The sequence below is a fragment of the Flindersiella endophytica genome (genome assembly GCF_054779015.1).
Window position 1 is genome coordinate 9,298 of the sequence record NZ_BAAGYY010000043.1, and the last position, 328,826, is coordinate 338,123.

Annotated in this window: 321 protein-coding genes, 2 tRNA genes and 2 pseudogenes; 160 read left to right on the forward strand and 165 right to left on the reverse strand. The window is 68.0% G+C overall.

Annotated features, from left to right (window positions below):
• Positions 1-80 precede the first annotated feature (80 nt).
• The 3 genes from ACYVF6_RS43260 to ACYVF6_RS43270 form a co-directional block, all read right to left on the reverse strand.
• A complete protein-coding gene (locus ACYVF6_RS43260; protein ID WP_460531931.1) occupies positions 81-2,312 on the reverse strand; it encodes a penicillin acylase family protein in 2,232 nt (743 codons plus the stop codon).
• Positions 2,313-2,422: 110 nt separating this feature from the next.
• Positions 2,423-2,665: an aldo/keto reductase gene (locus ACYVF6_RS43265; RefSeq protein WP_460531934.1), complete on the reverse strand. Its 243-nt coding sequence runs from the start codon at positions 2,663-2,665 to the stop codon at positions 2,423-2,425.
• Between the two features lie 407 nt (positions 2,666-3,072).
• Positions 3,073-3,720 carry a TetR/AcrR family transcriptional regulator gene (locus ACYVF6_RS43270; protein WP_460531937.1) on the reverse strand — a complete coding sequence of 216 codons (648 nt, stop codon included), beginning with the start codon at positions 3,718-3,720 and terminating at the stop codon, positions 3,073-3,075.
• A gap of 224 nt (positions 3,721-3,944) precedes the next feature.
• On the opposite strand from ACYVF6_RS43270, the gene ACYVF6_RS43275 reads away from it, so the two are divergent.
• Complete coding sequence (locus ACYVF6_RS43275) at positions 3,945-4,808, forward strand: SDR family NAD(P)-dependent oxidoreductase (protein WP_460531940.1); 864 nt, start codon at positions 3,945-3,947, stop codon at positions 4,806-4,808.
• 123 nt (positions 4,809-4,931) lie between these two features.
• Here ACYVF6_RS43275 and ACYVF6_RS43280 read toward each other — a convergent pair whose 3' ends face one another.
• The 4 genes from ACYVF6_RS43280 to ACYVF6_RS43295 all read right to left on the reverse strand — a co-directional run bounded on the left by ACYVF6_RS43280 (position 4,932) and on the right by ACYVF6_RS43295 (position 10,652).
• The gene (locus tag ACYVF6_RS43280; protein WP_460531943.1) at positions 4,932-8,087 is read right to left on the reverse strand and encodes a S8 family serine peptidase; all 3,156 of its coding nucleotides are present in this window, start codon (positions 8,085-8,087) and stop codon (positions 4,932-4,934) included.
• A gap of 222 nt (positions 8,088-8,309) precedes the next feature.
• Complete coding sequence (locus tag ACYVF6_RS43285; RefSeq protein ID WP_460531946.1) at positions 8,310-9,251, reverse strand: hypothetical protein; 942 nt, start codon at positions 9,249-9,251, stop codon at positions 8,310-8,312.
• The gene (locus tag ACYVF6_RS43290) at positions 9,248-9,766 is read right to left on the reverse strand and encodes a SigE family RNA polymerase sigma factor (protein ID WP_460531949.1); all 519 of its coding nucleotides are present in this window, start codon (positions 9,764-9,766) and stop codon (positions 9,248-9,250) included. The genes ACYVF6_RS43285 and ACYVF6_RS43290 overlap by 4 nt, the downstream gene beginning before the upstream one ends.
• 289 nt (positions 9,767-10,055) lie before the next feature.
• The gene (locus tag ACYVF6_RS43295; RefSeq protein ID WP_460531952.1) at positions 10,056-10,652 is read right to left on the reverse strand and encodes a TetR/AcrR family transcriptional regulator; all 597 of its coding nucleotides are present in this window, start codon (positions 10,650-10,652) and stop codon (positions 10,056-10,058) included.
• Between the two features lie 222 nt (positions 10,653-10,874).
• On the opposite strand from ACYVF6_RS43295, the gene ACYVF6_RS43300 reads away from it, so the two are divergent.
• Entirely contained in the window at positions 10,875-11,594 is a 720-nt protein-coding gene (locus ACYVF6_RS43300; protein ID WP_460531955.1) for an SDR family oxidoreductase, read from the forward strand.
• Positions 11,595-11,697: 103 nt separating this feature from the next.
• Here the strand turns inward: ACYVF6_RS43300 and ACYVF6_RS43305 are convergent, their stop codons facing one another.
• Complete coding sequence (locus ACYVF6_RS43305) at positions 11,698-12,492, reverse strand: MarR family transcriptional regulator (RefSeq protein ID WP_460531958.1); 795 nt, start codon at positions 12,490-12,492, stop codon at positions 11,698-11,700.
• Positions 12,493-12,645: 153 nt separating this feature from the next.
• On the opposite strand from ACYVF6_RS43305, the gene ACYVF6_RS43310 reads away from it, so the two are divergent.
• From ACYVF6_RS43310 to ACYVF6_RS43325, 4 genes are all read left to right on the forward strand, one after another.
• A complete protein-coding gene (locus ACYVF6_RS43310; RefSeq protein WP_460531961.1) occupies positions 12,646-13,134 on the forward strand; it encodes a nuclear transport factor 2 family protein in 489 nt (162 codons plus the stop codon).
• A gap of 8 nt (positions 13,135-13,142) precedes the next feature.
• Complete coding sequence (locus ACYVF6_RS43315) at positions 13,143-13,796, forward strand: NADPH-dependent F420 reductase (protein WP_460531964.1); 654 nt, start codon at positions 13,143-13,145, stop codon at positions 13,794-13,796.
• Positions 13,797-14,010: 214 nt separating this feature from the next.
• Complete coding sequence (locus ACYVF6_RS43320; protein WP_460531967.1) at positions 14,011-14,421, forward strand: nuclear transport factor 2 family protein; 411 nt, start codon at positions 14,011-14,013, stop codon at positions 14,419-14,421.
• Positions 14,422-14,485: 64 nt separating this feature from the next.
• Positions 14,486-15,391, forward strand: a complete 906-nt coding sequence (locus tag ACYVF6_RS43325; protein ID WP_460531970.1) for a LysR family transcriptional regulator — start codon at positions 14,486-14,488, stop codon at positions 15,389-15,391.
• Between the two features lie 73 nt (positions 15,392-15,464).
• Here the strand turns inward: ACYVF6_RS43325 and ACYVF6_RS43330 are convergent, their stop codons facing one another.
• Positions 15,465-16,106, reverse strand: a complete 642-nt coding sequence (locus ACYVF6_RS43330) for an NADPH-dependent F420 reductase (RefSeq protein WP_460531974.1) — start codon at positions 16,104-16,106, stop codon at positions 15,465-15,467.
• A 222-nt stretch (positions 16,107-16,328) separates the two neighbouring features.
• Positions 16,329-17,021, reverse strand: coding sequence for a type 1 glutamine amidotransferase domain-containing protein (locus tag ACYVF6_RS43335; RefSeq protein ID WP_460531977.1), 693 nt, complete (start codon positions 17,019-17,021; stop codon positions 16,329-16,331).
• Between the two features lie 515 nt (positions 17,022-17,536).
• On the opposite strand from ACYVF6_RS43335, the gene ACYVF6_RS43340 reads away from it, so the two are divergent.
• From ACYVF6_RS43340 to ACYVF6_RS43360, 5 genes are all read left to right on the forward strand, one after another.
• Complete coding sequence (locus ACYVF6_RS43340) at positions 17,537-18,091, forward strand: hypothetical protein (protein WP_460531980.1); 555 nt, start codon at positions 17,537-17,539, stop codon at positions 18,089-18,091.
• Between the two features lie 572 nt (positions 18,092-18,663).
• Complete coding sequence (locus tag ACYVF6_RS43345; protein ID WP_460531983.1) at positions 18,664-20,424, forward strand: helix-turn-helix domain-containing protein; 1,761 nt, start codon at positions 18,664-18,666, stop codon at positions 20,422-20,424.
• Positions 20,402-20,980, forward strand: a complete 579-nt coding sequence (locus tag ACYVF6_RS43350; protein ID WP_460531986.1) for a tetratricopeptide repeat protein — start codon at positions 20,402-20,404, stop codon at positions 20,978-20,980. Before ACYVF6_RS43345 ends, ACYVF6_RS43350 begins: the two co-directional genes overlap by 23 nt.
• Positions 20,981-22,665: 1,685 nt before the next feature.
• Entirely contained in the window at positions 22,666-23,439 is a 774-nt protein-coding gene (locus ACYVF6_RS43355; protein WP_460531989.1) for a GAF and ANTAR domain-containing protein, read from the forward strand.
• 163 nt (positions 23,440-23,602) lie between these two features.
• Complete coding sequence (locus ACYVF6_RS43360) at positions 23,603-24,391, forward strand: GAF and ANTAR domain-containing protein (RefSeq protein ID WP_460531992.1); 789 nt, start codon at positions 23,603-23,605, stop codon at positions 24,389-24,391.
• A gap of 536 nt (positions 24,392-24,927) precedes the next feature.
• On the opposite strand, the gene ACYVF6_RS43365 is transcribed toward ACYVF6_RS43360, so the two are convergent.
• On the reverse strand, positions 24,928-25,173 hold the full coding sequence (locus ACYVF6_RS43365) for a superinfection immunity protein (protein ID WP_460531995.1): 246 nt from the start codon (positions 25,171-25,173) through the stop codon (positions 24,928-24,930).
• A gap of 132 nt (positions 25,174-25,305) precedes the next feature.
• Positions 25,306-27,204, reverse strand: a complete 1,899-nt coding sequence (locus ACYVF6_RS43370) for an AfsR/SARP family transcriptional regulator (protein WP_460531998.1) — start codon at positions 27,202-27,204, stop codon at positions 25,306-25,308.
• 456 nt (positions 27,205-27,660) lie between these two features.
• Here ACYVF6_RS43370 and ACYVF6_RS43375 point away from each other — a divergent pair, with 456 nt between their 5' ends.
• The gene (locus ACYVF6_RS43375; RefSeq protein ID WP_460532001.1) at positions 27,661-28,179 is read left to right on the forward strand and encodes a hypothetical protein; all 519 of its coding nucleotides are present in this window, start codon (positions 27,661-27,663) and stop codon (positions 28,177-28,179) included.
• 228 nt (positions 28,180-28,407) lie between these two features.
• The gene (locus tag ACYVF6_RS43380) at positions 28,408-28,680 is read left to right on the forward strand and encodes a hypothetical protein (protein ID WP_460532004.1); all 273 of its coding nucleotides are present in this window, start codon (positions 28,408-28,410) and stop codon (positions 28,678-28,680) included.
• Here ACYVF6_RS43380 and ACYVF6_RS43385 read toward each other — a convergent pair.
• From ACYVF6_RS43385 to ACYVF6_RS43450, 14 genes are all read right to left on the reverse strand, one after another.
• Positions 28,656-29,090, reverse strand: a complete 435-nt coding sequence (locus ACYVF6_RS43385) for a TadE/TadG family type IV pilus assembly protein (RefSeq protein WP_460532007.1) — start codon at positions 29,088-29,090, stop codon at positions 28,656-28,658. The two genes, ACYVF6_RS43380 and ACYVF6_RS43385, sit on opposite strands and share 25 nt — an antisense overlap.
• On the reverse strand, positions 29,087-29,467 hold the full coding sequence (locus tag ACYVF6_RS43390) for a TadE/TadG family type IV pilus assembly protein (protein ID WP_460532010.1): 381 nt from the start codon (positions 29,465-29,467) through the stop codon (positions 29,087-29,089). The genes ACYVF6_RS43385 and ACYVF6_RS43390 overlap by 4 nt, the downstream gene beginning before the upstream one ends.
• Before the next feature lie 16 nt (positions 29,468-29,483).
• Positions 29,484-29,693: a hypothetical protein gene (locus ACYVF6_RS43395; RefSeq protein ID WP_460532013.1), complete on the reverse strand. Its 210-nt coding sequence runs from the start codon at positions 29,691-29,693 to the stop codon at positions 29,484-29,486.
• Between the two features lie 39 nt (positions 29,694-29,732).
• The gene (locus ACYVF6_RS43400; RefSeq protein WP_460532016.1) at positions 29,733-30,599 is read right to left on the reverse strand and encodes a type II secretion system F family protein; all 867 of its coding nucleotides are present in this window, start codon (positions 30,597-30,599) and stop codon (positions 29,733-29,735) included.
• Complete coding sequence (locus tag ACYVF6_RS43405; RefSeq protein ID WP_460532018.1) at positions 30,596-31,462, reverse strand: type II secretion system F family protein; 867 nt, start codon at positions 31,460-31,462, stop codon at positions 30,596-30,598. Before ACYVF6_RS43405 ends, ACYVF6_RS43400 begins: the two co-directional genes overlap by 4 nt.
• Positions 31,459-32,799 carry a CpaF family protein gene (locus ACYVF6_RS43410; RefSeq protein ID WP_460532021.1) on the reverse strand — a complete coding sequence of 447 codons (1,341 nt, stop codon included), beginning with the start codon at positions 32,797-32,799 and terminating at the stop codon, positions 31,459-31,461. The genes ACYVF6_RS43405 and ACYVF6_RS43410 overlap by 4 nt, the downstream gene beginning before the upstream one ends.
• Positions 32,792-33,577: a hypothetical protein gene (locus ACYVF6_RS43415; protein ID WP_460532024.1), complete on the reverse strand. Its 786-nt coding sequence runs from the start codon at positions 33,575-33,577 to the stop codon at positions 32,792-32,794. Before ACYVF6_RS43415 ends, ACYVF6_RS43410 begins: the two co-directional genes overlap by 8 nt.
• 3 nt (positions 33,578-33,580) lie before the next feature.
• Entirely contained in the window at positions 33,581-34,186 is a 606-nt protein-coding gene (locus tag ACYVF6_RS43420) for an SAF domain-containing protein (protein WP_460532027.1), read from the reverse strand.
• Positions 34,187-34,319: 133 nt separating this feature from the next.
• Positions 34,320-35,231, reverse strand: a complete 912-nt coding sequence (locus tag ACYVF6_RS43425) for a hypothetical protein (RefSeq protein ID WP_460532030.1) — start codon at positions 35,229-35,231, stop codon at positions 34,320-34,322.
• Positions 35,225-35,638 carry a hypothetical protein gene (locus ACYVF6_RS43430; RefSeq protein ID WP_460532033.1) on the reverse strand — a complete coding sequence of 138 codons (414 nt, stop codon included), beginning with the start codon at positions 35,636-35,638 and terminating at the stop codon, positions 35,225-35,227. The genes ACYVF6_RS43425 and ACYVF6_RS43430 overlap by 7 nt, the downstream gene beginning before the upstream one ends.
• 695 nt (positions 35,639-36,333) lie before the next feature.
• Positions 36,334-37,155: a hypothetical protein gene (locus ACYVF6_RS43435; protein WP_460532036.1), complete on the reverse strand. Its 822-nt coding sequence runs from the start codon at positions 37,153-37,155 to the stop codon at positions 36,334-36,336.
• Positions 37,152-38,546, reverse strand: a complete 1,395-nt coding sequence (locus ACYVF6_RS43440) for a serine/threonine-protein kinase (RefSeq protein ID WP_460532039.1) — start codon at positions 38,544-38,546, stop codon at positions 37,152-37,154. Before ACYVF6_RS43440 ends, ACYVF6_RS43435 begins: the two co-directional genes overlap by 4 nt.
• Before the next feature lie 390 nt (positions 38,547-38,936).
• Positions 38,937-39,083, reverse strand: a complete 147-nt coding sequence (locus ACYVF6_RS43445) for a hypothetical protein (protein ID WP_460532042.1) — start codon at positions 39,081-39,083, stop codon at positions 38,937-38,939.
• Positions 39,084-39,394: 311 nt separating this feature from the next.
• Positions 39,395-39,598 (reverse strand): hypothetical protein, encoded by a 204-nt coding sequence (locus tag ACYVF6_RS43450; protein WP_460532045.1) that lies wholly within the window; start codon positions 39,596-39,598, stop codon positions 39,395-39,397.
• A 516-nt stretch (positions 39,599-40,114) separates the two neighbouring features.
• On the opposite strand from ACYVF6_RS43450, the gene ACYVF6_RS43455 reads away from it, so the two are divergent.
• The 14 genes from ACYVF6_RS43455 (at position 40,115) to ACYVF6_RS43520 (ending at position 55,203) form a co-directional block, all read left to right on the forward strand.
• A complete protein-coding gene (locus ACYVF6_RS43455; RefSeq protein ID WP_460532048.1) occupies positions 40,115-40,936 on the forward strand; it encodes a hypothetical protein in 822 nt (273 codons plus the stop codon).
• 61 nt (positions 40,937-40,997) lie between these two features.
• The gene (locus tag ACYVF6_RS43460) at positions 40,998-41,228 is read left to right on the forward strand and encodes a hypothetical protein (RefSeq protein WP_460532051.1); all 231 of its coding nucleotides are present in this window, start codon (positions 40,998-41,000) and stop codon (positions 41,226-41,228) included.
• The gene (locus ACYVF6_RS43465; protein WP_460532054.1) at positions 41,225-42,208 is read left to right on the forward strand and encodes a hypothetical protein; all 984 of its coding nucleotides are present in this window, start codon (positions 41,225-41,227) and stop codon (positions 42,206-42,208) included. The genes ACYVF6_RS43460 and ACYVF6_RS43465 overlap by 4 nt, the downstream gene beginning before the upstream one ends.
• A complete protein-coding gene (locus ACYVF6_RS43470) occupies positions 42,208-42,504 on the forward strand; it encodes a hypothetical protein (RefSeq protein WP_460532057.1) in 297 nt (98 codons plus the stop codon). The genes ACYVF6_RS43465 and ACYVF6_RS43470 overlap by 1 nt, the downstream gene beginning before the upstream one ends.
• Positions 42,505-42,517: 13 nt before the next feature.
• Entirely contained in the window at positions 42,518-43,057 is a 540-nt protein-coding gene (locus ACYVF6_RS43475; RefSeq protein WP_460532060.1) for a hypothetical protein, read from the forward strand.
• Complete coding sequence (locus ACYVF6_RS43480) at positions 43,057-45,552, forward strand: ATP-binding protein (protein WP_460532063.1); 2,496 nt, start codon at positions 43,057-43,059, stop codon at positions 45,550-45,552. Before ACYVF6_RS43475 ends, ACYVF6_RS43480 begins: the two co-directional genes overlap by 1 nt.
• Positions 45,549-47,420 (forward strand): hypothetical protein, encoded by a 1,872-nt coding sequence (locus tag ACYVF6_RS43485; protein WP_460532066.1) that lies wholly within the window; start codon positions 45,549-45,551, stop codon positions 47,418-47,420. Before ACYVF6_RS43480 ends, ACYVF6_RS43485 begins: the two co-directional genes overlap by 4 nt.
• Complete coding sequence (locus tag ACYVF6_RS43490) at positions 47,417-48,538, forward strand: C40 family peptidase (protein WP_460532068.1); 1,122 nt, start codon at positions 47,417-47,419, stop codon at positions 48,536-48,538. Before ACYVF6_RS43485 ends, ACYVF6_RS43490 begins: the two co-directional genes overlap by 4 nt.
• 68 nt (positions 48,539-48,606) lie before the next feature.
• Positions 48,607-48,918, forward strand: coding sequence for a hypothetical protein (locus ACYVF6_RS43495; RefSeq protein ID WP_460532070.1), 312 nt, complete (start codon positions 48,607-48,609; stop codon positions 48,916-48,918).
• 190 nt (positions 48,919-49,108) lie between these two features.
• Positions 49,109-49,906 (forward strand): hypothetical protein, encoded by a 798-nt coding sequence (locus tag ACYVF6_RS43500; RefSeq protein ID WP_460532073.1) that lies wholly within the window; start codon positions 49,109-49,111, stop codon positions 49,904-49,906.
• A gap of 294 nt (positions 49,907-50,200) precedes the next feature.
• Positions 50,201-52,885, forward strand: coding sequence for a type IV secretory system conjugative DNA transfer family protein (locus ACYVF6_RS43505; RefSeq protein ID WP_460532075.1), 2,685 nt, complete (start codon positions 50,201-50,203; stop codon positions 52,883-52,885).
• 8 nt (positions 52,886-52,893) lie between these two features.
• Positions 52,894-53,802 (forward strand): replication-relaxation family protein, encoded by a 909-nt coding sequence (locus ACYVF6_RS43510; protein WP_460532078.1) that lies wholly within the window; start codon positions 52,894-52,896, stop codon positions 53,800-53,802.
• Positions 53,803-54,024: 222 nt separating this feature from the next.
• A complete protein-coding gene (locus ACYVF6_RS43515) occupies positions 54,025-54,618 on the forward strand; it encodes a helicase associated domain-containing protein (protein ID WP_460532866.1) in 594 nt (197 codons plus the stop codon).
• A gap of 243 nt (positions 54,619-54,861) precedes the next feature.
• Positions 54,862-55,203, forward strand: a complete 342-nt coding sequence (locus ACYVF6_RS43520; protein ID WP_460532081.1) for a hypothetical protein — start codon at positions 54,862-54,864, stop codon at positions 55,201-55,203.
• Between the two features lie 8 nt (positions 55,204-55,211).
• Here the strand turns inward: ACYVF6_RS43520 and ACYVF6_RS43525 are convergent, their stop codons facing one another.
• Positions 55,212-55,514 (reverse strand): hypothetical protein, encoded by a 303-nt coding sequence (locus ACYVF6_RS43525; protein ID WP_460532084.1) that lies wholly within the window; start codon positions 55,512-55,514, stop codon positions 55,212-55,214.
• Between the two features lie 1,017 nt (positions 55,515-56,531).
• Positions 56,532-56,807 carry a maleylpyruvate isomerase N-terminal domain-containing protein gene (locus ACYVF6_RS43530; protein ID WP_460532087.1) on the reverse strand — a complete coding sequence of 92 codons (276 nt, stop codon included), beginning with the start codon at positions 56,805-56,807 and terminating at the stop codon, positions 56,532-56,534.
• A 205-nt stretch (positions 56,808-57,012) separates the two neighbouring features.
• On the opposite strand from ACYVF6_RS43530, the gene ACYVF6_RS43535 reads away from it, so the two are divergent.
• From ACYVF6_RS43535 to ACYVF6_RS43555, 5 genes are all read left to right on the forward strand, one after another.
• Complete coding sequence (locus tag ACYVF6_RS43535) at positions 57,013-58,122, forward strand: ParB/RepB/Spo0J family partition protein (protein WP_460532090.1); 1,110 nt, start codon at positions 57,013-57,015, stop codon at positions 58,120-58,122.
• A gap of 269 nt (positions 58,123-58,391) precedes the next feature.
• Complete coding sequence (locus ACYVF6_RS43540) at positions 58,392-59,252, forward strand: hypothetical protein (RefSeq protein WP_460532092.1); 861 nt, start codon at positions 58,392-58,394, stop codon at positions 59,250-59,252.
• Between the two features lie 14 nt (positions 59,253-59,266).
• Entirely contained in the window at positions 59,267-59,803 is a 537-nt protein-coding gene (locus ACYVF6_RS43545) for a hypothetical protein (protein ID WP_460532095.1), read from the forward strand.
• Positions 59,804-60,012: 209 nt separating this feature from the next.
• Complete coding sequence (locus ACYVF6_RS43550; protein WP_460532098.1) at positions 60,013-61,365, forward strand: amidoligase family protein; 1,353 nt, start codon at positions 60,013-60,015, stop codon at positions 61,363-61,365.
• A gap of 707 nt (positions 61,366-62,072) precedes the next feature.
• Positions 62,073-62,531, forward strand: coding sequence for a hypothetical protein (locus ACYVF6_RS43555; protein WP_460532101.1), 459 nt, complete (start codon positions 62,073-62,075; stop codon positions 62,529-62,531).
• 25 nt (positions 62,532-62,556) lie between these two features.
• Here ACYVF6_RS43555 and ACYVF6_RS43560 read toward each other — a convergent pair whose 3' ends face one another.
• Both ACYVF6_RS43560 and ACYVF6_RS43565 read right to left on the reverse strand, forming a co-directional pair.
• Entirely contained in the window at positions 62,557-63,582 is a 1,026-nt protein-coding gene (locus ACYVF6_RS43560; protein ID WP_460532104.1) for a DUF932 domain-containing protein, read from the reverse strand.
• An 11-nt stretch (positions 63,583-63,593) separates the two neighbouring features.
• Entirely contained in the window at positions 63,594-64,202 is a 609-nt protein-coding gene (locus ACYVF6_RS43565; protein WP_460532107.1) for a GNAT family N-acetyltransferase, read from the reverse strand.
• A 316-nt stretch (positions 64,203-64,518) separates the two neighbouring features.
• Here ACYVF6_RS43565 and ACYVF6_RS43570 point away from each other — a divergent pair, with 316 nt between their 5' ends.
• A complete protein-coding gene (locus tag ACYVF6_RS43570; RefSeq protein ID WP_460532110.1) occupies positions 64,519-64,839 on the forward strand; it encodes a hypothetical protein in 321 nt (106 codons plus the stop codon).
• Between the two features lie 274 nt (positions 64,840-65,113).
• On the opposite strand, the gene ACYVF6_RS43575 is transcribed toward ACYVF6_RS43570, so the two are convergent.
• From ACYVF6_RS43575 to ACYVF6_RS43615, 9 genes are all read right to left on the reverse strand, one after another.
• The gene (locus ACYVF6_RS43575) at positions 65,114-65,647 is read right to left on the reverse strand and encodes a nucleoside-diphosphate kinase (protein ID WP_460532113.1); all 534 of its coding nucleotides are present in this window, start codon (positions 65,645-65,647) and stop codon (positions 65,114-65,116) included.
• Between the two features lie 120 nt (positions 65,648-65,767).
• A complete protein-coding gene (locus ACYVF6_RS43580; protein WP_460532116.1) occupies positions 65,768-66,325 on the reverse strand; it encodes a hypothetical protein in 558 nt (185 codons plus the stop codon).
• Entirely contained in the window at positions 66,322-66,888 is a 567-nt protein-coding gene (locus ACYVF6_RS43585) for a nucleoside/nucleotide kinase family protein (RefSeq protein WP_460532119.1), read from the reverse strand. The genes ACYVF6_RS43580 and ACYVF6_RS43585 overlap by 4 nt, the downstream gene beginning before the upstream one ends.
• 28 nt (positions 66,889-66,916) lie before the next feature.
• The gene (locus tag ACYVF6_RS43590) at positions 66,917-68,635 is read right to left on the reverse strand and encodes a non-canonical purine NTP pyrophosphatase (RefSeq protein WP_460532122.1); all 1,719 of its coding nucleotides are present in this window, start codon (positions 68,633-68,635) and stop codon (positions 66,917-66,919) included.
• Positions 68,605-69,558, reverse strand: a complete 954-nt coding sequence (locus ACYVF6_RS43595; RefSeq protein WP_460532125.1) for a bis-aminopropyl spermidine synthase family protein — start codon at positions 69,556-69,558, stop codon at positions 68,605-68,607. Before ACYVF6_RS43595 ends, ACYVF6_RS43590 begins: the two co-directional genes overlap by 31 nt.
• Positions 69,552-70,571, reverse strand: a complete 1,020-nt coding sequence (locus ACYVF6_RS43600; protein ID WP_460532128.1) for a hypothetical protein — start codon at positions 70,569-70,571, stop codon at positions 69,552-69,554. Before ACYVF6_RS43600 ends, ACYVF6_RS43595 begins: the two co-directional genes overlap by 7 nt.
• A gap of 5 nt (positions 70,572-70,576) precedes the next feature.
• Positions 70,577-70,969: an ASCH domain-containing protein gene (locus ACYVF6_RS43605; RefSeq protein ID WP_460532131.1), complete on the reverse strand. Its 393-nt coding sequence runs from the start codon at positions 70,967-70,969 to the stop codon at positions 70,577-70,579.
• Positions 70,962-71,396 carry an S-adenosylmethionine decarboxylase family protein gene (locus ACYVF6_RS43610; RefSeq protein ID WP_460532134.1) on the reverse strand — a complete coding sequence of 145 codons (435 nt, stop codon included), beginning with the start codon at positions 71,394-71,396 and terminating at the stop codon, positions 70,962-70,964. Before ACYVF6_RS43610 ends, ACYVF6_RS43605 begins: the two co-directional genes overlap by 8 nt.
• A 42-nt stretch (positions 71,397-71,438) precedes the next feature.
• Positions 71,439-73,151: an N-acyl-D-amino-acid deacylase family protein gene (locus ACYVF6_RS43615; RefSeq protein WP_460532138.1), complete on the reverse strand. Its 1,713-nt coding sequence runs from the start codon at positions 73,149-73,151 to the stop codon at positions 71,439-71,441.
• Positions 73,152-73,386: 235 nt separating this feature from the next.
• Here ACYVF6_RS43615 and ACYVF6_RS43620 point away from each other — a divergent pair, with 235 nt between their 5' ends.
• The 4 genes from ACYVF6_RS43620 (at position 73,387) to ACYVF6_RS43635 (ending at position 78,861) form a co-directional block, all read left to right on the forward strand.
• Positions 73,387-76,938: an NB-ARC domain-containing protein gene (locus ACYVF6_RS43620; RefSeq protein ID WP_460532869.1), complete on the forward strand. Its 3,552-nt coding sequence runs from the start codon at positions 73,387-73,389 to the stop codon at positions 76,936-76,938.
• Between the two features lie 46 nt (positions 76,939-76,984).
• Positions 76,985-78,124: a damage-control phosphatase ARMT1 family protein gene (locus ACYVF6_RS43625; RefSeq protein ID WP_460532872.1), complete on the forward strand. Its 1,140-nt coding sequence runs from the start codon at positions 76,985-76,987 to the stop codon at positions 78,122-78,124.
• A gap of 13 nt (positions 78,125-78,137) precedes the next feature.
• Positions 78,138-78,287 carry a multicopper oxidase domain-containing protein gene (locus ACYVF6_RS43630; protein WP_460532875.1) on the forward strand — a complete coding sequence of 50 codons (150 nt, stop codon included), beginning with the start codon at positions 78,138-78,140 and terminating at the stop codon, positions 78,285-78,287.
• A 430-nt stretch (positions 78,288-78,717) separates the two neighbouring features.
• Positions 78,718-78,861 carry a hypothetical protein gene (locus ACYVF6_RS43635; protein WP_460532141.1) on the forward strand — a complete coding sequence of 48 codons (144 nt, stop codon included), beginning with the start codon at positions 78,718-78,720 and terminating at the stop codon, positions 78,859-78,861.
• A gap of 150 nt (positions 78,862-79,011) precedes the next feature.
• Here the strand turns inward: ACYVF6_RS43635 and ACYVF6_RS43640 are convergent, their stop codons facing one another.
• Complete coding sequence (locus tag ACYVF6_RS43640; RefSeq protein WP_460532144.1) at positions 79,012-80,418, reverse strand: PhoX family protein; 1,407 nt, start codon at positions 80,416-80,418, stop codon at positions 79,012-79,014.
• A gap of 259 nt (positions 80,419-80,677) precedes the next feature.
• On the opposite strand from ACYVF6_RS43640, the gene ACYVF6_RS43645 reads away from it, so the two are divergent.
• Positions 80,678-80,812, forward strand: a complete 135-nt coding sequence (locus ACYVF6_RS43645; protein WP_460532147.1) for a hypothetical protein — start codon at positions 80,678-80,680, stop codon at positions 80,810-80,812.
• Between the two features lie 172 nt (positions 80,813-80,984).
• Here the strand turns inward: ACYVF6_RS43645 and ACYVF6_RS43650 are convergent, their stop codons facing one another.
• Positions 80,985-81,350 carry an STAS domain-containing protein gene (locus tag ACYVF6_RS43650; protein ID WP_460532150.1) on the reverse strand — a complete coding sequence of 122 codons (366 nt, stop codon included), beginning with the start codon at positions 81,348-81,350 and terminating at the stop codon, positions 80,985-80,987.
• A 243-nt stretch (positions 81,351-81,593) separates the two neighbouring features.
• Between ACYVF6_RS43650 and ACYVF6_RS43655 the strand changes: the two genes are divergently transcribed.
• Positions 81,594-82,010, forward strand: coding sequence for a pyridoxamine 5'-phosphate oxidase family protein (locus ACYVF6_RS43655; protein WP_460532153.1), 417 nt, complete (start codon positions 81,594-81,596; stop codon positions 82,008-82,010).
• 361 nt (positions 82,011-82,371) lie between these two features.
• Here ACYVF6_RS43655 and ACYVF6_RS43660 read toward each other — a convergent pair whose 3' ends face one another.
• Complete coding sequence (locus ACYVF6_RS43660) at positions 82,372-83,169, reverse strand: hypothetical protein (protein WP_460532156.1); 798 nt, start codon at positions 83,167-83,169, stop codon at positions 82,372-82,374.
• A gap of 392 nt (positions 83,170-83,561) precedes the next feature.
• On the opposite strand from ACYVF6_RS43660, the gene ACYVF6_RS43665 reads away from it, so the two are divergent.
• Positions 83,562-84,134, forward strand: a complete 573-nt coding sequence (locus ACYVF6_RS43665) for a tripartite tricarboxylate transporter permease (protein WP_460532159.1) — start codon at positions 83,562-83,564, stop codon at positions 84,132-84,134.
• Positions 84,135-84,154: 20 nt separating this feature from the next.
• On the opposite strand, the gene ACYVF6_RS43670 is transcribed toward ACYVF6_RS43665, so the two are convergent.
• Positions 84,155-84,625 (reverse strand): winged helix-turn-helix transcriptional regulator, encoded by a 471-nt coding sequence (locus ACYVF6_RS43670; RefSeq protein ID WP_460532161.1) that lies wholly within the window; start codon positions 84,623-84,625, stop codon positions 84,155-84,157.
• Positions 84,626-84,720: 95 nt separating this feature from the next.
• On the opposite strand from ACYVF6_RS43670, the gene ACYVF6_RS43675 reads away from it, so the two are divergent.
• Together ACYVF6_RS43675 and ACYVF6_RS43680 are read left to right on the forward strand one after the other, a co-directional pair.
• Positions 84,721-86,163, forward strand: coding sequence for an MFS transporter (locus tag ACYVF6_RS43675; protein ID WP_460532164.1), 1,443 nt, complete (start codon positions 84,721-84,723; stop codon positions 86,161-86,163).
• Positions 86,164-86,184: 21 nt separating this feature from the next.
• Positions 86,185-87,066 carry an alpha/beta fold hydrolase gene (locus ACYVF6_RS43680; RefSeq protein ID WP_460532167.1) on the forward strand — a complete coding sequence of 294 codons (882 nt, stop codon included), beginning with the start codon at positions 86,185-86,187 and terminating at the stop codon, positions 87,064-87,066.
• A 27-nt stretch (positions 87,067-87,093) separates the two neighbouring features.
• On the opposite strand, the gene ACYVF6_RS43685 is transcribed toward ACYVF6_RS43680, so the two are convergent.
• From ACYVF6_RS43685 to ACYVF6_RS43715, 7 genes are all read right to left on the reverse strand, one after another.
• Positions 87,094-87,918, reverse strand: a complete 825-nt coding sequence (locus tag ACYVF6_RS43685; protein WP_460532170.1) for a helix-turn-helix transcriptional regulator — start codon at positions 87,916-87,918, stop codon at positions 87,094-87,096.
• A 42-nt stretch (positions 87,919-87,960) separates the two neighbouring features.
• Entirely contained in the window at positions 87,961-88,209 is a 249-nt protein-coding gene (locus tag ACYVF6_RS43690) for an AMP-binding enzyme (RefSeq protein WP_460532173.1), read from the reverse strand.
• The gene (locus tag ACYVF6_RS43695; protein WP_460532877.1) at positions 88,161-88,523 is read right to left on the reverse strand and encodes an SDR family NAD(P)-dependent oxidoreductase; all 363 of its coding nucleotides are present in this window, start codon (positions 88,521-88,523) and stop codon (positions 88,161-88,163) included. The genes ACYVF6_RS43690 and ACYVF6_RS43695 overlap by 49 nt, the downstream gene beginning before the upstream one ends.
• An 831-nt stretch (positions 88,524-89,354) precedes the next feature.
• Positions 89,355-89,585 (reverse strand): three-helix bundle dimerization domain-containing protein, encoded by a 231-nt coding sequence (locus ACYVF6_RS43700; protein ID WP_460532176.1) that lies wholly within the window; start codon positions 89,583-89,585, stop codon positions 89,355-89,357.
• Between the two features lie 656 nt (positions 89,586-90,241).
• Complete coding sequence (locus ACYVF6_RS43705) at positions 90,242-91,387, reverse strand: recombinase zinc ribbon domain-containing protein (protein WP_460532179.1); 1,146 nt, start codon at positions 91,385-91,387, stop codon at positions 90,242-90,244.
• A 786-nt stretch (positions 91,388-92,173) separates the two neighbouring features.
• Positions 92,174-92,659, reverse strand: a complete 486-nt coding sequence (locus ACYVF6_RS43710; RefSeq protein ID WP_460532181.1) for a hypothetical protein — start codon at positions 92,657-92,659, stop codon at positions 92,174-92,176.
• 168 nt (positions 92,660-92,827) lie between these two features.
• Entirely contained in the window at positions 92,828-93,868 is a 1,041-nt protein-coding gene (locus ACYVF6_RS43715; protein ID WP_460532184.1) for a hypothetical protein, read from the reverse strand.
• 320 nt (positions 93,869-94,188) lie between these two features.
• On the opposite strand from ACYVF6_RS43715, the gene ACYVF6_RS43720 reads away from it, so the two are divergent.
• A complete protein-coding gene (locus ACYVF6_RS43720) occupies positions 94,189-95,049 on the forward strand; it encodes a helix-turn-helix domain-containing protein (protein WP_460532187.1) in 861 nt (286 codons plus the stop codon).
• Positions 95,050-95,072: 23 nt separating this feature from the next.
• On the forward strand, positions 95,073-95,276 hold the full coding sequence (locus tag ACYVF6_RS43725) for a DUF397 domain-containing protein (protein ID WP_460532190.1): 204 nt from the start codon (positions 95,073-95,075) through the stop codon (positions 95,274-95,276).
• Positions 95,277-95,291: 15 nt separating this feature from the next.
• Here ACYVF6_RS43725 and ACYVF6_RS43730 read toward each other — a convergent pair whose 3' ends face one another.
• Positions 95,292-96,515, reverse strand: a complete 1,224-nt coding sequence (locus tag ACYVF6_RS43730) for a helix-turn-helix domain-containing protein (protein ID WP_460532192.1) — start codon at positions 96,513-96,515, stop codon at positions 95,292-95,294.
• Between the two features lie 217 nt (positions 96,516-96,732).
• On the opposite strand from ACYVF6_RS43730, the gene ACYVF6_RS43735 reads away from it, so the two are divergent.
• The 11 genes from ACYVF6_RS43735 (at position 96,733) to ACYVF6_RS43785 (ending at position 111,719) form a co-directional block, all read left to right on the forward strand.
• Entirely contained in the window at positions 96,733-97,590 is an 858-nt protein-coding gene (locus ACYVF6_RS43735) for a class I SAM-dependent methyltransferase (protein WP_460532195.1), read from the forward strand.
• 1,057 nt (positions 97,591-98,647) lie between these two features.
• On the forward strand, positions 98,648-99,145 hold the full coding sequence (locus ACYVF6_RS43740; protein WP_460532198.1) for an HAD family hydrolase: 498 nt from the start codon (positions 98,648-98,650) through the stop codon (positions 99,143-99,145).
• 252 nt (positions 99,146-99,397) lie between these two features.
• Positions 99,398-100,174 (forward strand): hypothetical protein, encoded by a 777-nt coding sequence (locus ACYVF6_RS43745; protein WP_460532201.1) that lies wholly within the window; start codon positions 99,398-99,400, stop codon positions 100,172-100,174.
• A 726-nt stretch (positions 100,175-100,900) separates the two neighbouring features.
• Positions 100,901-102,136 (forward strand): DUF418 domain-containing protein, encoded by a 1,236-nt coding sequence (locus ACYVF6_RS43750; RefSeq protein ID WP_460532204.1) that lies wholly within the window; start codon positions 100,901-100,903, stop codon positions 102,134-102,136.
• 14 nt (positions 102,137-102,150) lie between these two features.
• Entirely contained in the window at positions 102,151-102,789 is a 639-nt protein-coding gene (locus ACYVF6_RS43755) for a hypothetical protein (RefSeq protein ID WP_460532207.1), read from the forward strand.
• A 77-nt stretch (positions 102,790-102,866) separates the two neighbouring features.
• Positions 102,867-103,586: an NUDIX hydrolase gene (locus ACYVF6_RS43760; RefSeq protein WP_460532210.1), complete on the forward strand. Its 720-nt coding sequence runs from the start codon at positions 102,867-102,869 to the stop codon at positions 103,584-103,586.
• Positions 103,587-103,616: 30 nt separating this feature from the next.
• Positions 103,617-103,886 carry a hypothetical protein gene (locus ACYVF6_RS43765; RefSeq protein ID WP_460532213.1) on the forward strand — a complete coding sequence of 90 codons (270 nt, stop codon included), beginning with the start codon at positions 103,617-103,619 and terminating at the stop codon, positions 103,884-103,886.
• 656 nt (positions 103,887-104,542) lie between these two features.
• A complete protein-coding gene (gene ltrA, locus ACYVF6_RS43770; RefSeq protein ID WP_460532216.1) occupies positions 104,543-106,294 on the forward strand; it encodes a group II intron reverse transcriptase/maturase in 1,752 nt (583 codons plus the stop codon).
• A gap of 115 nt (positions 106,295-106,409) precedes the next feature.
• Positions 106,410-107,342 (forward strand): mandelate racemase/muconate lactonizing enzyme family protein, encoded by a 933-nt coding sequence (locus ACYVF6_RS43775; protein WP_460532219.1) that lies wholly within the window; start codon positions 106,410-106,412, stop codon positions 107,340-107,342.
• Positions 107,343-107,558: 216 nt separating this feature from the next.
• Complete coding sequence (locus ACYVF6_RS43780) at positions 107,559-107,921, forward strand: hypothetical protein (RefSeq protein WP_460532222.1); 363 nt, start codon at positions 107,559-107,561, stop codon at positions 107,919-107,921.
• Between the two features lie 75 nt (positions 107,922-107,996).
• Entirely contained in the window at positions 107,997-111,719 is a 3,723-nt protein-coding gene (locus tag ACYVF6_RS43785; protein ID WP_460532225.1) for a Helicase associated domain protein, read from the forward strand.
• An 827-nt stretch (positions 111,720-112,546) separates the two neighbouring features.
• Here the strand turns inward: ACYVF6_RS43785 and ACYVF6_RS43790 are convergent.
• The 4 genes from ACYVF6_RS43790 to ACYVF6_RS43805 all read right to left on the reverse strand — a co-directional run bounded on the left by ACYVF6_RS43790 (position 112,547) and on the right by ACYVF6_RS43805 (position 115,053).
• Positions 112,547-113,404: an N-6 DNA methylase family protein gene (locus ACYVF6_RS43790; RefSeq protein ID WP_460532228.1), complete on the reverse strand. Its 858-nt coding sequence runs from the start codon at positions 113,402-113,404 to the stop codon at positions 112,547-112,549.
• Positions 113,405-113,718: 314 nt separating this feature from the next.
• Positions 113,719-114,048, reverse strand: a complete 330-nt coding sequence (locus ACYVF6_RS43795; RefSeq protein WP_460532231.1) for a hypothetical protein — start codon at positions 114,046-114,048, stop codon at positions 113,719-113,721.
• A complete protein-coding gene (locus ACYVF6_RS43800; protein WP_460532234.1) occupies positions 114,045-114,647 on the reverse strand; it encodes a hypothetical protein in 603 nt (200 codons plus the stop codon). Before ACYVF6_RS43800 ends, ACYVF6_RS43795 begins: the two co-directional genes overlap by 4 nt.
• A 97-nt stretch (positions 114,648-114,744) precedes the next feature.
• Positions 114,745-115,053 carry a hypothetical protein gene (locus ACYVF6_RS43805; RefSeq protein WP_460532237.1) on the reverse strand — a complete coding sequence of 103 codons (309 nt, stop codon included), beginning with the start codon at positions 115,051-115,053 and terminating at the stop codon, positions 114,745-114,747.
• A 165-nt stretch (positions 115,054-115,218) separates the two neighbouring features.
• Here ACYVF6_RS43805 and ACYVF6_RS43810 point away from each other — a divergent pair, with 165 nt between their 5' ends.
• Complete coding sequence (locus ACYVF6_RS43810) at positions 115,219-115,473, forward strand: hypothetical protein (protein ID WP_460532240.1); 255 nt, start codon at positions 115,219-115,221, stop codon at positions 115,471-115,473.
• Here ACYVF6_RS43810 and ACYVF6_RS43815 read toward each other — a convergent pair.
• The 4 genes from ACYVF6_RS43815 to ACYVF6_RS43830 form a co-directional block, all read right to left on the reverse strand.
• Positions 115,470-116,246: a hypothetical protein gene (locus ACYVF6_RS43815; RefSeq protein ID WP_460532243.1), complete on the reverse strand. Its 777-nt coding sequence runs from the start codon at positions 116,244-116,246 to the stop codon at positions 115,470-115,472. The genes ACYVF6_RS43810 and ACYVF6_RS43815 overlap by 4 nt on opposite strands.
• 78 nt (positions 116,247-116,324) lie before the next feature.
• Positions 116,325-117,599 carry a tyrosine-type recombinase/integrase gene (locus ACYVF6_RS43820; protein ID WP_460532246.1) on the reverse strand — a complete coding sequence of 425 codons (1,275 nt, stop codon included), beginning with the start codon at positions 117,597-117,599 and terminating at the stop codon, positions 116,325-116,327.
• Between the two features lie 5 nt (positions 117,600-117,604).
• Positions 117,605-117,841 carry a helix-turn-helix domain-containing protein gene (locus ACYVF6_RS43825; RefSeq protein WP_460532249.1) on the reverse strand — a complete coding sequence of 79 codons (237 nt, stop codon included), beginning with the start codon at positions 117,839-117,841 and terminating at the stop codon, positions 117,605-117,607.
• 175 nt (positions 117,842-118,016) lie between these two features.
• Positions 118,017-118,092: transfer RNA gene (locus tag ACYVF6_RS43830), tRNA-Lys, on the reverse strand.
• A gap of 160 nt (positions 118,093-118,252) precedes the next feature.
• On the opposite strand from ACYVF6_RS43830, the gene ACYVF6_RS43835 reads away from it, so the two are divergent.
• Positions 118,253-119,908, forward strand: a complete 1,656-nt coding sequence (locus tag ACYVF6_RS43835; protein ID WP_460532252.1) for an FAD-binding dehydrogenase — start codon at positions 118,253-118,255, stop codon at positions 119,906-119,908.
• A 10-nt stretch (positions 119,909-119,918) separates the two neighbouring features.
• On the opposite strand, the pseudogene ACYVF6_RS43840 reads toward ACYVF6_RS43835, so the two are convergent.
• A pseudogene (locus ACYVF6_RS43840) lies at positions 119,919-119,990 on the reverse strand (helix-turn-helix domain-containing protein); the annotation flags it as partial.
• A gap of 413 nt (positions 119,991-120,403) precedes the next feature.
• On the opposite strand from ACYVF6_RS43840, the gene ACYVF6_RS43845 reads away from it, so the two are divergent.
• Positions 120,404-121,168 carry an SDR family NAD(P)-dependent oxidoreductase gene (locus ACYVF6_RS43845; protein ID WP_460532255.1) on the forward strand — a complete coding sequence of 255 codons (765 nt, stop codon included), beginning with the start codon at positions 120,404-120,406 and terminating at the stop codon, positions 121,166-121,168.
• 930 nt (positions 121,169-122,098) lie between these two features.
• Here ACYVF6_RS43845 and ACYVF6_RS43850 read toward each other — a convergent pair.
• Positions 122,099-123,592 (reverse strand): MFS transporter, encoded by a 1,494-nt coding sequence (locus tag ACYVF6_RS43850; protein ID WP_460532258.1) that lies wholly within the window; start codon positions 123,590-123,592, stop codon positions 122,099-122,101.
• A gap of 419 nt (positions 123,593-124,011) precedes the next feature.
• On the opposite strand from ACYVF6_RS43850, the gene ACYVF6_RS43855 reads away from it, so the two are divergent.
• Positions 124,012-124,893, forward strand: coding sequence for a LysR family transcriptional regulator (locus ACYVF6_RS43855; protein ID WP_460532261.1), 882 nt, complete (start codon positions 124,012-124,014; stop codon positions 124,891-124,893).
• Positions 124,894-124,962: 69 nt separating this feature from the next.
• Here the strand turns inward: ACYVF6_RS43855 and ACYVF6_RS43860 are convergent, their stop codons facing one another.
• Positions 124,963-125,430, reverse strand: a complete 468-nt coding sequence (locus tag ACYVF6_RS43860; RefSeq protein WP_460532263.1) for a winged helix-turn-helix transcriptional regulator — start codon at positions 125,428-125,430, stop codon at positions 124,963-124,965.
• A 103-nt stretch (positions 125,431-125,533) separates the two neighbouring features.
• Between ACYVF6_RS43860 and ACYVF6_RS43865 the strand changes: the two genes are divergently transcribed.
• Both ACYVF6_RS43865 and ACYVF6_RS43870 read left to right on the forward strand, forming a co-directional pair.
• Positions 125,534-126,754 carry an MFS transporter gene (locus ACYVF6_RS43865; RefSeq protein WP_460532266.1) on the forward strand — a complete coding sequence of 407 codons (1,221 nt, stop codon included), beginning with the start codon at positions 125,534-125,536 and terminating at the stop codon, positions 126,752-126,754.
• Positions 126,755-126,863: 109 nt separating this feature from the next.
• Complete coding sequence (locus tag ACYVF6_RS43870; protein ID WP_460532269.1) at positions 126,864-127,634, forward strand: SDR family NAD(P)-dependent oxidoreductase; 771 nt, start codon at positions 126,864-126,866, stop codon at positions 127,632-127,634.
• Positions 127,635-127,816: 182 nt separating this feature from the next.
• Here the strand turns inward: ACYVF6_RS43870 and ACYVF6_RS43875 are convergent, their stop codons facing one another.
• The 5 genes from ACYVF6_RS43875 to ACYVF6_RS43895 form a co-directional block, all read right to left on the reverse strand.
• On the reverse strand, positions 127,817-128,164 hold the full coding sequence (locus ACYVF6_RS43875; RefSeq protein ID WP_460532271.1) for an SDR family NAD(P)-dependent oxidoreductase: 348 nt from the start codon (positions 128,162-128,164) through the stop codon (positions 127,817-127,819).
• A 323-nt stretch (positions 128,165-128,487) separates the two neighbouring features.
• Complete coding sequence (locus ACYVF6_RS43880) at positions 128,488-129,231, reverse strand: ArsR/SmtB family transcription factor (RefSeq protein ID WP_460532275.1); 744 nt, start codon at positions 129,229-129,231, stop codon at positions 128,488-128,490.
• On the reverse strand, positions 129,228-130,742 hold the full coding sequence (locus tag ACYVF6_RS43885; RefSeq protein ID WP_460532278.1) for an MFS transporter: 1,515 nt from the start codon (positions 130,740-130,742) through the stop codon (positions 129,228-129,230). Before ACYVF6_RS43885 ends, ACYVF6_RS43880 begins: the two co-directional genes overlap by 4 nt.
• Before the next feature lie 67 nt (positions 130,743-130,809).
• A complete protein-coding gene (locus tag ACYVF6_RS43890; protein WP_460532281.1) occupies positions 130,810-132,282 on the reverse strand; it encodes a multicopper oxidase family protein in 1,473 nt (490 codons plus the stop codon).
• Positions 132,279-132,641, reverse strand: coding sequence for a hypothetical protein (locus ACYVF6_RS43895; protein WP_460532284.1), 363 nt, complete (start codon positions 132,639-132,641; stop codon positions 132,279-132,281). Before ACYVF6_RS43895 ends, ACYVF6_RS43890 begins: the two co-directional genes overlap by 4 nt.
• A gap of 102 nt (positions 132,642-132,743) precedes the next feature.
• On the opposite strand from ACYVF6_RS43895, the gene ACYVF6_RS43900 reads away from it, so the two are divergent.
• The 3 genes from ACYVF6_RS43900 (at position 132,744) to ACYVF6_RS43910 (ending at position 136,518) form a co-directional block, all read left to right on the forward strand.
• On the forward strand, positions 132,744-133,199 hold the full coding sequence (locus ACYVF6_RS43900; protein WP_460532287.1) for a MarR family winged helix-turn-helix transcriptional regulator: 456 nt from the start codon (positions 132,744-132,746) through the stop codon (positions 133,197-133,199).
• A gap of 671 nt (positions 133,200-133,870) precedes the next feature.
• A complete protein-coding gene (locus ACYVF6_RS43905) occupies positions 133,871-134,527 on the forward strand; it encodes an AfsR/SARP family transcriptional regulator (protein ID WP_460532290.1) in 657 nt (218 codons plus the stop codon).
• 95 nt (positions 134,528-134,622) lie between these two features.
• The gene (locus ACYVF6_RS43910) at positions 134,623-136,518 is read left to right on the forward strand and encodes an ABC transporter ATP-binding protein (protein ID WP_460532293.1); all 1,896 of its coding nucleotides are present in this window, start codon (positions 134,623-134,625) and stop codon (positions 136,516-136,518) included.
• 6 nt (positions 136,519-136,524) lie between these two features.
• Here the strand turns inward: ACYVF6_RS43910 and ACYVF6_RS43915 are convergent, their stop codons facing one another.
• The 13 genes from ACYVF6_RS43915 to ACYVF6_RS43975 form a co-directional block, all read right to left on the reverse strand.
• Positions 136,525-137,052: a MauE/DoxX family redox-associated membrane protein gene (locus tag ACYVF6_RS43915; RefSeq protein WP_460532296.1), complete on the reverse strand. Its 528-nt coding sequence runs from the start codon at positions 137,050-137,052 to the stop codon at positions 136,525-136,527.
• A gap of 7 nt (positions 137,053-137,059) precedes the next feature.
• Complete coding sequence (locus ACYVF6_RS43920; RefSeq protein WP_460532299.1) at positions 137,060-137,635, reverse strand: TlpA family protein disulfide reductase; 576 nt, start codon at positions 137,633-137,635, stop codon at positions 137,060-137,062.
• Positions 137,636-137,750: 115 nt separating this feature from the next.
• The gene (locus tag ACYVF6_RS43925) at positions 137,751-137,993 is read right to left on the reverse strand and encodes a hypothetical protein (RefSeq protein WP_460532302.1); all 243 of its coding nucleotides are present in this window, start codon (positions 137,991-137,993) and stop codon (positions 137,751-137,753) included.
• 102 nt (positions 137,994-138,095) lie between these two features.
• The gene (locus tag ACYVF6_RS43930; protein WP_460532305.1) at positions 138,096-138,572 is read right to left on the reverse strand and encodes a S26 family signal peptidase; all 477 of its coding nucleotides are present in this window, start codon (positions 138,570-138,572) and stop codon (positions 138,096-138,098) included.
• Positions 138,573-138,928: 356 nt separating this feature from the next.
• Positions 138,929-141,319 (reverse strand): transglycosylase domain-containing protein, encoded by a 2,391-nt coding sequence (locus ACYVF6_RS43935; RefSeq protein WP_460532308.1) that lies wholly within the window; start codon positions 141,317-141,319, stop codon positions 138,929-138,931.
• Positions 141,320-141,482: 163 nt separating this feature from the next.
• Positions 141,483-142,574, reverse strand: coding sequence for a GDSL-type esterase/lipase family protein (locus ACYVF6_RS43940; protein ID WP_460532311.1), 1,092 nt, complete (start codon positions 142,572-142,574; stop codon positions 141,483-141,485).
• A gap of 14 nt (positions 142,575-142,588) precedes the next feature.
• On the reverse strand, positions 142,589-144,019 hold the full coding sequence (locus ACYVF6_RS43945) for a hypothetical protein (RefSeq protein WP_460532314.1): 1,431 nt from the start codon (positions 144,017-144,019) through the stop codon (positions 142,589-142,591).
• Positions 144,016-145,035 carry a PLL family lectin gene (locus ACYVF6_RS43950; RefSeq protein ID WP_460532317.1) on the reverse strand — a complete coding sequence of 340 codons (1,020 nt, stop codon included), beginning with the start codon at positions 145,033-145,035 and terminating at the stop codon, positions 144,016-144,018. Before ACYVF6_RS43950 ends, ACYVF6_RS43945 begins: the two co-directional genes overlap by 4 nt.
• Before the next feature lie 122 nt (positions 145,036-145,157).
• Positions 145,158-145,565 carry an ATP-binding protein gene (locus ACYVF6_RS43955; RefSeq protein ID WP_460532320.1) on the reverse strand — a complete coding sequence of 136 codons (408 nt, stop codon included), beginning with the start codon at positions 145,563-145,565 and terminating at the stop codon, positions 145,158-145,160.
• Entirely contained in the window at positions 145,555-145,890 is a 336-nt protein-coding gene (locus ACYVF6_RS43960) for an STAS domain-containing protein (protein WP_460532323.1), read from the reverse strand. Before ACYVF6_RS43960 ends, ACYVF6_RS43955 begins: the two co-directional genes overlap by 11 nt.
• Positions 145,890-147,833 (reverse strand): glycosyltransferase family protein, encoded by a 1,944-nt coding sequence (locus ACYVF6_RS43965; protein ID WP_460532326.1) that lies wholly within the window; start codon positions 147,831-147,833, stop codon positions 145,890-145,892. Before ACYVF6_RS43965 ends, ACYVF6_RS43960 begins: the two co-directional genes overlap by 1 nt.
• A gap of 6 nt (positions 147,834-147,839) precedes the next feature.
• On the reverse strand, positions 147,840-148,994 hold the full coding sequence (locus tag ACYVF6_RS43970; RefSeq protein ID WP_460532329.1) for a PP2C family protein-serine/threonine phosphatase: 1,155 nt from the start codon (positions 148,992-148,994) through the stop codon (positions 147,840-147,842).
• Positions 148,995-149,080: 86 nt separating this feature from the next.
• Complete coding sequence (locus ACYVF6_RS43975; protein ID WP_460532332.1) at positions 149,081-150,076, reverse strand: glycoside hydrolase family 26 protein; 996 nt, start codon at positions 150,074-150,076, stop codon at positions 149,081-149,083.
• Between the two features lie 57 nt (positions 150,077-150,133).
• Between ACYVF6_RS43975 and ACYVF6_RS43980 the strand changes: the two genes are divergently transcribed.
• The 6 genes from ACYVF6_RS43980 (at position 150,134) to ACYVF6_RS44005 (ending at position 155,350) form a co-directional block, all read left to right on the forward strand.
• Positions 150,134-150,991: a hypothetical protein gene (locus tag ACYVF6_RS43980; RefSeq protein WP_460532335.1), complete on the forward strand. Its 858-nt coding sequence runs from the start codon at positions 150,134-150,136 to the stop codon at positions 150,989-150,991.
• 134 nt (positions 150,992-151,125) lie between these two features.
• Positions 151,126-152,157 (forward strand): Rossmann-fold NAD(P)-binding domain-containing protein, encoded by a 1,032-nt coding sequence (locus ACYVF6_RS43985; RefSeq protein WP_460532338.1) that lies wholly within the window; start codon positions 151,126-151,128, stop codon positions 152,155-152,157.
• 9 nt (positions 152,158-152,166) lie between these two features.
• Positions 152,167-153,399, forward strand: coding sequence for a cytochrome P450 (locus ACYVF6_RS43990; protein WP_460532341.1), 1,233 nt, complete (start codon positions 152,167-152,169; stop codon positions 153,397-153,399).
• A 109-nt stretch (positions 153,400-153,508) separates the two neighbouring features.
• Positions 153,509-154,498, forward strand: a complete 990-nt coding sequence (locus tag ACYVF6_RS43995; protein ID WP_460532344.1) for an alpha/beta fold hydrolase — start codon at positions 153,509-153,511, stop codon at positions 154,496-154,498.
• A gap of 6 nt (positions 154,499-154,504) precedes the next feature.
• Positions 154,505-154,669, forward strand: coding sequence for an AAA family ATPase (locus tag ACYVF6_RS44000; protein ID WP_460532347.1), 165 nt, complete (start codon positions 154,505-154,507; stop codon positions 154,667-154,669).
• 12 nt (positions 154,670-154,681) lie between these two features.
• A complete protein-coding gene (locus ACYVF6_RS44005) occupies positions 154,682-155,350 on the forward strand; it encodes a DNA alkylation repair protein (protein ID WP_460532350.1) in 669 nt (222 codons plus the stop codon).
• 7 nt (positions 155,351-155,357) lie between these two features.
• Here ACYVF6_RS44005 and ACYVF6_RS44010 read toward each other — a convergent pair whose 3' ends face one another.
• Both ACYVF6_RS44010 and ACYVF6_RS44015 read right to left on the reverse strand, forming a co-directional pair.
• Positions 155,358-155,681 (reverse strand): YciI family protein, encoded by a 324-nt coding sequence (locus ACYVF6_RS44010; RefSeq protein ID WP_460532353.1) that lies wholly within the window; start codon positions 155,679-155,681, stop codon positions 155,358-155,360.
• Positions 155,682-155,775: 94 nt separating this feature from the next.
• Entirely contained in the window at positions 155,776-156,546 is a 771-nt protein-coding gene (locus ACYVF6_RS44015; RefSeq protein WP_460532356.1) for a hypothetical protein, read from the reverse strand.
• Between the two features lie 109 nt (positions 156,547-156,655).
• Here ACYVF6_RS44015 and ACYVF6_RS44020 point away from each other — a divergent pair, with 109 nt between their 5' ends.
• Entirely contained in the window at positions 156,656-157,168 is a 513-nt protein-coding gene (locus ACYVF6_RS44020) for an RNA polymerase sigma factor (protein ID WP_460532359.1), read from the forward strand.
• Complete coding sequence (locus ACYVF6_RS44025) at positions 157,165-157,965, forward strand: hypothetical protein (protein ID WP_460532362.1); 801 nt, start codon at positions 157,165-157,167, stop codon at positions 157,963-157,965. The genes ACYVF6_RS44020 and ACYVF6_RS44025 overlap by 4 nt, the downstream gene beginning before the upstream one ends.
• A gap of 66 nt (positions 157,966-158,031) precedes the next feature.
• On the opposite strand, the gene ACYVF6_RS44030 is transcribed toward ACYVF6_RS44025, so the two are convergent.
• From ACYVF6_RS44030 to sigJ, 4 genes are all read right to left on the reverse strand, one after another.
• Positions 158,032-159,360 (reverse strand): calcium-binding protein, encoded by a 1,329-nt coding sequence (locus tag ACYVF6_RS44030; RefSeq protein ID WP_460532365.1) that lies wholly within the window; start codon positions 159,358-159,360, stop codon positions 158,032-158,034.
• Positions 159,361-159,489: 129 nt separating this feature from the next.
• Positions 159,490-160,422: an aminoglycoside phosphotransferase family protein gene (locus ACYVF6_RS44035; protein ID WP_460532368.1), complete on the reverse strand. Its 933-nt coding sequence runs from the start codon at positions 160,420-160,422 to the stop codon at positions 159,490-159,492.
• Positions 160,423-160,485: 63 nt separating this feature from the next.
• On the reverse strand, positions 160,486-161,454 hold the full coding sequence (locus tag ACYVF6_RS44040) for a pirin family protein (RefSeq protein WP_460532371.1): 969 nt from the start codon (positions 161,452-161,454) through the stop codon (positions 160,486-160,488).
• A 350-nt stretch (positions 161,455-161,804) separates the two neighbouring features.
• Positions 161,805-162,719, reverse strand: a complete 915-nt coding sequence (gene sigJ, locus ACYVF6_RS44045; protein ID WP_460532374.1) for a sigma-70 family RNA polymerase sigma factor family protein — start codon at positions 162,717-162,719, stop codon at positions 161,805-161,807.
• A 137-nt stretch (positions 162,720-162,856) separates the two neighbouring features.
• Between sigJ and ACYVF6_RS44050 the strand changes: the two genes are divergently transcribed.
• Together ACYVF6_RS44050 and ACYVF6_RS44055 are read left to right on the forward strand one after the other, a co-directional pair.
• On the forward strand, positions 162,857-163,294 hold the full coding sequence (locus tag ACYVF6_RS44050; RefSeq protein WP_460532377.1) for an ester cyclase: 438 nt from the start codon (positions 162,857-162,859) through the stop codon (positions 163,292-163,294).
• A gap of 64 nt (positions 163,295-163,358) precedes the next feature.
• Entirely contained in the window at positions 163,359-164,111 is a 753-nt protein-coding gene (locus ACYVF6_RS44055) for a Stf0 family sulfotransferase (protein ID WP_460532380.1), read from the forward strand.
• On the opposite strand, the gene ACYVF6_RS44060 is transcribed toward ACYVF6_RS44055, so the two are convergent.
• The 5 genes from ACYVF6_RS44060 to ACYVF6_RS44080 all read right to left on the reverse strand — a co-directional run bounded on the left by ACYVF6_RS44060 (position 164,098) and on the right by ACYVF6_RS44080 (position 167,131).
• Positions 164,098-164,736 (reverse strand): acyl-CoA dehydrogenase family protein, encoded by a 639-nt coding sequence (locus ACYVF6_RS44060; protein WP_460532383.1) that lies wholly within the window; start codon positions 164,734-164,736, stop codon positions 164,098-164,100. The genes ACYVF6_RS44055 and ACYVF6_RS44060 overlap by 14 nt on opposite strands.
• Positions 164,737-164,989: 253 nt before the next feature.
• Positions 164,990-165,445: a VTT domain-containing protein gene (locus ACYVF6_RS44065; protein ID WP_460532385.1), complete on the reverse strand. Its 456-nt coding sequence runs from the start codon at positions 165,443-165,445 to the stop codon at positions 164,990-164,992.
• Positions 165,442-166,140: a CDP-alcohol phosphatidyltransferase family protein gene (locus ACYVF6_RS44070; RefSeq protein WP_460532388.1), complete on the reverse strand. Its 699-nt coding sequence runs from the start codon at positions 166,138-166,140 to the stop codon at positions 165,442-165,444. The genes ACYVF6_RS44065 and ACYVF6_RS44070 overlap by 4 nt, the downstream gene beginning before the upstream one ends.
• 160 nt (positions 166,141-166,300) lie before the next feature.
• Positions 166,301-166,603, reverse strand: a complete 303-nt coding sequence (locus ACYVF6_RS44075; RefSeq protein WP_460532391.1) for a hypothetical protein — start codon at positions 166,601-166,603, stop codon at positions 166,301-166,303.
• 144 nt (positions 166,604-166,747) lie between these two features.
• On the reverse strand, positions 166,748-167,131 hold the full coding sequence (locus tag ACYVF6_RS44080) for a hypothetical protein (protein ID WP_460532394.1): 384 nt from the start codon (positions 167,129-167,131) through the stop codon (positions 166,748-166,750).
• A gap of 110 nt (positions 167,132-167,241) precedes the next feature.
• Here ACYVF6_RS44080 and ACYVF6_RS44085 point away from each other — a divergent pair, with 110 nt between their 5' ends.
• Complete coding sequence (locus tag ACYVF6_RS44085; RefSeq protein WP_460532397.1) at positions 167,242-167,721, forward strand: MarR family winged helix-turn-helix transcriptional regulator; 480 nt, start codon at positions 167,242-167,244, stop codon at positions 167,719-167,721.
• Positions 167,722-167,788: 67 nt separating this feature from the next.
• Complete coding sequence (locus ACYVF6_RS44090) at positions 167,789-168,787, forward strand: LLM class flavin-dependent oxidoreductase (protein ID WP_460532400.1); 999 nt, start codon at positions 167,789-167,791, stop codon at positions 168,785-168,787.
• On the opposite strand, the gene ACYVF6_RS44095 is transcribed toward ACYVF6_RS44090, so the two are convergent.
• From ACYVF6_RS44095 to ACYVF6_RS44105, 3 genes are all read right to left on the reverse strand, one after another.
• Positions 168,706-169,164, reverse strand: coding sequence for a group II truncated hemoglobin (locus tag ACYVF6_RS44095; RefSeq protein WP_460532403.1), 459 nt, complete (start codon positions 169,162-169,164; stop codon positions 168,706-168,708). The genes ACYVF6_RS44090 and ACYVF6_RS44095 overlap by 82 nt on opposite strands.
• An 8-nt stretch (positions 169,165-169,172) precedes the next feature.
• Entirely contained in the window at positions 169,173-170,033 is an 861-nt protein-coding gene (locus ACYVF6_RS44100; RefSeq protein ID WP_460532406.1) for an alpha/beta fold hydrolase, read from the reverse strand.
• A gap of 116 nt (positions 170,034-170,149) precedes the next feature.
• On the reverse strand, positions 170,150-170,848 hold the full coding sequence (locus ACYVF6_RS44105) for a helix-turn-helix transcriptional regulator (RefSeq protein WP_460532409.1): 699 nt from the start codon (positions 170,846-170,848) through the stop codon (positions 170,150-170,152).
• A 106-nt stretch (positions 170,849-170,954) separates the two neighbouring features.
• Between ACYVF6_RS44105 and ACYVF6_RS44110 the strand changes: the two genes are divergently transcribed.
• The 6 genes from ACYVF6_RS44110 (at position 170,955) to ACYVF6_RS44135 (ending at position 176,298) form a co-directional block, all read left to right on the forward strand.
• Positions 170,955-171,485 carry a DUF2231 domain-containing protein gene (locus ACYVF6_RS44110; RefSeq protein WP_460532412.1) on the forward strand — a complete coding sequence of 177 codons (531 nt, stop codon included), beginning with the start codon at positions 170,955-170,957 and terminating at the stop codon, positions 171,483-171,485.
• Positions 171,486-171,510: 25 nt separating this feature from the next.
• On the forward strand, positions 171,511-171,918 hold the full coding sequence (locus tag ACYVF6_RS44115; protein WP_460532415.1) for a hypothetical protein: 408 nt from the start codon (positions 171,511-171,513) through the stop codon (positions 171,916-171,918).
• Between the two features lie 26 nt (positions 171,919-171,944).
• On the forward strand, positions 171,945-172,544 hold the full coding sequence (gene folE, locus ACYVF6_RS44120; RefSeq protein WP_460532418.1) for a GTP cyclohydrolase I: 600 nt from the start codon (positions 171,945-171,947) through the stop codon (positions 172,542-172,544).
• 513 nt (positions 172,545-173,057) lie between these two features.
• Positions 173,058-174,659 (forward strand): nicotinate-nucleotide--dimethylbenzimidazole phosphoribosyltransferase, encoded by a 1,602-nt coding sequence (gene cobT, locus ACYVF6_RS44125; RefSeq protein WP_460532421.1) that lies wholly within the window; start codon positions 173,058-173,060, stop codon positions 174,657-174,659.
• Positions 174,656-175,432, forward strand: coding sequence for an adenosylcobinamide-GDP ribazoletransferase (locus tag ACYVF6_RS44130; protein WP_460532424.1), 777 nt, complete (start codon positions 174,656-174,658; stop codon positions 175,430-175,432). The genes cobT and ACYVF6_RS44130 overlap by 4 nt, the downstream gene beginning before the upstream one ends.
• 14 nt (positions 175,433-175,446) lie before the next feature.
• Positions 175,447-176,298: an ECF transporter S component gene (locus tag ACYVF6_RS44135; RefSeq protein WP_460532427.1), complete on the forward strand. Its 852-nt coding sequence runs from the start codon at positions 175,447-175,449 to the stop codon at positions 176,296-176,298.
• On the opposite strand, the gene ACYVF6_RS44140 is transcribed toward ACYVF6_RS44135, so the two are convergent.
• A complete protein-coding gene (locus tag ACYVF6_RS44140) occupies positions 176,276-176,776 on the reverse strand; it encodes a class E sortase (protein ID WP_460532430.1) in 501 nt (166 codons plus the stop codon). The two genes, ACYVF6_RS44135 and ACYVF6_RS44140, sit on opposite strands and share 23 nt — an antisense overlap.
• 14 nt (positions 176,777-176,790) lie before the next feature.
• A complete protein-coding gene (locus tag ACYVF6_RS44145) occupies positions 176,791-177,750 on the reverse strand; it encodes a helix-turn-helix transcriptional regulator (RefSeq protein WP_460532433.1) in 960 nt (319 codons plus the stop codon).
• 64 nt (positions 177,751-177,814) lie between these two features.
• On the opposite strand from ACYVF6_RS44145, the gene ACYVF6_RS44150 reads away from it, so the two are divergent.
• Complete coding sequence (locus tag ACYVF6_RS44150; RefSeq protein WP_460532436.1) at positions 177,815-178,582, forward strand: VOC family protein; 768 nt, start codon at positions 177,815-177,817, stop codon at positions 178,580-178,582.
• Complete coding sequence (locus tag ACYVF6_RS44155; protein WP_460532439.1) at positions 178,579-179,532, forward strand: hypothetical protein; 954 nt, start codon at positions 178,579-178,581, stop codon at positions 179,530-179,532. The genes ACYVF6_RS44150 and ACYVF6_RS44155 overlap by 4 nt, the downstream gene beginning before the upstream one ends.
• Here ACYVF6_RS44155 and ACYVF6_RS44160 read toward each other — a convergent pair.
• Both ACYVF6_RS44160 and ACYVF6_RS44165 read right to left on the reverse strand, forming a co-directional pair.
• Positions 179,516-179,950, reverse strand: a complete 435-nt coding sequence (locus ACYVF6_RS44160; protein ID WP_460532442.1) for an acyl-CoA thioesterase — start codon at positions 179,948-179,950, stop codon at positions 179,516-179,518. The genes ACYVF6_RS44155 and ACYVF6_RS44160 overlap by 17 nt on opposite strands.
• A 10-nt stretch (positions 179,951-179,960) precedes the next feature.
• The gene (locus tag ACYVF6_RS44165) at positions 179,961-182,792 is read right to left on the reverse strand and encodes an AfsR/SARP family transcriptional regulator (protein WP_460532445.1); all 2,832 of its coding nucleotides are present in this window, start codon (positions 182,790-182,792) and stop codon (positions 179,961-179,963) included.
• A 205-nt stretch (positions 182,793-182,997) separates the two neighbouring features.
• On the opposite strand from ACYVF6_RS44165, the gene pip reads away from it, so the two are divergent.
• A complete protein-coding gene (pip, locus tag ACYVF6_RS44170; protein ID WP_460532448.1) occupies positions 182,998-183,960 on the forward strand; it encodes an alpha/beta hydrolase family protein in 963 nt (320 codons plus the stop codon).
• Here the strand turns inward: pip and nuoF are convergent.
• The gene (nuoF, locus tag ACYVF6_RS44175; RefSeq protein WP_460532450.1) at positions 183,957-185,273 is read right to left on the reverse strand and encodes a complex I 51 kDa subunit family protein; all 1,317 of its coding nucleotides are present in this window, start codon (positions 185,271-185,273) and stop codon (positions 183,957-183,959) included. The two genes, pip and nuoF, sit on opposite strands and share 4 nt — an antisense overlap.
• A 112-nt stretch (positions 185,274-185,385) precedes the next feature.
• A complete protein-coding gene (locus tag ACYVF6_RS44180; RefSeq protein ID WP_460532453.1) occupies positions 185,386-186,450 on the reverse strand; it encodes a LacI family DNA-binding transcriptional regulator in 1,065 nt (354 codons plus the stop codon).
• A gap of 240 nt (positions 186,451-186,690) precedes the next feature.
• Here ACYVF6_RS44180 and ACYVF6_RS44185 point away from each other — a divergent pair, with 240 nt between their 5' ends.
• The 7 genes from ACYVF6_RS44185 (at position 186,691) to ACYVF6_RS44215 (ending at position 194,601) form a co-directional block, all read left to right on the forward strand.
• Positions 186,691-187,977, forward strand: coding sequence for an ABC transporter substrate-binding protein (locus ACYVF6_RS44185; RefSeq protein ID WP_460532456.1), 1,287 nt, complete (start codon positions 186,691-186,693; stop codon positions 187,975-187,977).
• 5 nt (positions 187,978-187,982) lie between these two features.
• Positions 187,983-188,915, forward strand: coding sequence for a carbohydrate ABC transporter permease (locus ACYVF6_RS44190; RefSeq protein WP_460532459.1), 933 nt, complete (start codon positions 187,983-187,985; stop codon positions 188,913-188,915).
• The gene (locus tag ACYVF6_RS44195) at positions 188,912-189,742 is read left to right on the forward strand and encodes a carbohydrate ABC transporter permease (protein ID WP_460532462.1); all 831 of its coding nucleotides are present in this window, start codon (positions 188,912-188,914) and stop codon (positions 189,740-189,742) included. Before ACYVF6_RS44190 ends, ACYVF6_RS44195 begins: the two co-directional genes overlap by 4 nt.
• Before the next feature lie 4 nt (positions 189,743-189,746).
• Positions 189,747-191,198: a hypothetical protein gene (locus tag ACYVF6_RS44200; protein WP_460532465.1), complete on the forward strand. Its 1,452-nt coding sequence runs from the start codon at positions 189,747-189,749 to the stop codon at positions 191,196-191,198.
• Entirely contained in the window at positions 191,195-193,321 is a 2,127-nt protein-coding gene (locus ACYVF6_RS44205; protein WP_460532468.1) for a beta-galactosidase, read from the forward strand. Before ACYVF6_RS44200 ends, ACYVF6_RS44205 begins: the two co-directional genes overlap by 4 nt.
• A gap of 193 nt (positions 193,322-193,514) precedes the next feature.
• On the forward strand, positions 193,515-194,147 hold the full coding sequence (locus ACYVF6_RS44210; RefSeq protein ID WP_460532471.1) for a glyoxalase superfamily protein: 633 nt from the start codon (positions 193,515-193,517) through the stop codon (positions 194,145-194,147).
• Between the two features lie 13 nt (positions 194,148-194,160).
• Positions 194,161-194,601: a pyridoxamine 5'-phosphate oxidase family protein gene (locus ACYVF6_RS44215; RefSeq protein WP_460532474.1), complete on the forward strand. Its 441-nt coding sequence runs from the start codon at positions 194,161-194,163 to the stop codon at positions 194,599-194,601.
• On the opposite strand, the gene ACYVF6_RS44220 is transcribed toward ACYVF6_RS44215, so the two are convergent.
• The 4 genes from ACYVF6_RS44220 to ACYVF6_RS44235 all read right to left on the reverse strand — a co-directional run bounded on the left by ACYVF6_RS44220 (position 194,552) and on the right by ACYVF6_RS44235 (position 202,336).
• A complete protein-coding gene (locus ACYVF6_RS44220) occupies positions 194,552-195,550 on the reverse strand; it encodes a prenyltransferase/squalene oxidase repeat-containing protein (protein ID WP_460532477.1) in 999 nt (332 codons plus the stop codon). The genes ACYVF6_RS44215 and ACYVF6_RS44220 overlap by 50 nt on opposite strands.
• Entirely contained in the window at positions 195,547-200,214 is a 4,668-nt protein-coding gene (locus ACYVF6_RS44225; RefSeq protein WP_460532480.1) for an excinuclease ABC subunit UvrA, read from the reverse strand. Before ACYVF6_RS44225 ends, ACYVF6_RS44220 begins: the two co-directional genes overlap by 4 nt.
• A 6-nt stretch (positions 200,215-200,220) precedes the next feature.
• Positions 200,221-201,270: an aminoglycoside phosphotransferase/kinase family protein gene (locus tag ACYVF6_RS44230; RefSeq protein ID WP_460532483.1), complete on the reverse strand. Its 1,050-nt coding sequence runs from the start codon at positions 201,268-201,270 to the stop codon at positions 200,221-200,223.
• 202 nt (positions 201,271-201,472) lie between these two features.
• Positions 201,473-202,336 carry a metallophosphoesterase family protein gene (locus ACYVF6_RS44235; RefSeq protein ID WP_460532486.1) on the reverse strand — a complete coding sequence of 288 codons (864 nt, stop codon included), beginning with the start codon at positions 202,334-202,336 and terminating at the stop codon, positions 201,473-201,475.
• 19 nt (positions 202,337-202,355) lie between these two features.
• Here ACYVF6_RS44235 and ACYVF6_RS44240 point away from each other — a divergent pair, with 19 nt between their 5' ends.
• The 3 genes from ACYVF6_RS44240 (at position 202,356) to ACYVF6_RS44250 (ending at position 204,544) form a co-directional block, all read left to right on the forward strand.
• Positions 202,356-203,519, forward strand: a complete 1,164-nt coding sequence (locus tag ACYVF6_RS44240; protein WP_460532489.1) for a mandelate racemase/muconate lactonizing enzyme family protein — start codon at positions 202,356-202,358, stop codon at positions 203,517-203,519.
• A 119-nt stretch (positions 203,520-203,638) separates the two neighbouring features.
• Positions 203,639-203,845 carry a hypothetical protein gene (locus ACYVF6_RS44245; protein WP_460532492.1) on the forward strand — a complete coding sequence of 69 codons (207 nt, stop codon included), beginning with the start codon at positions 203,639-203,641 and terminating at the stop codon, positions 203,843-203,845.
• 123 nt (positions 203,846-203,968) lie between these two features.
• Entirely contained in the window at positions 203,969-204,544 is a 576-nt protein-coding gene (locus ACYVF6_RS44250; RefSeq protein ID WP_460532495.1) for an STAS domain-containing protein, read from the forward strand.
• A 274-nt stretch (positions 204,545-204,818) separates the two neighbouring features.
• On the opposite strand, the gene ACYVF6_RS44255 is transcribed toward ACYVF6_RS44250, so the two are convergent.
• A complete protein-coding gene (locus tag ACYVF6_RS44255) occupies positions 204,819-205,676 on the reverse strand; it encodes a helix-turn-helix domain-containing protein (protein ID WP_460532498.1) in 858 nt (285 codons plus the stop codon).
• 703 nt (positions 205,677-206,379) lie between these two features.
• Between ACYVF6_RS44255 and ACYVF6_RS44260 the strand changes: the two genes are divergently transcribed.
• Both ACYVF6_RS44260 and ACYVF6_RS44265 read left to right on the forward strand, forming a co-directional pair.
• Positions 206,380-206,844 (forward strand): pyridoxamine 5'-phosphate oxidase family protein, encoded by a 465-nt coding sequence (locus ACYVF6_RS44260; protein WP_460532501.1) that lies wholly within the window; start codon positions 206,380-206,382, stop codon positions 206,842-206,844.
• Positions 206,845-206,884: 40 nt separating this feature from the next.
• Complete coding sequence (locus ACYVF6_RS44265; protein WP_460532504.1) at positions 206,885-207,940, forward strand: alpha/beta hydrolase family protein; 1,056 nt, start codon at positions 206,885-206,887, stop codon at positions 207,938-207,940.
• Here the strand turns inward: ACYVF6_RS44265 and ACYVF6_RS44270 are convergent.
• A complete protein-coding gene (locus ACYVF6_RS44270) occupies positions 207,929-208,885 on the reverse strand; it encodes a cytidylate kinase family protein (protein WP_460532507.1) in 957 nt (318 codons plus the stop codon). The two genes, ACYVF6_RS44265 and ACYVF6_RS44270, sit on opposite strands and share 12 nt — an antisense overlap.
• Before the next feature lie 937 nt (positions 208,886-209,822).
• Between ACYVF6_RS44270 and ACYVF6_RS44275 the strand changes: the two genes are divergently transcribed.
• On the forward strand, positions 209,823-211,361 hold the full coding sequence (locus ACYVF6_RS44275; protein WP_460532510.1) for a restriction endonuclease: 1,539 nt from the start codon (positions 209,823-209,825) through the stop codon (positions 211,359-211,361).
• A gap of 75 nt (positions 211,362-211,436) precedes the next feature.
• Here the strand turns inward: ACYVF6_RS44275 and ACYVF6_RS44280 are convergent, their stop codons facing one another.
• Complete coding sequence (locus tag ACYVF6_RS44280; protein ID WP_460532513.1) at positions 211,437-212,624, reverse strand: FUSC family protein; 1,188 nt, start codon at positions 212,622-212,624, stop codon at positions 211,437-211,439.
• Positions 212,625-212,698: 74 nt separating this feature from the next.
• Positions 212,699-213,052, reverse strand: a complete 354-nt coding sequence (locus ACYVF6_RS44285) for a GroES family chaperonin (RefSeq protein WP_460532880.1) — start codon at positions 213,050-213,052, stop codon at positions 212,699-212,701.
• Positions 213,053-213,466: 414 nt separating this feature from the next.
• On the opposite strand from ACYVF6_RS44285, the gene ACYVF6_RS44290 reads away from it, so the two are divergent.
• Positions 213,467-214,297, forward strand: a complete 831-nt coding sequence (locus tag ACYVF6_RS44290) for a class I SAM-dependent methyltransferase (protein WP_460532516.1) — start codon at positions 213,467-213,469, stop codon at positions 214,295-214,297.
• Between the two features lie 5 nt (positions 214,298-214,302).
• Here ACYVF6_RS44290 and ACYVF6_RS44295 read toward each other — a convergent pair whose 3' ends face one another.
• Genes ACYVF6_RS44295 through ACYVF6_RS44320 form a run of 6 tightly spaced genes read right to left on the reverse strand, consistent with a single transcriptional unit; the run spans position 214,303 to position 218,287 of the window.
• Positions 214,303-214,617 carry a DUF3618 domain-containing protein gene (locus tag ACYVF6_RS44295; RefSeq protein WP_460532519.1) on the reverse strand — a complete coding sequence of 105 codons (315 nt, stop codon included), beginning with the start codon at positions 214,615-214,617 and terminating at the stop codon, positions 214,303-214,305.
• 28 nt (positions 214,618-214,645) lie between these two features.
• Positions 214,646-215,680, reverse strand: a complete 1,035-nt coding sequence (locus ACYVF6_RS44300) for a glucose 1-dehydrogenase (protein WP_460532522.1) — start codon at positions 215,678-215,680, stop codon at positions 214,646-214,648.
• Between the two features lie 19 nt (positions 215,681-215,699).
• The gene (locus ACYVF6_RS44305; protein ID WP_460532525.1) at positions 215,700-216,458 is read right to left on the reverse strand and encodes an energy-coupling factor ABC transporter ATP-binding protein; all 759 of its coding nucleotides are present in this window, start codon (positions 216,456-216,458) and stop codon (positions 215,700-215,702) included.
• Entirely contained in the window at positions 216,455-217,225 is a 771-nt protein-coding gene (cbiQ, locus tag ACYVF6_RS44310) for an energy-coupling factor transporter transmembrane component T family protein (RefSeq protein ID WP_460532528.1), read from the reverse strand. Before cbiQ ends, ACYVF6_RS44305 begins: the two co-directional genes overlap by 4 nt.
• Positions 217,226-217,235: 10 nt before the next feature.
• On the reverse strand, positions 217,236-217,583 hold the full coding sequence (locus ACYVF6_RS44315; protein ID WP_460532531.1) for a PDGLE domain-containing protein: 348 nt from the start codon (positions 217,581-217,583) through the stop codon (positions 217,236-217,238).
• Positions 217,580-218,287, reverse strand: coding sequence for an energy-coupling factor ABC transporter permease (locus ACYVF6_RS44320; RefSeq protein ID WP_460532534.1), 708 nt, complete (start codon positions 218,285-218,287; stop codon positions 217,580-217,582). Before ACYVF6_RS44320 ends, ACYVF6_RS44315 begins: the two co-directional genes overlap by 4 nt.
• Before the next feature lie 166 nt (positions 218,288-218,453).
• On the opposite strand from ACYVF6_RS44320, the gene bcp reads away from it, so the two are divergent.
• The 8 genes from bcp (at position 218,454) to ACYVF6_RS44360 (ending at position 225,623) form a co-directional block, all read left to right on the forward strand.
• A complete protein-coding gene (gene bcp / locus ACYVF6_RS44325) occupies positions 218,454-218,927 on the forward strand; it encodes a peroxiredoxin (RefSeq protein WP_460532537.1) in 474 nt (157 codons plus the stop codon).
• Between the two features lie 142 nt (positions 218,928-219,069).
• Positions 219,070-219,153: transfer RNA gene (locus ACYVF6_RS44330), tRNA-Leu, on the forward strand.
• Positions 219,154-219,213: 60 nt separating this feature from the next.
• The gene (locus ACYVF6_RS44335; protein WP_460532540.1) at positions 219,214-219,900 is read left to right on the forward strand and encodes a glycosyltransferase family 2 protein; all 687 of its coding nucleotides are present in this window, start codon (positions 219,214-219,216) and stop codon (positions 219,898-219,900) included.
• Positions 219,864-221,576 carry a hypothetical protein gene (locus ACYVF6_RS44340; protein ID WP_460532543.1) on the forward strand — a complete coding sequence of 571 codons (1,713 nt, stop codon included), beginning with the start codon at positions 219,864-219,866 and terminating at the stop codon, positions 221,574-221,576. Before ACYVF6_RS44335 ends, ACYVF6_RS44340 begins: the two co-directional genes overlap by 37 nt.
• An 86-nt stretch (positions 221,577-221,662) precedes the next feature.
• Complete coding sequence (locus tag ACYVF6_RS44345; protein ID WP_460532546.1) at positions 221,663-222,811, forward strand: sensor histidine kinase; 1,149 nt, start codon at positions 221,663-221,665, stop codon at positions 222,809-222,811.
• 111 nt (positions 222,812-222,922) lie between these two features.
• Positions 222,923-223,639 carry a LuxR C-terminal-related transcriptional regulator gene (locus ACYVF6_RS44350; RefSeq protein ID WP_460532549.1) on the forward strand — a complete coding sequence of 239 codons (717 nt, stop codon included), beginning with the start codon at positions 222,923-222,925 and terminating at the stop codon, positions 223,637-223,639.
• A 5-nt stretch (positions 223,640-223,644) separates the two neighbouring features.
• On the forward strand, positions 223,645-224,097 hold the full coding sequence (locus ACYVF6_RS44355; RefSeq protein ID WP_460532552.1) for a DUF6640 family protein: 453 nt from the start codon (positions 223,645-223,647) through the stop codon (positions 224,095-224,097).
• Between the two features lie 44 nt (positions 224,098-224,141).
• Positions 224,142-225,623 carry a vanadium-dependent haloperoxidase gene (locus ACYVF6_RS44360; protein ID WP_460532555.1) on the forward strand — a complete coding sequence of 494 codons (1,482 nt, stop codon included), beginning with the start codon at positions 224,142-224,144 and terminating at the stop codon, positions 225,621-225,623.
• Between the two features lie 75 nt (positions 225,624-225,698).
• Here the strand turns inward: ACYVF6_RS44360 and ACYVF6_RS44365 are convergent, their stop codons facing one another.
• Positions 225,699-227,042, reverse strand: a complete 1,344-nt coding sequence (locus ACYVF6_RS44365) for a sensor histidine kinase (protein WP_460532558.1) — start codon at positions 227,040-227,042, stop codon at positions 225,699-225,701.
• A 172-nt stretch (positions 227,043-227,214) separates the two neighbouring features.
• Here ACYVF6_RS44365 and ACYVF6_RS44370 point away from each other — a divergent pair, with 172 nt between their 5' ends.
• Positions 227,215-229,272 (forward strand): multicopper oxidase family protein, encoded by a 2,058-nt coding sequence (locus ACYVF6_RS44370; protein ID WP_460532561.1) that lies wholly within the window; start codon positions 227,215-227,217, stop codon positions 229,270-229,272.
• Positions 229,273-229,279: 7 nt separating this feature from the next.
• On the opposite strand, the gene ACYVF6_RS44375 is transcribed toward ACYVF6_RS44370, so the two are convergent.
• Positions 229,280-230,026 carry an HAD family hydrolase gene (locus tag ACYVF6_RS44375; RefSeq protein ID WP_460532564.1) on the reverse strand — a complete coding sequence of 249 codons (747 nt, stop codon included), beginning with the start codon at positions 230,024-230,026 and terminating at the stop codon, positions 229,280-229,282.
• Between the two features lie 223 nt (positions 230,027-230,249).
• On the opposite strand from ACYVF6_RS44375, the gene ACYVF6_RS44380 reads away from it, so the two are divergent.
• From ACYVF6_RS44380 to ACYVF6_RS44450, 15 genes are all read left to right on the forward strand, one after another.
• On the forward strand, positions 230,250-231,521 hold the full coding sequence (locus ACYVF6_RS44380) for a beta-ketoacyl-[acyl-carrier-protein] synthase family protein (protein WP_460532567.1): 1,272 nt from the start codon (positions 230,250-230,252) through the stop codon (positions 231,519-231,521).
• Positions 231,518-232,792, forward strand: a complete 1,275-nt coding sequence (locus ACYVF6_RS44385) for a ketosynthase chain-length factor (protein ID WP_460532570.1) — start codon at positions 231,518-231,520, stop codon at positions 232,790-232,792. The genes ACYVF6_RS44380 and ACYVF6_RS44385 overlap by 4 nt, the downstream gene beginning before the upstream one ends.
• On the forward strand, positions 232,789-233,844 hold the full coding sequence (locus ACYVF6_RS44390; protein WP_460532573.1) for a class I SAM-dependent methyltransferase: 1,056 nt from the start codon (positions 232,789-232,791) through the stop codon (positions 233,842-233,844). The genes ACYVF6_RS44385 and ACYVF6_RS44390 overlap by 4 nt, the downstream gene beginning before the upstream one ends.
• 63 nt (positions 233,845-233,907) lie before the next feature.
• Positions 233,908-234,234: an antibiotic biosynthesis monooxygenase family protein gene (locus ACYVF6_RS44395; protein ID WP_460532576.1), complete on the forward strand. Its 327-nt coding sequence runs from the start codon at positions 233,908-233,910 to the stop codon at positions 234,232-234,234.
• Entirely contained in the window at positions 234,231-235,877 is a 1,647-nt protein-coding gene (locus ACYVF6_RS44400; protein ID WP_460532579.1) for a Rossmann-fold NAD(P)-binding domain-containing protein, read from the forward strand. The genes ACYVF6_RS44395 and ACYVF6_RS44400 overlap by 4 nt, the downstream gene beginning before the upstream one ends.
• Positions 235,874-236,236 (forward strand): TcmI family type II polyketide cyclase, encoded by a 363-nt coding sequence (locus ACYVF6_RS44405; protein ID WP_460532582.1) that lies wholly within the window; start codon positions 235,874-235,876, stop codon positions 236,234-236,236. The genes ACYVF6_RS44400 and ACYVF6_RS44405 overlap by 4 nt, the downstream gene beginning before the upstream one ends.
• Positions 236,236-236,667 (forward strand): cupin domain-containing protein, encoded by a 432-nt coding sequence (locus ACYVF6_RS44410; protein WP_460532585.1) that lies wholly within the window; start codon positions 236,236-236,238, stop codon positions 236,665-236,667. Before ACYVF6_RS44405 ends, ACYVF6_RS44410 begins: the two co-directional genes overlap by 1 nt.
• A 51-nt stretch (positions 236,668-236,718) precedes the next feature.
• On the forward strand, positions 236,719-236,952 hold the full coding sequence (locus ACYVF6_RS44415) for a phosphopantetheine-binding protein (protein WP_460532588.1): 234 nt from the start codon (positions 236,719-236,721) through the stop codon (positions 236,950-236,952).
• Positions 236,953-236,963: 11 nt separating this feature from the next.
• Entirely contained in the window at positions 236,964-237,434 is a 471-nt protein-coding gene (locus ACYVF6_RS44420) for an SRPBCC family protein (protein ID WP_460532591.1), read from the forward strand.
• Positions 237,431-239,113, forward strand: a complete 1,683-nt coding sequence (locus ACYVF6_RS44425; RefSeq protein WP_460532594.1) for an acetyl-CoA carboxylase carboxyltransferase subunit alpha — start codon at positions 237,431-237,433, stop codon at positions 239,111-239,113. The genes ACYVF6_RS44420 and ACYVF6_RS44425 overlap by 4 nt, the downstream gene beginning before the upstream one ends.
• A 46-nt stretch (positions 239,114-239,159) precedes the next feature.
• Entirely contained in the window at positions 239,160-239,567 is a 408-nt protein-coding gene (locus ACYVF6_RS44430) for an acetyl-CoA carboxylase biotin carboxyl carrier protein (RefSeq protein ID WP_460532597.1), read from the forward strand.
• A gap of 8 nt (positions 239,568-239,575) precedes the next feature.
• Positions 239,576-240,952: an acetyl-CoA carboxylase biotin carboxylase subunit gene (locus ACYVF6_RS44435; protein WP_460532600.1), complete on the forward strand. Its 1,377-nt coding sequence runs from the start codon at positions 239,576-239,578 to the stop codon at positions 240,950-240,952.
• A 7-nt stretch (positions 240,953-240,959) separates the two neighbouring features.
• The gene (locus ACYVF6_RS44440; RefSeq protein ID WP_460532603.1) at positions 240,960-242,414 is read left to right on the forward strand and encodes a methyltransferase; all 1,455 of its coding nucleotides are present in this window, start codon (positions 240,960-240,962) and stop codon (positions 242,412-242,414) included.
• Positions 242,415-242,435: 21 nt separating this feature from the next.
• Complete coding sequence (locus ACYVF6_RS44445) at positions 242,436-243,362, forward strand: NADP-dependent oxidoreductase (RefSeq protein ID WP_460532606.1); 927 nt, start codon at positions 242,436-242,438, stop codon at positions 243,360-243,362.
• A gap of 26 nt (positions 243,363-243,388) precedes the next feature.
• Positions 243,389-243,808 (forward strand): DUF6640 family protein, encoded by a 420-nt coding sequence (locus tag ACYVF6_RS44450; protein WP_460532609.1) that lies wholly within the window; start codon positions 243,389-243,391, stop codon positions 243,806-243,808.
• A gap of 17 nt (positions 243,809-243,825) precedes the next feature.
• Here the strand turns inward: ACYVF6_RS44450 and ACYVF6_RS44455 are convergent, their stop codons facing one another.
• Positions 243,826-244,491 carry a transcriptional regulator gene (locus ACYVF6_RS44455; RefSeq protein ID WP_460532612.1) on the reverse strand — a complete coding sequence of 222 codons (666 nt, stop codon included), beginning with the start codon at positions 244,489-244,491 and terminating at the stop codon, positions 243,826-243,828.
• Positions 244,492-244,789: 298 nt separating this feature from the next.
• Between ACYVF6_RS44455 and ACYVF6_RS44460 the strand changes: the two genes are divergently transcribed.
• The gene (locus ACYVF6_RS44460; RefSeq protein WP_460532615.1) at positions 244,790-246,085 is read left to right on the forward strand and encodes an RICIN domain-containing protein; all 1,296 of its coding nucleotides are present in this window, start codon (positions 244,790-244,792) and stop codon (positions 246,083-246,085) included.
• Between the two features lie 156 nt (positions 246,086-246,241).
• Here the strand turns inward: ACYVF6_RS44460 and ACYVF6_RS44465 are convergent, their stop codons facing one another.
• Together ACYVF6_RS44465 and ACYVF6_RS44470 are read right to left on the reverse strand one after the other, a co-directional pair.
• Entirely contained in the window at positions 246,242-246,595 is a 354-nt protein-coding gene (locus ACYVF6_RS44465) for a YybH family protein (RefSeq protein WP_460532618.1), read from the reverse strand.
• Complete coding sequence (locus ACYVF6_RS44470; RefSeq protein ID WP_460532621.1) at positions 246,592-247,854, reverse strand: MFS transporter; 1,263 nt, start codon at positions 247,852-247,854, stop codon at positions 246,592-246,594. Before ACYVF6_RS44470 ends, ACYVF6_RS44465 begins: the two co-directional genes overlap by 4 nt.
• A gap of 52 nt (positions 247,855-247,906) precedes the next feature.
• On the opposite strand from ACYVF6_RS44470, the gene ACYVF6_RS44475 reads away from it, so the two are divergent.
• The gene (locus ACYVF6_RS44475) at positions 247,907-248,425 is read left to right on the forward strand and encodes an ArsR/SmtB family transcription factor (protein WP_460532624.1); all 519 of its coding nucleotides are present in this window, start codon (positions 247,907-247,909) and stop codon (positions 248,423-248,425) included.
• Here ACYVF6_RS44475 and ACYVF6_RS44480 read toward each other — a convergent pair.
• Positions 248,414-249,163 carry a TetR/AcrR family transcriptional regulator gene (locus ACYVF6_RS44480; RefSeq protein ID WP_460532627.1) on the reverse strand — a complete coding sequence of 250 codons (750 nt, stop codon included), beginning with the start codon at positions 249,161-249,163 and terminating at the stop codon, positions 248,414-248,416. The genes ACYVF6_RS44475 and ACYVF6_RS44480 overlap by 12 nt on opposite strands.
• 56 nt (positions 249,164-249,219) lie before the next feature.
• Here ACYVF6_RS44480 and ACYVF6_RS44485 point away from each other — a divergent pair, with 56 nt between their 5' ends.
• Positions 249,220-249,855: a class I SAM-dependent methyltransferase gene (locus ACYVF6_RS44485; RefSeq protein ID WP_460532630.1), complete on the forward strand. Its 636-nt coding sequence runs from the start codon at positions 249,220-249,222 to the stop codon at positions 249,853-249,855.
• Here ACYVF6_RS44485 and rdgB read toward each other — a convergent pair.
• The 8 genes from rdgB to ACYVF6_RS44525 all read right to left on the reverse strand — a co-directional run bounded on the left by rdgB (position 249,842) and on the right by ACYVF6_RS44525 (position 257,491).
• Positions 249,842-250,465, reverse strand: a complete 624-nt coding sequence (rdgB, locus tag ACYVF6_RS44490; RefSeq protein WP_460532633.1) for a non-canonical purine NTP pyrophosphatase — start codon at positions 250,463-250,465, stop codon at positions 249,842-249,844. The genes ACYVF6_RS44485 and rdgB overlap by 14 nt on opposite strands.
• A complete protein-coding gene (rph, locus tag ACYVF6_RS44495) occupies positions 250,462-251,214 on the reverse strand; it encodes a ribonuclease PH (protein WP_460532636.1) in 753 nt (250 codons plus the stop codon). Before rph ends, rdgB begins: the two co-directional genes overlap by 4 nt.
• On the reverse strand, positions 251,211-252,380 hold the full coding sequence (locus ACYVF6_RS44500; RefSeq protein ID WP_460532639.1) for a glycosyltransferase family protein: 1,170 nt from the start codon (positions 252,378-252,380) through the stop codon (positions 251,211-251,213). Before ACYVF6_RS44500 ends, rph begins: the two co-directional genes overlap by 4 nt.
• Before the next feature lie 108 nt (positions 252,381-252,488).
• The gene (locus ACYVF6_RS44505; protein WP_460532642.1) at positions 252,489-253,781 is read right to left on the reverse strand and encodes an APC family permease; all 1,293 of its coding nucleotides are present in this window, start codon (positions 253,779-253,781) and stop codon (positions 252,489-252,491) included.
• A gap of 29 nt (positions 253,782-253,810) precedes the next feature.
• Positions 253,811-254,572 (reverse strand): MBL fold metallo-hydrolase, encoded by a 762-nt coding sequence (locus tag ACYVF6_RS44510; RefSeq protein WP_460532645.1) that lies wholly within the window; start codon positions 254,570-254,572, stop codon positions 253,811-253,813.
• A 99-nt stretch (positions 254,573-254,671) separates the two neighbouring features.
• On the reverse strand, positions 254,672-255,466 hold the full coding sequence (gene murI / locus ACYVF6_RS44515; RefSeq protein ID WP_460532648.1) for a glutamate racemase: 795 nt from the start codon (positions 255,464-255,466) through the stop codon (positions 254,672-254,674).
• Positions 255,467-255,521: 55 nt separating this feature from the next.
• The gene (locus ACYVF6_RS44520) at positions 255,522-256,802 is read right to left on the reverse strand and encodes a sensor histidine kinase (RefSeq protein ID WP_460532651.1); all 1,281 of its coding nucleotides are present in this window, start codon (positions 256,800-256,802) and stop codon (positions 255,522-255,524) included.
• On the reverse strand, positions 256,799-257,491 hold the full coding sequence (locus ACYVF6_RS44525; RefSeq protein ID WP_460532654.1) for a response regulator transcription factor: 693 nt from the start codon (positions 257,489-257,491) through the stop codon (positions 256,799-256,801). The genes ACYVF6_RS44520 and ACYVF6_RS44525 overlap by 4 nt, the downstream gene beginning before the upstream one ends.
• Positions 257,492-257,625: 134 nt before the next feature.
• Between ACYVF6_RS44525 and ACYVF6_RS44530 the strand changes: the two genes are divergently transcribed.
• The 5 genes from ACYVF6_RS44530 to ACYVF6_RS44550 all read left to right on the forward strand — a co-directional run bounded on the left by ACYVF6_RS44530 (position 257,626) and on the right by ACYVF6_RS44550 (position 261,885).
• Positions 257,626-257,898, forward strand: a complete 273-nt coding sequence (locus tag ACYVF6_RS44530; protein WP_460532657.1) for a hypothetical protein — start codon at positions 257,626-257,628, stop codon at positions 257,896-257,898.
• Complete coding sequence (locus ACYVF6_RS44535; RefSeq protein ID WP_460532660.1) at positions 257,895-258,926, forward strand: AAA family ATPase; 1,032 nt, start codon at positions 257,895-257,897, stop codon at positions 258,924-258,926. Before ACYVF6_RS44530 ends, ACYVF6_RS44535 begins: the two co-directional genes overlap by 4 nt.
• Positions 258,923-259,876, forward strand: a complete 954-nt coding sequence (locus tag ACYVF6_RS44540; protein WP_460532663.1) for a DUF58 domain-containing protein — start codon at positions 258,923-258,925, stop codon at positions 259,874-259,876. Before ACYVF6_RS44535 ends, ACYVF6_RS44540 begins: the two co-directional genes overlap by 4 nt.
• Positions 259,877-260,077: 201 nt before the next feature.
• Complete coding sequence (locus tag ACYVF6_RS44545; RefSeq protein ID WP_460532666.1) at positions 260,078-261,031, forward strand: vWA domain-containing protein; 954 nt, start codon at positions 260,078-260,080, stop codon at positions 261,029-261,031.
• Between the two features lie 167 nt (positions 261,032-261,198).
• Positions 261,199-261,885: a Dph6-related ATP pyrophosphatase gene (locus ACYVF6_RS44550; RefSeq protein ID WP_460532669.1), complete on the forward strand. Its 687-nt coding sequence runs from the start codon at positions 261,199-261,201 to the stop codon at positions 261,883-261,885.
• Here ACYVF6_RS44550 and ACYVF6_RS44555 read toward each other — a convergent pair.
• From ACYVF6_RS44555 to ACYVF6_RS44575, 5 genes are all read right to left on the reverse strand, one after another.
• Complete coding sequence (locus ACYVF6_RS44555; protein ID WP_460532672.1) at positions 261,814-262,653, reverse strand: SGNH/GDSL hydrolase family protein; 840 nt, start codon at positions 262,651-262,653, stop codon at positions 261,814-261,816. The two genes, ACYVF6_RS44550 and ACYVF6_RS44555, sit on opposite strands and share 72 nt — an antisense overlap.
• Positions 262,654-262,759: 106 nt before the next feature.
• Positions 262,760-263,707, reverse strand: a complete 948-nt coding sequence (locus ACYVF6_RS44560) for a PLP-dependent cysteine synthase family protein (protein ID WP_460532675.1) — start codon at positions 263,705-263,707, stop codon at positions 262,760-262,762.
• A 31-nt stretch (positions 263,708-263,738) separates the two neighbouring features.
• A complete protein-coding gene (locus ACYVF6_RS44565; protein WP_460532678.1) occupies positions 263,739-264,017 on the reverse strand; it encodes a ubiquitin family protein in 279 nt (92 codons plus the stop codon).
• Between the two features lie 241 nt (positions 264,018-264,258).
• Entirely contained in the window at positions 264,259-264,600 is a 342-nt protein-coding gene (locus ACYVF6_RS44570) for a hypothetical protein (protein WP_460532681.1), read from the reverse strand.
• 3 nt (positions 264,601-264,603) lie between these two features.
• A complete protein-coding gene (locus ACYVF6_RS44575) occupies positions 264,604-265,155 on the reverse strand; it encodes a polymorphic toxin type 30 domain-containing protein (protein WP_460532684.1) in 552 nt (183 codons plus the stop codon).
• A 201-nt stretch (positions 265,156-265,356) separates the two neighbouring features.
• Between ACYVF6_RS44575 and ACYVF6_RS44580 the strand changes: the two genes are divergently transcribed.
• Together ACYVF6_RS44580 and ACYVF6_RS44585 are read left to right on the forward strand one after the other, a co-directional pair.
• A complete protein-coding gene (locus ACYVF6_RS44580) occupies positions 265,357-265,656 on the forward strand; it encodes a hypothetical protein (RefSeq protein WP_460532686.1) in 300 nt (99 codons plus the stop codon).
• Entirely contained in the window at positions 265,656-266,156 is a 501-nt protein-coding gene (locus tag ACYVF6_RS44585) for a WXG100-like domain-containing protein (protein ID WP_460532689.1), read from the forward strand. The genes ACYVF6_RS44580 and ACYVF6_RS44585 overlap by 1 nt, the downstream gene beginning before the upstream one ends.
• A gap of 45 nt (positions 266,157-266,201) precedes the next feature.
• Here the strand turns inward: ACYVF6_RS44585 and ACYVF6_RS44590 are convergent, their stop codons facing one another.
• The 6 genes from ACYVF6_RS44590 to ACYVF6_RS44615 all read right to left on the reverse strand — a co-directional run bounded on the left by ACYVF6_RS44590 (position 266,202) and on the right by ACYVF6_RS44615 (position 272,812).
• Positions 266,202-266,630, reverse strand: a complete 429-nt coding sequence (locus tag ACYVF6_RS44590) for a M67 family metallopeptidase (protein WP_460532692.1) — start codon at positions 266,628-266,630, stop codon at positions 266,202-266,204.
• Between the two features lie 35 nt (positions 266,631-266,665).
• A complete protein-coding gene (locus tag ACYVF6_RS44595) occupies positions 266,666-267,235 on the reverse strand; it encodes a DUF2017 domain-containing protein (RefSeq protein ID WP_460532695.1) in 570 nt (189 codons plus the stop codon).
• Positions 267,232-267,528 carry an ATP-dependent Clp protease adaptor ClpS gene (gene clpS, locus ACYVF6_RS44600; RefSeq protein WP_460532698.1) on the reverse strand — a complete coding sequence of 99 codons (297 nt, stop codon included), beginning with the start codon at positions 267,526-267,528 and terminating at the stop codon, positions 267,232-267,234. The genes ACYVF6_RS44595 and clpS overlap by 4 nt, the downstream gene beginning before the upstream one ends.
• A gap of 146 nt (positions 267,529-267,674) precedes the next feature.
• Positions 267,675-268,337 (reverse strand): FadR/GntR family transcriptional regulator, encoded by a 663-nt coding sequence (locus tag ACYVF6_RS44605; RefSeq protein ID WP_460532701.1) that lies wholly within the window; start codon positions 268,335-268,337, stop codon positions 267,675-267,677.
• Complete coding sequence (locus ACYVF6_RS44610) at positions 268,334-271,300, reverse strand: exo-alpha-sialidase (RefSeq protein ID WP_460532704.1); 2,967 nt, start codon at positions 271,298-271,300, stop codon at positions 268,334-268,336. The genes ACYVF6_RS44605 and ACYVF6_RS44610 overlap by 4 nt, the downstream gene beginning before the upstream one ends.
• Positions 271,301-271,432: 132 nt before the next feature.
• The gene (locus tag ACYVF6_RS44615; protein ID WP_460532707.1) at positions 271,433-272,812 is read right to left on the reverse strand and encodes an FAD-binding oxidoreductase; all 1,380 of its coding nucleotides are present in this window, start codon (positions 272,810-272,812) and stop codon (positions 271,433-271,435) included.
• Between the two features lie 208 nt (positions 272,813-273,020).
• Between ACYVF6_RS44615 and ACYVF6_RS44620 the strand changes: the two genes are divergently transcribed.
• From ACYVF6_RS44620 to ACYVF6_RS44630, 3 genes are read left to right on the forward strand one after another with little or no spacing between them, the layout of a single operon-like run.
• Positions 273,021-276,017, forward strand: coding sequence for a helix-turn-helix transcriptional regulator (locus tag ACYVF6_RS44620; protein ID WP_460532710.1), 2,997 nt, complete (start codon positions 273,021-273,023; stop codon positions 276,015-276,017).
• 1 nt (position 276,018) lies between these two features.
• On the forward strand, positions 276,019-276,279 hold the full coding sequence (locus ACYVF6_RS44625) for a nickel-binding protein (protein ID WP_460532713.1): 261 nt from the start codon (positions 276,019-276,021) through the stop codon (positions 276,277-276,279).
• 44 nt (positions 276,280-276,323) lie between these two features.
• Positions 276,324-277,175, forward strand: a complete 852-nt coding sequence (locus ACYVF6_RS44630; protein ID WP_460532716.1) for a DUF4253 domain-containing protein — start codon at positions 276,324-276,326, stop codon at positions 277,173-277,175.
• 11 nt (positions 277,176-277,186) lie between these two features.
• Here ACYVF6_RS44630 and ACYVF6_RS44635 read toward each other — a convergent pair whose 3' ends face one another.
• The 4 genes from ACYVF6_RS44635 to ACYVF6_RS44650 form a co-directional block, all read right to left on the reverse strand.
• Positions 277,187-277,546 (reverse strand): DUF6300 family protein, encoded by a 360-nt coding sequence (locus ACYVF6_RS44635; RefSeq protein WP_460532719.1) that lies wholly within the window; start codon positions 277,544-277,546, stop codon positions 277,187-277,189.
• Positions 277,547-277,563: 17 nt separating this feature from the next.
• Positions 277,564-281,130: a DNA polymerase III subunit alpha gene (gene dnaE, locus ACYVF6_RS44640; RefSeq protein WP_460532722.1), complete on the reverse strand. Its 3,567-nt coding sequence runs from the start codon at positions 281,128-281,130 to the stop codon at positions 277,564-277,566.
• A 167-nt stretch (positions 281,131-281,297) separates the two neighbouring features.
• The gene (locus tag ACYVF6_RS44645) at positions 281,298-282,224 is read right to left on the reverse strand and encodes an LLM class flavin-dependent oxidoreductase (RefSeq protein ID WP_460532725.1); all 927 of its coding nucleotides are present in this window, start codon (positions 282,222-282,224) and stop codon (positions 281,298-281,300) included.
• The gene (locus ACYVF6_RS44650; RefSeq protein ID WP_460532728.1) at positions 282,221-283,600 is read right to left on the reverse strand and encodes an MFS transporter; all 1,380 of its coding nucleotides are present in this window, start codon (positions 283,598-283,600) and stop codon (positions 282,221-282,223) included. Before ACYVF6_RS44650 ends, ACYVF6_RS44645 begins: the two co-directional genes overlap by 4 nt.
• 90 nt (positions 283,601-283,690) lie before the next feature.
• Between ACYVF6_RS44650 and ACYVF6_RS44655 the strand changes: the two genes are divergently transcribed.
• Complete coding sequence (locus ACYVF6_RS44655; protein ID WP_460532731.1) at positions 283,691-284,287, forward strand: hypothetical protein; 597 nt, start codon at positions 283,691-283,693, stop codon at positions 284,285-284,287.
• Between the two features lie 29 nt (positions 284,288-284,316).
• Positions 284,317-284,742: a VOC family protein gene (locus ACYVF6_RS44660; RefSeq protein WP_460532734.1), complete on the forward strand. Its 426-nt coding sequence runs from the start codon at positions 284,317-284,319 to the stop codon at positions 284,740-284,742.
• Between the two features lies 1 nt (position 284,743).
• On the opposite strand, the gene ACYVF6_RS44665 is transcribed toward ACYVF6_RS44660, so the two are convergent.
• Entirely contained in the window at positions 284,744-285,220 is a 477-nt protein-coding gene (locus tag ACYVF6_RS44665) for a MarR family transcriptional regulator (RefSeq protein WP_460532737.1), read from the reverse strand.
• Between the two features lie 59 nt (positions 285,221-285,279).
• Between ACYVF6_RS44665 and ACYVF6_RS44670 the strand changes: the two genes are divergently transcribed.
• A complete protein-coding gene (locus ACYVF6_RS44670; RefSeq protein WP_460532740.1) occupies positions 285,280-286,122 on the forward strand; it encodes a Rossmann-fold NAD(P)-binding domain-containing protein in 843 nt (280 codons plus the stop codon).
• On the forward strand, positions 286,119-286,784 hold the full coding sequence (locus ACYVF6_RS44675; RefSeq protein WP_460532743.1) for an NAD(P)-dependent oxidoreductase: 666 nt from the start codon (positions 286,119-286,121) through the stop codon (positions 286,782-286,784). Before ACYVF6_RS44670 ends, ACYVF6_RS44675 begins: the two co-directional genes overlap by 4 nt.
• Before the next feature lie 159 nt (positions 286,785-286,943).
• Here ACYVF6_RS44675 and ACYVF6_RS44680 read toward each other — a convergent pair whose 3' ends face one another.
• On the reverse strand, positions 286,944-287,417 hold the full coding sequence (locus tag ACYVF6_RS44680; RefSeq protein ID WP_460532746.1) for a Fur family transcriptional regulator: 474 nt from the start codon (positions 287,415-287,417) through the stop codon (positions 286,944-286,946).
• Between the two features lie 93 nt (positions 287,418-287,510).
• Entirely contained in the window at positions 287,511-289,259 is a 1,749-nt protein-coding gene (locus ACYVF6_RS44685) for a SigE family RNA polymerase sigma factor (protein WP_460532749.1), read from the reverse strand.
• A 154-nt stretch (positions 289,260-289,413) separates the two neighbouring features.
• Between ACYVF6_RS44685 and ACYVF6_RS44690 the strand changes: the two genes are divergently transcribed.
• Both ACYVF6_RS44690 and ACYVF6_RS44695 read left to right on the forward strand, forming a co-directional pair.
• Positions 289,414-290,295 carry an alpha/beta fold hydrolase gene (locus ACYVF6_RS44690; RefSeq protein WP_460532752.1) on the forward strand — a complete coding sequence of 294 codons (882 nt, stop codon included), beginning with the start codon at positions 289,414-289,416 and terminating at the stop codon, positions 290,293-290,295.
• Positions 290,292-290,840: a hypothetical protein gene (locus ACYVF6_RS44695; RefSeq protein ID WP_460532755.1), complete on the forward strand. Its 549-nt coding sequence runs from the start codon at positions 290,292-290,294 to the stop codon at positions 290,838-290,840. The genes ACYVF6_RS44690 and ACYVF6_RS44695 overlap by 4 nt, the downstream gene beginning before the upstream one ends.
• Before the next feature lie 29 nt (positions 290,841-290,869).
• Here the strand turns inward: ACYVF6_RS44695 and ACYVF6_RS44700 are convergent, their stop codons facing one another.
• Genes ACYVF6_RS44700 through ACYVF6_RS44710 form a run of 3 tightly spaced genes read right to left on the reverse strand, consistent with a single transcriptional unit; the run spans position 290,870 to position 293,854 of the window.
• The gene (locus ACYVF6_RS44700) at positions 290,870-291,433 is read right to left on the reverse strand and encodes an endo alpha-1,4 polygalactosaminidase (protein WP_460532758.1); all 564 of its coding nucleotides are present in this window, start codon (positions 291,431-291,433) and stop codon (positions 290,870-290,872) included.
• Between the two features lie 11 nt (positions 291,434-291,444).
• Positions 291,445-293,061, reverse strand: coding sequence for a glycoside hydrolase family 43 protein (locus tag ACYVF6_RS44705; protein ID WP_460532761.1), 1,617 nt, complete (start codon positions 293,059-293,061; stop codon positions 291,445-291,447).
• Between the two features lie 55 nt (positions 293,062-293,116).
• Positions 293,117-293,854, reverse strand: coding sequence for a helical backbone metal receptor (locus ACYVF6_RS44710; protein ID WP_460532764.1), 738 nt, complete (start codon positions 293,852-293,854; stop codon positions 293,117-293,119).
• A 46-nt stretch (positions 293,855-293,900) separates the two neighbouring features.
• Between ACYVF6_RS44710 and ACYVF6_RS44715 the strand changes: the two genes are divergently transcribed.
• Positions 293,901-294,314 carry a hypothetical protein gene (locus ACYVF6_RS44715; protein WP_460532767.1) on the forward strand — a complete coding sequence of 138 codons (414 nt, stop codon included), beginning with the start codon at positions 293,901-293,903 and terminating at the stop codon, positions 294,312-294,314.
• Here ACYVF6_RS44715 and ACYVF6_RS44720 read toward each other — a convergent pair.
• Positions 294,311-295,306, reverse strand: a complete 996-nt coding sequence (locus ACYVF6_RS44720; protein ID WP_460532770.1) for an LLM class oxidoreductase — start codon at positions 295,304-295,306, stop codon at positions 294,311-294,313. The genes ACYVF6_RS44715 and ACYVF6_RS44720 overlap by 4 nt on opposite strands.
• Before the next feature lie 57 nt (positions 295,307-295,363).
• Between ACYVF6_RS44720 and ACYVF6_RS44725 the strand changes: the two genes are divergently transcribed.
• Positions 295,364-295,942 (forward strand): hypothetical protein, encoded by a 579-nt coding sequence (locus ACYVF6_RS44725; RefSeq protein ID WP_460532773.1) that lies wholly within the window; start codon positions 295,364-295,366, stop codon positions 295,940-295,942.
• Positions 295,943-295,978: 36 nt separating this feature from the next.
• On the opposite strand, the gene ACYVF6_RS44730 is transcribed toward ACYVF6_RS44725, so the two are convergent.
• The gene (locus ACYVF6_RS44730; protein ID WP_460532776.1) at positions 295,979-296,167 is read right to left on the reverse strand and encodes a hypothetical protein; all 189 of its coding nucleotides are present in this window, start codon (positions 296,165-296,167) and stop codon (positions 295,979-295,981) included.
• Between the two features lie 57 nt (positions 296,168-296,224).
• Between ACYVF6_RS44730 and ACYVF6_RS44735 the strand changes: the two genes are divergently transcribed.
• From ACYVF6_RS44735 to ACYVF6_RS44745, 3 genes are all read left to right on the forward strand, one after another.
• Complete coding sequence (locus ACYVF6_RS44735) at positions 296,225-297,154, forward strand: threonine/serine dehydratase (RefSeq protein WP_460532779.1); 930 nt, start codon at positions 296,225-296,227, stop codon at positions 297,152-297,154.
• A gap of 13 nt (positions 297,155-297,167) precedes the next feature.
• Positions 297,168-298,016 carry a type I methionyl aminopeptidase gene (gene map, locus ACYVF6_RS44740; protein ID WP_460532782.1) on the forward strand — a complete coding sequence of 283 codons (849 nt, stop codon included), beginning with the start codon at positions 297,168-297,170 and terminating at the stop codon, positions 298,014-298,016.
• A gap of 79 nt (positions 298,017-298,095) precedes the next feature.
• On the forward strand, positions 298,096-298,659 hold the full coding sequence (locus ACYVF6_RS44745; RefSeq protein ID WP_460532785.1) for a dihydrofolate reductase family protein: 564 nt from the start codon (positions 298,096-298,098) through the stop codon (positions 298,657-298,659).
• A 14-nt stretch (positions 298,660-298,673) separates the two neighbouring features.
• On the opposite strand, the gene ACYVF6_RS44750 is transcribed toward ACYVF6_RS44745, so the two are convergent.
• Positions 298,674-300,008, reverse strand: coding sequence for a glycosyltransferase family 39 protein (locus tag ACYVF6_RS44750; RefSeq protein WP_460532788.1), 1,335 nt, complete (start codon positions 300,006-300,008; stop codon positions 298,674-298,676).
• Positions 300,009-300,237: 229 nt separating this feature from the next.
• On the opposite strand from ACYVF6_RS44750, the gene ACYVF6_RS44755 reads away from it, so the two are divergent.
• Positions 300,238-301,200 carry a LysR family transcriptional regulator gene (locus ACYVF6_RS44755; protein WP_460532791.1) on the forward strand — a complete coding sequence of 321 codons (963 nt, stop codon included), beginning with the start codon at positions 300,238-300,240 and terminating at the stop codon, positions 301,198-301,200.
• A gap of 231 nt (positions 301,201-301,431) precedes the next feature.
• Positions 301,432-302,931: a S1 family peptidase gene (locus tag ACYVF6_RS44760; RefSeq protein WP_460532794.1), complete on the forward strand. Its 1,500-nt coding sequence runs from the start codon at positions 301,432-301,434 to the stop codon at positions 302,929-302,931.
• A 43-nt stretch (positions 302,932-302,974) separates the two neighbouring features.
• Here ACYVF6_RS44760 and ACYVF6_RS44765 read toward each other — a convergent pair whose 3' ends face one another.
• Positions 302,975-303,739 carry an alpha/beta hydrolase gene (locus tag ACYVF6_RS44765; RefSeq protein ID WP_460532797.1) on the reverse strand — a complete coding sequence of 255 codons (765 nt, stop codon included), beginning with the start codon at positions 303,737-303,739 and terminating at the stop codon, positions 302,975-302,977.
• 130 nt (positions 303,740-303,869) lie between these two features.
• Here ACYVF6_RS44765 and ACYVF6_RS44770 point away from each other — a divergent pair, with 130 nt between their 5' ends.
• Positions 303,870-307,145, forward strand: a complete 3,276-nt coding sequence (locus ACYVF6_RS44770) for a S8/S53 family peptidase (RefSeq protein WP_460532800.1) — start codon at positions 303,870-303,872, stop codon at positions 307,143-307,145.
• Between the two features lie 97 nt (positions 307,146-307,242).
• Here the strand turns inward: ACYVF6_RS44770 and ACYVF6_RS44775 are convergent, their stop codons facing one another.
• The 4 genes from ACYVF6_RS44775 to ACYVF6_RS44790 form a co-directional block, all read right to left on the reverse strand.
• Positions 307,243-307,458, reverse strand: a complete 216-nt coding sequence (locus ACYVF6_RS44775; protein WP_460532803.1) for a hypothetical protein — start codon at positions 307,456-307,458, stop codon at positions 307,243-307,245.
• A 162-nt stretch (positions 307,459-307,620) separates the two neighbouring features.
• The gene (locus ACYVF6_RS44780; RefSeq protein WP_460532806.1) at positions 307,621-308,076 is read right to left on the reverse strand and encodes a PH domain-containing protein; all 456 of its coding nucleotides are present in this window, start codon (positions 308,074-308,076) and stop codon (positions 307,621-307,623) included.
• Between the two features lie 6 nt (positions 308,077-308,082).
• Positions 308,083-308,925, reverse strand: coding sequence for an ATP phosphoribosyltransferase (gene hisG / locus ACYVF6_RS44785; protein ID WP_460532810.1), 843 nt, complete (start codon positions 308,923-308,925; stop codon positions 308,083-308,085).
• 89 nt (positions 308,926-309,014) lie between these two features.
• Positions 309,015-309,278, reverse strand: a complete 264-nt coding sequence (locus ACYVF6_RS44790) for a phosphoribosyl-ATP diphosphatase (RefSeq protein WP_460532813.1) — start codon at positions 309,276-309,278, stop codon at positions 309,015-309,017.
• Positions 309,279-309,323: 45 nt separating this feature from the next.
• On the opposite strand from ACYVF6_RS44790, the gene ACYVF6_RS44795 reads away from it, so the two are divergent.
• A complete protein-coding gene (locus tag ACYVF6_RS44795) occupies positions 309,324-309,743 on the forward strand; it encodes a GNAT family N-acetyltransferase (protein WP_460532816.1) in 420 nt (139 codons plus the stop codon).
• On the opposite strand, the gene ACYVF6_RS44800 is transcribed toward ACYVF6_RS44795, so the two are convergent.
• Positions 309,732-310,079 carry a winged helix-turn-helix transcriptional regulator gene (locus ACYVF6_RS44800; protein ID WP_460532819.1) on the reverse strand — a complete coding sequence of 116 codons (348 nt, stop codon included), beginning with the start codon at positions 310,077-310,079 and terminating at the stop codon, positions 309,732-309,734. The two genes, ACYVF6_RS44795 and ACYVF6_RS44800, sit on opposite strands and share 12 nt — an antisense overlap.
• Positions 310,080-310,132: 53 nt before the next feature.
• Between ACYVF6_RS44800 and ACYVF6_RS44805 the strand changes: the two genes are divergently transcribed.
• Positions 310,133-311,083: a VOC family protein gene (locus ACYVF6_RS44805; RefSeq protein ID WP_460532822.1), complete on the forward strand. Its 951-nt coding sequence runs from the start codon at positions 310,133-310,135 to the stop codon at positions 311,081-311,083.
• On the opposite strand, the gene ACYVF6_RS44810 is transcribed toward ACYVF6_RS44805, so the two are convergent.
• From ACYVF6_RS44810 to ACYVF6_RS44825, 4 genes are read right to left on the reverse strand one after another with little or no spacing between them, the layout of a single operon-like run.
• Positions 311,080-311,547 (reverse strand): hypothetical protein, encoded by a 468-nt coding sequence (locus ACYVF6_RS44810; protein WP_460532825.1) that lies wholly within the window; start codon positions 311,545-311,547, stop codon positions 311,080-311,082. The genes ACYVF6_RS44805 and ACYVF6_RS44810 overlap by 4 nt on opposite strands.
• A gap of 12 nt (positions 311,548-311,559) precedes the next feature.
• On the reverse strand, positions 311,560-312,549 hold the full coding sequence (locus ACYVF6_RS44815; RefSeq protein WP_460532828.1) for a hypothetical protein: 990 nt from the start codon (positions 312,547-312,549) through the stop codon (positions 311,560-311,562).
• Positions 312,546-313,175, reverse strand: a complete 630-nt coding sequence (locus ACYVF6_RS44820; RefSeq protein WP_460532831.1) for a transcriptional regulator — start codon at positions 313,173-313,175, stop codon at positions 312,546-312,548. Before ACYVF6_RS44820 ends, ACYVF6_RS44815 begins: the two co-directional genes overlap by 4 nt.
• Positions 313,168-314,316 carry a GAF domain-containing sensor histidine kinase gene (locus ACYVF6_RS44825; RefSeq protein WP_460532834.1) on the reverse strand — a complete coding sequence of 383 codons (1,149 nt, stop codon included), beginning with the start codon at positions 314,314-314,316 and terminating at the stop codon, positions 313,168-313,170. The genes ACYVF6_RS44820 and ACYVF6_RS44825 overlap by 8 nt, the downstream gene beginning before the upstream one ends.
• A gap of 34 nt (positions 314,317-314,350) precedes the next feature.
• On the opposite strand from ACYVF6_RS44825, the gene ACYVF6_RS44830 reads away from it, so the two are divergent.
• From ACYVF6_RS44830 to ACYVF6_RS44850, 5 genes are all read left to right on the forward strand, one after another.
• A complete protein-coding gene (locus tag ACYVF6_RS44830; protein ID WP_460532837.1) occupies positions 314,351-314,806 on the forward strand; it encodes a hypothetical protein in 456 nt (151 codons plus the stop codon).
• Between the two features lie 345 nt (positions 314,807-315,151).
• Entirely contained in the window at positions 315,152-315,862 is a 711-nt protein-coding gene (locus tag ACYVF6_RS44835) for an SDR family NAD(P)-dependent oxidoreductase (RefSeq protein ID WP_460532840.1), read from the forward strand.
• Positions 315,859-316,875, forward strand: a complete 1,017-nt coding sequence (locus ACYVF6_RS44840) for an S-adenosylmethionine:tRNA ribosyltransferase-isomerase (RefSeq protein ID WP_460532843.1) — start codon at positions 315,859-315,861, stop codon at positions 316,873-316,875. The genes ACYVF6_RS44835 and ACYVF6_RS44840 overlap by 4 nt, the downstream gene beginning before the upstream one ends.
• A gap of 69 nt (positions 316,876-316,944) precedes the next feature.
• Complete coding sequence (locus ACYVF6_RS44845) at positions 316,945-317,760, forward strand: PadR family transcriptional regulator (RefSeq protein WP_460532846.1); 816 nt, start codon at positions 316,945-316,947, stop codon at positions 317,758-317,760.
• Between the two features lie 142 nt (positions 317,761-317,902).
• Positions 317,903-318,889, forward strand: coding sequence for an NAD-dependent epimerase/dehydratase family protein (locus ACYVF6_RS44850; protein WP_460532849.1), 987 nt, complete (start codon positions 317,903-317,905; stop codon positions 318,887-318,889).
• A 20-nt stretch (positions 318,890-318,909) separates the two neighbouring features.
• Here the strand turns inward: ACYVF6_RS44850 and ACYVF6_RS44855 are convergent, their stop codons facing one another.
• Both ACYVF6_RS44855 and ACYVF6_RS44860 read right to left on the reverse strand, forming a co-directional pair.
• A complete protein-coding gene (locus ACYVF6_RS44855) occupies positions 318,910-321,099 on the reverse strand; it encodes a hypothetical protein (RefSeq protein WP_460532852.1) in 2,190 nt (729 codons plus the stop codon).
• On the reverse strand, positions 321,078-322,277 hold the full coding sequence (locus ACYVF6_RS44860; RefSeq protein ID WP_460532854.1) for a Rossmann-fold NAD(P)-binding domain-containing protein: 1,200 nt from the start codon (positions 322,275-322,277) through the stop codon (positions 321,078-321,080). Before ACYVF6_RS44860 ends, ACYVF6_RS44855 begins: the two co-directional genes overlap by 22 nt.
• A 71-nt stretch (positions 322,278-322,348) precedes the next feature.
• On the opposite strand from ACYVF6_RS44860, the gene ACYVF6_RS44865 reads away from it, so the two are divergent.
• From ACYVF6_RS44865 to ACYVF6_RS44875, 3 genes and pseudogenes are all read left to right on the forward strand, one after another.
• Complete coding sequence (locus tag ACYVF6_RS44865) at positions 322,349-323,089, forward strand: TetR/AcrR family transcriptional regulator (RefSeq protein ID WP_460532857.1); 741 nt, start codon at positions 322,349-322,351, stop codon at positions 323,087-323,089.
• A gap of 171 nt (positions 323,090-323,260) precedes the next feature.
• Positions 323,261-324,949 (forward strand): annotated as a pseudogene (locus ACYVF6_RS44870) (family 78 glycoside hydrolase catalytic domain); the annotation flags it as partial.
• Positions 324,950-325,031: 82 nt separating this feature from the next.
• Complete coding sequence (locus tag ACYVF6_RS44875; RefSeq protein WP_460532860.1) at positions 325,032-326,366, forward strand: alpha-L-rhamnosidase-related protein; 1,335 nt, start codon at positions 325,032-325,034, stop codon at positions 326,364-326,366.
• Positions 326,367-326,549: 183 nt separating this feature from the next.
• Here the strand turns inward: ACYVF6_RS44875 and ACYVF6_RS44880 are convergent, their stop codons facing one another.
• Positions 326,550-328,655 (reverse strand): ATP-binding protein, encoded by a 2,106-nt coding sequence (locus tag ACYVF6_RS44880; protein WP_460532863.1) that lies wholly within the window; start codon positions 328,653-328,655, stop codon positions 326,550-326,552.
• Between the last annotated feature and the right edge of the window lie 171 nt (positions 328,656-328,826).

Below are 328,826 nucleotides of genomic sequence, written 5' to 3' on the forward strand. Positions count from 1 at the left end.
GAGCTACGACCGGACACTGATCGATCGGCTCGGGCCCAGCAGCACACCATGACGGCCAGGCCACGGCCAGACCGAAAGCACTAAGCATCAGCACGATGACGATTGGTTGGTTCAAGCAGGATTCGGAGTTCAACGTTTCGCTCGATCGCCGGTCGGCTGTAGAGCATCGGAACGTACTCGTTTCTGCACCAGGTATCGAACAGGTCGCGATAGTGCGGGCTCCTTGGATCGCCGGACTGACCGGGCGTGTTGATGCATAGGGAGTTATCCCATTCCCCCACGTCGACAATCATCCGGAACGAGGGGCCCCAGAACGAAGACAGGGTCGCCGGCATATATGCCGAGAGGTTGACGGTAGATCCTGAACCTCCGATTGGCGCCGGACCGACGTTCAGCTCAGGATCGAGGTCTCCCAAGACGTGCAACTGGGCACTCTGATGCGCCTCTCCCCAACGCCACTCGGCCGGATCCTCGCCAAGTAGTGTGACGGCATCCTCGTAGGCAGTACGTAGGGTGCGCATGAGTAGGTCGTCACGAGTACTGGCCGGATCGGATCCGGCGAACCACGCCTGCGGGTGTGCGAGGGCCTCTCGCAAGACTCGTGGATCGGGACCTGGGATGAGTTTCGCAGCTTCAGCGGAAACGACCGTCTGTACAAAGGTCTGCCGTAGGTGTCTGGAGAGCCAGATCTCGTACAGTACGGCCGCTGCGGAATCGACGGACTCAACGGCGTCCCAGCTCCTCAGCATATGGACGGCTGCGGCAGTGAGATCGTCGTCTGGCCTCAGATTGCGGACAAGAGTCAGGATCTCCTGTGCATCGTTGGCTCGCTGGTCGGTCTGGAGCGACACCATGTCCTCAAACGAGTGCTTCGGCTTGGAGGACAGCACATCGACAATTCGACGTCGACGAGTTGAGTCTGGCCATTCGTAGGACGGAAGCGGCAAGTGGTCGGGTACGTTGAACTCATTCGCCGAGGCGACGAATCCTTCCGGCGGATCGACCGTGCCTGGAAACTCCGTGGCCGACAGGAATCCGTCCCAATCGACTCGCTCGTCTGCCGGTACCGGAAACAGGCCGTCGTGGCCTTTGCGCCGCGGCACAAGTCCAGCTGCACGCGAGGCTATCGTTCCGTTCACGTCTGCGTACAAGTGATTTTCTCCTGGACTGCGCCAGGTAGCCAGGCCCGCCTCGAACTGCCTCCAACTCTTGGCCTTCATGTAGTCAAGACTGCCCAGATAAGGGCTGGTGCCGGGCTCGAACCAAGTCGAACGCAGGATGTAGACCTTGCCCCGCTCCACATCCTTGTAAAGTACTGGCCCCACCCGGTCGAACTCGAGTTCGACTTGGCGTGGCTGCTCGCCTTTGACCGCAATGTCTTCGATCACAACCCTACGAAGCTCTCGGTCCATGTCACAGACATAGAGGTCCTCGGTATCGATCGCATAGATCGTGAAACCAAAGGCTGCGGTGCCATTGTGTCCAAGCGCCAAGCCGGGCATGAACGGCTCGCCAGCGCCAATGATGTCAAAGTCTGGGCATGACAGATGTGCGATGTAGCGTAACGACGGCGCAGTCTGGGCACGATGTGGGTCGCTCGCCAACAAAGGTCGACCGCTTACCGTGCGAGATCCCGCAAGCGCCCAACAGTTACTGCCATCGTTGCCGCCGCCACCTCCAGGCACTTGAACAGGTCCGGTCGCCATCAGGTAATCCCTCAGCACATCCTTCGGAAGGTCGAGATCGAGGTCAGGCGCCGGGGCCGGCGTGTGTCCCCGCACCAGGTCCAACCAGACCCGGTCTGCCACTGGATCACCCACGGATGCGATACGCGCACGATACTGCTCAAGGATGAGGTTGGCCGCAGGAGCATGTGCCCGCGGCCGTACGACGTCTTCTGGACTCCATTGCGCCGGCGCGTAACCAAGCATCTCGAACTCGGGAGGCAACGCTTTCGGATGGTCGTCAAGCCACCGCACGTACGCATTCACGCCATCAACGAAACGAGTGACGATGCGTTTGGTATCTGGGCCGTACGCTGCCCACTCGGCGTCCATGTCACCGCGGTAGATCAAGAGGCGTGCGGATCTATCCTTGTCTACGAAGGACGGGCCTAGCACTTCCGCCAGTTCGCCTAGTCCGCGCCGCCGCCACAGGTCGATCTGAAACAGACGATCACGCGCAGCGTTGAAGCCCTGCGCGAAGAACAAGTCATCCGGTGAGCGAGCGTAGATATGTGGTATACCCCATCGATCGACCAAGATCTCGACGGGCTGGTCAAGTCCGGCAACCTTGTGGGACTCATTCTCCATTGCTTGCTCCTTTGCATGAGGGACACGGCTCCTAGCAGACCTGGCAGGATGGAACCGGCCCAGTACGGTAGTTTCGGGCGCAGGACCATCGGCAGGTTCGACTAAAGGGATCAGAGCCTCTGTCCCCCGGGGCAGCGAAGTGGCCGCCGCTGTCGTGTTCCTGTCACAGCCGGATGTCGCTTCGCGGCCGTTGTGTTTGGCCTTGTGCCCTGCCTGACGGCGGTGACCTCCTCGGTGGCGCCACGGTCGTACATATCCGCAGTGTCGAAGAACGTCATGCCTTCCTCGACAGCACGACGGACAATAGGCTCGGCGGCACGCTCGTCCAAGTGCCATCCTCGCTCTGTACGCATAACTCTTCCTTGACGACCACGGAGAGAGGAGCGGGAGCAACGCTAGCCGGACTCACGTGCGGAGAGAAACAACAATCTTCTCCCAATTAACAACATTCCATTGTTGAACATCTTGCGACCCCGAAAACCTACCGGCGCTGCATGCGCGGCACTCCGGTGATCGGAGTGCCTGAGGCGACTGCTTGTGTCATCGATGCTGGTGACATCTGACATGGTCGTACGAGTCACCACCCAACGAGTCGCGAGCCATCACCGGAATGCTGAGCTTCACTGAAGCCGTGGTTGTCACGGCGGACGATGACGTCACCCCGTAGCGGTCGGAGAGTACCGTTCGGTACATCGACGGCTGGGCCGCCTTTCTTTGAGCTGTCGACCGGCTGAATTCCGTCGGCCACTTTTCGCGCCTGTCACGCCTTCCGCGCGGGTCCGGTTCCGTGGCCGGGCTCGAGACTGGTAACCAGCCTGTCGACGTACAGGTCTTCTTCGGCGAACGGGAACCAGGGCATCGCCGGTTGGAGGACGGCGCGGCCGTGTAGCGCCATCCACAGTTGGGTCGCCAGTTCGAACGCTTGCTTACCCTTGGCGCTGGTGTACCGGTCGACCGTCTCGACGAGCAGGTTGAACACCTCGAGCCCGGCCGTGCGGCCTGGGCTGGTCGTGCCGGCCTCGGGTTCCGCGTGGTCGTTCCGGGCCGTGCGGGTGTGGAACATCAGCGCGTACTGGCCAGGATGCGTGCGCGCGAAGCTGAGGTAAGCCAGTCCCATCGCGTTGAGCTGGGCGTAAGCGTCGTCCGGGTGGGTGGACTGGGCCTCGGTCAGCGCGTCCCCTAACGCGGCGAAGGCGCGGAGCTTCACCGCGCGTGCGAGCTCGTCCTTGTCGGCGAAGTGCAGGTAGAGCGCCATCGGGCTGACGCCGGCTCGGGCGGTGACGGCCCGGATCGACAGCTGCTCGACGTCCTCGGTCTCGTCGAGCAGGTCGGCCGCGGCGTCGAGCAGACCGGTACGGAGCTGCTCGCCCTCGCCGCGCCTGCTGCGGCGCCGCGTCGTCGATGCCATGGCGAATATCCTAGACGCGAGATGGATATACAGATGTACATTTACAAGTGTATAGTGAGTTGAAACTCGATCCGAGGAGCGCACTCATGCCGAACGGCAACGCACCTGCCGAACCCCATCCTGTGCCAGATCCCGCACCGGTGCCTGTGCGACGACGCAATCGTCGCTCGTTCCTCGGCGGAGCGGCGACCGGAGCTCTCGCAGGCGCTGCCAGCTTGGCCGCTGTGACCGCCGTTCCCGCCTACGCCGCCCGCCCGGCGACCTCCGCACCGCCGGATCCCACGCCGGCCGGCCGGTTCGCCGGCAAGGTGGTGCTGATCACCGGCGCCACCTCCGGTATCGGTGAGGCCGCGGCCAGGGCGTTTGCCCGCGAGGGAGCGAAGGTCGGCTTCTGCGGCCGGCGGACCGAGCTCGGCCGCCAGGTCGAACGCGACATCCGCTCCGAAGGCGGCCGGGCCACCTACATCCGCGCTGACGTACGCGAGCCCGAGCAGCTGAAGCACTTCGTCGATGAGGTCGTACGCGTCTACGGCCGCCTCGACATCGCGTTCAACAACGCCGGCATCACCCGCACCGGCCCGCTGCACGAGCTCAGCCTCGAGCTGTGGGAGGACGTGCAGCGCACCAACGCCCGCGGCGTCTTCCTCGCGATCAAGTACGAAGTCCCGCATCTGCTGCGCACGGGCGGCGGTGTGATCATCTGCACGGCCTCGGAGTCCGTCCGGCCCAGCGGCACCGCCTACACCGCCAGCAAGCACGCCATCCAGGGCATCGTGAAGACCGCCGCACTCGACTACGGCACCCAGGGCATCCGGGTCAATGCCATCAGCCCTGGCACCACCGACACCGCGTTGGTACGCCCTGCCGGCCTCCCCGACGCGGTGTGGACCGCGTTCAAGAACGCCTGGGGCCCGCTCAACGTCAACGCCCTGGAACGCATGGCCGAACCGGAAGAGATCGCCCGGGCCGTACTCTCGCTCGCCACCGACGAGTTCTCCTACATGACCGGCTCGGTCGTACACGTCGGCGGCGGCCCGGTCAGCGGCGGAAAGATGCAGATGCCACCAGGCGTCCCAGCGCGGCCCTAGCCCTTCGCCGGGTTCCTTCAGCGTTCGATCTGTCCGTTACGGATCGACCAGGTGCCCTGACTCACGCCGCCTGGCACGGCCCCGCTGCGCAGAGAGTTGTCCGCAGCGAGGCCGTGCCTCGATCTACTCTGCCAGCCCGTATGCACCCATGACGGTCTGATCGACACGGCTGCCATTGACGTCTCGTGCGCTTGCCCGCAGCGAGACGGTGGACGCATCCGGCGGCGGCTTCGGCACGACGCCCTGGAACCCGTCGGAGCTGAGATGTACCTCGATGTTGCGCCACGTCCTGCCGTTGTCGAACGACGCCTGGAGCGTGACCTCGGAGATCTCCAGGACCGGGGATCCGTCGATGTACTCGGCTGTGATCGTCAACGGGAAAGGGCGACCGGTGGGTGCCCGTCCGTACGCGTCGAAGCTTCCGTCGATGCGGAGGTTGGGCAGCGGGAGCAGTTCGGATTCCTCAGGCACGTCTGAGGTGAACGTCCAAGTCGCGGCGACCTTGCTTGCCAGACTCGACCAGGGCACATCACGCTGAGCTGTACTGGTCAGGCTGAAGCTCGCCTGCCCCTCGGGAAGCTCGAAGAAGCCTGCCGTTGGGTCGTCGCTCGTTCCGACCAGCTCGCCGTTACGGCGAAGCTCGATCTGTCCCGTTGTCCCGCCGAAGACGCTGGTGCGATGCTGCGCGGCAGCGGGACTGAACGCTTCCACTCCCGCGAACAGCCCTCCACCTCCGATGATCCCGATCATGTACGGGCCGATGGCGGCGTTGTCCCAGGTCTGCCGCCACTGCTCACCCGGGCGCAGCTCCCTGGGTTGCAGGTTGGTGAACTCGACGTACAGGAGGCCGTTCTCATCATGGCCGGCCAGCTCGAACTCCCACTTGCTCGTCCGTCCGGGTGCCGCTCCCGGCGAGACCAGGTACGTCACCTGGATAGGCGGCCGGACATCGACGATCGCACCCGGCGCGAAGTGCTGCAGGCCTTCGATGTAGACGCTGCTGGCCCACCACGCTGCGCCGCTCGGAACGCCTTGGGCGAAGATCCGCGCATCGACGGCGGCCAGGTCGCGGTCGCGGGCTTGGAAGGCAAGCTCGCGAGGGATGGTGCCATGTGCTGTGAACGTCAGCTGGTAGCCGCCTGGTCGATGACCATCCGGCTTGGGGTCGGCCATCACCTGGAGATACAGCAGGTCGTACGCACGCGAGCCGACCTTGGCGGTGGGTATGGCATACAGCTCCTGGGTGCCGCCGGTGGAGGTGTCGATCCCGTAGAACTCCTGGCCGGCATCAGGCGTCACCTGGCTCATCACTCCGAGGATCGCCTGTGTCGGCTTGGCACGCTCGTTGTCGACCGTCGCCGTCACGTGTCGCCCTTGCCTGGCGTCGAGGGTGGCCGTGGTGTCGTGGTCGACGTTGATCTCGGGGACCGATCCGAAGGTCGCGCTGTCGACCGTCTCACCGTCCGCAGCGAGCGTGGCGATTCCGGTCTCGAGGCTGTAGCGGCCCTTCGGGACCCTTACAACGTACTCGCCTCCGGTGAGCTGAACGCCGCTCAATTCACCCGTCTCGAGGTTGGTAAGGACTGGAGCGGCGAACGGCTCGTCGGCGTCTGTCAACTGCCGGCCGACGCGATCGATGACATTCACGGTGACGTCGTACGACTCAGGCTCCCGGTAGGCGCCTACTGCGGTATGGATCGCGGTCTCGTCACCGGTCGCGGTCACCATCGCCGAGTACGATCCGGGCGCGGCACCAGCCGGATCGATCGATACCGCCGCTGCCGCCGTTTCGTGCGGCGGCACGGTCAGCTGGGTTGGGTTCACCGCGAACATCCCACCAGGTGCGGGGTTTCCGTCCGGCCCGGTCGTCGCTATGCCGACGGCCAGCGTGATTGGGGCATCTCCGTCGTTGCGGTAGGTAATGGCACGTTCCACTGATGAGTCGCCCCACTTCAGGAACGTCGACAGGCTGCCCGGGCTCGCAGTTACCGATTGCCGGACCGCACGCGCGACGTCCAGGCGGCCAGTTCCCTGCTGGTAGACGGTGTAGTCGCCAGGCTGTGCGGCGCCCATCAGGCTGTCCTTCAGCCGTCCGGCGGTCCAGTCCGGGTGCTGCTGCGCGAGGATCGCGGCCGCTCCTGCCACGTGCGGTGTGGCCATCGACGTGCCGTTGGCGCGTACGTAGTGCTCATCGACCGGTTCGTCGAGTGTGGTGTCTGCTGCTCGGGCGGCGACGATGCCGACCCCCGGAGCGGTCAGGTCCGGCTTCACCGCGCCGTCGCGCAGGCGGGGCCCGGTACAGGAGAAGCTCGCGAGCTGGCTCTGCTTGTCGACTGCTCCCACCGCGAGCGCCGCGTCCGCGCTGGCCGGCGCGGACACGCCGCCAAAACAGTTGGGCTCGTTGCCACTAGCGACGACGAACAGGGCACCAGTCTGCTCGGTCAACGCGTTCACCGCCGCCGATACCGGGTCAGTCCCGTCGGTCGGATCGCCGCCAACGCTCATGTTCACGACCTTCGCGCCGTGGGCGGTCGCCCATTCCATGCCGGCGATGACGCCCGACCAGCTACCACTCCCGTCGTCGTCCAGGACCTTGCCGTTGAGCAGTTCGGCATCTGGCGCCACGCCCTGGTAGCGGCCGCCGGACGCCGAGCCGCTGCCCGTGATGATGGAGGCGACATGGGTGCCGTGGCCGTGCCGGTCCGCCGGCCCGCTTTCGCTTGCGGTGAAGTCCTGCTCCGCGACAATCGCGTCGGTGAGATCGGGGTGGGCTCGATCGACGCCGGTGTCGAGGACGGCAACCTTGACGTCCTTTCCAGTGAATCCGGACGCCCAGGCTTCCGGGGCACCGATCTGGGGCACGCTCTGGTCCAGGCTCGCCCGGACCTTCCTGTCCAGCCACACCTTTGCCACGTCCCCTGTGGCGTTCACGTTGGTCTGGTCCTTGAGCGAAGCCCAGAACCTGGCGGCATCGCGCTTGCGTTCCCTGGCGGCAGCACCGTGGGCGCTGGACAGCCACCTGGCCTCCGACAGGCCGGGCATGGCCGTCGCCTTGGTGGCACGGACGCTTGCCGGATAGGTCAGGATGAGCGGCAGATACTGACTGGCTCGGTCGTCATATCCCTGTTCGACCAACGCTGAAACGTTGAACAGATCGCGGTCCAGCCGACCGCGTGCGAGCAACGGAGTCGCGTCGGACGGTATGACGGTGATGCCCTGCTCGCCGCTTCGAATGTCGAAGAAGACATCTTCCCGGCCGGACGCAGCGAGTACCGTCACGGACTCGCGTCGCACTGGTCCCGGAGTGACCATCACTCGGTCACCGGTGATCAAGGTGACCGTTTTTGGCGCCGAACCGTTTCGCTGCGCGCTGGGTGCGATCCGGGTCTGCCCGGCTGGCCGGGCAGCCTGCACGGACGGACTGGAAGACAGCGGCGAGACAGCGATCGCTACTGCCAGGAGTACTCGTAGCTTCGACTTCATATCCTCCCTTTCGACAACTTATCTGGGCGCGTTACAGGACTCGAGGCATTCGGGATTCATCTTGGAAAGCAGCGCACCGGTCGGTCCGTAGGCTTCGAACTTCACGAACGTGACCGACTTCTCGGCGACGAATGCGTACAGTTGTGCCTTCCAGCCCAACCCTTGGCCGACGATGCGGCCCTGGTGCCGGTGGCCGTCGGAGTCGACGCCGACGACGTGATCCACCTCCGGTGCCGCGATGCCGTAGGCGAACTGGAAACGTTCGTCCTCGATGATGGAATCGCCCGGTATCGGGGGGTAATAGTCGAGGTTGTGCGGACGTGTCCAGTACTTGTCGCTGGTGGAGCCGCCGCTCGGATCCGGGAGGGTGGGCTTGACGCACAGAGTGTCGTCGACATAGCGAGTGGTCGCGAGGACTGGCTGCAGCGGCTCGATCTGCCAGCAGATCTCTTGGCCGGTGCCCAGCGTGGCGAGCCCACCTGAGAGTACGAAACGTTGGCCACGGGTCGTGGTGAGCACGTCGACGGGAATCCACGTCGTACCGGCGTGGAAGGCGTTGCTGGTTTGCTTTCGGATCGCGGCGGTCAAGTCGGCCGGCACGGAGTAGACGTACTGCCAGGCAGGAGGCGACCCAGGCCAGGCGGTCAACGGAGCCGCCATCGTCGCGGACGGCAGCGGCTCGGGGGTTGACGTTGGCGCGGCATCGTTGGTCTTGCTGGCTGTTGAGGTGGGTGTGGCCGTGCCGCCGATCTGCCCCTGTTCCGTCTGCCGGAGTAGCACAGTCGAAATGCCCACCGCCACGACCGCCGCCACGGCCACGACGATCGCCGGCCAGGCTCGCCGTGGAGACCGGCGCGATGTGCTTTCCATGACCCCACGCCAGACCTTGCCCGTATCCGCCGGTTGTGCTGCGGCGTACGCTTCCAGGGCGGCCTTGACCTTGCTTTCGACAAGGATCATCGTTCCTCCACAGAAGTCTCTTCCAGCGCTTTGAGGCCGCGAGACAGGTAGCCCTTGATCGCGCCGGCCGAAATACCCATGACCTCGGCGATCTGCGCGTACGGCAGATCCAGCCAATAACGCAACACGATCGCTTCTCGCTGCCGCCTCGGCAGCCGCCGTACCGCGGCGACCACCTCACGATGCTCTTCGCGCACGACCACGAGCTCTTCTGCGGACTCGATCTCGATCGGACCGGGCTGTTGCCGGCGCCAGGCGGTCAGCAGGCGTCGCTGCCGAGATCGAACCAGATTCGCGAGTGTGCGCTGCAAGTACGGAGTCGGATCATCGCCACGAATGCTCGCCCAGGTCCGAAAGACTCGGGCGAACGCTTCCTGCGCGATATCCTCGGGGTCGTCGGCGCCTAGTAGGGCCGCCAGCCGGACCATCTTCGTGCAGTTGGCGCGAAACAGCTCAACGAAGTTGTCCGTCACTCGTTCCCCGCCGTTCGCTAACGTCTCGGTGAGGCTCTTCATACCTTTATGACGCACTCATCGCTTCGATGTTGTGCTGCGCGCGCGTGGACATTCGCTCGGATCTGGCCACAACGATTCGTTGTTAGTTGTTGTGTGATTGGTGTTTCGAAGGCCAGAAGCGTTTCCTGTACCGAGCGCTCCGGGCTGCTTCAAAGGCAGCCTGTAAAAGCGCGGCCCTTGCCGGCCATCGCCGATGCCATGCCGTGCTCATCCCGACCCGCCTGATTGGCGATCCGGCCAGCGGAGCATTCTCTGCTGATCATCCTCATGGCGGTGTAGTGGGTCTCACTTAGGAGTTGGCCTTGGCGCGCCGGCGTTTCACGGGCGTCAGCAAGGATCGGGCCAGAGCAGGTCCAGCACCAGGCGGCGAGCCAGGCCCGCGCTCGGCTGCGGTGGCCCAGATGCCTTCGATGACGAGCATGAGCCGCTCGGCTGTCGGGCCGGGCTCGGCCAGGCCAGCGGATGTGGCGAGTTCACGCAGCCGTGCCAGGGTCCTGGCCTTGGTGTCGACCGCTACGCAGTGGACCTCCGAGTCGGCCGCGGGGTACTCGGCCAAGACGAGCCGGAACGGGCAGCCACGGCAGTCGGCCTCCCGGGCCTGTCTGTCGAGTTCCTCGACGACGTGAACGAGCCCTCCGGCCTCGACAGTCCGTTCCAGCCAGTTGAACCACTCTTGATCCGCCTCGCGCAGGTACGCGGTGACCAACCCGTCTTTGGAACCGAACAACCGGTACAGCGTCGCAACCGTCACTCCTGCCTCGGAGGCGAGGCGATCTGTTCCGACCGCATGAACTCCGTTGGCGTAGAACAACTTGGCCGCCACGTCGAGTACGTGCCGGCGCGTCTGCTCTGCGCGCCGGTAGGGGCGTCTCGTCCGCTCGGTCATGCACGGAGGATAGGGATCGCTTCCCATCTTGACAAAGAAAAAGAGCGATCCCTATCTTTTGGGCATGCTTGCAACTCTCCGAAAGACGCCGGACCGGCGATCGGGTTCGGGCTGCGCGCCGGCCGTTCTCAGCTCGGCCACGTTGGTGGCTCCCGCCTGGAAGGCGGGCAATGTCACGTTCATGATCACGAAGTCGTCCCTCGCTCATCAGGAGGCCTTTGCATGAACGACACGGAGCCAATTCCAGCCACGTTGCACGGACAGACGGTGCTAGTCGTGGGCGGCGGGCGTCATATGGGACTCGCCGTGGCCCGGACCGCGGCCGCCTGGGGAGCACGTGTCGTCATTGTCGGGAGGGATCAGTCCCGCACTGAGGACGCGGCCAGGATGGTACGGGCAGGAGCCACCGACGAGGTCGTCGTCGAGGTGTGCGACATTTCTGACGAGCGGGCATCCGGCGAGTTACTTCAGCGTCATACCGGGCTGGATCACCTGGTGGTCACGATCAGCACCGGAGCTGCCGTGGGCAGCATCGCCAGCACTCCGGCGCGGGCCGCCAGGGTTCCGTTCGACAACAGGTTCTGGCCCACCTATGGGATCTTGAACATGGCGGCGCCGGTCATGTCCACTACTGGCTCGATCACACTCACCTCCGGTTCGAGTGGCAGGCGGCCGCAAGTCGGTTTTGGGGTGTACGGCACGCTGCATGCCGCGCTGAACGGCCTGGCCCTCGCAGCGGCGGTCGAGTTGGCTCCGGTAAGGGTGAACGCAATCTCTCCGGGTGGGATCGGCATCGGTCGTACCCGACAACTGATTCCGCACCCTGGCCAGGCACGGGACTTCGGTGCCATCGCGGTTGCGGTGATGGCCAATCCCGCCATCACCGGCACGATCATCGACGTCGACGGTGGTGAGTTCCTCGGCGAGTTCAGCGACCGGTGACAGGGCCACTTCGGCCCAGACAGCAGAATCGGGACGTCAGGCCAGCCATCAGAACGGTTCGTGAGATGCGGGGATTGGGGAGACCTCCCATCCCCGCATCTCGTCAAAGCACGTGTTTGGGCGGAGCAGGTGGAGTCGGCGGTACCGCAAATCCGCCGACACTTCGGACAGTGCCCAGATCGAGCCGGAGTTCTTCGGTGCCGCGCAGCACGTTCAGGCGGAGCCCGCGGCCATGGCGTTGATCGATGGCTTCATAGAGGGCGGCGCTTGACCGCAGCTCGAGGCCCTCGGCCCGGGTGAGGACGTCGCCAGGTTCGATACCGGCCGACTCGGCAGGCGAGCCGGGCTCGACGGAGCTGACGAGGAGCCCGGCCACCGCAGGCAGGCCGACGGCTTGGCGGCGCCGCATAGTCACATGTGCTGGCTCCAGCATCAAGCCGAGTCGGTGGTCCAGGTCGGACGGTGACTGGGATCCCTCGAACTCTACGAGTAGCTTCCGCAGCAGGCCGGCGAGTTGCTCCTGCTCGTCGTCGGCCAGCGCCGCGAGCAGCCGGTTCTCGTTCGCTAGATGGACCGGGACGATCTGCTCGAAGCGTTCGCGGCCAGCGAGGGTGAGAGAGATCTGGACACTGCGTTTGGAGTCCGGGTCGGTGGTACGGGCGACGAGCCCCAGCTCGACGAGCCGATCGATACGGAGGCTGACCGTGCTGGCGGTCAGTCCAAGTTCGTCGGCGAGACGCCGCTGTGAGACACCGCCGTTGCCGGCGATGCGAGCGAGCGTAACGAGGGCGGCGAAGCTCGGTGAGGTCAGGTCGAAGCGCTCGAACACCGCGTCGAGCTCCCGGTCAATGTATGCGCGAACCCGCAGCAAGCGAGAGATCACGGCGACGGGCGACATGTCGAAGTCCGGCCGAGCCTGAGCCCAGGAGGCGAGCAGGAGGTCGATTGAGTCCCGTGGGCCGCAGTCTCGGCCCGAGCGCTTTTGAACTGGCACGGAAGCATGTTACTCTCTTGAGGTCAATTGTTTGGACTCAAACATTGGAGCCTAACGATGAGCATGGACAGCAGTGCCCTCACCCGAGAGTTGTACGAGGCGTTCCAGCGGGTCGAGTTCGACCGTTGGGACGCGATCATCGACGAGAACATGCTGATCAACAGCCCGGCCGGGTTCGGGCTGAGCGGCCTGAAAGTGTTGAAGGACTTCGCCAGGCAGTTCACCGACCTCGCCTACCGCATCGATCTCGTCGACGAGCATCTGGCCTTGGACGAGAGCGGCACTGGACGAGGATTCATCACGTTCCTGCTGCACTGGAAACACACCAAGGACTTCGGCGGGCTCGCCCCCACCGGCCGCGAGGGAACGTCGGTTGAGACGATGCTGCTCACCATCGTCGACCACAGGATCAGCCGTATCGACGTGGCCGACAACACCCTTGATCTCGCGCTGTACGAGTGGTCGCGGGGCTGGCCGATCCCGCACAACATCAGGCCGGAGGCGCTGGTCGTCGGCGTTGACCGGCGCGAGTCGGCGGCGACGTGAGGGTCGGCGTGATCGGCGCTGGGCGCATCGGTGGCGGCATCGCCCGCCAACTAGCCCGTGCCGGGCACGAGTTGCTGCTGTCCTACAGCCGTGACCCCAAGCGCCTGATCGCCCTGGCACGGGACATCGGCGGAGCAGCAACTGCCGGAGACGTTCGCGAGGCTGCGGAGATCGGCGATGTCGTGGTGCTCTCGGTGCCGTGGACGAAGATCCCTGAGGTGCTGACGGTGGCGGGTCCGCTCACCGGAAAGGTGGTGATCGATACCACCAATCACTTCGGACCGACAGGCCTCGAGACGCTACCGGCAGGGCGAACGGCAGCCCGCTTCAACGCCGATCGAATGCCGGGTGCACGCCTAGTGAAAGCGTTCAACACGCTGACGTCCGGATTCCAGCGCAGTGCGGCGGGCCGCGAAACAGAGCCCGTGGTCCTGTTCCTCTGTGGTGACGATCCGGAGGCGAAGGCGCTGGTCGCCGGGCTCATCGAGGACGCCGGGTTCGCACCGTGCGACCTCGGTGGGCTCGATGCAGCCGGTCCCATGGAGGCACCGAGACGGCCGGGTGCCGTATACGGCGAGGAGTATCGACCTTCCGACGCCCGCGCGGTCCAGGAGGCCCTAGCGGCCGGCGGACCGATTCCTCCGACACCCAAGTACGCATAGCGATCGGCACTCAGTATCCCCGGCGGTGTCACTTTGCCACTGTGTCTGCCGTCCGGGGGCCGGCCGGTGTGGACGCACGTACCGGTATGAGCGGCCGGGCGTCCGCTCGATCACGGCCAGCTAACTCTGGGTGTACTTGCCGGCGTGAAGGACGGCGTCCGGATGGTGTTTCTCCGGCAGGCATTGATTTCTCAACGAATCAGGAGTTGTCCCAATGACTGATAACGCATCGCTCATTCGAACTTTCTACGACCACGTCTACAGTGGTGAGATCGAAGACATACTCGCTATGCTCCATGACGATTTCACTTGGCTGATCGGCACGAATAGCGAGGAGTTGGCGGCGGCTATCCCCTGGGCCGGCCGGGTGCTGCGTGGTTCGAAAGGGTTCCTCGAAATGGTCGACGGGCTGTTCGGTGAGTTCGAGACAGTCGAGTTTCAGGCTCGCGACTTCGTTACCGCTGGTGACGACGTTTTCGTGGAAGGGATGTTCGTGTTCCGGCACAAGGAAACCGGGAAGACCGCCGTCAGCGACTGGCTGGCGCGTTTCCGGGTAGCCGACGGCAAGATCCTCGGTGGCCAGTTCTTCGAGAACACCTACGCGGTCGCCGCTGCCCGCAAGTGAAGCCTTGGCCCGCGTCGTGGGGGGTCCGCGGAACAGCTTCGGCTGTTTCCTGGTTGGTGCCCGCATGAATCTGGGGCTAAAGCAGCTACGGTGCTTCGTGGTGGTTGCCGAGGAGCTCAACTTCACCGCCGCTGCGCGGCGGTTGTACATCTCTCAGCAGGCCCTGAGCCGTATGGTTCAGCAGCTAGAGCGCGATCTTGAAGTGCGGCTCCTTGAACGTACAACGCGCTCGGTTGCACTCACTGACGCGGGCCGAGAGCTGCTTTCCTCGTCTCGCCGCATCATTACGACGATCGATGACGCAGTGAGCACCGTCAGGCGGGTGGATAGGGGTGAGAGATTTCGGACCTTGCGCGTCGACATCTCCTCCGGCGGTCTACAGACGGGCGCACTCGTTCTGCGCCGGCTGCGCCAGGATCAGCCTGACATCGAGATACACCAAGTCGAGAAGGGTGTGCGCCAGGGATTGGAGGCACTTGGGGAAGGTCGCCTGGACGCACTGTTCGGTCTTGCCACCCATTGTCCGCCACACTTTCGTGCCGATCTGATACGCCGCGAGCAGGTCGTGGTCGGTATGGCTGCGGACCACCCGCTGGCACAGTTCGATGCCCTACCGGTCGAGAAGCTCGCCGATTATGAACTCCTATTACCCTCCGACGAGGCTGCCGGTGAGTGGGTGGAGTTCGTGATGCTGTTCTGCCGGCAGGCCGGCGTGACACCGCGCCGTTGGCGCGGCGTCACGCACGGATCGGTTGCCCATGCGGAGGTCTTACGGGAGGGCCGGTGTGTCGTACCCACTGTTGCCTGGACCGACCCACCGGCGGACCTCGCCTTCCGACCGCTCATTCAGCCGGCGCCGACCTTCGCCTGGTCCCTTATGACCGCGTCGAGCAAGGAAGACCATCCCGAGTTGGAGGCGCTCAAGCACGCGGCACAGACCGTCGCCGAGGAACGCGGCTGGCTGGTCTAGGACGGCTACCAGACCACGGGGACCCGGTCAAACTCTCGCCGGACAATGCAGATCCGACCCCGGTCTGACACCCTCACCGCTCCACGACCTGAATGCTGAAGCCGCGGCCCCGCCCGCTCAGTGTCGCCAACCGGATCCAGATGATGGCAAGGGCTTCAGTCAGCCGGGCGTCGCGCAGCGGACCTAGTGTGATAGGCCGCAGACCCAGGTCCTCGGCGAGCCTGGCGACCATAGCGTTGGCGACGGGGGCGTCGCCGGCGATGAAGATATCGACGGGCGGCAGGCCCTCCGAGGCGTTGGTGAGGTGCTCCGCGCCAACGGTGTTGAACGCCTTCACCACCTGGATGCCAGGAACGAGACGCGCTACGTGTTCCGCCGCGCTCGTGCCATCGGTGCTGGCCAGGGTCGGACCTTCGTCGTCGAAGCGGAAGGCGTTGGTGGCGTCGACCAGGACGACGCCCGGGGAGAGGGACATCTTGGGCAGGATCTCCTCGAGGGCTACGAACGGCACAGCGAGCACCACTACGTCCGCGTCCTGGCCCGCTTGGTCGAGCGGTACGATGCGCGCCGAGTCTGGAAGGGCCCCCCGGGCCCGAACCGACGACGGGCTGTCAACGTCGCGTACCCCGACAGTGATGTCGTGGCCGACGGCCGACCAGCCGCAGGCGAGCGATTGGCCAACACTGCCGGCACCGATGATCCCGATTCTGGACACTTGATCTCCTTCATGAGGTCGAGTCGAAAGCGCAGCACCTGCGGCACCGGAGCACCCCGATTGATGATGTGAGGGCAGCGGGCTCACCTGGTCTCCGCACAGTGTGGACGGCGAGCGCGCCGGTCAGACCGCATCCATGCGATCTGACCGACGGAACGCTCGCGCCTTACTCTGCCTGTCGACGTGACCTGAACGGTCGTTGTGCAGAAACCCCGTACGGCGTCACACGCCTAACATCTCGATGACCATCTCGGCCACCCTTCGTCCTGAGTACTGCTGCTGGCCGGTCACCAGCCGACCGTCACGCACCGCGAACGGTTTGAACAAGCCGGCTGAGACGAAGTTGGCGCCACGCTCACGTAGTACGTCCTCGATCCGCCACGGCATGATCTGGACACCCGCGGCCTTGTCGCCATAGTCCTCCTCGACATTGGAGAAGCCCGTGACGGTCGCCCCATCGACCAGATACCGGCCGTCAGACAGCCGTAGGTCTACAAGCGCAGCGACGCCATGGCAGAAGGCCGCGACTGGCTTCTCCGCTTCGTAGAACTCCCGAATCGCCCGTTGGAGAGGCTCGCTATCCCGAAACGTGAACATCGGCGTCATGCCGCCGGCCACCAGAATGGCGTCATACTCCCCCACATCGATCGCGCTGATCGGCGGCGTGTCCTCCAGCAGCGCGACCAGCTCCGGGGTGTTGACGAACCCCATGGTGATCAAGTCCTCTGCGGACCACTTGGATGCGTCACGGGGATCCGACAGCGCGTCCATCTCGACCCGTCCGCCGGCCAGGCTGCTGATCGTCACCTCGATCCCGCGCTCACTTAGGACGTAATACGGGTGGGTCAGTTCCGAACCCCAGAAGCCGACCGGCCAGCCGTGCTGACTGATCGCCGGGTTACCGACGACCACCACAACTCGGCGAGCTCGACTACGTCGCTGGTCGGTGCGCGCCCGGTGAGTGATCCCACCACGTACCTCAGCGGTGTTACCTGACATTCCGATTCCTCTCCCAAGGCCAAGTCATTGGGCCCAATGTTTGAGTGCAAACTATCACCTTTTGAAATCTCGTAACACCAGCTATCCGGGCTTGGCGGTATTGCCAGCACAGGCGCGATTCACAATCTTGATGAGTGAATCGCGGCGCGATTGGTGTTTCTCTCACAACTCCGCCGGAGTTAACATCCGCCGCCGGCGTCCGCTCCGCCGACCGACACTACAGGCAGGTGGTGCATCGGATATCTGCCCATGACCGTCCAGCAACATGTGTGCGCTTGTCAGCGCCGTCGCTGCGGGTAAAGCTGCCGAGGAAACTGCCTGGTCCGTTGCGGGCCAGCGAATATCTTGTGTAGGTAGCTGTCGACAACAGATGAAAGGTGGGCCTGAAAACCCGTAAGTGCCTCACACCAATGGAAAGAAGGTGGACTGGAATGAGATCTCTCACGATGCTTGGTCGATGCATGGCGGCCACGGTCGGAATGATTACTGCGCTGGCGGCCGCCACCGGCGGTACGGCCCTCGCTTCTAGCAGCGGGTCGTCGTCGCAGGTTGTCGATTCCGAGGAGCACTGCATCGTTGTGCTGGACAAACTGAAGCCAGGTCAAAGCGTCTCGCGAGTGGCGGGGCGTTACTGCGCGGATTCACCGGAGGCGGCGGCCCGACTGCGCGCAGCCAACGACCCGTCGCCGCAGGCCACAACACTGTTGCTGGTGGTCTACGAAGACGCAAATTTCGGCGGCGCGAGCACCCGCCTGGAGGGTTCGGCCGGCCCGTGCGACACCGCCGGCTACGGGATCAGCGCACTCGTTCCGGCGTGGCGAAATCGAATTACGTCCTTCAAGCGGTTCAACGTGTGTCAGATCGTTACAGGCTATGACAACACCAACTACGGTGGAGCGACCTACGGCCCATGGAGGGCAGATACGGCCAATGTTGGCTCAGCGGCTAACGACCATATCGACTCGTTGCGGCTCAGGCGAGCCTGAGCCCAAGCTGTAGACGTCCCGGAGATGAAGTGGGCTCCCGGCGGTTACGGCCGTCGGGAGCCCACGCAGAGCCTGGCTCATCAGGCGAACAGGGTCGAGAGCTGCCTGTACCTTGACCTCCAACCACTGCGACAGGTGGCCTCTGCAGTTTGGTCCGGTGGTCGGGTTCACCGACGTCAGCCACGTCCGTCGGCATAGCAGGTACACACAGGCCAGTGCTTCGCGCACGTCCTGCGGAAGGGCGAAAGCATGCACGGCCGATCGGCCAGATGCAGGGCTTCTTGCTCGAGTGGAACCTCTCACCACGCTCGCCTATCGGCTTGTAGCAGTCGCCTTGTCCTTCGTCGGGGAGCTCAGAAGGGGTTCTACTCCTGCTGGAGTTCCGTTCGCAGCGCCGACCAATGCGACCTCGGCCCAGCGAGCGGAGCCAATTCCTCACGGTTACACCCTTCGGGCACTTCAGGGCCGCCGGCAGCGCAGGGAGCGCTGCCGGCGGCAGCGGTTCGGATAGCCGTGACGAGCAGGCGCACCAGAATGGCAGCAAGATTCGTCTATTTGGAGGTTGCGTCCGGATGATGCATGAGGATCGGGAGCCCAAGGACGAGGAAGATCGGGGCTTTGGTGGTCTGGTCAGGGCGATCCGCCGGCGCTCTCGGTTGACACAGGAGCAATTGGCTGACAAGAGCGGCGTGAGCACGCGGACGATCGTGCAGCTGGAGAGTGGCCGGGTTCGGCACCCGCGCCGGCAAACAGTGCGGCTACTTGCCGATGCGCTGGGAGTCGTCGCGGGTGAGCGGGACGCTTTCGAGGCTGCGGCGCGTGACGGCTACTGGAACGATGCTCTGGCAGCGGCGCCTGTCGGATCTGACGGCAAGGTGGCGCAAGTGCCGCGGCAACTGCCGATCGATCCGCTCTATTTCGTGGGCCGTACAGCTGACATCTCCGCATTGAGCGATGCACTGCTGACAACGAGCAACGAGGACACGGCGGTGCGGCTGGCTGCGGTAACCGGCACCGCAGGGGTCGGCAAAACGGCGTTGGTGGTGCACTGGGCCCATCGCGTTGCCGACAACTTTCGCGACGGGCAGCTGTACCTCGATCTACGAGGCTTCGATCCTGGCAGATCGGCCCTTGGGCCAGACGAGGCAGTTCGGGCGCTGCTTGACGCATTCGGTGTGCCGCCGGCTCAGATTCCTGTCGGCCTGCCGGCCCAGGCGGCTTTGTGGCGTTCCGTCGTCGTGGGCCGGCGCGTGCTGATCGTGCTGGACAACGCCCGCGACGAGGAGCAAGTGCGTCCCTTGCTGCCTGGCTCCTCGGCCTGCGTGGTCGTGATCAGCCGCGACCAGCTTTCCGGACTGGTGGCGGCCGAAGGCGCTTACCCGCTGACTCTGGGTCTGCTCAGACCGGAGGAGGCCCGAGAGCTGCTCTCCCGGCGGTTGGGTGAAGATCGGCTTGCAGAGCAACCGGCGGCCGTTGACGAGCTCATCCGACGATGCGCCGGGTTGCCGTTGGCATTGGCGGTGATGGCCGCACGCGCGGCCAACCATCCCAGCTTTGGGCTGGAGTCGCTGGCGGTAGAGCTCAAGGATGAACAGGGATGCCTGGACGCATTCGACAGTGGTGATCCTGCGACCAATGTTCGAGCGGCGCTGTCGTGGTCGTACCACACACTTGGCCCGAGCGCCGCGCGCATGCTCCGACTGCTCGGCCTGCACCCAGGTCCAGAGGTATCAGTACCCGCCGCGGCCAGTCTGGCGGGCGTGAACACCAGGGAGGCACGGTCCGCGCTCGCCGAGCTGGCTCGCGCGCATCTACTCACCGAGCAGGCACCCGGCCGTTACAGCAGCCACGACCTCCTGCATTGCTATGCGGCCGAGTTGTCAGCGTCCGTTGAGTCCGCCGGCCAACGGGATGCCGCTGTGCGTCGCTTGCTGGACCATTACCTGCAGACCGCCAATAATGCCGGGAAGGTCCTGTACCCGCATCGGGCCTCGATCCGCCTGGTACTACCCGAGCCCAGTGTCGTGGCTGAGAATTTTGTCAATCGACAGCATGCCAGTGCTTGGTTCGCCATCGAGCAGGCCGCGCTTCTGTCCGCCATCCAGATGGCAAACCGTGGCGGCTTCGACCGCCACGCGTGGCAGCTGGCCTGGACCTTCATGCTGTTCCTCGACGGACAGGGATACTGGGACAACCTAGCCGCCGCAGAGCGCACCGCGCTGCCTTCCGCCGAACGGTTAGGGGATCCGGTCGCACAGGCCCCGCGGCCATCGTGGCATAGCTCTCGCGGATATGTGGCGAGGCCAGTACGTGGCCGCACACACTCGGCTTGATCTCGCAGCCGAACTGTTCGCGGTAGCCGGAGACGACGTTGGCCAGACGCTGGCCCGGATCGACCACGTCGGTGCATACGAACGGCAGGGCTGTCCCGAGGCGGCGCTCCACCACGCACACGCGGCGCTGCGGCTGTTTCGAGAAGCCGGCCACCGTCCAGGGCAGGCACATGCCCTTAACGCGCTTGGATGGCTCCATGTCCAACTCGGCGACGGTCTGAAAGCGCTGGCCGCTTGCCAACAGGCCCTCGCCCTGCTCCAACAACTCGGCGACTCCCATGGCGAGGCCGACACCTGGGACAGCCTTGGCTACATACATCACCAGCTCGGCGAGTTCGATCAGGCCGCCACTGCCTACCTGGAGGCCATCGGCCTGTACCGAGAACTCGGCGACCGTACTGGTGAAAGCGGTTCTCTCGAGCAGCTCGGCGACTCGTACCACGCGACCGGATGCCCCGGTGCCGCCGAGGCCGCTTGGCGGCAGGCCCTGACGATCTACGACGACCTTGCACAATCGGATGCGTGTCGGCTCCGGGCGAAACTCGCCAGAGAATGAGGTGGCGATGCGAGCTGCGGAACTGGCGGAGTTGCCGTTCGACGTCGATACCGGAAGACACCGGCGTCGAGGTTCTTGGGCTGAGGGGTGCGATGACCGCTCATGCCCTGGGGAAAGCGCCGGGCGAGCGTGTTTGGTGACCGCAAGGTTTTCCTCTGTTCCAGCGGTGTACACCGCTTCAGGCTTGCTCGCCTAGAGGAGTTTTCGCAGGTCAGAGATATGCGGTGGGCAGGGGCGGGTTCGAACCGCCGACCTTCCGCTTTCAGGTCTTAGCGCCTGAGCGCTGTACAGACCTGCATCTTCACCATGTCTGGCTGAGCGAAAAACCTATAAGCGAATTGTCTTCAACATCTGTCGCTGCGTCAGACGGCGAACACCTTCCGCAGCCTTTGTCACGATACCTACGCCCGCCAATCTCCGCCAAGCTCTCAGGCATCCGACGCGGACGCATCCGCCTACAGCGCGTCCAGCCGGAGGAAGCGCTGTGATGACCTCATCTGTGACCGGGCCTCGTTGCAGCTCGCGGGTACTGGATCTGGGGACGATAGGACAGGATGCCGCTCGGGGGATGCAAGCAGTGGACCGGTCGGATCCTCGCGAGCGTTGATGCGCTGGTGGCAGCCAATGGCCGCCACCATGTGAAGGCATCCGTTGATCACCCAGAGCGCGGGCGAGCCGGAACCTTGGGCTTGGTGCCGTTCAGCGTGAACGGTGCTACACCAGCGCCCGCACTGTCGCAGGATTCAGTTCTTGTATGTCCTGATCCTGTTGTACCAGGTCTTGATGTCCTCGAGAGCTTGCTCCATCTCGCGGACATCCCGTGGAACGTAGTTGAACTCGGGGTCCTTGTCGTGCCGTCTCGCCCACGTCGAGCATCGCCCGTAGCCGGTCTGGTACTCCCGATCGTCGTCTGGTGTGAATCGGGAAAGGGTGCGCAGCTGCTTGAGGCGGAGCTCGGATCTCCTCGGTCGAAGACTTCGTGGATCACCTCGAGGTTGACCGCACGCTCCCAGGTTTCGGAGAGCTTCCCGGCCCACGAGGAGCACTTCTCGTCGTAGGTGGTCTGGTCCCACGATGGGTGTCGATGCTCAGTGGGCATTGCCCGCGTTGCGGAACTCCAGTCCGAGAGTACCGGGCGACCAATGCGGCCGGTCCCGAACTCAAGGACCGCCTGAACGGTCTGCTTCGGGCGGCCGACCGGAACGCCGAAGCCAAACGCCTTCACGACGTGCGTCAATTCCCAAATCTCGGCCAGCTTGGGGATACGACGCGGCAGGTCGGCCAACGCGGCCGTCGCTGCCCCAGCGCCTGCTTCGGCGCGTTGGCGAAGTTCATCCACATACGGCTGCCAGGCAGGATCTTTCTCCAGCAGTGGGGACCGCGGACCGTCCTGTCCTGCCTCCTGGCCAGGGCGATCGGCCGGGTCCAAGGTCTCGCTCGCCATGGCAGGAGGTTACCCGCGAGCCCGCAGCCGATCTCACCGCTCAGCGCAGAAACCCTTGCCGCCAGGTGACGACTGGGAGCCCGTGGCTGGGCGAGCACTGTGGGTGCCGTACCGGCGTGTTGTGCCAGGGGCCGGGTTAGGGTGGCGATACGTCGAGTGTGGTCCATGCGTCTTGGTGCGGGTCGTGACCCCGCCACCGCCGAGAGGTCCTGATCACCCTCTTTGAGGAGGTGTGGCGGTGGTGCGTGGTTCGGATGCTGTCCCCGGCGCGGCATCGGGTGCGGTGTCGGCGTTGGTTTCGAAGGTGTTGGCGTCGCTGCGTGAGGGGCGGGGGGCGCTGACGGCGCTGGTCACGGTGTGTCAGACGTGTGTGGAGCTGTTGCCGGTGGATGGTGCCTCGGTGTCGGTGATGGTGGGCAGGCGGCATCGGCAGAGCATGTACGCCAGCGACAGCGTGGTCGAGCAGATTGAGGACTTGCAGTTCAGCCTGGGTGAGGGCCCGTGTTACGAGGCGTTCGAGACCGGCCGTCCGGTGCTTGTGACGGATCTGGCGAAGGATGCCGGGGCGGCGTGGCCGGTGTTCGCGGCACAGGCCGCGGCCCAGTTCGACACCGAGCAGGTGTCGCGGCGGGTCGGGGCGATCTTCGCGTTCCCGTTGCAGCGGGGCGCCGCACGGTTCGGTGCGTTGGACATGTACCGGCACACGCCGGGATGGTTGTCGGAGGCCGAGGTGTCCACCGCGTTGCTGATCACCGATGTGGCCACCAGCGCGCTGCTGGCGGCCTCCAGCACCGGCGCGGAAGGTCAGGTCAGCGGTGAATGGATCGATGGCCTGGGGTTGGACCGGGTCGCGGTCCATCAGGCCACCGGCGTGGTAAGCGCGGCACTGGCGGTGCCGATGGATCAGGCGTTGGCCCAGCTACGCGGGTACGCCTTCACCGTCGACCTGCTGCTGGACCAGGTGGCCGCCGACATCGTGACCGGCCGGCTGGATCCCGAGGCGATCGGCCAATGAGAACGACCACCGCGACCAGCACCGAAACCAGACCAGTCTCCGGCCCAGATCAGACCGATCAGAGACAGATCAGCCCGATCGGACACAGATCCATCGGACACAGCCCACCGGTGGCCTGTGGGTGTCGCTGGCCGTTACCGTTGTCAGGGGAGATGAGACAGTCATGAATGAAGTAGCCACAGCCGAAGCAGCTGAAGGGCGTGAGCAGCAGCTGATCCTCGCGTTCGTGGAGATGGCCGACACCCTGGTCGACGAGTACGACGTGGTCGAGCTGCTGCACCGGCTGGCCCGCAACTGTGTCGACCTCCTGGGTGCCAGCGCTGCCGGCCTGCTGCTGTCGGACCAGCGACACGGCCTGCAGGTGATGGCGGCCTCCAGCGAGCGGACCAGGCTGCTGGAACTCCTCCAGCTCCAAGCCGACGAGGGCCCGTGCGTGGACGCCTACCGGCTCGGCGAGCCCGTCAACGTCGAAGACCTGGAACAAGCACAACAACGGTGGCCGACCTTCGCACCCGAAGCGTTGCGGGAAGGCTTCCGATCGGTGCACGCCGTCCCGCTGCGGCTACGCCGCCAGATCATCGGAGCCCTCAACCTGTTCGGCGACCAGCCCGGTCCGCTCGGCGAACAGGACCTGACCGTGGCTCGCGCGCTGGCCGACACCGCCACCATCGGCATCCTCCAAGAACGCGCGATCCGCCGCAGCGAAGTCCTCACCGAGCAACTCCAAGGCGCCCTCAACAGCCGGATCACCATCGAACAAGCCAAAGGCGTCCTCTCTCACGCCGGCCAGATCCCCATCGACGAAGCCTTCGAACGGCTCCGCGCCTACGCCCGCAACCACCGCCTCCGACTCACCGCCGTCGCCAACGACATCGCCAACCAACAACTGGCCCCCCACACCGTCCTGACCACACCAACCAAACCCCACCGCCCACCAAACCAGCCAACCTGACCCCAACCCCTCGCACACACCCCTGATACCGCCACCCAAGCCCGGAAACCCACCAACTTCTTGAGGCATGACACCTTCCGCTCGGCAGGCCCGACGAGCGGGACCGCTGGATCGTCGGCGACGTGCAAGAACGCGAGATCCCCGAAGGCACGGAGTGGCGCTACTGCGTGCCGAAGTCCAACACGCCAGGTGATCCCCTCCGGCCGCCTTCGGCCTGGTTGCCGGCCGACCATGCCGTGTTGCCCCTGCTCCGCCTCAGCGTGAGCCGCTGCTCGCCAGTCAGGACATTGAGAGTTCCGAGCCCTATCGACAAGCTGGCCTGGGTACCTAACCTGCGCTGAACAGGTATTCGGCATCCGTCGAGCTCAAGCAAGGCAGTGCTCGCGGCACCGGAGGGCGGGAGGTGTAACGGCAGCCCGTGCAACGACATCGACGGACGGGGCACAGCAGTGCCGTCACGGTCGGCATGCGGGCGGTATCACCACGCCCGCCTCGGCGGTGTGCGGCTGTCGCTCCAGCTGTCGGCTCGTGTTGGCCTATCGGAGTGGGCGCGGTTCGCGCTGATTGGGGTCGTGGTGCACGTGTACGACTGTCGATGGCTGACGTGATCGGCATGCGACTGCGAGAGCGACTGCCCATCCGATGAGTGTCCAACCGAGGAGGACGTTGATCACGACGGCTGATCCGGCGCTCGGTGCCTTCCGTGCGACGGCGATGATCGACGGCAGGAGGTACCCGGCGAGGAGTGCGCTTGCAACGATGGCGAGTAGTAACCAGTCCATGAGGCGTCCTCAGATGTTCTTATAGTGACCTGTTACCCGAGGTATGCGCGTCGATGAGCTGAACTGTGACGTCAGGGATCAGGCAATGCGCGGCGAGGCAGCTGCCGTGTGGATCGTCTGCGGGATGCCGGTCTACGGCCGTAGCCGTTCTCCAGACTCGGATGCGGCGGACCGCCCGAGGAGTTGCGTGACTTCGGGTTCGGGGTCGATATCGAGGTCCGCGCATTGGGCGAGGTAGCGGTCAGCTGCGGCACGCAGGGCATCGGGGTTGCCGGCTGCCGCTTCGGTGCGGAGCAGGTCGATCCAGAGTGCCTGGTTGCCTGGATCGGCGAGTCTGCCCTTGGCGATGGCGGTCCGTGCGGCGGTGAAGTCTTGCCTGGCGAGGTGTCGCTGGGCGAGCTCGTGGGCTACGTCCACGATCGCGGCGGTCATCTCAGTGAGGTGCGGATCGATCCAGCTGTAGTGGGTGTAGTTGACACCCTCGAACGGCCGCCCGCGAATCAACTGAAGTGCCCGCTCCAGGTATGCCGTCCCGTCGGCTGTCTGGTCGGCCATTCCCCTTCGGGCGAGCTGAAGGAACAGGTCCCAGTCCAGGCCGACGGAATCGGCCAGACGGTAGCCATCCGCCTTGACCGGGAGGAAGGCGTTTCCATCGGCGTCAGTGCCGAGGCGGCGGCGCAGCTTGGACAGGGCGGTGGTGCGGGTGCCTGATGTCGTTCGTCGTCCGGGCCAGAGCGCCTCCTGGATGGCGTGGCTGGTGGTGCCAGGGTGCAGCGCCAGGTAGCAGGCCAACGCCGTCAGTTGCCCTTCCTTGCCCTCTTCCCGGCTGCCTTTGGCGCCTTCGATCTCCACAGGTCCGAGTACACGAATGATCGGGGCCTCGGGTTGCGGCTCGATGTGGGTTTCGTCCTTGTCCATAGGTCCGACCTGAACGGGCAAGGACACCGGCCCGGGTTCAGCATCTGGAGTAGGTTGTCCGGCCGTGCGCAAGGCGGCGGTGATCTCGGTGTACTCGAGTTGTGTGAGCACCTGGAGTCTGATTGGCCAAGGTAGCTCCAGGGTCGATACGTACGGCTCGTTGAGGTCCAAGTGCCAACCATCGTCGATTGCGTGGTTGGCGTCGGCCACAGTCACGACTGCGGTGATCGCCAGCCGCGGTTCGGCGAGTACGCATTCGGCGAGCTGAGCGGTCTGGTCCTCGTTGGGCGGTTCGGCGCAGAGCAGGATCTCTGGTGTCCAGGCGTCTGCGTCGACGTCGTTCGTACGAGCCGTACGTACGTCGGGAGCCTCGGCGGATGCGATCAACCGCTGCCGTTCGGCGGCCTTCGGTGCCAGCTCATCCAGGGCGTCGTCCAGCTGCTGGACGTGGCGAACGGTTCCCGGTAGGGCGTCAGGTAGGTCATCGCCGAATCCGACGACGGTGACGGCGAGGTCGTCGGCCCACGGGCTGGCGGCCATCTCGATCGCCATGGCGGACAGCACCTCGATCGCCCGGTCTTGAGGGCCGAGGAGGTTGACCGCTCCGGCGGTCTCGAGGTCGACCAGCACGTGGTTGCCGTGCTGGTCGCGTCCGAGCGTGACCAAGGCCGGGTATGGGCTGGAGATCTCGCCGGGATCGACCTCGGGAAGCTCGGCATCGTTTGGGACGGTCCAGAGTTGCGACGAGAACTCGCAAGCCGGCGCGGGTGGCTGGTCGGTTTCTGCGGCGAGGTGGAGTTCGATGTGCTCGTCCGTGAGGCGGACTGCCGTCAGCGCCGGGATGATGCGCTGCCGGCCAGTCAGGTCTTTGGCGATGAGCCGCAGGACGTGGTTGACACGGTCGATGCCAGCGGGGTCTTGGGTGGCCCGCATGACGCGTTCGGTACCGGTTGTCGGCGACGCCGGGGATGCGAGGCGCTGACTGGGCATGCGTCGGACGTGGTGGCGTTTACGCCGGAAGGTGAGAAGACCGGTGATGGCGGCGGCCAGGTAGCCGCCGTAGCCAAGGATGCCGCCGACGTTGAGTTGGATGCCCTTCTGCGTCTCGGGCATGGTCCACAACGTCGGATCTGTCGGCGACGGACACGGTGTGCGGCTGGTGATTAGCGGTCCTGGTTCATAGGCGTCATCGGTCGGCGTCGGCGTGGATTGCGACGGGCGCTCTGTCGGCTGCGGTGTAGGTCTGACAGTTGGTTTGGTTGTTAGTCGTTCGCGCCGCGGTTCGGGGTCAGATGTGTCCTCGCGAGCGGGCGTTGGTATACGCAGCTGCCATCCGATGTCGAGCTCGTCTGGGTCGGTGAGCCGGTAGCCGTCGGCTTGGAGTACTCCCTTGTTGGCGTTGAAGATTTCCGGGTAACGTTCGCCGTTGCCAAGGTAGTGTCTGGCCAGCTCAGTGAGCGTGTCTCCGTCCCGGATCTCGTGGACTGTTCCGGCCTTCTTCACAGTGGGCCGCGCGTCTGACGGCCTGCTGTCCTGTTCTTGTGTGGGAACACGGAGGCGCCATCCGGGTTGCAGCCAGTCCTCGTCACTGATCCGGCCAGCGTTGAGATCGACGATCTCTTTGTACCGCCGGCCGTCACCGAGGTGCTCTTCGGCGAGGCTCCACAGGGTGTCGCCTCGGCGGACCGTTATCCACTTCGTGGTGACGGGTTGGTCAGCCTCGTCGTCGGGCGGTTGCGGTTCGCGTTCGGCCGTGACGGCGTAGGGCGTCGTCGTGCTAGCCATGGCCTGAGTGAGTGGGCTTCCGGCGGCCATCGCAACGACGGCGCTGACCAGGACGTCAGCGGTGCGTCGACCGGGGAGGCGCGGTGCGGCTGCGAAGTCAACGAGGTGCGCGATCATCCGGAGAACGACAGACAGCGCGAAGAGAGCCCAGGTGATCCACCCTGCGACGGCGAGTGCGGGTATGAGGACCACGCCCATGTCCGGATGCACCAGGAAGTCCTGAACCTCTTGCAGGCTGAGGATGTCTTCAGGCAGTGGGTTCCCGGCCGCCGTGATGAGCACAACCGGGACACCAACCAGTAGTGCTGCCAGGGCGGCGAGCGCTGCGATCCCACGTCCGATCCGAGTAACCATGGCAGCCTCCCTTGCCTAGCGATGCACGACTTCGACTGTGGCGCGCCCGTGCATGGGTTCGGGCTCCACTCCGAGCATGCTCAGGAGGATCGGATGCCACTGGAGGCTGGTCTCAACCACCACTTGCGTAGAGCTGACATTGACATGTCCTAGAGCGCCTGCTCGGTCGAGGTAGGCATGGGCGGCACGGACGGCCTCGTTCCGATCAAGAGTGACTGCCTCACCTCTGACCGCCTCCGACGCTACGACCTGTTGGGCAGCGGCTCGCCCAGCCTCGGCGGCAAGAGCGTTGGCTTTGGCGGCAGTACGGGCTCGGGTCCCGCCGTCGACGGCCAGCCCAGCAGCGAACAGCATCGCGAGGACAGCGACGGCGACGAACGCGCTGACAGCGCCACGTTCACGGTCACACGCCCGTTGTGCGTCTCTCATCGGCTCGTCCTCTCGCGGTAGGTGTCCAGGACGCTCACGGCATCAGCGCTCAGTGTCTTGCTCCCGGGCGCTCCGAGGACGAGGCCTGACAGAGGCACGACGCACGATACGTGCGCTCCGACCTGGGCCGGAACACCGACCGGTACACCGAATCCGGCCGTATCTACTTCCACGCTCACCGAGGTACACGGCACAGCTTCCCGCCGCAGGGCATCCGATGCCGCCGCCGTCGCCTTACTGCGTGCGCCACCGGGGTCACGGGACAACGACGCCTGTCTGGCGGCGTCGGCCGCTGCTTGTTCAACGGCGCCTCCGGCGATCTGGATTCGTCCGCCGAGGATCACCAGCCCGATCACAGCAAGCAGGACGGGTGCGAGGATCACCAACTCGAGGGCGGCCGATCCTCGTTCTCGTTCGAGACGGCTGGTCATGGGCGTGTCACCACCTCACGGGGACCGTGGGCTACCTCGGTCACGGTGATGGACATGCCGGGAATGACGTCCATGCTCTTACCTGTGACTTCGATCCGTACCCTGGAGGCCGTACTCCCACTGCTCGACACGGATGTGTCCTGCAGCGCGTCGCCGGCAACGGTGCGTAGGTAGCCCTCTGCGCTTTGGATGCCGGCACCTGTCGTGCTGCCGTAGCCTCGTGCGACCCGCACGCCTTCGCGTGCGGCGGACAGGGCCAGGTTGTGGGCGTGGTACACGGCCGCGGCCTGGATGGCGACGAGCACCAACGCCAGGACGGCGGGCATCAGCACGGCGATCTCCAGGTTGACCGCTCCACGCTCGTGCCGGGGACTCATCGTGTTTGCCCGAACGCTAGTTGATCTTGGCGATCCGCTGATCGACCGCGGCCTTCACCGCGGCGACGATGGCGGTCGCGATGACCAGGAGCCCCAAGGTGATGACGGCGACTTCGAGAGTGGTCATGCCGGTCTCCTTGCGCCGTTCTCGCCAGGCGTACACGAGCCTTGCACGTAGGGCCGACGCGATGACCAGCAAGTGCTCGATGAAGAGCTTCTCATCCATTTCCTCGATTCCTTTCTCCTCGCCGCTATCGGCGAACGTCTATGGAAACAAGAGCTTTCCCAGTACCGGTGCGCCGATGAAAGCGATGAAGACGATCACCGTTAGGCTGGCCGGGATCACCAGACGCTCGGAGTCCGCGTTGGCTTGCGTCGCTGCGTCGGTCAGCATCTCGGCACGTAAGCTCGCCGCGCGAGCGCGCAGGGTGTGGTAGACGCCAGCGCCGTCCTCACCGGACAGCCGAACGATGTCGGCGACGTCGGTCAGTGCCGGTACTGCCAGAGACTCGCTGAGCTCGGCGAGTCCGTCCCACGCCGGTCTGCCGGCTAGTTGCACCCGCTGCAGAGCTGCCGCAATACGCGTGAATGCCCGGGCGTCCGCGTGGCGTGCGGCCTCCTCCAGAGCCTCGACTGGGCCCGAGCCGGCGGCACGCTCCAACGCGACCATGTCCAGGTAGGCGCAGACCGCGTGGCGGATCTCTTGCCGGGCGTCGGATGCTCGCTGCTTCAGCTCGGCGTCGGGCAGCATGAAGAACAGGGCGCCAAGACACAGTGAGGCCAGCAGCGGTAGCAGGACAGGGAGATCGATCCCCGACAACGTCAGGATGAATGCCAGCGGCAGCGGCGCGGCAACACCGATGGTCGCCCAGGTCAGTTTTCTGGCTAGGAACCCCGCGCGGGTCCACCCGGCCAGCTCGAGGTCTTGCTCCGACGCCCTGATCCACCTGTGGCGCTCGGCCCAGCTTGCCAAGGATACGAGCGGAGACTGCACTGAGTGTGGACGTTCGGCGCCGGTGAGGCGGTCGAGAGCGAGGTCCAGGCGGGGCTGCGCCGGCGCGACCGCCTGTACGAGCAGCAGGATGCCCGCGCCACCCAGTGCACCAATCAACGCCGCCAGTACCCAGGTCATAGCCGCACTCCTGGACTAGGCTTCAGCAGGCGAGGGAGCGGTTTCGGTGCGGCCAGAGCTCGCATCCACAACCACAGCCCGGCCATGGCTAACGCGAGCGCGGCCAGGATGACTTGGCCAAGGAAGCTGTCGTATCCGGTCAGGTAGTCCGGTTGCAGGGCAGCCATTCCTACGGCTGCGCCGACGCTCAGCAACATGACCAGTCGCGCGGTCGTACGAGGTTTGGCTCGGTCCGCCTCGACGCGGCGACGCATCACAACTTCGTCGGCAACGCTGGACGCCAGTCCTTCGAGCACGGAGCCTAGCTGAGCACCGCGACGTCTGGACGCCAATAGCAGCGCGAGTACAACGAGGTCGGCGGAGGGGTCGGCCAGCTCATCCGCAAAGGTACGCAGAGCCGCCTGCGTCTTGGCTCCCGTACGCAGCCGAGCGACGAGCGCGCCGACTTCTATTCGGATCGGGCCGGGTACTGTGCGCCGGCTGGCTGTAATGGCTTCCTCGATGCTGTGCCCTGAGGCGAGCAGGTCGCCCAGCCTGCGGCACCACTCGCCCAGCGCTTCCAGCCGCGCAATCGTTACTGCCGCCTTGGGTGTGCGGCGCCCAAGCAGACCGGGGAGAGCCATCACGATGACGGCGGCGATGAGCGCCGGCACCGGCCATCCAACGACCAGCTGCACGGCCACTCCGACTCCTACAGCGGCAACCAACTGTACGGCCGAGACTCGAATGGCCTTCACACGTTTGCTGACCCTGGACTGGCCGGACTCGGCGCCGAACAGAGGCGTACCGCAGATTTCAGTGATGAGAAGCAGGAGCCCAAGGCCGAATCCTGCTCCAAGTACGGCAGCGAGGAGGACGGTCATGGGCTCACCTCTGTAAACCCGTTGCCGAGCTGAGTATCCAACAACGAGGGTTCGAACCCGGCGTTCACCAGCTCGGGCTGAAAGCTTGGTCGGTGTTGCGGCACCGCGCGACCATCTGGTCCGGGTCCGAACACCATCGTCGACGACGGACGACCGTTCTCCGCGACGTCATGGACCTCAAGGACCTCGGCAACGTACCGATCGATGCCACCGCCTTGGTACGACCGGTCCATCAGGTCGAGATGCACGATCAAGTCGACAGCGGATGCGATCAACGCATAGGCAGCTGGCGACGACATGCCCGGCGACCATCGTGTGCACAGGGTGTGCATCCGGTGGATGGCATCGCGCGCCGAACGGGCGTGCATGGTGCACATGGATCCACCGCTGCCAGTGGTCATCGCATCCAGCATGGCGACGATCTCATCGCTGCGAACCTCGCCGACAATGATCCGGGTGAGGTTGAACCGCAGCGCGTCGGTGAGCAGCTCGGTCAACGTCACCGCACCGCAGCCGTCCGCGGTACCCTCTCGGCCCTCCATCGCGACGACCTGCAGGTGCCGGTCATCCTCGTGCAGGTGGAGCTCGTACTCCTTCTCGATGGTCGCGAATCGTTCCATGGGGTGGATCTCGGCGGCCATCGCACGCAGTAGGGTCGTCTTGCCGGCATTCGGCATTCCGGTCACGACGATGTTGCGCCTGGCGCGGACCGCTGCGGCGAGGAACTCCGCCAGAGTGCGACTGACCGTTCCGAACTCCACCAAGTTGGACAAGGTGACGTTGCGGACTCGATGCCTGCGGATCGAGACCACTGGCCGGGGCGTAGTCCAGTTCTTTGCGGCCAGCCGGCTCCCATCCGGTAGGCGTAGGTCCAGCTTGGGGTTGGCTCGGGTGAAGCTGCGATCTCGCTGCCCTTCACGGGATGCGAGCTGTTGCAGCAACTCGACGAGTTCTGCGTCGGAGTCGGCGACCGGTGCGCCAGGGACACGTTCACCGCCAGTGGCGGTGCGACGGGTCACCCACACCTGGTCGCATCCGTGGACGTCGATGTTCTCGACGGCTTCGTCGTTCAGCATGGGCTGGAACGGGCCGACGCCGAACAGTTCGGCGTCGACGGCCTCGGCAAGCATCTGCTCGAATGCCGGCGTAGGCTCCCGACCGTTCGTACGAGCCTGTCTGTCGGACCAGGCCGTGACCTCGCGTCGGATCACGTCACGTGCGTACTGTCGGTGGTCCGGGCCGGCGACGGCGGCACCGTCCAACCGCTCTGACAGCGGATCGGCGACGCGACCCACGATCTCACGGACGATGGAACGTGGTGTGGTGTGCTCAACCATGCGCCACCTCCTGCAGGTCTGTCCAGTGCGCTGCCTCCCACAAGGTGGCCGCGGCCGATCGGATGCTGCGCAAGTACCTTGCAGATCGTGCGCCGTGGGCGCCTGCCGCTCCAGCGCTGAAGACGGCGGCAGCCCTCGGCGCGTACGGCACCGCACCAACCGGGCACTCGAGAACACGTGACAACTCGCCGACCGGATGGCCATGACCAGGCTGGCGCATAGCCAGTACGCACAGCCGTGGCACTCTGGAGTGTGCCGAGGCGGTGTGCCGTAACGCCGATAGATGCCTGTGCACCGCTGTAACGCTCGGAAGCCGGTTCGCGGCGACGACGGCGATCACGTCCGAGGTCCGTAGCAGGGGAAGGGGGGCATTAGCCTGAGCCACGCGGCCGCAGTCGACGATGATGTCCGTCGACCTACCTTGATATGTCAGGCCGGCAAGTGCGTTCGCGATGCGATCCCAGCTCGTGGAGACCATCGACGCCTGGGTTGCCGGATTCGCCAGACCGGGCAGAAGAAAGCGCGGTGTGGCGAAGTCGAGCGGCAAGGTCGATGCCCACAACTCCCGCTCCCCCGCGCCTCGTTTGACTTTCCGCGCGAAGTCCAGCAGGTCTTGGGCATCGACCAGTTCGGCCCTCAGGTATCCAGCCAGCACCTCACCGCCGGCGGGATCGGCCTCGACCAGCAGGACGGGTTGCCTCCAGGCCATCGTCAACGCGACCGCGGTTGTCGTCACGCCTGGTGCACCCTTGACGGAGCACAGGGAAATGATCGCCATGGCTCACCTCCGGGGCTCCAGTACAAGGCCGATACGGCCCGTCGCAGCCCAGCCGGCAAGCTTGGGCCCGGAATCGCTGCCGACCACGACGTCGACCACCCGGTCGCCCGTCTCGCTCGCGGATCCGACCGCCACGACAGTCGCCGGGATCTGGTCCGGCTCTACAGCACTTGGATCGCCGTCGGGCTGAGGGGTCGTTACGACGAGCACAGAGTCACGCGGGCGTAGCCCTTGCGCGGGGTATTGGTCGGCGCGCAGCGGCAGGCTCACGGAGCGGGTCCCCGTGGCGGGCTCGAGTTCATCGACGAGCTGATCGCGGGTCAGGAGAGAGCCAGCGGCCAGGTCGGTGCGTGCGACCTTTCCCACGACGCGGTTGATGTCGCCGGCGAGGATCGGCGAGAGCGCGGGATCGTCGGAGATCTTGGCGGTTGCGAGGTCTTGCTCGGTGAGCGTCGTTCCGTACGGAACGACGCGGGTAACCGCAAGCACGGCGACCTTGGCATCCACAGCGGCGACCAGGCCGATCACACCGACGGCGCAGGTGGTAAGCAGGGCGAGGCCTGCCATTACCGTGGTGAGGCGGCGCTGCCGCGCTAATGGTCGCGCCATGCGTCGAAGACGCTTCGGTCCAGGCGTCGTATCCGCGCTAGTTGTATCTCGCGATATCGGACGCTCGTCGACAGCGCCCTGGTATCGGCCCCCGTTAGGCATCACCATGATGTCCCTCCGTGTGCTGCTCCTTTTAGCCAACGACTCCTTGCGACTCGCCGACCCTGATCTGAACCGAGTCCTCGAGATCGAATGCGATCGTCCCGGACTCCCCGTTTGACGCCTCCCACTCCACGACCCAGTGCGTGGAACCGGAGACGACGTATGTCGATGCGCGCGCGTATTGGTGTCCGCAGTCGGGCGACGGTGTCCGGCCGTCGGCGTTTCGGTACGGCGTACCAGGCGTTGTGCACCGCCGCGTGTTGCCGTCACCCATCGACCAGTCGATGAACGCCGCATGCGCCTTCGCTGTCACGGACAGGCCGCCGGACGCCGCCGTGGCGCTGTTCGGCCCCCATGTGTGCGGGTTGACCTCGGTCCACATCCAGACCGGCATCCCGACCAGACCAAGCCGATCAGATCTCGCCTCCGGAACGATCCCGATGTCCGGCGCTTTCAATGCCATCTGATCGACCGCCTGCTGCGCCAGCTCCTCAGCGGATACCTGCGGGACGGGTTCCTCCGCGGGCTCGTCCGGCATCCAGGTGATGCACATCTCGTCGGCCTCAGAGGTCTCGCACCTGCCCGGCGGAGTTGCGCCTTCTGGGCAGTACAAGGCGTACACCGCGCCCTCGGGATAGTGCCCCGCCCACAGCGGCGAGTCCGGCGGCGGAGGCGGCACCATCTCGCGGAAGTAGCACTCCACTTTCGGTGACCACTCACCGTGGGACTCATCGCCGTCGTCCCCGTTGTCGCCCTGGTCTCCGTCGTCCGTCGGATCGGTTCGAGGAGCGCGCGGCGGGTCGACGACGACAATGCAGATCTTGGTCCGCGGGTCGCGCGCCTTGCACACAGGACCCGCGCCGGCCGGCGTCATCGGAAGCACGAGAGTCGTCACTACGCAAATGACGGCGAGGGTGATCGCGAGTCGGAGGAGCTTCAACATGGCTTGGCGCCCTCGTCGACCTCGGCCTCGACTACCAGCCAACGGCCCTTGTACTGCACCACCTTCACCGGCACCGTCAGCCGATCAGATCCACGACTGCCGGTGGCGGACTTGCCCGTCCGCTTGATGATCAGATCGTAGCCGGACAGATCCAAGCATGCCGTGAGCCGCACCTCGGGGTAAGGCTCCTTGGTCAGATCGACCGCGTCCACCTGGGTGGCGGAGATCATCGTGGAGCCGCGCTGCACCAGACCGTTCTTCTTGTAGAAGTCGATGGTGCCGACCCACTCGGCCAATGCAGGATCGCCAGACACCTTTGTGAACTGGCCCATCGAGACCACGCCTGTGCGCGCCGACTCATCCTGCAGGGCGACGAACCGCCGGTACGAAGCGGTGGCGGCCGCCACGGCGCTCCCCTGGGTCGGTTCCAACGTTGTAGTCGCCGAAGGAACCGTCGGCATGGTTGCCGTCGCGCTGCCCGATGTCGGCGACGCAGCAGATGGGCCGGTGTTGTCGGACGCAGGCGCCGACCCGCAGGCTGCACATGCAAATGCAAGTGCAGCCAATGCCCCCACCCTCATCGACGTCCCCATGGTGATCACACCCCCTGGTCTACAAGATCACTTTGTGTCATCTGATGTGTGTCGCTCATGGTAAGCACACATTGACAGCGAATGGAACCCACCGTTATCGAAACAGTTTGAACTATTGAAGGCGTCTCAGATCCTGACGAAATCATCGCAGACTCTGAGACGGCGACGGACCGGCTCGCTGCGGCGTGCGTGATCATGACCGCCTCGCCTTTGCCAAGCAGCAACAACCTCGCCCTACAGCGCGACCGGCCCAGGCTCCAGATCACCGTGAAGCCAACGTCAAGGTAAGTAAGGAGCGTCGGGATATTTCGCAAGGTGTGAATCGCAGATTCTGACGGTATCGAGACAGCCCGGCTTTCACCCGCGGAACCGCCTTCTGTAGGTCAAGTCTAGACGTCATTCCCGCCCTGTCAGGCTCAACGCAATTGGCCGGCGTCGATGAATGCAGCGTGAATCTACACTGCGTCAGTGCTTGCCTCGGCAAAGGCGGCGAGGAACACGTTGTCTGGCTAGTGACGGTCGAGGGTGAGCAAGATCGGTTCGTACCCGTCGAGGTGCAACGCGTCGTCGCACATCTGGCGCAGCCAATCGATGGCGAGAGCGGATGGTGGTTGCCCTTTGGAATCGGCGACAGCATAGGCGTGGAACCACGGCAGGACGCGGGTTCCGGCGAGGCGCTCGGAGTCTTTGACGTCAACGAGGTGAGTGAGATCGTCCCGGGTCGTGAACCACACGGCGACCTTTGTGGACGGCTCGGCTTTAGTTCCGAGGCAAAGCTCCTCAGTGAGCAATGATGTGGCGATAGCTTGTGGCACGGCGAGAGCCCCGGTGAGGTGGCGATGCCAGGATGCCAGATCCTGGGCAGATGCGGGCTTGCCGTGTCTGGTTCGCGGCTCGATATGGAGGACGAAGTCGGCGCATAGGGGATCTCTCCAGAACGACAGTCCGTTCGGCTCGGGCAGGAGGATCTGAGCCCAAGCGGCAGGGGCGAGGTGTTCCTGGCTACCGGCAAGCGCGGCGCTGTAGTGGTGCCGACCATGACCTCCTCGCGGAGTCCAAGCCGCGCCATCGGTGTACGTAAGTGCCTCGACGAGGTTCGCGATACAAGGCTGTGCCAGCACCCGGAGGAACGCCCGTCGTATCTCAGAGGTCGACATGTGCCCTGGCGTCACGGGTTCACAGCCCAGCCTAAGTCCGACGCGTACTGAAGGTGGCTCTTTCGCCGGCTCCCGGCCGGTGTAGACGGGATGGTCGAACCTGATGTCCCTGACGCCTGCGGACAACGGGCTCCGCTCGGCGTCGTCGATGGGTTGGCGCCACTTGCCGGTCATGCCTGGGCTTCTTCCGTTAGCAGATCGATAAGGATCGCGAGGATCAGGTCGGCCGAAAGGGTTTTGCGGCGGCGCTGCCAGGTATGGTGCTCTCCAAGTTGCCGCACCGCGTCGTAATGCTGGATGAAGTCGTCCCAGCGAAGACCTGTTGGGCGAAGGTCGCTGGTTCGCGCCAACGGATGGCGTACGAAAGTGTCCAAGTACCAGTGCTGTCGGTCACCGTCGGCTTCGCAGATTAGGTTAGCTAGCCGTTGATGTCCGTGGTTCGCGACAGCTGACACCTCACCGGCCAAGATAAGATCTTCGTTCCCGCTCGGCATGGTCTGCATCCACAGGACAAGGTCGAGATGGATGCCGTCGAAGTGGAATCGTTGGACGTCGCCGTGGTTGTCCCACCGCAGGTCGGGCAGATCCTGCCGCATGCGACCTGCTGCGGAGGCGCAGATGTCTTCGAGATCGGCCAGTGCTTGCCGACGTTCCGCTGCCCGAGCCTCGACCCCACTTGCCATCTGACTTTGCTCTACCGTCTGCCGACGGCGACGCTGGGCCAGCTTTAGTGCGGCCTCGGCCAACCCTCCAGGCAGTCCATTCGCACCAGGAAGGGCGGCGAGAACAGCGTCGGCGTCCTGTGGCCGGCGAGCGGGATCCTTGTCGAGAAGCCGCAGGATCAATCGGGCCAGCGCCGGACTGGCAGGGGTGTCGGATGGCGGAGCGTGTAGGTGCTGGTCTTGCAGCTCCGCGGGTTCGACACCGAGAAACGGGCGGCTCCCGGTCGCTAGCTCGTGGGCGATACAGCCCAGGGCATACAGGTCGCTCTTGTGGGTCGCAGGCTGTCCTCGCCACCGTTCGGGTGCCAGGTATGGCATCGTTCCGCCGTACCGGAAGGTGTTCGTGGCCGTTCGCGCATCCAGGTCGCGGCTCATCCCGAAGTCTGCCAGCCGCCAACGTCCGTCGTACAACAACACGTTCCCCGGCTTGAGATCGCGGTGCACGATCCCAGCGGTTTGGAGCTCGGACAAGCCTGATGTGATATCCCGCAGCACCACCAGTTGAGACTCTTCTGCCAGGCCATACCGGAGCCCAGCGAGCTCGTCAGCAAGGCTGCGATCCGCCAGCGGCATCACCAACAAGAGGTCGTCACCGGCGACAGACCACGTGAGTGGCGCGAGCAGGTGCCCGGGCGCCTGTTGGCCCAGTTTCAGGGCAATCTGGAGTTCCCGGTTCGCGTCCGGCCCGCGCATCGCGCCTCCGACGATCCGCTTGATCGCCACGGCCCGGCGATCGGCGCGGCGACGGCCGGTGTGCACAGTTCCCTGCCCACCGTGCCCAAGAGTGGCCAGGGAGAACTCATATTGATGACCGTCATCGGCCTGACAGGTCGTCGTGATCACATTCTCAATCTTCCTAGCTATGGACGCCCACGGTACGGGAACAGCATCCTGCTGTGCTCGACATTCCGCGGCCGCGGGGTGGGCGGAGTACGCCACAAACGGGGTTGTAGGACATCCGGTGGGCGGGGGGTTGGCGAGCCCTGGCGCCGACTAAGACGACAAGCCCATCGACGCATGCTTACGGCAGACGACATCGTGACGGCGCCGACATACTCGGCGGTTTCGTCGTGATCTCGCCCTCGTCGCCCACCCCCGGGATCCTGCCGACGGGCTCGAGTATGGACCGCGAGGACAGTTGAGCCAGCTGCGATCGGTGACGAGACTTCACCACACTTGCGCACAAATGGGGCGGCCACCGCCCTCATGACCTCCGCTGTATCGGCACCGCCTTCAGCGCACGCTGCGGGAGTCCCACTCCTCCAGCACCGCCTGGAGTTGTTGCCTGAGCTCCGGCCTGGTCACGCGGTCCTGAGCCCTCCAGCGGATGTACTCCTCCGCTCCTTGCAGGAGCCCGGACCAGGGATGTTTGAGCACCATGGCGACGTGGGTCCCCGGCGAACTGAGATGGCTCCAAGAGTCGAAGTCACGCCCGGGCGGCTGCTTGGCTGAAGGTATATGCCCGTCGACGTACTCCCCGTTGGGTTGCTGGCACGTCCACTCGGTACCCGTGGCACACCTCGAACGGGCCAGGGTGCCCATCATCTGCGGAAACCGGCGTTGCCACTCTGCGTCGAGCGCGTACACGTCCGAAGCAAGAGGAATCGCCTTCCCGCACAAGCAGCACGCGATTCGGAATTTCGGCCGCAACATGTGAAGCTCCCCAAACGACGGTCAGAAGCCCCATGCTGTCACGACGATCGAACGAGGCTCGGATCTTCCGGCCCTGCGCGTGCTGTGTGTCGGCCCGGATCGGCGGCCGGCGCTTCTTCAAAGCACATCTTTGGCCGCCTGAAGCGCAGTAGGGCGCGCCTCGTGAGGTATTGCCCGTCGCTGAAGGTGAGCACGTAGGCGTCGGCCTCGATGAGCGCGTACGAGACCTGGTTGGTGTTCACGGTGTCGATTCATGCTGTGTGACGGTTGCTTGATCGTGGCGTCGCCGGGTTGATGTTCACGCTGTCGCCGGACCGCAGGCGTATTGGCCCCTTAATGCCGCGGTTGTTGGTTGCCCGAAGGGAAACGTCGGCGGCGGATTGCCCTCATGCGGTTCAGCGGGTGACGCGGCCGGACAAGGTTGATCCGATCCGTGCGCGCTCGCGCTTTGGCCACGGCCGCAGAGCGGCCAGCCGCAAACCCGGCCAGCGGATCCTGCCAGGCCGCGATGATCGCTCCGACCGGCTCCCGTCACGTGCGCAGCTTTGCTCCCGTGGCTGGACTTCGGTTTCAGCGCGGCGAAGGCACAGAGTCTTCGGCGGTCTCAGTAGCGGAACCGCAGAGGTAACGGTTTGGTCTCCGATGGTTGCCGTGATGCTTGCCGACGATGTTTGTGCTGGTCAGAAGCCTTCGGCAAGCCTTTCGGCAAGGGTGGATTTACAGCGTGGGTGTTCACCGCGACTCGAAAGGGGACTCCGGTGAACACCTCGAAGAAGCCTCAGGACCGTCGGACTCAGCACGGGCTGATCGGCCGCCTCAACCGCGAGTGGGACGAACTCTCCACTAACCCGGCCACTACGAATGCGCTGGCGCGCTGGGGCCAGGAGCAGCTTGCGTTGTCTGGCTACCCGACCATCGAACGGCTGGAGGCCGCCGTCGCCGCGGGGTCGAGCGGACGGACGGACGGCATTTTCCACGCCCTACTTACCTTCGCTACCAATTCGGACAAACCGGACTCGGCTCTGGCTGCACGGATCGTGCTGCAGTTGATGCTGCCAGCCGTGGTGCGGATGGCCCTGAGTCTCCACCACTCGTCCGGGTGGTCGGAGCGGGAGGCCGTCGCCGTCGATGCGATGTACGAGTCGATCGTCACGTATCCGCTGCGGCGGAATCGGCTCGTGCCGGCCAACATCGCGCTGGACGCGCTGCAGATCGTCGATCGTCGGCTGATACCGCGGCTGGATCCGGGCGTCTACGAGAACCCGTGTGGCGAGTTGCCCGACCACCTACAGCCGCCGGCCGGGGACAGGTCGGCCGCCGAGGAACTAGCGCGGCTGCTGGTCTGGGCGGTGCGCACCAACGTCGTCACCCAGGAAGAGGCCAGCCTGTTGGCCACGACGACCGGTCACAGGGACGCCAAGCGCGCAGCTGCTGAGCTCGGCATGTCCCACGCGGCACTCAGGAAGCGGCGCAGCCGCGTCATCAGCAAGCTGCGTGCCGCAGTCGGCGACTACGACGCCGACCTCGCCTTGGTCGAACGGCCCGCCGCCAATCGGTCCGACGAGGGACGTCACAGCTAGCCGCCGTGGCGCGCTTTCCCTGTGGTGCAGATGACCAGGGCGGCGGCATTGGAGGCATGCGGTGAACGACGAACGGGATCACCGGTCGGCAGCCGATCATGCGCAGGCGCTTGTCGACAAGTGGATCGCCGATCCGTCCGGCAGCTCGGCGTTTACCTACCTGATGCAGCTGGCCCGACAGGACTCGGGCGCGTTCGATCGGCTGGTTGCCGATGAGCGGCAGTTGCTGCTCGAGCTCCTCGACTGCGTACTCGGCTCCGATCCAGGCTCCGGTGCGGAGGATCGCTCGTGAAGGACGGCGGTTCTGTGATCTCGGCTGCCACGGCGACCCGCTTGGTCACCGTGGCCCTGTGGGCGGCGATCGTTGCTGGGCCAGCGCTAGGCGTGGCGGCCTTGCTCAACAGCGATCCGCCGCCCACCAAGGTCGGGTCGGACGTAGCGACCGTTCAGCGGTCTGCGGTCGGCCCTGGCGACTTCGCAATCCGCTACGTCACCGTTTGGCTGGAACAGAGCGACGGCGACGGTGAGGCGTTGCGCGCGTTCTATCCGGACGTTCCGGCGCCGTTTCCGACGGCCCAGGTTCGGCGTGCTGCACGCGGCCTTCGGGTGGCATCTGCCTGGGAGGTACGACCGGGGTACTGGTCGGTCACGGTTGCCGGACAGGCCGTCGAGCACGACGGCAAGGCCTGGCGACGCACGCCCGACCGGTTCTGGCGGGTTGGCGTTCTGGCGCGGGGTGACGCAGCCGCAGGTGGAACGGCGTCGAACGGCGCGGCCGCCGGCTATGTGGCGACCGGGCTGCCGACGGAAGTCGCAGGCCCGCAGCAGGCCGAGCTGCCCGAGCTGGCGTACGGCCAATCTGTTGATGGTGCGCCCGGACCGGTGGGCGACAGTGTCGAGCGCTTCCTCGGCCTGTATCTGACTGGACGCCCGGGCCTTGACCGTTACCTGGCGCCGGGCGCGCGGATCACATCGCCGAGACCCGCGCCGTACTTGGACGTCCGCGTGCTGCGCCTGGCCGCTGCCGACCAGGACGGCGAGATCGATCTGACCTCATCGGCGGTGCCCACCGACGGAACCGAACTGAGCGTGCTGGCGACGGTGCAGCCGTTCAGTGACGCGGGTCAGGCTGCGCCACTGTCGTACGCACTCACGCTGTCGTCCCGCGCCGGGCGGTGGGAGGTCGCCGGTCTCGACGCCGCGCCCGCGCTCGCACCAAACCGCACCAGCCCGACAAAGGCTCCAGGAACCCAACCGCAAGGAGGACAGTGATGCAGACGATTCTGCAAGCCGGTGATCTGATCAACGAGATCCAGGCCAAGCTCGGCGAGATCAAGACGCTGCTGCTGACCATCATCGGCGTAGCCGGTGTGTGGATCGTGTTCAAGGTCTGGTGGCAGACCAAGGCCATCGTGGCCGCCGCGATCGCGATCTTCACGGTCGCGCTCGTGCTGTGGGGCGTGACCAGCGTCGACTGGCTGAAGGGCAAGCTCGGCACGGAGCTGACCAGTACGCAGGCTGTGGTCGTCATGCATGCGATCGACCCCTCGGACAAGCAGCAGGGCTGACCCCATCGTGGCCATGGACTCCGGCGAGGTGCTCACCGGGCGCTGCTACACGCGCGCACAGCGGATCCCGTTGATGATCGGGCGGCTGCCCGGGGCGCAGGGTCCGCTGTGGGGCGGCCCGTACACGGTGACACAGTTCGCCGTGTTCTGCGGCGGGATCGTACTGCTGTGGCTTACTCGGAGTCTCTGGGCGCACCTGGGCACGGGCTGGAACGGCGTGACTCTGATCGGCCTGCCGGCGCTGGCGGCCTGGGCCGTACGACGCGCGCGGATTGACGGCCGCGACCCGCTGCACGCCGCGCTGGGTATCGCCGCGTTCGTGCTGGCGCCGGCGACTGGCCGCCTGGCCGGCCGGGCATGGCGGCCTCCGGCGGCCAGCGCCTGCGGGCGTGGCCGGTTCTTCGTCACCGTGGCCGCCACGTCCGACGCGCCGCCCGCTCCTCGCGAGACGCCGGATCGGCCCGCCCGGCTGACCACACACACTCGGCGGACGAGGGTCGAGGAGTTGCTGGCCGCCGCTCGTGCGTTGGCGGCCGAACGGGAGGAGCAGTAGTGAAGCACCCGATCCGGCATCTCGCGGGAAACCTGATCTGGACCCGCTACGGCACGGTCTGGGCCATCTGGCGGGTCGAGGCGCCGCAATACCGCAACGCCCCGAACGCGGCCCGATCCGAAGTCCTGCAGCGCACCGAGGCGCTGTTGAAGGCATTGCCGGCCGGCGAGGCACTCCTGCTCTCGCTGTGCCCGCAGACCGATCCGGACGACGTGCTTGCCCGAATGCTTGCCGAGATCGACCTGGACGCTTGCCCGGCCTGGGCAGAGGCGTGTAAGGCTGCTGCCGAAACCCTTGCCGAGTTCGTGCTCACCGAACGCACGCACTGGCTAGCTCTGCCGCTGCCGAACATGTCTGGGCAAGGCCGCCTTGCAGATGCTACGGCGGCGGCCTGGTCGCAGGTGGCCGACACGTTCGGGCTGCCCGCGCCACCGGTGACCGCGAAGAAGGTGGCGGCCAACCGGCGGTTGGCTGACAAGATCGCCAACAGCTTGCCCGGAGTCGGCATCCGGCCGGCGGACGCGGCCGAGGTGCTCTGGATGTTCACCCGCGCTCCCCTCCGAGGGCTCGCCGAGCCGCCGCTCGTACGTGGCGAGTCCGGCGGATCATATGTGGTGGGCGAGCAGATGCGTGGACCGAGCCTTGCCGGGCTGGATCAGGTGTGGTTCGACGAAGGCGGCAAAGCCGGCCGCACACTTGTCTCGCCGTTCGCCCACCGGTACGTGACCGTGACCCATCCGGACTACCCTGATCAGCCCTCCTACCAGGCGTTTCTGACCCTCGCGGAGATGCCGGCAGCGTTCGCCTTCCCAGGCAGCGAGTACCTGGAACGCCTTGACGACTTCGGCTTTCCGATCGACTGGGCGGCGCGGCTGACGCTGGTCCCGCGAGACAAGGCCGAGGCGCACTCCCGTCGCCGCGCGCGGGAACTGTCCGAGCAGGCCGTCCAGCGCGGCGACGGCTCAGGCACGCTTCCCTCCGAGCTGGAACAGGCTCTACGCGACCTGGACGAGTACCGCGCTCAGCTGTCCGCCAGCGCATCGCAGGTCGAGGTGCAGGCGAGGGTCGTGTTCTGCGTGTGGAGCACCGACCCCGACCTCGTGGACGAGTACGCGGACACGTTGCGCCGCGAGCTCGCGCCGAGCGACTACCAGATCGTTCGACCGACGGGCGCGCAGACCGACCTGTACGCCGCCATGCTGCCCGGCAACCCATGCCCGCGCGTACTGCGCGACTACACGCAATACCTGTTCGCCAAGGACTTCGCGATGGCGATCCCGTTCGCCGCCACCGAGCTCGGTGATCCGCACGGCGGCCTGCTCGGCATCCGGATCGACTCGTCCGGTACCGCTCCCGTCCTGCATGATCCCAGCTACGGCCCGCGCCAACTGCATACCTCGGCCTCCGCCGGGTTCATCGGTGAGCTGGGCGGCGGCAAGTCCGTCACGATGAAGGTGCTGCTCGACCTGATCGTTCGTCGCGGTGGACTCGCTTTGGTGATCGACCGGACGCCGAGCCAGGAGTGGGCACGCTTCGTGGATGCGGTCCCCGGCAAGAGCAGAACGCTTCGAGTGGCCGCCGACGCCGCGTTCAGCCTGGATCCGTTGCGCTGCTTCGAACCCGAGTCCGCGCAGCGCTACACCGAGGGCTTTCTTGGTCTATTGCTCGGTGTCGAGCCCTTGTCCAGCGAGGGCGCACTGCTGTCCGAGGCGATCAGCTCCGTGCTGGCCGGGGCTTCGCCATCGATGCAGAGCCTACGTGACACGCTCGCCACCGCCGGCGACCCACGATCGGCGGATGTTGGCCGCCGACTGGCGGCCGCGCAGCGTCTGGACCTGGCCGCCACCGTGTTCGACGAGCGGCTGCCGGCGCTGGAGATCGACGACGTGGATACGTCGGTCCTGGTGTTCTCCACGCACGGCATCGCGCTGCCCGACCGTGACGAGCTGGCCAACGAGTACCAGCTGCGCCAGCTGCCACCGGAGAAACGGCTCGGCCGAGCCGTGATGTACCTGCTGGCCGCCATCTGCCGCGACAAGGCATTCGCCGCAGACAGCTTCGCGGGGGTGTTCCTCGACGAGTGCTACTGGCTCACCTCCAGCAGCGAGGGAGAACGCCTCGCCCTCGAGCTCGTTCGCGACGGACGCAAACACGACGCCGCCGTCTACCTCGGCGGCCACGACCCGGCAGATCTGGGCAACGAAGTGATCAGCGGCCTGCTGGGGCAGCGGTTCCTGTTCCGGCACCGCGACAGGTACCTGGCCGAACGCGGGCTTGCCTGGCTCGGTCTTGAGGCCGACGAGGACCTGGTGCACCTCGTCACCCGCGACCTGTCCCCCGTGGATGTCCCGCCGGACCAGCAGGAGGAACGAGCCGGTGAGTGCCTGTACCGGGACTGCCGGGGCCGGATCTCGCTGATGAAGGTACTCATCCCCGACCTGACCGGCCTCGCCGAGGCGATCCGTACAAACCCCGCCAGCGGAGCATCCGGATGAGAAGAACGGGATGGTGGACGTTCCTGCGCTGCGTTGTGCTGATCGCGGGCACTACCGGCGTGCTGTTCGCGGTCATGGCCGCGGCCACATCCTCCCCCGCGAGTGCAGCCACACCTGGAAGCGTCGCGGCTGACGGTGGCGTGCTCGGTCCGCTGAACCCGGCCGATGCCAACGGGATCACCATCGACCACTACGACATCACGGCCGACAACGGCGGCGCGCTGGACTTCGGCCGTAAGGTCCTGATCTTCTTCACCAACGCCGCGTTCGCCATCAACCGATGGGTGGTCGGTCTCGCCTCCTGGCTGGTCGAATGGGTGCTGGACTTCAAGATCACCAACTACCTGCTCGGCCCGGTGATCAAGCTGAGCCAGGTTCTGGAGTCCCACCTGATCATCGGCACTGGCCTCGGCGCGTTCGCGCTCACGCTGGCGGCCGTCGTGTGTGGCATGTGGGTGCTGCGCGGTCGGCGCTCCAAGGGCCTGACCGAGTTCGCCGTTACGCTGGTGATCGCCGCGTTCGCCGCCACCTACATCTCGTCCCCCGCATCGACAGTGTTCGGCCCGACCGGGCTGCTGGGCAAGACGCGTGACCTGTCGCTGGAAGTGGGCTCGCTGGTCATCACCGATGGTCGTTCCTCGACCGGCGGTTCGGCGAAGGTCACCAGCGAGGTACGGGCCATGTTCGTCGACACCTTCGTCCGCAAGCCCCACCAGCTGATCAACTACGGCGAGCTGTTCGACGCCGACCCGCAGCGGCCGCATCGATGCCTGCGGGTCTACAACGACCTGCTCGCCGACGGCCCGTGGGGAAGCAGCCCTGAACCCAGGACCCGCATGACTGCCTGCGACCCGGAGCTGGCCGACTTTAACCGGGAGGCAACCTGGGACCGGCTCGGCGCCGCCCTGCTGTCGGTGATCGCGGCTCTGTTCGTCGGCGTCCTCGCGATCCTGATCAGCCTTACCCTGCTGGCAAGTCAGCTGTGGCTGGTGCTCGAGACCATACGGCTGCTGTTCGCCCTGGTGATCGGGCTCGTACCCGGGCCGGGACGGCGCCAGCTGTGGAAGGCGATCGGTGGCCTGGCCGCCGCTCTGGCCGGAGTGATCGCCACGATCGTGTCCCTCATGCTGTACGTCGTGGTCGTCCGTGCTCTGCTAACGGCCGCAGGGAACCAATGGCTGTTCGTCCGATTCTTGCTGCTAGATGTTGCGATCTTCTGCGGGTTCGCCTGGTACAAGAAGCTCCTCGCGGGCAGCCGCTCCGTCGCTGCACGTATCTCCACGCGATTCGGCGGCGCACCCGCGGCCGCTACTCCTCCCAGCGTCATCCCCACCTACCGGCAGGGCCGCGCTGAGCTCGCCCGTGTAGCAAACGCCGTCCGTACGGGCGTACGGCCGCTGCGCAGGCCAAGCCGAGCCGCCGGCCGCCACCTACAGAGCTGGCTGCTGTCCAAGGTCCGCCTTTCGCAACCCGGGACGAGTTCTCAGTCGCCACCGGAGGAGCCAGTGACCGAGCAGCCCACGCGACGGCGTCGCCGCGCGCCGCAGAGGAGAATGCCAGTGAACCGCAGGCCGGACCGGACCACCACAGAAGCGGAACGGCCTAAGCGTCGGCGCAGCTCGCGTGAGCCTGCCAAACGGCCTTCCCGCAGCTTGAAGAAGTCCAGATCCCGCAGGGCGGCCAAGGCCGAGACCAAGGCGGCCAAGAAACCGCGGCAGACATGTACGGCGGCCACGGCGGCCAACGTCGCGCAACGGCGCAAGGCGTCTGTCGCGCGATCCCGGAGAACGGCCGAGCGCCAGCGCCGCCGACTCCGGACCCGCAAGGCCGCTCAAGCCACTCCAAAGCGGCGACCGGGCCGCAAATGAGCAAAAAGCTGCGCCGGCTGGTCGTCGCCGTCGTGGGTGCGCCACTACTGATGGCTGGATTCCTCGTCGTTGCGGCCGGCGCCGACGAGGACGGCCAGGTGGCCACCTCCCTCCCGGACGACGTGCCCGGCATCCCGGCAATCCTGTTGGACGCCTATCTCCGGGCGGCACGAGCCACCCCCGATCTCGCACCACGGTGCAGGGGCATGCGGTGGTCGATACTCGCGGGCATCGGCAAGGTCGAGTCCGATCAAGCCGGACGAAGCCTTGTCCACCTCAACGGCAACATCGTTCCGGCAATTTTGGGTCCAAGGCTGGACGGCACCAACAACACCGTGGAGATCCGCGATACCGACGACGGCCGGTGGGACTTCGATACCGCCTACGATCGTGCGGTTGGGCCCCTGCAGTTCATTCCCTCGACGTGGAAGCATCTCGGGCGGGACGGGAACGGCGATGGGACAGCAGATCCGAACAACGCCTACGACGCCACGTACGCGGCAGTCGTCCACCTGTGCGGGACGAGGCCACGCGACTTCAGCGATCGGAGGCAGCTTGCCGACGCGCTGTACGGCTACAACCAGATGCGTTCATACGTGACGAACGTCCTGCGCTGGGTTGACCACTACGACGCTTACATCGGCAAGGCGAGCTTGCCGACGAGCTCCGGCAACGGCTCGCAGATCCTGGCCGCGGCCATGCGATGGCGGGGTACGCCGTACTCGTGGGGTGGTGGAGATGCCAGCGGACCCAGCTACGGCGGCTGTTGCAGTCCAGGCGGTCAAGACGGATCCACGATCAAGGGCTTCGACTGCTCCGGCCTCACCATCTACGCGCTCGGCCAGGTCGGCGTGCGTGGTGTTCAGCATTCGGCCACGTGGCAGTTCCGCAACGCCGAGCGCCTCGGCGCTCAGCGGATCTCCCGTAGCCAGGGCATGGCAGCACTCCGACCCGGCGACATCGTATGGTTCTCGACTACGCCAACCAACCCGGAGTACACCCATCACGTCGGCATCTACGCCGGCAACGGCCAGATGATCAACGCGCCGCGCCCTGGGAAGAACGTCGGCCTCGATCCCGTCGACCTCGGCGAATACGCCGGCGCCGCACGCTGGTAGGCGTCACACGCCAGATCTCGAACGCGCTTACTCCAGGCGAAACTGTTCAGCGTTCCACTGGAGTTGACATGCGTGACTTCCAGAAGGCCGTCCAACACTGCCGAGACAGGCTGCGTCAGGGACAGGAGATCTCAGACGCCGGTGCCCGCGTAATCGCCTCCCTGTACCACGAGGGCCAGTGGTCGTCCTCATACGCGCTCGCTTCGAGCGGCGCGATCACCGTCGAGCCAGATCACCTGTGGCGAGAGCTGTTCGGCGACTACAAGCTGGACCCCGACGAGCTGCTGATGGCCGAGATGCTCCGCGCGTACATCGAACGCCGCTGGCGAAGCGGGCAACGCGACCCCGTACCCGGCTGGCCCACACTCTGGCTCCAGTAAGAGGAGTCACAGCAATGAAGCACACCGTCGTCAGCTGCGGTCAGTACCTCGAGTGCCACGTCTGCGGGACGTGGTGGAGCAGGAGCCGCTACCAGGACCGAATCCTCAGCACATGCGAGGGCCCGAAGGGCCGGCACGCACGCGACTGCGACTGCCCCGACCACGGGAAGTGGCTAGGCGAGGTAGTGCTATGAAGCACTTCGTCTATAAGGCCGCTAATCCACCTCGATGGTGCGCACTGTCGCCCGACCAGTGGCGTGAACAATGGCGCAATGCACTGACCGCGGACGACTTGACAGAAGGCCGACCCGGTCTGAGCTGGGTCGAGCACACCTGGTGGGGCCAGCTACGCTGGAGAGCCGCGACGTACTACGACGCACTTGCTCTTGCCGAAGGATCGGCCGGCGCCACCGTGGTCGAACAGGTCGTTGTTTACGACCCGTCCCGGGGTCAGCCGCTGACGTCCGAGCCAACAACACGGCTGCGGTGGTGGCGCTGGCGCAGGCATTCGTCCAGGCTGACCCATCCGGCAGGCGGGGTCATGCTCCGTTGTTGCGGCACCAAGGATGTCCTCGACGGCCTGATAGCGCCCGCCAATGAACTGGACACCTACCTGTCGCTGTTGGACTCCGCGGACCTGTCCTACAAGACGTCGACGCTGGCCCATCGTCTGCTCTGGGAGGGTGTCCTCCTGGCGGATCGCGTCAACTCGATCTGCGAGGCCAGGCGTGCCCTGACGGACATTCAGGATCGGCTACACCAACTCAGTCTGGCGGCCTGGCAAGCGCACGAGTCGCTTACCGGCAAGCGTGCCCAGAGCGCCATCAAGAGAGCCCAATCCACGACTGCGGACCTCCAAGCATCTGTTGATGCTGCACTGCGAGACCTACGTGAGATCGCCGATCGCGCACCGTACGCCAACAACTCGGAAGGTGACCATGCCGTACACAAGAATTGGCGACTTCCCCACGGATTCAACTGGAACTAAGCCCGTCTGCCCGGACTGCGCGTGCGCGCTGACGATCGGCGGCGCACTCACCAAGAGCGGAGGAGTTGGCTACGCAGAATGTAGGCAATGCGGCAAGCGCTACTGGCTGACCGGCTGACTGAATGGAGTACCACAACAGATACCGAAACGGATACCACAACGAGTACCAAAACAGGTACCGAATCTCCTTCTCCCGTTGTACATATACGCGCTGGTCAGAGACCATCCGGCAAGGCTCATAAGGAATCGACTCTTTCTACTGCCTGCTGTCCAGCCCCATCCATATGGAGGTCGATGATGAGAAGCTGCTCGGGCTGGACGGCAGGCCTCGAAAACGTCAGCGCGCCGCAGGCGCTCGATATGCACCCCGGGCAATGGGTAAGCGCGATACCGACAATCACCATGGGAGTGGTCGCGCTCCTGATCGCGGTTCTTAACGTTCGACGAGTCCTGATCAACAGAAGACTTTCCGAGCGAGTCAGCTATGAACTTCTCCCGACGACCTCCTTCGACCCCAGCAGTGAAGATGTCCTCCGCTTCGCCAACCAGGTCGCCCGCACCCGGCCGTCGGTCTGGAGCGGCGCCCCGGCTGCGGCGACTGCGGTCCGCGTGCGGCTGACCACCAGGCCGGACGGCCAGCAGACGTACGTCCTCGAGGGACACCTGACCTCCACCTCCGTGCTGCGTCACCAGAGCTACCCGCACGTCGAGATCCGCCAATGCCCAGCGAAGGAAAACTCTCCCTCCTCGACGCCCGCCGACCGGCGCGTTCATGTCGCTCGCGCCGAGCTCGTGCTTGCCAAGGACTCCGACCAGCCGCTTCGAGCTGTGCCGTTGCGTCCCGACCCGCTGCAGGCTTTGGCGGCCGCGGTCTGCGATGTACGCCAAGATCTGGGTGAGCGAGTCGACGTCTGCCTCGACCTGCTTCCGCTCACCGCGGCAAAGGTGCAGCATCTCCGCCACCGAGGGATGCAACACGTTCGATCGGGCGGTGATGGTCTCTGGCATCATGCCGCCGCCAGCCTGACCGGTGGTTACTCCATAGGACAGTTGGCCCGCCTGGTGCTGGGCACCACGCCCGTAGGCAGCCGGGCGAGTCGACCACGGCGTACCGAGGGGAGAGACGTCCCCCTCAAGCGCGGCCGCCTCGACGTCACGGTCGACAAGCTTTCCGGAGCGGAGCCCGTTTTTGTCGCGCAGGTTCTGATCCGGGCAGAGTCGGAGATCCCGGGCCGCGCCGAGGCACATCTGCATCAGATGCTCGCCGCGATGGACCAGTGGCGTTCCGGCCAGAACTGGTGGCGAGTCGCCGGCCCGAACCTGCGGCTCCTCCACATTGGCGCGGATTCCTGGCCGCGACGCCGCGGCTTCGACCGGCGCTTCCGTACCGGAGAATTCTCCCCGCGCAAGCAGTCCCTGGTGACGCCAAGCGAGGTCGGCGGGCTGCTCAAGCCAGCCACGCGGCATTGCGCAGCGCGCAACGTCGCGCGTTCCGGCGGGCTAATCCCGCCCGCCCCCAGAGAACTCACCGTCTACAGGGGACAACCTGATCTACTGCCACTGGGCTTCGTGCGTCGCGCCGACGGTGGCCAAGCTCTCGTCGGGGCGCCTCTGGATGAGACTTTGTTCTCGCTTCGTACTGGGAAGGCTGGCTGCGGCAAGACCGAGCTGGCATTGGTGCAGGCCGTCGCGCTGGCCCGGTCGGGGCACGGCGTGTGGTTCCTTGACCCGCACCGGGACGGGTGGGAGCGCGCGAAGCCGTACCTGTGCAGGGACGGGCTATACCAGCGGGTATGGGAGATCGACCTGACGCTGCGGAACGATGAGGCGCGCCAGTGCGGCTGGAACCCGCTGTCCATGCACGGGAAACGCCGCGAGCACATCTACGACCAGACCTCCGCCGTCGTCACTGGGATCGCCTCAGCGCTGGCGTGGGGCGACGGCGCCAACCGAGCCCAGACGATCCTGACCAAGGCCTGCGAATCCCTGTGCGAGCTCGGGCTGAAGCTGCCCGCGGACCTGCAACCGACGCTGTTCCAGATCCGTACCTTGCTACAAGACGAGGACTGGCGGATGGCGATCATGCCGCACCTGAGCGGCGGGCTCAAGGCGTACTGGGCGACCAGCTTCCGCTCCTACAGTGCCGATGCCATCCCCGTGGTCACCAACGTGATCGAGCGTCTTGCTGCCTCGCCTGCGCTGCGAGCCTTCCTCGGGCAACCCCAATCGACCTACGACGCCCGCCGGGCGCTCGACACCGGCCGCGTCGTAATGGTCTGCCCGCAAGGAACAGGAACAACCGATCGAATTGTCACCTGCTTGCTCATCTTCGACCTATTCAACGCCGCGCTGTCACGCAGGGACCTTCCGGCTGAGCAACGCCGCCCCTTCCATGCGTTCGTCGACGAACTCACCGTCGTGGACGGCGCCGCACGCGGTACGATCGCCGCGATCGTCGAGCAGCTCAGGAAGTTCGGCGTACGTGGGCACTTCATGACCCAGATGGCTTCCCGCCTGTCGGCGACCACCCGGACTTCTCTCCTCCAGAACCAATCGATCCTGGCCACGTCCACCGCCGAGATCGACGCCGCGAAGACCGTCACGCGCCAGTGGGGCAACATCATCGACCCGAACACCGTCGTCCAGCTGGAGAAGTACCACCACATCGTCTCGGTCACGATGAACGGACGGACCACCGAGCCGTTCCTGATCCGAGGGCCGCAACTCGGGATCGACCTGTTCGGCGAAGACCATCACCCAGAACGAATCCCTGTGCTCGACGCCGCGATCGACACCAACCTGCGCCGCCGACGCATCCAGGATGTGACCGAGGAACTCGACCAGCTCGACAACCGGATCAAAGCGCAGCTTGGGCCAGCACCCGCCCTGCGATCCATGACCAGCTCATCGACGGGCGAACGATCCCGGCGCGGCACCGGCCAGGGAACAGACCTCGGCCCGTCGACAAGGCTCGGGTAGGGCTTCCGATGCGCTCGTCGCTGTCGAAGCTCGACTCGGCGCTCCTCACGTTCCTGTATCAGTGCAGGCTGGCCACCACTAGCCAGCTGGCACGGCTATATGTCCCCGACGCCAAGACCTCGCGCTACATCCGCAGCCGCCTTGGCGGCCTGGCCGATGCGGGATTCATCGAGACCGTAGGCGTGCGCCACCGACGGACCCGACCAGAGCTCGCCTGGTACGCCACCGGCGCAGGTGCCGAGCTCGTCGAGGCCGCCGGCGAGGTGCCCTGCAGGCCGTACCGCATGACCGCGCACAAGGCCGCCGGACCGGCACAAACCCATCTCCTCGCCGTCAACGAGGTCGGCGTGCTCTTCGTCGAAACCGCCCGAGCCAGAGGCGACGAGTGCGAGCCGTTGGACTGGACCCTCGAGGTCGCCCATCGCATCCGCGACGGCGCGAACCGCAGGTTCACTGATGACCATCTGATCGCAGACGCACTCCTGCACTACGTCGTCAACGACCCGGACGGGCACCGCACCCACCTGCGTTACTTCATCGAGCTCGACCGCGCCACCATGACCGTCGCCAGACTCGCCGCCAAGATCGACCAGTACGCGCGGTACTACACCTACACACCAGCGACCCGCAACGCCGGTGCGGCTAGCTGCCCAGCCTGGCAGGAGATCTATCCCCGCTTCCCCAAGCTTCTGATCGTCCTCTCCGGCAAGTCACAAGAACAGCTCGAAACCCGGATCAACGACCTGTGCGCATACTGCCATGCCAACCATCGCTTGACTGCGCTGTGCGGCGTCTTCACCGTGGGCGCGGTTACGTTGGAGCGCCTACACCGCGGCGGCGCTTTCTCCGTGACCGTGACCCCGCTGCTGGATGACTCCGCAGGTACCGACATGGGCACGAGCCTTGCGCGAGCATGACGTAGATCATTGATACCGCCCGTCCATGGGGGTATTTCAGAAAGGGCGAGGCGACTGAGGTCAGGCTCCCGCCCCCGGAGCCGAGCCGTCCGGCCTCTTCTCAGGCGGTGCGACCTTCACCCTCCCCACTCAGGTCGCACCGTCCCGACTGCAGGCATTTGGGTCAGCTCGTCGTCGCGTAGCTCCAGATCGGGCTACTAACGCGGATTCGGTCAGAATGCGCTGTGGACAAGCCAGTGCTCGAACAGTGCACGGTCTCCCGCAACCTCCGGCGCTGAAGACGCCAGCGGCAGTCGACGGTTCAGGAGCAGGTCCACGGTATGGCCTGCCGCCTGCGCGCCAGCCAGGTGCGCTCGTCGGCCTGTTCCAAAGGGCGAGCTGGTGGACGGGTTCGAGCTAGCCGGCTGGCTGAACCGGCTCCGCAGCCGCCGAACCCAGGGCAAACTCACCGCCGACCAGATCGCCACGCTCGACGAAGCCGGAATGGACTGGGACCCACGCGAGACCCAATGGCGGCGACGCTACGGCGCACTCGTCGCCTACCTCGTCGAGTGGGACAACGTGCTCGTCCCACAAGACCACGTGACCGCTGGCGGAATCAGGCTCGGCGAATGGGTAAGGCGACTTCGCCACCTAAGAAGCCAAGGCAACCTCACCAAAGAACGAGGCGCCGCCCTCGACGCGCTCGGCTTCGAGTGGAAACCTCCGAAAGGTGGGGCAGCCCGCCGACCAAACAGTCATACGACCGAACTAACCTCGACAACACCCGACCAGCGAGGGGAACTGAACCATGCGGTTGAGGCGACGCCTACCTGAGCTGCACGACATCGTGAAGGTCCCGTGCGTCGCGACATCAGGTGTGCGCTACGGAAGGACTTGGAACGGTCCCAGCGTTGGCGACTCGGCGCCCTGCCACCGACGCGGATTCGGCATTGAGGTCACCGAGATCATCCTCGACCTAACTGCCGACCAGGCGCGGTGGCGATTGCCTGCGAGCCGATACCTTGGTGACTAGACTCCGACAATCCACGGACCTGACGCTCCACCATAGGGAAAGTGATGACTGAGATACCGGATCCGCACGACGTCATACAGTTGGTCTTCGGCGCCCACATCGAGTATGGCCACAGCTACCCTGGCAAGCTGCCAGCCGACCTTGCACCGTGGTACGCCTACTTCAAGGACGCCGGCCACAGCATTATCGTCGCGTTGGCTTCAACATATGAGTCCGTCAATGACCCGCGCGCCGTGCTCGCCTCAGCCCCGGTGAAGGCGGTCCTGAGGAGCGGGTGGGAGATACGTGCCGGGTTTGTTGTCTGCGACATTCCCTATGCGTGCCTCAGATTGCTTACCGAGGCAAGCGACCTTGAGATTGATCCGGTGGGGCAGCCCATCGAGTAGGAGCGACATCAACCGCCGTCGGGCTCCGGCGGAGGCTGCTGGTCGTGCTGCGGGTTCCAGCCCATATCGGTGAACGCCAGCATCTCCGGAGTATCGCAAACGATCGCTTGGAGTCGGCGCCCGATTTGAATCAACTCGATGTGCTGTCCTTCCGACAGGCTGGGGTGTCGCGATGCCAACTGCAGAAAGGTGACGATCGCGTGCAGGTCGGCCCGCTCGTTCTCGAGCTTGACCGGCGGCATGTCGGCCCATCGCGCATGTGCGTTGAACAGCAGTTGGAAGTCCGGATCCGGCGGGTTGGCTGGCTGCATCCCACCAGTATCCAGCAGTGTGGCCTGGCTGCTCGGCTACGACCGAGTCAACACGCGCCCGGCTTCGGCAAACATCGCCGACCCCTTGGCGCTCGGCCACGACGGCCCGGACATTAGCTCCATTCCGGCGGGCGGGTCGAGCAACACCGTCTCCATCTGTGACCGCCTTCTGCTCCTGGCAGCGCGACGGCAGCCAAGGCGTGGACGCTAGAGACGACCCGGTACACCGGGCGCGACGTTCGGGTCGATGCTGTACTGCAGGCACCATCCGTAGTACAGCCGCTTGGTGCCGCTTCGCCGCCAGCGAGCATGCGCACCGCGGTATAGAGCAGGATTCCGCGCTGGGTCGTCGTCACGGCAGCTGACGCCGACTGGTAGAGGCGTGTGAGGTCCAGCCGACCGAACGATCCGCGCCGGGAATTCTGACGTCCGCCGGTGGCGGAGCTTTCTTGTCCGCCAACGCGGAGAACGACTGACTACTCCGTGAGAAGCCGATGTCTGTTGACGCCACGTGTCGCCCGCTCATCTCGCTTGAAGGCCCGATCAGTGGGCACGTCCTGAGCAGCTGTCGCGCCGGCCTGTGCCAGCGCCTCCAATGCGGACGGAAGCCCATCGTCGGCCGTCACCCCTTCCTCGGGGTATCGCAGCGGTGGAGGCGGCGGTATCGCGTCGTTGAGCACGCTCAGCGCCTCGCCCGCGACCAGCACCGTGTCCAGGTTGTCCTCGAGACTCCATCGGCGGCCAGATCCGCGGCGACCAAATGGTCTCGGCCAACGGTCAGTTCCGCGTCCAGTCGGTGGATCAGCGTGTCGTGGGTGAGCTTTCGCAACCAGAACCCCGTGGTCTGCTCCTGCGGCGACCAGGTCCACACCCCGCGCGGTCCGGTCCTGCCGCAGGTACGGCATCGGCCAACCGCCGTGCGCCGGCCTGCAGCCAGTCCGACAGTTCGCCCGGGTTGGAAGGCGCCTGCGTCTCGACCTCCATCTCATCCATCGGCACCAGCCGCTCGGCCCGCCGCTACACGATCAGCGCCGCCCAGCGCTGACCCCGACCGACATGCTGGATCAGATCGAACAGACTCCACGCTGGACACATCGGCACCGGCACAGCCAGATCGGCACCCTCGACAGCAGCCGCCAGCGCCGCCGTCTCGGCTTCCAGCTCGCCGAAGTACCGCTCGTGACCCAGAAACCCCGATACCACAGAGCAGGCTCCATTCAGATCGGCAGACGCCCAACCGGACCAGGGTCCCACGCTTCCCGTGGTGCAGGGGCACCGCCGTTGCGCATCCACAACGTCTTGCCGTCACACAGAAGAGACGACCTGCGCTTACTTGGAGGTGAAGTTGCCGCCAGGGTGCTGGGACGGTAGCAGGGTAGGCAGCGCCCCGGCTTCACAAGGTCCGATGCGTGCGAATGCGTTCAGTCACCGAGAGGTGAGGTATCTGGGGATGAACGAGGTATCAGCTGGCGACAGCGCCCGATCGACTACGACCAGGATGTACGCTCGGTTGGCGGCGTCGGAGAACCTGCGACGCCGGCGGCTGGAGATGCTTCCGTTGCGCGGACCGGGTGCGGTGTTCACCGAGCCGCAGGGCCGGACGCCGGGCCAGTCGAGCGCGCCGGAGGACTTGGCGGATCTGATCTCGTCGATCGGAACGGTGGGACTGCTTCAACCGGTGCTGGTCGAGGAGTTCGTCGACGGCGGTGGTGACGAACGGCGGCGCCTGCGGCTGGTCTCTGGAGACAGACGGTTGCGCGCGATGCGCTGGGGTGCCATCCACGATGCCGACAATCCCCAGTTCGCCGCATTGCCTGCCGTGGTGTGTCCTGGCCCGTTGACAGATGCGGACCGGCGGTGCTGGCAACTGGTCGAGAACGTCGCTCGCGAAGACCTGCGGCCCGGTGAGCTTGCCGCAGCGCTGTTGCTCGAGCGGTGCGCGATCGCGACAGCGCGGTTGCTCGCCGCAGGGAGGACTCCTCTTGACGAAGTGATGACGTTGGAGGATCCGGTCGAGCAGTGGCGTGCGATTGAGCGGTTCCGCGGCCACGACGCCGAATGCGCCGCTCCGTGGAGCGAGGTCCTACGCAGGCTCGGCTTGCAGCTGTCGCCTCGGAAGGCGCGCCAACTTGCCCAGGCGTTTGCTGCTCTGCCACGTGAGATCTCGGAGGAGATGGATGAGGCGAAGGTCAGCCTGCACACCAGGATCACCTTCGCCGGGCTGCTTCAGGGCCGTCGGGCGGCCGCCGAGGAGATCTGGACGGCGGTGAAGCAGCGCCAACGGACGGACCTTCTGTCGGCGGCCGTCAAGGCCGGTGCGGAGAATTCGAGCCTGGGGGCCGAACAGGCTGTGCAGATGGCAGAGAAGATCCATGCCGGAGCAAACGAAGCCCGTGCCGAGAAGCTCCGCAGATCTGACCAGATTGAGAACGACTCCAGGGTCGTCTCCGTCGACGTCGTGACGGCTGTCCTGGACTCCTGCCGCTGCTTGGCCGCGGGCTTGCGCGACGGTGGAACGATGCCGCGCTACGCGGCCGGGTCGTTGCGGCTGCTCATCGATGAGCTCTCCGAACTTCTCGCAGGCGACCAGCGTCCGGGGATGTCGTGATGCGTACGGACCTCCCGAAACCGACGCTACGCTCAAGCGGAGAAGGCGGATGGCCGCCGATGCCGGGCCGCGGTTGCGACTGCCGAAGCTGTGCGTTCTGGTCCGGTCCGGACGGCTCTGGTGGACCGGCCACGGTGGAACCGCTATGTTCGGGCACGAATGCGTCGTGCTCGTATTGCGCTTGCGCTCGAGCGGAGGTGGGTTCCCCGCAGGGTGCGTGTGGGCAGTGTCCGATTCGGTGCGGCTCCCGTACCGACATCGCGGCGTGGATGGCCGAGGTTGGCGGGACGCTCAGCTTTGACGACATCGCCCTCGACACTGTCTTGCCAGCTGGGCTGCCGGTCTTCGTCCCGCAGGTGGACGGATCGAACATCAGGCGGCTGGACGCCGATCTGGGCTGGCCGGCGTACGGAGTCGGGCTGCGCCGTGTGTTCTCACCGGCGACCTACGAGATCTATCCCAGGCTGCGCGGCCGCGCCGCGCACGCGGCGCTCGGCCTGCCCCCAGGGCAGCTGGCGCTCCTGGTCGGATACGGCGAGGACCCGCTGGTAGAGGCGTTCTGGTCACGTCGCCACACGGGACGGTTGATCGAGCAGATCGCGTCGCAGGGCTGGGATCTGGTGCTCGCGCCCAACTATTCGATCTACGGCAACTGGCCACGCACCGAGCACCTGCTGAACATGCGCCGCTCCCTCCTGATCGCCAAGGAACTCTGCGACGCGGGCGCATGCGCCGTTCCGAATGTGTACTGGTATCGGCTGGAAGATCTGCGCCGGTGGGCGACCTGGATCAGCGACACCGCGCCGTCGGCGATCGCGATCAACCTGCAAACCGTCCGCCAGGGCGGCGACTGGGAGTCATGGACTGAGCCGGGGTTGTACTGGCTGGCTGAGCATCTTCCACCAAACGTCCGTGTCATCCTGACCGGGCTCTCGCGGGCGGACAGGATCGCGCTCGCCGTCCGGCTGTTCGGGCGGCGGTTGATCGTAGTGTCGCAGAACCCGTATCAGTACGCCCTGCATGGCGCCGTGATGACCAAGCAAGGACGCATTGACAAATATGCCCAGTCATCGGATGCCTTCGCGGCCACCGTCAGGTACATGGCCGGACTGCTACCCGAGCTGGGATGAGGCGAGGTAATGGGATGACTGTCGATCTCAAGAACTCCACCGGATCACGGGAGCCGCCCGCCGCTCCGGTGAAACCGGACGGGACGCCGTACAGGTTCGAGATGATCCATGCAGGCGGCCGACGGCGGTGCTACGCCGATACGCACCTCGAGCTGGTTGCCGTACTGATCCCGGGCTACGACGAGCTCGATGGACATGGGCGCTCGCGGGCGCGACTTCGTTACTGCGTTGACGTCCAGGTCCGGTTGCAGGCAGCGCTTGCCACACCAGAGCTCCTCGACGCCTGCACGGCGGAGCAGCGGGCTGTCGTGCTGGGTGGCAGGGACGCTCCTCCCTCCCCTGCCGTGTGGTCGGCGCCAGTGCCCCTGGCGTTGGTGACCGCGTTCTACGTACCGATCGGGCCGCGCCCACGGCCCGAAGCCGACGGCGCCGGCGAGCTGGTGTGGTTGGACCCGACCAGCGACTTGGCACTGCTCACATCACTGCACGTGGCGGGCGTAATGGATCTGGCCGTGCGGGAGTCAGAGGTACAGCAGGTTGAGGGGGCCTGATGGGCACAGGATCCCGCAGCCGGCATCAGCCGTCCGTCGTGAGGCCCGGCGCCTGGCACTACCAACCCGTTCCGGAGCCCGCTGACGAGGCTCGGCCCGCAGTCGTCGTACCCATCGATGGCGACTACGGCGAACTGCGTATGCCACCGCCGGGAGAAGTCCTGAACGTCCTGGGACAGCATGGTCAGGACACATTCACCGTAAGCGGGGTGCTTCCACCGATCGGCGAGGGTCGCTCCTACGCATTCCACGGCACAGTGTCGGTGATCGATCGTGGTTCGGGCACTCCCGACTCCAGCCGCTGGGACGTCAATGCCGACCGAGTGCAATGCGCCTGCGGTCACGAAGAGAACGTCTGCTTGGACTCAGAACGGGTCGCCGACGCGGTCCTCGAGCAGCTGCGGGCCCACCACGCCGATACCGCGAACCTGCGTCGGACAACCCGAGGCGTAGACGCCGACCTTGCCGACGAACACCAGGCTTCTCAACGCGCTCAAAACCAGGCGGAAGCCACTTGGCCCCAGCCGCCAGAAGTGTCGTACACCGAGGATTTCGACGCCTTCCGAGCCGACTATCACGAGGCCATGGCCCGGCAGGCCCGAGGCGACGACCCGGTCCCGTACATGACCGATGACGCCACTGGCCGACTCGGCGCACGCGACGGCGGCCGGGGCTTCGGCGTCGAGCTGGAGTTCGATTTCGAACCCACCGTTGCCAACCGCGCAGCAGCGATGGCGGCGATCACCCGCGACCTGCGCGCTGCAGGCCTAACCAGACAACGCTCGCAGGGCCGCTACCACGCCGCCGCTGGCCGTGGCTACAGCGACGACCCCACCGCTTGGTCCCTGGAGTCCGACGCGACGGTCGCCGGGGAGCTCGTCTCTCCGATCCTGTACGACGAACCTCAGACCTGGCGCAACCTCGCCGCTGCATGCGAGATCATCCGCCGCCACGGCGGCCGCGCCAGCACCCACACCGGCGGTCACGTCCATGTGTCCCTGCATGACTACGACCACACCGTCGACAACCACAACCGGCTGCTCGGCCTGGTCTCCGGCTACCAGGACACCATCTACCGGCTCGCGGCCAACCCGCAGCGGCGCAGCCACCGCGGCCTGGCCTGGTGCGTCCCCAACCGCAACTCAGGCAACGGATACCGCACCATCGAACACGCCCGCGGCGACAACGGCGGCCACGCAATCGGCGTCAACCTGCAAGCGGTCTGGGGACGCCTCAGCGACCACGTCGAGTTCCGCATGTGGGACGGCTCCATCGACCCCGGCACCATCCAGGCACAGATCAAACTCAGCCTCGGCCTCGCCCACGCAGCCTTCCGCACCGCCGGCTCCGGCGCATCCCTGCCGCCGCCTGAGCCAGTCGGCACCCACCATCGCACCAACCCCGGAAGGCAACGCCTCACAGGCGACGCTTGGCGCGAAGCCACCGGGAGCTTCCGCAACCTCGTCGACACACTGTTCACCCGCGCGGCCGACAAGGCCCAGGCAACAGCGCTGTTCGCCTCCACACGCTGGCCCACGGGTAGCGGCAGGCTGGCCGCGTGATCAGCGCACACCCACAGCTGCGAACATCGACTGACGTCGGCTGTGGCTGGATTCGCCGCTAGGTCTCCCGGCGGATGTGGTCGGCGGGGATCCAGCGGCCATTCTTCAACCGCAGGTTGGGCTGCACGAACCCCCACAGGCTGTCGTCGCTGCGCTCCATGCGCGTCAGATACCCGCGCTACCATCTGCGGTGAACCCACGCGGTGACGCGTTCTGGTGGGTGGATATCGACGCAGGTCGGTGGCATCGGGTCGGTCGAAGCTGCGGCGTTGTGTTCAGCGGCGAGTCGGGAGGCATGCTCCTGCGTGAGGTCGAGGGCGACCCAGCACCCTTGCTGGTTGTCCTTGACTCCGTGGCCGTGTCGTGTGGGTTGTGCCTCATATCTGGTCTGGTGCTTGGTCATCCCTGCCGTCTCTCGTTGATCAGGCGGGCTGGGAACTGTACAGGTGTTCGACCATATTACGACGGCTCGTCTCGTGCATATCGGCTGGGCCCAGATTGGGGGACTTGTGCCCGGTCTGGCCGGGCGGGAGTGGGAGCGCCGACGTCGAGTTCTGCCGGATCCTGGCGGCGTCTCCGCCGGTCTAGGCAGAGCGCGCCGACAGACCGCGTTGATGAATCCAATCGAACAAGGTATTTGCAGGATCCCATCGCCGCTAGGGTCTGCTCATCCGTCTATCCATTCAGCAGCCAGCAGGAGCCCCACCGTGCCCGCTACCGAACCCGGCCTTGGTGCCTTCCTCACCGTCGAAGGGCCGCAGATGATCTTCAGTGCCGTCAGGAGCCCGCTGGCGAGTGCAGGTGAGGGGCACTTCACCACGCTGTCGGCGGAGGCCGTAGAGGCGCTTGTAGCCCAGATGCAAGCCTGGGCGCTCTCGCGAGTGCTTCGCATGACAAGCCAGATCGACGAACTTCCGGCGGCCATGCGAGTGAGGGTGCGGCTCTCCGGCGCCGAGGACAACACTCTTGAGCCTGAGCTCGACATCCTGTGGCACCGGACAGGTCCGGGGCAGCCGGAAGCGCACGGCGTTGAGCCGTACGGTGGCGAAGCGCTGCACGTCTTGCGGAATCGGATGCACAGGTGGGTGCTAATGCAGCTGGTGGATCCGGCGCGGGCTCGGATGCCACAGGAGCTGAAGGTGTCCGTCGACGTGCAGCCGGCCTAGTGCCGACGTCGTGGATCTGCGGACGTCACGTTGTGGCCACTTTCCTGACCATGCGGGCGGCCTTTGCTTTGACGGGTTCGGGGTTGAGCAGGGAGCGGTTGAGGCGTGTTTCCCAGGAGCGGGCGCGGCGTACGTGGTCGGCGTACTCGCCGGCTGCCTGGACGAGCCCGAACGCGGTGTGCGCGACGGGCGCGGTGGTGTCGGACCGCAGGATCTTGCGTAGTGCGGATCTGGCGTGTTCGATGTTCTCCCGGACGCGCTTGGAGGTCAGTCCTTCGGGTGGGGCGGGGATGAACTCGCTGATGAACAACTCGGTCTGCTGGGGTGTGACGGTGATGCCGAGCAGCTCGGTGGCGGCCTGGCAGTAGGCGTGGAAGTCGCGGCGGACACCGGTGATGACTTGGCGGGCTTCGTCGACCTTGTGGCGCCAGTGCTTGGTGTGGCGGAAGGAGAACACGGTGCCGGTCTGATCACCTTCCAGTTCGGAGGCGCGCCAGGTGTTGGCGCACACGATCCGCACCGTGGTGGACTGGACCCGCAGTGCGGATCCGCCGTCGTGCCGGTTCATGATGCTCAGGTACGGCAGGGTCAGGGAGTGATCCTGCCCAGCGGTGCCTTTGAGTTGGACGGGCTCGTCGAGCAGGGCGAGCGCCCAGACTGCGCGGCCTTCCTCGAGGGAGCCGGCGGTCTCGTACTTGACGCCTGGTTGGTCCAGGATCGCTTCGACCACTTCGCCCATCTCGGCGTGGGTGATCAGCTGGTAGCTGTCGTTGGCCACGGCGAGCGTGGCGCCGGTGTCGGAACGGACGATCCGGACTCGGTCGGGGTCCTCGAAATAGTCGCCGGTCACGCCGTCCCCAGGCTCGCAGACGGGTATGCCACCAGTGTTGACGCCACGGAACTCGTAGCTGGGGACTCGGATCGGTTCCCAGTCGAGCCCGGCCAGGCGGCGGGCCTCCTCCCAGCTGCCGGGGTAGTCGTCCAGGACGGTAGCCAGGCGATGCCAGGCCGGTCGGCGGACCACGAAGCCGGTGTCGAAGTAGTGCGGCATGAGCTTCTCCCTTAATTTGTTGCCGGTTGGCTGACGTGGGGTTGGCGGAGCTTGTGGAGCTCCTGGAGGTGGAGCTTCCAGGTATTCGCCTGGGCGAGGCTCTGGCAGTCGGCACAGTCACCGCTTCCGCAGTCGCCGCTGTGCGGTTGCGGGAGGTCGCTGTACCAGTCGATGGCGGCGTTGAGCGCGTACTCCACCTCCTCCCAGTGCTGGTTGACGTAGCCGCCAAGATCCGACAGCCGGTCATTGGCCGTACGGGCGATGCCGAGGAGGACGGACTGTGCCAGCCGTGCACCGGCCGGTGTGTACCGCTGTTGGGCGAAGTCGAGCCTCCACCGGGCATGTGCTTCTCGTAGGAGGCTGGTTCCGATGCCCTGGCGCCGGTGGTCGGGGCGGACCCAGATGTTGTAGTTGCCTGCCTGCTCCCAGGGCGGGAAGTCCTTGGCGTAGTAGTTCAGGATCCCGATCAGGCTGCCGTCGTTGTCGCGATAGAGCAGGCAGTCGACCCACTCGGCCTCTGAGATCTCGCCCTTGTAGTAGGACAAGCCGGGAGGGCCGGAGGCAGGGTACTGAACAGCCTGGGATTCGAACGACAGGATCTGCCACTCGGGAACACTCACGACCAGCACAGTCATTAGCAGATCTCCAATACATGCACGGAGACTGGGAGGAATGCTCGCCGGAGACGTCGGCACGGCGAGTCGGCTGGCGACCCGGGCAGCGGGAGAGCTTCCGTCGCGCTCACCCCGGACTGGTCAGCGCATTCGACTCAGTTCACGAAACGTTGTTCATATCTCATGAACCAACTTAGCTCGGCCAACGAAAAGAGTCAACACTGATGAACAAAGTTTGTGGTTGACAGCGAGTGCGACACGCCGACCAGCAACTCGCGGCGAGGGGAGCCGGCGTGGCAAGGTGATCTAGCTGGATCCACCCATGAGGAGCGCGATGGTCGAGGGCAGTGACCACCCGCCGGAGGCTGACGTACTCGACCGCTCAGCCGTCGCGGAGCTGCTGAACGTCAAACCCATCACGATCAGCCGTTACCTCACGGAGTCGCGGTCGGTCGTAGCGGGCAGACCTGGCCGCTACGCCAACCACCCGTTCCCCAATCCGGACGGCCACATCGCCCGCTCGCCGTACTGGAACCGCGACCGCACTCAAGAACTCCTCGACTGGGCCAAGAACCGGGCGGGCCGCGGCGCCGGCGGCGGCCGCCCCCGCAGGCGCCCATCTCCGCCCACTGCCCAGAGGTGACAGCGAGTGTGCGGCGTTGATTGCTGCGCAAACTCGCACCGGTCCAATCTCCGAAGTCCAGCGGATCCCCTCGGTAGCAGCTCCCCTTTGCCTGTTCGTAGAACGGGTCTGAGTGAACCTGCTGACTCAGTGCGGGGCTATCTTGGTGAATTCGGCAGGAACGGTGCTTGCTTGTACCGGGTGGTCCGTTTGGCCAGGCCAACGAAGCAGGGGAAGCGGCGGCGGCCCGATGATGGATTGGTCAGCGGCCCGCAATTGTTGTCTGAGGCGTCTCTCAAGAGGTCGGGAACCAGAGGGCCAGTTCACGGACGGCTTCGGCGGAGTCGCCGGACGCGTGGACGAGGTTGTGGACGGGGCGGTGCTCGGCGTTGGCTTGTTCGGGGGCGTCGTTGCTGTAGTCGCCGCGGATGGTGCCTGGGGCGGCGTTGAGGGGGATGGTGTGGCCGATGAGTTTGCGTACGGTTTCGATGGCGCGGTGGCCGCGGACGGCGACGGCGACCATGGGGCCGGACAGCAGGTAGTCGACAAGCCGGCCACGGACGATGCGGCCGATCTCTTCGGGATCGTCTGTGCGAAGGTCTTCGATGGTTGAGCGATCGCGGCTGGCGTAGTCGGCGATGGTGGTGTATCCGATGCCCTGCAGCCACGCTGGATCGTTTGGGTAGTGCGATTCCGCTGCTGTCTTCTCGTCCCGCGTGATGCGGATGTGCTGGATCGTGAGGTTGCGTTGTTCGAGTCGGGCGAGGATGAGTCCGGTGAGACCGCGTCGGCACGCGTCGGGTTTGATGAGGACGAGGGTGTCTTCCATGGTTGAGATCTCTCCCGCTTCGCTTCGATGACTGCTATTCTGAGCTTGGCTGTTGAGGTGTCATTGGCGCCGATGAGGTCAAGCCGGGTAGGGATGAGACGACGCAGCCTCGATATCGACTTACCTGGACCCAAGACTGTGGGTTTGCCGGTTGCGCAGTAGCCCGACGCATCCGGCGCGGCGGCATCCCGTCGCTTGTCCGAGTTCCGCGGTGGTGAGATCGCTGATGATGACTTGGATGTGCTGCTGGGCTTCGGCGATCACCTTCTCGATCGATGTCGTATATGCGGGATCGAGGTCCGCGGCGAGGACGAGGATGTCGAGCCGGCGTCGCTGGATGGCGCGTTCTGTCGCGGCGCGGCCGATCGCCACGCCGCTGGCGTCGACTGTGGCGATGAGGTGAGCCAAGCCGTGCAGGTCGGCGTGCTCGACCTGAACGTGTTTTCGGAGCTCGGTAATCGATACAGGCATGCCGATCATGTCGTGGAGCTCGTGGGCGTCGACGTCTGCGGTCTGTACCAAGATCCAAGGTGATAGTCCTGGTGTCGGGACGATGGTGACGCGGTGATCGCCGTTCGCCACCAGCATGTCTTGGAGGGCGTTGGTTCCTGGATCGGCGCTGATGAGCGTAATCTCGAAGAGCCGGATCACTCGTGCAGTGGTCGCCTGTATGGTCATCGGCGGAAGGTTCCGATCCACGCCGCGAGGTTGGCGGATGCCCGCTGCTCATCGTCGTTGTCGATGGTGATCGCCGGGATTCCAAGCACTGCGGCGATTTCGCAGGCCCCTTCTTCATTGACGGCTTGCTGTTCAGCAATGCGATCGTCGCTGTCCTGAGTACGCCGACGTGACCGGTCGTCGAGACGGCGACGTCGGATCGTCTCTGGGGATGCTTCGATGACTGCAATGCCGATTGGGTTGTAGAGACGCCAGCTGCGAGCCGGGAAGGTCGTAATGTTTCCGTCCTGGACGATGCTGAGGTGGTTTTCCATCAGTAGGCAGGTGGGATCTGTGTTCCCTGCGCCGAACCAGTTGTCGAGGACCGCGTCGATCTGCCGGTAGATGGTTTGACGTCGTATCCAGTCGATCGCCTCGATGCTGTCCTTGTCCGTCAGGTCAGGGTCAGCTTTCAGCATGAGGTCGGCGTAGTCGTAGCTGCGCATACCGAGCTGCTCGGCGACCCGGGTGGTAATCGTGGTCTTGCCGACTCCTCGGACGCCGGTGATGAGGATGCTGCGCACGTTGTCCCTCCCTGGAAGCGGTGCGCGACTAACGCAGGAACATGGCGTCGCCGTAGGTGAGGAAGAGGTAGCGGCCGTCATCGACGGCTTTCTGATAGGCGGTCGTCAGCAGGTCGAATGACCCGGTGAAGGCTGCGGTCATGGCCATGATCGGTGTCTGCGGGTACGCGAAGTTAGTAAGCATGTGATCGACCACGCGGAATGTGTATCCGGGTGCGATGTACAGGTCGGTCTCGCGATGCAGTGGTCCGGACGACTCGCGTCCGATCGGGTCGCGGATCTGGTCAGCGAAGGTCTCCAGGGTGCGGACCGTGGAGGTGCCGATGGCGACGACTGGGCGTCCGTTGCGTCTGGCCGTGCGGAGAGTCTCCAGCGCGGCGGCGTTGATCTCGCAGACCTCTGTGTCCATGACGTGCTCGTCGACGTACTCGCTGGCGAGGCTGCGCCAGGTGCCGTAGCCGATGTGCAGGGTGACCTCGGCCACCTCATGCCCGGCTGCCCGGAGAGCCTTGATACGGCCCTCGGTCAGGTGCAGGCCGGCCGTCGGGCATGCCACGGAGCCAGGTGTAGAGGCGTAGACGTTCTGGTAGTCGATGGCATCCGAGGCGTCGGGATCGCGTTGCGCGTTCACGTAGATCGGGATGGGCATGTCGCCGTACCGAGCCATGAACTCGCTTAGCGTGGTGACGGTGGGATCGTCAGGGACGATTGTCCCGGTACGCAGGTCGCGGCCTGGTTCGGTGACGGTCTCGACGTCGAACCGGCCACCGCGGATCGGGACGCTCGTGCCGGTGCGTGGCTTCCAGGGGCACAGGCACGTCACCCGGGACAGCGCGGTGTGGAACGGGTTGACAACGTGCAGGTAGGTGCCGTCGTCCGGGATGCGGCGCAGCGCCGCTTTCACCACGGCGGAGTTGTTGACCACGACCAGGCTGTGCTCCGGTAGCAATTCGGGAAGCTCGTCGGCCATCCGGTGCGAGATCTGCTTCGTGGCTCGATCGACGAGCAGTAGCCGGTCTTCGCCCGCGGGCCGTGGGCGGCTGGCGATCCGGTCGGCCGGGAAGTCGAACGTCAGGTCGGCGCTGCGAATCCGCCCTTCGTCAGATGGGACGGCTGGTTCGGGGCGGGTGCGGCGCACCAGCCATTGCCCGAATCTGGCGAAGACGGAGTTGTCCTTCCACCGTTCGAATAGCTCGGTGCGTTCGGCACCGGCGAGCGCCGCCAATGGTGCGGTTGTGCCGGGTGCGACGAAGACTTCCCACAGGGGCGACCAAGAGCCCGGTTCACCTTTCCGCGCAGGCGCCTCGGCGATGATGCCGGGTTCGCCTTCGTCGGTGAACGCGCGCGGGACGCCGTGAGCGTCGATGTAGACCAGGACGGAGGTGAACCGGCACGCCCGCGATCTGGTCAGGTCGGCCAGGTGGGCGATGCCGGCTGCCCCAACCGCTGTGACGAGATGTTTGACCATCGGGCCGGGCCAGCCGCCCATCTCGTCGATCCCGAACCCTGAGTCCTCGACCATCAACGGAACTTTGAGCACGCGGAATGCCTGCTGGGCCTTGTGCATCGCGACATCATGGACCGACGTCGACTGAATCTCATCCAAGTCAAGTCGGGCCTGTGCGACCTCGATCCCCAATGGAGAAAGGTGTTCGCGGGCCGTAGTCAGCTTCCCGGCGTTCCCAGTGACGAAGACAACCAATGGAACGGATTTGGTCATGACTTCTCCTCGAGCCGAGTCGTGCATTGTGCGGTGATGGTGTTGGCGATCGCGCCCGTATGCGTCCTGGTCGTGTAGAAGCGGTCTTCGCCGACCAAGATGGGCGTATCTGGATATCGAGCGCCCGCCAGGCGGCGGGCGACGACGAGGGAGGAGATCACATTGGAGCTGGTGTAGGTGAACGCTCCGGGCAGCAGGCGCTCGATCAGGAAGCCGCAGGCCGTCAGGTCGGCCTGGACGGCCAGGAGCAGCTCGTCGGACCACGCCTCGGCCAGCACGGCTGGTACGGCGACGTGCACCTCGCCGGTGTGGGTAAGCAGCCGGCACGCCAGCCCCACGAACGTACGCATGCCACCCTCGGCGTACGGCGGATCGGTGACCGCGACGTCGAACGTTTCGCCGTACTCGCCGATGATCTCCTCGACGGCGCCGGGCACCGTGAGATCCACGTGATGGGTCACCAGGCGATCGGCCAGGTCGAGCCGGTGCGCCTCGGCCCGGACGACCGCCAACACGCGTTCGTCGACGTCGAGCAGCAACAGACGTTCGGGTGGGTCGTGCCGCAGCAGCGCGACGCTGGCCAGGTCGTCGTCGCCTACGAACACCACGGAGGTGTTGGACATGGGGCGGCTGGCACACAGGATGGTCAGACGGCGCAACAGGGACGGTTCGTCGAGGTGGCATTGATCGATGGTGGTCAGTTCAGAAGCGCGTAGCGCCGTGGTCTCGCGAGCCCACTCCTCCGATTGGCAGGTCAGGAAGCCAAGGCCTGAACAGGCGGGGCAGGGATGGACGGGTGGCGGCCCGGCGCTGTCCCGGGTCTGCCCCGGCAAGTCCTGAGTGACCGCACCGCGAAGTTGGGCGAGCCGGAACACTTCTGCGGCACCGAGCCCGCCCTTCTGCCAGGAGCGGCGGTGGGCAACGACGGGCGAGGACGGGGTGATCAGCATGCGATCACCTGATCCAGGTCTTCCTGCCAGCCGGATACAAGGGAGGTCACTGGACGTGTCGTCCCAGCGTGTAGTGACCCGGGAAGTGCGATGGTCGCCTTTACGGAGGCTGTGACGGGCTCGTCCAGACGTACGCCTGAGGACTTCGCGATGCGCAGCAGCCGGCTCCGTAGGCCCGGCTCGTCGCGAAGGTAGGCGTGGACTCCCCGGCCTCCGCTGGAGACGAGGTCCACCCAGGGTGCTTCTGGCAGGGCACGCCTGAGCCTGCTGAGCTCGCGTTGTGCGTGCTGTCCACAATGCCGGCAGGTCCGTTGAACGGGTGAGAGCTGACAGGCGTACATGGCACGGTGGATCCGGTCACCGTCGATGTCGACAGGAACGTATCCGCCCAGTGCGGTCAGCTTGCTGCGTCGAGCGATAACGTCGCGCGGGATGGTGAATCTCTGCGGTGTCCACAGCACGCGTGCCGGTGGGCTCGGCAACGTATGGATGATCCGCGTCATCGTGTCGGCGTGATAGATGCGGGTTCGAGGCTGCCCGACCACGATCCTGCCGCTAGCAGTGGGACGGGTGAGCATGAACCGGATGTGATGCTGGCCGGTGGCCAAGGTGGCGTGTACCCAGGCCGGAACGTGTGTGGTCCAGTCGGTCGAGTAGTACGCGGCGATCGGCTCCAGATCCGGCATGAAGACAACTGCTCGAACTCGTAGCCTCGCTGAGGCGAGCAACCTCAGAGCGGGCCGGGTGAACTCGGGTGCGACCAGAATGAGCTGGGAGAACCCGAGCGCGCCATACTTGGCGACGACGTCCTCGGCCGTATCGGTGTGGATCGTGTGCGCCTTGATCTCGGCAGGCAGCAGCCTGCGCCCGTTCCCGGCGAGTATCGCGTCGATCTCCGGGCGGCAGTGCGGCGGTCCGGAGAGTCCCCACGGCACGTTGATGAAGGCCTCCTGGTCGAACAACGCGGCGATGTGTCTCTGTGCTGCACGCTCGTAGAAGCGAGGTTCGAACACCGTCCTCATGTGACCTGCCCAGGGATGACTTCGAAGCTGATCCATGCGACCGGATAGTCCTTGTCCAGCTCCTTCCGGTACCAGTCGGTGTATTCGCGGATGAAGAAGGCCGGGTCCTTGCCCTTCCAGGTCGACCCGATCCGGTCGACATCTTCCTGCGTGGCTGTCTCGAATCCGCGTACGGTAACGTCGAGGACGGCGGCGACCGCGAAGGTGACGGGCACACCCATCCGCGGGCCGTACGTCAGGCGGACGTGACTGGCCGCTGAGATCTTCCGGACCCAGCCTTCGCTGCGCGGCCGCGGCTCGAGCGTCTTGGCCCCGCTCAGAATGTCGTCTACCGCGTCCTTGAAGAACTTGATCGCCGGAAGCAGCTGAGTGTCGAGTTCTTCAGTCATTCGCGCTCACTTCGTCGGCGCCGAGCTGGATGACGCATTCTTCGACGTGCCGGCTGGCAGGCTTGAGGAACGTCGTGAGCATCCGCCACGCGCGCAAAGCTGTGGCTCTGGGTCCGCAGATCGCGATGTCGGCAACCGCGAGCCGGTGTTCCGGCCAAGTCGACACGACCAGGTGTGATTGGGCCAGGATGAGTGCGACCGTCGCTCCATGGGGTGTGAACGAGTACTGGGCTTCGGCGACGATCCGCAGGCCGGCCGAGTCCGCCGCTTCGGTGCAGGTGCGGGCGAGGGCACGTGGGTCGTTCAGCTCTCCGGCGCACCCCCGGCCGGTCACGATGAGGTGGGTCAGTTGTCCGCCCTGGTACTCGCGGGCCGGTACGGCGTCGGGCGGCGGGGCCGGTTCAGCGTTCGTTGTCGATCGAGTCATCGGCGGATCCGCGACCAGGTCGCGGTTCTCCTTCCTCGGGGGTCACGGGTGGGCGAGCAGGAACCGTCCGGGCTTGGCGCCGGTGAGTTTGCCTTGGTCGTGGACGATCTGACCGGCTACGAGTGTGTACCGATATCCACCCGGTGGGCGGCGAAGACGCAGTGCGCGGCGTGGCAGGTCGTCGACCATGGAGTCGGGCAGCCACTGCAGCTCGTTCAGGTCGAAGACCAACAGGTCGGCCGCGGCGCCGGTGGTGATCACGCCACGGCGACGTAGCCCGAGCAGGTCGGCCTGGCGGCCGGTGAGCTCCCAGACGGCGCGTTCGAGGCTCAGGTCGCCGCGCTCGCGGACGTGCTCGGTGAGCAGCAGGGTGCTGTCACCTGCCGCGCACATCATCTGGACGTGGGCGCCGGCGTCGCTGTTGGAGACGACGGTTCCGCTGTGGTCGAGGAGGGCGGCGACGCCGTCGGGGTCGGCGTTCATCACGCCGATGCCCACGACGCCGGGGTTGAGGTTGTTTGCCAGTACCCAGTCGGCGAGCACGTCGGACGGGTGTCCGCCAACGTCGAGGGCCAGGTCAGCCAGCGTCGCCCCGACCCACTTCTGATGCTCGGGCCTGGCCGCCGAGATGAGCAGGATCCGGTCCAGCTCGCGGTGGCGGATCAGGGTGAGGGGTTTTGCATCCCATGCCGTGCGCGCCGCAGAGCGCCACTCGGAGTTGGCCAGCAGGCGGCGCTTCTCGTGATCGGGCGCCAGTACCAGCTGGTGCCAGGGCGGCAGCGAGTAGAACGCCATCCCACCCGACCAGTTCACCTGGACGTCCATCCGCCGCGGTGAGACCTGCGGGAAGACCATCGCGCCGCCGGCCTGCAGTCGTTCGGCCTGGTCGAGGATCTCCTTGCTACGGAAGGGCTTGCGCTCGTCGTGGAACAGCCCATTCCACGACGCGACCACGTCGTGCTGGCGGCACAGCTGCGCCATCCGCTCGACGTCGCTCAGGATGCCGTCGTGGGTAGCGACACCGGGGATGAACTGCAGCCGGCGGCCGCGGCTGTTCAGCACGGCGAGCAGGTCGGCGAGCTCGGCGTCGTCGGCCAGCCGGCTCGGCACCGGGTGTCCAGCGGCATCGGAGTCGAACAGGGACGTGGAAAGCCCGAACGCACCAGCGTCAAGGCAGTCGTCCAGCATTCCGGCCATTAGGCCTCGTTCAGCGGCGGTGGCAGGGCGCAGCCACGCCTGGTCGCCCATCGCGAACTGGCGCAGCGCGGTGTGCCCGACCATGGCCGCCACGTTCACGCCGTAGCCTCCGCCAAGCAGCTCGGTGGCGTACTCCCGCCAGGTCGACCACGACCAGGCCACCGAATCGGTCAGCACGTGCGGCGGCATGTCCTCGATGTAGGCGAACACCTCGCCCAGCCGTCGCCGATCGGCCGGTTTCACCGGCGCCAGCGACAGCGAGCAGTTCCCCGTGACCACGGTTGTCACGCCGTGCTGCGGCATCGGGTCGCACAGCGGATCCCAGAACAGCACCGGATCGAAGTGCGTGTGGGAGTCGATGAATCCTGGCGTCACGTAGGCGCCATCCGCGTCCAGGACCGGCTCGCCATCAGGGGCGAGGTTCTCGCCGATCTCGGCGATCACTCCCGCCCGTACCCGGACATCTGCCCGCAGCGCCGCCCGGTTGGTGCCGTCCACGACGATGCCGCCGCGCACTAGAACATCTCCCGTCATTCGCGCGCCCGATCGCACTGGCATCGTGACGTCCTCCCTGCTCCAGGCGGGTATCGAACGGTGGAGGACGCGGCAGCCGGGGGGTCATGGAGCAGCTGGAGGGAGCGGCTTCGTCTCCGGCTGCCGCGCCACTGGTACTGGCAACCATCATGGAGCCGATGGTCACGGTCTGTAGATGTCCGGGTGCTGATCGGGTGCTGAACTACTGCTGCACTTACGCTGGCCATGTCGCTGGAAGGCGGTGAGAATCGCGGTGACGATGATTCGGCGATGGTCTGGCAGCGAGGCGCGGGCGTTGCGCAAAGCCCTGCGGATGAGTCTGCGCGTGTTCGCCGGCAAGCTGGGAGTTTCCGCGCGCACCGTGTCGAAGTGGGATGCCGGCGGGAGCAGCTATTTTCCGAGCGAAATCTCGCAAGCCTTGCTGGACACCATGCTCGAGCAGGCGGATCCGGAAGCCAAGGAGCTGTTCGCTCTCGAGCTGCGTATGGCGGGCAATAGTAGCGGGACCGCGCTCGAGTCGGGTGATCCTGGCGTTGTTCTCGTACCACGTTTGGAGACCGGTGTGGTCCACCGACCGGACGACTTTGAAGTCCTGCTTTCCCTGCTCGAGGACGCGGAGGCTAGCACCGCGCCGAACGTCGTCGCGCTCTGCGGACCTGGTGGTTTCGGCAAGACCACGTTGGCGACTGAAGCGAGCCATGATCCTCGCGTGCGCGAGCGCTTTCGGGACATCTTGTGGGTCGAGACGGGCGAACAGTGCACACCGGCGCGGGTCGTCCAGCTGGTCTCCGACCTATGCGTCCACATGGACGGGATGCCGCCGGCGCTTTCTGATCCCGAGCAGGCCGGACACTGGCTGGCTCGCGTGCTCGGCGAACGCCGCGCACTGCTCGTGATCGACAACGTGTGGTCGGCGGCCGATCTTGCCCCGTTCCTGCTCGGCGGCCCGAACTGCGTGCGGCTGGTCACTACCCGAAACCTGCGAGTCTGCCCGTCCCGTACGAGCGTGCTGCGACTCGGGCCGATGTCCCCGGTCGAGATCTGCGAGCTGCTCACCCGCGCGGTGTCCACGCTGGAGCAGACCGAGGCCGCGCGTCTGGCCCAGCTATGCGGCGGGTGGCCCTTGCTGGCGAGCGTGGTTGGCTCCAGCATCGAGCAGGATCTCGTTGCCGGTGCATCTCCAGGGCTGGCGGTGTCGACGGCTTGGCAGGCTCTGCGTGCAGGCCCTCAGGCCTTCGACGTCTGGGACGCCGACCAGCGCGCGAACGCGATCGGTCACGCGATCACCGCGAGCTTGCGCAGCCTCGAAGAGCACGTCACCTTGGGCGGTCGGAGCGACCTGCACGACCGTTACCTGTCCCTGGCGGTCTTCCCCGCAGCGACCCCGATCCCGCTGTCGGTGCTGTCGCGGTGGTGGCAGCATACCCACGGGTGGTCGCCTGGCGCGGTGCGTCAGCTCTGCCGCGTGCTGGCCGACCGCTGCCTCGTGGACGCCTACCTCGCCGATCACGACGCGATTGTTCTGCACGATGTGTTCCGCTCCTACCTTCGCCATCTGGCTGCCGATGGCTGGGCCGGTATGCATGCGTCGCTGCTGGACGCCTACCGGCCTCTCGCGGCTGGCGGGTGGTCCAGCCTGCCTCCGGAGCACGAGTACCTGTGGCGGAACCTGCCGTACCACCTTGGTCATGCCGAGCTGGAGAACGAGCTGATCGAGCTCGCGGCTGATCCGCGTTACCTCATCACTAAGGCCGCCAGGTTCGGGTACCGGGCCCTCGCACATGACAAGGCAGCGATTGACGCCGTTGGCCAACCCGATCCTGACGGGCCTGGACTCGAGACCTGGATCGCGGCCCGTGCACTCACGGGCTCGGCGTACCTGCTGCACGGCCTTACCTTGCCCAGCGACATCGCGGGCACGCTGCTCGCCACGACACTCCGCTCGGAGGCGGCACCGGGTGCGGTGGACGAGCTGCGCCGCGCGATGTCCGAGGTGGGCGACGGCATAGACGTTGAGTGGGCGACCACACCACTGCTTCCGGCCGTCGAAGCCAGCGCGACGGGCCACGTAGGCGCGGTCACTGCCGTCGCCGTCGCCGGCGATCTCGCCGTATCAGGAGGAGAGGACGGCATCGTCCGCGTCTGGGATCTGCCAGCCCGGCGTCAGCTGCGTACCTGCCGCGGCCACACAGGATGGATCTACGCGGTCGCGGTCCCGACCGATCGTCGAACCATCGCGTCGGCCGGCGACGACGGGCTGATCCGGCTCTGGCGCGCTGACTCCGCCGAGCTTGCCGGAGTCCTCTTTGCGCATACCCGGCGCGTGCGCAGCGTCGCGTTCGGACAGGGCGATCTTCTGGTGTCCGGTGCCGAGGATGGGCGGGTGTGTGTCTGGGATACCAGCCAACTTCGCCTTGCCAGGGCGCTCAATACGCCGGGTGTTCCCGTGTGGTCGGTCGCCGTCGGCGGCCCGCCGGACGCACCCGACTCCTTGGTCGCGGTGGGAGGCGAGGACGAGTTCTTGCGCCTGTACGACGCCTGCTCCGGAGAGTTGCTCGACGAGCAGGCCGCCCATCGTGACTGGATCAAGTCCGTCACGTTCGACAGTGCGATCCTGGTCTCCGGATCGGGAGACCATACGGTTCGAGTGTGGGACACGAGCCAACGCCGGCTGGCTCCGATCCGAGGCAGTGCGGCGCAGCCGGCACGGATTCGTTGCGTGGCGAGTACCAACCAGGGCGAGCTCGTCGTGGCCGGCGACGAAAGCGCCACGCTGCGGGCCTTTACCGCGAACGGGCCGGCCGGCCAGGTCTCGATGCCAGCGGGCGTCGACTGGGTGCGGGCAATCGCGCTGTCGGAGAACGGAACCGTCGTCGCCGGATGCGAGGACGGCGCCCTGCGCACCTGGCTGCAACCGCCGTCCGGCTCCATCGCGGTTGTGGCCAAGGGTGCCAACACGATCTGGTCGCTCGCCTTCGCGGATGGTGCCCGCGCAGGCATCGTCGGCCGCGCGGACGGGCTCATCGACGTCCGCGACACCAGCTCGGGCGAGACTCTCCGCACGCTGAGCGCGCCACCCGGCAGGGTTTGGTCTCTGGCCGCCGCAGGCGACGTGATCGCGGCGGCTTGCGGCGACGGCAGCGTGGGTGTCTGGTCGGTTCGCAGCGGCGATCAGGTCCACCAGTTCACGCCGGCCGAGCGAACCTGGGCCGTGGCGCTCGACCCAGCAGGCAACCGGTTGGCGGCCAGCGCGGCGGACGGGATCGTGCGCGTCTGGGACCTGCCGTCGGGGAACCTGGTGTGGGAACGCGTCGCGCACGCCGGCCGGGTCCGCTCCATGGCGTTCCAAGCTGACGGCGCGGCCCTGGCGACGGGGGGCGGCGACGGAACCTTGAGGCTGTGGGATCTTCGCGGCGGCCTGCTTCATGAACTGGATGATCTCGGTGGCTGGGCACGAACCGTCAGCCTGGAGCCAGCCGGGAAGCTGGTCGCCGCCGGGCTGGGTAGCGGCGATATCAGCGTGTACGGCACGACAAGCCACGAATCTGTTGCGCGCCTGGCTGGACACACCGGCCGCATCCTCATGCTCGGGTTCACTCCCGATCTGGAGCACCTGGTCACCGCGGCGGCCGACGGCACCGTACGGCTCTGGTCACTGCCCGACCAACGCCAGCTCGCCCAGGTCCGCGTCGACGCCTCGCTCCACTGCGCGGCCTTCGACAGCGCCACGGGTGGCGTCATGACCGGCAGCGCAGCCGGTGCCACCATGCTCCGGATCAACCTCAACCAGATCATAGAGCCAGCACGCTAGGAGTCCCGTCTTGCCTTCGAGCCAGCCTCCTGATGCACCGCCGATCTTGTGCAACGAGCACGACTCGTTCGCCTGGGACGTCCTGCACCGGCGTCACCCTGCCTTGATCGAGCAGATCCGGGAGGCGTTTCCGTTCGGACCAGAGCAGCATGAGGCGTTGGATGAGCTGGCAGAGGAAGGCCAAGGCCGTGTGCTGCCGCTGCCAGACTCCGATCCTGCCAAGGTGACATGGGACCAGTGGGCCGAGCCGTACATCGGGAAGTCCTGGTACGACCTGTCGTTCCTGTGGGCCGAGAGCTACTTCTACCGCAAGCTGCTCAACGCCGTCGGCTACTTCCGGCCCGGGCCGTGGTTCGGCGTCGATCCGTTCGCCCATCTCAAGTCCGCTGAGCTCCAGAATGACTCGTTGGACGAAACTCTTGCCGCGCTCGACGATTTGGACCGGCTGCCCGCATCCGAACGGACCGATGCCCTGTTGCTTGCTGCTTTGTGGGGCAACCGAGCCGACCTTGGTTTCGCAGTCGGCCGTGATCAGCACGATGGTCTGCCCGAAGCCGTAGAGCACTTGGTCGCTGACCACCGAGCCCAACTCGTCGAAGTCCTGGCCGGGGGCGCCGAGACGGTGTATGTCGTGGCGGACAACGCCGGACGCGAGCTGCTGGCCGATCTGATGCTGATCGATCACCTGCTTGCCGCCGCCGTGAATCGTGTTGTCCTGCACGTCAAACCCGACCCGTACTACGTCTCCGACGCCACGACGACCGATGTCGCCGCGTGCCTACAGCGGCTCGCCCGCGGACACGGTCGGGCGCACCTGGCGGCGGACCGGCTCCACCAAGCTGCCCGCGACCGACGCCTCGTCATCGCCACCCACCCGTTCTACTGCGCGCCACTTCCGTTCCACGACATGCCGGACGACCTCGCTGACCAGTTAGCCAACGCCAAGTTGACAATCCTGAAGGGCGACCTCAACTACCGCCGGCTCGTCGGAGACCTCCACTGGCCACCCACCACACCGTTTGCCGACACGGTGGCTTACTTTCCCGGCCCAGTCGCGACCCTGCGTACCCTCAAGTCCGATGTCATCGTCGGCCTGAAGGGCTCCACCGTCCAACAGCTGAATGCTGGTGGAACAGCATCCTGGCGAACCGCCGGAACCCACGCCTTGGTCCAAGTGAAACTGTAGGACCTAGGACCGGATCTCCTTCCGCGCTGACAATCCCGGCCTGTGGATGGACCACTGCCACAACCTCGAACACGCCGCCAACGGCATGACCATGCACCTGGCCTACCAGGGATACACCACCGGTTTCCTGGTCAGCGACACCCCAGGAAACCACCCCGAATAGGCCACGGGAAGCGCGGCCTGGATTGGAGTTTGTTGGCGAATACCAGCGGCGTTTGTTATTCAATCACGACGGCGGCTTCGTCAGCGGGAAGGGTGTGTTCGCGTATCCTGACGGCCCTAACGCGCTCGTGCAGCATTCATCCGACGCCTGTGCTCGATGCGCTCGGCTCGTCACAGAGGTGCAGGGCAGGCGGCCCAGCGAAGCAGGCCTGGTCCGGCTGTGGGCGACAGGAGAGTCCAAGCGGTGGAGTGGCAGGTCGACGCCGCCTCGCCCGATGCGACGGCGGCCGACAGCAGCTGCTCTGCTCCGGCTGCTGGCCGAACCTTCGACCGGGCGATCTTCAGGTCGGTCGACGTGCCGGCCGGCTCGCCGGCGGTGATCTTCGACGTGCTCTGGACACGAGGTCGGTTGGGACTTCGGCTACGCCCAGGTGTCCACGACCGAGCACGGGCCGTGCGCGATCCCGGCCGTGGTCGACAACCTGCCCGGCTTCGATGGTGACTCTGCCGAGACGGTGGCCGCAATCGTGATGTTCGACGACCGGATGGAGAGCATCGTCGACGAGGCGGGCTAGACCCTGTCGGTCGACGGGGTGAACCAGCCGGCGCTAGATCTTCTCCACGCACGGTGAGAGGGGTGCGGCCCGGCGGGCCGCACCCCTCCTCTTCCATCGCTGGTCAGATCGCCTGTTTCTGTGCGACTCCTGCCGGTCTGCCCCGCGGTGTCACCTGCGGTTGGAGGGGGCGCCGAACGGGCCGGTGATCGCGAACACGTGGCCAGGACTCTGGATGTTGGCGAACAGCAGGTGGCCGTCCTTGGCGAAGGTCGGGCCGGTGAACTCCTTGTCGTAACTCACCTCGTTGCGAGCCAACGGGTAGCTCTTGCCGTCCTTGGTGATGCCGACAAGGTGGGAGTAGCCCTCGCCGTCCTCGGCCAGGACCAGACCGCCGTTCGGGTCGACGACGATGTTGTCCGGGCCGTCGTAGTCGATGTCGGCGTCGGGGTCCGGGTTGACGCCGAAGATCGTCGTCAGCGTGACCGTCTGCGTGGCCGGGTCGTAGAACCACACCTGGCCGTCGTGCTCGTTGGTGCTGCCGTCGCCAGCGCGGGCGAAGCTGGCCACCAAGTAGTGGCCGCCGTCGCCGTAGTAGGCGCCCTCGAGCTTGCGGCTCGCGGTCACCTCGCCCTGGCCGAACTGCTTGCGAACCGAGACCTCGGTAGCCAGCCGGTCGGCCACGTCGACCCACTTGACGTTGTACCGGGTGCCTACCTGGGTGGCCTCGGACAGGTCCGCGATGTGCTTGCTGCCCTTGTAGCAGCTCATCGCCTGGAAGCTGCCCGCGGTGTCGCCCCCGTCGGACAGCGCCAGCCGGCGCAGCGCGCCTTTGCCTCCGGCGAAGCCGGCCGGCGGGGTCCAGCGGAAGTAGAGGCCGTGCGGGTCGTTGGCGTCCTCGGTGAGGTAGATCCGGTTGTCGGCCGGGTCGAGGCTGATCGCCTCGTGGGAGAAGCGGCCCAGGAACTTCAGCGGCACCGGGTCCAGGTTGGCGTCGCGGTCGAACGCGTCGACCTCGAAGCACCAGCCGTGGTCCATCTGCAGGGCGCCACCGGCGCGTTCCTCGGTCTCCTCGCAGGTGATCCAGGTGTCCCAGGGCGTGCGGCCGCCCGCGCAGTTGTTGTGGGTGCCCGCGATGCTCACGTACTCAGAGATCCGGTTGCCCTCGTCGTCCACGACGATGTTGGTGCACCCGCCGCGCGCGCCGGGGTCGAAGGTAAGGCCCTCCAGCGGCGGCACGCCGTACGCCTCGCTGCCGCCGATCTCGTGGTTGTTGACGAGCACCATCTGGCCGTCGTCCTCGAAGACGGCGGTGCCGTCGGGGTCGGACGGGGTCGGCTCACCGGACTCCAGCAAGGTGACGCCGGTCTCGGCCACGATCTTGTACGCAAAACCCTCCGGCAGCGCCAGGATCCCGGCCGGGTCGGGGACGAGGGCCCCGTACCCCACGGCCCTGCGCGTCATCGCGGCCGCGTTCGGCGCCGCAATGGCCTCCACACTGCCCGCGACCATGATCCCCAGGCCCCCCAGAGCGCCCGCGCGCAACACACCCCGCCTCGAAACTGCTGACTCCGCCACAACAACCTCCTGCTCCCGGTACTACGGTCCTCGTGAGTCAAGTCACGGTGCACGTCATCCAGCCCTCAGGCATGCGACCGCGAGGCGAACAACACCGGTCGACAAGACGACCGGCGCCGCGCTGTCCAGGCCGAGGACTCCCGAAGCTGTCCGGAACCGGCAACACGAAATCAACGTCACGCCAGGTGCCTGATTCCTTACGGTCGCGGTTGTGGCATGGATCGGGCAAATTGGCCCCGCCCCTCAGTTGGACGCGGCGATGGTCGCGACCAAGCTCGACCGGCTCGGCCGCCCGGGCACCTCGCCGGAGTCGCAGCCCAGCTTCTGGGTGGTCGCTGTGTTACTCGCGGGTGTCGGCGAGGGCGCTGGCGCGCAGTGCCGCTTGGGCGGGTAGGACGGCGGCGGCGATGGCGATGGCGAGGCTGCCGGCCTGGTTCTGCCGGCCGTAGCGATAACTTGGCCATCGTTACGACACCACTCGCTTTGATTCCCCGCCGCGCCCGAGAGGCGAGCCCTGGCAAACCACTCTCATCCGCAACCGTTTTCGTTTCGGCCGCAAGCGGTGGCTATGCCGCACAGGCTTCGGCGAGGGTGAGGTGGACGGGGATCACCCGGTCGAGGGCGGTCACACTGAGGACCTTTCGGGCCTGCGGTCGTGGAGCGGCGATGCCGTAAGGGCGGTGCAGTTGTCGGGCGCACTGGTAGCCGGCGATGAGTGCGCCGATACCGGATGAGTCGATGAACTCGACTCCGGCCATGTCGATCACGACCGGCCGACGGGAGCTGGCCAGCAGCCGGAGCAATGCTCTGCGCAGCTGGGGTGCGGTGGCCATGTCGATCTCACCGATCGGCCTGATCACGAGGCTGCCGCCACTGATCTCGGTCTGGATATCCAGCTGGGCACTGTCATTTTCGGTATTGTCTTCGGTCACCGTCGTGACCTCCGATCTTCCCGACTGCGACAACTCACCAAAGCCTGGCAGGCAACCGGGCGCTGGCGCAATGTCACACTGACCGCAGCCGTACAGACGTTGCTCACCGACGACGGCAGCCCAATCTGGGCTGAACCGGCTGTCCGGCACTAGTCGGTTGGGCCACGTGGCCCTGGGGCCCGGCGCCCGGGCCGGGCAAGGTGGGTTACCGACAGGCGTCGAAGCGGTGTGAGGACAGCATTCATGCGGGACGAACCGGCTGTGGTCCGGCGGCGCGCGAGGAGTCTCGGTACCGAAGAAGCGCTTCAGCTGCTGGGTAGCGTGCCGGTCGGACGGGTGGTCTTCTCCCACGAGGCGATGCCGGCGATCCGGCCGGTCAACCATCTCGTAGACGACGGCAAGGTCATCATCCGCACCCACGAAGGCGCGGCGATCATCCCCGCGATGCTGCGACAAGCAGTCGTCGCCTACGAAGCCGCCGACATCGACTCCGACCACCGAACGGGCTGGAGCGTCATCGTCACCGGGATGGCGAGGTTCGTCACTGATCCAAAGCGAGTCGCGACATACCACCAACGGCTGCATCCGTGGATCGACCGCGCGATGGACCACGTGATCGAAATCAGCCCAGGCCGGGTCACCGGGATCCGCCTCGACTAGAAGACCCGCGGCTTACTGGAACGTCGGCGTGGATCTCGGCCTCGATCGCGGCCCGCGAGAGGATCAGCGGCACGTCCCCGGCTCGGAGCTCGAACGACGGATCCGGAACGATCGGGGTGTCGTCGCCGATGACCGCCGGGAGGATCGACCTGACCGGCAACGCGACGTTTCACGCGTTCCGGAAGCTCGACCGCATGGAAGCAGCGATCGACAACGAGACATTTGGCGTATGAGTTCGGACCGAAGGACGTCGGCGTGCTGAACCAGGAACTTCGACGAACGTGCAGGTCAATGGTGCTGGTTGGCCACAGTTGCGCCAGGGTTGCCGTCAAGAAAAGGACACCGGCGCGGCGTCGGTCCGTCATGAAGAGGCTGGCAGATGCGACAGGGCGCGGCGGACAGCATCGGCTAGACCGGCGTCGTCGAGGTCGCCTGCGTCGCGGAGTTCTGGTTGGTCGACATAGGCCTCCAAGGCGTAGAAGACCTCGACGAGGGCGCGGTACAAAGGGTCGCGAGTTCGTTCGCCGGCGTCCAGGGAACGGTCGCGGGCAGCCTGCCAACGTCGCGAGAACTCGGGAGCGGTCATCTCTCCGCGGTCCAAGGCATGCATGAGGGCGAGTTGCTCGCTGGCCGCAGAACCTGCCGGCGGCGACTTGGACCAGGCATGCAAGCCAGGAGGATACTTCTCAGCCACGACTGGTAGTGCCGGGAAACGCCGTGCGAGCTTGGCCGCCATACGACGAAAGTGAGCGCGGTCGCCATCTACTCCTCTGTCGCAGAATCCCTGCAGGAAGTCCGATCGCCCCGCCGCCAGCGCGTAGCCACGCGCGGTCATGCAGATGGCCGCGGACAAGTCCGGCAGAGCGATGAAGGTCTGCCCATTCGGGGCGTCTCGCTGGATGTCGTCCCCGACCGCGCGTACCTGGAGCGCTGTTGCGTCCGGGTTCTCCAGTTGGCCCACCCAGAAGAAGTCCGCACCTGCCGAACGAGCTCCCCCGGAACATCGGACGGCCAACGACCGATCGATACCAGACAATGCCACCACCGGCACCACGGCCTTGTCGTCCTCAGCCAGCCAGCCGCGGCGGAAGCCAGACCCGTCGAGCACCGCGGCCGACAAGTCAGCGACACGAGGGAGAAACATGTCATCACCGGTCATCACCGAAGTCCTCCGGTGGTTCACGCCCGTACACGGCACAAGACCATCCGGACCGTACCATCGCGATCGGTCGTCTCGCTCGTCTGGTAGAAGCCTTGCGTGGCGAGGGTCGTGGCCGTTACGTGGTGGACGTTCGTCCTCGCTCCGCTGCGGGCGCTCCACCTGGACCCTGCACCTTGTTGGCGGCGAGTGCGGCATGGATCGAGGAAGGCGGCGCACTGCCCCGACGGCGGTTCGAGCCCATGGTGGGGCCAGAAGTAAGGATCTGGCCCACTTTTCGTGATCAAGTTGGCCCTCTTCTGAAGCGACCTTGCTGGGATTCTTAGTTTCTTGTAATAACCAAGTCTTGACCCGGTCGGCGTGTGTCGGTCACTAAATGCGGTGCCCTCCTTGTGCAGGTTCGGTTTCGCTCCTTTATTCCCCTGCTGACGTTGGGCATCCCGGCAAACGCGACGATGGCCGTGATCTTCGGGGCGCTGCTCATCCAGGGGGTGAGCCCGGGGCCGCAGCTGGTGAACTCGGACCCGGCGCTGTTCTGGGGCGTGGTGAACTCCATGTACCTCGGCAACATCCTGTTGCTGATCATGAGCATCCCGCTGGTGGGACTGTTCGTGAAGATCCTGCGGGTACGGGCGACCATTCTCGCCCCGATCACCGTCCTCATCACCCTCATCGGCGTCTACACAGTGAACAACGACGTCTTCGACATCGTCCTGGTGATCGCCTTCGGTGCGCTCGGCTACGTCATGAAGAAGCTCGGCTTCGAGCCCGGGTCGCTTGTCCTGGCGTTCGTACTCGGCTCGCTGCTGGAGGACTCGTTACGTCGTTCCCTCCTCCTCTTCGACGGCTCCCCGTCCGGCTTCCTCACCCGCCCGATCTCCGGAACGTTGCTGGCTGTCTTCGTCGTGGTGGCCCTGCTCCCGCCCATCCGCTCCGCGGTCCGTCGCATCCGAAGCGACTCATAGCCGCTCATAACGCTGCCGAATCAGGCGCCGGCGGGCTCGGCGTGGACGGTGTCACGGGTGACCGGCCGGCCGCAATGGTGGCAGACCAGGTCGACCTGGACCGGGTGACCGCAGGAGTGCCGGCGGGTGAGGAACGGGGCATCGACCGCCCACTTGTCGCCCCACTGGGACAGGGCGAGCATGACCGGGAACAGTTCCCGGCCGGCCTCGGTGAGGTGGTACTCGTGGCGCGGCGGATGCTCGCTGTACTGCCGGCGTTCGATGACACCGGCAGCCTCCAGCTTGCGTAGCCGGTCAGCGAGGATGTCGCGAGACGCGCCCGTATAGCCGGCGATGCGGGCGAAGCGGTGCACGCCGTAACCGATCTCACGGAGTGCCAGTAACGACCACCGCTCGCCGAGGACGTCCAGAGCCGCTGCCAGTGAGCAGGGGCGGACCCCCAAGGGCAGCTCGGCCAGGCTGATGCCCGTCCGCGTCTCGGGACCTGTCATGACTTCAGCTTAGCCGAGTGTGTTGTCATTTCCAACTCACTGGTCTATCGTGTCTGTCAGTCGGTAGGAATTCACAACACACCATACGAGGGCGGATGACCCAGCAAGGATCGGCGACCGCTGCACCACCGGCGCTCGGGCGGCACGCGGCCGCGGTGCTGGCGGTGACCAGCGCGGTGGTCTTCATGGTGTTCCTGGACGCCACGATCGTGAACGTCGCGTTCGAAACGATCAGCCGCGATCTGCACGCAGGCGCGAGCCGGCTGGCGTGGGTGCTCAACGCCTACAGCCTCGCCTTCGCCGCCACGCTGATACCGGCAGGCCGGCTGGCCGACCGCTACGGTCGGCGGCGCATGTTCCTGCTCGGCGTGGCCGGCTTCACCGTCTTCAGTGCGCTGTGCGGGTTCGCCTGGGATCCGGCCGTATTGGTCGCCGGCCGGGCGCTGCAGGGGATGTTCGCCGCGCTGGTGGTACCGACCGCTCTTGCCCTGCTGCTGCCGGAAGTGCCGCCGGCGCGGCGGCCGGTTGCCGTCGCCACCCAGGCGGCAATGGGTGCGGCAGCCGCGGCGGTAGGCCCTACGATCGGTGCGCTGCTCATCGAGTACGGCAGCTGGCGGTGGGTGTTTCTGGTCAACGTGCCGATCGGAATACTGGTCGCCCTCGCCGGACGCCGGCTGCTGCGGGAGAGCCGCGACCCCGACGCCCGTGACATCCCGGATCCGGCAGGCGCGCTGCTGGTCGCTGTCATCCCGGCACTGCTGAGCCTCTCGATCATCGAGGGACCGTCTTGGGGTTGGGACAACCCGTGGGTCGTCGCCGGGTTCGGGCTTGCCGCACTGCTGCTGCCGGTGCTCGCCTGGCGCAGCGCCACCGCCCGCTATCCGGCGCTGGACCTCGAGCTGTTCCGGATCCGTCAGTTCCGCCTGATCAACGTCGCAAGTCTGCTGTTCGCCACCGCGTTCTACGGCATGCTGCTGGCCAACATCGTCTTCCTGCAGGCCGTGTGGCACTACTCCGTGCTGAAGGCCGCGCTGGCCAGCGCACCCGGACCGCTCATGGTCGCGGTGCTCGCCCGGTTCGCGGGCCGATTGGCCGGCCGGGTCGGTTTCCGCGCCGTGCTGCTGGCCGGCGCGGCCTGCTGGGCCCTGGCCGCCGCCGCGTTCGCGCTCGTGATCGGCCCGTCCCCGCAGTGGATCACGCACTGGCTGCCACCGGCGCTACTGACCGGCGTGGCCATCGGGCTGACCCTGCCTGTGCAGCCCGGCGCCGCGGTCGCCGCACTGCCGCCTGCACGCTTCGGTCTCGGTTCGGCGATCAACGCCAGCTTCCGCCAACTCGGCGCCGTGCTCGGGGTCAGCCTGTTCGTCGCACTCGCCGGCGACATCCGCACCGCCACCGCAGCCGACTACCACCGCGCCTGGTGGGTCCTCGGCGCCGTCGGCCTGGCAAGCGGCCTGATCCTGCTGTCGCCACGCCTCACCCAACGCCGCACCGCGCGGGCACCAAGTCAACACCCACTCAACACGGCACATCAATAGATCCACCTCCAGGAGACGACCATGTCGACCACAGCCAACACCGAATCCGGAATCAGAATCCCCGGAACGAGCAGCCGATTCCTCGACCCCGCTGGGGTGGGCGACCAACCGCAGGGCCGACTGCGCTATCTCACCGGTGGCAGTGGTGCGCCCCTGGTCCTGCTGCACACCGTGCGCACCCAGGCCGAGCACTTCCGCCACCTCATCCCGCTGGTCCAGCAGCGGTACACCGTGTACGCGCTCGACCTGCCGGGAATGGGCTACTCCCAGATCGTGCCCGGCGCCTCCTACGACGAACCCGCCATGCGCGCCGCCGTCACACGACTCCTCACCCAACTCGACCTGCACGACGTGACCCTGCTCGGGGAGTCGATGGGGGCCTCACTCGCCCTCACCACAGCCGCCGACCTTCCCGACCGGGTCCGACGCGTCGTGGCCGTCAACGCCTACGACTACCCCGGCGGAATCGCCCGATCCAGCCTCCTGGCCCGGCTGATCGTCACCGGCGTCATCGCACCCGGCATCGGCCCGATGCTCGCCGGGTTGGAACCCAAACCCGTCATGCGCGCCATCCTGACCGGCGGGCTCGCCGACCCGAGCGCGCTGCGCGAGGACTACCTCGACGAGCTCCTCAACGTCGGCCACCACCCCGGCTACCCGACCGTCGCCCGGGCGGTGTACCGCAACCTGCCCAGCCTCATCGCTGCCCGCGCCCGCTACCCCAAGGTCGCCGCACCGATCCATCTCATCTACGGAGACAAGGACTGGTCCCGACCCTCCGACCGGCAGGCCAACAGACGACAGCTGCCTGACGCCGAGTACACCCAAGTCCCAAACGCCGGCCACTTCATCGCCCTCGAACGGCCCGACGTGCCAGCCGACCTGCTGAACTCGGTCGTATAGCCAAGGGGTGCGCTGACGGATGCGGCGCTACGGGATCAACCCGGCGCGGCGGCAGCTGGAAACCAGCGCCATCCGGTTGTGCACGCTTGCCCTGCGCATCGCGGACTTCAGGTACGACTTCACCGTGGCCGGGGTGAGGCCGATCCGGGCAGCGACGTCGGAGTTCGACAGTCTGGCGGCGACCTGGGTGATCACGTCCAGCTCGCGCGGGGTCATTGCGGGCGTGGCGGCTGGGCGACCTGCTGCGGGGACTCGGACGCGATCGGTCAGCGCCACGATGCGGCCACGCAACTCCGGATCGTCAACCTGGGAGGCCAGAGCGGCGATCTCCGCGTGGATCTCGCGCAGCCGATCGCGCATCCGGGCGGCCTCCGCTTCGAGCAGTTGCGCGCCGAGATCGTCCACGGTCCGCGCGACCTCGTCGTCCACCCGCAACTCGAAGCGGTACTGGCTGACCAGCCGGTGCATGATGTCCAGCTGACGGTCACTGACCGGCACCGGCCTGCGCAGTGCGGCGTACAACATCGCCCGCGGCCTGCCGTCCAGCAGGACAGGGATGGCGAACACCGCCCGCAGACCGGCCCGCGCCACCGGAATGTCGAAGTCGTGGGTGATGGACGGGGCCGCTTGGTAGTCGGTGACGCCAGTCGGCTTGCCGAGCAGCAGCGCCCGGCCGCCAAGGCCGAACCCGGCCTTGATCTCGAGGCCGTCAAGCACCGTCATCCTTTCACCGGAGATCCGGTCGATGACGTAGCTGTCGCCGAGCGGGGTGACCTCGCCGCCGAACGTCCCGTCGAGGCCGGCCTGCATCCGGGCTCGCTCGACGAGGTCGTCCAGCCGCGCGCGTGGCATCTTTCCAGTGTGGCACGCAGTGTGGCACGTCATGGGGGGGTCTCACCCGGACCTGCCGAGCAGCTCGACCGCTTGCTCGCGCATCTCCACTTTGCGGACCTTGCCGGTCACCGTCATCGGGAACTCCTCCACCAGGTGTACGTAGCGCGGGATTTTGTAGTGCGCGAGCTTGCCGGTGCAGAACTCCCGTAGCGCCTCGACGGTCAGCGGCTCGGCGCCGTCGCGTAGCTTGATCCAGGCCATCAGCTCCTCGCCTCCGGGCTCGCCCACCCAGGCGGCAAGCGATCCCATGTTGATGATGCGCCGGCATGGCGGGAACGCGTGCCTGGGAGCACGGCGTTGGTGACACAGGCGACGCCGAACAGGTTTGTGTCGAACAGGTCTGCCGCATCCTGGAGTGTGGTTTCCTCGGCGAAGCCCTCGTGCATGACACCGGCGTTGTTGACGAGCGCATCGAGACGGCCGGTGGCGGCGTGGACCTGGTCAACGCACTCGGTAACGGATTTCTGGGAATGGACGTCGAGCCGGAGCATCTCCTCGCCGTACTGGTCTGGCCGCTCGTGGCGGCTGGTGCCGAAGACGCGGTATCCGTCGGCGGCGAGCAGCCGCGGTGGCCTGGCCGATGCCGGAGGACGCTCCGGTGACCAATGCTGTCTTCACGATCTGTTGATCGTGCATAGCCGTGACACCCTTCCCTTGGAGCCATACCGCACCGGCATGCGACGCACATCTGCCACTGCCGAGACGTTCGCCCACACGGCACCAGCCGGTACCCCATTCCCGCCCCGAAGTCCTACCGACTGGGCAGCCACACCAGGGACGGCCCGGCGATAGGGAGCGTGCCGCAGACCAAGGAGGGGCCGAGCGACACGCCCACACTTGAGCCAGAGACGTGGGGCGACCCTCCAGCCCGGACGTCTGTGATACCCGCATACCCACCAGCAAACCAGCTCCCGCCCCACTGTCATGACCACGCGCTTCCCTGCCAGCCCATGGCCTGGGGACACGGAGGAAACGTTCAAACCCGTCATGATCACCGTCACGTCGGCCATGCGGATGCCCCAGGGGCCCTAGTCCGCAGGCAGCAGGGTTTTCAGCTCAAGAGGGTGGGTAACCCCCGCTGATGGTGCGCAGGACCCAGGGCCGAGCACACTTAGCCGGACTCCCTGACCAGAGGGTCGGCCAGGACAGTCCCAACGACCCGCGGTGGGCGCTGCTGGAGCATGATCCGGCCTGGCAGGCCTACGTAGCCGAGCTTCGCCGGCGCGCCGACGCCGGTGTGGCAGCAGCAGCGGCGGCATTGGGCGACCTGCCGCGCCGGATCCCGAAGCTGGCCGAGATCTGGGAACTGACCTCATGGCTGCCGACAGCAAGATGTGCTGGCGTTCTGGTTGTCGGCGCGGACAGGCGGCGGGCTGGTCCTGTCGGCTGGCCGCTCAGCGGTTCGGGCTGGAACGCTGCCGAGCGCGCAGCTCGTCGGTGGCCTGGTGCTGGGTCAGCGGGATGAGGTGGGTGTCGAACCTGGCTGTCTCGCTGATCCCTCGATAAGCGCCACGCACGATCTCCGCGACGGTCTCGTAGTCCTCTTCGAACCGTTCTGTCAACGTACTGATCAGGTGGTCGATGGCATCGTTCGGAGGGTGAATCTGTGTATGTTCAGAAGGCATAGCAACATTCCGTGTCATCTAGGGACCACATCCACTATTACACCTCCGGCCGCCGCGACAACAGGCACCAAACGTCCCTAACGAGGTCAGGTCGACGCGAGGTAGCTCACTATCGGCGGTCGTGGCGGAAGTGGAGCTCAGGTCGGCGAGCTCGGCCGCCGGCGTCCAGATGAGGATCGCGGTAAGGATGGCGAAACCGGCCAGTACCGGGGACGGTGCCGGCGACGGTTCCGCCCGCCGTACCAGCGGCCGTACCGGCGAGAGCCGTCCGTAACCATTACCGCAACGGGTACCACAACAGGTACCGAAGGTCCTGGTCAACAACGATTTGCCGGCGCAGGTGAGATGCGGTTGGGCAAGGGGTTGCCCCGCGCCGATTCTTTCTCCCGGCCGCCATCATCATCGACCATGGTTGTGCTCTCGGGATTAAGACAAGCCGAGGTCCAGCCACTTCGGGCTCGTGTCGCCGCAGGCCCACAGGGCGTGTGAAGGGCTGTCTTGCTGGCTACTACGCGGCCCATGCCGAACTACTACCGAGCTACTACCGACTGCCACACCACTGCCACGACGCCAGCAACGCTCAGACGGCCGGATATGACTGCTGCTCTTGTGGTCAGCCTGCTAGTGCTCGGGCGGCTTGGTGGACTTCTCGTGGCTTATGCGGCTGGGGTAGCTCGTGGCCGCTGGATGGGTTTGATCCGGTCGGTGTCGAACCTGCCGCCGCCGCGTGCCGTGGCGGGAGCCACGGCCAGGCCGAGCGGGAGCGCCTTGCCGATCAGGGCACGAAGACGCTGGTTGGCTTCCGCGATCTCCTCCGGCGGAGCGTCGTGGCTCTCCTGGCCCCACTGGGCTTCCAGGTCGGCCAGCAAGCCCTGTGACGCCGAGGAGACGCCAGCAGCGGCAACGGAGGCACCTCCGGAGGCGGCCGCTGTCGTGCTGGTGGGGCCGTGTTGTAGGAGGGCGTCGCGGTCGGCGTGGAGTTTGGCCAGGCGACGGTCGAGGGGTTCCATGATGGCGTCGTGCCGGTCCAGGGTGATCTTTCCCTCCCCGAGCCGCGCCCCGACCTGGCGGGCGGTGGTCTCGGCATCGGCGATCTTGGCGTCCAACTCTGCGACCGCCTTGGAGCGCTGCTTGACCTGCTCGGCATGCCGGGGATCGGCCAGCCGCTCGAGCGTCAGGTCGCGCACGACAGCATCGGCGCGGCGCTGGTCGATCAGGACCTTGCCGCAGGCGGGCTTGTTGTTGCACAGGTAACGGCGCACCGGTGACCCGTCCGGGTAATACGTGCCGCCCTTGGCCTTGGACACCAGCCCGGTGCCGCACAGCGCGCACCGCAAGATCCCCGACAACAAGTTCACCCCGGTGACCGGACGGCCGACACTACGGGAAGCGAACACCGCCCGCACCTGCGACCACTGCTCCTCGGCCACGATCGGGTTGAGAAGGTTGCCGTCGTCGTCCTTGGCCTTCCCCACGATCACCCCGTCGTGCTCGATCAGACCGGCGTTGCTGGCCCGCGACAACACCATCCGCACCGTTGTGTCGTTGTGCGTGCCACCAGTCGCGGTCCGCAACCCGTCCACCTCCGCGACCTCACCATCGGCAGCATCGCCGGTCCAGATCAGCGACCGGACGTCGGACCAGGTATTCCACTCAGTCGCGATCGCGGCCAGCGTGACACCGTCCAGGTGATCCTGCGTGCCCTTGGTGATGGCTTCCCGCTCGGCCCGTACCTGCTCACCCGAGACGTGTGGGATGGGTTGTTCGGCGCGGCGGAACCGGTCGGCAGCCTCTTTCGGCATGCGTACAGCTCCGAGGAACCCGAAGCCCGTGCCCCGCCACTGAGTTTGCCTTGCTGCCGCAGGGCCTGCTTCTTGCGTTTCTGCCGCCGCGAGATCGCATCCGACTCCGCCGCCGCCCGCGCGGTCAGGATCCGCAACGTGAACCGCTGATCGGCATCATCCAGCGCGTAGTCGCCGTAACAGGAGCCCACCCGATCCGGATCTGACCCTACGTAGCTCTTGGCGGAGGCAGACTCAATCAACGGAGTTGGAGCATGCGCAACGACACCCGCTGATGTGACCACCGCTTATCGCCAGACGGTGAGACCTCCTGGTCGGTTACACCGTGCCCAGGTCGTCGGTAGCAGCCCCGGGCGTGACCTGAGAAGGCCGCACGGACGCTTTAGTTATCGTCTGGCTGTCGTCGTAGCAACCCACTTTTGTGGAACACCTAGGGTCAGGGCGGTTGTGCGAAGGATGTGGTCGAACGAGCGCGAGCGTCAGGTCCTTTCGCATTTCGAGCGAACACGCGGGCGAGGGAGCTTGGCTCTATCGCGCTGTCCAAACGATGGAGCCGTGATAGGCGCGGTGGATCGCCTGCCCGATGGCCTTTGGCAGTGGGCGGCCGGCTCCAGGTTGAGTCCGACGGCAGGTCGTCAAGAGCTGGGCTCCTGGTTTCTTGACGCGTGCAACACTTCCGAACTTTGCGCGGAGGTGTACAGCGAGGCCGACAGGCGCAAGCCGTATGTGTCAGAAGCGCAGCATACGCGCGGGCTCCACGATCTGGCTGGGAGCCCGTCCTGTTTGCTATGGCAGCGACTCGCCCGGGTAGAAGCGCTGCCATACCTGTCTGCCGGCGGATTGGAGGTCGTCTGGAGCTGTGGGCAAGGGCAACGGGACGTAGTAGTCAACGGTGGACGGCACCCGATCGACCTCGCCATGTACGAGCTTGCGGAGATCTTCACGGAACTCGTCATCGCCGCCTGGCACTGGCTCGCCGCGGTACAGGTCGCGCCAGAGCCTGCGCAGGAAGCTGCGTGCATCGCCGTCGTCGTACATGCCGCCCGCCGCGTCGTTGAGCGCGCCTGGATGCGGTAGTTGGCCGGGGTCGAGCAGCAGCGTTCGATGTTCTTCCTTGAACTGATTCCGCCAGTCGCCGGTTTCAGGCTCGTTGACGATCTCGATCAGCTCGTCGTAGCTCGAGACATCGTGGCTGTAGGAAGCGAGCGTGCTCAGGAACTCATAGAACGGCGCGGTCGGATTCTTGTACCAGTAGTGGGCGGTATACGTCATGGATCTGTTCCTAGGCTCGCGGTTTTGGGTACATCGTGCGGACCTGCCAGTTGGCGAAGTCTGGTGTTCGGCAGAAGCTGAAGGTCATGACGCCGTCCTGGAAGGCCTCCGCTGGCATGGGCTGGGTTTCAGGAGCCACCATGCCGGCACGCTGGTCGGGTTCGGTTCCTACCCAGAGCTTCCGGTTTCGTTGGCGGCGTCGATGTCGCCATCGATGGGCAGGAGCCGGTAGCCGACACAGTACTGGTGGCCATTTTCGCCGAGCACGTCAACGATCGGTACCTCCACATCAAATGGCGGCCTCTCGTGTGGCTGGCGTGGCCGGTCGAGGACTGTCTTCACGTCGGGATGTTGGATCCCGGAGGCGAATGCGGCGGCGAACGCCTCCGGTTGGTTGATAGATGTGGCCAGATCCTCACAACCGTGCAGCCTTTGCGGCTTCTCCGAATCTTTGCCCCGGGTTCGCAGGCCCGAGTCGAGTTGGGCAGGGTCTTCGAGCCCACCGACTCGACGTTCCAGCCGCTCGTCTGTTGCGTAGCCCTCGTGCCGCTCCAAGAAGTGGCCGCCGCCCTGATCGACCGCGGCAACGACGTGCTGCACCTCGGCTGGCGAGCGTTCGGCCGGTTTGAGCCACGGCCTCTGGTCGGCGTTGTCGCGAACATAGCCCACGGCGCCCTCACGCGAAACGTCTGGAAGGTTGGCCCGCCGAGGTTCGAACCGTTCGATGGCTCCTACGCCGTCGTCAGGCAGGCGGTCACGTTGCGGCTGCTGGTCCGCGTGCACGGGTTCGTGCCGTTCTCTGTTGGCCTGTTCTTGGGCGTTCGCCGTGAGGCCTGGCCGATGCAGGCGTGGATCGAAGTCCGCCAGCGGGTCCACCGGGCCGCCTGATTCGCCTTGCGCCGGCGATTCGAGCTCCGCTTCGGCTGCGATATCGGAGCGGTCGGTTGCGTTGGCCCGACCGGACGGACTGCCGGGAGTCCTGTCGGGCCGGGCATGGCCTTGAGCCGAAGCGAGCGCTTCGGTACTGAGCCTGTCGAGATTGAGCCAGTGTCCGGTGGGCTTGTAGGTCCACCCTTTGGCTGACGCGGCCTCAGTGGGTCGGTCCGCGCCATCCGGGCTGGAATCGAGCTCCTCGCCGGGCTCGCGCGTGGGTTCGGCGCCAGGCTCGTCGTCGCCTGCCTGCGCTCGCCAGTATCCGCTTCCTCCCACAATGGAGATCCTGCCACGGAGTGTGACACCGTAAGCGCTCGGCTGCCCGCCGTGTAGCGCCGCGCGTGGGCGTCATGATCGTTGTCCTGAACCTGTTCGATCGCGGCTGGGTGTGGTCCTCGGTACCTGACCTGGCCAAGCCGACAGGTAGACCCGCATCCTCGCAGACGCCCCAACTCGGGGAGGTTGCGCGGCCGAAGCCATTGAACCCCTCCGGTGTGCTATCGCTGCTCGACACCGATGCCCGACAGCGAGGGATAGGATCGGATCCGCTCGCGTAGTGTTTGGTTCCGAACTGTTCGGATCCTGCGGAGGCTTGTATGGATCACAGCCCGCTGGCTCGCTGCCTGCGCCTGGGCCGGGAGATGGAGCGGCTGCGCCAGGACCAGGGCCTCAGCCAGGAGGCGCTGGCGAAGAAGTGCGGGTTCGGCCGGTTGAGGATCTCGAGCATCGAGACCGCCGCCCGGAAGCCAGACGTGGGCGATGTGCTGAAGGCGCTGGAGGTTCTCAGTGTCCCTGACAGCAGCGACAAGTGGCGTGAGCTTCTGAAAGTCGCCCAGGACGCCCGCGAGCAAGGCTGGTACGACCGTCGTCCCCACAATCGGATGGGTGAGCGCCAGCGCCGCTGGGCGAACCTTGAGCACAGCGCTGACCTGCGCATGTACGACCCGTTTCTCGTGCCAGGGCTCCTGCAGACCGAGGACTACTACCGCGAGCTCAACGAAGCTGCCGCCGATCTCGAGGAGTTCGACGCCGAGGTCGAGCTCGCAGGTCGGATGGAGCGGCAGCGGCAGTTCCACGCCGGCCGCGGGACGCTTGACGTCGTAATAGAGGAGATCGTCGTACGACATCTGTTCGTCACGATCAGCACGATGCAGGGACAGCTGCGATATCTGGCTGAGGTGGCCGACTCCGAACGCATCTCCGTTCGGGTGATCCCGACGCAGGCTTCCCTCCAGGGCGCTCAGCCGCCGCGGTCACCGTTCGTGTTGCTCAAGTACCTGGACGCAGGTGATCCCGAGGTCGTACTCCTCGAAGGCGTCGAAGGTGACGGCATCCACACGGGAAAACCTGTGGAGCCCTACGCACGGTCGTTCGACAGAATGTCAGCTGCGGCGTTGTCGCCTGCCGACAGCGTGAGCTACTTCGCCAAGGCGGCAGAGGACCTTGGCGCTGCGTGATGGGATCAGGAGGCACTGTCCACGTGACTGAGCAGTGGAGCGGCTGGCGGAAAGCGCGAGCCAGCGGCAACCAGGGAGGCAGCTGCGTCGAGGTCGCCCGTGCGACCAACCGCACGACGATGGGCGTTCGCGACAGCAAGGACCGCGGCGGGCCTGTGCTGGCGTTCGAGGTCGACGCGTGGTCTCGTTTCGTCGATGGCGTTCGAGCGTGCGAGTTCGGTCGCTAGATTCTGGTGGCAGGGCTAGCGATCAGCGTCGAGCGCTGGCCCTGTCCGACGCCGTAGCTGCTGCGCAAGCCGGTTTTGCACATACTGAACCCGGCTGGTGAGACGCGGCGAGTTCACGTCCGATGCCCTCTGAGTAGCACTTTCGAGTACGCCTTTGGCCGCGTCGAGCTCGTTCGCCTGAACGTAGGATTCGGCCAGCCAGGTCTCGTACAACGCCGTCTCTCGGCTACGAGAGTGGTCGTAGTGCGAGATCGCCTGGCCGAGCAGTGGAACGGCTCGCAATGGTCTGCGGAGCTCGACGTAGCATCGGCCGGCCATCACGTCGATCTCGTGCTGATCCAGCCAGTAGACCCAACTCGGTTCGGTCTCGACGTTCTCGGCGAATGCTTCGCCCACACGATCGAGAGTCTGGTCGGCGAGTTTGTTCTGTCCTGCCTTCGCATAGCTCCAGGCGAGTCGTTCGAGCAACAGCGCGCGAACACGGCCCTTCGCGTCAGGGCCGGCACCCTTCAGCGCCGCTTGCGCAAGCAGGATGGCATCGGAAGCGTTGCCGAGACTCGCCTCCTGGTAGGCCAGGGAACTGAGGAGGTTCGCGGCCCCGATCGGATCGTGGCCTGCGTGCGCGGCGCGTACCCCGTCCAGGTAGTACCGCCTCGCCCCACTGTGATCGTCGGCGTCGGAGGCAGTCCACCCCGCCAGCTGGCCTAACTCGCCGAGGACGCTCAACAAGCGCCGGCCGACCAGCTCGGTGTAGGACCCTTCGTTGACGAGCGCCTCCACGCTGCAGAGCTCCTTCTGGACGAGCGTCAGTGTGTCGGCTCCACCGAGGTGGTCGTCGAGGAGGCGTAGTTCCTGAACCCGCTGCTCAGCGCGGGCCGTGGTCCCTTCGCCGATGCGACGGCCTGCCCGAAGGTGCTCCAGCTGAGGCGGGTCGGTGACAAGCCACTCGAACGCGATCTGGATCGCGTCAGGGGCGGACAGCAGCTCTTCAGGGTCCTTGCGGCCGTAAGCCGCACGCTCGAGTTCGGCGTAGTCGATATGGAAGACCGTCGCGAGCCGGTAAAGGATGCGCCGACGAGGTACGCGATCGCCGCGCTCGTACCGGCCAATGTTTTCTTTGACCAAGAGGGCATCGCTGGGCTCGGCGAGGTCGTTGAGGCGCTCCGCAACCTCACGTTGCACCCAGCCACGCTCTTTGCGCAGCCTGCGCAGAAGCTCGCCGATCGTCTCGTCACTCATGCGGAGTCGCTTTGGCTCTCCTTGTGGCCCTCCTGCTGGCTCTCCCATGACCCGAACTCGATGGTACAGGATCTTGTCACTGTTAGGAAATGAACAGTTCGGGAGTAGACGGATGAGATCTGCGGCAGATGTGTGCCGAACGGTTCGCGGAGAAGCTGATCATGGTCCTCTGCCCCGGCAAGGACAGGGGCATCGCGTCGGTGGGAGGAGCATGTCGATGGCTGAGCATGGCGACGAGCTCGACCGCCCAACTACGGCCGGTATCTATGACCGGCTGTTGGGCGGATCAAGCCATACCGCCGCAGAGTGTGAGGCAGCGGAACGCCTTTGCGAGATCGTCCCGGAAGTAGCCCTCGGCGCTCTGGCGAATCGTGCCTTCCATCAGCGGGCGGCCTTGTGGCTGGCGGAGCGAGCGCAGCTGCGCCAGTTCCTGGACCTGGGGAGTGGGCTGCCGACGCAGGAGAACACTCACGAAGTGGTTCGGCGGATCGCGCCCGACTCGCGGGTCGTGTACGTCGACAAGGACGAACGTGCGGCTGAGCGTTCGAAGGACCTGCTGGATGGCGTTCCGGGAACCGCCTTCATCGCCGCGGACATCTGCGAGCCGGCGTCGGTGCTGAATCACCCGGAGTTTCGTCGGCTGATCGATGTACGCAAGCCGGTGGCGCTGTTGGCCACTGCAGTGCTGCATCTCATCGATGACGAAGTGGACCCGTGGCGACTCATGGATCAGTACATGACGGCGTTCGCGCCAGGCAGTTACTTGGCACTTTCGCATGGAACGTCGGACCATTACGACTCGCGTCAGCTGGATCTAGTGAAGGCGATCTACCGCAACGCCGACCGCCAGTACCACCCGCGCCCGAGAGCTCAGGTTAGGCGGTTCTTCGCCGGACTGGAGCTGGTGCCTCCCTATCCAGGTGCACGTCCGGAAGTGACGTACGGAGGGTTGTGGGGAGCCGAGGATCCAGTACTTGCGGACGACGCATCCACCCGCTGGTTCTACGCAGGCGTCGCCCGGAAGCCCGATCTGCCGGGTCCACAACAGAAGACCGAACTGGCGCCCTCGCGCTGAGTCCGTTAGGCGCGAGGGAACTGGGCCCGGAGGAGCGTGGGCCCCTGCACCCTCCTCCGGGCCCTTGCTTCAGGAAGGAACTGTGAGAACGATGAACGACCAGCCACACCAACGCAGCAACGCACATCGATCTGGTCGAGCAGTGGGTCAAGCGATCGCACGTCGCGAACAGATGCGCCGCCATCGCCCGACCGGTGGTTGGTCGATCAAGCGACTGAGCGTGGCTATCCCCTACCCGCCATGGGAACCACGCGTCTGCGCGGCAGACAAGCGACCGTGGCCTGAAGAGTGTCCATTGATGCAGCGGCTGCGCGAATGCGACGCGGATCTGGACCACGCCCTGACGTCCGGCTACGTCCCCGAAGTGCTCCGTGAGTAATGAAGCACACCCGTGGACGCGGGAGGACGTTAGCGCACTCGCCCGTTCCTATGCGCATGCCGCCTCAGACGACTGAAAGACGCTTGCGACGCGGGCCTCTTGGGACCGCGGAGCTCGTCGACTTAGGAGACGCCGATGCTCGGACTCGGTATGACATCACTGGCACTGACGCTCGGCGCGCTCGTTGGTCTTGGCATTGTCCTTGCCACGTTCTGGAGGTTCCGGTGATCGAACACGCCGCAGTCGCGCTGTCTCGACCATGGCATGAGGGGAGAGATCGTTGATCAGAAACGAACGAAAGCATCTCGGCCGAAGCGCCCGGTTTCCGTTCCACAAAAGGCGAAAGGTGCTGATCCTTGCTGGTCTCGCGGCGATCTTCCTCGCGCTTGCTATCCCGACTATCGGTGCCATGGCGGATGGGGTAACACCGTGACTGCTCTCCAGAAGCCACGGCCGCCTGCTGAGCGGTGCAGCGTCATCGCGATCGTGGTGCTCGCGCTGCGCCAGGACCTCGCGCTGTTGCCCAGGGCTGTACGGCAGCCCCGTAGGCCGGGCGTGGCGGCTGACCCCGTAACGAGCCATTCCGGCCGCCAGGCCCATTGAGCCGCTCCGCCCACCTAGGCCCACGAGGGACAGGTCGCCAACACATCCCCGCAACGCGCATGAGAACCCGGAGCAATGACAACACAACTCCCCGATCTGCCGATGAATCAGCTGCCGCTAGCTGCCATCGTCAACCTCGACGCCACCCTCAACGCCGGCCTTGACATCGACGAAGACTGCCTCGACCACTGCAACGGAACGCCAAACGACACCAGTCGTCAACCAGGCCCGACGAACGGACACATCGTCGTGGTGGTCCGTGCTTTGTTCGTGGTCGGCGTCAAGATCCACCTGCTGGCCAGCACGCTAGACGAAACCCGGCGAAGCCGCCTTGAGACCTGGATCGACGTCTATCTTGGCGTTCCTTACGAGGCGCTCCACCTGCGTGGGATCGGCGACGACAGCTGCGCGAGGTCGGTCAAGTCCGCTCTGTACGTCGAGCACATCCAAGGCCGGTACGACGTCGTGTGCGTGATCGACCACGAAGCGGCCGACACGCCGATGTGGCATGGCCACGACCTGGACTGCCTGCTGGTACGTCAAGCCCTCCCAGACGAGCGAGGAGGTCGGTGACAATGGCGAGGCACAGAGTAACGCCGGGCGTCATCCATCTCACGGGGTTGGACACTGATGTTCGCTGCCTGGACGTGAATCCAGTGCTAACGGATCAGTCGAAGGATGTCGGCAAGTTGTGTGGGCTCGTTAGTGCTGCGGGTGTGGCCGGCGAGCTTGCGCCAGGGCAGCCGTTGACCGCTGGAGGGCATTGGTTTCCTTGGGATGACATCGAGTGGATTCGCTTCGTAGATCCGTTGAAGACGTCGGTCGGTGATCGTTGTGCCGAATAGGCCACCGGGTGCGATCGACCCTGCCCGACCGGTAAGTCACTTTACGGCGCTCGGAATTCCGATCTCCGACCTTACGTCAGAGTCCGAAGTTCTGAACCAGGTGATCGCCGACGTGTACCAGACCGGCGGATGGCACCGGTCCCCGGACGGTCAGCTGACGTCATGCGCATGGGTCGATGCTTCCGGCGCGCGACTGGATCTCCTCATCACTCAGGAGCACCAAGTGGTGTGCGCGACTCCGCAGTTGGAGGGCTGTCGGGGATCCCAGGTCGTCCGCATACTCGCGGTCGTCGACAAGCGGCCCACGGGCGGCTGCCCGGGCTGCGCAGTGGTCGAGGCCGAGATCCTCCTCGCCAACGGCCGGGTTCGTCCCATCACCTTCGCTCCCGCCGGCATCGCGCCTCACCGGGAATCCTTCGAAGCAGCGGCCGCCCAGCTGGCCACCGTCCAGGTCGGCATGGTGCTGGTTGCCGAGGCAGCATCTTGTCGTGGCCGCCCGGACAGCACCATGAAGACCACCTTGCATCAGGTGAGCGAGCTCGCTGATGTCTGCTCCCGCGCGACCGTTCGTGCGTCCGTTCGCGTGACGGCCGTTGCCGAGCGGGAAACGTCGTTGAAGCGCCGGTTCTGGAGCCTGCAGGTCGAGTGTCTGGGGCATTGCTTCGACCTGGTCGCTGACCCAGCAGTCCTTCCGAGCGTGCGTGAGGGCGATGTCCTGAACGTGACGGCCTGGGTGTGTGGGCTGGCCTGGTGGTGACCATGACTGCCGAGCTCAAGTCCACACGAAACGCGAACTCCACCGTCGCACCAGCGACAAGCCGCGGTACGGGCCGGAGTTGGTGGGCTGTGCCGAGGCCTGCGGCGCGCCGTACTGGATGCCCTGCGACAGGCCCTCACCGGAACAGGCTTGTCGCGGCGACTAGATACAGGTTCCGCGGCCTCACACGCAGGCTTGTGGGGCTGACCAACCAACTGCCCAACCGGCTGTGGCCGGGCACTGTTTCGACGATCACCAACCAAGGCGAGTGCTGGCGACCTCACCCTGGCGGCTCATGGCCCCAAGCGGCGCGATCCGTGATGCCGCCCCCGGCGACTTCGACCCACACGTTCCATTCGCCATAACGAATTCACTACTGAACGCACAGCGAGTGCACGACAACGACTGCAAAGGGGCACCTTCGTTGCAACGCAAACTCGGCTTTTCCATGGCCCACATTGCCTATCTGAGCTTCATTGCCGCCACCGTGCTGTGCCTGGCCGCTGGGTCGAGTCTGGCGCCTGGCAACAGCTTCAGCCCAGCCTCGGACTCGAGGCCTGTCGGGCCAGAGATCCTCGCCCCTGGCCCAGTCCACGCGCACTGCGAAACCGAGGCGCCTGCACCGGCGGCGGTGCGGGCGGTCGCCGCGATCCCGGTGCTCGTCGGGGACCGTGGGCAGACCTGCGGGGCGCCTGACGGGCTGGCCGGCCAGATGGGTGGTTGGTCGTGACTGCACAGCCGTCCGAGCGCAGGGAGACCGCCGGCGGATCGCGGGTCTTGGAGCTTGACGCGCTCCGCGGTTTGGCGCTACTGGGTCTGGCGGTCGTGAACTTCCTGTACCTGGCCAAGGACATGAGCGTGGACAAGTCCTGCGACTGTAACGCGGTGCCGGTGTGGGCGATCCAGGACGCGTTGTTTCATGACAAGGCCTACCTGGTGTTCTCCTTCCTGGCCGGGTTCGCGCTGTGGCGCAGGCGCAGCAACCTCACCGACTACGCCGCGCGGCGCGGGATCGTGCTGGCCCTGCTCGGCGTCGTCCACCAGTTGTTCTTCAGCCTGTACGACGTGTTGATCATCGAAGCGATGGTGGTCGTCGTGGCCGTGCTGGTGGTATTCGTGTGCCGGTTGTCCGACTGGTGGGTCGTCGTCGTGGCGACTGGATTTCTGCTGCTGCAGGAGCTGTGGTACTTGTACCAGCTTCACCTCCTACCCCTGTTCGGCAGCGCACAGGCTGGCGCACCTGATGGTGCACAAGGCGGTGTCGGGGGCGACTTGCGGTTCGAGGAGCTCGTGACCTCCAGCCCGGGCGACACCGCGTATGCGATGCAGGCCTCGTTCTGGCCGGCGTGGGAGTCGACGCTGATCTGGCGTGGACCGGGCATGGCCGCCGCGGCCCTGCTCGGCGTGGTCCTGGCCCGGCGTGCCTTGTTCGCTCGGCCGTGGCGGCGCCGCTGGCTGGCGGCCGGTCTGGCCGTGACCGTCCCCCTGGCGGTCCTGGAGGCCGCTAACTACTTCGTCGACCCCGGCTGGATGTGGAAGGTGCAGGCTGTTCTGGAACCGTGGACCGCCGTCGTGGCGGCCGCCACGTTCATCGGGGTCGGGTTCGCGGTGTTCCACACCCGGCCACAGTGGGGCCGGGTGTTCCTCCCAGCGGGGCAGCTGTCCGGCACCAACTACATCGTTCAGTCGATCATGGTCATGGCGATCTTCTCCGGCTACGGTCTCGCCCTGGCCGGGCACCTGACCGTCTGGTGGGTCGCCGCCCTCGCCATCGCGACCTGGCTGACCCAACTGGCCACCAGCCGGTGGTGGCTGTGCCGCTTCAGGTACGGGCCGATCGAGTGGTGCTTGCGGTACCTGTTCACCACCAAGTCTAGGACGAGCCCACCCGCCAGACCCGACGGTCCCGTCGCAACGACTGCTCAAGCGCAGCCAGCAAAGGCCACCCAACAACGCGGATGAGGTGGGAGACGAAAGTGAAACGGATCGAGGTCGCTGCGGGTCTGGTGCTGGACGAGCACATGTACGCAGCCGTGATTGACGCGTTGCACAGGTATGCACCCGAGCACACCGCCGGTCTGTCGTGGGAGCGGTTTGTCGCGCGCACCAGCTGGTGCCTAGTGCCCGATGTCAACCGGCCTCAGTTGCCGTTCTACAAAGCAGAACTCGACGTCTACAACGAGCCAGGCTGGCTACGCAAACTCAGATTGAACGTCTGGACCGCACCTGACCTGCGGCGCGACGGCACACCAATGCCGCACAACCATCCCTGGGCGTTCGAGTCCCACGTGCTGATGGGCGGCTACACCGAAGACCGCTACGAAGTCACCAGCGAGCAGCACGCGGCCGGTGGTAGTGCGGTTGGCGCTGGTGTCGAGGCTGCGACCCGGCAGCACGTGGCCGGCGATCTCAACCAGATCGCCAAGGCGACCTTCCACGAGGTCACCGACATTCTGGTGCCCGGACGCACGGTGACGTTGATGGACTGCGGCCCCAGTACCTCAGGTGACTGGGGCTACCTCGACCCCGACACCGGCACGTTCACTCCCAATACTCCAGACCCCCTGTTTCTACAGCTTCTCCGCGACCGTAATCCCCACCTGCGATTCGGATAGTCGCAGGGTCACAGTGCAAGTCGACGCTCACGATCGAGCCGGATCCTGCCCATTCACCAATGATCGGAGAACCAGGCGTGGCAACACCAGAACTATCCTCTCCCGAAGCGATCCGCTTCCTGGAATACGAGTACTGCTCGGCACTGGAGATGAAGCGTCACCTCGAGCATGACAAGCGGGCCAAGGAGTTGAACGACGAGAAGGTCCTGACCCTGCGCGGCATGCTGCTTCGCCACTTCCTCGGAAAGGGCAAAAAGGAAGACGACGCCGAGGACGAGCGGCGGTGGGTTGGCGAGCGGATCTTCAGCATCGCTTGGTCCGAGCAGACGACGCAGGACTGGCTGACGCAGGTGGACCGGGCCAGCGTCCACATCGTGGTGCGCAACCAGGACGACCATTTCCTGATCCAGCTGCGGTCGAAAGACGCACCGACCAGCCCAGGCAAGTCGAGCATCCCAGGCGGCAAGCTCCGGCCAAAGGAGACACCCGAGCAGTGCGCCCTACGTGAGCTGAAAGAGGAAACCGGCCTCGGCCCACACATGCTGATCACCGGCAGGCTGACCCCTCAAGGTAGCTACCTCGACCCGAAGGAGAACGGCGAGCTGGTGCGCCGCTACCTGTTCTACGTCCGCACCTGGGCGACCGACCAGAACGTGATCTGCGGCGAGGGTGACGAAATGCGATTCCGCACCATCGAGGAGATCCCCAGCCTCGACCTAACCGAAGAAGCCGCCGTCGGTCTGGTTGGTTACTTTCCCGTCCCGCTTCCGGGAATCCCCGGCGCGAGTAGCGACTGAACCGCATCCGGTGCCTGGAGAGGGACAGCTGTGAAGATCACCGACGTCGTGCCGTTGCGGGTCGGCAAGTACCTGCTGGTCGAGGTACACACCGACGAAGGCATCACCGGGCTCGGCGAGTCCGGCGCGGTCGGGGTGCTGGACGGCTCGTACGAAATGTTGGGCTGGTGCCGCGACTACCTGATCGGGCAGGACCCGTCACGAATCGAGCACCACCAGCAGTACATGTGTGCGACACGAGGTCGCTCGGAGCGAGTGGGCTGCGTGAGGAAGGAGGTCGACGTGATGTCGACAGCGTAGCCCTGGTCCCAGTGTCCGATGGGACTGTTCCTGCTCTCGACGTGCGTCGCTGGTAACGGCGGGGTGCGAAGCTCGGGAGTGAAACGTCCAAGGGTCCCTGCGCCACCTGGGGACTACAGGCGAAGGAAAGACCGGACGGGTGAACGTGAGTGAACCTCTGATGAGGATCCCGTGAGGCTGATACCCCGTGGGTGGAGATGTTGCTGGCGGGGCACAGGGCTGGCCGCTGAGAAGCGGCAGGTGCCGGCCGGTGGACATGTGCCGGCTGGGAGGACACCACCGCCCCGGGATGAAGGAGGCACCCAACCCGGTCGTTGCTCGCGTGAGCGGAACGTGGAAACCCCGTTGCAGTCCAGCAAACCAAGGGTTCTGCTGGTAGGCCGACCGTAAGGGAAGCGGAGATCTGTAGCGGGACAGGATGGCCAAGAAGCGAACGCCGACAGCCGAAAGGCAAGAGGAAACCACTCCGGCGTTGCCGTTGCTCCTTCAACGGCAGGGGTGGATAACTCGTCGGATACGGGCCTGGTGCCTGACCCGAAAGGGTGCTGACGTGGCCAGGTGAATCTGTGGAGATGACTGTGGTCGCGATGTCGGAACCGATGGACAAGTTGGACGCCCCGCCAGCCAGGACAGCACTTGCTATGTCGGCTGTCGGGGTGAACGGACCTGAGGACGGAGAGCTCGCCTGGGACCTTGACCGGGATCTGAAGTGGGATCAGGTCGATTGGGAGCAGGTTGAGGACAACGTACGACGGCTGCGGCAGCGGATCTTCACGGCTGTGCGGGAAGGGGACCTGAAGAGGGTCCGCAATCTGCAGAAGCTGATGCTGCGGAGCCTGTCGAACACGCTGGTCAGCGTGCGGCGGGTGACGCAGCACAACGCCGGACGCCGGACCCCAGGGGTCGATGGGCACGTGGTGTTCACCGACCGGCAGCGATCCGAGCTGACCCGATGGGTCCAGACCGGCTCGCTGTCCTGGACAGCTCGGCCAGCCCGGCGGGTGTACATCCCCAAACCCGGTGGGAAGCAGCGCCCGCTCGGGATCCCGGTGGTCATCGACCGCGTGCTCCAAGCGCGGATGGTGAACACGCTGGAACCCGAATGGGAGGCACGGTTCGAAGCCCGCTCGTATGGGTTCCGGCCCGGCCGTGGCTGTCATGACGCGATCGCGCAACTGTTCCAATCGCTGAAGGGCAAGAACCCCAGGCGATTGTGGGTGCTCGACGCCGACCTGGCGGCCGCGTTCGACTGGATCGACCACGACCAGCTCATGGCCGCGATCGGGGAGGTTCCCGGACGGGAGCTGATCCGGGGCTGGCTGAAGGCCGGTGTGATCGAGAAGAACCACCTGCAACCCACCGAGCGGGGCACCCCGCAGGGCGGTGTGATCAGCCCCTTGCTGCTCAACATCGCCTTGCACGGGATGGAGGAAGCCGCAGGCATGCGCTACCGGAACACCATACGCGCCGACTATTTCGCCAGGTCGTCGTCGCCAATTCTGGTGCGCTATGCCGACGACCTGGTTGTGTTGTGCCTGACGCGTGAGCAGGCCGAACAGGTCAAGGCGCGGCTGGGTGCATGGCTTGCCCCAAAAGGGCTGGCGTTCAACGAGGACAAGACCCGGATCGTGCACGTGGATGCGGGATTCGACTTCCTCGGGTTCACCATCCGCCGCTTCGGCACCAGAAGCGGACGGAAGCTGTTCATCAAACCCAGCCAGACAGCGGTCAAGCGAGTACGAAAACGCATCCGTGAGGTGGTCCGGTCCCTGCACGGGGCCGGTTCGCCGTCGGCGGTGATGGCCGCGCTCAACCCGATTGTGCGCGGCTGGAGCGCCTACTACCGCACCGTGGTGTCCAGCAAGATCTTCGGACAGCTGGACTCAGCCGTCTGGCGGCGGGTCTACCGGTGGGCGCTCAAGCAACACCCGAACAAGTCGAAGTCGTGGGTGGTCAAACGCTACTTCGGCACGTTCAACCCGTCCAGGAACGACAGGTGGGTCTTCGGCGACCGCGACAGCGGCGCCTACCTGGTGAAGTTCGCCTGGACGAAGATTGTCCGGCATCAACTGGTCGAGGGAAAGGCGTCGGTCGACGACCCGACCCTCACCGAGTACTGGGCCAAACGCCGACGGCGTAACCGTCCACCACTCGGTGCTGGCATGCTGCGCATCCTGGAGTCCCAGAAGGGACGATGCTGGCTCTGCGGCGACCTGCTCTTCCACGCCGACAGCCCACCGCAAACCCCGGAAGAATGGGAGCAGTGGGCCAAGGCAGCCCGGCGAGCCGTCAAGATGCTCCAACTGGCCTACCGGGCACAAGAGCAACCGGACAACACCGTCGTACTCCGCCTCGTACACCCAGCCTGCAAACGGAACGCCGAAACGGCAGGCACCAGCCATGCATAACCCACACAGCCCAAGGGATTTGCTTGAGCCGGATGCGCTGAACAGGCGCAAGTCCGGTTCTGAGGGGGCCCAGGCGCAGCAATGCGCCTGGGCTACCCGACACCGGTCGTGGCACGTGCGCAGTGCGGCGTTGATGGGCGCGATCGCCGCGATCGACATCGCGCTGTGGGACATCGCCGGCAAACGCCACGACGTCCCGGTGCACGAGCTGATCGGCGGGATGGCGCGGGACCGGGCCAGGGTGTACCGGCACGTGATCGCCAAAACCCGTGCAGACCAGCTCGCCGGTATCAAGCAGGCCCCGGCCGACGGGTACACCGCAGTCGGGCACCTGTCACCGATGCCCGACGGTCAGCGGACACGGCCGGAGGAGACGCACAGCTACGTCCAGAAGCTGCGCGCCGCGATCGACACCGTAGGCCTGTTCCGGGCAGCGGCTGGCGACCGGGTGGACCTGTGCATCGAGATCCACCGGCGGCTCAAACCTCCTGAGGCGATCACGCTGGCGCACGAGATCGAGCCGTTCCAGCCCATGTTCTACGAGGACCCGATCGGCCCGGACAACTTCGACTCGATGGCCTACGTCGCCTCACGGATCAACCTCCCGATCGCCACCGGGGAACGGTTCACCACGCCCCGCGAGTTCGCGATGCTGCTGCGACGTGACGCCGCCCGCTACGTACGGCCCAACGTGTGCCTGGTCGGCGGCATCACCGGCGCGATGAAGATCGCCGCGCTCGCCGAAGCCCACGACGTCGAAGTGGTGCCGCACAACCCGCTCAGCCCGGTCTCCACCGCCGCGTGTCTGCAGGTCGCAGCCGCGATCACCAACCTCGGGATCCTGGAGTACTGCGGCGACGAACATCAACCGCCCAAGGCCTCCATGGTCCTCTTCCCGGCACGGCTCGACGGCCAGGGCTATCTGCTCGTGCCGACCGAACCCGGGATCGGCGTCACCCTCAACCGCGACGCCCTCGACCTCGTACAGCCATACCAGCGGGGCTTCATCACCCGCCTGCACTACGACGGCTCCGTCGTCAACGACTAGACAGCGCGCACAACGATCCGGTCGCTCCAGAAGGGCACATCAGCTATGGGCCGTAGGGCCGTCTCCCGTCTCCGTCTTGCAGTACTGCTGCCGACGGCGGCCGCCGCGTGCACGATCTTGCCGGCAACCAGCACGTCCGAAGACCGGGACCAGCTGGCCCCACCCTCGAGCAGGCTCGCGGCCACCGCACCCGATGAGCCCTCGGCCAGCCGCACAGTGACCGGTGCGCAAGCGTGGCTGGACTACTACTACGCGGTGGCCAGCTACGGCCACCACACGCAGGGCTGGGATGCGCTCGGAGCGCTCCACGCCGCTGCCGGCTGTGGCCAGTGCGATGCCATCCCGGACGGCAGTCGCCTGGCCAGGCCAGGCGAAATCAGGCGTTCCCCGATCGTCGGCGGTCCGTCGCCCGTGCTCAGCGATGGAGGCGACAGCATCGAGATCGTGACCGCCGTCGAGCTCGTGCTGCCCGACGGCCGAATCCAGGAGCAGTACATCGACCGGGTCACGTTGGCCTGGGACCCGGCACCGCGCGACGGCTGGCAGGTGACCCACCTGACCTTTCACCGCATCGAGTGAGGGCTCGGAAGTAGCCAGCTCGTAGAAGTCACTGCGTTCCTCATCATCGCGCTTTTGGGAGAGGGCGGAACAGCGATGAGCGACGAAGAGCCGCTTTCCGAACCAGTCAACACGGTGCTGCGTCATCTGCGTAAACAGCGCCGCATGTCGAGAGAGAAGGTCGCCGAGCGCCTGCGCTGGTCCGCGGATCGGGTTCAGCGCGTCGAGCAGACGTTCGTCACCTTGACCCGCGTCGAGCTCGATGGGCTGCTCGAGCTGTACCAGCCGCCAGCGGCGCTGTGGCGTCGCATCGTGCATACGGCGGAGCTGAGCGTTCTTCGGCCCGACACAGAAGCCGAAACGTCGAACCGGCGGGGCAGACAGCCCATGATCACGCCCGAGCAGGCGGCGGAGTTCCGAGAACAGTACGACGCCGACGTCAGTGTGGAGGAGATCGCGGCCGGCGCCGGCTGTTCGGTGAGCACGGTCAGCCGATCGCTGCGAACAACCGGCGAGATGCGCCCCCGCGGCAGCCAGCGGGGCGTGACGCCGGAGCAGGCGGCGGAATTCCGGGCGAAGTACGACGCCGGTGCCTCCATCGACGAGATCGCCGCCGAGTCTCCCTATTCGCCAGTCACGGTCAGACGGTGGCTGGAGGAGTCTGGTGGACTGCGCGACGTCGTACGCCGAACGCGTGTCAAGCCGGAGGATGCCGCACGGATCCGGAAGCTGTACGACGCCGGAGCAACGGCGGAAGATGTCGCCGCCGAGACCGGGTTGGCGAAGCACACGGTATACCGCTGGATCAGCCGGACAGGTGGGGCACGCCAGCGGGGGCGTCGCCGCAAGCCAGCCCCGGTGAACGCCTCGGTGGACGCCTCGGCGCCGGCACTGCTTCCTCACCCGCAAGTTGCCGCCGAAACGCTGGCGGCGCCGGAGCTGCGCCCGCGTGTGGTCGAGGCGATCAAAGCCGTGATCGCCGAAATCGCCCTTGCCGGACGGTGCCGGATCACCCTGGCGCCTGGCGTGGGCAAGACCCGGGTCGGGGCTGAGGTTTCCAGACAGCTGGCCGAGGACGGGCGGGTACTTGTCGTGGTGCCAAGCCTGCCGCTGCTGGCCCAGACCGCCGCAGCCTACGTCGACCATCTCGGTGACCAGACCGGTGTGCTGGCAGCGGTCTGCTCCGACCCGAACGCCACCCGCGACACCAGCCAAGACACCGGACAAGACACTGGCGAATCCGCCACCGAACGCGCAGCAGTCGAAGCCGATGCTGAGTCCGCCGATGATGCCGTAGCTGACACGGAGACATGGGATATCGAACTGGCTGAGGAGTTGGCGGAGCTTCGGGTCGGCTCGTCGACCGATCCAGGCGAGGTTCATGCGTGGACGCGCTTGGACGGCCGACTCACCGTGTTTTGCACCTACCACAGCCTCGGCGTGGTAGCCGAGGCACATCGCCTAGGCACGCCGGCATGGGACCTGGTCGTGCTGGATGAAGCGCACCGGGCAGCAGGGGCACGGGAATCGTCGTTCGGCATCGTCAACGACGACGCCCACATCCCGGCACAGCGGCGCCTGTACATGACCGCCACGCCACGGGTGCTGGATGAGAACCGTCGTGGCGAGGTCGTCCCGGTCTACTCGATGCACGACGAGCGGGTGTTCGGTCGCGAGGTCTACCGAGTGCCGGTTGGGCAGGCAATCGACGAGGGCATCCTGGCCGACTACCGGATGCTGGTATGCACGATGACCCCCGGCGAGCTGGAACGCCTCCAGTCCGATGAAGCTGCCGAGGCGCTGACCGCCACTGACGAGGCGCCCGCGGTTCCCCCGGAGATGCTGGTAGCTCAGCTCGCTCTCCTCAAGGCGGCCGGCCAGTACGGTGTGCGGACAGCGCTGTCGTTCCACCATCGGGTCGTCTCGGCGCAGCTGTTCGCCGAGACCCTGCCGTACGCGGCGCAACTCCTGCCTGCCGCAGATCGGCCCTTCGAGGTGAACGCCACAGCGATCCACGGCACGATGGATCCCACCGAGCGGCGCCGCATCCTCCACGACCTGGGCCAGATCAGCCAGAACAGGCAGGACGGCCAGCAAGCGCAGGACGGCCGGGACACGTTACTGGTGGTCCCCAACGCGCGGGCCCTCACCGAGGGCATCGACGTCCCGGAGCTGGACGCGGTGCTGTTCGCCGACCCACGCGACTCCACCGTCGACGTCGTGCAAGCTGTCGGGCGGGCACTGCGACGCGGGCAACGGGAGGACAAGACAGCCACCGTCATCATCCCGATCCTGCTACCCGAAGCCGACAGCGCCGACGGCTCGGCTGGTGCCGAGGTGGCGCTCAACGGGTCGCAGTGGCAGATCCTCTACCGGATCCTGCGCGCGATGCGCGACCAGGACGAACGGCTGGCCGACTGGCTCGACCGGCTGCGCGCCGCCGGCACACGCGGCACCCGGGCCAGCAGCAAACCGCAGCTGCCGCCGTGGCTCGAGCTGGTCGGAACCCAGGTTGATCAAGCCTTCGCCGACGCGCTTGCGCTTCGGGTGCTGGAACGCACCACCTCGGCCTGGCTGGTCGGCTACGGCGCCGCCCAGGCCTACGCCGCCAAGTACGGAAACCTGCTGGTGCACGGTGACCATGTCACCGACGACGGCCTGCACCTCGGGAACTGGATCGCTCACCAGCGTGTCGCTTACAAGCGTGGCGAACTCGCTGCGGACCGGATCGTGATGCTCAATCAAATCGGCATGAGCTGGGACGCCCTGGAAGCGGCCTGGCAAGAAGGCTACGCCGCCGCCGAGGCGTACTACGCCAAGAAAGGGCATCTGCGGGTCACCAACAGCTTCGTCACCGCCGACGGCTACAACCTCGGCAACTGGATCGCCCACCAGCGTGTCGTCTACAGGCGCGGCGAACTCACCGCCGATCGGATCGAGATGCTCGAACGGATCGGCGTGTGCTGGGACATTCTGGAGGTCGCCTGGCAGGAAGGCTATGCCGCCGCCAAAGCCTGCTACACCAACAAAGGCCACCTTCGCGTCACCAACCGCTTCGTCACCGCCGACGGCTACAACCTCGGCCCCTGGCTAGACCACCAACGCACGTTACGGAAACGAGGCAGCCTGTCAGCCGAGCGCATCAATGCCCTGGACGACATCGGTATGGTCTGGGACCTCCGCAAGGCCGACCAGGAGGAGTACCTCGCGTTGGCCCGCGCCTTCCACGCCGAGCACGGCCACCTGAACGTCCCCGACACCGTAGTCACCAGACACGGCAAGAAACTCAACGTATGGCTACAAAACCAGCGCGCACGTAAGAACACAGGAAAGCCGAGCCCACTCAAGCCGGAGGAGATTCAGGCGTTGGACGAGCTCGGCATGGACTGGGGCCATCGAGACAGATGGCAGACGAATCTCCAAGCCGCCGCCGACTACCACGCCAGGCACGGCCACCTCAAGCCACGCAAGGGCGAGATCACCACGCCAACGGGCCTCGATCTGTCCACCTGGCTGAGCAACCTCAGACACAAAGCCCGCGTAGGACAGTTACCGCCGGAACGAATCCAGGCACTGGATGACATCGGAATGATCTGGAACCTCGAAGCCGAGAAATGGCGCGAACACTACGCCGCCGCCGTCACCTTCTTCGCCGCTCACGGACACCTCAACCCACCACCTGGAACCTGCGTCGGAGACGTCGACCTCTACCGCTGGCATTGCGAGCTCATCACCCGCAAACACGAACTCACCGACGAACAGATCGCAGGACTGGAAGCGCTCAGCATCAACTGGGAACGCGACCACGACGACCCCTGAACCAGTTACCGGTCGAGGCAACCGACCTCACACCATCGCCAATGAGACGAACCGAGAGCGACGCGCGATGGTGTAGCCGATCACACATGGGCGGCGGACATGGCCTGTCACACTCAGCACTGTCATCGCGCTTACCACGACGTATCGGCAACCTCGCCGAGGAGGAGAGTGGCTGCGCCATGGAGAGACCAGCAAGACGGATCTCAGACAGTCAGGCAATGGACGAGATCGCGAGCATCCTAAGGGCCGATCGTTGGTCTTGGGGAGACCTGGAAGACATCGCCTCTATCGCGCGGGCAACTGGTCGGGAACTGGGCAGTAACTAGCGATCTGCGGCGCCGCTGCCCGTCTGTCACATCCGACACCGATCGCGCGCTTACCCTGTGCATGAAGACTTACTACCTCACCGGTCCCGGCGGTCGACAGACCGAACATAACTCCTGGTCCAGCGTCGAAGACGTGGCCATGGTCGTGTCGTTCGTCTGTGACGGCCCGTTCGCTGTCACTGACCAGAGCGGCCAACACCTCGGCGAGTGGCGCCACGGTTGCTGGCATCCAGCCTCCGGCTGATGACGGCGTGTGCAAGGCGCATGAGACATGTCAGGAATCAGCGTCGCCGACAAGGAGCAGTTTCGTCAACCGCTGCGGCGAGTACCCGTAGACCAGACGCCCGGAAGGCGGTCAAGTCCACTGCGCCTTGGGCGGTTCCGCGGAACCAGGTGTCAGAGCTTGGGCGAAGCCTTCCTGTGGGCGGTGTACGTCAACGGCGGAGACAGCCGGAACGACGGACAGCGATAACGTGCGCAAGGCGCCGGATTGACGGGTCGTCAGTTGGAGCCGTCGTCTGCCTGCTCGGCGCCGGTGTCGAGCGCATGATAAGCGTCGAGGAAGGCTCTCGCCTGCCGGGCAGAGTTGGCGATGTCGATGGATTCGTCCCGTTGAGCCAGTGCCCGTGGAATCCAATCGTCCGTCAGGATGTCCGCGACGCCGAGGACAACCTTGAAGCCCAGCTCCCACAGAACCGTGTTCACAGCTAGACAGGCGATCGCCAGAGCGTCGATGTCGACGGCGTACCAGGTGACGGTGGCGGGGTCACCGCCTTGCGCGCGGATGGCCTGCGCGGCAGCGCGAAGCATGCCGCCAGTGCCGGCGGTGGGTTCGTGAATCACACTGCGGTCGTGGATATCGGTGAGGCACGCGATGATGCTGCAGATGTCCGGTGGTGTGTAGATCTGGCCGCGCGCTGACCTCGCTGAGGGTGGGCGAAGTTCGGAGAGCAGGGCACCGAAGAGGTCGGTTTCGGTTCGCATCGCGCTGCCGGTGAGCTCGAGCTGTCCCGCGCGTAGAGCGGCGTCCGCGGCTAGCTTGGCGGCCTTGATGGCGCTCTCGTCGAGTGGATGGTCGCCATGCCATACATTGATCAATGGCCAGGCTGGGTTGACAAGATCCGGCCGTGCGTGGACGAAGTGCCGCCATTGGAATCGCATCAACTTGGTGAAGTCGTCGACGTCGAGGCTGCGAAGCCAGGATTCGAGATCGCCGCGTTCGCCCTGAGGCGGAGAGATGAAGGAGAGCGCGGCGACGACGGAGACGGGAACCTCGACATTTCCGTGTCCGTGCGCGCCGTGCCAGGCGTCGTTGACAGCTTCGGCGATCTTGCGGGCATGCTGATGAGAGCTGTGCATGAAGGGGTTCCTTGAGCTACCGTCACCCGCTCGACCGGGGACGGGGTATGTTGCTTTGTGGTTCAGTTGCTGGAGCGCGGTCGATGGCATCAGCGATCTCACTGGCAGCGGTGACCAGGGCAGCCTCTGCCAACTGCTCAGCAGCTCGGGTCACGTCGGACATGTCGCGGCCGAAGATGTCGAGTACGGCCCGTATGCCATCGTTGGCGACCAAACCGGCGATCGTGGGGTCACCCTGAGGGACCAAGGCAGTGAGGACGGCGCGTCCGGCTCGCCCGTCGTTCCAGCTTGTGTTGCTATGGCGCTCGCGCGTCCTAAGTGAGGCGCCGGGCGAGGTCGAGGACCTGCCAGGGCAGATCGATCGCGTCTCCGGCGTCATTGGTGCCGACCAGGAGCACTTGGCCACGGATGACCTGGGCAAACGTGGGATGTACGTGGCGCACCAGTCGGTTGGCCAGCGGGTTGGCCGGCGCATCCTTGCGCTGAGCGTCCCGGTCGATGTACAGCTGCCACTCGGATGCCGCGTGAACGCTCTGGGGTGCCCCGCCGATCAGGTTGAGCAGCGTGCCAGGATCGAGCAGCTTGCTCAGGACGACAGGCGGTTCGGACGTTGAGATGTAGAGCGTGCGAATCGTGGTCGTCATTGCTGTTCTCCTTCGCCGGTGTGGGTTTCGTGGGTCCAGGTGCCGGCGGTCAGGACATGGCGCCACGCGGTGTTCTTTCGCCCGGACTGCGCCGAGCGGAATGCGATGCTGGACCGCGTGCCCTCGGACGGGTTGTGCGCCAGGAGGGACAGCCCTGTGTCGTCCGCGTCGCGGATGACGTAGCCACCGTGATCGAGGAGCCGCAGCAGGCACCTGAGTAGGGAGCGCTCGGCGGCGTGGACCTGCGGCGAGCGTGCTCCGAGTCGCCCGGCCAGCTGGCGCAGGTACGTGCCGATGTCGCGGAGAGTCTTGCGCGCGTCGCCGGTCAGGGTCAGCGTCACCTCGGCCAGCGTGGCGGCGGCGTTGGCGACAAAGGCCGAGTACTGGCCGTCGGTTTGCAACGCTGCCAGGGCGGCGCGGTGTGGGTGCGTGCCGGACTCGTACGCGGCGCGCCATCGCTGGTCGGCGATGTCGCGGTAGCCGATGGCGAATCGCTGGATGAGGAAGACGTCGGCGAGAATCAGCCACGCCGCATAGTCCGTGTCGCCGCTGGCCTCAGCCAGATATCTCTGCCCGACGCTGCACTCGAGCATCATCATGACGGCCGAGTGCTGGACGGGATCGGGATTGGTCCAAGGCATGACGAATGTTCCTTTCATGCCGTGAGGGGAGTTGCGTGAAGAAGGGGATTAGCGGTCAGGTATGGAGCGACCACACTCCGGCTGCTTCGGCTGCCGGCTGATCGGTCCGGCGGCGGTGGAACACGACCTCATACGTGCGGCCGTCTTCGGTGAGCCCGGTCAGGCAGTGCTCGTCGGTCCAGCCGAGCCGTCCACCCAGATGCAGAACGCTCAGCAACATGCGCACCAGGGACCGCAGCGCCTCCCGATGCTCTCGGGAATCGTCGCCATGCACGAGCGCCAGCTGTGCGGCTTCCGCCGCTGCGCGGTCCAGCACCGTCAGCGCTGACGGCGTCACGTGCAAAATGACAGGTCGATCAGTCACCTCGACCTCCCTTCCGGCTTCTGCACCGCTCGGAGAGCAAGTACGAAACCTGAACATCATTATGTTGTCTAGGTTTCGACTTGTCAAGGCACCACGCACTCCATTGGCGCCGGTAGACGGCGTGGAGAACTGACTTGCCAGCGCTGTTCGTGGCAAGCTCGATCGGTGGCAGAGCCGGAGTACATGGACATGGCGGCCATCGCCGATTACCTGGGCCTGACGTACGCAACCGTGCGCGGCTATCACGGCCATGCCGAGAAGCGTCGCCGGGACGGCAATCCCCGTCCCGGCGATCTTCCGCCTCCTGATGCCCAGTTCGGCCGCTCGCCGGTCTGGTTGCGCACCACGATCGAACGCTGGAGCACGAGCCGCCCGGGCAGTGGCGCTGGCGGAGGCCGTCCCCGCAGGAGTCCCGGCTAACTGCGGCTTGAGCCCTTGTCGGTGTGCCTGACTCGCTTGAGCACTCGGCCGCCGGTCCGCTCTGGTACACCGAGTTGGCGTGCCAGTTCCGCGCCGGTAATGCCGGGATCCTGCGTCATGATGTGACGGGCCGTCTTCTCGAGCTCCGCCGCAAACCGACGTCCGCTGGCCGGGCTGTGACCGTCGGATGCGCTGGCCGCCTGTCCGTCATCGAGGCGGTCCGGCTGATCAAAGGCGAGGGATGGTCGTCGGGCGTGGATGCGATCGGTTGCCACGAGCGTGGCCGCCAATTGGACTGCGCTGGCGACCGAGACACCGTGTGACCGAAGCATGTCGCCGGGACTGTCCTCGATCTGCTTGAGGACTTGCAGCCCGAGGTAGAGCCCACCGAACGCGGCTATCGGAGGAACGGCGGCGGTGAGGCGGCCAGGCAGGTCGGTGGCGGCCATGTGGCCGACGTTGAAGCCGGTACTGGCGGCCAACCCGGTGATCGCGGCCACCCACGGCCAGACCTTCCGGCGCGCAGGCCAGTTGTCCCGGTAGCCGACATAGAGTGCGAGCTCGCCGACGGCGATCCAGGCGTCGACCTGCAGAGGCCAGGTCCTGGCCCATCCAGGGCTCAGATATCGGCTGGCCCAGCCGTACAGGCCCTCATACGACTGAACGAACGCGGTGACCGTCCCGGCGACTACGAGAACAGCGATGACGTACAGCGCGAGACGGCGTGTCCGCACGCCGTTCCCGCGACGGGAGAGAGCAACCGGCTGTTGCATGGTGAAGCTGACTTTCTGTGGAGCGAAGATGTGGGTGCCGGGAACGCGGGCGTCGTGCTCCGCGTTCCCGGCGAGCGATCAGACCGCGACGAGGCCGGCCGGTTCCTCGAGTTCGTCGTCCGTGGAGGAGGAGCGCCGTTTCCGGGGGATGAGGTTGGCGACCTGGGTGCTGCGTTGCCGGTCCAGGCGCTTGGTGACGTGGAGGTAGATCTTGGTGGTGATCGTGATCGAGGAGTGGCCCAGGACGTGCTGGACGTACTTCAGGTCCGCACCCGCTTCCAGCATCAGCGATGCCGACGTGTGCCGCAGTTGGTGGAAGGTGATCCGCGGGACGCACGCGGCCTGTTTGATCAGAACGTTGAGGTGCCGCGAGACGAACTCCGGATGCAACGGTGTGCCGTCCTCTTTGGCGAACACCAGTCCGTGGTCGTGGTACGCAGAGCCGTGGGCGAGCCGTTCGCGCTTCTGTTTGGCTCGGTGGGCCTTCAGCGTCTCGACGTTGTCGTCGTCCAGCACGATCTCGCGCTGACTGGCGTCGCTCTTGGGTGTACCTTCCTCGGTGGCGTAGCCGAGTTGGACAATGCTGCGGCTGACCTCGAGCACGCCGTCGTCGAGATCGATGTCCTCCCATCGGAGTGCCACGATCTCGCCGCGCCGCAGGCCGCGGGTCACGGCCAGGTGGTACAGCGGGTAGAGCCGGTCGTCGACGATCGCGTCGAGGAAGGCCCCGGCCTGCTTGCTGTTCCAGTACTTGGCCTTCGGTGCCGAGACGCTTTCCAGCTCGACCAGGTGGGCCGGGTTGATGTCCAGGTACCGGTAGCGCCGCACAGCGTCGTTCAGCGCCTTGCGAAGAGTTGCGTGAATCCGCTGGATCCGGGCGGGCGCCAGCCGCCACGTTGGATTCTCCTCGTCAGCGGTTGGCCTACGCCGCCGCGGCTGCCGGAGCAGCTTGTACATCCCTCTGATGTCCTCGCCCCCCAGCTCGCCCAGGCGGACGTGCCCCAGGTGCGGGACGAGATAGAGGTTGATGTGCTCGGCATACGAACGCCGAGTGCTCGCCTTGAGGTTCTCGCGATCATCTAGCCACTGCCGCAGATAGTCGACGACATACATTCGCCGACCGGCCAGGATCTGTTCCGCGGCGACGCCTGCTTGCCGGTATCGACTCATCGAGTCGACCAGGGCTTCCTGCGCCTCGGCTTTACTGCCGAACCCGCCTTGCCTGGCGCGGCGCCGCCTGGCGCCCGGCAGCGTTGGCAGGTCGTGGACGAAGTACCAGGAGCCATGCTCCTTCTTGCAGCTCTGTCTGACCTTCTCGGTGCATGGGCACCGCTTGAAGACCGATCCGTTCACTGTGCTTACTCCTTGTCGGAATCCTCGGGAGGGAGACCGAGCAGGCGTAGAACCTCAGCGGTAGGGATCCGGATGCAACGTCCCACGCGCAGGACGCGGGTGGGCCACTCGCCGGTCTTGACCGCCTGGTACGCCTTGCTGCGGCCGATAAGGAGCAGGCGAGCTGCCTGCTCCACGGTCAGAGCAGGCGGCAACCGGCGGATCTCGTCCTCGGTGAAGTGGTCGGTGAACGCGGCGTGCATGACACGCCCCCTTCGATTGCCGGATGGGGACGTGCGAGGTAAGTGCGGCGTCGGTGGCCGCTGTGACCGGGATGGAGAATGATTCGCGTCCCCAGTTCGTCCCCAGGCGGCGCGAAACTCGGGCATAACGGACCGAGGAATCGGTCCCAGATGAGGTATATGCCCACGTCAGAGGTGGTGCGCCATCAGGGACTCGAACCCCGAACCCGCGGATTAAGAGTCCGCTGCTCTGCCAGTTGAGCTAATGGCGCGCGCCGATTGGCCTCGGAGAGGTTAGCACGACGGATCCATGCCGACAAAACCGATACCCCTCATCGCCGATCACCCGCCGCGACCGGCTCCCGGAGGCGGCGCGCCGACACGGTGCAACTGGTTCCGGCGACCCCTCGCGGCCTGCCACACTGAGCCACCATGGCGCATGACGCGGACGTGATCGTCGTAGGTGCCGGGCTGGCGGGGCTGGTGGCCACGGCCGAGCTCGCCGCGGCGGGCAGGCGGGTGATCCTCGTCGAGCAGGAGCCGGAGGCGTCGCTCGGCGGGCAGGCCCACTGGTCGTTCGGCGGGCTGTTCCTGGTCGACTCGCCGGAGCAGCGGCGGCTGCGCATCCACGACTCCCAGGAGCTGGCCTGGCAGGACTGGCTCGGCACGGCCGGCTTCGATCGGGAGGACGGCGAGCACGCCGAGGACCGCTGGCCCCGGCGGTGGGCGGAGGCTTACGTCGACTTCGCGGCCGGTGAGAAGCGCGCCTGGCTGCGCGAGCTCGGCGTCAAGCTGTTCCCGGTCGTCGGATGGGCGGAACGTGGCGGCTACCTCGCCACCGGTCACGGCAACTCCGTACCGCGCTTCCACATCGTCTGGGGCACCGGGCCGGGCCTGCTCGAGCCGTTCGTCCGGCAGGTACGCGACGCTGCCGAGCGCGGGCTGGTCGAGCTGCGCTTCCGCCACCAGGTCGACGAGCTGCGCGAGGACGGCGTGTCCGGCCACGTACTGGAGCCGAGCTCCGCCGAGCGCGGGAAGGCGAGCTCGCGTACGCCCGTCGGCGAGTTCGAGCTGCACGCCCAGGCCGTGATCGTCACGTCCGGCGGCATCGGCGGCGACCACGACCTCGTACGGCAGAACTGGCCGGCCCGGCTCGGCAAGCCGCCGGAGCGGATGATCTCCGGCGTACCCGAGCACGTCGACGGCCGCATGCTGGCGATCACCGAGTCGGCCGGCGGGCGCATCGTCAACCGGGACCGGATGTGGCACTACACCGAGGGCATCCACAACTGGAATCCGATCTGGCGCGACCACGGCATCCGCATCCTGCCCGGCCCGTCGTCGCTGTGGCTGGACGCTCGCGGGCAGCGGCTGCCCGCGCCGCTGTTCCCCGGCTTCGACACGCTGGGGACGCTCGAGCACATCATGCACACGGGCTACGACTACACGTGGTTCGTGCTGACGCAGAAGATCATCGAACGGGAGTTCGCGCTGTCGGGCTCGGAGCAGAACCCCGACCTGACCGGACGCAGCGTGCGCCAGCTGCTGCGCCGCGTCCTGCCGGGCGCGCCGGCACCGGTCGAGGCGTTCAAGCAGCACGGCTCCGACTTCGTGGTCGCGCGCGGCCTGGAGGAGCTGGTCCGCGGGATGAACAAGCTCACCGGCACCGACCTGATCGACCGCGCCGCGCTGGAACGCGAGATCGTCGCGCGCGACCGGGAGGTCGCCAACCCGTTCGCCAAGGACCTGCAGGTCATCGCGATCAACGGCGCCCGCACGTACCTCGGTGACAAGGTGATCCGGGTGGCCGCGCCGCACCGGCTGCTCGACCCGAAGGCCGGGCCGCTGATCGCCGTACGGCTCAACATCCTCACCCGCAAGACGCTGGGCGGCCTCGAAACCGACCTGTCGGGCCGCGTCCTACGAGCGGACGGCACAGTGCTGCCCGGCGTGTACGCGGCCGGCGAAGTCGCCGGCTTCGGCGGCGGTGGCATGCACGGGTACCGCGCGCTGGAGGGCACGTTCCTCGGAGGCTGCCTCTTCTCCGGCCGTACCGCCGGCCGAGCCGCGGCCGCCGCCGTCGCCTAGCCACACTCGAGCGGTCCTTCAGACCGTCCAGGCCCTCCTCCTCATACCGCCGCTTCCACCGGTAGAACACGTGGACTCTCACATTTGTCAGGTCGCCTTGACGTTATTCCCGCGATCGATCCCCGCTGCCGGCGAGTCGCCCACGTGGGAATTCCGGTGAGCAGGTCTGGGAGGATCCATCGACCGCCATTACTGCGTCAACCCTCGCGTGCGTCGCGACGAACGCGGTCTCGCGGTGCTGTTCATCACCCACGACCTCGGCGAAGCCGTGCACGCCTGTGACTGCGTAGTCGTGCTCCATAGCGGTGATGTCGTCGAGTCGGACCACCCGGTCGGCTCGCGACCAACCGAAGCACCAACACCGCCGTGCTCGTGTCTGCTGGCCACCCCCACACGATCAGAGCTCGCCAGGCCGCATCTGACAGGTTGCCGCGATCGGGGCCTGTACTGCCCGTTCGCTCTTCGCGGCTGGACGCCTTGCCGCACAATTGACCGATGGGCTTGACAGGGTTGAAGGACAAGATCGTGTTGATCACCGGCGGTACGTCGGGCATAGGCCTGGCCGTTGGGCGGGAGGTCGCGGCTCAAGGCGGGGCGGTCGCGCTGGCTGGACGGCGTACCGACGTCGGCGAGCAGGCGGCCGCCAGCATCCGCGCCGAAGGCGGCCGCGCGATCTTCGTCACGACGGACGTCACGGACGAGATGTCGGTCGCCGCGCTGGTGCGCGCAACCGTCGAGGAGTTCGGCCGGCTGGACAGCGCGTTCAACAACGCGGGTGGGGTGAACGCAGGTGGACCGATCTCCGGAGTGGACGGCGCCCTGTGGCAGGCGGAGGTGAGTCAGAACCTGTCCAGCGTGTTCTACAGCATGAAGTACGAGGTGCCGGCGATCACGGCTGCCGGCGGTGGCGCCATCATCAACAACGCCTCGACCGCAGGCGTCACCGGCGTGCCCGGGCTGGCGGCGTACACCGCGGCCAAGCACGGCGTCGTCGGGCTGACGAAAGCCGTCGCACTGGAGAGCGCCGAGGCCGGCGTACGGGTGAATGTGCTGGTAACGGGTAACGTCGACACTCCACTGTACCGGCGCCTGCTGGGCGCACCGCTGGAAGGCGAGGTGGAGCTGGACGCGCCGAACCCGACCGGACGCGTCGCTGACGTCAGCGAGGTGGCAGCATTTGTCGCGTTTCTCCTGAGCGATGCCGCCGCCTTCATCACCGGAGCGGCGCTCCCGATCGACGGAGGATCCACCGCGGGCTAGAGGAACTGCCCATGAACGAAACCGGCCTCAGATCGGCGAAGCGTCCGACGTCCCTCCAGCTGTCGGCTCAGCCATGAAGGTGCGGGCCTGGCCAGGCGGCCCCAGCGACGCCTACCGGCCACATCGGCCACCTCGAGGCGGTGTCGCTAGCCCCGAATCGAACTGTGCGTTCGCGACACCAGGACCGACCACCAGACCGCAGGCGGCCCCGGTCTCCTGGACGACCTTCCGCTGCCGTCGCGGACGGTGACCTCGGCCCAGTTGGACGCGACCCTGGAAGCGGCCGGCTGGCAGCGGACCAGCGAGTGGATCGAAGACGACGACGTAAGCCAGCCGCTGTCAAAGCCTGCGAGCAGAAGACCGAGATCGCCGCCCACGCCGGAGTGAGCCGAGTCCGCGTCTACCAGATAGTCGACGAGACCGGCCGCTAGTACGACTGCCGTAAGTTGTGGTTCCACTTCTGTCACGTCTGATACTGGAACAGTTCCGCCCTGTTTCGCTGTTCGGCTTCTGGTATTGATGCGTGTTGTTCACCCGCTCGCCCGGCAGGCTCCGGTTCGGCCGCGAGCAGAACATCACCAGCCAGCCATTCGACCTCGTGATCGGGCCTCCAGGAAAGAACGGCGCCTGGTGGAATGGCGACACCCATGCGGTCGCGGCTTCCACACACGATCCACCCGATCTGGCACGAGACCGGGACGGGCACCTCGCGATCTACACCGCGGTGCCGCACAACTTGGTTGGCGTTTCAGTCAGGACGGAGCGGTGGCGGCGAGCACGGCGGCGTGCGGTCGGGATGCCGGTGGATGAAACGAGCGGCATGTCGTGCTGCCGCTTGCCGTTGCTGGGTGCTCAGCTGTCCCGGCCTGTCCTTCGGCGAGCGTGAAGTGCTGGCTTGCCGGCGGTGAAGAGGTTGGCGTTCGGCGTTTGCTATGAGCGGGAGTCCGGCTTGGTCGAGGACGCGCCACGTGCCGTGGACGGCGACGGTCTGCCTGGAGGCGAGGAGGCGTAGTCGCCAGGTGAGCGTTCGGGTGAGCGCAGGAAGGCTGCCGAGCCAGTGAGGGTGAGGACGAGGATGACCGATCCGGCCGCCAGTGACAGATGCATTCCGGTGACGAAGTCGGGAGCACCGGCCACCAGCGCTCCGAACAGTGCGACGCCGAGTGCGCCGCCGACCTGGCGGGCGGCGTTGAGGATGCCGGAGGCCAGCCCCGCAGCCGCGGCGTCGACGGCATCCAGCAACGCCGCGGTCATGGGCGGGACCGCCATACCCGCGCCGATGCCGATCGGGACCAAGGCGAGGAGTAGCGCCACGCTGGGCGTGGTCTCGTCGACGATCAGCAGCCCCAGCAGGCCGACGGTCAATACTGACTGGCCGAGGAGAATCGGAACCTTCGGTCCGAGTCGGGTGGTCAACCTGCCTGACAGCATGTTTACCACCATGATCAGCGCGGTCATCGGTAGGAACAGCAGCCCGGCTCCTAGTGGCGTCGCATCGAGGACACGCTGGAAGTAGAGGCTCAGGATGAAGATCAGGCCGTAGGTGGTGAAGTTCAGGGCGAAACCGACGGTTGCGCAGACTGACACGGTCGGCGCGCGGAACAGGCGCAGGGGCACCATCGGATGGTTGCTGCGGGCCTCGATGGCGAGAAATGCCGTAAGGCCGATGACAAAGGCGGCCGACGATCCGAGGACGACCGGTTCGCCATAGCCTCGGGCGCCGCCCTCGATCACCGTGTAGGTCAATGCCGACATCCACAGCGCGGCCGTGAACTGACCGCCAAGATCAAGTGGCGCCGGCCGCGGCGCGGATCGGGAGGTTCGCAGCGTTCCGACGACAGCCAGCACACCGAGTGGGACGTTGAGGAAGAAGATCGACCGCCAGCCCAGAAGCGAGGTGAGTACGCCACCGGCAACCGGCCCGGCCGCGACCGCCGCGCCGCCCGCAGCAGTCCAGATGGCGATCGCCCGGGCACGCCTGGTCGCGTCAGCGTACGCGTGCCTAACCAGTGCCAGCGACGATGGCAGCATCACGGCTGCGGTGATGCCCTGTACGGCCCGCGCCGTGATGAGCAGACCGAGGCCCGGCGCGAACCCGCAGGCGACGGAGGCCAGGCTGAAGCCGATGAGGCCGAGCAGGTAAGCGCGAGACGCGCCAACTCGGTCGGCCAGGGCACCCGAGGACAGCAGCAGCGCGGCGAACATCAGCGTGTACGCGTCGGCCACCCACTGGAGGCCGGCGACATCCCCGCCGAGCTCGTTGCCGATCGACGGCAGCGAGACGTTCACCACGGTCGCGTCCAGCGTGATCAGGACGAAACCCAGACAGGCCACAGCGAGTCTCACGCTCCTGCCGGACTGAGTGCGCTGGTCCCTGAGCTGCTCCACTCGACCATCGAGCTCGGACGTCCCACTGTTGGCCATGGCCAACCTCCTTCCGCGGCAACGCCGATGTCTTGTCCGCGCCCCTGGGATGCGACGCGGCGATCTGTGGCGAGTGTGAGTGCGCGGTACGTCGTTGGCAGCCTGTCCGAGGAGATGACGCGCAGGCTGCCAGGCCGCGACACGTCCCGGAGTCCTTGCTCAGTGGATCCCAGAGGCCACTACGAGCATGTGGGCACCGCTCGAGTGGAGCAAGAACGATCCGAGCATCTACCAATTCCCTGACGGAATCGATCCGTGGCGGGCGAGGCCGCGCGATCCCACAGCAGCCACACGGCAGAGTCGGCGACCTTGACGGCGTACGACGAGCTCATGACGTCTCGTGGCTTGATTTGGCTGGATCTGGGGTGTGTGCCAAGGTTGCTCCAACGGGAATCTCTCGGACAGGCCTGGAGCCGGGCGTGGAACTGGACCAGATCGATCTCGTCCTCGTGCTGGCCGAGGAGTTGCACTTCGGTCGGACCGCTGAGCGGCTGCACGTCTCGCAAGCACGGGTCAGCAAACGCGTCGCCGCTATGGAACGAGAGCTCGGCGGCCCGCTGTTCGACCGCTCCAGCCGCCACGTCCGCCTGACGCCGCTCGGCCAGCAGTTCGTCGAGCGCGTCGGTCCCGCCTACCGCAGCCTGCTCGAGACTGTCGACGAGATCGCCCACCGAGCACAGACCCACGTGCGCGTAGGTTTCCTCCCCCTCACCGGCGGCGCCGCGTTCGGACGCCTGATCCGCGCGTTCGAACGCCAACACCCTGAAATCACCCTCCGGCTCACCGAGGTGCCGTACGACGACTCCTTCGGCGCCCTCCACGCCGGCGACGTCGACGTCCTCCTCTGGTGGCGGATCCAGCCCGAGTCCGGCATCACGGTCGGCCCGGTCATCGACACCCAAGGCCGCGTCGCGGTCATGTCCGCCGAGCACCCGTTGGCGACCAGAAACTCCATCTCGGTTACCGAGGTCGACAACTGGGCCCAAGCCGTCAACGTGACACCGGCCGCGATACTCACCACATTTCTGCCCCCGTCAGCAAGCGACGGCACACCTATCTCACGGACGGGCGTCACCTACAGCAACCTCGCCGAGTACATCGCGCTGATCGCCCGCAACAAGATCGCTCACGCCACCGTCACCTCCTTCGCCGAGCACGCCAATCGCGACGACCTCGTCGTGGTCCCCATCCGCGACCTGCCACCGCTCGACCTCGTCCTCTACTGGCGCACCGCCCACGAGAACACGGCCATCCGCGCCCTCGCCAAAACCGCGCGGAAGCTCCGCGAAAGGCGGCCATAGCCGAGCATCACCGCTGCGGACACAGGGCCATTGAATGCCACTGGCGAATTGACGGTCTGCGGTGGTTGATCAGTTGAACTGGTTCGGCAAGGCTCCCGGTCCAGGTCGGGGCGTGACCTGAGTCGGCGCGAGTGCGGCGTTGCAACGCTCGCAGCGGGGGTACAGCTGGACCGATCCGCCGCAGCCGTCGTGTTGGTAGGTAACCGGTGGACCCTGGGGTGCCGACCACCGATCACCCCATGCGGTAAGTGCGAGGATCGCCGGCTGAAGGTCGAGCCCCTTGCTGGTGAGTACGTATTCGCAGTTCTCGTTGCCCCTGCCGAGCTGCCGTGCGGCCATGATGCCGGCCTCGACGAACTTTCCCAGGCGGTCAGTGAGGATGTTGGGCGCGACCCCGAGGTCTCGCTGGAATTCGGTGAACCGGGTCTGCCCGCCGAACATCGCGTTCCGAATGATCAACAGACTCCAGCGTTCGCCGACCACCTCAAGCGCTCGCGCCGCCGAGCAGTTCTCCCGCTCGTAGGTCCTTCCAAGCATCGTGCCCCTCCGCAGTCACGTCGCATTTTTACTATCATCATACTAGCACACCTGCTAGGTTACTTGCATCATGCTAGTAATTTACAACGAAGGGAAGCTCCTCATGACGACACGCCAGGCGCCACCTAGCCAAGGCAGGGCGAACCTTGTCCTTGCCGCACTGTTCCTGGGAACGTTCGTGCTGGGGACCGCGGAATTGGTCGTGGTCGGTGTGCTGGATCTGATCGCTTCGGACTTGCGCATCCCGATCCCCGCGGCTGGCGTGCTCGTGACCGCGAATGCTCTGGGCCTGGCTATCGGGGGCCCGATCCTTACCGCGCTGACGATCAAGCTGAACAGGCGGACCGTGCTGATCGGGGCGCTCGGCTTGTTCGTCGTTGCCACCTTGGTCCCGGTCCTGAGCGCCAACTACGGCCTGTTTGTCGCGGCCCGCAGCGTCGCCGGTGCCGTCCAGGGATTGTTCATCGCCGCCGGCTTCGCCGCCGGCATCTCGGTCGTCTCGCCAGAGCGGATGGGCCGCGCGATCTCCGTGGTCATCTCGGGTGTCGCGGTCTCTGCCGCCATCGGTGTTCCGCTGGGTACGTTGATCGGCCGAGTACTGGGCTGGCGCGGTACGTTCACCGCGGTCGTTGCACTCGCCGTACTCGCGCTGGCCGCCGTCGCGATACTGGTTCCGGCCGTACCTTCCGGCGGTGGTGGTGCTGCCGGTCAAGCGAAGTACGCCTTCGCTCCGAGGGTGCTCGCGGTCCTCGGACTGAACTTCCTGATCTTCGCAGGACTATTCGCCGCCCTGACCTACATCGTGCCGTTCCTGCGGGAGGTCACAGGAATCTCTGGCACGGCCATCAGTGTCTTCATGCTCGCCTACGGTGTCGCCACCGCGGTCGGCTCCTTCGGCGGCGGTCGACTCGCCGACCACAACGCCGCGCGTGCCCTGACCGTTGGCACCATCGGCGTCACGATCTCGCTTCTCGCGCTCTATCTCCTCGGTACCATCGCGTTCCTCGTCGCACTGGCACTGCTCGCCCTCGGACTGTTCGGCTTCGGCATGGCGCCCTCGCTCCAATACCGCGTGGTCAGCCTCGCCGGCCCCGGCGCCCAACTCGCGCAGTCACTACCCGCCTCCGCGATCAACCTCGGCATCGCGTTCGGCTCCGCTGCCGGCGGCGTCGCGATCGGCGCCTTCACGGCATCGGCCACGGTCATCACCGGCCTCGCTCTCGCCGCGATCTCCGTCGCGGCCGCCTGGGCCACCCGTCTCCTCGCGCCGCCAACCCCGCCGGCCGAACAGGCCGAGGAGGAACCAGCCCCCAAGGCCGCCTAGGCCCAGGACCCGATCCCCTACCCGGACACGGCGGTGACGACCAACTCACCCGCATCGTCACCGCAGTCCGGTCAGCCTCGGCCAAGGCACACCTCGAACGGAGCACATCATGAACGACCTGTCCAACACGACCGCCCTTGTCATCGGCGCCAGCCGCGGCCTGGGCCATGGAATCGCCGCATCTCTTGCCGAGGCCGGCGCCTCGGTCGTCGCCGTCTCCCGCACCCCCACCACGTTCCCCGAACCGGCCACCAGGACCGGCAGCATCCAAACCCAGATCGCTGACGCCGCAGACCCAACCGTGCCCGCCAGCCTCCTCGATCGCTTCCAGCCACGAAACCTCTTCCTGGTCGCAGGCGCCAGCCCTCACATGCGACCACTGCACCACCAGACCTGGGAGACGTTCTCCGTCAACTGGGAAAGCGACGTACGAATCACCTTCCAGTGGCTGCGCGAAGCACTGCTCACGCCCCTCCGACCCGGCAGCCGGGTGATCGTGTTCAGCAGCGGCGCCGCGCTCAACGGTTCACCGCTCAGCGGTGGGTACGCCGGCGCCAACGCCACGCAGCTCTTCCTCACCAGATATGCCCAGGAGGAAGCCAACCGCGCCCACCTGGACCTCAAGTTCACCGCCGTTCTACCCGCGTTGACACCGGGCCACAGCGGACCCGCCGCACCCACGACCGGTGTCGGAGTGCCGGCAACCCAGGCCTACGCCGAACGCGCCGGTCGAACACTGGACGAGTTCATTCAGCAGATGGGCCCACTACTCACCCCCGAGATCGCCGGTGCCTCCATGGCTGAGCTAGCACAGACCGAACCCGCCAACCTCGCCCCTCGCTACCTGCTGACCGCCAACGGCCTACAAGAACTACCCTGACCCAGCGACGCTGGACTCTTCCAGTCTCGGCGAGTATTTGCGGATCGGGCCAGTGGGCGTACCGCGGTGCCGAGCCAGTGGACCACGCCCTCCAAGGGCACAGGTACGCGAACATCGTCGAAGAGGCGTCAGCCGTGCTGGCGGCGCCGAACCGCTGCAGCGATCCGCTCAATGCGACGCACCTATGGTGACGGCAAGACAGCCAGCTCGGCCACGTAGGCGTCGGGAGGCGCCATCAGGGCCCATACGACCATGCGGGCAAGCGTTCCGGGCTGGATGCAGAGTCCCGGGTCGTACTCCCTGCCGAATGCGACCCGGATGGTTTGGAGCCGTTCGGTGGCCGTTGCGCCCGGATAGATCGTGGTGACCCGGACTCCGTTGACCCTTTCTTCGGCACGGAGCGAGTCGGCAAGTTCGTGCAAGGCTGCCTTGCTGGCAACAAAGGCCGACCATCGAGGAACGGCCCGCATCCATGGGCTGGCATTGACGAAAATGACATGGCCGCCGGAGCGGCGCAGCGCGGGAAGCATCACCCGTTACGACTTGCCGGAACGGATGCCTCCAGGCATGACTTCACGCTGGAAGGCTCCGGCCCGGATGCACAACCGCCAGGTGCGGTCCCAGCGAACTGTCGATGAGTGCCGTCATCCAGTCTTTGCCTTCCGGGTTGGTTGTATCTCTTGTGTGCCCTTCCAAGGCAGGTACGAGTGCTGGCCGACACCATGCCCTGCTGTGACAGGTCCAGTGTGACCATCGCCCAGGGCGCCTCGAGCTGCCCACATTCCATGACGGCTGGTACCGGTGATGCAATACGCAGCCGTTGCAGCGCCACGATCAGCGAGGGTCTGCGTGCTCATCCGGCCTCAACCAGGAGCCCGAAGGTTTTCTTGATGCCGGCGGCACCGCCGGGTGTGATCCGAAGTGCTCGGCTATCGGGTCGCTGCTCGACCCAGCCTGCGTTCAGGACGTGGTCGCGCAGAGCGAGGCCGAGTTGCCCGGCAAGGTGGTGGCGGGTCTCAGTCCAGTCGACGCAGTAGCGAATCAGTGGGCGGCGGCCGCCGGGAAGGCGGACGCCCACGTGGTCGAGGAACTGCCGCCCGCCGCTGGTGAGCTGGTAGTCGACGTCGCGACCGTAGGACGTCTGGCGATCGGCGTCGGGGCCGTCGGGGTCGAAGCGGCCGTCGCCGCCGTGCAGGAAGCCGCGATCGATCATGGTCTGCATGAGCCCTACGCCAAGCCGGCCGGCCAGGTGGTCGTAGCAGGACCTCGCCCGGCGTAGCTGGGAGGCGCGGGTGCTGGCACGAAGCGAGGTGATCGGTTCGGGCGGGGCGAACTCCATCAGCCGCTCGAGGACGTCGGCCACCGCGGGTCCGGTCAGCCTGTAGCGGCGGCTCTTGCCTGTGGCGCGTACCGCGATCAGCCCGCCTTCAGTGAGCTTCTTCAGGTGGGCGCTGGCTGTCGGACGGCTGACGCCGGCCTCTTCGGCCAGCAGGCTGGCAGACAGCTCGCGCCCGGGGGTCAGGGCGATCAGGATCCGGCTCCGAGCCCGGTCGGCGATCAGTTCGGCCACTCGCGACAGGTCGGCGTCCCCACTCATGGTCGATCCTCTCCAGAGGCCGGGTGATGTGCTATTGCCGCGACGGTACTCAGGAGTCCGGCCGCACACACTACTGCGGCAACGCCCAGCGCGACGGCGAAGCCCGTGCGCGCCCCGCCGGCATTGAGCACCGCCCCGAGCAGCGCCACGCCGATGGCCCCGCCGATCTGGCGGGCAGTGTTGAATGAGCCACTGGCCAGGCCAGTGTGCTGGGCGGGTGAGGCGCTCACCGCGACCGAGGTCATAGCAGGCACCGCGAAGCAGCACAGGCCGATCACCGACAGCCCGGCCACGATCAGCGGCGCCGAGCCGGCCAGTCCACCAGCCGTGGCAACGATCGCGCCGAGGCCGGCACATGTGAAGCCAAGCAACATCGGTCGGCGCGGGCCCTTCGCGGCGGCGAGCAACCCACCGCTGATCGCCCCGATGCCGACCAGCACTGCCATCGGCAGCACCGCGAGCCCGCCCTTCAGCGCCGAGAAGCCGTAGGCCGATTGGAGCGTCAACGACACACACAGCAGGGTGCCGTACATCGCAAAGTTGAAGAAGAACCCGGTCAGCAACGACCAGCGAAATGCGACAGACCCGGTGAGGCCGGACGGGACGAGCGGATCGGCGCCGCGTCGCTCGGAGCGGACGAACAACCAGCTAGCCACGACCCCGAGCGCCAGTGCACCGGCCGCTGGAGTCACGCGGCGCTCACCAGCTTCAATGATGCCGGCGGTGAGCGAGGCCAGGGCAACCGTGCCCAACATGGTCCCGATCGGGTGGATCCGGCGCGGTCGCGGTCGTTCGCGGGGCCCGAGCACCGCGACCGCGCCGCCGACCACTGCCGCAACAGGAAGGTTGATCCAGAAGATCGCCGGCCAGTTGGCCACCGTGATGAGCAGCCCGCCCAGCAGCGGTCCGGAAGCGAAGCCGAGAGTGGCGATCCCGCCCCATACCCCAAGAGCTCGTGACCGCTCGCGGGGCTCGGGGTAGAGCTCGGTGATCATCGCCAGCGACGCCGGGAGCATCACCGCAGCACCGATACCCTGGACCGCCCGGGCGCCGATCAGCACCGGCCAGTCGCCGGCCAGCGCGGCCATCGCCGAGGCCAGCCCGAACAGTACGAACCCCACCACACAGGTACGACGGTGACCGTGCCGATCACCGAGCGCCCCCGCGGCCAGCATGCAGGCTGCAAACGGGACGGCGTACCCATCCACTGCCCATTGGGCCGCACTCACCCCACCACCGAGGTCCGCACGCAGCGTCTGCAAGGCTACGTTGACGATCGTCGCGTCCAACTGCACCAGCGCGAACGTCAGAGACAGTGCGACCAACGCGCTCGTCCGGCGCCGGCGCTCGGCTTTGGTCAGGTCCAGGGTCTGCTCAGCGAGGTCTATAGACGTCATTCCTCGATCATGGGGCACAGATGATTCGATACAGAACGAATCGAAACCGCTGCCCGAGCCTGGGAGCACTCGTCGCAGAAGCAGGCCGCTGCATGCGGGCTTCGCTGCTGTCATCGTGGAATTCCGAGCGCGTGTGTGGATCGTACTGTCACGCGACAGGATGCAACGGGATGGCTGGGTTCTAGGTCACCACGAAGTTCCCCATCATGGCCATGTCTTCGTGTTCGAGGTTGTGGCAGTGGAACACGTACTTCCCGCGGTACCCGTCGAACCGGATGGCGATGGCCGCCTCTTCGGCCGGGCGCAGGTCGATCGTGTCCTTCCAGCCGGCGTCGAACGGCCCTGGGCCACTGAGTCCGCGTGAGAGTACTTGGAACGGGTTCAGGTGCAGGTGCACGGGATGGTGGAAGTCGGTCATCAGCCGCCACACCTCCACGGTGCCGAGCGAGGGCCGGGCGGCCACGGCGTCCATGCTGAACGGAACACCGTTGATCCGCCAGCCGCCCTTTCCGGCGAACTCGAAGCGCATGGTTCGTGTCACGGCCGGCGGGCCTGGTGGCTGGACGCTGCTCAGCTGATCGGGTAGGTGGAACCGGTCCGGCGCCCGCGCGCCGACATGGAAGCGCAGCACCTCACCCATGCGGCCCTCCCCGAAATCGTTGACCAGTGTGACGGCCGTACCCGGCGGGTAGGCGGCGAAGTCCACGATCGCGTCGAGGCGCTGCGCCGGTGCGAGCTCGAAGTGCTCGTGCCGCAGTGGAGCGGCGAGCAGGCCACCGTCGGTGCCGATCTGGGTCAGCGGGCCGCCGGGGTCGAGCCGCAGGTCGAGGCGGCGGGCGTTGCAGGCGTTCAGGATCCGCAGACGATACTGGGCACCTTCGACCTTCGCGACCGGCCACGGCGCCCCGTTGACCAGCATGACGTCGCCGAGCACCCCGGCCAGGTACGAATCGGTGACGCCCGGTGTCACCAACGTCGGGTCGAGGCTGGGGTACTGGAGCGCTCCGTCGGCGTCGAAGCTGCGGTCGGTGATCATCAGTGGTAGCTCCCGGGCGCCCGACGGCAAGCCGAGGGCGTCCTCCTCCTCATCCCGCACCAGGTGGAAGCCGGCCAGGCCTCGCCACACGCTCGGTCCGGTGAAGTCCATCCGATGGTCGTGGTACCACAGCGTCGCGGCTCGCTGGTCGAGCGGATACGTGCAGTCCGCCGTGGACATCGGAGCCCGCAGATCGCACGGGTAGCCGTCGCTGCCGGGCGGTGTCCGGCCGCCGTGCAGGTGCACGACCGTGGGCACGGGCAGCAGGTTTCGGTGTCGGACGACGCTGGTGCGCCCACGGCGGGAAACGATCGTGGGACCAGGAAAGATTCCGTTGTAACCCCAGATCTCAGTCCGCACACCAGGCAGCAGGGAGGCCTTCGCCCTGGTCTGGGTGATCTCGTAGTAGTCGGTGTCGGCGTCGCGGCGCACCGGGTTCAGCACCGGCGGAACCGGCAGCGGGACGGCAAACCCGGGCGGCAGCCGAAGCCGACTGGTCAGGACAGCACCGGTGCTCGCCGAACCGCTCGCGCCGAGCGCGAACGGGATGCCGACTCCGAAACCGACACCCACGGCCACACCGGCGCGGAGGAAGCCACGACGGCTCAACTCGTTCATGGCCGCCACGCCCAGACCGCCAGAGCCGCCGCCAGCAGGATCGTGGCGACGCCGAGGGGTATGTGCGCCGTGATCACCCGCGCGAAACCCAGCGTGATCTGCAACGCGACCAGGCCGAAGATACCGAGGCACCCCGCGATCGGCCACCACGGTCCACGACCGGGCCACCGCACCAGCACGGCAGCCACCGCAGACACCAGCACCGAGATCCCCGCGTAGGTCGCGTTCTCGCGGTGGGTGTGGAGCGAGTCGTAGCTGCCCGCGAGGAACTGGCCGGCGAAGATGGCCTGGTCGAACAGCATCACCGCGCTCACGAGCATGGTGACCCGGAACACCCACTGCGGCCATCGCGGTCGCACTATCGCCGGGGCACGCGTGGTTTCGGTCGTCAAGGAACTCCCCCTCAAGAGATAGATTCAAATGAATCGGATTCACATGAACCTAACATAGGATGGTGACCGATGCCGCCAGCACGTGCACCGATCCAGCTCGGCCTGCTGCTGCGCCAGTCCCACCGGCGCGCAGCGGGTGCGCTCAACGACGCCCTCGCACCACTCGGCCTGACCGGCAAGCACTTCGGCGTGCTGCTGCTGATCCACCGCGACGGCGTCTCGACCCAACGCGACCTGATCCAGGAAACCGGCAGCGACAAGGCCGGCATGGTCCGGACGGTCGAAGACCTCGAAAAGCTCGGCTACCTGACACGCACACGATCCACAACAGACAAGCGAGTCGCCGACCTAACCCTCACCCGCGCCGGCGAGGAAGCCTTCGCCACCGCCCGGCAACTGGCAGGAAAAACGGCACGAGAGCTGTTCGGGATGTTCAGCGCGGCGGAAATCGAAAAACTCGAAGAACTGCTCACCCGATTCCTGGCGGACGACAGCGCTTTGACCGAACAGCGAGCCGCGCGCTGATCGCGCCCCACGTCGCTAACCCGACTCACCGTCCAACCGGGTCGGATCCGCGATCGCGAACCGCCCCGCGCAAGACACCGGATCGCCGCCGATCAGCTGGTCCACGACCTGATTCCCAAGCCCCAGCCTGCTCGCCAAACCCAGGTCGCGGACGCCCGCGTACACAGGCGGTTCAGCCCCAGCAGCACGACCTCGATCACGTTGTCCGCTGCCGGGCGTAGGCCATCTCGTAGTCATAACTGCCGTTGGTTTCACCCACACCCCAAGTCTGACCGCACGTCAGGTCCCACGTCAGCGAGCGCGCCAGCTTGGCGCCAGCACCGCGCCAGGGTGCGTGACGAGGATATGTTGATACGCCACCGCCCGCCTTCGTACGCAACGGGCACCGGGGGCCGGTTCCGCAGCTGAGGGGCGCCTACGCATCTAGGGCCTGAGCCGGACCGTCGAGGCGTATGGATCGCTTGCCGCTCTGGCGAGTGGAGACTGCGGTATCGAGCCAAGGGGAAGGTTTGATCTTGCGTTCTACGGAAGCGGGACTGACTGCAGGCGTCCGGTTCAGTGTGCTGGGGAACGTCGAGGTACACGATCGGGATCGGCTGGTGCGAATCTCAACCGGCAGGGTCCGGACGTTACTGGCTGGGCTACTCGTACATGCCAATCGTGTCGTGCCGGTGGAGGATCTGGCGGAGATCATGTGGGGCGATCGCCCGCCGCAATGCGTTCGGCCGGCGGTACAACTCAACGTCGTCCGGCTACGGCGGGCGCTGGGAGGCTCGGCGTGCGACGTACGAACTCGACCTAACGGCTACCTGGTCGAGCTGGGCTCGAGTCGCCTCGATCTCCTGGATTTCCGCAGGCTGGTTTCTGAGGGGCGCACGTCGTCGGACTTGCGGACGCGTTCTGAGCTGCTTCGGAACGCACTGGGCAGGTGGCGCGGCAGGCCACTGTCCGACATCGCCTCAGACGTGCTCCAGCGTGATGTCGTGCCGTCTCTGGTCGACGAGTACCTGGCCGCTTGCGGGCAATGGGCAGAGGTCGAGTTGGACATGGGGAACCACGCGGACGTCATTCCCTTCCTGCGTAAGGTAACGCGAGAACATCCAGGAAACGAACACGTGTGGGGCCAGCTGATGCTGGCTCTCTATCGCGCGGGTCGGCAAGCTGACGCGCTGGAGACCTATCGATCCCTTTATCGATACCTGGACGACACTCTGGGTCTGGCACCGAGTGCGCCGCTCCGTCACCTTCATGAAGAGATCCTTCGGGGCGGCGTCACGCATGACTACTCGTCGGCCAGGATGGCCACGGTCCTGCGAAGCGGAACGTGAGGCGATCCGGTACGACCCGTGCCCCATGCCCGTGCCCCCTGCCGGTGAAGCTGATCTGAAGCCGATGTGAACGTGCCGGCGTATCTACTGGCAACGTGATCGGACGTCGACGTCAGAGCCTGGGTGGCCTGCGCCCACGCATCATCGTCCAGCATCTGCGCAGCGCGGTCGTACTCGCCTGGCGAGCCGGGCCGGTCGCAGTGGCGTCCCAGGTGGTGCTGACCATTGTCGCTGGGATCGTTCCCGTCCTGGCCGCGTGGTTGACGAAGCTCGTTCTGGACCGCCTCGCCACGCCGGGCGCGCAGAGCGACATCGTCGTCCTGGCGGTGATGCTGGCCGGCGCAGGTGTCCTCGCCGTGGCCGTGCCCCAGGTGAAGCAATACGCACAGGCGGAGCTGAACCGCTCCGTCGCCCTGACCGCCAGCGGCAACATGTTCTCGGCGCTGAACCGGCTGATCGGGCTTGCCCGGTTCGAGGATCCGCACTTCCGCGACCGCCTCCAACTCGCCCAGCAGTCCGGCCGGACCGGCCCGACTCTCCTGCTCGGCACGGCTCTTGGCATCGGCCAGAGCGCCATTACGCTGGCGGGCTTCGTCGGTACGCTGCTGGCAACGGGGCCCTGGATGGCGGCAACCGTCGCGTTGGCCGCAGTGCCGACGCTTCGGGCCGAGCTCGCGCTCAGCCGGCGTCGTGCGCAGATGATGTGGGATACCAGCCCCGCCGCGCGTCGCGAGATCTTCTACTCGCGCCTTCTGACCGACACGCAAGCGGCCAAGGAAGTTCGGTTGTTCGGCCTTGGTGCGTTCTTCCGGAGTCGGATGCTGCGGGAACTGAGCACGATGCAGGCGGCTGACCGTCGCATCGACCAGCGGGAGCTGGCCGTTCAGGGCCTACTCGGGTTGATGGGTGCGGTCGTGGCGGGTGCGGGTCTGGTCTGGGCGATCAACGCTGCCAGGTCCGGCCGGCTCACCATCGGGGACGTGTCGGTGTTCGTCGCCGCGGTGGCGGGAACGCAGGCCAGCCTCAGTTCCATCGTTCGCGGGACGGCGACTGTTCATCAAGCATTGCTCACGTTCGACCACTACCAGGCGATCGTGACCGCCGCGCCGGACCTGCCGACCCACCCAGAGCCGGCCTCCGTGCGCCCACTCAGCCACGGCATCGAGCTTCGTGACGTCTGGTTCCGCTACAGCGACGAGCATCCGTGGGTCTTGCGTGGTGTGAACCTGACGATTCCCAGCGGCACCGCCGTTGCCCTGGTAGGGCTCAACGGCGCGGGCAAGAGCACGCTGGTGAAGTTGCTGTGCAGGTTCTACGATCCGACCCGCGGCTCGGTCCGGTGGGACGGCGTCGACCTTCGAGAGCTCGACGTCGAGCAGGTGCGCAGGCGGGTCGGTGCCGCTTTCCAGGACTTCATGGCCTATGACCTCACCGCCCGCGAGAACATCGGTGTGGGCGACCTGTCCACACTGGACGAGAAGGACCTCGACCGGATCAGGTCCGCCGCGCGGGTCGCCCGGATCGACGAGGCGATCACCGGTCTCCCCCGTGGGTACGAGACGATGCTGACCCGAGTGTTCTTCCAGCACGCCGAGCGCGAGCGGGAAGATCCGGAGGTCGGAGTGTTCCTGTCCGGCGGCCAGTGGCAACGCGTCGGCCTGGCCCGGGCGTTTCTGCGTGGCGACACCGACGTGCTGATCCTCGACGAACCGAGCTCTGGACTGGACGCCGAGGCCGAGGCCGAGATTCACGCCCAGCTGCGACAGCACAGGGCGGGGCGGACCAGCGTCCTCATCTCGCACCGGCTGAGCGCGGTGCGCGACGCGGATGTCATCGCTGTGCTCGCCGACGGCGAGATCGCCGAACAGGGCAGCCACGACGAGCTGCTGGCGGCCGGCGGGCGCTACGCGCGCCTGTTCAATCTCCAGGCGAAGGGCTATCGCGCCGACATCGACATCGACGTCGAGGACATCGGAGTGGCCGCATCGTAGAGGTTTCTATCGGGCAACCGCGGCGAGGTCGTCGAAGCGTACGACGAACAACGCGCCAACCCCGGCAACCGACAGCGCCAGTACGACACCGGGCCAGCTCAACCGCTCCAGGCCGTCCGCAACCGTGGCGCCGGCCGCACCGCCGAGGCACAAGCCGATCAGGATCGTGTTCCGGACCAGATGCGCGGCGCTCAACTTCGTGGTGGAGGCACCGAAGCAACGGCACGTCGCGGTCCGTCCGAGCCGAAGTGCCAGCGCGATACCGGTGGTGAATGCAGCCAACAGTGCCGCGCCGACGACGAACCCGATCGTTGTCGCCGTCCTCCACGGCAACGCCAGTAGCAGCAGGACGGCAGCCTCACCGGCGACCGTCCCCGCCGCGGCCACGACCGACCAACGACGGGGTAGCACGCGCCAGTCAACGACCGATTCGCGGAAGTCGGCGTACGCCGTTCTGCTACGAACCTTGCCGGCCAGCGCTACGACGAAGACTGCGGCCAGCATGACACGGGAAGCCAACAGCAGATAACTCATGGAGGGCTCACCTGGCCGGCAGGTGGGTGACCTTGGCCGGCGAACGCAGCTCCTCCATCGACACCGCGGCGTCTACGACGGCTCCGTCGGTGTCGAGCCGCACGAAGGTCGGGAACGCGCCGATGTTCAGCGCCTGGCGTACCTCGCTGCTCGTGGGGTCGAGCACCACATCGACAACTCCGTCGAACATCCGGATCAGATCCTCTGTCTCAGCGTCGGATCCGGAAACGGCGACCAGCGCCAGCGCCTTGCCTTCGCCGAGGGCCCGGGCCTCGTCGAGAAACCGCGGTGCCTGCTCGTGGCACGGCCCGCAGTTGGGGCGGAAGAATCCCAGCAACTCCAAGCCGCCGGCCACGCCCTCTCGGCCGACGGCCGCACCCCGCATGGTCTGCGTGGAGAACTCGGGCAGCTTCTGGCCCAGTAGCTGGTCCCGGTCGAAGCCGAGGAAACCTTCGTTGAAGTCGGGCAGGCGGCCGAGTTTCTCCGAGTGCTCGCGCAACCGGCGCAACACCGCGAACGTCAGGAGCAGATCGATGGCGCAGAGAAGGCCAACCAGCGAAACTGCGACAGCGAGGATGGACATCGAAACGTCAACTCCTTCAGGCGAATGGTGGGGTGTGACGACCTCCTTCGACGGCGCTGTGGCGCGGACCGGACGAAGCTGGCCCGCGCCACCAGGGCGCCAGCGCCGCCAGGACCTACACGCAGCAGTTCCCGCCGATGAAGAAGCACGGAGTACAGGAACCGCTGTTGTCGCAGTACTTCTCGATCCATGAGCACGGGTACGAGCTGCCTGGCGGTGGCGAGCCGATGTCACCGCAGTAGCAGCGCCTGTACCCCGCCGCCGGTATCGCGGCCGAGCCTTGGTAAGCCGTGGCCTTCGTCTTCGGCACGAGTCGCTCCAGCAGGCGATCACCGAGGCTGGTGATGACACCTCTCATGTCCCACTCTCCTTTCGAATTGCCGGCACCAGCCAGAAATCAGAATCCGACCGGCGTCTCCAGTCATCTTCAATCCTGCGTGGCGGTGCCTTCAGTTCTGCTTCACTTCGGCTTCGGCCGGTCCAGCCGGCGCATCACCACACCGAGAAGGTCGGCGGCGAGGTAGAAGCCGCGCTGGCGCGAGTCCGTGCTCACCGCACCGTCGCCGAGTACGACCAGTGCCCCTGGTGGGACACACTCGGCGTCTCCCACCTGCGTCACACTTGGCGGAACCGGGTCGCCGGGCAGGGCGACCGCACGCTTGATGTTCCACGGACGATGATCGACGGGCGCGTCACCGGCGTACACGCGATGGACGCCGTCCAGCGGCGGCGGCTCGAGCACGACCAACTGGCCTCGACGTACCCGCGCGATGCCACGCCGGTGCACCAGCACGCGATCGCCGGGGAACAGCGTCGGCTCCATGCTCGAGCCTTCCACTGTCACCAGTACGAGCCGGCGGCGTGCCCACAAACCAGTTCCAACGGCGAGCGCGAGGATGCCGAGACCAGCGGTCCCTATCCAGATCAACCCATCCACTTGCGTGCCTCGCTACCTGACCCCGATCAGGGGCAGGGGCAGCGGCAGGAGCCACACGAGGGTGGATGGCCAGGGTTGTCACAGCAGGTCTTGTAGCAGTCCACGATCGTGCCGTCCGGGCACAGGGCGGTCAGGCACTGCACCGGCAAGCACGTCTGAGTGGACGCGGCCGCCTGAACACGGGGCACCAGCCTGGCCAGCAGGCGGTCGCCCAGCCTGATCACGACACCTTTCATGATCACCCCTCTCTCGATCGCCGGCACCGTCGGGAACCCGGTCCGGCCTCACCAGTACCTCCAATCGTCCGGTGCGATGCCTTCAGTCCGGCTTCACTTTGGCTTCGTCCGCCACTGGCGTCAGTCGTCCTCGGGAGGCGTCTTTCTCGGGTCCGGCCCGGGATCCGAGCCGTCGCATGTCGGCGGCGGGTTGGGCAGGTCACACTTCTTCTGCGGGTCGTCCGACGGCTCGGGCCCATCCGAGATCGTCAGCGTGATCACGCTCCCGGCGCTCGCCCGGTGGGCCGGCCACTGCTTGATCACCGTGCCCTTGGGCTCCGAGGAGTACTCGGAGTCTCCGAACGCGACACTGAAGCCTGCATCCCTCAGGACGTTCCTGGCGTGCCATCGGCCCATCCCGACGACCTGTGGGACGTCGATCTTCACGCCTTCGATCACCTTCGGGTCGGGCTCGGTGAAGTCCGGGCTCTCGACGCCCTTGAGCGCGCCCTCCATCGCCGCCTTCCAGATCGGACCGGACAGGCGGCCACCCCAGACCTCGTTCCTTCCAACCTGCTCGCCGCCGATGCGTTGTCCGATCAGGGTGCGCAGCCTCGGGTGTGCGTCCGCGATCGTCGCGAACGCGGCGAGGTTCGAGGTGTAGCCGGCGAACGACACCACCTTGCGGGCGGAGTTCGTCCCCGTCTTGCCCGCTGCCTGGCGGCCGTCCAAGTGCATCGCCTTGGCCGTACGGCTTGGGTCGTCGCCGTCGATGACCTGACGCAGGACGTAGTTGACGCCATCGGCGACGTCCTGCGGGATGACCTGCTCGCAGTCCGCACCGGCGATCGGCAGCTTGGCACCTCTGCGATCGCGCACGTCGATCAGCGGCGTCGCGTCGCAGTGCTTGCCACGTGCGGCGAACGTCGCATACGCCTCGGCCATCGAAAGGGGTGTCACCTCGTTGACGCCGAGCACGAACGACTGCACCTGCTCCAGTGGTGCGCCGTCTCCGCGCTGCACGCCGGCCGCGGTCGCCATCTTGAACGGTTCGCAAACGCCGGTGCGCGCCTCGAGTTCGGCGTAGAACGTGTTCACCGAACGCGTCGTACCGCTCACGATCGTACTGGTCGAGCCCTCAGCTTTCGTGGAGTTGACCACCGGCGCCGGCTCGTTGGTCCGATGCTGCCCCTTGCAGGTCTTGATGCTGGTCGGGAAGTACGCGCGCTCCGGAGACGGCAGCCGGGCATCGAGTGAGATTCCCTGTTTGATCGCCGCCGCCATCACGAACGGTTTGAACGTCGAACCGGGCTGGTAGCCGAGACCGCCGTGGCTCTTGCGGCCGACGTTGTAGTTGATGAACGTCTCACCTTTCTTGGCGCTGCTGCCCCTCGGCATCGGGCGGGACTGCGCCATCGCCTTGAGGTGTCCGGTGCCGGGCTCGACCATCGAGATCGCGGCGACCGCGTTGTCGGTCGGGTGAACTGCCTTCCGGATCGCGGCCTCGGCCGCCTTCTGCGCCTTCCGGTCGAGAGTCGTACGAATCGTCAGGCCGCCCCCGTAGAGCCGCTTGCGGCGCTCGTCGCGGGTGTTCCCGAGCGCGGGCTCGGCAAGCAGGAGGCTTTCGGCATAGTCGCAGAAGAACTGCGGGCTGCTGTTGGCGCAGCCGTTGGGTGTCTCGGTGAGCCTCAGGCCAAGCGGCTGCTTCATCGCGGCCCGAGCTTCGGCCTCGGGGACCGCCTTGGTCTCATACATCCGCGAGAGCACGAGATCGCGGCGGGTGTGCACCGCCTCCTCGTTCTTCTCGGCGTCGAGGGAGACCGGGTCGCGGACGAGACCTGCGATCATCGCAGCCTGGGGAAGGGTGAGGTCCTTGGCGGGGACGCTGAAGTAGTGTTTGGCCGCCGCCTCGATGCCGTACACCCCGTCCCCGAAGTAGACGATGTTGAGGTAGCCGAGCAGGATGTCGTCCTTGGACAGCTGTTTCTCGACCTCGACGGCGTAGCGCAACTCCTGCAGCTTGCGTCCGTAGGAGTCCTCCAGTGCCTTCTGGTGCTCCTCCGCCGAATCGGCGCTCTCGGCGAGAACTTGCTTGACGTACTGCTGGGTGATGCTGGACCCACCCTGGGTCGTCTGGCCGGCCTGGTTGTTGCGGACGAAGGCGCGGGCGGCACCTTGTGCGTCCATCGGGCCGTGCTGGTAGAACCGGGAGTCCTCGATGGCGATGAGCGCCTTGCGCATCACGGGTGCGATATCGTCCAGACTTGCCAGATTGACCCGATTCTGGTCGAAGAACGTCGCGATCACATTGCCGTCGGCATCCAGCATCCGGCTGCGCTCCGGCGGATCGAGCTTCGGCAGCTCCGAAGGCAACGTGTAGAACGAGCTGGTGGCCGACTGCATACCCAGGCCGGCCATACCCGCGAACGGAACCGTCAGCCCTGCGACCAGCAGACCGACCAGAACACTTACCACCAAGAACAGGAAGAGGTCCCTGCCAACTCCCCAGACAGTGACCCGATGTCCGCTCATCCGCTTCCGTCGGCGGGCCCTCCCGATTCCTGCCGGCATTACGACACGCACAGATGCCCCCCTCGAGCTCGTCTGATCTCACACGTAAGGACACCCTGATCGGCCAATAACGTTGCATGCGTTCAGGCGGAAAATTACGACCCGGGGCGTCCAGTGCGCGGGTTCAGGCTTGCTCGACCAGGTAGATCGAGTCGATCTCGGCATAGCACGTGTCGTGCGTGAAGCGGATCGTGTTCGTGCTGCCGGTCAGTGGCAGATCGAGGCTGGTGATCGTCCAGTTCTCCCAGCCGTACGGTGCGTACGTCATCGTCAGCGGGGTGCGACCGTTGACCGCTACCTTGTGGGTGCAGGTCCTACCCATGCCGTTACCGCCGCGGACGAACATCCGGTACGTCGCGGACTCGGGCAGGTCGATCCTGAACTGCAGATAGCTGTCGTTGAGGTCGATCTTCCCGACCTTGCGGTATTCCGAGGCGTTCGGCGTGTTGAGCACACTCGCGTGGTTCAGGGTGGTGTGCGAGGGATCCTCGGCTTCGTATCGTCGCGGCCGGGACGAGGTGAGCGCGGCGTACCACCCAACCGCCAGCTTCGCGTTGCCGCTGTGGGTCAGGTGGTAGAAGTCGCCGTTCGGGTCGTTGCGGACGTCCGACAGCTGGAGCGCCGCGGCGTTGTCGACGAGGTAGACCGGGTCGCCACGGTCGAACCGTTCGGCGACAACGCCGGGAATCGCCGCGTTGAACGCGTTCGCGCGGGCCTGCACATCCGCCTTGTTCACCGGGCCGACCGTCGAAACGTAGATCTTCGTGCCATGCCGGGTATCGAGGATCTGGTCGATCAGCGCACCGAGCCGGGCCGGCGCGGTCGACAGCTGATAGTTCTGCAAAACGTCGTTGGCTCCCGCATGCAGCAACACGATGTCGGGCTGCGCCGCGGTGACCCATCCCACGACCTCCGCGGCCATCTGGTCGATCCGGTAGCCGCCGTGCCCCTCGTGATCCGGATCGCCGATCGGCGTTCTGGTATCCGTCATCGAGCCCACGAAGTCGACCGGCCAGCCTTCGGCGACCAGCAGTTGCCACAGGTCTACCCGAAACCCGCCCGGAGTGCTGCCGGCAACGGTGGAAGAACCCATCGGCATCACGCGGACGGGTTGCTCGGCACCGGAGTCGGCCACGGCCGCGACCGAACTCCCACCAGCGGTGAGTCCGGCGAGCATTCCCGACAGAACTACTGCGATCGCGGCAGGTCCGAACATGTGGCGAATCCGTTTCAGCGTAGGGACGATGACGCAGGCTCGGCCGGCGGAAGGAGCTGGTAGAGCCTGCCTTCGCCGGGCCCGAGACCTACCTGGAACGACCGTCCCGACGTAAGCGGGATCCTCTGATACGTGCGGGTCGCGGGATCGAACACCGCGACGGTCGACACGGCCGCGCCGACCGTGAGGCTGGTCGAGCCGGCGGCACTGCGCGAGCGGTTCGCCACCAGCAGCCAGCGCTCTGACGTGGTGCCGTCCTGCTTGAACTGCCCGAGGATCACCGGGTTCCCGGACACGGCCTGCAGGTAGCTCGTCGGCGCGAACGCCACGGCGCCCAGCGGGAGCGGCGAGTCGTTCGCGTGCACGACCGATTCACTTGTCCTGTGCTTGAGCTCCCGCCCCACCGGTTGCAGGTAGTTCCGGTTGAGGTCTCCAGTATCGTAGTAGAGCTGTGTCCTGCGCCCGGCCTTGTCGATCAGTGCGGTGCCGAACTCGAAGTCCGGCCGGTTGACCGGCGTCCAGTAGGTGAAGTACTTGATTCCCTTGCATCCGTAGGCGAGTGAGACGTTGATCTGCCACGCCAGCTCCGCGCGAGTCGGTCGTTTGAGGTTCCAGTGGTCGACCACCTGGAGGTACACCCAGGTCGGGAGGCCGGCGGCCAGCCCGGCGTTGCGGACGCGCATGTGGTTGAGGAAGTACGTCGCCCGGAGGGTTCCGTCGGTGAACAACGGATAGTGGTCGAACGAAACGAACGCCGGGTCGACCTGCGCGATGAACCGGGACAGGTGCTCCCGGTAGGCCGCATCGGCGTTGGCGTTGTAGACCGGTACCAGGTTGAAATGGCTGAGGTACCGCGGTGGGTTTTCCTTCAGCACATCGGCGATCATCCGCAGCCGCGGATAGTGCACGGGATTCGGCTCATCCGCGATCCGGAAGCCCGCGAACGCGGGATAGGCCTGATACTGCTCCAGCGTGCGCAGGATGTTGTCTCGCCAGCCAGGGCAGGGTACGGCGTTCGAGATCCGGCTCCCGTCGACGGGCAACGCCCGCAGCCCCGCACCGGCGGCGCTACGGAGCATGGCGTCGTTGGCCGGCATGTCGACGACGTCGTTGCCGCCGAGGACCAGGTTGATCCCGCACTCGGCGATCTCGTCGTATCTCGCCTGCGTTGTCTCCGCCTGTGGCGGTGGCCAGAAGAAGCCGATCGGGTAGATCTCGTCGCTCAGGATGTCCGGGACCGTTCCCGCCGCCGGCGCCGCCGCCTCGAATCCGGCGGACGACGCGGCCGAGGCGGACGAGGCGGACGAGGCCCCGCGTTCCGACAACAGGGTGGTCAGCGGATCCGGCACCGCCACGGCGCCCGCGGCCGCCACCGTCAGACCCAGCAGATGCCGCCGGTCGATCCGGCCCGACGCCTGCCGGAAGGTGCGTTCGTGTCCAGTCATCGGTTGCTCCACGAGGCCGCGGTAGGTGCGGAGGTGAACTGTTCGTCGCCCATGCGCTCCCACGCGCTCCATTGGCCGCCGCCGAGGTGGTAGCGCTGCCAGACGCGATGGTCGGTGCCGAGGGCGAAGAGGTTGAGAGTGCCTGGGGCGTGAGTGGCCGCGGCGGGCGCTTCGGTGAAGGTCTGGGCGCCGTCGAAGGCGTACCAGCCGCTCCAGCCACCGCCACCGAAGCGGTACCAGTTGTGCCAGATCTTGTCGTCCGTACCACGGGCGAACACCTCGAGGTGGGTGGAGTCCCACGACACCGCCGCCGGACCGGAGGCGAAGGTGTTGCTGCCAAGGGCCGCCCAGGCGCTCCACGTGCCACTGCCCAGGTGGTGACGTTCGTAGATCCGGCCGTCGCTGCCCTTGGCGAAGACGTGGAGACGGTCTGGCGCATACGAGACCGCGGCCGGCGCTTCGGCGAAGGTCTGGGCGCCGTCGAAGGCGTACCAGCCGCTCCAGCCACCGCCACCGAAGCGGTACCAGTTGTGCCAGATCTTGTCGTCCCTGCCGCGGACGAACATCTCGAAGTGACTGTCGCTCCACGACGCGGCCGCCGGTGCGGAACTGAACTGCTGGGTGCCGAGAGTCGTCCAGTTGCTCCAGCCGGCTCCGAGGTATCCGGAGTTGACGAACGACCGGTCGATGACGCGACCGTCGTTTCCGAGGACGCCCAGGTGCAGGATGCCCGCGCCATGGGAGGCGACGCCTGCCGCGGAAGCCACGTTGCCCTGCAAGCTCTCCCAGCACGTCCAGGGATTCCCAGCGGTCCACCAGCGGTGGTACAGCTGATTGTCGGTGCCCCTGGCGAACAGGTCCAGCGTGGGTTGGTCGTTGGTCCGAGTCGGTGGCGCAGCCGCCGCGGCGATTGGTGCCGTCCGGCAGCTCGCCGCTGCCTCCCGGGCCGGCCCGGAGAACCCGGCCGCCGCCGCGATCGCGGTGAGCACCAGCAACAGAGCGATCCATCTCTTCATGAGCGGTTCCCTATGTCGGCACCACTGGACAAGATGCTCGAACCACATCGTGTTCAGGCCGAGAGGGCTTGTCAATATTTTTGGATAAAGGCGAACGAGCCGGAAATTAGTACCAGCCGTTGTCAGCCGGTGTATCGGCGGGTCATCGTCCACGTGTTGTGGTCATCGCGGCGTTGATACGTGAGCTCGTGCACGGCCGCGCGGGCGAGGGCGAGGCCTCGGCCTGACTCGCTGAGTGGCTCGGCGGTGGTGGCCGTGCCTGGGTCGGGGGCCTGCTTCGTGCTGGTGTCGGTGAGGACGGCGCCGAGGTGATCCGGATGGACGTCGAGGCGGAGCTGCCATTCGACTTCGCCGGGTGGTTGTCCGTGTTCGATGACGTTGCCCGCGATCTCGATCACCGCGGTCTCGACGAGGGAGAGGTCGATCGGGGGGATACGGGGATGGTCGACCGCCACGCGCTCGAAGAGCTGGTGGAGGAGCTCGAGGCTCTGGGGAACCGCGAACGCGTCAAGTGCGTACTCACCAGGCATCGACGGCGCTCTGTACCTGGTCGTAGGGCCGGAGAATCCTGTCGAGCTTGGTGAGATCGAGGGCGGCCCGGACCTGTTCGGTGGGCGCGGCGATACGCAGGTCGCCGCCGGACTGTCTGGTGTGCTTGAGGCCCCCGATGAGCACGCCGAGGCCGGAGGAGTCGATGAAACCGGTTTCGGCGAGGTCGATCACGATGTGGTTGTGGCCGGCGGCGACGGTTTCGTCGATGAACGCCTTGAGCTGCAGCGCGGTGACCATGGTGAGCCGCCCTTTGCATCCGACTACCGCCGTGGTCGGGTTGACGATCTGCTTGGTCAGGTCCATCAGGCCTCCAGCTTCAGCGAACGTTCGGGTGCCTGGTAACGCGCGGCTTGGAAGACCACGCTGAGGATCACGAGGTTGTAGACCGACCAGACGAGGTTGACCGAAACGCCGAGCGCGCTGGCGTTACCGGTCAGCAGCCGGGCCACACCCGCCACGCAGGCCACGACGAGCAGCGCGATCGCGACGAGCTGGGGCAGGATCGACCGCCAGGCGAAACCTTGGTAGTGCTGCCGGGTCTTGGGCGTGACGGCGAAGCCGAGCGGCCTGCCGAACCAGACGTTGGCCGCGGCGGTGACACACGCCTGGATCCACAGCGGGAACAGGGCGACGCTGTACTGGTGGCCGCGCCAGGTCCTGAACCCATATCCGACGACGAGGAACAACAGCTGGTTGACGACGAAGTACGGCACGAAGTGAGCGATGAACTCGATACCGAACGAGCGGACCGGGAGAACGCCGAAGCACAGATAGATCACCGGCGCCGCGAGGAAGACCACCGTGGCGAACCCGGACAGGTAGGTCCAGATCGTCGTGAGGTACATCAGGCGCTGCGGCCAGGTCAGGCCGGGCAACGTGAGCGGACTCTGCTGGAGTGCGATCTGGATGGTCCCCTGCGCCCATCGCAGCCGTTGCCGGAGCATGGTGCGCAGGTCTTCCGGAGCGAGACCGTCGGCGAGAATTTCGGGATGGTAGACGGAGGCCCAGCCCTGGGCGTGCAGCCGCATGCTGGTGGCCATGTCCTCGGTGACGGACGCCGTGGTCACCGGCATCACCGGATGGGCCTCGCCCGCCCGGTCGATGTTGAGGTCGGTGACGAGCTTCTGGACGGCCTCGACCGCGCCGAGCGGTGACCAGTCGCGGGTGGCGAGTCGCTCCATGGCCTGGTCGTCGACGACCGGCATGCCCAGCTGGTCGTCGATGTCGATCGCTGACTCGCCGAGGGCTTCGAGGTCGGCACGGATCGCCGCCAGGTCCTCCGCGACGATCGTCTGCGCCACGGTGTCGACGCGGCGCTGGAACTCATAGGTCAGCTCGGCGACCGGATCGCCGTCGGCCAGGCGGGTACGAGCGTGGGCGACGGCCGTACGGACGTGCGCGATCGCGGTGCGGGTGGCAGGGCCGTCCTCGGCCGCCGCGGCCGCCCGCCGCAGGATCCGGTCGGCGGTGCCCAGCGTCTGCCGGACGGCGCGGTCGACCTCGCGGACGTAGCCCACGACGCCGAGCTCCATGATCGCCTCACGCCGCAGGACGCCGTTGGAGCCGCAGAAGAACGCGGCGTTCCACCCGTCCTTGCCCTGCTGGATCGGTCCGTAGAACAGACGGGCCTGGCTGCCCAGCGGATCCGACTCGGTGACGTTGTCGAACCACTGTGGTGTCTGCACGAACGCGACCTTCGGGTCGTCGAAGTAGCCCAGCGTCCGGTCGAGGATCCGCGGGTACGGAACCTGGTCGGCGTCGAGGATCAGCATGAACTCGCCGTTGGTCATGAGCAGCGCGTTGTTCAGGTTGCCCGCCTTGGCGTGCCGTGGCTTGCCGACCCAGTCCTGGCTGCGCACGATGTAGCCGATACCGAGCCGATCGGCCAGCTCGCGCATCTCTGCTCGTGCGCCGTCGTCGAGGATCCAGGTCTGGTGGGGGTAGGCGATCCGGCAGGCGGCGTTGGCCGTCGTCTCGACGAGTTCGACCGGTTCGTTGTAGGTGGTGACGAAGACATCGACCGTCAGGCCCGCGGGCGGGTCCGGCGGCTCGCCGCGGTGCTTGACCCGCCAGACGGTCAGTCCGAACAGGAACGCGTCGATCAGCGTGTAGGTCTCGGCGACAACGAGTGGGACGGCGATCCACCAGTTCGGCCAGTTGACCGAGAACAGCCATCGCCAGCCGACATAGAAGGTCCCGAGCGTCACCGAGAGTGCGGCGAGAACGCGGATGACCTGCCGGCGCATCGTTGCCTATCCCGCCCGCCGCAGCACCAGCACGGTCACGTCGTCGGTCGCCGGGCGCCTGGTCGCATGCCAGGCGATCAGGTCGACGAGCTCCTGCGCGCTGGTCGTGTCGCCGCAGGCCGCGGCCGCGGCGCCCAGGGCGTCCTCCGATTTCGGGAACAGCTCGAGATAGCCGTCGCTGACGCAGATCAAGGTGTCGCCGGGGTCGAGGTGCTCCTCCTGCGTCACGAACGCGTCGTCTGTGACGCCGAGCGGGAGCCCGCCCGCGCTGAGCCGCCGTTGACCGCCGTCCCTGCCGACGATCTGGGTCAGCCCGTGCCCGGCGTCGACGTAGAACAGCCGATGGCGGACGATGTCGAGCCTGGCGTAGAACAGCGTGACGAACGACGAGGCCTCGGAGAAGTCCGACTCCAGCCCGCGCGCCGCGATCTCCATCGCCGATCCCAGGTCGCCGACGTGCCACAGGCCCTTGAGCATGGCGCGTACGCCCGCGGCCGTGATCGCCGCCGGCAGGCCCTTGCCCATCGCGTCCCCGATGACGAACTGCAGTCGGTTACCGGTCAGCTGCCAGTCGAAGAAGTCGCCGCCGACCTCCCCGGCGGACAGGCAGACACCGGCCAGGTCGTATCCGCGCAGCCGCGGCGTCTGCCTGGGATACAGGCTCTGCTGCAGGGCGCTGGCACGCCTGAGCTCGTCCTCGATGGTGAGCTCCTTCTCCACCCAGGCGGCCAGGTCGGTCAGCAACGCGGCATCGGCGGTGGAGAACTGCCGTGGGTGGAGGTCGGCCAGGCACAACGTCCCCACCCTGAACTCGCCGCGGACGGTCAGGGGGTGTCCGGCGTAGAAGCGCAGGCCGGCCAGGACGGCGGCCGGATGCTCCCGGAACCTGTCGTCGGCGAAGGTGTCCGGGATGATCAGTGGGCCGGGCTGCTGGATCGTGAGGTCGCAGAACGTCGACTGCCGCGGCACTTCCGTTCGGCTGAAGCCCACCTTCGCCTTGTACCACTGGCGGGTGTCGTCGAGCAGCGTGACGGCGGCCAGCGGTACGCCGAACAGCCGCTGCGCGAGCCGAACCACCCGATCGAAGCGCGGTTCGGGCGGAGTATCCAGCACGTGCAGCGCATCCAGCGCCTCCAGGCGCTCGGCTTCCTTCACAGCCACGGTTCCACCCCTCGGCAGGCTCGGTCTGGAGGTCCTCTACCCACCTCGGCCACTCGGATATGCAATCCGATCTTGACGCGAAGGGCTCAGGTGGTCAGCCCGGCCTTGAACGCGTTCAGCGAGGCCTGGGAGCTTTCGATCCGCCAGTCGGTTTCCTTGTTGTAGTTGAACCACGTGAAGCCACGAATCTCCAGGTGCTGGTTGAGCGTGGCGAACATGTCGGTGATCCAGGCGGCCTTGTCGCCGTCGGTCTCGGTGCAGGCCGTCTCGCCGATGTAGAGAGGTTTGCTGGTGAGGCCGCGGACCGTTGTGATGCCGGACTGGAAGATCTGCCAGAACGACTGCCACGAACCACCCGGCAGCAGAGTGGACCAGTTGTAGCCGTCGAGCGCGACGTGGGTGACGTAGGAGTCACCCGGATAGAGGGCCGGCAGGGGTGTCGAGCCGGGATAGGGAACGTTGGGCGACCAGCGCCACTGCACGTTCGTGGCCCGCTCGGCGGTGAAGATGCCGTGGACGTGCCTCCAGGCCGCGATGTAGTCGCCAGGCCCGTTGTTGTTGACCTGTTCCGACCAGGGATACCAGTTGCCGTTCATCTCGTGGGCGAAGCGGATCAGCACTGTCCTGGCGTAGGTGCGGATCTGCTGCGCCCACTTGCGGATGTAGGGGTCAAAGGCGCCGCTGGTGATGCGGTCGAGCGTGTACGCCGGCTGGAAGGTGCCCTCAGCCGGGTCCCAGGGCTCCCAGACGACCTCCGGCAGCGAGCCGTTGAGGGCGACCTGGTTGGCCTGAGAAGCGGGGAAGTCGCTGTTGAGCGTCCAGGCGGTGTACCACGAGGCGATACGTGGTTTCTTGCCGACCTTGGCGGCCAGGTTGTTGAGCTCGGTGAGGTCGCCCGGCAGCCCGGGCACGGCGGCACAGAACCAGGTCGTCGACGGGAGCGCGGCTACTTCGTCCGCGCCCTCCGAGGCGAACGCGGGCTGAGCCGGCTTGGACAGGAAGAAAGGAGTGGACGCCAACAGCGTGAGCGCACGTCGCCGGGACAACAGGCCGCCCACGCGATCTTCGGCAGAAGTGCCCATGATCATCTCCGCAAGTGGATTCCTGCGATACCGCCAGAACGGCACCAAACTATCACGATGAGCACCTTCGGCACTACTGAAAGTTATGTTGCGGAAGGACCGTTCGGCGGTACCCGGAAGACGTTCGTGCCATGGCTCCGCATCGGATCCGGGCTGAGACTGAACGTGCACCAAGCAGTTCCGTTCAGCCCCGAGGAGTTCGGCATGCAGCCGGTCCGTCGCCACCACAGAATCCTTGCCGTCGCCGGCCTGTCCGTGCTCGGCGTCGCTGCCATGCTGCCCGCCGCGCGCGCAGACGTCCCGATCGCCGACATCACGGGCTTCCGCGCGCAGAACCTCAGTGTCGCCTCGATCGGCTGCCAGAGCGTTCCGGTCACCATGACCGTGTCGATCGACCCGAGCGTCTGGTACCTCGACGTCAGCACCTCCATCTACCGGGGAACCACTCGCATCGGCCACCAGTGGTTCCAGCCGAACGCCGTCACCAACTGGCACTGGTGCCCCAAGGTCGAAGGCCTCGGCGTCTTCCGGGTCGGGCCGTCGGACGTCCTGGCCTACACCGACACCGACACGGTGAACGCCAGCGACGCCACGTCCACCACCGTGAGCATCAAGGCCCGGACGACCATGACCATCTCCACCGCGCGGTCCGGCAAGTACGTCACCGTCACCGCACGGCCGCGCTACTACAGCGTCAACTCCGGCGCCTACACGAAATGGACAGGCGCCACCGTCGGCTTCCAGTACCGGCTGCCCGGAACGACCACCTGGAAGTCCGCGGGCACGGCCACCTCCAACAGCACCTACGGCATCGCGACGAAGAAGGTCTACGCGTCGTCGAGCCGCTACTGGCGGGCGGTCGTCTCCCAGAGCACGACGAAGTGGTCGGCGACCTCGGCACAGGCCAGCCGCTGAGCCCTTCGTCAGCGTCGCGGACCTCGGTCGCGAGGATGGATGTGGCATGACGTTCCATATTCGCTCCGGCCGCGGTTTCCTTGGCCTCGGCCATTGACCGTTCGGCGCGCTCAATTTAGAGTCGCCGACATGGAATGGCGTGCCATATCAAGCCCTCGGCCGGCGAGGCCGGCGTGATCGCCGTGTGGAGTGCGGGCGCGCCGTTCCTCGCCGAGGCCGTGCGCTGCCTCGACGAACAGGACGTGCCCTACCACGTGCTCGGTGACGAGCCGACCGGCCGCGACTTCGCCCTCGCGGCAGCTGCGCGCGTGCTGATCGTGGGCGGTTGTCCGGTCACCCGCGAAGTGCTGCGCCGGTTGCCCAGGCTCGAGCTTCTGGTGCGGGCCGGCGTCGGTGTCGACAAGATCGACCTGGAGGCGGCGACCGAGCAAGGCATCGTGGTCACGAACATCACCGACTACTGCGTCGAGGAGGTCGCCGACCACACGTTGCTCCTGCTGCTCGCCGCCGCCAGACGCCTCCCCTCCTTCGCCCGGCAGGGCGCGGGCGACTGGGCCGATGTCTCCTACGCCGCGCCGGTACGCCGGTTGAGCGGGCGGACCTGCGGGCTGATCGGTCTCGGCACGATCGGTTCGGCCGTGGCCGGACGGGTCGCGGCGCTCGGCATGTCCGTCATCGCGCACGATCCGGGGGTGCCGCCGGAACGGTTCGCCGCCGCCGGCGCTCACCCGGTGTCGTTCGAGCAGATCCTCGAGTGCAGCGACGTGATCAGCCTGCACATCCCCTCGACACCGGAGAACCGGCATCTGCTGGACGAGATGGCGTTCGGCCGGATGCGCCGGGCACCCGTGATCGTCAACACCGCCCGCGGCTCGCTCGTCGACACCCAGGCGCTGGAACGTGCACTGGAATCCGGTCGGATCTCCGGCGCCGGCCTCGACGTACTCGACGAGGAGCCAGACGTCGTCGGCCAGACCTCGTTGCCGGACCGGGAGGACGTCATCATCACGCCGCACGTCGCGTGGTACTCCGAGGACGCGAGAGCGCAGCTCGGGCGCAGCGCGGTCGAGATCGCCCTGGAGTTCGAACGCACGGGTGACGTGAGTGCGGAGCGCCGCGTCCTCAATCCCGAGGCGGCCCGCTCGCCGCTACGCGAACGAAGGTGAGGGATCACCATGACGCTCCTCGACGACACCTCGGAACCGCCGGCGTTCCCGATGACCAGGGAGACCCCGCTGGACCCGCCGGCTGGGTACCGCCGGGCCCGGGAAGCCGGCGGGGTCGTCAGGGTCAGGCTGTGGGACGGCAGGGTCGCCTGGCTGGTCACCGGCTACGCCGAGGTGAGGTCGTTGCTGAGCGACCCGCGGATCAGCGCCGACCGCGGCCACCGCGGGTTCCCGTTCCCGAGCCCGGGACGCGCCACGCTGGAACGATCCGGCCGGACGTTCATCACCATGGACGATCTCGACCACCGCCGGCTTCGCCGGGTCTTCACCCGGTACTTCTCGGTCAAGCGGGTCGAGGCCTTCCGCCCGATCGTCACCGAGGTCGTCGACGACCTGATCACCGGCATCGAGGAGGCCGGTCCGCCGGTCGACCTCGTTACCCAGCTGGCGTGTGAGGTCCCCGCCCGGACGATCTGCCGGGTGCTCGGTCTCCCTCTCGAGGACCGGTTCCACCTCCAGGAACTCGACAACGAACGGAACACCCTGGGCACGTCACCCGAGGCCGTTCAGCTGGCCACCGACAAGATGCTGGCCTACGTCGACCGCCTCATCGCCGAGAAGCGGCAGCATCCCGACGACGGCATGATCAGCGCGCTCGTACACGAGCAACTCGCCAATCAGGCCCTCACCCACGACGAGCTCGTTCCCGCCATCCGGCTGCTGATCACCGCCGGCCACGAGACCACGACCAACATGATCGGCCTCGGCGTCCTCGCGTTCCTGCGTAATCCGGAGCAGCTCGCGTTGCTTCGCGCGGACCCGTCCCTGCTGCCGGGTGCGGTCGAGGAACTGCTGCGCTACATCAGCGTCTTCCACATCTCACCGACCCGGGTCGCCACCGACACCATCGAGATCGCCGGCCAGGTCATCGCGGCCGGAGACGGCGTGATCCCGGTCGCCGCCGGCGCCAACCGCGACGAGGCCGCCTTCCCCGACCCCGACACCTTCGACATCCGCCGCCAGGCGCGACACCACGTCGCGTTCGGATACGGCGTGCACCAGTGCCTCGGCCAGGCCCTGGCACGGCTCGAGCTGCAGGTCGTGTTCGACACGCTGTTCCGGCGGCTCCCCACCCTGCGACTCGCCGTACCCGCCGACCAGCTCACCATCAGGGAGTACGCCTTCCTCAGCCTGGCGGAGCTCCCCGTCACCTGGGACCCGTCCTCGCCTCGGTGGACGTGACCGCGGGCGGTGCCTATTCTGTGATCGGCCAGGTCCTGGCGGACGCGCCGACGACGTTCGCCGGGTTCGTGGCCGAGGACGAGCGCGGTTTCCCAGCACAGGAAGGCCGATGATGGCTGTCCAGCGGGTGGTCGAGACCAACGGCATCCACCTGAACGTCGCCGAGCAGGGCGAGGGACCCGTGGTGTTGTTGTGCCACGGTTTCCCGGAGTCGTCGTACTCCTGGCGGCATCAGATCGCAGCGCTCGCCGAGGCGGGCTTCCGTGCCGTGGCTCCCGACATGCGTGGCTACGGCCGGAGCGACCAGCCGGAGGCGATCGACCAGTACACCCTCTTCCACCTGGTGGGCGACATGGTGGGCCTGCTCGACGCGCTCGAGGCACAGACAGCGGTGATCGTCGGCCACGACTGGGGCGCGGCAGTGGCATGGCACGCGGCACTGTTACGGCCCGATCGCTTCCGCGCGGTCGCCGGTCTCAGCGTGCCGTTCCGGCCGCGCGGAAGCACGCGCCCGACCGACGCGATGCCGAGGACCGAGGACGCGCAGTTCTACCAGCTCTACTTCCAGGAGCCCGGCGTTGCCGAAGCCGAGCTGGAACGCGACGTCCGCAACTCGGTGCGGGCCATGTTCTTCGGCGCGTCCGGCGACGCGCCGCGCGGCGACGCCGAGACCGGCGCCGGAGTCGGCCCGGACCTGAGCATGGTGCCCTACGGCGCGGGATTCCTGCGCGGCGGCAAGGCGCCGGATGTGCTGCCCGGCTGGCTGACCGAGAACGACATCGACGCCTACACCTCCGAGTTCGAGCGCACGGGCTTTCGCGGAGCTCTCAACTGGTACCGCAACATCGACCGCAACTGGGAGCTGCTGGCGCCGTTCGCCGGGGCCAAGGTGACCGTTCCCGCGCTCTACCTCGCGGGCGACCGCGATCTCGTGGTCGGGTTCGCCGGCATGGATCGGTTACTGGCCGGCTTCAAGCTCTTCGTGCCTGCCATCCGGGACGTACGCCTGCTGCCGGGTTGCGGCCACTGGACCCAGCAGGAGCGGCCGGCCGAGGTCAACGCCGCGCTCGTCGACTTCCTCACCGACCTGCCGGACTGATGGTGTATGAGCGCACGGGTCCACCTGTTGTGTGGCTTGGTAGGGGCGGGTAAGACGACCTGTGCGCGGCGGCTGGCGGCTGACCTGCCGGCGGTCCGATTCAGCCCGGACGAGTGGATGCTCCGGCAGCTTCTGACGTGGGCGTGCGGTCCGATCCGGCACGCCGGGTGAAAGATGGCTGACATGGCTGAGACGACGGTGGCCGAGGTGATGGCCGAGCTGGCCGGGCTCGAGGATCCGAAGGTACGTGCCGTGAACGAGAAGCACGGTGACGATCACGGCGTCAACCTCGGCAAGCTGCGCGCGATCGCGAAGCGGCTGAAGACCCAGCACGAGCTCGCGGGCAGGCTCTGGCCGACCGGCGATACGGCAGCGAGACTGCTGGCGATCCTGATCTGCCGCCCGAAGGCGTTCGAGCGCGACGAGCTGGACGCCATGCTGCGCGACGCCCGCATACCCAAGGTGCACGACTGGCTGGTCGCCTACGTGGTGAAGAAGAGCCCGCACTCCGAACAGCTGCGCCTGACCTGGTTCGCCGATCCGGATCCGGTGGTGGCGAGCGCCGGCTGGGCGCTGACCACCGAGCGGGTGGCGAAGCAGCCCGAGGCACTCGACCTCGCAGGACTGCTCGACGTCATCGAGGCGGAGCTGAAGGACGCCCCGGATCGCCTGCAATGGGCGATGAACCACTGCCTGGCCCAGATCGGCATCGAGCACCCCGAGCTCCGCGGCCGGGCGATCGGCATCGGCGAGCGGCTGGAGGTGCTCAAGGACTACCCCACTCCCCCAGGCTGCACCTCTCCGTTCGCGCCGGTCTGGATCGCCGAGATGGTGCGCCGACAGGCGGGGTAACGGCCGTTCACAGGAATGGCCGCACCTCGAGCCTGCGGTTGCAGGCCTTCGAGCCCTCGGCGGCCAGCGCGAGTGCCGCGTCCAGGTCGGGCGCCTCGATGATCCAGAGACCTGCGATGAACTCCTTCGTCTCCACGAACGGCCCGTCGGTGAAGATCGGGGTTCCGTCCCGGTTGTCGATGACGGTGGACGTGGTGGGCTCGGCGAGACCTCCGGCGAACACCCAGTTTCCGTCCGCCCGCATCCGGTCGTCGAGCACCGTGATGGCGGCCTGCTCGTCCGGGGTGGCGTCGTTGGCCTGGTCGTGGATCACCGAAAGCAGGTACTGCATGTCGCATCATCTCCTGTGGTTCGCCACGCCTGTCGCGGGCGGGTTCTCATTCTGCAACGAACCTCGGACTCGGCGCCGGGACGGCGCGGGAAAGTCACCGGTGCTCTGTGGGCTGCTTTCGGAGACGGATCACGTCGACGAACGACTCGGCGTCGACGACCGGAAGCATCCAGCGGTCTCGGCCGGCTTGGAGAAACACGACCCGGGTGCCGGCTCGAACCCGGGCGGGATAGTGCATGCCCGGCAGCTCGATCTCGGCCGGTGCGTCCAGAGTCCGCACCTGGTGCACATGCATCTGCTCGAGGGACACACTGGTGCGCTGGGTGCGGTTGACCAGGCTTGCCCGATAGTTGTTCTGGGACGTCCGGTACAACGTCAAGTCGTGCTTGCCGACGAGCGCGACGGCTGACGTGCCGGCCAGGCGAAAGGGGAGTTCGAGCCGGGACGCCGCGAGCTGGGACGGCTCTGCCCGCAGTGCATAGGCGCGTAGTCCGTACGCCGCCAACAGGATCAGGAGCGGAACACCGGCGGCGCAGGCGAACGCCGGCAGCACCGCCGTCCCGGGAGGCCGGCCGCCGGCGGCGCTCGCCGACAGGCCGGCCGCCGCGCCGGTCGCGAGCCCAGCGGGTATGCCGGCATAGGATCCGGCGACCGCCCAACGGTGCGGCCGCCACCATGCGCTGCGCAGCTGCCACAGGCACAGGCCGAGGACGGCGAGCGGTACGACCAGAGCGATCGGGCTGTACCGCACCGCTCCGATGCCGCCGACGGTGAGGAGCATGGCTGCCGGCACCAGTTGCAGCACGGCCACGAGCACCTGCGCCAGACGCACCCGCCGGGCGTACTCCGTGACGCTCTTCGACACGTACCGAACGTACCCCTCCTGGGATTGGACGAATGAGACCGAAGCCCGGCGAGCAACCTGACCGACGTTCGAGCGTGTCAGCAATGTGAACATCGACAAGGCGAGGGTGATGGAAAGCGCCTCGGGCCGAACAGACGAGGCCGGCCTGACCGAGCTGTTTCGGCAGAGACAGCTCGAGCTGGTTCGGCTTGCGCTGTTCTTCGTGGGCGACCGAGCGACCGCCGAGGACGTGGTACAGGACGTCTTCACTCGGGTGTGCTCGCGGTGGGAACGGATCGGCGACCGCGAGAACGCGCTGCCGTACATCCGTTCGGCCGTGATCAACACCTGCCGATCCGTTCTACGCAAGCGGGCTGTGATCCGCCGCTTCGGCACCGAGCCCGACCAGCCACCGGTGTGGTCGGCAGAGGCGGAGGTGGTGCTCGGCGAAGAACGCCGTGCGGTGCTGCGGGCGCTCGCCGCACTGCCGATCCGGCGCAAGCAGGTGCTCGTTCTGCGCTACTACTTCGACCTCAGCGAGGAGGAGATCGCTCGCACGCTGCGGATCAGCCGCGGCACCGTCAAGTCGACCGCTGCCCGAGCGCTGGCCTCGCTCGCCAAGACCCTGGGAGACCAATCATGAACGCTACTGAGAACCGGCTCCGCGAAGCACTGGACGGCGCGGCGCGAACGGTGCAGCCGGACGACCTCCGTCCGCTCGAGACCGGCCGGGCCCCGTCCCGGTTTGGGCGGCGGGTGTTGATCGCCGCCACCGCCTCCGGGCTGGCTGTGGCCGCCGCCGGTGTGGTGCTCTGGCCGACGCCTTCCGACCTGGCTTCGGCGTGGTCGGCCGCGCCGCAGAGAGCCGACCCGGACCTCGTTGCCGAGCTGGGCGAACACTGTCTGAGCATGGACGAAATCTTGCCGGCCGATCACCGCGAACAACCGGTGATCGTCGACCTGCGAGGCAACAGCGCGGTGGTGATCGTCGATCTGCGGGCCAGCCGCTCGGCGGCGCGGGGTCAGGCCGGTCCGTACGCCCTCTCCTGCAGCTTCCTCGGTATCGACCGGTCGGCGGGCGTCCTGAAGTTCGTCGCCGCCAACGCGGGCTTGATCGACTACCCCATCGAGCCGGTCGGCGACTCGGTGTTCACCGTCGAGAGCATGAGCAGATCGGGCGCCGAAGGTGACGCGTTGAGCGAGATCTCCGGCCAGGCCGGGCCGACAGTCGACCACCTGGTCGTCACGCTCGACGACGGGACCGAGCTGCAGGCGACTGTCCAGGACGGGTGGTACGTCGCGTGGTGGCCGGAGCGGTCCAGGGGACTGCTCCCGTGGAAGCTGAGCCAGTCCCGGCGGATGCCGACGCTGGTCCGCGCGTACGACGCGAGCGGGAAGCTGCTGAAGCAGCTCGTCCCGGAAGGGGTTCCTGGCAGATAAGGGACGTTTGAACGGGGCTGCGGCCCGCCGGCGCGGGGCCGGCGGGCCGCAGGTGTGGAGCTGTGCCTACTCGCAGTTGACGATCGTGTCACCAACATCGGCGGTGCAGGTGTCGGTGTTCTGGCCGCCGTTCACCTGGTCGTTGCCGTTCACGTTGTCGACGCCGTCCAGCGTGTCGTTCCCGTTCTCGCCGAGAAGCTGGTCGGCGCCGGCTCCGCCGGACAGGCGGTCGATGCCGTCTCCGCCGCTGAGCCGGTTGGCCAACGTGCTGCCGATCAGAGTGTCGCCCGCGTTGCCGCCGACCACGTTCTCCACAGTGTCCGGGACGTTGTCGTTCTCACCAGCGGCACCGTCGCCGGGCCCGAAGCTGAGGTTGACGGTCACCGGGACGACCCGGCCCGCGTACCGCACGGTGTCGATACCGGTACCGCCGAAGATGAGGTCGTTGTCGGGCACCGTGCCGACCGGGCCTGGCCCGCCGAGCAGGGTGTCGTTGCCCGGACCACCGTCCAGCGAGTCCGTCCCGCCGGCGCCGTCCAACGTGTCGTTGCCCGGACCGCCGAAGAACAGCGCGCTGCCGTTGTCGCCGGCCATCGTGTCGTTGTTCTGGCCGCCGACGAACTGGGTGATGTTGATCAGCGTGTCGTTCTCACCGGCCGCGCCGTCGTTGGCGATGCCGTCCAAGGTGATCGAGATCGGTACGGTCCTCGAGGAGTAGATGACGCCACCGCCGAGGAAGCCGCCGTCGATCACATCGGCTCCGTCGTTCACGGTGTCGGACGACACGAAGAAGTCGGTGCCGTCGCCGCCGTTCATCCGGTCCGCGCCGGGGCCACCGTCGAGCGTGTCGTTGCTGCCGTTGCCGAACAGCCGGTCGTCGCCGGCGCCGCCGAGCAGGCGGTCGCCGTTGCTGCCGCCGGTGAGTGTGTCGCTGCCCGCGTCACCGGTGACGAGGTTGGTTCCGGGGGCGTCCCCGGTGACGACAGAATCGTCGCCCGCACCGGCGTGGATCACACCCCCGAGCGGGCCGCGGACGACCACGGTGTCATCGAGGTCACCGGTGCTGATGTCCAGCCGCGGGTTGCTGATCAGGACGCAGTTGACCTCATGATCACTGACGGCCGTGCAGTCGTCGCCGGGGATCACGATGTCCCCGGTGTCGGCCACCGTCAGCACGGTGGCGGTCGGTGTGTCGGTCTCGGCGACCGTGATCTCGTTGATCCGGCCGTCCGCGGCGAGTATCGAGTACCCGTTGTTCAGGTCGCGCTGGACCACCGTGCCCGTGTCCGCGAGCGCCGCGGGCGCCATCGCCATGACGGCCGCACCAAGGACGGCCGCTGCCGCTCCGGACAGCCAGGTCCGTGCGCTGTGTTCCCCCATTACTCGTTCTCCCATGCCTGTGATGTGTGTTTCCGAACGGAAAGGACGGTCGCTGGCGGCGATGGGCAAACGATTGACAACCGATGGGCGGCCGGCGGAAACCGCTGGCGAGGCGACATCGGGAGGGCTTGATCCACCCTAAGGTCAGTCCGACTCCTCGAAGTCCTCGAAGATCTGGTCGAGGACGTACATCGCCGCGGCCAGGTCGGCGCCGCCGGACTCCAGTGCGCCCGCGCACGCGCCGAGCGTCTTCCACAAAGCCCAGCCGCGACCGCGGGCCCACGTGTCGGGATCGACCGAGAGCGTGTCGCGGAAGGCCTTGCGGCTCTCGCCCGTAAGCAGCGTCCACGCGATCGCGAGGTCGCAGGCGGGATCACCGACACCGCACGTACCGAAGTCGATGACGGCCGCGAGCCTGCCGTCGCGTACCAGCAGGTTGCCCTCCGCCACGTCGCCGTGGAGCCACACCGGCCGCCTGTCCCAGGTGGGCAGCAACGCACGCCGCCAGATCTCGCGCGCCACGCCGGTCCTGATCCGCCCGTCCAGCGCCTCGAGGGCGTCCTGCGCCAGCCCGCCGTACGTCGCGACCGGGCCGCCCCGGTACCAGTTGTGCAGGCCGGGCGCCGGACCGCCGGCGGGAGAGATCTGCCGTAGCGCGATCAGGAACTCCGCCAGCCCGGTGGCAAACGAGGTCAGGTCCGCGATGTTGCCCAGGCTGGCGGGCTCACCGTCGAGCCATCGGTACACCGACCACTGGTACGGATAGCCCTCGCCGGGTACACCCATGGCCAGCGGAACGGGTACGGGCAACGGAAGCCGCGGCGCGAGGACCGGCAGCCACCGATGCTCCTTCTCGACCGCCAGCGCGTAGGACTCGGCACTCGGTAGGCGTACCGACAGCTCGGACCCCAGATGGAACGTCCGGTTGTCCCAGCCCTCCTCGGCGACCGGCCGGACGGGCAGGCCGGCCCACTGCGGGAACTGCGCGGCGACCAGGCGCCGGACCACATCTGTTGGGACGTCGATCCGGGTCGGCACGGGACCGAGGTCGGGTACGGCGGTTTCGTCGTCTGCCACGCGAGCAGAGTCTGTGCGACCGCCTCCCGGCAGGCAACCGAATATCTCGGTTCGGGCCGCAGGTCAGCGCCTGGTGCGCGGCACGATCCGCGCGTTCGGCAGCGGCGGTGCCGGGAGCCGGTGACCGGCGTAGCCCTCCACGCGGCCGAAGCGGTCCGACTCCCGCTCCCACGCCTCCCGGAACGCGACGATCTCGTCGTGGCTTCGGCCGACGAAGTTCCACCACATCACGATGCCCTCCTCGAACGGCGCACCGCCGAGCAGCAGAACCCGCGCCGGCTCGCCGCCGGGGTTGGCCAGGGTGAGGCTGGGCGCGCCGGGGCCGGCGTAGCCGAGCGAAGCCCGTTCCAGCCGCGTTCCGGCGAGCGTCACCGTCCCGGTGTCGACCAGGACGCCGTGCTCGTGGTCGCTCGCCACGGGCAGCGAGAGCGTCGCGCCCGGCTCCAGCACGATCTCCGCGCCGAGCAGCGGCGTGAACGTGGGTACCGGCGACCGCTCCCCCGCGAGCTCGCCGAGGAACACCCTTGCCGCGGCCTCGGTGCCGAGCCTGACCTGCGGCGGTGCGTAGTGCTGGAAGTCGCGTGCCGTGTCGCGGTGCGCGTCCGGCAGCGCGACCCACAGCTGCACGCCGTGCAGGACAGTGGTGTCCGGCGTCGAGACCTCGGAGTGGCAGATGCCGTGGCCGCCGGTCATGAGGTTCAACTCGCCGGGGCGTACGAAGGCGTGCGTGCCCAGGCTGTCGCGGTGCTCCACCTCGCCGGCGAACAGCCAGCTCACGGTCTGCAGTCCGGTATGCGGATGCGGCGCGACGTCCATCCCGCCGGTCACCGACACGTCATTCGGGCCGTAGTGGTCGGCGAAGCACCACGCGCCAACCAGCGACCGCTTGCGCTGCGGCAACGTCCGCCGGACGGCCATCGCACGCGGGCCTCCGAGGGGTACGTCGCGGGCGGTCAGCACCTCGACCTCGGCGGCGCCGGGCTCACCACCCCGGCACGCCAGCTCGACGGGAGCCGTTTCCGCGTTGCTCACGCCCTTATCCTCCCCGGCCCGGCAACCCCCAAGCCGCGTGCCTGGCCCGGGCGGCCGGCGACTCAGCTCCACCACCTCGCCGCCGCCACGCTCACCGACGTGACCCGCACGCCGCGCCAGCGCCCGACCGGCTGTCCTGCTGCACCACCTCGCCGAGGCCACTCGCCAACGCGACCCCGCTCGGGTGGCTCTCGGAACGCACATTGAGCCAGCGGTTCCATGCCTGCTTCGGCATGTCGCCGCGGAGCTAGCTCCGCAGCGCGTGGACTCGCGCGATGGGACCGCCGGCCGCGACGCAGCGACCGGCACGGGATCGGCGGCGGCGGCTGCGGGCGGCTTGCGTGTCGTCGTCAGCTGGTCGTCCAGGGGCGGAGCTTGTCGGGGTTGCGCACTGCCCAGATGTGCCTGATCCGGCCGTCCACGATGTCGAACGCGTACACCGTCGAGACGACGCCGTTCTGCCGGCCGATCAGGCCGGGTTGGCCGTTGACCATGCTTTCCTCGAGGGTCAGGCCGGTTGCCCGCTTGGCGAAGTCGACGCAGAAGCGCGCGATCGGCTCGCCGCCCTGCAGCGGGTGGATGCCGGCGGTCGCGCGCCCGCCGGTGTCGGCGATCGCGGTCGCGTCGGGGTCGAGCAGGGCGATCAGGGCGTCGATGTCCTTGGTTTCCCAAGCCTGCTTGAAGTCTCTGACCACACCGGCCGACTGGACGCTCGTGGCCGCCGGTTGCCGGGAGTCCCGGATGCGGCGGCGCGCTGACGAGGCCAGCTGGCGGCAGGCCGCCGGCGTACGACCGACGATCTCGGCGACTTCGATGAACGGGTAGCGGAACACGTCGTGCAGGATGAACGCGACGCGCTCGGGCGGTGTCATCGACTCCAGCATGATGAGAAAGGCCATGTTGACCGACTCGTCGAGCGTGATCCGGTCGGCGGGGTCCGCGGGGTCTCCGGCGCCACCGCGGCCGCTGATCCATTCCGTCCGGCCGGGCAACGGCTCCGGGATCCACTCCCCCACGTAGCTTTCCCGCCGGACGCGCGCCGAGCCGAGCAGGTCGAGGCAGATCCGGCCGGCGACCTTCGCCAGCCAGCCGCCGGGTGCTTCGATGGCGTGCTGTTGCGGCGGCGACAGGGTGTACCAGCGCGCGTACGTCTCCTGCACGACGTCCTCCGCGTCGGCCAGCGAGCCGAGCAGCCGGTACGCGAGGTTGATCAGCTGACGCCGCTCGCTCATGATCGCGTTCAGGTCAGGATCGTTGGTGGTCATCGTCGCCGGCTCCCTCGGGATTCGCATGGGTCTCGCCCTATACGACGAGACAGCGCGCCGTTTTGTGAGACCTGACAATCCGGGTCGCTACGTCGTCGTACTGCTGTAGACCAACTCACGGAGAGGCACTCACGCCCATGTCACTGACGCGAACCGCCGGCAACAAGGCGATCCTCGGCCGCCTCGACTCCGCCATGAACAGCGGCGACGCGGAACTCATCGCCCGGATGATTGACGAAGTCTTCGCACCCGACGTACGGGTCGGCACGCCGCTGCCGCTCGAAACCACCGGAGCCGAGGCGATGAAGGAAGTCTTCGTGCGGCTGCTCCAGGCGTTCCCCGACCTGCACATCACCGTCGAGGACGTGATAGCCGAAGGAGACAAGGTGGTGTGCCGGAACACCGTGACCGGGACGCATCTCGGGGAGTACCTGGGCATCCCGGCGACCGGCAGATCCGTTACGTACAAGGAGATCATGATCCTACGCTTCGACAACGGGCGCGTCGTCGAGACGTGGGGAGTCGTCGACGTGCACGCGCAGCTGAAGCAGCTCGGCGTGCTCGGCGAGGGGTAGCTCACAACGCGGGCGAGCGAATAACCGGTGGCCGCGGCGCCGGGCCTGCTGGTTGACTGGCGCCGTGGCCGATTCGCCTGTAATCGATGCATATCTGCTCTGCGGCACTCCCCGGACCGGGAGCACGTTGCTGTGCGGCCTGCTGCGCTCCACCGGCGTCGCGGGACGGCCGGAGTCGTACTTCCGGTTGCCCAACGAGCAGGACTGGGCCGATCGCTGGCAGCTCGCCCGCGACGCCGACGGCCGGTTCGGCTACGACGACTACGTACGGGCGGCGATCGCCGACGGGAGCACGCCGAACGGCGTCTTCGGTGGCCGGGTGATGTGGGGAACGCTCGACGAGATGGTCGCGAAACTGGCTGTGGTCCACCCCGAGCTCGCGGGTGCCCGGGCGGGTTTGGACTTGCTGGAAAGGGCGTTCGGGCGCACCCGCTTCGTTCACCTGCGGCGCGACGACACGGTGGCCCAGGCGGTGTCGTGGGCGCGTGCCGAGCAGACGAAGTTCTGGCAGGACGGCGACACCGCGCTGGACGGTCGCGAGCCCCGCTACGACTTCGAGCAGATCGACCTGCTCGTACGCACGATAGAGGAGCACAACGCGGCGTGGCGGGCATGGTTCGCCGACGCGGGCGTCGAGCCCTACGTCGTCCGCTACGAAGACTTGACGGCCGACCCGGCGGCTGTGACGCGCGGCATCCTGGACTTCCTCGACCTCGTGCTGCCCGCGGGCTGCGAGCTGGTGCCGGGCCATCGCCGCCAGGCCGACCAGGTCAACGACGACTGGATCGCCCGGTATCGAGCCGCTACGGCAGGCTGACGGTGAGCGGCGCCTCGTCGGTCTTGTCGGTCAGGAAGAAGCGGCCGAGCGCTTCCTGCCGCTGGTAGGAGCCGGCGTCGTGGGCTCGTACGGACTGCCAGAACCGGTCGAGCCGCGGCCTCAGCCGGGCCGCGCGTTCACCTGTGATGTCGAGGATCTGGGCGGTGGCCTCCAGCGCGACCTGCTCCGACACGATCTCCGCGCTCTCGATCAGCGCCGACAGGTTGCCACGCTCCTGCTCGGTGAGCCTCGCACCGCGACTCAGCGCCCACGCGAGCCCGGCAACCGCCTGCTCCACCAACGCCGACGCGGCCTGCAGGTGCGCGGCCAGCTCGCCGTACTGGCTCAGCACATACGGATCGCCGGCCGCCGCCCGATCGGTGCCGTCCCTGACGGCGAGCAGTGCCCCCTCGGCGACGCCCACGTACAGGCTGACGAACCTGAGCCGCCGGCCCAGCCCGTCGACGTCGCGGCCGAGCAGCAGCGCGCCCGCCGGGTCGACCCGCGCGGTCCTCCGGACGAGGGCGTAGATGCCGGCAGGGCCACCGGCCAGGTCCTCGTCCGCCTCCGGCGGCGGACCGGGAACGACCCGGTGGAAGCTGGGCAGCAGAGCAGAGCGATGCACGAACGCCCACCGTCCTACTTCACGGGTAGGAAAACTAGGCATGATTCACGATATGAGACGTCACGCCGTGAACGTGGCCAGGAGGATGGCCGCCTCGGCTCGCCGGCAGCGGGCAGTCGTTCAACAGCGCTGAGCCGGGCGGCGGTGACCATCGCGGAATTGGGCGAACTGGCGACACTGGATGCGCTGCCGCTCCGTCCGGCTGCGATCCACCGCAGCCGATCGGCGATCTGGGACGGCAGGTCAGGTCAGGTCAGGTCAGGAAGCCTACGAGGCCGAGGATGCAGGCGAACCGCAGGAAGCGGCCGGCGAAGCCGATGACCACGAACAGTGGCAGCGGGATTCCCACCTGCCCGGCCAGCAGGGAGAGCACCGCGAACGGCGGGAAGCCGACGAACGCCGACAGGAAGAGGATCGCGCCGGCCACCAGGTCGTTGTCGCTGATGCGCCGCTGCCACTTCTCGATCGACGCCTTCCACCTCGGCGACTCGGTCTTCTTCCTGACCCATTTCCAGTTCAGCGAGCTGCGGCCCAGCAGGTAGTAGAGCACCTTGCCGACCATCTGCCCACCCGCCGCAGCGGCCGCGACCGCCCAGGCGCCGCCGGTGCCGAAGGCGGCCGCCACGCCGCCGACGTACGCCTCCGCGTTCACGAACGGGATCAGGGCGGAGACGATGCAGTAGAGGAACGTCGTCCCGAGCAGGATCATCGCGCGGTCGCATCTCTGAACGTGGCCGCGCACCCGTCAGGCACGGGCAGGCGCAGCTTCGACAGGCGTACCAGCGACCAGATCTTCAACGCCAGCAAGCCCAGCGCCACCGCCGTGCACAGCGGGACCGAACGGGTCAGCACCATCAGCAACGCGACCGCCGAGGAGTTGACGGCCTTGCCGGTCTTCGACCAGTTGGCCTGCCAGATCGGCCGGTCGACGAGATAGAAGTAGTTCGGGCTGATCAGCGGCCAGGCCAGGAACGCCAGCGACAGGAACGTGTCGACCACCGCGAACTCCAGCAGGAAGATGCCGACGGGCAGTGCCAGCGAGGAGTCCAGCCACACCAGCCCGACGTAGAAGCCGGCCGCGCACAACCGGTCGCTCACGATGTCGAACACCGCGCCCGCACGCGTCTCGGTGTTGGTCAGCCGGGCCAGCAGGCCGTCGGCCATGTCGCCGATCCAGTAGACGGCGAGAGCGACGAGCAGCAGCACCAGCGACCGGTGGTAGGCGGCACCCAGCGCGATTCCGAACGATACGACCGTACGCGCGAACGTCAGCACGGTCGCCGGCGTGATCAGGCGTTCCCGTTCGGACAGGTAGCAACCTCGGTGACCACACGCCGGAACAGTCGCAGCCGACCCTGCAGCGGTGCCTTGCGATGGAGCAGCCGACTCTGGTTCGTCGCTCATCAGCCGCCCCCTTCCTGGATGTCTCCACCCTGCCCGCGAGCATCCCGGAAGACATCACCCCGTGGACGCATACCGAGTAGGCACACTAGCAAGCAGAGCAGGCAGGACAGCCTAATGGCCGCCGGCACATCATGACCAGGAAGATCGGCCCTCCGGCAAGCTAGCCGGTCAGTTTCTCCGTGACCTGACCCGACCCCGGCATGCGCCGATAGTAGGAAACCGAACGCCGGCCACGTAGAAGAGCGGCACCATCCGGCGTCAGCCTGGCCAGGCCGGTCTGGCCCGGCACGATCATGCCGGTCTCGAGCAGCACGAGCAGGCGGGTGTGAATGTCCGGCGCGAACTGACCGCCACCGACCGGGTGAATGTCGGGCGACACACCTTCGACACCAACGGTCGCCACTCCGCCGTTGGCCACCAGCGCGAGCAGCACCCGATCCGTATACGACGTAGCCGCGTCCATCGCAACAGCATGCCTGCGGCGACCGCGTTCAAGATCCAGTAGAAGGTCACGACCGACCCAAGGCGAAGGACCCTCTCCTGGCGGGCCCCTGCGCAACGCGCCGGACCCAAAGCCGTCAACGGCCGGGACGAGTCCAAGCCGCGGTCAGGCAGGACGGGCGCGCGGAATCCCCGAACCAGGCGGCCGCTGCGGCCGTCGCCGGTGCACGTCGACCAGGCCGAAGACGACCGCGAGTGGCTCGCCACCGTCCGGGCGTTGAGCGCGCAGGGCGTACGGCACCGGTCCCGCCGGCATGGCTTCCTCGGCGTCCGGCTGGAACGTGATCCGCGCGACCCTGGACTCCCCCGGTTCGACGCGTAGCTTCCCGGGCTCGATCCGCGCGTGCTCGGCCAGCCGCCCCTCGACGGCCAGTGCGACGTCGGCCGCTTCGCCGCCCCGGTTGCCGACCCGCGCCATCACGGTCACGGGCCGGCCGGCCGCCAGGCACACGCTGGCCTGCAGCAGCTCGAGATCGATCGTTCCAGTCATCAAGTAGGACGCTATCCGCCAAAGCAGTGCGAGAGCCGTCCAACGAACCGACGAGGTGATGCGAAAAGCTGTCCGATTCAGGACAAGCACGCGCAACCTATGCTGATGACGTGGGCAAACAGATCGACGGCGAGCTCGGAATCGTCACCGGACTGGTCCGGTCGGCGTTCCTGGTCGACGCCGTCTACGCCAAGTCGAGCCGCGAGCACGGCATCACTCCCCAGCAGGGCCAGCTGCTGTGTGTCCTGATGGCACAGCCGTACGGCATGGGTGAGCTCGGCAAGGTCCTCGGCCTGGCCAAGTCGAGCCTCACCGGACTGGTCGACCGCACCGAGCGCAACGGCCTGGTACGCCGCGAGCCCGACCCCCACGACACGCGTGCGGTGCGCGTCACGCTCACCTCGCGAGGCCGCCGGCTCGCCGAGGAGTTCTACGCCGAGACCTGCGTGCGAGTCGACGAGCTGCCGAGCGGCCTCAGCGCCGCCGAACGCACCACGCTCGCCCGCCTGCTCAGCCGCATCGTGGCGGACAACGAGGTGCCGGTCGTATTCGTGGAACCCGACGACACGGGTGGGCGGGTGGGTGCATAGTTCGCACCACGAAGTATATTGGTTCGTGGTACGAACTATATTGGCCACCCACGGATGCGAGACCACCATGTTCCCCGAGTTCACCGAGCCGGTCTTCGGCTTCGGCGCCCACAGCCACCTCGACGAAGGGCCGGAGCTGCTGCGCCTGGCCCGGCAGGCCGACCGGGACGGCCTCGACCTGTTCTCGTTGTCGGACCATCCCTACATCGGGACCCGGTTGGACGCGTACGCCACGATCGGGTTCGTCCTCGGCCGCACCCAGCACCTCGCGGGCTTCGCCAACGTGACCAACCTGCCGACCCGGCCCGCCGCCATGCTTTCGCGAACGGTGACGACGCTTTCGGCACTGTCCGGCGGCCGGATCGTCTACGGCATGGGCGCCGGCGGACTGTGGGACCGGATCGCCGACCTCGGGGTGCCGAAGCTGTCGCCGCGCGCGGCCGTCGAGGCGTTCGAGGAGGCGATCGTGCTGGTCAAGCAGCTGTCCGGCGGCGGCGCGCCGGTCACGTACGACGGCAGCCACCACCACGTGAACCAGATCGACCCGGCCCCTGTGCCCGCGCCGCCGGTGTGGACCGGATCGGTCGGCGAACGGTCGCTGGCGGCGACCGGCAGGGTCGCCGACGGCTGGCTCCCGGGCCACGCGGCCGACTGGCTGAGCCAGCGCTTCCGCGAGTCGCGGCCGGTCATCGACGAGGCCGCGGCCGCCGTCGGCCGTGATCCGCGAGAGGTACGGACGATCTTCAACTTCCCCGGCCGCATCACCGACCGGCCGCTGCCCGCCACCCGCGACACCGCCGGCCGCTGGATCGGCGGTTCGGTGAGCCAGTGGGTCGAGGAGCTCACGGGCGCGGTCCTCGAGCACGACGCCGCGGGCTTCATGCTGTTCTCGCCCGAAGGCGGCACGCAGGACCTCGAGTCGATCGCCCGCTGGGGTGGCGAGATCGCCCCGGCCATCCGCGAAGCGGTCGCCCGCGAACGCGGCTACTCCCCGGCGGTCTCGAGCCCGTCCCAGGACCAGCGCGGGATGGTCAGCCCGTCCGGAACGTCGTCGGCGGATTGGTGATAGCGGGCCATCGTCACCGTCGTCGCCCAGGCGAAGTAGTCGTACAGCACCTGCCGTAGCGGGTCGCCGTCGGCCAGGCCCACGTCGGTCAGGGCCTGGCCGAAGCAGGCGATCGCCCGCTGGTCCATCTCGTCGTGCTCACCGTTGCCGCTGTGCAGCCGCACGACGTAGGTCTCGCCGCCGTAGGTGTCGGAGTAGGTCGTCGGGCCACCGAGCGCCTCGGCCCAGTACGCCGCGAGCCGCTCGGTGTGGTCCGGGCGGAAGCCGTGGCTGAACGCGTGGCTCACGATCGGGTCGGCCATCACCCGTTCGTGCCACGCGCCGGCCAGCTTCAGCAGCCCAGCCTCGCCACCGGCCGCTTCGTAAACCGTCTGCATGCCGAGCATCATGCCCCGGTCCGGGCGCCCGCCGCTTGGAGAAAATCACCCAGGATCGGCAGGACACTGGACGGCTGCATCGCCTGCATGTGGTCGAGCCCGTCGATGATGTGGACGGTCCAGCCCGTGGCCTCCAACTCGGCACGGCGGGCGATCAGCGGGCCGGCGATGCTGACCCGGACGCCGCCCCAGCGCTCGTCGTAGTCGATCTCGTCGGCCGAGCCGGCGAACGCCAGCCGCGGGCAGGTCAGCGTCGCCTGCGCGGCCCGGTCGTCGAAGTCCTGCAGCGCTTCGTACAGCGTGACGAACTGCCGGGCCTGCGCCTTCGACATCGTCACCTCGACCGACGACCAGTCGAAGTCGTCCGAGTACTCCGTCAGCTCGGGCGGCTCGGCGGTCGGCTTCTCGGTGGCGAGCTCGTGGGTCGCGTTCGTGACCTGCAACATCTCGATGTACGGGCCGTCGATCGGCGGGTAGCCGCCCATCGCCAGCGCCCAGAGCCGGTCGGTACGAATGGCGAGCTGGAGTCCGCTGAGCGCCAGCCAGGAGTAGCCGTAGTAGGCGAACCATCCGGCACCGGCAGCGTCGGCGACCGCGAGCAGGTCGTGCGCCACGTTGGCCGGCGTCAGCGTGTCCGGCTTGGGGTTGGCCAGCACGTGCGCCAGATAGTCGAACGCGACGACCTGGAACCGGTCGGCGAGCCCGGCGATCAGCGACCGGCCGAGCTGCGGGTCCATTCCCCAGCTGCGCGCGGCCTCGGCGACTTCGCCGGTGGCCGGCTCGGGGTCGACCGGGAGCAGCACGGCCGGGCCGGTGCCATGCACCTCGACCTCGATCGTCGCGCCGTCGTGCAGCACAGCCTGAACCATCGAACTCATCTCCTTACGCCGTAAAGCATTCGGCGGAGACGCTACCCCGCCGGCGACGGAAAGACACGATCGTTCCGCTGAACAATCACTCTGCGTCATGGCCAGATCGGCGCAAATCAGGCCGAGTCGGAAGCGTGCAGCTCGACGCAGCACTCGCCCGCGTGGGGCTCGAGGACGGCCTCGATCGCGGCGGCGTGCAGGCCGTCGACGACGCCGGCCAGGAAGGCGTGGTTGATGCCGCAGACCATCGCGGGCGCCTTGGCCGCCAGTGGGTGGAACGGGCAGTTGCGCAGCCGCACGCAGGTGGGCGACTCCCGGGCCGGCTCGAAGCCGTAGTTCTCGAGCAGTCCGCAGGCCAGCGTCAGCGCGCGCTCGGCACCGAGCCGGCCGGGGCGGCCGCGCTCGCGTTCGGCCAGGCCGACCTCCTCGCCGCGGTCGCGGGCCAGCCGGAGTACGGCGTCGCGGGCGGGCTCGGAGTCGGACTCGGCCAGCACGGCGTCGAGCAGGAGATCGGCGAGCAGGTCGTGGTGCCGCTGCGGGATGCTGACCCGGATGTCGGCGCCGGACGGCTCGTAGGCCTTCGGCCGGCGGCCCACCTTGCCGGGCCCGCTGGGCGGCGCCTCACCGACCCGTAGCAGACCGGCTTCGACCAGCTTGTCGAGATGGAACGCGGCGAGCTTGCGCGAGATGCCGACCGAGGCTGCCGCCTCGTCCCTGGTCACGGGCTGCCGGCTGCGCCGGATGAAGGAGTACATCTCGCGCCGCAGCTGATCGTCGAGCGCGGCGACGGCACGGATCGTCGGATCAGCTGGCACATAGTGACGATACACCCACGCCAGTTTCAGTAAACCGTCCCTCTTGACTGTTCCGCCTAATAAGACCAAGATGTTTTGGTGAAATAGCGGGACACAGGAGGGTGACATGGCGGAGCCGGTCCCTGCTGGGAAGCAACCGGTCAGTGCGGTGCTGGCAGGCCCGTACGGGCACCCGTACCATCCGATCCTGGTGACGGTCCCGATCGGCGCGTGGGTCGCGAGCCTGGTCTTCGACATCGCGTCCCGGCTCACCCACGACGCCACCGCGCTGGCCCTGGGATCGGCCTGGCTGATCGCGATCGGCGTACTCGGGGCACTGGCAGCCGCTGTCGTCGGCTTCCTCGACCTGATGGGTATCCCGTCCGGCACCGTGGCGTTTCGCACCGGCCTGCTGCACATGACACTCAACCTGGCGGTGACCGGTGCCTACGCCGGCAACTTCCTGTGGCGCCAGGAGAGCTACGGCGATCCCGGCCCGGTGGCCGCCGGACCGCTCGCGCTGTCCGCGGTGAGTCTCGCGGTCCTGGCCGCGTCCGGCTATCTCGGCGGCAAGCTCGCGTACCGCTACGGCGTACGCGTCGCCGCCGAACTCACCCAGGCCGAGGGCTACCGCGGGCGTCACACCGCGGCCAACTGAGACAAGCGACGAAGGAGAGACGATCATGGGCATTGGCGCTCTGGTCACGTGGCTGATCACCGCACTCGGCGGCTTCTACATGCTGGGCACCTGGATCAGGAACGGCGGCACCAAGAAGCCGAGCACGAGCAAGTTCCCACCCGGCCTGATCTTCGGGCACTTCGCACTGGCAGCGGCCGGGCTGGTGGTGTGGATCATCTACCTCTTCGCGGACATGGACGCGCTGGCCTGGGTCGCGTTCGTCCTGCTGCTGCCGGTCGCGGTGCTCGGCTTCACGATGCTCGCGCGCTGGTGGTCTGCCCGCGGCCAGGTCACGGAACAAGCGGCGGCCGAACAGCGCTTCCCCATACCGGTGATCGCCGGCCACGGCGTCTTCGCGGTCACCACAGTCGTGCTGGTGCTGCTGTCCGCTCTCGGCATCGGCCAAGCCTGACCAGTTCAACCAACCGAAGGATCTCCATGCACTCCACCGCACCCCTGCGTGTCGTCCACGAGTCCGGCAACGGCATCGACCTCGCCGAAGCCGAGCGGGCAGCGGCCCGTTTCCTGACATCGCTCGGGATCGAGTTGGAGTCGGAGAGCCTGCGCGGCACTCCGGGCCGGATGGCGCGGGCGTACCACGAGCTGTTCTCGCCCGCGCCGTTCGACCTGACGACGTTCCCGAACGACGAGGGGTACGACGAGCTCGTCCTCGCCCGCGCGATCCCCGTCCGCTCGGTGTGCGAGCACCACCTGCTGCCGTTCGTGGGCGTGGCGCACGTCGGCTACCTGCCCGGCTCCCGCATCCTCGGACTGTCGAAGCTGGCGCGCATCGTCGAGCACTTCGCCCGCCGGCCACAGGTGCAGGAGCGGCTCACCAAGCAGGTCGCCGACTGGCTGTGCGAGCACCTCGACCCGAAAGGCGTCGGCGTCGTGATCGAAGCCGAGCACACCTGCATGACCGTACGAGGGGTGCAGGCCATCGGCTCCAACACGATCACCTCGACGCTGCTCGGCACCCTGCGCGAGGACGCCCGCTCCCGGCAGGAGTTCTTCGCGCTCGCCGGCATCACGGCCTGAGCCCCGCCACCTCACCCGTCGACATCTGCCGGGGTGCGCCCGCTGCGAATGACCACGTTAACCACGCAATTAGCGAGTTAACCACGCCCCGGCGCGTGGCGAAGCACCTGCTGGCGTGGCGAAGCGCGCCAATGACCACGTTAACCAGCCAAAGCCGTGGTTAACGTGGTCATTCGCGGCGGGCGCACCGGCGAACGGGCGGCAACGGAGGCACGAACGCACCGGAGCACAACGCACCGGGCGGCTCGGGCGGCACGAGGCGGTACGTCGATCGTGACGACGTTCTCACGCTACGGGAGGTGCTCGATCGCGCTCGGTAGATCGGGCGGGTACGGACGGATCCGATCCCGACGCCGACATCGCCAAGGGCCCGCCGTACGTGCCAGACTGCTGCCGCGACGGCACGGAGGAACGCCGGTGCGATTCCGGGCGGACCCGCCACTGTGACAGCCAGACCCTCCAGGCCGTCGATCCATCCCATCCAGGGCGAGGACTCCCGTGGAGAGGTTCGGCATGACTCTGCTCGATCGCACGTTGGCGTTGATTCGTCCACTCGACACCGACGCCGCCGCCAGAGCTCGGCGGCGCCAGGACGGCCTGGTGAAACCACAGGGCTCGCTCGGTGTCGTCGAGGCCGTCGGTGTCCAGCTCGCCGGGCTGGCCGGCCGCTGCCCGCCTCCCGTGCCCGAGCCCGCGGCCCTCGCGATCTTCGCCGGTGACCACGGCGTACTCCAGCGCGGAGTCTCACCGTGGCCACGCGAGATCACCGCGGCGATGGTGTCGACGTTCCTCTCCGGCAAGGCCGTGATCAGCGCGCTGGCCAGGCAGGCCGGTGTCGGCGTCCAGGTCGTCGACGTCGGCGTCGCGACGCCGCTCGAGAGCGCGCCCGGCCTGCTGGACCGCCGGATCCGCGCCGGTACGCACGACCTGTCGACGACCGCCGCGATGAGCCGGGACGAAGCCACGGCAGCACTCGAGACCGGCATCGAGGTCGCCCAGGAGCTCGTCGACGGCGGCGCTCGCTGCCTGCTGACCGGCGACATGGGCATCGGCAACACCACGCCGTCGGCCGCGCTGATCGCCGCGTTCACCGGACTGCCGGCCACCGACGTCACCGGGCGCGGCACCGGCATCGACGACGACACCTGGCAACGCAAGGCCGGCATCGTGGACGCCGCGTTGCGCCTTCACCGGCCCGATTCGCGGGATCCACTGGCCGTACTCTCCGCGCTCGGCGGCTTCGAGCATGCCGCGACGGCCGGGTTCCTGCTGGGCGCCGCGGCGGGTCGCGTGCCGGTCGTCCTGGACGGCGTGCTGGCGGCCGCCGCTGCCCTGGTCGCCGAGGCGCTGGCGCCGGACGTCACGGGCGCGCTGGTCGCCGGGCACCTGTCGGTCGAGCCCGGTGCCGGGCAGGCGCTGTCGAAGCTCGGGCTGCGGCCGTTGCTGGACCTCGACCTCCGGCTCGGCGAGGGTTCGGGCGCGGTGCTCGCACTGCCGATCGTGCAGTCGGCGGCCCGCGTCCTGCACGAGGTGGCGCAGCTGTCCGAGCTCACCCAGCCGGCATCCGCACCAAGCGCCGGCGAACGGACGCTGGTGCTCGGCGGCGCCCGGTCCGGCAAGTCGGTGACCGCGGAGAGCCTGTTCGAGGGTGCCGCCGCGGTGACCTACGTCGCGACCGGCGCGCTGCCGAGCGCCGACGATCCAGAGTGGGCCGAGCGGGTACGCCTGCACCGGGAACGGCGTCCGGCGCACTGGACCACGCTGGAGACCCGCGAGCTGGTACCCCTGCTGGCCGCCGAAGCCGACGAAGCCGACGAGCCGCTTGTGATCGACTGCCTGTCGACCTGGCTGGCCGCGACGATGGACGACTGCGGGGTCTGGACGGGCGAGCCGCTCGACGCCGTGAACGCACGGATCGACGCGCTCGTCGAGGCGTGGGCGACCAGCCGTCGCCGGGTCGTCGCGATCTCCAACGAGGTCGGCAGCGGCGTCGTGCCCGCCACGTCCTCCGGGCGGCTCTACCGCGACCTGCTCGGCATCCTGAACGCGCGGATCGCCGCGGCGTCCGACGAGGTGCTGCTGGTGACTGCCGGAATCACCCAACGGCTGCGATGAGAAGCCTGTTGCTGTCGCTCACGATGTTCACCGCGATCCCGCTCCGGACGCAGGTGCTGGACGTCGACCGTACGATCGCGGCTCGTGCCCTGCTCTGGCTGCCGGCGGTCGGCGCCGCTCTGGGCGTGGTCGCGGCCGGCCCGCTCCTCCTGGCCAGGCTCGCCGATCCGGGCGCGGCGGGCGGACTGCTCGGCGCGGTCCTCGCGATCGCCGTGCTCGCCGTCCTGACCAGTGGCCTGCACCTCGACGGCCTCGCCGACACGATCGACGGGCTGGGCAGCCGCGCGCCGGCCGAGCGGGCGCTGGAGATTATGCGCCAGTCCGACATCGGCGCCTTCGGCGTGGCCGCGCTCGTGCTGTCGCAGCTGCTCAAGGTCTGCGCGCTCGCCGCGGTCGGGCCGACAGCCGCGGCAGTCGCGGCGCTCGTGCTCGCCGAGCTCACCGGACGCGTCGGGATCGTTCTCGCGGCCGGACCCGGCGTTCCGTCGGCGCGGCCGGAAGGGTTCGGCGCGCTGGTCGCGGGATCGGTCGGTGCGCTCCGCCGCGCTCTGCTGGTCGCGGCCGCTGCCGGACTCACCGTCCTGCTGGGCTGGTTCCTCGCCGGCGGCCTCTGGCTGTTGCTCGCGGTCGGTGCGGGGCTGGCGGCCGCTGTGTGGTGGCGGCGCCGGATCGTACGCAGGCTCGGCGGCGTCACCGGAGACGTGTTCGGCTCGGTCGCCGAGGTCGGCTCGACCATCGTCCTGCTCGCCGCCGCGTTGCTGCCGATCCGATGAACGCCATGCAGCCCATGCAGCCCACACAGCCCACACAGCCAACGCGGCCCGTCCGGCCGACACCGCCGGTGCCGGCGTACGCGACGGACGTGCTGCCCCTGCGCTGGCGGTCGGCCGCGGTGATCGTGCTGGCCTCGGTGATCGGGATCGCCGCCTATCTGTGGCCGTTCGTCGCCGAGTCCAGCGGCGCGTTCGGGCGGCACGTGCAGGACGCACCGTTCCTGTTCGCCGTACTCGTCCCGCTCGTCGTCGCCGTCGTGGCGGCCGAGCTCGCCGACGGTGGCATCGACGCCAAGGCCGTGGCCATGCTCGGCATGCTCGCCGCCGTCGGTGCGGGGCTGCAGGCGCTGAGCCCGGTCACCGGCGGGTTCGACCCGGTGTTCGCGCTCCTGATCATCGCGGCGCGTGTGTTCGGACCGGGCTTCGGCTTCGCGCTCGGCACGGTCGCGGTGGTCAGCGCCGCGCTGCTCACTGGCGGTGTCGGGCCGTGGCTGCCGTTCCAGATGCTCGGCCTGGGCTGGGTCGGGCTGGCCGCCGGCTGCCTGCCACCGGCGGCCGGGCGCTGGGAGCGGTTGCTGCTGGCTGGGTACGCCTGCCTGGCGGCAGCGGCGTACGGAGCCCTGCTCAACCTGTGGTTCTGGCCGTACGCCACCTACCTGCCGCCGGAGTCGACGTTCGTCCTCAACGCCCCACTCACCGACAACCTGCGGCACTACGCCACGTTCTACGTCACCACGTCGTTCGGCTGGGACCTGCTGCGCGCGGCGACCAACACCCTGCTCGTGCTGCTCGCCGGACGGCCACTGCTCGGCGCGCTGCGCAGGGCCGCCCGCCGGGCGGTGTTCAGCGTTTCGGTGCGGTCCTGACCAGGTGGCCGAACACGACCATGCGTTTCTGGCGCGCGTCGTTGTCGGCGATGTAGGTGTAGACGGCGGCGGTGGTCTCGACGATGATCTGGTCGCCGCGCCTGATCCGGTCGAGGTGCCGGAACGGCTGGCCGTGCGTGACGCGGTGGCCGGTGACCGCGAAGTTCCCGACCAGCCCACGGTCGATCACCTCGTCGCCGACTCCGGAGACCACGGCCACCTCGAGCGACGAGCTCATCGCGGGTATGCGCAGCAGCGCGAGCGCGCCGCCCCGAAGCACCGGGCGGGGCCGTGGCGTCGCCGGCCGCGGTGACCAGCTCTGGCGGACCTGGCGGGTCAGGTCCTGCGCCTGCCGGGCGGTCGTGCCGTCCTGCCACCACAGCTGGTAGCCGGCGAACGCCCCGAGGACGAGCGCCGCGCACAGGAAGGCGGCACCGAGCCCGAGCCAGACCCGATTGCCGATCACGAAGCGCCTCACGGCCGTAACTTAAGCTAGATCCCGTTCAGATCGATCGCCCGGCGCGCGTCGGCCAGCACCTGGTTGCGCAGGCGGCCGGGCGAGACGACGACCACATCGCTGCCGAGTCCGCCGACCAGGCCGATCGCGCCGTCCCAGTCCTCGGTGTCGAACTCCGCGTCGACCCAGCCGTCGGCGTCGGGCTCCGACAGCGAACGGCTGCGCGCGTACGCCCAGCTCGCCCTGGCCAGCGCCTCGCCGCGCAAGCGAAGCTTGACCGGGAACGAACGGAAACTCGCGGCGTAGGCCTCCTGGGCCTCCTGCCAATGCCCGCCCAGGTCGAAGTCGTCCGGCCTGGTGAACGACTGCTCGGTCAGCGTCAGGCCGTGGATCCGGGAGACGCGATACGTACGCAGGTCGCCGTCGCGCTCGCCGATGAGATACCAGCGGATGCCCTTGCGTACCAGGCCGTACGGTGCGACCGGCACGCCCCGGCTCGCCGGCTCCGCCGTGCCGTACCGCAGCTCGATCACCCGGTCGTCCCAGATCGCCTGCAGCAACTGGGGAAGCAGGTGCGGCGGGTCGCCGGCGATCGGTCCCCAGTAGCCACCGAGGTCGACGTGGATGCGCCGGCGGGCGTGCTCCGCGTGCTCGCGCGCGGCCGGCGCGACCGCGGCGAGCAGCTTGAGGATCAGGTCCTCGCCGGGGTCGTCGAGGCCGAGGTCGGAGAGCAGCCCGCGCGGCTGGCCCACGATCATCGCCAGCGCCTCCGTGGTGGACAGGCCGGTGAGGCTGGTGCGGTAGTCGTTGACCAGCGCCCAGCCGCCGGCGCCGCCGCGCGTGGAGTAGACGGGGATGCCGGCCGCCGAGAGCGCCTCCATGTCGCGGCGGATCGTGCGGGTGGAGACCTCCAGCTCCCTGGCCAGCGCCGACGCCGGTACCACGCCCCGGCCCTGGAGGCGGAAGACGATGCGGAGCAGGCGGTCGGCGCGCATGGTGCCCAGTTTGCCCCACGTACAGGACACAAGATGGCCCGTTCAGCGGGCATTGTGTGTTGGTATGAGCGCGATCATCGACAACGTTGTCTTCGCCTGCCCCGACAGCGGCAACGGCGTGAGCTATCCCGAGACGGCCCGGCCGATCGTCTCGTTCTACGCCGGACTGCTCGGCATGCGGCAGATCCGCGAGGACTGGCCGATGCTGTCGTCTGAGGTGGAGGACCTGCCGCGGCTGGCGTTTGGCGACGGTCCGGGCGAGTATCGGCCGCCGCGCTGGCCGGATCCGGAGCACCCGCAACAACTCCACCTCGACTTCCCGGTCAGCGACCTCGCCGCGGCCGAGGAGGTCGCCCTTCGGCTGGGCGCGGATCGGCTGGCCGACCATGGTTCGCATCGGGTGTACGTGGATCCCATCGGGCATCCGTTCTGCTTCTACGTGGATTCGGCGGCCGGCGCGCCGGGGCGAGTCGGGCGAGTCGTCGTCGACTGCTTCAGCCCGCGGGCGCTGGCGCGGTTCTACTCCGAGCTGCTCGACTTCCCGAACGTGGAGCTTGATCTCCCGGAGCGCGTCGTCATCGCACGCGAAGGCGACGCCGGGCCGGCGCTCGCGTTCCAGCACGGGCAGTTCCCGGCGCCGAGGTGGCCGGATCCCGCGTACCCGCAGCAGGTGCACCTCGACATCTGGATCAAAGACCCGGAGGAGGCCCGCGAGCGAGGCGAGCTGGCACTCGAGCTCGGTGGGATCCGCCTGCCCGAACTGGGTGGCAGCGCGCCGGTCTACGCTGATCCCGCCGGCCACCCGTTCTGTCTGGTGACGGAGGGGCAATGACCGCACGAACCGCCATCGACTGGCTGCTGGCCTCCGACGAGCCCGCGGTCCGGGCCCTGACCCGCCGTGACGTTCTCGGCCTTCCCGGCGACGAGAGCGACGCCGACGTCCTGGCCGGCCCCAAGGTGTCGGCGCTGCTGACGGGCCGCGAGCCGAAGCGCAACAACAGTCCGTACAGCAAATGGGATGGCATCCACTGGCGGCTGGTCTCGCTTGCCGAGCTCGAGGCACCCGCCGACGATCCGCGCGTGGCCGCGGCGGCCGAGCAGGAGCTGGCGTGGATCAGCAGGCAGGGACCGTACCGTGGCCGCGTGGTCGAGGTCGCCGGGCTCACCCGCGTCTGCGGCTCGGTCGGCGGCAACGCACTCGCCGTCAGCTGCCGGTTCGGCCTGGCCGGCGACCCACGCGCCGCGCTGGTCGCCGAGTCACTGGCCGGCTGGCAGTGGCCCGACGGCGGGTGGAACTGCGATCGGAACGCTTCGGGCTACCGGTCGTCGTTCCACGAAACGCTGTCGACAGCATGGGGCCTGCACGAGTTCGCGCAGGCGACCGGCGAGAGCTTCGCTCAGGAAGCCGCGGAACGAGCCGTCGAACTGTTTCTCGACCACCGCCTGCTCTACCAGCTCGGCACGGAGCAGGTGATCAACCGCCGCTGGCTCGAGCTGAGGTATCCGTCGTACTGGCGATACGACCTGCTGCGCGTGCTCTGGCTACTCGAGCGCATCGGCAGGCTCGACGACCCGCGCACCCAACCCGCACTGGACGAGCTGGAACGCCGTCGCCTGCCCGACGGCTGCTGGACCGTCGACGGCCGGTGGTGGCGGCCGGAGCCGACCACCACGACTCCTGAGGTCGTCGACTGGGGCGAGCCCGGTCAGCCCAACGAGATGGTGACGCTCAACGCGCTTCGCATCCTCCGCGCGGCAGGCCGCTTCAGCTCGGGACGGTGAGCAGCTCGGGGTTCGACGCGAGCGAGAGCAGGTGCTTGGCCGGCTCGGGTGCCAGGCGGCGGGCGCTCAGATCGAGCAGTCCACCGGTCGCCGTCACCTCGGCGGCCACCTCGCCGTCGGCCTTCACGATCCGCTGCAGCAGCCGGAACGTCCTGCCGCCCGTCCACTCGAACGCGCACGACACGTCGACCTCGTCGCCCTCGCGCAGCTCGCGGCGGTACGAGATCGTGGTCTCGAGCACCACCGGACCCACCCCGCTGGCGATCAGCTTGTCCTGCGCGATCCCCGCGGCCCGCAGCAGCTCCCAGCGCGCGTGCTCGGCGTACTGCAGATAGACCGCCTGGTTCAGGTGGCCCTGCCGGTCGACCTCGTATCCCCGCACACTGACGCGGACCTGAAACGGCTCAGCGTTGCTCACAGAGCCGAGCCTACCCGCCAGTAGCTAGCTGCAGCCCCGCGAGTTTCCGGCGTACCTGCTCCGCCTGCGGATGCTCCAGCTCCTCCAGGATCGCGGCCGCGGCGCGCCAGCAGTCGCGGGCTCCGACGGCGTCGCCGGAGGCGCCGTAGGCGTCGCCGAGGTGGGTGAGGGTCTCGGCTTCGTGGAAGCGGACCCCCAGCTCGCGGTACAGGTCCAGCGCGTGGAGGTAGCACCCGATCGCCTGGTCGACCTCGCCGAGCCGGTGATGGGCGTACCCGAGGCTCTCCCAGGTCGCCGCCTGACCGTGCCGGTTGTCGCAGTCGTTGAGGATCTCGAGTGCCTTCTCGCTGTGTACGAGGGCCTGCCCGTAGTCGCCGAGCTGGGCGTGCTGCCAGCCGACGTCGTTGAGCGCGGCCGCCTGCCCGACCACGTGCTCGGCCGACTGGAACAGCTGCAACGCGCGTTCGGCGTAACGCAGCGCCTCGGCCCGCAGGCCCTGCTGCTCCACGACCCACGCCAGCGTGCGGTAGCCGTGCGCCTCCCCCACCACGTCGCCCGCGTTCGCGGCGAGGTCGAGCGTGCGCCGGAGCTGGCGGTGGGCCTCGTCGAACCGCCCGAACCTGGCCTGCGCAGCGGCCAGTGAGCGCCGCGCGATCGCCTCCGCGCTCGCGTCACCGAGTCGTCGGGCCGCGGCCACCGCACGGGTCTGCGAGGTCACGACGTCGTGCCAGTGCCCGCGCCGGTCGAGGTACTCCAGCAGCGCCCACGGCAGTTGCCACGCGTGCGTGTCGAAGCCGCGAGCCGCGGCCAGCTCCACACCCGCGAGCAGGACGGTGTGGTGGGCCGCGAACCACGTCAGCACCTGCTGCCGGGTGGCGAACGTCTCCGGTACGCAGCCCGGCTCGGCCGGTGCCACCACGATCGGGTCGCGCTGTGGGTACAGCACCATCGCGCCACTGTGCGCGGAGAGGAGGTAGTGGTCGAGGATCCGGCGCATCGCGGCCTCGCGTTCCTGCGCGGAGTCCACGTCCTCGCACAGCTCGAGAGCGTACGCGCGCAGGAGGTCGTGGAAGCTGTACCTGCCCGGCTCGACCTCCACGAGCAGGTGCGCCCGGCCGAGCTCGGCGAGGACCTGGCGCGTGCCCGCGATCTCCTTGCCCGCCAGGCTCGCGGCCGCCGCGGCCGCGATGTCGGGACCAGGAGCCAAGCCCAGCAGGCGAAACAGCCGTGCTGCCGCCGGGCCGAGCCGGCGGTACGACCACGAGAAGACCCGGCGTACGTCGGTCGCCTCGTCCGCTCCGCTGAACGCGTCCAGCCGGCCGTGCACGGCACGCAGCTCCGCCGCCAGCGAGTCGAGGCTGAACTGCGGGTGGGTCGCCGCCCGCGCGGCGACGATCGCCAGAGCGAGCGGAAGCCGTGCGCACGCGGCGATGATCTCCTCGACGGCGAGCGGCTCCGCGATCGTGCGGACCCGGCCGAGCCGCCGCTCCAGCAGCTCGCGCGCCTCGTCGACGCTCAGCAGATCGAGCATCAGCGGGTAGGCGCCCTCCGCCGCGATCAGCCCGGACAACTGGTCGCGGCTCGTCACGACGACCAGGCTGCCCGCGCTCCCGGGCAGGAGGGGCCGGACCTGTTCGGAGTCGCGCGCATTGTCGAGTACGACCAGCATGCGGCGGTCGGCGAGCATCGAACGGTACAAGGCGGTCTGCCCCGCCAGGTCGGCCGGAACGCGCTCGGGCCGCACGCCGAGCACCTCGAGGAACCCGCGGACGGCATCCGAGGGATCCGTCTGCGCGACCGACGGGTCGAAACCGTGCAGGTTCACATACAGCTGCCCGTCCGGGAAGCTGCCGGAGACCTGGTGCGCCCAGTGCAGCGTCAACGCGGTCTTGCCAACGCCCGCGCCGCCGGAGATCGCGGCGACCGTGACGGCAGCCGGCTCCCGGGCGGGCGGGTGGTTGTGGGCGGCGTCCGGCAGCAGGTCGTCCAGCCAGCGAAGGTGCACGGCCCTGCCTGTGAAGTCGGCGACGCCGGCCGGCAGCTGCGCCGGCACGGGTAGCTCGATCCGGCCGGGTACGGTCTCGGTCTCGAGCAGGTCGAGCGCCGGATCCGCGACCAGGATCTGCTGCCGGAGCTCGCGGGCCGGCGGCCCGGGCTCGACCCCGAGCTCGTCGGCGAGTACGTCGGACAGCCGCTGGTAGGTCTCGAGTGCCTCGGCCCGCCGGCCGCTTCGGTACTGCGCGAGCATCAGCTGCGACCAGAACCGCTCGCGCAGCGGATGCGTGCTGACCTGCTTCTGCAGCTCGGGCACCAGCCCGGCGTGCCGGCCGAGGACGAGCTCGGCGTGGACCTTCGACTCCAGTGCGGACAGCCGCAGCTGCTCCAGCCGGTCGGCCTCGACGGCGAGCAGCGGCGAGGCCGGTACGTCGGCGAAGGCCGGGCCGCGCCAGAGGTCGAGCGCGCGGCCGAGCAGGTCCACGGCCTCGCCGGCATCCCTCGTTCCGAGCATGGTCGTTCCCCGGTTGACCAGGGCCTCGAAGCGGCCGAGGTCGAGCTCGTCGCCCGGCAGCCCGAGCGTGTAGCCGGACAGGTCGGTGCTGAGCACCCGCGCCTCGAGGTCGCCGAGCGCGCGGCGCAGCTGGCCGACGTACTGCTGGATCAGGTTGACCGCACTGCCCGGCGCCCGCGCCGGCCACAGCTCCTCGATCAGCACATCGACCGGCACCGGCCGGCCGTGATGGGCGACCAGGGCAGCCAGCAGCGCACGTTGTTTGGGCGCGCTCAGGCGCTGCCAGCTCGCTCCGCTCGACACCTCGAGCGGGCCAAGGACCCGAACTCGCATCGTGCCCCCCTTTGCCACGTTCTCCATATCTATGAATCGCGACTCCGCGCCTCGCGTTCGAACCGGTCCGGTTCGCGAGCGTCTACGGGCAGTCCACGGGCGATCCATACCCGCACCATGCTGGCCGGACTCGCTGGCGCAGCTCTGGCGCCAGCGCGTGAGAGCGGAACGAGCGATATCTAACAGCACTGTTATATTTCGGTTCGTGACCGACTTCCACTCTCCCACCGAGCCCCACGCCAGCGGGCTGCTTCCGGTCGGCGACGGCAACCTCGTCTACTGGGAGATCTGCGGCAATCCGGACGGCAAGCCGGCGGTCGTCCTGCACGGCGGCCCGGGGTCGGGGTGCACGCCCGGCTGGCGCCGCTACTTCGACCCTTCCGCGTACCGCGTCGTCCTGCTCGACCAGCGCGGCTGCGGCCGCAGCACGCCGGACGCGGCCTCGTTCGAGACCGACCTGTCGGTGAACACCACGCACCACCTGATCGCCGACCTGGAGCTGCTGCGGTCGCACCTGGGGATCCAGCGCTGGCTGGTGTTCGGCGGCTCGTGGGGTACGACGCTCGGCCTGGCGTACGCGGAGCAGTATCCGCGGCGCGTGTCGGAGCTCGTGCTGTTCAGCGTCACGAACACGACCCGCCGGGAGGTCGAGTGGGTCACGCGCGACGTCGGCCGCCTGTTCCCGGAGCAGTGGCACCGGTTCCGGTCGGGCGTGCCCGCCGCCGAGCGGGACGGCAGCCTCGTCGACGCGTACGCGCGACTGCTGGCGTCGTCCGACCCACGTGTGCGCGAGCAGGCAGCCCGGGACTGGTGCACGTGGGAGGACTCACACGTCGCGATCGACCCTGACCACAAGCCCGACCCGCGCTACGACGACCCGGTGTTCCGGATGCGGTTCGCGCGCCTGGTGACGCACTACTGGTCCCACGCGGCCTGGCTGGAGGAAGGGGTGCTGGTCCGGGAGGCCGGGAAGCTGGCCGGGATCCCGGGCGTCCTGGTCCACGGCCGGCTCGACGTCAGCGGCCCACCCGACATCGCGTGGGAGCTGGCCCAGGCCTGGCCGGACGGGGAGCTCGTCCTCGTCGACCGCGCCGGCCACGGCTCCGGCCACCCCGGCATGGCCGAGTCCGTGCTGGCGGCCGTCGACCGCTTCGCGACCCGGCGCTAGCCCGCCGTCACGAGCTCCGGGCTCTCGAAGAGCATCGACGCGGCCGGGTCGAACGGGCAGCCACCATGCCTCAGATGCCCGACGTACTCCTCGCGGAAGTGCCTGATCGACGACAGCACCGGACCGGTCGCGAAGTCGCCGAGAGCGCAGAACGACCGGCCGGCGATGTTGTCGCAGATGTCGAGCAAGGTGCCGAGATCCTCCTCGCTCCCTTCGCCGTTCTCCAGCCGTTGCAGGACCTGGGCCATCCAGTAGGTGCCCTCGCGGCAAGGCGTGCACTTCCCGCACGACTCGTGCTCGTAGAACTCCATCCAGCGCGCAACGCAGCGAACCACGCACACCGTCTCGTCGAACACCATCGGAGACCCGGTACCGAACTGGGATCCGGCGGCGGAGACGGCGTCGTAGTCGAGCGGGATGTCGAGATGCTCGGGGGTGAACATGGGCGTTGACGACCCACCAGGTGTCCAGAACTTCAGCCGGTGCCCCTGGCGCACTCCGCCCGCGAGGTCCAGCAACTGGCGCATCGTGGTGCCGAGGCCGGCTTCGTACTGGCCGGGCCGCTTCACGTGCCCCGACACCGAGTAGATCACCGTGCCCGGAGCCTTCTCGGTTCCCCTGGCCCGGAACTGCTCCGCCCCACCGCGGACGATCGACGGGACGGTCGCGATCGTGCAGACGTTGTTGACGACCGTCGGCGACGCGTAGAGCCCTTCCACGGCCGGGAACGGCGGGCGCAGCCTCGGCTGCCCGCGCCGGCCTTCGAGCGACTCGAGCAGCGCCGTCTCCTCGCCACAGACGTAGGCGCCCGCACCGGCGTGGACGACCAGGTCGAGCTCGTACCCCGTGCCGAGGACGTCACTGCCGAGGTAGCCCTCGGCGTACGCCTCCGCGACCGCCTGTTGCAGCCGCCGCACCACGTGCAGCACCTCGCCGCGCACGTAGATGAACGCACAACGAGCCCGGATCGCGTACGAGGAGATGATGACTCCCTCGACCAGCGTGTGCGGGCTCGCCAGCATCAGCGGGACGTCCTTGCAGGCGCCGGGCTCGGACTCGTCCGCGTTGACCACCAGGTAACGCGGCTTGGCGCCGAGCGGCGCCAGCAACCCCCACTTCACGCCGGTCGGAAAGCCGGCGCCACCCCGGCCGCGCAGCCCCGAGTCCTTCACCATCCCGGCGATCACATCCGGGTCGAGCGTCACCGCCTTCCGCAGCGCGGCATAGCCGCCCTGGGCGACGTACGAGTCGTGCGTCCAGGCCCGGTCCGCGTCCCAGTTCGCGGTCAGGACCGGCGTAAGCAAGGCCGTCATCCCCACTCCTCTCACGAGTGCGCAGCCCGACTGTGTATGTGAATGCAATCACAAAGTCTCGCGAGTTCGCGGGCAGAACGGTGGCCAACTACGGCCGATCCGCGGGAACGCGCTAGTCGAAAGAGAGGCGCCGCCGGCCACGCGGCGGAGCGGGGATGTCGCCCACCGGCGTGTCCGCCGTCGAGCCGCGCGGAACGAGAACGCAGGGCAGCTTCTTCACCACCGGTTTGCTGGTCGGGTCGGCGATGCGCTTGCGCAACAGCTCGATGCCCGTGTCGACGATCGCCTCGACCGGCTGGTCGACCGAGGTGAGCGAGAACGACTCCCAGGCCGCCATGTCGACGTTGTCGAAACCGACCACCCACAGGTCTTCCGGGACCTTCACACCCATTGAACGTGCGCCGTCCAGCGCACCCAGCGCCAGCAAATCGGTCGTGGCGTAGACCGCGGTGGGCGGTTTGGGCAGTTTCATCAGCTGCTGTACGCCTTCGTGCCCGTTGCGATGGTCGAGCCCGCCGCGTACGACGTACTTCGGCTTGATCTCCAGGCCCTTCGCCGACAGCGCCGCCCGGAAGCCCGCCTCGCGATCGCGGGCGGTGCTCGTCGTCTGCGACATCCCGATCAGGCCGATCCGGCGGTGCCCGGCCGCGTGGAGGTAGTGGCCCGCGTCCCACGAGCCGCGCCAGTTGTCGCCGACGACCTGATCGCAGTCGAGGCCCTCGACACCGCGGTGCAGCAGCACGGTCGGTACGCCGGCCCGCACGGCGATCTTGTCAGGGCTGTCTCCCAGCAACGCCGAGGTGAAGATGAACCCGTCGGCCAGCCGCTGCCGGATCACCTGGGTCGCGGCGTCGTACGGGTCGTGTTGGAGGTTCCAGAGGATCATCTGCAGCCCGGCCGCGGACAGCTTGCGCCCGATCGCGTCCAGCAACGCGGCGTGCAGCGGGCTGGTCACCCGGGTGACGAACACACCCACCGTGTCGGTACGCCCGGTACGCATCGCCCGGGCCAGCGCGTTGGGCGAGTAGTCCTGCTCCTCGAGCACCTGCAGCACCCGCGCGCGCGTCTCGGCACTCACCTTCGGATGGTTGGTCAGCACACGCGAGACGGTCGACTGCGAAACCCCGGCGAGACGGGCGAGGTCGCGACTCGTCAGTGCGGGCCGGGATTTGTCCATTCCGTCTCCCTGTGATCGAGCTGGCTGTTGCTGCTAGTGCTTCGAGAGCATCTAGACATCTGTTCCGGCTCATTGTCCGGCATGCCCGCCCGGCTGTCCGCTTCTGGTCAGCCTTTACCCGACAGCCCCGCCTGAGCCGGTGCCCGTACCCGGTTGACCCGACCCGGCAGGAGGAGTAGATACGTATGCAGCGGCGATTGTGAATACGTATTCATCTTAGCCACGATTGGAGGCTTCCGGATGAATCCAATCAGATCACGCCTGACGAGGCGGAGTTTCCTCGGCGGAGCGGCCGGCCTGGCAGGTGCCACGTTCCTCGCCGGATGTGGCAACGGCGGAGCCGGCGGCGACTCGCTGACGTTCCTCAACTGGGAGTCGGTCAAGGGAACGCCGATGGAGAAGGCGCTGCGAGCCTTCGAGAAGGAGAGCGGCGAGAAGCTCACCATCCAGCCCGCGCCGGCCGACGACTACGACACCAAGATGCGAACGCTCCTCTCGGCGGGCACGCCGCCGGACGTGATGCGCATCAACGACGACTTCGTGCGCGGCTTCTCCGGCCAGGGTGCACTGCTCGACCTCAACGAGTACATCAAGCGGGACAAGCTCGACACCAACCGGTTCGCCAAGGAGGCGTTCGAGTTTCCGAAGCAGCCGGACGGCGCGCACACCGCCTGGGTGATCGGCTACGAGCCGCGGCTGATCTTCTACAACGTCGATGCGTTCAAGAAGGCCGGCGTTCCGCTGCCGCCGACCGAGTGGAGCGCCGACAACTGGAGCTGGGACGACTTCCACCAGCGTGCGAAGGCGTTGACCGGCAAGGGCACCACCTGGGGCGCGCTGGTCTACCTCGACACCGGCTACGAGCAGACGTTCACCGTCAACCACGGCAGCAAGACCGGCATCTACTCCTCCGACGGTACGAAGTTCACGCTGTCGGACTCGAAGGAGGTCGAGGCACTGCAGTGGGCGGTCGACCTGACCTGCGAGGACAAAGCCCAGCCGCCGTGGAGCGAGCTCCAGCAGGACAACGCCGACACTCAGATGTTCGCGCAGGGAAAGGTCGCGATGATCTTCGCACCGTTCAGCGTGGTCCCCTACCTGCGTTCGACCGTCAAGGACTTCACCTGGGACGTGGCCCCACCGCCCGCGGACGTCGAACAGCGCACCGAGGCCAGCGTCATCGTGTTCACGATCGCCAAGGACGCGCCCAACCCCGACAAGGGCTGGGAGCTGCTCAAGTACCTCGCCAGCGAGCCCGCCGGGAAGATCCTCGGTGCAGCCAAGGAGATGACACCGATCGACAAGAACGCCGCGAAGCTGATCAAGCCGGACGGCAAGTCGCCCGAGCACGTCGACCTGTTCGCGGTCGCGGCCGACCACCTCACGGCGACCAACCAGACGAAGAACACCCTCGGCGCCCGCGAGCTCTACCGGCCCGCGCTCGACGCCGCGTACAACTGCGAGAAGTCCGTCGGCGATGTCCTGTCCGGCATCAAGCCTCAGGTCGAAGAAGCACTCAAGGGCTGAGGCCGGTGCAGCTGATCTCACGCGGACACGCGAAAAGAACGGTCGTCGTCTCGAGTGAGCGATCCGCACGACGCAGGCAGAACCTCACGGGCTGGTTGTTCATCGCGCCGGTGGTCTTCGGCGTGGTGGCGTTCCAGTTCTTCCCCATCCTGGTGTCGATGGGTGCGTCGCTGACGGCCTGGAACGGCATCTCGGCGCCACGGTTCGTCGGCTTCGACAACTTCGTCGAGCTGTTCACCCGTGACCCGCTGTTCCTCACCACGTTGTGGAACACGACGTACTTCACGCTGGTCAGCATCCCGCTGACGATCGGCCTCGGCTTCCTGCTGGCGTTGCTGTGCGCCCGGCAGATGCGCGGTGTCGTCGTGTTCCGGACGGCCTACTTCGCGCCGTACGTCACCAACGTCGTCGCGATCGGGTTCGTGTGGTTCTGGTTCTTCCACCCGAGCCAGGGCGTGGTCAACGGGCTGCTGAAGGAGGTCGGCGTCGACGGCCCGGCCTGGCTCTCGTCGTCGACGTGGGCGATGCCGGCCGTAATCCTGGTCAGCGTGTGGCAGGGCGTCGGCTACCCGATGATCATCCTGCTGGCCGGCCTGCAGGGCATTCCGGACGTGCTCTACGAGTCGGCGAAGATCGACGGCGCCAACGCGTTGGCCCGGGCGCGGCACATCACGCTGCCGCTGCTGACGCCGCACTTCTTCTTCCTGCTCGTCACGCAGTTCATCAGCTCGTTCCAGGTGTTCGGCCTGATCTACGTGATGACACAGGGCGGGCCCGGCCATGCGACGTCGGTCTACATCTACTACCTCTACGAAACCGCCTTCTCCTACGGGAAGATCGGCTATGCGTCCGCGATGGCGTGGATCCTGTTCTTCGTCATCGCCGCGGTGACCTTCGTGCAGTGGAAGCTGCAGAAGCGGTGGGTGTTCTACGAATGATCGAGAACCTGCTGAAAATGATCGCCAGGCCAGTTCTCTGGGTGTTCATGCTCGTGCTCGCCCTCGGCTTCATGCTGCCGCTGATCTGGATGATCAGCTCGTCGCTGAAGCCGGAGGCGGAGGTGATGACGCTGCCCCCGACGTTCGTCCCGAGTGTGCCGCAGTGGGGCCACTACCTCGAGATCTTCGGCCTGATCCCGATCTTCCTGTTCAACAGCGTCAAGCTCGCGGCCTACAACGTGGTCGGCATCCTGATCGTGTCGTCGCTCGCGGGCTACGCGTTCGGGCGGCTGCAGTTCGCGGGGCGCGACTTCGCGTTCCTGGTGCTGCTGGCGACGTCGATCATCCCGGGCATCGCCTACCTCATCCCGCAGTACATCGTGTTCCGCCAGATCGGCTGGATCGACACGCACTTCCCGTTGTGGGTGCCGCGCGTGCTCACGCCGGTGTTCGCGACGTTCCTGATGCGGCAGGCGTTCATGACGATCCCGCGCGAGCTGGAGGACGCGGCGAAGATCGACGGCGCGTCGACGTTCACGACGTACTGGCGCATCATGCTGCCGCAGACCAAGCCCGCGCTGGCCGCAATCGGTGTCTTCACGTTCCTGGAGTCGTGGAACGACCTGTTCGGGCCGCTCATCTTCCTCAACTCCGAGCGCCTGCAGACGTTGCCGGTCGCGCTCGCGCAGTTCCGGGGTGAGTACTTCACCCAGATCAGCCTGCTGATGGCGGGTGCGACGGTAGCCGTGCTGCCGGTGCTCGTGGTCTTCGTGCTGGCGCAGCGGTACTTCATCCAAGGCATCACCATGACCGGATTGAAAGGATGATCTCGTGTCCGATCCGTTTGTCGCAATGCAAATCGGCGCCATTTCGTTCGTCGACGAAGGAGTCGGCACGACGCTGGACATCCTGGCCGAACGAGGCGCGGTGAACGCACTCTTCCTCGCAACCCCCACCTGGACGCGTGGAACCGGCGGACGGCAGGTGCCCGGCTACCCCCTGCCCGACCACGGCGTACAGGAGTACGACCTGGACTGGAAGGGCGGCAACTACGCCAGGGTGCGGCCGGAGTACTACGGCAACACCGTGCTCGGTGCGGCCGGGCGCGCGCCGGAGCACCCCGACCTCGACCTGTTCGAGGCGGTGATTCCCGAAGCCAAGCAGCGCGGCATGCTGTCGTACGCCTGGATGGAGGAGAGCAGCTCGGCCCGCTGGCTGCGCTCCTACCCCAACTTCCCGAAGGTGCTCGAGGTCGACGCCTGGGGCCGGCCGGGCGCGCGGCCGTGCTTCAACAACCCGGACTACCGCAACTGGCACCTCAGCATCGTCGAGGAGTACGCCAAGAACTACGACCTGGACGGGCTCGCCTGGTGCTCCGAGCGGCCCGGGCCGCTGAACCTCCTGATGCAGGGCACGGTCGAGGTGCCCGACATCGGCTGCTTCTGCACACACTGCCGGCAGATCGCGCGGGACCGCGGGATCGACGTCGCGCGGGCGCAGGCGGGATACCGCGAGCTGCTGGAGTGGAACCAGCGACTCGGTGCGGGTGAGCGGCCCGCGGACGGCGCGTTCGTGACGTTCTGGCGGATCCTGCTGCACTACCCCGAAGTCCTTGCCTGGCAGACGTTGTGGACCGAGAGCCAGCGGCAGATCTACCGCGACATCTACGGCGTCACCAAGGCCTGCGACCCCGCGATCCAGGTCGGCTGGCACGTCTACCACAACATCTCGTTCAGCCCGTTCTTCCGGGCCGACCAGGACTACGCCGAGCTGGCGAAGCTCTCCGACTACATCAAGGTCGTCATCTACAACAACTGCGCCGGGCCGCGCTACCACACATGGGTACGGAACGTCTGCAACGCGCTGTTCGCCGACGCGACGCCGGAAGACGTCTACCCGTTGATGATGAAGCTGCTGCAACTCGACGAGGGCGCGTACGAGAAGCTGCCGCAGACCGGCTTCTCCGCCGACTACGTACGCCGGGAAACCGCCCGGGCGGTCGTCGGTGTCGACGGGCAGTCGGCGATCTATCCGGGGATCGACATCGACATCCCGGTGGGACGCCCGCCCGGCACGGGTGAGAAGCAGCGTGATGTCGTCAAGCACAACTGGGACCTGACGTCGGGCGAGCTGACGGCGTGCACGCCGGAGTCGGTGCGGGACGCGACCGCGGCCGCGTTCGCCGGAGGCGCGCAGGGCGTGGTGCTGAGCCGGAAGTACTCCGAGATGAAGCTGGCCAACCTCTCCGGTGCCGGCGACGCGATCCGGGGCCTTGGCGGATGAGTGTTCCGTGGTACGAGCGGACCCTGCGCTGGGGGCAGACGAACCTCACCGAGGTCGACCCTGCGCGGTACGACAGCGACTGGTGGCGGTCGTACTGGCGGCGGACCTCCGTGCAGGGCGTCATCGTCAACGCCGGCGGGATCGTGGCGTACTACCCGAGCAAGTACGAGCTGCAGCATCGCGCACGCTTCCTGTGCGACGGCGATCTCTACGGCGACATCGTGCGGGCGGCGCGTTCCGAGGGCCTGACGGTGCTGGCGCGGATGGACTCCAACCGGGCCGATCCGGCCTTCTACGACGAGCATCCGGACTGGTTCGCGGTCGACGCCGACGGCGTTCCGTACCGTGCGGGCGAGAAGTACGTCGCGTGCGTCAACAGTCCGTACTATCGCGGCTATCTCCCGGGTGTGCTGGAGGAGATCGTCGAGCGCAGTGCGCCGGACGGCATCACCGACAACAGCTGGAGCGGGCTGGACCGTTCGAAGATCTGCTACTGCGTACACTGCCGGCGGGAGTTCCTGGCCGACACCGGGCGGCGGCTGCCACCCGCTGCCGACTGGGACGCGCCGGACTATCGCGCGTGGATCGAGTGGAGCTACGCGCAGCGATTGGCGGTGTGGGACCTCAACAACGCGACGACGACCGCCGCTGGTGGGCCGGACTGCCTGTGGATCGGCATGAACTCCGGTGCGATCGAGTCGCAGAGTGCACGTTTCCGTGACTACAAAGGGATCTGCGAGCGGACACCGATCATCATGCTCGACTCGCAGTACCGCGGTGCCGCGGGCTTCCAGGCCAACTCCGACAGCGGCAAGCTGATCCACGGCCTGCTCGGCTGGGACGCGCTGATCCCGGAGAGCACGGCGCTCTACGACGCCGGGACGCCGACGTTCCGGGTGGGCTCGAAGCCGGCGCCGGAAGCGCGGATGTGGGCGGTGTCGGGGTTCGCGGGCGGGATCCAGCCGTGGTGGCACCACATCGGCGCCTACCACGAGGACCGGCGGCAGTACGCCACGGCCGAGCCGTTGTTCGGGTGGCATGCGGCCAACCAGGAGTGGCTCGTCTCCCGTACCCCGCTGGCCAACGTGGGCCTGGTGTGGAGCCAGCGGTCCGTCGACTTCCACGGTCGCGAGGATCCGGAGGCGCGCAGCATCCTGCCGTACCGCGGCTTCGCCGACGCGCTGATCCGTTCGCGGATCCCGTACCTGCCGGTGCACGCAGACCACATCGCGCGCGATGCCGCCCAGTTCGACGTGCTGGTACTGCCGAACGTCGGCGCGCTGAGCGACGCGCAGTGCGCCTCGCTTCGCGCGTACGTCGAGGGCGGCGGCAGCCTGATCGTGACCGGCGAGTCCGGCAGGTACGACGAGTGGGGCGATCCGCGGGCGGACCTGGTGTGCGCCGACCTGCTCGGCGTGCAGCACACCGGCACCCAGCACGGGCTGGACCGGGCGCCGCAGGCGAACTGGGAGTCGTACGCGGGGCACACGTACCTCCGGATCGAACGGTCTGCCGAGCCGGATCCGTTGCTGGTCTCGGGTTTCTCCTCGACCGACCTGTTGCCGTGCGGCGGCCGGCTCGACGTGGTGCGCGCCGGCGAGGAGGCGACGGTGCCGCTCACCTGGGTGCCGCCGTTCCCGATCTACCCGCCGGAGACGTCGTGGATGGAACGGCCGCGCAGCTCCCTGCCGGCGTTGACCGCACGTACGCTCGCGACCGGCGCGCGGGTCGCGTACCTCGCCGCCGACGTCGACCGCTGCTACGCCCGGCACCATCACCCGGACCACGGGCAACTGCTGGCCAACCTCGTCCGCTGGGCGACCGGCCCGGCAGGCGTGCCGTTGACGGTGGAGGGACCCGGCGTACTGGACTGCAACCTCTACCGTCAGGAGTCGGCGGTGGTGCTGCACCTGGTCAACCTCAGCCAGGGCGGTGCGTGGCAGGGCCGGCTCGACGAGCTGCTGCCCGTCGGGCCGCTGACGGTGAGCGTGACAGCACCTTCGGCCCAGCGGGCCAGGCTGCTGGTCGCGGGCACGGAAGTCCCGGTGAAACCAGCCGATGGCGGCGTGACGTTCACCGTCCCCAGCGTCCTCGACCACGAGGTCGTCGTCCTGGCGGAGTGAGCGACGATCTCGCCATCGGAAGACGACCCGTGGAGTAGCATTCGAGGTGGCAATCGGCAGCCGGCCGCCCGCGACCCGGTTTGGGTACGGTGAATGTCGACTCTCTTCGCGTCACAGCTGGGCTGTCCTTCGCCACGGCGGACCCGAGCAGCAATGCGGGCACTGATCGCGATTCCGCCGGAAGGGTGCTCCCGTGAGCGATCGATCCGAATACAAGCTGATGGCGGGACGGCTGCGCAAGGACCTCGCCAACGCCGGCGTGTCAGTCAGCCACAGCCAGTCCCTCGAGCTCGTCGCCCACCTGCATGGCGTGAAGGACTGGAACACGCTGGCCGCGACCACTCCTGTGCCCGTCGCGAAGCCGGCCACCACGCAGGTCGGCGGCGCACCAGGCGACGACACGTGCCAGGTGCTCGAGGTGGTGCCGTTCCTGCATCCTTCGTCCATGCAGGCGTCGCTGGCTTTCTACCAGGACATCCTCGGCTTCCGCATCGCTCTCGCCTGGCCGTCGAAGGACGACATCCGCTGGTGCCGGCTCGAGCTCGGCCAGGCCGCGATCATGCTGCAGGAGGCCCACGGAGCCGGCTCGCCCGTGGGCGCCGGCCGTCGGCTTGGCGACGGAGTGAGCCTCACGTTCGTCTGCTCGAACGCCCTCGCGATCTACAACAAGGCGGTCGCGGCCGGGCTGCCGGTCGAGGAACCGTTCGTCGGCAATCACATGTGGGTCGTGGTCCTCCACGACCCCGACGGCTGCCGAATCGAGTTCGAGTCCACAACGCTCGCACCGGAGGGCGCGACACTTTCCGAAGTTCACGGGCCGGGATAACTACACTCGGTCGATGATCGACTTCTCGACGGAGCTCGGCCGGTACGCCACGGACCGCCTGGGCCGCGACATCGTGGTCTGGCTGACGACGATCGGCAAGCGGAGTGGGGATCCGCTGCCGAGCCTGGTGTGGTTCTGGTGGAACGGCACGGATGTGCTGGTCCCCAGCCAGCCTGGCAAGCCGAAGCTGCACAACATCGCAGCCCACACACGCGTCGCTCTCAACTTCGACAGTGAGTACGGCGGCGACGGGGTTGTCGTCTTCTCCGGCACGGCCGCGATCGCGTCGGCCTACATGAACGACGACGAATGGAGCGGGTTCGCCGCCAAGTACGCCGAGCGGTTCCCCAACATCGACCTGAACGCCGAGGAGTTCCGCGGCTCGTTCTCCGAGCTGATCCGGATCAGCCTCGACCGCCTCCGCGGGTTCGCCGACGTCCCGTACCCCCGCTAGGGTCGCGGGCCGGCTCCTCGTTCCCGATCCAGTCGCCGTCGGCGAGCCTGCGCAGGCTGCACTCCAGGTCGAAGGTGAGCCAGCGGGACAGCTGCGGATGGGCTTGGTGTTCCCAGAGCCCGTAGGGCCCGCGCAACGAGGCCAGCCACCCGACGAGGTCGCGAACCCGCCGGTCGGCAGCGGAGACACCGCAGCGCGACGCGAGGTCGAGGACGAACGCGGAGTCGAACGTGACGTAGAACGTCACCTGCCCCAACGCGCGTTCGAGCCCGACCAGCCGCGAGACCTCCCAGCCGAGCGCCGACTCCTCCCGGGACTCACGGGCCAGGAGGTGGTCGACGCCGAGGCGGGCCGCGTCGGATCGCCGGCGCGTAGGGTGCAGCGCGAGGCAGGCCACGGCACCGGTGGTCGCGGAACGGCAGCCCGCTCCGCGTGGCAGCCGCCGGTACTCCTTCTCCGGCTGGGCAGGCCGCCCACGACCGCCGAGGTCGGCCTTGGGACCGGCAGGCCAGGAGCCGTCGGTGAGACGCTCGGACAGCAGCCATTCGTACGCGCGTTCCGCCCGCGGGTCGATAGCGAACCCGGCCGCGGCGATGCCTCGCAACGGCACGACGGTATGCATGGTGACGAAGCGCGGGCCGTCCGCCGAGCCGGGCCGCGCCGACCAGGAGCCGTCCGGCCGCTGGTGGGCGAAGATGGCGTCGACGGCAGCGGCGAGCTCGGGGCCGTGGTAGCCGAGGTACGCCAGCCGGCAGAGCAGGTAGCCGGCGGCGAACGGCCCGTCGGCCGCCGCGAGTTCCGCCAGGAGCGACCGCACCGCGGGGCTCTCGCCTATCTCGTCCCGCCAGGCCCCGACCTCGCCATCGTCCGCGAGTCCGAACAGCTCCATGCCCGCCCGCCATCGCAACGATGCCGACGGGTCACCGAGCAGGAGCGGGGTCGCGTTCATGCCAGCGTCTCGCGTACGTACGGCGCCGTCGCCGTGCCGGCCTCGGCGAGCTCTTCGGGGCGGCCGGCGAAGACGATCTCGCCACCGTCAGGTCCGGCGCCGGGACCGAGCTCGATCAGCCAGTCGCACGCGGCCAGCAACACCGGGTCGTGCTCGACGACCAGCACGGTGTTGCCGGCGTCGACGATCGCGTCGACGGCGCGGGCGAGCACCGCGACGTCGGTCACCTGCAGACCGACTGTCGGTTCGTCGAGTACGTAGAGCGTGCCGGCCTTGGAAGGCCGTGCGAGCTCCTTGGCGAGCTTGAGTCGTTGCGCCTCGCCACCCGACAGACTCCAGCCAGGCTGGCGTACGACGAGATAGCCGAGCCCGAGCGAGACCGCGGCTCCGCCCATCCGGCGCACGAGGTCGAGGTCGCCCCACTCCTCGACCAGCTCCGCGATCGTGAGCGACTCGATACCGGCGAGGGTCCGGCAGCGTTCGACCAGCGTCGCGACCTCACGCCGGTAGCCCGAGCCGCCGCACGCGTCACAGTCCTGGGTCACCGCCGGAAGGAACGACAGGTCCGTCTGCCAGCTCCCCTTGCCGCGGCAGGCGTCGCAGCCGTACGTGAGGTCCTTGACCGTGATCCCCTGCTCGACGGCCACCTCGCTCCCCGCGAACGCCTTGCGTACGGCGCCGATCAGCCCGAGGAACATCCCCGGCGACGTGATCTCCGCGCGGGACTGGTCGGCCACGACCGTACGATCGGGCGCGCTGGAGATCGTGGAGTGCACGCCGGGCTCGGCCCGGATCACGCCGACGCCCGTGACGGAGGTCTTCGGCCGGGCCAGTGCCAGCGCGATGGTGTCGACGACGAGCGAGGACTTCCCCGACCCGGACACACCGCACACGCCGGCCAGCACGCCGAGTGGGATACGCACATCGAGGCCGCGCAGGTTGTTCTCCCGTGCGCCGGCAACGGACATCCACCCCGTCGGCTCGCGCCTGCGGGTGCGAGGGAGAGCGACGCGTCCCTCGAGCACCGCTCGGGTGACCGACCGCGGGCTGTCGAGATCGACCAACCGTCCGCCGGCCCGCCCAGGACCAGGACCGATCTCGACAACGTCGTCAGCGGCGCGAATGAACGTCGGATCGTGCTCGACGGCGATCACGGTGTTGCCGGCGTCGCGCAGCTCGCCCAGCGTACGGACGAGCGCGCCCGTCTCAGACGGATGCAGGCCACGGCTCGGCTCGTCGAGCAGCACAGTCATGCCGACCAGGCCACCGCCGAGCACCGACGCCAGCTTGATCCGCTGCGCCTCCCCCGCGGACAACGACCACGTCATCCGGTTCAGCTCGAGGTAGCCCAGCCCGACCTCACAGAGGAACCCGAACCGGCGCAACGCGACGTCGCGGGCGTGCGCCGCGTGCCGGTCGTCCGGCGTAGCCATCGACGCCAGTACGGCATGGAGCTCGGCGAGCGGCGCCGCGAACAGGTCGCTGCGGTCGCGACCCTCGAGTCGAATCGCCAGGAACGGAGCGCGCAGCCGCTTGCCTCCGCACTCCCGGCACGGAAACGCCTTGGTCTCCGTGCCGCCGACGTCGAGCTTGGCCCAGTCGTTCAGCCCGTCCCAGGACGACTCGCCGTACAGGACCGCGTTGCGGGCCTCGTCGGACAGCTCCGACCACGGGGTGGTGTCCAGGTCGAAGCCGTACCGCTCTGCGAAGTCGCGCATCGCGCTGTTGGCGGTGGATACGTTCGGACGAAACCACGACAGGCCTCCGCCGAAGCACCGTGCGAGGGGCAGCTCGGGCCGTACGATCTGGTCCCATTCGTACTCCCGCTCGAGACCGAGTCCGACGCACTGCGGGCAGCTGGCCGCGGGCGAACCGATCAGGTGGCGCGGCTCGATCGGCACCGCTCCGGCGCCGCAGTCACCGCACATCCACGCGGCTTCCGGTTTCGGCGACGACCGGCGGACGTCCTCGCCACCACAGGCGAGGCACGAGCGCACACCGGCGCGCGCCAGGACAACGGAGACGAGGCGATCGAGGTCGCTGGACCGGCCGACGGTCGTCTGGGCGGCCTCCCAGCGCGACGGTCCGCCAGGATCGAAGTTCGTCCCCGAGGCGTCGACGCTCATCGTCGGGCCGAGCCCGGTGAGCGAGTCGACCGGCGCTTCCGGTCCTTCGCGTACCGACTGGCGCTCGTACACCGACAGGCACTCCAGCAGCCGCCGGTCGGCCTCCGCCGCCAGGACGTCGCGGACCAACGACGACTTGCCCGAGCCCGACACACCTGTCACGACAGTGAATCTGCCCTTGCCGAACTGGACGTCGACACCTCGCAGGTTGTGCGCGCGGGCGCCCCGCACCCGGATGGCATCGCTGGAACGCCGGCCGGCGCGCGGCGTGGCACGCGGCACCACCTCGGGCGGTTCCTCGGAGCCGGGAGGCCCGCAGTGCCGCAGGCGTCCCCCGTCCGGTCCACCTCCAGGCCCGAGATCGATCCGCCAGTCGGCCGAGGCGATCACGTCCGCCTGGTGTTCGACGACGACCACGGTGCAGCCGTTGGCCGTCAGCTTGTCGAGCATGGCGAGGAGCCGGTCCAGGTCGCCAGGATGCAAGCCCGTGGTGGGCTCGTCGAGCAACACGAGGTTGCCTGCCCTGGCCTTGGTGACCTCCCGGGTGAGGCGGATTCTCTGCGCCTCACCGCCGGAGAGACTGGGCGACGGTTGCCCGAGCGTGATGTAACCGAGCCCGATCTCCTGCAGGGTTTCGAGGATCCGCGTCACCGGTGGATGTTCGGCGAACAGCGCCGCGGCATCGTCGACACTCAGCTCCAGCACCTCGGCGATCGAGAGCCCTTTCCACGTTGCCTCGAGAACCTCGGGCCGGTAACGGCGTCCCTCGCAGGCCTCGCACGGCACCCAGATGGGCTCCAGATAGCTGAGGCTGATGGCGGCCGCGCCCATCCCCTCACACTCCGGGCACGCCCCTTCGGCCCGGTTGAACGTGAACTCCGACGCCGACCGTCCGGTCTCCTCCGCGAACACGTCACGGATCCGGTCGAACACCTTCGTATAGGTCGCGGGGTTCGAGCGCGGGTTGTTGCCCAGCGGCGCCTGGTCCACCGCGAGCACCCGCAGGGCTGGCGCGTCGAACGTGGCGCACCCGATCGGCGCCTGCGCACGAAGCGAGGCCAGCAGCACCTCCCGCGCCAACGTGGTCTTGCCCGCACCCGAGGGCCCGGTGATCACCGTGAGCGATCCGACCGGGATCTCGCATTCGACATCGCGCAGGTTACGCAGGCCGGCCCCGGTGATGCGGATCCGTTCGTCGGACACGGGACGTCGCGCCCGCTGCCGCCGTGTCCTGGTCGAGAAGCCAACGCCGGAGGCGGTGCCGGCCCGCCACAGCTCGGCCGGCGTTCCCTGGAAGACCAGTTGCCCGCCGCCGCGGCCGCCAGCCGGCCCGATCTCGACGACATCGTCTGCTCTGGCGACGGCCACCGGGTCGTGCTCCACCATCAGCACCGGCCCCGGCAACGAGCCGATGGCGTCCAGGAGCCGCTCGAGATCGCTGTGGTGCAGGCCGATCGTCGGCTCGTCGAGGACGTGCAGCAGATCCTCGAGCCGGCCGCCGAGCACGACCGCGAGCCGCGTCCGCTGCGCTTCCCCGCGGGACAGCGTGGGCATCGACCGGTCGAGACCGAGGTGGCCAAGGCCCAACGTGACAAGGGGCCGCAGCCGGCGCAGCAGCTCGTCCCGAACGCGTTCGGCCCGTAGATCCGCCGGCAGCTGCTCGACGAAAGCGTGGGCCTGGTTCACCGAACGTGCGAGCAGCTCGGGCAGCGTGACACCGGCGATGCGGTGTGACGAGGTGTCGGCCGCCGCATCGCGGAACGCCGACGGCTCCAGTGGCCGTACCCAGTCCGAACAGCTCGGGCAGATCGGTGCCCGCAGCACCGGCGTGCCGCCGAGCCGGACCTCAGGTGAGCCCAGCCCGTCGGCACGTTCCAGGCAGGTACGAACCTCCGCCGCGGACGCACCCGCCTGGAGCGTGGCCACCCGGACGACCACATCGTGCGGAACCGTGGGATCGAGCCGCGGCACGCGGCCGGACTTGCCCGCCGCCCACGCCCGCCCGTCGACCGTCACCGCGTCGAACTGCCCTCGCAAGCCCGCGAGTAGATGCGCATGGCTCCCGCGCAGACCGCGCACGACCGCGACCTCCACCTCGAGCCGGCCCGCGGCAGCGAGCACCGACAAGGCGATCGCGAGCCGCTCCTCGCGCGACACCGCGCGTACCGGCACCTGGCAGCGCGGGCAGGTGACCTCGGCGAACCGCGCGTACAGGATGCGCAGGAACGGATGCAGGCCCACCGACGTCGCCACAGTCGAAGCAGGGTTGACGTTCAGCACGTTCTGCGCGATCGCCACCGCTGGGCCGAGGCCCTCGATGCCGCGCACCTGCGCCGCCGGCACCCGCGCCTCTCGACGTCCAAGGCCAAGCGTCTCGAGAAATCGCCGCCGCGCCTCGGTGTAGACCACATCGAACGCGAGCGACGACTTCCCTGAGCCGGAGACGCCGACGACCGCGGTCACGCCGGGCCCGAACGTGACGTCGACGTCACGCAGGTTGTGCTCCGCCGCTCCGAGGACCCTCAACTCTCCTGCCATCTCCGGTTATCTACCGAACGCGGCTCTGACGGCGGCCGCGGCCGCCTTGAGATAGTCCGGATCGAACCACTCGACCTCGCCGCCGTGATGCTGGTCGATGTTCCGGCGGTAGTCGATGCCCATGAGGTAGAGCGGACGGATGCCCATCACCCCTTCGAGCCGGTCGAGCTCCTCGTCGGTCACCTCGACATGCCTGCGATAGGCGTCGACACCCGCTTCGATCAGGTCCTGCTTGAGCCAGGTACCCCACATCAGGTAGGCGAAATCGGCGAGCCGCGGCCCGCGCCCGGACGCTTTCCAGTTGATCGCGACCGGTCCCTGCGCGCCCACGACCGCGTGGTCGGGCGCGTGCAGGAGGTTGCCGTGGAGCAACGCCTCCGGCAGGCCGGCACCGTCGTCGGCCGAACGTACCTGGTGCCGGGTCCGCTCGAAGAGCTCGCGATTGGCCGCCGCGACCTTCGTATCCACGGCGTCGAGGAAGGAAAGGGCGGCCAGCAGGTCCTGGCGCGGTGTGCCCTCTCGGGTGGGGTCCTCACCGCTCGCCCCGCCCGGACGGCCGGCGGACTCGTCGAACGGCAGTGCGTGCAGTCGTCCGAGCAGGTCGCCCATGATGGTGAACTTCGCGGCACCGTCGGGAAGCGGTGTGCTTTCGACGAACCGGGTCACCAGGACCGCGCTACCGTCGACGTCTGACACCGCGTCGTCGACGGCGAGCCGTTCGGCTGGGTAGCCCTGCCGCTCCAGGAACCGCAGGATCGCGGCGTCGCCCTCGACTCCTTCCCTCGGACGGGCGGGAGGGAACGCACGCGCGACCCACGGGTCGCCGTCGTTCCGGTCGATCCGGAAGACGTAGGTCTTGTGAACGCTGATCCTCGTGGCGGCCACCGGATCGATGCCGTAGTGGTCGCGAAGATGAGTGAGCAGCCGCTCGGCGACGGGCTCGTGGTTCATCCGGGCGCCGAGACCCTCCAGGTCGGCCAGCGCCTCGGTGTAGCGCTGTCCCGTCTCCATGGCGTGCCGGCGGACGACCTTCTTGAACGTGCCGTCTCTGGTCATGACAAGCCTCCTCATGAACACCCTCGTCCCCCAGTGACGCGGTGTAGTGAGATGGCCTGCGGATATCGACGACCGAGAGGGCAACTCCCCTTCGCGAGATGGAACCCCGACTGGGGCGGATGTTCCACAGCTCGGCGACCGGTCGGCGCCGTGCCGTTAATCTCGCCGACCGACCCGATGCTTGTCAAGTGTGCGCGCGGGCTCACTCGGCGGGCAGCACCTGAACCGGCAGGCCGGGCACTCGCGAACGCGGTTGCCACTCGCGCGGATAGCCGAGCGAGACCTCCTCGAACAGGACGCCGTCCTCTGTGATCGTGCGCGGGATGTGCAGGTGCCCGTAGACCACCGCCTCCGCGCGGTAACGCAGGTGCCAGTCCGCGGTTGCCTCGGTGCCGCACCACAGGGCGAACTCCGGATACCGCAGGATCCGGGTCGGCTCGCGGGTCAGCGGGAAGTGGTTCACCAGAATCGTCTGCTGTGACGGCGGAATCGAGTCCAGCCGTTCCGTGGTCACCTTCAGCCGGGCGGCGCACCAGGCGTCCAGGCTGGGGTACGGATCGGGGTGCAGGTAGATCTCGTCGTTCCCGACGACGTGCGCCTCTTTCGCGACGGCGAGCGCTTCCGCCTTGTTCGACGTGCCTTCCGGCCGGAAGGTGTAGTCGTAGAGCACGAACAACGGCGCGATCGCGAACGACCCGGAGCCCATCGTCCACACGGGGTACGGATCCTCCGGCGTGTCCACTCCGAGTTGGCGGCAGAGCTCGACCAGGTGGAGGTACTTCTCCTCACCTCGCGACTGGACGGGATCAACCGGCAGTGTCCACAGGTCGTGGTTGCCCGGCGCCCAGATCACCCGCGCGAACCGCGACCGCAGGACGCCCATCGTCCAGGTGAAGTCCGAGACCAGATCGGCGACGTCACCGGCGACGATCAGCCAATCAGCGCTTGACTCCGGCCGCAGCTCCTCCACCAGAGCCCGATTCTCGGCGTACCGAACGTGCAGGTCGCTGATCGCGACCAGTTTCGGTGTGCCGGTTCCGGACCTTCCCCGCAGCTCGTAGCTCATACCGCGAGACTATTGCCAGGTGGCTGCCGACCAGGACGCACCGACCGACCAGATCGACGACATCGACCGCATCGCACACGTCCGCGTCAAGCTGATCAGAGTCCCGCTGCGCGCGCCGATCAGCGACGCCAAGGTGCTGACCGGACGCCAACGTCCGCTCACCGAGGTCGCCGTGCTCACCGCCGAGATCACGACGGCGGACGGACGGCACGGGCTGGGCTTCAGCTACTCCAAGCGCGCCGGGGGCCCGGGGCTCTACGCGCACGCGACCGAGATCGCGCCCGACCTGCTCGGCGAGGATCCGAGCGACATCGGCCGACTCTGGGAGAAGCTCGTCTGGGCCGGCGCCTCCGTCGGCCGCAGCGGCATCGCCACCCAGGCCATCGCCGCGTTCGACGTCGCGCTCTGGGATCTCAAGGCCAAGCGGTCCGGCCTGTCGCTGGCGAAGCTGCTCGGCGCCCACCGCGACTCCGTACGCTGCTACAACACCTCCGGCGGCTTCCTCTCCTCGCCGCTCGAGGACGTCCTCAGCAACGCGAGCGCGGCCCGCGAACGTGGCGTCGGAGGCATCAAGCTGAAGGTCGGCCAGCCCGACCTCGCCGAGGACCTGAAGCGGGTCGCCGCCGTCCGCGCACACCTCGGCGACGACGTACCGCTGATGGTCGACGCCAACCAGCAGTGGGACCGCGCGACCGCGATGCGCGCCGGCCGGATGCTCGAGGAGTTCAACCTCGTCTGGATCGAGGAGCCGCTGGACGCGTACGACGCCCACGGTCACGCCCAGCTCGCCACCGCGCTCGACACACCGATCGCCACCGGCGAGATGCTCGCGAGCGCCGCCGAACACGTACGCCTGATCGAAGCCGGCGCCGCCGACATCCTGCAGCCCGACGCACCGAGGGTCGGCGGCATCACTCAGTTCCTCAGGGTCGCCGGACTGGCCGACCACGCGGGACTCGGACTCGCCCCTCATTTCGCGATGGAGCTGCACGTCCACCTCGCGGCCGCCTACCCCCGGCCGACCTGGGTCGAGCACTTCGAGTGGCTGGAGCCCTTGTTCGACGAACGTCTCACCCTCCGCGACGGCCACATGGTCGTACCCACCCGGCCCGGACTCGGTCTCACGCTGAGCGACCAGGCAGCCGAATGGACCACGGACGCGAAAGAGATCACGTCCCGCTGAGCAACCGGGACCAAAGCCCTGGCCGAACCTGGCCGAAAGCCGATTGCGCGGCGGGCAACAAGTCCTTTCCGCGTGCAATAAATCGGGCCGGACCGTTCGCGATTCCTACGCTCCCCGGCATGGAAGGCGCGGGGTTGATCGGAATTCTGCTGGCGGTGATCGCCGGGTACACCTACGCGGTCGTGCGACGCAGCTGGAGCGACCACAAGAAGGCCAAGGCGGGGACCCGGGAGTTGGCAGCCAAGCGCTGGTCCGACCTCTGGGCGGCCATCCCGGTGATCGTCTTGGTCCTGCTGTTTCTTCGCTGGTACTTCGACAACCTGTAGCCGAGTGTTTTGCCCGTGGTGTTGCGTCCTGGGGCGGTCTGAGGTTATCTGGGAGAGGTACTGCCTTTCGGCACCGATTGCGTCGCGTGCACCCCGTCCGTCCCGGGGAAGGGAGACAGCGCCATGCGGATCGCTCGTCTCGCCACACCGATCATGTCCGCCGTCGTGAGCAGAAGCCGGCGCAGCGGACCGCTCATACCCACGCAGCGCGGGCCTGACCCCGCGCTGCGCCGCGTCGATCCGCTGGTCTTCCTCGAGCTGTCGGGCCCTCTCGTCGAGGGCACCGCACCCGCGCTCGCCGACGTGGTCAACCACCGCGTCCTCACTCCACCGCCGACCGTGGCCGCGGTCATCGACCTGTGCGGAGTGACGGCGCTCGACGGCGCCGGACGCATCGCGCTGGTCCGGCTGCACCACGACCTGGAGGTCAACGAGGTCGAGCTGCACCTGACCGCGACCAGTGACGTGCTCGACGACCTGACCGAGGAGAACGCGCTCGCGCCCGTACTCCACACGGCCGCTCGCGTCGCGATCCTCGCGGCGTACGCGGCGGTGCCCGGCCCGGCCATCGTCACCCCTGCCGCTCGCGAGATCTTCCAGCAGGAGTTCGAGCCGGTCACCCTCGTTCCGGACGACGCGGCTCCGGCCGATCTCACCGATCTCGGCAGAGCCTCGGCCGAACATCACGAAAAGCGGTAAACCGGATCGGCCAGGCGCGCAAACCGACACCAGGTAAGGGCTTTGTCACCCTGAAGCCAATTAGTTACCCGCCCCAAAACGGGATCGAACAAAAGGCACGCCGAACCTTGCGCGACGGCGTAGGTTTGCCGTAGCCGGACGGTGATGCGTTCCGGGTCCCCCCCGCCCGATGCGTCCTACCCGGTCAGGGCCGGCCACGGCGTCCCCCATCGGCTGTGGCCGGCCCGCCTTGGCCAGTGCGGCGAACGGGACCGCCCGGATCGGGCACGCCAGCTCAGTCGTCGGGGAGCTCTTTCATCATCTCCACCAGACGCTGGGCCGACAGTTTCGGCGGGAGCGCCTTCGCGCGGGTTTGCTCGAAGACGAGTTCGTACGCCTCGATGTGCGGCTCGTCCTCCGTGATGTAACCCTTCTGGGCGGCCGAGCCCTCGACGTAGACCCCCCTCGCGTTCGTGGCGTCGAGCTTGAGATCGAAGATGAGGTACGTCCCGAGCGACGGATGCGGGCCGGCGCTGAACGGGACGATCTGCAACGTCACCGTCGGCGGCGGGTTGTGCAGCCGGCCGAGCTGGGCGCGCCGCGCCTCGGGTGTGCCGGGCATCCGCCACAGCGCCGCCTCGTCGATCAGGAACAGTGCCTCGGGCGGCTCCTGGCCGGCCCAGACCTTGGCCTGCCGTTCCATCCGCAACGCGACCGCAGTGTCGATGTCGGACCGACTGCTGCCCGGCTCGACGGCCTCGATGATGGCGCGGGCGTAGTCCGGTGTCTGCAGCAGGCCGGGAATGGCGCTGTGGTCGAACTCCCGGATCCGCCAGGCGAGGTCCTCCATGCTCAGCAGACCGGCGGTGACTGTCGGGCGCGGGCCGAGATGCGACCACCAGGCCGGCCGGCGGGCCAGCTCGCGGAGGTTCTCCAGCCGGGCGCGCTGCTCGGGACTCGCGCCGTAGAGCGCGCAGAGCGTCCTCAGCTGCAGCGCGTCGATCATGGTCTTGCCCTGCTCGAAGCGCCAGACGGACGTCGTGCTGCGGGCGATCTGCTCCGCGGCGTCGTTCAGGCTGACACCGGCGCTGGTGCGGAGCTCCTCCAGCCCGCGGCCCAGCAGCCTCCTGTGGAGCACCGACTCGTCGGCCATCCGTCAAGTGTCACATCGCCGTGGTTCACCGTGCAAATTTCACGGTGACGCGCCATCAGCCGTCCGGGGACAGATGTCTCGGAGACACGATGATCACGGACACCGTGACAACGGCTCTCGATGAAAAGTTCCGTGATGTCACTTGACACGACCATCTGCACGTACAAGAGTATGTGCATACCAAGTGCGGTCCGTTCCAGGTTCACGACGCGGCGTAGTAGTGATGTGGGGGCGTCGGACCGCGCTTGGTACTAACTCCATAGACGGCGTGGCGGCTAACCACCGGTCTCTGTTAGCTGGCCGTCGCGCGTGGGACGTCGGTGACGGCACGAACCCCGAGCAGCCTGTCTCCTGCGGCCCTACATCCGGTGCCGGTGACGTGCCGACTCTCTCCGATCTCTAGGCACGTCACCGGCACCAACACCCAGACCCCGTGGATGCGACAGGAGCCCCCTGATGCCGTATGTCCTGGCGACAATGGCCGGCCTCGCCATCGGCGCCGTGATCGTCGGCGCGATGTTCAGTCGCTTCCGCTGAGGCGCCAGCCCTTTGTGTTCGGCTTCCACCCTTTCCAGGACGCTCAGGTCCAAAGTCACAGACCGGACGTACCTGTAGTCCCTACCGTGTCTCGACTCGACTCAGCACGCTTGGCTGAATCGCAGCAGAAGACCGGCTCGAGGTATTCGGTTCGAGGGGTTCAGGGATGGTCGACAAGTTCGCGTCCGCGGTGATCGGATACGAGGAGTGCGTCCGGTTGCTGTCCTCCGCGCAGCTCGGGCGGGCGGTTTTCACCGAACGGGCGCTGCCGGCTGTACAGCCGGTCAGCTACGTCGTACGGGACAACACGATCATCATGTCCACGGTCGCCGGGTCCCGGCTCTCGACGGTGGCCAGCGACTCCGTGATCGGCTTCGAGGTCGACGAGATCGACCCGGATCTCCATACCGGCTGGAGCGTGACGGTCGTCGGACGCTCCACGCTGGTGCGTGATCCTGTGGAGGTAAGCGCTCTCTCGAGCTTGCCGCTGACCCCGTGGGCGCTCGGACGGCGTACCCAGTTCATCCGGCTGGCGCTCGAGCTGGTGCACGGCCGCCGGATCGTGCCGCCTGCCCCAGCCACCGTGCCGTTGCCGGTTCCGGGCGAGCCCGTCGTGTGCGATCCGGCCTAGCTTTCTCCGGCGTTTCGGCAACCGGCGGCAAGATGGAGGCATGCTTCCACGCCGCCAGTTCGGTTGGCTGATGGGCCTGTCCCTGGCCGGGATGTACGGCTGCACGAGCACACCCACCGAGGACCGCTCCTCCGCCACCTCAGACCCGTCCACTCCCCCAGGCACCCCGAGCGCCTCGCCGGCCGTGCCGACGACACCGGCAGCCCCACGGCCGACCCCGGCCAGGGCGCCGCATCCGGTCTCGCTGCCGGCGCTGATGACCAAGACCTACGACGGCCGGGGACTGACGCTCGGCAGGGTGATCGACCGCAACTCCGCCTACACGCGCTACTTCGCGACGTACAAGAGCGGCGACCTCACGATCTCGGGAATCGTGAACGTGCCGGCCGGGCGCGGGCCGTTCCCGGCGCTGGTGCTGAACCACGGCTACATCGACCCGGCCGTCTACACCAACGGGCGCGGGCTGAAGCGCGAGCAGGACTACCTCGCGCGACGCGGCTACGTCGTCCTGCACACCGACTACCGCAACCACGCGCAGTCCGATGATGATCCGAACAGCGAGCTGCACGTCCGGCTCGGCTACACCGAGGACGTCATCAACGCGGTCCTGGCCCTGCGCGAGTCGTCGCTGCCGTATCTCGGGCACGATCGGATCGGCCTGCTCGGGCGCTCGATGGGCGGCGGCGTCACGTACAACACGCTGGTCGCGCAGCCCGGCCTGGTCAAGGCCGCGGTCGTGTTCGCGCCGGTGAGCTCCAACGCGGCGCAGAACTTCAACCGCTGGAGCCGGGGCGACTCCGTGGCGCCGCGGATCATCGCGGCGTACGGCGCGCCGGAACGCAACCCGGAGTTCTGGCGCGGGCTGTCGGCGGTCAACTACTTCGACCGCGTCACCGAGCCGATCGTCATCCACCACGGCACCTCGGACGACACCTGCCCGCCACAGTGGTCCCGCGACACGCTGTCGGCGCTCAAGCGGGCCGGCAAGAACGCGACGTTGTACTGGTACGAAGGCGAGGAGCACGCGTTCGTCCCGCAGTGGCCGGCATCGATGCGGCGCACGGTGCGCTTCCTGGACCGGTATCTAAAGGGCTGAGCTGTGCGGCCGGCCCGGCAACGGCAAGTCGATGCCGTGCGCCGACGACCACTCGCGTACCAGCTCGGGGAGCACACGGCTCCAGAAGTACGCCTCCGCGCTCGTCTCGTCGTGGACGGCGTCGCCGTCCTGCCCGACCAACCGGGCCGGAACGAGCGTGAAGTCGTTGAGGAGCGCGGCACTCAGCTTGCGGTGGCCCTCGACGACGTAGAAGTGCGGCCGCGCGTACCCGATCGACAACGGCTCCAGCGCGGCCGGACCACCCTGGCCGACGTTCGTGACGTACTCGGAGTTCTTGAACTCCTCCACACTGTCCAGCCCCCGCGCCTGGGTCGGGTAGATCCGGGCCGGATCGATCAGCAGCAACGGTGGCTCGTCGCGCAGGATGCCGGAGCCCAGCGTGCCTTGGTACGCCGCGACGATCAGGTCGACGACATCGCCGACGGCGGCGCGGGTGGTGTCGCACACGAGGTCGTAGTTGCGTAAGAGGTACTTGTCGACGCCGTACCGCTCGATGAACCGGACCCGCTCGCTGTCGCTGCGCTGGCGCAGCTTCTCCTCGGCCTGCTCGAGCGAGGTGTAGCCCTCGACCGCATCGGCGGGACGAGCGGTGACCCGGCGCGCCGCGACCGCGGAGTCGATGATCATGTGGACCTTGAACGCGCCGCCGAAGAAGTGCCAGCCGAGCCGGCTGTCGACCACGAGCTGCTCGCCCGAGGCCGCCAGGTCACGCTGCACCTGATCGACGTCGTCGTCGACGGCCTTGTCGGCCTCGGCGTGCTGGTTGAGCTCCAGCGTCGTCATGCCACGGGACTTGGCCATCGCGCGGTGCACATCGCCCATCGCGACCCGGCGCATACCGAGGCGGGCGGCAAGCTCGGTGGTGACGGTGCTCTTTCCGCTTCCGAGGTCGCCGTTGATGACAATCGACCGGCCCTCCGGCATTTTGCGTACTCCGTTCACACCTTCACGGGATGACCAACCTGGGGTTCAGACCAGTCAGGATAAGCGCGGTCGGAGGCTTGGGTGCGCCGAGGGTCGCCCGGCAGACGACCCTCGGCCGGCCGGAGTTGCCGCGGGGGTCCGCTGCCCCCACCCGCTCCGGGCACCGGCGTACGCCACCGGCCGCCGGTCCCGGCCAAGCCGGCGGTGACTCCGGAGCGCATTCGGGCCCATCCCAAACCACCTGACCGTGATCCAGGTGATTGCCCGATCGGCCGAGACTGTCCCACGACATTCGCCGAATAACGTGCGGAGTCACCTCGAGAGGGGTAGGTATTGCCCGAAATTGGAACGAAGCCATTCAATGCCCACCGACCCACTTCAACACTGCGTAACCCGAAAAGGATGCAAGCCTGGCTTGCATGATCACATGCCGAGACAGCCCTTCCGGGATTCCGGAGCCCCATGTTACAACTCTTCTACGCATTGTTATCGGACGCTGCACCAGATCGGGAGTGCGCCGATGGAGCGTGGGTGCCACCACAGTGGCGAGGCGCTCGGTGTGGGAGACAGACCGCGCCGAGGATCCGACAGACCCCGAAAACCCGCTCCGCAATCCGTTGCCCTGTTCGAAAGATATGGTCACCGCCGTGATTTGTCCGGCGAATCCTCCAGTTCGAGGTTGCCGGCCCATCCCGGCCGCTCGCCTCCGTGAGCAGGTCGAGACCGGCCAAGACATGCGATGGTGCTTGTCGCCCGAGGCCGGTCCCGTCCAAAGACCCGTTCCTGGAGGGAGCGCACGATGTCAGAGCGTTCGCATGAGTCTGACTGGCGCAGGCGCCGACGCGACCACGCCGCCGCCCGGTTGACTCGAGTAGGCAACAGGCGACGCAAAGAGGCCGAACGACAGCACAAAGCCGAAGAAGAACACCGGCACGCGATGCGGGTGCAACGCCTGATCGAAGAGGCCGTGGTCAAGACCGAGAACTCCGACCACCGTACGCAGAAGCTCGATTTCCTGCTGATGGCGGCGGCCGCGCATCTCCCTGGACCACTCGACTTCTCGAAGCTCAAGGAAGAGGTCCCCGGACTCGACCTCGGCGAAGATGCCGAACCGCTGCTGGCGCCACGCTGGGAGACATACGTCCCGAAGTCGGCGGGCTTGTCGGATCGCTTGTTCCACAGGGGTGCCAAGCACCGACGCGCCACCGAGGACGCCGAACGCGCATACCGCAAAGCACTCGAACGTTATCGGCTGGAAGAAGCCGCTCGCAAACAACGCGTAGAGCGGCTGCGAAAAGAACACGAAGAGTCGATTTCGCAGAGCCACCGGCGAATTCTCGAGCACAATGACGAGATCGACGAATTCGAGAGCCTGGTCTATGCCGGCGATCGGATCGCCGTCAGCGACTACTACGAGCGAGTCTTCGAACCGGTGAAGGACAAGCCGCCGTTTCCCGACGGCCGGAGTTTCGCCTACGTCCCGGAATCGAGATTGCTGCTGATCGAATGGGCGATTCCCAGCATCGATATCGTTCCGCGCGAGAAGGAATTCCGCTACAACAAGGCGACGGACCAGGTGAAGGTCCACAAGCGCCGGGCGGCGAGCGAAATCCGCGAAACGTACCAGAACCTCCTTGCCCAGCTGGCCATCCGGGCGGTCAAGACCGCATTCCTGGCCGACCCCAACTGGCTGGTCGAGACCGTCGTGTTCAACGGCATGCTCACCGCCGGCGAATACGACGAGGACGAGGAGAACGACCTGATCGTCGAGGTCGAGGAGACCGTTTGCCTGATCTCCATGCGGGCCACGCGCCACCACTTCGCCCGCCTCGACCTGAAGGACATCGAACCGCTCGACGTCGCACGCAGGCGGCTGTCGGCGGAGATCTCGCTCTACCCGGATGAGCTGGTGGGGGTGACCCAGCTGCTTCCGTACGACCTCGCCGACCCGTACCTCGTCGTCGAACCCGAGGGTGTCAACATCTTCGACGCCGGGCGGGACGAGCTCTCCGAGCTGGTCGTCGACCTGCTCGACCGGATGGGCTTCGAGACCGAGCTCCTCCGCGCGAACGACACCGACCTCGACTACCTCGCCTCCCGCCAGACCAGCGGCGGCCAGGAGCTGCACGTCGTGCACGTCCGCAAGGTGGACTCCATCGCCAACCCAGCCGACGTACGTGACCTGCACCATGCGGTCCGACGGGAACGGGCGGACGCGGGCACGCTGCTGATCACAGGGGGATTCGATCCACGCAGCTTCGAGTACGCCAACGGCAAGCCGCTGCACCTGCTCGACGGGTACGGCCTGGTCGCGCTGTGCGCGAAACACGGCATCGCGGCCTACCTCGACCGCTCCCCGACCGGCTCGGACGCAGGCTCCGAGGACGAGGACGACGACTCCGAGGGCCGGGCGGCCAGCCTGCCGAGCCAGCGCGCCCAGTCACTGCCACCGGCACCACTGCGTATGGGCCGATGAGAGTTGGCGGCCGCTGGGGGCGGCCGCCAACGGGGGTTTTGCTCCCCTGATCCGTCGACCGGCCGATCGTTTCGGTCAGCTCGACGAGGCCGCCTTGCGGTGCAGTTTGGTCGGCTCCACCTCGTCCAGCAGGCGATCGATGTCGGTCCGCGCCAGGCCGGTGGCCAGCAACAGGTCGTAGACCGTCGAACGGATCTGGGCGACCACCACGTTCGCGGAGAAGCCCTGGCCCGAACTCAGTGTCGCCGTCGCCAGCTCGGCCGCGTCGACCAGGCCCAGTCGCGCCGCGCGGGGCTCCCAGCCCTTGGCCAGCTCGTTCCGCAACGTACGGATCGACTCCGCCAGGCGGTAGACCGCGGCCGGCAGACCCGGATGGACGCTCTCCCCCACCCGCAGCATCGTCGCCGAACGGCGGGCCAGCACTCGTACGTTGCGCGTCGCGTTGTCGATGTCGCCGATCGCGTCGACGTAGAGCGCCAGATGGCCCTTCATCCGCCACCGCACCGGGGCGATCCGCGCGATCTCGCCTCCCGCCACCAGATCCGAGTCGAACTGGTCCAGCGACTCCTCCAGCTGCCTGGCCACCCCGAGCGCCTGCTTCGCAAGCTCCGCGTCGCCGGACTCCAGCGCCTTGGCCAGATCCTGCAGCGAGCCGGTGAGACCGTCGAGCAGCCGGTTGGCGGCCCGGCGTACGACCCTCACGGGGTTGACGGGCAGGAACAGGGCGTTGATCACGACGCCCACCACACCGCCGATGATGGCGTCGACGAAGCGGTCGGTGGCCATGCCCGACTGGGTGTTCGGCGTCAGCGCGACCAGCAGGATGCCGGACGCCGCGGCCTGGTTCACCACGAGCGGCCCACCGCCGGCGAAGACCGCGACGGCCATCGCGAGCGCGACGACCACGCCGATCTGCCACATGCCGCGCCCGATCACCGCGATCAGCAGGTCGGCCACCAGCACGCCGACCGCGACGCCGACGATCAGCTCGATCGAGCGCCGCAGCCGCTGGCCGAGGGAGACCCCGAGCGAGATCACGGCCGCGATCGGCGCGAAGAACGGCGAGACGTGCCCGACCACCTGGCTCGCGATCAGCCACGCCAGCGCCGCCGCGACCGCCGACTGGAGGATCGGGACGACGGTGTAGCGCAGCCGGCGTAGCCGTGCCTTGGTGCTGTCGGCGGATCGCTGGGCGATCTCGTCCAGGATCGCCTCGCCGCGACGCTTGATCGTGGGCTTTCCTGCCGAGCTCGGTGCGGTCATGTTCCAGCGTTTACGCCATCCGGAACGCGTGTGCAAGTACCGGCCGCACAGACGCGCGGTCGGCTACGCGTCGCCTACAGGTAGAGGCCGGTCTGGTCGGCTTCGAGCCGCTCGGACGCGACGGCGTGGATGTCGCGCTCGCGAAGCAGGATGTAGCTCTCGGCGCGTACCTCGACCTCGGCCCGCTCCTCGGGGTCGAACAGCACGCGGTCGCCGATCACGATCGTGCGTACGTGCGGCCCGATCGCCACGACCCGCGCCCACGACAGGCGGCGGCCCATCTGGGCGGTCGCCGGGATCACGATTCCGCCGGAGGAGCGGCGTTCGCCGGCCTCGTTGTCGAGGGTCACCAGAACCCGGTCGTGCAGCATCCGGATCGGCAGCTTGTCGCTGCTGACGAGCTTGTCCTGCGGGCTTTCGGTGGACATGGCGGCGGTTTTCGGGTCGGTTGTCGTCTCGGTGGGCGTCTGACTCACGTCATGGAAGGGTACGGCGGACCGCGCCGGATGTGCCACCCGGGCAACCCTGGACCGGCGGCCGGGCAGCTTGGTGACAGGAGGTGGGCGCGCATGCGCTGGATGCGATGGATCGGACTCCCTCGCCCTGACCGCCGGGATGGCCGTCGCGGCGACCGTGGGACTCGCCGGAGCCATGCCCGGCACCGCGTGTGCGTGCAGCTGTGTGCAGGCAAGCATCCGCGTCGCGTGCGTCGCCGCAGGTCAGCGCGCCCGTAACAGTCAGCCACCGCACCACCTGGTAGGCCCTGTTTGCTCATTACTGAACGAGTGTTTAGTCTGTTGAATGCAGGTTCAACCGACATCGACGCGATGAAACAGGCAGACATGAGCGACGCCACCACACCCATCCCCACCCTGAGTCCACTGGAGAACAGCCTCTGGCTGACGCTCTGCGGCCGCGCCCTCGACGCCCGCCGAGCGGATGCGATCCTCGGCGATCGGATGGCGGACCGGATCGTGCGTGAGGTCGGCTACGACTACGCCAAGCTCAACATCAGCGGGCCCGGCGCGATCAACATCGCGCACCGGGCCAAGAAGCTGGACGAGATCGCCCAGGCGTTCATCGCTCAGCACCCCGACGCCGTGGGCCTCGACCTCGGAGCCGGCCTGGACTCCCGGATCCTCCGGCTCGACGTGCCACCGGCCGTCGAGTGGTACGACATCGACTTCCCCGGCGTGATCGCGGCGCGGGAGCACCTGCTCCCCCACCACGAGCGTGCTCACTCACTCGCCGCCGACCTCACCACCGGTGACTGGCTCGACGAGATCCCCAGCGACCGGCCGGCCGTCATCGTGGCCGACGGGCTGATCGCGTTCCTCAGCGACGAAGAGATGCGGACGCTGGTCAACCGCCTGGTCGACCACTTCCCCGGTGGACAGATCGCGTTCAACGGCTACTCGAAGTTCGCCGTCTGGGCCCAACGGCACTACAAGGGCGCCGAGTCCATCGCGGGGCTCACGAAGTTCGACGGCTTCGACGACCCGCACGTACCGGAGAGCTGGAACCCCAGGATCGAGCTCGTCAGGGAGATCCTGCTGACCCGCGAGCCGGAGGTCGAGCACTTCCCCACCGCCCTGCGGCTGTTCACCAAGCTCGGCGCGCACAGCGAAGGCATGTCACGCCGCGGCAACGTCGTCCTGCACTACCGCTTCTGACGACGTCAGCGACGGAACAGCTTGCGGAGCAGGATCAGCGCGCCGACGGTCCCCGCGACCGCCACACCGACCTTGACCACCCGATCGGTACGCACACCGGTCTTCGGGTCGACGAACAACTCCTTGATGCTGTTCGCCGCCCGCCCCGCCAGCTCGGCCGGGCGTACGCGGTCGACCAGCGAGTCGACCGTCGCGGCCAGACGTTCCCTGGTCTCGGCCAGGTCGGCCGCGATCTGCTCCGGCGTACGGTCACCGTTGGACGGCGTCCGTTGCACGGGAAGGTCCTCCCTGGTCGCTGCCCGCTCCTCGGAGTCGCTCACAGCACGCCCTTTCCTCAATCGGAAGCACCTAGTTTCGCAGATCGACGACGACCTTGACGTCATCTGGGCGCTTGGACAGGGCACTCGTCCAGTCGCTCAGCGGCACCTTGCGCGTGACCAGCCTCGACAGCCAGTCGTGGTCGGCGTTGCGCAGCGCTTCCACGCCGTCGATGTAGTTGCGCCGGCCGGCGTTCACCGAGCCGACGATCACGGAGTTCTCCAGGACGAGCTCCTTGTTGAGCGCGTCGCCGGGTACGGGGATCTCGTGCGAGCCCGAGGAGATCCCGGTCAGGCACAGCACCCCACTCGGTGCCAGCAGCTTCGCCGACCGGAACACCAGCGCGCCGACGCCCGTGCACTCGATCACCACGTCGACCTCACCGTCGAGCTGGTCGAGGTCGGTGAGGTAGTGCGCGCCCAGCTCGCGTACGAGGTCCGGCTTGGGCCCGTTCTGCACCCGGTCGAGCACCGTGACGTCGAGCCCGCGCTGGACGCCGAGCAGCGCCGCCAGCAGCCCGATCGGCCCGGCGCCGGTGACCAGCGCGGTCCGCGGCCCGGCCCAGGCCCGCCGCTGGATCGCCTCGACCTGCTCCCAGGCCTTGGCGACGACGCTCGCCGGCTCGGTCAGGACGCCGAGCTCGCCGAGCTCCTTCGGCAGCCGGATGGCGTACGACCGTTCCGTACGCCACCGCTGGGCGCCGAAACCGTTCCGCTCCTTGATGCCGCGCTCGGTGTACAGACCGTTGCGGCAGTAGTCCCACTCACCGCGCGCGCAGGCCGGGCACGGCACCGGATCCATGTGCCGCACGATGCCCGCGATCAGGTCGCCCGCCTCCAGCCCGGACACCGGTGGCGCCTCCAGCACCCGGCCCAGCGACTCGTGGCCCAGCACGAGCCGCTCCTCACCGGGTGGGGCCGCGCCGTAGCCCTCCTCGACGATCTCGATGTCCGTGCCGCAGATGCCGAGCAGCAACCCCTCGACGAGGACGTTGCCCTCGCCGGCAGCGGGTTCCGCGAGCTCGACGAGCTCGGCACTCCCCGGCTTCCCGGGGATCGTGGTCATGGCCAGCATGATCCAAGACTTACCCCGCGGGCGACGGGTGAAAGCCGTACGGCAGCTCCAGCCGGTGCGTCCGCAGCAGCTCGGCGTCGGCCAGCAGGTCGCCGGTGGGCGCGTCCGCTGCGATCGTGCCCTGGTCGAGGATCACCGAGCGCTCGCACAGCTCCCAGGCGTACGGCAGGTCGTGCGTCACCATCAGCACGGTCACATCCAGCCCGCGCAACACCTCGGCCAGCTCCCGCCGGCCGGCCGGATCCAAGTTGCTGGACGGCTCGTCGAGCACGAGGATCGACGGCCGCATCGCCAGCACGGTCGCGACCGCAACCCGCCGGCGCTGGCCGAACGACAGGTGGTGCGGCGGCCGGGCGGCGTGGGAGCTCATGCCCACCGCGGCCAGCGCCTCGGCCACCCGCGCGTCCAGTTCGGCGCCACGCAGCCCGAGGTTGGCCGGGCCGAACGCCACGTCGTCGCGCACGGTCGGCATGAACAGCTGGTCGTCGGGGTCCTGGAACACGATGCCCACGCGGCGGCGGATCTCCAGCAGGTTGGTGTCGGCGACCGGCAGGCCGTCGATGCGTACGCTGCCGAGGCCCGGCGTCAGGATGCCGTTGAGGTGGAGTACGAGTGTGGTCTTGCCGGCGCCGTTCGGGCCGAGCAGCGCGACCCGCTCGCCGCGCCGGATGGTCAGGTCGACGCCGAACAGCGCCTGATGGCCGTCGGGATAGGCGTAGGCCACGCCGGACAGCTCGACGACGGGCTCCTGGGTCACAGCATCCTTCACTGGGCAAACCATGCCGCAGCTCCTACGATCGCGGCCAGGACGGGCAGCGCGGCGGCCGCCGTCCAGGCCTGGACGGTTGCCGCCGGCTGGGTTCCCGCGGCCGGCAGCTGGCCGGTGTAGCCGCGGGACAGCATCGCGAGGTGCACGCGCTCACCACGCTCGTACGACCGGATGAACAGCGCGCCCGCCGACTTCCCCAGCACCGGCCAAGACCGCACCGAGCGGGCCTCGAAGCCGCGCGAGAGCCGGGCGATCCGCATCCGGCGCAGCTGGTCGGTGATCACCTCGACGTAACGCACCATGAACGATGCGATCTGAACGAGCAGGCGCGGCATCCGCAGCCGCTCCAGTCCGGCCAGCAGGTCGCGCTGGTCGGTCGTCGCGCCGAGCAGGATCGAGGCGACCACGCCGAGCGTCGCCTTGGCCAGGACGTTCCAGGCGCCGAGCAGCCCGTGCTCGGACACCTCGACGAAGCCGAGCAGCTCCATCCGCGGACCGGTCGCGATGAACGGCAGCAGGATCGCGAACACCAGCACCGGCGTCTCCACGACCAGCCGCTTGAGGACGAACGTGGGCCGGATCCGCGCAGTGGCGGCGACGGCCGCGAGCATCAGGGCGTACCCACCGAACGCCCAGTACGCCGTGCGCGGCGTCGCGACCACGATCAGGACGAACGTGAGCAGCGCGACCAGCTTGCAGTGCGCCGGCAGGGTGTGTACGGGCGAGTGACCGTGCACGTAGAGCTTGTGCGCGTGCCCCGCTCCCATGGTCGGCTCCTCAGCTCTGCTGCTCGGCGAGCTCGGTGCCGGCGTCCGCCTCGGCGCCGGAGCGCTTGCGGCGGCGGACGGCGTAGGCAACCCCGGTGCCGAGCCCCAGCACGACGATCACGCCGACCACGCCCGCGATACCGCCGGCCAGCCGCTCGTTGCCGACACCCTTGGTGCCGTAGTCGGCGAACGGCGAGCCGGACGTCGCGCTGTCCTCGGCCGTGTGGCTGAAACCGTGGTCCTCGGCGACCTTGTTCAGGCCGTCCGGGCTGCCCGAGGCGTAGAAGCTCACCACGCCGGCCAGCAGCAACGCGACCAGGAGGCCGGCCGCGACGAGTGCCTTGGTGCGTACCTTCATGGGGTGCTCGCCTCCGGGGTCTTGCTCGTCCTACGGATTTCCAGCGTTCGGGTGGCGAGCAGCGGGCGCGCGCCGTAGACCAGATCGGGCCGGACCGCGAGCACGCTGGCGATGGTGAGCGACGTGATCACGGCCTCACCGAGCCCGATCAGCACGTGCCAGCCGATCATGGAGCCGGCCAGCGCGGGCAGCGGGATGTCGACCGCGCCACCGACGATGTACAGGCCGGTGAAGCACAGCGCGGCGACCGGCACGGAGACCGCGGCACCGGCGAATGCCGCCGGAACGACCGAAGCGGGACGTTTGGGGAGCAGTTTCTGGAGCAGTTTGAACACAGCCCACCCGACGACGACGGTGACGACGCCCATCAGGAGGATGTTCGTGCCGAGCGCGGTGACGCCGCCGTCGGCGAAGAACAGCGCCTGCACCAGGAGCACGACCGTCATGCACAGGATCGCTGTCCAGGGTCCGACCAGGACCGCGGCGAGCGCGCCGCCCAGCAGGTGCCCGCTCGTACCCGCCCCGACGGGGAAGTTCAGCATCTGGACCGCGAAGATGAACGCGGCGACCAGCCCGGTCAGCGGTGCGGTCTTGTCGTCGAGCTCGCGGCGCGCGCCACGCAGCGACAGGCCGATCGCGACCACGGTCGCCGCACCTGTGGCGATCGACGTCGGCGCGTCGAGGAATCCATCGGGTACGTGCACGTGCCTGCTCCTTGGTCGGCCGGGCGATGAGGGAGGATCTGCTGTGTTGTTCGCATCCGGCTCGGGCTTGGATTGCCGAGATGGGTGCAACCCCAGTTGGCGCTAATTGCATTTTACTTGCAAGAGCATAGTGCTCGCAGGTTGGGACACGTTGGGAGATGTGACGATGCCGACCCAGACGAAGTTGCAGCCGGGCGCACCGGCTCCGGAATTCACCCTGCCCGACGCGGACGGCAAGCCTGTCTCGCTGGCGGACTACCGCGGGCAGAAGGTGATCGTCTACTTCTACCCCGCCGCCTCCACGCCGGGCTGCACGCGCGAGGCGTGCGACTTCCAGGAGTCGCGTGAGGAGCTCGACACGGCCGGTTACGCCGTCGTCGGCATCTCGCCCGACAAGCCGGAGAAGATCGCGAAGTTCCGGGAGGAGGGCGGGTTCACCTTCCCGCTGCTGTCCGACCCCGACCGCGCTGTGCTGACGACGTGGGGCGCGTACGGTGAGAAGCAGCTCTACGGCAAGACCGTGACCGGCGTGATCCGCTCGACGTTCATCGTCGACGAGGAGGGCAAGATCGAGGTCGCACAGTACAACGTCCGTGCGACCGGCCACGTCAACAAGCTCCGCCGCGAGCTCGGCATCTGACCCACCGCCCGAAGCCGCGGCTGAATACGCGGTTAACGTGCGTGTTCGCGCAGGTGGAGTGGGAATGGACCGGATGGTGGGACCGGTATAGCGGAGGCACGGCCAGGTCGGGAGCCCCTAGACTTGGCCGCTGCCGGAGCTGGCGAGAGTGGCGGAATGGCAGACGCGCCGGGTTTAGGTCTCGGTGCCTTCGGGCGTGAGGGTTCAAGTCCCTCCTCTCGCACCACGTCTTCGGCTGTACATCCCCGGGCGACCGTCGCTCGGCGGCCTGGAGGGGACCCCGCCGATGAAGTTGTCGATCCTCGTACCCGTCTACAACGAGGCCGCGACGTTCGATCTCGCGCTCAAGCGGATCCTCGATGTCGACTATCCGTGTGACGTCGAGGTGGTCATCGTCGACGACGGGAGCCGGGACGGCACAGCTGAGTTGCTCGACAGCATCGACGACGAACGCGTCAGCGTGCACCGGCATCCGGTCAACCGGGGCAAGGGCGCCGCGATCCGCACCGCCGCCACCGAGGCCACCGGCGACTACCTCGTGATCTGCGACGCCGACCTCGAATACAGCCCGGGCGACATCCCGGCACTGCTCGAGCCCGTGCTTTCCGGCGAGTCCGAGCTGGTCTACGGCACCCGTACGTTCTCCAGCCACACGTCGTACTCCCTGTGGTACGTCCTCGGCAACAAGGGCGTCACGATGTTCGCCAACGTGCTGTTCAACTCCTACATCCGCGACCTCGAGACCTGTTTCAAGCTGATGCCGGTCGAGCTCTACCGCGAGCTGCGGATCCGCTCGGCCGGGTTCGGCATGGAGGCGGAGATCACCGGCAAGCTGCTGCGGCGCGGGCACCGGCCGTACGAAGTGCCGATCTCCTATCGGGCCCGCACTCGCGAGGCCGGCAAGAAACTCACCTGGCGCGACGGCGTTGAGGCTCTGTGGATCCTGCTGCGGATACGTCTGTTCGGCCGGTAGGCGACCGCGCCCCGGCCGGGTCTTCGAGCTCGAGCGGCGGCGGTGCGGCGGGCAGCCTGGCCTCGGCTGACCGGCTCGGCCGGCTCGGCATCTGGCTGGCGGTGGCGGCGGGGATCGGCGTCCGGTTCTGGCTGTGGTGGCAGGACCGGCCGTTCTGGCGGGACGAGGCCGGGCTGCTGCAGAGCCTCGACGCGTACGGCCTGCGTGCGCTGCTCGGGCCACTGGCGGACGCGCAGTCGGCGCCGCCGGGGTGGCTGCTCGCCGAGCGGCTGACCACCACCGTCCTGGGCGACGGCGAACGGGTGTACCGGCTGCTGCCGTTCCTGGCCGGGTGCGCCACGCTCGTGGTTTTCGCGTTGCTGTGCAGGGCTCTCGTCCGCCACCCGTGGGCGGCGATCGTGCCGCTGGTTCTGATCGCGACGATCTCGGAGCTGGTCTTCTACACGGCGCAGGCCAAGCAGTACACCGCCGACACGTTCCTGGTCACGCTGGCGTTGCTGCTCGGCGTGCGGATGCTCCGGGAGCCGACGAGTCGCCGGCGTGAGGTGGCCTGGTACGTCCTGCTGGCGGCAGGCCCGTGGTTCTCGCACGGCTTCATGTTGTCGGCGCCGCTACTGGCCGCGTGGGTGAGCTGGTGCCTGTGGCGGAGAGGGTCCCGTTCGCCGGCGTGGCTGGCCGGGCGGCTGGCGGTGCCGGCCGCGTCGGTGCTCGCGGCGGCGCTGTGGGCACGGCACCTGACCGGCCAGGTGAGCGACTTCGCGAACTACTGGGCCGCGTTCTTCGCGCCCTGGGACGCGGGATGGTCGCGGCTGGTCGCGTGGAACGGTTGGGTGTTCCGGGAGCTGACGCTGCGCGAGCTCGGCATGCGGTACTGGTGGGCTCTCGGCCTGGTGCTGCTCGGCCTGGGGGCGGCGTTGTGCCGGCGGCGTACCCGGGCCGCCGCTGTGCTGCTGGTGCTGCCGGTGCTCACGGCGTACCTCGCCGCGCAGGCGGGCGCCTATCCGTTCGGGCGGCGGCTGATCCTGTTCTGCGTGCCGGCGCTGCTGGCGTTCGTGGCCGTGCTGCTCGACACGGTGCCCTTGCTGGTGGCGCGCCTGACCCGGCGGCGGTGGCCGGGAGTGGTCGCGGGCGTGGCTTCCGCCGCGCTGGTTTTGACGGTGGCCTGGACACAGCCGGTGCGGCTGGGCAACGACCTGCGCTATCTGTACGGCGTCGACAACTACCGCTGGGCGTTCGGGTACGTCGCGGAGCACTGGGACGCCGGCGACGTCCTCGTCATCGGCAACGGCGACCGCGCGGCGGCCCGGGTCTACGCCCGGCGCTATCACATCCCGCCGGACCGCATCCTGCGCGCGATGCCTGCCGCGGACACCTCCAAACGCGCCGACTGCCCGTTGCCGCGGCAGGTCGCGTCCGCCGGCCAGGTCTGGACGATGACGGGCGACCAGGTGACGTTGTACGAAGGCGCGACCAGTCGCTTCGCCGTCGCCGCGCCGTTGAACGGCAGGTTCCGCTACGCCTGGAGCGACGACAGGGGCATGGTCACACTCCAGTCCTGGCTGGCAGAGCCCGACCCGGCCAAGCGCAAACCACCGCTGTCGGTCCGCTGCCTCGACTACGCCCTGCTCGGCCCGGCCGGCACACCCAAGTACCCCCAGCCGCTGCCGGCGAACTGACGCCCGCACCAGCTCGCCGGCGCGCGCACCTGCTCCCGCCTTGCGCGCTTGGGTGTGATCGCGGCGCGCGAAGGTACTTGCTGTACGTGCGCTCGCTCCTCGCAGATCTCGCGTTCGTGACCGCGGCGACGGTCGCCAACCTGACCGCTGTGGCGGTCGCCGAGGAACCGCACTCCAAGCCGCCGGATCTGCTGGCCTACGGCATCTGCCTGCTCATGGGCCTGTACCTGTTCGGGCGCAGGCGATCGCCGCGGATCGTCCTGCTCCTGTCCGTGGTGACGTTGTTCTACTACTACTCGCTGGACTATCCGGGCGTCGACCCGACTCTTCCACTGGCGACGGCGCTCTACGTGACGATGGTCGCCGGGTATACCAGGTTGACGGTCGTCGTCATCGTCTGCTTCTTCACCCTCAGCCTGGTGGTCGACAAGTTCGTCTTTCACGAACCCACGCTGGCGATCCTCGCCGACGCGGCCAAGGACGACTCGCTCTTCGTAGTCGTCGTCCTGCTCGGCAAGACCGTGCTCAACCGGCGGGATCGGCTACGTGACGCCCAGGATCGCCTTGCCCGGTTGGAAAGCGGACAAGAGCACGACATCGCCCGGCGGGTGACCGAGGAACGGCTGCGGATCGCGCGCGACATGCACGACGTGGTGGCGCACGCGATCTCGGCCATCGCCGTGCAGGCCGCGCTCGCCGACGACACGCTGAAAGCCGGACATCTCGTGCAGGCCCGGATGGCCGTACGTTCGGTACGCGCCGCAGCCAGGAAGGCCCTGGCCGAAGTCGGGACGCTGGTCGGGCTGATGCGCAGAGGCGACGACGCGGGAGCGGAGCTGACGCCCGCGCTCGGCGTCGGCGACCTCGGAACGGTCCTCGAGCCCGCACGCGAGGCAGGGCTCGAAGTGGAGGCCGAGATCGGGCGAACGCTCGACACCGACCCGCTTCCGTCGGCGGTCGACCTCGCGGTCTACCGGATCGTCCAGGAGTCGCTGACGAACGCGCTCCGGCATGCCCGCGCGGCTTCCGTGCGCGTATGCGTCCGCAGGGAAGGGCGGGACGTGCTGGTCGAGGTTGTCGACGACGGACGAGCCAGGCCTCGCCGGAAACCCGGAACTTCCGGAAACGGCATAGTGGGCATGACGGAACGGGCCCGGAGCCTGCACGGATCACTGGAGGCCGGGCCGCTGCCCAGCGGTGGATTCCGCGTGTACGCAAGGATTCCGGTCGGCTGACGCCATGGTGTACGCCGTGCGGCGTAGACCACTCCTGAAGACGTACGGGAACTCGCGTAAGTCCAGGTCGAATCGTAGACGGCCGAACGAGAGCTTCGTAGCCTTTGGCACGTGGACCCCTCGAAGAGGCGCCATACCGATCCGATTCGCGTCGTGATCGTGGACCGTCACATGCTGGTCCGGGACGGTCTTCGGGAAATCCTGCACACACAGGAGGATCTCGTCGTTGTCGGCGACGCCGGCAGCAGCCGGCACGGCGTCAGCGTCGTCGCCGACACGCAGCCGAACGTCGTCCTGCTCGACACCGACACACCTGGCGGCGACATCGGCGAAACGATCCAGAGCATGCGATGCGCCGCTCCGGACTCCAAGGTGATCGTGCTCGCACAGCGAGACCAACCATGGTTGATCCATGAGCTGCTGTCGTCCGGCATCCGCGGATACCTTCCGAAAAGTACGAGTGGACAGGCACTGGTCTCGACGATCCGGAACGCCTGCGGAGACGAGGGATCAGTCACCGTGACGGTGCCGTGCGAGAGTCTCACCTCGCCAGGTCCCGAGCGGAACGGATGCGGGCTGTCGGGCCGCGAGACCGGAATTCTCGAGCTCGTCGCGGTGGCGATGACCAACGCGCAGATCGCCTCGAAGCTCAACCTGTCGGAGTCGACTGTGAAACGCCATCTGCACCATGCCTTCCGCAAGTTGGACGCGGTTTCACGATTGGATGCTGTCAACAAGGCGGCGGCACGGTCGCTGATCTCCGTTCCTACTGACGTGGACGGCGTGGAGCGGCTCTGTACGCCTTCCAACCGAGTCGAAGGTGGGTGAGTGCTATGCGAGCGAACCGTTCCGGGCTGGTGCTGCTGACCCTGGTTCAGGTCGCGACTGTGGCGTCGGTGTTCGGATTCCAGTGGAACGACACGCACGTGTTCGATCCCGAATGGCATCCGCATGCCCGGTTCCACATCGTTCAGCTGATGGGTTTCGTGACGGCTGTGGCCGTCCTCGGCGTGTGGCTGCTGTGGCGGCGATCCTCTGAGCCACTGGTCGGCGCGACGGTGGCAACGGTCGCGCCACTGGTGTTCTGGGCCGGAGAGTTCTACGCCCAACTGGTGCCCGGCACGAGCCCGGCGTTCGATCCGCGGCATCCGAACACGATCGAGCTGGCCGGGATCACGGTGTACGGCAACCTGCTGTTCGCCGGGATCATGATCGTGCTGGCTGTCGTGGGGTTCTCGCTGGTGCTGAGAGGCGTTCGCCACAAGCACCGATCGGAGGTGCGCTAGCGCCGGCGACGTACGCGACCACCCACAAAGGAGATGTTCCCACGATGAAATCGAGACGTACTCGGACCACGCGTCTGAAGTACTGGCTCACCCTCACCACAGTGACGGCGCTGCTGGGAACGGCGGCCTCTGCCGCGGCGGCTGCGCCACAGCAGGCGGAGGCGTTCGACCTCGACCACGACAACGTCCTGCGCCTGATCTTCGAGCCCTTCCAGGCAGCGGATCGCAGGGACACACCGGACGGCGCCGATGTCCCGCTGATAGCCGATCACGCCCTGACGGTGGAGATCGGGTGGTTCGACGCCATCGCGCCCTACCACCCGACAGCGATCGGCATCTACTCCAACCTCGGCCGCCGGCCGAGAAGCGAGGACACCATCCGCAACAAGAACATCGCCGTGATGTACGCCGCCTACACCGGGCTCGAGGCCACGTTCCCCGAGTCCGACCGGGAGTGGCGCGCCATGGTCGAGGCGGCGGGTCTCGATCCCGACAACAGGGAGGAGAACACCACCACACCGGCGGGTCTCGGCAACCTCGCGGCCAGAAAGGTACTGGAGGCGCGCAGGCACGACGGCTCGAACCGCTACGGTGACGAGGGCGGCCGCACGTACAACCGCAGGCCGTACGCCGACTACAGCGGCTACGAACCGGTCAACACCGCCTACGAACTCCGCGACCCGTCGCGCTGGCAGCCTGACATCCTGCCGTCTGCCGGAGGGTTCGCCATCCAGCAGTTCTCGGCCCCCTTCTACGGCCGGGTCGAGCCGGTCTCGTATCGCAGTCCTGCCGAGTTCAGCGTGGCGCCTCCGATCAACAGTGACGTCCACAACCGCGCGGGCTACAAGCGCCAGGCCGACGAAGTGCTCCAGGCGTCAGCCGGCCTGACCGACCGGCAGAAGATGACCACCGAGTTCTTCTACGACAAGCTCTCGAGCCTCGGGGAAACCCTCGGCACGGCGGCGGTCGAGGGCAGACACCTCGACATCGAGGACTCCGTTCACTACTTCGCCACCGTCGAGATGGCCGTCTTCGACACCACCGTCGCCACCTGGTACTTCAAGCGGAAGTACGACGCGGTCCGGCCGTTCAGCGCGATCCGCTACCTGTACGGCGACCGGAAGATCACGGCCTGGGGCGGCCCGGGCAAGGGCACCGTCGACGACATCACCGGTCGCGAGTGGCGGCCCTACATGCAGACGTCCAACCATCCCGAGTACCCCTCCGCCTCCTCCGCGCTCTGCCTGGCCTACGCCCAGGCGGCACAGCGCTTCTTCGGTGACGAGAAGACCGACATCACCGTTCACCGGGCGAAGGGCTCCTCGCAGGTCGAGCCGGGCGTCACGCCGGCGACCGACATCACCCTGCACTGGGACAACTGGAACACGCTGGCCCGCGACTGCGGCATGTCCAGGCTCTGGGCCGGCATCCACTTCCGCTCCGCGATCGAGAACGTGAGCGGGTTCGCTCCGAAGATCGGCGACGGGACGTACGCGTTCGTCCAGCGCAAGCTCAACGGTGGCTGACTGATTGACTGACCGACCAACCGACCCGGGCGGCGTCTCGACCGAGGCGCCGCCCGGTGTTCTCCACCCGCACGCTCAACCCCCGCCCTCAGAACCGCCCCAGGTGGGAATCCGCGCGTGCACCCGGAACCCTCCCCCGGAGACCGGCCCCGCCTCCAGCGACCCCCGCAACGCCAGCGCCCGCTCGGTCATCCCGATGATCCCGTATCCCGGCGAGACGACGCTCGGGCCGCCTGCTCCGTAAGGCACACCTCGCCCGTCGTCGACAACGTCGATCACCAGGTCGTTGCCGTCCCGGCGGATCGCGATGCTGATCGTGTCGGCGTTCGCGTGCCGGAGGGCGTTGGTGAGCGACTCCTGGACGATGCGGTAGACGCCGAGATCGACTGCCGCGGGAAGTGGGGTTCCCCACTCGGCGACGTCGACCTCGACGCGCAGGCCCGCGTCCCGCGCCCGTTCGTACAGCTCGCTCAGGTCACCGACGCCGGGTGCCGGCGAGCGCGAGGCCGCCTCGCCGTCCCGGCGCAGGATCCCGACCAGCGAGTTGAACTCCGCCATCGCCCGTAATGCGACGGCACGGACATCCCGGACGGCGGTTCGCGCCTTGTGCAGCCGTCCGCTGCGCAGCGTGTCGTCGGCGAGCGCGGCCTGCACACTGATCGTCGAGATCGTGTGGGCGAGCACGTCGTGCATGTCACGGGCGATCTGCAACCGCTCCTCGGCGATCCGCCGCGCGGCCTCGCGCTCGCGTTCGCGTTCCAGGCGGGTCAGCCGCTCGTCGGCGGCGGCGAGCCGGATCCGCCTGGTGAGAACGGCGTGGCCGAGCAGGATGACCATCACGAACAGCGAGATGTCCTTGAGGGTTTCGGCCAGCCCGGTCACCAGCGTCATGTCGAAGACCACTTCGCGATAGACCATGCCGACGACGGTGAGCAGCGCGCAGACCGCGACGGCCAGCCGAGTGCGGCCCGCGACCGAAGCGGAGTAGATCGCGGCGGCCAGTGGGAGCCCGGGCTCGACGCCGGGGTAGTCCATCCGGTAGTAGGCGAACAGCAGGCCCAGCGTCGCCAGCAGCACCAGACGTGGCCGGCGCCGCCGCCCGAACATCAGCAGACCCATCGCCACCGCCAAGATGTACGCGAAGGCGTCCGGCGGCCGCGAGTCGGGTTCTTCGGCGACCGTGATCGCACTCATCATGCCGACCGTGGCCACCACGGCCAGCCAGGTGTCGAAGGCCAACGGCGGGATGCTGGTCCAAGCCCGTAGCCAGTTGTCGGCCGCGAACTCGCGTACGACGTCGATCAGGCGCAGCCGGCGGCGGAACTCCTCACGGGCGAGCCGGCCGACAGCCCGCCGCCTCAACAGGCTCCGGCGCCTGTCGCCCTTGGTCCACTGGTCGCGTCCACGTTCATCGACCATTCTCGAAGCGTTACGCAGGAGCGCGGATGTGGCAAGGTGCCGTACCGATCGATGTCCGATCTACGGCGACGCGCGTACGCCTGGACGCGATCCGTACGGCAGATTGCGTCCCGAACTGTCGGCGCCGGGCGGATTCGATCGTCGCGATCGGAACCTAGCCTCAGGTACAGCCATGTGGAAGCTGTTGCGGAGTGACGACATCAGCACGGTGCTGTCCGGGCTGGGGGCCCTGCTGTGGCTGGTGGCCGGTTTTCTCGCGGGACGGCTGGCGACCGCCGGCCCCGAGCGGGGACGCCGCCGGAGAGCTCGCTTGTTGCTCGTCCTGCTGGTGCCGGCCGCCGTTCCGGTCGCGGTCAAGCTGACGAACATCGGCCTGCGCCTGCTGGACGGCTGGTGGTTCGCCGCGGACGGCCTCATCGTCGTGGCACCGTTGCTCGCCGGCCCGCTGACGGCGGTCGCCGTGCACGTCCTGCCACGGCTCTGGCGGCTGGCCCGGGTAAGCGGCGACGACACCCGGCTGGATCCGGTGGCCGTTGCCGAGATCCAGCTCGTGCCGTTCGCGATCCTGCTGGCCGCCTACGTCGGCCACATCGCCCAGCCGGCCTCCCCTTACGTCGGGGACGTGGTGGCGTCGTGGCTCGTGCTCGTCCTGACCGGAGCGGCGTTGTGGTACCGCCAGTGCCACCGGCAACGAACCCTGGGAACTCGCCGGAGCCTGCTGCGGCGGGTCTGGCACGCCGCCGCGCCGGTGCTCACGGCGCTGGTCCTGCTCGCGTCCGCCTTCGCCTACTTGCGATCCGGCAGCTTTCCGCCGGAGCAGGCCAGCGCGGCGGGCCATCACACCACGGACTCCGGCGGCGGTCCGGTCGCCTCCGACGCCCACCCCACGAACATCGCGACCCTGACCGGGCCGAGCGGCCCGCCCGACCGTTCGTTCACGCTGGTCGCCGCGCGCCGGCAGGTCCGGCTCAGCGGCGGCGAGGTGGTCGACGGGATGGCGTTCAACGGGCGGGTGCCCGGACCGGAGCTGCGGGTCAGGCGCGGCGAGCTGGTCAACGTACGGCTGGTCAACAAGCTGCCGGCCGCCGGCGTCACGATCCACTGGCACGGGCTCGACGTGCCCAACGCCGAGGACGGCGTGGCCGGCGTGACGCAGAACGCTGTTCCGCCAGGCCGATCGCACGTCTACCGGTTCCGCGCCGACCAGGTGGGCACGTTCTGGTATCACACGCATCAGGAGCCGTTCAGGTCCCTGCGAGCCGGCTTGTTCGGTGCGCTGGTGGTCCTTCCCGCCACGGGCGAGCTCCCGGACGCCCAGGCGGACTTCACCGTGCTGGCCAACACCTGGGCCGCACCGGGCGGGCCACGACCGGCGTTCGGTACGTCGGAGGGCCTGCGGCGGAGGGTCGTCAGGCCGGGCACCCGGGTGAGGCTGCGGCTGGTCAACACCGACAGCCATCCGACCGACGAGGCCCAGCGGCGCGCGTTCGCCTTGTCCGGCACGTCGTTCAAGGTGGTGGCGATCGACGGCACCGACCTGAACCGGCCGACACCGTTGCGGGACGTCAGGTTGCGCGTACCCGCGGGCGGGCGGTACGACCTCTCGTTCGTGATGCCGAGGTCTCCCGTCCGCCTCACCGACCTGACGAATCCGGCGGGCGGGGAGGTCTTCGTTCCGGACGCGGCCGGCGCCACCAACGCGGCCGCGATCCCGCGGCCGGCGCTGGACGCGCCCGCGTTCGACCCGCTGGACTACGGCACGGATCGCCCGACACCGTTCGACGAGAACAGTGTGTACGACCGCAGCTTCGAGCAGGTCGTCGACGACGGCCTCGGCTTCGCCAACGGCCGCCTCGACTTCGTGGCGACGATAAACGGGGAACGGTTCCCGGACGTCCCGACCATGGTGGTGAGCGAGGGCGACCTGGTGAAGGTCACGGTGGTCAACCTCAGCCACAACGAGCATCCGTTCCACCTGCACGGCCATCACGTGCTCGTGCTGTCGGTCAACGGAAGGCGCTCCACCGGCAGCCCGTGGTGGACCGACACGTTCGGCGTCGGCCGTGGCGAGGTCGTGGAAGTGGCCTTCCGGGCCGGCAACCCCGGCGTCTGGATGGACCACTGCCACAACCTCGAGCACGCGGCCAACGGGATGGCGCTGCACCTGACATACGACAACGTGAGGTCGCCGTATCTCGTCGGGCGCAGGAGCGGGAACATCCCGGAGTAACGCTCTCTCATTGCAGGTAGTACATCGGGTTGGGGAGTTTCAGATGATGGTCGGCATGACCGCCGGCCACCTCGTTTTCCTGGTCGGCGATGTCGAGCAGGATGTCGTATCCGTTCGACTCGAGATACTTCCGGGTGCCTGTCCTGAACTGGGCCGTGGTGCACTCGGGTTCGCAGTATTCCAGATACGGCGGAGGATTTTCCCGGTTGCGTAGGATGAGGCGGTCCGGGCGAACGTCCGGGAATTCGCCTTCGACCAAGTCACGTGCGGTGTACACACGCTGGTTCTCGGGGCGTCCGGAAAGGTAGAAGATCTCGATGCCCCGGCCCTCGGCCCATTGCGCGAGTGCCGGCGTACCGAAGACCGGATCCATGATGTTGTCCTTGACGTACTGCTCCGCCTCTTCCCGGTCGTAGGCGAAGTCGTTGCTCGCTTCGTAGGTGTAGGTGTTGAGCGTGGTGTCGTCGACATCCAGCAACAGAACGGGTTTGCCGTCGGCCGGATCGTGGGCGGCGAGCGCCTTCCTCAGTATCGGCCTCGCCTTCGCGACCTCACGCGCGACGTCCCGGGCGTACTCCGAGTCGTCCGACGCGCGAAAGTCGCCGTGGTCTCCGTAGTATTCCTTGATCTGCTGCTTGTGCAGACCGAGATTTCCGATCTCGTGCTCTCCGGCCGCGGCCTGGCTGACGATTCCAGCCGATATCGCGAGCAGGCCGGATGCGAGCCAGATCGCTGTTCTTTCCGTTGTTTTCATGAGAGCCAGCGTAAAACCGAAAACTGCCGGAAAGCTCTACAACTTTCGATACCTCGATACACCGTTGGATGCAAGCACAATGACCCGGTTGGGCAATTGATGCAGTGGCGGAGCCGGCGTTAGGTTGGTCGGTGATGCGACTGAAATCGAAAGAAGCGGCTCGATTGGAACTAGTCCAATTCTGCGGCTGTTGCGAGGAGAATTCAAGTGCATCGGAAAATAGATGACTGAACGTAGAGTAGTGATCAGCGGATGTGGTGTCGCCGCACCTGGTGGCTTGGGCACCAAGGCCTTCTGGCAGCTCCTCACAAGTGGCCGCACGGCCACCAGAACCATTTCGTTCTTCGATCCTTCGCCGTTCCGCTCCAGGGTGGCCGCCGAGTGCGACTTCGACGCGGAGGCGGCCGGCCTGACACCGCAGGAGATCCGGCGGATGGATCGGGCAACCCAGCTCGCGGTCGTCTGTGCCCGGGAGTGCCTGGCGGACAGCGGGTTGGCGGTCGGGGCCGCCGACCCGCACCGCACAGGCGTGACCGTGGGCACCGCGGTGGGAGCGACGATGAGCCTCGAGCGGGAGTACGTCGTCGTCAGTGACGGCGGCAGGCTCTGGCACACCGACCACACCTACGCCGTACCGCACCTGTTCGACTGCCTCGTGCCCGGTGCGTTCGCTCGCGAGATCGCGTGGGACGTCGGTGCCGAAGGTCCCGCGGCGGTCGTGTCGACCGGCTGCACTTCAGGACTCGACTCCGTGGGCCATGCCCGTGCGCTGATCCGGGAAGGCTCGGCGGACGTGATGATCGCCGGGGCGACGGACGCCCCGATCTCGCCGATCACACTCGCGTGCTTCGACGCCATCACGGCGACCACCGCGCGCAACGACGACCCCGAGCACGCCTCCCGGCCCTTCGACCGCACGCGCGACGGGTTCGTGCTCGGCGAGGGAGCGGCGATGTTCGTTCTCGAGGAGCGTGAACACGCCAGGCGCAGGGGTGCTCCGGTCTACGCGGAGATCGTGGGCTTCGCGTCCAGGTCCAACGCGTTCCACATGACCGGGCTGCGGCCCGACGGCCGGGAGATGGCAGAGGCGATCCGGGTCGCGACCGCCGAAGCCCGCGTCGCGCCGGACGACATCGGCTACATCAACGCGCACGGGTCCGGTACGAAGCAGAACGACCGGCACGAGACCGCCGCGTTCAAACGAAGCCTCGGCGACCACGCCTACCGGACGCCGGTGAGCTCCATCAAGTCCATGGTCGGGCACTCCCTCGGCGCGATCGGATCCATCGAGATCGCCGCGTCCATCCTGGCGATCGAGCACGGTGTCGTACCACCGACGGCCAACCTGCACGAGAGCGACCCGGAGTGCGATCTCGACTACGTACCCCTCGAGGCCCGTGAGGTCGACCTCGACCTGGTGCTGAGCGTGGGCAGCGGATTCGGCGGGTTCCAGAGCGCGATGCTGCTCGCGAGTCCTGGAAGGAGCGACTCGTGACCGCCGCCTGTGTGACCGGACTGGGTGTCGCAGCGCCGAACGGGCTCGGTGTCGAGGACTTCTGGGCGGCGACGCTCGCCGGCAAGAACGGCATCGACCGGATCAGCAAGTTCGACCCGAGCACCTACCCCGCCCAGCTGGCCGGCGAGGTGCCCGGCTTCGAGCCGGCCGAGCACGTGCCGAGCCGGCTGCTGCCGCAGACCGACCACCTCACCCGGCTCGCGCTCGCGGCCGCCGACTGGGCGCTGGCCGATGCCGGCGTCGACCCCGAAACGCTGCCGGAGTACGGCATGGGGGTCGTCACCGCGAGCTCCTCCGGTGGTTTCGAGTTCGGCCAGCGGGAGCTCCAGACCCTTTGGCAACAAGGGCCGGAGACGGTCAGCGCCTACCAGTCGTTCGCCTGGTTCTACGCCGTCAACACCGGCCAGATCTCCATCCGGCACGGAATGCGCGGCCCGACCGGCGTGCTGGTCACCGAACAGGCCGGCGGCCTGGACGCGGTGGCCCAGGCCAGGCGCCAGCTACGACAGGGCGTCCGGCTCGTCCTCACGGGAGGTTTCGACGCGTCGGTGTGTCCCTGGGGCTGGGTCGCCCAACTCGCGAGCGGGCGGATGAGCACGAGCGACGACCCGGACGCGGCCTACCTCCCGTTCGACGAACGCGCCTCCGGCTATGTGGCCGGCGAGGGCGGGGCCATCCTCGTACTCGAGCCGGCCGGCTCGTCCCGACCCGGAGAACGCCATGAGTACGGCGAGATCGCGGGATACGGCGCGACGTTCGACCCTCCGCCGAAGTCCGGCCGCGAGCCGGGCCTGCGCCGCGCCGCCCTGCTGGCGTTGGAGGACGCCGAGCTGGGCCCGGCCGATGTCGATGTGGTCTTCGCCGATGCCGCCGGCACCCCTGAGCTCGACGCGACCGAGGCGCGGGCGATCACCGGCATCTTCGGGGCCCGGGCGGTGCCCGTCACCGCGCCCAAGACCATGACCGGCCGGCTCTACGCCGGCGGCGCCGCCGTCGACCTGGTGGCGGCGCTGCTCAGCCTCAGAGACGGCGTCATCCCACCGACCATCAACCTACGAAGGCTCGCGGCGGAATGCGAGCTGGACGTGGTCCGGGCCGAGCCGCGTACGGCACCGGTACGGACCGCCCTGGTGCTGGCCCGCGGATACGGCGGATTCAACGCCGCCATGGTGGTCCGCGCGCCCGAGCATCCGCCCATGACCCCAGACCTGACAGTAACCAAGACCAGAGAAGGAAAGGCACGCTCATGACGGCGCCCAACCTCGCAGCGACGGCGAACTTCGATTCCGCGCAGCAGCGTGAGCTTCGCGAGCAGCAGATCGCGGTCCTCGGCAGCTGGCGGCAGATCGGGCAGGTCATCTACGCCCTGAGCGAGCTCGGGATCGCTGACCACCTGCTCGAAGGGCCGAAGAGCCCGAAGGTGCTGGCGGCGGTCACCGAGACCGATCCGGACGCACTGCGCCGCGCGCTGCGCTGCGCCGCGGCCGTGGGAATCTTCACCGAGGACGAGTCGGGCTGCTTCTCGCTGACGCCGTTGTCGGAGGGCCTGCTCTCGGAGAAGGTCGGCGGACTGCGGCCGATGGTGTTGTTCAGCTCGCTCGAGCTCACCCGCGCGGCCTACGCCGAGATCCTCTACAGCCTGCGAACCGGCAAGCCCGCCTTCGACCACGTCTTCGGCATGCCGTTCTACGACTACCTGGCCGCCCATCCCGAGGACGGCAGGTTCTTCGAGTCGTTCATGAGGCACTGGAGCAGGCGGCTGGCCGACCGGTTCGCCGGACAGATCGCACCCGAGCGCTTCACCCGGATCGCCGACATCGGCGGCGGCACGGGCTACTTCCTCTCGCAACTGCTGCGGCGCAGCCCGACGAGCTCGGGCGTGCTGTTCGAGCTCTCCTCGGTCGTCGCCGGCGCCGAAGAGGAGCTGCGGGAGAACGGCGTCGACGACCGGGTGCAGCTCGTCGCCGGCGACTTCTTCACCGACGAGCTCCCGGCCGACTGCGACGCCTACGTCCTCAAGTCGATCCTGCACAACTGGGCCGACGAGCCGTGCGAGGCCATCCTCCGGCGGGTCCGCGCCGCCATGCGAAACAGCTACAGCCGGCTCGTCGTCCTCGACCAGGTGGTTCCCCCGCTCAACCACTGGGACCACTCCAAGGTCATCGACATGGACATGCTCGTCCTGTTCGGCGGCAAGGAACGCACGCTGGCGGAGTGGAGGCAGCTGTTCGACCGGACCGGGTTCGAGCTCGCCAACCAACCGGAGACGGGCTGGGCCGTACTCGAAGCCAAGCCGGTCTAGCCGGACACCCGTCGTTCCATCCGAACTGTGCGCACGCCGTCAGGACCGCGTAAGGAGGCACAGATGCCCTACATAGCAACAGACCAGTCCGTCGTCACGATGATCAACACCTTCACCGTCGAGCCGGAGAACCAGAAACGCCTGGTCGAGCTGCTGGTCGAGGCCACCACGTCCGTGATGTGCAAGCAGCCGGGGTTCGTCTCGGCGAGCTTCCACGCAAGCCTCGACGGCACTCGCGTGACCAACTACGCCCAATGGGAGAGCAAGGAGAAGTTCGAGGCGATGCTCGACAACCCCGAGGTGCACCCGCACTTCCGGGAGGTCCGGGCGATCGCCACTCCTGAGATGAATCTCTACCAGGTCAGCTACGTCGAGGAAGTGCCTCGATGACCGCTCACGAGCACACGAACGTCCTGATCGTCGGCGGCGGCCCGGTCGGCCTGTCGGCGGCGCACTTCCTGTCCGCGCAGGGTGTCCTGCCCATTCTGGTCGACAAGCGGCCGGAGCCGTCGGTCATTCCGCGGGCTACCGGCATCCACGCCAGAACCATGGAGCTGTTCCGGTCGACCGGCCTGGAGCCCGCGATCCGCCAAGCAGGCATGGAGATCGTCGGACCCGGCAAGCAGCTGGACGACGTCCGGGCCGGCCGGGCCATCCCGCTGCTCATGCTCGGAGCCTCGTCGATGGCCGAGCTGGACAAGGGCTTCGTCATGGAGTCGCACGACGTGCCGTACGCCGAGTTCACGCCGTGCATGCCGATCTGGTGCGGCCAGGACCGCTACGAGCCGCTCATCCTCGCCTCCGCACGCGACAAGGGATCCGACATCCGGTTCGGGACGCGACTGGTCTCGCTGGAGGAGCAGGGCGACGGCGTGCGCTGCACGCTAGAGCACGCTTCGTCGGGCCGGACGTATGTTGTCGACGCCGACTACGTGGTGGCGGCCGACGGCGTACGCAGCCCGTTGCGGCGGATGCTCGGCGTCGGGCATCGCAGCGAGGGCGTGGCCGGGCACTTCGTCAACATCGTCTTCCGCGCCCAGGTCCGCCTCCCGGCGGGGATTCCCGCGTTCACGTTGATGTACGTGCACAACGAGCGGGCCCAGGGCTTCGTCGTGTTCCTGGAGCCCGGCCGTTGGATGTTCAGCGTCAACTACGACCCTGAGCGGGGTGAGTCCCACACCGACTTCGACACGGAACGCTGCGTCGAGCTCGCCCGGGTCGCGGCCGGAGATCCTGCCCTGGACGTCGAGATCGAGTCGTTCACACCGTGGGAGGCCAGGCACCTGGTGGCCGACACCTACCGGCACGGGCGCGTCTTCTTCGCGGGTGACGCCTGCCACGCGCATCCGCCGGCGGGCGGATTCGGTGTCAACGCGGGGATCCAGGACGTGCACAACCTGGCCTGGAAGCTGCGCGGTGTGGTCCAGGGCTGGGCCGATCCCGGCCTGCTCGACACCTACGAGGCGGAACGCCGTCCGGTCGGTGCCGCGACCGCGGACCAGGCCTGGATGCTGTTCCGGTCGCGCGGCCGGCTGGCCGAGGACGACCGGGACAAGTTCCGCGACTTCGTCATCGTGACGATGGGATACCGCTACGCCTCCGCGGCGATCGCCGGATCGGGCCGATCCATCGACGTCCTCCCACGGGAGCTCACGTTCACCGGCGAGCCCGGCAGCCGCGCACCACACCGCTGGGTCACCTACGGCGGCAGGGCAGTCTCCACGATCGACGTGTTCAAGGACTCCTTCGTCGTGCTCACCGGTGCCGACGGCGCGCGCTGGGCCGACGCGGCCGACCACGCCGCCTCGAAGCTGGAGATTCCCTTGCGGGCCTACCGTCTGGGCGCCACCGGCGACCTGCGCGACGACGAGAGCTGGTGGACCGAGACCTGCGGGCTACCCGCCGACGGTGCCTGGCTCGTCCGGCCGGACGGCTTCGTGGCCTGGCGTTCCGACGGTGCCGACGCCGATCCCGAGAACACGCTCATCGAAGTCGTCGACCAGATCGTCGCGACAGAAAGGAGCCGAGCATGACGTTTCGAGCCCTGATGGTCATGCGCATGAAACCCGAGAACGCCGGCCCGGTGGCCGACATCTTCGCCAAGCACGACCAGGAAGACGAGATGCCGCACTTCATGGGTCTCACGAGGCGCACGCTGTTTCGGCACCACGACCTGTACATGCATCTCATCGAGGCCGACACAAACGTGCTCCCCCGGCTCTACGAAGCCCGGAAACGGCCCGACTTCAACGACGTCAACACCCAGCTCGCCGGCTACCTCGAGCGTTATCGGCCCGAGCAGTGGACGGAGCTCTCGGACTCGATCGCCACGCCGTTCTACACCTGGTCGCCCGACCAGGGCGTCGACACTCAGGGCTGGTGGTCCGGATAATGCATCGTCAATCGCTGGTCAAAGTGGCCAGGCAGGACGTGCCGGGCAACTCACGACTCGGCGGCGACGTCCGGGTCCTGCTGAGCCCCAACACCGTGGGCGCCACGGACGGTTTCATGGGCACGATCGCCCTGGAGCCGGGCGACTACGTCGCGGAGCAGTACAACCCCTACTCCGACAAGTTCTGCTATGTCGTGAAGGGCTCGGTCACCATGTGGGTCGACGGGGTCGACATCCACGTGGAGACGGACGAAGCGCTGATGGTCCGCCGCGGTCAACGGCACCGGTTCGAGAACGACACCGATGCGCAGGCGTTCCTGGTCTTCCAGATCTGCCCGCTGGCACCGCGTCCGGAACTCGGGCACGTCGACACCGAACAGCCACCGAACGCCGACGATCCGCCGCCGGCGGTCGGCGGCCCCGCAGCGTGATGAGAGGCAACAGCAAAGGAGACGACCGTGCGTCAATTCACCATTGACGACTTGCAACGAATTATGGAGAAGGCCGCGGGTGCGCCCGAGACGGTCGACTGGGAAGCGCCGGACACGCTCCAGACGCCCTTCAGCGACATCGGGTACGACTCGCTCGCGCTGCTCGAGTTCGCCTCGCGCGTCCAGGGCGAGTATCACGTGCCGATCCCGGACGGCGTGGTGGAGGTGATGCGGACACCCGGCAACGCGCTCGACTACATCAACCAGCATCTCGAGACGCAGTGAGGCGGCAAGCCATGGCAGGCCACACGGACAACTCCGTCCACATCAACGCACCGTTCGATCTGGTGTGGGAGACGACCAACGACCTCGGGTCGTGGCCGGAGCTCTTCAACGAGTACGCGTCGGTCGACATCCTGCGGCAGGACGGCGACGCTGTGACGTTCCGGCTCACCATGCGCCCGGACGCCCAGGGGAAGGTCTGGAGCTGGGTCTCCGAACGCGTGGTCGACCGGGAGGCACGCAACGTCCGGGCCCGCAGGGTCGAGGTGGGCGTGTTCAAGTACATGTATCTCTTCTGGGAGTACGAGGACACCGGCGACGGCGTGCACATGCGCTGGGTGCAGGACTTCGAGCTGAAGCCCGGCGCGTTCACCGACGACGCGAGCATGACCGAGCATCTCGACAAGTCCACACAGGCCAACCAGACGCACATCAAGGCTGTCCTGGAGAGGAGAGCGGCCGAGCTGCAGGGGTCGGCACGATGACCTGCGACTGGGTCGTCTGCGAAGGGTGCCGGACGCTGTTGTATCGCAGGCGTTTCGAGCGCCACCTCGACGTGTGTGCCGAGTGCGGTCACCATGCACCGCTGACCGCGCGGCGACGGCTGGACCTCCTGCTCGACCCCGGCAGCGCGGAGCCGCTCGACGTCGGCGCGGAGACCGTCGATCACCTGGGCTTCGTCGACTCCAGGAGCTACCCCGACCGGCTGCGAGAGGCTCGCGACCGGACCGGGATGCCCGAAGCCGTTCTGTGCGTGCGAGGCCGGATCGACGGCCATCCGGTCGTCGTCGCGGCGATGGACTTCCGCTTCCTGGGCGGCAGCCTCGGCGGTGCCGTCGGCGAGCTGATCACGCAGGCCGCGGAGCACGCGTTGCGCGATCGTACGCCGCTGCTGATCGTCAGCGCGTCCGGTGGCGCGCGCATGCAGGAGGGCGCGATCTCGCTGATGCAGATGGCGAAGACCAGTGCCGCTCTCGGCCAGCTCGACGACGCCGGGGTTCTGACGGTGTCGATCGTCACTGATCCGACGTACGGCGGAGTCGCCGCGTCCTATGCCACGTCGTGCGACGTGATCATCGCCGAGCCCGGCGCCCGGCTCGGGTTCGCCGGACCGCGCGTGATCCGGCAGACCATCAAACAGGAGCTCCCGGAGGGCTTCCAGACGGCGGAGTACCTCCTGGACAAGGGACTGATCGACGACATCCAGCCGAGGTCGTCCCTGCGTACGGTGCTGTCGCGGCTCCTGACGTTCGCCGAGCCGGGAGGCCCACCGCCACGTTCGCCGGACGGACCGCCCGCGCCACGTCGCCGACCCGAAACCACGGATGCGTGGGAGGTCGTGCAGCTCGCGCGCCAGCTGGAACGCCCGACCACGCTCGACTACATCGGCTATCTCTTCGAGTCCTTCCACGAGCTACACGGAGACCGCCTGTCGGGCGACTGCTCCGCGATCGTGGGCGGCGTCGGAGTGCTCGAAGGCCGGCCGGTCGTCGTGGTCGGCCACCAGAAGGGGCACAACCCGGCAGAGCTCATGGCGCGAAACTTCGGCATGGCCGAACCCGCGGGCTACCGCAAGGCGGCCAGGCTGATGCGCCTGGCGGCGAAGCTCGGTGTCCCCGTCGTGACGCTGATCGACACGCCGGGTGCGTATCCGGGCATCGCGGCCGAGGACCAGGGCCAAGCCCTCGCCATCGCGGAGAACCTGCGGCTGATGGCCGGACTGCCCGTACCCGTGGTCGCCGTGGTCACGGGAGAAGGCGGCAGCGGCGGCGCGCTGGCGCTCGGCGTCGCCAACCGGGTGTTGATGTGCGCCAACGCCATCTACTCCGTGATCAGCCCGGAGGGCTGCGCGGCGATTCTCTGGAAGGATTCCGCGCTGGCTCCGACCGCGGCGAAGGCCCTGGGACTGCGGGCGTCCGACCTGCTCCGCCACGAGGTGATCGACGCGATCGTGCCGGAGCCGGACGGCGGGGCACAGCAGGATCCGGCCGAGGCCGCCTGCCTGCTCGGGGATGCGCTGGTCGGCGCCGTCGACGAGCTCCGGGACGTCCGGCCCGACCAGCTCGTACGCGACCGGCGAGCCCGGTTCCGCCGGATGGGCCTGACCGCCGGTAGCGAGGAAGGAGGACGAGATGGCGCCTGGCTCGAGTTCGCACGATCTTGACGCGCTCGAAACCTTTTGCAGGAACGCGACCGAGCTGCTCAGATCGTTGTCCGACGCACCGCGCTCGCTGCGGCTTCGGGCCGGAGAGCTCGCGGTCGAGATGGAGTTCCAGCCGGTACCGGACGCCACGGAGCCGGCAGCACCGCTGCCCACCGGCTCGCTCGACCCGGGACCGGCCGACGAGGACGCCGGGCTGCGTTACATCACCGCGCCGCTGGTTGGGACGTTCTACCGCGCGCCCGAACCCAACGCCGCGCCGTTCGTGACCGAAGGCGATCAGGTCCAGCCGGGACAGCAGGTGGCGATCGTCGAAGCGATGAAGACGATGCTGCCGGTCGAGTCCGAGCTGGCCGGTGAGGTCGTCAAGATCCTGGTGCCCGACGGCGGCTCCGTCGAGTACGGCGAGCACCTGATCGCCGTCGCACCCACGGAACCGGAGCCGGGACAGGAGTAGGGATTCGCGTGTTCGACTCGGTGCTCATCGCCAACCGCGGCGAGATCGCGTGCCGCATCGCACGCACCTGCCGCGAGCTCGGCCTGCGTACGGTCGCGGTCTACTCCACCGCCGATCGGGACTCCGACGTGGTGCGCTACGCCGACGAAGCCGTGCACATCGGTCCGGCCCCGCCGCGCCGCAGCTACCTCAACGTTCCGGCGATCGTCGAGGCGGCCAAACGGACCGGAGCCGAGGCCGTCCACCCCGGCTATGGGTTCCTGTCGGAGGATCCCGACTTCGCCGAGATCTGTGCCGAGAACGATCTCACGTTCATCGGGCCACCGCCGGACGTCATGGAACGGCTTGCCGACAAGGCACAGGCCCGGAGCCTGATGGCCGACGCCGGCCTGCCGGTGGTGCGAGGCAGTGCCGACGCGATGCCGAACGTCACGGCTGCCAGGGAGGCCGCGAGCCGCACCGGCTATCCGGTGGCCATCAAGGCCGTGGCCGGCGGTGGCGGACGTGGCATCCACGTCGTAACGGACGAGGCGGAGTTCAACCACGCCTTCCTGCGGTCCTGTTCCGAGGCGCAAACGCTCTTCGGCGACAACCGGGTCTACCTGGAACGCTACGTCGAGTCCGCGCGGCACGTCGAGGTGCAGGTCCTGTGCGACGGGCACGGAAACGCCATCCACGTAGGCGAACGCGACTGCTCGGTCCAGCGCAGGCACCAGAAGCTGATCGAGGAGGCACCCGCCCCCGACCTGCCCCCGGACCTCGTCGAGCAGATCCGGGAGGCCGCCGTCCGTGGCGCCCGCGCGGTCGGCTATCGCGGCGCGGGCACGTTCGAGTTCCTCGTCGACCCCGCCCGGCGGTTCACGTTCATGGAGGTGAACTGCCGGATCCAGGTCGAGCATCCGGTCAGCGAGCTGGTGTCGGGGCTGGACCTGGTACGCGAACAGATCCTGGTGGCCGGCGGAGAACGCCTGAGCGTAGGTCAGGACGACGTCGACCTGCGTGGCGTCGCCGTCGAGTGCCGGGTGAACGCGGAGGATCCGCGCCGCGGCTTCATCCCGACGCCCGGCAACCTCGAGGAGTTCCGGCCGCCGGGTGGGCCGTTCGTCCGCGTCGACACGCACGGGCGGCCCGGGTACCGCATCCCGTCCGACTACGACTCCCTGCTCGCCAAGACGATCGTGTGGGCGCCGGACCGCACCCAGGCGCTGACCCGGATGGCGCGCGCCCTGCGCGAGTTCCGGATCGCCGGTCCCGGCGTCTGCACCACAATCGAGTTTCTCCTTACGACGCTGGAACATCCGCTGTTCCAGGCCGCCAAACACGACACGTCCCTGGTCGAGACCGTGCTCGCCGAAACCGCCATGCCCAACCCCGCTCGGGAGTGACTATCCGATGACCGCGAACACCGAACAGATTCGCAGCTGCTACGACGCCGTCAACCGCGGCGACCTGGACTCCGCGCTCAGGCGCTTCGCGTCCGACGCCGAGTTCGCCGTTGCCGGCGAGGCCGAGGACGCCCCGCTCGGCGGAGCCAGGCACGGCAGAAGGGAGGTCCAGACGTTCCTCCGGCAGGCGCACACCGTCCTCTCCGAGCTGCATGCGACACCGGAGGAGTTCCTGGAGTCCGGCGACCGGGTGGTCGTCCTCGGAACGCAACAGCTGCGGGACGGCTCCACCGGCCGGGAGTGCGCCGTGGAGTTCGCGCACGCCTGGCGGCTGCACGACGGCAAGATCGTCGAGTTCACCGACTACCACGACACCGCGAAGGTGCGACGGCGGCTCGGTGGCGCCGAGGCGAACACCGACGCGGAGTCCGACCCGCTGCGGGGCCTGTGGGACGTCGTCCACACCGGCCTCGGCTTCTGGGACGCCGGCGTGCTGATGTCGGCCGTCCAGCTCGGTGTCTTCGCCGATCTGGCGCGGCGACCGGACGCGACGCTCGACGAGCTCACCGAGCGGCTCGGGCTGCATCCCCGTGGTGCGAGGGACTTCCTCGACGCGCTGGTCGCGCTTCGCCTGCTCGAGCGCGAGGGCGGCCGCTACCGCAACACCGCGGCCGCCGGGACGTACCTCGATCCGGCCAAGCCCGAGTCCGACGTGTCCGGCTTCCTCGGATTCGTTCACGGCAGGTTCTACCAGACCTGGGCCGACCTGCCGCAGGCGCTTCTGACCGGCGAACCACAAAGCGACATCACGGCCGGAGGCATGGACGCCTTCAAGGCGCTCTACGCGGATCCGGAACGCGTACGGCGGTTCCAGCGAGCCATGCACGGGGCGTCGCTCGGAGCCAAGCTGGTGCTGAGCGAGAAGTTCCCCTGGGACAAGTACCACACGGTCGCCGACATCGGCTCGGTCGCCGGACCTCTCCTCATCCGGCTGGCCTCGCGCCATCGCCACCTGCGTGGGATCGGCTTCGACCTGCCGCCGGTCCAACCGTGGTTCGAGGAGGCCGTCACCGAAGCGGGCCTCGCCAGCCGGCTCCGGTTCCAGGCCGGGGACTTCTTCACTCATCCGCTGCCCTCGGCCGACGTGATCGTACTGGGTCACGTCCTGCACGACTGGGACCTTTCGACCAAGAAAACCCTGCTGGGCAAGGCCTTCGCCGCACTGCCGCCCGGCGGTGCCGTCCTGGTCTACGACGGCATGATCGACGACGACCGTCGCGAGAACATCCACGGCCTGCTGACCAGCCTGCACATGCTCCTGGTCAGCCCAGGTGGTTACGACTACACCAGTGCGGACTGCCTCGGCTGGCTTCGCGAGACCGGCTTCGAAGCCTGCTATGCCGAGCGGTTGGCCGGACCGGAGTCCATGGTCGTGGGTCACAAGCCGGAAAACATCGCGTAGGAAGGCGACAGCATGCGTGCAATGGCGTATTACGAGTACGGCCGATCGGACGCCCTGCGCCTGGTCGAGGACTGGCCCGAGCCCAAGATCGGTCCGGACACGGTTGTCGTGCGAATGCGAGCCTCCGGAGTCAACCCGGTCGACTGGAAGCTCCAGGAGGGGACGATGGACGCCTACCTCGACGTCTACTTCCCCGTCATCCCCGGCTGGGATCTCGCCGGCGTCGTGGAGCGGGTGGGCCGGGCCGTTCCGGAGTTCGAGGTCGGCGACGAAGTGTTCGGCCTGGTCCGGCGCGACGAGATCCACCACGGCACCAAGGCCGAACTGGTGCCGGCACCCGTTCGGACGCTCGCGCACAAGCCACGCAGCGCTTCCTGGGCCGAAGCCGGCGGGCTGCCGCTGTCCGGGCTGACAGCTCTCCGGTCGATCTACCGGCTCGGCATCAAGCCCGGCGAGACCGTGCTCATTCATGGGGCCGCCGGCGGGGTCGGACACTACGCCGTGCAGATCGCGCGCATCCTGGGCGCGCGCGTCATCGGCACCGCCAGCCCGCGCAACCACGAGTTCCTCGCCGGGCTGGGCGCCGAGCCGGTGGAGTACGGCGAAGGTCTGGCCAGCCGCGTACGCGAGCTGGCGCCGGATGGGATCGATGCCAGCCTCGACATGGTCGGCTTCGCCGACTCCAACGCGCTGGAGCAGTCGTTCAAGCTCGTCACCGATCCCAAACGCATCCTGTCGATCGCCTATCTCGCCGTGACCGCGGCGGGCGGCCAGTATGTCTTCATGCGCCCGGACTCTGCCGATCTCAGGCAGCTCGCACAGTGGTACGACGACGGCCTGCTGCGCACGCACGTGGAGCGGACGTTCCCTCTGGAGGAGACCGGCGCCGCACACGACCTGGTGCGCACCTGCCACGTGCGGGGCAAGGTCGTCGTCGTCGACGCCTAGGATCGGTCTCGTTGGGAGGTTGCCATATGAACCTGGCCGGTCACATTCTGCTTACGATCGCCCTCGGTGCCACCCCCGTCGCGCTGGTGGGCTTCCAGTGGAACCGCACGCACCTGTTCCACGAGGGCTGGCATCCACACGCCAAGTTCCATCTCGTCCAGCTCATGGTGTCGTGCTTCGCACTGACGGCGCTGGGCCTCTGGCTGCTGTGGCGGCCGAGTCCGGAGCCGGGCGTCGGAGCGATCGCGGCACTGGTCATTCCGCTCGCTGTCTGGGGAGGTGAGTTCGTCGCCGTGCTCGGACCTGGGACCGACTACATGCCCGACCGCGAGAAGCCCAACACGTTCACGCTTCCCGGTGGGCTGACCGTGCCCGGAAACCTCTTCTTCTCCGGAGTGATGGTCGTCCTCGCCGGCGCGGGATACCTGCTGACGCTGGGAGGCTGACCCGCGCCCACGCGGGCTCAGGTGTGGCCCGGGCGGACCAGGCCGGTCTCGTAGGCCAGCACCACCAGCTCGGCGCGGTCGCGGACGTTCAGCTTGTTCATGGCGCGATGGACGTGTGTCCTGGCCGTCTCGACGCTGATCGAGAGCCTCCGGCCGATCGCGGCGTTGCTCAACCCCGCGGCGGCGAACGACATCACCTCTCGTTCGCGTTCGGTCAGGATGGACAGCCGTTCGACCTGAGCCGGCCGCGGCGCGGTGTCGACGAAGTGCGCGATCAGGCGGCGGGTGACGCGCGGTGAGAGCAACGCGTCACCCGCGGCGACCACGCGGACCGCCCGGCGAAGCTCCGCGGGCTCGATGTCCTTGGAGAGAAAGCCGCTCGCGCCCGCGCGCAAGGCCTCGAAGACGTACTCGTCCAGATCGAACGTGGTCAACACGACCACCCGGGAGCTCGCCAGCGTCTTGTCGGCGATGATCTGGCGAGTGGCTTCGAGGCCGTCCATGCGCGGCATGCGAATGTCCATCAAAATAACGTCGGGCCGGTGCTTGCGCGCGCCCAGAACGGCCTCGGCGCCATCGCTCGCCTCACCAACCACCGCGATGTCCTTGCTGTTTTCCAGCAGCCCCCGGATACCTGCCCGCACCAGCCCCTGATCATCGGCGAGCAGGACGTTGATCGTCATGGGCAATTCCCCTCCCGCACCATGCCGCCTATCCTCGCCCATCGGAGCAAAACGCGGAACTGTCGCGCCGCGTCGGGACGCTCGCTCACCTCGCGTCGATCCATGTCTTCATCACCTGAAAACAACAAAGAAACTTGACAGATACGGTGAGTGGGAGTTAACTCACGACTTGAAATTAGGTCGTGCCGGTCGGGCAGCGCCGGGTTGAAGCTAGTGTCATCCGGCGCTGCGCCCGCTCGGACGGCCTCGCTCTGCGGTATGCCTCCATTTCCTCGAGTCCTCGAGAAGCGGTGCAGACATGGTCATGAGATTCCGCAGCAAAACGTTCCTCGGTGCGCTGACCGCCGGCGCGACTCTGATCGCGCTGTGTTCGCTGGGCGCGCCCGCCCAGGCGGCACTCCCGCCGGCCGGCACCGGCACGTCGTCAAGTGCGTCCGGCTCACCGGCGTCGGTGACGGCCGCGGCGGCGACGTTCGCCGACGAGTTCGACGGACCGGCCGGCAGCGGTGTCAACGGCAGCCGGTGGACACAGGAGACCGGCGACAACGTCAACAACCACGAGCGGCAGTGGTACACCTCCGGCACCAACAACGCCGCACTCGACGGCCAGGGACACCTGGTCATCACGGCCAAGCGGGAGAACCCCGGCAACTACACCTGTTGGTACGGCCGCTGTGAGTACACCTCGGCCCGGCTCAACACGGCGGGCAAGTTCACCCAGACGTACGGGCACGTCGAGTCGCGAATCAAGGTGCCGCGCGGGCAGGGCATGTGGCCGGCGTTCTGGATGCTCGGCAACGACATCGGCTCGGTCGGCTGGCCGACGAGCGGCGAGATCGACATTATGGAGAACGTCGGGTTCGAGCCGAGCACGGTGCACGGCACCATTCACGGTCCGGGCTACTCCGGGTCGGGTGGCATCGGCGGCGGCTACACACTGCCGGGCGGGCAGCAGTTCGCCAACGACTTCCACACGTTCGCGATCGACTGGTCGCCCGGCCGGATCACCTGGTCGGTGGACGGCCAGACCTATCTCACCAAGACGCCTGCCGACATCAACGGCAACCGCTGGGTGTTCGACCACCCGTTCTTCATCATCCTCAACCTCGCGGTCGGCGGCTACTGGCCCGGCGACCCGGACGGCTCCACGCAGTTTCCGCAGCAGCTGGTCGTCGACTACGTACGCGTCTCGACCAGCGACACCCCGGGCGCCCGGGTCGGGCGGATCACGGGCTACGGCGGCAAGTGTGTCGACGTGGCGGGCGCGAACGCCGCGAACGGCACCGCCGTGCAGTTGTGGGACTGCAACGGCACCGGCGCGCAGACGTGGACGGTCGGCACCGATGGGACGATCCGCGCGCTCGGCAAGTGCATGGACGTCGCCGGCGCCGGGACGGCCAACGGCACGCAGGTGCAGCTGTGGGACTGCAATGGCACAGGAGCCCAACGCTGGCAGGCGGGCGCGAACAGCTCGCTGGTCAATCCGGCGTCCGGCCGCTGCCTCGACGCGACCGGCGTGAGCTCGGCGAACGGCACACGGCTGCAGATCTGGGACTGCACCGGCGGTGCCAACCAGCGCTGGACACTGCCTTGACCCTCACGGATGCTTCGAGGGCACGGCCTGTCCAGCCCGAGCCGTCCATCGGGGAGCCGGCCGACACACACCTTGCTCGCCGGCCATCCGACAGCGCTTCAGCAGGATCGTGAGCGCGAGAGCTCAGCCGCCTTGAAACGTTGGGGGTTTGGGGCGTCAGGGCGGCATCCGCAACAGCGTTGGCTGATCGAGCACCCAGAGCCAGGTGCCGTCCGGTCGTTGGCGGGCGACCTCGGCCGTGACCGCACCGCCCGGCAGCTGGGTGGCGGTCAGCGCCAACTCGCCGTTGCGTAAACCGGGAAGTCGCCGGCCGGCCGCGAAGGTCGGCCGGCCGGCGACGATCCCTTCGTAGGCCTGCCGGATCTCGGCATGGCCGGTGGCCGCCCGACCGTCGGGCAGGGCAAGGACAGCGTCCGGCTCGTAGAGCGCGACCAGCCCGTCGACGTCGCCTGCGTTGAGCCGCTCGAGGACGAAGCGGCTGAGGGTCTTCGGGCTCGGTGGCCCGCTCATGCGTCCGAATGTTCTTCATGGCTTGGATCCTGCCATCGAGCACCGACAGTCGGGAGTTCTCGCATTCCGCGCAGTGGCGACAGGAACGTCGGCAGGAACGTCAGGCAGATTCCGATCGCGGCGACCCAGAGCGCGGCCCGCGCGCCCAGCAGCTCGCCGAGTACTCCGCCGAGCAGGCCGCCCAACGGAAGTGTGCCCCAGACCAGGAAGCGCATCGTGGCGTTCATCCGGCCCAGTAGGCGTTCGGGCGTCAGGCCCTGGCGAAAGCTCACCTGCGTCACGTTGTAGATGACGCAGCCCGCCTGGAACACGCCGATCCCGGCGGCCGCGAGCCAGACCGACCAGCCCGGCTGCGCGAGCGGGACCAGCAGCCAGAACGGGCTCGACGCCGCCATCGACAGCCAGATCGTCCGGCCCTGCCCGAGCGTCGCGGCGACCCTCCTCGACAACGCCGCCCCGAGCAGTCCTCCGACCGCGGCGATCGAGAAGAACACGCCGATCTGGCCGGGCGGCAAGCCGATCACACGCACCAGGAAGATCGTCTCCATCGCGCCCGCCATGCCCGCGAACAGGTTGGCCGACCCCGTGGAGCCGGCGATCGCGCGGAGCAACGGGCTGTGCAGGACGAAACGCAAGCCCTCCTTGATGTCCTGGATCAGCCGCCCGCGGTCCGCGACCTCGGGCCTGAGCTCACGTTTGCCGATCATTCCCACGAAGCCGGCGGAGCCGAGGAAGCTGACCACGTTCGCGGCGACGGCGATCGGCGCACCGAGCAGCTGCACCAGCCCGCCCGCCAAGCTCGGGCCGGCGATCGTGGCGGTCGCGCGAACGACCTCGAGCCGCGCGTTGCCCTCGACGATGTTCGCGCGCCCGACCAGGAACGGCAGGTAGCTCTGGTACGCAACGTCGAAGAACACGGTCAGCACCCCATGCCCGAGCGCGACCGCGTACAGCTGCCAGATCGTCAGCAGATCCGCCCACCAGGCAAGCGGAATCGTGACCAGCACGAGTGCCCTGGCGATGTCGGCGACGATCAGCACGTCACGCCGCCGCATCCGATCGACCCACGCCCCGGCCGGCAGCCCAATCAGCACGAACGCGGCGTAGCCGAGCGCCGTGAGCAGGCCGACCTGGAACTCCCCCACTCCGAGCGCGACGACGGCGATCAGCGGCATCGCGAGCACGATGACCTGTGTGCTGATCTGACTGCACACATCGGCGATCAGCAGCTTCCGGAAGTCCCGATCGGCGAGCAACACGCCAACAGCATCGACGACTGATTGGGAAAAGTCAATCAGTAGGCTTGAACTCGTGAGCGGAACGCACGGAAGACCGGCCACCGATGCCGAGGCGAAGGCGCTGGCGTCGGCGGTACGCCTGCGCATCATCCGGCTCTGCCTGGACGAGGCGCGTACGAACAAGGAGATCGCCGAGCGGCTCGGCCTCAACCCCGCGACGGTGCTGCACCACGTCCGCACCCTGGTGTCGACGGGCTTCCTGGTGCCACAGGAGGACCGCCGCGGCACGCGCGGCGCGCGCGAGGTGCCCTACCTCTCCACCGACAAGTCGTGGCGGCTCGACACCAGCAAGGCCAAGGACACCGGCGGCGGCAAGGCCATGCTCGACGCGTTCCTCGCCGAAGCCCGCCTCGTCGACCCCGACTCCGTGCCGTTCGCCCGCCTCGGCCTTCGCCTGTCCGACGACGACTACGCCGACCTGCGCATGCGCCTGATCTCCCTCCTCAACGAATACGCCGACCGCCCACGCGCGGCGGACGGCAAGCCGTACTCGCTCTTTGTCGCCCTCTTCGACGACGTCTCACGGAGCTAACGCCCGCAACCAGGCAGCGGCGATCTCGCCGACCGACTCCTCCGACCCGGCCGTGCCGCCCAGCGCGTACTCGGCCAGCGGCCGGGTCAACTGGTGCGCCAGGATCGGCCCCGCCAACAGTTGGGCAGCCACCACCGGATGCATCCGCCGCAGGCGGCCGGCGGCCATCTCTCGTTCCAGGTAGCCGATCAGGTCGGGCAGCCCGCGCACCATCGCGTGCCGGGCGCCTGCCAGCGTGTCCGGATCGCCGGTGAGCAGTTCGAAGACCATCTGCAGCAACAGCACCGCCCGGCCCTCCATCGACTCGGCGATCGCGCGGGCCAGTGCGGGGACCACCTCGGCCGGCGGGGCGTCCGGCAGTGCCTCGAGCGCGTCGGCGACCGCCTCCCAAGGCGCGTACGTACGGATCAGCCCGTCGAACAGGGCCGACTTGCCGGGAAACAGCCGGTACAGCGTCGCCCGTGAAACGCCGGCCGCCTCGGCGAGCTCGTCCATCGACAGCGCCGCGAGCCCTCCCCTGCCCACCAGCTCCAGCGCCGCCGCGAGGATCTGCTCGCGCGCGGAGGGCGGCGGCTCCCAGCCGAGCTCCCGGAACAACGCGGCACGGCTGCCGAACAGGCGGTACAGCGTGCGCACGGACACGCCCGCGGCCGCGGCGAGCTGGTCCATCGCCGGCTGCTCGGCCGCGAGCGGAAGGACGGCGGCCAGGATCTCGGCTCTTGACCTCTCCGGTGGCATTGGCATAGCGTAATACAAGACGTTTCATCTCGCGTCATGCCACTCGGGAGGAACCGATGGGATCACGAGTCGAGGGTCGCCGCTGGTACGGCGTCGTCTACCGCACGTTCTACCGGCTCGGCCTCACGTTCTGGGAACGCGGCACGCCGACTCCCGAGCTCGTCGAGCTGGTCGAGAGCGGCCTGCCGCCCGGCCGGGCGATCGACATCGGGTGTGGCACCGGCACCGAGAGCACCTACCTCGCCGAACACGGCTGGACCGTCACCGGCGTCGACATGGTGCCGAAGGCGCTGGCCATCGCCCGGCGCAAGGCGCGGAAGGCCGGCGTCTCCCCCACGTTCGTCCAGGCCGACGCCACCCGCCTGCCCGAGTTCGGCATCGGTGACGGCTATCAGCTGGTGTTCGACTACGGCTGCTTCCACACCCTGCCCACGGACCGGCGCGACGCCTACGTCGAGAGCGTGACCGCGATCGCCGCGCCCGGCGCGACGTTCCTGCTGTTCGGGTTCCAGCCGGCGAAGCTCGCGCCGATGCGCGCCGGCCTGACCGAGGCGGAGGTCCGCGAACGGTTCTGCCACAAGGGCTGGACGCTGGACAACGCCGAGCGCAAGCACGTCGGCATCAAGGTCGCCGGCAAGCCGGTCGACGAGCTGTTCGAGCTGTGGGGCTACCGCCTGATCAGGAAGCCGTAGGCGCGCCCAACGCCTTCGCCACCAACGGCGCGATCTCTCGCAACGCCCGGCCGCGGTGGCTGATCGCGTCCTTCGCCGCGTCGTCGAGCTCGGCGAGCGTGCGGTCGTCGGCCTCCGGTACGAACAGCGGGTCGTAGCCGAATCCGTTCGTGCCCCGCAGGTCGCGGATGATCGTGCCCGGCAGCCGGCCCTCGACCACGGTCTCGTCGCCGGACGGCAGCACCAGGGCGGCCACGGTCACGAACGCCGCCCCCCGCCGCGGGTCCGGGACGTCCTCCAGCTGCGACAGCAGCAGCTCGTTGTTGCGTTCGTAGCTCTTCGGCTTCCCGCCCCAGCGCGCCGACAGTACGCCCGGCATGCCGTTCAGCGCGTCGACGCACAGGCCGGAGTCGTCGGCGATGACCGGCAGCCCCACCTGCTTGACCGCCACCCGCGCCTTCAGCAACGCGTTGCCCGCGAACGTCGCCTCCGTCTCGGCCGGTTCGTCGTACGCCGGGAAGTCGTCCAGGCCCAGCACCGTCACCGACGGCACCAGCGGCCGCAGGATCCGGTCCAGCTCGGCCAGCTTGGAGCGGTTGTGCGTGGCCAGCACCAAACGAGCCTCGGTCACCGGCCCAGCGCCTCGTTCTGCAGCTTCGTGAGCTCCGCGCAGCCACCGGCCGCCAGGTCGACCAGGCCGTCGAGCAGCTTGCGGTCGAACGGCTCGCCTTCGGCAGTGCCCTGCACCTCGACGAACCGCCCGTCGCCGGTCATCACGACGTTCATGTCGGTCTCGGCGCGGACGTCCTCGGAGTAGCAGAGGTCGAGCAGCGGCTCGCCGTCGACGATGCCGACCGACACCGCGGCCACCGAGCCGGTCAGCGCCTTGCCCTTCAGCGCCTTGCGCCCCTCGAGGTAGGAAACCGCGTCGACCAGCGCGACGTACGCACCGGTGATCGCGGCGGTACGCGTGCCGCCGTCGGCCTGCAGGACGTCGCAGTCGAGCACGATGGTGTTCTCGCCGAGCGCCTTGTAGTCGACGATCGCGCGGATCGCCCGGCCGATCAGCCGCGAGATCTCCATCGTGCGCCCGCCGAGCTTGCCCTTCACCGACTCGCGGTCGTTACGCGTGTTGGTCGCGCGCGGGAGCATGGCGTACTCCGCGGTCACCCAGCCCAGGCCGGAGTCGCGGCGCCAGCGCGGCACACCCTCGGTCACGCTCGCGGCGCACAGGACGCGGGTCTTGCCGAACTCCACCAGCACCGACCCCTCCGCGTGGTCGAGCCAGTTGCGGGTGAACCGCACCGTACGCAGCTGGTCGGCCGCCCGGCCATCGGTTCTCGGGGTCCGGGGTTGTCCCCGGGAAAGCACAGCGGTCATGGGCCCGACCCTACCGAGGTCGCCTCCTCCGGCGGTCCGGGTGTCCGCGACCGCCGCCGGATCACCCCCGAGGCCAGCACGCCCGCCGCCGCGACGCACAACAGCATGCGAATGACGAGCCCGAACTCGTAGAACGAGCCCAGATAGCCCATCTTCGCGATGTAGTAGAACGGCACGGCCATCGCGACCGCCGACGCAACGGCCAGCGCCCGGTAGCCACGTCCCCACAGCAGCGGCACCGCCGCCAGCATCCAGCCCATGTGATGCGTCCAGGTGATCGGCGACAGCACGAGCGACGCCAGCCCGCCGACCAGCACCAGCTCACCGGACGGGATCTGGTTACGTGCGGGCGTCCGCCGGTAGATCAGCCAGCACAGGCCGGCCGCGAACAGCAGCGCGAGCCCGATCCACGCCGACGTCGAGATCGAGCCGCCGACCGTACGTTCGAGCGTGCCGCGCAGCGCGAAGTTGCCGAGCGAGCCGTCGTCGCCGACCCGGGCGGTGCTCCACAGCAGCTTGCCCCAGTACTCCCGCGACGGCCCGGGAGCGAACGCGAACCCCAGCAGGCTGGACGCGAAGAACGCCACCGCCGCCCGCGTCGCCATCTTGTACTGCTTGCCGACCAGCAGGAACGGCACGATCGCGAGCGGCGTCAGCTTGATCGCCGCGGTCAGGCCGAGGAGTACGCCCTTCCAGCGGCTGTTGGCGGGCAGCGTGGCGTCGAACACCACGGCGAGCACCAGGAACAGGCTCACCTGCCCGAAGCGGATCGAGTCGTAGAAGACCTCGCTGCCGAGGACGACGGCGAGCGTCACCCAGAAGCCCGTGCCGGTCAGCGGCCCTTCCCTGGGCGCTCGCCGGGCCAGGCCGACAGCGACGGCGAACAACGCCGCGGCTATCAGCCACTGCGCGACGGCCACGGGCAGCATCGACAGCGGCGCGAACAACGCGATCGCGAACGGCGGGTAGGTGAACACCTCGCCGTGCTCGAGCGTGACGGTGTAGGGGTCGACTCCGTGCAACAGCGCGTTGCCGGCCGCGAGATAGACCCGCAGGTCGTCGAGGCGCTCGCCGACGGGCATCCGGAACTGCAGTTGAACCGCGTCGATCGCCCGAACGAACGCAGCGACCACGACCACCCAGATCGCTACTCGCCGCCACTTCACGCCGGAACCTTAACCCGGGAAACCCACGAGGTCGGGTGTCGTCCCCGGAAAACGAGCACGCTCAGGCGGCCGGACGCCGGAAAGCCACCGGTCGTTCACCGGTTCGCATCACGCCGGCCGAGCGGCATTCAGGTGGCGGATCAGCCAGATCCCGGCGCCCGCGAGCAGCACGGCCGCACCCCAGACGACGGACTGCCACGGCAGCGTGAACGCGAGCAGCAGACAGCCGAGCACCCCGATCGCGGACAGGACGAGCGGCGGGCGGCGCTCCTCGCGGCTCAGCGTCAGCGCCGAGGCATTGGCGATCGCGTAGTAGACCAGGACGCCGAACGACGAGAAGCCGATCGCGCCACGCAGGTCGACGGCGAGCACGAGCAGGATCACGGCGACGGCGACCGCGAGCTCGGCGTGGTGCGGGACCTGGAAGCGTTCGTGGACGGTGGACAGCAGCGGAGGCAGGTGGCGGTCGCGCGCCATCGCGAACGTCGTACGCGAGACGCCGAGGATCAGCGCCAGCAGCGACCCGAGCGCCGCCACCGCCGCGCCGATCGTCACGATCCAGGCCCATTCGCTCCATGGCGTGTGGGCCACCATGTCGTGCAGCGGTGCACTGCTGTTCGCCACCAAAGTGAGCCCCGTCGGGCCGAACGCCTCGAGCAGCCCGCCGGCGACTGCCAGATAGACCACGAGCACGATGGCCAGCGCGATCGGGATCGCCCGCGGGATGGTCCGGCGCGGATCGCGTACCTCCTCGCCGAGCGTCGCGATCCGGGCGTATCCAGCGAACGCGAAGAACAGCAGTCCGGCCGACTGCAGGACGCCATAGGCGCCCGCCTCGCCGATCGTGTGCGGCGGCAGGTGCACGGCACCCAGGGATTCTTCGTAGATGGCCGTCAGCAGCATGCTTTGGTACAGGCACGCGAGCACCACGAACGCGAGCACCACGAGGGTGATCGCGACAATGATCCGGGTGGCCCACGCGGACTTCTGCACGCCGCGGTAGTTGAGCGCGGTCAGCGCGACGACCGCCGCCGCCCCGATCCAGCGCGCGTACGCCGGCGCGACGTACGCACCGACCGTCAGCGCCATCGCGGCACACGAGGCCGTCTTGCCGACGACGAACGACCAGCCGGCGGCGTAGCCCCAGAAGTCGCCGAGCCGCTTCCGGCCATAGACGTAGGTGCCGCCGGACTCGGGGTACAGCGCGGCCAGCCGTGCGGACGAGGTCGCGTTGGCGTACGCGACGACACCGGCGATCGCCAGCCCGAGCAGCAGACCGGGCCCGGCCACGGCGGCCGCCGGACCGAACGCGGCGAACACACCGGCACCGAGCATCGCGCCCAGCCCGATGACAACCGCGTCGAACGTGCCGAGCCGCCTGGCGAGTTGGGGAGTGCTCACCGGGTCAGCCTAAACCGAGACGATTCGTCTCAGAACTCGAAAACCGAGCCGGGGCTGGCCAGATCGGTCGGGCCGTCGTAGGCCGGCAGGGCCTGGGCGAGCGTCTGGGTGCGGTCGTTCCACGGCGGGATGTGGGTCAGCACCAGCCGGCCCACCCGGGCTCGCGCGGCGTACTCCGCGGCCTTCCACGCCGTCAGGTGGACGTTCGGCGCCTGTGGCTGGCCGACGAGGTAGGTCGCCTCGCACAGGAACAGGTCGGCGCCCTGCGCCAGCTCCAGCAGCACGTCGGTCGGGCCGGTGTCGCCGGAGTAGACCAGGACCTTGCCCTGGTGCTCGATCCGGACGGCATACGCCTCGACCGGATGCGCCACAGGCACCGGCTTCACCGTGAACGGGCCGAGCTCGCAGCCGTCACCACCGAGCCAGGCGCGGAAGTCGAACTCCTCCCGCATGCCAGGCTCGGCAGGTAAGCCGTAGGCCGCCGCCATCCGGTCGGCGGTGCCGAACGGCCCGTAAACCGGGATCTGCGGCTTGGGGCCGTCGGGGTGGTACTTGCGCGCGACGTAATAGGCGCAGAGGTCCATGCAGTGGTCGGCATGTAAATGGCTGAACCCGACGGCGTCGACTTCGTACGGGTCGACGTATCGCTGCAGGGCGCCCAAAGCGCCGCTGCCTAAGTCGAGGACGAGCCGGTACGTACGTCCTTCGTACGGAGCCTCGACGAGGTAACACGAGGCCGCCGAATCCGGACCTGGAAACGATCCCGAGCACCCTACGACGGTCAGCTTCACGCACGCGACCCTAACGCGCACTGGGCGTTCGCGCATCCCAAGATCAACTTTGTGGCGTATCCCACTAGGCGGCACCCGGCTGTCGCACCCGCTCGCGGACTAGCGAACCTCTTCGACGAATGCGATCTCGGGGCCGAGGAATCGTCCGCCAATGCGCATGAACGGAACCGGATCTCCCGTGGTCAGGAAACGATGGCGGGGTGGGGGCAACGACTCGGCGCGTTCCAGACCGAGACCGACGAGCCTCGCGTAGACGTCCTTCGCGGTTTCGTCGGCACTGGAAACCAGCGTGACCGCGGGCCCGGCGACCAGCTGAACGACGCCGGTGAGGAGTGGGTAGTGGGTGCAGCCGAGCACGAGCGTGTCGATGTCGTGCTGCTTGAGCGGTTCGAGGTATTCCTGGGCCGCTGCGAGGAGCTCCGGGCCGGTCGTGACGCCCTGCTCGACGAACGGGACGAACCTCGGGCAGGCCTGGGTGTAGACCTCGACGTGCGGTGCGGCGGCGAACGCGTCGTCGTAGGCCATGGAGGTGGCGGTGGCGTGCGTACAGATCACACCGATCCGGCCGTTCCTGGTCGCGGCGACCGCACGTCGTGTCGCCGGCAGGATCACCTCGACGACGGGGACGTTGTAGCGCTCCCTGGCGTCGCGAAGGACGGCGGCGGATGCGGAGTTGCAGGCGATGACGAGGAGCTTGACGCCCTGCTCGACGAGATGGTCGAGGCACTCGAGGGCGTACTTGCGGACGTCGGCGATGCTCTTCTCGCCGTACGGGTAGCGATCGGTGTCGGCGAGGTAGAGCACGGGCTCGTGCGGTAGCTGGTCGATCACAGCCCGCGCGACGGTGAGTCCGCCGAACCCGGAGTCGAAGATGCCGATGGGCGCGTCTGCCACGAATGGCAGCCTAGCCACTTACAAGCGGCTGGCCCGCCCTGCAGTGGGCCCGGCGTCAGCTGGGCTGCGGTGGGCGGCGGGAGCCGAGCGGGTCCTCGGCCGGCGGGCCGCTCTTGCGGCGGTGCGCGTCACCCAGAGCGCTGTCGGGCAGCCAGAGTACGAACGTGCTGCCCACGCTCTCCTCCGAGTGCACGGCCACCGCGCCACCGTGGCTTTCGATGATCTGGCGGACGATCGCCAGGCCCAGGCCCGTGCGCCGCTCCCCGTCTTCCAGGGAGGGGTCGCCGCCGTTGGTGCCGCGGTAGAAGCGGTCGAAGATCCGTTCCCGGTCGACCTGCGCGATGCCCGGTCCCGAGTCGCGCAGGGCCAGCCAGGCCCAGCCGGATCGGCTGCCCACCGCCAGCACCAGCTCGCTGCTGTCCGGCGCCAGCCGTACCGCGTTGGAGAGCAGGTTGTCGATCGCCCGCTGCAACGCCTGCGGATCGCCGGCAACTCGGGGGCCTTCCGACAGCCGGCGCGTGAGGCGCAGTCCCCGGCCCGACGCCAGCAGGCCGTACTCGTCGGCCGTGTCGTTCGCCAGCGCGGCCAGATCCACGTCCACGTCCACGAACGCCGGCGAAGACCGCCGGGCCGACGCCAGGAGGTCCTCGACGAGGTAGGTCATCCGGTCCGTCGCCCGTGTCACCACCGTGACGGCCTGGGCGCGGGCGTCCGGCGTGGTGTCGTCGACCGCGAGCACAGCGTCGATATTGGCCCGGATCACCGCGAGCGGGTTGCGCAGCTCGTGCGACGCGTCGTCGACCATCTGACGTTGCGCCGCGAACGCGCCCTCCAGCCGCCCAAGCATGTCGTCGACCGTTCCGGCCAGCGCGCGCAGCTCGTCCTGCGGTCCGTCCAGGTTGATCCGGCGGGACAGATCGGTCGCCGAGATGTGCCGCGCGCTGTCAGTGATCCGGCGTACGGGCCGAAGCACCCGCCCCGACAGCCACCACCCCGTGCCGAGCGAGGCCAGGAACAGCCCGCCGATCGCCGCGAAGGAGTACGTCTTCAGCCGGTCCAGCGTCTCGTAGTTGACCGCCGCCTCGACGTTGTCCAGCTCGGCGGCCTTGAACGTCTGGTCACCCTTCGGATGCCACTTGCCGTGCTCGTCCTGGTACCACTTCTGCACCTCGATCGGGTTCAGCTGCGCCACCTCGACCGTGGAGTACAACGCGAGGTAGATGCCGCCGAGCACCAGCGCCGCCAGGCCGAACAGCACCGCGGAGTACGTCACGGTGAGCCGGAAGCGGATCGTCTGCATCCACGCCGGGATCCAGCGCCGCAGCCGGCCCTTCACGCGTGCTCCCGCAGCCGGTAGCCGCGCCCGATCACGGTCTCCAGCAGCGGCTCCTCGCCGTCGACGGTGAGCTTGCGCCGCAGCGTGCCGACCGTGACCCGCACGCTCTGGGTGAACGGGTCGGCGTTCTCGTCCCACACGTGCTCGAGCAACTCTTCGGCCGACACGACGTGCCCGGGCCGCGACATCAGGTACCTCAGCACGCCGAACTCCTTCAGCGTCAGCGACAGCTCGCGGCCGTCACGTTCGGCGACGTGCCGGGCGCTGTCGAGCCGCAGCCCACCGACCTCCAGGACGGCCGAGCCGGCGGTCACGTCCCGGCGGAACAGCGCGCGGATCCGGGCCAGCAACTCGACCAGCGCGAACGGCTTGGTGAGGTAGTCGTCGGCGCCCTCGTCCAGCCCGCGTACCCGGTCGGTCAGGCCCGCCCGCGCGGTCAGCATCAGGATCCGCAGGTCACGGCCGGCAGCCACCTCGATCTCGCCGCGGCGGACCGACCGGCAGATGTCCAGGCCGTTCGCGTCGGGCAGCGTGATGTCGAGGATCAGCAGGTCGTACTCCGTCGTGGCGAGCTTCTCCAGCGCGTCGGCGCCGGTGAGCGCGGCGTCGACGGCGTAGCCCGCCCGGGAGAGGCCGGCGCGCAACGCGCTGACCAGACCCTCCTCGTCCTCCACCACAAGCACTCGCATAGCGCAACCGTAGCCGCTGCTCTTGTGCGCCACGACCTGCGCTTTCGCCGGATTTTCGATCGCGTTTCCGGTCGTTTTCGCGGGTGCTTGATGAGCTGAGGACCGTTCCAGACGGACAACGAGAGGACGAATCCATGCGCAAGCGCCTGATGCTCATCGGTGGACTGGCCGTTGCCGGCGTACTCACCGCCGGTGGAGTCGCGTACGCGGTCGCGGGTGACTCGACGCCGGAGACCCGGTACGTCCAGCTCGTCGAGGGCGACTCCGCGCCCGCGGCCGACGAGCAGCCGAACCGCGAGGACTGCCCGGAGAAGAACGGCACCGGCGGCGAGAACAACCAGAACAACGAGAGCAACGAGAGCAACGAGAGCAACAGCACCGCGCCCGACACCACGGAGCAGCTGTGACGGTGGAAGCCGACACGGGCCTGCTCGAGCGCGCGCTGTTCGAGGTGAAGCGTGTCGTCGTCGGCCAGGACCTCCTGGTCGAGCGGATGCTGGTGAGCCTGCTGGCGCGCGGGCACTGCCTGCTCGAAGGCGTGCCCGGCGTGGCGAAGACGCTGGCCGTGCGGACGCTCGCCGAGGTGATCGGCGGGCGGTTCGCGCGGCTGCAGTTCACACCCGACCTCGTACCCGGCGACATCACGGGCACCCGGATCTGGCGGCCGTCGGCGGAGGGCTTCGACGTGGAGCTCGGGCCGGTCTTCGCCAACCTCGTCCTCGCCGACGAGATCAACCGCGCGCCGGCGAAGGTCCAGTCGGCGCTGCTGGAGGCGATGGCCGAGCACCAGGTGAGCATCGGCGGCCAGAGCCACCCGTTGCCGGAGCCGTTCCTGGTGCTGGCGACGCAGAACCCGATCGAGTCCGAGGGTGTGTACGCACTGCCCGAGGCGCAGCGGGACCGGTTCCTGCTGAAGATCGCGGTCGGCTACCCCACGCCGTTGGAGGAGCTCACGATCCTGACGCGGATGGGCGCGGGGCCGTCGCGTACGCCACACGCGCATGCGGTGCTCTCCCCCGATCTGGTCGCCGAGTTGCAGGACGCGGCGGACGAGGTGTTCGTGCACAACGCGGTCGCGGAGTACGTCGTCCGGCTGGTGCACGCGACCCGGGAGCCCGGGGCGTACGGGCTCGGTGAGCTCGGCGAGGTGCTGGAGTTCGGCGCGAGCCCGCGCGCGACGCTCGGGCTGGTCGCGGCGGGGCGGGCGCTGGCGTTGCTGCGCGGCCGCGACTACCTGCTGCCGGGCGACGTGGGCGACGTGGCGGTCGATGTGATGGCGCACCGGCTGGTCCTGACGTTCGACGCCCTCGCCGACGGCCACGATCCGCGGGCGATCGTCGGGCGGATCCTCGAGGTGGTGCAGGCACCGCGTGTAGTGCCGGCCGACTCCGAGCCGGCCCCGGGCTCGGCGCCGGCCGAAGTGGTGGCGGCATGAGCCGGATACTGGACGCGGGGCAGGAGCAGGCGCTGCGCCGGCTGCACCTCGCCGTGACGCGCCGGCTCGAGGGCATGCTGCACGGCGACTACACCGGGCTGCGGCTGGGTCCCGGCAGCGAGCCGGACGAGGCCCGGCCGTACCGGCCCGGCCAGGACGACGTACGCCGGATGGACTGGAACGTGACCGCGCGCTCGCTGGAGCCGCACGTCCGGGCGCCCCTGTCCGAACGCGAGCTGGAGACCTGGGCGCTGGTCGACGCCTCGGCCTCGATGGACTTCGGCACGGTCGCGCAGGAGAAGCGCGAGCTCGCCACGGCGATCGTCGCCGCCATCGGGCTGCTCGCCGACCGGCCCGGCAACCGGCTGGGCGTGCGGGTGGCGTACGGCTCCCGGCTGACCCGGATCCCGGCCCGGACAGGCACGGCGGCGATGCGGCGTACGTTGCGCACGCTGCTCGCGCTGCCGCGGATCGCGCCGGGAGAGTGCCCGGAAACCGATCTGGCGGCGGCGATCACGCGACTGCACCGGGAGCACCTGCGGCCGGGGCTGCGCGTGATCGCGTCGGACTTCCTGTCGCCGGGCGACGAAGCAGTCGAGGGGACGCCCGCCTGGCAGGGCCCGATGCGCCGGCTGACGGCCCGGCACGAAGTGATCGCGGTCGAGGTCATCGACCCGCGGGAGCTGGAACTGCCGGACGTCGGGCTGCTGGCACTGGTCGACCCGGAGACCGGACGGCGCCAGGAGGTCTGGACGCGAAGCCGGCGGTTGCGGGAGCGGTACGCCGAACTGGCCGCCGCCCACCGCGAGCGCACCAAGGCCGCGATCGCCGCGTCGGGAGCGGCCCACCTCGTCCTCCGTACCGACCGCGACTGGGTGCGCTCGGTCGCGGAGTTCGCCGCCGCCCGCCGCCGCACTGCCCAGCGAGCCCGCCGCCGAGACGTGCGATGACGTCCGAGCCATCGCCCCGCGGCTGCGACTGCCGATCTACACCGAGATCGCGGGGTGGCAACCGCGAGCAGTCGATCGCCAGGAGCGTGGGCGGCTGGCAGAGCACTGCGCTGCAAGCACAGCGAAGGGACCTCGCATGAGGCATGAGCTATTGACGCGGGCGCGCGTCGGCGCCCGGCGGGCACAGCGGAAGGACGTTCGATGAGGTTCGAGTCACCGGTTTGGCTGTGGTTGCTGGTTGTCGCCGCGGGGTTGGTGGTGGCGTACCTGGTCATGCAGCGGCGGCGGTCGCGGTATGCGGTGCGGTTCGCCACGTTGCCGATGTTGGCGAAGGTCGCGCCGAAGCGGCCGGGGTGGCGGCGGCATCTGCCGGCGGCCGCGTTCCTGGCGGCGCTGGTCGTACTCACGCTCGCCATCGCGCGGCCGGTGGCCGACGTGCGGGTGCCCCGCGAGCGGGCGACGGTGATCGTCGCGCTGGATGTGTCGGTGTCGATGGAGGCGACCGATGTGGCGCCGGACCGGGCGCGGGTCGCCAAGGAGGCGGCGGCCGCGTTCATCGAGAACCTGCCGGACCAGTTCAACGTCGGCCTGGTGACGTTCGCCGGCTCGGCGACGGTGGCGAGCTCGCCGAGCCGCGACCATCAGGCGGGGATCGCCGCGGTACGTGGCGCCGAGCTGTCCGGCGGCACCGCCATCGGCGAGGCGGTCTTCGCGGGCCTGGACGCGGTGTCGCGCGTGGACGCACAGGCCCAGGCGGGCGAGGATCCGCCGCCGGCGCGCATCGTCCTGTTGTCCGACGGCCACAACACGATGGGCCGCTCCCCGACGGCCGCCGCCGAGGCCGCGACCGAAGCAGGGGTACCGGTCTCGACGATCGCGTACGGAACGCAGGACGGCACCATCGAGATCGACGGGCAGCAGGTGCCGGTGCCTGTTGACGCGGACGCGCTCGGCCGGCTGGCGCAGAACACCGGTGGCCGCTCCTACACCGCCGAGACCGACACCGAGCTCCGCGGCGTCTACGACGACCTCGAGTCCTCCATCGGCTGGACCGTCGAAGAACGCGACATCACGACGCTCGTCGCCGGCGTCTCGCTCGCAGTGGCCCTCCTCGCGGGAATCGGCTCACTGCTCTGGTTCTCGCGCCTGCCGTAGCCGGAGCCGGACACAAGAAAACGCCCGGTGTGTGGCGGCACGGGGCTCGACGGCACCCCACTGGCCGCCGAGCCCCGCTACCGCGCCCCGGGCGCGCGTACAACAGGAAATCCGCGACGGGCGGGTTCGGTTGCAAAGAATTTCCGCGATGGCCGAGGATGGCGCACATGGATCAAGGTCAGGACCAGCAGATCGAACCCGGCACCGCGGTCTACAGCTCGTGGAGCGGCGGCAAGGACTCGGCGTGCGCACTGCACCTGGCGATCCAGCGCGGCGCCAAGCCCGGCTTGCTGGTCACGATGCTGACGGAGACCGGCCTGCGGTCGCGGTCACACGGGCTCAGCCGGGAGTTGCTGCTCGCCCAGGCCGACGCCGTAGGCGTGCCGATCCACTTCGAGGCGACCAGCTGGGACGGGTACGAGGAGGCGTTCGTCCGCGCGGTCGGCACGGCAGCCACCAACGGCCTGCGTACCGGTGTCTTCGGCGACATCGACATCCAGCCGCACCGCGAGTGGGTCGAGGGGGTCGCCCAGGAGGGTGGCACCCAGGCGTACCTCCCGCTGTGGCAGTCCGGCCGCGCCGAGCTGGTACGAGACGTACTGGCAGCCGGCTTCAAGCCGATGCTCGTCGCCGTACGGGACGGGAAGCTGCCGCCCGACCTGCTCGGCGAGGTGATCGACGACGCCGTGCTGACCGAGTTCGAACGCCACGGCGTCGACCTGGCCGGCGAGAACGGCGAGTACCACACCGTCGTCGTCGACGGCCCGATCTTCGGCAAGCCGCTAAGCGTCGCTCCCGGCCCGCAGGGCGTGAGCCTGCGCGACGGCGTCTGGTTCCTCGATCTGACCGCCTGAACGTCGCGCCCGCGCCGCCAGCTCCGACGCCACCATGCACACCGCCCACGGACCGAGGTCACGAGCGCGCCGGCCGACCCACGGGACCCCCTTGGTCACGAGCCACGCGAAGTCCTGCCACGCGCTCGGCCTGCCGTCCGCCGCACAAGCCAGCGACGGCAGGCTCGACATCGGCAGCCCCGATCCACGCAGCAGCTCGGCGAAGCCGCGCGCCAGCCACCGATGCCCCTGCTCCGACGGATGCAGCCGGTCGACGCTCCACGCCGCGCGCGTGTAGACGTCCGGGTTCGCCGCGACGTCGAGGTAGAAGCCGCCGTACGTGCGATGGATCTCGTCATAGACGGCGTTCAGCGCGCCGATCCGCCGGTCCAGCGGCTTCCGCAGCGCCTGCGGCAACCCGAACACCCGCCCGTGATCGTGGAACCGCACCATCAGCAGCCGCGCGCCCACACCCGACAGCAGGCGCGCGACGTCGGTCAGCTCGGCGCGCAGCACCGCCGGATCGAACGTGGACCGCATCGTGTCGTTGACGCCGATGACGAGCGAAACGAGGTCCGGCCGCAGCTCGAGCGCCTTGGGCAGCTGCTCCTCCCGGAGCCTGCTCGTGGTGGCGCCGATGGTCGCGAGGTTGGCGAAACTCAGGTGGTAGGTGCCGGCCAGGGACTCGGCGAGGAGGTTGGCCCAGCCGCGCCAGGCTTCCCCCTGACGGTCTCCGATCCCGACGGTAACGCTGTCTCCGAGGGCTACAAAGCGAAGGCGTCCGCTCACGCTCCCAGCCTGCGGAGCCTGAGCGGACGTTACTCACGCGTGAGGTAACACCCCGTGAAACGCCCTGCCAACTCTTGAAACACCCAAAACCCGCAGGTGAAGGGCGTCAGGCCCAGAGTTGTCCTTCGAGCGAATCCTCGGCGGCGTCGAGGGTTCCTTCGTACGCACCGGTCGAGAGGTACTTCCAGCCGCCGTCGGCGACGATCAGCACGATGTCGGCGGTGCCGCCGCGCTTGGCGACCTGGTGTGCCTGCGCGATCGCCGCGTGCAGGATCGCCCCGCTGGAGATGCCGACGAACATGCCCTCCAGCTCGAGCAGCTCCCGCACCCGCCGGACCGCATCCCGCGGGCCGACGGAGAACCGCGCGTCGATCAGCCGCGCGTCGTAGAGCTCGGGTACGAAGCCCTCGTCGAGGTTGCGCAGGCCGTACACCAGCTCGCCGTACCGCGGCTCGGCGGCCACGATGCGTACGTCGGGCTTGTGCTCGCGGAAGTAGCGCCCGATGCCCATCAGCGTGCCGGTCGTGCCGAGGCCCGCCACGACGTGCGTCACGCTCGGCAGGTCGCTGAGGATCTCCGGACCGGTGCCTTCGTAGTGGGCGGCGGCGTTGGCGGGGTTGCCGTACTGGTAGAGCATCACCCAGTCGGGGTGCTCCTCGGCCAGCTGCTTGGCGACGCGGACGGCCTCGTTGGAGCCGCCGGCGGCCGGTGAGGAGACGATCTCCGCACCCCACATGCGCAGCAGCTGGCGGCGTTCCTCGGAGGTGTTCTCCGGCATCACGCAGACCAGGCGGTAGCCCTTTAGCCGTGCGGCCATCGCCAACGAGATGCCTGTGTTGCCCGACGTGGGCTCCAGGATCGTCACGCCCTTACGGAGGAGGCCCTCCTTCTCGGCTTCGACGATCATCCGCAGAGCGGCGCGGTCCTTGACCGAGCCGGTGGGGTTCTGGTCCTCGAGCTTGGCCCACAGGCGTACGTCGGGCGCCGGAGCAAGCTTCGGCAGCCCGACCAGCGGAGTGTTGCCTACGGTGTCGATCAGCGAGTCGAAGCGCACGCGCGCTCCCTTCCTGACGCCGGTCGCGCGGCTAGAGCCGGCCGCCGGCGACCGCGGGCAGCACCGTCACGACATCGCCGTCGGCCACCTCGGACGACAGGCCGCCGCGGAAGCGGACGTCCTCGTCGTTGACGTAGACGTTGACGAACTTGCGCAGGTCGCTGCCTTCGATCAGGCGGGCCTGCAGACCGGCGTGGCGCGCCTCCAGGTCGTCAAGCAGCTCTTGCAGCGTGGCGCCCTTGCCTTGGACGACCTTGGCGCCGTCGGTGTAGGTGCGCAGGATCGTCGGGATACGAACTTCGATAGCCACGGTTCTGGATCTCCTAAAGAAAGAAAAGTCTTCGGTCGTACGAAATCTGACGCTTTGGGCAGGCTGAGTTACGCTCAGTTGCCACGACAGTCGTAGACGACAACAGGAGCCGTGTGCGCGATGAGCACGGTGCGGTATCGGGGACGCAGGTCCACGTCTCTCAGCTTACGGCGCCCGGACCACTCCAGGCGGGCTCACAGCGGCCGCAACTGGCCGGGCGCCGGTTGCCGGCGCTGCTCGCCTACTCCTCACCCCGGTAGTAGGCGGCGAGATCGTCGAGCGCCTCCGTCTCCGAGCCGCCGAGCCCGGATCGGTCGAGCTCCAGCAGCGGCGCCACGATCGTCCGGTCGAACGGTTGTGAGCCCGACATCTCGTTGAGCGCGTTCAACTGCGACTCCAGCGCGGCAGGAGAGCTCTCGATCACCGCGGCCTCGACCAGTGCGCGGGCCAGCTGGTCAACACCGTCGGACGGGATCACGCCGCTCACGTCAACCACCCGGTCGGCCGCCTGCTCGCGCTGCTTGGGATCGAAGCTCGCGAGACCGATGAGGAGGTTCTGCAGTTCGGTGGGGCTAATCGTCACTGGTCACTCCCGCGGAAGCGTGTGGCCTTCCGGCCAAGGAATGTGGGTGTTGTTCGCGGCTTCCGGATCGTAGTTGGAGCTCGCCGGCTTGTGCACACCGGACGGGTGCAGGTTGCCCTCGGGGTCCATGTAACGCTGCCCGATCTGCGCTCGGTAAACCTCACCGTTGTGGGCATTCGTGCCAACCGGCGCGGACGGGTCGGGGCCGTGAGCGCGGACACGAGCCGTCGTACCGGCTTCCTGCCATTTGTATTCCACGCCGTACTGGGCCTTGCCCTCCACGGGGGTGAGCACCCGGCGCTCGGCATCCTCGGGTATGAGGTCGAGCGGGTTCTCGCCTCGTTTGCCGGCGCTGGCGATGTCCGCGACCCGCTTCTCCAGCGCCTCCCGGGCGGCCTTCTCCTCCGCCTCCTTGGCAGCCTTCTCGGCGGCTTCCTTCGCGGCCTTCTCCGCGGCCTCTTCAGCCGCCTCTTTGCCGACCTTCTCCCCTGTCTCCTCGCCGGCCTCGACGAGCAGCTTCTCCAGCGGCTTGAAGAGCTTGCCGTACTTGGACACGCGGCCTCCCTTCCCCGTCCAACTGGTGCCTGCTTACCCACCGGGCGAACACCGTGTCAAGCAGTTGGCAGCAGAGTGCGGGTTGCGACGCGGAATTCGCAGCGCGACAATACGCTTGCTTCGAAGTTCGCGTAACGGGAGGCGAGAATCGTGGGAGAACGGCGAAATCACCCGCCGACCCTGCGTGAGTCCGGTCGCGGTATGTCCGACGTAGGCGACCAGGTCCGCTCGGAATGGGAAGCGATCAAGCCCGAGGTCGGCGATGTCGAAGGGCTGTTCGGCGACGGCCAGGACGACGTGGGTGGAATGTTGCGATCGCTCTACGAAGTCGTTTTGGGTGCGGCCGAACGTTCGTTCACCTCCGGCGCCGACGACTATTCCTCGTTCGGTAAAGCCTTGACAAAAATGGGCGATAACCACGAGGAGACCGAACAGCGCAGCGCCAAGTTGCTCGGCAAGATTCAGGCAGCCATGGAGAGCGCACCGGAAGGAAAAGGCTGATGGCCGGTTCGCCGTTGATGCTGCCCAACGACCTCGCCCAGTTTCTGAGCATGCTGGGCTACATGTGGCCCAAGTGCGACGAGGTCAAGATGTTCGAAGCCGGCGGCACCTGGATGGACTTCGGGGGCAAGCTGAAGGAGCTGCACGGCCAGGGTGAGCAGCACGGCCAGAAGGTCACCAGCGAAAACATCGGCAAGGACGTCGAGGCGTTCGTACGCAAGTTCTCGGCCGAGAAGTCCGCGCCCAAGGTCATCGACGATGGCGGCACGGGCGCGCTGGTGATCGGCGCCGGCATGTATGTCGGTGCGGCGCTGGTGCTGGCGCTGAAGATCACCGTGATCGTCCAGCTCACCATCCTGGCCATCGAGATCGCCCAGGCCATCGCGACGGCGGCGCCGACGTTCGGGGCGTCACTGCTGGAGATCCCGGTCTTCAAGAAGCTGGCCGACATGGCGATCAACCTCGCGATCAACCTGGCCCTCAACGAGATCCTCGGCTGACCCGAGACCGCGTCAGCGCCGAGCACGCGGCCGGGTTGGGCAGGCTCAGTCGTACGACGCGACGAGCTTGACCTCTTCCTCGGTCACCTCGCCGTCGAGGATGCGGTAGGACCGGAACTCCACCGGCCCCTCGTCGTTGCCGCACTCACGGGTGGAGACCAGCACGTAGTGGGCCTGCGGCTCCCGCGCCTGCGAGATGTCCGTACGCGAGGGGTACGCCTCGGTCATGGTGTGGGAGTGGTAGACGATCACCGCTTCCTCGTCGCGGTCGAACATGTCGTTCCACACCTGGCGCCACTCGTCGTCGTCGAAGCGGAAGTAGGTCGGCGAGCGTTCGGCGTTGGTCATCGGGATCACCCGCAGCGGACGGTCGGAGCCTTCCGGACCCGCCACCACACCGCACGCCTCGTCGGGGTGGTCCTTGCGCGCATGGGCGACGATCGCGTCGTAGGTCGCCTGGTCGATCGTGAGCACAGGTATTGACCATACAGAAACGCCGCCCGGACGCCTCACCACAAGGTGTTGATCAACGACTCCTGCAGGAAGCCCAGCCAGACGTAGACGCCGTAGACCTGGCGCCGCCGGTCCTCGATCGGCAGGTTGGCCCAGCGGTCGTCGTCATCGTCCTCGATGCCGAGCCGGGTGCCGAGCGCCAGCCGCAGGTCGGTGAGCGTCTTCAGCCACGCCTGCTGCTCGTCGGCGTCGAGCTCGACCGTCACGCGGTCGGAGAACGCGGGGTCGCCGAGCGAGTCGAGCATCACCTCGGCGTTGCCGACCTTGCCGTCGCGCAGGCCACCCTCGGTGAAGCGGCGGAACTCGCCGGCCGCCTCCTCGTCCTCGGAGTAGGCACTCGGGAACAGCCGGTGCAGCACGTCGTCCTCAGGCGGCTCGGTCGAGCCCGACCCGAGGCTGGCGATCATCGCCGCGAACGGGTCGGAGGTCGACCGGTCGGAAGGCTCCGGCGACTCGTTGCGGATCAGCTCGATCAGCTCACCGCACAGAGCCCGCAGCACGCGCACCTCGTCGACGCCGAACGTCGCGGTCGCCTGGCCTGGCCTGCCACGGAATGGCTCGCTCACTTGTCCGCCCCCGTCTTCTCCAAAGTCGCCCACAGACCGTAGGAGTGCATCGCCTCGACGTCGCGTTCCATCTCCTCGCGAGAGCCGTTGGAGACGACCGCCTTGCCCTTCTGATGCACGTCCATCATCAGCTTCTCGGCCTTCTTGCGCGGATAGCCGAAGTAGGACTGGAAGACATAGGTGACGTACGACATCAGGTTGATCGGATCGTTCCAGACGATCGTGATCCACGGAGTCTCGGGCAGGACGACCGAACCCGTCTCGGGTTTCTCAAGCTCAACTGGCGCAGTCACGGTCTTATCGTGGCATGCCGGACCGACGGTCCGCAGAGCACCCGCTGGCTGAACCGCCGCCCCCCGCCGACCGAGACGACGATGCGACTGGCAGATCGCCTACGGGCGTCGCGGTGAGCTCGGCCCCGGAAGGCCCACCAACCCGCTCAGCCCGGCGGCAGCGCCCGCCGGATGCCCTCGAAGTGCGCGTCCATCGCCCGCACCAGGCCGGCAGGCGAGCCGACGCGGAGGGCCGCCACGATGTCGCGGTGCACCTCGACGGAGTGGCGGTCGCCTGGTGGCAGGCGAGACTCCAGCCGGTGGAACAGGCCCCAGAAAAGCTCGAGCAACGTCGTCACCAGCGCGTTGCCCAACGGCGCGAACAGCCGAAGGTGGAACCGCCGGTCGATGTCGGCCAGCGACTGTCCGGCGGCGAACGCCGCCGCCATCTCCTCGACGATCCCGTCGAGATCGGAGAGGTCCGCCGTGCCCATCGCGGCGGCGGCCCGCACCACCAGGCCGCCCTCCATCGCCTCGCGCACCTGCAGGACCTCGGCCAGCGCCGCCCCGTCGACGTCGAGGCCGTACGGCAGCTGGTCGAGGATCGCCTCGAACGAGAACGTGCCGACATACAAACCCTTGCCCGCAACGGCTTTCACCACGCCGAGCGTCTCCAGGCTCTTGGTCGCCTCGCGCAACGACAGCCGGCTCATCCCCAGCTCCGCGGCCAGCACGGCCTCCGGCGGCAGCGCGTCGCCCGGCCCAAGACCCTGCTCGGCGATGTACGCCCGCAGCCGGACCTGGGCTTCTCGATAGAGCGGAACTCTCACCGCGCCAGATCCGTCTCCGACACCACCGCGAACCGGATCTCGTCGCGGGCGTCGCCGTCCGGGTAGGCGCCGCCCTCGTACAGCACGCCGATCCGGCCGTTGCCCAGCGAGACCATGTCGGAGTAGCCCGAGCGGTCCGTCGTCAGCTGCCGGCCGCTCCCCCACGTGGCAGCCTCGTCGGCAGACGTGTAGATGGTCAGGTCCTTCCGGTACGTCGGATCGACCGGTGTCGCCAGCAGGATGCGGTCGCGCAGCCGCAGTGTCGAGCCCTGCACGCGCGGCGTCGCCGCGAGGTTCGGGACCATCGCGAACGGCGCGTCCAGCGTCGCGCCGCCGTCCGAGCTCACCGCGTACGCCCGCGGCCAGGTGGCCCCCGGCACCTGGTTGCGCGCCGCCAGGTAGATCCGCCCGTCCGAGAGCTCGACCGGGCTGATCTCCTGCGGCGTGATCCCCGCCGACCCGGCCCGCGTACCGCCGAGCCGCCAGGTGTCGCCGGCGTCGTCGCTGTAGACCAGTCCGCCGATGTTCCCCTCGGGCGTTCCCGCGTTGATGCCCGCCACCAGCCGCCCGGCGTGCGCACCCCGCGTGAGCTGGATGCCGTGCACCGGGCCGGTGGCATACCAACCCCAGTCGGGCTGGTCGATCGCCGCGGCCAGGCTGACCGGCTTGCTCCACTTCCGGCCGTCGTCACCGGCCGAGCTGTACTGCACGTACGGCGTCCGCGGTGTGTTCGTGGTGGACGGGTTGTGCGTGGTGAGCAGGACGATCCGGCCGTCGTGCCGTCCGCCCGAAACCACGATCGGCACTGGGTTGCCGTGCGTCTCGGTCGCGTCGCCGCCCGACACCGTGATCGGCGGATCCCACGTCGCGCCGCCGTCGGTCGAGCGGCGCACCACCAGGTCGATGTCGCCGGTGTCGTTGCACCACGACGCTCCGGCCTTACGTGCTTCGGCGAACGCCAGCAGCGTGCCCTTCGACGTCCGTACGATCGCCGGGATGCGGTAGCAGTCGTTGCCGCCCTCACCCCTTCTGAACAACACCTGCTGGTTCACCTCGGAAGCATTCATGGCGGTGGCAGCACCTCCGATCGTCTCGAACGGGAGCCGCAGCACGGCCCCCGGAACGCTTGTGCTGTTGGAGTTCCGGATCGCCTCCAGCTCGGTCGTGGTCAACGCGCGACGGTACAGCCGTACCTCGTCCAGCCGCCCGTCGAAGCAGTTGGCGCCGTCGAGCCGCTGCCCGAGGTGGATCTGGAACGGCCGCGCCGGGCTGATCGTGCCGGCCGGCGCCGCGACCGAGCCGATCTGCACGCCGTCGATCCGCAGCACGAACCGGCCGCCGCCGCGCTGCAACGACACGTGGTGCCAGCCGTCGTCGCGATATGCCGACCTCGACGCGATGTTCACCGACCCGTTCGCCGTCTGCATCCACGCTCGTACGCGGTTCGCCCCGGGTTCGGCGCGCAACCACAGCTGCGACGCGGTGCTCCCCTGCCCGTACGCCCACAGGATCGCCTGGTCCGCGGTCGACTGCCCGTACCGGAACCACGCCGTGACCGTGAAGTCGCCGCTGCCGGTCGCGAGCGTCTCGGCGTACGGCGGCTGCACGTAGTCGCCGTCGCAGTCCAGCAGCACCGACTGTCCGTACTTTCCGGCGCCCACGGTCGCGCCACCCCGCACGTAGGCGTCGAAGTCGTTGCCGGACTCGTCCGGTGTCGTCGGCCCGGCGGCTCCCTCGGGCAGCCCGAGGTCGGACTCCGCCAGCCGCGCGAACCGGATCTCGTCCCGCGCGTCGCCGCTCCACAAACCCGCCTCGTACAGCACGCCGATCGACCCGCTGCTGGTTTCGACCAGGTCGGAGTAGCCGGAACGGTCGGCCGTGATCTGCTTCGCGCCGGTCCAGGTCGAGCCCTCGTTGTACGAGGAGTAGATCGTCAGGTTGCGCCGGTAGTTCGTCGCCGTGTCCGGGTCGACCGGCGTCGCGAACAGGATGCGGTTGTAGCGGTCGCCCTCGTCGGTCGCGCGGAGGCGCAGCGTCGAGCCCTGCACGCTCCTGGTGGCCGCCACGTTGGGGATCTCGCGGAACGGCCCGTCGAGCGTCGCACCACCGTCGCTGCTCGTGGCGTACGACCGCGGCCAGGTGCCGGTCTGCTGCGTGTCGCGCGCCGCCAGGTAGATCCGGCCGTCGGTCAGCTCGATCGGGCTGATCTCCTGCGGCTTGACGTCGCTCGTGGCGCCCGGCTGCAGGCCGCCGATCGTCCAGGTCGTACCGCCGTCGTCGCTGTAGACGGCGCCGGCCAGCGGGCTGCCTCCGGCCGGCTCGGCGTTGATGCCCGCGATCAGCCGGCCGGGGTGCGGGCCGCGCTTGAGCTGGATGCCGTGCACCGGGCCGGTGGCCGACCAGTTCCAGTCCGGGTCGTCGATCTGGTCCGCGATGTTACGAGGCGCACTCCAGGCGGTGCCGTCCTGCGCGGCCGTGGAGTACTGCACGTACGGCGTGCGCGGCGTCGCCAGGTCGAGCGGGTTGTGCGTGGTGAGCAACACGATCCGCCCGGCGCTCGGACCGGTCTCGACGACGATCGGCACCGGATTGCCGTGCGTCTCACCGTCGCTCTGGCTGACCATGATCGTCGGGCCCCAGGTCGCACCGCCGTCGGTCGAACGGCGGAGGACCAGGTCGATGTCGGCCTGGTCGTCGCACCAGCTCTGGCCGGGAGCGTCCTTACGTGCTTCGGCGAACGCGAGCAGCGTGCCCTTGGTCGTCTTGACGATCGCGGGGATGCGGTAGCAGTCGTACCCGCCGGTGTCGCGGCGGAACAACACCTGCTGCGTGCTGGCGGCCGGAGCAGCGGCCGACTCGGGCGCCTGCACCGGCATGGATGAAGCGACTGGCGCCGCGGCGAACAGCCCAGCGACGAGCGACCCGGTGACCAAGCACCCGGCGGCAGCACGAGAGAGCCTCATGCCGGCTATCAGATATCTGACAGCACACGAGGTCAACCGGATCCGGCTGGCAGCAAAGTGCCTCCCAGGCGACCCCGAAGCGGTTCACCCTAGTGACACTGCCGCTGCTGATGCCGGTTTTGCTCGCCGGACTCACGGGCAGATGTTCTGGTTCAGGTGCAGCACGTTGTCCGGGTCGTACCTCCGCTTGATCTCGGCCAGCCGCTCATAGTTGCCCTTGTAGTTGTCGTGAACCCGGCCCTGGTCGTCCGCCGACATGAAGTTGACGTAGCCACCCGCCTCCGAATGCGGAGCGATGGCCGCGTAGTAGTCACGTACCCAGCCGATGTTCGCCTCGTCGTCCGCCGGGTCGGGCCACATGCCCGCGATCACCGTCACGAAGGTCGCGTCACGATAGGCGAAGGCCGTGGCGTCGGACGCGACCCGGTGGCACGCACCGTTGATCGGATAGGTGTGCATCACAGAGCTGACGCTCGGGACACCCGGACCATGCTCGAGATGCGCCGCGATCGCCTCGTCGGTGAGCTCGGTGACGAAGCTCGCCTTCCAATACTGATTCAGGCCAGGCGACGCGAGCTCGTCGAACAGCGAGTTCAGCACCGGGTACGGCATCGGACCGACGTGCTCGACGAACACCGGCGCGGCGTCGCGCAGCGGCTGCAGCGCGCGGTCGCCGCCCACGAGGGCGCCCGTCCAGCAGACCACGAACGCCACGAACGGGTCGCCGTGCCGTTCCACAGGAATGAACGGCAGCGGCGGCGCGAGGTGGAAGGCCGCGAACATGCCGAGCTCCTCGGGCGCGTCGCGGATGAACTCGCGGTAGAAGCCGAGCACGTCCTTCGCGTGTGCCATCTCGTACAGCAACAGGCCACCGTAGACGTCCTTGACCGGGTGCAGCCGGAACTCGCACGACGTCACGACGCCGAAGTTGCCTCCGCCACCGCGAAGCGCCCAGAACAGGTCGGCATGGTCCGACTCGCTGGCGACCACGAACTGCCCGGAGGGCGTCACCACGTCCGCGCTGAGCAGGTTGTCGCACGACAGGCCGTACCGGCGGGCGAGGTACCCGATCCCGCCGCCCAGCGTCAGGCCGGTCACGCCGGTCGTGGAGACGACGCCTCCGGTGGTGGCGAGGCCGAACGGATACGTCGCCGCGTCGAGGTCGCCCCAGGTGGCACCGCCGTCGACGCGTGCTGTCCCGGCAACGGGATCCACCCGGACTCCACGCAGCCCTGAGAGGTCGATGACCACGCCTCCGTCGCAGGTGCCGTAGCCGGGCGCGCTGTGGCCGCCCCCGCGGACGGCCACGTTCACTCCGGGCAGGCCGGCGTCGCCGACCAGGTCCATCACGAACATCACGTCGCCGGCGTTGGCGACGCGAACGATGACGGCGGGATATCGGTCCACCATCCCGTTGTGCACTTTGCGGGCGTCCTCGTAGCGAGAATCGCCCGGAGTGATCACTGTGCCGCGGACGCCTGCCCGCAGGCGTTCGATTATGGCCGCGTCCATGAGTTGGTTGCTCCATTCGCTTGTTTTCAACGGAGTCCAGGTACGGAGAACGGCAACGCGTCCCGCCTGGCACAGCGAACTTATGAGCCGGGTCGTCGATTTACCATGGCGCGATCGGATATACCTGAAGACTGGATCGGGCGGCTTCTCGCCGCAGCGATAGTCAGATCTGACTATTCACGTGCACTTGGGGGGAGGGTTTCGCACGATGCCGGACCCGGCCGTCGGTATTCCCGCGCCTCTTTGTGTCACGTCGTGGTTCCCGTTCGTCGGACGGCGGGACGAACGCCAGACGCTGGCCGAACTGCTGCCGCACCTCGAGCAACCGCGCGGCACCATCGCCCTCGTGCGAGGTGAGCCGGGTAGCGGCAAGACCCGCTTGGTACGAGAGCTCGCCAACGCCGCCGCCGAAGGCGATCTCCTGGTGCTCTACGGCGCGTGCGACGCGGTGGCAGGCGCGCCCTACCAACCGTTCGTCGAACTACTGAACACTCTTGTCGAACGGCTGGACACCACGACACTCTCCGCTTCGCTCGGACCGAACGCCGGAGAACTACGCCGCCTGCTGCCCGGACTCGCGGCCCGGGTCGGCGAGCTGCCCGAGCCCGAGACAGCCGATCCGGACACCCGCCGGCACCGGCTCCACCTGGCGGTCGCCGAACTGCTCACCGGTGTCGGCTCCGGCCACGCCGTCCTCCTGGTCCTCGACGACGTGCACTGGGCGGACGTACCCTCACTGCACCTGTTCCGGCAGCTGGCCCGCACCTGTGCGCGGGCGCCCATCCTGCTCCTGGCGACGATTCGCGAGTCCGAGCCCGACGTCCGGCCCGGGTTCCTCGACGCGCTGGCCGACGTCCGCCGGACCGAAGGACTGCGCGAGGTCCGGCTGCGCGGACTCGTGGAGGACGACGTGGTGGAGCTCCTGCACGCGACGACAGGCGCCGAGCAGACTCCCGCTCTGGTCGAACTGGCCGGCGAGCTGGCGCGGTTGACGTCCGGCAACCCGTTCCTGCTCGGGGAGCTCTGGCGAGCCCTGATCGAGCTCGGCTTCGTGGAAACGAGCGCCGGAGACGTCCGGCTGGTCCGGCCGCTCGCGGAGCTCGAGAGCCCGAGCGGTGTATGCGATGTGGTCGGACAACGCCTGGCGCGGCTCTCCCCCGAGGCCGTGTCGTTGCTGGAAACCGCCTCCGTGATCGGCCCGGAGTTCGATCTCGAGGTGCTCGGTCGCGTGTCCGGGTTGTCCGTCCACACGCTCGGTGCTCCGCTCGAACTCGTCCTCCAGTGCGGGATGCTCGTCGAGGTCCCCGGCCGGCCCGGCCTCTACCGGTTCGCGCACGAGCTGGTTCGCCTGACTCTGTACGGCCGCCTGACCGGCCTGCGGCGAGCCCGGCTGCACCTCGCCGTTGGCGAGGCCCTGGAGTCGGTCGAGCCGCTCCGGGCCGGGCAGCTCGCGCAGCTCGCTCATCACTTCTCCGTGGCCGCCGCCGTCGGTGGGGGCGAGCGAGCTATCACCTACCACCTGCGCGCGGCCACGGAAGCGATGGAGTCCTTCGCGCACCAGGAGGCCGCCGACCACCTGACCGCCGCGCTCGACCTCGGCATCCACGACGGGCGGCAGCGGGCGCGGGTTCAGTTCGACCTCGGATCCGCGCGCTATCGCGCGGGACGCGTCCGGGATGCGTTGGAGGCGTTCGGATCCGCCGCCGCGTACGCCCGCCGGCAGGGCGACGCCGAACTGCTCGCCGAGGCCGCGGTGGCGTTCGAGGACGCCTGCTTCCGGCCGGCGATCGCCCAGCACGACTCGGTTCGCCTGCTCGACGAGGCAGTGTCCGCGTTGGCGGCGTCAGGCGACACCAGCTCGCCGTTGCGGGCCAGAGCCCTGGCCGGGCTCACGCGCGCCCTTGCGTACCAGGGCAACACCGACCGCGCCTACCGCGTGTGGGAAGAGGCCGTGCGGGTCGCACGAACGGCCGGCGATCGCCGGGCGCTCGCCCTGGCTCTGGCTCACTCCTACTTCCAGCGCGGCCGGATCCCGCGTTCGGACGTGCTCCGAATGGTGCACGAGGCAGGTGAGATCTGCCGCGAGCTCGGTGACCTGGAGCTCGTCTGCCACACGCTCGGGCTGAGCACCGTCCCGTACCTCGAGCTGTTCGACCTCGCCGGTGCCTGGCGGCAGGTCGGTGAGATGCGAAGCACCGCGGCGCAGACCCGGCAGCCGTTCATCCGTTACGTCGCCGAGCTGCTGGGATCGGCGCTGGCGTTGTGCGGCGGCCGGCTGGCCGAAGCGGAGGAGATGGCGCTCCGCTCCCACTCGCTCATCCAGCAGCTCGACGGTTCGCGGTCGGCGGTGTTCGGCATCCAGATGTTCGGGGTCAAGCGCGAACTGGACCAGCTCGCCGAGCTGCACCCCGTACTCCAGCGGCTGGCGGACAGCCCCGACAGTACGGCTTGGACGCCTGGGCTGATCGCGCTGCTGGCGGAGATCGGGATGCACGACAAGGCACGTGCGCTGGTTGATCGGCTGTTGCCGGCAACCGGTGACCACGACGTGCTGGACGCGATCCGGCTGGCCGGCACCACCTATCTCGCCGACGCCTGCGCGGTGCTGCAACTCCCGGAGCTCGCGACGTCGTTGTATCGCGAGCTTTCCGGCCTCGGCGGCGGCATCGTACGGATCGGGCAGCTGGCGGCCTGCTACGGCGCCGCCGACCGTTACCTCGGCATGCTGGCGACGGTCAACCGCGACTACGCCAAGGCCGAGGCACATTTCGAGCGAGCGCTCGCGTTGAACCAGCGGATGGGCGCACACACCTGGACGGCTCACACCGCCCACCAGTACGCGCGCATGCTGCTGCGCCGTAAGGCCGCCGGGGATCACGAGCGGGCGAGCGAGCTGGCCGCCCTGGCCGGGCGGCTGGCCGAACGCCACGGGCTCGTGGCGCTGGCCCGCAAGCTCGGCGCGCTTGTCTCCACGTCGCCGGCGGCCGGCACCGGGCCGGACGCGTTGTCCGCCAGGGAGATCGACGTCCTGCGCCTGGTGGCCGGCGGGCAGAGCAACCGCGAGATCGGTGCGCGGCTGTACATCAGCGAGCACACGGTCGCCAACCACATCCGTCACATCCTCCGCAAGACCGGGTGCACCAACCGCACCGACGCCACGTCCTACGCTCACCGCCGGGGCCTGACCCACGATGGAAGGTCTTGAGATGCCCCTGTTCATGATCGAACGTCACTTCGCCGAACGGCTCCCCAGAGACGACGACCAGCTCCGGCTGATCGAGGAAGCCAACACGATCGAAGGGGTTTCGTGGCTGTACTCGTTCCTTACCTCCGACCGGCTGCGGCTCTACTGCGTGTACGAGGCGCCGACCGCCGAGGCGATCAGGGCGGCCGCCCGGCGGGCCGGAGTCCCCGCCGATGTCGTCGTCGAAGTCACCCGCGTCTCGGCGGAGTACTTCCCGGCCTGAGTTCCGCTACGCTGCGCTCTTCGCCGACGAGGGAGGGCGTTGTCGTGAGCGACGTGCTACGTCGTTTGCTGCTGAAGGGACTGGGGGCGATGGCCTTGGCAGGGCTGGCCGGCTGCGGTGACCTGGCCGGTGAGGACGCGCGCATGCCACCGGGCCGGCAGGTCCAGGCCGGCCTGTGGATCTCGAACGATCCACTGGACGAACGGGAGGCCGGCCGCCGCTGGGGCGACCTCCTGGCCCAGCACGCCAAGACCGGGACGTGGCCGCTGCTGCTGGGCGGCATGCTGGACCGCGGCAAACTACGGCCATGGGCGAGCGGTGAGCTGACGCCGGAACCCACTCCCCCGGCCGGCGACCTCGATCGGATGTTCCGCGAGCAGTGGAACGAATGGGAGCACGACGAGGTCTACGGATGGTCCACGCTCGGCGACAGCTACGGGCCGAGACCGTTCTCCAGCTGGCCCGGCCTCGCCGACGCGGTGACGTCGGACGTCGACCCCGACCAGCACGCTGCCACGGTGGCACGCACGGCCGAAGGGATGCGACAGCTCCTGACGGGCAGCGACCACGGGCCGTACCTCGGCCTGGTCACCGCCCCGGACGGCGGTGCCGCGCTGACCGCCTCCGGATGGTACGCCGACTCCTACCAGGAGCCGGCCATCGTCGTGCGCTCGTGGCAGGAACGGTTCGGCGTACGCGTCGCCACCTTGGCGTTCAGCACGCTCACCGTCACCGTCCCCTGGCCGCCGCGCACGATCGAGCAGGCGCGGCGGCTGTGCATGGAGCACTACCTCTTCTGCCCGGACAACTTCTGGCAGGCCGAGGAGCCGTTCACCTTCGAGGACTACGCGATCTGGCTCACCAAGGCGACCACGTGGTCGTTCTGGTGGGACTAGCGAACGAACCGCTAGAACCGCCAGGAGTCGTCGAAGTCGCCGGTGTACCAGGACTCGACGTCGGCCTCGAAGGCCTGCTCGTCGTAGGCCGGCGGGCGCAGCTGGCGGGTCCAGGTCAGGGCCAGCTTGCTGAACTCCTCGACCGTCTCGTCACTGATCCGGCCGTGTACGAGGAAGAACGTGATGATCGGACCCGCGGCCGCGTCGTCGGCGTCGCAGGAGGGGCAGAGGACGACGGTGTGGCGGCCGTCGACGCCGGCTCGCGGGATCGAGGCCGACATCAGCCCGATCCGCAGGTAACAGCGCTCACACGGCAGCGGGCCGCCGATCTCGACGACCGGCGGCTCACCACCTGTTGGCTTCTGCGTCAACCCACCTCAGACCCTGATCACATTTGGATGGCCGACGGGCCGAGCAACTGCTTCATGTCGCCCATGAACGCGGTGTCGGCGTTGACTCGCCAGTCGGGCAGCGCGAACTTCAGCAGGCCACCCTGCACCTGCTGCATGTGGATCTGAATCGGGTTCTCGCCCTTGTGGTCCTGCATGATCGCCTTGATCTCGGCGACCAGCGCCGGCGTCACCTGGGCCGCCCGCAGCGTCACGATCACCGGCGCGAACGAGGAGTTCTCGGCGTTGGAGATGTCGAGTGGCGCGAGCTCCTGCCCGAAGATGCTGATCGCGCCGTCGCGCTCGTTGACCCGGCCCTTGACCGTGACCACGGCGTCGTCCATCAGCTGCTGGCTGCACAGGAGGTAGGTCGAGGGGAAGAACAGCACCTCGACACCACCGTCGAGGTCCTCGATCGTGACGATCGCCCAGGGGTCGCCCTTCTTGTTGATCCGCCGGTCGACCTTGGTGATCATGCCGGCGATCCGGACCTCGCCCTCGGTACGTTCGCCACCGAGCAGGTCGACGATCCGGATGTCGCGGTTGCGGGCCAGGATCGACTCGGCGCCGTCGAGCGGGTGGGCGGAGACGTACAGGCCGAGCATGTCGCGTTCCTGCGCCAGCAACTGCTTGCGCGGCCACTCCTCGATCGTCTCGTCGACCTCGACGCCGAACTGCGACGTCGGCTCGTCGTCACCCTCGGCCTCGAACGCGGCGAACAGGTCGTACTGGCCGTGCTGCTCGGCGCGCTTGACGTCGACCACAGCGTCGACCGCCTGCTCGTGGCAGGCCAGCAGCGACGCGCGCCTGTGGCCGAGCGAGTCGAACGCGCCGGCCTTGATCAGCGACTCGATCACGCGCTTGTTGCAGACCGTGACCTCGACCTTGGACAGGAAGTCGGAGAACGACGTGAACTTGCCCTTGGCCTCACGGGTGGCGACCAGCGACTCGATGACGTTGGCGCCGACGTTGCGGACGGCCTTCAGCCCGAAGCGCACGTCGTCGCCGACGGCGGTGAAGTCGGCGACCGACTCGTTGATGTCGGGCTGCAGCACCTTGATGCCGATCTTGCGCGCATCGGCGAGGTAGACCGCCATCTTGTCCTTGTCGTCGTCGACCGACGTCAGGAGCGCCGCCATGTATTCGGCGGGGTAGTTGGCCTTGAGGTAGGCGGTCCAGTAGGAGACGAGCCCGTAACCGGCGGTGTGGGACTTGTTGAAGGCATAACCGGAGAACGGCAACATGACGTCCCACAGGGCCTTGATGGCCTCGTCGGAGTAGCCGTTGTTGCGCATGCCCTGCTGGAACTCGGCGAAGGAGGCCTCCAGGATCTCCTTCTTCTTCTTGCCCATCGCCCGGCGCAGGACATCCGCGCCGCCGAGGCTGTAGCCGGCCAGCTCCCGGGCCACCGCCATGATCTGCTCTTGGTAGACCAGCAGGTGGTAGGTGGTGCCGAGGATCGGCTCGAGCGCCTTCTCCAGCTCCGGGTGGATCGGGGAGATTTCCTGGCGCTTGTTCTTGCGCTCGGCGTAGTTGATGTGCGCGTTGGCGGCCATCGGACCCGGGCGGTACAGCGCGAGCACAGCCGCGATGTCCTCGAATCGGTCCGGCTCCATCAGCTTCAGGAGGTTGCGCATCGGCCCGCCGTCGAGCTGGAACACCCCGAGGGTGTCGCCGCGGCCGAGCAGCTTGTAGGTCTTCTCGTCGTCGAGCGCGATCGTCTCGGTGTCGAGCTCGATACCCCGGTTGTCCTTGATGACCTTGATCGCGTGGTCGATGATGCCGAGGTTGCGCAGGCCCAGGAAGTCCATCTTGATCAGACCCATGTCTTCACAAGACGGATAGTCGAACCCGGTGATGATCACGCCGTCTTTGTCACGCCGGTGCAGCGGGATCAGGTCGAGCAGTGGAGCCGACGACAGGATGACCGCGGCAGCGTGCACGCCGGTGCCGCGGATCAGGCCCTCGATGCCGCGCGCGGTGTCGATCACCTTCTTGACGTCGGGATCGGTTTCGTACAGCGTGCGGATCTCGCCGGCCTCGGTGTAACGCGGGTGCTCGGGGTCGAACATGCCCGACAGCGGCATGCCCTTGCCCATCACGTCGGGCGGCATCGCCTTGCTGATCCGGTCGCCCACGGCGAAGGGGTAGCCGAGGATGCGGGAAGCGTCCTTGACGGCGGCCTTCGCCTTGATCGTGCCGAACGTGTTGACCTGTGCGGTGTATTCGGCGCCGTACTTGTCGGTGACGTAGCGCACCATCTGGTCGCGCTGGCGGTCGTCGAAGTCGAGGTCGACGTCGGGAGGGCTGATCCGCTCGGGGTTGAGGAAGCGCTCGAACAGCAGGTTGTGCTCGAGCGGGCAGAGCTCGGTGATGCGGGTGGCGTACGCGACGATCGAGCCGGTGGCCGAACCACGGCCCGGGCCGACCGGGATGCCGTTCTCCCTGGCGTACCGGCAGATGTCGGCGACCACGAGGAAGTAGGAGTCGAAGCCCATCGGGCTGATGACGCTGAACTCCTTCTCGACCCGGTCGAGAACCTCCTGGCTCGGACTGTCGCCGTAGCGGAGCTGGATGCCCTTGTCGACCTCCTTGCGCAGCCAGGAGGTCTGGGTCTCGCCCTCGGGGACGTCGAACTGCGGCATCCGGTCGACGTAGTCGAAGACCTCGCTGTAGTCGCCGATCCGCTCGGCGATCGCCAGCGTGTTGGTGCAGGCCTCCGGGAGCTCCTTGAAGAGGTCCCGCATCTGCTCGGCGGTCTTGATGTAGTAGCCCGAGCCGTTGAACTTGAAGCGGTTGGGGTCGTCCTTGTTCTTGCCCACGCCGACGCACAGCAGGCTGTCGTGGGCGTCGGACTGGTCCTCGGTGACGTAGTGGGAGTCGTTGGTGGCCAGCAGCGGGATGCTGAGCTCCCTGGCGATCTTCAGGAGGTCCTGGCGTACGTCGCGCTCGATGCCGAGACCGTGGTCCATCAGCTCGAGGAAGTAGTTTTCCTTGCCGAAGAGGTCCTGGTAGTAGGAAGCGGCCTTGATCGCCTCGTCGTACTGGCCGAGCCGTAAGCGGGTCTGGACCTCGCCCGAGGGGCAGCCGGTGGTGGCGATGATGCCCTTGGCATGCGTCTCGAGCAGTTCGCGGTCCATCCGCGGCTTGCCGTAGTAGCCCTCGTAGCTCGCCAGCGAGGACAGCCGGAAGAGGTTGCGTAAGCCGCCCGCGTCGGTGGCCCACATGGTCATGTGGGTGTAGCGGCCGCCACCCGAGACGTCCTTGCCACCCTCCGTGCTGTCGTCGTTGTTGCGGCCGCCGCCGGCGTTGGCCCAGAACACCGGCTTCTTGTGGAAGCGCGACTCGGGCGCGACGTAGGCCTCGATGCCGATGATCGGCTTGACGGAGGTCTTCTTCGCGGTCTGGAAGAACTCGTAGGCCCCGAACATGTTGCCGTGGTCACTCATGGCAACAGCGGGCATGCCCTGTCGTTCCACCTCCGCGAAGAGCTTGCTGTTCTTGGCGGCGCCGTCGAGCATGGAGTACTCGGTGTGTACGTGGAGGTGGACGAATGAGTCGGGCACTGTCGGGTACTCCCCTCGGCAGGTGGCGGACGCAGACCGGGAGGACAACTTTAGGGGCCGTTCGAACGACGTCCGAGGCGACATGCCGCCAACGCCGGAACCGGAAAGAACTTTCCCGGGCGGGTCGCCGATTCGGCGCACATCGCTTAGTTACAAGGAGTTTCCGATCAGCAAGCCGGCTGGAACACGCCGGGGAGCTCTGGCCGAACCTCCTTGACGAACCGCTGCGCCTGGGCCAGCGGATCGCCGGCGATCGGCCAGAAGACGAAGCCGTCGAAGCCCAGCCGCTGGTGGTAGTCGGTGAGCGCCTCGACCCAGTGCCCGGGCGGGCCGGTCAGGCGGCGGCCGTTCTCTCTGGCCGTCCGGTCTGCGTCGTCGGTGTCATCGGTGATGGTGCCCATGACGTTGAACACGCGGCGTATACATGCCGGGTCGCGGCCCGCCCGGTGGGCGGCGCGGTCGATCCGCGCCTGCATGTCCGGGACGTCGGCGAGGTCGAGGTAGAGGTTGGTGGGGAGCCACCCGTCGGCGTACTGGCCGGTGAGGTGCAGCGTGCGGGGTGCGAACGAGCCGACCCAGAGCGGCACCGGCCGGTCGGGCTGCGGGCCGAACCGGGCGCCCTCGATCCGGTGGTGCCGGCCTTCGATCCGGAGCGGGTCGGGGCCGCCTGGGTGAGCGGTGGTCTTGAGCACGTGGAGGGCCTCCTCGAGCGCGGTGACCGACTCCTTGACGGTCAGCTCGGCCGGGAGGAACGTGTTGACCTGGTCCAGCGGGCCGCCCGCGCCGACGCCGAGGGCGGTGCGGCCGCCGCTGATGACCTGCAGGGTGGCCGCCGCTTTGGCGAGCATCGGGGCCGGACGGAGGGCGGCCGAGGCGACGTTCGTGCCGACGGAGACTCGCTGGGTGCGGGCGGCGACGGTGGTGAGGAACGTCCACACCTCCAGCTCACGCGGGAGATAGGGGTGGTCGGGGGCGGTCACGAGGTCGATGTGCTCGTGGTCGGCGAGGTCGGCGACGGCGAGCGCCTGCTCGTAGCCGCGGAGGCTGGAGTCGAGCGCGATGCCCGTGATGCCCGGTCTGGTGAGGTCGCTCACGCGTACGACCTCTTCCCCATCAGGACGCCGATCAAGCCGAGCAGGGCTGCCACGGCGAACGGCAGGAGGAACATGCCGCCCGCTGTGAAGAGGGCTGTGGTGACGGCGACGCCGACGACGGTGAACATCTGCTCTCCGACCTGCAGCGACGAGCTGTTCCGGCCCTGCTGGCCCGCCTCCGACAGCTCCAGGGTGCGGACGGACAGTGTGGGGTAGACCATGCCGATGCCGAAGCCGGCGAGGATCCAGGAGGCGTAGGCGACCGGCGTGGGGATCGCGCCGAGGGAGACCAGGCCCATCAACGTGATGCCGGCCGTGACGAACGCGGCGCCTCCCGTCAGGGCGAACGGGCGGCTGACCCAGCCGCGGCCCTGGACGGCGGAGGCGGCGGACCACGACAGCGCGCCGCCGGTGAGCGCGACGCCGGCCAGCGTCGGGGAGAGGTGATGCTGCTCGACGAGCATGAGCGGGACCAGTACCTCAGCAGCGATGAACGCGCCGGCGACGAGGCCACGCAGGAGTACGACGGCGGGGAGGCCGCGGGCGGCGCGGAGGGTGCGCTCGGGGAGCAGGCGCGGGAGTGCGACGGCCAGGGCCGCCGCCCCGGCCAGGAGGACGGGGAGAGCGGCGCCGCCCGTCTCCGTACCGGAGCCGAGCTGCATCGCGGCGGCGCCGACGGCGGCGACCGCGGCCCAGGCGAGGCGTCGGGCGAGACCTGGCACCCGGGTGGCCTGGCCACCGGCGATCGGCTGGCCCTTCAGGCCCCTGGCCAGGACGTACATGGCGGGTACGGCCAGGACCGCGACGCCGAGGAACACCCAGCGCCAGCCGAGGTGCTCGGCGACCAGGCCGATCAGCGCGGGACCGGCCATCGAGGGAACGACCCAGGCGGTGGCGAGCAGCGAGAACACCTTGGGGTGCAGCTCGGCCGGGTAGACGCGGGCGACCAGCAAGTACATCGCGACGACGAACAGGCTGCCGCCGAAGCCCTGGAGGAGCCTGCCTGCGAGGAACACGGCCAGGTTCGGCGCGAGGCCGGCCGTCACGAGGCCGGCGACGAACGTGCCGACGCCGATCCAGGTGGGCTCGGCCGGTCCGCGTACGTCTCCCCACGGGCCGCCGAGGACTGTGGCGAAGACGGCGGCGGCCATCGCGCCGGAGAAGGCCAGGCCGTACAGGGCGAAACCGTCGAGGTCCGCGGCGATGACCGGCATCGCGGTGGTGACCGCGAGGTACTCCAGGGCGATCAGCGTGCTGAGCGCGACGAGGGCGGCGCTGAGGGCCCGCCGTTTGGGTGCAGGAGTCTGGGCGGGTGCCGGTGTCGGTGCCGGTGCCGGTGTCATGGTCCGCGACTCAGGCTCCAAGATGGTCGTCATGCTTGGAAGGTACGAACCAAGGGCGTCGCGTACATCGGGCTGCGGATGGCCGGGTCCTAGGTCGTTCGAACTAGTGCCTCCGGCGGCCACATGGTCCGCCTGATCGCGGTGCTCGGCTCCTCCCCCGGCGTCGGCAAGTCGACGGAGTGCGAGCGCCTGCACCGCGGCTTCGCAGCCGAGGGCCTGCGGGTCGATCACTTCGAGGAGAAGGAGATCCGTACGCGGGCGGCCTTCGCGCCGGTGTGGGAGTCGTACCAGCGCGAGGGGTCGGTGCCGCCGGAGCTGTTCCTGTCCAGCACGCGGGCCTATGTCGGGTGGCTGCTGGCCGAGGGGTACGACGTCGCCATCGCCGACGCGCTGATGCCGTACCTGCCGTCGCTGTTCGCGTTCGGGATGAGCGAGCAGGCGGCGGCCGGGTTCCTGGCGTCGCTTCGGGCAGTGTTGGAGCCGGTCGACTTCGAGATCCTCTACCTCGACGGCGATCCGCTGACGGCGCTGCGCCGGGCCGGCGATCGGGAGGGGCCGGGCTGGCTGGACCGGCTCGTGGAGAAGGTCGCGGGCTACGCCACCAAGCGACCGGTGCACGACCTCGAGACGTTGGCCGCCTACCTGCGAGCAGAGCGCGCCCTGACGTTGCGCCTCCTCCGCGACGCTGGCTTGAAGGTGGACGTACGTGCCCTAGGCTGAGGTCCAACTTCCCGGCGAAGGGAGCTGCCATGGCAGCCGCACCGACTTCGGCACCGGTACGCGCCACGCTCGGCGCGATCTCTCCCCTGTTCGTGGTGAGCGAGGTCGAGCCCGCCGCGGCGTTCTACCGCGATCGGCTGGGCTTCGAGGTCACCTATCTCGGCCCGCAACCCGATCCGTACTTCGCGATCGTCGCGCGGGACGGCGCGCAGCTCATGCTGAAGGCCGTCGCCGACGAGGTGCTCGCGCTGCCCAACCACGAGCGGCACCAGCACGCCCGTTGGGACGCCTACGTCCACGTCGCCGATCCCGACGCGCTGGCAGCCGAGCTGGCCGAGCGCGGCGTGACATTCACCGAGCCGCTCGCCGACACGAGCGACGGGCTGCGCGGGTTCGAGCTCGCCGACCACGACGGTTACGTGCTGTTCTTCGGACGACCCAGGCCCGGCGCGTAGATCACTCGTCCGAGAACTCCGCCACCGCGCCCTCCCCGGCGTCCTTCGTACGCAGCAGGAAGCCGGCGATGACCTCCAGTTCGGCGTCGCTGTAGCCGGCGAGGATGCCGTCCACCGACGTGTTCATGCCGGTGTAGAGGCCGTAGACCTCGGCGTTCCGGTCGCGCAACGCCCGGATCAGCACGGCCCGGCGATCCGCGGGGTCGCGCTCGCGCACGATCCAGCCGCCCCGCTCCAGCCGGTCGAGGATCCCCGTCACCGTGGCCGGATGCAGGCCGGCGCGGCGAGCCAGCGCCTTCGCGCCCAGCGGGCCGTGCCGGTTGATCAGGTCCAGGCAGCCGAAGTCGACGTCGTTCAGCTCGATCCGCGTGCTGACCTGATGGTTCAGCAGCGACAGCTGGATCGACAGTTCCCGCAGCGACTCCTTGATCGCCGTGGTCACCCGCCTGCGTTCTCGGCCAGATGTTACGGAAGTCATATTGTTTGAACCTCGTACTATATGGGATTCTGAACAAACCATAGAGGAAGAGGTTCCTGATGATCTTGATCACCGGTGCCACCGGGCCCGTCGGCCGCGAAGCGGTCCGGCTCCTGCTCGCCGGCGGGCATGAGGTGGCGGCCGTCACCCGCGACCCTGGTGCCGCGGACCTGCCCGCGCAGGCGCTGCTCGTACGCGGCGATCCGTCCCAGCCCGCCACGCTCGCAGGCGGCCTGCCCGACATCGACGGGGTCCTGCTCAGCCCGCGCGCCGCCGGAGCGCGGATCCCGGAACTGCTCCGGCTTGCGGCCGACCACGGGGCCAAGCGGGTGGCCGTGCTGTCGGCCGTCACCGTCGAGTACGGCGGCGGCTACCGCCGGTTCTCCGACGCGTTCCGGGCCGCGGAGGACGCCGCCAAGGACTCCGGCCTGCAGTGGACGTTCCTGCGTTCGGCGCAGTACGCCACCAACAGCCTGGTCTGGGCGCCACAGGTCCGCGCGGGCGACGTCGTGCGCGGCGCGTACGGCGACGCCGCCGTCTCGCCGATCCACGAACGCGACATCGCCGCGGTCGCGGCCGCCGCCCTGCTGGACGACGGCCATGCCGGCCGCTCGTACGCCCTCACCGGACCCGAGTCGCTCTCCCAGCGCGACCAGGTCCGCGTCATCGGCGAGGCCGTCGGCAGGTCGCTGCGGTGGGAGGAAGTCCCGCCCGAGCAGGTACGCGCCGCGATGCTCGCTCAGGGCGTGCCGGACGAGGTTCCCGACCGGATGCTCGGCTACCTCGCCCAGTGCCTCGCCCAGCCAGGGCCTTCCACGACGACGGTCCGCGACGTCCTCGGCCGGCCCGCGCTCACGTTCGCCGAGTGGGCGGCGGAGAACACGAAGGCGTTCCTGCCATGAAGCTCACCATCGTCGCGGCCACCGGCGGGATCGGACGCCAGCTCCTCGAACAGGCCGTCGAAGCCGGTCACGACGTCACCGCCGTCGTCCGCGATCCCGGCAAGCTCGCGGTGAAAGTCGAAGCGGTCCGGGCGGACCTGTCGGCTCCCGACGAGGTCGCGCTCGAGTCGGCTGTCACTGGCGCCGACGCGGTGCTGTCGGGGCTCGGCCCACGGTCGTTGGCCGGCGCGGGCGTCGCCTCCCGCGGCACCCGGGCAATCATCACCGCCATGCGGTCGGTGGGCGTGCGGCGCCTCGTCGTGGTGAGCGCCTCACCGGTCGGCACCGTGGGATCGCCGGGCCGGCCTGATCCGCCGAAGCACGACCCAGGCGACGGGTTCTTCATGCGGAACTTCCTTGCCCCGTTGACGAAATCCCTCCTCCGCAAGCACTACGCCGACCTCGCGCTGATGGAGGCCATCGTCCGCGACAGCCACCTGGACTGGACGGTGGTGCGGCCACCACGCCTGACCGACAAGCCGTTGACTGGTGCGTACCGGACGGCGTACGGCCGAAACGTCCGGCGTGGACTCGTCATCTCCCGGGCAGACGTCGCACATCTGATGCTCCACGCGCTCGACCAACCGGAATCCATCCACCAGACCATCGGCGTCGCGGACTAGGACGCCCAGCCCGGGGGCGCGCCGGACAACTCCGCGACGACGCCGCGGATGCCGGCGCGGTCCGCGGCGCGCGGTCGAGACAGGCCGGATGGGACAACGATCGGGCCGGAGGAGGGTGGAGCGGCCGGAAGAGCGGCGAGAGGTCGGGTTAGGTCGAAACTACTTCGAGCCGAGCGGTGTGGCCTTGGCGTGCGCCGTGCTCTCCGCGCAGTCCGGGCAGGTGCCCCAGAACGTGATCTCGGCTTCGTCGACCTCGAAACCCACGGTGTCGGACGGGTCCAGGCAGGGCGCCCAGCCCACGACGCACTGAACATCACGGACCGTGCCGCAGGCGCGGCAGACGAGATGGTGATGGTTGTCGCCCACCCTGCGTTCGTACCGCGTCGAGCTGCCGGCGGGCTCGATCGCCCGCAGCAGGCCGGCCGCGGTGAGCGTGTGCAGAACGTCGTAGACGGCCTGGGTCGAGACCGAGCCGTGCGCGGCTCGTACCTTCGTCGCCACTTCGTCGGCCGCCAGGTGGGACTTCTCGACCAGCGCTTCGAGCACGGCCAGCCTCGGCGCGGTCACGCGCAGTCCACGCGAGCGCAAGAGGTCGACGTCGCGTTCCCGCGACTGGCCATCGGTCGGAGCCATGTCATCACCCTAACGTCTTATTCTGGAATCACTCAAAAAATTCGTCTGTCTCGACCCACCGTGAGGTCATGCGCTGAAGACGCTAGCCATGAACTAGTACGACATGCCCGGAAGCAGCACATCGCTGCTCTCCGGAACGTATTGCACGGACTGCCGGCCCAGCCCGTTGAACAGAACAATCTCGGAATCCCCCTGCAGCGGTTCGTGCAGCATCGCGATGCCACTTCCGAGCGCCCCCAGCAACCTCCAGTTGCCCTCCTGCTCGTCGCGCGGCAGCTCGATGCGGGCCGTCTGGGTGTCGTCGTTGGCCAGGTGCAGGACGGCGACCGGCACCACCAGGCTCCGCTCCTCCTTGAACACCGTCACCCACGCGCGCGCGTTGTCGCCGAGCACCGGCCGGATGACCTTGGGTACGCCGCTCGGCCCGATGATCGTCTCGCCCTTGCGAAGGTGCTTGCTCACATCGAGCGTGAACGGAGTGCCGATCAAGCTTCCGGGCGGCTGATCGGCGTAGTTCTTGATGTCGAGCGACCACACCTTGAACTTGCCCGTCGGCGGTGCGGTGCCCTTGATCGGGTCGGCGACCAGCAGCGAGCCGCCGCGTCCGACGCCGACCGGTCGCAGCGTGAAGTCGTTGTCAGGCCGGAAGCTCCTGTAGCCGCCGCGCTCGGCGTCGAAGACGAAGTACTCCGCCAGCCGGTCGTCCTCGACCCGTATGAGGTACGCCTCGCTCGAGTCGGCCGACCAGCCGATCGGCTCCCAGAACGACTGCGACGGGCCGGTCGGCAGCCGCACCAGGTCGCCGTTGGAGAAGTTGTGGAACTCATACGTCTGGCTCCGGGCCAACCCGAACCACACGCCGTTCGGTGACCAGGTGGCGCCGTGCAGCCCGATCGGCGTCCAGCGCCGCGACAGGCCGGGCAGCAGCGACTCGACGGAGATCCGGACACCTTCCCGGGTACGGAGGTAGAGGTGGCAGCCGTCGTAGTAGCCACAGCCACTGCGCTCGCCCTCGATCAGCGTGCCGGTGGGCACCGGCTCGTTCTCGGGGCGGCGCCAGACGTCGATCGGCACCAGCGGCGTCGGGTCGGGACTCGGCAACTGACGGACGGGGCCGAACGCCCGCAACTCACCCCCGGTGGAGTCGCCGGGTGAACGGAAACCGCCGTCCAACAGCGCGCCGGCCACGACGACCAGGATCAGCACGAGCGGCACGGCCGCGATCGCCGCGCCGACCCGGCGGTTGCGGCCGATCGCGACCATCGCGTCGTCGGCGGCGGCGAAGCTGGTGATCGAGTCGGCGAACCGGCGGTATTCCGGCCACATGTCGGGCTCGTCGTGGTCGGGCACGGGGAGTACGCCGGGGGCCAGCTCGCGGCAGCGCCGGATCGCCGACCTTGTGTACGTGGCGACCTTGTCGGAGGAGGAACTGAGCAGGCGCGCGGTCTCGGGCACCGGCACGTCCTCGCCGAACCTGAGGTAGAGCACGACGCGCTGGCGGCGCCGCAGCCGCGGCAGGATCGCTGCGAGGACGGCGTTGGGCAGGATGTCGGGCGCCTCGGCGTCCTCGACCGGGTGATCGGGCAGGACAGCCGTCGCGAACTCGCCGGGCCGGCGCGGGTGGCGCCACCACAGCCAGGTCGCGGACAGCATGGTCTGGCGTACGAAGTCGTCCGGATCGCCTCCGTCGCGCAGCCGGTCCCACTGTTTGAGCGCCTTGGCGAGAGCACCCCGCAGCAGGTCTCGGGCAACAGTCTGCTCACCGGCGAGCAGGTAGGCGGCGCGCGACAGGGTCGCGCCCCGCGCGTCGACGAACTCCCGGAAACTGTTGTCCGGCTCCATGGGTGCCTCCCCGAGCCCGTATGACCTCAAGGACGGTCGATCCCCGTTGTGGTCAAGCGTATGCGCCGGGTGCCACGGGCAGGGTAGGACTCGTCCGGATCGACAACGCGTGAGAAAGCTGTCACGGGGTACGCGGCGATATGAGGTGTTTCGCATGATCGGCGACGGCCGAACGCTGCCAACCGGGCTGTACGACACGTTCAGCCACCACTTCACCGACGTCGACGAGGTGCGGCTGCACATGGTGGCCGGCGGGCCCGCCGACGGCGTACCTGTCCTGCTGCTGCACGGCTGGCCGCAGACCTGGTACGCATGGCGAAAGGTCCTGCCCGCGCTGGCAGACGCCGGCCAGCACACGATCGCCGTCGACTATCGCGGCGCGGGCGACTCCAGCCGGCCGCCCGGCGGATACGACAAGGCGACGATGGCGCAGGACGTACGCCAGCTGCTGGATCGGCTCGGCCTCGACCGCGTGCACCTGGTCGCACGGGACATCGGCCTGATGGTGGCGTACGCACTCGCCGCGCAGTGGCCGGAACGCGTGAGGTCGTTGACGATGCTCGACGTACCGGTGCCCGGCACGCCGGCCTGGGAGCAGGCCAAACAGGACCCGCAGACCTGGCACTTCGGGCTGCACCGGCAGCGGGATGTCGCCGAGCTGCTGGTCGGCGGCCGGGAGTACGCCTACCTGTCGACGTTCTACCGCGAACGCACGAAGGTGGCCGGAGCGATCACTGACGACGACCTGGCCGTGTACGCGGCGGCTTACGCCCAGCCGGGTGCGCTGCGTGCGGGCTTCGAGCTGTACCGCGCGTTCGAGGCCGACGAGGTACGGTTCGCGGACTTCGTGAGCAACAAGCTGCCGATGCCGGTGCTGGCGATGGGCGGCGAACTGGACAACGGCACGCTGATCGGAGAGATGGCCGGGCAGCTCGCCGAGGACGTGACCAGCCGGGTCGTGCCCGGCGGAGGCCACTGGACGCCGGAGGAGAATCCCGACTTCCTCCTGCGGGAGCTGATGGAGTTCCTGGCATGACCGACGAACCGGTGACCGTCGTGGTGACTCGCGTCGTGCGTCCAGGAAAGGAGCGGGCGTTCGCCGCGTGGGCGGACGAGGTCGACGCGGCCGCAGCGGAGTTCCCCGGCCACCTGGGCGGCGTACGACTGCACGACGAGCAGGGGTTGAACCAGCTCGTCTACCGGTTCGACACTCCGGAGCACCTGTCGGCCTGGGAGAACTCCTCGCGTCGCAAGGAGCTGATCCGTCGTGGGGACGAGCTGTCGGAGCAGCAGCGCACGACCGAGCGTGACCACATCGCGTGGTTCACCGTGCCGGGGTCCGACACCTCGCCGCGGTGGAAGACGTTCCTGATCACGTGGCTTTCGGTCTTCCCGGTCCTGCTGGTGTTGTCGACGGCGTTTCGCCTGTTGTTTCCGGGGCTGCCGTTGCCGCTGATGCTGGTGGTCAACTCGCTGCTGCTGACGGCCTTCCTGACGTGGGTGCTGATGCCCCGCCTCAAACGCTGGACCCGCCCCTGGCTCCTGCGCGGCGCGCAGACCCGATCAGCAGCACGCCGCTGACCCGTTCTTGAGGTTTACGAGCGGCCATCTCAGCCGCACCCTGCCGACACCCGGTCCAGGTCCACCGTCGACACGTAGCCGGCGAAGCCTTCCTCCCGATAGCGGGCGCACGCCTGCTCGACGTTCTCCGGCCGCTTCGCGTAGTCGACGGCGAGGACGAACTTACCGGCGGCTTTCAGCGCGCGGACGTTCGCCAGGTTCTCGGCGCACCAGTCCTCGCGGCAGGGCTGGTCGTGGGCGCGGAAGAACAGGTCCTCCACCCCGATCCCGTCGATCGCGGCCAGGTAGCCCGGCTGGTGGCGCAGCTCCGGGCTGTTCTGCGGCACGATCAGGAAGCCCGGCCGGCGCTGCTTGGCGTACTCACTCGCCCGCACGATCAGCGCCGTCATCCGGCCGGCCAGGCTGTCGCGGGTCTCGCCGGGCACCAGCGCGAGGTCGATCACGGCATAGTCGCCCGGGGCCCCTGCCACCTCGTCCAGACGCCCGCCGGAGTAGCCCGCGAGCTGGTAGACCCACGTCTCCTGGCCACGCCCTTGCCCGGCACAGCCGGCGATCGCCAGCAACGACAGCACAACGATCCAGATGCGGCGCACAGCGCACGTTTCTACCAGGTGTCGTAGACCCTCAGGTTGCGGTAGTTCGCCGTCGTGTCCTCGGTGACGAGCCCGACCTGCCCGTTGAGCAGCACCGGGAAGCCGCCGGTGAACGTGCGGGTCTGCAGCAGAGCGCCGTCCAGGTAGAACTGGTACGTCGCGCCGTTCTTGCGGACCCGCAGGTTGTGCCACGCCGCCGGGTCGAAGCCGGCGGGCAGCGGCGCGTTCTGCCAAACCGCCTCGGTGCCCTGCACGACCGCGTGCGTCGCCAGCACCATGTACTTGCGGTCGACGAACACCTGGACGTTGTTGTTCCGATCGTCGTACGACGCGTGCAGGCCGTACTTCGGGAACGCCGACGTCGTGCCCGTCCCCGTCCACTGCACGTCGACCGAGACGGTGTAGGTCTCGTAGGTGGGGTTGGCGGCGCGGAACAGCTGCGTCCACGCCGTGCCGCCGTACCCCGTCACGCGCGCCTCCGCCGGGCTCACGACCGTCCAGCTGCCGACGCGGCGGCCGTGGCTGGTATCGCCCTCGGACAGGTCGCCGAACGCGTCGCCCCAGCCCTGCTGGTAGGGGTTCGGGTAGCCGGCGGAGCCCAGCTCGCCCTTCGGCGCCTGGATCGGCACACCGTCGGCGATCGGGTAGCCCAGCACGGGTGTGCCGTCCGGATCCCAGAACATCCGCTGGGCACGCAGCACCCGTTGCGGATCGCAGCCCGCGGTGTTGCTGTGGAACAGGAACCAGTCCTCGGTGCCGTCCTGGGTCTGGACCGGTACGAAGCTCGCGTTCGCCTTCACTCCGCTGTGCCACTTGAAGTGCGGCCCGGTCTTGGCCCAGGCGTTCGGGTCGAGCAGGTTGCCGCTGGTGTTGGTGAGCAGGCCGACGGCGTAGCTGCTGTCCCAGCAGGCGCTCGCGGAGTACGCGATGAACGTCCGGCCGCCTCTGACGAAGCCGACCGGGCCCTCGTTCACCTTGTACGTAACGACTTCCCAGGGCCGGTTCGGCGCGGAGATCTGCACGCGCGGGCCGGAGAAGTGCAGCGGGTCGGACATCGGCGCGATGTAGAGGTTCTGCTGGTCACCGGTCGTCGCGGTCCAGCCGGACCACGTTCCGTACAGACGGCTGTCGGCGCCCCGGAAGATGTCGAAGTCGATCGCCCAGCGGTCGCTGGCTTCCTGGAGCTTGCCGTGCGCGAAGCCGGTGCCGGCTTCGGCGTACGGGCCGGTGGGCGTGCCGTTGGTCGACTGCAGCGCGAAGACGCGGTGGTCGGCGTTGTCGCCGGAGTCCGCGGCGTAGTAGATGTAGAAGTTGTTGTCGATGAAGTGGATCTCGGGCGCCCAGATCTCCGTGCAGTTGACGGCCGGGCACGCCGGCGCCTTCCAGACGCCGTAGCGCGTACCGCTGCCGAGACCGGTGATCGTCGACGACTCCCAGACACAGATCGACGAGCCGGAGCCGCCGCAGCCGTCGGTGCTCGTGAGGTAGTACTTGCCGCCGTACTTCATCACGTGCGGATCGCTGCGGTTGGTGCCGATCGGATTGGTGTACGTCGTGGCCGCCTGAGCCGGCAGCGCAGGAGTCAGCACTCCCGTGAGCAGGACGAGAATCGCGAGCAGTCTTCGCATGACGTACCGCCCCTTCAACGTTGAAAGCAGCAACGCTGAAGGCAGCGTAGGACCGTCAGCGGTGCGCTTCAAGCAGGTGGCGCGCAGCTGCCAGCGAAGGCCCGTACCACGTGAGCAGGCGGCCGTCGACGCAGACGCAACGCCTGCCGGGGAAGGCCTCCGGGCCGTCGTCCGGGCCGAAGGCGTAGGGCTCGTCCGGCAGGACGACGAGGTCGTGGTCCGGCAGCTCGGCCAGGTCGACCTTCGGATAGCGGTCGGGGTGGCCGGCCAGCACGTTGTCGACGCCGAGGCGGCTGAGCAGGTCGCCGGCGAACGTGTCGCGGCCGAGCGCCATCCAGGGGCGGCGCCAGATCGGGATCACGGCCGTCGTACGTTCACCGGTGTACGGCTCGGCCCATGCCGCGGCGGCATCGTCCAGCCAGGCCGGGCGGTCGAGGCCGCAGGCGCGCAGCATCCTTTCCAGCGAGTCGAGCGCGCCCGGGACCGTCGTGGGCGCGGTCACCCACACGGCGACGCCGGCCTGCCGGAGCGCGTCGAGGTCGGGCGCGCGGTTCTCCTCCTCGTTGGCGAGTACGAGGTCGGGCCGCAGGTCGATGACTACCTGCAGGTCGGGGTTCTTGGTGCCGCGCACCCGCGTGACCTCGAGGTCGGCCGGATGTGTGCACCAGTCGGTCGCGCCGACCAGCAACCCCGGCGCCGTCACCGCGACCGACTCGGTGAGCGACGGCACCAGCGAGACCACCCGGCGTACCGGACGCGGCACTTCGACCAAGCCGCCCAGATCGTCACGCACGGCCCAAACCTCCCCAACCACGTCCTACTCTGCGTAGAATGCGCAAATGCCCGACGTGATCGGCTGGTACGCCGAGCAGGTCCGCAAGCTCTACGACGTCGTTCCCGTCGAGCTCCACATCGACGCAGGTGACGACGGCGTGCACCGGCTGACCGTCACCGAGCCCGACGCTCCGGCCTCGACCTCGGACGAGCTCATGACCCGCTTCCGCGCCCGGGCCGGCGGCGGCTGCGACGGTGCCGGCAGCGGTCTCGCCGTCACCGCCGCCCTCACCGTCGGACCGGTCGCGCGGGTCAGCGACCTGCTCGGCACCACCGTGATAGACAGCGACGCGATGCGCCGGCTGGCCGATCACCAGCTCCAGCAGGCCTTCCCGGCCACGCCGCCGCCGGTCACGCTGGACGCGATCGGCCTGTTCGACCCCGCGATCGGTCAGGGCTGGGTGCTCCAGATCGTCTAGCCGAACCGCTTGCGCAGCTTCGGCAGTACGTCGGTGGTGAACGCGCGCAGGAAACGCTCCTGGTCGTTGCCGGGTCCGTGGAACACCAGCTCGCTGAAGCCGTAGTCGACGTACGGCGCGATCTTGTCGACCACCTCGTCGGCGTCGCTGGACACGATGAAGCGCTTGGTCGCGATCAACGGGTCGGCGTCGGCCAGGCGCTCCATCTCGATCGGGTCCTCGGTGCTCTGCTTCTGCTCCGGCGTCAACCCCAGCGCCGCCCACCAGGTGCAGGACTGCCGCGCGTGATCCAGGTCGGGGTCGTACGACACCTTGATCTCGATCTGCCGCGGCAGCTGCTTCGGATCCTTCCCGGCCGCGGCCGCGCCCTCGTCGAACTTGCCGCCAACCGTTTCGTACAGCTCGCGCGCCTTCCCAGACGTCGCGATCAGGCCGTCGCCGATCCGTCCGGCGAGCTTGCCGGCGATCGGGCCGGAGGCCGCGACGTAGATCGGGATCAGCTGGTCGGGGCGTTCGTAGATCGTCGCGCTCTCGGTGCGGAAATGCTCGCCCTCGAACGTGACGCGCTCCTCGGTCCACAACTTGCGGATCAACTCGATGGCCTCCGACATCCGGGCCCGGCGCTCCTTGCCGCCCGGCCAGGCCATGCCGGTCGCCGGCACTTCGTTCATCGCCTCACCGGTGCCAACGCCCAGATAAACGCGTCCCGGCGCCAGCTGGGCGAGCGTCGCGAAGCCCTGCGCGACCACCGACGGGTGATAACGCAGCATCGGCGTCAGCACGCTCGTGCCAAGCTCCACCCGGGACGTGGCGTGCGCCACCGCGCCGAGCCAGGTGAACACCAGCGGCGCGTGCCCCGTGGAGTGCCGCCACGGCTGGAAGTGGTCCGACACCGCCACGATGTCAAGTCCGAGCTGTTCAGCCAGTACGGCGTAGTCGAGCAACTCCTTGGTGCCGAACTGCTCCGCGGACGCCTTGTATCCGTACTTCATCGTCTGGTCGCCTACTCCCTTGGCTCGTCAAGCTTCTCTATGGCAGCGTATTACCCAATGGACAACACCCAGGTGAAGCTGCTGCGCGAGGTGCTCGAGGGCACCGCGCTGCTGAAGAACGCCGTGAAGTTCGCCCGCCAGCTGCGCGTGCGGACCCGCACCGAGGGTGGATTGCTGCTGGTCGGACCGCCTGAGGACGAGCCCTGGCACCTCACCGCCCACTTGTCGGACGAGGCGCGGCTCAACCACATCCCCGAGCTGGAGCCGACGCTCGTACGCTGGGCGCCCGAGCCGGGCGCGCCGCGGCACCTGTCGATCGGGCTGGACCGGCTGAGCGCCACCAGGCGCGGCGAGTCGCTGCTGGTGGTCTCCGATGCGCCGTCCCCGGACCTGCTCGAACGCGTCGACGACGTACGGAAGAAGGGCGCCGGCATCTTCGCACTCGACACCGGCGACCCGGAGCTCGAAGGGCTCGCGCACGAGGTGCTGGTCGTCGAGAACGACCCGGTGGTGACGTTCGACAGCGCACAGCACCTCGTCAGTTATGCGGCAGGCGAACCTCTCCTGCCCAAGCAGGCTCGTGGCCTGCGTTCGAGACTCGGAAGACTGCTGGACGCGATTTCCGGTCCCGGTTGAGACCGGGCCGAAAATCTGCCGGGCTGCTCTGGGACGTCACGTCCCGTCGTCCCACATCTCGTCTTCCTCGTCCCACTTGTCATTGCGCTTGGACACCTTCTCCAGCGCTTGTTCGGCCTCGCCCTTGGTCGGGTACGGGCCTAACCGGTCGGCGTTACGGCAGCCGTTCCAGGGTTCGACCCGCCGGTGTCGTAGGCAGTAAAACCACTCCTCACGGTTGTTCATGATGCAAGCGTTCCCCTCGCCGGGGAATTCGACAAGCTCTCGAGGCGGGATCAAGAAATGTACGCAACGGATGTCGAAAACGCCGAGGCCCGAATCTCGGGCCGCGTCCGCCGGACGCCGGTCGTCGGGACGGCCTCGGCGACGGTGTGGCTGAAGCTGGAGCAACTGCAGCACACCGGATCGTTCAAGCCTCGTGGAATGTTCAACCGGGTACTTTCGGCGCGCGAACGCGGTGAGCTGCCTGAGTCCGGGGTGATCGTGGCGTCGGGCGGGAACGCCGGGCTGGCCGTCGCGCACGTCGCGGCCGAGCTGAGCGTGCCGGCCGAGGTCTTCGTTCCGACGATCACGCCGGCCGTCAAGGTGGCCAAGCTGCGCAAGCTCGGGGCCCGCGTCGTGCAGCAGGGCGGGGAGTACGCCGAGGCGTACGAAGCGGCGACCAAGCGGGCGATCGAGACGGGCGCGCTGTTCTGCCACGCCTACGACCAGCCGGAGGTGGTCGCCGGGCAGGGCACGGCCGGGCTGGAGATCCTCGAGCAGGTGCCGGACGTCACGACCGTGCTGGTCGCGGTCGGCGGCGGTGGGCTGATCGGCGGGATCGCGGCGGCGCTGGAGGGCTCGGCACGGGTCGTGGCCGTCGAGCCCGAGAACTGCCCGACTCTGCACGCGGCGCTGGCCGCCGGCGCACCGGTCGACGTGAGCGTGTCCGGGCTGGCGGCCGACTCCCTGGGAGCGCGGCGGGTGGGCGACATCGCGTTCGAGGTGCTGACGCGGGTCGGGGCCGGTGCGGTGCTGGTGCCGGACAGCGCGATCGCCGACGCGCGACGCGAGCTGTGGGACAGCTACCGGCTGGTCACAGAGTCGGGCGGAGCGGCTGCGTACGCGGCGCTGGCCTCGGGCGCGTACCGGCCGAGCCCCGGCGAGCGGGTCTGCGTGCTGATCTGCGGCGCCAACACCGACCCGTCTGATCTCACCCGCGACCTCGCCTAGACTGGCGTCCATCATGCGCCTGCTTGCACCTGCCGAGATCTCGCCGCGCCGCGACGTTCCCCCGCACATCACGCGACCGGAGTACGTCGACAAGCCATCCCCCACACCGTTTCGCGGCAGCGAAGTGAAGGACGCCGACACGATCGCGCGGATGCGGATCGCCGGCAAGATCGCCGCGCAGGCGCTCGCCGAGGTCGGCCGCGCCATCGCTCCCGGCGTCACGACCGACGAGCTCGACCGGGTGGGGCACGACTTCCTGATCGCGCACGACGCGTACCCCTCGACGCTCGGCTACAAGGGTTTCCCGAAGTCGCTGTGCACCTCGGTCAACGAGTGCATCTGCCACGGCATCCCCGACGCGCGCCCGCTCGAGGACGGCGACATCGTCAACATCGACATCACGGCCTACATCGACGGTGTTCACGGCGACACCAACGCCACGTTCCTCTGCGGCAACGTCGACGAGGACTCCAAGCTGCTGGTCGAGCGCACCCACGAGGCGACCATGCGCGGCATCAAGGCGATCCGGCCGGGCCGCGAGGTCAACGTGATCGGCCGGGTGATCCAGTCGTACGCCAAGCGCTTCGACCTCGGCGTCGTACGCGACTTCACCGGCCACGGCATCGGCACGTCGTTCCACTCGGGGCTGATCATCCCCCACTACGACGAGCCCCGCTTCGACACCGTGATCGAGACCGGCATGACCTTCACGGTCGAGCCGATGCTCACGCTCGGCACCTACGACTGGGAGATGTGGAGCGACGGCTGGACGGTCGTGACGAAGGACCGCAAGCGAACCGCCCAGTTCGAACACACCGTCCTCGTCACCGAGTCCGGCCCGGAGATCCTCACGCTGTGTTGATCCGGCCCCCGCGGCCTCCGGCCGCACGGGCCCACCCCGCTCCTGCCGTAGTGTCTTGTTCCTAGGCGAGGAGGCCTGCATGGGACGGATCGTTGTCACCGAGTTCATCTCGCTGGACGGTGTCGTGGAGGCGCCGGGCGGCGAGGACTTCAAGTACCCCGGCTGGACGTTCGAGTTCGAACGCGGCGAGGACGGAAACGCGTTCAAGCTCGACGAGACACTCGCGGCCGACGTGCTGCTGCTCGGCCGTCGCACGTACGACAGCTTCGCCGGTGCGTGGCCCAACCGTGAAGGGCCGTTCGCCGAGAAGTTCAACAGCATGCCGAAGTACGTCGTCACGCGGACGCTCGGCGAGCCCGAGTGGAACAACACGACGGTGATCGCGGGCGATGTCGTCGAGGCGGTGACCAAGCTCAAGGCGGAGGTCGACGGCGAGATCCAGGTGCCCGGCAGCATCCGGCTGGTGCAGGAACTGGTCGAGGCGGACCTGGTGGACGAGATCCACCTCATGACGTTCCCGGTGATCCTCGGGACCGGCAGGCGGCTGTTCGGCGAGACCAGCGACCGGACCTCGTGGAAGCTCACCGAGTCGAAGGTCGTCGGCGAGGGTCTGCCGATCACCATCTACCAGCGGGCGCGCTGATCGAGCACCCGTGATCATTGCGGGACGGTCAGCTTGCTCCACAGGCTGAGCTTCAGGCCGGGCACCTCGCGGTCGGTCACCTTGGCGTAGCCGGGGACGTTCGCCTGGTCCTTCGCCCAGCTCGGCCGGACCACCCACAGGCGCTGGATGTCGCCGGTCGGCGCGCCGCGGACCCACTTCACCTCGCAGCGCTCCCGGCGCAGGTAGTACGGCAGCGCCTGCGGCGTCGCCGCGCCTTCGCGGACGCCGGTTGCCGCGGGGCAGCCACGGGCGATGACCGCCGCGGCCGAACGGACGTCCGGGCCGTGACCGTCGACCTGGCGCTGGTTCCACAGCTGGGGGACGGCCAGGCCGGCCGCGAGCACGCAGACCAGCGCCGCCTGCCACCACGTCGCCTTCCGTACGCCGGCTGCCGCCAGCAGGATCAGCGCCGGCGTGCAGACGACGAGGTAGCGAGGCAGGAAGATCGGCGTCAGGAGGCCGAGCAGGCCGAGCAGCAGCGGCGGCAGGCCGAACCACACCACCAGGCCGAGCCACTCGCGGTTGCCGGCGATGCCCACGACCGCCGCGACGCCCAGCAGCACGGCGATCGTCAGGCCGCCGGCGATCTCGAGGTAGCCGTTGCCGAGCGCCTCCAGCGTCGGCTTCGGGATCCACGCGATCTGCTCGCGTTGCCGGAACGCGATCACCGCGAGCACCACCGGCAGGATCAGGCCGTCGAGGACGGAGAACAGCCACTGCTTCCAGTTGCGCTCGCGCTGGGCGATCAGCAGGAGCGGGTGCGCCACCAGCGTCAGCAACGCGACCAGGTGCACCAGACCGAGCAGCGCGATCACGACGGAGTACGCCAGCCACCAGCTCCACCGCCGTTGCCCGGCCGCCCGTACCAGCAGCCAGACCGCGAGTACGGCGAGCAGGAGCGCGAGCGCGTAGGGCCTGGCCTCCTGGGCGTACCGGCTCGCGACCGGTGACGCGGCGAGCAGCACACCGGCCGTCGCCGCGCTGGTCAAGCCCCACCAGCGCCGGGCCAGGTCGGCGACGAGGAGGACTGCCAGCGCCATCGCGACGGCCGAGGGCAGCCGCGCCCAGATCTCGGTGGCCGGCACGCCGTCGCCGAGGCCGAGCCAGGCGTGCATGAACAGGTAGTACGCGCCCAGGCCGACGTCGCGGTGCGTGAGGAACTCGAACAGGTCGCCCAGCGAACGGCTGGACTCGTTGACCGTCGCCGCCTCGTCGATCCACAGCGCCGGCCGGCCGATTCGTACGAGATAGCCGGCGAGACCCAGCAGAGCGGGACCGATCACCACCGCTGCCGACCGCCAGCGCGGCCCGTCCTGAGTCGTCGACACAATCGGCGAGGATATCCGGACGTTGCTCTGTCGCTCATTTTCCGCGGTCGGCCGTGCTCAGTTTCAGCGCCGTCACCGCTGACCTCGGCCACCACCGGCGCCTTCTTGCGCGCGGCCGACCGACTCGGGACGCCAATTTCCGCGCACAGCATTGCCACGGAGTGCTGTGACAAGCATGATGCAGTCGGGTGACTGTCCTGTCACATTCCGGGGAGGGCTTGGGCCGGAGATGGAACTCGAGCTGCGCCATTTGAGGGTGGTCTGTGCCATCGCTGAAACTGGCAGCCTCACCAAGGCCGCCAGTGCTCTTGGAGTGCCGCAACCGGCACTTACCACGCAACTGCAACGCATCGAGCGGGTCTTCGGCGGCCCCTTGTTCGAACGCGATCAGCGCGGCGCGCATCCGACGGCACTCGGCGAGCTCGTCTTCAGCCGGGCGCGCGTTCTGCTGCCTGCCGTTCGAGGGTTGCAGGACGAGGCCCGGCTCGCGGCCGCCGAGGGCATCCGGCGGCACCGGATCGGCGCGGTGAACGGACCGATCCTGGCCGGGCTGCTGCACCGGCTGGGGTCACAGCATCCGCAGGTACGCATCACGACGCACTCCGCGTCGTCGAGCTCCGAACTGGCCGACATGCTGACGTCGTGCCGGCTGGACTTCGCGCTGGTGGGACTCTGTGGGAACGAGCGGCCGGCGGCGGAGGACGCGCTGATCTGGCGCGAGGTGGCGGTCGACCCGGTCTTCGTCCTGCTGTCGGAGGAGCATCCGCTGGCGGGTGCGTCGGAGGTGTCGCTCTCCGACTTCGCCGACCAGGCCTGGGTGGCGGGCGCTGGCGACGGCTGCTTCGGCGACTGCTTCATCGCGGCCTGCTCGGAGGCGGGTTTCACCCCGCGCAAGCTGTACGAGGCCGACGTACTGACCTGCTTCGAACTCGTCAACGCCGGTGACGCGGTAGGCCTGTGTCAGGGCGGTTTCCGCCGGGCCGAGGGCGTGGTGGCGGTGCCGCTGGCGGAGACGCCGCTGAAGTGGCGGCAGGCGCTGGGCTGGCATCCGGAGGCGCCGGCGGCGGAGTTCGCGGACGATCTGATGCGCTACGCCACCGAGTCCTACGCGGCGGCGGTGCGGCGCAGCCCTCGCTACGCCGGCTGGCTGGACGAACACCCGCGGTTCGGCCTGCCCGCCCTGCTCGCCTAGCGCTCGAGGCTGCGCCAGTCGGTACTTCGCCACGCCAGTAGGTGCTTCGCCACGTCCCGGGGCGTGGTTAACCCGCCAATCGCGTGGTTAACGTGGTCATTCGCGCCTGGTTCGTGCAGGGCAGATCCGCAGGTCGGAGGCGTGGTATGGCGGTTTTGGTATCTCCCGCCCGGGCCTGAGCCGCACGTACGTTGACTTCGCCGTACTCCCCCACATTCGGAGTGCTCTCACATGAACAAGACAATCGCACGGCTCTTGATCGCGTCCGCGGCGACGGCGGGCGTCGTTTTCGCGGTCGGTGCGCCGACCGGCGCGAGTACCGGAATCGACACGGCGACAGCGGGCGCCGCCACCAACTCGGTGCCCACCGCCCTGACTCCCGGCATGGTCACCGCCATGGAACGGGACCTCGGCATCACCAAGGACAAGCTGCCGAGCCGGATCGCGGCGGAGTTCAGGGCGACCAAGGTCGAACGCGCGCTCAGCCGCGGCCTGGGCACGTCGTACGCCGGTACCTGGCTCGTCAAGGACGCCACCGCGATCGTGGTCGCGACCACCGACGCCCGGCAGGCCGGCAGGATCCGCGCGGCGGGCGCCCAGCCGCGGATCGTCGCCAACAGCGAGCGCGGCCTGGACGCCGCCAAGACACGGCTGGACGCCACCAAGCGCCCGTCGCCGGGCCACGTTGCCGGCTGGTACGTCGACCCGGCCAGCAACCAGGTACGTGTGCTCGCCCGCCCCGGCGGCACCGCGGCCGCCAAGGCGTTCGTCGCGGCCAGTGGCGTTTCGCACAGCCTGGTCGAGGTCGTGACGGCCGCCGAGACACCGCGCACGCTCTACGACGTCCGCGGCGGCGACGCCTACTACATGGGCGGACGCTGCTCGGTCGGCTTCGCGGTCACCGGCGGCTTCGTCTCCGCGGGCCACTGTGGCACGCGCGGCACCGCGGTCCAGGGCTACAACCAGGTCGCGATGGGCACGTTCCAGGGCTCGTCGTTCCCCGGCAACGACTACTCCTGGGTCTCCGTCAACTCCAACTGGACGCCGCGTCCGTGGGTCAACCACTACGACGGCACCAACGTCACGGTCTCCGGCAGCACCGAGGCCGCGGTCGGCGCCAGCATCTGCCGTTCCGGCTCGACGACCGGCTGGCACTGCGGCTCGGTCCAGGCCAAGAACCAGACCGTGAACTACGCGGAGGGCACGGTCAACGGCCTGACCCGTACCAACGTCTGCGCCGAGCCCGGCGACTCCGGTGGCTCGTGGATGTCCGGCAGCCAGGCGCAGGGCGTGACGTCCGGCGGGTCCGGCGACTGCACCAGCGGCGGTACGACGTACTTCCAGCCGGTGAACGAGATCCTCTCGGCGTACAACCTGACGCTCACCACCAGCGGCGGCAGCGAGCCTCCGCCGCCGACCGGTTGCTCGTCGTACCCGGAGCGGTTCTCCGGCTCGCTCAGTGGTGCCGGCGACTACGACCAGCACCCGAACGGCACGTACTACCAGTCGGGCTCGGGTACGCAACTCGGCTGCCTCGACGGGCCGAGCGGGGTGGACTTCGACCTGTACCTGCTGAAGTGGAACGGCAGCGCGTGGGCGACGGTCGCGGCGTCGGAGAGCTCGAACCCTGACGAGGCGATCAGCTACAACGGCACGTCCGGCTACTACACGTGGATCGTCGAGTCGTACAGCGGCTCCGGCAGCTACACGTTCGGCCTCGACCGGCCGTAGCGCGCCTCCAGCAAGAGAGAGCGTCAGTGGCTGCCCGCCGGTCTCAGGCCGCGGGCAGCCACTGTTCCATGAAACGCACGCTTCCGCTGAACACCAGCTCGGCGTCGTGGTCGAGCGTGGCGACGTGGTAGCTGTTGTGCAGGACCTCGACCTCGCAGTGGCCGGCGACGCCGGTGCGGATCAGCTCGGCGTTGTGCGGCTCGACAACGTGGTCGACCTTCGAACGGTAGACCAGCACCGGCTGCTTGATGCGGCCGAGCGCTGGCGTGACCTGACTCCACATCGTGACGATCTCGCCGAGGGCACGCATCGGGATCCAGCGGTAGTTGGGCTCCTTGACGCCGCGCTTCTTGATGTCGCCGAGACCGCTGGGCACGGCGGGAATGGTACGGGCGAGCCACGGCAGTACGGTCTTGGCGCCCGGCAGGCGGCTGTCGACCGAGGGGTTGACCAGGACGGAGCCCGCCAGATCCGCACCGTGCTCGGCCGCCAGCCGGAGGACGAGGCCGCCACCAAGTGAGAGGCCCATCGCGAACACGACGTCGTGGGTGGCGCGCAGGTCGAGAAACGCCTCCTCGACGGCGGTGTACCAGTCGAGCCAGGTCGTGCGGTTGGCGTCGCGCCAGTGCGTGCCGTGGCCGGGCAGTCTGGGCCCCGACACGTCGAATCCGGCGGCGGACAGCCACTCGCCCCACGCCCTTACGGTGTAGGGCGTTCCGGTGAATCCGTGGCACAGCACGACACCTGCTCGAGTGCCTCCGCTGAGGCGGAAGGGCTCGGCGCCCACCATCACCGGTCCGTCCGTCATGACCGAAGCCTACGTTGAGGCCGCCACCTCCGGCGAAATCCTCCGCAGCCGTCCGCACTGAACCGAAGGGGAGGCCGCGGACACGTCCTGAGCGGAAGGACTCATCGATGCCGAGGGAGGGTGGTGCTCTGTGCGAGCACAACGCGCGGTCTTCGCCGCCGTGACGGCCGTGATCGCCAGTACGTTCACCGTGGCGACGGCTGCCCAGCCGCCGGCCGGCTTCGCGGCCGGCCGATCGCCGGCGGAGAGCCGTACGGTCACGCTGGTCACCGGCGACCGGGTGACCGTGTCGATGGCGCCGGGCCGCGTCCCGGAAGTCCACATCCGGCCAGGCGCGGGCCGCGAGCGAATCGGGTTCCAGGAACGCCGGACCAGCACTTCGGTACGCGTCGTGCCCGCGGACGCGGGGCCGCTGATCGCGGCAGGCCGGCTGGACGAGCGGTTGTTCGACGTGACCGGCCTGATCGACCAGGGCTACGACGACGCGCGTCGCAAGGATCTGCCGTTGATCGTCGCGGGCGGCAACCGCCTCGAGCCCGCCAGGACGCTACGGATCACCCGTGCCCTGCCCAGCATCCGCGCCCAGGCAGTCCGCGTCACCAAGGACTCGGCGTTCTGGACGCAGGTCAGAAACGGCACCGGCCGGGTCTGGCTGGACGGCCGGGTCCGGGCGAGCCTCGACCAGAGCGTGCCGCAGATCGGCGCACCTGACGCCTGGCGGGACGGCTACACCGGCGCCGGTGTCAAGGTCGCGATCCTGGACACCGGCATCGACAGCGCTCACCCGGACCTCGCCGACGCCATCGTCGAAGCCAAGGACTTCACCGGCAGCCCGAGCGGTACCCGCGACCTGAACGGTCACGGCACGCATGTGGCGTCGATCGTCACCGGCAACGGCGCAGCGTCGAACGGCAGATACCAGGGCGTGGCACCGGACGCGGAACTGCTGGCCGGCAAGGTGCTCGGCGACGACGGCTTCGGCTCCGACTCCCAGATCATCGCCGGCATGGAATGGGCGACCGCGGCCGGAGCCCGGGTCGTCAACCTCAGCCTCGGCAGGTCCGACCAGCCTGGTGCCGACCCGATGGAACAGGCGGTGAACAGCCTCACCGCACAGACCGGCGTGCTGTTCGTGATCGCCGCCGGCAACCAGCCGTGCAGCACTGTGTCGTCACCGGCCGCCGCGGACGCCGCGCTGACCGTGGGCGCGGTCGACAAGCAGGACGGGCTCGCGGGCTTCTCCTGCCAGGGCCCGCGCCTCGGCGACCACGCGATCAAACCCGACCTCACCGCACCCGGCGCCGGCATCGTCGCCGCCCGCGCCGGCGGAACGAACCTGGGCGATCCGGTCGACGACGGGTACACCCGCGCGTCCGGAACCTCGATGGCCACGCCGCACGTGGCCGGCACGGCCGCCATCCTGCTCCAGCAGCACCCGGACTGGACCGCCGCCCAACTGAAGCCCGCGTTGACGAGCACCGCGAAACCGAACCCGGAGCTGAGCCCGTTCCAGCAGGGCAACGGCCGGGTGGACGTCGCCCGCGCGGTCGCCGCCACGGTCCATCCGGACCAGGCCGCCGTCTCGGTGTACAACCGCTGGCCGCACGAGGCGACCCTCAGCCGAGACGTCTCGTACCGAAACGACAGCGACCAGACGGTCACGCTCGACCTCGCCGTCGAGCTCCCGCGCACGACGATCGAGCCGGCTCGACTCACCGTGCCCGCCCACGGATCCGCTGCCGCGACCCTGCGCATCGTCGCGACGAACGCCCAGCCCGGCGACACCACCGGCGCACTCACCGCGACGATCGACGGCGGTGAGACGGTCGTCGCGCGGACCGCGCTCGGCCTGTACACCGAGCCCGAGTCCTACGACGTCACCGCGACTGTCGTCGACCGCACCGGCAAGGACATCAGCGACCGCACGCTGCCGGTGCAGCTGACGAACCTCGACACCCGCGAGGACGCCGACGCCGCACTGGTCGACGGGCGTCTGACCGCCCGCGTACCGAAAGGCACCTACGAGCTCTTCACCGTGGTCGAGACCACCGACCCGGCCGACGGCGTGAGGAGCGCCGCGCTGATGACGATCCCCGAGCTGGTCATCGACCAGGACCGGGCGCTGAGGCTGGACGCCCGGAGCGCTCGCCAGGTGACCGCGAGGGCACCGTCGCGGTCCGCCGTGCCCGCCGCTGCCACCCTCAGCGTCGTGGAGCAGATCGGCGGACGGGACCTCGCGCAAGGCTGGTCAACGCAGTACCCGCCAGGACAGCTGGAGCTGTACGCGACGCCGACCGAGCCGGTCACCTCGCGGCCGTACGAGTTCGGCTTCCACGCCGTCCTGGCCGAACCCGTTGCCGGCAACGGCGTTCCGGCGACCTATCACCTGGTGTTCCGCGAACCTGGCCGGATACCGGAGCGGCTGGCGTTCCGCGCCGACCCCGGCAACCTCGCGGAGGTCGACACCCACCTGCACGCACAAGGCACGGCGACCGATGGGAATCGCTGGGACGGGCCGTTCCTGCGACGCGGTGACCGCAACGTCCCCCTGCTCGAGGTGATCCAGCCGATCCGGCTGCCGGAACACCGCACCGACTACTACAGCACCGCCGCGGACCTGATCTGGGGACTCCGGCTGGATGTCGTGATCGCCGGCGAGACGAACGCGTGGGAAGCGCCCGGCATGCCGGGCGGTGGCGCGTACCGGCCGGGCCGGCGCTACCGGCTGGACACCAACGCGGCAGCTGTGGGCACGCGGGTCTGGTCGGCTCTACGCGACACCGATCAGATGTACTTCTCGACGGCGCCGGGTGTGCCGTCGAGCGCCGAGTTCTTCCAGCCCCAGGACGGCGAAGGCGGCTTCGGGAAGGCCACGCTGACCCGCGACGGCGAGCTGATCGGCACCAGCGTCGATCCGCTGGAAGCCCTGTTCACCGTTCCACCGGGTGCCGCGACCTATCGGCTACGCCAACAGGTCGATCGCGACGTCGCGTGGTCGAAGCTGGGCACACGATCGGACACCGCGTGGACGTTCCGCTGGAACGGAGACTCCTCGGAGCCTTACGAGGCACTCCGGCTGATGTCGCCGCGAGTCTCCGGCGCGTTCGACGATCTCGACCGGGCGCCGGCCGGGCGGGCGTTCGCGTTGCAGGTGGAGGCTTCGTGGGCCCCGGCCGAGGATCCGGTGGCGCCGGGCGTCGAGCAGGTCGACGTCGCCGCGTCCTATGACGACGGCAGGAGCTGGCATGCGTTGCCGGTCGAACGCCACGGCGACACCTGGCGGGCCGTCGTCCAGCATCCGGCGAAGAACGTCGGCACCGGCTTCGTCTCGCTGCGTACGAGCATCGTCGGCACGGAGGACAACCGCGTGGACCAGACGGTGATCCGCGCGTATCAGCTGAAGTAAGGGGCGTTCTGGCCGCAAGCACAAAGCGCAGGGGCATCCGCCGTCGCCCCGGCGGACGTCCCTGCGCTTGGCGCTGAAACTCTCGCGCGCTGGTGCCCTAGACGCGGCTCTCGTTCAGGTCTTCGACGATCTGCTCCGCGTCTCGCTTGGCCATGTCGAGGCGCGGGATCCACCAGTCTTCAGCCATCGTGTCCCACACCCCATATCCATAGTCTGTCGCTCGCACCACGTAGCGATCGGTCATCTCCCGCCCCAGCATGTCGCTTGCCCCTACGGTCGCCCTCATTTCGACGTCCACCTTTGCCCAAGTCATGGCGTCAGTCTATCGAACGTATGTTCGAACGACTATCCCTCTCTGCCCCACTCACCCGATCGTGCCAGCGGCCTACCCCTGGCCACAGGCGAACGAAACAGATCGACCGGATGATGAGATCGGTCATGTTCAGCCAAAGCCGAGACTGCACGTTCGCGTTGCTCAGTCGTTGCGAGCCGTCCGGCTTTGGTCAGCTACCAAGACGGCGAGCTGCCGTGCGGCGTTACGCCCACGCTTGCCGTCGGCCGACTGGATGGCCATCACGCCCAGCGTCGTTCCGTCGTCCAGGTCGAGTTGCACCCACGGGTCGCCGCTGCGGAGGTTGACCCCGAGCACCTGTGCCCACTCCAGGCGGTGCAGCCGGAACACGTTGACGACGGTGAGCCCACCCTCGTCGGCCGACAGGCGGGTACGCACGATTCCCACCAGGCCGGTGAGGATCGCGAGCAGGAAGATGACCAACGTGACGACCTGAATCCACGAGAAGTCGGCCCTCGCCTCGGCGGGCAGGCCGAACCACATGCCGAGCGACGCCGCGACCAGCCCGACCCCGACGACGCACGCGACAACAGGGGCGAACCGCGGTCGCCACGTACGAACGAAGCCAGGCTCAGCCATCGGCGCTCACAATCGGCAGGCGTGGATTCCGGTCACCAAGATGGCACGGGCGCCGATCTCCCAAAGTTCATCCATCAGTCGCTGAGCGTCTGCCCGCGGAACCATCACGCGGACGGCGGCCCAGCCCTCTCGATGAAGCGGTGAGACCGTCGGCCCTTCCAGACCGGGTGCGATCTTGGTCGCCTGGTCCAGCTCGGAGGTACGGATGTCGTAGTCCATCATCACGTACGTCCGCGCCACCAGCACCCCCTGCAGCCGCCGGACCAGCAGGTCCAGTCCGGCCGGCGAGGTGCCGTCGCGCTTGATGAGGACGGCCTCGGAGTGCAGTATCGGATCGCCGAACAGCTCCAGGCCGTTCTGGCGCAGGGTCACGCCGGTCTCGACGACGTCGGCGATCACGTCGGCCACGCCGAGCCGGATCGCGGTCTCGACCGCGCCCTCCAGCCGGATCACCTGGGCCTGAACGCCGTTGTCGGCGAGGTACGTGCCCACCAGGCCGGAGTACGACGTGGCGATCCGCAGGCCGCCGAGGTCGGCGACGCCCTTGGCGACGCCGGGCTTGCCGGCGAGCCGGAACGTCGAGGCGGCGAAGCCGAGCGGCAGCAGTTCCTCGGCGGGCGCGCCGGAGTCGAGCAGCATGTCGCGGCCGGTGATCCCGGCGTCGAGCGTGCCTTCGCCGACGTAGACGGCGATGTCGCGAGGACGCAGGAAGTAGAACTCGATGGAGTTGGCGGTGTCGACGAGCACGAGCTCGCGCGACTCCGAGCGCTGGCGGTAGCCCGCCTCACGCAGCATGGTGGCGGCCGGCTCGGCCAGCCCGCCCTTGTTCGGGACGGCGACGCGCAGCATGGTTCTTCAAGCTCCTTGACTGGTGTACTGCGGGATTCGATCAGGCAGACGTCTGATGGCCCTCGGCCCTCGCGCTCGGGCGACGAGGGCTAGAGATGCTTGTAGACGTCTTCCAGGTCGAGACCGCAGGCCAGCATCATCACTTGGGCGTGGTAGAGCAGCTGGGAGATCTCCTCGGCCGCGCGCTCCTTCGACTCGTGCTCGGCGGCCATCCACGACTCGGCTGCCTCTTCGACGAGCTTCTTGCCGATCTGATGGACGCCGGCATCCAGCGCAGCGACAGTCCCCGACCCGGCGGGTCGGGTGGCCGCCTTGGCGGACAGCTCGGCAAACAGATCGTCGAAGGTCTTCATCGGACCCAAGCCTAGGGTGCCTGGGCAACCCCATAATCGGTGGGCATGAACATCCGACCGGCGATCGACACCGACCGCGCGGCGATCGACGCGCTGATCCGGCAGCTCTATCCGGGCTTCGACGGCGAGCCCACGCTGCCCCGCGTACGGCAGGCGTCGCGGACGCTCGTGGCCGAGGCCGGCGGAGCGCTGGCCGGCACGGCCGTAGCGATGTTCACCGACTACGGCGTCGAGGCGTACGGTCTGATCGACGAGCTCGTCGTCGACGAGGCGCACCGCGGGCAGGGCATCGGCTCGGCGCTGGTCGAGCAGGCCCGGGCATGGTGCTTCGAGCAGGGCGCCCGCGTGGTCTTCGTGTCGGCGGGCACCGGGGCGGAGGAGTTCTACCGCCAGGTCGGCTTCGCCGAGTGCACCGGACCATGGCTGTACTCCGTGCCAGATTCCGTGCCGCGCTCAGCCGGGTAGGTGCTCGCTCCAGCGGCGTAGCTCCTCGATCGCCGGGTCGAGGGCGCGGCCGAGATCGGTCAGCTCGTACGTCACCACGGACCTCGGCGCCACTCCCACGCCACGGCTGATCACGCCGGCCTGCTCGAGGCCCCGCAGGCGTTCGACGAGCAGGTTGGTCGACACGCCCGGGAGCCGCTCGGTCAGGTCCTTGAAGCGGCACGGCCCGTCCTGCAGTGCCTGCACGACCAGCAGCGCCCACCGCGGACCGACGATCTCCAGCGCGCGGCCGAGCTCGGACTCCCTGCCGAGCCCTGCTCCAGGCTCGGCGGCATCGATTGCTTGACGGTCTGTCATCTCGCTCGTAATCTTACTTCAGTTTTTGAAGTACGTCGACCAGGGAGCCCTTGATGAGCACCGTACGATCCATCCAGACCATCGCCGTCTACGTCACGGACCTCGAACGATCCAAGCGGTTCTACGGTGACCTGCTGGGCCTGGCCCAGCTCGAACCTCCGGATCGGGTCGCCTACCGGATAGGCGACTCCCGGTTGCTGCTGCATCCCACCGATCCCGGCGAGGGCGCTCGGCACTCCCGCCTGGAGCTGCATCTCGGCGTCGACGATCTCGACGGGTTCGTCGCCCGGCTGGCCGAACGCGCCACGCCCGTCCTGCAGGAGCCCGTCGACCAGCCATGGGGCGAACGCGAGGCGATCGTGCTCGATCCAGACGGCTACCCCGTCTTCCTCGTCCACCAGGAGCCGGCCGAGCCCGAGCAGACCGACCAGACCGAGCAGTCACTGACCGGCCCGGCGCGGGATCGGGCAGCCGCCGGCGGGATCTCCGGAGCGGTGGCAGGGGACCGCGTCTGCGCCGCCGTCCAGGTCAACTGCGGCGGCGACGTCAACGTCTCGTTCGACGAGTCGGTCCCGTTGCAGCAGATCCGCACCTCACACGGATCCTGGGCGATCCGCGACGACAGCCGGGTCACGATCAACGGCGTCGACGAGGACATCGACGTGCAGATCAATCCCGGCCTCGAGCTGGATCTGCAGGTCAACGCCGCCGACGCGACGATCCACGATCTCAACACCCCGCTGAACGCCCACCTCAACGTCGGCGACGTCACGGTCAACGGCCGCTTCGACCACGGTGAGACCCGGCTCTACTGCAACGCCGGCGACGTCAACGTCACGCTCGACCCCGGTTCGGACGTACGAGTGCGGGTGTCGCCGCACGCGCGCTGGCAGGTGCACACCGATCTGCTCATCGCCGACCGCGGCGAGTGGATTCAGGGCAACGGCACGGCCCTGCTGGAGATCCACGGCAACTTCGGCGACGTGAACATCGAGAAGGCCTAAGCCTTACCGGACGGTCCGTCCTGGTCGCGGCGGAGCACCTTGCGGGCCAGCCTCGGCAGGTCCGCGGGGTTGGGCGGCTTCGGCAGGTTCTTGAGGTCGGGCAGCTTGGGCTTCCCGCTGCCCGGCCGCACCCGCTGCCCGAGGTCGGCGTGTTCGAGCAGAACGGTCAGCTCGGCCTCGGCCACGGGGTACGCCGCCACCGGATGGTCTTCGCTGAACACGACCCAGATCGGCTCGCCGTCGCGGAAGACGCGAAGCACCGAGCCCTCGACCAACGTCTCGGCGTGCTTGAAGGCCCGGCGCCGGTCGCCCTGCCTCGCCATCGCTCGCTGCAGGGCACGCTGCGCGGGCTCACGCCCGTGCTTGACCGCTTCGTAGAGCAGTGGGCCGTACTTGATGCTGTACTTCACGACGGTCTTGGCGATCTTGCTGCCGCCCGCTTCGGCCGGACCCACGTCGCTCACCTCCCAGCTTCCCTACCGATGGTGCCACGCGTGTGTAGTGACGACCGTGATCCCGGCCGGATCGGCCACGGCGAACGCACTTCCGTCAGTGCGTGCCGCGACCGGTGGCTGCGGCACCGGCGTGACGCCGTACGGCAGGTCCCGCCGGCCGGAGTCGAGCTCGGGCCACGCCTCCACGACCTCACCGGAAGACGGCTCGATCAGCTTCGGATACCCGTACCAGCCCAGCACATGCGTGCCGTACGGCACGACCACGCCGGCGCGAACACCCAGCGGCGCCCGGCTGACGAACGCACCCGCCGACGCCGACCACACGCCGATCTCCCCCGGGCGCAGGCCGTCGCTCTCGTCGTCGAGCGGCTCCTCCTCCGGGTTGCCGACGACGACCAGCCGGTCCGCGTCGAGCCAGCACGCCGACTCGACCTCGGCGACGACGTCGAGCCGCGGCGACGGCACCTCGTCGAGGTACGTGGGATCGGCCAGCGCCCGTTCGACGGAGAAGACGTCGGCGATCCCCCACGGGTGCCAGACCCAGCCGGCGGACAGCAGCCACGTCCCACCCGGACTCAGCGCCAGCCGGGTGTGGAAGACGTCGGCGGCGTCGTCGCGGCCCGGTCGCGTCGTCAGCCGCCGCCCGGTCGCGAGGTCCTCGATCTCCAGCCGGTTGTAGTCGTCGGGGCAGTGCACCAGCACCTCGCGTCCGTCCGCGAGGAGCCCGGCGGCGATCGGGAATTCGTAGTCCTCGGCGTGGTTGAAGCTGCGGTTGATCTCGCGCGGCCGCGGCTTGGTGCGTACGTAGCCCTTGGTGCCGCGATCGACGTAGACGACCGGCACGCCGGACGGCGACACGATCGCGCGGTCGAACGAGAAGCCGTACGAACGGTGCGGGTCGGTCTCCTCACCGGCGAGCGTCCAGCGGTAGCCACCCGACGCCCAGTCGACCAGCTCGTCGCCGTCCCACACCAACGAGAGAACGGCAAACCGGGTCTCGATCCGGATCACACCAGGCCCGACTTCACCGCGAACAGCGCCGCCTGGGTGCGGTCGGACAGGCCGAGCTTGGCCAGGATCGACGACACATGGGTCTTCACGGTCTTCTCCGACAGCACGAGCGCCCGCGCGATCTCACGGTTGGACCGGCCGCGCGCGATCTCGGCCAGCACCTCACGCTCGCGATCGGTCAGCGCCGCCGCACGTTCGTTCGGCGCGTCGTCGGCCAGCAACGCCGCCGCGACCTCCGGCTCCAGCAGCACCTGGCCGGCGTGTACGGCGCGGATCGCCTGCGCCAGGGCGTCGGGGTCGACGTCCTTGAAGAGGTAGCCGGCCGCGCCCGCGCGTAGCGCCGGCACCACCGACGAGGGCTCGGTGAACGATGTCAGCACGAGCACCTTCGCCTTGCTCCCCCGGTCGCGCAGCATCCGCAGCGCTTCGACGCCGTCGATCGTCGGCAGTTGCAGGTCGAGCAGGATGACGTCGGGTTCGAGCTGCTCGGCCGCCGACACCGCCTCGCCGCCGTCGCCGGCCTCGCCGACGACATCGATGTCGTCCTGGACGTCGAGGAACGTCCGCAGGCCATGCCGCACCACCCGATGGTCGTCGACGACCAGCACCCGGATCACGTCACTCATGCGGAACCTCCAGCCGGATCGTCGTACCCTCGCCCGCCGCCGATGCCACCTTGAGCCGGCCGCCGGAGCGCCGAGCCCGCTCGCGCATCGAGGCGATGCCGAGATGGTGCCCACCCTGGGCTGCCTGGTCGGCCTCGAAGCCCTTGCCGTCGTCGGAAACCGTCAGCACCACGAGGTTTTCGGGCGTACGCAAGTCGATGTTGACAGCACTCGGCAGGGCGTGCCGCAGTGCGTTGTGCAGTGCCTCCTGGGCCACCCGGAACACCACGTCCTCGACCACGTCCGGCAGGGCGCAGCGGCCGTCGCAGTCGGAGGTGAACGTGATCTCGACGGCGTGCGCGCGGCCGATCACGTCGATGTGCTTGCGCAGCGCGGGCACCAGCCCGTCCTCGCGTACGGCGGGCGGGCGCAGCTCGGTGACCACCGCGCGCAGCTCGTCGAGCGCCGACCCGGCGAGCTCCTTCACGCGGCCGAACTCCTCACGGGCCCGCTCCCGATCACCCTTCTGCACCAGGGCCTCGGCCGCGCCGACGGTGAGGCGGAGGCTGAACAGTTTCTGGGCAACGGCGTCGTGCAGGTCGCGCGCGATCCGCGAACGTTCCTCGATCAGCGTGAGCTCACGGTCGCGGTCGAACATGCGCGCCCTGGTCAGCGCGATCGCGGCATGCGCGGCGAGGATGACCAGCAGGCACTCGTCGTCGTAGGTGAACGGCTCGCGGTCGCCGCGGTTGGCGGCCCAGACCGCACCGAGGATCTCCTCGCCGTCGACGATCGGAACGCCGAGGAAGCCACGCATGTCGGGATGCGCCTCCGGCCAGCCGGAGTACTGCGGATCCTGCTGCACGTTGTCGGCGCGATAGGTGGCGGCGGTGCGCATCATCGAGCCGAGCAGGCCGTGAGCGCGCGGCACCGGGCCGATCGTCGCCCACTCCTCGTCGCTCACGCCCGCGGTGTAGAACTCCGCGAACCGGCCGTGCTCGTCGGGCACGCCGAGCGCGGCGTAGTCGGCGCCGACCAGCGTCCTGGCCGACTCGACGATCACCTGGAGCACATCTCGGGTGGAGGTACGGGTCGTGATCGCGAGCACCGCACGCGACAGCGCCTCCAGGTCGTCCCTGCTCACCTCGGCTGACTTTCCCACGTCGCAAACGGTACCTCCGATAATGTCTACGGCCATGTCCCACTGGATGACGCTCGTGCTCCTGCCCGCGGACACCCCCGACCCCGCCGAGCGGGCCGATCAGGTCATGAAGACGTTCTGGATCATCGACCTCGCCGAACGCTACGACGACTCCGACTGGGATCCGGACAACATTCGGATGCTGCCCGGCATGGAGCGCTTCAAGTGCGACAGCTTCATCATCGGCGGTAACTTCAGCGGCGTCATCCTGAGCATCGAGCCGCACTACGTCGAACACGACGGCCAGACCTACCTCGACCCACGCCCGGAGGACAACATCTGCCCGGCCGGCGAGGTCGCCTCCGACGCCAGGCCCTACGCGATCGTCACCCCGGACGGCACCTGGCATGAGTGCACCCGCGAAACGGCAGACACCTGGGACGCGACCGCCCGCGACCTGCTGACCCAGCACGCCGACTGCCTGGCGGTCGCGTTCGACTGCCACGACTGACCCCGGACCCCGGGACCCCAGCACGAGCCAACGAAGCGGACCGTGCCGCGACCCGATGAAAGCCGACCGTGCCGCGACCCGACGAAAGCGTGCCGTGGCGGAGTCCGTGGAAAGCGGGCCGTGGTGGGGACCGCGACGCAGGTGTGAGTGGCCGGCAAAAGCAAACCGCAACCCATGGGACACGCCCAAGACAAACAACCGACCCCAACCCCCACCACACGCCCACAGACCACAAGCCCTAGGCCCAACGACGTACCCAGATCGGATCCGCAGCCCGAGGTAACCCGGCGTCCAGCTTCCTACGGTCGATTCACGAGCACTCGTACGACCGAAAGGACGACGCTCATGCCTATCGCGATCATCACCGGCGCCTCACGCGGACTCGGACTGGCACTGGCGACAGATCTCGCCGAGCGCGGCTGGTCGCTCGTCATCGACGCCCGTCACAGCACTCCCCTCGCCGACGCCGAGCGCGAGCTGAACGCCTGCAAGACCAACGGCAACAAGATCGTCACCCTCACCGGATCGGTCGCCGATCCCGACCACCGTGCCGGACTCATCGCCGCCGCCGAACAGCTCGGCGGCCTCGACCTGCTCGTCAACAACGCCGGCACGCTCGGCCCGAGTCCCCTTCCCCCACTGGCGAAACTCGGGCTCGGCGCGTACCGCGACATCCTCGAGGTCGGCGTCGTCGCACCACTCGGTCTGACCCAGGCCGCCCTGCCACTGCTCCGGACAAGCGCCGGCTCGATCCTCAACATCACCAGCGACGCCGGCGTCGAGGCGTACGAAGGCTGGGGCGGCTACGGCTCCGCCAAGGCCGCGCTCGAGCAGTGGTCGCACGTCCTGGCCGAGGAGGAGAAGGACCTGCGGGTCTGGTGGGTCGACCCCGGCGACCTGCGTACGCAGATGCACCAGGACGCCTTCCCCGGCGAGGACATCTCCGACCGACCGCTGCCCGAGACCGTCGTACCCGCGTTCCTCCGCCTGCTGGCGGACCGGCTGCCGAGCGGGCGGTTCAGGGCACCGGAGCTGCTGCAGGGAGCCGCGGCATGACCACGACTCTCCAGCCCAGCTTGGACTTCGACCTGCCCGCCGATCTCGAGGCTCACCAGCCACCGGAGGCGCGCGGCCGGTGCCGCGACGACGTCCGGCTGCTGGTGGGCCGCGGCTCCGGCGAGGTCAGCCACCACGCGTTCACCGAACTGCCCGATCTGCTCCTGCCCGGCGACGTTCTCGTCGTCAACCGTTCCGCGACGATCCCGGCGGCGGTCGACCTGGCCGACGGCCGCGCGGTGCACTTTTCGACAGTCACACCGGACGGCAGCTGGCTGGTGGAAGTACGGCTGCCGGAGGGACCGGACCTGTCCGGCCGCGCCGGCGACGAACTCCCGCTTCCCGGCGGTGCCTCGGTGAGCCTGCTCCGCCGGCACGAGTCGCCACGGCTCTGGCACGCGCGGCTGTCCCACCCCGATGTCCTGGCCTACCTCGGTGTACACGGCCGGCCGATCCGGTACGGCTACGTCGCCGAGCAGTGGCCGCTGTCGGCGTACCAGACCACGTTCGCCACTGTGCCCGGCAGCGCGGAGATGCCGAGTGCCGCCCGGCCGTTCACACCCGACACCGTGAACCGGCTGGTCAGCGCCGGCGTGCTGGTCGTACCCATCACGCTGCACTGTGGCGTCGCCTCGCCGGAGTTCCACGAGCCGCCGTACGCCGAGTGGTTCGACGTACCCGACATGACGGCACACGTGGTGAACGCGGCCAGGAACTTCGGGCATCGGGTGATCGCGGTCGGCTCGACGGCGGTACGTGCGCTGGAGTCCGCCGTCGGACCGAACGGCCAGGTCAGGCCCACCTCCGGCTGGACGGAACGGGTGGTGACGCCGGAGCAGGGCGTCCGCGTGGTCGACGGCCTGCTGACCGGCCTGCACGAGCCGAAGGCGTCGCACCTGCTGATGCTGGAGGCGATCGCGGGACGGCGACTGATCAGTGTCTGCTACGCCGAGGCGCTGACCGGGCACTACCTGTGGCACGAATTCGGCGATGTGAACCTGTTGCTGCCCTAAGACCCTTGCCAACTCTCGACTATCTCGATATATCTAGAAGCAGTCGAGTAATTCGAGAGGATGATCACCATGCCTGGACCACACGGACCACACGGACCACACGGACCACACGGAGGCCAGCACGGCCACGAGGAACCCTGGGACGAGCATCGCCGGCACCACGAGCACGCCTGGGACGAAGACCCGCGCCACCACCAGCAGGCCTGGGACGAGGAGTCGAGGCCTCCCTTTCCGCCCGGACCTCCGGGACCGCCCGGGTTCGCCGGGCATCCTGGGTCGCCTGGCCCGCCTGGCCCGCCTGGTGCGCCCGGATTCGGGCAGTTCTTCGCGCCCGAGCCCCCAGGACCTCCGGCGCCGCCAGGACCCCCGGGCCGGGGGTTCACCCGGCCCGGACCTCCGTTCGGCGGCTGGTTCGGACGAGGCGGAGGAGGACGACCGAAGGTAGGGCGCGGCGACGTCCGCGCGGCGATCCTGCTGCTGCTGTTCGAGGAGCCGCGCAACGGCTACCAGATCATCACCGAGATCGAGCAGCGCAGCAACGGCGTCTGGCGCCCGAGCCCGGGCTCGGTCTATCCCGCGCTCAACCAGTTGGAGGACGAAGGCCTGGTCCAGACCGACCAGTCCAGCGGGCGCAAGCTGTTCCAGCTCACCGATGCCGGGCGGTCCCACGTCGAGGAGCAGGACATCCGGCCGCCGTGGGACGCGATCGCCGGCAGCGTCGACGACGACCTGTCCGAGCTGCATTCGATCATCGGCCAGGTGACGATGGCCGCGATGCAGGTCGCCCGCGTCGGATCCGACATCTCCCGCGCGCGCCGCATCCTGATCGACGCGCGCAAGCAGCTCTACCGCATCCTCGCCGAAGACGACGAGACCGAGGAGTGAGCCCTTACGCCTGAGGTCAGTCCGCGGCGAGGGGGCGCGGACTGGCCACGGCGTACGGCTGGATCCTGGCCGCGGCGGCGATAGCGTTGGTGAGCACGACCGACCAAGGCGAGCCGCACCGCCGGCCAACGATCGGAGAGCCATGAGAATCGTCGTCATCGGTGGGAGCGGCCACATCGGCACGTTCCTCGTTCCCCGGCTGGTGCGGGCGGGCCACGAGGTCGTCAACGTCAGCCGCGGCAGCCGCCAGCCCTACGCCGACGCGCCGGAGTGGAACGACGTCCAGCAGCTCAGCGCCGATCGCGAGCAGGAAGACCGCGACGGTACGTTCGCGGGCCGGATCGCCGGGCTCGGAGCCGATGCCGTCGTCGACCTGATCTGCTTCACCATCGAGTCGGCCACCATGCTGGTCGAGCGGCTGCGTGGCGAGACGGGGCACCTGCTGCACTGCGGCTCGATCTGGCGGTACGGCCTCAGCCGCAAGGCGCCGATCACCGAGGAAACCGGCTCGGGCACCGAGCCGTTCGGCGAGTACGGCATCCAGAAGGACCGGATCGCTCGGATGCTGAAGCAAGAGACAGCCGGCGGCGGGCTGCCCACCACCTCCGTGCACCCCGGTCACATCGTCGGGCCCGGCTGGCATCCGATCGGCCCGCTCGGCAGCTTGGACCCCGGCGTCTGGCAGGCACTCTCGGTCGGCGAGCCGCTGCGGATCCCCGGAAGCGGCGCCGAGCTGATGCACCACGTTCACGCCGACGACGTGGCCCAGGTCTTCGAGCAGGCCATCGAACGTCGAGCCGCCGCCGCCGGCGAGGACTTCAACGCCGTCGCACCCACAGCACTCAACGTCCGCGGATACGCCGAGATCGCCGCCGGCTGGTTCGGGCAGGTCGCCACGCTGGAGTCCGTGACCTGGGACGAGTTCCGCCGGTCGACCACACCGGAGCACGCCGAGGCCAGCTGGCAGCACCTCGTCCGCAGCCACTGCTGCAGCATCGACAAGGCGGGCCGGCTGCTCGGCTACGAGCCGCGGTACGAGCCCGAGCAAGCCATCCTCGAGTCCGTTCGCCGGCTGATCGACAACAAGGAGCTCGAGGTCGCCCGCCCGCTGAGCATCCCCGCCCCCTGATTTCACTGACGCCCGCTGGCTCAGATGTCGACGTACGACTCGTGCTCCGGCCCCAGCGGCATGGTCAGGCGCGCGCAGTAGGACGGATACGACTCGTCGGTCACCAGCGTGGGATACGCCGGGTCCGGAACCGTGCCGGTGACGACGACCTCCTCCCCCGACTCGGCGGTGAAGCTGACAGTGGCGGGAGCCAGGCCCTTCCACATCGAGCCCCGGTTGCGGAGGAGGTAACTCACCCGGATCGCGTCGCCGGGCTGCAGGCTCCAGCCCGTCGGCAGCCCGGCCTTCAACTCCGCCGGGCTCACCGTGAACGTCTGTGTCGCTTCCGGGTCGAGCGTCCAGGCACCGGTGGACTTCGACGGCGGGATCAGCTTGGCGACCGAGACCTTCAGCCGGTCCGGACCATTCGACCCGCCCTCGAACTCCGGCAGGACGTCGTGGACGGTGACGCCGGAGCTCACCCGGTTGGCGGTGAAGTAGGTCGTGACCTTCCACCGCTCGCTGTCCACCCGCTGCGGTGGCAGCTTCGCCAGCTGGCCGTTGCGCACGATGCCCATCGGCTTGTAGGGGTAGTTCTCGAGGTAGTACTCGTAGGCGTCGGAAAGCGCCTCGAGCTCCCGGTCGAGCGGCACGCCGGCCCGCAGGAGGTAGGCCGCCGTCCAGAGGAACGGCAGCAGCACGGCCATGTCGTGCGAGATCGCCAAGCGCTGGTTCCGGGGATTCTCGGCGCCGTCGTAGTACCAACGCCCGTCGGTCGTCCACTCGCGGACGAGGTACCACAACATGCCCCGGGCGTACTCCAGCTTGCGCAGGTCGCCGGTGTAGAAGCCGACCGCCGCGACCGCCTGCGAGACCAGGCCGATCACGTTGTCGGTGGCGTCGCGGACGTTGTTGCCGGGGCCGCTCAGGTTGTATTCGGTCCAGTAGTAGCGGCGGCCCTCCCACACACCGGTGTGCCAGCCGTAGCGCGGGATCTGGTTGTGCACGAACCGCACGACGGCATCGAGATCCGACTGCCGGCGGGTCAGCTCGTACGACCGGACGATCGCGGCCGCGCACTGAGCGCCGACGTGGTGGTCGCCGGCATGCAGGCGCCAGAAGTAGTTGTAGGCGTCGAGCCATTCCCAGTCGTAGACGTAGTCCCACGCGCCGACCCACTCCAGCGTGCGCCCGAGCTGCTTGGCCTCGGCGAACTCCTCCGGGAAGTAGGTGGAGGTGAAGGCGTTGTCGCCGCCCTGGTCGTACTGCGAGAACGCCAGGAAGTCGAGCAACTGCGTCATCCGGTCGCCGAACTCCGGGTCCTCGGTGAGCGCGTAGGCCGGCTGGAAGTCGGTCGTGAGCCAGTCGTGCATCCGGCGTGGGTAGTAGCGCTTGCTGTAGCTGCCGTCCGCCGCCGGATGGGCGTGGACGATCGGCTCGTACGCGATGTCGCCCGCGACGACGTTGAGCATCGTCGGATCGGTGAAGTCGACCTCGACGCCGATCGTGGTCTCGAGCCGGGGCAGCGCCGACTGCGTGTCGTGGACGCGCTTGGGCAGGCCGAGGTCGAGGCCGAGGAAGTGCCTGCGGAGCACGGGATAGGACCACACCGAACGCCCGCGCACCCGCGCGTCGAGCGACGCCTCCGCGGGCTTGGCCCAGAACTCCTCCGGCGAGAAGATCCTCGGCTCGTCGACCACCTCCGTGACCGGAACGGGACGACCGAAACCGTCAATCACGGCTGGCGGATCGGGCTCGCCGATCGCCATCGTCACGTTGTCGAACCACGCCCTGCCGGTCTTGTCGGCGCCGCCGCCCGCCGGCAGGATCCGGAACCGGAGACCATGCGTCGCCGACGTCGTGGTGAACGTCACCTCGTTGGGCTGCCAGTCGAGCGTGCGCGCGCAGTAGAGCCAGCGCACGACGATCTGCGTGCCGCCGGAATCACCCGGCGGCTGGTCCCATTCCTCAACCCCCACGGCGATCTGAGCGCCAGCACCGTCCTCGACGTCGGTACGGCAGAGCGCACCGAGGACGATCACCTGTCCGGGTTCGGCCGCGATCCGCTGGGAGTAGACCACCGCGGTGCGCCGGGGATCGGTGTCCTCGATGTAGAGGGCGCCGGCGCCTTCCGCGGCTTCGGGCACGATCCGGCCGTCGCCGGTCCAGCCCTCGGGGAGCCCAGCCGGGCTTGGGTTTTCGAAGCCTTCTACGAAGAAGGGGTCGGCCATGCTCTGAGGCTATCCGTTCCGGGATAGGTCTCCAAGGGTATGTCGCTGGTGACCTTCTTACCCAGCTTCAGGTTGAGATCGACGAGCCATCGGACGTTGAACATCCAGTTCCGGATCGCCAGCCCTCTCGCCGTGAGCGGTGCCAGGAACCGGCCGGCGCGGTTGCCGCCCCTCTGGCAGTTCGTGGCGTACTTCCGCAGCTTGGTCTCGTACCGCGCGAACGCGGTCCGGCGGTCGGCGCCGGCGAGCTCACCCGCCAGCACGTACGCGCCGACGATCGCCGCTCCGGTGCCCATGCCACCGAGCGTCGCGCCGTGTGCGGCGTCGCCCAGCAGGACGACCCTCTCCCGCGACCAGTGCGGCACGTCGGCCCGGCTGATCGAGTCGAAGTAGAGGTCGTCCGCGTCGGCCAGCGCGGCGAGCAGACGTGGCGTCTCCCAGCCGAGGCCGGCGAACCGCTCCGCGAGAATCGCCTTCTGCTGTTGGACATCGTGCCGGTCGTAGTCGATCCGTTCGGACGCGAAGGCCACCAGCACGCCGGCCCTGGACGGGTCGCGCTGGTCGGCGCCGACGCTGACCAGCTTGCCGGGAACGTTGTGCAGCAACGCCGTCTCCCCAAGGCCCAGGGTGTTGGGCAGGCTCCAGGTCGCGATGTAGTAGCCGAGATACCGGACGAACTCCTCCTCGGGGCCGAAGGCCAGCCGGCGGACGTTGGAGTGCAGGCCGTCGGCGCCCACCACCAGGTCGAACCGGCGCGCGGGCGCGTGCCGGAACTCCACGTCCACGCCGTCAGCGGTCTCGCGCAGCGCGGTGATGGAGTCGCCGAAGACGTACTCCGCCCGCGGCGCGGAGTGTTCGTAGAGCACCCTGGCCAGGTCACCCCGGTGCACCTCCAGCTCTCCACCCGCGAACTCACCGGGCAGCGCCGCGAGCTGACGGCCGTCGGCGTCGACGAACCGCCACGGGCTGCCACCGGTTCGCACCTGCCGCAGGTCGTCGAGCACACCCATCCGTTCCAGCACGGTCAGGTGCGTCCGTCCCCGGAAGTCGACCGCCTGGCCGCCCGGCCGCAGGGCCGGCGCGATCTCGACGACGGTGACGTCGTGTCCGTTCCTGCCGAGCCAGTACGCCAGCGCCGGTCCGGCGACGCTCGCCCCCGAGATCAACACGCTGCTCATGGATCATCTCCCCATCGTCACGTTAACTGTCTCCACCGGAAACAGTTTTGTTTATGGTAGACACAATTACTGTGACAAGCAAGCGGGAGAAGTTGTTCGGCGATCAGGCAGCCGGCATCGAGCTGCTGTGGGGTGCGCACGCGCAGCCCAGGCGCGGGCCGAAGCCGGCGCTCAGCCTGGAGCGGATCGTGCGGACGGCGATCGACCTCGCCGACGCCGAGGGCCTGGCCGCGGTCTCCATGCAGCGGCTGGCCGACGAGCTGGGCTTCACCAAGATGGCGATGTACCGCTACGTGCCCGGTAAGTCCGAGCTGGTCGCGCTGATGGTCGACCACGCGTCCGGCTCGCCGCCCGACCTGGCCTCCGTGCCCGGCGACTGGAGGCCCAAGCTCCGCGAGTGGGGGCTGCGGCTGTTCGGCGTCCTCCACGCGCATCCCTGGGTGATCGCCGCCACGACCGGACTGCGGGTGCTGGGTCCCAACGAGCTCGGCTGGGCCGAGACCGCACTGGCCTCACTCGCCGGCACCCGCCTCGACGGCGCCGAGCAGTTGGACACGATCGGGGTCATTACCGGGCACGTGCGCAACCTGGCGCAGCAGACGGCCGGCACTCCGCACGCTACCTGGGGCCTGACCGAGCGCCAGTACACCGCCGCGATGGCCGAGTTGTTGCACGACCATCCCGGCGACTTCCCCGCCCTCGCCGCTGTGCTGGCTTCCGCCGCGGGCAGCCAGAAGCGCGAGCAGTTGCTGGAGTACGGCCTCGACCGGATCCTCGACGGCATCGAGGCACACCTCGCCGGCCAGGACTGAGTCGCGGTTTTCCAAGCCCCTACAGGGCTTTGCGTACGCCCTCTGGAGTAGTCGAGGTGTCGTCCCTCGCCTGATGCCCACTCCTGCCGAAGCCGGGAGGCTGGCGGGACAACACACCGCCGGAGAGGGGCCGAAGTGGCAGAGGTACGTCGACGAGTCGTTATGGGTGGCATGGCTGGTGCGGCCGCACTGACGGCGCTTTCCACCGGTCTGGAAGGGATCTCTCCCGCGTTGGCCTCGGGCGAGGTGGAGGCCGTCCGGCCGGTCCGGCTGACCACCGAGCACCTCACCGAGCCGCTCGGCATCGACGCGGCCAGGCCCAGGTTCGGCTGGAGACTCGAAGCCACCGGCGAGAACCGGAGCCAGACCGCGTACCGGATTCTCGTTGCCAGCAAGCGCGAGCTGCTGCGTGAGGGTCGTGCCGACGTCTGGGACTCCGGCCGGGTGAGCTCGGCCGAGCAGACCGCGCAGCTCTACGACGGTCCGGCACTGCGGGCGAGGACCCGGTACTTCTGGACGGTCCGGGTCTGGGACGAGGCCGGGAGCCCAGGGCCGTATGCCGGCACGGCCTGGTTCGAGACCGCGCTGCTCGAGGCCGCCGACTGGACCGCGCGCTGGATCGGCAGCGGCCGGGCCATCCCGAACGCCGTTCGGGTGCTGGACCCGCGCGACACCGATGAGGTCCGGCTCACCACGGGAAACACGCTCGGCCAGAGCTTCGTGACCCACGGGCCGACGGTTGCTGTCACCGTGCTGCTGTTGCTCGAGTCCGACACCGCCGGCTTCGTGATGACGCTGCACCGGGACGGGCCCGGCGGGACGGTCGTCGGCAGCCGGAGGCTGCCGGACGTACGCGGCGATCGCTACAGGAACGCGCAGGGCCGGCTCGACTTCGCCGAGCCGATCGCGGCCGGCACGTACTACCTCGAGCTGTCCGAGCCGGAGGGTGACGTGCGCTGGCCGAGCGCGCCGTACGACGACCCGCGGGCCGATCCGTACCGCGAGGGCACCGGCTTCACCAACGGCGAGCCGGAGCAGGTCGACCGGTGGGTTTACACGATCACGCCGCCTGCACCCGCCAATCCCTTGCTGCGCAGGGAGTTCAGCCTGGGCGCCACGGTCGAGTCGGCCCGGCTGTATCTCTGCGGGCTCGGCCACGGGCTCGCCTGGATCAACGGCCGGGCGGTGAACGCGGGCGAGCTGACACCGGCCGCGACCGACTACGACCGGCGGCTGCTCTACACCACGTACGACGTCACTTCGCTGCTACGCAAGGGATCCAACGCGATCGGCCTCGCGCTCGGGCGCGGCTTCTTCGCCACCCGCGAACCCGACACCGACGGCAGCAACCTGCAGCGCTGGGTCGCCGAGCCGCAGGCCCTGGCGCAGCTGGAGGTCCGGCTGGCCGACGGTCGTACGGTCACGATCGGCACCGACGCCGGCTGGCAGCAGGCGGACGGCCCGACGACGTACGAAGGCGTGTTCAACGGCGAGACGTACGACGGGCGCCGCGCGGCCGCCCTCAACGGATGGAGCACGGCCGGATTCGCCGCATCCGGCTGGACGCCGGCCAGGGTCGTCGAGAGCCCGGGCGGCCGGCTGGAGGCGTTCGCCGGCGCCCCGATCCGGCCGACGGCGACCATCCGGCCCGTCTCCGTTCGGGACCTCGGCGACGGCACGCGGCTGCTCGACTTCGGCGTCGTCCTGACCGGCAACGTCCGGCTGACGGGCCGAATGCCCGAGGGCACGAGGGTCCGCCTGCAGTACGCCGAGAAGCTCGGCGAGAGCGGGCGGATCGAGGTCGGCATCCCGAGCGGCAACGAGAACCCGTCGATCGACGGACGGCTGCAGCGCGACGAGTACGTCGCGAGCGGGCGTGGCGAGGAGAGCTGGCAGGCGGCGTTCACGTACAAGGGCTTTCCAGTACGTCGAGGTCAGTGGCGTGCCGGGCGACCTCTCGATCGAGGTCGTAGCCGTCCAGGTCAACACCGACGTGACCGAGACGATGGAGCTCGAGCTCGACAGCCCCGTCCTGCAATGGATCGCGGACGCGTTCAGGCAGACGGCGCGCAACGGGCTGCACGGGCATCCCGACCTCGCGGGCATCGGCAAGGCCGGCTGGACCGGCGCGAACCACTGGATGGCGCAGCCGGCGCTGTACCAGTTCGGAATGCAGAGCATCTACGCCAAGTGGCTGGAGGATCTTCGGCTCGGCCAGGCGCCCGACGGCGAGGTGCCGCTGATCGCGCCGATGGGTGCCACGAGCGGCGGCTTCCTGTTCACGCCGAGCTCGACCGGGGTCTATCCGTACCTCGTCCATCGCTACTGCATGACCTATGGCGACCGGGCGCTGGCCGCCAGGTTCTTCGACAGCGTGGGCAAGTACATCGAGTGGTCGGTCGGCAAGCTCGCGAGCGGCGTCAGCGAAGACCGGTTCGGCGACTGGTATCCGCCGAACCCGCCGAAGGACTACCCGAGCGGGCCGGAGGGCGGTGCGCTGGTCGGCGTCGCGTACGTCATCCAGAGCCTGCGGCACGGCACGGCGCTCGCCGAGCTGCTCGGCAAGGGTTCTCAGGCGGCCGCTTGGCGGGCGAAGGCGGAGGATCTGGTCGGGCAGTTCAACGCGCGGTTCCTCGACGCCGAGGCCGGTGTCTATCGCACCGAGCGCACCGAAGCCGGGTATCGGCAGACCAGCAACGCGGTTCCGCTCGCGTTCGGCTTCGTGCCGGCGGAGCACCGTGCGCGCGTGCTGGCCGGCCTCGCCGACGACATCGAGGCGAGGGGGCGGCATCTCGACACCGGGAACGTCGGAACGGCGACGCTGCCGTTCGCGCTGACCGACCACGGGCGTTCGGACCTGGCGCACGCGGTACTCGGCCAGACCGACTATCCGTCGTACGGCTACCTGCGCTCCCTCGGCGCGACGACGTTCTGGGAGTCGTGGGAGGCGGACTCGCGCGGGCACAACGACCCGACGCTCAGCGCGCCGGTGAGCTGGCTGGTCGAGCGCGTGGTCGGCGTGCAGGCGACCTCGCCGGGATGGGCGCGCTTCCGGGTGGCGCCGGTGGCGTTCGGATCGCTCGAGTGGGCGAGCGTCTCGCTCGACACCGTACGCGGACTGGTGTCGGTCGGCTGGCGCCGAGCTGGCGACGTGGTGGCCCTGCGGGTCCGCGTACCGGTCAACGCGGTCGCGGACGTGGAGCTGCCGAACGGCAAGCGCCGCCGGCTCGGCTCCGGCCGCCACCTGATCGCGTTCGGGCTCGGCCGGTCGGGCTAGCCAGGCTCGGGCCGGCTCGGTGCGGCACGCCGGACGCGTTCCAGCTTGATCTGAACCGCGTCGGCGGCGGGGTGGTCGAGAGCACGCAGCTCGGTCAGCGCCGGCCGCCAGCTCACGCCCGTGGCGTCACGGCATCGGTGCGGCGGCGAACTGACGACCGGGTTCGGGCTCGGGCTGAGCCGGCTAGTTCGGCGCGGCACGCCGGACGCGTTCCAGCTTGAGCTGAACGGCGTCGGCGTCGGGGTGGTCGAGGTCGTGCAGGGTGGTCAGTGCCTGCTGCCAGCTCTCGGCCGCGGCTGCGGCATCCTCGGCGGCGAACTGGGTGTCGCCGAGGTGGACGAGGGTGTCGGCGGCTCGATACGGGTCGCCGAGTTCGTCGTACAGGTCGATCGCGCGGCGGAAGCAGGCGGCGGCCGCGTCGAACTGGCCGAGGCCGAGCCGGGCGTACCCCACGCTGTCCAGCGAGCCGGCCGCGCCGTAGCTGTCGCCGAGGTCCTCGAAGATCTCGACGGCTCGTTCGCAGTACGGAAGTGCGGTCTCTGGCCGGCCCAGCAGGCACAGGAACCAGCCGACCGAGTTCGACGCGATCCCCTGTCCGCTGCGATGGCCGATCGCCTCGTACAACGCCAGCGCCTGTTGCGCGTGCTCGAGCGCCTCGGCGGGTCGGCGCTGCTCCTCGCACACCTGCGCCAGCTGGTAATGCGTGTGCGCCTGGCCGGCCTGGTTGCCGAGCTCTTCCGACAGCCGGAGCGCTTCGGTCAGGTGCCGGTGGGCGTCGTCGAGCCGGCCGCGGAGCTGGAGGCAGGTGGTCGCGAGGTTGCGGTGGACGCGGGCCTCCGCCGCCCGGTCCCCCAGCCGGCGGACCGCGCCCAGCGCCGTCTCCCAGGCCGCGAGCTGCTCCGGCCACCGCCCCTGCCGGAAGAGGTAGTTGTGCATCGCCCAGGCGAGCTGCCAGGCGTGGGTGTCGAACCCAGCCTCCGCCGCGAGGCCCACCGTCGCGGGCAGCACGGCCTGCTCACCGGCGTACCACCGCAGTGCCTGTTCGACGTCTTCCAGCGCTTCGGGCGCTACACCGGGAGCCGGCGGGGCGGGCGCGATCGGGTCGCGTTGCGGCGAGAGCAGCCGGTCGGCGGCACAGGCGGTGTGGAGGTAGTGGTCGAGGATGCGGCGCGTGGCGGCTGCGCGGTCGGTGTCGGTGTCGGTGGTGTGGGTGAGTTCGGTGGCGTAGGTGCGGAGGAGGTCGTGGAAGGTGTAGCGGCCGGGTGCGTGTTCGGAGACCAGGTGGGCGCGGGTGAGCTCGGTGAGGGGTGGGCGGCTGCCGGCGAGGCTGGCGGCTGCTGCTGTCGAGATGTCGGGTCCGGGGTGCAGGCCGAGCAGCCGGAACATGCGCTGCGCTTGCGGGCTGAGCTGGTGGTACGACCAGGAGAACACCGCGCGGAGATCGGTGTCGGGATCCGCGCCGGCCGGCGTCTCCAGCTGGTTCGTCAAGCCCGCAAGCGGAAAGCCGGGCCGGATGATCGCGCGGGCGGCCACGATCGCGAGGGCCAGCGGCAGCCGCGCACAGGCGGCGATCAGGTCGTCGACGGCCTGCGGCTCGGCCGCCGTCCGCTCCACGCCGAGGCGGTTGTCCAGCAGCCGGCGGGCTTCGGCGTCGGTGAGGACGTCCAGCGTGATCGGTCGGGCGCCCTGGTTGGCGATCAGGCCGAGCAGGTCGTTGCGGCTGGTGATGATCGCCAGGCAGGCGGGGTTGCCGGGCAGGAGCGGCCGGACCTGCTCGGTGTCGCGGGCGTTGTCGAGGACGACCAGGACCCGTTTCGTACTCAGGATCGTGCGATACAACGCGGCCTGGGCATCCAGCTCGACCGGGATCCGGTCCGGTGCGACGCCGAGCGCGCTCAGGAATCCACGGAGCGCGTCGGCAGGATCGGTCACCTGACCAGTGGGGTCGAAGCCGCGCAGGTTGACATACAGCCGGCCGTCGGGGAAACGCTCGGCGATCCGGTGCGCCCAGTGCACCGCCAGCGTGGTCTTGCCGACGCCGGCCGTTCCGGAGATCGCCACCACCGGTGCGGGCCGGCTGTCGAGCTGGTCGAGTTCGGTGTCGCGGCCGGTGAAGCCGAACACGTCGGCCGGAAGCTGTGCCGGCACAGCACCGCCGGCCGGTCCGCCCGCGCCGGCCGGGAGCGGCACACCGTCGGCCAGTGCCTGGAAACGCGCGCGGGCACCGGCGGCGTCCGGCCGGTCGTGCGGGTTCTCCCGCAGCATGTCCGCCAGCACCCGTCCCAGCACGCCGCGCCTCGCCGCGCCGTCGCCGGCTTTGTCTACAGGACCGTCGCCAATCTTGTAGACACTTCTACCGACAGGATTGCCGACAGGATTGCCGACAGGATTGCCGACAGGATTGCCGACAGGATTGCCGACAGGATTGCCGACAGGATTGCCGACAGGATTGCCGACAGG

Coding starts and splice junctions, on each gene's coding strand:
- ACYVF6_RS43260 (WP_460531931.1), bottom strand. CDS start 2,312: ATGGAGAATGAGTCCCACAAGGTTGCCGGACTTGACCAGCCCGTCGAG.
- ACYVF6_RS43265 (WP_460531934.1), bottom strand. CDS start 2,665: ATGCGTACAGAGCGAGGATGGCACTTGGACGAGCGTGCCGCCGAGCCT.
- ACYVF6_RS43270 (WP_460531937.1), bottom strand. CDS start 3,720: ATGGCATCGACGACGCGGCGCCGCAGCAGGCGCGGCGAGGGCGAGCAG.
- ACYVF6_RS43285 (WP_460531946.1), bottom strand. CDS start 9,251: ATGATCCTTGTCGAAAGCAAGGTCAAGGCCGCCCTGGAAGCGTACGCC.
- ACYVF6_RS43290 (WP_460531949.1), bottom strand. CDS start 9,766: ATGAAGAGCCTCACCGAGACGTTAGCGAACGGCGGGGAACGAGTGACG.
- ACYVF6_RS43295 (WP_460531952.1), bottom strand. CDS start 10,652: ATGACCGAGCGGACGAGACGCCCCTACCGGCGCGCAGAGCAGACGCGC.
- ACYVF6_RS43300 (WP_460531955.1), top strand. CDS start 10,875: ATGAACGACACGGAGCCAATTCCAGCCACGTTGCACGGACAGACGGTG.
- ACYVF6_RS43305 (WP_460531958.1), bottom strand. CDS start 12,492: ATGTCGCCCGTCGCCGTGATCTCTCGCTTGCTGCGGGTTCGCGCATAC.
- ACYVF6_RS43310 (WP_460531961.1), top strand. CDS start 12,646: ATGAGCATGGACAGCAGTGCCCTCACCCGAGAGTTGTACGAGGCGTTC.
- ACYVF6_RS43320 (WP_460531967.1), top strand. CDS start 14,011: ATGACTGATAACGCATCGCTCATTCGAACTTTCTACGACCACGTCTAC.
- ACYVF6_RS43325 (WP_460531970.1), top strand. CDS start 14,486: ATGAATCTGGGGCTAAAGCAGCTACGGTGCTTCGTGGTGGTTGCCGAG.
- ACYVF6_RS43340 (WP_460531980.1), top strand. CDS start 17,537: ATGAGATCTCTCACGATGCTTGGTCGATGCATGGCGGCCACGGTCGGA.
- ACYVF6_RS43345 (WP_460531983.1), top strand. CDS start 18,664: ATGATGCATGAGGATCGGGAGCCCAAGGACGAGGAAGATCGGGGCTTT.
- ACYVF6_RS43360 (WP_460531992.1), top strand. CDS start 23,603: ATGAATGAAGTAGCCACAGCCGAAGCAGCTGAAGGGCGTGAGCAGCAG.
- ACYVF6_RS43365 (WP_460531995.1), bottom strand. CDS start 25,173: ATGGACTGGTTACTACTCGCCATCGTTGCAAGCGCACTCCTCGCCGGG.
- ACYVF6_RS43370 (WP_460531998.1), bottom strand. CDS start 27,204: ATGCCCGAGACGCAGAAGGGCATCCAACTCAACGTCGGCGGCATCCTT.
- ACYVF6_RS43380 (WP_460532004.1), top strand. CDS start 28,408: ATGGGCGGCACGGACGGCCTCGTTCCGATCAAGAGTGACTGCCTCACC.
- ACYVF6_RS43385 (WP_460532007.1), bottom strand. CDS start 29,090: ATGACCAGCCGTCTCGAACGAGAACGAGGATCGGCCGCCCTCGAGTTG.
- ACYVF6_RS43390 (WP_460532010.1), bottom strand. CDS start 29,467: ATGAGTCCCCGGCACGAGCGTGGAGCGGTCAACCTGGAGATCGCCGTG.
- ACYVF6_RS43395 (WP_460532013.1), bottom strand. CDS start 29,693: ATGGATGAGAAGCTCTTCATCGAGCACTTGCTGGTCATCGCGTCGGCC.
- ACYVF6_RS43400 (WP_460532016.1), bottom strand. CDS start 30,599: ATGACCTGGGTACTGGCGGCGTTGATTGGTGCACTGGGTGGCGCGGGC.
- ACYVF6_RS43405 (WP_460532018.1), bottom strand. CDS start 31,462: ATGACCGTCCTCCTCGCTGCCGTACTTGGAGCAGGATTCGGCCTTGGG.
- ACYVF6_RS43410 (WP_460532021.1), bottom strand. CDS start 32,799: ATGGTTGAGCACACCACACCACGTTCCATCGTCCGTGAGATCGTGGGT.
- ACYVF6_RS43415 (WP_460532024.1), bottom strand. CDS start 33,577: ATGGCGATCATTTCCCTGTGCTCCGTCAAGGGTGCACCAGGCGTGACG.
- ACYVF6_RS43420 (WP_460532027.1), bottom strand. CDS start 34,186: ATGGCGCGACCATTAGCGCGGCAGCGCCGCCTCACCACGGTAATGGCA.
- ACYVF6_RS43425 (WP_460532030.1), bottom strand. CDS start 35,231: ATGTTGAAGCTCCTCCGACTCGCGATCACCCTCGCCGTCATTTGCGTA.
- ACYVF6_RS43435 (WP_460532036.1), bottom strand. CDS start 37,155: ATGACCGGCAAGTGGCGCCAACCCATCGACGACGCCGAGCGGAGCCCG.
- ACYVF6_RS43445 (WP_460532042.1), bottom strand. CDS start 39,083: ATGGTGCTCAAACATCCCTGGTCCGGGCTCCTGCAAGGAGCGGAGGAG.
- ACYVF6_RS43470 (WP_460532057.1), top strand. CDS start 42,208: ATGCAGACGATTCTGCAAGCCGGTGATCTGATCAACGAGATCCAGGCC.
- ACYVF6_RS43475 (WP_460532060.1), top strand. CDS start 42,518: ATGGACTCCGGCGAGGTGCTCACCGGGCGCTGCTACACGCGCGCACAG.
- ACYVF6_RS43485 (WP_460532066.1), top strand. CDS start 45,549: ATGAGAAGAACGGGATGGTGGACGTTCCTGCGCTGCGTTGTGCTGATC.
- ACYVF6_RS43490 (WP_460532068.1), top strand. CDS start 47,417: ATGAGCAAAAAGCTGCGCCGGCTGGTCGTCGCCGTCGTGGGTGCGCCA.
- ACYVF6_RS43495 (WP_460532070.1), top strand. CDS start 48,607: ATGCGTGACTTCCAGAAGGCCGTCCAACACTGCCGAGACAGGCTGCGT.
- ACYVF6_RS43500 (WP_460532073.1), top strand. CDS start 49,109: ATGAAGCACTTCGTCTATAAGGCCGCTAATCCACCTCGATGGTGCGCA.
- ACYVF6_RS43505 (WP_460532075.1), top strand. CDS start 50,201: ATGATGAGAAGCTGCTCGGGCTGGACGGCAGGCCTCGAAAACGTCAGC.
- ACYVF6_RS43510 (WP_460532078.1), top strand. CDS start 52,894: ATGCGCTCGTCGCTGTCGAAGCTCGACTCGGCGCTCCTCACGTTCCTG.
- ACYVF6_RS43520 (WP_460532081.1), top strand. CDS start 54,862: ATGACTGAGATACCGGATCCGCACGACGTCATACAGTTGGTCTTCGGC.
- ACYVF6_RS43525 (WP_460532084.1), bottom strand. CDS start 55,514: ATGCAGCCAGCCAACCCGCCGGATCCGGACTTCCAACTGCTGTTCAAC.
- ACYVF6_RS43535 (WP_460532090.1), top strand. CDS start 57,013: ATGTACGCTCGGTTGGCGGCGTCGGAGAACCTGCGACGCCGGCGGCTG.
- ACYVF6_RS43540 (WP_460532092.1), top strand. CDS start 58,392: ATGGCCGAGGTTGGCGGGACGCTCAGCTTTGACGACATCGCCCTCGAC.
- ACYVF6_RS43545 (WP_460532095.1), top strand. CDS start 59,267: ATGACTGTCGATCTCAAGAACTCCACCGGATCACGGGAGCCGCCCGCC.
- ACYVF6_RS43560 (WP_460532104.1), bottom strand. CDS start 63,582: ATGCCGCACTACTTCGACACCGGCTTCGTGGTCCGCCGACCGGCCTGG.
- ACYVF6_RS43570 (WP_460532110.1), top strand. CDS start 64,519: ATGAGGAGCGCGATGGTCGAGGGCAGTGACCACCCGCCGGAGGCTGAC.
- ACYVF6_RS43575 (WP_460532113.1), bottom strand. CDS start 65,647: ATGGAAGACACCCTCGTCCTCATCAAACCCGACGCGTGCCGACGCGGT.
- ACYVF6_RS43580 (WP_460532116.1), bottom strand. CDS start 66,325: ATGACCATACAGGCGACCACTGCACGAGTGATCCGGCTCTTCGAGATT.
- ACYVF6_RS43590 (WP_460532122.1), bottom strand. CDS start 68,635: ATGCACGACTCGGCTCGAGGAGAAGTCATGACCAAATCCGTTCCATTG.
- ACYVF6_RS43595 (WP_460532125.1), bottom strand. CDS start 69,558: ATGCTGATCACCCCGTCCTCGCCCGTCGTTGCCCACCGCCGCTCCTGG.
- ACYVF6_RS43605 (WP_460532131.1), bottom strand. CDS start 70,969: ATGACTGAAGAACTCGACACTCAGCTGCTTCCGGCGATCAAGTTCTTC.
- ACYVF6_RS43610 (WP_460532134.1), bottom strand. CDS start 71,396: ATGACTCGATCGACAACGAACGCTGAACCGGCCCCGCCGCCCGACGCC.
- ACYVF6_RS43615 (WP_460532138.1), bottom strand. CDS start 73,151: ATGCCAGTGCGATCGGGCGCGCGAATGACGGGAGATGTTCTAGTGCGC.
- ACYVF6_RS43620 (WP_460532869.1), top strand. CDS start 73,387: ATGATTCGGCGATGGTCTGGCAGCGAGGCGCGGGCGTTGCGCAAAGCC.
- ACYVF6_RS43645 (WP_460532147.1), top strand. CDS start 80,678: ATGGTCGCGACCAAGCTCGACCGGCTCGGCCGCCCGGGCACCTCGCCG.
- ACYVF6_RS43655 (WP_460532153.1), top strand. CDS start 81,594: ATGCGGGACGAACCGGCTGTGGTCCGGCGGCGCGCGAGGAGTCTCGGT.
- ACYVF6_RS43660 (WP_460532156.1), bottom strand. CDS start 83,169: ATGACCGGTGATGACATGTTTCTCCCTCGTGTCGCTGACTTGTCGGCC.
- ACYVF6_RS43670 (WP_460532161.1), bottom strand. CDS start 84,625: ATGACAGGTCCCGAGACGCGGACGGGCATCAGCCTGGCCGAGCTGCCC.
- ACYVF6_RS43675 (WP_460532164.1), top strand. CDS start 84,721: ATGACCCAGCAAGGATCGGCGACCGCTGCACCACCGGCGCTCGGGCGG.
- ACYVF6_RS43680 (WP_460532167.1), top strand. CDS start 86,185: ATGTCGACCACAGCCAACACCGAATCCGGAATCAGAATCCCCGGAACG.
- ACYVF6_RS43685 (WP_460532170.1), bottom strand. CDS start 87,918: ATGCCACGCGCGCGGCTGGACGACCTCGTCGAGCGAGCCCGGATGCAG.
- ACYVF6_RS43690 (WP_460532173.1), bottom strand. CDS start 88,209: ATGGGATCGCTTGCCGCCTGGGTGGGCGAGCCCGGAGGCGAGGAGCTG.
- ACYVF6_RS43700 (WP_460532176.1), bottom strand. CDS start 89,585: ATGCCTTCTGAACATACACAGATTCACCCTCCGAACGATGCCATCGAC.
- ACYVF6_RS43705 (WP_460532179.1), bottom strand. CDS start 91,387: ATGCCGAAAGAGGCTGCCGACCGGTTCCGCCGCGCCGAACAACCCATC.
- ACYVF6_RS43710 (WP_460532181.1), bottom strand. CDS start 92,659: ATGACGTATACCGCCCACTACTGGTACAAGAATCCGACCGCGCCGTTC.
- ACYVF6_RS43720 (WP_460532187.1), top strand. CDS start 94,189: ATGGATCACAGCCCGCTGGCTCGCTGCCTGCGCCTGGGCCGGGAGATG.
- ACYVF6_RS43730 (WP_460532192.1), bottom strand. CDS start 96,515: ATGAGTGACGAGACGATCGGCGAGCTTCTGCGCAGGCTGCGCAAAGAG.
- ACYVF6_RS43735 (WP_460532195.1), top strand. CDS start 96,733: ATGGCTGAGCATGGCGACGAGCTCGACCGCCCAACTACGGCCGGTATC.
- ACYVF6_RS43740 (WP_460532198.1), top strand. CDS start 98,648: ATGACAACACAACTCCCCGATCTGCCGATGAATCAGCTGCCGCTAGCT.
- ACYVF6_RS43785 (WP_460532225.1), top strand. CDS start 107,997: ATGAGCGACGAAGAGCCGCTTTCCGAACCAGTCAACACGGTGCTGCGT.
- ACYVF6_RS43790 (WP_460532228.1), bottom strand. CDS start 113,404: ATGCACAGCTCTCATCAGCATGCCCGCAAGATCGCCGAAGCTGTCAAC.
- ACYVF6_RS43795 (WP_460532231.1), bottom strand. CDS start 114,048: ATGACGACCACGATTCGCACGCTCTACATCTCAACGTCCGAACCGCCT.
- ACYVF6_RS43800 (WP_460532234.1), bottom strand. CDS start 114,647: ATGATGATGCTCGAGTGCAGCGTCGGGCAGAGATATCTGGCTGAGGCC.
- ACYVF6_RS43815 (WP_460532243.1), bottom strand. CDS start 116,246: ATGCAACAGCCGGTTGCTCTCTCCCGTCGCGGGAACGGCGTGCGGACA.
- ACYVF6_RS43825 (WP_460532249.1), bottom strand. CDS start 117,841: ATGCACGCCGCGTTCACCGACCACTTCACCGAGGACGAGATCCGCCGG.
- ACYVF6_RS43835 (WP_460532252.1), top strand. CDS start 118,253: ATGGCGCATGACGCGGACGTGATCGTCGTAGGTGCCGGGCTGGCGGGG.
- ACYVF6_RS43845 (WP_460532255.1), top strand. CDS start 120,404: ATGGGCTTGACAGGGTTGAAGGACAAGATCGTGTTGATCACCGGCGGT.
- ACYVF6_RS43850 (WP_460532258.1), bottom strand. CDS start 123,592: ATGGCCAACAGTGGGACGTCCGAGCTCGATGGTCGAGTGGAGCAGCTC.
- ACYVF6_RS43860 (WP_460532263.1), bottom strand. CDS start 125,430: ATGCTTGGAAGGACCTACGAGCGGGAGAACTGCTCGGCGGCGCGAGCG.
- ACYVF6_RS43865 (WP_460532266.1), top strand. CDS start 125,534: ATGACGACACGCCAGGCGCCACCTAGCCAAGGCAGGGCGAACCTTGTC.
- ACYVF6_RS43870 (WP_460532269.1), top strand. CDS start 126,864: ATGAACGACCTGTCCAACACGACCGCCCTTGTCATCGGCGCCAGCCGC.
- ACYVF6_RS43875 (WP_460532271.1), bottom strand. CDS start 128,164: ATGCTTCCCGCGCTGCGCCGCTCCGGCGGCCATGTCATTTTCGTCAAT.
- ACYVF6_RS43880 (WP_460532275.1), bottom strand. CDS start 129,231: ATGAGTGGGGACGCCGACCTGTCGCGAGTGGCCGAACTGATCGCCGAC.
- ACYVF6_RS43885 (WP_460532278.1), bottom strand. CDS start 130,742: ATGACAGCAGCGAAGCCCGCATGCAGCGGCCTGCTTCTGCGACGAGTG.
- ACYVF6_RS43890 (WP_460532281.1), bottom strand. CDS start 132,282: ATGAACGAGTTGAGCCGTCGTGGCTTCCTCCGCGCCGGTGTGGCCGTG.
- ACYVF6_RS43900 (WP_460532287.1), top strand. CDS start 132,744: ATGCCGCCAGCACGTGCACCGATCCAGCTCGGCCTGCTGCTGCGCCAG.
- ACYVF6_RS43915 (WP_460532296.1), bottom strand. CDS start 137,052: ATGAGTTATCTGCTGTTGGCTTCCCGTGTCATGCTGGCCGCAGTCTTC.
- ACYVF6_RS43920 (WP_460532299.1), bottom strand. CDS start 137,635: ATGTCCATCCTCGCTGTCGCAGTTTCGCTGGTTGGCCTTCTCTGCGCC.
- ACYVF6_RS43925 (WP_460532302.1), bottom strand. CDS start 137,993: ATGAGAGGTGTCATCACCAGCCTCGGTGATCGCCTGCTGGAGCGACTC.
- ACYVF6_RS43935 (WP_460532308.1), bottom strand. CDS start 141,319: ATGAGCGGACATCGGGTCACTGTCTGGGGAGTTGGCAGGGACCTCTTC.
- ACYVF6_RS43940 (WP_460532311.1), bottom strand. CDS start 142,574: ATGTTCGGACCTGCCGCGATCGCAGTAGTTCTGTCGGGAATGCTCGCC.
- ACYVF6_RS43945 (WP_460532314.1), bottom strand. CDS start 144,019: ATGACTGGACACGAACGCACCTTCCGGCAGGCGTCGGGCCGGATCGAC.
- ACYVF6_RS43950 (WP_460532317.1), bottom strand. CDS start 145,035: ATGAAGAGATGGATCGCTCTGTTGCTGGTGCTCACCGCGATCGCGGCG.
- ACYVF6_RS43955 (WP_460532320.1), bottom strand. CDS start 145,565: ATGCCTGGTGAGTACGCACTTGACGCGTTCGCGGTTCCCCAGAGCCTC.
- ACYVF6_RS43960 (WP_460532323.1), bottom strand. CDS start 145,890: ATGGACCTGACCAAGCAGATCGTCAACCCGACCACGGCGGTAGTCGGA.
- ACYVF6_RS43965 (WP_460532326.1), bottom strand. CDS start 147,833: ATGCGCCGGCAGGTCATCCGCGTTCTCGCCGCACTCTCGGTGACGCTC.
- ACYVF6_RS43975 (WP_460532332.1), bottom strand. CDS start 150,076: ATGGGCACTTCTGCCGAAGATCGCGTGGGCGGCCTGTTGTCCCGGCGA.
- ACYVF6_RS43980 (WP_460532335.1), top strand. CDS start 150,134: ATGAGCACCTTCGGCACTACTGAAAGTTATGTTGCGGAAGGACCGTTC.
- ACYVF6_RS43985 (WP_460532338.1), top strand. CDS start 151,126: ATGGCGTGCCATATCAAGCCCTCGGCCGGCGAGGCCGGCGTGATCGCC.
- ACYVF6_RS43990 (WP_460532341.1), top strand. CDS start 152,167: ATGACGCTCCTCGACGACACCTCGGAACCGCCGGCGTTCCCGATGACC.
- ACYVF6_RS43995 (WP_460532344.1), top strand. CDS start 153,509: ATGATGGCTGTCCAGCGGGTGGTCGAGACCAACGGCATCCACCTGAAC.
- ACYVF6_RS44000 (WP_460532347.1), top strand. CDS start 154,505: ATGAGCGCACGGGTCCACCTGTTGTGTGGCTTGGTAGGGGCGGGTAAG.
- ACYVF6_RS44005 (WP_460532350.1), top strand. CDS start 154,682: ATGGCTGAGACGACGGTGGCCGAGGTGATGGCCGAGCTGGCCGGGCTC.
- ACYVF6_RS44010 (WP_460532353.1), bottom strand. CDS start 155,681: ATGCAGTACCTGCTTTCGGTGATCCACGACCAGGCCAACGACGCCACC.
- ACYVF6_RS44020 (WP_460532359.1), top strand. CDS start 156,656: ATGGAAAGCGCCTCGGGCCGAACAGACGAGGCCGGCCTGACCGAGCTG.
- ACYVF6_RS44025 (WP_460532362.1), top strand. CDS start 157,165: ATGAACGCTACTGAGAACCGGCTCCGCGAAGCACTGGACGGCGCGGCG.
- ACYVF6_RS44030 (WP_460532365.1), bottom strand. CDS start 159,360: ATGGGAGAACGAGTAATGGGGGAACACAGCGCACGGACCTGGCTGTCC.
- sigJ (WP_460532374.1), bottom strand. CDS start 162,719: ATGACCACCAACGATCCTGACCTGAACGCGATCATGAGCGAGCGGCGT.
- ACYVF6_RS44050 (WP_460532377.1), top strand. CDS start 162,857: ATGTCACTGACGCGAACCGCCGGCAACAAGGCGATCCTCGGCCGCCTC.
- ACYVF6_RS44065 (WP_460532385.1), bottom strand. CDS start 165,445: ATGATCCTGCTCGGGACGACGTTCCTCTACTGCATCGTCTCCGCCCTG.
- ACYVF6_RS44070 (WP_460532388.1), bottom strand. CDS start 166,140: ATGAGCGACGAACCAGAGTCGGCTGCTCCATCGCAAGGCACCGCTGCA.
- ACYVF6_RS44075 (WP_460532391.1), bottom strand. CDS start 166,603: ATGGACGCGGCTACGTCGTATACGGATCGGGTGCTGCTCGCGCTGGTG.
- ACYVF6_RS44080 (WP_460532394.1), bottom strand. CDS start 167,131: ATGACTGGAACGATCGATCTCGAGCTGCTGCAGGCCAGCGTGTGCCTG.
- ACYVF6_RS44090 (WP_460532400.1), top strand. CDS start 167,789: ATGTTCCCCGAGTTCACCGAGCCGGTCTTCGGCTTCGGCGCCCACAGC.
- ACYVF6_RS44095 (WP_460532403.1), bottom strand. CDS start 169,164: ATGCAGACGGTTTACGAAGCGGCCGGTGGCGAGGCTGGGCTGCTGAAG.
- ACYVF6_RS44100 (WP_460532406.1), bottom strand. CDS start 170,033: ATGGTTCAGGCTGTGCTGCACGACGGCGCGACGATCGAGGTCGAGGTG.
- ACYVF6_RS44110 (WP_460532412.1), top strand. CDS start 170,955: ATGGCGGAGCCGGTCCCTGCTGGGAAGCAACCGGTCAGTGCGGTGCTG.
- ACYVF6_RS44115 (WP_460532415.1), top strand. CDS start 171,511: ATGGGCATTGGCGCTCTGGTCACGTGGCTGATCACCGCACTCGGCGGC.
- folE (WP_460532418.1), top strand. CDS start 171,945: ATGCACTCCACCGCACCCCTGCGTGTCGTCCACGAGTCCGGCAACGGC.
- cobT (WP_460532421.1), top strand. CDS start 173,058: ATGACTCTGCTCGATCGCACGTTGGCGTTGATTCGTCCACTCGACACC.
- ACYVF6_RS44130 (WP_460532424.1), top strand. CDS start 174,656: ATGAGAAGCCTGTTGCTGTCGCTCACGATGTTCACCGCGATCCCGCTC.
- ACYVF6_RS44135 (WP_460532427.1), top strand. CDS start 175,447: ATGCAGCCCACACAGCCCACACAGCCAACGCGGCCCGTCCGGCCGACA.
- ACYVF6_RS44145 (WP_460532433.1), bottom strand. CDS start 177,750: ATGCGCGCCGACCGCCTGCTCCGCATCGTCTTCCGCCTCCAGGGCCGG.
- ACYVF6_RS44150 (WP_460532436.1), top strand. CDS start 177,815: ATGAGCGCGATCATCGACAACGTTGTCTTCGCCTGCCCCGACAGCGGC.
- ACYVF6_RS44155 (WP_460532439.1), top strand. CDS start 178,579: ATGACCGCACGAACCGCCATCGACTGGCTGCTGGCCTCCGACGAGCCC.
- ACYVF6_RS44165 (WP_460532445.1), bottom strand. CDS start 182,792: ATGCGAGTTCGGGTCCTTGGCCCGCTCGAGGTGTCGAGCGGAGCGAGC.
- nuoF (WP_460532450.1), bottom strand. CDS start 185,273: ATGACGGCCTTGCTTACGCCGGTCCTGACCGCGAACTGGGACGCGGAC.
- ACYVF6_RS44180 (WP_460532453.1), bottom strand. CDS start 186,450: ATGGACAAATCCCGGCCCGCACTGACGAGTCGCGACCTCGCCCGTCTC.
- ACYVF6_RS44185 (WP_460532456.1), top strand. CDS start 186,691: ATGAATCCAATCAGATCACGCCTGACGAGGCGGAGTTTCCTCGGCGGA.
- ACYVF6_RS44195 (WP_460532462.1), top strand. CDS start 188,912: ATGATCGAGAACCTGCTGAAAATGATCGCCAGGCCAGTTCTCTGGGTG.
- ACYVF6_RS44205 (WP_460532468.1), top strand. CDS start 191,195: ATGAGTGTTCCGTGGTACGAGCGGACCCTGCGCTGGGGGCAGACGAAC.
- ACYVF6_RS44215 (WP_460532474.1), top strand. CDS start 194,161: ATGATCGACTTCTCGACGGAGCTCGGCCGGTACGCCACGGACCGCCTG.
- ACYVF6_RS44220 (WP_460532477.1), bottom strand. CDS start 195,550: ATGAACGCGACCCCGCTCCTGCTCGGTGACCCGTCGGCATCGTTGCGA.
- ACYVF6_RS44225 (WP_460532480.1), bottom strand. CDS start 200,214: ATGGCAGGAGAGTTGAGGGTCCTCGGAGCGGCGGAGCACAACCTGCGT.
- ACYVF6_RS44230 (WP_460532483.1), bottom strand. CDS start 201,270: ATGACCAGAGACGGCACGTTCAAGAAGGTCGTCCGCCGGCACGCCATG.
- ACYVF6_RS44235 (WP_460532486.1), bottom strand. CDS start 202,336: ATGAGCTACGAGCTGCGGGGAAGGTCCGGAACCGGCACACCGAAACTG.
- ACYVF6_RS44245 (WP_460532492.1), top strand. CDS start 203,639: ATGGAAGGCGCGGGGTTGATCGGAATTCTGCTGGCGGTGATCGCCGGG.
- ACYVF6_RS44250 (WP_460532495.1), top strand. CDS start 203,969: ATGCGGATCGCTCGTCTCGCCACACCGATCATGTCCGCCGTCGTGAGC.
- ACYVF6_RS44255 (WP_460532498.1), bottom strand. CDS start 205,676: ATGGCCGACGAGTCGGTGCTCCACAGGAGGCTGCTGGGCCGCGGGCTG.
- ACYVF6_RS44260 (WP_460532501.1), top strand. CDS start 206,380: ATGGTCGACAAGTTCGCGTCCGCGGTGATCGGATACGAGGAGTGCGTC.
- ACYVF6_RS44265 (WP_460532504.1), top strand. CDS start 206,885: ATGCTTCCACGCCGCCAGTTCGGTTGGCTGATGGGCCTGTCCCTGGCC.
- ACYVF6_RS44270 (WP_460532507.1), bottom strand. CDS start 208,885: ATGCCGGAGGGCCGGTCGATTGTCATCAACGGCGACCTCGGAAGCGGA.
- ACYVF6_RS44275 (WP_460532510.1), top strand. CDS start 209,823: ATGCGGGTGCAACGCCTGATCGAAGAGGCCGTGGTCAAGACCGAGAAC.
- ACYVF6_RS44280 (WP_460532513.1), bottom strand. CDS start 212,624: ATGACCGCACCGAGCTCGGCAGGAAAGCCCACGATCAAGCGTCGCGGC.
- ACYVF6_RS44285 (WP_460532880.1), bottom strand. CDS start 213,052: ATGTCCACCGAAAGCCCGCAGGACAAGCTCGTCAGCAGCGACAAGCTG.
- ACYVF6_RS44290 (WP_460532516.1), top strand. CDS start 213,467: ATGAGCGACGCCACCACACCCATCCCCACCCTGAGTCCACTGGAGAAC.
- ACYVF6_RS44300 (WP_460532522.1), bottom strand. CDS start 215,680: ATGACCACGATCCCCGGGAAGCCGGGGAGTGCCGAGCTCGTCGAGCTC.
- cbiQ (WP_460532528.1), bottom strand. CDS start 217,225: ATGGGAGCGGGGCACGCGCACAAGCTCTACGTGCACGGTCACTCGCCC.
- ACYVF6_RS44315 (WP_460532531.1), bottom strand. CDS start 217,583: ATGAAGGTACGCACCAAGGCACTCGTCGCGGCCGGCCTCCTGGTCGCG.
- bcp (WP_460532537.1), top strand. CDS start 218,454: ATGCCGACCCAGACGAAGTTGCAGCCGGGCGCACCGGCTCCGGAATTC.
- ACYVF6_RS44335 (WP_460532540.1), top strand. CDS start 219,214: ATGAAGTTGTCGATCCTCGTACCCGTCTACAACGAGGCCGCGACGTTC.
- ACYVF6_RS44355 (WP_460532552.1), top strand. CDS start 223,645: ATGCGAGCGAACCGTTCCGGGCTGGTGCTGCTGACCCTGGTTCAGGTC.
- ACYVF6_RS44360 (WP_460532555.1), top strand. CDS start 224,142: ATGAAATCGAGACGTACTCGGACCACGCGTCTGAAGTACTGGCTCACC.
- ACYVF6_RS44365 (WP_460532558.1), bottom strand. CDS start 227,042: ATGGTCGATGAACGTGGACGCGACCAGTGGACCAAGGGCGACAGGCGC.
- ACYVF6_RS44370 (WP_460532561.1), top strand. CDS start 227,215: ATGTGGAAGCTGTTGCGGAGTGACGACATCAGCACGGTGCTGTCCGGG.
- ACYVF6_RS44375 (WP_460532564.1), bottom strand. CDS start 230,026: ATGAAAACAACGGAAAGAACAGCGATCTGGCTCGCATCCGGCCTGCTC.
- ACYVF6_RS44380 (WP_460532567.1), top strand. CDS start 230,250: ATGACTGAACGTAGAGTAGTGATCAGCGGATGTGGTGTCGCCGCACCT.
- ACYVF6_RS44390 (WP_460532573.1), top strand. CDS start 232,789: ATGACGGCGCCCAACCTCGCAGCGACGGCGAACTTCGATTCCGCGCAG.
- ACYVF6_RS44395 (WP_460532576.1), top strand. CDS start 233,908: ATGCCCTACATAGCAACAGACCAGTCCGTCGTCACGATGATCAACACC.
- ACYVF6_RS44400 (WP_460532579.1), top strand. CDS start 234,231: ATGACCGCTCACGAGCACACGAACGTCCTGATCGTCGGCGGCGGCCCG.
- ACYVF6_RS44405 (WP_460532582.1), top strand. CDS start 235,874: ATGACGTTTCGAGCCCTGATGGTCATGCGCATGAAACCCGAGAACGCC.
- ACYVF6_RS44410 (WP_460532585.1), top strand. CDS start 236,236: ATGCATCGTCAATCGCTGGTCAAAGTGGCCAGGCAGGACGTGCCGGGC.
- ACYVF6_RS44420 (WP_460532591.1), top strand. CDS start 236,964: ATGGCAGGCCACACGGACAACTCCGTCCACATCAACGCACCGTTCGAT.
- ACYVF6_RS44425 (WP_460532594.1), top strand. CDS start 237,431: ATGACCTGCGACTGGGTCGTCTGCGAAGGGTGCCGGACGCTGTTGTAT.
- ACYVF6_RS44440 (WP_460532603.1), top strand. CDS start 240,960: ATGACCGCGAACACCGAACAGATTCGCAGCTGCTACGACGCCGTCAAC.
- ACYVF6_RS44445 (WP_460532606.1), top strand. CDS start 242,436: ATGGCGTATTACGAGTACGGCCGATCGGACGCCCTGCGCCTGGTCGAG.
- ACYVF6_RS44450 (WP_460532609.1), top strand. CDS start 243,389: ATGAACCTGGCCGGTCACATTCTGCTTACGATCGCCCTCGGTGCCACC.
- ACYVF6_RS44455 (WP_460532612.1), bottom strand. CDS start 244,491: ATGACGATCAACGTCCTGCTCGCCGATGATCAGGGGCTGGTGCGGGCA.
- ACYVF6_RS44460 (WP_460532615.1), top strand. CDS start 244,790: ATGGTCATGAGATTCCGCAGCAAAACGTTCCTCGGTGCGCTGACCGCC.
- ACYVF6_RS44465 (WP_460532618.1), bottom strand. CDS start 246,595: ATGAGCGGGCCACCGAGCCCGAAGACCCTCAGCCGCTTCGTCCTCGAG.
- ACYVF6_RS44480 (WP_460532627.1), bottom strand. CDS start 249,163: ATGCCACCGGAGAGGTCAAGAGCCGAGATCCTGGCCGCCGTCCTTCCG.
- ACYVF6_RS44485 (WP_460532630.1), top strand. CDS start 249,220: ATGGGATCACGAGTCGAGGGTCGCCGCTGGTACGGCGTCGTCTACCGC.
- rph (WP_460532636.1), bottom strand. CDS start 251,214: ATGACCGCTGTGCTTTCCCGGGGACAACCCCGGACCCCGAGAACCGAT.
- ACYVF6_RS44525 (WP_460532654.1), bottom strand. CDS start 257,491: ATGCGAGTGCTTGTGGTGGAGGACGAGGAGGGTCTGGTCAGCGCGTTG.
- ACYVF6_RS44530 (WP_460532657.1), top strand. CDS start 257,626: ATGCGCAAGCGCCTGATGCTCATCGGTGGACTGGCCGTTGCCGGCGTA.
- ACYVF6_RS44540 (WP_460532663.1), top strand. CDS start 258,923: ATGAGCCGGATACTGGACGCGGGGCAGGAGCAGGCGCTGCGCCGGCTG.
- ACYVF6_RS44545 (WP_460532666.1), top strand. CDS start 260,078: ATGAGGTTCGAGTCACCGGTTTGGCTGTGGTTGCTGGTTGTCGCCGCG.
- ACYVF6_RS44550 (WP_460532669.1), top strand. CDS start 261,199: ATGGATCAAGGTCAGGACCAGCAGATCGAACCCGGCACCGCGGTCTAC.
- ACYVF6_RS44580 (WP_460532686.1), top strand. CDS start 265,357: ATGTCCGACGTAGGCGACCAGGTCCGCTCGGAATGGGAAGCGATCAAG.
- ACYVF6_RS44585 (WP_460532689.1), top strand. CDS start 265,656: ATGGCCGGTTCGCCGTTGATGCTGCCCAACGACCTCGCCCAGTTTCTG.
- ACYVF6_RS44610 (WP_460532704.1), bottom strand. CDS start 271,300: ATGAGGCTCTCTCGTGCTGCCGCCGGGTGCTTGGTCACCGGGTCGCTC.
- ACYVF6_RS44615 (WP_460532707.1), bottom strand. CDS start 272,812: ATGGACGCGGCCATAATCGAACGCCTGCGGGCAGGCGTCCGCGGCACA.
- ACYVF6_RS44620 (WP_460532710.1), top strand. CDS start 273,021: ATGCCGGACCCGGCCGTCGGTATTCCCGCGCCTCTTTGTGTCACGTCG.
- ACYVF6_RS44625 (WP_460532713.1), top strand. CDS start 276,019: ATGCCCCTGTTCATGATCGAACGTCACTTCGCCGAACGGCTCCCCAGA.
- ACYVF6_RS44650 (WP_460532728.1), bottom strand. CDS start 283,600: ATGACGACCATCTTGGAGCCTGAGTCGCGGACCATGACACCGGCACCG.
- ACYVF6_RS44655 (WP_460532731.1), top strand. CDS start 283,691: ATGGTCCGCCTGATCGCGGTGCTCGGCTCCTCCCCCGGCGTCGGCAAG.
- ACYVF6_RS44660 (WP_460532734.1), top strand. CDS start 284,317: ATGGCAGCCGCACCGACTTCGGCACCGGTACGCGCCACGCTCGGCGCG.
- ACYVF6_RS44665 (WP_460532737.1), bottom strand. CDS start 285,220: ATGACTTCCGTAACATCTGGCCGAGAACGCAGGCGGGTGACCACGGCG.
- ACYVF6_RS44670 (WP_460532740.1), top strand. CDS start 285,280: ATGATCTTGATCACCGGTGCCACCGGGCCCGTCGGCCGCGAAGCGGTC.
- ACYVF6_RS44675 (WP_460532743.1), top strand. CDS start 286,119: ATGAAGCTCACCATCGTCGCGGCCACCGGCGGGATCGGACGCCAGCTC.
- ACYVF6_RS44680 (WP_460532746.1), bottom strand. CDS start 287,417: ATGGCTCCGACCGATGGCCAGTCGCGGGAACGCGACGTCGACCTCTTG.
- ACYVF6_RS44685 (WP_460532749.1), bottom strand. CDS start 289,259: ATGGAGCCGGACAACAGTTTCCGGGAGTTCGTCGACGCGCGGGGCGCG.
- ACYVF6_RS44690 (WP_460532752.1), top strand. CDS start 289,414: ATGATCGGCGACGGCCGAACGCTGCCAACCGGGCTGTACGACACGTTC.
- ACYVF6_RS44695 (WP_460532755.1), top strand. CDS start 290,292: ATGACCGACGAACCGGTGACCGTCGTGGTGACTCGCGTCGTGCGTCCA.
- ACYVF6_RS44705 (WP_460532761.1), bottom strand. CDS start 293,061: ATGCGAAGACTGCTCGCGATTCTCGTCCTGCTCACGGGAGTGCTGACT.
- ACYVF6_RS44715 (WP_460532767.1), top strand. CDS start 293,901: ATGCCCGACGTGATCGGCTGGTACGCCGAGCAGGTCCGCAAGCTCTAC.
- ACYVF6_RS44720 (WP_460532770.1), bottom strand. CDS start 295,306: ATGAAGTACGGATACAAGGCGTCCGCGGAGCAGTTCGGCACCAAGGAG.
- ACYVF6_RS44725 (WP_460532773.1), top strand. CDS start 295,364: ATGGACAACACCCAGGTGAAGCTGCTGCGCGAGGTGCTCGAGGGCACC.
- ACYVF6_RS44730 (WP_460532776.1), bottom strand. CDS start 296,167: ATGAACAACCGTGAGGAGTGGTTTTACTGCCTACGACACCGGCGGGTC.
- ACYVF6_RS44735 (WP_460532779.1), top strand. CDS start 296,225: ATGTACGCAACGGATGTCGAAAACGCCGAGGCCCGAATCTCGGGCCGC.
- map (WP_460532782.1), top strand. CDS start 297,168: ATGCGCCTGCTTGCACCTGCCGAGATCTCGCCGCGCCGCGACGTTCCC.
- ACYVF6_RS44745 (WP_460532785.1), top strand. CDS start 298,096: ATGGGACGGATCGTTGTCACCGAGTTCATCTCGCTGGACGGTGTCGTG.
- ACYVF6_RS44755 (WP_460532791.1), top strand. CDS start 300,238: ATGGAACTCGAGCTGCGCCATTTGAGGGTGGTCTGTGCCATCGCTGAA.
- ACYVF6_RS44760 (WP_460532794.1), top strand. CDS start 301,432: ATGAACAAGACAATCGCACGGCTCTTGATCGCGTCCGCGGCGACGGCG.
- ACYVF6_RS44765 (WP_460532797.1), bottom strand. CDS start 303,739: ATGACGGACGGACCGGTGATGGTGGGCGCCGAGCCCTTCCGCCTCAGC.
- ACYVF6_RS44775 (WP_460532803.1), bottom strand. CDS start 307,458: ATGACTTGGGCAAAGGTGGACGTCGAAATGAGGGCGACCGTAGGGGCA.
- ACYVF6_RS44780 (WP_460532806.1), bottom strand. CDS start 308,076: ATGGCTGAGCCTGGCTTCGTTCGTACGTGGCGACCGCGGTTCGCCCCT.
- hisG (WP_460532810.1), bottom strand. CDS start 308,925: ATGCTGCGCGTCGCCGTCCCGAACAAGGGCGGGCTGGCCGAGCCGGCC.
- ACYVF6_RS44790 (WP_460532813.1), bottom strand. CDS start 309,278: ATGAAGACCTTCGACGATCTGTTTGCCGAGCTGTCCGCCAAGGCGGCC.
- ACYVF6_RS44795 (WP_460532816.1), top strand. CDS start 309,324: ATGAACATCCGACCGGCGATCGACACCGACCGCGCGGCGATCGACGCG.
- ACYVF6_RS44800 (WP_460532819.1), bottom strand. CDS start 310,079: ATGACAGACCGTCAAGCAATCGATGCCGCCGAGCCTGGAGCAGGGCTC.
- ACYVF6_RS44805 (WP_460532822.1), top strand. CDS start 310,133: ATGAGCACCGTACGATCCATCCAGACCATCGCCGTCTACGTCACGGAC.
- ACYVF6_RS44820 (WP_460532831.1), bottom strand. CDS start 313,175: ATGAGTGACGTGATCCGGGTGCTGGTCGTCGACGACCATCGGGTGGTG.
- ACYVF6_RS44830 (WP_460532837.1), top strand. CDS start 314,351: ATGTCCCACTGGATGACGCTCGTGCTCCTGCCCGCGGACACCCCCGAC.
- ACYVF6_RS44835 (WP_460532840.1), top strand. CDS start 315,152: ATGCCTATCGCGATCATCACCGGCGCCTCACGCGGACTCGGACTGGCA.
- ACYVF6_RS44840 (WP_460532843.1), top strand. CDS start 315,859: ATGACCACGACTCTCCAGCCCAGCTTGGACTTCGACCTGCCCGCCGAT.
- ACYVF6_RS44845 (WP_460532846.1), top strand. CDS start 316,945: ATGCCTGGACCACACGGACCACACGGACCACACGGACCACACGGAGGC.
- ACYVF6_RS44850 (WP_460532849.1), top strand. CDS start 317,903: ATGAGAATCGTCGTCATCGGTGGGAGCGGCCACATCGGCACGTTCCTC.
- ACYVF6_RS44855 (WP_460532852.1), bottom strand. CDS start 321,099: ATGGCCGACCCCTTCTTCGTAGAAGGCTTCGAAAACCCAAGCCCGGCT.
- ACYVF6_RS44860 (WP_460532854.1), bottom strand. CDS start 322,277: ATGAGCAGCGTGTTGATCTCGGGGGCGAGCGTCGCCGGACCGGCGCTG.